Raw genomic sequence first — 457,522 nt, 5'->3', positions numbered from 1 at the left:
TGCTGCGCGGCCGCTACCTGCGGATGCTGCTGGAAATCACCCGGTTCCACCGCCGGGCCCGCGCGCTGCTGGCGGAACGCCCCAGCGGCACGGAAGCAGGCACCGGCACCGAACTCACCCTGGGGGAGTTCCTGGCCCGGGAGAAGTTCAGCGGCTACTTCGTCTCGCACTTCATGACCCCCGTGGTCAGCGCCGTCTGGTCCTGCGACCCCACCACCGCGCTGGCCTATCCGGCCCGCTACCTCTTCACGTTCCTGGGCCACCACGGCCTGCTCGGCGTCAAAGGCTCCCCGCAGTGGCGGACGGTCACCGGCGGCTCGCGCAGCTACGTCGACAAAGTCGCCGCGACCCTGCCGGACATCCGGCTCGCCAGCCCTGTCACCGCCGTGCACCGGCACGCCGACGGCGTCGAGGTCACCTCCGCGCCGGGCAGCGGAACCGTGCGCGAGAAATTTGACGCCGTCGTCATCGCCACCCACCCGGCCCAGGCCCTGCGCATGCTGACCGACGCCACGGCCGCCGAGAGCGACGCCCTTCGCGGCATGCCGTACTCGGTGAACCAGACCGTCTTCCACCGCGACCAGGCTGTGCTGCCGGCGAGCCCCAACGCCCAGGCCTCCTGGAACTACCGACTGCCCTCCTGCCACGCCCGGCCGGACAAGGTCCTGGTCAGCTACGACATGACCCGGCTGCAGCGGCTGCAGCCGGTGGACGGCGGCCGGTACATCGTGAGCCTCGGCGAATCCGAGCTGATCGATGACGCCACGGTCCTGGACCGGATGGTCTATGAGCACCCGCAGTACACCCCGGACTCGCTCAAGGCCCAGGAACAGATCCTGGGGCTCGGCGACGATCGGCTGGCCTTCGCCGGCGCCTACCACGGCTGGGGATTCCATGAGGACGGCGCCCTGTCCGGCCTCAAAGCCGCCGCCAGGCTGGGCCGGGACTGGGACCAGCTGCCGGTCAACATCGGCACTGTTGCCGTGGACCCGGACCTCCAGCCGGCCGCTGGTAAATTCAGCACGGCGGAGGCGCCATGAGTGCCCAGGACTCCAGCCACCGCACCGCGATCTACCGCACCGCCATTTCGCACGTGCGGCGCACCCCGCTGCGCAACGCCTTCACGTACCGCAGCTACAGCTGGTACGTCGACGTCGACCACCTGCCGCAGCTGCCGCGCGTGCTCCGGCCGCTGGCCGGCTTCCGGGTGGAGGACCACCTCGGCGACCCGGGCGGCACCCTGCGCGGCAACGTCGAACGCTACCTCGCCACCCAGGGGATCGGTCCCGACCAGGGGACCGGGCTCGACGGCGGCCGCATCACGATGCTCGCCAGCGCCCGGGTCTTCGGCCATGTGTTCAACCCGCTGAGCGTGTTCTGGTGCCATGACGGCACCGGCGAGCTCCGCTGCGTCGTCGTCGAGGTCCACAACACCTACGGGGAGCGGCACTGCTACCTGCTCGAAACCGACGGAGCAGGCCGGGCGAGCGTCCCGAAAGCCTTCTACGTCTCGCCGTTCAACGACGTCGACGGCGAATACCGGATGAAGCTGCCCGAACCGGGCGAACGGCTCGCCGTCTCGATCGTCCTGGAACGGGAGGGCCACCAGCCCTTCATCGCCACCATGGACGGCATCCGCCGCGACGCCACCGTGCGGAACATCCTGTCCGCGGCGCTCGCCGTTCCGTTGGCCCCACTGCGCGTCGCGGCGCAAATCCGCTGGCAGGGCATCAGACTGTGGGCGCGCCGCCTTCCGATCATCAAGAAACCACACCACCCTTCACAGGAGGCAGTTCAGTGACAATGACCGAAGCGACCGGATCCGGTACGGGACGGGCACAGGGCACCACGCGCAACAGCGCCGTCACCGGCCGGGCCGTAAATAGCAGTGTCGTAAACAGTGGGGTGCCGTACACCGTTCCCCAGCCGCCCGCCACCATCGACGCCGCCATCTGGCCCAGCATCGCGACCGTACCCTCGAGCCTGAAGGCCCGGGTGGCCGGACGCGCCGCTGACGCCATTTTCAGGGCGGCCGTTCGCAGCCTGCCGCTGGCGGTCCGTTACCCGGACGGCACCGTATTGGGCAGGGCAGCTTCGGGCAAGGCAGCTTCGGGTGGGGCAGCCTCGGGTGGGGCCGCCTCGGGCGACGCACCCGCCGGCACCGTCTACCCCGTCATGACCATCAACCGGCCGGAGGCCTTCGCCGCCCGGCTCGGTGACGGCGGCCTGATCGGCCTGGGCGAGTCCTTCATGGCCGGCGACTGGGATGCCGATGACCTCACCGCCGTGATGGAGGTCTTCGCCGCACGGGTCGGCACGCTCGTGCCCGAGCCGCTGCAGAAGCTGCGCGGACTGTACCTGCCGCACCAGCCGCGCCGGGAACGGAACACCGAAAAGAACACCCGCTCCAACATCTCCCGGCACTATGACCTCTCCAACGAGCTCTTCGCCTCCTTCCTGGACAGCACCATGACGTACTCCAGCGCCCTCTTCCCGGAACGCGGCGACGCCCTGCGGAACGTGACCTGGGACGGGCTGGCCACCGCGCAGCAGGCCAAGATCGACCGCCTGCTGGACAAGGCCGGCGTGAAGGAAGGCACCCGCGTCCTGGAAATCGGCACCGGCTGGGGCGAGCTCGCCCTGCGCGCCGCCGCCCGCGGCGCCACGGTCTACTCCGTCACGCTCTCCAGCGAACAGCAGGAACTGGCCCGCCAGCGCGTGGCCGAGGCCGGCTACGCCGACGCCGTCACCATCGAGCTCAAGGACTACCGCGCCGTGGAGGGCGAGTACGACGCCGTCGTCTCGGTCGAAATGATCGAGGCCGTCGGTTTCCAGTACTGGGCCACTTACTTCCAGACCATCGAGCGGGTCCTGGCCCCGGGCGGCAAGGTGGCCATCCAGGCCATCACGATCGCCCACGACCGGCTCATGGCCACCCGCACCAGCTACACCTGGGTGCACAAGTACATCTTCCCCGGCGGAGTCATTCCGTCCGTCCGCGCCATCGAGGAAATCACCGAGAAGCAGACCGGACTGCGGGTCCGCGAACGCCTCGCCATGGGCGAACACTATGCCCAGACCCTGCGGCTCTGGGAGGAACGGTTCATGGCCCGCGCGGACGAGGTCGGGGCCATGGGCTTCGACGCCGTCTTCCAGCGGATGTGGCTGTTCTACCTGTGCTACTCCCGGGCCGGCTTCGAGACGGGCTACCTCGACGTGCAGCAGATCGTGCTCGACCACGCTTCCACGAAGAGCGCCGCCGGCAAGGCCGCCGCCGGCAAGAAGGGCGCCGCCGCATGACGGCGCAGCTCGCGGACACCATTGCCGAGGCCCTGCGACCGCTAGTGGGCGGGGAACTGCCCGTCCGGCTCGTCGTCTGGGACGGCAGCGAGGCAGGCCCGTCCGGCGCGCCGGTGGTCCGGCTGAACTCGCCGGACGCCATCCGCCGCCTGCTGTGGGCGCCGGGGGAGCTGGGTGCCGCCCAGGCCTACGTCACCGGTGAACTCGACGTCGACGGCGACCTCAACTCCGCGCTGGAGCACCTGTGGAAGGTGGCCCGCGACCGGGGCCTCTCCGGCATCCGCCCGACGCCGGCCCTGCTGGCCGGCGTCGCCCGGATCGCCACGTCCGCGGGCGCCCTGGGCACCCCGCCCCAGCCGCCGGCCAGCCAGGCACGGGTCCGGGGCCGGGTGAACAGCCTGCTCCGGGACCGGGCGGCCATCAGCCACCACTATGACCTCAGCAACGACTTCTACGCCCTGATCCTGGACCCGCAAATGGCCTACTCCAGCGGGTACTGGACCGATTCCGCACCCGGGTACGGGCTCCAGGACGCGCAACGGGACAAGCTGGACCTCGTGTGCCGCAAGATCGGTCTGGCGCCGGGGATGCGGATGCTCGACGTCGGCTGCGGCTGGGGCTCGCTGAGCCTGCACGCGGCACAGTACTACGGCGTCGACGTCGTCGGCGTCACCCTCTCCGTGGAGCAGAAGGCGTTCATCGACGCCCGCATCACGGAGCGGGGGCTGGAAGGGCACGTCGAGATCCGGGTCCAGGATTACCGCGAGATCCCGGACGGCCCCTTCGACGCCGTCGCCTCCCTGGAAATGGGCGAGCACGTCGGCCAGCGCAACTACCCCGTCTACACGGCTGCCCTGTTCGGCAACGTCAGCCCCGGCGGCCGGGTCCTGGTCCAGCAGATGTCACGGCAGGGCAAGCACCCCGGCGGCGGCCCGTTCATTGAATCCTTCATTGCGCCGGACATGCACATGCGCCCGGTGGGGGAGACGCTGGGCTTCCTCGAGGATGCCGGGTTCGAGGTCGAGGGCGTGCAGGGCATGCGCCGCGACTACGTGCGCACGCTGGAGGCCTGGTACGAGAGGTTCGAGCAGAACCACGACGCCGCCGTGGCCATGATGGGTGTGGAAATCGCCCGGGTCTGGCGGCTGTACCTCGTGGGTGCGCTGCGCAGCTTCGCCGAGGCCCGGATGGGCGTGGACCAGATCCTCTGCAGCCGCCCGGAGCAGCTCAGCTAAGTCCCCCGGTTCGGCATGCCGTGGCACCGGTCACGGAGCAAATGGAACACCGGCTGTAAGAACAATCACGATTCACTGAGGCGGGCACCACGGTGCCCGCCTCTTTCGTGTGCCCGGACACCACATGTAGTGGCCGGCGCCACCGTTTCGCCTCCCCGCAATCGGGCGCGACACGCCGTCTGCGGTGCGACACGCGGGGGCGATTAATGTGGCTAACTACTCCACAGGGTGTGGATTTCGTCCGCCAAAATGGCGGAAATCCGGACATTTGGAGGACCCCCTCCTGTGGATTAACGGTGGGTTAAATGACATACTTGTAATACATCATCTTGGGGTCCGCGTGAGGCTCTTGCACTACATGTAGTATCGACATACAGTTCCAGCAGAGCATTAGCGCGGGACAACCGGAGCCGGGACAGCGCTCCACAGAAGACTTCAACAAAGGGGACAGGACCATGACCGTTACGGTTTACACGAAGCCGGCCTGCGTTCAGTGCAACGCGACCTACCGCGCGCTGGACAAGAAGGGCATCGCCTACCAGAGCGTCGACATTTCCCAGGATGCCGAGGCCCTTGAGCGCCTGAAGTCCCTGGGCTACATGCAGGCCCCCGTCGTCGTCACCGACCAGGATCACTGGTCTGGTTTCCGCCCGGACAAGATCGAAGAACTGGCGCAGGCTGCCGCCGTCGCTGTAGCCTGAAACGCCCTAAAGCCTGAAACGTTCCGGGACGCCGCTACCAGGCAAGATTTTCACGGTAGATGAGGTGACCACCGTGGTTGTAACAACTGAAGATCGGGTAGCCGCTACGGCTGACAGCGGGGAAGCGGTCAGCACAGCAGTTCCCGAGCTAACCCACTGCCGCCTCATCTACTTTTCCTCCACCTCCGAAAACACTGCACGCTTCGTTGCGAAGCTGGGCGTCGACGCCGCCAGGATCCCCCTCTACGCCAGGGACGCTCCGCTGGTGGCCGGGGAGCCGTACGTGCTGGTGGTGCCGACCTACGGCGGCACCGGGGGAGAGGGATCTGTTCCAAAGCAGGTCATCAGGTTTTTGAACGACCCGGGCAACCGGAAGCTGATCCGCGGAGTGATCGGCGCAGGAAACACCAATTTCGGGGACAACTACTGCATGGCCGGGGACATCATCGCCGCCAAGTGCAAGGTCCCGCACCTATATCGCTTCGAACTCATGGGGACGCCGGAAGACGTCAACCGCGTACAACAAGGATTGGAAGAGTTTTGGACACGACTGTCGCAGACACAGAAGTAACTAAGGGCGCAGGCCTGCCCGCCGGCACCGCCACCGCCGCCGGCACCGCCGTCGAGAAGCAGGAAAAGCACGAGATGCCGGCCGCCTATAAGGGCCTGGGCTACCACGAGCTCAACGCCATGCTGAACCTCTACGGCCCCAACGGAGAGATCCAGTTCGAGGCCGACCGCGAGGCCGCGCACCAGTACTTCCTGCAGCACGTGAACAACAACACCGTGTTCTTCCACGACCTCGAGGAGAAGCTCGACTACCTCGTCAAGAACGAGTACTACGAGCGCGAAACCCTCGACCAGTACACGATGAACTTCATCCGCGAGCTCTACAACCGCGCGTACAAGAAGAAGTTCCGCTTCGAGACCTTCCTGGGCGCGTTCAAGTTCTACACCTCCTACACGCTGAAGACGTTCGACGGAAAGCGCTTCCTGGAGCGTTATGAGGACCGCGTCTGCATGGTGGCCCTGCACCTGGCCCGCGGCGACGAGAAGCTCGCCACCCAGATGGTGGACGAGATCATCGAGGGCCGCTTCCAGCCGGCCACCCCGACGTTCCTGAACGCCGGCAAGAAGCAGCGCGGCGAGCTGGTCTCCTGCTTCCTGCTCCGCATCGAAGACAACATGGAGTCGATCGGCCGGTCCATCAACTCCGCCCTGCAGCTCTCCAAGCGCGGCGGCGGCGTGGCCTTCGCGCTGACCAACATCCGCGAGGTCGGCGCGCCGATCAAGCAGATCGAGAACCAGTCCTCCGGCGTCATCCCCGTGATGAAGCTCCTCGAGGACAGCTTCTCCTACGCCAACCAGCTCGGTGCCCGCCAGGGCGCCGGTGCCGTCTACTTGCACGCGCACCACCCGGACATCTACCGCTTCCTGGACACCAAGCGCGAGAACGCGGACGAGAAGATCCGCATCAAGACCCTCTCGCTCGGCGTCGTCATCCCGGACATCACCTTCGAGCTGGCCAAGCGGGACGAGGACATGTACCTGTTCTCCCCGTACGACGTCGAAAAGGTCTACGGCATGCCGTTCTCCGACGTCTCGGTCACCGAGAAGTACTACGAGATGGTGGACGATTCCCGGATCAAGAAGACCAAGATCAAGGCGCGCGAGTTCTTCCAGACCCTCGCCGAGATCCAGTTCGAGTCCGGCTACCCGTACATCATGTTCGAGGACACCGTGAACCGGGAAAACCCGATCGACGGCAAGATCATCATGTCCAACCTGTGCTCGGAGATCCTCCAGGTCTCCCAGCCCACGACGTACCACGATGACCTGTCCTACGACCAGACCGGCAAGGACATCTCCTGCAACCTGGGCTCGCTGAACATCGCCAAGACCATGGACTCGCCGGACTTCGGCCTGACCATCGAGACGGCCATCCGGTCCCTCTCGGCCGTCTCGGACATGTCCAACATCACCTCGGTGCCTTCGATTGCCCGCGGTAACGACCAGAGCCACGCGATTGGCCTCGGTCAGATGAACCTGCACGGCTACCTGGCCCGCGAGCGGGTCCACTATGGCTCCGAAGAGGGCCTGGACTTCACCAACATCTACTTCTACTCGGTGGTGTACCACGCGGTCCGCGCCTCCAACCTGCTGTCCATCCAGACCGGCCAGACCTTCGGTGGCTTCGAGAAGTCCAAGTACGCCACCGGCGAGTTCTTCGACAAGTACACCGAGCAGGAATGGGTCCCACAGACCGAGAAGGTCGCGGAGCTGTTCAAGAACATCCACATCCCCACGCAGGATGACTGGCGCGAGCTGAAGGCCTCCGTCATGGAGCATGGCATTTACAACCAGAACCTGCAGGCCGTCCCGCCCACGGGCTCGATCTCCTACATCAACAACTCCACCTCCTCGATCCACCCGGTGGCGTCCAAGATCGAGATCCGCAAGGAAGGCAAGCTGGGCCGCGTGTACTACCCGGCGCCGTACCTGACGAACGACAACCTGGAGTACTACCAGGACGCGTACGAGATCGGCTACGAGAAGGTCATCGACACCTACGCCGCCGCCACGCAGCACGTGGACCAGGGCCTGTCCCTGACGCTGTTCTTCAAGGACACCGCCACCACGCGTGACATCAACAAGGCCCAGATCTACGCCTGGAAGAAGGGCATCAAGACCATCTACTACATCCGCCTCCGCCAGCTCGCGCTGGAAGGGACGGAAGTGGAGGGCTGTGTCAGCTGCATGCTGTAGCTTCAACTAAATCGTGACAGTACGACGGCGGGCGCCCGCCCGCCGTCGTACGCTTTAACTAAGAACTAACCCAACATTTAGGGGATGACATGACCGAAAAGGTCAAGCTGCTTAGCCACGTCGAGGCGATCAACTGGAACCGAATCCAGGACGACAAGGACGTGGATGTCTGGAACCGCCTGGTCAACAACTTCTGGCTGCCGGAGAAGGTGCCTCTGTCCAACGACGTGCAGTCGTGGGCGACGCTGACCCCGGACGAGCAGCAGCTCACCATGCGCGTGTTCACCGGCCTGACCCTGCTGGACACCATCCAGGGCACCGTGGGCGCCGTCTCGCTGATCCCTGACGCGCTCACCCCGCACGAAGAGGCCGTGTACACGAACATCGCGTTCATGGAGTCCGTGCACGCCAAGAGCTACTCCTCCATCTTCTCCACGCTGGCCTCCACCAAGGAGATCGACGAGGCGTTCCGCTGGTCCACCGAGAACGAGAACCTTCAGAAGAAGGCCCAGATCGTCATGGACTACTACCAGGGCGACGACCCCCTCAAGCGCAAGGTGGCCTCGACGCTGCTGGAGAGCTTCCTGTTCTACTCCGGCTTCTACCTGCCGATGTACTGGTCCTCGCGCGCCAAGCTGACGAACACGGCCGACCTGATCCGCCTGATCATCCGCGACGAGGCCGTGCACGGCTACTACATCGGCTACAAGTTCCAGAAGGGCCTGGAAAAGGTCTCCGAGGAGCGCCGGCAGGAAATCAAGGACTACACGTTCGAGCTGCTCTTCGAGCTGTACGAGAACGAGGTCCAGTACACGCACGACCTCTACGACTCCGTCGGCCTGGCCGAGGACGTCAAGAAGTTCCTGCACTACAACGCCAACAAGGCCCTCATGAACCTGGGCTACGAGGCCATGTTCCCGGCCTCCGTGACAGACGTGAACCCGGCGATCCTGTCGGCCCTGTCGCCGAACGCTGACGAGAACCACGACTTCTTCTCGGGGTCGGGTTCGTCTTACGTGATTGGCAAGGCTGTCAACACTGAGGATGACGACTGGGATTTTTAATTAGTTATCATCACTCCGAAAGGTGAAGTTTCACGCGAATTGGCGAAATTGGAACTCAGTTAACCTTTCTTCGCAGGAGCAACGTTTCCAAAGTACTTGGAGTAAACTCTGACGTTGCTGTGGTGTTTGGCCTCGCCGGAATGGGCGGGGCCAAACTCTTGCCACCCAGTTTGGGAATCGGGGACGTCTGATCGCTTTCGACATCAAAGGTGCGGCGTGAGTTCCTCGTCGATGGTGTATTTGCTTCGGTGTGGCCAGCGACCGCCAGTCACTGTATATAACAACTAACATCACGGAGCTCCGCGATGAATCGAGTCTTGAACAATGATCCAGAATGTTCACATCCAGAGGTTTAAAAACCTAACAGGATTGCAGCTAGACCTTGGACGGGTTACTGCCTTAGTGGGCTCCAATAATGCAGGAAAGAGTTCAATTCTCCAAGCCCTGCAATTTAGCACTTCCGTTGCGCAAAGCCTCAAGTTGGATGGAGTTTCGAGATGGAAGTGGGACGATACCATTTCGGGCACTCTTGCCGCGGAGCAATTGGTGTACTCACCGATGCGCGATGTCCACGCTCTAGCGCAGGGTGGCCGGCTAAAGCAGACAGCAACCTCTGCCATTGTTATCAGCCTGAGAGACGACACGTATGGACTAGTAACCACAGAAGTTAGGCGAGGCAAGAACAAGAATATAAACGTTTCAATCGCAGGGAAACGTCTAGGGCTAAAGCTTGAACCTCTCACTGTGCCTTTTAGCGTCCTTGCGCCGGGGTTGGCAGGAATTCCCGCATACGAAGAATTGAAATCTCAAGGTCTTGTTCGTCGAGCTGCAGCCAAGGGTGACGCAAACGGCGTCTTTCGAAATATCCTTTGGACTCTCAGGCAGGACGCAACAGCCTGGAAGCAATTCAGCATTCGACTCCAAAGACTCTTTCCCGGACTCAGTATCGATATGCGGTTTGACAACGCCACGGATGAAGTCATATCCGCGTCTGCCGTGCGTAATGGTGTTCATCTGCCGATAGATTCATCTGGCACCGGTGTACTTCAGGCGATTCAGATTCTTGCGTATATCGGGGTATATAGCCCCAAACTTCTACTGTTAGATGAACCGGACTCGCATCTTCATCCCGACAACCAAAGAAAACTCGCTCAACTTCTGTGCGAGCTCGCGGTCGACTATGATTTTCAAGTTCTCGTTTCAACACATTCGAGGCATTTCTTGGACGAACTAGAGACGCTTGATGCAGAAATCCGATGGATTGATGCGGGAAATGCACAAGAAGAGAGCTTTGATCGCGTTGACATACTCCTGGGGCTGGGGGCCTTGGATGCGAGTGACCGGTTGCGCAACGGGCAGACGCCATGGATCATCCTAACTGAAGACAAGAAGCCTGAACTCCTGAGGACGCTCATAGAATCGTCAGGCCTTGAGGCGGATAAATATGACGTTTGGTCCTACCAGGGTTGCACAAAAATTGAGGCTGCGCTGGTGTTGGGGAACTTCATCCGGGAGCATGCTCCAGGAACTCAGGTTATGGTCCACAGAGACCGTGATTATCTGCAAGATACAGATGTTCATGAACTCGTGACCTCTCTGGAATCCCAGGGCCTCCACGCATTCGTGACGACGGGCACCGACACTGAGAGTCATTTCCTGAATGCTGCTTATTGGAGCGACATTATCCCTGAGCTTACCTTAGAGCGTGCCACTGAACTCATCGAAGATGCAACTCTTTCAACAGCAGATAAGTCAATTGAAAAGTTGAACAATTCGCGCGTCGCAGCCGCGCTTCGTCATCGAAATAAGACAGGGGGCGGAGAGGTAAATTACGGCAATATTGCTCGTGAATGCTCGAAGGACTACGAAAATGACACCATCAGGTTCCGCCACGGAAAGATCACCCTCAATCAAATGAAGGCACTTATGCAGAACGAGCTAAAAAGACCGATTCATTTACTGCCGGTCTCGGAGCAGGTCCGATCTGAATCGCTTGCGTCACTGTTTGCGGTCTAGTCCACTACCAATAGTTGGGTGTCGGGCGCGGAATCGTTAGTCTCGGGGTACTGATCATGGGCGAGGCACGCGGGCCGGGACACGGGTTTGCTGGTCATCAATCATCAGCTGACCGCGCAGGGAGTTGGGTTCAGAGGAGCTGTAGGAGTGCAGGCATTCGGCACCCTAGCCGAGCGGTTCGATGCAGACAACGGGCGATGTCATGCGGACGGTGGGACACCAAAACCGCTATTCCGACCCGTGAATTTAACCGCCATTCGCAACCTACAGTCACACGAAAAATCGGGGTGTGTCGCTATTTTTCGAAGGGGCGTGCTTGGGTGTTCCACTTCCTTGCAGGTGCGATGGCGGCGGCGCTCACGAGGCTTCTTTTTCGAAGAACAGCGCCATGACATCGGCCGGCCAGTCCGACGCGCGACTCGTTTCCTTGTCGACGTGGGCAACGGTCATGACGCAGCGCGACACGTTATTTCCGCGGGAATCGACCATGGCGCACTCGATAAGCGCATCGGGCCCGCGGAACTCGCGCACGAACGACGTGATGGTGATCTCCTGATCGCCCCGAGCAGGCCGCAGAAAGTCGATCTCCATCCTCCGGACCCAGACCATGAATGGCAACGTGCCCAGGGTCTCCAGATCCCAACCAACATAGTCCCGCAGGCCCTCCATCCGGTGATCTGCGTAATAGGTCGCGTATATCCCCGTGCTCACGTGGTTGTAGGGGTCGAGCTCGGAGAACTTGACCCTGTGCGTGCTCTTATAAACGATCGGTACCTTCGCCATTCAGCGCCCCTTCGCTTGCAATATTATTGCTCGCCGAACGAGCAAGCGAGCCAATCCGCCAGCCATTACCGAGCTGGTGAGCCATCAAGCGGTCACGCCGCCGTCCATGAGCACCCCATTTTCTCAACAAGACAACTCGCAACAGTAGCCCCTGACGACATTGTGAGGAAGAGGCGCCAAACCCTCCGGACACTCAGGCGATCCCACTAACGGGACGATGCTGCAGCCCGACGTTGCATCGTGTCTAGACCCGCGCCCAATCGTGTTGCGGAAGCCGGAAAAGGACCCTGTGGATCGCAGCGGTGAAAGGCGTGGTTTCCGCAGCGCTTTATGGCCGACGCACGCAAGCGGATCCCTTGGCGGGCACTTGATCGTGGACAGCCAGCAGATGCCCCAAAGACGAACATCGACCGTGTGTAGGGCGCCTAACGGCATCTCGTGGAGTATAGGCTACATGCCATGATGACCAACCAGCGCCTCAAGCCACTGCTGGAGCAGTACGACTGGGCGACGGAACGACTTCTCACTCGCCTCGCCGGGCCCACCAGCAACTCGGGTGATGACAGCGACGTCGACGTACCGGTACTGACGGACGCCGAGTACCTCTGGGAACCCGTCGCCGCTTGCTGGTCGGTACGGAGGCGCGCCGATGGGCCCGGACCGGGCGCCATCAAACTCATCGGCGCGGGTGAGTGGGGGCGAGACGGCGCCCCCGAAAGTCCGTGGCCTCCGCCCCTCACGACGATCGCCTGGCGGCTTGACCACATCTCCGAGACGCTGTTAGGCCGATCCAACCACCTCGGGGGCGACCGAACGTTCGATCGAGCGACTTACGAATCACGACCAGATGCAGCCGGCGCGATCGAGAGGTTCCGTCAGGCCGCAGCCGACTGGCGCCGGGTACTACTCAGTGTGGATGAGTCCGACTATGACCGGACCGGGCTAAGCAGCTACCCGTACGGCAGCGATGCCGAGGAGACGTTTCCGTCGATCGTGTGGTGGGAGAACCAGGAGATCCTGCACCACGGAGCCGAGATCGCGCTGCTCCGCGACCTCTACGTTCACCACAGTCAGTAGCGACCAGCGCGCACCGCGGGCAGCTCAGCTGGCGGGGTCTTTACGAAGTAGGCAATTCCATGTGTCCCGCGTCCTCCGCCAGGAAACCGCGACCCTGAACGATTGACTGCCCCTGTGCGAGCCGTAAGGGAGGCCGCGGACGGGTCGCATCTCCCGCCGTGGCGGAGGCGGCCCATGCGGCGGGAGGGGGATGCGAGGCTGAGGCCCCGCGGGAATAAGAACCCCCGCCACCATGTTTATTTGTGGTGTGAAAAACATCGGATTCCTGTCCTTCGGCCATTGGACCGACCACCCGGAGTCCGGCACGCGCAGCGCGTCGGACGCGCTGTTGCAGGCGATCGACCTCGCGGTCGCGGCCGAGGAGTTGGGGGCGGACGGCGCCTACTTCCGCGTCCACCACTTCGCGCAGCAATACGCCTCCCCGTTCCCGCTGCTCGCGGCGATCGGGGCACGGACAAGCCGCATCGAGATCGGTACCGGCGTGATCGACATGCGCTACGAGAACCCGCTCTACATGGCGGAGGATGCCGGCGCGGCCGACCTAATCTCGGGCGGCCGGCTGCAGCTGGGCATCAGCAGGGGTTCACCCGAGCAGGTCATCGACGGGTGGCGTCACTTCGGCTTCGCCCCCGCCGAGGGAGAGTCGGACGCCGACATGGGCCGCAGGCACACCGAGCGTCTGCTCGAGGTGCTCACTGGCGTGGGCTTCGCGGCGCCGAGCCCGCGCCCGATGTTCCCGAACCCTCCCGGCCTGCTGCGCGTGGAGCCGCACTCGGAGGGTCTGCGCGGGCGCATCTGGTGGGGTTCCGGCTCGAACGCCACGGCCATCTGGGCGGCGAAGCTTGGCATGAACCTGCAGAGCTCCACGCTCAAGGATGACGAGAGCGGCAAGCCCTTCCACGTCCAGCAGGCCGAGCAGATCGAGCTCTACCGGCAGGCCTGGAAGGAGGCGGGGCACGGGCGGGAGCCGCGCGTCTCGGTCAGCCGCAGCATCTTCGCACTGACGGACGAGCGCGACTGGCAATACTTCGGCCGCGACCGCCACAGCTCCGACCAGGTGGGCAACATCGACGAGAAAACGCGCGCGGTCTTTGGCCGGTCCTACGCGGGTGCCCCGGACGAGCTGGCCGCGAAGCTGGCCGAGGACGAGGCGATCGCCGCGGCAGACACCCTACTGCTCACGGTCCCGAACCAGCTCGGTGTCGACTACAACGCCCACGTCATCGAGTCGATCCTGAAGTATGTGGCGCCGCAGCTCGGCTGGCGCTGACCCAGGGTGGCAGATTCCCCCTAGGCGACTGCTCAATTAGTGGCTTGGTTGGCCAATGCATGGGTGGCTAAGGCGTGATGGGGTGGGCTTAGCCTTCTTCCACCGGGGATCCGGAATCCGTTGCCACCGTGTCGTTGGCCAGGGCTATACGCCGGCGGTAGATCTGGATCCCGATGGCTGCAGGTATCACGGCTAAGGCAGCCGCCCGCATCCAGGGCCGGTCCAGGATATGACCGGTGAGCGAGTCCAGGGAGAAGGGTCCGGGGCCGCCGATGGTGAACGATGCTGCCGCCAAGCCCAGCACCGCGGGGTACTCAAGGCCGCCCTCGGTGGCGAAGAAGCCGTTAGGGGCATGGACGCTGGCCGCGACGCCCATCGTGGTAGCAGCGGCGGCGCCGGCGGCCGGAGTGGCCAGCCCCAGGGCTAGGGCAACACCGGCTCCTGCTTCACCCACGCCTGCGAGGATGGCACTGGGTTTTGCCGGGCGAAAGCCCATAGCGTGCATGCCCTTGCTGGTGCCTTCGATTCCTCCTCCGCCGAACCACCCGAAGAGTTTCTGGGATCCGTGAGCGATGAGCACGCCTCCGAGGGCGACCCGGAACAGGGTCTGTGCGGCGGCGGCAGCCTCAGGGCTGGTCGGTCCATGGCTCATAGGAGTCCTCCTTGGATGCGCTGTGGCGCCGCGCCGGCCGGCGCTCTTTGTCCAGCACGATTCTACGTCGGCGCGACGAACCGGTCACGGGAAGGAGCCTTTAGGAAGTCTTGGTCATCCCGTTGCCGATCAGGCGTAGTCGCCTAGAACTCTGTCGTGCCACGCAGCCGGCGGGGGCGGCCGTCCGGGTCCACGACGAGGCGGCTCATCGGGACCGCCCAGAGGCGTTGCAGGGCCCTCACGGGCTCTGGAGTGTGGTGACGCACGTGTCCGGTGGGGCGGGGCGAGCGGTGCCCGGTTTCATGCCACTGGTCGAGGGCGTCTGCGGTGGCGTTCCAAAGCTTGAGCCCGGCCGCCGGGTCCTGGAGCTGGGGATCGTTCTGGTCCAAGCCCAGGTGTTCGGCCCAGAGTTGGAGGCGGAGCCGTTGGGCCAACGGGCGGGAAGCGTCCTGGCCCGTGCCCGGTGGTTCGCTGTTGTCGGCAGTGGTGTCGAGTACGGCGCAGGTGAGCTCGCTGTCGGTGGTCCAGGATCGGCGATTGAAGTTGTCTGAGCCGCAGGTCATCCAGGTGTCGTCGATGATGCAGATCTTGGCGTGGACGTAGATCGGAGTTCCCGCACTGTTCTCCAGGTCGAACACGCCCACCCTGTCCGGAGCAACCCGGCGCAGCATCCTGATGGCACGCAGTTGCCCGATCCGGATGGCCGGTCCTGCGATCGGACCATCGGAATCGGGGTAACGGGGCACGACGGCGATCACCTTCAGTTCAGGGTTCCGTTCGAGGGCCTCCGCGATTCCTGCTGCGACCTCTGTTGACCACAGGTACTGGTCCTCGATATAGATCAGCGAGCGGGCGAGGGCGAAGGCTTTCGCGTAGCCGCGAGCGATGCTGCGTTCCCCGTCGGGTGCGAACGGGAACGGGGGACGTTTCACCCCGTAAGTGCGCAGCAGCTGCACAGCGTGAGGGCCCGCCGGTGGCGGCGGCGGTGCAGTGGCCGGGAGCGGTTCCGGGTGCCGGGGCATTCGGGCCATACGTTGCAGCAGCAGCCGGTAGGGGGTGCTCCGGTCTAGGGGATGCGGGTCGTTCCACCGTTCGGCAAACACCGCCAGGACATCTGCCACCACGGGGCCACGCAGTTCGAGCGTCGCATCGTGCCACGGTGGTTGGTCCCCGTACCTGGAATCCATGCTCACCGCCTGCGGGTCTCCCGCATGGTCGACGTCGTCTCGACGGGTGTGGGATAGATCGATCCCGCCGACGAACGCGACGTCCCGCGACGGATTGTCCCGATGGCGGATGACGACGAGTTTTTGGTGATGGGAGCCGAACATGCGTACACGCTGATCCAGCAGCACCTCTCCACCGGCGTCGTTGACCTGACGACTTAGGAGCTCGTTGGATCGGTTGCTGATTGGGGACGACACGCTCTCTCCGTGGGATCTCCAGACAAGGCCCCGCACTTCCACTCCTGCCCGGGCCAACCCCGCGAGCACCTCCCCGATCGACGGTCCGTCCGCCAGCAGCCGCTCATCGGCGTCGCCACGCCAGTCGGTGAACCACACGCGGTCTCCCGCCTTCAGGGCCGTCAACTCCTCGTGCAGCCGGGCGAAGTAGGTCGCGCCATGAATCAGGGGCCGCACCAGATTGCCTTCCGACCACGACGGCGATCCGGCACCGCCCGCGTGCACGTCTGTGGCCAGATTCCCCCGCTCAGCGCGACTCAGAAACCACGTGCCAGTATCGTTGTCCACTCAGTCCTTCTTTCGGGCCCGGGGCCAGGCCGCTAGTGTCCGGTCTCCAAAGTAACCTACGACCATGCTGACAGCGACCGGGTCGCAAACTCCGGATATTAGCGGGCAGCAGCCGCGCGGCCCGGCGGTCCGAAGAACCCCCGGCCCAGCCAATGTCCAACCAGGACGCTCACGCTGAGTCCGCGGCTGCTTCGGTGTTGTCCAGCCTATGGCTGTTCAGGGCGGGGCGAGGCCGAACCGTTGATACAGGACGGGCAGCCCGGTCTTGAGGCCGTAGTCGAGTGCATCGCCGCGGTGCCCGATGCCGGCGCCCACGAACCGCCTGGTGGTCATCCCTGCGGCCTTTGCGTCCGCCTGGGCGGTGGTGGCCTGCGGCCCGTACAGGGAGTCAACGGCACCGTGGGTGAAGATGGCCAGTTCGTCGCTGTACTTGTGTGCCTTCAGGATATTGGCGGGTTTCTCCGCATTGAAGGCGGCTTGGTTTCCACCGAAGATGGTCTTCACCGTGTTGTCCGCGGAGCCGTCGATCGGTTCCAGCTCGCCCGAGATATCCAGCAGCGAGCCGAAGAGTTCAGGCCTTTTGGCCCCGAACGAGAGCGCGCATTCCCCTCCGTTGGAGTACCCGGCCACGGCCCACTGGATCCGGTTGGGAGAGACGTTGAGGTTCTTACGGATGAAATTGACGACGTCGGTGGTGACGTAGGTGTACACGTTGCCTTTGGCCGAATCCACGCAGACGGGATTCCGGTAGGGATTGCCCAGCTGGTCGATGGTGAGGAACAGCGGCGCCAATCCGTGGTTCTGCCGGGCCAGGGTGTTGAGCTCCTGAACGGCAGACTTGTTTTGCTCAGGTCCTCCCGGCTGGCCCATCATCATGACGATAATGGGCAGGGCCGGCGGATTGTCGACTAGGGCGGCGGGCGGCAGGTACAGGTAGGCGTCCCGGGCCTGGAACCCGGAGACGGGCGCCGGGATCGATACGGGCCCGCTTTGCCCGGTGGCCGGCATCCCTGCAGGGGGATTCCAGGTCTGCCATAAGGGGTTCCCGTTATCCTGCGGCAGGTTTGGGTTCAGCCTGGGCAGTGCCAGATGGCCGGTCTGGGTCATGCCCAGCAGGGCCCCAAGAGTCGGGTTCAGGCCGTACGCGGCGTTGATGCCCAGTGCCGCCGTCGTGATGAAGAGCAGGACGGCAAGGATGGCACCGGCTTTCCGCCACCAGTGTGAGCGCCACAGGTTCACGACCGCGAGGCCGGTACCGGCGAACGCGGCGATCACCCAGGCGCGGGTGTCAGCGTCCAGCGGCAGGCCGAAGACGTTCAGCAGGAATTCGCAGATGACCAAGGTGACGGCGCCTGCCAGGGCACCGACGCACACTCCCGCCCCGGCCACGATGAGCCACGTCCGGCGTCCCAATGGCTTCGGCCGGTCATTCTTTCGGGTACGGGCCGGGAACCGGGAACGGAGCACCGAGCCTGGCAGCACGACCCGGCGTATCAGCAGGGCGAGGGCTGTCAGGAGGGCGACGGCATAGAAAGCGTGCAGCAGCGGTTCATCGACGATGCTGAGGCTGAGAAACTGCTCCACTCCGCCCTCCTGCCCTAGGATGTGGTCCTACCTGCCGCCTGGGCGATGCTTCACAACCGCGGCTGCGGGTGGCCGATGAAGTTTTTATAGCACGTTCATCGGAGGGGAAGCTGGGAATTCCGGGTCTTCCTTGCCGTCCACCGTGGGCGTTCTCCGTGCCGCCTGTGTTGCTGGGCGGGCGGAAGTGGTGCAATGGAACTGACAGGATGGGCCAGCCTAAAACTCCTCACCATCCTGAAAGGAATTCCGCGTGCCAGTGTCGCCGCCCGTCGAACGAGACAGCCCGCCCCGTCCTCGCTGGCCAAAGCGGTGGATGTTCCCGGTGCTGAGGAATGCTCCTGTCTCTATGGGATTTGTGGTCCTCTTCTGGATGCTGGGCGCCGTGTCGTCGGCTATAGTCTCCGGTCCCGGGCCAGGGTGGAGGTCCAGTGTCGCGGCGTCCGCGCATTCCTTGCCCGAAGCTTGGTGGACGGTGCTGACGTCCGCGTTCTGGGCCCGGGATCTGCCCGGGTACATGCTGGGAACAGTCCTTGTGCTGGTCGCCGCCATTCCAGTGGAAAGGCAGATGGGGAGCCTGAAGTTTTCGCTCTCGGCGGTGCTGGCGCAAACGGCGGGAGTCCTTGTCGCCGTCGTGTTCTGGGCTGCGGCCAGGGCCGTGATGGGATCCTGGGCAGCGGGAATGAGCGGCACGTACTTTCTTGGTCCGAGCGCCATGGTCTGCGGGGCGGCCATGGCGGCTACGGCTTCCATGGGTGCCTTGTGGCGGCGCCGGATCCGACTTGGCACCTTCGGCTTACTGACACTCCTGGCCCTCTACAGCGGGGGGTTCACGGACCTTGTCCGGCTGGGTGCCGGCATCGCCGGGGCGCTGCTGGGCCCGTTGCTGCTGGGCGGCCGGCCCCGGCTTGTGCGCCCGGTGAGCACCAGGCATGAGGGCCGCGTGCTCATAGCCCTCCTGGTCGCGGTATCGGCGGTCGGGCCGGTCGTTTCCGGCCTGCTCCCGCACGCTGTGGGTCCGTTGTCGGTGTTGCGTTATCTGTTCACCGACATCGAGCCGGTTGATCCCAACACGTTGCAAAATGTGTGCGCCGTCCCGGCCCAGCACAGGTACTGCGAGGCCTTGCACCTGCAGCTGAGGGCCGGCGCTGGCGGCATCTTCATGGCGATTGTCCCGTCGCTCATGTTGCTGCTGCTCGCTGAGGGGCTCCGCCGCGGACGACGGTTCGCTTGGGCCGCGGCACTGCTCGTCCTGGCCGGACTGTCGGCGCTGGCGCTCATCACCTTGGTCGGCGTCCTGCAGTCCGCCGGTCCGAATACCGTCGCCGGCGAGCTGGTAAACGCAAGCCAACCAGGCAACAGCACCCAGCCGCTGGCACTGGTGGTGCCGCTCCTCATGCCGGTGGCGCTATTCGGTGTGCTGCTCGCGTGCCGGAAGTTGTTTCCAGTCGCGGCACCCCGGGGGACCTACACGCGGCTCGGTCTGCAGGTACTGGGCCTGGTCTGCGCCCTGGGTCTGGTCTATGTGGCTTCCGGTCTGGTCCTAGCGGCGGGCTTTACCCCTGTCCCTGGTCCGGCGGATCTGCTGGCCGATGTCCCGGACAGGATCCTGCCCCTGGGGTTCACCGTGGATGTCCCGCCCGCGTTTTTCCCGCAGAGCACCCCTGCCGTCCTGCTCTATGAGGGAGTCGGCATCGCGTTCTGGGCCGCCACGGGTGTGTTGGTCCTTCGAACTTTTCTGCGACCCGCTCCGGACGGACGCGGTAACGACCAAGACCGGGCTCTGGCGATCCTCAAAGAACAGGAGAACAGCTCCATTTCCTGGATGACAACCTGGTCCGGGAACACCTACTGGTTTTCCGGCGCCGGTGAGAGCTTCATCGCCTACCGCGTCATCGCCGGGATCGCCCTGACGCTCGGTCCACCCGTGGGGCCTCCGGCCCGGGCCTCGGCAGTCGTGGAGGAATTCTCGCAGTACTGCCAATCGAACGGGTGGACGCCATGTCTTTACTCGGTACCCGCAGAGGTCCGGGACGCGGTATCCGGACTCGGCTGGGATTCGGTTCAGGTTGCCCAGGAAACCGTCCTGCCATTGGAATCGCTGTCCTTCAAAGGGAAAAAATTCCAGGATGTCCGCACTGCCATGAACAACGCGGCCAAGGCCGGAATCCACGCAGAATGGGTTCGATACCCCACCGCCGGACTGAACGTCCAGACCCAGATCCAAGCCATCTCCGAAGAATGGGTCGCGGATCGAAAGCTGCCGGAAATGGGCTTTACCCTTGGTGGCCTGGAGGAACTCAACGACCCGGAAGTGCGTTGCCTGCTGGCCATCGACACCCATCACGTGGTGCACGCGGTCACATCATGGCTTCCGGTCTACCGCGATAGGAAAATCGCCGGCTGGACCTTGGATTTCATGAGGCGGCGCAACAGTGGTTTTCGGGCAGCGATCGAGTTCCTTATCGCCTCGGCCGCCACGGGACTCAAAGACGAAGGATACGGGTTCATCAGCCTTTCCGGTGCACCTCTGGTCCGCGTACCCCCGGAGGGACATCCGGGCATGGCGCCGAAGGGTCTGCCGCCGGCCGCCGGCCTGGACCGGCTGCTGGACGCTCTCGGAGCCGCACTGGAACCCGTCTACGGATTCCGGTCCCTGCTGGCCTTTAAACGCAAGTTCGACCCCCGCTACGTCCCGCTCTATATGGTGTATCCGGACTCCGCGGCCCTGCCGGGCATTGGAAACGCCCTCGGCCGGGCCTACCTTCCCGGTCTCTCCCTCGGAGAAGGATTCCAACTCCTGCACCGGATCCTCAAGCGGGGCAGCATGGCCGCCGGGCGCTGAAGCAGCAGCCCGGAATGAGACTCCGTGCCGCCACACCGGCGGCCCCCACGCTGCGTCAGGAGCCCGTGGCGGCGGGGACCGCCCAGACGTCGGAGCCGAACCTGGCGAGACCGGGGGCGGCGGCGTAGCCAAGGTGGGGGAGTGCGAACAGGTCCTCGATGCTTTTCAGGAGCGAGTAGTGGTTGTAGGGCGTCGCGCTGGTTGTCCCGGGCCTGACGAAGGGGGAAAGGATGAGCGCACCGATTCGGCCGCCGCCCTTGCCGGCGCCCGGCCCGGCCGCGAAGGTCCCGTCCTCGGCAGCCGACGGCGGCAGCCCGGGATAGGGGACGCTCGGTCCGGAGGGCTCCTTGCAGCATGCACTGGTATCGCCCCCGGCCTCGTCATTGACGATGATGATGGCCCCGTCCTGCTGATAGGCAGGGGAAGCCATGACGCGGGGGATCCACGTTCGCAGCCATGCATCTTCGGCTCCAGGACCGGCTGACTGGCCCGGGCAGTTCGCATTGTGTCCGTCGTTGCACAGGCTCGGTGAGACCAAGGAGAAGTTAGGCGTGGTCGAGACCGCTGCCAGGTCCTGGGGCAGCCGGGACAGCGGAAACACGTTCGCGGCGCACGCGGGGGTTGCGGCGACCGAGGCGAAATAGAGGAACGGGTTGTGCCGGGCCGTGTAGGCATCGCCGGCCGTGGCTTTCTGCGTTAGGTCTGCCGATTCCGGGCCCAAGGCGGGCTTTCCGCAGGTGGGTTCTTCCCGGCCGGGGATGTTGCCCATGTCCTCCATATATCCCTTCCAGGACAGATTCTTGGCCGTGAGCTGACCAGCCAAGGTGGGTACCGGCGCGGGAAAGATGCAGCCGGCGGCGGCCTTGACCTGCCCGCCGGGTGCCGCGGAGGGATTCAACATGTCCTGGTATGCAGGGCAGTCCATCTGGATATCCGCGTTCGGGGCGACACCGCCGAGGATGGCCAGATAGTTCCCCAAGCTGTAATGCGCGGTCCCGTAGTACTGGCTCAGCAAGACGCCCTGGCCTCGCAGCGGTTGAGCAAGATAAGGGATCTGCGAGGTTGGGCCGTACGACTGGGCAAAGGACGCGTTCTCCAGCGCAATCACAAATACGTGGCGAATGGGCGGGACCCAGCCCGCAGGACCGGCCGGCTGGTTGCCACCGAGCCCGGCCAGCAGCGCAAAGACCATAGTCATGCCCAGCAACAGCGATTTCCGGCGCATCAGACTCCTTGCCACAACGGTCGTGACAATCCCGCACGGCGCGCGCCGCGCAGGACGGTGTTGATTCTGTGCCAATAATCGTCTCCCCGTACCGAACCACGGTCAACGCCTGCCGGTGGACCTCATTGCTACGCCAGGATTTGCGCCCAGGCCGCTTGATTCCGTACGACGCCGCGGTTGCTGAGTGAGCAGGTCGCGGAAGATTGCCTCAGACGCCTCCAGTTCGTTGGCGGCATTCCGTTCGACGAGCCCAGACTCAAGCAGGGCGGCGATGGCCCGGTTTCGCCGTTGGTTATTCAGATCAGCAACCACGTCGGGGAGCTTGGCGCCGAGCACTATTTGCGCGTAGGCGGTCCGCGCGTCGTTATTGGCGACGGCTGCCACCACTCGCCGCCAGTGCGGTCCGCTCAGCCTCGTCCGTCCGGTCACAGCGTTTTCCTCACTCTGCGTCTGCCTATGCGCCTGCCCCCGCCGGTGCTGGTCACCGCGTGCTTGGCCAACAGGCAAAATCCTAGCCCTGCGCGAGTGCGGCGGACAGGGGCTGCGGGCGGCGCGAGGACCTGGCCGGCCTCTTCCGAAGGCCACCGAACGCCGTCGACCACTCAGCCCGCAAGTGTTGAGTGTTGCCGATCGGCGTAGTAGCGTGACAGCAATTGTCAATACGCATAACACGGACTCGGGAGCGATCATGGCACATATGACACGTGGGCTGGCGGCCGTCACGGCGGCACTGGCACTGAGCGTGACGGGTGGCGTCGTCGCCGCCCCTGCGTTGGCCGATCCGCGGGAAACAGCAAAGACGCCCACCGCCACCGGGTACGGCGGCGCGGTGAGCACCGTGGACCCGGAGGCATCCGCTGCGGCCATCGAGGTCCTCCGGAAGGGCGGCAACGCGGCGGACGCCGCCGTCGCTGCTGCGGCGACCCTTGGCGTCACCGAGCCGTACAGCGCCGGGATAGGCGGCGGAGGCTACTTCGTGTTCTACGACGCGAAGACCGGCAGGGTGGGCACGATCGACGGCCGGGAGACCGCACCGGCCGGCATGCCGCACGACGCGTTCATCGACCCGGCGACCGGGCAGCCCTACCGCTTCACGCCCGAGCTCGTCACGAGCGGCGTCTCCGTCGGCGTCCCCGGCACGCCGGCAACCTGGGAGCGTGCCCTCCAGCGCTGGGGCACGCTCAGCCTTGGTGATGCCCTCAAGCCTGCCATCAACGTGGCGAGCCGAGGTTTTGTGGTCGACCAGACGTTCCGACAGCAAACCCTCGACAACAAGGCCCGGTTCGAGGCATTCCCCTCAACGAGCAACCTGTTCCTCCCGGGCGGCGACGCCCCCGCCGTCGGCAGCGTCTTCCAGAACCACGACCTCGCCGAGACGTACCGACTCCTCGCGAAGAAGGGCACTGGCAGCTTCTACGGCGGCCCGCTCGCGGCCGAGATCGCGGCCACGGTGCAGGCTCCGCCCAAGACTGCCGGCACAACGCTGCCCGTTCCGGCAGGCCACCTGACGACGGCGGATCTTGCCGCATACCGCGCCCTGGACCAGGCGCCCACCCACGTGGGCTACCGCGACCTGGACGTCTACGGCATGGCGCCGTCCAGCAGCGGCGGCACCACAGTCGGCGAGGCGCTGAACATCCTGGAGCCCTCCAACCTGTCAGGGATGTCCACGCCCGGCGCCCTGCATCACTACCTGGAGGCCAGTGCGCTTGCCTTCGCGGACCGGGGCAAGTACGTCGGTGACCCCGCGTTTGTCAGCGTCCCCACCGCAGCGCTCACCGACCCGCTGTTCGGCAAGGAGCGCGCCTGCAAGATCGACCCAGTTCACGCGGCGACGAAGCCCGTTGCTCCGGGGGACGTGTCGGCGTACGACGGCGCGTGCCCGGCCGCCGCCGTCGCGCTCGCCGAGGAGAAGGACACCGAGAACATCTCCACGACCAACCTGACGGTCGCGGACAAGTGGGGGAACGTGGTCGACTACACGCTCACGATCGAGCAGACGGGTGGGTCCGGCATGGTGGTCCCCGGCCGCGGCTTCCTGCTCAACAACGAGCTGACGGATTTCTCGACCGTCTACAACCAGGCCGACCCGAACCGGATCGAGCCCGGGAAGCGCCCGCGCTCGTCCATGTCGCCGACCATCATCCTCAAGGAGGGCAAGCCGTTCCTCGCTCTCGGCTCGCCCGGTGGATCGACCATCATCACGACCGTCCTGCAGACCATCCTGAACCGGGTGGACCTGGGCATGACCATCTCCGAGGCGATCGTTGCGCCGCGTGCCTCGCAACGCAACACGGTCAAGGTCACGGCCGAGCCGGAGTTCATCGCCGCGTACGGAAGCCAATTGACGCCCTTTGGCCATCAGTTCACGCCGTCGGGGGATGCGTTCACCTCGGCAGCGGAGATCGGCGCCGCGACCGCCATCGAATTCCTGCCCGACGGCGGCATGGTCGCCGCAGCCGAGCCCGTCAGGCGGGGCGGCGGATCGGCGATGGCACTCAAACCCTCGCCGAAGTAGGGCCGCGCAGTCCGGGCCCGGCTCCACGGCCGTTCACTGGCAGAGGCGGTCGAGGGTTTCCTGGGCAGCCGCTTCCATCTGCGTCTGGAGCAGGTCGACGCGGCGTGCAGTGGCAGGGTCGTGCCACTGCAGCGGGGCGTGTGCCATGGTCATCGTGATCTGGTTGCCGCCGTCGGCGCTCGTGATGGAAATACTCATGTAGCCGAATAAGTACCCTCCATGGCCGTAGCGGAAGTCGCCGGAACATGTGTCAGGAAACCGCTCTAGACCGAGTCCATAGTCCCAAAATTCGGTCTTCTTCTTCATTTCCTCAAGCATGGCGGGGGAAAGCAGCTGGCCGCGCAGGAGGGCCCGGTAGAAGGTGTTTATGTCCTGCGTGGTGGAGATGACGCCGCCTGCGGGGGAGCCGACAAAAACCTCGGGCTGGGTGACATCGACCCGTTCGCCGCCGTCAATGACGTAGGCGTGGATGTTGTCCGGAGCCCCGCGGTCCGGTTCGGCCAGAGACGTGTGCTGAAGTCCAAGAGGAGCGAAGATGTCTTGATTGAGCACGTCGGCAACGGGCCGTCCGCGCAGCTTTTCGATCAGCTGGCCGAGGGCCATGTAGTTGGAGCTCGAGTAAGAAAAGCGGTCCACGTTCTTGGTCTCCCAGGGGAGCGTGGAGGCCAGTTCGAGTCCTTGTTGCATGCTGATCCGTGTGTTCGCGACCTGCTTCAGTGGTCCCGCCGCGTATTCGGAGTCGCCGAAATCAGGCATGCCGGAGTTATGGTCCAGCAACTGGCGGACGGTGATCGGTCCGGGCGGCCGCAGCGTGGTTCGGAAGCTCTCCAGGACACCGTTCACCGGGTCATCGAGCCCGATAAGTCCCTGGTCGACGAGTTTCAATACGGAGACAGCGACCATCGACTTCGTAATACTGGCTACCGATACCCGGTCCTGCGGCCGGGCCGGGTCCTTGCTGTCCAGGTTTCGCACCCCGTAGGCCTTGGACCATTCGCCGCCAGGCCATCTCACCTGCACAACCAAGGACGTCGCCCCTCCATCCATGAAGTGCTGGACCCTGCGTTCCAGAGAATCCGTCGCTGCCTGGATCGCGGCGACGCTTGGCGGAGCCGCCCCTCCCGGGCTCGGCGGAGCCTGCCCGGGAGCGGTACCCACGCAGCCGCTCACAGCGACAACCAAAGCCGCCGAGAAAACGACGGCACCGAGCGGACCAAAACCCGTCCGCAGCCAAGCAGCCAAGGCGCCCATGGCTTGGTTTTACGCTCAAACGCCTCCTGTGGATAGGTCGGCTCGTAAAGTCGCTCCCCAGACAGCCCGCGCTGGAAAGAGCGCCCGACGTTGCTGGGAACGCCCGTCATTAATCCCTGTCCGGGGACCGGCTTAGTGGGTAAACTGGAAAGGTGCTCGGGGCAACTAACCCCGTGCGGCACCGGCTCTGCAGGCCCCGGCCGGAGCCCGCCGGCCAAGCTCGGCCGAACAACTCCACTGAATATCATTGACCTCCCGAAGCGCTGTCCGGAATGGCGTCCGGGGACGCCCAAGCCGTTACCGCCGGAGGGTGGCTGGTTCCGGCAGGAGCAGTGCGGAGGACGAGTCCTCAAAGGATGAAGTTCATGAACAAGGCTATTCGCATCATCGGAACAACCGCTGTGACGGCGACTTTGGGCCTGGGCGCCAGCGCGATGCCAGCCAGCGCTGCCGTTACGACCTCCACTACCGCCGCCAGCTCGTGGAGCCAGTCGTCGTTCGAGCACAGGCACGAGGTGCGCGACGTCAACCGGCACGATTCCAACCACGGCTGGTGGGACGGAGAGAACCGGTGGCATGACAACTCCGACGGCTGGGGCTGGCGTGACGACAACGGCAACTGGCGTGGCGACAACGCTCACAACGGCTCCTGGACGGGCCGGGACGGCTGCCGGCATGACAAGGATGGTTTCTGGGACCATAACGGACACCGGCACGACGACAACAGGCGCCATCACCGCTCAGGCACCTGGTGAACGCACACCCCTTGGATCCGGCGATCGGGGATCGGCAAAATCTGCCACCCCGATCGCGCCCGTTTTCTGACTGGGGATTGGGGTTCGCGGCACGTCCTCGCGTTAGCATTGGTCCCAATATGTCCTACCAGGAGGGTGCATGCCGTACACCGTTGACTTCGAGAACGTTTCCACTGTTGGCTTGGAATCGTCGCCGTTCGCCGAGAGCCTGGCAGGGTTGCGCGCCAACGAGGCCCGCTATTTCCGGAACAAGTACGGCCACGCGTTCACAGTGAGCCCCGCGAGCGAGGTTCCGGAGGTGGTCGACCGGGTGAGCCGGATACTCCAGGACGAGCGTGAGATCGTCATCGGCTCCCGCCCGCTGGAAGCGACCGCCTTCGAAGTTGACGGCACCCGGATGGCCTACGTCTTCTACGAGTCGGGGCTGTCGGTCAACGTCATGTACGGCATCGACGGCGGGAAGAGGGCAGTCGGTTTCAAACTCGCCGAAGGCATGGAAATTCGGGAGGAACTGGCGTCCAGCTTCAAGTTTGCCCGCCAAAAATCGAAGCTGGCGGGCGTTATCCGAGGCTCCTACTTCGTGATCAAGGGCGAGTACTGACATTCTCCGGCACGTGGATCCGCCGCCCTGAGGCCCGGAGGATCGGCCGGGCATCGTGATCCAACCGCGGGCGTGCTAGCGTTTCACTAATCGTGATCTTTCGGCAGGAGGTGAGTCCCATGTACGCAGTATCCACAGTGGGTGCTCCCTTGCAGTTCACGATCGCGCGACTGAGGTAGTCGCCACCGGGAGCGCCCAACAGGCAATTCGCGAAAGGCGACTCCCATGAACACAACACCTTCTTCACCTCTGCACTCCACTTCGACGACGTCCTCCGACCTGCCGGGGACCGACCAGGATCAGCCGCAGACCGACGCCACAAGGCAGCCACGCGCCGCGGGCGAGCGGGCGTTGGTCCTCGGCGGTGGCGGATCGACAGGCAACGCCTGGCTGATCGGCGTCATCGCCGGCCTGTTCGAAGCCGGGCTGGATGCAACCGACGCCGACCTGATCATCGGCACGTCGGCCGGATCGACGGCCGCGGCCCAAATCACTGGCGCGCCCCCGGCCGAACTGCTTGCCGCCATCCTTGCTGCCGCGCCCCAGCAACGGACTGGTCCGGCGGGATCCGACAACGGACGCGCCCCGGTCAGACCGGCGGTGAACCACATTGAGCGAACGGGCCGAATCATCGCCGCTGCTGAGGACGCGGCCGATATGCGCCGCAGACTGGGCGCGGCAGCGCTCGAAATGGACGCGGCGTCGGACGGCTCCGGCCAAACGCGGTGGCGCGATACCGTCGCCGCCCGCCTGCCCAGCCAGCACTGGCCGGACCAGGCGGTGCACATCACGGCGGTCAACGCCAATACGGGTGAGCCGGTCGTGTTCGACCGCCACAGCGGGGTCGACCTCGTGGACGCCGTGGCCGCCAGCTGCGCCAGTGGCTTCGCCTACAGAATCGGCGGCAGCGGATATATCGACGGCGGCTACCGGTCCAACGCCGAGAATGCCGATCTTGCAGCAGGCTACGCACGCGTGTTGGTGCTCTCACCATTTGGCGGCAGGTCACGGACTCCGGTGGGCTGGGGCACGCATCTCGCAACACAGGTCGACGAGCTACGCGCACACGGCAGCCATGTCCAAACGATCCTCCCGGATAGCGACTCCGAGCATATGTTCGGCGCCAATGCGATGGACCTGTCGCTGCGTCCGCCCGCCGCTCGCGCGGGCTACGAGCAAGGCAGAGCCCTTGCCGGGCAGCTCACCGAATTCTGGCGCTGACGCCTACGACCCCAATCGCTCCGGCCAGCCGTTGGGCTGTTCTATCGGCCGGCCGGGGCGCTGTCTGGAGAGGTGGTCACCGTCTAGGGAATGAGTGCTTCTTCGCGGAAGAGCAGGCGTTCTGTGTGGAGCTGCATCTCCCCATCATGCCGGACCCTTTAGTTCTCTTTCACCCGCATTGGGTGAAGACTGCCCCCACTGGAAGCGTTAGCTTGGAGAACATCCGATTGACCCGCCTCTATCGCTTGTGAGACCTCACTAGAGGCTCCCGCCGTCTAGCGGACGGCCAGCGGAAGGAGAAGCGATGCTCAGCTGCTACCACGGGCGAACCGAACCCGTCCCCTCGGCGGCTTCGTTTGCTGGTGGCCCACTTTCGGGCGGACGGTGGCTGAGTATGGCCATCTGCGCGCAGGGTTGCCGGCCATGAGCGGGCCTGCCGCGTCGCCGCCAAATTTCGATCCCGCCGTCGTGATTCGTTCGAAGCAGTACATCAGTGCACTCGTGCTGGCGGCGGTGCTGGGCGTTCCCATCTCGGCCATTGCCTACGGCTTTCTCGCGTTGGTCGCGGCGGTCCAGCGTTACGTCTTCGGCGGGCTGCCGAATCAAGTCCTCGGGGGTCCTGCTCCTGCGTGGTGGCCGGTTCCGTGGTTGGTGCTGTGCGGGTTGTTGACGGCGTTGACCATCCGGTATCTGCCGGGAACCGGGGGCCACTCACCTGCTTTCGGTTTCAAGACGGGCGGCGGCCCGCCGAGCGGGCGGGAGCTCGTGGGCATCATTCTCGCGGCGCTGACCACGCTCAGCCTGGGTGCAGTGCTCGGGCCTGAGGGGCCGCTGATCGCGATCGGTGGCGGACTCGGGGCGTTGGCGGTGCACCTGGTGAAGAAGGACGCTCCGCCGATGGCCCTGACGATCATGGCATCGGCAGGCAGTTTCGCAGCGATCAGTACCCTGCTCGGGTCTCCCGTGCTCGGTGCATTCCTGATCATGGAAGCCGCCGGGATCGGGGGAATGACGCTGAGCCTGATGGCTCTGCCCGGGCTGCTCGCTTCTGGCGTCGGGGCGCTGGTATTCGTCGGCTTGGACGGCTGGACCGGGTTGGGCAGCTTCTCGCTGGCGCTGCCCGTGGTGCCGCCTGCGGAGCCGCCGACGTTGGCGACGTTGGGCTGGGCGGTGGTCATGGGCCTGGCCGGCGCACTGTTGGGATGGTTGATCCGCTGGGTCGGACTGTCGCTTCGTCCGGTCGTGCATCTGAACCGGGTGTTGGTGACCTCTGCGCTCGGCTTGCTGATCGGTCTAACCGCGATGACGTACCAGTTGATCTCTGGGCAAAGCTTCACGCAGGTGTTGTTCTCGGGGCAGGACGCACTTCCGGAGCTGGTCGAACGCGCCGCGGACTACTCCCTTCCTGTGCTGGTCCTGCTGATCGCTTGCAAGACCTTGGCCTACGGACTCTCACTGAGCGCATTTCGTGGTGGTCCGGTGTTCCCGTCGATGTTCATCGGTGCGGCGCTCGGCATTGCCTCGAGTGGATTGCCCGGAATGAATCTCGCGGCAGCAATCGGCATGGGCATAGGAGCCATGTGCGCGGCTATGCTGCGGTTGCCGTTGACGTCGACGCTACTGGCCACGCTGCTGCTGGGAGTGGACGGTGTGGCCGTAACACCCCAGGTGGTGGTGGCTGTGGCGGTGTCCTTCGTGATCTCCAATGTGCTCCCGGTCCCTGGCCCGCGCGGCCCTGGCCCGGACCCGGGCTCTGGTCCCGGCACGACGGCGTCCGCGACGCCTGAGGATGCCGGCGGCATCCAACATCTGCCCCCCTCGAGCGCCGACCGTGCAACTGAGTTCTCAAGCGCGGGACGTTCGACGGCGGGGGGCAGGCGGATCGCCTGGTTGTTCATCGTTGGCTCGAGCCTGTTCGCCTTGGGGGCGGTGCCGCAATACGCCGAGGCCGTGGGACTGCGGTGGTGTGCCGCCACATTCTTCGCCGGTTCGCTGTTCTTCACCGGCGCGGCGTTCCTGCAGTACCGCGGAGCCGTTGACGCGCTTCCGGCCGTGGGTTCCACGCGGCGCAACTCGTTTTGGGCGTGGGCGCCGCGGAATCTCGGCTGGCTCGCTGGCGCGGTTCAACTTGCCGGCACACTGTGGTTCAACTGGAGTACTGGAAATGCGCTGCGTGAAAATCTCAGTGCGGCGCTGACCGATCAGCGGGTCTGGCGCCCCGATGCTCTGGGATCAGTCGCCTTCCTGGTTTCAAGCGGTGTTGCGTTACGCGATGCCGGTCGCGGCGCGATTGCCGGGCTGCCCAGGCCTCGGACGTGGAAGATCGGCGTCATCAACGTGGCCGGCTCTGTTGCGTTCGGCATCTCGGCCATCGCGGCCTTTGTCATACCGTCGAGCGGCAATATGTGGAACGCCGAGCTGTCCAATCTCGGCACACTCGTGGGAGCCCTGTGCTTCCTCACGGGCGCCATCCTGATGCTGAGTCCAGAATCCACCGACGCCGCGGTTCCCGCGGACCGGGGAACTCATCCGTAATCCCTTTTCAACAGTCTCTGGAGGAGAAGTGATGTCAGAAAATTTCCAGCCGACGGATGCCGACGTGACGCTGTTCGGCAACCGATTCATCACCCAGGAAGTTCCGAGCCGGGAGTTCCCGGAGACCGGCATTCCCGCCGAGGACGCTTTGCGGCTGGTGTCGGAGGACCTGGCGCTGGAGGGTGATCCGGCCCGGAACCTGGCGACCTTCGTCACGACATGGATGGAGCCGCAGGCCCAGCAGATCATCGCAGCGAACCTGCACCGCAACTTCATCGACCACGCCGAATATCCCCGCACGGCAGAGATCGAGCAGCGCTGCATTCGGATGCTCGCCGACCTCTTCCACGCGCCAGGCGAGACGACCGGCGCCCGAACCCAAGGGTCGTCCGAGGCGATCATGCTCGGCGGCCTGTCCCTGAAGTGGAACTGGCGCAAGCGCCGCGAGGCCGCCGGCGCGTCGACGTCGAACCCCAACCTGGTGTTCGGCGGCGACGTTCACGTGGTGTGGGAGAAGTTCTGCCGCTATTTCGACGTCGAGCCGCGGATCGTGCCGCTGCAGCCGGGGAAGTACACGATCGGCCCGGAGGACGTGCAGGCCCACATCGATGAGAACACCATTGGAGTCGCAGCCGTGCTGGGTACCACCTTCACCGGGCACAAAGACGACATCGTCGGCATCAACGACCTGCTGCTGCGGATCAAGGGCGAGCGGGGCCTGGACGTTCCCTTGCACGTGGACGGGGCTAGCGGGGGATTCGTCTGGCCCTTCCTCTACCCGGACTCCGAGTGGGACTTCCGGCTCGAGCAGGTCCACTCGATCAATGTCTCCGGGCACAAGTTCGGGCTGGTCTACCCCGGCATCGGCTGGCTGATCTTCCGGGAAAAGGCCGACCTGGCCAAGGACCTCGTCTTCGAGGAGAACTACCTCGGCAAGACCGACTCAACCTTCACCTTGAACTTCTCCACCGGATCGTCGATGGTTCTGGCCCAGTACTACAACTTCGTGCGCTATGGTCGCGCCGGCTACACCTACATCATGCAGAACATGCAGACCAATGCCCGCGTCCTCGCCGAGAAATTGGAAGCCATGGGACGGTTCGAGATCATCGGCGCCGACGAGGAGCGACTTCCCCTGGTCGCGTTCCGGCTCGCCGCCGACCCCGGGTACGACGAGTTCGACATTGCCTGGCAGCTCTCGGCCGAGCGCGGATGGATGGTGCCGGCATACACCCTGCCTCCGAACGCCCAAGGCGTGACGATTATGCGGGCCCTGGTCAAGGAAACGATGAGCCGCGAGCACGTCGACACGCTCGCCCGCGACATCGAAGAGGCGTGCTCCACGCTGGCGAAGAAGGGCGGCGCGCATGAATCCGAACGAAACAAGATCATCATCGGACCCGGCCATTGACCCAGCCCACCGGTGACGCACCGGGCCCGACACCTCCGGGACGATCGCAACAACGGGTTCTGCACATTCATTTCCGGTAACCGCACAAACGTGGCATGACACTCAATCCCGCCCCATGCCGAGTTCGCATCTTTTAGCACTATTTGGCGCGTCCATTGCTGTAGGCTCCGATTCGAACCTTGGGGGATTGATGCTGAACTACTTTCGCGAGACGCAAGAGGCACGATTTGCGAACCCTGCGCGCCGAATGTATTGCTATGTTTCTTCCGGCTTAGTGGTTGCAGTCATGGCCTTGGTTTTTGCGGGCCTCGTGCCTATATCGATTTCCTGGGTGACATTCGCCGTTTCTTGCGTCCTGGACGCTTTCCTGACCAGAAAGTGGATCAGGGAAGATGCACTCAAAGCCTATCGAGCCGGCCAGCCCCGGGTGCCTTAGTTCCGGCTGAGGACAATGTACTGACAGTGGCTGAAGCGGCCACCATCGCGACGCAATAGGGGGAAGGTTTGGTCCAAACAAAACAAACGGGAAAGCCGACGGTACTGTCCGTCGTCCAACTCGTCCTCAGCCTCTGGGCCCTGGTTGCAGCAAGCTTGGCGGCCATCCTGTGGGATCCGATCGACTTAGACTTTATTATTCGCGCCGATAATGCGGGGTGGGACCAGACAATGCTCCTACCTCACCAAATGGAGCTTTCGCTCGCCGTTAGGGCATCAGTTTTCGCAACGTTTGTCCTTGTCGTGGTCGCGTTCTACGGCGTGCTGGCCTCACGCCGTCGGGCTGAAGCAGCAAATGCATGAGCTACGGAATCAATATATATCCCGGGCCGGGTGATAGTGGGCTAAAGGATATCGATCGGCTGAATGAACCAGTTCAACGTAGAAACGCATCGCGGAATGTCGCTGCTTGGTTCAGCTTTCTTCCTGCCGGGAGTAGGAGGAGCCCGACGGCGTCCGTTCCAACAGTCCGAAGTCGATCAGGTAGCGGCGCAGCATCACGACATCATCGCTATAGCTGAGGAGCCGCTCGTTGACCTGCTTTTCCGTCAGGTGTTCGCCCGGCTCGATCGCCTCGCTGACAATCCAGGCCAGGAGCTCACGCCGTTCCGTCATGTTGGCCGGATACCGTTCGATCCTGCCGAGGCGCATGAAGCGGGCCGATCCGGTCTGGGCTTGTCGCCGGGGTTGGTGCGTGAGAAGGTCGCGGAAGATCGCCTCAGACGCCTCGAGTTCGTCGGCCGCATTCCGTTCGACCAGTCCAGCGTCAAGCAGGGTGGTGATGGCCCGGCTTCGCCGTCGATCATTTAGATCAGCAACCACATCGGGAAACGTGGCACCCAACACGATTTGCGCGTAGGCAGTGCGGGCATCTTTGTTGGCGAGGGCTGCCACCACTCGCCGCCAGTGCGGTCCGCTAAGCCTGGTTCCTCCGGTCACAGCTGTCCTTACTTTGCGTTTGCACCCGCCCGTGCCGCTCGCCGGGCGTTTGGAAATCGTAGTCCTGATCGAGTGCGACGGACAGGGCGCCGCGGATGGGGGACCGGTTCAGTCTTCGGTCCGAGAGCGAACAGCGAGCCGCCGCAGCGCCGCCGTCGGGATTGAACAAAGAGCCGGCCGTCCGGCAAAAATCGGGTAAACGCACGGGTAATTCCCAGCTTTTTTCAGCCACCCTCCGCAACATTTGACTCGATTTTCCTGCTGTGGCACGCGCGCGTGGACGTTAATGTAAGCGCTTGCACATAGTTGCCTGAAAACCGCGAGGGGACCCGGAAACAGGGTTTGGCGACCTGCCTCGGACTGCCTAACGTGTTTCCCGGCGACAGGACGCGACCAGCTCCTGCCGCCACCAGGCGGGGCCCTACCGAGGTCCCGTCTCCTCGACACGATGGCGTCCTCGATGACGCCTTCGGTGTCATTGGGGCTGTCGGAGTTTCGGGGAATGAGGGCATATGCCCGTCTTCCACGAATGGTCTCACTCCGCGAGAAGAGCAAAAAATGCACGAGCACCCCAATACACCCCGGAAGCTGCGGTGGCGTTCTGTCGCCGCGGCCCTGGCGGCGGCCGTGGCGGCCTCCGTCTTCCTTTCGGTTCCGTCGGCGCAGGCAAACGCGCCCTCGGATCCGCCGAGCGGCGGGCAGATGCCGGCTCCGACCCCCGGTTTCCCACTGCCCACCAAGCACACCCAGCAGCCGTTCGACCCGGCCGCGGCCTTCACCTCCAAGTGGACGCGTGCGGATGCCAAGCAGATCATGGCCCAAAGCAGCAAGGACGTGACCCCGGGCCAGAACTCCATGAGCCCGAACGTCACCATGCCGGAAATTCCGCAGGACTTCCCAGCCATGAACGACGACGTGTGGGTCTGGGACACGTGGTCCCTGACGGATGAGAACGCCAACCAGATCAGCTACAAGGGCTGGGACGTCATCTTCTCACTCGTCGCAGACCGGCACGCCGGCTACGGCTTCGACCAGCGGCACTGGAACGCCCGGATCGGCTACTTCTTCCGCAAGACCAACGCCGACCCGGCCAAGGACAAGTGGAACTACGGCGGACACCTGTTCCTGGACAACACCTCCATCGGCAACACCGAATGGTCCGGTTCCACCCGCCTCATGCAGGGGAACCACGTCAACGTCTTCTACACCGCCACCACGTTCTACGACGTTGCCGAGCGCAACGCCGGCGGCGGCGGAATCGCCCCGGATGCCGTGATCGCCAAGGCGCTGGGCAACATCCACGCCGACAAGAACGGCGTGAGCTTCGACGGCTTCGAGCACACCAAGCTCCTTGAGCCGGACGGCGTCATGTACCAGAACAAGGCCCAGAACCCCGGCTTCGCGTTCCGGGACCCGTACACGTTCGCAGACCCGGCCCACCCGGGCCAGACCTTCATGGTCTTCGAAGGCAACACCGGCGGCCAGCGGGGCAGCTACAAGTGCACGGACGCGGACCTTGGCTACCAGCCGGGGGACCCGAACGCCGAATCCACGAACACCGTGAACACCACGACCGGCTCGTGGTTCCAGACCGCCAACGTGGGCCTGGCCGTAGCGGACAACAAGGACCTGACCAAGTGGCACTTCCTGCCGCCGATCCTGTCAGCGAACTGCGTGAACGACCAGACCGAGCGCCCGCAGATCTTCATCCAGAACGAGGGCGGCAAGAACAAGTACTACCTCTTCACCATCAGCCACCAGTTCACCTACGCGGATGGAATGCGCGGCCCTGACGGGGTCTACGGCTTTGTGGGCGACGGTGTCCGTTCCGACTACCAGCCCATGAACAACAGCGGCCTGGCCCTGGCATCCCCCACGGACCTGAACATGCCGGCCAACGCGCCCGAAGGGCCTGACCCCCGCCAGAACGGCCGCCAGTTCCAGGCGTACTCGCACTACGTGCAGCCCGGCGGCCTGGTGCAGTCCTTCATCGACAACGTCAACGGCGTCCGGGGCGGCTCGCTCTCGCCCACCGTGAAGATCAACTTCCGCAACGGCGTCTCGGCGGTCGACCGCAGCTTCGGCCAGAACGGCCTCGGCCCGTTCGGCTACCTCCCCACCAACGTCAACGTCGGCGGGGCTGGCCACTACAAGTAGTGAAGTAGGCGGGCAGTAACAGGGAGGAAGCGCCCGGATTCCGGGCGCTTCCTCCTCCGTACACGCAGGCCATGGATGGGGCCGGATGACGCCCACCAGAACCAGGAATGTTGAATGTGAAAAACCTTCTACACGCGCTGAGCGCCCGCAGGATCTGGATTGCGGCGGCGGCAGCAGCAGCCGCAGCCCTGCTTGTCGCGGTGGCTCTGGTCCAGTCGGCCGGGTCCCGTCCGGCTCCCCAGAGTCCGGCCGGGCAGGCGCTCCGCGGCATCGCCGACGCGCAGAGAGAGGCCAAGGAAACCCGTGGGCAGTACGGCTCCTACTGGCTCAGCGGCGGTGACCGCACTCTCGAGAAGCTGGCCCAGCCGATCCGGACCGATGGAGTGGCGGACCTGCGGAGCATCGAATGCGGAAACGGGTGGGTGGCGGCCGCCCGGAGCGGAGGCGACGTCGAGGTCATGTCGAGCCGGGAGGACCGCGTGGTCCGGGCGGGAACCGGTGACCTCGTCCGCCCGGATTGCATGAGCTCGGAGGCGGTGGAGTCCATGCTCTCGGACTTGGGCGTGCGACATAAGGCCCCGGCACCCGCCGTCGCAGCTTTCGATCGCCCCAACGGGGCATCCAGGTTCCGGCCCAGCTACCACATCACGCCCGCAAAGAACTGGATGAACGATCCGCAGCGGCCGATCCTGATTGACGGGCTGTGGCACTACTACTACCTCTACAACGCCGGGTATCCGAAGGAAAACGGTACGGAGTGGTATCACCTGACCAGCACAGACCTGGTGCACTGGAAGGACGAAGGGGTGGCGATCGCCAAATACAAAAACGGGCTCGGCGACGTCGAGACCGGAAGCACCGTCGTAGACACGGACAACTCGGCCGGCTTTGGCAAGGGAGCCGTGATCGCGGTCCTGACCCAACAGGACCAGGGCATCCAGCGGCAGTCCCTGTTCTATTCCACCGACAACGGATACTCCTTCACTGCGTACGCGCAGAACCCGGTCATGGACAACCCCGGCCAACCTAACTGGCGGGACCCGAAAATCATTCGCGACGAAGCCCACGGCCAATGGGTCATGGCACTCGCCGAGGGCGAAAAAATCGGCCTGTACACCTCGCCGGACCTGAAGAACTGGAGCTACGCGTCAGGCTTCGAACGCACCGGGCTGGGCACCCTCGAATGCCCAGACCTCTTCCAGCTGGACCTCGACGGCGATCCCGCCAAACGGACCTGGGTACTGGCCGCCAGTGCCAACGGAAGCGGCGAGGGATTCACCACCGGCGTTGCCTACTGGACCGGCGAGTGGGACGGAACCCGCTTCACAGCGTCCGGCAAGCCGCATCAGTGGCTCGACGCCGGCTCCGATTTCTACGCCGCCGTGACCTGGGATGATCCCAGGCTCACCCAAAGCCAGCGGATGTCCTCGCGGCACGCCATCGGGTGGATGAACAACTGGGCGTACGCCCGGCAGCTGCCCACCGAGGACTGGCATGGGGGAGCGGACTCGATGGTGCGCGATATCAGGCTGGAAACCATCAGGGGGACGCCGACCCTCGTGTCTCAGCCCACCGCCGCGATGGAGTCACTTGGAGGCCCGGTGGCAACGGTCGGGGAACGCCGGATGACCCAGGAAGGCGCAGGGGAGCTGCCCGTTCCGGAGGGCGGTGCGTACCGGCTCGATGTGACTCTGGAGCGCACTCCGGGCGATGACGGCTCCGTTGCCAGGATTGAGCTGGGAGGCGAAGGGAGACCGTTCGCGACGGTCGGGTACGACTTTGTGAAGGAGTCGGCTTTCATCTCCCGCGACGCCGATGCTGCCGCCACCGGCAACGCTGAACTCAGCCCTGACTACCGGGCGATGCGACACGCAGCCAGCCCGCCGCGCAACGGGAAAGTCGAGCTAACGATCTTCGTCGACTATTCCTCGGTAGAGGTCTTCATCAACGGCGGTGAAAAGACGCTGACATCGCTCGTTTTCCCCACAGCGGCGACGCCGGGCTTCCACGCCGCCACGGCGGGGGGCACCCTGACGCTCAAGTCCATCGGCTACAGGCGGCTGGCCTCCGCGCGCTGACCGGTGACTCGGCCCCGCCCGTTAGTTGCAAGAAATTTTGCTAAAACGCTTGATCAACCGAAAGTGGCACGTTATCTTTACGTTGGTCAAACGCTTAAGCAGATGGGACATCAGTGCCGATGAAACGCTCAGTATTCTTCCAACCGACCGACGGCTGGGTTGGAGACCTCATCCCCTTCGAGAAGGACGGGGAGTTCTGGCTCTTCTACCTGCATGAGGTCCGCACCGAACCCAAACCCGGGACTTCCTGGAACCTCGTCACCACCAAGGACCTCACCCAGTTCGAAGACCACGGCGTCGCGCTGCACCACGGAGGCGAGAATGACCTGGACTTCAATGCCTACACGGGAAGCATCGTGCGCGACGAGTCCGGCAGTCACCACCTGTTCTACACCGGCCAAAACCCCCGGAACCTCGGCCCCGACGGCGCGCCGCTGCAGCTCGTCATGCACGCCACCAGCACGGACGGCATGAAGACCTGGGTCAAGCACCCGGAACTGACATTCGGCGCGCCGGACGGCTATGAGCCCGGCGACTGGCGGGATCCCTTCGTCTTCCGGGACGAGGCGGCGGGGCAGTGGCGGATGCTGCTGGCCGCCCGCCACGCAAGAGGGCCAGAGCGCCGCCGGGGCGTCATCGCCCAGTGTGTGTCCTCGGATCTGATGGCCTGGGAGCACACCCAGCCGTTCTGGGACCCCCGGCGCTACATCACCCATGAATGCCCGGACGTTTTCGCCTGGGGCGACTGGTGGTACATGGTCTACTCGGAGTTCTCGGAGTCATTCACCACCCGCTACCGGATGGCAACGGGCCCCAACGGTCCCTGGACCGTGCCGGATCTGGACAGCATCGATGGACGCGCCTTTTACGCCTCCAAGACCGCCGAACGCGACGGGCGCCGCTTCTTCTTCGGCTGGATCGCCAGCAAGGAGGACAACCGGGACGACGGCGCATGGCAGTGGGCCGGCACCATGTCAGTCCTGGAGGCACGCCAGAACCCCGATGGCACCCTGGCGTTCTCGTTCGCCGACGAACTCGTGGACACGTTCTGGGACGAGGTCCCGGTGTCCTTCGACCGGGACCTTCCTGCGGCCCTTACCGTCCCGGACGGATTCGCAGCCGTCGTGTCCGAAGAGGACCTGCCGCCGCAGTTCTACGCCAAGGCAGTTCTGCAGATCGCACCCGGCACCACAGAGTGCGGCCTGCTGCTCCGCTCCAGTGCCGACGGCGACCGGTCCTACGTTCTCCGGCTGGAACCCAAGCGCGGCCGCATGGTGTTTGACCGGTGGCCCCGAAAAATCACCGGCGATGCCCAATGGCATGTCTCGGGCGACATTCCGTTCGACATTGAACTGGAACGCCCCTGTGACCTGGAACCCGGCGAACACACGCTGGAAGTGGTGGTGGACGGAGACCTCTGTGTCGCCATCCTGGACCGGCGCGTGTCCCTCAGCGCGAGGATCTATGACCTGTCCGAGGGCCGGATCGGGATCTTTGCCGGGGAAGGAGCCGTCACCCTCACCGAATTCGAAACACGCCAGCGCACCATCACCTAACTCAACCCATCCTCAGCTAATCAAGGGAGATTGCCGTAATGATAAAACTGTTCCGAACTGCCGCCGTGGCGGCCGCCACCGCACTGGCCCTGGCAGCTTGCGGCGGAGGGGCCACCAACCCCTCCAACGTGAGCCCCACCGGGGAAATCAAGCCCCGGGAAATCTCATGGTTGCTCTCCCGCCCGGCCGACGGCGCCGTCATTAACATCATGAAGAAACTCGCGGACGACTACGCCAAGGACCACCCGGGCTTCTCGCTGAACCTGATCACCACACCGGACAGGCCCTCCTATATCCAGAAACTGGAGACCCTCGCCGCGGCGAACAAGCTTCCAGAGCTCTTCGACACCGACGCCACTCCGTTCGCCCAACAGCTGGCGAAACAGGGAAAAATGGTCGACGCCGAGAAGCTGCTCAAGACTCTGAACGTCTACGACAGCTACCGGCCCGGCGCCCTTGACTACCAGCGGTTCGACGACGGGTCGCTGTACATGATCCCGTTCCAGTTCGAGCTGGAGTTCATCTGGTACAACAAGGCTCTGCTGCAGAAAGCCGGAGTGTCCGTCCCGACGTCCCTCGATGACCTCCCCGCCATGTGTACCGCCCTGCGCCACGCCGGCATCACCCCCATCGCCATCGACGGCCAGGACCAGTGGCCACTCGAACGGTACATCGCCTACCAGCCGTTCAGGGAAGCCGGCCCGGACTTCATCCAAAAGCTCAAGAAGGGCGAAGCCAAGTTCTCCGACCCCGCAGGCCAGAAAACCGTTCAGTGGCTGGCCGCACTCGGCAAGGCCAAGTGCTTCCAGGACGGCTTTTCCTCCCAGGGATACTCCGATGCCCAGAACCAGTTCACCTCCGGCCAGGCCGTCATGTACAACATCGGCACGTGGGAACTGCCCAGCCTGGCAACGGACAAGCTGAATCCGGCGGTGCGCAACGACACCGATTTCTTCACCCTCCCGACGACTCAGGGAGCCGTCACGGCGGCCAACGAATTCGTCTCCCCGTCCGGCATCGGCATGGCGGTCAACTCCAAGACCTACGACCCGCTGGTGAGCGACTTCCTGAAGTTCGCCCTGGCGAAGTATCCAGCCGAATACGCAGCCACCGGTGCGCTTTCACCGACGACCACCGTGGAAACCCTCCTGCCGGCCAACGCGACACCGCTGTACAAGAAGGCCCTTGAGAAGGCGAACGACCTCGGGGACAAGCAGGCCATGCCGTGGGATACCCAGCTCGATCCCACCACCAACGGCAGGCTGCAGCAGGAACTCGTGCTCCTCGTCCAGGGCAACATCACGCCCGAACAGTTCACCACCACCATGGACAACGCCGTCGCGCAAAACGCCCCGAAATTCTTCAAATAACCGCCGCGGTGGGGGCTCCGGCCCCCACCCGAAAGGGCCAAACATGCTTCCCAACAGGTCACGACTCTCAGTCCTGGTGTTCCTCCTCCCGCCACTGTTGCTCTACGGCGCGGCAGTGCTGTTCCCCATCCTCCAGTCCCTGGTCCTGAGCTTCTTTTCATGGAACGGGATCAGCGACATGGAGTTCGTGGGACTGGCAAACTACGTGCGGATGTTCACCGGAGACGACATCTTCTGGCGCTCCTTCTTCAACGCCCTCGGCTACCTGGCCATCTGCCTGGTCCTGCAGCTTGGCGGCGCCCTGCTGGTTGCCAGCCTCCTGACCTCGTTGCGCCGGGGCCGGGAGCTCATCAAGACCCTCTACCTCCTGCCCGCAGTGATCTCGACGGTGGCCATCGCGTTCCTCTTCGTCCGTATCTACTCGATCGACCCGGTGGGCCTGCTCAACCAGATCCTGCAATGGATTGGCCTCGGCGCCCTCGAACGCCCCTGGCTCTCGGACATCAACACCGTCCTGGCCGCCGTTTCGGCGCCGGAAGGATGGCGGTTCACCGGCCTGTACATGCTCATCCTCTACGCTGCCTTGCTCTCCGTTCCCCTGGAACTGGAGGAAGCCGCCCGCCTCGACGGCGCTTCGCGGTGGCAACTGTTCACCAGGATCCGATTCCCGCACATCCGGCCCGTCTGGATCACCACCACCATCATGGCTACGACCTACGGGCTGCGCGGATTCGACATCCCCTACCTGATGACCAACGGCGGCCCCGGACAGTCCTCGGAACTCCTGACCACCTACATGTACAAGACGGCTTTCACCAGCACTGACTTCGGCTACGCCAGCACCATCTCCGTGTTCATCGTCGTCGAATGCCTGGCCGCCGTCGGGCTCATTCTCTTCATGCTCAAACGAAAGGCGGACGCATGACCGCACAAGCAGCCCCGATCACCATGGCCGTTGCCACCCCGCCGGACAACCAGCCTCCGCCGCGAAGGCGGCGGAAGCCCAGCCTCTACGGCACGCTGTCCAAAGTATTGATCGCCCTCATCGTCATCGTGCAGGTCTACCCGCTCGCCTGGCTTTTCATCACCAGCCTGCGCACCGAGCAGGACTTCGCCACCGGCGATCCGTTTGCGCTGCCCAGGTCCCTGACCTGGGAAAACTATGCCCGGGCCTTCGAAACGGGCAACCTCGGGCTGAACATCCTCAACAGCTTCATCGTCACCATGGGAGCCAACCTCCTGATCGTGCTGCTGGGAATGATGGCAGCCTACGCGCTCCAGGTCCTCGGCTTCCGCTTCAGCAAGGTGGTCCGCAGCCTGTTCCTGATCGGCATCATCGTGCCCGTACAGATCGCCCTGGTGCCGCTGTTCATCGACTACTCGGCCATAAACCTGCTCGACACCTACCCCTCAATGATCATTCCCCTCGCCGGCTTTGCCCTGCCGATGTCGATCTACCTGTTCTCCTCGTTCTTTGAATACATCCCCCGGGAAACGTACGAGGCCGCATCCCTTGACGGGGCCGGGCCTTATCGAATCTTCGGGCTCATCACCCTGCCCCTGTCGGTCAACACTGTCGTGACTGTTGTGCTGGTCAACAGCATCTTCATCTGGAACGACTTCATCTTCGCCAACACGTTCGTCCTCTCCGAGGGACTCAAGACCATCCCGCTTGGCCTGCAGAACTACATCGGAGCCATGGGCAAGACCGACTGGACCGCCACGTTCGCCGCCGTCTGCGTCACCATCACCCCGCTGCTGCTGGTTTTCCTGGTGCTCAACAAGGCCATGATCCAGGGACTGGAAAGCGGGGCGACGAAGGGATGACAGCAGCAACAGCCGGTTATACTCCTGACGGAGGGCAAATGATTTCGCAGGAGAATAGTTCGGGCGCGCCATCGGTTGAGGCTGCACCCCCGAAGCGGCCGACGCGCGCCCAGCCCGTCACGCTGCGCCAGGTGGCGGAAGCCGCCGGAGTCTCCACGGCCACCGTCTCGCTGATCGTCAACAAGAAAAAGGACGCCCGCATCTCCGCCGCCACGCGCAACCGGGTCCGGGACGCGATCCGGGACCTTGGCTACCGGCCCAACGCCATGGCCCAAACCCTGGTCAGCGGCAGCTCCCGTTTCATCGGCCTTGTCGCCGACGCCATCGCAACAACGCCCTTCGCCGGCCAGATCATTCACGGCGCCCAGGATGAGGCCTGGAAACATGGCTACGCCCTCCTGATCGCCAACACCGAAGGCAACAGCGAGCTCGAGACCGATGCGATTTCCATGATGCTTGAGTACAAAGTGCGCGGAATCCTCTACTCGACCTGGTTCCACCGCGCCACGGACATACCCGCCACCCTCCGCGAGGCGGACTTCGTCCTGGTCAACTGCTTCTCGACCGAACCGGGCACACGGGCCGTCGTCCCCGATGAGGTACAGGGCGGCCGTTCAGCGACGGAAGTCCTGCTCAAGCATGGTCACCGCCGCATTGCCTTCATAAACGCGACCATCCCCGCGCCGGCAAAAGACGGACGCCTTCAGGGCTACCGGGAAGCTCTTGAAGCTGCCGGCATCGGGTTCGACGAGAGCCTGGTCCTGGAAGCCTATCCAGACCAGGAAGGGGGGTACGGGGCCACCGGGGAACTCCTCAAACGGGACATCACGGCCGTGTACTGCTACAACGACCGGATGGCGATGGGACTGTATGACGGGCTGCGCGAGCACGGCCTGTCCATCCCGGAGGACATCGCGGTGGTGGGGTTCGACAACCAGGAAGTCATTGCAGCCCACCTCCGGCCCCCGCTGTCCACGGTGTCCCTCCCGCACTACGAGCTGGGTGCAGCCGGGGTGCGGATCCTGCTGGGCCTGGAAGAACCACCGGAAACCGCCGCAAAAATCTACTGCCCCACCGTGGAACGAACCTCGGTACGGGCGCTGGCCCCGGCTTAGCCCGGGGGAGAACCCATGCTGGATTTCGTCATTGACATTCTCGGCGCAATGCTAGAAGCGGCCTGGGGTAATTGGGGGCCCACAGCCAAGCAACGCGTCAAGCGCGGGCTCCGGCTCTCGCGCCGCCGGAAGCTGTCCGCGAAGAGCAAGGAGTTCGCGCAGATATGGCTGGCCTACGGACTGCAGAATCTTGCGGACCTCGGACTGCAGGCGCGGGAGGCGGAGATCCGGACGGCGCTGGCCACTGTGAAGGAAGCCGCGCCGGAGCCTGGCAGGAAGAACTGACTACGGGGAATCTCACTTGGCATACACGGTTCAACTAACGTATCGCCGCGAACGCGCAGGCGCCCGGCTGCAATCCATGCTCGCCGGCGCCATCGAAGCGCCCGGACGCGGATAAGTTCTGCCTGGGGGACTGGTTCAGCCCTCGCAGTCCCTGCAGTAGGCGTGGGTACCGACCTGCCGGGCGATCTGGGAGCGGTGCCGGACCAGGAAGCACGAGTAGCAGGTGAACTCGTCACCGGCCTGCGGGATGACCTGGACGATCAGTTCTTCGGCGATGAACTCGCCGCCCGGGACCCCGGCGCCGTCCAGGCCGTCGGCTTCGTCGAGTTCCTGGACAACGCTGCGGGCGTCAGGAGCGTTTGCGGACTGCAGCGCTTCCAGGGAATTCTCCTGGGATTCCTTGACGTCGGAGCGGACTTCATCGTAGTCGGTTGCCACGTGGGTTGATCTCATTTCTCGTCTGGTGACTGGGCTCAGTGCAACGTACAGCACCGCGCAGCTATTCCACAGTCTTCGGGCGGAAAAACCGCCTATATTGCGCCGGGGGACACGCCATGCGCCGGTGCGGGGGCCCGTGGCTGTTCAGGCCTAGGATCAACGGCATGATGCCGGGACGAATCGACGCCGCAGACGGGAAGAACACCGTCAGCGTCAGCGCAGGGATACTGGAGAGCGTCTGGCGTCCCGGTTCCTTTGTCGACGTCGATGACGCCCGGGACGCCATGCTTGCCGTGGAGCGCATCAGTGGCGGCACGCCGATGCCGATGATCTCAGAGATGACCGACGTCGTATTCAGCGCGGCGGCCAGATACCAATTCGCACAGAGTACGGGTGTGGTGGCCATCGCCGTCCTCGGATCCAGCACCGTGGACAGGGTCATCGCCTCGGCCACGAGCCGGGAGACGCAATATCCGCACGAGTTCTTTACGTCCCGGAACGCCGCAATCGCATGGTTGGAAGACGTCGCTAAGAGCCGCGAGTAGTACTCGGCCGCAGCTGGCGATGTTCGGAACAATTTGGAATCGACCAGAGACAGACCGGTCTTTCCCGATGTAAAGTTGCTTCACGGTCTTCCGCTCCATTTCCCGAAGATCATCTGCAGGGCCTTGGGGTGCCATCGCCGGTTCCAGGCTCGGCCGGAACGGGAACAAAGGAATAGCCAAATGTCCATGGATTTGTCGTCCCGTCCGGAAACCTCACGGGAATACGCACCGATTAGCCCGTCGGTGAGCAATCAGGGCGACGGCGACGCGCGGCTGCGGCTGCAGGCGGCCGAGATCATCGCCGCAGTGCTGTCCGATTCCACGCCGGGGCACGCCGCTGCCAGGGAACAGCTGTGGCAGTGTCTGCAAGCCCATCCTGATCGGCCGGAAATTGCCCTGGTGGAGCACCTGATCGCCCTCCGGGAGGAAGCTGGTGGCGGGACGCCCGGGCTCCATTCCGTGCACCGACCCATCGTGCACCAGCGTCCGACACTGCGTGTGCACTATGGCCGCCCGGACCGGGGAGTACGCGGCGGGCTCGGCGGCCTGGCCGCAGACGGAGCCTAGCGAACGGATGCGGCAACCGCGCGTGCGTCCTGCAGTCGTGCACTATGTGCACTACCGGCAGCCCTGCACGTGCTGAATTATTCCTGCTTGTCAGTCTGGCTGTCAGTACCGGGCCCGGCGCCAGCACCCGGTTTGCGGACGGGATCCACGGTTCCGCTCGCGCCGTAGTCACCCTCTGAGTACCGGCCGATTTCGGATTCTGCGGTGCGGCCCGGCGCCGTTCCGGCATCGCCGTAGTCCGCCTCCACGTAGCGCCCCGATTCCCTGGCTTTGCCTCCCAGCGGTTCGGGCAGACCGCCTTCGCTGCCTGCCAAGCCGTAGTCGCCTTCGACATACTGGCCTTCCTCGTCGTCAGCATGGCGGCCGCGCTGCACACCGGCCTTGCCAAAATCGCCTTCGACATAGCGGCCCCGCAGGTCTGGTTCCTCTGGCTTCTTTTCCGGGCCTGCCTCATTCGCGGTGTCTTCGAAGTCGCTGCTATCGGTCATGATCATGCCTTTCCCGAGACGAACTCTGCGTCTTCTGCGGCGCGCAACTTAAGTCTAGCGAGCGGTGTCGTTCCTCAACAGAATGGCTCGGGCCGCAGCACGGATCAACTGCCGGTGTGGTCTCCGGCGGCGTCCCAATCGGATGTGGCTGTGTCGGCTACGCGTTCACGGTGTTCGCGGAGAAGGGCTTCCAGCAGCTTTCCGTGCGCCAGATCGCCGAGGCCATCGGGACGAGCCATACCGCGATCCTTCATCACTTCGGTTCGAAGGACGCCCTCCTCGAGGCCGTGCTCGTGCGCCGGGAGGAGATCGAGGGCCCTTGGCGCGGGGCGCTGATCGAGAACCGCGGGCTCCTTGATACCGTGCCTGAGGTGATGAGGCACAATGCGAAGATCCGTGGGGTCATCCAGCTCGACGCGACTCTCCGGGCCGAGGCGGTGGGCACCGACCATCCGGCCCACGCTTTTATCCAACGGCGGGACCGGGACTTCGTCGGGTCCATCCGCGAAGAACTCGAGCGCGAGCTCGGCGCGGGCCGCCTCAAGCCAGGACTGGACCCAGACCTCCTCGCCCGCCAGATCACCTCCCTGATCGAAGGCGTGCAGCTCGCCTGGCTCTACGACGAGTCGATCGACATGGCGGCGCACCTCGAGGGGTTCATGGAGCTGATCAGGACCTCGCCGGCGGGGCCGCTGAGCTGAGCGTGCCCGCATACCATCGAGGCCGGCTCGACCGTCAAGGGGAGCAAGTACGTCTTCGACCAGAACGACAAGTCCACGGACGCCTCGAAGTACACGTGCAGCAAGATCGTCTACAGCATCATCACCGATCCGCAGGCCCGCGCCAACGCGCTCATCTCCGGCCAGGTCGACGTCGCCTCGCACGCCGCGTCCACGGCCGACCTCGTCAAGTCGCGGGGCATGCGACGTGGTCAGGGTTGGTTGGCGGGGCGGACCAGGATTTCGTTGATGGCGAGGTGGCGGGGACGGTCGAGGGCGAAGGCGATGATTTCGGCGATGTCGTGAGCGGTGACGGTTGCGTGGCTGTAGGCGTCGGTGACCGCGGCGTTGGTCTGCTCGTGGGTGATGTGGGTGGGTAGTTCGGTCGCGACCACGCCGGGTTCGATGAGGGTGACGCGCACATCCGGTAGGAGTTCCTGTCGAAGGGATTCGGACCAGCCGTTGATGCCCCATTTGGTGGCGGCGTAGACGCCGTTCCCTGCGCGGGCTGTGCGTCCGGCGACGGAGGAGATGTTGATGATGTCGCCGTCGCCGTCCTTGAGTTGGTCGAGGAATACCTCGGTGGTGGTGATCGCGCCGAGCAGGTTGACTTCGATCATGCGGCGGTAGTCCTCGCTCTGTTCGGCTGAGAACGGGCCAAGGAGCATGATGCCGGCGTTGTTGATGAGGATGTCGGCGCCGCCGAATTCGTCCTGCACGCGCCGGGCCGCAGCCTGGAGGGCGTCGCGGTCGGTGACGTCGGCTTCGATCGCGATCGCGCCGGCACCGAGTTCGGTTGCCAGTGCTGACAAGCGGTCGGCGCGGCGGGCCAGCAGCGCGACACGGTATCCGGCTTTATGGAGGGCTCGGGCGGTGGCTTCGCCGATGCCGGAGGAGGCTCCGGTGATGACGGCGGTGCGGCCGGAGGCGGTGGTGGTCATGGTGTTTCCTGTTCTGAGTGGTTCGAGGGGTGCCGGCTGGGTGGTCTAGTCGGCGAAGACCTTCTTGGCGACCTGGATGGCGGACATCGCGCGGGGCCAGCCGGCGTAGAACGCGAGGTGGATGATCGCTTCCTTCAATTCGTCCTCGGTGAGGCCGTTCTGTTTGGCCAGGCGGAGGTGGTTGGGGAGTTGTTCGAAGCTTGAGGAGGTGATCAGGCTCGTGACGGTGATGAGGCTGCGGTCGCGTTTGGAGAGTTCGGGTCGTTCCCAGACGTCGCCGAAGAGCACGTCGTCGGTGAGGTCGACGAGTTTCGGGGCGAAGTCGCCGATGGACCGCTGGGCGGGGCTCTGCTCGGTCATGGTGTTCTCCTTTCGGTTCAGGCGTCGAAGTCGGTGCTGCGGCTGACCGGTTCCCAATTGTCGGCGTCGGCGCGCAGCGCCTCGAGCGCGGCACGGAATCCGTTCGAGGCGTCGTTTCCGAGCAGCAACAGGAAGGGGGTGTCTTCTGATTCGACGACCTTGATGAGCGCGGCCGCGGCCTTCGCGGGGTCGCCGTTCTGGGTGCCGTGCATGGTGTCGTGTTCCTTGCGGCGCTTCCCGGCGGTGTCGGCGTAGTCGGCGATCGGTTCGGTGGCCTGGGTGAGGGAGCGGCCGGCGAAGTCGGTGCGGAACGCGCCCGGCTCGACGGCGATCGCGCGGATGCCCAGGGGTGCGATCTCTTTGCGGAGCGACAGGGTGAGCGCTTCGATCGCGGCCTTCACGGCGGAGTAGTAGCCGGAGCCTTCCGGGCAGATGCGGGCGCCGATGGAGGAGAGGTTGATGATCGTGCCGGAGCGACGGGCGCGCATTCCGGGCAGCACGGCCTTGATGGTGCGGACAGTGCCGAACACGTGCGTGTCGAACAGTTGGTGCACGGCATCGTCCTCGCCCTCTTCAACGGCGGCACGGTAGCCGTAGCCGGCGTTGTTGACGAGAACGTCGACGGCGCCGAACCGCTGTTCTGCTGCCGCGACGGCTGCGGTGACCTGCGCGTCGTCGGTGACGTCGAGCGCGAGGGCGACGGCGGTGTCCGGGTAGCGATCGGCGATGTCCTGTACTTTCGCGGTGTCGCGGGCGGTGACGACGGCGTTGTCGCCGTGCTCGAGCACCGCGGTCGCGAGGGCGCGGCCGAGGCCGGTGGAGCATCCGGTAATGAGCCAAGTGGTCATAGGGCTTCTTCTTCCTGATCGATCGTTTCGTCATCGTGCTGGAGCGCGAGCGTCTGCGCGCGCCGGTATTCTTCGTCCGTGACGTGTTCACCCCAGGTGACGCTCGCGCCGTCCTTCTCGGGGAGCAGTTCGGAGAGGGCAAGGTGGGACATGAAGTTATCGACGGTTGCGCCGTGCCAGTGCCACTCGCCCGGCGGTGTGTAGACGGTCTGGCCGGGATGCACGGCGACCGTTTCTCCGCCACGTGTCTGCACGATCGCGACGCCGTCGGTGACGCGCAGCGTCTGTCCGCGCGCGTGCACATGCCAGGCGGTCCGCGCACCGGGCGCGAACCGCACGATTGCTGCCGTCAGGCGCGAAGGATCCGGTCGTGGTTTGGCGACCGGGTCGACCCATACGTCGCCGGTGAAGCGATCCGAGGGCCCTTTCGTGGTCGCGGCCCGAGGTTCTATCTCCATGTCAGCGTTCGCGGGTCGACGCCGACGCCGACGCCGACGCCGGCGCCGGCGCCGGGGCCTGGGCGCCGCTGCTGGCGGCGAGGCTGCCCAGGAGGCGGAGCCGTTCCTCGGTTGGTGAGCCGGACGGGGCGGTGTAGGCGAAAATCATCCAGCCGGGGTGATCGGGGATTTCGACCCCTTCGTAAACGAAGTCGAGTTCACCAATGTCGGGGTGCACGATCCGTTTCACCCCGGTACGGTGCAGGCGGACATTGTGGGCGGACCAGCGGATTCGAAAGGTGTCGCTGCGCGTGACGAGCTCACCAATCAAATCCGTGAGGCCCTTGTCGTGCGGGTTCCGGCCCGCAGCGGTGCGCAGGGAGGCTACGGTGCTGTCGGCCGCGCTTTCCCAGTCCGGGTAGAAGGTGCGCGATGCCGGGCTCAGGAAGATGAACCGCGCGTTGTTGCTGCCGTTCGCCGGGTCATCCAGCAGCGGTGCCATCAATGCCCGGCCGAGTGTGTTCGTAGCCAGGATGTCCCGTTGCGCGTTCAATACCCACGCAGGCGCCCCGGTCATGGCATCCAGGAACGCCTGCAGCGAGGGCCTCACACCGTTTGGCGCCGCGCGGCGGGCGGATGCCGCGCGGCGGGCGGTTGCCGGAGCAGCCGACCGGGCGAGCTCGTGCAGATACTGCGTCTCGGCCTCGTCCAAACGCAGAACCCGGCCAACAGCATCAAGTACCTCGGCCGAAACGCCGGCGAGGTCGCCTCGTTCCATCCGCGCATAGTATTCGCTGCTCGTGCCCGCAAGCATCGCGACTTCCTCCCGTCGCAGGCCCGGCACCCGGCGGCGACCGCCGCTGATGATGCCCAGCTGTTCCGGAGTCAGGCGCGCCCGCCGGGTGCGAAGGAACTCGCCCGCTTCTTTCCGATTACCCATGCCCCCACTCTAAGAGCACACCCACGGGAAGAAACAGGAACCACCAGTTAGTGGATAACCGGCTACCTCGCGTAATGCCCGATGGATTGAAGCAGAACCTGACGCGGCGGGACCGCACAAGATCCTCCAGCCGCGGAGACCGGGCAGGCCAATTAGTGCAGCGAAAAACACGTCAGGTAACTCTGCGATTCACACCCCTAGGCGCCCCACCGGCCAGTTGTCGGCCCGCCAGGGTTCCGGAACAAGTACGAAAGGATCTCGATGCGCTGCTGGACCGCCTCACCACGTTCCTACACTCCTTACTCACATGCGTCAGGGAGTACGGGAGGCAAACTTTTTAGGACCATACAAGGAACACGACCATAAGCACCGACTGCACCGCACTGAGCGTCCCGGCCGGCCTTCCAGAGCAGGCCAAGAGGGTTCGTTTGCGCCATGGCGACACTTTCATGTTCCAATTCCAAGGTTCTATTCGGGGGCGAAGCGGCGTCAGCGTAGCTCCCGTTGCGTAGGTCAAGTGCCGTTGGCCGCCGCTCCAGCGTGGGCCACACCTGTTGTCCCGAGCGCCCGATTTCGGTGCAAACACGGACCAGGCCACGCTGAGAACCGCTGACACCCCAACCCTGATGCCGGATCAATATACGACGGTTCTGCTGCCTCGCCGGCGGGACGATGATGCCTCCTTCTTCAAGGTATGCCCATGCATGTCGCACAGTATTGTCGAGAAAGCTTCATCTGCGACGCGACCTGGGTTTCGGGCGGTAGTTCATGCATCACCCACTTGTATGCGTTGTCGGCAGTGCTCCACGGCGTGAGCGGCTGCGTGAGGGCGTTGCGTGGCTGATGATGCCGACCAACTTGTGGTCAGCAATGACCGGGAGCCGCCGGACCTGGGCCTTGGCGACGATTTGGTTGTGCGCACAGCCGTGGGGTTCAGCTGGAGGTGGCAGGCCGGTCGGGGCGGGCCAAGTCGGCCTGGATCGCGCGGATGATCGACGCGAGGACTCCGGTAGCGAGAAGTCCTGGCCCCAGCGGACCGGCGGAATTTCCCCCCAGCGGTGGCAAGCGCCGAAGCGCTGACCGGGCTTCGGCGCTCATGTGCTCCAGTTGCCAGTTGACCTCGTCGTCGACCCTCTGGGGCCGATCGGGCGCCGCCAGTCCGGCCGCTTTCGCGGCATACGCGGCTGCCCCCAAGGCGTGTGCGCCCATGTGGGCGACGGCTGCGGCTTGCGTGGCGGACCGGGCGGCAGCCACCGCAGCAGGGCTGTTCACCTCGCGTGCGGCACGGCCGGCAATAAACCGCCGGCGGATCTCTTCGGCGGCACTGAGCTCACCGCGAGCGAAGGCCCGGGCCCTGGCGATGGCGTCGCGGGGGCGGCCATCTGCCGGCGCCTCTGCCTCAAATAGGGCCACGACACGCTCGGCGCAGTCCGCGGCCCAAGACGCGACGACGCGGCGCTCGGCCTCGCTTAGCGTCTGCGGAGAAGCCATATCGGTAGCGTACACAGGGCTTGCAGACCGTTCCCCTTAAGCGACGCCAAGCGCGACACGCAGCCCTGAGAAACGGCAGCTACGGAGCGCCGGGCTCACCCTCGCCTTCAAGAATGGGCGCATGGCAGAGTCGAGGTCCAGGTTCACCGCTGGGGGGCGAGGCGCGATGAAGCAGCGGGCCAAGGAGCTAAAGGGACAGCAAAGCGCCGCCGAGGCCTTACAGTCGGTTCCCGACAAAATCGCGTCACTTGACGAGCCGGACAAGACAAGCGCTGAGCGCATTCAGGCGATCGTCATGGGGGGGCGCACCGTCGGTGGCCCCGAAGGCGGCACCTTAGGGCGGTGACGTGGACCTACTCCTGGCGGCTGAAGACAGTTTCTCCATCCAGCCAAGTCGATTCGATCGGGAGGTCAAGGAGGTCGTCGGCGGAAACCCGAAGGGGATCGTCGGCCCATATCGCGAGATCTGCCCTGCTCCCGGGCCGGATGGTTCCCTGGTCATGGTCTCCTTGAGCCGCTGCGGCCCAGACCGAGAAGCCCTTGAGCGCTTCGAGCGCCGTCAGCCTTTGTGAAGGTTCGAAGACAGGCGCATCGGTCCGGCCTGGGATGCGGCGCAGGCGTGCCCATGCCATGCCGATGCGCGCGTCGTACTGAGCCACCGGCCAATCCGAGCCCAGCGCAACCGGAGCGCCCGCATCGATGACGTCACGGATCCTCCAGGCCCGTTTCGATCGCTCTGCTCCCAGGCGGCTGGACCAAGAATCGGATCCGTCCGCCTTTCGCCACTGCATGTGCAGGGGCTGCATCGACGCGGTGATTCCTGCCGTGGAAAGACGTGCCAGGTCCCTGTCTGCCAGGCATTCCAGGTGCTCGATCCGGTGCGGAGCTCCCCGCCGGGACCGCACGCCGGCCGAGACGTATGCGTCGATCGCAGCACCGATGGCTCGATCACCGATAGCGTGCGTCGCGATTTGAAATCCTGCGTCGCCATATTGTTTGACGGTTGCAGCATAGTCAGCCGGATCTGGCCAAAATGATTTCAGACCGCCGCCCAACATATCCGGTTCATAAAGCCAGCCGGTTCCCGTATCGATAACGCCATCAAGGATGAGTTTGACGAGCCCACCGCGCCAGCGGCGCCCCTGTCGGTCCTTCGACAAGAGGTAAGACCGTGCCTCTTCAGCGGTCAGGCCAGGCCTGTGCTCGAGTGCGGAAACCAGCCTGACGGGCAAACCCGATCCGGTGCTATCGATCTTGTCGATGAAATCGAGCGAAGCAAGGTCCCCATCCATGATCGTGCCTGAGGTAATGCCGGTTCTCGACAGGCAAGAAATCAGCTGCCGTGCCCTCTCAACGGCCTGCGCTGCAGACAGAGCCGGCGCGGTGGCTCCAACCAATTCGAAGGCAGTGGATTCCCGCAACTCCCCGGTTGGGTTGCCGGCTTCGTCAACAACAATCTCTGAAGTATCGCAAAACCGACGCCCACCTGTGATGCCACTCAATCTCAGGGCCTCTTTGCTCGCCAGTGCCGTATGAAGATCAAACAGGAGAATGTACGCCGGCAGGCCGTAGACCGCCTCCTCAATCAGGTCAGCGGCTATTCGCCGTCCTTCAAAGACGCCGTAGTCAAGGTTCCATCCCCTGACCCACTCCGTTGAGTTCTCCGAAAGCACTCTGGCTGCTTCGGTGCGCAGGGCGGCGAGGAAGCCGTCGAACGTTGACACCGGGCCGAAATCGACACCGACCGTGATTTCCGAACCCTGGATGGGATGAATGTGCCCGTCAATGAGCCCGGGCGTGATTGTCTGGCCGTTCGCATCGTGCACGTGGGTGCGTGGACCCCGGTGTTCGCGAAGAAGGTGTTGGCCGCCAGCTGCGAGGATCCTGCCGTTCGCGATGACAATTGTGCTGACAGACGGTTGTTGTGCGTCAAGGGTATGCACGTTTGCATTGAAGATGACTGTGTCCGCGGATTTGAGGTTATTGGGCATCAGACTTCCCGTGATCTTGAATGTTGGGTATGGGCCTAGAGTGTCGGCGGCAAGGGCCGCACCGCTTCACAGCGGCCGCCAGCAGGCGGGTGCGGATGAGATCGTGCTGTCCATGGTCGTTTCTGGCAACGAGTGCGCACCTCCGGGGCCGGAGGTGCGCACTCGTTGTGGTGGGGCGCGCGGCCGTGGAAGGAAGCGGTCAGGCCGTTGAGGCGCTGAGCTGGTTCACGCGTGAATCGTCCGGGGCCGGGGTGCTCCACGCCGGGGGTTGGAAGTGTGCGCCGCCGTACATCGGGTAGCGCAGGATTCCTTGCTGGTCGTGGAGTTGTGCCCAGGGCCGGTTGATGCCGTGGGTTCCGTAGCGGCGGACCTGTGTGACCCGGTCGAGGTCGAGGACTCCGTAGAGGATTTCCTCGCCTCCTCTGGCGTGCTGCATGATGGTGCCTTCCGGGTCCACGATGACGCTTTCTCCGACTGCTGACGGGTCGGCGCCGTTGATGTTGACGACGTAGACCTGGTTGGCGAAGGCGTTGGCCCGGGACATCACGATTTCCATTTCCCTGTCCCGGGTGGTGGTGAGGGTGGGCTGGATGATGACTTCGGCGCCGAGCCATGCCAGTTGCCTGGCGACCTCGGGAAAGCTTCCATCGAAGCAGATGGCTAGGCCTACGCGTCCCCTGTCGGGGATGTCGAAGGTCACGAACGAGTCGCCCGGCGTCGTTGTTTCGAACGGGCGCCAGGGAAAGAGCTTCCGGTACCGGGCCACGATCTCGCCATCGGGGGAGACGGCGATTGCCGTGTTGTAGGTGTTTCCGCCGTCGGTTTCCAGCAGGGATCCGGGCACGAGCCAGACCCCCAGACGGCGGGCCAGGTCCGCGATCCGGTCGGTGAGCGCGCTGGGGATGGGGCCGGCGGAGCGGGTTTCGCCCTCTGGGTCCGGGATCAGGAATTCCCCAGGTGCCGCGAGCAGAAGTTCGGGTGCGACGATGATGTCGACCTCAGGACCGAGCTCTTTGGCGGTTTCGGCCTGGGCAGCGAAGCGTTCCCACGTTGCTTCGACGTCGTAAGGAACGGGTTTCGTCTGGATTGCTGCAATGGATAGGACGCGCATTTATGCCTCGGTTTCGCTGCTCAGGATGGATTGCAGTTCGTTGCGGGTGGAAAAAGTTCCCCGGGGAATTGTTTGCCCGGTGAAGTAGGGCCGGAGTCTGGGGCGGATGATGGCAATGACCAGAACGCCCAGGGCGAGCGCGCCGATTCCGATCCAGAACACGGTTCCGATGCCGAGCCAGGAGAGCCCGGCGTATTCGGGGGACAACATATCGACGGCGCTGTACGCAAACGCTCCCGTCATCAGGAGGGCGCCCAGGCCCGGGAGGATGCCCTTCAGGACGAGGGCGGAGGCGGAGGTGCGCATCTGCGGAGCGAAATACACGACACAGGCCAGCGCCGTCGCGGCATAGTAGGCGGCGATCATCAGGCCGACTGAAAGTATGGCCAGGCCGATGAAGTCGGCGCTGATCGCTGTCAGAACCACTGTCACGGCAATGCTCAGGAGCGCCCACCAGATGATTGACGTCGTCGGTGTCCCCCTGGAGGGATGCATCTTCGTGGTCGCCGCGGGCAGCGCGCCGTACGTTCCCATGCTGAGCCAGGACCGGGGATTGCTAATCGCGACGGTCATCAGCGCCGCCAATGCCGAGATGCCGACGGCGAGGATGATGACCTGCCCGAAGAGGCCGCCGGTGGCCTGGGGGCCGAGCACGGACAGGACGTCCGAGACGGTCGCGGGATCTGTGATGCCGGCCGTCCCTGCATATCCAACGGCGGCCGTCGCGGTCACGACGTAGAAGAACAGAAGGATCACGGTGGTGATGACCACGGCCCGCCCTGGTGTTCCCTTGCGGTCGGTCGTTTCCTCATTGACCGCTATCAGCGCGTCCCAGCCCCAGTAGATGAACAGGCACAGGATGACGCCGTGGACCAGGCCGGAGAGATCGCCGGAAGCAAATGGATTGAACCAGTCCAGCCCTGGCTGCTCCGCACCCTCCGCCGAGGTGCCGGCGGCTATGGCGACAAAGGCCCCGATGCAGAAACCGCCCAGGGCAATCAGCTGCAAGGCAATCAGCGCGTATTGAAGCCACGCCGAGAGTTCAATCCCCCTGGCCGCCACGACGCCGCTCAGTGCGATCAGCCCGCACGCGATGGCGGCGACGATGACCGGTTGGGAGGCTGCCCAGCCCAGTCCCAGGAAGGTCAGCAGATAGGTCGTGGCAACCTGAGCCAGGGCCGCGCCGGCGATGAAAGTGGCAACCTGGGGGACCCAGCCACCGAAAAACCAGCCCGCCCACGGTCCGAAGACCCGCGAGATCCACACGAAAACCCCGCCGCAGTCAGGCATTTGCCGATTGAGATCCCGGAAGGCGAAGGCCGTGAACAGGATAGGCACGAACCCTAGAAGGAACGCCGCCGGTGTGCTCGACCCGACCGCCAGGACAACGAAGCCCAGCGTCACTGCCAGGCTGTACGCCGGGGCCACAGCGGCCAGACCCAATGCCACTGTCGGGCCGATGCCGATCGATCCGGCCTTTAGTCCCTTGCTTGCAGCGGCAGCCGGAAGGGCGGGGGGTGGAACGGTGGGGGGTGGAAGGGGATGTGACACGGAGACTCCTCATCGAATCAAAGTTATTTGAATCACATTCAAATTTGAATGCCATTCAATACGGGTCTAGACTCGTTGTCAATAGGCATCGGGCCAAAGGGGGAGTGGCAAATGGCAGACATCAGCAAGAGGGAATGGCGACGCCGGGAGATCGCGTCCGCAGCACAGGCCGTCGCCGCACGTGACGGCGCGGAAGCGGCGACGCTGCGCGCGATTGCGGCGGAGGCAGGCATGGCTCCCAACGCCGTGCTGTATTACTACGGAAGCCTGGCCGAAATCACGGCAGCAGCCGTCCAGGCGGCTTCCGCCAGATTTCTCGCGCGGCTGTCGGAGGCGGCGGACCCCGGCTTGAGTCCGACCGCCAGGCTCGCCGCCGTCGTCAGCGCCGGCACGACGGCGGGGCTGGAAGACGATGCTTTCCGGATTCTTTACGAATACTGGACTCATTCGCTCAGGGACGGGGAGCACCGGCGGATCCAAACGGAACAGACCCGCACTCAGCAACGGATCTACGAACGGATCATTGCCGATGGAGTGCGGGCCGGTGAGTTTTTTCCCGTCCTTGAACCGGCGAAGATTGCGCGGACCCTGGTGGCCCAGGAAGACGGCCTGGTCATGGACGTTCTCGCCGGCACCGCCAGCAGCGAGGACGTGCTTGACCTGGTCGCCAGTCTCGCCTCGGCCCTTCTGGGCCTCGGCCGCGACACGCTCCTCGATCACATTCGAAGTCTCGCCTTCTCCCGTCCCGGCCAAACGCGGCTGGATCGTCCGCCAGCACAAGCTGTCGAACATCGTCCGAGCGCAGGTGGATGAGACCAAGGCCCGTTCCAGTCGCGGCCGCGTGCTTCCGGGCATCCACCGCCCCGGCCAAGGATGCATCCAATGCCAATGCCGGGTGATCGGGTCGGCATTCTTCGGAGGCGTCGCTCAGTGAATTGTCCGGCCCGAAGTCATCAGCGAAGCTGCGCCAGACAGTTTCATCTGGAAGCCCATCGGAGTTGACATCAATCTCCGAATGCAAAGGCGGTGTCACCCGTGGGCGCTTCACGTGCGAGCTCATGTCCTGCCTGCGTGTCGCGATTCATCAGGGGGCGAAGCCGTCCGCTATGTCCAGCACGGTGTCGAGGATGGCCAGGCCTGTCTGGGTGTCTTCGACGCTGGTGTTGCATGGAGGCACCACATGGATGCGGTTGGAGCTCGCGAACGGGAGCAGGCCGCGGGATTTGCAGGCCGCCACGAGCTGGTTCATTTCCGGGCTTGATCCGCCGTACGGTGCCAGAGGTTCGCGGGTCTGGCGGTCCTTGACGAGTTCGATCGCCCAAAAGACGCCCGTACCGCGGACTTCCCCGACCGAGACGTGGTTTTCGGCGAATCCGCGGAGGGCCGGGCCGATGACAGTCTCCCCGAGGTGTTCCGCGTGTTGGACGATCTGTTCGTTCTCCATCGCGTTGATGGTGGCCACGGCTGCTGCCGCCGCCAGCGGATGGCCAGAGTAGGTCAGGCCGCCGGGGTAGACTCGCTTGCCGAATGTGGCGGCGATCTTCGGGCTGATGGCTACGCCGCCCATCGGAACGTAGCCGGAGTTCACGCCCTTGGCGAAGGTCAGCAGGTCCGGGGCGACATCGAAGTGCTCGACGGCGAACCATGCCCCGGTGCGGCCGAAACCGGACATTACTTCGTCGGCGATGAAGACGATGCCGTGCCGTGTGCAGAGCTCCCGGACGCCCTGCATGTATCCGGGAGGTGGCATGTAGATCCCGGCTGTGCCCGGCACGCTTTCCACGATGAGTGCGGCGATGGTGGCCGGGCCCTCGAAGCTGATTAACTGTTCCAGATGTTCCAGCGCACGCTGGCTTTCCTCCTCCTGGGTCGTGGAGTGAAAGGCGGTGCGGTAGAGGTACGGCGGGAAGAAGTGCACGGTGCCGGCGCTGGCGGTGTCGCTTGCCCAGCGGCGCGGATCCCCGGTGAGGTTCACGGCGAGCTGGGTACCGCCATGGTACGAGCGGTAGGCCGAGAGGACCTTGTGGCGGCCCGTGTGGAGCCGGGCCATGCGTACGGCGTGCTCGTTGGCGTCGGCCCCGCCGTTGGTGAAAAAGATCTTGTCCAGTTCGCTGGGGGTGCGGCCGGCAATCAGGCGTGCGGCTTCGGAGCGGGCGTCGTTGACGTAACTCGGCGCGATCGTACACAGCTTGGTCGCCTGCGCGGCGATGGCGGCCACGACGGCGGGGTGCTGGTGGCCGATATTGGTGTTAACCAGCTGCGAGGAGAAGTCCAGGTACTTGTTGCCGTCCCCGTCCCAGACATATGAGCCTTCGGCCGCGGAAATGACCATAGGGTCGATGAGGTCTTGGGCGGACCATGAATGGAAGACGTGGCGGCGGTCCAGCTCATAGGCTCGGCGTGCGTTATCGAGTTGGGTCTGTCCGAACAACGGTTCGGATTCAACAATGGAAGTCATGATTTGTCCTTACGTTGAAGAGGCAATTAGGCGTTCTGCGGGAAGCCGAGGTTGATGCCGCCGTGGCTGGGATCGAGCCAGCGGGCAGTCACGACCTTGCCCCGTGTGAAGAATCCGACCCCTTCGGTGCCGTGGGCGTGCGTGTCGCCGAAGAGCGAGTTCTTCCAGCCGCCGAAGGAGTAGTAGGCCATCGGGACCGGGACAGGGACGTTGATGCCCACCATGCCGACCTCGACCTCGTTTTCGAAGCGGCGGGCGGCGCCGCCGTCGTTGGTGAAGATCGCGGTGCCGTTGCCGTATGGGTTGGATTTGATCGTCTCGAGGGCATGGTCGTAGCTGTCCACGCGGACCACGGAGAGGACCGGGCCGAAGATCTCGTCGGTGTAGATGGACATGTCGGTGGTGACGTTGTCGAAGAGCGTGGGACCAACAAAGAAGCCCTCGCCCTCGGCGTCGGCGGCAATGTTGCGGCCGTCGACGACGAGCGTGGCGCCGGCCGACTCGCCGGCGTCGATGTAGCCGGCTACTTTGTCCCGGTGCTGGGCCGTCACGAGCGGGCCCATGTCGCAGCGGCGCAGTCCGTCGCCGGTGCGGAGTGAGGCTGCTCGTTCGGCGATCTTGCCGACTAGTTCGTCCGCGATGTCGCCAACGGCGAGGAGCGCGGAGATGGCCATGCAACGTTCACCTGCGGAGCCGAAGCCGGCATTGATGGCGGCGTCCGCGGCGAGGTCGAGATCGGCGTCGGGCAGCACGATCATGTGGTTCTTGGCGCCTCCGAGGGCCTGGACGCGCTTGCCGTTGGCGGTGGCGGTCTCATAGACGTACTTGGCGATCGGCGTGGAGCCCACGAAGGAGACAGCCTTGATGTCCGGGTGGGTCAGCAGGGCGTCGACGGCCACCTTGTCGCCGTGCAGGACATTGAAGACACCGTCGGGCAGCCCGGCTTCCTTCCAGAGTTCGGCCATCCAGTTGATGGCCGTGGGGTCTTTTTCGCTGGGCTTGATAACGACGGTGTTTCCGGCGGCAATGGCCAGGGGGAAGAACCACATGGGCACCATGGCCGGGAAGTTGAACGGGCTGATGATGGCGACCGGTCCGAGAGCCTGACGGACGGAATGAACGTCCACGTTGGTGGAGGCGTTGGCCGTATAGCTGCCCTTGAGCAGGTGCGGGATGCCGCAGGCGAACTCCACGACCTCCTGGCCCCGGGTCACTTCCCCGAGGGCGTCATCCAGGACCTTGCCATGCTCGGATGTGATGATGGCCGCGAGCTCGCCTTTGCGGGCATTGAGCAGTTCGCGAAAGGCGAAGAGGACCTGGGTCCGACGGGCTAAAGAGGTGTCCCGCCAAGCCGGGAAGGCGGCTTTGGCCGCGGCGACAGCGTCGTTGCTTTCAGCCACGCTGGCCAGGGCAACCTGGCCTGTCACTTTTCCCGTGGCGGGGTTCGTGACGGGGGCCGTGCGGTCCCCGGCGGGGACGTAGGTGCCGTTGATCCAGTGTTCGATGGTGTTCATGGATTTCTCCTCTGTGCCGTTGTGCCGCGCCGTTTGCGGCGTGCTGTGCGTCTAGTCTGTCCGCGGCTGCGCAGCACCATAAGGGGCGGTATGTAAAGAAAAGGGCCAGCTGGATTACACTCTGTAAATGCTGCCAACAGTGCGAACCATCCTCGACCTCCCCGTTATTCGTGCTGCGGGCGCCAGCGTCCTGGGTGGTTCAGCCGGTTTGGGCGCGCCTGTGCGCTGGGTCCACGTCAGTGAGATCCTCGATGTTTCCGGCTTGCTGGCCGGGGGCGAGCTGGTGCTCACCACCGGTCTTGAGCTGGAAAAGGAACCCGGCCTCACGGGGTCGTTCATCAGATCCTTGGAGGAAGCCGCAGCCGCCGCGTTGATCGTCGAACTTGTCGGAAACAGGGAACACAGCTTGGCCGCCCTGCGTGCTGCGGCCAAGGAGACCTCGCTTCCGGTGATTGTCCTTGAGCGGCGGGTGCGGTTCGTGGAGATCACGGAGGTCGCCCACCGAATGATCGTGGCGGAGCAGCTCGAACGCGTGGAGCGCGCCAGGGATGTCCATGAGGCTTTCACGATCCTGAGCCTGGAAAGCGCGGGGAGCCAGCAGGTTGTGGAGCAGGCGGCGATGATGATCGACGCCCCGGTTGTCCTGGAGGACCTCTCTCACCTGGTCCTCAGCCACTCCGCCCGGCAGCTGGACACGGCCGAACTCTTGGAAGACTGGGAGCGCAGGTCCCGAACAACTCCATCGCCGGCTTCGACGGCGCGGACCGGGCCGGAGCAATGGCTTCAGACCCCGGTGGGTGTGCGCCGAAATCTGTGGGGCCGGCTGATTGTGCCGGTGCCGGTCAACGACGACGAGACGGCCGCTATGGTACTGGAGCGCGCGGCACAGACCCTTGCCATTAACCGCCTCGCGGATCGGGACCGGCTGGAAGTGAGCCAACGGGCCCAGGCAGGTCTACTCAACGCCTTGCGTCAGCCCCGCGGAATGAGCGCCGCCGAAGCCCTGGCGCGCGCCGCATCCCTGGGGCTGAAGCGGTCGCCGCTCTACGTGCCCGTGGTGTTCCGGACCACCCCAGCTCAGCAGGCCGCCGCGCACGGCGCAACGCTTCTGGCCGGCGATCCGCTCGCCGGCCAGCGGGAGGAACGGGAACTGCTGGAGCTCTTGGTCCGGACGCTCAAGACAAGCTCCGGCACAGCCTTGACGGGCAGCATCCGATCGGGTTCGATCGGCATGATTCTCGGCGTGCCGGCACGCCAGCTCCAGGACGCGGTGCTTCAGCACCTTGCCCTGGCTGTTGCTGAGAAGGCGCGTCCTTCCGGAGACGCGGGGGCCGGGGCGGCGTCGCGCTGGACCATCGGCGTCGGGCGCCCCGCCAGTTCTCTCCTCGAGGCCGCCGCGGGCATCGACGAAGCGGCCCACGTCGCCGAGACGGCGGCTACCCTGCGCGACGGCGGAAAATTGTTCTACCGAGCCACGGATGTCCGGCTCCGGGGGCTCCTGGCCCTGCTTCGTCACGACCCGCGTGTTCAGCAGTTCGTCGAATCGGAGCTGGCGTCCCTCCTCACGACGGAAGCCCGGGGCCAGAGCGGTCAGCTGGAACTGCTCGGGAAGTATTTGGAATCCGGGGGCAACAAGACGGCGATGGCCCGTAGCGGCTATCTGAGCCGTCCTACGCTCTACGCGAGGCTGGCCAAACTGGAAGAAGTGCTTGCAGTGGATCTCGACGACGCTGAATCCAGGACGTCCCTACACGTCGCACTCTTGCTGCACCGCCTGCGGGGCCTCTAGCAGCCGAATCTCCGTCCCAGGCAACTGGGACACGCTGCGGTACGCCTTGAGGACGGCCGAGCAACATGCCCTGAAGAAAATACCGGCGTCAGCGAGCTGTGAGTAGGGCACGACACCTGTGCTTTTATCGGCGTTTGGGCAGCGAATTCCCGGTGACAGTTGATGTATCTCCCATCGCCCGAACCTTCGGAGCAGAGGGTTGCTGGCCGGTGTCTGGCTCCTAGGAAATTCGGCAGCCGAGCTCGCGCTCAGGAATGATGAGTTCCGCCGCTACCTTGAGATCCATGCATCAACGTGACACAGCCTGCGAAGCCGGTAGCCGTAATTCTCCTAGAACAGCGGCCAGGGCACCGCCGGCATCTCACCGCTCGGGGCCGGTAACCGCCCTGCCAAGCGCAACCGGGCGCAGCGCGCGGCGAGCGACGCGATTTCTTCGGAGCTGAGCAAGTCCGCCAGGTTTCGGCCCAGCCCACCGTGCAGTCCTTCGCTGACACGATCTATGCCGTCGCGTTCCTCGGCGGTCAGAGCGTCTCCCAACCATCCCCACAGCACCGTGCGCAGCTTGTGGTCACGGTGAAACGTGAGCCCATGGTCCACGCCGTGCCGGTGCCCGTCCGTCATGGCAAGAATGTGGTCGCCTTTGCGGTCGGCGTTGTTGACGACGACGTCGAACACCGCCATGCGTCTGAGCGCTGGCGAGTCTTCGTGAACGAGAGCGACCATCCGTCCGTTCTCATCTCGTCCCTCGAGAACGTGTTTCCAGCCCGTCTCCGGCACGTGGTCCGTCGCGACCAGGTCCACGGCGCTTTGGGCGGCGTCTTGCTCCTGCCAGAGCTGTACCATTCCTTCGCCCAGGGGACCGTCGCGCAGCCAGGTGTGCGGCACGACGTCCCAGCCGAAGGCCTGCGAGACCAGGTAGGCGGCCACCTCCCGGTGAGCCAGGGCGCCGTCGGGAAAATCCCACAGCGGACTTTCGCCCGCTATCGGCTTATAGACCACCACCACGTCGCCGATGCTGCCCAAAAATGTGGCGTTCGACGCCGTCGTGATGCGGCCGGTGAGCGTCAGTTCGGCGGTCATGAGGTCCGGCGCCGGCATCAGACCTCGGGAAGGGTGCAGGTGTGCCCGTCGGCGTCCATGGGGTAACCGCAGAGCGGGCACGTCGGACGCCCGGCGCCCACGATCTCCCGGGTGCGCTTGGCGAATGCGCGGGCGGTGCCGACCGGCATTCGCACCAGCAGCATTTCGGCCGCATCGGCGCCGTCATCATCCAGCGATTCGTCGTTGTCATCGTCATCGACATCGGTGATCGGGTAGGCCTCAATTACAACCTGGGCCGTGGTTGGGTCCCAACCTAAGCTCATGGCGCCGGTGCGGAACTGCTCCTGAACGGCCTCGAGCTGGTCATTGTCGACAAGTTCAACGGGAGTGCCTGTGGGAACGCTGAAGGGGTTTCCCTCGACGGTGATGAGCTGGTCGAGAATTTCGTCGATCTTCTCCGCGAGCAGGGCCGACTGCTGCTTCTCCAGGGCAATACTCACGATCTGCGTCCCTGCGCGCACCTGCAGGTAGAACGTGCGCGCCCCCGGAAGGCCAATGGTGCCGACGACGACCCGATCAGGCCAGGCAAACTCGTGAACGCGTGTAGGCATGTCAGTATTCTAGGCACATGAGGTTCATGGCGCCTTTTGCCCTGCACCGCCGCCCACCGGCGCATCGCCAGAGTGGATGCCGTTCGACAGCCACGACAGATCACCGCCGTCGGTGTTGGTCGCGTAGACGCTCGGCCGATTAGCGCCGTAGCGCACGATCGATACGGAGGCGGGGCCCACGTTAATGCGCTGGAACAGGTCAAGGTGCATGCCGAGCGCGTCGGCGAGGATTGACTTGATGATGTCACCGTGACTCACCGCCACCCACACGGCCCCTGGCCCGTACTCGGCTTCGAAGGCTGCATCGTGGCGTCGAATCGCAGCCACCGACCGAGCCTGCATCGCGGCCATGGATTCACCGCCGGGAAAAACGACGGCGGACGGTTGCGACTGCACAACCGGCCACAAATCCTCGGTCGCGAGATCACTGAGCGTGCGGCCCTGCCACTGCCCGTAATCGCACTCGGTGAGATCGAGATCGACCGGCGCGTAAGGCGTGCCGGCCTGGCGATCGAGGATGAGCTGGGCGGTCTGCTGACAACGCTCAAGAGGGCTCGACACCACCCCGACTACGGGCACGGCTGCGAGCCGGTCTCCGGTCAGAGCCGCCTGGTCCCGCCCGATCTGGTCCAGGCTGACGCCGACGGCCCGACCGGCCAGCAGTCCGGTGGCATTGGCTGTGGTGCGGCCATGCCTCACGAGAATAACTGTCGCCATCCACCCAGCCTAACCACCCGCTCGATGGCAGTGTGAACCGTACAACCGGAAAAACCGGCACAGCAAGAACCCCCGACCGTAGTCGACCCCCGCATGGAGGACAGGCGGTCGAGGGTGGTCACGACACGGGTGTCCCCGTTTCGGCAGGCGGCCAGCGCTTCCCCGAGTCCCGGCCGTGCCCGGTTGGCGCCGGTGAGGCCCTGGTCCGTGAAGGTCTTGTCCGGTGCCACTCCCAGAGCGAGAAGGGCATTCTTCTGGGCGGTTAGGTCTTGGTCGTTGGTGGATACGCGGGCTTATCCGATCAGCAGCCCGGTCATGATGTTGAATGTACCGTTATCCCCCCGTCACCGGGCATTTTTGCGGGCGGGTCTTACAGGAATCGGCCGGCCGCGGAAAGACGGCGATGGTGATCTGGAAATCTTGGCTGGCGCTTGCGCCGGTGGGGGACCGGCTTGCGGGCCTTCTCGGGGTCCCGAAAGTAGGGACCCGTGCGTACACCTAATGGCAGGAGTGGCCATAGGCTCGGGCGATGCATGATTTATTTGCGAGGGATATTATTGCCACGCTTTGAGCAAGCTAGCAAGCTAGCAAGCAAGCAAGCAAGTAAGTGAGATGAGATGGCAATTTACGTCTTAGTTCATGGTGCGTGGCATGGGGCATGGTGCTGGGACAAGGTAGTTCCTTTGCTACAGGCGGCAGGTCATCACGCATACACTCCGACGCTTACGGGTCTGGGGGAACAAGCGGCACTCTTGGCCCCTGAAATTGGACTCGATACTCACATTCAGGATGTGATCAACTTCATTGAGACGAAAGATTTGCAGCATGTGATCCTCGTAGGCCACAGCTATTCCGGCATGGTGATCACAGGGGTTGCGGATCGCGTTCCACATCGCGTCGCCCATCTCGTCTACTTAGATGCCGTCGTCCCGCACGACGGCCAATCTATCGTCGACATCGCACACGTAGGCACAATGATTCGGCATGATGCGAAAAGAAATGGGGATGGCTGGCGCGTCAATCCGCCCCGGGAAGGCCGTCTCGGCAGGGGCGGGCTGTTTGGCGTCACGAAAGAACCAGACTTGAGCCTCGTGCGCTCCAAAATAACGCCCCAACCTCTAGAGACATTTATCCAACCCGTACATATCGCCCATGAAGACGTCGTTGCCGCGATTCCTCACACATTCATTGAATGTACCCGCCGCGGGCTGGTGGTCTGGTTGTTCCGCCGAATCTTTACGCGAGGCACACTACCGCCAAACGAACCGGGCTGGAAGCGGCGTACACTTCCTTCGGGCCACGATGCCATGATTATCGCGCCACAAGCATTGGCCCATCTTCTGCTTGAAATCCCTCTGGCGGCATAACGAGGGGATCCTGGCGCGAAGCGATTCCATGCGGAGAATTATCCTCGTAGCCCCGGACGGCACAGGGTTTCACCCCCAATCTCGCCTAACCCTCACCCCTCTTGAGAGTGCCGTCCAACGGGCCGTCCGATGCCGCACGTCCGCTGAGGGATCGGCTTAGGGGCCTCATCGCCTCGCGTGTGCGATCAACCGCTCTGCGATGATGACCGGATGTACGTCAACGTGGACGAGGGCAGCGATCCGATTCTAATGATTCACGCGGCCGGCGTGAGCGGATGGATGTGGGGACCCCTGCGCGAGCTGCTAGGGCCGACCATGAAATCCATCGTCCCCGACCTCCCAGGATTCGGCCGTAGCGCAGCACAGCCGTACATCTCACATGAAGACACCCTGCAAGGGCTCACCGGCGTCATCTCACGCCACGCCCCGCAGGGAGCCCACGTTGTCGGCTTCTCCATGGGAGCCCAGCTCGCGATCCTGCTCGCTTCCGAGCTACCCCACCTCGTGCGGGGCGTCGTCGTTGTCAGCGCTGAAACAAAACCCGCTCCCTTTCCCGGACCTACGCTCGCACTGCTCAGCCTGGCTGCACCGCTCGCTCGGCATTGGCGGTTCGCGGCGGCCCAAGCACACCAGCTCGGTATCCCCAATCACCTCTTGGACGACTACCTTCACGACAGCACCGCAACGACTCGCGAAACCCTCCTGTCTAGCGTGAGCGAGAACATCCGATTCACGCTGCCCGCGACATGGAGCGACTATCAGGGAGCTGTCGACGTACTGGTTGGAGCGAACGAACGAAAACTCATGCACGAATCCGCCGAGCTGACCGCATCGGCGCTTCCTGGCAGCACTCTCCGCACAGTGCAGAGCGCTGCGCACGACATCCCGTTCAGCCAACCCGGCATTATCGCGTCCACGCTTCACGGCCAGATCATCGGATTCACCCCCTGACTGCGCATCACCATTGACCATTCACGGACGGACTCAGGAGCGGCAAGGGGTGACAAAAAGCTCCACGAAAAAGCTGCCACCTACCGCTGCGATTCACATCGGGATGTATTCCAAGAAAGTGGTTGGCGATGTCTCTCCAACGGTCGTTTTTAAGATGTGTTGTGAAGTGAGCGCACGAGGATCGACTGCGGGTGGCGGCGCGATTCGACTTTCTTCCCTGATAGCCAGGGTGCAATCAGCTCGGCAGGTTGGTCAGGTTCTTTGGTCGTCGACTTCGGGGGTTGACCTGTAGAGGCCGGCGATGGTGCGTTCGGAGATGAGTTCGAGTTCGAATTCGGCGAGGGCGGCGAATGTCCCGAAGACCAGTTGCCCGGGGAAGGTAGCGTGCTTCCCGGCGAGGGACGCGAGTGCCCCGGCCGGGTGGCACGAACGCAGGTGGTCAGTGTCCGCACCTGACGGTCAGTGCGCAGCGCGAAGGGCCTCATAGTCGAGCAGCGATTGCCGGGCGTAGCTGAACTACCAGTCGACAACAGCTTCGGTGGCGGCCTCGGATTTGCCCAGGTAGCCGAGGATCTGGCCTGCCGCGGGGCTTTGCGCGTGGGCGCGTGCGAGCAGGAGTGCGCACGTGCGGACGTAGTCGAAGAACGGGACAAAGTCGAGTCCCGCCAGGTCGATCGATCCTTTCATGTCATGGAACTGGCGCACGTAGTAGTCGCGTCCGTCGTTCTGCAGATGCCCTAGGAACGGATCCGACACTGCCTGCAGCACCCGTTGGAGCTGGACCACGCGGGTACCCTGACCATGCGCTGCCACATCCTGCGCGCTGCTGCTCGGCTGCGGGATGCCGCCGTAACGTTGCAACACTGACTGCCCGGCCTCCTTCACCTGGAGCAGTAGCGCATCCCCATCGGGGGACTGCAGCAACTGCAGGAAACAACGGGTTCCGACGCTCCCGACGCCGACCACACGGCGGGCGAGATCGGTGGGGGTGTACTGGGCCAGAACGGTGCGGACATCGAGACTGACCGTGTGGCGGTATTCGGCGAACAGGCGCGGTACCACGTCGGTGTTCTGCAAGGGAGCAGTCGTCATTGCCGGAGGCCGTTCAACGAAACGCAGGCGACCGTCGTGGTCTATCTGCGTGGTACGACGCACGGCCCGCTTGTTGGTGCGCGTCCTGGCCGTCCTGATCGCGTGGTGCAGCACCTTATGGGCGTCCGCGCTCAGGAGGCTGCGGGCGAATTTGACGTTGCTATGCATGTAGTAGCGCTCGTACGGGTTTCGTTCCAGCATCGTCGTCAGTGCGCTGCGGTACGCCCTTACGGTCCCTTGTGCTGCCTTGCGCACCTCGCGTTCCGTGTACTCGGCGTGCATTCCACCGACCACCACGCTCGTGATGAGCCGTTTGAGGTCCCAGTCCCACGGGGCTGCGCCGGCCTCGTCGAAGTCGTTGAGGTCGAAGACGAGTTTGCGTTCCGGGGAGGCATAGAAGCCGAAGTTGCTGATGTGCGCGTCACCGCATGCCGCGACCACGATCCCCGAGTGCGAGTCGCGGGCGAGGTCCATGGCCATCAGCCCGGCCGTCCCTCGGTAGAACGCGAAGGGGTTCTCGAGCATGCGCTCCATCCGCAAGGGCACCAGTTCCTGGTTGCGGTCTTCGTTCTGTTCGCGGATATGAGCGACGGCGTCACGATGTGCCGTGCTCCGCTCGGCCAGTGCACTACGCGGCGTGGTCCGGCGCAGTTGGCGGCCGCGGGCATACGCATCAGCACGACTCAACTGCAGCTCTTCACGAACCGGTGCGGAGTAGGACTCGGCAGGCATGAGGTCATTTTGGACGCTCGCACCCGGTTCCGCAACTAACCAGAGCGAGGTGGTGATCAGCCAGCCCTTATTGAACGCGTACGCATCCAGGACTACTCCGTGTGGCCGAACTGCATGCGGCCGCGCCGCGTCCCCGGTGCCATGGGCTCAGCCTGCCGATGCGCAAAAGCTTCCGGCCCGTGCCAAGAGTGCGGCCGTCCGATAGGGGATCCCCTTCCGGACTGCACCATGCGCCAAATAGCGCTGTGAAAACGCCGCCATTTACCGCCGAAAGCCACAAGCGTCTGCGGACGGGACATTTGACCGTCACCGACACGCCCTCGAGACAGGCGGGCGGGATCGCCCCGGGCTTCGGGAGTTCCCGGCGCGGCAAGGACCACTGTCTCGGAATGCCGTCCAACAACAGGCATCTGATGTGTGGCCGCCCGGGCTGGATGAGCTGGCGATCAAACGTTGACGTTTAGGGACCGGGTCGTTGCCTGGAGCCAGGACGCGATGCGGTCAAGTCCTGCGTTCATGGCGGGGGTTCCCGGTTTGTTGAGAAAGCCGTGCCGGGTTGCTGGTAGATAGTCGTTCTCGACGGGCACGTTGTGGGTTGCCAGTTCGGCAGCGAAGGCGTCGCCAGACGCGCGTAATGTGTCGAATTCGTCAGTGAGGATCAGGGTGTTCGGGAACCGTGACACGTCTGCCCCGCCCGGAAAGGCGCGGGGGTCGTTCATGGCCTGAGGTGATCCGGCGTAGTTTCGGTTCATTCGCTCCACCGTTGCCGGGGTGAACTGCCAGAAACCGCGGTGGCCCCGCAGTTTCTTTCGCAGCTCCGGCTGAAGCGGCGGAATCCGCGATGGGCAGGTCACCAACCGGCCGGTCTACGTCGCTATCGGCGTCAGTGTCAACGGTGAACGCGACATCCTCGGGCTGTGGGCCGGAGACGGCGGGGAAGGGGCAAAGTTCTGGCTCTCGGTGCTGATCGAAATCAAGAACCGCGGCGTCGATGACGTCTGCATCACGGTCTGCGACGGGCTCTAGGGACTCCCCGAAGCCATCACCAGGGTCTGGGCGCTGGCGGTGGTCCAAACGTGCGCCCGCTACCGGCGCGCGGTCAGGGCCCGGGGCCATTTCCCCACCGAGCAAGCGGCCCTGAAATGCCTCTTCCTCACCACCCGGGCACTGGACCCAACAGGCCAGGGCACGGCACGATGGGCCACACGATGGAAGCCGGCGCTCAACGCCTTTGCCATCAGCTTCGACGGAAAAATCAACTAAATGCCCACCGTGGATCCACCGAAAATCGGACAGTCCCGCGACGCAGAAGTGGGTCATAAAGGGCGGGGGAGCGTTTTGACAATTGCTGCCGCGGAGCCCGTATGTGGTTCGAAATTGGGTCTGCTTGGAGTGTCGATCGTTCGGGACGGGTGACTTATTTGTCGGTTTCGGGTTGGAGTGCGGTCGCCGCGTCGAGGGCGTCGTCGACGACGATCAGGTAGTTGTCACGTCCGGCGGCGAGAGGGACGGAGTGTTCGCCGTACTTGTCGTAGGCGAGGTCGACGGCGTCGGCGGCGATGGTGATGTTGAGCCGGCGCAGGAGCCGGGCGATGTCCAGGGTGTCTTTGTCGCGTTCGGCTGCGATTTTCATGGCCAGGAGGGTTTCGGTGTCTGCAGCCTGAATGGTGAGTCCGTCGAGCTGTTCGATGTCGACCCAGGTGGCGTTGTCGGGGACGAAGGCTGACGCGTTGGTGTTGAACCAGTCGGGGGCGACGTCGTAGTCTGCCGCCATATCGGCGACGACGGCGTGGATGGTGTGTGGGTCGGCGTAGCTGGCGTCGATGTCTGCGGTGGGGCGGTTGCCGATGCCTTGGAGGATGAGGGCGGCACCGCCTACTAGTTTGATGTCGCCGTGGGCGCCGGCGGCCTGCAGGCGTCGGCCGAGTTCATGGAGGAGGGCCCAAATTTGTGCGGCGGTGAGTTCTCCGCCGGTCATGCGGTGGCCAGGCTGCGTTCGCGGATGAAGACGTTCAAAGCTGCGAGTTCCGGTGGTGTTTCGGCGCGAGTGATTTCCTTCATAGGTGTTCGGATGCTGCGGTAGGACTCTGCCGGCATCCACGCCGCGTCGAGGGGCTTGATTCGTCGCGTCCAGGATGGCGCTGGTTGGCCGAGGCGGTGCGCGGTGTAGTTGGTGATTCCGGCAAGGGCCGCTGACCAGTGCGCGTCCTTGAGGCGGGGGCTGCGCTGGAGCAGCGGGGTGCCGGCGGTGAGGGATGCGGTGGCGTAGTCGGCGAGCATTTTGATGGCGAACTCAAAGTCCCGCTCGGAGATGAGCCGGGTAAACGTTGCCGCATAGTCGCGCCGTGCCGGGTCGTGGTCGCGGCCGCGGGGGATGGGATCGGTGGCGGCCAAGGAGAGGCCGACGGCGGCCAGGACGGCCAGAGTCTTGCCGAGTTCGGCGCGGTCGTGGCCTGCTTCCAGGTCGATGAGGAATTTCCGTGACACCCCAGCCATGTCCGCAAGGGCCTGCTGGGACCACCCGCGGGCACTTCGCCGGGCGCGAATGATGGCGCCCGCAGCCGCGGGGGTCTCGATGATCGTTTCGAGTGTCATGGCATCCCTTCTACCGTCCATTATGTCACCGAATGGTTACAAGTGTATTTTTGAGGATGGAGCTCTGGCCGCTAACAGCCTGAAATCTACGCTGGCCCGCCCCGCCTCCTCCTGCCACGGTCTCAGTCGGGATGTGCGCGGCCGTGCGCATCGGTGGAACGTTTCTGATCGGTCATTTGAATCTCGGTCGATTGCGTAATGAGATTGCCGAAGGGAGGTACAACCTCTGTGGAGAGATTGGATGCCGGCCAGGCCCTATACGCGGGAGCCAGTGCCAGCGGGCGTGCCCTCCGTTCGATGCCTCAGACCCGGTCGGAATCTCGGATTGTTTGTCAGCACAACGAGGAACCGCGCCCCTTCAACGTAGGGTGCGGTCGGTGGTTGGGAGGCTTGAAGCGTCGAATTTGCGGGTGTGTACAAAGTTCACGCTTTGGGCTTCGGACTCCGTCGTATGTGGGTCGGATCCCTTATATTTCCGGGACTTCCCAGTGTCCGCGCGGACTGGAATGCATGGTCCGTTGCTCGGCAGACTGTCAGTCGATGTTTTCGACGCCTATGAGGCGTTGTTCTTCGACATCGAGCCTGGTTTGCAGTCGCCGGGCGACGGTGTCATCGACCGTGCCGGCGAGGCGGAGTTGCAAAAGTACTTCCCGCTTCCTCTCGAGTACGGCCTGACGGAGCGTTATTTCTTCCTGCCGCGGTAGCGTGGTGGTCGCCGGATCGGACCCGGCTTTCAGCGCCTGTGCGACCGACAGGTGGGATCGATACTCGTCCGCGAGCCGGCTCTGCACAGTTGAGCTCGTCCCGAGTTCGTGAGCGAGCTCGTCAAGGGCGGAGACGGCTACGGAAGCGATTGCCAGTTCGGCCAGGCGGAGTTCTTCCTCCTCGGGCTCAACGGGAAGCTTGGCCCAGCGGACTACTGCGGGCAGTAGCGGGCCTTGGACGAGCATGGTCAACACGATGACGCCGGCGGTGATGAAGATGATGTCGTCGCGTCCGGGGAGCGGGCTGCCGTCATTGAGCGCCGATGGCACGGACAATGCGATCGCAAGGGATACGGCTCCGCGGAACCCGGCAATGGAGCTGACGACCCGTGCACGGTAGGTCATCCGGCAGTGGCGTTGGGAGGGACGCCTGTCCAGAATTCGGATGACAGCGATGCTCACGGTTTGGAACACGAACCGGACGATGATGAGCACCAGCCAAACGGCAACTGCGGACAGCAGAAGGCGGCCCACGTCAAGAGGGTTGATCTCGTGAACCGTAGCCTGCACCTGAAGACCGATGAGAACGAACAAAGCGCCGTTCAAAAGGTAGGAACCGAGGGGCCATGCGGACTCGGTCTGGCGGCGCGATGCTGCCGTGCTGATCCGGCTGGAGGTGAAGGAAATGATCAACCCGGCGACGACGACGGCCAGCACGCCCGATGCCCCAACCGCTTCGGCGAGCAGGAAAGCAGCGAACGGAGTGATGAGCAGGGCAATGTTGATGACGAGCGGGTCGCGCACTCGGACCAGAAGCAGGTAGGCCGCTCCTGCAACCAGGATTCCGGCGACCGCCCCTCCAACATAGGAGAGGGCGAACAGGGCGGCGATATTGACCGGCGTGTAGCTGCCGCCAAGTGCCGCACCCACGGCGATGGCGTACAGCACCAGGGCCGTACCGTCATTGGTCAGGCTCTCGGCCTTGAGCAACATGAAATTCCGCCGCGGCAGCATCCGCCCGAGGGCTGCTACCGCCGTCGCGTCCGGAGGAGCCAGAGCCGCACCGAGGATAAGGGCAGCGTTCCACGGCAGGCCGAGGACGTATGCCACGCCTGCCACGGCGAGAGCGGACGCGACGACCAGCAGTGTGCTGAGCAAGACGATGCCGCGCAGGTCCCGCCGGATCGAGCGAAGCGAGGTGGTCAGGCTTTCCCAGAACAGCATGACCGGCAGGAAGATCAGCAACACTGTCTCCGGTGGCAGCTCGATCTGCCGCAGCTGCGGGACGAAGCCAAGGACAAGGCCGAAGACCAGCAGCAGCAAGGGCGCGGCGACCCGGAGCCTGGGAGCCAGGATCGCGCCCGCGAGCACGGTCACTCCCAGGAGCACGACGGTTTCCAGGCCCTCCACGACGTCTCCTTTCGATTGTGTTCTATTGCTCTGGTCAACTGGACGCGCTCCGTGGGACTTACCAGGTGGATGCGACCGTGCGTGTAATGACCCAGCCGTCTCCATGGGGTTCGAACCAGGAACGCAACATCAGTCGCCAAGTTGCCCTCGATCCCCAGATGGTGGCGTCGGTGAGTGTGCGGGCGGTCAAAAGGGGAGTGGTCCCTTCAGTGCTGATGGTGGCCTCGACTGTTTCCATCCGGTGGTACTGCATCTGGCCGGTTTTCATGGCATCAAGCCATTCCGACTTTGACTGTACGTATCCGGTCATGTGAGTAAGGGTGAAGTCGTCGGTCAGGATGCTGGCCAGCTCTGCCACGTCCAGACCGACCATCGCCTCGCAAAGAGCATCATGGAGCGCTCTCACCGCCGCTGCTGTCGCGTCTGTCACCGTCGCCGCGCCACGGGCGTCAGGTCGTGGGTACCGTAGCTGTTGTCATCCGGGTTGACCGTCACTCCGGGCGCGACGAGTTGGTCGATGCGGTCCAGCACGTCGGTGCTCAGTTTGATGTCCGCGGCGGGCAGGTAGGACTCGAGCTGTTCCATGGTGCGCGGTCCGACGATGGCGGCCGTGACGCCGGGGTGGTTGATCACGAACGCGATGGCCAGCTCGATGAGCGTGAGCCCGGTTTGTTCGGCGAGCTGGGCGAGGTCTTCGACGATGTCGAGTTTTCGCTGGTTGGCCGGGCTTGTCATGTCGAACCGAGCGCTGGGGCGGGCTGACGAGGTGGGTGCGGACGCCGAGTCTTTCCGCCAGCGCCCCGAGAGCCACCCGCCGCTGAGCGGGCTGTACGTGAGGGTGCCCATGCCGTGACGTTGCACCGTCGGGAGGACGTCTTCCTCGATGCCGCGGACCAGGATCGAGTAGGGCGGCTGCTCTGTGACGAACCGCTCCAGGTTGCGTTCCCGGGATGCCCACTGGGCTTCGACGATCTGGGATCCTGAGTACGACGAGGAGCCGATGTAACGGACCTTCCCTTGGCGGACGAGGTCGGTGAGGGCGCCGAGGGTCTCCTCGACGTCGGTATCGGGACTGGGCCGGTGGACCTGGTAGAGGTCGATGTAATCGGTGTTCAGGCGGCGGAGGGAGTTTTCGACCTCACGGATGATCCAGCGGCGGGATCCGCCCCGCTGGTTGGGGTCTTCGCTCATGGGCATGAAGAACTTCGTGGCGAGGAACACCTCGTCGCGGCGTCCTTCCAGCGCCTGCCCGACGATCTCCTCTGATGCCCCGCCGGAGTAGACGTCGGCGGTATCGATGAAGTTGATGCCCGCGTCGAGGGCGTGGTGGATGATGCGGATGGAATCGGCGGTGTCCTTGTTGCCCCAGGGGCCGAACATCATCGCACCCAGGCACAAGGGACTGACCTGCACACCGGTGCGGCCGAGGAGACGGTATTCCATGATGGTTCCTTCTCTCTGTCGTAGGCTTCTGGGGTCTCAGGCTTCGGGGATGACCATGGCGAAGCGTTCCTCGCGGGCCTCGTCGGGGTCAGGTCCGTTGCGCATTCCAGTGTCGAGCGCGTCGATGGCGGCGAGTTCGTCGGCGCTGAGTTCGAAGTTGAATACGTCGAAGTTTTCGGCGATGCGTGCCGGGTTGGTCGATTTCGGGATGGCTGAGCGGCCCTGCTGCAGGTGCCACCGGAGCATGACCTGTGCCGGGCTCTTGCCGTAGGCCCGTGCGATGGTGGCGATTGTCGGGTCTTCCATGACGTTCCGGCGATCCTCGCCCCATCCGGGGTAGAAGGTGATGCCTCCGATCGGTGACCAGGCCTGGGTGAGGATCCCGTGTTGGGCGTCGGCTGCCTGTACGTCCGGCTGGGTGAAGTAGGGGTGCAGTTCGATCTGGTTCACGGCCGGGACGATGTCGGTCGAGTCGAGAAGTTGCTTCAGATGGTGGGGCATGAAGTTGCTGACGCCGATCGCCCGCACGCGCCCGTCAGCAAGTAGGGTCTCCAGGGCTTTGTACGCGGCGACGGTTTTCTCGAACCGGTCGGGGGCGGGCTGGTGCAGTATGAGAAGGTCCAGATAGTCGACGCCGAGTTTGCCCGTCGCTTTGTCCCAGGCGTGCAGGGTCTGGTCGTAGCCGTAGTCACTGACCCAGACCTTGGTCTCGATGAACACCTCCGAACGATCCAGGCCCGAGCTGCGGATGCCCTCACCGACCTCCCGCTCGTTGCCGTACGCGGCGGCCGTGTCGATATGCCGGTAGCCGGCAGCAAGCGCGGCTTCGACTGCGGCCGTGGTCTGCTGGGGGGCACTTTGGAAGACGCCCAGACCAAGAGCTGGCATGGTGACGCCGTTGTTGAGAGTAAGTTTCATTTCCATGCCTTTCACGGTATTCAGAGGTGCGCATTTGTGGGAGGGCACATCATTACCTCTATCGAGCGGGAGGCGGCACCGCGAGGCGTGCCGCCCGTCGTTGCCGCGGGTTTTTCTGGGCTGGCAGCCAGGCCAGTCCGATCCCGAGCTCATCGCAAACCCCGAACCTCGTGGGTTCAGGCTCCCGCATCCACAGTGAGTATTGGTCCTGGATGACGGCGATTGGTTGGACGGAATGGGCGCGGCCGATGCTCGTTTCGCTCGCCTCCGACAGTCCAAAGTGACGCACTTTGGGCTTCGGACAGGGTCGTACTGGTGCCGTTTCGGACCGGATTCCGCACGTTTCCGAGGGAGTCCAGTGTTTGACACGAGTTCCTGCGGCCGCCAGATCTGTCTGGTGTGACTTTCAGGTCCCCGGCCGAAGACCAACTGGTGCCGGGGGACAAAGCCGAGGGACGGGATGCGGACTGTGCCTCCCGTCGCTGCGCCTTCAGCCGGGTCGGCGTGCCATGTGGCGGGCACCGCGGAGGCCGAACACGACGGCGGGTCCGATGGTCGAGCCCGGGCCGGGGTATGTCCGCCCCATGACCGAGGCGGAGTTGTTGCCCGCCGAGTAGAGGCCTTCGATGACAGTGCCGTCCTCGCGCAACGCACGGGCCTCGGTGTCGGTGACGACACCGCCCTTGGTGCCGAGGTCTCCGATCACCACTTGGAACGCGGTGAATGGGCCCTTTTCGAGCGTGCCGAGGCAGGGGTTGGGGTGGACCGTCGGGTCGCCGTAGTAGCGGTCGTAGGCTGAGTTGCCGCGGCCGAAGTCGCCGTCGACGCCGGCCCGAGCGAAGCCGTTGAACCGGTGGATGGTCGCCTTCAGGCGAGCAGAATCCATGTCGAGCTTCGCGGCGAGCTCGTCGAGCGTGTCCGCCTTGACCATGATCCCCGCCTCCTTCATGGCTTTGTTGTTCTTCGGGTCGATCGCGAAGGTGCGCAGGTAGCGGCGGGCATGGCGCACGTCGCCGACCATCCAGTAGGGGCCGTCCTTGTCGTGTTCGAGCATGTGGTGACCGAGGTCGACGTAGGACTCGGACTCGTTCGCGAACCGGTCACCCTTGGCGTCGAGGATGATCGAGTATGGCAGGGAACGCTCTCCGACGATGAACGCGGGGCCGCGACCTGGCGCTGCGGCAATCGATCCTCCCCACCACGCGTCGTCCATGAGCTCGAGCGCGGCCCCGTTGTCCTGCGCAATCTCGATAGGGCGCCCGAGGTTGCCGGGAGCGCCCGACGGGGCGCCCTCGATCCCGTGGTGCTTCTGGCGGAGGTCCTTGTTGTGGTCAAAGCCGCCGCCGGCGAGCATCACGCCGCGCGTCGCGCCGATGGTCACGGGCCTGCCGTCACGCGTGATCCGCACTCCGACGACACGGCCGTCCTCGACGATGAGTTCCTGCAGCGGCGCATTCAGCCACAGCTCAGCACCCTGCTTCTGCACGACGACATCGAGGAACGCGGCGGCGAATCCGGCGCCAATGCCGCCGAGCTTCTTGCCGGTGACCACGCCGCCGAGGGCGCGGAAGACGAGCTGTGCCCCGCGGACGAAGCCTGCCGGCGTCGACCATGCGCGACCCAGGAGCCACACGTCGTCGGTCTTAACCGGCAGCGCGGCGGGCGCCTGGCAACTCATCCACCAGTCACCGATCTTGTTGATATCGAACGGCTTCACCTCGAGGCCACGGCCGATCTTGCCGCCCGGGAGCTCGGGGTAGTAATCGGGGTAGTCCGCTGCACGCATGAATGTCACGCCGTGCTTCTCGGCGGTGGTGACGAAGTCGGCGACGCCGTCGACGAATGCCTCCTTGCGGGCTCGCGTCGTGGCGCGACCCTCATCGCCGACCGTCGCCTCCAGGTAAGTCAGCGCCTCCTCGCGGGAGTCGCCGGCACCGTCGCGCTGCATGAGCGGGTTGTCAGGCAGCCACATGCCGCCGCCGGACATGGACGTGTTGCCGCCCCACTTGCCCGTGCTTTCGAGCAGGAGGACGCGCAGGCCCTCGTCTGCGGCGCCCATGGCTGTGGCCAATCCTGCGGCACCCGTGCCGACGACGACGACATCATAGGTGTGGTCAAAGAACTTCGACTCTGACATGCCTTGCTCCTTCGCTTCCCGGACCCGTGTGGCCGGGTGGGATGCAGCCCGGCCGACGCTGGGCCTATTTGCGTCACTCTATGACAGAAATATCTCGGGGGCTAGAGTGTTGCCATGACCGATGCCGCGACACCGAAGGCACCTCGCGGTCGCCCGGTCGCCGTCACGGCGGAACAGATCGAGGCCGTCGCCCTGCACCTCTGGTCCGAACACGGATTCCACGAGGTTTCCGTCGCCGATGTCGCCGCCGAAGTGGGCGTCACGGCGCGCACGATTTTCCGCCGGTACCCGACGAAGGCGGACATCGTTTGGGGTCCCCTCGCGGCGTCGTTCCAGATCCTCACGGATGCTCTAGAGCAGACCTCACCGCAGGCCGCTCTCTTCGAACGCGCGCGTACCGCCCTCGTGGACATGATTCGCGACGGCGACGTCCACCCGACCGCCCAACACCGGATCCGCATCGTCGGGCGGACCCCCGAGCTTCAGAGCAGCACCTCGGCCCCGTTCCAGCTGTGGCGACAAAACCTCTACGACTTCGCCGTCGCACAACCGGACGTCGACGCCCTCCGCGCCCAAGTGTTCGCGTGGTCCGTACAGAGCACGGCACTGGCCGGGCTCATCTGGTGGGTGGAGCAGGAGCCAGGAACGGCTCCCTGGCAGGCCGTGGACGAGGCGTTCGCACAACTCATCGGCTGAGCCGGCCCGGGCATGTCTCCTCATGACGACGGGACGGCGCCGCCAGCGGCGCCCAATCGTCGATGGCACGAACCTGCAGACCGGCTGCGATCTTCGGCGCCGACGACGTGACTGGCGACCAGCAGGCAGTACGGAAAGGCCAATGACAAATCAGATATTCTGATGACAGCGCCGTCCAGACGGTGGGCCTGCCCTCCTCCGGGACTCAGGTTCCCCACGAATGGTGAGCGACCCAGGTAACGCGGGCCCGGAGCGGCACTGCGCTCTCGTCGGAATTCTCAAATGGAAAGGCTTGAAACCTTGATCCGTCACACAGTCGTCTTCTCACTCGTCCACCCCGAGGGTTCCGCGATGGAAGCCGACTTCCTCGCCACAGCGCAGTCGACCCTCACAGCCATCCCCGATGTCATGGGCTTCGCGATCTCCCGTCAGGTCAGCCCGAAGAGCCCACTCCGTTTTCAGTTCGCGATGACGTTCCCCGATCGGGCCGCCTACGCCGCGTACGACTCCCACCCCGCCCACGTCGCCTTTGTCCAGACCCGATGGGTGCCGGAAGTGTCGGACTTCCAGGAGTACGACTTCATCGACAGAGCCTGACTGTTTGGCAGGGCTACGCCGGTGGCGACACTCCTTCGCCGGCAGAACACCTCGCCAGCCCCTGATGCCCCGGAAAAGAGGAACGCGACACTGGTCGCCGAAACTATGCGGCCGTGGGTGCCAAGCCGCCGTGGATCATGTACTGCGGTTGAAGTACTTGGGTCGGTCCGCGAAGACGATGTGGGGTGATGCCCTTCCCGGGAACCTTGATGTATGCACCTGGACGAATGTGATGTAGCCGCAACCACCCCACTGCTTCGGGAGGCCACTTTAGCGGCCCCGCGCAGGGCGGCCCGGGCGGCCGTCGTGGTGAACCCGACGAAGTTCGCTCATCCGGTTGGGTTAATGCGGTTCCGGGCCCGCGTGGATCAGGAATTCCGACGCCACGGATGGATTCCGCCGCGTTGGTTTCCGACGACTGCCGCGACACGGGGACATCAGGAGGCCCGAAGGGCCGCGGCCGCCGGCGTGGACATCGTGCTGGCTGCCGGGGGTGACGGGACGATCCGCACGGTCGCCCAGGAGTTGATGGGAACAGGTATGCCGTTGGGACTGTTGCCGGCAGGTACCGGAAACCTGCTGGCCCGTAACCTCGGAGTCCCACACAACGATGCCCCAGCGGCCGTTCGCATTATTTGCGAGGGGCAGGATCGTGCTGTGGACGCCGGCTGGCTGGAACTCGACCGAACAGGTGACGACCTGTACACCGAGCGTCACCTGTTCCTGGTGATGGCCGGTACCGGGTTCGATGCCGCGATGATGGCTGGTGCTGGTCAGAAAATGAAGCAGCGACTGAGGCACGCGGCGTACCTGGTCTCCGGGGCGCGCGCTCTTGGGCTCGTCATGGAAACCACCGCAGTGCGCGTCGACGGCCGGCTAGTCCTCTCCCAGCCGTCCCACGCAGCGAAACACCGCGACCGGTGCAGGTGGACGGGGAACTGATGGGGCTCGCTTACGGCCTCTGCACAAACGTTCAGCGGGCCGGGTTGATCGTGCGCTGCCATTCCGTCCAGCCGCAGGGCATGGCCGATCCTATGGTTTCTATGCGTCAACAGCCTTCGGAGCCGCGCGACATGTCGGCGAACGAAGCCCTGGAAGGTATGCCCGCGTGAGAGGCATCAGGTGGGTCAGGAAGCGAGACCTGCACGGTACGCATAGGCAACCAGTTGGGCGCGGTCTCTGGCTCCCACCTTCGTCATGGCCCGGTTGGCGTGGGTCTTGACCGTATAGGGCGAGACAAACATGGTTTCGGCGATTTGTTGGTTGGTCTGGCCCGTGGCAATAGCGATGACGACGTCGCGCTCTTTGGGCGTGAGGGCGGAGAACAAGTCCGTCAGGGCGGGGTCGACGTCGGCCTGCCGCTCCTCGGCGACCCGGTCGATCAGCGCGGCGGCGGCAGTGGCGGAGAGGGCACCACCTCCGGCGGCGACCTCCTCGATTCCGGCCGCGAGTTCTGCGGGTCCCACACCCTTGCTGAGGAAGCCGTTGGCTCCGGCCCGCAGCGCGGCAAAGACGGTCTCGTCGTGATCGAATGTTGTCAGGATGATGATGCGGACGCGTTCGGCCGGGATGCTTTGCCGGATCCGGCGGGTCGCTTCCACGCCGTCGACGCCGGGCATGCGGATGTCCATCAGGACCACGTCAACGTCCAGTTCGCCGAGCAGGCGGACCGCCTCCAGTCCGTCGCCGGCCTCGGCCGTCACGGTGATGTTGGGCTGGGCCTGCAGAATCGCGCGCAGGCCGACCCGGATCATTTCCTGGTCATCGACAATCAGTACGCGGATCATTGGATCATCCCTCCGTCCGTCTTCAGGGTCGCCGTGACGCGGAACCTGCCGCCGTCGTCATCGATAGTCAAACGGCCTCCGGCCGAGCGCGCGCGTTCACGCATCCCCACCAATCCATAGCCTCTGCCCTCACCGCTGGTCTTCCGTGTACTTGCGCAATCGTTCTCCGCCACAATGCTCAGGTGTCCGTCAGCAGAGCGGATGGCCAGTTTCACCGGTCCCCGGCCGTGCCGCTGCGCGTTCGTCAGTGCCTCCTGCACGATCCGGAAGGCAGCCAGGCCCGCCGTCGGATCCAGCTCCCCGATGTCTGCGTCGATGTCGAAATCCACAGCTACACCCGCGGCGCGGAACGTTTCGATCAGTGCCGGGATCTGCGCGAGATCAGGTGTCGGGCGGTGCGGATCGTCGTCATCGCCGCCGCGGCGGAGCACAGCGAGGATCAGTTGCGTTTCGTGCAGCACACGGCGGACGCTGGCACGGGCAGATTCCAGCGCCGTGCGGGCTGCCGTGTCTCCGGCGGGGAGGCTCACCTCGGCCACGCCAAGATGCATCCCGAGCACGGCGACCTCATGGCCCACGACGTCGTGGAGGTCGCGGGCTATGCGCACCCGCTCGTCAGCGATTCCGCGTGCGACAGCCAGGTCAGCTGTGGCTTCGGCGTCGAGCGCGCGTTGTTTCATGGACTCAAGGTATCCCTGCTGGGCGCGCACAGCGCTTCCGACGGCGGCACCTACTGCACAGCATGCCGAGGCCACGAGGGCCCCGGACGCCTGAAAGTCCCAGTGCTCCCGGATCACCAGGGAGATGTACACAGGAATGCCGGCGATCAGCAGCGCGACTATGGCGCGGGTACCTCGGACGGTCACGGAGAACAAGGTAAAGACGACGACAGTCCACATCGCCACGAACTCGGTCGCGAGGAGGGCTGCCGCGACCGCGCCGAGCACGACGACGATCAATCCGGGCATGCGGTGGAATCGGCCCAGGATGAGGCCCGCCGCCACCAGAACGACCCCCGTGTAGCCGAGAAGCGGTTCACCGGACAGCCCCAGCACGAAGATCTCGGTGACAACAGCGGCCCAGCTCAGTATCAGAACCACACGGTCGAGGAGTTGGCCGCGCAGAAACCATGCCAGCGTCGGCGATGCCAACGCGGCGGTGCTTGATGTCATCCCATGATTATCGTTCACTCGCTGCTTCTTCCTGTTCTGCAATGGGACGGAAGAGAGGGCCCCGCAGTGCTGCGGGGCCCTTCCGTCATGGTGTGGTCATCAGGCGTTCACGAGAGCGCGTTCCTCCGGGGCGTCCTCGTGCGCGTCGCCGAGGCCGTGGCCCTCGGTGTCCAGATTGGGCAGGATCTTGTCGAGCCATCCCGGGAGCCACCAGGCACCGTGTCCGGCCAGCGAGAGCAGGGCCGGCATGATGATCATTCGCACCAGGAAGGCGTCGGCCAGGACTCCGACCAGGAGTCCGAACGCGGTCTCGGCTGCGAACGTCATCGTGCTGGAGGCGAAGCCGCCGAACACGAAGCCCATGATCAGCGCGGCAGCAATGAGCACGGGCCCGGACTTTCGGAAACCGGTCATGATCGCGTCCTTCGGGGACCGGCCGCCGACGTATTCCTCGCGGATACGTGAGACGAGGAACACCTGGTAGTCCATGGCCAGGCCAAACAGCACCCCGACAAGGATGATCGGCAGCAGGCTCATCATCGGGTCGCCCTGAGGTGCCTGAATGATGCCCTTGAGCCAGCCCCACTGGAACACGGCGGTGAGAGCTCCGAATGCGGCTCCGAGCGAGAGCAGGTACCCCGCGGTGGCGAACAGGGGCACGAGCAGCGACCGGAACATCACCATCATCAGCAGGAAGGAGAGGACAACGATCACGGCGACGTATTTGATCAGGGCCTGGGTCATAAGGGCCGTGGCGTCGAGACCGATCGCGGTCTCACCGGTAACTTCCAGGTGCACTCCGCTGATGCTGGAGGCGTCGTCGCGGATGTTTTGGACGAGTTCTTTCGTGCCCTCGTCGATGGGGCCTCCGGCGGGAATGACCGTGATGAGGGCCGCGTCGCCAGCCCGGTCCACGGCGCCGGGAATGACGGCGGCGACGTGGTCGAGTCCCGTGAGTTCGGTCTCGATGGTCTTGATCCGGCCGGAAATGTTGTCGCCTTCTGCCAGGACCATCAGGGGCGACTGCACCCCGCCGAACTTGTCCACGATGAGGTTGTAGGCGTGCCGCTGGGTGGAGTCGGGGCTGCTTCCGCCGGGGATGTTCGCGGCCGTCTTCATGCTCATGAACGGAACGGCCAAGATGGCGAGGACCGCCACTGCTCCGAGCAGCATCGGCAGAGGACGGCGAGTGACCGCCTTGCTCCAGCCGCCAACGAAGGAGCGGCGCGTCAGCTCTGTTTCCTGGATCTGGCCGTCCAGCAGCTTCCTGCGGTCCTTGCGCGAGAGCGCCTTCAACCCCAGGGACTTCATGAGAACGGGCAGCAGCGTCAGTGACATCAAGACGGCCACGATGACGGCGAAGGCCCCGGCCAGGCCCATGTCGCGGATGGCGGGGATGTTGGTGATCCAGAGACCGACGAGCGCGATGATCACGGTCAGGCCCGCGAAGATGACGGCCGTTCCGGCAGTCCCGGTGGCGCGGGACACGGCGTCGTCGACTGTCCGCCCGGCGCGTAGTTCTGCGCGGAACCGGGTGAGGATGAAGAGGGAGTAGTCGATTCCGACTGCCAGCCCCAGCATGCTCGGCAGGGTGATCGTGGTGGAGTCGATGGGATGGACCGCGGACCAGGCGACGACGCCGATCGTGCCGATGGCGACGCCGGAGATGGCGACGAGCATATTTGCGCCGGCCGCGACCAGCGACCCGAACGTGATGAGCAGCACCAGGAACGCGATGAGGATACCAGCGGCCTCACCAGGGCCGAACGCTGCGTAGCTGTCCTTCGCGATGGCTCCGCCGACCTGGGTGGTGAACTGGGAGCCCTGGTCCTGGGCGAAGCCGACGACCTTTTCGTAGGTTTCCGCGGCATTGTCATCGGTGATACCGGTGAACTCCAGGGTGGACACGACTGTGGTGCCGTCCTTGGAAATGAAGGGGCGTTGAACGTTGTACGGGTCGCTGACCGATTTCACGTGCGGCAGCGCTTCGGCCTGGGTCAGGGTCGAGTCGATGGCCGCCTTCGTGTCAGCGTCGGTGACCTTCGCGCTGCCGTGTGTCTCGATAACGAGCTGCAGCGTCTTCTTGTCCGGGTTGCTGTTCATGTCGGGGAACTTCTGCTGCACTGTCGCGAGGGCATTCGCTGCGCTCGTCGCGGGCATGCCGCCCGTCGAGCCGCTCATGTCGGACGATGTGGCGGTGATGCCGGTGAACACCGCGAAGATCAACACCCACGCGGCGATGATGATGGACCGGTGCCGGGCGCTGAAGCGCCCGATCGCGGCAAGGACATTAGGCATGATGCACTCCAAGGTATTTAGGGGGTGCCGCTGCACCGTTGGGGCGGCTGGCTACTCTCTAATGCTCCCCAAATGCCGTCTCGCAGGAATCGTTCGATCCGATCGATCGATGTACTGCGTTTGGAGTAGTCCTGGCGCAAGGCCATACTGCGATCGGCCTGCGAGGGCCTGAGCGGCGCAGGGCGCCGGATGCTGCGGCTGACCGGCCGTACCCCGGCTTACTCGGGCACAGCATCCTCCCTCGTCAGAGGGGTTTTGCTTTTAACGTGTGTACATTGCCCCGGCTGGGCCCTCTCTGACGCTTGTTGCGGCTGGTGCCTGGCCGCCGCGGTGGCCGATGAAGTTGTGTGGGTGGCGGGCGTCGTTGGCCTTGTACCTATACATCCAGCGGGGTTGTCCTTGTCCTCGATTGGCTCTTCCTTTGAGTCAGGGGACCGTCTGGTTCCCGGCCGTCGAGGGCGTGCTCGCAGCGGACTCGGGCCGGGCGGCGGCTGCGAGGCATGAACTGGTCAAATGGACTCTGGTTGCGCTCAGGAAGCCGGGCTAATATCCGGCTATCACTCCGTTTTGAAAAGGAGAATCCACTTGTCAGAAGAACCAGTAGGGAACGTCGTGCCGGTGTTGCACGGCCTGCCGCCCGCGGAGGGCCGCGGTGGCAGGGGCGTCCGGAACACGGTGCTGCCCCTTGCCGGTGCTGTCGGCCATGGCGACGTCGGCCGCCTGTATGGCCGCGACGGAGGTCCTGTAGCGCGACCAATGCCTTGGGCTGCGGGCTGATGTCTACAGACCAGGTGCCCACAACCCGGCGTCCTCCCGGCCAGGGACAAGGTAAGTCCAGGCACTCCGTCGAGGCCAGGACACTGATCAACGCCCGGAGCTCCACCGTCTGGGACATTATCACCGATGCGCGGAACTACACCGTCTGGGAATCCGGCATCACCCATATCAGGGGCGAGTTGCGCAACGGTGGCACCATCAGAATCCGCACCCACACCGGAGGGAACCGCACCATCCGGCTGCACGTCCAGCAGATGCCCGGCGAAGTGATGACCTGGACCCAGGGCATGCCCCTGGGCCTGCTCACCGGCGTGCGCACCTTCACACTTGAACCCGTGGGCGGCGGCACGACACACCTGAGCGTAAAAGAAGAGTTCACGGGCCCGCTTTGCGGTCTCCTGCTCTGGGAGTTCGTGTCCGACACGCAGCAGGCTTTCATCGATTACGTTAACGCCGTCAGGAAACGCGCCGAAATTCTCAGCCGACACCTTCGACCCACGGGCTCATAAGCTGAATCGACACTGCGCGAGCGTCCATGAGAGCCATGCGCCGTCTGGTCGTCCTCTCGGCCATGCTCTGCGACGGCTCCACTGGTGGCGGCCTGACGTTGCGCCACACAAGCCCCGGACCATGTGGGTTCGGGGCTTGTGCAAGTGGTCGGAAGTGGACTTCGGAGTGCTACCGGCGCTGGGCGGCGGCTTCCTTGATGATTGAGGCCACGGCTTGAGGCTGGGAGACGTAGACGGAGTGGCTTGCCGCCACCTCGGTGACCGCTGAACCGGCCCGTGCCGACATTGCCTGCTGCGCGGCAGGCGGGATCATCCGGTCTTCCGTGGTGAGCAGGTACCAGCTGGGCCGGTCCCGCCAGGCGGGCTTGGTGACTGTTCCCTGGAGGGCGTCGACGCCCCAGGGGACCTGCGAGTCTGCCATGAAGGCCGCCTGCCCTGGCGGTACATCTCCGGCGAATGAGGCGGCGAACTTTTCGCGGTCCAGGAAGAGGAACCCGTCCTGGGGCGGAAGGATCGGGGGCACCGGCGCGCCGGGCGGCGGATCGGCGATCAGGGTGTTCACCGATTCGTCCGTGTCGGGGACGAACCCGGCGATGTAGACGAGGGCTGAGACGTTCTCCTCGGTCCCGGCCTCGGTGACGACGACGCCTCCGTAGGAGTGGCCGACGAGCACGACGGGGCCCTCGAAAGCATTAATCGCCATCTTCGTGGCGGCGACGTCGCCGGCAAGGGAGACGGTCGGGTTTTGGACGATCTTGACGCTGTAACCGTCGGCGGTCAGCAGGTCGTAGACGCCCTGCCAGCCTGATCCGTCGACGAAGCCGCCGTGGACGAGCACGACGTTCTTTACTGATTCTTCGGGCATGGAATTCTCCTGTTTCGAAAGGCAGTAACAGCCGGATGCTAGCCCGGCTGCCGTCACGCTACTAGGGTCCGTTGACCGGGAATTGCCCAGACGCCACGCCAGACCGCCTTTGGTCGCCTGTTCCACGGCTCAGGACGAAGCCCCCAGCCAAGGGCGTCAGCTTTTCGTCCCTGGCTGCCTCGGATCGTGGCTCCGGTGATGTCAGTTTGCCGCGGTCTGGGCGGCAAACTCGCCGTTGAGTCTGTTCTTGGCTCCGTGTTCCACGAGGGTCGGGATGTAGGTTCGGATCCTGCTGCCATCCAGAGATTCATATTCTTCCCCGACGACCTGGGCAACCATGGGGCGGGGTGCGTCGGGGAAGCGTGCGGCGAGCCGGTCCGTGACTTTGGCGATGGTGTCGTTCTTTTCCGTGTCGTCCATTCACACAGTCTGAGGGCAGGCACCCGCGGCGTCCATCAGTTTACTTGCGGGTTGCCGCGGCAGGGCCGGCCCAAGGTCGCGGGTCCGCGCACGCGGCTGATCCCCAAGGGCCACCTCGACGGCGGGACACCGTATTCGAGCTGCCGCTGACTATTGACGGCGTAGGGTGGTTAACTTCGAGCCGCGGCGGCTGCCGGTCCCGTATCGCCTGGGGCCGACCGCGTCATCTGGGACGGACGGGGAAAGACCCCGCGTTCGAGGTGGAAACTGATCAGTTCGGCCCGGAATTTGACGGCGTCGACGTACCCGGTCAGGGCCGGGTAGGTGCCCGGCGCCGTTTTCCGGACCAGACCCCGCAGCGGACCTGCGGCCGAGTCCTTGACCCTTAGATGGGTCATGCCTGTGTAATCCGTCAGCGAGAAAGTCCGCTCGACCTGAAGCAGCCCAAGCGGCAGCCCGCCGGTCCATGTCATGCGCGCTCCAGGGGTCTGATCGACCCGGAGCCGGAAGGTCCGCTTGCCGCCGTCGCGGGTCCGGACCCGGATCCGCTCGCCGTGGCCCACCTCGCCGCTGACTTCTGTGATCCCGGAATCCCAGACCGGGAAATTGCCCCCGTCGGTGATGACGTCCCACACCGTGCCAGTCCCGGCAAGGATAAGGGCCTCCGCCTCGAACGATTCCATGCCTGCAAGTTTATCCGTCGGCCTGAGCCGCATCATCAAGGATTCGCACCCATGTCATGTGAGCTGCGCGACGGTCCGCGAAGCAGGGTGCTCATGTAAGTCCGCCGGAGCCAGACCCAACTGAGGGTCATTTTGACGCCCATCCAGCCACTCAAAGTCCACTAGTGCTTGGACGATGTGAACGTCAGGTGAATAGTTGCTCCGGAGCGACCGGAGCGATGTTCCGGTTGATAACATCGGGCTAAATGGGCACACCTGGCGCGGCGTATCGCGTCGTTGAAGTTCGATGGTGACCAAGATCGTGGGTCACCATCGGGGCCTGTCTTGAGAAGTTCGGCTGTCAGCGCTTCCTGAGAGGACGTCATGACCGACGACACGATTCCGCCCGCTGCACCTCGAGATGTGACCGCTGAACATGCCCGGCTGGCCGAGGCCACGGGCGCGGCGGAGGACGTCCTGTTCGAGGCGAATCCTTGGTACGAGTGGGGGCCGTACCTGTCGGAGCGGGCCTGGGGCACGGTTAGGGAAGACTACAGCGACAACGGCGACGCGTGGGAGTATTTTCCGCATGATCAAGCCCGGTCCCGTGCGTTCCGGTGGAACGAAGACGGCATGGCGGGGCTGTCCGATATTCACCACGACCTGTGCTTGGGTTTGGCGCTGTGGAACGGAGCCGATCCAATCCTTAAGGAGCGGATGTTCGGGCTGACTGGGCCGCAGGGCAACCATGGGGAAGACGTCAAGGAATACTGGTGGTACCCGGATGCGCTGCCCAGCCATGCATGGCTGCGGTGGCGGTATCACTACCCGCAGGCAGCATTTCCCTATCAGCGGCTGATCGACGAGAACGCCCGTCGGTCCCGGGACGAACCCGAATTCGAGTTGATGGATACCGGCGTCTTCGACGGCGGCCGGTACTGGTCCGTGGATGTCGCGTACGCGAAGGCCTCACCGACCGAGGTACTTGCCCGGATCACCATCGAGAACCATTCCTCCGAGGAAGCGGTACTTTCGGTGCTGCCCACCCTGTGGTTCCGCAACACGTGGCGGGTCAACGGCGGTGAGGCGCCGTCGTTGTTCCTGGACGGCGACGGGGTCGCCGTCGAGCACCCACGGCTGTCCGGCTACAGGCTCGACGCCGTTCCCACCAAGGAGGGAGTGCGGCCGCAGGCGTTGTTCTGCGACAACGAGACGAACACGGCCCGACTGTTCGGGGCGGCACCGGTCACCGCTTATCCCAAGGACGGCATCAACGATCACGTGGTCTCCGGCGCGGACACCGTGAATCCGCAACATCAGGGGACCAAGGCAGCCTGGTGGTATCAGGTGACCGTGCCGGGCGGTGGCCGGACCGAGCTGCGGCTGCGGCTGCACCGGCCGATCCCGGACCAAACCCCAGCCCCGGCCCAGTGGTTCGACTCTTATTTCGATGACGTCATGTCAGACCGGGAACGGGAAGCGGACGAGTTCTACGCGGCGATTGCCCCCTCTGAGATCGGCCCCGAGCCGATGCGGGTGATGCGGCAGTCCTGCGCGGGGCTTATCTGGAGCAAGCAGATGTACCCGTATCGGGTGAACCGGTGGTTGGACGGTGACCCCGGCCAACCGGCGCCGCCGGCCGGGCATCGAAACGGCCGGAACACGGGGTGGCGGCACCTGGACTCCTTCGACGTGCTGGCCATGCCCGACCCGTGGGAGTACCCGTGGTTCGCGGCCTGGGATCTGGCGTTTCACGCCGTCACCTGGGCCCACCTGGATCCCGCGTTCGCCAAATACCAACTGTTGGTGCTCCTTCGGGAGTGGTTCCAGCATCCGAACGGTGCGCTGCCGTCGTATGAGTGGAGCTTCGACGATGTCAATCCACCCGTCCATGCGCTGGCCGCCATCCGGGTCTTCGTCATCGACGGTGGCACCGACCTGCACTTCCTGAAACGGGTGTTCAACAAGCTGCTGCTGAATTTCACCTGGTGGCTCAACCGGCAGGACCCCGACGGGAACAACCTCTTCGGCGGCGGCTTTTTGGGTTTGGACAACATCAGCCCGATCGACCGCTCACACCTGCCGCCCGGCTTTAAGCTGGACCAGGCCGACGGCACCGCGTGGATGGCGTACTACTCCGTGGCCATGCTCACCCTGGCCACCAAACTCGCCGAATATGACGATGTCTATGAGGACATGGTCGTGAAATTCCTGGAACAGACCGTGCTGATCATGGACGCGCTGGAGGATTCAGGCTGCTATGACACCGAGGACGGCTTCTTCTATGACCGGCTCACCGACCCCTATGGAATCAGCGTTCCGATCAAGGTGCAGACCCTCGTCGGGTTGATCCCTGCGCTGCCCGCGGTGGTGCTCCCTACCCAGGACACGGACCGGAACCGCCGGCTGCGGAAGCGGTTCGCCAGCCGGTTGGAACAGACGGACCGGCACCAGATTCTCGAGTGGCAGGTGCGCGGCACCGGGGACTCCCGGCGGACGCTGCTGTCAGTCCTCCCGATGGACAAGCTCGTCCGGCTGTTCGGTACCCTGTTCGACGAGGAGGCATTCTTGTCTCCCCACGGGCTGCGATCGATCTCCAAGCGGCACAACACGCCCTACACGGTTCCGGGGCTCCCCACCGCGACCATCCAGTACGAACCTGCCGAGTCGCGGACCGCGATGTACGGCGGCAATTCCAACTGGCGGGGACCGGTGTGGCTGCCGGTCAACTACCTCACCATCCGGGCACTCCTGCAGTACGACCAGTTCTTCGGCCCCGACTTCACCGTCGAATATCCCACCCGCTCCGGCCACCACCTGACCCTGCGAGAGATAGCCGGTGACCTGACCGATCGGCTGGTGAGCATCTGGCTCCCGGGCCCGGACGGACGCAGACCGGTCTATGGGGGTGTCGACCTGTTGCAGAACGATCCCGCGTGGAAGGACAACCTGCTCTTCTACGAGTACTTCCACGGCGACAACGGGGCCGGACTCGGTGCCATGCACCAGACCGGATGGACGGCTCTGGTCGCGGACCTCCTCCTCGACCCACCCCGCCAGAGCTACCGGATGGCATTCACGGACGATCCAGACAGCCCGGACAATCAGGACAACTCGGGACCGACCGCCACGACCGGACCACCGGAAACGGAGCCGTGAACCGATGTCAAACAATCCTGAGGGACAAGGCCGTTTCCGGAGAGCCATGAGGGGCGACGGCACGATGATGGACGAGATGGTAGTGGCGGTCCGACCACCGGGGCTGTCGCCACCAGTGGCCCACCCGTTTATCTACGAGATCAACACATGGGCCTGGCTCGAATCAATCAGCGTCGAAGAAAACGCGCAAATCGATCTGGGCTCCGTCCCGAAACGGCACTGGGACGAGATTGCAGGTCTGGGGTTCGATTCGGTGTGGTTGATGGGGGTCTGGCGTCGCAGCCCCGCCGGAATCAGGATCGCATTGGAAAACCCGGCCCTGCGGTCCGATTTCCAGGCAGCTCTTCCCGATTGGCGTGCCGAGGATGTCGTCGGGTCGCCGTACTGCGTCAGGGACTATGTGGTCGATGACCGCCTGGGTGGCCCGGCCGGGCTTTCCGCCGCCCGGGAAGAGCTGGCGGAGCGAGGTGTCCGGTTGATCCTGGACTTCGTGCCCAACCATGTCGCCCCGGATCATCCGTGGACCACGGGGACACCCGAGCTCTTCGTACAGGGGACCGCCGCGGATCGGGACCTCGATCCGGCGTCCTTCGTCGAGGTGGGCGGCCGGGTGCTCGCCAACGGGCGGGACCCCTACTTCCCGGCGTGGCCCGACGTCGTGCAGCTCAACGCCTTCGACCCCGCCCTGCGAGCGGCGGCGGTGGAGACGGTGAAATCGATCGCCGATCAGTGCGACGGGGTGCGTTGCGACATGGCGATGTTGGTCATGAACGACATTTTCGCCCGCACTTGGGGATCTCGGGTCGGTCCTGCACCGAGCTCGGAGTACTGGCCTACAGTGATCAGCGCCGTTCGTGAAAGCCACCCCGGTTTCGCCTTCATCGCGGAAGCCTATTGGGATCTTGAGTGGTCTCTCATGCAGCAGGGCTTCGACTACTGCTACGACAAGCGTTTGTATGACCGCCTTCTCGCCGGCAGTGCCGACGAGGTGAGGCTCCACCTGCTGGCCGAGCCCGCTTATCAGAACGCCCTCGTCCGGTTCGTGGAGAATCACGACGAGCCCCGGGCCGCGTCGGCGTTCACGGCCGGCCGCCAAGAGGCTGCGGCGGTGACGGCACTGACCCAGACCGGGGCACGGCTCATTCACCACGGCCAGCTGCTCGGGTGGCGGGTACGCCTTCCGGTGTTCCTCGGTCGCTTCCCCACCGAGCCGGTCGATGACCAGCTGGCCGCCTTTTACCGCCGGCTCTTGGCAGCTGTCGCTGACCCGACGTTTCGTGACGGTCACTGGCAATTGTGTGAACGGTCGGGGTGGCCGGGGGACAACAGCTTCGAAAATCTCGTCGCTTGGAGCTGGGACGGTGCCACTCGGTGGCTGATCGTGGTCAATCTGAGCGATGCGCCCGCAACAGGTCATGTGAGGGCACCGTGGCCGGATCTGCGCGGTCACCGGTGGCAGCTGACGGACCCGACCCGGGAAATAAGTTTCGATCGCGCCGGTAACGATCTCAGCGACGGGCTGTTCGTCCGACTCGAGGCCTGGCAATGGCATCTGCTCCGCCTCGACCGATCGCCAGAACGCGGCAACAACGACTGAAGGGCCCCTAGGCGCCTGCCGTTGTGCCGTCCGGTAAGACGGTCGCCACCCTCCCACTCCAGCGCTCCGACGGTCGGCCGTGGGAGGCATCGCGGACACCTCGAAAGGAGTTTGGAATGGCCGGAAACATCGTCACGGGACGGACGAAGCAGGAACTGCGCAGGGTCCTCGTGCCGCTCGCCTTGGCGCAGTTCATCTGCAGCTTCGCGGGCTCGAACATGAACGTCATGATCAACGACATGAGCAAGGATCTGAACACAACCGTCGAAGGAATCCAGGCAGCCATCACGATCTTCTTGCTGGTCATGGCCGCGCTGATGATTCCGGGCGGCAAGCTGACGGATATCTGGGGTCGCAAGAGACTATTCATCATCGGCCTCTCGCTGTACGGGGTCGGTGCGGTGATGAGTGCGGCGGCGCCGAACCTGTTCGTGCTGATAGTCGGCAACTCGATCCTTGAAGGTATCGGTACGGCCCTTCTGATCCCACCGGTCTATATTCTGACGACCATGCTGTTCGCGGACGTGACCTCCCGTGCCTGGGCCTTCGGAGTGATCAGCGGCATGGGAGGAATCGGGGCGGCCGCGGGGCCGCTGATTGGCGGGCTCATCACCACCGCGATCAGCTGGCGGGCGGCCTTCATCTTCCAGGCACTGATCATCGTGATCATCATCTTGCTGAGCCGCCGCGCAGTGCAGGACCCGTTGCCTGCGGATCCGAGTCAGCCGTTCGACTCCATGGGGGCTGTCCTCTCTGCCGCTGGTCTGGTGGTCTTCGTCACCGGCATCATGCTGGCGGACAACGACCTGTTGCTGATGGTGGTCTTCATGGTGGCCGGAGCGCTGCTTCTGCTCTGGTTCTTCGCCCACGTGCGCGCCAAGGAGCGTAAAGGCGAGCAGCCGCTGCTGTCCACCGGGCTTTTCCGGAATCGGACATCGAATCTCGGCCTCATCACGCAGAACGTGCAATGGCTGATCCTGCTGGGGACCTCTTTCACCGTGTCGGCTTACCTCCAAGTCGTGCGCGGGTACAACGCGATCGAGACCGGTGTGATCTTTACGGCGGCCACCGCCGGGATCCTCGTCTCATCGATCGCGGCAGAGCGGCTCGCGAAAAGGCACACCCAACGCACTCTGGTCATCGTCGGCTTCAGCGTCACGCTGTGCGGGATCGCCTTGCTCATCGCCATGGTGCAAGGGAATCCGACCGCATGGGCCTTCGCCCCCGGGCTCTTGCTGATCGGGCTGGGAGTGGGTGCGATGCTGACCCCATCCGTCAACCTGGTCCAGTCGAGCTTCCCAGACGAGCTGCAGGGTGAGATCTCCGGTCTGTCGCGCAGCGTGTCGAACCTGGGCTCATCGATCGGCACCGCCGTGGCGGGGACGATCCTCCTGACCTGGTCCTACGGTGCCGCGATGATCACCCTCGCCGTGTTGGGACTCGTCGGTCTCGTGGCAGCGTTCATGCTCCCCGTCAACCTGGTCCCTGCGAAGTCCGACGCCCCGCCCGACTGACCCTCGAATCAGGGGGCAGCTATTTCATGGCGGGGCCGCCTGGGATCTCGGGCATTGCCATCACGGATCCCGGGCCACCCGCCTAGGGTGTTCGACGGGCGGCCTCCCGGGAAGGCCGCCGGGGTAGTAGCCATCTCAGCGGATCTCGGCCCGGAGTTGCGGACGGTCCTGAAATCGGTAAGTGCCGTTGCCAGGGCGCCAAGGGCTTTGGCTCGGGAGGCATCATCGATCGGTACCGCGCCATCGTGGGTGCAGTTCTCCAGCGCGGCAGCGGCTCGGGCGGTCATCTCAGAGGATCGGAGGTAGCCGTAGCCTGGCCCATGTGTCCGGTCCGCCGAGGTAGCGATAAGGACGGCGGCCTGGGTTCTGCCGACCATCCCGAGCTTGGCCAGGGCGCTGGCGACAAGGTTCTTGACGGACTTCTCGGTGATTTTCAGGTCCTGAGCGATCTGTCGGTTGCTCATCCCTTTACCGAGGCCTATGACAGCATTTGTTTCCTGCCTGGTCAGGCTATGGAGCTTGCTCTCCGGCGGCAGATTCCGAGGGGAGGTCCCGCTCTGTTGGAGAAGGTGCCGGAACCTGTTACTAAAGGCCAAGCCCCCGGCCAGTGCCCGGCGGATCAACCTCAGCTGTTCGCGATTGTCATCCTGCTTGGACAGGCATCCCCAGGCATCGGAGAGCACCGCCGCCGTCAATGCGTCCTCGTCCGCCGTGTCGACCAGGATGAGGCAGCGGATCGACGGGTCGGCGGCCCGGAGAGCCCTGCACACGTCGGCGCCGGTGCCATCCGGGAGGTGATCATCAAGGATGGCGAGTTGCGGGCGCAGGGCCGGAATCCTCCGCACCGCCTGCCGCGCGGATGCGCTTTCGCCCAGCACGGGAATTCCGGCGTGTGCAAGAAGGCGGCGCAGACCCAAGCGGACGACTTCGTGGTCGTCCAGCAGGAAGACGCCGTGCCCGGAGGTCAAATGGTTGAAAAGTGTGCCTGGGTCGGCCATGACATGCCCTTCCAGTCCTGGGCTCACTTGACCCGGAGGCGCTTGGTTCGCCCCGATGCACGCGGCCTGAGTGGATGGGGAGGATTTGCACCTGGTCAGTGCACATGAACAGGCGGCGCGGGGAGGCCCCGGGCAGCCTGACCCCGAGGATGAGTGCATCCGGGGTGATGTCATCGATGGTTCCGGCGCTCGCAGGGTGTCCTTAATCGGCTGCGGTCACCGCCTGGCCGGTCCGCAGGTGGGTCCAGCCTGATGCCCGATCCATGACGGGATGCCGGTGTCGTCTGTGAACTCTTTCACGCGGCCAGCCTACGCCCGGGGCGTGAACGCTGCGTGAACAGGAGAGGGCAGCCGGTTGGTGGGCCGTCGGTGACAGCCTGCCTGTTTCTCCCGCTGAGCAGTGTCGAGCTGGTCGGGGGGGGGAAGGGGCCGCGAGATGACCGGGGACGAATAAGCTGTCCCGTAGTCATCCAGGTCGACGCCGATTCCGGCGTCGATCAGGTACCTCAGCTGCGCTGCTGCTGACTGAAGATCGGCGACGGCGGCGGTCTCGGTTATCTCGGGCACCTTGCGGCGTCCATCGGGTTTGACGGCGGCGGGGGCCTGTTTCGCTGGCGCTGGCCGCCGTAGGCTAGGGGAATCCATCACATCGAGGAGGCCCTCATGCGCACGTCAAAACCCACGGCCCAGGCGGATCAGGTCCGCCATCTTTCAGAGAATCTCGTGTCTCAGCTCACGCAAGGACGGGAGTGGGCCACTCCCGAGGTCGAGGCGGCATTGAAAAGAGTGGTGGCGGGGCTCGATGCCGGGATTGAGTCTGCCTCCCCGATGATCCAGACCGGTCTTCGGCGGCTCGCTGAAGAGCTCGCCGGCGGAGTGGAAACTTTGGCTCCCCGTGTTCAGGAGGGCTTGAAACGCGTTGCACCGAAAGTTGTTCCGCCAGCTAAGGCACCCGCCAGGGTTGCGTCGTGGCAGACGGCATCCGGGAAAGCATGGATGATTGCCGGGGTGGCAGCTGTCGCAGTGACTGCAGGAGTCGCGGCGTGGCTTTATTTTCACCGGCCGGACGACGAGCCCGTGCCGTCCGACGTGAGGCGCACCGGCGGCGCGGACCCCGACGCGTACGCCGCCTCCACAGAGGCCCAGCCCTGAGGCAATCAGAGGGCATGGGGACGCCAGACCCGAGTGGCGGCCAGGCTGCCGAGTCTCCGCGACGTTAGCGAACGTCGCCCGGCGATCACTTCACGCGAGGGGCTTGGCGCAGAGTTCGCGTCCGGCCCCGCTTCGATGGGCGGGAGTTTCGCGTCAGTACACGTGGGCGTCGAACGGACTCATGGGCGGATGGCCGGCTCGGCTCGAGGCGGTTGCGGTACCAGGATTTGTTGGATGGCCGGGGCCAGGACAGCGACGAGTTCTTCGGTTCCTGCCGTGAGGAGTGTGGGTACGCCGATGATCTGCCGGCCCGTGACGACACCGACGAGCATGGATGAGGCGAGGCCCGCGCGCAGCGCGGCGTCGGTGTCCATGCGTTGGCGGGTTCCCTCGAGGAGCCGGGACTGGATGAAGCTGCGCAGCTGCTCGGCAGCGCTTTCGTTGACGATCGCACCGCGCAGCATCGCCATGAGGGGCTCCGACACTTCCTGCGCCCCCTCCCAAGCGGCCAGGTAGGCGCGGACGACCCGTTCGCCCAGGTCGTCGTCGGGCCCTTCGAACGCCGTATTGAACCGCTCAAGCGCCTCGGGCGGAATGGCCATGACGGCGGCGAAGAGCTCGTCCTTGGAGCGGTAGAACTGCATCACCTGGGATGCATCCACCGAGGCGTCCGCGGCAACGAGCCGAATCGTAGTGGCGGCAAACCCGTCGTTCGCAAAACGTGCACGAGCGGCCTCGAGTATGTCCTGGCGCGTGTTCGACGTTCCGGGCCGCCGCCCCCGGCGCACCTTGGGTGCCGTGTTGTCGTTGATCGTCATACCCCAAATCTAGTTCGATCCGACAGTTTTCTCAACAGCTGTTGATTTAACTGACTGAGACGGCGTACGCTCGCATCGAATCGAGAGTTGTCCCAGGGGCACGAGCCAAAAGGAGCCCGTTATGAGCGCAGAGCAGAAGATATTCGTCCCATCCCATCCGCTGCCGGCAGCCCGCACGGGCCTGCTGACCGGCTTCGATCCGGGCACCCGAACGCTGGAGGCGGGCTTCCAGGTAGCGCCTCAGTTCCGGCCTCTGCCGGTCGATGTTGTTTTCGAGAAGGATGTTGCCGTCGACTTGCGCGACGGTGTGACGATCCACGTCGACGTATTTCGTCCCGTCGGTGCTGAAATCGTGCCGGTCATCGTGGCGTGGAGCCCGTACGGCAAAGGCCAAGGAACCTCTGCCAGCGTGATGGGGGTCTTCGGCCTGGTAGGCCTGGACAACAGCATCGTCTCAGGTCTGGAAAAGTTCGAGGCCCCGGATCCGGCCTACTGGTGCGCGCGGGGGTACGCGGTTTGCAACCCAGATATCCGCGGCGTGGTCGACTCCGAGGGCGACAGCGTGCTCTGGGATCGCCAGGAAGGGCGCGACTGCTACGACCTGATCGAGTGGCTCGCGGAACAGTCCTGGTGCTCCGGCAAGGTGGGCATGAGCGGAACGTCCTACCTGGCCGCCTCTCAGTGGTTCACAGCGGCCGAGCAGCCACCACACTTGGCGGCGATCAACCCGTGGGAGGGCGTGAGTGATGTCTACCGTGATCTTGTGATGCGCGGCGGCATGCCCGATACCGGCTTCGCTCAGCAGCTGCAGGAAGGCAGCTTCTTCGGTAGGAACCAGAAAGAAGACATCCTCTCCGAAGCGGCGCGTTACCCGTTGATGAACGAGCTGTGGGAGAACAAGATTCCCGCCTTTGACCGCATCACCGTACCGGCGTACATCGTGGCCAGCTACTCGAACACACTCCACACGGCGGGAACGTTCCGCGCCTGGCGCCGAATCGCTTCAGAGGAAAAATGGCTGCGGATCCACAACGGACAGGAATGGCCGGACTACTACGACGAAGCCAACGTAGAGGACCTGCGCCGATTCTTCGACCGCTACTTGAAAGATGAGAACAACGGCTGGGAAACCACGCCGCGTGTGCGCTATTCAGTCCTCGACCTCGAAGGCGGCGACCAGACCGGGGTACCCGCGGACGCATTCCCGCCAAAGGACGTCGTGTCCACGAAGTTCTACCTCGACGCCCGCTCGCGCACCTTGACCACCGACGTGCCGGCCCGGGAGTCCACGGCAGGCTACGACGTTGCAGCTAACCCGAACGCGGTCTCATTCCTGACCCGGTTCGATCAGGAGACAGTGATGGTCGGCTACCCCAAGCGCACCTCTGGGTCGAAGCCGACGGCGCCGACGACATGGACCTGTTCGTTTTGGTGCAGAAGCTCGACGCCTACGGAACCCCACTGCAGGCCTTCACCGTCCCCAACCAGAGCGCAATGGCCCACGACCTCACCGACCACGGAGCGACCATCCTCAGGTACAAAGGATCCGATGGGCGGCTGCGCGTCTCGGCGCGCCACCTCGATGAAGCACTGACTACGACCGACATCCCGGCGCACAGCTTCGACCGGGTCCAGAAGCTCTCGCCCGGCGAAATCGTCGAGATCGAGATCGACCTGTTCCCAATCGGTCTCGCGTTCCACCCCGGCGAGCAACTGCGCTTCATCATCAGCTCCCGCAACCTGCTCGGCACCCTGATGCCGGCTATCCGCGAGTACGTCGGCGCCAACACCGGCAGGCACGTCATCCACACCGGCGGCGAGCACGCCTCGTACCTGCAGCTGCCCATCCAGGACCTCGAACCGCAGCTGGAGCGCTCGGAGGACGGATGGACCACGATGAACATCGACACCAACGCGCCCGTGGAATCCGCGCCAGACCACTGGGTGCGCCTCGTCGGTGAGGACACCGACGACAGCATCGACGGCTTCGAACTGTTCTCCGCCCGCAGAGCACTGGGACTGCTGAAGGGGAAGCTCGGCCGCGAATATCTTGTGGAACTCCTGCGCGACGAGATCGCGGCCGGCGACGCCTTCCTCCGGACCAACGTCGAACGTTCCGGCGGTCAGGAGACGACCGGTACCACAAGGCTCCGCGCACACGGCATCACGGCAGCGCAGTTCACCGGTTGGCTCGCACACGCCTTCGGCCGCGAGGACGTCATGCTGGCAGGACATCCAGAGCACTACTCGATTCACGCGGAGCCGGGACGCGCCGTGAACATCGTCGAAACGCTCGGGGAGTACGTCTGCTCATTCTTCATGCGCGAGTGGGATGACAGCGTCGTGGTCGAGGAGACGCTGCCGTCCGGCACCACCGCGAAGCCGGCCGGCCGCCGATCCCAGATGCTCCTCGAAGACGGAACCGTCGTCGGCTCGATCGCGAACGCGTTCAATGAGGAACCCGACGGGTTCACCGCGATACTTTCGGTCACGTTGCCCGTCACCTGCGGGCCGGATGTAATCCAGCAGCACCTGGAACACTTCGCGGTGGAGTTCCGCACGTGGATCCTCAGGGCGGCGGCCGCGCAGACCGGTCCCGAGTCAGCGGTGTCGTGAGCCTCAGGCGCGGGGTCTGCAGACCACTTAGAGCCGGGCCCATATCGTGTGAGCTGCACCATGGGGCTGCTCGGTATTGGCGGTTCCAGTCTTCACCGCCGCACCTGAATAGCCGGGATGGTTCCGCTGGGGGCGCCAAGGGTTGCCGAAAACTCCAAGGCGACTTTTGCCGCGAGGGCTCCGGCCTGCTCGAGGTGGCGGCCGAAGCGTTGTTTGGGGGCGCTGACGTTGAAGGCGGCCACGACCCGCTGCTTGAAGTCGTACACGGGTGCTGAGACGCCGACGACCCCGAGTTCAAACTCCTCGTCCACCACGGCATAGCCGCGCCGGCGGATGAGGGCGATCTCCTCGCAGAGGTCCTCGAAGGTCCTGATTTTGGAAGGAATGTGTCCTGTTGCCGCGCCCTGGCCTGCCTCCAGCGCCAACGGGGACAGTTCCTGTTGTGCGGGTCGGTGGGGCCCGGCAGCCTGGTCGGCGTGGCTGTCATACCAGTCGCGGAGAGCGATTTGGTCCCAGTCGCTCACCAGGACCCTGCCCGCCGAGGTTCCCCAGGCATCGACGCTGACACCTTCCCACCCCAGGGCCCGGTAGGTGTGGTTGGACATTTCGCTCTTGAGCGTCAGCACCGTGCCGCCGCGCAGCACGCACAGGTGCGTCGTTTCGTGCGTGGCAGCGGAGACCCGTTTGAGGTACGGCGCGGATGCGCTGACCATCCTGGCCTCGGCGGTCCTGGCGGCCAGTGCGTAGAGCCCGTAGCCGAGGGTATACAGCAGGCTTTCCGGATCCCTGTTGACCAGGCCGGCTTCGGCAAGCGTGGCCAGGGTGCGGGAGACCTGGGCCTTGTCCCGGCCGGCGATCTCGGCGACCTTGCTCACGCCAAGGCCTGAGGCGGCGACGGCTTCGGGGGAGCCCAGGATCTCCAGCAATTCGAGGTCGCGCCGAAGTCCGGAGGAGTTGCGGCGCGCGGGACGGGCGGTTGTTCCAGGGGTGCGGTTCGAAGAATCAGTCACAGGATGACCCTACCAATGCCGCGTTGACATATCAACAACTCGCATTGCGCAAAAGGGAACCGTGGCTCTACGGTTGTGGCACGGCTCACGCAGATGTGGGCCATGATCCTTGACCCGACGAAGTGAAAAGGAGGATCACGTTGAACGACTCGTTCTTCTCGGACTTCGGTACGTTCCTCACGAAGAGATCGGCGGACATCGCCGAATCCGCCACCGAGCACCTTGTGGTTGTTTTGGTTTCCCTGCTGATCGCCACGGTGGTCGGCGTCGGTATCGGAGTTCTTGTCTGGGACAAGCCCGTGAGCCGCTCGGTCGCCATTGCCGGAGCGGGCGTGGGCCTGACCATCCCGTCCATGGCCTTGCTGGCAATCCTCATTCCTGTCCTCGGACTCGGCTGGACCCCCACGGTGGTGGGCCTGGCGTTCTACGCACTGCTCCCCATTATCCGCAACACCGTGGTGGGCCTGCGTGAGGTGCCGCCCGCCGTCTCCGAATCCGCCCTCGGCATGGGCATGGGCAGGGTCAAAACCCTCTTCCGCGTCCAGCTGCCCATGGCGTGGCCCGTTGTCCTCACCGGTGTGCGCGTCTCCGCGCAGCTCTCCATGGGCATCGCCGCCATCGCGGCCTACGTGGGCGGCCCCGGCCTGGGCGAAATGATCTTCAAAGGCCTGTCCAGCCTCGGCTCCAAAAACGCCCTCAACTTCGCGATCGTCGGCACCGTCGGCGTGATCGTCCTTGCCCTCCTGCTGGATGGAGCGTTTGTGCTCATCCGCCGCCTCACTACCTCAAGGGGACTTCGTGTCTGAATCCATCTCCCGTCCGGCCGCCGGCGCCCGGATCGTCCTCACAGACGTCACCAAGACCTATCCCGGCCAGGCGGGGCCCGCCGTCGACTCCTTCTCCATGGACATCGCGCCCGGTGAACTGATCATGTTCGTGGGACCGTCAGGCTGCGGAAAAACCACCACCATGAAGATGATCAACCGCATCATCGAGCCCACCTCCGGGTCCATCACCATCGACGGCCAAGACGTCCTCTCCCTGAACCCGAACGAACTCCGACGCCGGATCGGCTACGTGATCCAGCAGATCGGGTTGTTCCCCCACATGACCATCGCCGAGAACATCGCCGTGGTCCCCAGACTGCTCGGCTGGGACAGGAACAAGACCCAGGCCCGCGTCGAAGAGCTCCTCTCCGTTGTCGAACTCGACCCCAAAACGTACGCCTCCCGTTACCCCAGGCAGCTCTCTGGCGGCCAGCAGCAGCGCGTCGGCGTGGCCCGGGCCCTCGCCGCCGATCCGCCCGTCATGCTCATGGACGAGCCCTTCGGCGCCACAGACCCCATTACCCGGGAAAAACTGCAGACCGAATTCCTTCGGCTGCAGGAAAAGCTGAGCAAAACGATTGTCTTCGTCACGCACGACTTCGATGAGGCAGTCCGGCTGGGAGACCGGATCGCGGTGCTGTCCGAACGCTCCCAGATAGAGCAGTTCGATACTCCGGCGAACATCCTGGCCAACCCCGCCAACGACTACGTCTCCCAGTTCGTTGGCCAGGGCGCGGCCCTCAAGCGCCTCGGCCTCATCCCCGTCCACCAGGCAGACCTGGGCCCGAGCGTCGCCGTCCGCGGAGCCATCGAAGTCAGCGTCAATGATTCCCTCCGCGACGCCCTGGACTCCCTGGTGCTCTCCGGCGGAACCCCCGTGGCCGTGATCAACGCGCAGGGCCGGGTGGTTGGGTCTATCGACATCGAAAGGATCTCTGCCGTTCTGGGCGCAGAGATCCTTCCACCGGCCCTTGCCGCGGGTGCCCTTGCCGGGGGAGTCCGGCCATGACAGCCCAGGCCACCCGCGACCTTTCCACGGCATTCGGAACAGCGTCCAACCGGCGCGGAAAGTACTTCTCCGTCAAACGGTTCGGCACGCCGATCGTCATCGCCGTGGCCCTCCTTGCCCTGTTCCTGTGGATTTCCTCGCTCTCGCTGGATTCCATTGAGCTGCGGACCCTGAACTGGCAGTACCTGCAGGACCGGACCTTCGAGCACCTGCGGCTGACGGTGGTGGCGTCGGCGATCGTGGCCGCCATTGCCATCCCGGCCGGCATCGCGCTCAGCCGGATCCACTCTAAAACCGTCCACGCCGTGGTCTTCGGCGTCGCCAACGTGGGCCAGTCCACGCCGGCCATCGGCCTGGTGATCCTGCTGGCCATCGTCTGGAAACTCGGCTTCGAAGTGGCGTTGGTGGGCTTGGTGGCCTACTCCGTCCTCCCTGTCCTGCGGAACACCCTGGTGGGCCTGCAGCAGGTCGATTCAAGCCTCACCGAAGCGGCCAGGGGGATGGGCATGCGCCCGCTGCAGGTCCTCGCCCGGATAGAACTGCCGCTGGCCATCCCCGTGATCGTGGCTGGACTGCGCACCGCCCTGGTCTTCTGCGTGGGGGTGGCCACCGTTGCCACCTTCATCAACGCCGGCGGGCTGGGCGACATGATCGTCAACGGCCTCAAACTTCAGCGTTGGCCGGTCCTGATCACCGGCGCCGTAGTTGTCTCCTGCATCGCCCTCACCATCGACTGGCTTGCCGGCCTCGCCGAGGACCTCCTCAAGCCCAAAGGCACCTGACCCTTGCTTCCCACCACCCCAAAGGACCCCATCATGAAGAAACCCGTTCTCGCCCTCCTGGCCACCGGCGTCGTCGCCGCACTGGGCCTCACCGCCTGCGGCGGATCCGCCTCCTCCGCCACCAGCGACGGCAAAGGCAAGGAACTGGCAGGGCTGACCGGCGTCTTCGGCGCCAAGGACTTCTCCGAGCAGTTCATCCTGTCTCACATCACCAGCCAGGTGCTCAACGCCCATGGCGCCGAAACCACCACCAACACGAGCGTGGTGGGCTCAGCCAACGTCCGCACCGCCTTTGAAACCGGTCAGTTCGCCGGCTACTGGGAGTACACCGGCACGTCCTGGATCACCTACAACAAGCAGACCACCCCGCTGAAGGACAAGCAGGAGATGTTCGACGCCGTCAAGGCCGCCGACGCCAAGAAGGGCATCGCCTGGCTGGACCCCGCACCGCTGAACAACACCTACGCCTTCGCCATCCGGGAAGACAAAGCCAAGGAACTGAACATCAAATCCCTCTCCGACGTTGCGAAACTCCCGGCGAAAGAGCAGACCTTCTGCATGGAGAGCGAATTCTCCACCCGCGACGACGGCTGGCCCGGACTGCAGAAACAGTACGGGCTCAGCCCGGAGGCGAGAGTCTCCATGCTGGACACCGGCGTCATCTACACCGCCACCCAGAAGGGCCAGGACTGCAACTTCGGCGAAGTCTTCGAAACCGACGGCCGGATCGCGGCCCTGAAACTCACGGTCATGGAGGACGACAAGCACTTCTTCCCCATCTACCAGGGCGCCCTCACCATCAAGGCTGACGTCTTGGCCAAGTACCCGGCCATCGCCGACATCATGGCCAAGGTCTCCCCGAAGCTCACCACCCAAGTCATGCAGCAGCTCAACGCCAAGGCCGACGTCGACGGAGAAGATCCGGACCAAATCGCCAAGGAATGGCTCGAATCCGAGGGACTGATCTAACCATGACCACCCAAACACAGACCGAGGGCCAGGCGCAGACGCAGCACGCGAACCAGGCAGACGTGCAGATCGGCGAATCCTTCATCGGCGACGGCGCCAACGCAGCCCACGTGAACACCGTTCTGGGCCACAGGAACGGGCCCGCCGGCACCGCCTGGGCAACGGCACTCGCCACACCCAGCGCGGGTCACGTCCCGTTCGTCACCGTCCTGCGGCCATCCCTCCCGGTCAAGCCGCTGACCCTCTTCGTCACAAAGGCGGCCCCCGCCAGCGACAGGCACGGCCTCCTGATCTGGGGCGCGGCGCAGGCAGGCATCGCTGCCGGCGTCGCCGACGCGCTGGCCGCCGGAACCGTCACCGTGGAACAGGCCGACTCACACGTAGTCATCGCGGCGGTGTGGGTCAACCCCGACGCCGACGACGAAGAAGCCGTCTACCGCAACAACCGCGAATCCGTCCGCACCGCACTCGCCAACGGTGCACACCGGCTCCCCGCCACGGCGGCTGTGATTGACGCGCGCAACTCCCCGTCCAACCCCTTCTTCACTCCGCGAGGCTGACAACAATGAAGATCACCGCAATCCGGCTGACCCGCATGGTCCTGCCCCTTGACCCTCCCTTCAGCGCGGCCTGGGACCCGGAGCCCCGGACCTCTTTCCCCGCCACCCTGGTGGAAGTGGACACCGACGAAGGCATCACCGGCGTCGGCTCCGGCGACACCATGGACGGCTTCGACGCCTACGAGCACCTGTTCATCGGCACCGACCCGATGGCCATCCTCAACCAGGTCCGCCGGATCGAAACAATCAACTTCCACGGCGGCCGCTACTGGCCCCTCGAAGCCGCACTCTGGGACATCATCGGCAAAGTAGCCGGACTCCCGGTCGCCACCCTGTTCGGCGGCGCCCGCGACAAGCTGCTGGCCTACGCCTCGTCCGGCGAACTGAAGGCACCGGCCGCCCGGGCAGAATCCGCGCTGGCGGCCAAAGACCGTGGCTTTAAGGCCATGAAGATCCGCATCGCCCGGGACCGCCTCGAAGAAGGCGTTGAGTCTGTCCGGGCCGCCCGCGAAGCCGTGGGCAGCGACTTCGACCTCATGGTGGACCTGAACCAGATGTGGCGCATGAGCGGTGACATCGAACCGGCCCTGGAACTGTCCAAAGTGCACAAACTCGCCTCCCAGCTGGCCGAACTCGACGTCCGCTGGCTGGAAGAACCCCTCCCGCAGGCCGACATCAAGGGCGCGCAGCGCGTGCGCGAACAGACCGGCATCCAGGTGTCCGGCGGCGAAATGGTCCGCAGCATGGGCGAAATGATGGCCCTGGTCGAAGCCGACGCGTACGACATCTACCAGCCCGACGTCGCCCTCGCCGTCGGCATGTACAGGGCCCGGCAGGTGGCCGAAACAGCCAACCTCAAACACCGCTTCTTCACCCCGCACACCTGGAGCAACGGCCTCGGACTGCTGGCAAACCTGCACGTGGCTGCCGGCGTGGACGCCGGACCATACCTGGAGTTCCCGTACGATCCGCCCGGGTGGACCCCGGAGCGCCGCGACTTCTTCATGGAGCCGCTGGACATCGACAGCGACGGCACGCTGCGGGTCCCGGACCTGCCGGGCCTGGGCGCCGTCATCGACTACGACGCCGTCAAGAAATACACGGTCTAAGGAACAGGCAATGACAGCAACAAAAAACGACTGGATCGCACGGGCCGCCGCCCAGCGGCCGGCCACGGGACTGTTCATCAACGGCAGTTTCCGCAGCGCACACGACGCCGGGACCTTCCCCACAGTGTCACCCCGGGACGGTTCCGTGACCGCCCACGTGGCGGCCGCAGCCGAGCAGGACGTCGACGACGCCGTGCAGGCGGCCCACCGTGCGTTCGAATCCGGGGTATGGTCGCGGACCGACCGCCGGCACCGCCAGCAGGTCCTGATCCGGCTCGCCGACCTGATCCTCGAAAATCTCGAGGAACTCGCGCTGCTCGAATCCACCGACAGCGGCCACCCGATCAGCGACGCCCTCGGCGTCGACGTCCCCAGCTGCGCCCGCACCTTCCGCTGGTACGCCGAAGCGCTGGACAAAATCTACGACGACGTCGCGCCCACCCCGCGCAACGCCCTCGCCATCATTTCCCGTGAACCGCTCGGCGTGATCGGGGCCGTGGTGCCCTGGAACTACCCGCTGATCATTACGGCGTGGAAGGTTGCCCCGGCCCTCGCCGCCGGCAACTCCGTGGTCCTCAAACCATCCGAGCAGACCAGCCTCAGCGCCCTCCGCCTGGCCGAACTGGCCAGCGAAGCCGGCGTCCCCGACGGCGTCTTCAACGTCATCCCCGGCCTTGGCGAAGTGGCCGGCGCCGCCCTGGGCCGCCACCCGCTGGTGGACAAGATCACCTTTACCGGGTCCCCGGAGGTGGGCAGGTACTTCCAGCGCTACGCCTCGGAGTCCAACGGCAAGCAAGTGGCCCTGGAACTGGGCGGAAAATCGCCCCAAGTGGTGCTGCACGACGTCGGCGACATCGCCGCCTGTGCCTCCGCCGTCGCCTGGGGAATCTTCTACAACGCCGGCCAGACCTGCCACGGCGGATCACGCCTGCTGGTGGACGAACGCGTCCACGACGAACTGCTGGAAGAGGTCATCAAAGTGGGCCGCTCGCTGCAACTGGGCGACCCGCTGGACCCCGCCACCCAGATCGGCGCAATCATCGACGACAGCCAGCTGGAAAGCATTCTGGGCTACTACAAAATCGCCGATTCCGAGGGCATCAGCGTCGCCAGCGGCGGCACCCAAGTCCGGCCGGCAGGCGTCGAAACCGGCTACTACCTCGAACCCACGGTCCTGGACAGGGTCAACAACGCCGGGCGCATCGGGCAGGAGGAAATCTTCGGACCGGTCCTGGCCGTCAGCACCTTCCGGGGCGCCGCGGAGGGCATCCGGATGGCGAACGACACCAAGTACGGCCTGGCCGCGAGCATCTGGACCCAGGACATCACCAAGGCCCACGCGGCGGCCCGCGAACTGCGGGCCGGGACCGTCTGGGTGAACACCTTCGATGTCGCCGACATCATTACCCCCTTCGGCGGCTTCAAGGAATCCGGCTTCGGCAGGGACCGCTCGCTGCACGCCCTGGATGCCTACTCGGCTTTGAAAACCACCTGGATCAACCTCGGCGATGCAGCCCTGGACGATGCCTGACTTCCTGAAACGAGACCTGATATGACTGCAACAACCCACCAGCCCTCCGTCAGCGCCCGAACCCAGCCGTTGCTGCCCGGAACCGCCCGCATCGGCTTCATCGGCCTGGGCAACATGGGCTCCGGCATGACCCGGAACCTGCAGGCGGCCGGCTTCCAGCTGATCGTCAACGACGTCCGCAAGGAATCCGCCGCGGATCTGCTCGCCAACGGCGCCGAGTGGGCGGACAGCGCCGCGGCCGTCGCCGCCGGCTCCGACGTCGTAATCACCATGCTGCCCACACCCAAACACGTCGAATCGGTGGCGATGGCTCCCGGCGGCATTCTGGACGGACTGCCCGACGGCGGCACCTGGGTGGACATGTCCACCTCCGTTCCCGATGTGGCCAACAGGGTCCGCGAGGCCGGCGCCGCCCGCGGCATCCGCGTCCTGGACGCCCCGGTCAGCGGCATGGCCGTGGGCGCCGCGAGCGGCATGCTGCAGATCTTCATTGGCGGCGAAACCGGCGACGTCGACCGGCTCCGCCCGGTCTTCGAAGCCATGGGCGACCCCGAGCGGATCCTGCACGTCGGCGGCCACGGTGCCGGCTACGCCGTGAAGCTGATGATCAACCAGCTGTGGTTCTCCCACCTTGTGGCCACGGCCGAAGTCCTGAGCACCGGCGTCAAAGCAGGTGTGGATCTCGAAGTCCTCCGCCAGGCCATCATTGCCAGCCCGGCCAACTCGAACTTCGTCCAAAACGACGTCTTGTCCATCCTCAACCACGGCGACTACGACGAGGGCTTCGCCATCGCCCTGGCCTGCAAAGACCTCGGCCTGTCGGTGGACCTGGCCCGTTCTGTGGGCGTCCCGGTGGAACTGTCCTCCCTCGTGGAACAGCTCTACCGCCGGGCCAGGGCCCTCTACGGCGATATGGCCGGCGAGATGACCCCCGTGAAACTCTACGAAGACGCCATCGGCGTGCAGCTGCGCACCGGCACCAGCGCCGCAACAGAAGGAGCCTGACATGCACACCCGACTGCAGATCCATGCCGAGCTGGCTTCCACTGAGCTGACATTGGACCCTAAACCTACCGCCTACTTCGGTCGCGGCAGGGTGGCCGAAGTCGGCGGAATTGTTGCCTCGCTGGGCGGCAAGTCCGTACTCATCGTCACCGACCCGTTCCTCGCGGGAACGGACGTTGTGGCGGCGGTCCGCACCTCCCTGGAAGCTGCCGGGCTGGCCGTCACCGTGTTCGACGGTGTCACCCCCAACCCCACCACCACCTGCGTCGACGCCGGATCCGACCTTGCTGCTTCCACCGGCGTGGACGTCCTCGTCCCGGTGGGCGGCGGGTCCTCCATGGACGCCGCCAAGGGAATATCCCTCGGCGCCGTCAACCCGGCCCGGGGCGCCGGTCTGGACTACAGCAATCACTTCGCGAACCCGGCGCTGCCCATCGTCGCCGTCCCGACGACGGCGGGCACCGGCGCCGAAGTCAACGCCTTCGGTGTGGTCACCGACGTCGACGCCCACCGCAAGTTCTACGTCGGCCACGAATCGGCCCTGCCCAAGGCCGCCGTGCTTGACCCGGAACTGACCCTGGGCCTGCCGCCTAAAGCCACTGCCGCGACGGGCATGGACGCCCTGACGCACGCCGTCGAGTCCTACTCATCCATCCGGCAGAACCCGTACTCGGACGGCATCGCGCTGCAGGTCGTGTCCATGGTCGCCGAGTTCCTGCCCCGCGCCGTCGCCGACGGAACGGATATCGAGGCCAGGTCCCAGCTGCTCCTGGCCTCCCACATCGCCGGAGTCGGGTTCTCCCACACCGGGCTGGGACTGGTTCACGCCATCGCCCACCCGCTGGGCGGCCGCTTCAACATCCCGCACGGCCTCGCTCTCTGCCTGGTCATCGAGGACGTGCTCCGGCTCAACCTGCGCAACCGCCTGGACCGGACCGCCCGGCTCGCCTTCGCCCTCGGGGTGGGGGACACCGCAGCCACCGTGGAGGCCAACGCGGAAGCGGCTGTCACCGCCGTCGCCGCCCTCGCCCGCGACGTGGGCATGACCGCGAGGCTGGCGGACTTCGGCGTCACCACGGCGGACCTCGACTCGCTCGTCGAAGACACCCTGGCCGACGCCGTCATCAACAACACCCCGGTGCCGCCCACCGCCGCCGAAATCCGCACCATCCTCGAGAAAGCGCTCTAAGTGGAAAACACCCTTGCCCCTGCCCTGGCCGAAACCGGCGTGACCGGTGCCGAGCGGGCGTTCCTCGCGACCTTGCCGACGCAGCTGTTCATCAACGGTGCGTGGACGGACGCGTCCGACGGCGCCACGTCCGCGGTGGAGGACCCCTCCACGGGCGCCACGTTGGCGTGGATCGCCGACGCGTCACCGGCGGACGGCGACCGTGCCCTCGCTGCCGCGGCCCAGGCCCAGGACTCCTGGGCCGCGACGCCGCCGCGCGAACGTGGGGAGATCCTGCGCCGTGCCTTCGACATGGTCACCGCCCGGGCCGAAGATTTCGCCCTGGCCATGACCCTGGAGATGGGAAAGCCGCTGGCCGAGTCACGCGGCGAAGTGGCCTACGGCGCCGAATTCCTGCGCTGGTTCTCCGAGGAAGCCGTGCGCGTGTCGGGCCGCTACTCCACCGCACCGGACGGCAAGTCCAGGCTTTTGGTGACCAAGCGCCCAGTCGGGCCATGCCTGTTCATCACCCCGTGGAACTTCCCGCTCGCCATGGCCACCCGCAAGATCGCCCCTGCCATCGCGGCCGGCTGCACCATGGTGCTCAAGCCCGCCAACCTGACACCGCTCACGGCATTGCTGCTGACCGACGTCTTCCGCGATGCGGGACTGCCGCCGGGTGTCCTCAACGTCATCCCCACCACCCGCCCAGGGGACGTCACCGGCCCGCTCATCCGGGACAGCCGACTGCGAAAACTTTCCTTCACCGGATCCACCGGAGTCGGCCAACAGCTCATCGCCGACTCCGCGCACCAGGTGCTGCGGACTTCGATGGAACTCGGCGGCAATGCCCCGTTCCTGGTGTTCGAGGACGCAGACCTCGACGCTGCCCTGGACGGGGCGATGCTGGCCAAGCTGCGGAACATGGGCGAGGCCTGCACGGCCGCCAACAGGTTCATCGTGCACGAATCACTGGCTCACGAGTTCAGCCAGCGCCTCGCGGAACGGATGGGCGGCCTCAAGCTGGGCCGCGGCTCGGCGGAGGGCACCAACATCGGGCCCCTGATCGATGCCAAGAGCCTGGCCAAGGTCGACGAACTCGTCCGCGACGCCGTCGCCGGGGGAGCGACGGCCCTCACCGGCGGTGCGCCCGCCGGCGGCGACGGCCACTTCTACCCGCCCACGGTCCTCACCAATGTGCCGGCCACCGCGCGGATCCTGCACGAGGAGGTCTTCGGCCCGGTGGCTCCGGTGGTCAGTTTCCGGACCGAAGCCGAGGCAATCGCGCTGGCCAACGACACCGAATACGGTCTCGTGGCCTACGCATACACGCGCGACCTCAACCGTGGCATCCGCCTCTCCGAACGCGTGGACGTGGGCATGTTCGGGTTGAACACGGGCATCGTATCCAACCCGGCGGCACCGTTCGGCGGCGTCAAGCAGTCCGGACTGGGCCGCGAAGGTGGAACCGAAGGCATCGAGGAATTCCTGGAGACACGGTACGTCGGCATCGCGGACCCCTCATGACAACCCGGTTCCGGCGTCGGAGCGGCGCCTGATGCGGATCCTCGTCACGGGCGGCACCAGCGGGATCGGTGCCGCCCTGGTCCGCGAATCCCTCCGCGCCGGACACTCCGTGTTCACCACCGGGCGCCACGCGGGACGGCTGGCTGCGTTCGTCGAGTCGTGTTCGGCGCTGGGGAACGTCCAAGGCGGGGTTGCCGACGCGGGGGACTGGGAGCAGACCCGTGGTGCGGTGGCCGATGCCGTCGACGCGATGGGAGGGCTGGACGTGGCAGTGGCCAACGCCGGGTTCTCGGCATCCGGCGATCTTGCCGACGGCGACCCGGAGCGCTGGCGGGACATGGTCCTCACCAACGTCTATGGCCCGGCAATCCTGGCCAAGGCCGCCCTGCCCCAGCTCACCGCCAACCGCGGCCACTTCGTACTGATGGGCAGCACAGCAGGCCGCAAGGTCTACCCCGGCAACCTGTACACCGCCACGAAGTGGGCAGTCACCGGCTACGCTGAATCGCTCCGTCAACAGCTTGTGGGCACCGGCGTCCGGGTCCTGCACATCGCTCCCGGCCACGTGGACACACCCCTGTGGAAGGAAGCACCCGACGCCGCCATCAAACCTGAATCAGTGGCCGGCGCCATGCTATGGGCGCTGAACCAACCGGGCGGCGTCGACATCTCCGAGGTGATGATCCGGGCGACCGGGCAGGCCTTCTAGGCGCGCGCGGCAGGCCTCTCAGGCGTTGGCAAGCTTTGACAACTCTGATATTACGAAGGTCGGAGCATCTCTCGACGTTAGGCTCGGTGACCTGCTAACCGTTCTCGACGTCGGGCCTCCGCCACACCAGCGCTAGCGGGCGTTCTCCGGCCTGCGGGAATCACCCGCGTCCCATCACTGAGAATGGTTTCCGATGACCAAAGAAAACCCCTTCGAAGCGAACTCAGGTGTCGCCTTCCCGGTCCTCTCAGCCGAGCAAATCAGACGCCTCAGGACCTACGCTGTCGTGCAAGACGTTGCCGTCGGCGACACCGTGTTCCGGGCAGGCGACGAATCATATGATCTCATCGTCATTGAGCGGGGAGCGGTGGATCTGATCCGGGCCGCCACCCACGATGCACCCGAGGAGGTCGTGGTCAGCCATGGGCCGGGCCGTTTCATAGGTGAGTTGAGCCTGCTCACCGGTCAAGCCGTGTACCTGACGGGGCTGGTGGTGCAAGCAGGACGAATTCATAGGATTCCACCGGCCCAGTTTCGTCGGCTGATGGCTGAGGACGCCGAGCTTTCCGATATTCTGTTGCGCGCCTTTCTCGCGCGGAGAGAACTCCTTCGCAGCAACGCAGCCGCCCGAGTCGTGGAGATCGTCGGTAGCCGTCTGTCCGCAGCTTCACTGGAACTGCGGACATACGCGGCGCGATTGCGACTCACCCATCTCTATTTTGAAGCTGATTCCATTGCCGGGCAGGCACTCATGCGGGCCGTGCAGGCCGAGACGGGGGACCTCCCGGTCGTTATCACTCCCGGCAACGTGATGCGCCGCGCGACTGCAAAGATCTTGGCCCGCGAACTCGGACTCTCATACCGTCGAGCGGCCGACCAAAAGGTGGATCTGGCAGTGATTGGCGCAGGCCCGGCGGGCCTTGCCGCTGCGGTCTATGGTGCATCTGAGGGGCTCGCAACTGTCTTGTTCGACGCGATCGGTCCTGGTGGACAAGCTGCGGCAAGTTCGCGAATCGAGAACTATCTCGGGTTCCCCACGGGCATAAGCGGGACTGACCTGACAGGGAAGGCGATCGTGCAGGCACTCAAGTTCGGCGCTCAGCTATCGGCACCGTGCGGGGTCACAGCACTCGACGTTGACACCGGCGTAATCCGTCTCGCGCTGACCGACGGCACCAGCCTCGAAAGCCGCGCCGTGATCATCTCCACCGGCGCCAGGTACAGGTCTCTGCCTGACGGACTGGGAGAAGTTCCAAGGCGCCGGAATCTACTACGCTGCAACTGAACTCGAAGCCAAATGGTGTGCCGGTAAGCCGGTCGCAGTTGTCGGCGGCGCGAATTCGGCCGGTCAGGCTTCGCTGTATCTCGCGTCGCGCGGAAGCGCCGTCCATCTCGTCGTTCGCGGTGCTGATCTCGCAGCTGACATGTCCCGCTATCTTGTGGACCGGCTGGCCGCCGAACCGCTGGTCTCTATCCACACCGCGACAGAGGTATCGGGCCTCCAGGGTCAAACCCACCTCGCTGCTGTTGAGATAACGGCAAGGGATTCGGGAATCCGGGCGATTGTCGAGTGCGCGGGACTCTTCTGCTTCATCGGCGCAGTTCCCGCAACCGCCTGGCTGAACGGAGTCGCGCTCGACGACGAAGGATTTATCCTGACCGACTCGGACCTGGACCTGTCGGAACTCGGTGGAAGCTGGTCGTCTCTCGGTCGACGGCCGCTGCCCTTTGAAACCAGCATCCCCGGGGTGTTCGCCGCGGGCGACGTCCGCAAGGGCTCAATGAAGCGCGTCGCCGCAGCGGTCGGAGAGGGAGCGAGCGCCGTCCAATCAGTCCATGTCTCGATCGGATTCCACGTTTAGCTCACGACCCAAACCGAGAATCGGCAGAGGGACCCCTGGAAAGTCAACCCGTCCAGGCTTCGGCCTTAGCCGGCGACAGCGAGCTGCGGTGCTCATCGGATCGCCTCCTCTCATTCCGTCGGGGATGGTCCAGCGCCAACCGGCCTGCGGGCGGCCGCGATTTCCTCGCGGAGTGCCTTCAGCGCGGAGACGTAGATTTCCGAAAACGTCGGGAACGGCTGGATCGTGTCCCTCAGCACATCGAGCGGAACGTGGGCCCGGATCGCCAGTGTCGCCTGCTGCAGCCACTCGCCGGCCTCCGGGCCGAGGGCGTACGCACCGGTCAGCCGTTCGCCGTCGCTGAGGAGGGTCAGGAAGCCATTGCTCTCGGCGTAAGCACGTGTGTAGGTCGCAGCCTTGGACACCTCGGAGACGGGGACGGTGGCGCTGAAGCGGCCGTCGACGGCGCCGACCGCCGCGGCTTGCGGGTCCGTGAAGGTGACCCGGGGAACGGCCTCGTAGTTTGCCTCCCGCGGCTCACCCAGGATGTTCGCGGCGACGACATCGCCCTGGTACTTCCCTACGTGGGTCAGCGGCCAGATCCCGGTGACGTCGCCGATCGCCCAGAGCCCGTCCGCCACGCGAAGGTGGGCATCGACCGGGACTCCGTGCGAATCTGGCTCGACGCCCACGGTCTCCAGGCCGATCGCCTGGATACGCGGGCGCCTGCCCGTGGCGACGAGCAGCCGGTCGCCGCGCAACTCGCGTTGGCCGTCGATCTCGACAACGTAGTCCCCGCGATCTCGCCGTGCCGCGGTGGAACTGGCCGCCAGCACGAGTTCGATGCCATCACCAATCAATACCTCGCCGAGGGCCTCGCCCAGCGGCGCCGGCTCCCGGCCGAGGACGTGGGCGGACCTGTCGATGATTGCCACCTCGCCACCGAATCGGCGCACGGCTTGGGCCATTTCGACGCCGACAGGGCCGCCGCCGAGGATAAGCAGGCGGCGCGGGACGGCCTTCATGGACGTCGCCTCGCGGCTGGTCCAGACGCCGTCGAGCCCGCGCAGGCCCGGGACGGGCGGCACGACGGGATCGGCGCCGTTGGCGAGGACAATGTGGCTGGCGGTGTGCCGCACGCCGTCGACCTCGACGACGCCGGGACCGGCGAGGCGGCCGGTGCCGCGGAGCAGGTCGATGCCGTTATCGGCCAGCCAGCGTTCCTGTCCGGCGTCGGAGTAATCCGAGACCATGAAGTCCCGCCAGGCCAAGGCCGCCTCGATGTCAGCCTCGGCGGTGGCGGCCGCCTGGCGTGCGGCATGGACCGCTTCACCGGGCCGCAGCAGCGTCTTGGACGGGATGCACGCCCAGTACGAGCATTCGCCGCCGACCAGTTCGCGCTCCACGACGGCGACGCGCAGGCCGCCCTCGGCGAGGGCGCCCGCGCAGTGTTCGCCGGGGGATCCGGCGCCGATCACGATCACGTCGTAGTCGCTGTTCATGTCGGCAACTCCTCCCCGGCGTGCTCGCGCACCATGTAGAGCGCGTACCAGTCGGGCCAGTCAGGGTCTTCCTGGCCTGTGAGTTCCTCGTGTTTGCCGTGTGCTTTCGCGGCCCGCCTCAGGGCTTCCGCAAGGTCGCCCGCGGATTCGTAAGTCGTGGCCATCAGATTCTCCTTTCAGCGTTGGATGCTTCAGCGGCCCGGAAGTCGGGTCTTGATCTCCTGGAGGACCCAGCCGTTGCCGTCCGGGTCGCTGAACGATGCGAACGAGCCGTAATCCCTGTGTTCGGGAGCTGGCCCGTCCACCCGCCCTTCGGTTCCGGCATGATGGAAGACGCCCGTGGCGTCGTGGAAGATCCCGCTGACTTCGACCCCGCGCGCGATGAGGTCAGTGCGGGCCTGGTCGATGTCGTACACCGCGAGGTGCAGCCCCTGGGCCGAGCCCGGCGCAGCCGAAGTGACCCCTTCGCCGAAGATGATCGAGCAGCCGGAACCTGGCGGCGTGAACTGCATCAGCCGGTAACCATCCGCGACAGCAGCTTCGGCATCGAACCGCCAGCCCAGACCCTCATAAAACCGCTTGGCCCGGTCGACGTCCGAAACCGGCACCACTACAACCTCGAGCCGGAACTCCCCGGCCTTTACCGGCGGGCTGCCGGCTGCACTTTGTTTGCTTTCCTCGACGGTACTCATCCCGGCCTCCCCTTAGGCGGGCGCGCCATGAAAGGGCGGCAGCGGACTCACTGGCGACCCGGGAAAGGCGTGCCGGCGGCGGGCACCAGGCCAATGCTGCGGGGCTTGCGCTACGGGGGTCGCCATGCGCTTTCCTTGTCGCCCCCCGGCCGATCTTCAACCGGGGACGCAGCCCTCGGGACCCCACAGTGGCCTCATCCAGGACGAAAGTCAAGAGAGATAGAAGTCCTTGCCGGATGCAGCGGGGGAGCGCCATGGCCGAGGCCCTGGCATCTTCCTCCGGTGCTGCGCAACTTTGTCCGGCCAGCCGCGCTGGCCACCGACGTGCCTCCGTGGGCTCGGGGGTGCTCCCGGACGAAGCTGCTGTCAGCTACCCGCCGCACTGCAAGGACCGGAAGACGAGGCTGGCCGGTGTGCACGCACGTTCAAAAGGACCTTCGGCCCTAAACGCCCGTGAGCTCGGGGTTGAGTGTAGAAGGGGCGGTGCGATAACGGTGGGAGGAGCCCGAAACTGCCGGTAGAGCTGGCCGCGTGGTCAGTCAGGGATCCCACCCCGACGATAGGAGGACACCGTGACTGAAGATAATCCCGCCGGCCCGGGCGCCCCGGACACCATTGTGTTGGTTCACGGTCTCTGGGTGACCCCCCGCAGCTGGGAGAAGTGGGTCGAGCGCTACGAGGGCCGTGGTTACCGGGTGCTCGCGCCCGCCTACCCAGGCTTTGAGGTCGAGGTCGAAGCGCTCAACGAGGATCCCACCCCGATTGAGGCATTGACTATCCCTGCGGTCGTCGAACACCTCGAAGGTGTAGTCGGCGGGCTGGACAGAGCGCCGATCATCATGGGCCACTCGGCAGGAGGCCTCTTTACCCAGATCCTGCTCGATCACGGTTACGGGGCAGCAGGCGTGGTCATAGACTCCGCGCCGGCGGAGGGCGTCAGGGTAACCCCTGTCTCACAGATAAGATCCCTCTTCCCCATATTGAAGAACCCCGCCAACCGCCACAGGGCGGTGGGCTTCACCCCAGAGCAGTTCCACTACGCCTTCGCCAACACCCTAAGCCGGGAAGAGTCGGACAAGGTCTACGAGCGCTACCACATTCCAACGCCTGGCAGCTTCGTGTGGGCCGGGCCCCTCGCCAACTTCACACCTGGACACCAGGACACCTACGTGAACTTCAGGAACGAGGACCGCGCGCCCTTGCTGTTCATAGCGGGTGGAGACGACAACCTCATGCCTCCAGCGGTCAACCAGGCGAACGTCAAGCACTACCGCAACGTCAAGACCACAACCGACTACAAGGAGTTCCCTGGGCGCTCACACTACACAGTGGGGCAGGACGGATGGGAGGAGGTAGCAGACTACGCCCTCGAGTGGGCCGTCGAACACGCGAAGCATCCAGCCGCTGGAACGTAGCCTCAAGCCCGCGGAGGTGCCAAGGATCGGTTCGGGCCGGTGCCCGGCGGCGCAAACCCCGCCGCTGCTCTTCGCTGGGAAGACCTTTCGCCCTGTCACATTTTCCGGATGCATCCGGGCCGTACTTAGCACAACGCGCGCCATCAAATTCCGTTGGCCGGCCAGGCCACCAGCACTGCGACCCAGGGAGTGAACGTGTCAGGAAGCAATCCCGACCCGTATGAGGACAAGATCACTGGCTTGGAGCCTGGAGGCGGAGTGCCGCCAGGGGAGACGCCTCCGGGCGAAGCCTCCACGGGCGGACCGCAGGGTCACGATGAGAACGGCACGAATATGGGCACCCAGATTCTCTGGATGGCGGGCATCGCAGCAGTGGTCCTGTTGTCGCTGCTGTACTTTGTCGGCTACATCGTGGGATTACTCGACTAGCGCGCCCTCGGGACTGCCGGATCGATCACGGACAGGGACAGTCACTGGATGCAGAATTCGTTCCCTTCCGGGTCGAGCATGGCAATGTGCCAGCCGTCGTCACCGTCGAAGACGTTGACGAGCGTGGCTCCGGCGTTCACGCAGCGATCGGCGTGGGCGAGGGCAACGCGGCGTCCCTGCGCGTTGGCCTTCGCACCCAGGCTGACATGTCTAGATGTACCCGGTTCTTCGCCGTCTTTCTTTCGGGGACCGGCTGGAAAAACAAGCGGGGGCCTTTGCCGGCCGGGTCAACAACAGCGGCACGCCACAGCGCCTCCGGGGTGCCTTGGTTCGTGGCAAATTCCGCCGAGCTCGAGAATCCCTCAGGCGGCTCCTGGCCGCTGTAACTGAGGGCCACAGCCCAAAAGCGCGCCATTGACTCTATGTCATAGCAGTCAAAGGTCACCTGGAATGCGGCAGACACACGGGGCCGCCTTTCGTTTCGGATGCAATCACTATGCCATTGGCCTGCGGCCGGGCTGTCACCGACAGGGGCGCATCGTCCGTCCAGAGCCAGCGGTCCGCTTGCTAGCGTCTGGACTGCCCTGACCTTGGTGGTTATGCTCGCCCTGGCATGCGGAAAGAACGAGCACGAGGCACATCAATGGGCTCTCGGATCCGATGAACGGAACGCGAAGTTGATCCAAGCAACCGTCGAGAAAGCCGATTGGACTATCAGATTCACCACCCAGTGACAGCAGGGCAGCGATTCGCCGACAGCCGGTCATCTTCCGTCTGCCGGCGGGAGCCCATCAGTGGGCAGATCCCACTGGTCGGTGACATCTTCAAAAGTATTCTTCGTCAGGTGTCCTTTTGGCGGCACCCCGGTCGTCGTATTTGTGTAGCAACCGAACAGGAGGAGTCATTGTGGAGTACATGCTTTTCATCTGTAGCGATCCCACGGCGCCGGAATATGTGGCTGCCGAGGACAATATTGTGGAATGGGGGGCCGAGATGGAGGCCCGTGGTGTCGCGCTTCACGGGGACCGGCTGCGTCCTGTCGAGGATGCCACTACGGTCACCGTGCGCGGGGGTGAGGTGGTGGTCTCGGATGGGCCGTTCGCGGAGACGAAGGAATGGATCGCCGGCTACGACATCATCGCGTGTGCCGACCTCGATGAGGCCATAGAGGTCGCGTCCAAGCACCCGATGGCCCGGTTCGGCAAGATCGAGATCAGGCCCGTGTGGCCGCTCGGGGAGTAGCCATCCGCCCCGGGGAGGGGGCGGACGGACGGGTCATGGGTGAAGTGTTGCCGGAGCTGACGGACGTGCGGGCCGTCGTCGAGGCCGCCTCCGCTGGTGAGACAGCGCGGATCACGGCAACCCTCATTCGGGTTACGGGCGACTGGAGCCTGGCTGAGGATTGTGTTCAGGATGCGTTCGCCAGGGCCCTCGGGGACTGGCCGGAACACGGCGTTCCCAGGAACCCCGGTGCCTGGCTGACCACCGTGGCCAAGAACAGGGCCATCGACCGCATGCGGAGCGCCGCCAGCGAAAAGAGGGCGGTCCGTGACCTCGCGATTCTCACCGAGCTCGAAGGGATGGGTGGCGACGCCGGCACAGGGACAGCTGATGAGGATGACACCTTGCGGCTGATTCACACCTGCTGCCACCCTGCCCTCCCGCTCGATGCCCGGGTGGCCCTGACCTTGCGCACCGTCGCGGGGCTGACGACCGGTGAGATCGCCCGCGCCTTCCTTGTTCCGGAGGCAACCATGGCCAAACGGCTGGTGCGGGCCCGGGCGAAGATACGCGATGCCGGGATCCCGTACCGCGTGCCGCCTCCGGAGCTCATCTCCGAACGCACGGCCGGGATTCTCGCCGTGTTGTATCTGATGTTTAACGAGGGTTACTCGGCCACCGCCGGCAACTCACTGATCCGCGAACCTCTCGCCCGGGAAGCGATTCGCCTGACCCGGCTGCTGGTTGTGTTGCTCGACGGGTCCCCGCAGGAACCTGAAGCTCTGGGCCTCCTGGCCCTCATGCTGTTCCACCATGCCCGGCGGGAGACGCGAACAGACGCCGCAGGAGACTTGGTGACCCTTGAGGAGCAGGACCGCGGGTTGTGGGACAAGGTTGGGGTCGCGGAGGCTGTGGCCCTGCTGGCGGCTGCTGATCAAATGGGCGTTTCATGCCGTTCGCGGCCGGGTAGCTACCGTGTGCAGGCCGCCATTGCTGCCTGCCATATGTCCGCCCCGGACTCTGGCAGCACTGACTTCGCCCGGGTGGCCCTGCTCTACGACGCCCTTGCCCGGATTGCGCCGTCGCCGGTCGTCGAGCTGAACCGTGCCGTCGCTGTCGCGATGTCCCACGGGCCGGAAGCAGGTCTTGCCCTCATAGACCAACTGGACCGGACACGGTCACTCGATGGCTACTACCTCCTGCCCGCAGCGAAGGCTGATCTCCTGCGCCGCCTTGGCAGAAAGACAGAGGCCAGCTGCGAGTATCAGAGGGCCCGGGACCTCGCTCCCTCCGAGGCCGAGCGCCGCTACCTGACCAAACGCCTGACGGAGATAAACGCCGGGGCCCCGTCCTCACCTGATCCCGGCCTGAACCCGGCAGTACCGCGAAAGGAAATCAAATGAAGCACCTCATGCTGATCCCCAATAACGTTGAGACCTGGAATGCACTCTCCGCGTCCGAGATCGAGGCGATCATGCAGGCGCATACCTCGCTGCAGCAGGAACTTAGGGAATCCGGTGAGTTCGTGGAGGCTCATGAGCTCGGTGAAGAGGCGAAGTTCGTAAGAAATAACGGCAATACCTGCACCGTGACCGACGGGCCTTACCTTGAAACCAAGGAAATCGTGGCCGGATACTACATCGTCGACTGTGTGGACATGGCCCGTGCCGTAGAAATCGCCGGCAAATTCGGCGAGGCCAAGCTTTGGTCGATCGAGATCCGCCGGATCGACCCCTGACAACGACCTAAGCGGCATTCATTGCCGGCTCGACGAGCTGCTGCGTGCAAAGATCAATGACCCTGGCGGAGCTCAGTAAGCGCGTGAGCGTGTCCGTGGTCAACGCGATGGGTTGACCAGTGATGCGCCGCGCACGAAAATGCGAACCATGAGTGATCATCGCAGCCTTTCCGAGCCGGCTCCGTTTACCGCCGATGACTTCGCCGAGCGGTTGCGGCGGGCAGCCCACGCCGCCCAGGATGCCGGGCTCGACGGCATCCTGGTCACTCCCGGACCGGACCTCCTGTACCTGACGGGGTATGCACCCGTGGCCATCACCGAACGCATCACCATGCTCGTCATTCCCGTCGACGCGGAGCCTGCCATGATCGTTCCGAAGCTTGAGCGGCCCGACGCGGAAGCGGCCGCCGGCGCCTCGATTCTGCGGATCACCGACTGGACCGACGGCAGCGACCCCTACACGGAATCTGCGACGCTGATGGCCGGAACCGGACGCTATGCCGTTTCTGACTCGGCCTGGGCCATGCACCTCCTGGGTCTGCAGGATCGACTGCCCAAGTCCTCCTACGTCTCCATGACGACCGCCCTGCCGATGCTTCGGGCGATCAAGGATGACGACGAGATCGAGCGGCTGGCGGCGGCCGGCGCGGCCGCAGACCAGGCGTACGAGGAGATCGTCACCGTGCGGTTCGCTGGGCGCAGCGAGACCGACGTCGGCTCTGATCTCGCGGACCTGCTTCGCCAATTCGGTCATTCGCAGGTGGACTTCACCGTCGTCGGGTCGGGTCCGAACGGCGCCAACCCGCACCACGAGATCGGCCCGCGGATCATCGAGGACGGCGACATGGTGGTGCTCGACTTCGGCGGCCTCAAACACGGCTACGGATCAGACACGACCCGGACTGTGCACGTCGGCGAACCCACCGCGGAGGAACGCGAGGTTCACGACGTCGTCAGACATGCACAGCAGGCCGGGTTCGAGGCCGTGCGGCCCGGCGTGGAGTGCCAGGAGATTGACCGCGTGTCCCGGGCGGTGATCACTGAAGCCGGCTACGGCGACTACTTCATTCACCGTGTCGGTCACGGAATCGGACTGACGACTCACGAGCCGCCGTACATGGTGGAGGGCGAAACCCAGATCCTCCACCCCGGCATGTGCTTCTCAATCGAACCCGGAATCTACCTGCCGGGCAGGTTCGGTGTGCGGATCGAGGACATTGTGACGGTCGTTCCCGACGGCGGACGGCGACTCAACCAGACCTCGCACGAGATGAGAATCGTCCACTAGCTAGCCGGAGGGGTTGCGTAGTGCTCGAGGAAGAGGGCCAGGGACTCGGCCAGGGCGCTGATCTCGGCCGGATCGACGCTCTCGTTCGGTGCGTGGATGAGGGCGAGGGGTTCCTCGACCCCGAGCAGGATGATTTCCGCGTCCGGGTAAGTGTCGGCGAACACGTTGCACAGCGGAATCGATCCACCCTGCCCCAGCGTGACCATGGGCCGCCCGTAGGCCCTCAGCATGGCGGCGCTCATGGCTTCAAAGGCCGGCCCGCCGACTGCCGCCTGAAAGGGTGACCCGATGGCCTCCACGTCCATCGTGACATGGACTCCCCAGGGAGCGGCGGCCCGGAGGTGGTCAGCCAGCGCCGTGTGGGCGTCGGCGGCGGCCATGCCTGGCGGGACGCGCAGGTTCATCCGTGCGGATGCCCGCGGCACGATCGCCGCCGTCGAGCCGGTCACCGGCGGGCAATCGATGCCGAGCACGGTGAGGGCCGGTCGCGCCCAGAGCATGTCCGACACGCTGCCGTCTCCCAACAGCGCGACTCCGTCGAGCACGCCGGCGTCGGACCGGAACTGTTCGGGCGGATAGGGAGCGCCGGCCCAGGTCTGCGTGTTGTCCAGGCCAGTGATCGTCGTGTTGCCTGGCCCGTCCCGGAGGGATGCCAGCATTGAGATCAGCGCCGCGAGCGCGTCGGGGGCTGCACCGCCGAACATGCCGGAGTGAAGTTCGGAGGCCATCGCCTCCACCGTCACCACAACATTGACCATCCCGCGCAGGGTCACGGTCGCCGCGGGGTGTCCCACGGCCGCGTTGCCGGTGTCGCAGACCAGGATGGTGTCGGCACGAAGAAGGTCCGGGTGGCTCGCGACGAACGCCTCGAGCCCACCGGTGCCCTGTTCCTCGGACCCCTCGACCACCAGCTTCAAATTCACGGGCACATCATCGCCGAGCGCCCTGAGTGCAAGCAGATGGGCAAGGATGTTGCCCTTGCAGTCAGCGGCGCCCCGGCCGTACCAGCGGCCTTCCACTTCAGTGAGTACGAAGGGCGGGGTGCGCCATGCCGAATCATCGAGAGGCGGCTGCACATCGTAGTGCGCGTAGAGGAGCACGGTCGGCGCATCGGGATTAGGTCCTGGCCTCGAGCCGACCACCGCGTCAGAGCCGTCCGGCGTCCGCTCCAGGTGGACGTCGGAAAATCCGAGCCCGGCGAACTTGTCCAGCACCCACTGCGCCGCCCTGGCACACTCCTCCGCGGGGAACTGCCGCGCATCCGCCACCGACCGGATGGCCACCAACTCGGCGAGCTCCTCCCATGCCGGAGGCATCAGATCGGCAATCCGGGCGCGCAGGTCCACGGCTCACCCACCGCCCGTGTTGTAGGTCTTGAGGCCGTCAATAAACTGCTGGAATTCAGCCAGTTCGTCCGGGCAGTAGATCTTGATAATCGCGAGCTCGCCCTTGGCGACGCGGTCGTTGGCGATCACCGGCCTGCTTCCGGGCCCGGTGGCACCGTTCGTCAGCTGGCTGTCGAAGGTGGCCCGGCTCAGCGCGCCGTTCGGATTCGCGCAGACCGCGCCGCCGTCGTCGCCTAGCACCCGGGCTATCTGCTCACGTGAGGGTGCCGACCCGCCAGCCGCATTGATCTCCGCTATCAGCTGGTCGGCCTTCGCCAGGGACTGTTGCGTCTCCCTCGCCGACCTGAAGTTCAGCAGTGCGACAAGGGCGAATATCACGAGCAGGATGATGGAAACGATGTAGATGACCGATCGGCCGCGCTTGGTTGAGGACTCAGTCTGCGTGCTCATGACTTCGGGAGCTCCGTCTGCGTTTGTTGGTCGGGCAGCTTCCAGGAGGGCTTGCGGAATCTGTAGAAGAGGAACGGCACAAGCAGGCCGAGCCCCAGTGCGCCGCCGCCGACGATCAGGAAATAGATGAGCGGATCGCCGTTGCCGAACTGCGACGGCGGGACGAACCCGACAAGCAGGGCTGCCAGGGAGGCTGCGAATCCGACGCCGCACAGCCCGATCAGCATCGGTGCCCGGTAGCCACGCGGGTGGTCCGGGTCGTTGCGGCGGAGCCGGACCGCGGCCACGAACATCAGCAGGTACATGATCAGGTAGACCTGCGTGGTGATCACCGAGAAAATCCAGTACGCGCTGGAGACATCCGGGATCAGCGCGTAGCCGAGCGCGATCACGGTGGTGACGAGCCCCTGAACGACGAGGAGGTTTTGCTGGATGCCGTTCTTGTTCAGCTTTTGCAGGAACGGCGGGAGGTAGCCTTCCTCACGCGAGATCAGCAGCAAGCCCTTGGACGGACCGGCCAGCCATGTCAGCATGCCGCCGAGGGAGGCAGCAACCAGCATGATGCCGAGGATCGGTGTGAGGCCCTGCATGTTGAAGGACGCCAACACCGCGTCGAAGGCCTGCATGACACCCGCGGTGAGGGAGAGCTCATCGGCCGGGACGATCCAGCTGATCGCCAGCGCCGGCAGTATGAAGATCAGCAGTACCAGCCCCATGGCCAGGAACATCGATTTCGGGTACTCCTTGGCCGGATCCTTCAGGGAGGACACGTGCACCGCATTCATCTCCATGCCGCTGTAGGACAGGAAGTTGTTCACGATCAGCACCAGACTGGCCAGTCCGGCCCACTCGGGGAAGAAGTTTGCCGCGGTCATCGGAGCGGCGGACGGATTGCCCTGGCCGAGGAAGACCATGCCCAGGATGACGAGCAGGGCGCCCGGGATCAGGGTGCCGATGATCAGGCCGCCGCTGGCCAGGCCTGCCACACCCTTCGTGCCGCGGGATGAGACATACACGCCGGCCCAGTAGAACACCACGATCACCAAGGCCGTCCATACGCCGCTGCTGGCCAGCGCCGGGTTGAAGACGTAGGCGAGTGTGCTCGCGACGAACCCCAGCAGGGTCGGATAGTAGAAAATCGTCATCGCGAACTGGCACCACACCGCCAGGAAGCCCATAGGTTTGGAGATTCCGGACGAGACCCAGTTGTAGACGCCACCCTTCCATCCGGACGCCAGTTCAGCGGACACAAGGGAGGTGGGCAGCAGGAAGACAATCGCGGGAACCACGTAGAGGAACACCGAAGCGAGGCCGTAGACGGCCATGGTCGGGGCCGCTCGGAGACTGGCCACCGAGCTGGTGGTCATCAGGGCCAGAGCCACCCAGGAGATCCACACGGCCGGCGGCGCCTTCGGCAGGGTGGCTGCCTGTTCGCTCACGTAAGCCACACCCTTGGGTGTCCCCTGGTATCTTCCACGGGCCAGGCGGAGCTAAAGCGCCTGGGGCGAACAGTCAACTGCTTGAACATGCCCCTGCCCCCTATCACACAAAGTGCTCGGTGTTTACAGCATGGACCTCGGAATTCGCTGGGACCAGTCTCCATCTCCTCTATACTCGGGGTCCCCGGGGTGCTAATTTACGCGGTTTCGGGTGCGCTTCCAGAGCAGGTCGGTGATCACCGCGGTGATGTTAGACGAGGGCCCAGGACCGGGAAAGGCATATGCCGGGAGAGCCGCCGGCATTGGCGCTTACCCGGCGTTGAAGACGTCCGGGCCGAAGCTGTTCAGGTCGGGTGCTCCCGCGTATCCGAGCCGGGGTACTGAAAAGATGTCCTCGATGCTGGCGAGCAGGCTGAAGTGGTTGTACATCCTGTCCGACGTCGTTCCCCCCTTGGTAAACGGCGAGAGCACCAGCGCGCCGACCCGGCCGCCCGCCGTGCCTCCGGGGACCCCCGGCGGGCCGGAGGTATTGCTTTCGGATTCGTCGAAGGTGATCACCAGCACCCCGTCCTGCTTGAAGGCTGGGGAGTCCAGGATGGCCGGGATCTGCTGCTGCAGCCAGCTGTCGGCACTTTCGAGGCCGCCCGGGCTCCCGTCGACGCAGGGGGTGTCGTGCCCGTCATTGCACAAGTTGGGGGTGATGTAGGAAAGATTCGGTGTCGTGTCCAAGGACTTAAGGTCATCAGCGAAGTGCGTGTAGTCCACAACGTTCTTCTGGCAGTCCGGGGACGATGTAATTTCCTCAAAGTATACGAACGGGTTGTGGCGTGTTGCGTACTGGTCGCCGACCTTCGCGCGCTGGTGATCGTCCTTGGAGCCGGGCTCGGGGTGCTGGCAGGGAGTGCTCATGTCCTCCATGTAGCCCTTCCAGGTCCTGCCGGCGGAAGTGAGTTGGCCTGCAAGTGTGGGAACCGATGCCGGGTACACGCAACCGATGCCCTGCACCTGGCCCGGTTCGGACGTACCGGTTTGTTTGAACTTGGCATATATCGGGCAATCGATGCGTGTCATGACGTTCGAGCCCTGCCCGGAAATCTGGGCCAGGTAGTCGGGATTGGAGTTGTGCGCCGTCCCGTAATACTGGGTCAGCAGCACGCCTTGCGCGCGTAGGGTCTTCGACAAATAGGTGGCCGCCGAGTTGGTGCCCCAGACGTCGTCGTAGTCCTTGTTCTCCAGGTTGATCACGAAGACGTGACCGGGCTTCCCCGGGGGCCGTGGGGATTGGGACGTTGCTGTGCTCTGGCCCGGCGAGGGTCCGCCTCCCGGCGTTGAGGGCTCACAGGCGGTGGCCGCAACAGCGAGGATGGCAGCCAGAAGCAGTACCGCCGGCCGCCGTGCCGCACGGTTCAACCCCAGGAAATTTGAAACATTCCGGCTCATCGGTTCTGGCTTTCTATCAGTCGTTGGCGTGCCCTGCGAACCACCGGACTACGCGGGAGACCCGGGAACCTATCGACAGCGCTGAAACCACGTACCGGGTGTGATCATGGCACAAAACCGGCCTTCCCTGAAGAGAAGTTCATGGATGGGCCGCCGGATTCAGGGCGCTGCCATGACCGGATCATCTTCCCCGGATGAGGTCCCCGCCCACGGTACGGGCAGACAATGGTCGGACTTGCGTGTGGCGGGTCCGGCTGCCGCAATCCATTTCGGAAAGGAGCCCCCAGTGGCCAGAGCACGCCCGATCCTTGCAGGACCGATCGCAGCAGGAGTAGCCATCGCACTGCTCACCGGTTGCGGCGCATCCAGCCCCGGCACCAGCGTCAGCAGCGCCAGAGCGGAGAAGAACGTTTCGCAGGCCTGCGCTGCTGCAAGCGCCTTCGCCGCGTCCCTGACAAATTTCAAACAAACACTAAAACCGGGCGCCACGATAGACCAGATCAAATCGGCACGAGAACAGGTCGCGAAGACCTACGACGACCTGGTCAAGGCCGGCCAGGACGTGGCCAAAGACGAGATGGACGCCCTAAAGACGGCAGAAAACAAGTTCGACGCGGCCGTCAGAGCCGTCCCGGATGACGCCACCCTGACCCAGGCGGCCGCCTCACTGCGGGACGACGCCGCCAACGTCCAGGCCGCAGTCAGCGACCTCCAGACGGCGACCAAATGCTGACTCCCAGGCCTCTCCCGGGAGGCCAGCTGCCAGCCTCGGACCCGCCCAGGCCGAGTTCCCGTACAACAGCGTTCTTACCGAAAGCAGGGAAGTTGACATGAGTTTCTGGGAAGACTTTTGGGATATTTTCTGGTGGTTCTTCGTCGTTTACGCGGTCATCGCCTTCCTCTGGGCGTTCTTCGTAGTCATCGGCGACCTGTTCCGCGACGACCAACTGAGTGGCTGGTGGAAAGCCCTCTGGATCCTCTTCCTGGTCTTCGTGCCCTTGCTGGGCGTGTTGGTCTACTTGATTGCCCGCGGTAAGGGATTGACGGAGCGGTCCATGGAACGGGCACGGGCGAACCGGGAGGCCTCGGATGCCAACATTCGCAGCGTCGCTACAGCGAGTCCGAGCGAGGAGATCGCCAAGGCCACGGCTCTTCGGGACTCCGGGACTATAAGCGCTGACGAGTTTGAGAAGATCAAGGGCAAAGTACTGGCCTGACAGCCAAGAATTCCTACGGGGCGGAGACGCTGATCAAGGCCCGGCAATCCACGGTATGCGAACGCGGGCGTGGAATCCTCACCGGGCCGGAAGACCGTGGACTTTCCCGTTCCGGCTGTTCGAAAATCAATATGTGCCCCTGACCGAGCAGTACGGGCTCTTCTTCGAACGCGACCTCCCGCCGCGTCGTTCCCTGCGCACCGCCTGGTTGCTGGCGTTGTTCCTGGGCTTCACCGGCGCGGACCGGTTCTACCTTCACAAGCCTGTCACCGGCACCCTGAAGCTGTTGACGCTCGGGGGAGCGGGCATCTGGTGGCTCATTGACCTGTTCCGGATCACCAACGAATTCGCCGCAGACGGTGCATCCATGCCACTTTTGGGGACCAACTCCCAGCGCCGCGGCCTGCGCCTGGCCTCGATCGCCGTGGCCGCCGCCCTCGTGGGTGAGGTGGTCTACGTCACCGCGGCCCCCGTCACCGGGACAATCACGGCCACTGTTACCGGCCTGAACGAACTGCTGAACCCGGCCCCGCCGCCACCGGTGAAAGAGTTGGTCACGGTCGCGGAGGCCTCCGCCACCAAACCCCCTGGGCCGGTGGTGACGGTAACCGGCAACCTCCACATTGAGTACACCTTCACGGGGCCGGCCGTCGTCTACCTGCAGCCCGCGAAAGGACCCGCCCTCACCGTTCTCTCCCTGGTCAAGGCCCGTGCCGGGGCGATCGGCGTCACCCTGCGGCCGGGGATCTACACACTGATCATCAGCACTACGGGCACCCTCTGGCACCTCACGGCCGCGGAATACCGGCTTCCCCGGTAGCAAGTGCGCTATGGGCCGACGCGGGAGGTGCCCCCGAGTCTTCCATATGGCGCGTCCATGGCCGAATCAGCCGGCCCCCACCGTGCCGACCATGGACGGAACCCAAATGAGAACGGCCGGGCACGCTGTGGGCGTGACCGGCCGTTGTTCGGGAGTTATTCGGGGTGGATTTACGACCGCGATTCAGTAAGAGCCGGTGCGTTCTCCAAACGTTGCGCTGGCGGTTGTGCGCGCCGGTTGAGCCACATCTCGAAGACGTCGCTGGTGTGCCATTCGAAGGAGGCGAGCACTGGTGTGCCGTTCTCGTCGTAGTCGACCTCGTCGAAGTAGAGCAGAGGGACGCCGTCCTTGACCTGCAGTTGCGCGGTTTCTGGGGGTCCGGCGAGGACGGGGAGGAGCTTGGCCCGGCCGTTTCTGACCCCGTGATTGAGGTTTTCGAGCAGGTCGAACAGCGACGGGCCTAGGTTGCCCCGGATCGCTTCGGGCACGAGGGCCAGCGGCACCCGGTCCACGCTGTAGACGACGGGGCGGTCATCGGCGAACCGGACCCGTTCGACGACCACGACCGCGGCTCCGCGGTCCAGGCGGAGCCGGGCTCGGTCGCTGTCGTCTGCGGGCTGCACGCTTTGTGAGATGATCCGGATGCTGGGGGTGAACCCGGCGGCCTGGATCATCGCGGTGTAGCTGACGTTTAGGTCCAGGGCGTGGCGCTGCGGGACCCGGGTGACGTAGGTTCCCTTGCCGTGGAGGCGGGAGAGGTACCCGGCGTCGATCAGGGCCCGGTAGCCTTCGCGGACGGTGGCCCGGCTGACGGCGAACTTCACGGACATTTCGTCTTCGTTGGGGAGCCGGTCGCCGACCACATACGTGCCGTTGCTGATGAGCTCGGTGAGTTCATCTCGAACCTGTTCTGCAAGATTTGGCCGGCGACTTGCCATGGTGTCCTCCCTGTGACGATGATTCCAGTGTACTGGCGGCCGGGTTAGACCCTGGCGCCGTCGTGCGCGAAAGCCAGCGCGGTGCGGACCTGGGACACGACATCCTTCTCACCGGGGAGCTTGCCGTCGAAGATGGCCGCGCCGATGGTGAAGCCCCAGACGCCGGCTTCGGCGAGTCCGCGGATCTGGGCCTCGGTCACGACCGAGCCCGCGGCGATGGTGGGCCCGTCGACGACCTTCGCGACGGCGGCGGTGAGTTCCAGCGGGTCAACGGAGGCGTGGCGGTAGGCGAGCAGGTCCACGCCGTGGACGCCGTCCATTTTGGAGAGTTCGGCGGCGTGCGCGGTGATCTCCTCGATGGAGCCCAGCAGCGCGCTGGGGTGCCCGGCGACGCGGCCCGGGAAGGGGGCGAACTTGATGCCGGTGCCGGCGAGCTTTTCGACGGCTTCGGCGGCGAACTTGCCGCCCACGATCCAGTCCACGCCGGCGGCGATGGCGGCGTCCACGGATGCCATCTCATCGGCCTTGTCCACCGAGACGATCTCCAGGTAGACCACGAGTCCTGCGGCGTGCGCGGCGGCGGTCAGCTCGCGGGCCTTCTCCGGGGTGGCGCCGACGTCCTTGAAACCGATGTGGCGCAGCCCGGTGTCCTTGACCTGCTCGAGAACCTCGAGGGCGTTGTCGACGGTGCGGTCGTTGTGGGTCAGCATGAAGATGAATTCAGACATTGTTTTGTTCTTTCTTGGTGTTTGGTGTGGAACGTATTCGGGGTTGGGCGTTGAAGGTTGGGGCTTGTTAGGTACTTGGTGCCCCGGCGCGGTCAGGCTGCGATGAGCCCGCGGACGTCGTCGAGGACGTGGGTTGGGTGGATCGTTGAAGCGGCGAGATGGTCATTCGTTGTCGCCCCGGACATCACGAGTGCCGAGGCCATGCCGGCGTTCAGGCCCATGGCGACGTCGGTCAGCAGCCGGTCACCGACCATGACGGCCTGGTCGGCCGGAACTCCGAGCCGGTGCAGGAAGGCGTTGGCCATGTGGACGCTCGGCTTGCCGACAATCGCCTCGGCACGGCCGCCGGTGCAGGCCTCGATTGCTGCGAGCATGGCTGCGCAATCGGGGAGGCCTCCGTCCGGGGTGGGGCAGTACGGGTCGGGGTTCGTGGCCACAATGACGGCGCCGGCGTTGACCGCCTGGTATGCCCTGGTGAGTTTGTCGTAGTCGAAGGTCCGGTCGAAGGACACGACGACGACGTCGGTCTCCGCCGGGTTTTCGGTCACGGTGAACCCGGCGCAGCGCAGCGAGTCGATGAGGACCGGCTCGCCCACCGCAAGGACCCGGGCCCCGGGATGCCGGTCGGCCAGGTACAGGGTCAGGGCGTCCAGGGCCGAGATCACATCTTCTGCAACTGCCGGGATGCCCAGCTTGGTCAGCTTCGCCGCGTAGGCCTCGGCGGTCTCGAGGGGTTTGTTCGTCACAAACACCACCCGGGCGCCGGATTCGCGCAGCGCTGCCACGACGGCGTCCGCGCCCTCGATGAGGTCATCACCGAGATACAGGGTGCCGTCCAGGTCGAAGGCGTAGCCCCGGTACAGCGGGGTTGTCGCGGGCCGGGTCGCTTCTTCTTTGGCCAGTAGTTGAACGGGCATCTTTGCCCTCCTTTCGGCTCTTGTGGAGCCTCTAATACAAGTCTAACGTTAGACGTCTGACGACTCAAGTTTGAATGCGGTCTTGCTGAAACTTTTGTGCGGTAAGGCGGTGGGGTGCCGGGCGGGGGCTGCTGGGTTGCAGCGGCCCCCGCCGGGCGGTCAGACCTGTTGGGTCAGGCTTCTTCGGTCAGAGCGTGATCGGTCAGTGCCAGTTCTTCTTCGGCGGTGTAGTTGCCGACCCGCTTGCGGCCGACGGCGAAGTAGTAGGCCATGAACAGGGCCACCATGACTGCGGCGATGACGAATGCGAGCGGGAAGCTGACCAGAGCGGCGGGGATCAGGATCCCGGCCAGGACCAGGGCGATCCACATGGTGACGCGTCCGCCGCGGGCCTTGTAGGGGCGGTGCAGCTCGGGGCGCTTCTTCCGCAACACCAGGGCCGCCGCCATCATCAGCATGTAGGACACAGCCGCGACGAGCACCGACAGGGTGACCAGGACCGGGATGGCGTCCGGGAGGATGGTGGCGCCGAGGACGACGAAGACGAAGCCGACGATGCCGGGGACGACGAGCGAGCCGATCGGGGCGTGGTGCTTGTTGAGCTTGGACAGCCACGCCGGCAGGTAGCCGGCCCGGGAGAGAGCGAAGGTCTGGCGTGAGTAGGCAATAACGATCGCGTGGAATGAGGCGACCAGGGCCGCGAGGCTGAAGCTGGCGATCACCGGGACGATCCAGGTCTGGGAGCCCACGACGTTGGACAGGGCCACGGTCAGCGGGGCAGCGGCTCCGGGGAAGTCGGACCCGCCGACGCCGGCGGCGACAGTGAGGGTGCCGATGCCGACCACGGCGAGGGTGATGAAGGCCATGATCAGGGCTTTGGGGATGTCCTTGGCGGGGTTCTTGGTCTCCTCCGCCGCCATCGGGAGGCTTTCGATGGCGAAGAAGAACCAGGCGGCGAGCGGCAGGGTGGCCCAGAGGCCGCCAATGCCGTTGGGCAGGATGGCACCGCCGGAGTAGGCGTTCAGGTTATCCAGTGACATCTTCGGAGCACCGATGACCATGAAGACAATGAGGCCGATGACCGCGACGGCAGTGAACACGAACTCGATCTTCATGGAGTTACCGGCACCCAGCAGGTGGACCACCGTGGAGCCGATGTAGAGGACCGCGGCGCTGACCAGGATCGGTACGTCGGGGAAGAGGACTTGGACGTAGGCGCCGACGGTCAGGGCCACTGCGACCGGGGCAAATACGAATTCGAGAAGAACGCTCACCCCGGCGAGGTATCCCCAGACCCGGCCGAGGGCTGTGCGGACGTAGGCGTAGGCTCCGCCGGCATGCGGTACTGCTGCAGACAGTTCGCCGATGACCGTTGAGAGGCCGGCGTAGAGCAGGCCCATGATGGCGATCGCGATCAGGTAGCCCCAGTAGCCGGTGAGTCCGAGGCCTGCGTTCCAACCGTAGTAGTCGCCGGAGATTACGGCGCCGACGCCGATGCCCCACAGCAGTACGGGTCCTGCCACTTTGGTGAGGTGTTTCTTCTTGCCCTCCGCCTGCACGGGGGGAGTTGTAACTGTTTGTGACACTGACCTGCTCCTTTGCGGGTTGTATCAATCATCGGCACCACGGGACATGGACCGTCTGATATTTGGCGAGGAAGCCCCGGGGACAATCCGTGGCTGGGTGGCGGCTGGAACATCAACGTTCCGGCGCCGGGGTGATACGAACGGCTGCCGGCGGGCGGCGGCCTGGTTCTTCTCTGACGTCTTCGGCAGGGAACTTGTCCGGAACGGGCCTTCGTGGCCCTCTTCATCAAGCATACCAAGTCGTTAGACGTCTAACAAGAAAAAGTTTTCACGAGTTTACCGGGATTGGTTCTGCCCGGAGTGGTGGTGCTTATGGTGACGTCGGCGAAGCCAGTGAATCAGCGACGTCACCGGGAGCTGGCCGGCGGGACCGCGGGATGCCGGGCTTGAACATTAGGGGCCCGGCACCGCGGTGGTTACAAGCGGACGCCGGCCGCCGCGTGAGTGGCAGGCGTGGCATTCCTCATGACGGCATTGGCAGAGAAATCGTTGGGTAGAGAGGTCGCTTCCCGTTGGAGGCGCACAAACTCCTGATAGTGCTCCAGTTCGTCGTCGACCTCTTGTGCAGTCCAACCCATGGCCGGGGCCACGGCGCGGGCGACCTCGGACGCGGCCTCTTCGCCGAAGTCCTTGGATTCGATGGAAATGCGCAAGCGGCGCTCAAGGATGTCCTCCAGGTGAAGGGCGCCCTCGTGCGTGACCGCGTATAGCGCTTCTGCCAGAAGGGCGCCGCCACCGCCGTAAATCTCCAGCCCGAGCACTGGGTTCTCAGCCACAGGCTTCAAGACCTCTGTCGCCATGTTTCCGTAGCGACCGACCAAGCGTGCTGCGTGACTGGGCGGCAGCCCGAGGGTTTCGAGCACGTAGGCGCAGACGCTTTCAACATCGGCGGCAACGAATTTCTCGGCGCCGAGAAGGGGTAGGTCCAGCGTTTGCGAGGGGCGGGCAGTAATCCGCCCCTTTGTCGCCGCGTCCACAGCGTCTTTTGCCATGACGCGGTATGTGGTGAGTTTGCCGCCGGCGATGACCGCGATGCCCTCGTGGGGCACGTCAACCACGTGTTCCCTGCTCAGTTGCGCCGTGGAGCCTGCCGTGCCTTTCACCAGCGGGCGGAGTCCGGCGTAGACGCCGAGAATATCCTCGTGGACGATCGGGAATTCGAGCACCTTGTTGACATGATCGAGCAGGTACTGAACGTCGGCGGAGGTGGCGGAGGGGTTCGTCTTTCCGAGGTCCCATGGCGTGTCGGTAGTGCCGATGATCCAGTAGTTCCCCCAGGGGATGACGAAAAGGACGCTGGCCCCTGCCCGCAGGATCAATCCCATCGTTGACGGGAAACGATCACGGTCAACGAGGATATGAACGCCCTTGGACATGGTCACTTCCACTGCAGAGTCGATGCCGATCATGGTTTGCGATTCGGCAGTCCACACGCCCGTGGCATTGATGATGGAGCGTGCCTGCACCTCGAACCGCTCGCCTGTCTCTTCATCCGAGACGAGCACCGTATGGTTTGCGCTGCCGGTGCCGGGCAAGATCTCCGCGGCGCCGGCGCGATTCATGGCATGGACGCCCCGTGACACCGCAGTGCGAACGATGGTTGCGACCAGCCTGGCGTCATCGACCTGGGCATCAAAGTAGCTGATTCCTCCGCGGCAAGCAGCGCGGTTCAGGCCCGGCAGTTCAGCCCGGACACGCTTGCGGCTGAGGTGACGATGCAATCCAACGCCCGGGTGCCGGCCGCCTGCATAGCTGAACAGGTCATACAGGGCCATCCCGGCACCCACGTACAGCCGCTCAATCAACGGGGTGGTGACGGGATAGAGAAACGAGACAGGCTTTACCAGGTGGGGTGCGATTCTTCGCAAGAGAAGCCCGCGCTCCACAAGGGCTTCCTTGACCAGCTTGAAGTTGAGCTGCTCCAGGTAGCGGATTCCCCCGTGCACCAACTTGGAGGACCGGCTGGAGGTCCCGCTGGCCCAGTCGCTCTTCTCGATAATGCCGACCGTGAGTCCCCGCGATGCTGCGTCCAATGCCGCACCCGCGCCGACAACGCCGCCGCCAATAACAAGCACGTCGAGCACCTGTGACTTCATCGCGGCGCGGGCTGATTCGCGTTGCGCAATGTTGAGTCGCCCGGTTCCGGGGGGAGTGGCGGACTTGCTCATTCTGGCCTCCAAGGGTCTGCCTGCCTTCGCCGGCAGGTCTCAATAGGGATTATTCGTTAGACGTCTGACGAATAAAAATACTTGTCGTTTTGCGAGGTATTGGTTGTGCTCATGTGACGTCATCAGGCCGGCCGGTGGACCGCGTGGTCCTTGCCGGCGGCTGCCGGGGCGCCGCGTTCCCGGGACGCCGGGTAGTGCACCGGAAACGCGGCGGGTGGTGCCGGGGGTTAGAGGCCGGCGCCGATCCGTTCTGCCTCGGCCAAGGCTGCCAGGACATCGGTCGCGGTCCATGCGCCGGTGAGGTAGGCGAGGTCGGCGATGTTGAAGCGGTTGCGCATGAGGTGGCAGTTCGTGAGGGCCCAGATAACGTCGTCCTCTTTGCTGGCGTTTTCGAGCTCGGAGAACCGAGTGGGTGCGCCGGCCGCGCGAAGCGCCGCGACGATGGCTTCCGGTTCTCCCAGCAGGCCCGAGAGTACCTCGGCGTGTGCTGGCCAGGATCCGGCCGCTTCGCGGATTTTCGTTCCGGCGTCGACGGCGCGCAGGTGTTCGAGCTTTTTGGAATAGTCGGACCAGCACTCGTTGCTCGTGGCGCCGGCCTCATCCATCCAGTCAAAGGCCTCCCGCACGGTGCGCTCCGCGTCCGCCGAATCGGGGAGCCGGAGTGTGCCGATACTTCCGGCGCTGAGCCGTTCGTTCATCTTTCGCCACAGAATGGCGACAACGACGGTCGCTACGCCCACCTGGGCACCGTGGTGGGCGGTGTCCTTGCCCCGGGCGGCGTTGGCCATGTCCAGCATGTGGCTCACGACGTGTTCCATCCCGGAGGAGGGGGAGGTCTGTCCCGCGACGCCCATCGAGATGCCGGAGAGGGTCACGAACTTGGCCAAGGTGGCCAGGGACTCGGGATCGGAGGCCCCCACGCCTTCGGCCAGGCCCAGGAGTTCGGCGCCGTGGCGGCGGGTCATCGTCGCGGCCTCGGCTGAGAAGCCCCGGTCCATCCCGACTAGGGAGGACAGGTACCAGTCCGCGGGGGCGGTGAACATGGAGATCATGTCGCCGAGGCCGGAGCGGTTCAGCAGGGCCGGGGCGCCCTCGAGGACGTTGCTGTCCACGACCAGGGCGCTGGGCCAGCCGGAGTGGGCGGTGCGCTTCACGCCGTTGATGAGCAGCACGGACTGGTCGTCGGCGAAGCCGTTGACCGAGGCGGCGCTTTGTACGACGACGTGGGGCCGGTTCCCGGCGGCGACCTTGCCAATGTCGCATAGTGTGCCCGAGCCGATAGTGACGACAACGTCGGCGTCCTCGCAGCCGGCAGTCGCGGCGCTGACCGTCGCTTCGTCGGCGTGGACGTGGCCGGGGAGGACGACTTTGGTCACTGTGCCGAGGGCTTCCAGGAGACCGGTGACGGCGGGCTTGAGGAACGCGCCGGAGCCGGTGGTGTACTCGTCCTCGTCGGTGAGCAGCGCGATGTTGTTGTGGGCCGGCAGGGCGGCGACGATGTCCCGGACGGAGTCCAGCACGTCGGGGCCGATGACGACCTGGTCGAGGCCGACCAGCGGGTGGGTGAGGTAGTGGTCCAGGTCAGACGAGAGCGTCATAGCGTAATTCCTTCTGGGAGATTGATTCAACTGCGTCGAAGAGAGAGCGGTATTCCTGGTAGGCCGATTCAAGGGCCTCGACGTGGGCCGGTACGGGATCGATGGTGACGGGATCAAGCTCGACGACGGCGTCGACTGCTGATTCGAGGCTGGGGAAGGTGCCTGCGGCAACGGCGGCGAGCAGCGCCCCACCCGTTGCGCTGGTCTCTTCGGTCAGCACCTTGGCGATCGGCGTCCCGCAGAGAGTCGCCTTCGCCGAAAGCCACAGCGCGCTGCGCGCTCCGCCGCCGACGACCCGGACTGACTGGGCCAGGCCCATGGCGTCGATTCGGTCATAGATGTCCCGGAACGCGAAACAGTTCGCTTCGATGATCGCGCGGGCCATGTCGGCGGAGTCATGGTTCATGGACAGCCCGGAGAACGTCCCGCGCAGCCCGTCGTTCCACCGTGGCGCCATCGATCCGGTCAATGCCGGGATGAAGCGGACCCCGCGGGCCCCCGGCTGTGACTGGGCGGCGCGATCGAAGAACTCCTGCTGGCTGATGCCCAACACATTTTTGGCAAACCACAACGTGTTGCCGCCGGAGACGAAACCGGGGTTTTCGATCAGATAGGTGCCGTCGACCGCGTGCGCATGGGTTTCGACGAGTTTGGTCTCGTCGAAGACGGGTACGTTGCTCGAGACGCCGACCGGCTCGGCCGTGCCCAAGATGTCGACGACCACCCCGGGGCGGACGCCCCCCGCGCCCAGGCATGCGGCGTGGTCATCACCTGTGCTGACCACGACTGCGCAATTCGTGGTGAGACCGAGCGCTTCGGCGGCCTCCGCGGTCAACGTGCCGGCCACATCGGTGGCCCGGCCAATTTCCGGGAGCTTTGCCCGGTCAAGCCCGGCTGCGTCGATGAGTTCATCGCTCCAGTCGCGCGCCACGACGTCGTACAGCAGGGACGATGAGGAGTTGGCGTGGTCCTGAATGGACCGGCCGGTCATCCAGGCGACGGCGTAGCCGCCAACCGAAGGCAGCGACGCGGCCTGGCGGTAGACACCAGGCTCGTTGTCGGCCAGCCACATGAGCTTGGGCCCCGTGTGCGAGGCGTCCAGGTTCAGCCCCGTCCGGGCGAAAAGCCTGTCCGGATCGATCGCGCGGCCGAGCCGGGCCACCTGGTCGGTTGCACGCCGGTCAAGCCAAATAATTGCCGGCCGCAGCGGGCGCATGTTCCCGTCAATGGGAACCACGCCGTCCACCTGACTAGAGAGCCCAATGTGTGTCACGTCGGCCGGCTTGACGCCCGTCTGGGCCAGCACCGCGCGGACACTTGAGGCGATGCCGTTCCGGTAATGCGCCGGGTCCTGTTCAGCCCAGCCACTGTGCGGATGCGCCATTGCGTAGCCAGTGTTTGCTGTTGCGACGATGTCGCCCTCCGATGACATGAGCACTGCCTTGGCGCTTTGCGACCCGAGATCACATCCGATTACATATCCCATGAAATACTCCTTTGTATCCCAGCGGCCTTCCCCCAAAGCCATCACATCTGCGTGAGTCGTCAGACGTCTAATAACTAGGGTAGAGGGGTGTTCTGCAATCCGTCAACTCAACGGGCCTACCGGCCGCATCGGGCCTCTCGGCAGCAGGCCGCCTCGGCCGTCGGCGCCCAACCACCAACCGCAGTGGAGCGAGTAAACACCCTGCCGGTACGCTCCGGATTCCGCCTGTTTCCGCGAGGCAACAACTGCCTCAACGGCGTGACGTAATCCGCCCATCAGCAGAGGACCGCGCCGGGGGAGTGGATCAGCCGGAGTACGGTGCCGGGCGCAGATCCATGTGGAAACCGGCGGCCGGGTTGAACGGTAAACGTCACGGCCTCAACGTTGGGAATCCAGCCCAATAAGCAGCGCGCCGAGCAGCCTCACACCGAAGCCGGTTGCTCCGGCCGGAGTGACTCCGTAGCCGGCTGAAGCCCAGGCCGGTCCGGCAATATCCAGATGCGCCCACGGGATCCCTTCGGGAACGAAGGCCTTGAGGAACATTCCTGCCGTCAGGGTCCTGGCCGTGGAACTTCCGGGAAAGTTGCTGTAGTCCGCCACCGCAGAACGGAGCTGATCCTCAAGATATGCAGGCAGGGGCATCGGCCACACTGCTTCGCCGGTTTCGGCGGCCGCGTGGACAATCGCTTCCTGCAGATCATGGTCGTTGGAAAGGAGGGCTGCCGTGCGATCGCCCAGGGCATGCACGGCGGCATAGGTGAGCGTGGCAAGATCCACTCATGAAGCAACTGCTCTCGACCCTCAACTGACTTCCCCCGAACTTGCCACTCCGCTTGAAAGGAACACACCTTGTCGACCGACAACAGCCTGACTTTGACCGTCAAGAATGCCTTGATCTTCGACGGATCCTCCGCGAAACTTGCCGCCGGATCCGTACTGTTCAGGGACGGGAATATCGAGGCAGTCGGGGACGTGAGCCCGCAGGGCAACATCATCGATGCCGGCGGAAAAGTGCTGGTGCCGGGCCTCATTGACGCACATTTCCACGCCTACGCAGTGGGCCTGGGCGGTCTGGAGGTCGAACGAAGCCCCCTGAGCTATGCCGCCATTGTCGGGACCCAGCGGCTGGGTGCCGCACTGCACCGCGGATTCACCACCGTCCGGGACGTTGCCGGCGGCGACATCGGCCTGGACCGCGCCATCAAAAGCGGCCTGTTCGCCTCACCAAGGTACTACTTCACCGGCCCGGCCCTGAGCCAGACGGGCGGCCACGGGGATCCCCGTTCGGCGGACGTGGACATCTGCTTCAGCCACGGCCACATGTGTGCGGTCGTGGACGGGGTGGACAATCTCCGCAAGGCGGTCCGCGACCGGTTCCGCACCGGCAGCCACGCCATCAAGATCATGACGTCGGGCGGGGTGGTTTCGCTGACCGACCCCATCCGGCTTCCCCAGTACTCGGCAGAAGAAATCCGTGCCGTGGTGGACGAGGCTTCGCGGAGGGGGAGCTACGTTGCCGCCCACGCCTATTCGCCGGAGGCCATCAAGCACTCCATTGAGAACGGCGTTCGGTCAATTGAACACGGAAACCTCCTGGACAGGCAGACGGCGGCACTCATGGCCGAACTCGGCAGCTTCCTGGTTCCCACGCTGGCTGCCTACCATGCCATGGACCGCAGGGGTGAGGCGCTGGGGCTGAATCCCATCTCCCAGCGAAAGAACGCCGAGGTGCTCGAGTCCGGCAAGGCGGCGATCAACCTGGCACTGGATGCCGGTGTCAAGGTGGGCTTCGGTTCCGATCTGATGGGCGAACTGGAGGACGACCAACTGACCGGTGTGCGGCTTCAGATCGAGGCCGCCGGCGTCCTGGAGACGCTGCGTTCAATGACTGCGGTGAACGCCCAGATCCTCCAGAACCCTGACCTTGGCCGGATCGCCCCCGGTGCTGCGGGGGACGCCCTGATCCTGGACGGCAACCCGTTCGATGACCCGGCCGTTTTATGGGACGGGCAGCGTCCGCGGACGGTCATCCAGCACGGGCGCATCGTTTCCGACGCAGGAAAGCAATGACCCTGCCCTTCCTGGACGCGGCGTCGCTCTCAGGGTTGCTGACCCCGGCAGCTTCCGTGGCGGCCCTTGGAGCTGAACTGCTGGACGGACTGGATCCGGAAAAGGACGCGCCCCGGCTGTTCAGTCCGCTCGGTGCCGGCGAATTCCTGCTGATGCCGGCGGAATCCAGCCGCTATGCGGGAATCAAGGTGCTCACCGTCGCCCCGGGCAACCCCGCACGGGGTGAGCCAAAGATCCAAGGCAGCTATCTGTTGTTTGATGCCCGGAGTCTAGCGCCGCTGGCGGTCTTGGACGGTGCTGAGCTGACGTTGATCCGGACGTCGTCCGTCACCGCCATGGCCATCAAGAACATGCTGGCAGCAGATCCCCGGCGGACTGCCGGTACGGCTTCGATCGGCCGCCTGGCCGTGGTCGGAACGTCCTTGCAGGCGGATCGGCACATCCGGGCAATCACGGAAATCTGCGACGTCGCCGAGGTGGTTGTGATCGGCCGCCGCGATGAGGCCGCAGCTCAGCTGGCCGCCAAATGGTCCTGCCGCGGCAGGACCGCCCGCGCCGGCAGCCACGCGGACATTCCAGGCGCGGACGTCATCGTGTGCGCCACCTCGTCCTCGACCCCGGTCCTGGACAGTGCTGCGGTGGCGGATGGCGCCATAGTTGCCGCCATCGGGTCGCACGGCCTCCACGCCCGGGAAATCGACCCTGCCCTGGCGCGTCGTGCCGACGTGGTGGTTGAGGGCAGGGCGTCGGCCATGCAGGAATCAGGCAACCTGATTCCGGCCAGATCCGTTGAGGAATGGAATGAGCTGCCGTTGACCAACCTGGCGGAGCTCATTGCGGGCCGCTTCACACGGCGGCCGGACGCGCCCGCCCTCTATACAGCCGTGGGGATGTCCTGGGAGGACATTGTGGTGGCGTCCCGGGCGTTCGAGCTCGCCTCCGGAACTCTCCAGGAGCATCCCGGAGCTGGGTGAAGCGGGCCTCCCTCCCAGACTGGCGCGGCCAGCGGCCGCGCCAGTCTGGGGTGCGCGGCCGCCGTCGGGGGTTCGTTACCGCGGGAGCCCAGTGGCTCGCTCCTTGCCTGCCCAGGCAGGAAGATCCCCGGAAACCCGGGGATCTTCCTGCCTCAAGTCACGCAGGCAGTGCTGTCACACTGTGGGGGCGATGTTCTGGTTCAACCGGAATAGATTGGTGGGATCGTATTCGTTCTTCAGCTCCACGAGCCGCCGGTAGGTGTCTGCCGGGTATGACGCCCGGACGAGCGCGGTATTCGCTTCACCTGTGAAATTCACGTAGGCCGCCGCATCCGGGCCGAGCGCGGACGTCACGCCCCGGGCCCATTCGACGACATCCGCGAAGCCCTCCGCCGTCGGCGTGCGCGCAATAACATTGACGATGAATTCCTGGTCCCGGAGTGCGAAGGCCGTTGCTTCGGCAGGAACCCGGCCTACCGCGCCGCCGAGGTGGTGCAGGTGGATCTCCGTCATGGCGTTGGGGAATGCTGCAAACGAGTCCAGCAGGACGCGCATGGACGCGTCGTCGGCGCCGGGCAGAAATGCCGAGCGGAAATAGTTGTGCACGCCCCGCGGGTACAGCGGATCGAGCGCCTGCTGCCACCCCGCGTACGGGTTGGCCGCGAAGACATCCGCGATGACCGTGCCCAACGACCGGAAGGGCGCGGTGGCGGCCTCGCCGGCATCGAGATCTCCGGACCAGCACCCTCCCACGGCGATGACCGGCTTGCCGTGCACCGATTCTGGCAGGAACGGGACCGGCGGCGCCGTGGTCATGTTGACCAGCGTGGTCAGCTCATCGGGGGCCGCCGCGCAGGCAGCCCGATAGCCGCTCAACACCTGCTCCGCCTCTTCTCCGGGGTAGAAAACCAGGCCGGACAGGACGACGGGCCCCACTTCGTGCAATTGATACTCGAAGGACGTCACCACACCGAAATTGCCGCCGCCGCCGCGCAGCCCCCAAAACAAATCGGGGTGCTCGTCCGCACTGGCGTGAACAAACTGCCCGTCAGCGGTGACGACGTCGGCGCCGACCAGGTTGTCGCTGGCCAGCCCGTGCTTGCGCACGAGCCAGCCGATGCCGCCGCCGGTGGTGAAGCCGGCGATGCCGGTCGAGGACACCAGGCCGCCGGTCACCGCAAGCCCGAATTGCTGGGTCTCTGCATCCACGTCCTTCCACGTACACCCTGCCTGTGCCGCCACGCGGCGGCGGGCACGGTCCACCTGGACCCCCTTCATCAGCGAAAGGTCCAGCACGATACCGTCGTCGACGGTGGAAAACCCGGGGATCGAATGGCCACCGCCGCGAACCGCCAACGGCAACCCCTCGCTGCGCGCGAGATCGACCGTGCGGATCACATCTGCCACACCCGCACAGCGTGCGATGAGCGTCGGGCGGCGGTCGTGGGCCCCGTTCCAGATGCTGCGTTCGTGGTCGTAGTCCGCGTCCCCTGGCCGGACGACTGTGCCGCGCAGGCCCGCGGCAAACTCGGCGATGGTGGCCTCGCCGATGCGGGTCGGCCCAGTCTGCGTCGTTGTCACGATGCGTTCCTCCTGATTGCTGATTGTTTGTCAGATCCATTTGCCAGATCCAGGAATAACGCTAGTGAACCGTCCTCAACGAGCACTCAACGCCGTCTCAACATCATCATCCGAGTCCCGCCTGCGCAGTGCGGCCAGCCGCTGACCGGCGATGAGGCATCTCGTTTGGTCGAAAATCGCCCCAGCCCTGTCAATTTCGCGGGCCGCCCGATGTGGGTCGCCGAGCTCGTTGGATAGTTCTGCGACCATCAACCGTTGCCAGCCAGTGTGTCGCCGCCACGGGGCGACCCTTTCCGCTGCCTGCCTGTACATTTCCCGCGCCGCCCGGACCTCCCCAGAGATCAGTTCGGCGGCACCGAGAATGGTCAACGTGGCGCCCATCCCCACCTGATCTCCCGCGGACTCGAACCCTGAGAGGCAAAGCCGAGCGTCTGTCAGGCCGCGGTCGATGTCACCACCCATGGCGCGGAGCAGGGCGATATTGATCTCGGTCAGCAGCTCGCCGCGCCGGTCGCCCAGGCCGAGCCGCAACTCCCGCGCCAAGGACAGGGCCTCATCGGCCGCACTGTAGTCGCCACAGTCGCGCAGAATGCAGCCAAGTTGATGAAGTGTTTGCGCCCTAGCAAGGTCATCTCCTAACTCGGCGAAATGTTCGGCTGCATCCGTGATGACGGATATCGCAGACTGCGTGTCTCTCGAAAGCCTGGCCGCGTAGCCGATCGCGGACAGCACGTAGCCTTTGGCTTGGACAACGCCAACCCGCCGGCCCAACAGCAGGGTCTCCTCGACGCAGGGGACCAACCGTCCGGCAATCGGGACAAGTTGCAGGCTGGGCGTGATTACCGGCAGGAAGGGTGGAGTGCTGGTGCCAGACTGTGAGAGTTCGCTCAGGCAGGTGTTTAGGTGACGGGCGGCGAGTGGTCCGTCCTCCCGGGACAACGCACACTGGCCGAGCAGCCAACTGCTGGCAGCGCAATGTTCGGGTCTGCCACCCTCGACCGCCTCGGTGTGCACGTCGGCTGCCAGCTGTTCGGCCTCTTCCAAGTCGAAAGTGCTCCAGGCGAGCGAGGTCTCAATGAGCCGGGCCATCACCACTTCGTCAGGGTTGCCGATCTCCCGCATAATTGCCAGGGCCTCCGCTCCGAGCGCCCGATGCCGATCTGCGCGGCCCTGCCGGCTGTCCAGCCCGGTCAGGCCGATTAGGGCGGCCGCGCGGGACCGGGTCGCGTCGGGAGCCACCGTCAAGGCACGCTCGACCCAACGTGCTCCCTCGACCGCGTGACCGCGGACGAACCAGAACCGCCACAGGCTGGCGGCGAGCCGGAGCGCGGTCTCGGGCTCGTGGGCGCACGACCAGCGCAGCGCAGCGCGCAGGTTGTCGTGCTCGCGGTCGAGCACCTTCGGCTGTTCGATGACCACCCCGGTGGCCCGTTCGGGATTGTGGGATTCGGCGACGGCAAGGAAGTAGGCGCAATGCGCGGCCGCCAGTTGAGCCGCCTCACCTGCATGATCGAGATTCTCGTGGCCAAACTGGCGGACCGTCTCCAATTGCCGGTATCGGGTCTCGGCGCCCCTTCTTTCGGTGACCACCAAGGACTTGTCCACCAGCTTGGCCAACAGGTCGAGCAGTTCGATCCGCTGGAGGGGCGCGTCGGCGCAGACTGCTGCCACGGCGTCGAGGGTGAAACCTCCCGCGAACACGGACAGCCGGCGCAGCAGAACCTGCTCCGGTTTGGTAAGCAGTTCGTGGCTCCATTCCAAGGTGCCACGCAGCGTCTGGTGCCGCGTGACGCCGCTGGTTCCCCCGCCGAGCATGGACAAAGCATCGCCCAATCTCTGGACGATCTCGGCGGGTTCGAGTACGGCGGTTCTGGCCGCGGCCAATTCCAGGGCCAGTGGCATCCCGTCGAGCCGCCGGCACAACTCTGTCACCCCCTGCGCGTTGTCGGCGTCGAGAGCGAAACCCGGCCGGACTTGCGCTGCCCGCTCAACGAAAAGCCGGACAGAGGGCAGACGGCCCAGCACGGCCAGGTCGAGACCGTCGGTCTGCAGGGGCAGGGGCAACGACGGCACCCGGTAGGTGTACTCCCCGTCGGCATGGAGTGGCTCCCGGCTGGTGGCCAGCACTTTAACCCCAGGGGATCCGTCGAGTAGTGCGACGACGAGTTGCGCACAGGCCGCCAGCAGGTGTTCGCAGTTGTCCAGCACAAGGAGCAGCGAGCGTCGCCGCAGTTGGTCGACCAGCGCTTGCACGCGGTTTGGTGCCGCGCCGGAATCCAACCCGAGGACCTCGGCTACGGCATCGGCCACCAGCAGCGACTCCCCGACGGCCGCGAGGTCGACAAACCAGACTCCGTCCACGTACTCAGGACGTACTGTCTTCGCAGCCTCCAATGCCAGTCTGGTCTTGCCGCTGCCGCCAGCCCCGGTGAGGGTGAGCAAGCGAGCATGGCCCATCAGGCGCTCGACGTCAACGAGCTCACGCTCGCGCCCGATGAAGCTTGTCAACGGGGATGGCAGATAACCGATGGCATCGTCGTTGCCGGTCACGCCGGTGGGCTGGTGGAGGCGTTCCTCGGGCGGCGAGCCGGTCAACAACTCCCGAAACAGTCCGGTCGTCCGGGTGTCCGGGTCGGTCCCGAACGCGTCGAGGAGTTCGTCGACCAGCCGCTCATATCGTGCCAAAGCTTCCGACCGCCGGCCCATCCCAGCCAGCACCATCATCTGCGCGCGCACAGCCCCCTCGTGGATGGGATCGGATTCGAGCGCATGGGTGAGGATGACCAACGCTTCCTCCGGCGCGCGCTGCGCCACCGTGGACGCCAGTTTCACCAGTACTTCGCAGTGGATTTCCCGGAGCTCATCGCGGCGTGTCGTCAGCCAATCCGTATCCGGCAGCTCCGGCAAAAGGTCACCACCATACAAATCGGCTGCATCGCGCAGGCTTGCCTCGACACCTGCAGCCAACGCTGCCGCGGCAGAACGCTCGAACTGCAGGACATCGACATCGACCGGGCCAGTGTCATCCAGCACCACCACTTCACCGCGGACTGCGAGCAGGCCGTCGCTGCCGGCTCCAGCGCTGGCGAGCGTACGTCGAGCGACGTACAGGGTCTGATGCAGATTCCGTGCGGCGGCCACCGGCTCCATGTCAGGCCATAGGCGGTCCAGTACCTGCTCGCGCCGGCCGCGCTGACCACGCGCCAACGCCAGCATCGCCACCACGGCCTTTGCCTTGTGCAGCCGCCAGTGGCTGTTCTCGACGGCGTTCCCGTTGACGTACACGGTGAACGAGCCGAGAAGCTGGATGCGCAACCCGCTTTGGGTAGGCTTCATGGTTCTTCAGTATCCGCCCGCCTACCCGCGTTGTCGAACAACGAAATTTCCCACACGCACGCTGCCTTGGCGCACTCTGTGAGCGGCCCACCACTGGCAAGCAAACCGCCAGAACCACAGCAGCCAATCGCCGACGACGACCGAATCCAGGCGCTGGCAAACGCTTTCGGCGTATTTAGGTGCGAGACCTGCCGCGGATGAAGTGGAAGATCAGAACTACGACGGCAATAACCAAAAGCAAGTGAATGAGCCCCCCGCCGATGCCGCCGAGCAATCCGAGAAGCCAGAGAACGGCGATAATGATGGCTATCCAAAGCAACATGAGAGTCTCCCTTGTGTGTCTGCGGATGGACGTGCTGATTTTGCGTCTCGGCCGGTCTGCAAATTTTGGCGCACGGCGGGAATGACGTGACGGTCAGAGCCGCGTTGAGTGACGGTACCGGCACGTCTCCTCGTCGTATCTACCGCTTTGATCAACCCTGATGCGCATCCATTTCCCAGGATCCAGTTCGTGATTCCGGCCAGAGGCCCACGCAAGTATCGCGTGGTGCGCTTCACCCTATGTCAGGACCGGGTTCTTGGAAATGGAAAACAATAAGCGGTTGTCACGTATAGGGCTTGAGGCACCCTCACCGAGGGGTCGGTCCCTTGCTCGGCTCGCGAAGCGGCTTGAACACTGACGAAGAATCGATGGCAGACATCGCTGCCAAGATCGCCGTTCTGGTCGACGTGTGGGACCTGGTCGGGCCCCGGTCCGACGGCGGACGGGGGCCCGACGCTGGTTAGAGGGCCGCCAGCAGATCCTTCATTTCCTGGATTTCAGCTTCCTGAGCGGTCACGATCCCCTTGCTCAGCTGGATGGCTTCGGGGTTCTTGCCTTGGCTGCTTTCAGTCTTGGCCATCATCACCGCCCCCTCGTGATGGGCAATCATCTGGGTCAGGAACAGCTTGGCCGCTTCGGTGCCCTGGGCGGCGTCGAGCTTCTTCAGGTCGTCATCGCCCATCATCCCGTCGCCCATGCCATGACCGCCGGCCATCTGGGTGGGTTCGTTCCAGGTCTTGAGCCATACCGTCATTTGCTCGATTTCGGGCGCCTGCGCGGCCTTGATCTTCGTGGCCAGCGCGGTGATCCGCGCATCCATTCCCTGCTTCTTGAGAATCATGTCGCTCATTTCCACGGCCTGGGTGTGGTGCGGGATCATCCCTTGGATGAACATGGTGTCGGTGGCGTTGTGGTCCGCGGTTGCGGGGGCTGAGCTTGACGACATGCCCATGCCGCCGCTGCCCATACCCGGCATGGCGCTGGTGGGTGTACTTCCGGAGTTGCCGGCGCAGCCGGCAAGGGCGAGGGCGGCGGCGATGGCCAGGGCAGAAATGGTCAGGGTCTTCTTCACGGTGATAAGTCCTTCAATCATCAAATTGGCGCTGTTGCGCGCCTGCGGATGACACGTCAGCGCTGCGGGAATACCGCGCGGTAACGTGTCGGGTAAGTGGGGGCGCCGGGCATGACACGGCGCGGTCCGGTCTTACGTCCGACTGATGGACAGATCGCCTGGTGAAGGACTCGCAGGCATATAAGAGTATTTTCGGGCGGCGTCGTTTCCGCACAGGTCCGGGGTGTGGATGGACGTGGGTGCCGCGCCCGGTGGGGGCGCGGCCAGGGAGGTCCCGGCCGCCGAGGGCACACAGGCCGAGTGCATTGATGCAGGGTCGGTGCAGCTCGATTCGCACGCGCACGTCGCCGACGGCTCGTCCGTTCGGCTGTTGCCCGTCAGGCCGGGACCCGGCGGGGTCGCACGGGGCGGCGCAATGGAGTCATTGGCGGTTGTAACGGCGCTCAGGTCATGGGCGCCAGGATGTGATGCGAGGCTCTGTGCCGTTTGGGAGGACGTCCCCGCAGATTCCGTGGAGGAAGTCACCCCAGTCATGGCATGGGCGCCATGTATTCCCGTCATGATGTGCATCCCGAGGAATCCGGCCACGACGGCAAGAACGCCCATCACTAGGAATCCGCGGCGGAGGGCAGCTGTGGCATGGTTCATGAAAGCTGCGGCCACGCTGTTTTCCCTCCGGATAGTAGTGTCGGACGTCGGACAGGCTAAGGCTACAGGCTGGGCGTTGGCCGGGCCGTCGTCGGGACACGTGCTGCCGGTGCCTAGCGGACTTCGATGACTCCCATCATTCCCTGTCCTCGCGGTCCGGGATGTGGCAGCGTGATGGAACCTGTCATCGCCCACCGCAAGGATCACGGCCTCAGTGCTCGCCGAGGATCTCCACAAGGGCGTAGGAGAGGCCGAATCCGACGGCGATCGCGATGCCGGTGGCGGCGCCGGCGTCCCGGAGCCCCTCCGGCACCATGCGGGTCGTTACGTTCGTCAGGACGCCGCCGCCGGCGAAGGCGAGCGAGAAGGCTACCACCTCGGGCCGGGCGGCCTGAAGCAGCACTGTGAAGATGGCCACCGACGCTGCGCACAAGAGCGTCATGGCCAGCCAGGCGGACATAACGTGGCGGGTGGTCATGCCTGACTTGCGCAGCGGTTCGGTGTCGGCCATGGCCTCGGGCACGCCGCAGAGGAAGACAGCGGCAAGCACCGCGGCGCTGATGCCGTAGCCGCCGAGTAGCGCCCCGGTGATAACAACCGCTTCGGCGACCACGGACAGCCCGATCACTAGGAACCTGGGCTCGTGGACGGGAGGTTCGGACAGCCGCCGGCCTCGCACGGCACCCGTCACCACCCACGCCGTCGCCACGGCCCCGCCGATCAGTCCCACCCCGACATAACCGCTCCCGCCGGCCAGCCGCCCCGCCTCCGCCACGAGCTTGTAAGCGACGGCCGAGAGCAGGGCGCCGGCACCGAGCCCGGTCAGGATGCCGAGCAGGATGCTGTTGCCAACGCGCCACCGCAGGGCGAGCAGTCCACCCAGGAAGTACGAGGACCCGGCAAGCAGACCCCAGCCAAATGCTTGCAGCATCGGCGCCCCTTTCGGCTTAGGCACTAAAGCCCCGTGCCTAGGCATCATCCCGAACGGCCACGGGAATGGCAAGGGCCGCGCGCGAGGCGCAGCGGTCTGGAAACTGCGCTCCGGTCCCGGAGGAAGGGGCCGAGCATCAGGGCGACAGCAGCCCCTTGCAGAGAACCGGGCCCATACGGAGACCATCTTCCAGCCCATGATCGAACTGCTGGGGTAACTAGATGACGAACACGGGAACGCAGGAGGTTGAAGGGGTGACTTTGCATCGGTCGAAGAGCCCACATCTTCGGTGGCGACGAGAGCGTTCTCCGCATCACTTGGAAAGGCGATGACTTGAAACAGTCGAAGGACTACAACATCGAGTGAAAGCCCTGTCTCCCACACCAAAACAGCTTCGCTGCTCTAGTGCTGCCGCTTTTCTCCCGTCCGCAGAGGGATCCTGCAGCGAGCGGTCAGGCCGGGTCAGCTGCAAGGACGTCTTTGCGGATTGCCCAACGGCCGATGGCTGCCGCTGCGCCAACGGTTGCCCATGGGATCAGCAACCAGGGCTGCCAGCCGAGACCCAGGACGCTTCCCAGCAGCCAGAATACGAGGGTGGGCACCGCGAAAAAGGCTCCGATGTGGATCCATTGATAACGGACCGGGCGCAAAAGGTAAGCCAACACCCAGGCCAGTGGCGCCGCAAACACCAGGGAAACTCCGAAGCCATAAAAAACCACCATGCCCAATAAGCCCCACACGTGGCCAGCGTCGGTGCCGTCGCGCGAGGCGGGCACACCATAGCCTGCCGCCACCAGAAGAAGTAGCACGCCCACCCACAGCGAGGTGGCGATGAGCCAACCCTTGATCAACGCGTACGCATCCAGGACCACTCTGTGGGACCGGACTGCCCGCGGCTGCGCCGCATGCCCCAATGCCATGGGCTTAGCCTACCGATCCGCAAGGGGGCGAGTGACGAGGGGCAGGGGGCTCGCCCGGAGGGGGTGCCCGCGGGGACTCAGGTGCTGTTTACAACGGAAAAGGTCGGCAAGGCATAGTGCTCAAGGGCGACGCCGTGGTGGAGGACAAGGAGATTGAGGCTAAGTGGGCGAAGGTCTTCGCGAAAAACCCGCACGGGGGTGGATCATGCAGCACCCGATCCATACGGACGCGTGATCGCCTCGAGGAAATGTCCGTCAGGATCCGCGAAGTAGACGCCGCGTCCGCCGTCGTTGTGGTTGATCTGGTGCGGGCGGGACCGTCCAGGGTCTGCCCAGTAGGGGATGCCCTGGGCCTGGATCCTTGCGAAGATTCCGTCGAAGTCCTCCTCGCTGACCAGGAAGGCGTAGTGCTGCGGGGAGATGGGCCGGTCCGTCGTAGCGAAATCGAGGGCTACTCCATGGTCAAGCGGTACGGTCATGAAAGACCACATAGGTTGGGGTTCCGGCAGCCCGAGTACGTTGGCCAGGAACGTCGCCGAACGGCGCTTGTCTGTTGCGTAGATGATGGTGTGGTTGAAAGTGACCGTCATGGTGGCCTCCTTGGGTGTGGTTGTCAGACACCATCTGACGTCCAGCCCCCGGAAGAATTCAAGAGAGCGGGGGAAGTGCAGTGTCGGAGGCGGGCAGGGTTGCCGCCAAGTGATTGGCAGGGCCGTGCCACTTCAGCCAGGACCCTACGCCCATGCCCTGGCAACCAGGTCTCCTGCAGGACCGAGGATGAAGTCCACATTGAGAGATGAGCTGGGCCCCTCACCCATAGAGATCTTCTCGTCGAAAGACCCAAAGGTGGCCGGCAAGAAGTACCCCACGTTGTCCCAGTAATACTGGAAGACATACGTGAGGGGATCTTCGATCGTATCCAGGTCCTCCCCAAGGCGGTACACAACAATGGCCCTCTGGCGGACCTCTTTTGAATTCGAGCACCAGGGCAGTATCAGCCCTCCCGCATTGGCCATATTTCCAGGCGGAACCTTGTCCGTGTCCCTCGGAATGATCCCCGAGGGATCGCCCGGGCCAAAGAGGGGATTCCACTCAAGGTCCTCGTAGAACAGGTTCATGCCAGCATCGGCTGGCTGTCCCGGCCGGCGGGTTCGGTTGGTGAGCCTTTCCAGGCCTGAATTCCACAGGAGTGGTCCTCTGCGGTCCTGGGCGCCGTACGAAACTTTCTTCCGCGACGCGGAAATGGATGCCCGCGCAGCGTCTTTGGCGGCCCTAACCGCCGTTACCGTCTTTGGGCCCGGGGGCGGATGCTCGAGATCCATCCTTACTTCTCCTGTCCAAGAGGTCACCGAAGCGCCCCCGAGGTTGACCGCAGGCGGCTCCGCCTGGGAAGAGCACAAGGGATGCATTGTGGTCCGTTGTGCACCCGGTTGTCGCGGCACGAGGGCTGGGCCCGGACGGCTATCGGCCATCAGAGGCATGGCTCTCGTGTGAACATTGCTCCGGTGCTTGCCATGCGTCAAGGGACTATGGGCACTGACAACCCTGATAGTTTCGCGTCCCCGGGCAGCGGCAAGGGCGGCGCCACGCACTGTCCAAGGATGAACTCAGCATTGCCGGATGAAATGATCGGACAGTGATCGACTTCGGACTTGTGCAATTGGCAGGGGGTACCGTCTCGCTGCACGACGCCCGACGTCAGCGCAGGTGGAGTGTGGATCTCGTGCCATTTGAAATCGGGTGCGTCCCCGTGACTGAAGAACTCCACGCGCGCGTGTCAGGGCTGGCGCCGTCCATATCCCGCCGGCCTGCAACAGACCTGACCTGGTGGGATGTGATTCGTTTCTGCAACGAGGCTTCTGCACTCGCGGGTCTGCCTGCTGCGTACACGCTGGACAATGGCGAGGCGGAGTGGCACCCGGAGCGTCCGGGCTACCGGCTCCCGACCGAAGCGGAATGGGAGCATGCGTGCCGGGCGGGGACGTCGGGGCCGCGCTACGGCGATCTTGGCGAAGTCGCATGGACCGCGGCCGACGGCGTGTTGAGTCCGCAAATCGTGGGCATGAAACGACCCAATACCTTCGGCTTGTTCGACACGCTCGGCAACACCTGGGAGTGGTGCTGGGACTTCCTCGATCCCGCTCGGTATGGAGAGTATCGCGTGTTCCGGGGTGGGGGCTTTGCTGATGAGGCGTGGAGCGTACGAGCCTCGGTCCGGCGCGGCGGTGCCCCCGATATGCATCACGAGGATGTGGGGTTCCGGATCGCTCGGGGAGCCGTAACTGGCGGCGACACGGTGCAGGGGTGGTCCGCTCGCACCGATCGTGAGCGCGCCCAAACGCCGGGCCCACGCCCCGCCGGTTGGACCCCGCGGCAAGACATGTAAGGCCGAGGTTGTGTGCGGGCCTAGCGGGTCACGTTACTGCCCGGCAGCTCGGGTTGGCTGGCGCGGACGTTGAACACCTCGAGAGACCGGATTTCTTGAAGACCTTTCCCCGGATTCATGACCAATGAGAAGCAGCCACGATGGCGGCCGGGGCCGGGATTACATGCAGGCACAAGTGCGGCAGGATGTGGGTTATGCCAATTGATGTCGAAGCGGTGCGCCAGCAGACCCGTGGTGCCCTGAGCGTGTCCCATCTGAACAATGCGGGAAGTTCGCTGGTCCCCAGTCCCGTATTGGAAACCGTGGTGGCTCATCTGCGCCGTGAGGAAGAGATCGGCGGCTATGAGGCGGCGGAGGAGGCTGATGATCGGCTGAAGGGCGTGTACTCCTCGGTGGCCCGGCTGATCGGGGCCGGGCCCAACGAGATAGCCCTGGCCGAAAACGGCAGCCGTGCCTGGGCGGCGGCGGTGTACAGCTTCCCTTTCGTCTCCGGAACCCGCGTGCTGATCGGACACACCGAATATGCCGGCAACGTCATTGCGCTGCGGCACCTTGCGCGTCGTCATGATCTGCAGGTTGTGGTGCTCGACGACGATTCCCACGGGCAGGTTGACGTGGAGCACCTGCAGCGGGAGCTTGAGCGCGGAGACGTGGCCATGGTGGCCCTGACCCATGTGCCCATGGCCAACGGACTGGTAAATCCGGCGGCGGAGGTTGGCAAACGCTGCCGCGCTGCCGGGGTGATGTTTGTGCTCGACGCATGCCAGTCGGTGGGCCAGATGCCGTTGGACGTGCAGTCATTGGGCTGCGACGTTCTGGCGGGCACGGGGCGGAAGTTCCTGCGCGGACCACGCGGCACCGCTTTCCTCTATGTGCGCGCTGGAGTCATGGACCGGCTTGAGCCGGCCATGCTGGACGGGCATTCCGCCGTTCCGACCGGTGCCGGGGGCTTTGAAATTCGCGGCGATGCCCGGCGATTTGAGAGCTGGGAGGCCAGTGCCGCCGGACGGCTGGGCCTGGGCCGGGCAGCAGATTACGCCCTGGCCCTGGGGCTGGACGCTGTTCAGGAGCGTGTTGCCGCGCTCGCGGAGCGGCTGAGGGGCGACCTGGCGGCGGTTCCCGCGGTCACTGTCCATGACCGCGGGATCATCCGGTGCGGCATCGTCACGTTTTCGGTGAAGGGAAGCGACGCCCGGAACATCAGGAGCCGGCTGGCGGATGAACGGATCAATGTCTCCGTGGCGCCCCCATCTGTCCGGGCCGAGACACTTCCCGCAGGCAGGTGGCCGGGGGAGGACATGGTGGTGCGGGCCTCGGTGCACTACTACAACACCGAGAGCGAGCTACAGCGACTGGTCGACTTCCTTCGGTGAACGTCGCGGGGGTACCTGACGGTACCCGTTCACCGGCCAGCCTAGACGGCTTCGGCCAGGGTCATGGCGTAGCGGTTCTGCCGGTCGGTCCATTGCCCGACGGCGGCGAACCCCGCTGTTTCGACCTCTTCAACCACGCCCTCGGGGCGGAACTTGGCCGAAATCTCCGTTCGCAGTTCCTCACCCTCGTGGAAATGGACGTCCATGGCCACTCCGGGGAGTCGGACCAGCATTGGTCTGCTGGCGCGCAGCCGCATCTCGATCCACTCCTCCTGGGGCCTCCATACCGCCACGTGCTCAAAGGCCATCACGTCGAAGTCGGCACCCAGCTCGGCGTTGAGGACGCGCAGCACGTTCCGGTTAAACTCGGCGGTGACTCCTTCCGCGTCGGCGTACGCCGGAACCAGGATGTGTGGTGATTTCACCAGATCCGTGCCGAGCAGCAGCGAGCCGCCGTCGTCGCCGAGCAACTCGCGGACGTCCGCGAGGAAGCGGGCCCTGGCCTCAGGCTCAAGATTGCCGATGGTACCGCCGAGGAACGCGATCATGCGGCGTCCCGTCCGTGGCAGAAGGTGCAGCTGGGTCTCGAAATCCGCGGCCACAGCCTGCAGTTTGAGGTCGGGAAAGGCCGGAGCCAATTCGCTTTGGGCATCCAGCAGTGCGGTGTCGCTGACATCCACGGCAACGTAGCGGCGGAGGGATCCGGTCTTCCTGAGGGCGTTGAGCAGCAGCGGGGTCTTCCGGGAAGATCCGGACCCGAGCTCGATCAGCGTCTCTGCAGGGCTCGCAGCCGCCATCTCCGCTGAGTAGAGCTCCAGCACCTCACGTTCGGCCCGCGTCGGGTAGTACTCCGGCAGCTCGGTGATCCGCTCAAACAGTTCGCTGCCGAGCTTGTCATAGAACCACTTGGGCGGCAGCGTCTTTGGCGATGCTGTGAGTCCGGCGCGCACATCGGCGCGCAGGCTGCGCCCCAGGTGGTCCGGAGGCAGGTGGTGAATGATTTCGGAGCGTTCGGTGGAGAGGCTCATGGGGCCACCTGTTCCTTCGTGAGGTTGGAAATCGGACGTATGTCGACGTGATCTGCGGTTGCGGTCAGGAGGCAGTTGTCGGGCACTTCGTGCCAGCCGGGGCCGTCGTCGGATGGTTCGCTGGCCACCACGACGCTCCCGGGGCCGGTTCGCCAAAAAAGGGTATCCCCGGCAGCTGTGGCTGCGATGTGCGTGCCGTCGGTGAGCAGAAAGTTCAGCCGGGCACTGGTGGCGGCGGTGACACTGCGGACTACGTGCGTCAGCGCATCGCCGGCGCTGTCCCCGGCGGCGAGCTGTTCGAGGACGAGGGCCCAGAGCAGGGCGGAGTCGACTTGGGCTTCGAGTGCCAGCAAGCGCGACGTCGGAAGCGCCGCGGCCAGACCTTCCAACGCGTCCGGCCAGCCCTCGACGCGTCCGTTGTGGCTGAAAAGCCAGGGGCCGCTCGCGTACGGGGCAGCAGCTGACTCCTCCTGGGTCATCCCCGATGTCGCGGATCGGACGGCCGCGAGAACGGCCCGGCTTGAGGTAACTCTGGCGACGTCGGCGAATGACCTGTCCGCCCAGATCGGTATGGCGCGGCGGTAACGGGCAGGCAGGGGATCGCCCGGGGCGTACCAGCCGACGCCGAAACCATCGGCGTTTACCGTCCCGTTACGCTGACGCCTGGGCGCCCACGACTGAGTTAGCAGCCCATGGCCGGGGGTGAGCAGCAGCTCCGCGAGCGGCATCGGGGATCCGATGTACGCCAGATGGCGACACATGGGCTAATGCACCTCGGCTGGTGCGGCGTCGCGCGCTGTGCGGAACCCGGCAAAAATCTGCCGGCGGATCGGGTAGTCCCAGTTCCGGAATGTCCCCCGGCACGCGGCCGGGTCAGCCGCCCAGGACCCGCCGCGCAGCACCTTGTAATCAGATCCGAAAAACACTTCGCTGTACTCCCGATACGGGAAGGCGTTGAAACCGGGGTACGGGCGGAAGTCACTGGAGACCCATTCCCAGACATCACCGATGAGCTGGCGCACTCCCAGCGGTGATGTTCCTCCCGGGTAGGAGCCGGCGGGCGACGGCCGGAGCGCTGACCCGCCAAGGTTCGCGTGATGAGGTGAAGGATCTTCGTCGCCCCAGGGGTAGCGGCGCGAGCGTCCCGACCGGGGGTCGTACCGCGCAGCCTTTTCCCACTCTGCCTCCGTTGGAAGCCGGCGCCCGGCCCAGCGGGCGTAGGCGTCCGCTTCAAACCAGCACACGTGCTGCACCGGCTCGTCCTCGGGCACCGGTTCAACGACGCCGAACCTGGTCCTGAACCACTGGTGACCGTTGCGTTCCCAGTACTTGGGTGCTGCCAGCCCGGCTTCCCTGACGTGGTTCCACCCCTGGGCCGTCCACCAGCGCGGGTCGTTGTAGCCGCCGTCGTCGATGAAAGACCGGTAGGCGCCGTTGGTGACGGGAACGGTGTCGATCCAGTAGTCCGGTACATGAATCTCATGGGCTGGCCGTTCATTGTCCAGTGCCCACGGCTCCACTGAAGTCCCCATCATGAACGGCCCGGCAGGGACCAGCACCTCTTTGGCCAGGGAGGACCGGTCCGGAGGCAGGACGTCGGCCGGCAACGGCCGGGCCTGCAGGACCGGGGCGCCCACGCGGAGCTGGTGCGTGGCCAGCATCGTCTCGTCGTGCTGCTGCTCGTGCTGGATGATCATCCCGAATGCGAAGCCCCGATCCACCAGCGGCTGGCCTTCCAAGGGGATCCGGTCCAGGATGTCGAGTGTTTTGGTGCGCACTTGGGCAAGGTACTTTCGGGACTCCTCCGGCGAGAGGAGCGGCAGCGAGGGCCTGGCGCTGCGGGGATGCTCGAAAGCGTCGTACATCTGGTCGATGTCGCACCGCACCGGCTCCATATTGCCGACGTCGCGCACCAGCCAGATTTCCTCCTGGCTGCCGACATGCGCCAGGTCCCAGACCAGCGGCGACATCAGCGGTGAGTGCTGCTTCAGCAGGTCTTCCTCGTCGCACTCCGTCAGCGCATGCGTCCGTTTCCGTGCCCTTTCCAGCCCGTCGGCGATGAGCGTCCTGAGAGTTTCCGGATCGATGTCGGACCCGGGAAGGTTATCTGGCATTTTCGGAACCCTTCTCATACTCTGGCGAACAAAAATAGCTGCCGGTTCTTTGCCACCGGTCCACTCGTTCGTCCGCAGGGCTCCGGCCCCGCGCCGTGTAGCGGTCAACGAAATCTTCTGCCCGGTATCTCGTGGCGGCGTCGGCTCCCAATCGGGGCAATGCCATCAGCGCGGCCTCGGCGCAGCCGAGGGCTGCGGAGGCGAGCGCAGGAGCCGCCAGCGCGTCACGGGCCGCCGTCCTGATCGGATCGGATAGGGAAACAAGCGGGGCGCAGGCCTCTTCAGCGAGGTCGGCTGCGCGTTCATCGTCCATGAGCGCAGTCACCATGGCCGTGACCGTCTCCCAATCGCTGCCTTCCTGTGCATCGATCACCCTGATCTCCAGGAACCCCCGTGGCCGGACAGGCGGGAACAGGGTTGTCAGGTGGTAAGTCAGGTCATCCAGCGTGACGGGCCTCGGGCCGTCCCCGCGAAGCCAGTTTCGCATCGTCAGCCCGGGCGGAGCTTTCCAGGAAGCCGTCTCCGAGGGAATGCAGAGCACGAGTGCATCGAGTGCGTAGCGTGCCCAGGCGAGGCGGGGGTCCGCGGCGCTAGGGACCGCGGCGGTCCGGGTCGGATCCGTGGCCAGCCACATACGCTGACGGTTGCTGTGCCAGCCGCTGGGGACGCCGTGAAGGAACGGGGAGTTGGCAAACATGGCAACGAGGACCGGCAGCAGATTGTGCAGGCGGGACCATCGTTGATTGGCGCCGGCGGTGCCTGGGCTGTCGAATCCGGCGTCCAGGGAAATTTGCAGGGAAGCCGTGGAACACATCATCGTGCGCCCGGCAGGGCCGCTGCGGTCAAAATGATGCTCCATCGCGGCGTAGCGAGGATGATCCAGTGACCGCAAGGGCGGCCGGTTGGGGTCCAGCGCCAATGAGCCGAAGCAAAGGCCGCCGTCCGCAAGCAGGGCCTCAACGGCGGCAAGGTCTGCGCGTGTCGCCGCGACTAGCGCCGCAAGATCAGCCGCGCAGGCGGAGCTGATTTCCAGCTGACCTCCCGGCTCAAAGGTGATCACGCCTCCGCCAGGCAACGGTTCCGCCGACGCCGCCACGGCCTCGCTGACCCGTGCAACGGGCACCGGGAGCCTGTGGTTCGCGACATCGTGGACCAGTCGCTCGACCTCCACTCCGGCAGGACCCGGCGGCCCTGTCTTGAAGCACACCGACGCCACATACACCTCGGCATCGGACTCGGTGAGCGGGCGGATGACACGCCCGGGCAGCCATGCAGAGCTCACGCCACACCATTCCTTCCGCGGCGGTTGTCTTCAGGCAGCAAGCTAAACAGCCCCCTTTCTGCCTTGTCAACGATTCAGCCACTTGCAAGCGCTTCCACAGGGGCGACAGGACGGTCTTCCCGACGGGCCGCCGCCAGTGTCCTCGCCGCCGCCCTCGGTCTGGCCGTCCTGATGCCGGTGCTGCCAATGGCGCTCGAGATGCGTGCCCTGCGCCGGATGACGCCGACCGCGTTCGGTACCCTGAGGGCCCTCGAGCCCGCCATCGGCGTGATCCTCGGGCTGTTCGTGCTGCATCAGCAGCCCTCGCTTACCCAATTCGGGGGCATCGTGCTTGTTGTCCTCGCCGGCGCTGCGGCGCAGCGCGGTGGCCGCCGGCAACCGCGCTCCCGCGAACACGACGGCGCCCGCATCGACTCCGATCTCATCGGCCAAGGGCAGAAGTAGTCGACCGTCCTCCCGCCAAATGAATCCAGCAGACTGGCTATGCCCGAATTCCCTGTTTGCCCCGACGGAACAGGCCACGGAGGACTCTGACTCCACTACCGTTCAGACCTCCGTGTTGGCTCCCGAGAGCGTCTTGTCGGCGCGTTGCCGGTCTACGCCGTTACAACAGCTGCTGGGCTCGGGCAGCCGGAACGGACTCGGACCCTACGCACCGGGTAACTGCTTGCCGGCCCGGTGAACCTGGCCGCCTCCGGCTACGTGTGATCAGCGGGGCCAGTAGATTCGGCCTGCGGATACTGAAGTCAGGAAATGATCATGAAAAAGGGCATCGGGCTTGTAGTCCTTGCGGGTGCGGTGGGGCTGGCCGCACTCACCGGGTGCGGGCCGTCGCCGGGCGGCGGGGCGTACCGGCCGGGCACGTCATCGTCCGGTTCTTCGTCGGCCGGTGCGGGGGCAGCCTCCGGCTCGGCGACGCCGACCCCCGGCCAGTCCGCCGTGCCGGTCCTCAAGACAGCCAGCACTTCCCTGGGCAGCGTCGTGGTTGATGACAAGGGAATGACCGTCTACGTGTTCGACAAGGACACGGCGAATTCGGGCAAGAGTGCCTGCAATGCCGACTGCTCGGGGATGTGGCCCGCGGTCAGGGCCACGTCCTCGACGCCACCGGTGACAGGCGTCACGGGCATAGTTGGAACCATCAGTCGGGACGACGGAACGATGCAGGTGACCGTCGACGGCCTGCCGGTGTACACCTACGCGAACGACGCTGCAGCCGGAGATGTGAAGGGCCAGGGAGTCGGTGGAACCTGGTGGGCTGTTGCGCCGGACGGTGGCAAGGTAGCAAGTTCAATCTCAGGGTACTGAGCCGCCGACCTGGCATAGGGTCACTGATCGTAAGCGGCCGGTGTTGTTGGGCTGGAGTTAACGGGCGGGGTCGGCCCGGCTAGCCGCCGATGTACGACATCTCGATCTTGTGAGCGGCGGATAGGGTCTCGGGGGTATTCGCTTGGGGGGTGTGGGCCCGGCGCAGTTCCGAGTAGCGGTCCGTGCGACCGCCCCAGAGGGCTGACAATGCAGCGGAAAGCTCGACGTCGGACGCGCCGCCCCTCAGCAGTGCCCTCAGATCCGTGCCGGCTGTGGCAAACAAACAGGTGAACAGCTTTCCGTCGGCGGAGAGCCGGGCCCGCGTGCAGCCTCGGCAAAAGGCCTGCGTCACGCTGGAAATGACTCCGATTTCGCCACTGCCATCGGCGTAGCGCCAGCGGTCCGACGTCTCGCCGGGGTAGTTGGGCGCCACTGCCTCCAACGGGAACACTGCGTTGATGCGGGCCAGGACCTCGGCGGAGGGCACCACCTCGTCCATTTTCCAGCCGTTGGACGCACCCACGTCCATGTACTCAATGAACCGCAGGATAACCCCGGATCCCTTGAAATGCCTCGCCATATCAAGAATGTCCTGGTCATTCGTCCCACGCTTGACCACCATGTTGATTTTCACCGGCCCCAGACCGGTGGCCTGGGCGACCTCTGCCGCGTGCAGGACTTTGGCCACGGGATAACCGACGTCGTTCATTGCTTGGAAGGTCTCCTCCCGGAGGGAGTCAAGGGACACCGTCACACGGTTCAGCCCGGCATCTTTGAGGACCTGTGCCTTCTGCGCCAGAACCGAGCCGTTCGTTGTCATGGCCAGATCCGGCGCCAGCCCGTCAGGGGTGCGCAAACCCGCCAGCATCCGGACCAATACCTCAATGTCCTTCCGCAGCAGGGGTTCCCCGCCGGTCAACCGGATCTTCCGTACCCCATGCGCGACGGCGATGGACGCCAGCCGGGTGATTTCCTCAAACGAAAGCAACTGGTCCCGGGGCATGAAAACGAAATCCCTGCCGAAAATCTCCTTGGGCATGCAGTAAACGCAACGGAAATTGCACCGGTCCGTGACGGAAATCCGCAGGTCCCGCAGAGGCCGGCGAAACGTGTCGGTGATGGGAATGGCGTCCATGCATCGCCCTCTCCAAGCGGTAGTAGTGCCAACCGCCTGTAACCTTCAGCGTATGCCCCGCTCCAGGCGCTCACAATGGGTCGGGTTGAATGCCACGGAACGGTTTCGATGACATGGTGTCCAAAACCGCAGTAGCCCTCCAACACCCCGACGTGAGATCTAGCCAGTATCTGGGGACAGTTGTGGGAGGAGGCAGGGTGACGTCGTGGTCGCCCTGCCTCCCTCGCATGCTGCGCAGTTCCCGCGCCCGTCTTTCGGGCTACCTGTTGCGATGGAGTGCGGGAACGGCAGCGCGCGTGCCGGACGTTGAGTCCGGCGGCATGTTGCGTGTCCTCGGATCTTGCCCATCGTGGATGTGCGGTGACCGTGGACGCTTTGGTGGGTTTTGCCGGGACGGGCAACGGCTCGTCAGGTTGCTGACGGGCCGTTGCCCGAGGCGCGGGATCCGGCTACATGATGCCGGTGGGTACGAGCAGGGCCCAGGCCAGTGCCGGAGCTACGAGGACCACTCCGCCGGCGTAGAACATCAGCTGCTTGTAGACGCGTTGGCGGTCGTTTTCGCGGGCGTTGGCGACAACGAGTGCGCCGTCGGTGGAGAAGGGCGAAACATCCACGACGGTGGCGGCAATGGCGAGTGCCGCGACCGTTCCGGAGGCGCTCAGCGAACTGGATGCCAGCAGGGGACCAGCAAGGGGGATGAATGCGGTCAGTAATGCCGTGGAGGAGGCGAAGGCCGAGCCCACACCGATTACGTAGCACAGGACCAGGGCGATCAGCATGGGTGCGCCCAGGGCGAGGGCTCGCTCTGCAAGGGTATCGATGACACCGACGTGCTGGAGCAGGGAAACGTAGGTGATCATGCCGGCCACCAGCAGGACGGTGGACCAGGAGATACCGCCGATGAAGGTCCGGTGTTCTTTGATGTTGATCAGCGCCAGGAGAAGGCCGGCGGAGAGCGCTACAAAGCCGATCGGCATGTGGAAGCCCAGTGTGCAGACAAGCATCGCAAGGATCAACAGGAGGGTGAGGATTTGCTGGCCGTGGGGACGGCTGGTGCGGGCCCCGTCAACGTCGAGGTACTGGGCGCCTTCGCCGTCCCGCAGCTTGCCCAGGAGGGCGAACAGTACGACGGTCAGTGCCGTCAGGATGAGGTTCAGGGCGAAGCTGGCGGCAAAGAGTGCGCCCTGGGAGATGGGAAAGCCATTCTTCAGTGCGATGTCGTGTACCAGAACGCCGGCAACCGACAGCGGGGAGAACCCTCCGGCGTGGGCTCCGTTGATGATGAACGCACCCATGAGTACGGGATGGATGCGCGATTCGTAGGCGAAGCCGATGGCAGCGGGTGCGAGAAGTGCGACGGCGGCGGGGGAGAAGGTGCCCAACGAAGTCAATGCGGCAGCCAAGAGGAAGAATACCCAGGGGAGCAGCAGTGTCTTACCCCTGACGAGGCGCACACAAGTCTGCACGATGATGTCTATGGTCCCGTTCTTCTGAGCCATGCTGAAGAAGTAGGTGACCCCGATGATCGTCAAAACGATACTGGCGGGGAATTCCGCGAGTATCTCCTTGTCGCTCATTCCGAGCATGAAATAGCCGACGCCGAACGATGCCACCAGGCCCATCACCCCGATGTTCAGCGGCCATTTCGTGGCGACGACGAACATCACGACAAGTATGACCAGGGGGATGATCTGTGTAGCGGTCATGGGCGGCTCCGATCCCGAGGTGGCCGCCGGGTTGAAAATGGTACCCCCGAACACGAGGGCGACCAGACCCAGGATCGCGATCGCGGCTACCGATATCAGAAGGATACGGCGCCGACGATTGGGACCCTTGGAACGGTTTTCCCGGATTTCGCTCTCTGCCTTGGGAGCGGGTTGGTAAATAGTCTTATTCATGATCTTGGCTCCTCATTGAGTTGCTGATGCTAGTGAATCTTCGACAGCGCTGCCGAGAGCTTCCGGGAGGTGGATGATGGTGGTGGCGATAGTGCGGGCCGTTCGGTCGACGCCGACCAGCAAGGACCCGTCGCGCTCCTCGCTCCAGGTTTCGATCACTCCCGCGGGAGTCCGTAGTCTCAGGGTGGGCCGCGGAGTGTCGACGGTGATGCTGTTGAGTACGGTGCCCGGGGTCCGTGCGGCGAGGGTCAGCGCGATGCTGCCGGTGATAGCCAATGCAGGGTGGGGCTTTCCCATCGAGAGCATCAAGACGTTGACGTCGCAGTCCGGGTCCGACTGGGTGGGCGAGGCGACAATGGCCAGCTTGGGGATGGCGCGGGCAGCTTCTGCGGCCGATAACGCCAGACCCATTCGAACGGCCGCCTGCCGGCGGATGTGTTCCAACGTTTCCAGTTGCAGTTCCACTCCGGCGACCCAGCTGTCGTATCGGGCTGTGTCCAGGCCCAGCTCCTCGGCACGGACAATTACTACTGGTGCTCCGGCGTCGACCATCGATACAGTCCAGCGTGTTCCGCCGGCCATTATCGTGTCAGTCGCTTCGCCGGTGGGCAGCAAGTTTCCAGTGGTTTTGCCTGCTGGGTCCTGGAAGCCGAGACCGACCCGGTAGCCGGGGAACGCAACCCCGGGCATCTGAGCATCCGGAACGATGGGCAGGGCGCCGGCGGGAGTGGCGACCCGCTGGATGATGATCTGCCCGGTGTTGGTGTTGCGGGTGACGATGCGGGTGATATCCCCGCTGGGGATCACCCAGCCCTTTTCGATGGCGTAGAGGCCGACAACTGCGGAGCAGTTGCCGCAGTTGCTGCCCCAGTCCACTGCTGCCTCTTCGATGCCGACCTGAGCGAAGGTGAATTCGACGTCGACGTCCTCGTTGGCGGGTCGGCGAAGGATCATGGCCTTGCTCGTTGTCGAGGTTGCTCCGCCGACACCGTCAATTTGCCGGGGGTCCGGACTTCCGAAGAGCCGGGGAAGCAGCTCATCCAGGCTCGTACTGGTTTCGTCCAGGTGCTCGGTTTCGAAGACCCAGCACTTGCTGGTGCCTCCGCGCATCCATTCAGCTTCCAACTTCATCGTGATCCCTACATCTCTTAGTGCCGCTCATACGTTCAGGCGCCTGAAAACAGAATGAGCTAGATCACAAATGAAGACAATGTTCAATTATTGTGGGGGGATTTAGTGATACTTAAGTCACTGGTATTGCAAGTCCGTTACCCCCTTCCTTGGCCTCCTGTTGGGGAGATTTCGTTCCCTCGATCACGCTGGATTGCCCGGGATTGCATAGAATGAACCAAACAGACAGAAGGGTTAACCATTGCTTAACGATGCGAGCCAGGATTTATTCGACATCCGCCGGTTGGCCCTGCTGGTGGAGGTTGTCGAGCAGGGATCGATCACTGCGGCGGCGGATTTGATGATGTACACCCCGTCAGCGGTGTCCCAGCAGTTGCGGAAGCTTGAACAAGAGGTCGGGCAGCCCTTGCTCAACCGCCGATCCCGTGGGGTTGCGCCCACAGAGGCGGGCCAGGTGTTGGCCGGGCACGCCCGCAAGATCATAGGACAGATGCGGGCAGCCCAGTCCGACCTGGACCAGATCGCCGGCCTCAGGCACGGTTCCTTGACCGTAGGCACGTTCCCCACCCTCGCCGGATCATTTTTGCCCCTTGTTATCCGCGCCTTCAAGAAGCGCTACCCGGCAATTGGACTCTCGGTGCGCAGCGCGCGTTTCGACGAACTTGTCTCGGACCTCGAGTCTGGAGTCACCGGACTGTGCCTGCTCTGGGACTATCCCTGGAATCGGTTCCACGACGATTCCATCCGGGTAACGGAAGTCTTCCAGGAGAGCACCGTGATCCTGGTGGCGCGCGGGCACCGACTCGCCGACCGGGATGAAGTGAGGATGGAGGAGCTACGCAAGGAGTCGTGGATAGTTCGCGCGGAGGCCCACCCGGTGGTCGAGGTCCTCCAACGCTCCGCCCACGACGCCGGGTTCGAGCCCACCATTGGCTTCCTGGCCAACGACTACCAGGAGGCCCAGGCCATGGTCAGCGTCGGCATGGGCGTGGCCATCGTGCCCAAAACCGCAGTAGCCCTCCAACACCCGGACGTAAGGGTCCTCAGTCTCGGTGCTGACGCGCCCATGCGGCGGGTTTTGCTGGCCCAGCGCCAGGACAAGGTCTACGCCCCGGCAGAGGTCGCTTTCCAATCCACCCTCTTGGAAATCGCCCGCGAACACATCGGGGACTACCTCTAGGCCGAGGACGGGAAGAAGATCCTGAACTGGGAGCCGCCGTTTGGACCGCGAGCCGGGCTCTGCTTCTTCTCCGCTTGGCCGCAGAACCCTCCCCGAGCGTGGTCAGTCCAGTCCCAGCCCGCCACTGGAGCTAATCGGTCCGCCTTGGTAGCGTCGACGCATGGCCATCAAACTTGAGAATGTCGGTATCGCCGTTCGTGACCTCGAAGCAGCAATCGCCTTTTTCACCGATCTCGGGCTCACCGTCGTCGGCCGTGACACGGTCAGCGGCGAGTGGACTGACACCGCCGTCGGGCTTGATGGCAACCACGCCAACATTGCGATGCTCCAGACCCCAGATGGTCATGGTCGACTTGAACTCTTCGAATACATCCACCCCAAAGCGATAGAGTCCAACCCGACCCGCCCCAACGACATCGGTATGCACCGCGTGGCCTTCTCGGTCGACGACATCGACAAAGCCCTTGAGATAGCCGCGAAGCACGGTTGCCGTCCGCTGCGCGGTGTGGCGACCTACGGCGACGTCTACAAACTCACCTACCTTCGCGGACCCAGCGGAATCCTCGTGATGCTGGCCGAGGAACTGAAGAAGGACTGACATGGGGATCGGGGAAGCCGAAAAGCCGGCCACGGGCGCAGCGGCACCTGTCGATGCCGCCACTGCTCTGCCGGAGGCCATGACAGGCAGGGCCAGCCCCGCGAAAGCGGCGGTCGGCGACAAGCCGGTCTTCGCATATATCGCGAGCCTGCCTCAGCCGCAGCGCGGCATCGCCGAAACGATCGATGCGCTGGCGGCAAAGACGCTGCCCGACCTCCGGCGCTCGGTGAAGTGGGGCATGTCGTACTACGGCGTCGGCGACGGGTGGTGCTTCAGCTGCGGCGGTTTTGCCGGCCATGTCAAGCTCATGTTTATCAATGGCGCGGCGCTCGAGCCTGTACCGCCGGTGACACCGGTGGGGATGGGCAAGTCGACGCGGGGTGTTGAGCTCGAGTCCTTGGACGCCATCGACGAACACCAGATCGCGGCGTGGATGAAGCAAGTCGCGTCCGTGCCGGGCGTTGGGGGCAATAGGAGTTGAACCCGGGGCAAGCGGTCGCGTTAAGCGCATGCCCGGGGGGAGTCACTGCTGATCAGGGTATCGACGGGCAGCCTTTCGGGGTGGGTGGTTCAGCGGGTGGTCTCGGCCAGGGCCACGGGCCGCGCCGCGGGCAACGTCCGAGGGCGGCGGGCAGCCAGGTCTGCGGGCAGGATCAGCGCCGCAGCGACTGCCGCGGCCAGGAGCAGGAGGGCGCTGCCCGTTGTGAGGGCGACGCTGACCTGCGCGGCCAGGTGCGCAGTTTCCGGCCCGGACGGGACGGTGGCTGCGGCCGCGACCGCAATGCCTAGGCCCAGGCAGGTGCCCACCTGATGAAAGGTGTTCACCAAGCCCGATGCCGCGCCAGCGTCGGCGGCGGGCGCGCCGACGATGCCGAACGAGGTCAGTGGCGCAAACGCGAGGCCTTGACCGGCACCGATGAGGATCATCGGCAGGGCCACCCCCGTCAGGTATGCGGAGTCGACGCCGGCTCGGCTGAGCCAGAACATCCCGGCGAGGGTGAGAAGGATTCCGGCCAAGAGGACAACCGAACCCGGCATTCGGCCTAGGAGCCGCGGGATGCTCATCGCGACGACAAAGTTGACCGCCGTCATTGGGAGGAATCCGATGCCGGCCTGCAGCGGGTCGAAGCCGAGCACTTCCTGCAGGAACTGGGTGGTGAAGAAAAAGAACGCGATCATTGCGCCCAGGTAGAGAAAGCGCGCCACGTAGGCGCCGGTGCGGCGGCGGCTCCCGAACAAACGCAGCGGCATGATGGGCTGGGTGGCCCTGCGTTCTATCAGAACGAACACGATCAGGAGCACGACGCCGGCGCTGACGCCTGCGAGCGTGACCGGCGACTCCCAGCCCGCAACAGCGGTGTTAATAATGCCGAACACCAGGGCGCCGACACCAAGGGTCGCGCTGAGCGCGCCGAATACGTCGAAGCGTCCAATGGTGCGTCCGGTCTCGGGGAGGAACTTCGGAGCGAGGATGATCATGGCGGCGCCGATAGGTACGTTGACGAAGAACCCGGCTCGCCAGGCGATCCAGTGGGCCAGCGCCCCGCCGATGACCAGCCCCAGGCTGGCACCGATCCCTGCGGTGGCACCGTACAGGGCGACAGCCCGGGTGCGCTCGCGGCCCTCCGGGAAGCTTGCCGTGAGCAGGGACAGCGAGGCGGGCGCGACGATCGCAGCCCCAATACCCTGGACGGCGCGGCCGGCAATCGCCCACCAGCCCGCCGGCGCCAGTCCGATCAGCAGCGACGCGATCGAGAACACCACCAGCCCGAACACGAATACCCGTCGGCGGCCGAGCAGGTCTCCTGCCCTGGCGCCGAGGAGCAGCAGGCCGCCGAAGACCAGCGTGTACGCATCCTGAACCCAGGAGAGCTCACCGGTGCTCAGGTGCAGGTCTTCCTGCAGGCTCGGCAGTGCAGTGAAGATGACCGAGTTGTCCAGCAGGATCATGAAGTAGCTGACGAGGATGACCGCCAGGATCGCCGCCGGGTGGGGAGCGGTTGCAGGTTCAGGTTTCATGTTTTCAATGCAACCTTGATTCCTTAGGGGCCGGGAGTCACGGCCTTTCCGGGTAACGCCAGTGCCTCCCTCGTCCCATGGACCGCGGGTAGCGTGGATGCCATGACACACAGCGACGACGTGCGGAGATTCCTGACCTCCCGCCGTGCCCGGATCACGCCCGAGGAAGCCGGCCTGCCCGTTTATGGCGGCAACCGGCGCGTTACCGGGCTGCGCCGCGAGGAAGTCGCCATGCTCGCCGGGATGAGTATCGATTACTACATACGCCTTGAGCGGGGGAACCTTTCCGGCGCGTCGGACAGCGTCCTTGAAGCCCTCGGGCGTGCCCTGAAGCTCGACGACGCCGAAACGGCCCACCTTTTTGACCTGGCCCGCGCCGCCACCGCCTCGCCCCGGGTGCGGCGCAAGCGCAGTCCGCAGACGGTGCGGCCAAGCGTGCAACGGGTCATCGATGCGATCACGACGGCGCCGGCCTGGGTCCGCAACGACCGAGGGGATGTCCTCGCCGCGAACGAACTGGGCCGGGCCCTTTATCTGGACATGATGGCCGAGGGCCCCCCTCCGCCGAACAGCGCACGCTTCACCTTCCTGAACCCGAAAGCGCGGGAGTTCTTCGCCGACTGGGAACGCAGCGCGGACGACATCGTCGCCGTCCTGCGCTCCACGGCCGGCAAAAACCCGTACGACAAGGACCTCACGGACCTGATCGGCGAACTCTCCACCCGCAGCGAGGAGTTCCGCACCCGGTGGGCCCGGCACGACGTGAAATACCACCGCGCCGGCCGCAAACGGCTCCACCACCCGATCGTTGGCGACCTGGACTTGAGCTATGAAGCGATGGAACTCCCCGCAGACCCGGGACTGCGCATCAACGTGTACACAGCAGATCCCGGCACACCCTCCGAGGACGCACTGAAAGTCCTCGCCAGCTGGGCCGCCACCCAGCGTGAAACGGCAAAGGCCGCGGTCAACGAGAAGCAATGAGTCTCGGCCTTCCACTGTCCTGATTGGCGGCGCCTCCGGCAGCCGCCAGCGGACGGGACGTGCGGGACGGCTACGCTGGCTTCATTCAGCCACGCCGTCCTCTGACCTCTGCGCGGACTTGAACTTACGGCGTCTGCGACGGCGCCAGACCATCACCAGGCCAAGGACGACAATGGGGACCAGCACCCAGCCGCCGATGTCGAGGGCGTCGCCGACGGCATGGGCCAGCGCCCCGGCAAGATAGGCGAGAACACTAAGGCTCGCCACCCAGGCAATGGACCCTGTAATGGTCCACAGCAGGAACTTGGGCCAAGGCATCTTGGCAGCCCCCGCGGCAATGGCGCCCCAGAGCCGGACGACTATGACCCAGCGGCCGAAGAACAAGGCTTTGCCGCCGTGCCGTTCGAAGAACGACTCCAGTTGGACGATGCGGTTCTCGTCTGCGTGGAAGCGCCGTGCAAGCCGCAGCATCAACGGCCGGCCTCCCACCCGCCCAAGTACGTAGCCAACAGTGCTCCCGAGCATGGCGCCCAGGCTGCCGACCGCGATAACGGCAGCAAGGTTCAGGTCTCCGTGGCGCGCCGAGGCGTAGGCCCCAAGCAGTACGGCCACGGCGGGAAGCGGTACCCCGGCGCACTGGGCCAGCACTATCACGAAGACGCCGAAGTAGTACCCCCAATCGTCCGCAATCGCTGCTTCCGCGGCGACGGAGCCTGCCCAGCCGAGCGCCAGGACGCGGAGGGCACCTAATCCGGTCATCGCTCACACCTCACTCCGCTGCTCCGCCGTGGTACGTGATGACGGTCCCAGCACTGCCTGCGTTTGTGCTTCGATTGTTTTGGGGTCGTGACTCCGCCGCGGCGACACCGGGATGGCCCTTGTCTACCCTTGCGGCCCCGGCTGCGTCAAGAGCTCACCACCCGGCCGTGCCCGGGCCACCCTTGAACGGACCAACGATCTGCGCGGTGATCCATCCGCCATAGAAGTCACCTTCCTGGAAAGTCACCTGCTCGCCGTTGACCTCGCAGGAGTCCATCAGACCCGGGTAGAGGGCCACCCGGGTACTGAGCGCCTCGAAGCCCCGGGTGGGTTCGGGGTAAGTCCACCCGGCACGGGGAACGACGACTCCGCCGGCAACGACGTCGAAGTAGTGCGCTTCGCCCTTGAATTCGCAGAAGCTGGTGCCCTCGGTGGGGACGAGCGCCCCGGCAGGGAATGAATCCAAGGGCAAGTAGTAGGCAGGGGGATGACTCGTCTCCAGGACGCGCACGGCATCGGTGGTGTCGGCGATCACCTGCCCGCCCAGCCGCACGATGACCCGATCGGATCGCGGCTCGACCCGTGGCGGCCGCGGGTAGTCCCACACCGATTCTTGACCGGCCTTGGGTTTGATGGGCTGGGGGCGCCGGAAGAAGCCGGAAGAACCGTGCTCAGGAGTCATGTCACCATGCTCCCATCTTCCGCGGGGGCAGCCACTGACGATCGGCAGCGTGCAGGAATCTGACATTCAAGGCCTCGTGGTGCCCAGCGGTTGGGAGCATACTGGATCCCAGCACGTCGCACGTGGTGCTGGACCGGGTGGCCCATAATCCGGCGCTGGAAGTGTGAGATGGGATTAGTGGCGTGAGCAAGCCCGACGCCGCCATATCGGTCCTGACGCGGACGGCCGCCAGCCGTGCTGGCTGCCGCTGTCAGGCTGTAGCGGGAGGGGGCGGTCGCTGATGGGCTTCGTCCGCCGGTATCCGCTGGTCGCTGCCACAGTACTTTGCTGTTTGGTGGTGGCCGGGCTGCTCCTGAGCGGGAAAGCGCTGGCAGCGCAGTGGACAGCCAGCATCTACGCGCTGATCGTCACGGTCCGGCTGGCCGCGGACATGATCCGGGCAGCAGTCCACGGGCGCCTCGGGGTAGACCTGCTTGCGGTGGCTGCCGTGGCCAGCACCGTGGCCGTGGGCGAATACATCGCGTCCCTGATCGTAGTGCTCATGCTCTCCGGGGGCCGTGCACTGGAGGACTTTGCACAGGGACGCGCCCAGCGGGAGTTGAGCGCCCTACTCGAGCGTGCACCGCAGATCGCCCACCGGGAAAGGGCTGGCCAGCCTGCCGAGGACGTCAGCGTGGGGGAGCTCCGTCCCGGCGATGTGCTTCTGCTCAGGCCTGCCGAGGTGGTCCCGGTCGACGGGGTGCTGGCCTCTGAGTCCGGCTCTTTCGACGAATCAGCGTTAACCGGAGAGAGCCTTCCGGTAGAAAAAGCGGCCGGAGACCAGGTCATGAGCGGTTCGGTCAACGGAGGATCTGCGGTACGGATGCGGGCATCTGCGACGGTGACGGATTCCCAATACAGCAGGATCGTTGCCCTCGTGCAGGAAGCTGCAGCCAGTAGTGCCCCTGTCGTCCGGATGGCGGACCGATATGCCGTTCCCTTCACGGTCTTCGCGTTTGTCCTTTCCGGCGTAGCCTGGCTGGCAAGCGGCGATCCGGTCCGGTTTGCCGAGGTGTTGGTGGTCGCCACTCCCTGCCCGCTGCTCATTGCTGCCCCGGTGGCGTTTGTGGCCGGCATGAGCAGGGCCTCCCGGAACGGCATCATAGTCAAGAACGGTGGCACGCTGGAAAAGCTGAGCAGAATCCGCGTCGCGGCCTTCGACAAGACCGGCACACTGACCGGCGGGCGTCCGGTGCTGTTGGAGGTTCGCATCGCCGATGGGGGTTCGGGCCTCGGCGCCGATGAGCTACTTCAGCGGGCGGCCTCGGCGGAGCAATACTCTTCCCATGTGCTTGCTGCTTCGGTGATGGAAGCTGCGGTCAGCCGGAAGCTGCCGCTGCTGGCCGCCAGAAACGCCACTGAACATGCCACCCACGGGGTGTGGGCGGACTTCGGCAGCTGCACCGTCGTCGTCGGCAAGCGCAATTTTGTCGCGGAAAATACCGCTCGGGTGGAGAAGGCACACCTGGCGAGCGGGCAGATGGCCGTATATGTGGGCGTCGACGGTATCTTCGCCGGAGCGCTGATCATGAGTGATGCCGTCCGCCCGAACGCCGCCCAGACGCTGGAGCAGCTGCGCAGGCTGGGAATCCGCGAATCCCTCATGCTGACCGGCGACGCTCAGGAGACGGCGGAACACATCGCCGCCGAAGTGGGCATTACCCGCATCCACGCAGAGTGCCTGCCAGCAGAGAAGGTGCAAGCGGTCAAGGCCCTGACATCCCGGCCGGTCATGATGGTCGGCGACGGCATCAATGATGCACCCGTGCTGGCGGCGGCAGATGTGGGTGTGGCGATGGGAGCCAAGGGCTCCACCGCCGCCAGCGAGTCCGCCGATGTGGTGATTATGCTCGATGATCTGTCCAGGGTGGCCCGGGCCGTGGAGATCGGACAACGAAGCGTGAAAGTGGCCCTGGAGAGCATCTGGGTTGGCATCATCCTGAGTACCGGGCTCATGATTGTTGCCGCGTTCGGCTTTATCCCGGCCGTAGCCGGCGCCCTGTTCCAGGAGCTGGTGGATCTGGCCACGATCCTCAACGCGCTGAGGGCGCTGGGACCGGCCCGGGGGAGGGAGCCTGTCCGGCAGGCGGCACCGGGACCGGCGATGCCGGTAACCAAAGTTCTTCCATGACCGCCGTTCTCGGGCTGAGCGGCGAACCTATCCGCTTGTCGGTTGGTGGCCGTCACGCCTTGTCATGCTGGACCTTGTGCAGGCGGGTAACGATGGTGGGGCAGGGGACGTTCAGCAGGACGGCGTGGGCAGTGGACCCCAGTACAAGCCGGGAAAATGCCCCGCGCCCGCGGCTGCCGATGACCAACAGCCGGGCCTCCCGGGCGGCTTTGACCAGGGCCTTGGCAGGTTCGGTGTCGGTTTCGAGCCGCTGATGGATGGCCAGGTCCGGGTACTTGTCCCGCAGGCCTGCCACCGATTCGGCGAGGACCACTTTGTCCTCCTCAACGATGGTCTCGGCCATCCCGCTGGTCGGCAGCCGGGCCTCGACCCACCTGGCCGGGTTGCGGAGGGCAAGGACCACCGTCAATTCGTCGCCGGCGCGGTCGGCCTCGGCGGCGGCGACGGACACGGCCTGGAGGGATTCCTCGGATCCGTCCACGCCGACCACGACTCCGTGGCGGCCGGTATCCGGCGTTGGCGGGATGACGGCGACCGGGCTGTCCGAGGCGGAAACAACCTGCAATGCGCGGTCGGTCAGCGGCCCGCCGTCCAGCCAGTGCCGGTCGTGCGCCCCGACGACCAGCATGGCGGCTTCCATCGACGCTTCCCGGAGGGCCGCACCCGCGCTGCCATGCCGGAGCTGAACCTCGATGTCGACGTCGGGGGCCTGCGCGCGGGCGCTGTCCTGCGCCTGCTGCAGCTGTTCCATGGCCGCTGCCCGGACGACGTCGTGGTATTGGAAGTCCGGGGTCATCCACCGGTCGTCCACGGCGTAAACGGCGATGACGGGCAGCTTATGTTGCGACGCGCGCTGGAGCGCCCACGTCAGGGCGGTTTCGCTTCGCGTGGACCCGTTGATACCGACGACAATTGGATTGGTCATTCGAATCCCGATCTTCCCCTGCTTGAGAGCTGCATCATCTGAGCGTCGTTTGTGCGCCGGCAGTTTCGGCACGGCACGCCGACGATTCAGTGTGTGCCCAAGGCACAATCGCTGTCAGGGCCTAAAGCCCCAACGTGAACGACTACGGGCTTAGCCGGTACACGGCTGTCCCTTCCCGAGCCTTGTGCCGGGACTTATGGCAGATTCCGGCCGCCAGAGAGTCCATGAGACTGGGAAAGGAGGGTAGGAGGCCTGACCATGACTATTCTTGTTGCTTACGCAAGTGCGATGGGAAGCACCCGGGAGATAGCTGAGCACGTAGCCTCCCGGATGGCTGTTGCACTGGGCGAGGTCGAGTGCCGGTCCGTGGAGGAGGTCGAGTCGGTCTCCGGCTACGAGGCCGTCGTGGCCGGAAGCGCCATCCACAATCAGGCGTGGTTGCCCCAGGCTTTGCTGTTCTTCACCCGCCATGCGCCCGAACTGGCCACACGACCTGTCTGGGCGTTCAGTGTGGGGATGTCCGCCGCCTTGCCGAAGCCGTTTCGCGAGCGCGGTCGGGCACTGCAACAGAAGCACCTGGAACTTGCTCAGTTCCAGGAAGTTGCGCTTCGCGGCCACAAAGTCTTCTCCGGCGTGTACCAGGCAGGCCAGATGCCGGCTCCGCTCCGGGTCCTGTTCCGTCTCACCGGCGGCCGCTTCGGAGACTTGCGGGACTGGGCGGCTGTGGACGCGTGGACGGATCAAATTACAGCCCAACTCGCCCAACCTGGGATGAAGCGCTCCCCTGAAAACTTGGTCTGAGGTGGTGTGAAAGAAACGGGGGGATAGTACGTGCCACATGACCCTGTGGTTTCTGGTCCGGCCCCCGGCGGGAATTTTCGGTCGGGGCCGGCGTTAGGTCACTGTATGAAAGCAATCGTGTACCGTGCCACCGGCGATCCCTCTGTTCTCGAACTCGTCGACCGCGAGATCCGCGAGCCGGGACCCGGGGAGGTGCGCGTACGGATCATGGTCTCCGCGGTGAACCCCACCGACTGGAAATCGCGCCGCGGCGCCAAACCCGGCGAGCCCTTGCCCTTCGAGGAGGTCGTGCCGAACCAGGACGGCGCCGGAGTGCTCGACGCCGTCGGACCCGGCGTCGAGCATCTCCACGTCGGTGACAGGGTCTGGCTGGCCCTGGCCGCCTACCAGCGCGCCGACGGCGGGACAGCGCAGGAGTTCACCGTCCTGCCGGCCGAGCGGGTCTTTCCGCTGCCGGAGAACGCCGGATTCGACCTCGGCGCAAGCCTGGGCGTACCCGCGATCACCGCCCACCGGGCCCTGACCATCGCCGAGGACGGCCCGCGGCGACTGCACCCGGGAGCCTTGGACGGCAAAATAGTCCTCGTCGCTGGAGGGGCCGGCGCCGTGGGCCATGCGGCGATCCAGCTCGCCAAGTGGGCCGGTGCGGTTGTGATCACGACCGTGAGCGGACCGGCCAAGGCCGCCCTGGTCACGGCGGCCGGTGCGGATCACGTCATCAATTACCGGGAAACCCACGCAGCCGCGGAGATCCGCCGGATCGCTCCCAACGGCGTCGATCAGATCGTGGAGGTGGCGCCGGCGCAGAACGCGGAACTTGACCTGGCAGTTGTCCGCAACCGCGGCTCCATCGCGGTCTACGCCAACAACGGCGGCGACCAGATGACCCTGGACGTTCGCAGGCATTTCAGCCTCAACGTCCGCTACCAGTTCGTGCTGCTCTACACCGTTGGCATGGCTGCCGTGCACGCCGCCGCCGAGGACATCAATGCGGCCATCGCCGACGGCGCCCTCCCGGTGGGAGAGGCCGCCGGCCTGCCGCTGCATCGCTTTGACCTGGCGGACACGGCTGCGGCCCACGCGGCGGTGGAAGAGAGCGTCGTCGGCAAGGTGCTGATCGATGTGCCAGTGGGCTAGGCGATACCTCTTCGGGAGCCTCGCGGGGCTCACGCCGTGCAGCCGCGGGACTGAGCCTTCCTGAGGGTCTAGCTGCTGCGCAGGAGGTTTACGTCGGCCGCGTCCGCGTAGGCGGCCTGGGTCCCCTTCTTCGTGGCGGCCAAGGCCGCCGCCACCGAGGCAAACGCCGCGGCCTCCGTCAGGGATTCCCCGTCGGCCAGCCGCGCAGCCACGGCGCCCGTGAAAGCATCGCCGGCCCCGGTGGTGTCCACCGCCACGACTTTGGTGGGTGGAACGAGGGTGACTCGCTGTGTGTCGGCGGCTTGGGAGTCCAACACCACGGAACCGTGGGCCCCCAGCGTTACCAACACGCGGTGCAAGCCGCGGTCAGCGAACTGCTGGCGCACCGGCTCCCATGCGCCGGCGTCCATGCCGGCACTCGGTACGGAATCCTTCCCCAGGAACAGGGAAGCCTCATGCGCGTTGACCAGCAGCACATCGCTCAACCGGGCCAGGGCCTGTGGGATCTCCGCGTAGGGCGAGAGGTTCAGCAGGACCGTTGCGCCGGCGTCGTGGGCTGCTTGGGCGGCGGCCGCAACCGTGTCGAGGCCAACTTCAAGGCAGAGGCAGACCACAGCGGCGCCGTCGAAAAGGTCGGCGGCTGCCTCGACGTCGGCCGGGGTCAGGGTGCCGTTGGCGCCGGCGGAGATGATGATGCTGTTCTCGCCGAGGGCATCGACCGAGATAACGGCGACGCCGGTGGCGGCGTCGGCGGCACGGCGGACGTGCGAGACGTCCACCCCGGCGCGGGCCGCCGACTCGAGCAGCAGTGCACCATTGGGGTCCTGGCCCACGGCGCCTACCAGGCTGACGCGGCCGCCCAGCTTGCTGGCAGCCACCGCCTGGTTGGCGCTCTTGCCTCCCGGATTGACGGCGAAGCCGTTGCCGTGGATCGTCTCGCCCGGCTGGGGGAGCCGGTCGCAGTAGATGGTGAGATCGGCGTTGAGCGAACCAACGACGACGATCCTCGATTTCGGTGCGCTGGCTTCGGTGCTCATTCGGTTACCTCGGCGTCGGCGGGCTTCGGGATCAGGAGGGACGCGGCGAAGGCTGCCGCGGTGATGGCGAGGCCCGCGATAACGACGGTCAGGTACGACGCTTTGGCGTCACCCATGGACGACGTCGCGACGAGGACCGCCGGGAGGACCAGGAAACTCAGCCCGGCGCCGAGGTTGAAGGCACCGGCGTTCATGCCAGGCAGGAAGCCCGGGTTGCCCTCCGGCGAGAGAACCACACCAAGGCCGTTCAGCATGATGTTGACCGTACCGGCGTACATGATCCCCAGCAAGGCCGTGCCGATCATCATCATCGGCAGGCTGTGCAGGCCGAGGAATGCGATGATCGCCAAGGACGCAAGGCTGCCCAACAGGCCGATGCGCAGGACCTTTGTGTAGCCCAGGACGGGGGCCAGCCGGCCGCTGATCGGACCGAAGATCCACCCCAGCAGGGCGTACGGCGTGAGGATGAGAAGCGACATTTCGGTGGGGCCGACGCCGAAGCCTGGGTCGGCTGCCTGAACGTACGCCGGGACGATGCCGTTGATGACGGCGAAAATGCCGGTCATAGTGAGCGTGGTGGTGAGCAGCGGTGCCCAGGTGGAGCGCTGGCGAAGGTGCACGGTTTCCACCATGGGCGCCTTGGCCCGTTTCTCAACCGTCCAGAAAGCGAAGAACGCGGCGGCTGCCACCACGACCAAGCCGGCGGCCAGCATCAACGTGCCGGCAGAGAAGTCCGCGGCAAGCTTGGAGCCTTCGTTCAGTGCGGTCAGGAGTGCTCCCACCGCGATCACGATGAAGAAGACGCCCAGCCAGTCCATGGTGGTGCCTGCAGCCGGCTTGCTCTCGCCGGCCAGGACGGCAACCAGGACTGCGGCTGCCACAGCGAGGGCGACCATGAGCCAGAAGATGCTGCGGAAACCGAAGTGCTCGGCAAAGTAGCCGCCAACGAACGAATCGACGCCGGCCACGCCGCCATTGACCGCCGTGATGAGGCCCATGAGTGCGCCGTATTTGCGCGGGTTGCTGACCGCAGAGCGGAGCATGATGAGGCACAGGGGGACGGTCGGGCCGCTGACGCCCTGGATGATGCGGCCCACGAAGAGCCATGTGACGTCCGGCGCGAGGGCAGCGATGACCGAGCCGACGGCCATCATCAGCATCATGCCGAGAAGGATCTTCTTGCGCCCCACGATGTCACTGAGGCGCGGCAGGAAGAGCGAGAACAAGGCCGCGGCGGTGAAGAACCAGGTTTGGGACAGCCCGATGACGGCCTGGTCCGTTTGAAGTTCGTTGCCCATGGTGACCAGGGCCGGGCTGAGCATGGAGGCGTTGAGCTGGAAGGCCACGCAGGCGGCCAGCAGTGCGACCACGAGCGCGGTGACGTTGCCGCGGGTGGTCCTGGTGTTGTCGGAGATTAGGGTGGTCATCTACTTGGCCTCTCCGGCAACGGCGCCTGCGGTAGCGGCCCCGGCCATGGCGGGGGTTGCCGCTGCCGTGGCGGCGGGAGCGCCGCCCTCTCCGATCCGGACGATCGCATCTGTGACGAGATCCCAGAACTTCTCATGGTCCAGGTCCATGGCGACGGACGTGTGGCAGTCGTCCGGGGCGGGCGCGCGGAAGTCGGCCACGGTCATGCCGAGCGTCAGCCTGCCCTGCAGTTCGATGTCCACCCGGACCTTGCGGGTGGTCATCACCGTGGGGTCGATGACGTAGGCAACCGCGCACGGATCGTGGACCGGCGGGTAGTCGAAGCCCTGCGCGTCCTTGTAGGTCTTGGTGAAGAACTCCATCAGTTCCATGACGAACTTTGCCGGCTTGGTGCCAATGGCCGCGATCCGGTCCACAACCTCCGGAGTGGCCAAGGCCTGGTGCGTGAGGTCGAGGCCCACCATCACCACCGGCCACTTTTCGTTGAACACGATGTGTGCGGCTTCGGGGTCGATGATGATGTTGAATTCAGCAACGGCACTCCAGTTGCCCACGTGGTAGCCGCCGCCCATGAGGACGACTTCCTTGACCCGTTCCACGATGCGGGGTTCCTTGCGGGCCGCCATGGCGATGTTGGTCAGGCCCGCGGTGGGGACCAGGGTGACCGTACCCGGCTCATGCGCCATGACGGTTTCGATGATCAGGTCGACGGCGTGGCGCGGGTCCAGCTCGATGGCGGACTCGGGCTGGTCGGGACCGTCCATGCCGGTCTCGCCGTGAATGCTGGGGGCTGTTTCGATGGTGCGGACCAGCGGGCGGTCGCAGCCGGCGGCGAACGGTACGCCCGTGATGCCCGCAATCGTGCCCACCGAGAGTGCGTTGCGGGTGACCTTTTCGAGGGTCTGGTTGCCCACAACCGTCGTGACGGCGAGCAGTTCGATATTGGGGTTGCCGTGAGCCAGCAGCAATGCCACTGCGTCATCATGTCCGGGGTCGCAGTCAAGAATGATCTTCCTGGGCGCCGGTGTCAGGGGCTGTGTTTCCATGTTGTCTCCACGTCATTGGGGCCTGCGGTGCAGGGCAACCGCCCCCGCCGGCATGCTGCACAGTTTCTGCGCCGGCCGCTGGGGGTTGGGTGCCTTGCCCGAACAGGGCACTAAGCATTCACAGGAATTCTGGCATCGCCCACCGCAGAACGTCAAACGCTTAACGTCATTGCGTCAAGCGCTTGATGCCTTGAGATGCCTGAAACTCCAAAATGTTGGCTACGATCGTTGCATGGTCACCCTCGATCGGCGCAACGCCCGCGCGCCCCGCGTTACGGCTGCGATGGTGGCCGAGCGCGCCGGAGTTTCCACTGCCACGGTGTCCCTGGTAGCCAACGGGAAAACCAGGGGGCGGGTGTCCGAGGACAACATTTCGCGCGTGCGTGAGGCCATCGCAGAGTTGGGCTACGTGGTGGACAGCATCGGAAGCTCGCTGGCCAAGGGTGTGAGTTCCATCGTCATCCTGGTGGCCCCTGACATCTCCAACCCGTTTTTCGCCAAAGTGATCGCCGGAGTGCGGGAGTCCCTTGGCGCCGAGTACCAACTGCTGCTGTCCGTCACCGACGCCGGCGAGTTCCCGCAGGCCGAGGACGTCCGGAAACTCATGGCGCTCCGGCCGGCCGGCCTCCTGGTGGATGCCCCCAACGCCGGCTTCCTCGAAGAACTGTCCGCCGCCGGCCCCCTGGTACTGCTGGATGCCCCCGGGCTGGAGGCCTACGCCCCCTCGGTAAACCTGGACGTCGCGCGCGGCGCACGTGAGCTGGCAGCGCACCTGGCCGATTCGGGGCACACCCAAGCTGCCTACATCGACAGCGTGACCGGGACCGCCACCTTCGAGGTGCGGCGCACCGCGTTCCTCGCGGAGGCCAGGGCGCGCGGGATCTCGGTGGCGCCCGATTGCATCATCAGCACCACGATCGACGTCGGGTCGGCCGCCGAGGCGTTCGCCCGGGCCTGGCCGCAGTGGCAGCGCACCGGAGTCACCGCCGTCGTATGCGGAACGGACACGCACGCCTACGGCGTCCTGCAGGAAGCCCGCGTCGCGGGAGTCCGCATTCCACGGGAACTTGCCGTGGCCGGCTTCGACGACTTGCCTTATTCGGCAACCAGCAACCCCGGCCTGACGAGCGTGCACCTGCCGGCCATGCCGCTGGGACGCAAAGCAGGTCAGCAGCTCCGCTGGCTCATGGAGGGATCTGAGCTGGAGGAGCCGAATGTAACACTTGGCAGCTCGCTGGTGGTGCGCGGTTCAACGGGCTGACCGGCGGGCGCGGGAAGGAACACCCATGACCGGCCGATGCGTCGGCCGGTCATGGGTGCCTGGCTACCCAGCCTTGCGCGTGGTGAACGGCAGGACCAGCCGGGACTGGTGGGCGGCGTCGCGGTAGATCTTGTGGGTGACGGGCCGGCCCACGGGCAGGTGGAAGGCATCCGGCGGCAGCAGCGCGTTGTGCTCGTCGGCCAGCGGCTCGCCGTTCGAGAGTTCCACCGTCAGGACGTGACCTGGCTTGAAGGTGTTCGCGAACGGGTAGAGGCGCAGCACGTACTCCTGGATGGTCCCGGGCTCCACCGGCACTGAGCGGGTGTGCGGGTGGTGCGGGCTGCCTTCGGTGGTCCGCTCGTCGAGCTCGCGGTGGGAGGCCTTGAGGTAGCCGCTGGTGATGAGCTGGCGTTTGCCGTTGGGGGAGTAGTCCCACAGGCGCAGGATGAAGTTGGTATCCGGCTGATCGATCTCGGCGAAGATGTGGGCGGCGCCGGTGCCGATCAGCTCCGTGGCCTCCTCGAAGGCCGGCGTGGACCAGCTGATGATCTCTACCTTGTCCGTCACCGTCAGCGGCGCCTGGTAGAAGCCGTCCGGGGCGGCGTACTCGACGCCCATCAGCTCGGGTTCTGTGGACAGCTTGTGCCGCGGGCGAAGATACAGGCACTTGTATTCGATCTCCTTCGGCGGCCACGCCTCCGCGGTGGCCACCTCGCGTGAGCCCTCCACGAAGACGCTGACGGCGGGTTCGTCCATGACGCCGTTGTCGATGCCCTTGATCCAGTAGTCGTACCATCGGAACATCTTGTCGTGTTCCTCGATGAAGGGCCGCGACTGCATCGGCGGGTACGGCCCGATGTCCAGCTTCTTGGGGCCACTCAGCGCGTTGTACAGTTCGATCGTGCCGTCCATGGTCCAGCCGCGGCCCTGGTCGATCTGGAGGTAGACCGGGATGTCGATGTTCGGGGCCAGCGTGATGGGGTTGCGTTCCTCGTACCAGTCCCCGTCGAGCTCGTTCATCACGATGTCGAACCAGGCTTCGTGGTTCTTCGGGTAGTTCAGGACGTGGACCAGGTTGGGCCAGGCGGCGACGTCCGGATCTTGCAGTCGCTCCTGGACGAGCTTTTTCAGCTCCCCGGGGGCGTACTTCTCGATCATGCGTGATTTGACGTTGTCGGTGAATGCCCAGCCCGAGTCGCCGCCGCGGCCCTCGCGGGCGGCGCGCGGCATGAACCACATGATGCCGCCGTGGTAGGTGGTCTCGTAGAAGTCGTAATGTCCGCCCGAGACAAAGATCGCCTTCAGGCTCGGCGGCCGCTCGGCCGCTGCCAGCACCTGCATGGAGCCGAAGTAGGAGATGCCCACCATGCCGACGTTGCCGTCGCACCAGGGCTGCTCGGCAACCCACTCGATGAAGTCGTACGCGTCCTGGCCCAGGGAAACGCCGCCGGCGTTGTAGTTGCCGATGTGCTCGCCGCCGGAGTGGCCGGAGCCGCGCAGGTCGCCAATGACGTGGACGTAGTCCTCCTTGACGATGCGCGCGATGTCGCCGGCCTCGATGCAGCCGTCCCACATCGGGCTGGGGCGCCGCTGCGGCGGGGTGGTGAGTGCCAGCGCCTGCAGTTCCTTGCCGTAGGGGCTCAAGGCCACCAGCGCCGGGCGCGGCTTGTCCTCGACGCCCTGATAGGCGTCCGCGGCGAGCTCGACGCCGTCCCGCATGGGGACCCGCAGGTCCTTGCGGATGGCAATCTTCTCCCCACCCGCGTCGATCCTCTGATACTCATTCATAATTGCGAAGCTCCTCTGCTAAGAGATCTGGTTGAACTGCGTGCGGTAGCCGTGCAGCGTGGTGAAGAACGGAGAGGGCTCCAGCGTGGGGTCGCCCGTGTAGCCAAGCTCCTCGGCAACCGGGGCGAACGGGGAGTAGACCGAGTCGGTCTCTTGCAGGCCCTCGCGCAGGTGGCGCCGCGCGGCGCCACCGATCCGGGCTTCCAGGTCAAGGCTGCCCTGCAGGGCCCGCCGGGCCGCTTCACGGTCCAGTTCGACGCCGTACGGCACGCCGTCCACATTCCTGTAGGGGTGGCCCAGGTAGAGATGCTGCGGGCGGATCTCGTCGCGAAGGTACGTCAGGCTGGCGCGGTAGGCGGCGGGATCCTCGTAGCCCGGGAAGCCGTTGGCGGCTCCGTGGATCTGCACGGCATCGCCGACGAAGACCGACTGCTGGCCGTCCACGACGTACGCCACCGACCCGGCCGTGTGGCCCGGGATGTGGTGGACGGACACCGTGACGTCCCCGCCCAGGGAGAGGGTCTCGCCGCCCTTCACCAGCAGAGTCGGCTCCATCTCGCCGGAGATGACTTGGTTCGCTGCCTTGGTTTGCTCCGCCACCGCGTCGGGATTGTCGAGGTACTGCTGGCGCACGCCTACGTACTGGTCAACATGCGCGCGCCGGGACCGCAGCAGGGGAGCATCGGCCTCATGGATCACGACTTTGGCGCGGCGGCCCGTGAGTTCCCAGAGGGCGTGCGCACCGCCGAGGTGGTCGATGTGGCCGTGGGTCAGCAGAATCCAGCGCACGTCCTCGATGCGCCGTCCCAGCTTCTCTAGCGCGGGGATCATGCCGTCGGCGGGCGACGACGCGATCCCGGTGTCCACAATGGCGGGTTCCGGAGCATCGATGAAGAAGCTGTAGAGGCCAAAACGACCCCAGGGCGACACCAGCGGATGAACAGCAACCGGCTCTGTCATTGGACGGCCCGAGCGTTCAGGAAGTCACCGGTCTCCTGGAATGCGCGGTGGAACTCCGGGATCCAGGAGAAATGCTGGACGAATCCGTGGCCGGCGCCTGGGTAGCGGCTGACCGTCGCGTCCACACCGGCTTCCCGCAGGCGCCGGCCGTAGAGTTCGCCCTCATCGCGCAGGGGATCGTACTCGGCCGTGATGACCAGCGCCGGCGGCAGGCCGGACAGGTCCTCGCGCTTGATAGGGGAGACGAGGGGATCCGCCGGATCCGCCCCGCTCTCGAGGTAGAAGGAGTTGAACGGCGCCAGGCCGGCCGTCTCCAGCCCGTAGCCTTCAGCGTTCTCCCGCAGCGAGGGGTAGCGGTCGACGTCGAAGTCCAGGTCCAGGGACGGGTAGAACAGGATCTGGTGCGAGATGGCGTCGAACCCGTCATCGTGGGCCTTGGCGGAGACGGCGGCCACGAAGGTGCCGCCCGAGCTGTCGCCGGCGATGGCGAGGTTCTTCCCGTCCCAGGCCAGGCCGCTACCCTGCGCGGCGGCCCAGCGGACCACGCCGTAGCAGTCATCCAGGCCGGCCGGGAAAACGGATTCGGGGGCCAGCCGGTAGCCGACCGAGATGACCTTGTGGCCGGTCTCCTGGGCCAGGGACCGTGCGATGTGGTCGTGGGTGTCCAGGCTGCCCAGGAAGAAGGCGCCGCCGTGGAAGTACACCAGCAGGCCGTAGGCGTCAGCCGCCACCGGTGTGTAGATCCGTACGGGCACTTCGCCCGCGGGCGTCACTGCCGTGGCGTCCTCGACAGAGGACAACGGGAGGCGGTCCTCGGGTGCGGGAACCTGGGCGGCCTCCCCGGCGCGCATGGCCCCAGGGTTCAGCGGACCAGGAGGCGGCGGAGGCAGGGTGCCGAGGATCTCGGCGATCTGCGGGTGAATTGGCATTGGGTGGTCCTTCCTTACTGGTTGGCCGGGAATGCTGAGTCCACCGCGTCGGCGTGCCAGCCGAGGCGCGACACCCGCTGCAGCTCATCCGTCAGCGGCTTGCGGGTGGCCTCGTAGATGGTCAGTGCGTCCTTCACGGAGTTGCCCTGCACCAGTGCGTCGGCGAAACCGCCGGCGTCCAGGATTGCCGAGTTGGCCCCCTGGCCCTGGTGGTGGAGCATCGCGTGGGCGGCATCGCCGAGCAGCGCGACGGAGTCGGTGTGCCACGAGTCGAGGGAATCGATGTCGAACACCGAACGGCTGGTCACCTGGCTCAGGTCCAGTTCCCGGGCGACCCGGACGATCCGCTCGTCGAAGCCGTTCAGGATCGTCTCGAGGTACTCAGTGGAGATCTCCGGTGCCCACGAGTCGTCATCGGAGGGGGCCGTGATGTCGTACGAGAGTTGCCCGCGGTGACGCAGCGGCAGGTTGTAGGCGATCGTGCCGTTCTCGCCCATGTAGAAGCGCGGGTTGTCGTCCGTCACAAGCCCGTGGGCGTCATCGATCGAAATGACCGCGCGGTAGGCGTGCTCGCCGGAGAACACCGGCTCCTTCTGCGAGAACAGCTGATTGCGCACCGTTGAGCGGATGCCGTCGGCGCCGATGACGAGGTCTGCGGTGACGATCTCGCCGTTCTCGAAAGTCAGCGTCGCGTGGTCGCCGTTGTCCTCGATGGTCTCCAGCTTGTAACCAAGATGCACCATGCCCTCCGGCAGGACGCCGAGCAGGGCGTCGATGAAATCCCCGCGATGGATCATGCGGTTGTGGTTGACCTGCTCGTAGGCGCGCAGGAAGGGCCATTCCTCGTTGGCGAGGACGTGCTGACCGTCCGCACTGAGGATTTCGAGGTGGTCGCTGGGCGAGCTCACGGCGGCGATCGCATCGAAGATGCCCCACTTGCGGAACAACTCGACCGACGGCGGGCGCAGCCCGATGCCGGCGCCGACCTGGGCGAGGGCGGAAGCCTGCTCGTAAACGTGGACGTTCTCCGCACCGATGTTCTGCAGGGCCTTGGCCACCGAGGCCCCGCCGTAGCCGCCGCCGATGATGGCGATCTTGAGGTTCTTGATCTCTGAAGTCTTCATTGGTTGATTCTCTTTCTTGACCCAGGGTGGACCTGGGAAAACTTGGGTGGAGCGGTGGGGGATCAGGCCTGCAGTGACAGGAAATCGGCCGGATTGTCCTCGAGCAGGAGTTTGAGGGTGGCGTCGTCGATGCCGGCCGCCTGCATGTCCGGGATCATGTCCTCGAAGATGTAGTTGATGGTGTGGCCCTTAACGCCGGGCCAGCCCAGCGGGCTGCAGTTCGCGTCGGCCGAGACGAGGAGCTTGTCGGCATAGCCCTTGTTCACGAGGTTGACGAAGTGCTCCATGCGTTCGGCGCGCTTGCGGCCCCAGAACGGCGGATCCGGCAGTTCGAGGTCATAGCCAAAGGTGTCGAACCCGATGCGGCCGCCCTGGTCGTAAATCCAATCGTGCGGGGTGATCGGAGCGTTCAGGCCGTCGTCGGCGTGGCCGAAGAGCACGCGGTCCAGCGGGAGTCCCTCCTCGTTGAAGATGTTCACTGCCGGCTGGGGGTCGATGGCCAGGTGGGTCAGGATCGGCGCGCCGGTGACGACGGCGGCGCGGGCCGCGGCCCGGTAGATGCGCTTGTCAAGGTCCGTCATGCGTCCACCGCGGCTCACGCCGACCTTGATGACGCCGGCCTTCGCGCCCGTGGTGCCGATGCCGACGGTGATCTCGTGAATGAACACCTTCGTGAGGTAGTCCACCGTGGCGCGGGAGAAGTGCGGCAGGGCGGTGTCGCCGCCGACGAAGCCGGTGCAGGCCACGATGTGCACGCCCGTCTTCCGGGACAGGGACTTGTAGTAGTCCACGTCGCGGCCGTTGCAGATGCCGGTGGCGTCGACGAAGGTTCCGCCGCCGTATTCACGGAATTTCCGCAGCTTCGGCACGGTCTCCTCATAAGCCTGCTCCGGGGTTTTCCACCATTTGGTGTCCAGCTCTGACCCGGGCATGCCGTAGCCGATGTGTTCGTGGACCGCCACGATTTCCAGTTCTTCGGCGGGGATGGTTCCCAGCACTGTGTTGACCTTGGTCATTTCGTTCACCTCAGGGGTTCGAAAGTTGTTGTGTGAGGGCGGACGCGTGCTTAGCGCACTGTCAGCAGGTTGCGCGGGTTGTCCACGAGGATGCGCCGGGTGTCTTCTTCGCTCAGGCCGTGGGCCTTGAGGAAAGGCACGAAGGTCGTCAGGACGTGGCTGTAGGGCAGGGTGTACTCCGGCAAGCCCTTGGCCACGCCGATCGAGTTGCCCGACAGGATGATCTTGTCGGCGTGGCCGGCCTTGACGAGCTCGAGCACCAGGTCGGCGCGATCGTGGTCGGTGAGGTAGTCGGCGTGGTCGTTCAGGCCCACGTGGTCGATGCCGACGAAGGCTCCGCGGCCGGCCACCTCGACGGCGGAGCCGGCGGCGTCTTTGCGGTCCAGGTCGCCGACGAGCACCCGGTCGGCCCCGATCTGTTCGTCCAGGACGACGTCGAGGTCGTGCAGGACGTCCGCGCCGAAGCGGATGGAGACCGGGACGCCGGTGTTCTTGGCTGCGCGGGCGGAGCCGCGGAACAGGCTTTCCTCGGTCGGGGTCATGCCGGCGCGGTCGGCGGTGGTCGCGACGATGCCGGCTGCGGCGCGGCGCTCAACCCGGGGGACCACCATCCCCTCAGTGACCTCCCTGCCGAAGAGATCGCTGAATTTTTCGGCCGGCCAGGGGGTGGGCGGGTTGGTCTGCGGCGTCAGGAAGTATCCGCCGAGCTCCTCCTCCGGGCCCAGGCCCGTGGAGGCGACGATGTGGACACCGGTGGAGCGGGACAGTGCCTCGTACAGTTTCAGGTCGCGGCCATGGAACATGCCGGTGCTGTCGACGATCGTCTGGCCGCCGTGCTCGCGGAAGTCCGTGAGTTTCGCAGCCAGGGCCTCGAAGATCTCAGCCCGGTCCATGGAGATGTCCGGGGCGTCCTGGGCGCCGGGGAGCACCGAGAGCAGGGCTTCATGGACCGCGACGACGCCCAGCTCAGAAGCGGCGACGGGACCCAGGACCGTGTTGACGGTTTGCCCGGCCGGGGAATGGAACGCGTCACCGGTAGCGACGGGTGTGGTGGGACTCACTTGGCTTCTCCCTTGAAGATCGGGTGCTTATGCAGGGCGCCTCGGAGCTTTGTGTCGTCGCTCCGTTGCAGAGTAGCCAGCGTCACATATTTCTTTACACGGTGTCAAGCAAATAGTCGTAACGTACATCTAGCATCCAGCCGGAAGGCTTCAGCGGGTTGAACATGGCGTTTATGAATCTAACGAACAGTTCACATGCTTGACATGGTGTAAAGATTGATATCAGACTGTGGGGAGCGCCACATCCAGTCCGGCCTATGCCGGCCCCTCCGTGAAGCACCAGTCCTGGCGCTCAACCGGAGAACCGACCGGAAACAAAGGAGTTTCATCGATGAGTCAGTCCATTAAGGTGTCGAGCCGCGGCTCGGTACGTGCGACGTTCGTGGCCGCCTACAGCGCGGTCACACTCGCTCAAATCACCAACGCGCTGCCGGGCGCCCTCAGCGGCACTTTTGCCGCGGAATTCCATACCTCGGGTGCAGGCCTGACGTGGATCGCGGGCATGTTCCTGATGGGCATTGTGGTGTTCGAGCTCAGCTGGGGGCTCCTCGGCGACGTTCTCGGACGCAAGAAGCTGCTGTACGCCGGCGCGGCGCTGAGCGTCGTCGGCTCCGTCCTGGTCGCGCTGGCCCCGACCACCGAGATGATGATCTTCGCGCAGGCGGTCGGCGGTATCGCGGCGGGTATCCTCTTCCCCATCTCGCTGTCCATGATCGCGGCGATCACTCCAGACCACCGGGCCCGGGCCCGGGTCATTGCCACGTGGGCCGGGTTCCTGTCTCTCGGCGCGGTGATCTCACCCGTGCTCGCCGGGCTCACCGCCCAGATGTTCACCGTGCCGGGCGCCGGGCCCGGCGCGCCGAACGTGTATAGCGGCTGGCGTGTCGCCTACCTCGTTGCGGCCGCCCTCGCCGTCGTCGTTCTCCTCGTCGCACTCCGGGCGAAGGACTCCGCGGCCACCGGGGGACGCAAACTCGACCTGCCCGGCCAGTTCACCCTCGCTCTGGGCCTCATCGCCGTCCTTTTCGCGACCGTCCAGGCGGTCGATGCGGGCTTCGGCTCCTGGGAGGTCCTCGCGGGCTACGTTATTGGCAGCATCCTCCTGGTCGCCTTCGTCGTCATCGAAATGCGCACTAAGCAGCCGCTCATCCACCTCTCCCTGTTCAAGAACAGTGCCTACTCCATCACCGGCATCGTCGCCGTCACCGGCATGTTCGCCTTCCTGGCGATCTGCTTCAGCACCAGCGTCGCCGTCGGCGGTCTCGCCCTGGCCGAGACCTGGAAGGTCGGCGTGCTGTTCGTGTTCATCCAGGGACCGGCCTTCGCCTTCATCCCGGTGGTGGGCTGGCTCATCCACCACGTGGCGCCGCGCTGGGTCCTGACCTCGGGCTTCGCCCTCATGGCGGTTTCCGGATTTTGGCTCTCGACGTTTTCCCTGGGCGCCCCGGAGGCCTTCGGCGGTACCCCGTGGACGGCCTTCATTCTGCCCCTGCTGCTGCTGGGCATCGGATTTGCGCTCACCGTCGGCTCCGTCACCGCGGTGGCGATCAATACCGTCCCGCCCCAGCACATCGGCATGGCCTCCGCGACGACCAACCTCCTGCGGGACCTTGGCTTCGCCCTCGGCCCGGTCATCGGCTCGGCCATCGCGTTCGGTATCGGCGCCTCAGCCTTCGCGGGCCCGCTCGGCGGTATCCTCGGCGGTGCGGGGCTGCCCGCCAATGCCGTCGCCGGGCTCTCCCACGTGCCGCCGCTGGGCTTCCTCTCGGGCTGGGATGGCGTGATCGCGCAGTTCTCCGGCCAGGCATCGGCGGGCGGCGCGCCCGCGGCTGCCGTCGACGGCATGGTCCAGGCCCTCACGGCTGCGCAGCAGCAGATCCAGGGCGCGGCCGGGGCCTCGCTCGGCCAGGGCTTCCAAACCGTATACCTCGTCGCGGCCATAGCGGCGACGGTTTCCGCCATCCTTACCCTCTTCATCTCCGCACGTTCCTCGGCGCCCACCCCCGATGCCATCGCTGAGACCACCGAGGCCAACGCCGAAGCGGCCGTCTGAGACGGAGGGCTTCACTTGACCGCCTACCATCCAACCTTCCGCAAGGAGAACACCGTGACTGCACCCATTGAATCCGACATCGACATCTGGGATGACGACATCCTTGTCGACCCCTACCCCACGTATGCCTCGCTCCGCGAGCAGGCCGCAGTGGTCCACCTGCCCAAGAACGACCTGTACGTCCTGACGCGCTACGACGCCATCCGCGACGCACTCGGTGATCCGGAGACCTTCTCGTCCACCAGCATCGGCTTCAACCCCATGGTGAACGAGGCGCTGCAGGGCACCTCGCTGGCCTCCGATCCGCCCATCCACACGCAGCTCCGTGCCACGCTGTCGCAGAACCTCACCCCACGCGCCCTCCGCGGCCTGAAAGTCGTCATCGACGAAAAAGCGGACAAGCTCGTCGCCGGGCTCGCCTCCAGCGGCAGCTTCGAGGCCATCGACTCCCTGGCCCGCGCCTTCCCGATCGAAATCGTTGCCGACCTGATTGGGTTCCAAGGACACGTCAAGGACAACATGCTGCGCTGGGGCCAGGCCGCGATGCAGGTCCTCGGCCCGCTGAACCAGCGCACCCAGGAGAGCTTCCCCATCGCCGGGGAGCTCTATGGCTGGTGTTCGTCGGTCACGGCCGAAGACCTCGCCCCCGGCTCCATCGGCCGCGGCATCTTCGACGCCGAGACCCGGGGCGAGATCCCGGAAGGCACTGCCGGGCACATCATCCACCAGTACCTCGGAGCCGGCGTCGACACCACGATCGCCTCGATCGGGAATATCGTTGCGCTGTTCGGGCGTCACCCGGAGCAGTTCGAACTGGTCCGGGCCAACCCGGAACTCGTGCCCGCCGCTTTCGCCGAGGTGCTGCGCTACTGGGTGCCCATCCACGTCTGGGGCCGAAAGGCAACGCAAGATGTGGAGATCGACGGCGTAACGATTCCCGCGGGCGCCCAGGTTGGCATTCTCTTTGGGGCCGGCAACCGGGACCCGCGGCACTACGAAAATCCGGACACGTTCGACGTGATGCGGAACCCCGTGGATCATCTTTCCTTCGGCTATGGACCGCACGGCTGTGCCGGCCAGGGCCTGGCGAGACTTGAAGGCCATGCGATCATCGAGGCCCTTGCCCGCAGGGTGCAGTCGCTGACCATCGGGGACGCTGTTCGGGTCCCGAGCAACATGACACGGAGTATCGAGAAGCTCGAGGTCACCAAGGTGGTGGCCGCATGAGGATCGAACTGGACCGGCCGCGCTGCGAGGGACACGGACTCTGTGAGGAAGCGGCCCCCAATCTCATGCACCTCGACGATGACGGCGAACTCCTGCTCGATGTCGCGGAGGTGGAGGGGGCCGACCTGGACGCCGCGAAGGCGGCGGTCCGGGTCTGCCCGGTCGCAGCGCTTCGGCTGGAAGCGGCATGAGCATGCGCCGGATTGTCGTGGTCGGTAACGGCATCGCCGGGCTGACGGCATGCGACTCATTGCGCTCCGCCGGCTTTGACGGCGAGCTGACGGTCGTCGGCGCCGAGCCCCACCAACCCTACAGCCGCCCCGCTCTGTCGAAGGCGCTGTTGCATGATGTGGATGGGAACGGCGGCGGCGGCCTCCAGGCCCACGAGCTGCCCGCGCCGACCCACGAAGCGACCGAACTCCTCGGCGTCAGCATATCTGGCCTGGACGTCGACGCCCGGGTGGTCCGGCTCGACGGGGGCGGCGAACTGCCATATGACGGCCTCGTCATTGCCTCCGGTTCCCGTGCGAAGCGCCTTACCGCCGCGGAGGGAGCAGGCGGGCCACGGCATGCCGGCTCTGACCGGCAGCTCACCCTGCGCACGATCGAGGACGCGATCACGCTGAAACAACGCGTCGCATCGCGCCCCTCGGTCGTTGTGGTCGGCGGCGGACCGCTCGGCATGGAGGTCGCCTCAGCCTGCCTGCAGCTGGGCTGCGACGTCACGCTGGTCTCCGACGTCCAGCCCCTCTCTCGCCAGCTGGGCGACCACCTGGCCGGGATATTCGCCACAGCCGCGGCCCGGCACGGCCTGCGGGTGGTTGGCGGCGGGAAGGCCCGTCTCATCGGCTCCGGTGCGGGGACGCGGGTGGCACTGGCCGACGGCATCGAACTGGAGGCAGACCTCATCGTCACTGCCATTGGCGACGAGCCGAACATCGACTGGCTGGCCGGCTCAGGCCTCGTCGTCGGCGGGTCGTTGCGCGTGGACACCCGCGGCCGGCTGCGGCCGGAGATCGTTGCCGCCGGTGACGTGGCGTCCTTCCCGACCCGCCGCGGGGTGCAACGCGTGCCCCTGTGGACAAGCGCCATCGACCAGGCCAAGGTCGCGGCCGTCGGCCTGCTCCAAGGCGACGCGGCCCCCGAACTCAACTTCCAGCCGTACTTCTGGACCGAGGGCTTCGGCCTGTCGCTCAAGGCGGTCGGCTTCACGCCCCTGGTCGGCGCGCCCGACTACTGTGAGCCGGGCGAGGACCGGGAGTCGATGCTGCTCCGTTGGGAGGACAAGGAGGGCTCAGGTACCGCCGCGGCGATCAACTACCGGATCCCCATCCCGAAACTGCGCCGGCTGGCCGTCGCAGGGCCGGGCGCGCTCCGGCCGTCAGAGCCCGTTGGCTCCGGTGAGCGAGTCCCGGCACCGTCTTTGCGGCATGTCAGGACGCTTGCCGTCGCGCGGTCTTAACGTTTCATGCGTCCGAATTCTGCACACCACGGTTAGGATTAATTCATGTCGTCGCTGCGAGAAGCCCAGAAACAGCTGACCCGCGACGTGATCATCGACCGGGCGCTCGAACTCTTCACCCAGAAGGGCTATGCGGCGACGACGATCGACGAGATCGCCGTGGCTGCCGGGACCACCCGGGCGACCTTCTACGCGCACTACCCTTCGCGTGCCGATCTCATGAGGGACTTCATGGCACGCGTTAACGCCGTGCTCGACCGTGCGGATGGCCCAGACCGGGCGACAACCGCCGTCGAACTCGTCGACGTGGTCCGAGGGGGCCGGCTGCCGGACATCCTTGCCTGGCTCGAGTCGCGCTCGGCGCTCTGGCCGGTCTTCCGTCCATACCTCGACGTGCTGGACGAGGCCGCCGCGGTTGATCGCGAGGTACGGGACCTGGTCCGGGGATGGCATGAGGAAGTTATCGCCGACATCGTCCGCGGCATGCAGCTGGCCGGCCGCTTCTCAGAGGAAACGCACCACATCCGCGGAACGCTTGCCTTTACACAGCTGGACTACGTCGCTACGCTCTGGACCCGCCGCAAACTCGAGCCGCACCGCGAACACGCACTCGAGCTTCTGGCCGACAGCTGGTACCACCTGCTCTGCGACGAAGGCTAGGCAGGGCCCCTACCCGGGCCCGGGGGGATCAGTGGAGTCCAAGGGCTCTGGAACTGCTGGTGAAGCGGTGGCGCCCGCCGGTGCGTGGTCCCGGCGGGCTGTTCCGGACGGCTGCGCTAGGGAATAACATTCCTGCATGGACGCCAAGCTCTTCGCCTATCTGAGCTACAGTGACGCGCCGGCAGCCCTGAACTGGCTCCAGGCAGTGGGATTTGACGTCATTTACCGGCAGGACGGCCCTGCAGGGACGGTGCTGCACGCCGAGATTCGCATGGGGGAGGCGGTGCTGATGGTGGCTAGCAGCGACGCCGCGTACCAGCGGCCGTCCCTGATCGGTCAATCGACCGGCCAGGGACTCTATCTTCTGGTCGAGGACGTCGACGCATTTCATCAGAAGGCCCTCGCGGCGGGCGGAACCTCCGTGATCGAGCCCGAAGATACCCCCTGGGGCGCCCGGCGCAGTCGAGTGCTTGATCCGGAGGGACAGGAATGGAGCGCCGGCACCTACCAGCCCGGAACCAACGCGTAAATCACTCTTGCGCCGGACGCCCTGCCCGGGCCAGCTCCCTGGCCGCGCGGCCGTGGGTCAGCTCGCCGGACGCCCTGCCCGGGCCAGCTCCCTGGCCGCGCGGCCGCGGGTCAACCCACTGGCCGCGCGGACGCCCATTCCTACCGGAACGACCCCACCGCCAGGTGCTGGACCCGCCCGTCCACGACCGTGGCCAGTGCCTGCGCGGCAGCCAGGTCATCCGGGGCGACGGACAGCGGATCGACGTCGAACACCGTGAAATCCGCGCGCTTGCCTACAGTGACCGACCCGGAGACAGCCCACTGCCCGGCAGCCCTGGCAGCGTGCGAGGTGTAGCCCTCGAGCGCCTGCCGTGCAGTGAGGGCCTGGCCCGGGGCGATCGGCTGTTCGCCCAGGCGGCCGGCCCGCCGTCGTAATTGCGCGTCCGCCAGGATGGGCAGCGGTTCGAACGGGGCTATCGGCCAGTCGGAGCCGAGCCCCAGGGTGGTTCCCGCCGCGCGGAGGTCCGCGCACCGCCAGGCGTTGTTCGCCCGTTCGTTTCCGAGCCGGGTGGACCAGTTGTCCGTATGGTCGGCGCGGGAGTAGTGGGTGCAGTGCGTGGGCTGCATGCTGGCCACCAGACCCGAACGGGAGAACCGCCCGATGAGGGCGTCCGGGACGGTTTCGAGGTGTTCGATCCGATGCACGGCCGACGGCGCAACCGACCGCACCGCGGGCGGCAGGGACTCGAAGGCGTCCAGAACTGCGGCCACGCCGGCGTCGCCGATGGCGTGGGTAGCGGTGGGAATGCCACGGCCGGCGAAGTACCGCACGGCCGCCGCGTACTCCTCGGGGCGCGGCCAAAACGGGGCCACCGATTCCCCATAGGCATCGGGCTCAATCAGCCAGGCCGTGCCGTTGTCCACCGTCCCGTCGACGAACAGCTTGATGCCGGCCACCTCCCAGCGCTTTCCGCCCAGTCCGATCTGTTCCGAAAGGAGGTCCCAGTCTTCCTCGCCGCTGCCGGGCATGCACCACGGCGAGATCCGCAGTCGCAGCGGGAGGCCGCCGTCCAGGTCATCGTCGAGGGCGCGGAAGAGCTCCAGCGAACCCTCCCCGCAGTCCATCACGTGGGCGCCCGTCAGCCCGGACCGGGCGAACTGCTGGAAGAGGTCAGCGAGCCTCGCCTTTCGCTCGCCGAAGGACTCCGCCGGCATCACCTGCGCAACGAGCTCGACGGCCGCGGCTTCCAGGAGGAGCCCCGTGGGCCTGCCGCTTCCGTCACACACCACCTCAGACGCCTGCTCAAAGGCCCGCGGTCCGGTGACCCCGGCGATTTCGAGGGCACGGGAACTGGCAAGCGCGGAATGCCCGTCGAAGAGCCGGAGCAGGCACGGCCTCCCGGCGACGACGTCGTCAATCAGCTCGCGCGCGGGAGCAGCGGTTCCGAACACATTGGGGTCCAGGCCCCATCCCCGCACCCAATCCCCTGAGGGAGTTGCTGCCGCTTCGGCGCGCAACAGTTCGCGCACCTCGGCAAGGTCCCTGGCGCCGGACAAGTCGCAGCCGCGCGTCAGTTCCAGTCCCAACACGGGGTGCATGTGGCAGTCCACGAGGCCGGGGGTCAGAACGGTTGCGCCGAAATCGATGACTTCCGCTGCCGGCCAGCTTTCGGCGTCGGAACGGCTCCCGACGGCGGCAATCACGCCGCCCTGGACGGCCACCGCCTGCGGCGCGGGACTGTCGGCGGGCCAGCCGTCCATCGTGTGGACGGTGTCGGCGAGGATGATCACATCAGGATTCATGGGTTTCGAAGCTTCCAATCCGTGCGAAGGTCCCGGGACGGTGGCGGCGCACCCAGCGGGCGGCCAGGAGCCCGGCGATGAAGACGAGGGGCGTCACCAGGATGAGGAGGGTATTGGTCAGGGCGTCAGCGAAGGTGAGCAGCTCGATGTTCAGGCCGATCAGCATCACCACGCCGAAGAGCAGGATGGCCGAGGCCAGGCTGAGCGGCACCATCAGCTTGTGCGTCGCCGCCGCGGGGTTCCGGCGCAGGTAAAGGAAGGCCGCCACCGACACCAGGCCCTGGAGCCCCACGATGCCGAAGATGCCCGGCGTGTTCACCCAGATCAGCAGCTGCTGGTAGGGGTCGGCGTTGAGCAGGGCGCAAATGGTGATCACCACCGCGGCCAGAACTGTCTGCAGCTGCCCGGCCCGGTGCGGGGACTGGAACCGGCGGTGGGTCCGGCCGAGGAAGGACGGCAGCACGCCGTCGCGGGCCAGCATGTACACGTAGCGGTTGATCGCGTTGTGGAAGGCAAGCTGCGATGCGTAGACGCTGGTGACAATCAGCAGGTACATCACCACTTCGGCCCACGGACCCACGTAGTGGTTGATGGTCTGGAAGAACATCCCGCCGGCCAGTTCACCGGCGGCTTCCACGGCGCGGTCTTCGCCGTATGCCTGGATGACGGTCCACACGATGAAGGCGTAGAAGACGGACATGAAGCCGACGGCGATGTACATGGCCCGCGGCACGGACTTGTCCGGGTTCCGGGCTTCGGAGCGGTAAAGCACCGTGGACTCGAAGCCCATGAAGGCGGCGAAGCAGATGCCAAGGATCGCCAGGACGCCGGGTCCAAACGCCTGGTCCGGACTGAAGGAACCCATGCTGATCCCGTGGGCTCCGCCGCTGCTGAGGATGCCCACCCCCATCACGGCGAGGATGCCCGTCTCGGCCACCAGGAGTACCCCGAGTACCTTCGCTCCCACGTCGATGCCCCGGTAGCCGAGGAACCACACGGCTACGACGGCGGCCAGCGCGATGGCGGGCCACGGCACCTCGAGCCCGAAGAGCACCTGGAACATATCGTGGGTCTGGACGGCGAAAAGACCGTAGACGCCGATCTGGAGGCAGTTGTAGGAGACGATCGCCAGGATGGCGGAGGCCAGCCCGATGGTCTTGCCCATGGCCAGCGAAATGTACGTGTAGAAGCCGCCGGATGCTTTGACGTGGCGGGTCATCGCCATGAAGCCGATGGCGAAGAGGGTGAGCACGATGCCCGCCAGCAGGTAGCCGGCCGGGGCGCCGATGCCGCCCACGCCGATGGCTACCGGCGCCACGCCTGCCATGACGGTGAGCGGTGCTGCGGCCGAAATGACGAGGAAGGCAATACCGCCCGTGCCCAGGGCGTTGCGCTTGAGGGCGCCGTCCGCGGACGACTTTGGTGGTTTGGTTTGGGTATCCGGCACTGGTCCGTCCTTTCTTGGAGCCCACTAAACGAAAGGCTTTCGTTTAGTATGAATGTGTGTGGCGCAGAGCACAATAGTTTTCCCAAAAACGACGACGCCGAGCCCCGCCGACTAGGCTGTGATTGACCTTCAAGAGCTGCAGTCAGGAGATCCCATGGGGCGCCCGCTCCTCCCGCTGATATCCGTGGATGCCCTGACCACGGCCGCCCTGGACCTGGTGGACGAGAGCGGCGATTTCAGCTTTCCGAAACTGGCGAAGCGGATCGGCGTAAGCCAGTCCTCCATTTACAACCACGTCAGCGGCAGGGATCAGATCCTGGAACTCTTGCGCCACCGGATCATCACCGAAGTGCCGTATCCGCCGGTGGACCATAGCAACTGGGAAGCAGCCTTGCGGGTCCTGATCCGCGCCTATCGGGACGCGTTTGCCCGCCATCCGCGGCTGGCGCCGCTGCTGGTGCTGCAGTCCATCACCGATCCGGCCGTCATAGGACTCTACGAGGACCTCGCGCTGGCCCTCGAGGGGGCGGGCTTCCGGGGGCGGGATGTGGTGGCGGCCATCTCCACGATCGACAGCTTCGCCCTGGGCGCAGCCCTGGACCTGGCCGCTCCGGAAGTTGTCTGGGACCCGCCGGCGGAGGGCTATCCCACGCTCAAGCGGGCACTTGGCCATGCCGGGCCGGCGGAGGAAAGGGGCGGGCACGCCTTCGACTTCGGCCTGGATGTGGTAATCGGCGGGCTCCGGTCCAAGCTGGCCCGGTAATGCCGCAATGGGCGCGCTGCGGACGCCAAGTCAGAATGATGCAACGAGGCTGGCCAGCGGCGGAGGCGCATCTCCGGCCGGCAGTGCCTGGACCAGCAGCGGCGCGTACCGGACCTTGTTGCCGCTGCGTCCTCCGAAGAACCGGCGCAACTGTTCTGTTGTTGGCCGCTCCCGCAGTGAGGGCTGCCGTTGGAGGAGCCGGAATGACGCGAGCTCGCCTTGAGCCTCGATGACGTTGAGCACGGCATCGATCCCAAGGCAGCGGATGAGCTCGTCCTCAAGATCGGCCTCACAGACGTGGAACCCACGCTCGGCCAGTGAACCGGAGCCGATGCCTGCCCGGCCGAGCGCACGGGCGATGCCGCGGGATTCCCCTGCGTCGCACAGGCCCAGCAGCCGGTGGCCCGCACCGTTCGGGCCGTAGCGGTCGAGGAAGTGGACGATACTGGTCGCGCCTCCCATGGGCACCACCGAGACCCGCATGGCTGTCAGGTCCTGGCCAAGGCGCAAAGCCAGCGTCTCGACCGCCAGCCGGTCACTCTCGCCCTCGACCAACACCGTGGTCGCCTGCACCGAAGTCGCCTGCACCGAAGTCGCCTGCATGGAACCAGTATGTCGGACGCCCAGCCGCGGGCGGCCCTCGTGTCGCCGGGTCAGCCCGCGCCGGCCGCGGGGACGGCCGCGTCGGGCTGGACCTGCCGGGACTGGCTCCACGCTATCCAGCCGCCCGATGCGGCCATGAGCAGGGCACCGGCCGGCTGGGTGGGAAGGCTGCTGCCCGTGGTCGCCTGCCCCAGCATGACGCCCAGGACGTAGAACAGGACGGCGCCGGCCACCCAGAGGACCCCGGCCCAGCGCGGGAGCGTCCGGGACTGCCAGACTGCGACCCCGAGCAAGACGTTGCCAAGGAACGCGAGCAGGAGCCCGAGCAGGAACGAGGCCGTCATGGCGGCTGGAAACTCCAACAGCATGACGTCCCGGTTCCCTTCCAGATAGGCCTTCCCGATCGCGGGGGTGGCGAAAGTGGAGAGGGCGGCGGGGACCATCAACAAGGCGGTTCCCGCGATGGTGATGACGGTGGCGGCCAGTGCCAGGCGGCCGACGCGGCTGCTGGCCAGGCAGCAGCCCAGCGCGAGGACCCCGAAGATCGAGAGGATGGTGCCTCCCGTGCTGCCGAACAGGTGGCTGGTTTGATAAGAGTCCGAGCTGACGAACCGCGCCCAGGCGTCGGATCCTTTTGCTGGTCCGGCTGGGGCTCAAGCGTGGCCCAGGCGGTGATCAGGCCGTAAAGGGGCAAGGTCCACAACCCGGCCCGGATCCAACGGGTGGTGTTCTGTGCGTTCATGGACCGCCGCCTTCCCGACCACGTGCCCTTTGGCTCACGCCATTCTTATCAGCGCTCAGTTGTCTTTTGCGGCTTTGATGGCTGCCTTGGCGGCCTGCTTGTTGGCGCGCACTTTCTTCAGCGACTCAGGGTCCACGATGTCGGCGACTGAAAGAAATGCGTCCTCCTGGCCGTAGGGGCCAGCAGCCTCACGCCAGCCTTGCGCCTGGAGTCCACACTGCTTGCCAAGCAGGGCGAGGAAGATCTTTGCCTTTTGCTCGCCGAAGCCCGGCAGTTCCTTGAGCCTGCGCAGCACTTCCTGGCCGTCCGGGTGGTCCTGGTTCCAGATGGCCGTTGCGTCCCCGTTCCAATCGCGCTGGACGGTCGCGGCGAGGTCCTGGACGCGGCTGGCCATCGAGCTCGGGAAGCGGTGGACGGAAGGACGCTCCTTGAACATCTCAACAAAGCCTGCCGGGTCATGCTCGGCGATTGCGGCCGGGGACATGGACCCCAGGCGTGTGCGGATCTTTTCGGGTCCGGCAAACGCAGACTCCATGGTCACCTGCTGGTCAAGCAGCATGCCGGTGAGGAGTGCGAACGCGTCATTGCTGAGCAGCTGGTCGGCGGCGGGGTCGCCAGTGATGTGCAGTTCCATGCGCCTATCCTCCCACCTGCTCCGAGCCACGTCATGGCACGTGTGACTGGCCGAATGGTTCGATTCGGCAGGGAGGTCAGCTGCGTGCTGCCTGAAGTGTCCTGAACTCTGCGGCGGCATACACACCGAGAATCCGGACCTCGGCGGTGAAGAACGCCAGTTCCTCCAAGGCCAGTTGCAGGGGCAGGTCCGCCGGGTGGCCCTCGACGTCGGCCATGAACATGGTGGCAGCAAACTCGTTGCCCACCATGTAGCTCTCCAGCCGGGTCATGTTCACGCCGTTGGTGGCAAAACCGCCAAGAGCTTTATAGAGAGCGGACGGGACGTTCCGGACCCGGAAGACGAAACTGGTCACTGCCTCTCCGGGCAACTCGTCCCGGGTGGGCAGTTCGGCTTCCCGCGCCAGGACCACAAAGCGGGTGGTGTTGGACGGGTCGTCCTCGACCCGGGAGGCCAGCACTTCCAGGCCGTAGATCTGGGCCGCGAGCGGGGGAGCGAGGGAGAGTTTCGCGGGATCGTTCCACTCCCGCACTTCGCGGGCCGATCCCGCTGTGTCGCCGGCGATGACGGGGCGCAACCGTGCTTCACGGATCAGGCGCCTGCACTGGCCCAGCGCGTGAATGTGGCTGTGGACCTCGGTGGCGGCCTCGATGGTGCTGCCGGGGATGCCAAGCAGGTCGAAGTGGATGGGCAGGAAGAACTCGCCGACGATCTGCAGACGGGACGCGGGGAGAAGGATGTGGATATCCGCCACACGGCCGGCAATCGAGTTCTCGATGGGGATCATCGCCAGATCAGCCTCACCGCTGGACACCAGTTCAAAGACGTCCTCGAAGCTGGCGCACGGGACGCTTTCCAGTTCGGGGAACATCTGCTTGCACGCGATATGGGAGTTGGCGCCGGGCTCACCCTGGTACGCAATTTTCTGGGTCACAATCCGTATGCTTTCACGACCCACCCCCGCCAGCCCAAACCGCGTCGCGCCGAGGTCACCAAGAGGGGGCGCCGGGCCAGCGCCCGCGCTGTCCTGACGACCCTCGGATGGTTTGCCTCCCTACAGGTCAGCGATCCCACCGCCGATCAGGGCGGCGGCAATAATCAGCAGGATCACGCTCATGATCACGGTGTTGTGCCGGACGAGGAGTGTTCGTGCCGATTCCAACGGGCCGCGCATCCGTTCGCCTGCCGCCAAGAACGCGACAACCGGAGTCATCACGCTCAGACACGCGATCAGCGTGAAGATGAGGACAGCTACTATCGTGGTCCCGATCGGGAGTCCGGCGCTGCCCAGGGTGAAGCCAGCGCCTAACCCGAGCAGCAACTCTTTCGGGTTTGCGACTGAGAGCAGGATGGCGAGACCAAAACCCCTCCCCGGGGTGCTGTCCTCAATCGAGCTCATCCACCCGGGCAATTCCGGCTCCTCCTCGGGTCCCGGCCGACGGCTCCATTTGGCAACAGCAAGGAAAGCGAGTGCCGCTCCCACGATGATCCGCGTCACCGCGACAAACGGCGAAGCACCACCGGATGATAGCTCGATGACGTCGGACACCACGGCGAACAGGCCGACAACGAGCACGACGCCCAGCAGCCGCCCTGCCAGAAACGCGGCTCCCGCCGATCCTTTGTTCGGCGCGACCAACAGCAACACCACGGCCAGGATGGGCACCGGACTCAACGCGATGCCCACCGCCAGGGGCAGTGTCTCTCCCAGGACGTCTAGCACCCGGACGCCCCAACATCGGGGCCAGACGCCGCTTCGGCATGCATTCGCGCTTCTCCCTACTGACCGGCGGTGATGCCGTCGATGTCGATGAGGAGATGAGCGGGTCCGCGGAGGAACGGGCTCGGCCGGTATGGGGGCGGATCGGAAACAAGCCGCGGGTTCTCCAGCCTGGTGGCGAACGCGGTGAGGGCGATCTGGGCTTCGAGCCGGGCCAGCGGTGCGCCGAAGCAGATGTGGATGCCGCCGCCGAAGCCGAGGTGTTGGTTGTTGCGCCGGTCCGGGATGAAGAGATCGGGGTTGGTGACGTGGGCGGGGTCGCGGTTCCCCGAAGCCAGGACCAAAGTGATCGAGGCGCCGGCGGGGATGGTGGTGCCGGCGATGTCGATGTCGTCGAGGGCCGTGCGGAAAGGGACGAAGTGTACGGGCGGTTCGTAGCGGAGCAATTCCTCGACCATCGGGATGGCGAGGTCGGGATCGTTGCGTAGCCGTTGGAGTTCGGCTGGGTGGCGGAGCAACGTCAGTGCGCCGTTGGAGATGAGGTTCACGGTGTTTCATGTCCGGCGATGAGCAGAAGAAGTCCGGTGCTCACCAGTTGTTCGTCCGGCATGCGGCCTTCCGGGCCGTCATCGGTGGCCATCGCCGAGAGCAGGTCCGGGCCCGGTGTCTGCCGGTGGGCTTCGACCAGTTCTTCCATGAACGTGCGCAGTTCTTTGCCGGCCTCGGCCCTCTTTTCTTGCTGTGTCCCGGGATCGAGTCCGGGATCTGTGGATTCCAGGGCTACATCCACCCAGACCCGGAAACGCTGTTCGTCGCCCGGGGGCACCCCGAGTAATTCGCAGATCACCGTGACGGGCAGCGGATAGGCCAGATCATCGACGACGTCGATCCGGTTGCGGTCCGCCATGTCATCGATCAGGTCGGTGACAATTTCCGTCATCCTCGCCTCCATCCCGGCGACCCTGCCCGGCGTCGTAGGCGGTCCGAAGTGGCGCATGGTGATCCGGCGGGACTTGTCATGTTCAGGAGGGTCCATGCTGAGGAAAGTCGGAGACATGCCCGGGCCGCCGCCGTCGTCATTGTCGTCGCCGACGGCGGCTGCGCCCGCAGCGGCGGCCGCCGGATTGCGGCTGATGTCGGAACTGACCCTCTGGTCGTGCAGCAGGGCGGCGATCTCCGCGTAGGTGCTTACGAGGTAGCTTCCGTCCGGAAGCCGGGTCACGGGAGTCCTGCGGAGCTCGTCGTAAAACGGGTAGGGGTTGGCCCGGTTCGAGAAGTCGAGGATCTGCTCCCAGGTGCTGCCCTGGCTCATGGTGAAGGCTCCTTCAATCGCGAGGAGGACTCTGTGGGTTTCCGTGATGGCGTGTCACCGGCCGCGGAGTTGGTCAGTCTGGCGCGGCGTTCATTGGGATCGTGACCGGTCACGACGACGGTCGCGTCCTGGGTAGGGCTGACAGCGGGCTTGAAACCGGCCGGTACGGGCCGGGCCTGGACTGACTCATCGATGTGGTGGAATGTCGGCGGGAAGGGTGCGGCCTGCTCGATCAGCGGTTCGTAGAAATCGAGCCACTTGTTCTGGTTGAAGGCGACCGCCGCCACGATGCGGCCCTTGTAGCCATAGACGGCCAGGAACCGGCGCGTGTCCACCGATCCTTGGACGATGGCGACCTCATCGGCCACCGAGGGCACCCCGACGCTCTTGATTTCGGTGCCGAACTGGGCTGACCAGAATTTCGGCACCTCCAGATGCGGCCACCGTTCGGTCCCGCGGCTGACCATGTTGTGTGCCGCGACCTCGGCCTGGGAGATGGCGTTTCCCCAGTGCTCGACGGCGAGGAATTGGTAGCCGTACATCGGCTGCGGGGCGCGCGCTATGTCGCCGGCGACAAACACGTCATCGGTGACCAGCCCGTTCGCGTCGAACGCCCGGCAGCCGGCGTCGCACGCGACGCCCCACACGCCGCACGCCAGGCCGGAATCTGCGAGCCATTCGACATTGCGGACCGAGCCCAGCGCGGCGACCGCCACATCCACCTCAAGCGTTGTGCCGTCGGACAGCACGGCACGGCGCAGCTGTCCGGTGGCATCACCCTCGAGGGACAGGACGCGGACGCCGCATCGCAGGTCCACGCCATTCTCGATCTGCAGTTCCCCGGCGACTGCGCCGATCACCCCGCCCAGGGCAGCGACGAGCGGGGCCGGCCCGGCTTCGGCCACCGTGACCGTCAGGCCAAGTTCCCGGCACACGGACGCGACCTCGCACCCGATGAAACCGGCGCCGATGACCAGCACCCGACGCGGACGCCCCGCGAGGTGCTGGCGCAGGGTTGCGGCGTCCTCCCGGGTGCGCAATGTCATCACTCCTGCAAGGGCCGCCTCCGCAGGGTTAGGCCATGGGCGCGACCGCAGGCCGGTGGCGATCAACAGTTTGTCGAATCCGATCCGGCTGCCGTCGGCGAGCTGAAGCTGCTTGGCAGCCAGGTCGAGCCCGGTAGCCGCCACACCCAGCCGCCAAGTCGCGCGGATATCACGATGGCGTGGCAGCGAGGTGTCTTCCAGGGGCGCCGACCCGGCCAGGACCTGTTTGGACAACGGAGGCCGGTCGTAGGGCTCGTGCGGCTCCTCGCCGACCAGAGTCAGCGAACCGGTGAACCCTTCCTCGCGCAAGCGCTCCGCCGCGCGCAGCCCCGCCATCGACGCCCCCACGACGACGATCCGTCCAGTTCTCTTAAAGGTGCTCCCGCTGTCCTCGGCCGGAACAGCCGTCGCCGGTCGTGTGTCCGGATGCAGCGACCCGTCCTGCCCGTCCGGCTGTTCCAGCCGGATGGCCTGAACCGGACACGCGGCGGCGGCCCGCCGGATCCCCGTCAGATGCGCCCCGTCAGGGTGCGGGTCGTAAGTCAGTGCCTCGTCCCCCTGAATCGTGAAGACATCCGGGGCGAGGAAGGCACACTGGGCGTAGCCCTGGCATTTGGTGAGATCGACGAGGACCCTCATGCCGCTTTTCTCCCTCTAGCAGGGCTTGCGCCGCCCGGCGGCCAACCAGCCGGCGCCTCTTCCGATCCAGTCGGGCCGATCCGGCCCTGTCAGGGTTTCCGCCCTGGCAGGCGCAGCAAAACGGGGCCCGCACTCGATTCGATTTCAAGAGTGTAGGCTCCGGAAGCAAGCGGCGGAAGAGGCCTGCGGCCGGACTGGGCCGAGCGCGGGCCGTGGCTTCCCGATTTCGCGGTCAGGGTAGCGGAGCGACCATTTCCTGCGCCGTGATCCTGGACTCCTTGGCTGATTTAGGGGAATTACCTGGGCTGTAACCGTCTTGTCCCAAGTGAGGCGTCGACGACCGGCTGCCTCGTGAAAGGACCTCCTTGCCCACTCCCTATGTCCCGTTCACCATGCACGCTACCGTCCGCGAAGAACACAAGCGTTCGTTCCGCACAGATTTAGAACGCCTTACCGGCGGCCATCGTGGGTGGGCGCCGCTGGACGTCGTCAAGTCCACCGATACCCAGGCTGTGCTGCGCGGAGCGATCGCTCAAAGCGTTCATACTGCCACCGACGCGAGCCTTGCCCGCTACCTCCAGGATCGCTTTGTCGCTGATAACGACATCCATCTCGATCTCGCCGTCTGCATCGGGCGCTAGCAGACGCCCACCCAGGCTCCCGACCAGGCATGGGGCAGCCAAGGAACGCCAGCCTCGGCCAGCCTGCTCCATTTGCAGGGGCCAACGACTCTCCCGCGACCGGTGCGACGCTGGTAAGCCGGTTAGCAGGTAATCACTAATCCGGGCGCCCAGGAGGCCCCCATGGTCGACGTGAGCATTAGCACTGAACGCGGAGCAATGCCTGCCTACTCCGCGACACCGGCCGGTGAGGGGCCCTGGCCCGGCGTCGTGGTCATCCACGACGCGCTTGGCTTGAGTCCCGATACCCGCGAACAGGCCGACTGGCTGGCCAGCGAAGGGTTCCTCGCGGTGGCTCCAGACTTGTTCTACTGGGGTAGCAGGGCCGCTTGCCTATGGTCCCTCATCCGTGGCTGGCGGCCCCTCGGCGACCTGGACGCCACCCGCTCCTGGTTGGCCCGACGGGAAGACTGCACGGGCCGCGTCGGGGTGATCGGCTTCTGCATGGGCGGCGGCTTCGCCATCATGCTGGCCCCTGATCATGACTTCGCCGTGGCCAGCGTGAACTACGGCGGTTTCGACGAGGAGACAGCGCGCGCACTGCCTCGGGCCTGCCCGATCGTTGGGAGCTACGGGGGCAGGGACCGATGGCCCGGCGTGCGCAAGGCACCAGCCCGTCTGGAGCCGCTGCTGGCCACCGCCGGGATCGACCACGACATAAGGTCTATCCTGACGCCGGCCACGGCTTCCTCAACCAGCATGGACCCTCGGACCTGACTTTCGGGGACAAATTGCTGGCCAGGCTGGTTGCGGCCGGCTATCACGAGCCCTCCGCCACTGACGCGCGCAGGCGCGTCCTTGCCTTCTTTCGGCAATACCTGGCCGCCGAGGGGGATGCGCAATGACACACTGCACGCCAGGGCGAAGGGGACTGGCATCAGGGGCTGCTGTCGGTTTCGCCGCCGGTTACCTGTCTGTGGCGCGGCCACACCTGCTTCGCGCTGGCGCGACTGACGGTCAGGACGAAGCGGCCTCGATGATCTTCTCGTCGCCCTCGTTCACTGCCTTGACCACGGCGTCGTAGTCACCACTTTCGACGGCCTTGCTGACTTTCTTGGTGGCCTTCTCGATCGCCCTGTCGACACGGTCGAGGTAGAGATCATCGACGACGGCAACCAGCGCCGAGGAGCCCGGCGGCAGCCAATCCTCCGCGTTGACGCCGATGGACTTCTCCTCGTGACGCTTCGCGATGGCGCCGGCACCCGCGCCGATCCCTGCACCGATCACGCCGGACAGCAGGAGTGGCGGAGCGAACAATCCGACCACGAGCCCGCCGATGGCGCCGGCTGTTGTGCCGCCGGCGACCAGTCCGCCGCCGTGTTCCTTGACCTCTGTCTGGCCCGAGGCGTCACGCGACAGGACCACCGCCGCCGCCACGGCGGCGTCATCCAGGCTCTTGATCGCCTTGAAATCCTCTGCCGCCGAGCCCGCGTCGGCGTACGACGACACGAACAAGGTGTAGTTGTGATCTGACATGGTTCGTCCTCCACTCGGTTCCGGCCGGCGTAGCGGCCACTCCGCTTCTTAGTCGACACTCTTGGGACGGGCGGTGCTGCCGATTTCTCCTCGGTGGACGGCCTGTCCCGCCCAGACCGTGGCGGTATGCACACCGGTCCTTGCGTAGGTCCAACACTTTCCCCGACAGCCGCGCACCGGCAGGGCCTTAAGGCACCTTTCCGGCAAGTGACGAGAGATGGACCGTTCAGGTCAAATGGTCGAAGTCTCCTCGCGCCCAAGAAGCGTGCCGTTGGGCGGAATCGTGCAGCATCGCCTTGGCCCCGGACGCGACTACATTGTTGAAGTTGCCGTAGATCCGGTCGAACGTGAGCTCTCCCAGCTGGGCGGTGATTCGCAGTGCCACCTCACCGGAGAGCGGCAAACGATTCGGGTAGCTGCGCATGAAGGAGATGGTCCGACGGTCTGGATTCGGAAACACGCTGTCACCGGTCAGCAAAACTCCTCTGCCGCCCGCCCCAGCGGCCCAGTGCACCACCGCGCTGCCCGGAAAGTGCCCTCCGGTCTGGTGCAGTGCCAGCCCTTCGGCGATAGTTTGACTGCCAGACCAGTACTCGACCATCGGATCGGTGCGCCCCAGCCATCGCCGGTCTGCGTCCGCCACCAGTACGGGGACGCCACCGAGCCGGCGCGACCATTCGACCTGTACACCAAACATGTGTGGATGGCTGGCGGCGACCGCCAGGACCGGGCCTCGCTCGAGCACTGCCGCCGCAACCCCGTCATCGACATATCCGACCGGATCCCACAGCAGCGAACCGTCGGGCGTCACCACAAGCTGAGCGGTCTGGCCGATCCCGACTGTCGGCTCTGTCGTGATCCCGATAAGACCGGGCTCATTCTCCTTCAGCAATGTCTGCTGGCCCTCCTGCTCCAGCCCGTCCAGTGTGAGCCACTTTTGTCCGTCCTCGGGCACATACTGCCGCTCGTCGGCGCAGATCGGGCAGACGTCCGGGGCAGGTTCGTCGCGTTCCACGGCGCAGGCTGCGCAGATCAGCATGGTTAGGTCCCTTCTAAACGTCTCGTGTCCAGCTTTCCGCCTTCGTCGCCGCCGGACGCACGCTGGCGTGCCCAGACTATGGCACGCGAAAGTCCCTTTGGAAGAGGGACCCCGGGTACCACCAGATGAAGGTTTTAGTCTCTGCATTAGGCTGCACGTCGGCACATTAACTTCCGCGTCGCCCAATTACCGCTGGTGTCATGGCTCGTTGAACCCATGCAGCGGCATCCGTAATCTCAATCCATGCTGAAGCCCGAGCAGTAGTCCGCCGCACCGGACGCCCGGGCCTCACTCGCCGACGGCCACTGGCAGCCGGCAGATCATCCTCAGCACTCTCTGTTCGCAGGCCTGTTGCACCATCCAGGCCTTCCCCTCTCCCCAAAGGAATACGTCTGTGTCATCCCCCCATGACGACTCGACCACGCGAATTGTCGCGGGCGAGTCTCCCAAGCCCAAGCGACGCCGCACCCTTTCGATCAGCCTGGCAGTCGGCCTCGTCCTGCTCATCGGCGCAGGCGCCGCAGTAGCCTCCGCCGTCTCCCGCAGCAACGAAGCTGCGCAGGCCCCCGCCACGTCACCCGCCGCCGAGCTCAGGCTGGGATACTTCAGCAACGTGACACACGGCCCAGCCCTGGTCGGCACCAGCAAGGGCATCATCGCCAAGGACCTTGGCGCCACCAAGCTCAGCACGCAGATCTTCAACGCCGGCCCGGCCGCGATCGAGGCCCTGAACGCCGGGGCCATCGACGCCACCTACGTTGGGCCCAACCCGGCCATCAACTCCTTCATCAAGAGCAAGGGCGAGTCGATCAGCATCATCGCCGGCGCCGCGGCAGGCGGCGCCCAGCTGGTGGTCAAGCCCGGCATCAACTCCGCAGCCGACCTCAAGGGCAAGGTCCTCGCCTCGCCGCAGCTTGGCGGCACCCAGGACGTGGCCCTCCGCGCCTGGCTCGGCCACCAGGGCTACAAGACAAACCCGGATGGCAGCGGTGACGTCACCATCAACCCGACCGAGAACGCCCAGACCCTGAAGCTGTTCCAGGACGGCAAGCTCGACGGCGCGTGGCTGCCGGAGCCGTGGGCCTCGCGTTTGGTCCTCGAAGCCGGAGCCAAGGTCCTGGTGGACGAGAAGAACCTCTGGGACAAGGGCGAATTCACCACCACCATCCTGATCGTCAACAAGAAGTTTGCTGCCGAACACCCGGAGACCGTCAAGGCCCTGCTCAAGGGCCACGTGGAATCCGTGAACTGGCTGAACTCGGCATCGGCTGAAGAGAAGGCCAGCACCATCAACGCAGTCCTCAAGGACACCGCCGGCAAGCCACTTTCCGCCAAGGTGATCGACCGCGCACTGCAGAACATCACCTTCACCACGGACCCGCTCGCCGGAACCTACAAGAAGCTTCTGCAGGACGGCGTCGATGCCGGCACCACCAAGACCGCCGACATCAACGGCATCTTCGACCTCCGTGCCTTGAACGAGGTGGAGGGCAAGAAGACCTCTGCTGCAGGCCTCGGCCAGGAGTGAACCGCCGAGACTAGGCGGCCCGGTGCCCGGACCAGGAAGGCCCTGGCACCGGGCACGCGTTCATGCGGGGGAGGGCAACATCCTGGCGGGGGCTCGACGCCGGACCGTCCGGCGACTATTCCGCGCAACGGCTAGAACGCCCGGCGTGGCGGAAAGGCGATGCGGTCGAGGTCGTTGACGGCAACCACCCTTGCTTCACCGGCGTGGCCCCGGGCCTGCTCGGCGAGAGGGGTAACGTCCCCGTAGCGCGCAGAAAAGTGGGTCAGGACGAGGGTTCCAGCGCCCGCCGATGCGGCCAACTCGCCCGCCTGCCCGGCGGTGAGGTGACGGAACTGCGCGGCGAGCCCGGCGTCGCCGTCGCTGAACGTGCACTCGGTGACGAGCAGATCGGCGCCCTCCGCCAGTTCTTCTGCGCCTTGGCACGGCGCGGTATCCATCACGAAGGCGAAACGTTGACCGGGCCGCGGCTCGCTGACGTCCTCCAGGCTCACGCCGCCCAGGCTGCCCTGGCGCACCAGGCGGCCGACGTCGGATCCCGCAATCCCGGCTGCCACGAGCCGGTCGGGAAGGAGCGTGCGCGCGTCGGGCTCCACAAAGCGATAGCCATAGGTCTCGATGCGGTGACTCAGTTCCCTGATCTCCAGGCCAGGGGCGATCGGCTCGGCAGTGTCGTGTTCGCTGCCCCTGAAGGCATGGCTTCCGTGCGGATGCAGCCGGAGATCAATGCCGCGGGACGCGACCGACACGAGGGCACGGACGGTGTCCTCCCCGGCGGCAGGATAGTGCAGGTGGATGGGGTGGCTGACCTTGTCAAGGGCCATGCGGGAAAGGACGCCGGGGAGGCCATAGCAGTGGTCGCCGTGCACGTGTGTGAGGCAGATGCGCGTGATCTGGGAGACGGTGACTCCGGCGTGGATCATCTGCCGCTGCGTGCCTTCTCCGGGGTCGAAGAGAATGTCCTCGCCATCCCAGCGCAGCAGATACCCGTTGTGGTTGCGGGTGCGGGTGGGGACCTGCGAGGCGGTGCCGAGGACGACGAACTCACGCATGTGGTCCAGTGTGCCACTCGATGGCGACGACGGGATGGGACTTGGCCAGTTTCGGTTCCCGCGCCGCGAGTGCCCGGAAGGGTGGACCGGCGGGCGCACAGTCCCGACCCATCCGTGTCCGGTGCTGCTACGAATCGCTTCAGTCCGCGCCGGCTGACCGACTTGCGGGCAAGCAGGTCCGGTTACTCCCCGACAGAAAAGGCACACAGACGTGACAGCTTCGAACTACGCCTACTTCGTCAACACGTGCATCGCTGCGGACCCGGATCCCCATCATGGCCTGGCCGAAGACGAAATGTACGGGGTGTATATCAGCTGGTGTCTTCTCCAAAACGAGCAACCCGCGCCCTCCCGGGCGTTCTGGGCAGCCATGAGTGGGCTGGGCCTCGGCGAACGACGTCGTGTGGCACGGCGCTTCATTCGCCCCGGGTTGCGCACAACCGGACCCGCCGCCGTCGACTACATCCTGGCGCGTCGCCCGGCCCTCACCTGAGAAGAGGTCCACCGTCCGAGATGGGAGGAGACTTTCTGTCGTCTCCCGCGTCGAGGGGAGCCTCATTTCGCGTCACTCCGGCGTCGCTTCAAGTGCCGTCCGCGGCCACCGCTTGGATTTCGATCTTGGCGCCGAAAGGAAGGGCGCCGGCCTGGAAAGTGAACCGGGACGGAGCCGTTGAGGGATCCGGGAACTGCTGCCGCCACCACGCATTCAGGCTGTTGTAGTCGGCCATGTCAGCTACGACGCACTGCACGTACACGATTTCCTCGACCGCAAAACCAGCAGCGCGGGTGATCATCATGACGTTGTGCCAGGCCAGCGCGGTCTCTTCCTCGAAGGATCCCTCCAGGAAGAGGCCGTCTGGACCCAGTGCCGGCATGCCGCTGACGAAGCAGACACCATTTGCTTCGGTGGCCAGGCTGAAGGGGAAGCCTCCGGGAACTCCCGGCCCGGAAATCGTGCGTTTGATAGTCATGGAATGCCCTCCTGAAAGTGAACAATTCTCGGGCGCGTTTGTGAACGGTCAGTTCTGTTGGTGGTGCTGTTCCAGGATGTCCCGGGCGGTGGTCCACGTCCGGCGGCCATAGCGGTGGTTGTTGACGTATTGCAGATTCGCGTCGCCGCTGAACATGCTGGCGAAGTACTGCATGCCCTGCCACGGCGGGAACGGCTTGTCGGAGGCGGGCATGAGGGCTTTTACTGCCCGGCTCATTGTGGTCAGGGAACCTACGCTGCCCGCGTAGAGAAGCCGGAATTGTGTGCCTGTCAGGTCGGTCATGGTGGATGCCAGTGCCCGTGCCGTGACCTGGTCCCCGGCGATCTGGAGGACGCGGGGCGCCCGCCCGTCGAGGGCGGCGGCGGCCGTGAAGGCGGCGGTGTCGTCTTTGGTGGTGAAGTCGAGTACCTGGTCCGGGTCGGACCAGAAGAGCACACGGTGCCGGGAGAACAGGATCATTGGTGCCTGCCCGGAGAGCATGTCTGTGAAGGCGCCGTTGAGGATCGACGTGGCCCGGATCTCGGTTGCGTCCAGCCGCTGTGCGAAGTCTCGGCGGAGCTGTAGGTTTCGGTTGCTTCGGGGCCGGATGCCGCGGTAGTCAATGGAGAAATCGGAGGGAATGAAGCGCGGCACGCCGACTGCTGCGGCCGCCTCGAGCAAAAGCGATTGGGCATCGAAGATGGCGTTGTCGACACCGTTGATTGCTGAGACCACGCAATCAACATCCTTGCAGGCCGTTCGGAGGCCGTCCGGATCGTCATAACCGGTCTGGATGACCTCGGCTCCCTGGGTGCGGAGTTGTGCAATCCGGGCGGTGCTGGTTTCCGGCCTTGTCAGGACCCGAACAGTGGCTCCAAGGCCGAGCAGATTCCGCAGGATCCGGCCACCGAGATCGCCGGTGGCGCCGGCCAGCAGGACGGTGCCCGGGGTGGGTGTTGTCGCGGTCATGGTTCGCACCTCAAGTGATCTCTGCCGGAATTTTAATAGCCGGCTAAAGACTACCAACGGCGGGAAAGCGATTCCCGGGGCGAGGCGGAGCAACGTTCTTATCATCCAACCGGCTCTGCCAGGATTCCCGCTTCCAGGCAGTGGGACCATACTGGGGTTGTGAGGATCGACGCCGGATCAGGAGACCATGGGAGGCGGCGGCCCGGGGCAGGCACGAGTCCGTTCCCGCCGATCGCCGACTATGGGTTTTTGTCTGACTGTGAGGCCAATTGCCTGATCGCTTCGAGCGGGCAGGTCGAGTGGATGTGCGTGCCGCGACACGACTCACCGAGCGTTTTCTCCACTATGCTCGACCGCGCCGCGGGTGGCTTCAAGGTGGCGCCGTACGGCGTCCGGGAGCCCACGGCGCGCCGCTACCTCCCCGGCAGCCTGATCCTGGAGACCACCTGGCAGACCGGTACGGGCTGGCTGATCGTGAGGGATGCCCTGGTGATGGGTCCGTGGCATCACACCGAACAGCGGGCCAGCCGTTACCGCCGCCCGCCGACGAACTACGAGGCCGAGCATTGCCTGCTGCGCACCGTCCGTTGCGTCAACGGTGCAGTCGAGCTGTCCGTGCTGTGCGAGCCGGTCTTCGGCTACGGCCGGCGCCGGGCAAGGTGGGAGTTCTCCAGCCCCGGATACGGGGAGGTGGTGAGCGTCGGCGGCGATGAGGGGGATCCCGTGCTGCGGCTCACTACCGACCGCCGGCTGGGCATCGAAGACTCCATTGCGGTCATCCGCTGCCGGATGACCGAGGGCGAGCAGGCTTTTTTCGCGCTGTCGTGGGGTTCGCTGCCCCCGCCTCGGACGTGGGAGGAAGCCACGCGCAAGCAATGGCAAACCACCGAGTTCTGGAGGCAATGGATTACCGGCGGCGAATTCCCCGACCACCCGTGGCGGGAGGCCCTGCAGCGCAGCGCGCTGACGTTGAAGGGCCTCACCTATGCGCCGACTGGAGCCCTGGTGGCGGCGCCCACCACGTCCTTGCCCGAGACGCCCGGGGGAGAGCGGAACTGGGACTATCGGTATACGTGGGTGCGCGATTCCACGTTCGCGCTCTGGGCCCTGTACACCCTCGGCCTGGACCGGGAAGCCGATGACTTCTTTGCGTTCATCCGCGACGTCGCCGCCGAGGATGGTCTGCAGATCATGTACGGCATCGACGGCGAAAGGGACCTTCCCGAGACAACTGTCGAGGAACTCGGCGGCTACGACGGCGCCCGCCCGGTCCGGATCGGCAACGCCGCCGCCCGCCAGCGGCAGCTCGACGTCTGGGGCACCATGCTGGACTCCGTCTACCTCCACGCCAAATCCCGAGACCAGCTCCCCGAGCCGCTCTGGCCCGTCCTCCTCCGCCAGGTCGAGGAGGCCGCCGCCCACTGGCGGGACCCCGACCACGGCATCTGGGAGGTCCGAGGCGAGCCGGTGCACTTCACCTCCTCCAAGCTCATGTGCTGGGTCGCCCTGGATCGTGGTGCCCGGCTGGCGCGCCTGCACGGTCAGCCTGACTACGCCAAGAAGTGGGACACCCTCGCCGAGGAGATCCATGAGGACATCTGCCGCCATGGTGTGGATGACCGCGGTGTGTTCGTCCAGTCCTACGGCACGAGGAACCTCGATGCCTCGCTTCTGCTTGTCCCGCTGGTCCGGTTCCTGCCCGCCAATGATCCACGGGTGCGCGCCACTGTCCTGGCCATCGCCTCTGAACTCACCCGGGACGGGCTGGTGCTGCGCTACCGCCCGGAGCAGACCGACGACGGACTCGCCGGCGACGAGGGGACCTTCACGACCTGCTCATTCTGGCTTGTTTCAGCCCTCGTCGAGATCGGAGAACTGGAGCGCGCCAAGGCACTGTGCGAGCGCCTGCTGTCCCTCGCCAGTCCTTTGGGCCTCTACGCTGAGGAGCTGGATCCGGTGAGCGGCCGCCACCTCGGCAACTTCCCACAGGCATTCACCCACCTGGCCCTCATCAACGCGCTCGTGCACGTTATCCGCGCCGAGGAGACCAACCGCGCGGCGCAGTTCGCCCCGGCCCACCGCAACACCTGACCCCGCAACACCTGACCCCGCAACACCTGACACCGCAACACCTGACTGCATAGTCTGCGCCAGCCCGGGGGAGCAGTTCGGTGGTTCCCCTGAATCGTCCCCGGTGGGGCATCCGCGTCAGCATCTGCGGCGAATGCCCCTCCGAGGAACAGCGGTCAGCCGATGGGTTCCGCCATTTGTTCCACGATGTAGGCCGCTTCGATCGAGTAGTCGGTGACCGGATCGGTCATCTCCACCTTCCAGCTGCGGGCAAACTGGTCCACACCATGCGTCATGGCCACCGTGCCGGAAATCAGGACAGTGCCTGGCTGATTCAGGCCGCGCTCCGAAAGGACGTCCAGCCAGTAGTCCGGGGTCAGCAAGGCCCCCAGGGTGCTGTCCTGGATCAGCGTGTCAGCCTTATCTCCCTCGCCGACCCACCCCTTCAGCGTGATCCGGTCCAGGTGGCCGCGCACGTCATCAAGCCGCCAGGCTTTGCGGCCCAGCACGTCAGGGCTGGCGTTCTTGCTCCAGGCCACCCCGTGGACCTCGAGGTCGCGGTCAGTGTGGTCGCAGGCGACCGTCAGCAGTACATCGTCCTCGGTGATCACCAGCGCCCACTCGGCTTCCCCCGATGTCCGGCCATGCTGCACCCGGACTTCGGTGGCCTGCTGCGCAAGGTAGGGCGACACGGGATACAGCGCCGGGGTGGTGGTGGGCCCGGGGACGCCAAGCAGGGCAAGTTCTTCGATGTGGGCCTGCACCTCATCCTGCTCGCGGCCTGCGTAGCCGGCATTGAGCAGGTGGGCGACCTCCACGTTTCGGGTGCTGCCGTCGGGGAGTTCGAAGCTGAGCGTAGCCATGTCAGTACTTCCTTCGTGTGGTGGGACGGTGAGAAATTTACAAACCGGAAACCGTAAACAGTCGCCAATGTACATCTAGTATGCGTAATGTATACATTTAATGCCAGCGTGACAGGCATCACTTCGAAATCTCGTGGAGGACAATTATGGCCAATGCTCCCGTACAGGCATCCGGCGCGGCAGCGCGCCCGGAGGCGCCCATCCGACCCCAGGGCCTCTACAAGGCCTTTGCCGCCAGCCTCACCGGCACGGCGCTCGAGTGGTACGACTTCGCGGTCTACTCAGCCGCGGCCGCCGTCGTGTTCCCGATCGTCTTTTTCCCGTCGTCAGATCCGCTGACCGGGACGATCCTGGCGTTCTCGACCTATGCCGTGGGCTACATTTCCCGCCCCGTGGGCGGAATCGTCTTCGGCCGTCTCGGAGACCGCATCGGGCGCAAGAAGGTCCTTGTCGCGACCCTGATGATCATCGGCGTCGCAACCGTACTGATTGGCGTGCTGCCGGGCTACGCCACCATCGGCATTGCGGCCCCCATCATTCTGGTGCTGCTCCGCTTCGCACAGGGTGTGGGCGTCGGCGGCGAATGGGGTGGGGCCGTCCTGCTCTCCAGCGAGTACGGAGATCCGCGGCGCCGCGGTTTCTGGGCTTCGGCCGCCCAGGTGGGTCCGCCCGCCGGTAACCTGCTGGCCAACGGTGCCCTCGCCATCCTGACCCTGGCGCTCACGGAGGAACAGTTCATCAGCTATGGCTGGCGCATCGCCTTCCTCCTGTCGGCGCTGCTCGTTGGATTTGGTCTGTGGATCCGCCTCAAGCTCGAGGACACGCCCATCTTCAAGGCAATCGAAGCGCACGGCCAGCAGCCTGATGCCCCCATCCGCGAGGTCTTCAGCAAGGAACTGCGCCCGCTGATCGCCGCCGTCCTCTGCCGCGTGGGACCGGACGTCCTCTACGCCCTGTTCACTGTCTTCACCCTCACCTACGGCATCCAGGTCCTCGGCTACCAGCGGAACCAGGTGCTCACCGCGGTCCTCATCGGGTCCGCTTTTCAGCTGTTCATGATTCCCCTGGCCGGCGCCGTCTCCGACCGGATCAACCGCCGCCTGGTCTATGGCATCGCCGCGGTGGTGGGAGCGGCCTGGACGTTCGTCTTCTTCGGTATCCTGGGCGGTAAGAACGAGCCGATGCTGATCATCGGCATTGTGTTTGGCCTGATGGCGCACTCGTTCATGTACGGCCCTCAGGCCGCCTTCATTGTGGAGCAGTTCTCGCCCCGGCTGCGCTCCACCGGCAGTTCACTGGCCTACACGTTCGCCGGTGTGATCGGCGGCGCCATCGCGCCCCTGATGTTCACCCTGCTGCTCTCGCAGTTCGGCACCTGGGTTCCGGTGGCGATCTACGTGGCCGTCGCCGCCGTCGTGACGCTGATCGGGCTGTCCCTGGGCCGGAACGCCAACACCACCGAAGATGACGACTACAAGTTGCTCCTCGAGGGTTCCTCCACCGACCGCCCGGCGGTCGGTGTCGATGGAACCACCGTCGGTGCCAACAGCTAGCTGCGGAGCAGGATGTCCCGCGTGACAGCCAGATGATGTTCAATCGCCTGCTCCGCCCTGGCGGCGTCGCCGGACACCAGGGCATCCAGGATGCCCTGGTGTTCGGCGCAGACGTCGTGCCGGCGGCCGCTGGTACCGAACAGGGCGGAGATTCCCACCAGGATCTGCCGGACGTGGAGCTTGCTGTAGGTCCGGGAGATCAGCGCATTGCCCGCGGCGTCGATGAGCTGCTGATGGAACAGCGTGTCCAGACGAATGAACTCCCTGACAGACTCGGGTTCGAGGGTGTCCGGCAGGGCCGCCTGAAGGGCCAGGGTCTCCTGCATCTGAACGGCAGGAACCTTTCCCTCGGCGATGACCAGCCCGGCCGCATGGCGCTCGAGGACGCCGCGGAGTTCCATCAGTTCGGAGACTTCCCGGCCGGTGACCACCGGCACGTAGGCCCCGCGCTGGGGGATCAGCTCCACCAGGCCGTCGGCGACCAGCAACAGCAACGCCTCACGCACGGGCGTGCGGGAGACGCCAATGTCGGCCGCGAGTTCCTGTTCGTTGAGGAACTTTCCCTGCACGTCCGGGTCGGTCAAAACGTTCTCACGCAAATACGCGTAGGCCTTTTCCCGGCCTGAGGAGGCCGGCCCCGAAATTTTCCGCATACATTAGGTATACAACAAACTGGAGTAAAACCATGCGCATAGCACTCGCCCAAATCATCACAGGCGCGGATCCGGCAGCCAACCTGGAGCAGATCCGAGACTACGCCACCCGCGCCCAGGCCGCGGGCGCCGAGCTCGCAGTCTTCCCGGAAGCTGCCATGCGCGCGTTCGGGAATCCCCTTGCCGAGGTTGCCGAGCCCCTCGACGGCCCGTGGGCCACCGCCGTCCGCGGAATCGCCGCAGAGCTGGGGCTCACGATAGTGGCCGGCATGTTCACCCCCGGGCGGGACGGCCGCGTGCGGAACACCTTGCTGGTGACCGGCCCGGACATCAACACGTCCTACGACAAGATCCACCTCTTTGACGCCTTCGGCTTCGCGGAGTCGGATTCGGTCGACGCCGGCACGTCGCCCGTGACGTTTGAGGTCAACGGGACGGTCATCGGCCTGGCCACCTGCTACGACGTGCGCTTCCCCGCCCTTTTCAGTGCCAACGCCAGGGCCGGGGCGCAGCTCAACATTGTCTGCGCGTCCTGGGGATCCGGTGAAGGGAAGGCGGAGCAGTGGGATCTGCTGGTTCGCGCCCGCGCGGTGGACAGCACCACGTTCGTTGTGGCGTGCGGACAGGGAGATCCCGCCAGCATCGGCCAGGAGCAGGTGAATTCCGCACCCACCGGCATCGGGTACAGCGCAGTGGTGTCGCCGCTCGGCACCCCACTGGTCACCCTCGGCCGCGAACCGCAACTGGCCGTGATCGACGTCGACCTATCCGAAGTAGCGGCCGTCCGCGCCAAACTGCCGGTGCTGGCCAACGCGCGCGCCCTCTAAACAAGCATCCTGACAGACCGGTCACGACTGAGGGGCGAGAACATTGAGCAAGCAGGAACAGGAATTCCATGAACCGGCCGGTGACTGGCGCCCGTCGGGACCCAAGAGCAGCGGCATCTGGGATCGGATGCTGGCGCAGGACCTTGGCAGCGGGGATGCAACGCTTCTGCAGCGCTATGAGGCTGGTGCCGCCACTGCTCCGGAAACCATCACTCATGAGTACTGGGAAGAGGTCATGATCCTTACCGGAGAATTGACCGACCTGGGACTTGGCCAAACCTTCACCGCCGGGATGTATGCGTGCCGTCCGCCCGGGATGAAACACGGACCGTATCGAAGCGAACCGGGCTGCAGCATGCTGGTGGTCATCCGGCACCCACACGACGCCGCCTCGTAATCCGGAGCACGGCTGCCAGGGGATGGGGTGTCAGGACCCGGGGCGCCCCGGCCACTGTTTGCCCGCCCACGGGTCGTAGTCAGCGATGAGCTCCTCCTGTGGAGGACGCTCATCTTCGGCCACATGCTGCAGGTTCACCCGCACCCGGTACCAAAGCGAACTCGAGCCTCGCATTCCGTCGACGAGTATGTCGGCGGGATGCAGGGCCGGAATGAGCTCCGCATGCCGGGTCTTCCAGTCCTCGAGCGCGGCGAGAGCCTCGGGCTTGGTCTTGGTGCGTGCCACCTCGATGAGCGGCATGACCGATTGCCGGCGGCCCGAGCCGTCGCCGCCGCGCGGGGGCTTTTCGGCGGGGCCCAGCTCGGCAGCCAAGGTGATGAGCCTGTCGAGGGTCCCCACGGCGTCGTCGATGCCGGCGTGGGGGTCACCCATGGCTGCGAAGCGTTCAAGCACCGTGGGAACCGTGAATTGTTCCGGCCGGGCGGAGGCAACCTCGTCCCAGGTGAGCGGAGTCGAGACCCGGGCGTCGGGCAGGGGCCTGATTGAGTACGCCGATGCCACGGTGCGGTCCTTGGCGTTCTGGTTGAAGTCGACGAACACACTCTCGCCGCGCTCCTCCTTCCACCACCGCGCGGTGGCGAGGCCCGGAGCGCGGTTCTCGATCTCGCGGGCGAGGGTCTCTGCGGCGAGCCGCAGGTCCCGGTAGGACCACCGGGGCGCGATGCGCACCAGGATGTGGAGTCCCCGCGAACCGCTCGTCTTCGGCCAGCCCACCAGTCCCACGTCGTCGAGCACCTCCCGGGCGACATAGGCGACGTCGACGATCTGCGCCCAGTCGACCCCCGGCATCGGGTCGAGGTCGACCCGGAGCTCGTCAGGGTGCTCGAGGTCCTCGGCGCGCACGGGATGCGGGTTGAGGTCCAGGCAGCCAAGATTCACCACCCATGCCAGGCCCGCGGCATCCCGGATCACGGCTTCTTCGGCTGATGTCCCCGACGCATAATGAAGGGTCGTCGTGTGGATGAAGTCGGGGTGGTTTTCCGGCACGCGCTTCTGGAAGAACGGCTCAGCGCCGATCCCCTTCGGGAACCGCTTGAGCACCATCGGCCGTCCGCCGGCGCCCCGCAGCGCACCATCGGCGACGGCGAGGTAGTAGCGAACCAGGTCGAGCTTGGTCAGCCCGGGCCCGGGAAACACCACCTTGTCCGGACTCGAGATGCGGACCTCGTTGCCGTCAATGGTGAGGATCTCGGCGGGGGTCTTCGACGAGTTCATTCCGTCACGCTAGCAACGATCGGATGCCCCAGCCAGAGCGCCTGCTGATCCTGGAAACCGTCACGGGGCTAGGTGCTGAGGTCCCAGTGGACACGGATGGCCTCTGCGATCGGTCCGGCAGCGATATCCACCCGGAAAGCGACCGGCGCGGTCCCCGTCTCTTCGATGACCACGTCATGGTAAACGCGGCCGCACGCCGGACACAGGGTGTAGAGATCCTCGTCCTCGGGCCACGCTGCCAGACCCGCGGGCACCGGCGTGTTTCCGCCGATGTGAACGGGGACGCCCTGTGAGTTCGCCTGGATCAATCCCTCGGTGCTCACGGTATTGCCGCACACACAGGTGATGGTGGTGACGTCGTGGTCGATGACATCAGCGAATTCGTTGTCCATGATGAGCTCCCCGGCGTTGGAAGAAAGCGTTCAGTCGTAGATTATGCCTGCGGGCCGGCTACTGACAGCCTCGCCCGTATCCTTGAAAGATGAGTGGCATCGCGCATCCGACCGTCACATTTGATGACCGCTTCGCGCGGGAGTTCAAGGAGATGGCCATTCCTTGGCGCGCGGAGGAGGCTCCCGACCCGCGCCTTCTGGTCCTCAACGAGCATCTCGCCACCGAGCTCGGCCTCGATCCGGCCTTTCTCCGGAGTCCTGAGGGTCTGCGCCTGCTGATCGGCAACGCCATCCCTGCGGAGGCCAGCCCGGTGGCGCAGGCCTACGCCGGCCACCAGTTTGGCTGGTACGCGCCCCGTCTCGGCGACGGGCGCGCCCTCCTGCTCGGCGAGATCGGGCACGCGGACGGGCAGCTTCGCGACGTCCATCTCAAAGGATCGGGACGCACGCCGTTTGCGCGGAACGGCGACGGCCAGGCAGTGGTCGGTCCCATGGTGCGCGAATACATCGTGAGCGAGGCGATGCACGCGCTGAATATCCCCACCACACGATCCCTCGCCGTCGTCGCGACGGGGCGTCCGGTGCAGCGCGAGACGCTCCTGCCCGGCGCCGTTCTTACCCGGCTTGCCACCAGCCACCTGCGCGTGGGCAGCTTCCAGTACGCCCGGTCCACGGACGACATCGGCCTACTGCGCCGGCTCGCCGACTACGCGCTGGCCCGGCACTACCAGGCCGCCGCCGAGGCGGAAAACCGATATCTCGCACTCTTCCAGGCGGTCATATCAGCCCAGGCTTCCCTGGTGGCCCAGTGGATGCTCGTGGGGTTCGTTCACGGGGTCATGAACACCGACAACATGACGATCTCGGGCGAAACCCTGGACTACGGGCCGTGCGCCTTCATGGAAGGCTTCGACCCCGCGGCCGTCTTCAGTTCGATAGACGAGACCGGACGCTACGCCTACCGCAATCAGCCGCTGGTGGCGGAGTGGAACCTTGCCCGGCTCGCGGAGGCTCTCCTGCCCCTGCTCCACGACGACCAGGAGCAGGCAGTGGGCCTCGCTGTGGAGGCACTCAGCGGGTTCCGCCGGCAGTACAGTGAAGCCTGGTCGGCCGGCATGAAGGCAAAGCTGGGGTTCCGTGAAGGGCTCGACGACGACGTGACCTCGCCATTGGTGGAAGAACTCGTGGCCTTGTTGCAGGAGTCGCGCGCGGACTACACATCGTTTTTCCGGCACCTGGGCAAAGCCGCCCGCGGCCAGGATGAACCTGCGCGGAGCCAGATTCTGGGCACCGGCGTTCTGGATACGGCACGGTTCGATGCCTGGGTGACGCGCTGGCGCGCCCTGGGACCGGATGCCGACGCCATGGACCGGGTCAACCCCGTGTATATCCCGCGGAACCACCTGGCAGAGGAGGCCCTGGCCGCCGCTACCGGCGGAAACCTGGGTCCGCTGGAACGGCTGATGGACGCCCTAGCCTCACCCTTCGACGAGCGGCCCGGTCTGGAGCATTACGCCTCAGCCGCCCCGGAAAGCTTCGGCCCCTACCGCACCTTCTGCGGAACCTGAGCCGCCAAGGGCAGGTTGCGCTTGGGCATGTAGACGCGTCGAATGGACTCGTTCACCCAGAGGGCGCGGCGTCGGTGTCCGCCGTCGCCGGCGCCACTGCAGCAGTCCGCCCATACGACGCGGAGACCCGGCGGTAGACCGGCGTCAGGAAGGCCAGCAGCGCGGCCGCGATCATGATGAGCCCGGCTATCAGGAACACCAGGGCAATGCCCCGCGAAGTGCCCTCGCCCAGCAGCGGGGCCAGCTGGGCGGAGCCCTCGGCGGACCGTGCGTACGGGATGATCCAAAACTGTGCGATCGGCGCGATGAGGAACGCGGTGATCGGTGCTGCCGCCGATTCGAACGCCATGGCGAATCCGAACACGCGGCCCTGCCGGGGCAGGGGCACCACCTTCTGGATGATGGTCTGCTCGGCGGCCTCGACGAAAGGCACCAGGACCAGGTACAGCCAGATGCCGGCGATGTACAGCCAGGCCCACTCCCGCAGCGTAAACACCGCCCCGAGGACCCCCATCGCGATCACCGCGATGAGCATGGTGCGCAACGGGTTCGACCCGAGACCGAACTTGCCGATCAGAGCGCCGCCTACGATGAACCCCGTGGCGCCCAGCGCGAAGTAGGCTCCCCACAGCTCCACGGGAAACATTTCCAGGCCGTAGGGGTCCATCAACGCCATGTAGACGCCGCCGATGAAGTTGTTGAATGTGGAGAACACGATCAGCGCGAACAATCCCGAAATGGCCAGCACGGCGGCAAGGGAGCCGCGCAGGTCGAATCCGCCTTGTGCGTCCGTAGCGGCCGCGCGCACCTCCTCGGGTATGCGCAGGGTGAGCAGGTGCGCGAAGGCCAGGGCCGTGAGAACCAGCGCGACCACGATCGTCCAACCCATGCCGATCAGCCCGACTGACAGCCCGGAGAGCACGGAGGTGATGATGAACATCAATCCCTGCACCATGCCTACCAGCCCGTTGGCGTTGGCCCGCCGGTCCGGCTCGATGAGGATGGTGACCGTGGTGGAGAGGGCAATGTTGCGCATGTTCTCCACGACTGCACCGACCAGGATGACCAGGGTGAAGACCCAGAACCAGGGCTGTGCCAGGTCCAGCAGCCAGGCCGTGGGTGTCAGGAGGAACATGACCCCGGACAGCAGGAACATCACCAGCGTGAAGCCTGCGGCGAATCGCATCACGGCCAGCTTGCGGTACCGGTCCACGAAAGTGCCGAAGCTGATGCTGGAAAGGGCGATCAACAGCATGTATGCGCCGCCGATCACCCCGGTGGCGATCACATTGCGCGTCTGCAGGTACACCCAGAACGTCAGGGCGAACCACAGGTAGCTGGTGGTGATGTTGGCGAGGGCGGTGTTCACCAGGATCCCAACGAAAGTGCGGGACCGCTCCGCCGGACTGCGCAACGACGTGACGACGGCGTCGGGATCGTCCAGGCGCAGCGCCCCGCCGGCCTCGGCCGGAATGGACGGGGCGGCCGTGTCCTCGGGGAGGCCCGCGCTTCCGTGGGGAGCCGCAGCGGCTCCGGGCGGGCCCGGTTCCTGCTCGGTCATGCGTCCCAGTGTACTGACCGGCGCCGGGACGGTCGACGCCCGGTCGAGAAGCTTTCCCTAGACGCCGTCGGGCCGCTGATCGCCCTTGTGGCTCCGCAGGTTCTCCTGCACCTTGCCGAACAAATCCTTGATGGTCGACTCCGTGTTGGTGAGCATGTCCGGCTGGACGTAGACGTGCTGGGCGGGAGGAAGGCTGAAGTGGGAAGGCAGGCCACCCGTTCCGTCCACCCCTGCAAGTGCGATGGTCACGCCGCCCTCCTTGCGCGCAATGGCGCCGATCCGGCCGAAGACCACGGTAAATTCGTCCGGCTGGAAGCTGACGGTCAGCCCGACGTGGGTGCGGTTAAGGTCGCTTGCCGCGACGGCCTTCTCGTTACCGGTGCCTTCATAGCTCATGAACATCTCCTGCGAAAGTTGGTGGTGTTGGTGCCGCCGTACGCGAGCAGTCTACGTCTGGGTCCGGAGCCCGGGTAAGGACCCGCCGGCACTCCGATGCCTGGCGGCTGCCGCCTTTGGTGGAGAATGCGTTCATGACCAATGACGCTCTTCGGCCTGTCTATTTCCTTTCGGACAGCACCGGCATCACCGCGGAAACGCTCGGCAACACATTGTTGACGCAGTTCCCCGCGAACCATTTTGACCGCATCACGGTCCCGTTCATCACCACCGCCGAGCAGGCCAGCACCGTGGTCGGCACCATTGACAAACTGGTCGCCGCCGGCCCGCGGCCGATCGTTTTTTCCACGGCCGTCAGCAGCGATGTCCGCCAGGTCCTGGCGACGTGTAAGGGAATCGTCGTGGATCTCATCGGCACGCATGTCGGGCAGTTGGAGCAGGCCCTGGGCTCACCGGCCAGCGGCGAACCCGGGAGGGCCCATGGCCTGGGCAATGCGGAACGGTATCAATCCCGGATGGCCGCCGTCGAGTACGCCATGGAGCACGACGACGGCCAGAGCCTGCGCGCGCTTGAAAAGGCCCAGGTCATCCTGGTGGCACCGTCCCGTTGCGGCAAAACGCCGACCACCATGTATTTGGCCCTGCAACACGGCATCTTCGCCGCGAATTTCCCGCTGGTGGACGAGGACTTTCAGCGGGAGGGCCTGCCCAAGCCGCTGAGGCCTTTCGTTGAGAAATGTTTCGGCCTCTCCTCCAACCCCCTGCGCCTGAGCCAGATCCGCACCGAACGGCGCCGCGGCTCGTCCTACGCGTCGCTGCGGCAGTGCGGCTTCGAGCTGCGCAGCGCCGAGCAGTTGTACGTCTCCCACCGGATTCCGTACCTGAATTCAGCCACGGTTTCCGTGGAGGAAATGGCCGCCACCATCCTGCAGCGCATGAACCTCAAACATTAGGGAAAATTTTCACAATCCCGGTGTGGCGCACGTCATATGGAAAGGTCGCCGGAGACCTGTCACTGTGGACAGGATTCGCGCCCACCGACCGGTTATCGCCGCGAGCGGGGCGGCGCATCTGCATGCCATCATCTGCAAAGGAGCAGCAACTAATGACGACAGACATCCTGTGGTTCTCAGAACTCGGACTCAAGGACCTGGACCGGGTGGGCGGAAAGAATGCCTCCCTCGGTGAAATGGTGCAGAATTTGACCTCTGCCGGCGTCCAGGTCCCGGACGGCTTCGCCACCACCGCGGATGCCTACCGCAACTTCCTGGCAGATTCCGGGCTCGACCAGAAGATCGCCGACCGTCTGGTGGGCCTGGACACCGACGACGTGACGGCCCTCGCCTCGGCCGGCCAGGAAATCCGAACCCTGATGCGCGAGACGCCCTTCCTGCCGGACTTTGAGGCGCAGATCCGGAATGCCTACCAGCAGCTGGTGGAAAAGCACGGCGGCTCCGAAGACCTCTCCTGGGCTGTCCGTTCCAGCGCCACGGCGGAAGACCTGCCCGACGCCTCCTTCGCCGGGCAGCAGGAAACCTTCCTGAACATCCGCGGCATCGAGAACATCCTGCTCGCCATCAAGGACGTGTTCGCGTCCCTCTACAACGACCGGGCCATCGCTTACCGCGTGCACCACCAGTTCGAACACGCCGAGGTGGCACTCTCTGCCGGCATCCAGCGGATGGTGCGCTCCGACGTCGGCGCCTCCGGCGTCATGTTCACCATGGACACCGAGTCCGGGTTCCAGGACGCCGTGTTCGTCACGTCCTCCTACGGCCTGGGCGAGGCCGTGGTCCAGGGTGCCGTCAACCCCGACGAGTTCTACGTCTACAAGCCGGCGCTGCAGGCCGGCCGGCCCGCCATCCTCAAGCGCGGGCTGGGGGAGAAAGCCCTCCAGATGACCTACACGGCCAGCCAGGAAATCGGCCGCACCATTGACTTCGTGCCGGTGGAGGCCTCGTTGAGGAACCGCTTCAGCCTCAACGACGACGACGTCGAGCAGCTCGCCCGGCACGCCGTCGCCATCGAGAACCACTACGGCCGCCCCATGGACATCGAATGGGGCAAGGACGGGATCGACGGCGGCCTTTACATCCTGCAGGCCCGCCCGGAGACCGTCCAGTCCCGCCGGGCCTCCGGCAGCCTGAGCCGTTTCCGCCTCAACGGGACCGGCCCGGTGCTGGTCGAGGGCCGCGCCATCGGCCAGCGCATCGGCGCCGGCAGCGTGCGCATCCTCACCGCGATCGACCAGATGGCCGCCTTCAAGACCGGCGATGTCCTCGTCGCCGACATGACCGACCCGGACTGGGAACCGATCATGAAGCGTGCCTCCGCCATCGTGACCAACCGCGGCGGACGAACCTGCCACGCGGCCATCATTGCCCGGGAACTGGGGATTCCCGCCGTCGTCGGCACCGGGGACGCCACGGATGTCCTCTCTGACGGCCTCGAGGTGACCGTGTCCTGCGCCGACGGCGAGACCGGCGTGATCTACCAGGGGCTCCTGGACTTCAGCATCGAGGAAACCGAGATCACCCAGCTCCCCGAGGCTCCGGTCAAGGTCATGATGAATGTCGGTACCCCGGAGCAGGCCTTCACCTTCGCGCAGCTGCCCAACCACGGCGTGGGCCTGGCCCGGCTCGAATTCATCATCAACCGCCAGATCGGCATCCACCCCAAAGCGCTGCTGAACCTGGACGAGCAGCCGGCGGACGTCGCGGCGGACATCCGGGAGCGGATCGCCGCGTACGACAGCCCGCGCGAGTACTACATCAAGCGCCTGGCCGAAGGCGTGGCCACCATCGCGGCGGCCTTCGCGCCGGAACCGGTGATTGTGCGCATGTCCGACTTCAAGTCCAACGAATACGCCAACCTGATCGGCGGACCCGCGTACGAGCCGCACGAAGAGAACCCGATGCTCGGCTTCCGCGGCGCCTCACGGTACCTGGAGCCGTCCTTCCGGGACTGCTTCGACCTCGAATGCGAGGCCCTGTCCTTCGTCCGCAACGAGATGGGGCTGACCAACGTCAAGCTGATGATCCCGTTCGTGCGCACCCTGGACGAGGCCCGCGGCGTCATTGACCTGCTGGGGGAGAACGGCCTGACCCGGGGCGAGAACGGCCTCGAGGTGATCATGATGTGTGAGATCCCGTCCAACGCCCTGCTCGCCGACGAGTTCCTGGACTACTTCGACGGATTCTCCATCGGCTCCAACGACATGACCCAGCTGGCCCTGGGCCTGGACCGGGACTCCGCGATCGTCTCCGGCGGCTTCGACGAACGCGACCCCGCGGTCAAGAAGCTCCTGAGCATGGCCATCAAGGCCTGCAAGGCGCGCGGAAAATATGTTGGCATCTGCGGCCAGGGTCCGAGCGACCACGCGGACTTCGCCGAGTGGCTCGTCGAAGAAGGCATCGATTCGGTCTCCTTGAACCCTGACACCGTGGTGGATACCTGGCTGCGCCTTGCCGGAGGGACAGTCGGCGCGACAGGCGGCGCGGCCGTCGAAGCAGGGGTCGGCGCCGCCGCGGGAACCGCAGCGAACTGACAGCGCGGCGACCAGGCAAGGACACGTAAGACGCCCGACGGGCAGCACGGACCATGAGTTCCAGTCCGTGCTGCCCGTCGGGCGGCGCGGCCCTAGGGCAGAGGGCCTGGCCTTCGAGCGCTTCCTTGACCTGGTCGAGGCCATGCGGTCAACCGACTGTGTCGTCGGTGAGCTGACCACCGTCAATATTCAGGGCCGTGCGATGCGCGACGTCGACTCGCGAACCACGAGTTCGGGCTCGACGACGTGGTGCTGGGCGGGTTCTCCGGTGAGGATCTGGTGGTGGAGCATCTTGAAGGTTGCGATGCCCAGCGCCCGGAAATCAAGCCGCATGGTGGTCAACGGAGGCGAGTAGTAGGCAGCCGCCGGCATGTCGTCAACGCCCACGATTGAATAGTCCCGGGGTGCCCGGATGCCGCGTCTTTCCAGGGCGCTCATGAAGCCGAGCGCAATCTCGTCGTTGCTGGCGAAGACAGCCGTGAACGTGGCGGGATCGGCTAATTCGCCGGCGCGATATCCAGAAACGGAGGACCAGTCCTTCGCGGCATCGAGCACCTGCGGGCTCAGTCCGGCGCTCTGCATGGCATCGCGATAGCCGCGCTCACGCTCCTGGGCCTCATTGCGGGTTGAAGGGCCGGCGACATGCAGGATGTCCCGGTGTCCCAAGTCGATGAGGTGGCGTGTCGCGTCCCAGCCGGCAGCGTGCGAGTGGGTGCCGGCGGAGCCTTCGTTCGCCGACGGAAGCTCCGAAACCGTGATCAAGGGCGTTGTTGGGTCCCAGTTGTTGAGCAGTTTGTCGACGCCCGGCAGCGGGGTTGACACCACAATTCCGTCAACCTGTACCGACTTGAAGTGGGCGAGGGCTCGCCGCGCCTCCACTTCCCAGTTCTTGGCTTCGAAGTCGAGATCAAGCTGGGCGATAGTGAGCGTGACATCGGCCTCGCGGGCCGCAAGCCCCAATCCGGTGAGCACATTTGCGCTCCCGTAGTTGAAGGCCCCCAAGGCCAACACGCCTACGGAGTTAGTCCTGCTGGTGCGAAGAGTGCGGGCGGATTGATTTGGCACATATCCCAGCTCGTCGATGGCAGCGGTAATCCGCTCGCGCGTCTCCGCCCGAACGTAGCCCACACCGGTGAAATAGCGTGACACTGTCTGGGTTGAGACGTTGGCCAGCTTGGCGACGTCAGCCATGCTGGGCCGTGCCGCGATCCTTGCTTTCGCCAATTCTCCACCCCTCATGCCGTCTGTGTGCGCCCGCCGATCCTGGGCCGCAGGCTATTGTCCACGTCATCCGCGGCGACGGACAGCCTGCGGATAACACCATCCAAAGTAAGTTTACGATCACCCACTTGCAGGGTGGGGGACGGCGCTCCGCAAAGTCGTCTTTTTTCGAATAATTGGTCAACCGGTTGACTTGGGTTATCGTAAACCCACATACTCGCTATGGGCCAGATCACACCCGCGGGAGTTCTTAGGACGCTTCGGCTGACGCATCCGTGACGAAGGCACCCTCAACTAAACCTACGAAAGGACGCGACGATGCGTTTGCTTGCCAAGGGCGCTGTTGCTCTTACCGCCGTTGCCGTACTCGCCGGCTGTGGCGCCGGCTCCGGCCCCTCTGCTTCCGGCAAAACCGAGCTGAACTGGTGGGTGATCAACCTGTCTGCTCCGACTGCGGTGGCCGCCCAGGACAAGATCATCAAGGATTTCGAAGCGGCAAATCCGGACATCACGATCAAGAAGACCGCCCGCGCCGTTGACGCGCACAAGGACTCTTTGCGGACAGCAATCGGAACTTCAGCGGCGCCAGACATCTACGACTACTGGGCAGGTCCGGGCCTCGGCGGTGAGCTGGTGAAGAACGGCGCCAGCGCCGACCTCACCAGCGAGTACACCCAGTACAAATGGCCGGACCGCTTCACCGAGGCTGCCCTCGGGCCCGCGAAGCAGTACGACGGTTTCAACGGTGTGCCGTGGAAGCTCAACGGCGAGGCCATGTACTACAACAAGGCCTTGTTCGCGAAGGCCGGAATCACGGCGCTGCCGACCACCATCGACGAACTCAACGACGCCGCGGCCAAGCTCAAGGACGCAGGCATCACCCCGATTGAATTTGGCGGCACCGTCAACTGGCATGTCATGCGCCTCCTGGACACGTTCCTCGAGGGCTACTGCGGCTCGGCAACCTTTGACAAGCTCGTCACCAAGCAGGCCAACTGGGGCCAGGAGGAGTGCGTCACCAAGTCCTTCACCAATCTCCAAAAGTGGTCCAAGGACTACCTGAATCCCGGCTTCATCGGCATCAACAATGACGAATCGTCCGCCCTGTTCTACAACGGCAAGGCCGCCATGGCCCTTGAGGGTGACTGGTTCAACGCCAGCATCAAGGACAATGCCAAGGTTGAGGACTTCGGCGTGTTCCCCCTCCCGACCGGCACAGGCCGGATGTACGGCTTCGAGCAGGCCATGTACGTCACCAAGGACAGCAAGCACAAGGACGCTGCAGCCAAGTTCCTGGACTTCATGATGTCAACACCGGTCCAGAAGGAGACCCTGGGTACGTTCTCGACGCAGTCGGTGAACAAGGAGGTCAAGTCCTCGGCAACTGACGAGCTGAGCAAGTCCTGGGACGGTATCTTCCAGAACGCCAAGGGCCTGTACATGAACAACGATCAGAACCTCAGCCAGTCCCAGACCACTGAGTACTGGCGGATCCAGAACCTGGTTGCCACCGGCAGCCTGGACCCGGCCAATGCCGGCGCCGAGTTCCAGAAGTTCCTGGATTCGAGCAACTAGATCCTCGCCGAAGGGTGGGACCGCGTGTCCCGGCGGTCCCACCCTTGGGCACCCTGACCGAAACAAAGATCAAAGGCGACCTCTCTTGTCCAAGCTCATAGCCACGCGCCTCGAAGCGCCCCCGGTGCCCGCTCCCCGGCAGCCTCCGAAGAAGCCCCTCCTGAAGCGCATTGCCAGCGGTGGTTTCATCGCAGCCCTGCCGTTCCTTGCCCCCGCCCTGGCCGCATATGTTGTCTTCGTCATCGGCCCGATGATCACCGCAGTGCGCCTGAGCCTGTTCAAATGGTCAGGCTTCACCACTGACCCACAGGTGTTCGTCGGGTTCCAGAACTATGTCCGGTTGTTCACCCAGGACCCGGTGTTCTGGACAGCCATGCAGAACACCATCGTCTGGGTGCTGCTGTCACTGATCATTCCGACCACCCTCGGCCTGGTGATGGCCCTGTCCCTGAACCGCCCCATCTTTGGCCGGAACCTCTTCCGCTCCGTCTTCTACATCCCGGGCGTCCTGGCCCCGATCGCGATTGCGAACATGTGGCGCTGGATGTACAACCCGAACTATGGCGTCTTCTCCGAGCTCGCCAAAGCCTGGCACCTCGGTGACGGCTCAGGCGTCACCTTCCTGAGCGACCCCAAAGTGGCCATCTACGCCATCTTCGCCGCTTTCGTCTGGCAGATCGCCGGCCTGAACATGGTCCTCTTCCTGGCCGGCCTGCAAGGCGTGTCCAAGGAACTTGTCGAATCGGCACGCCTGGACGGTGCCAACAGCTGGAAGGTCTTCCGCCACGTCACGTTCCCCGCGCTGCGCCCGACAGTCGTCGTCGTTCTTGTGCTGACCATCGTGCACTCCATCAAGGTCTTTGACCTCGTGGTGGGCATGACCGGCGGCGGCCCGGCGCAGTCCTCGCAGGTGCTGGCTCTGTGGTCCTACTCCAAGTCCTTCCTGCAGCACGACTTCGGCATGGGCAATGCGGTGGCCACGGTGCTGCTGGCCATCACCCTCGTCCTTGTCATCCCCTACCTGATCTGGTCCACCAAAGGAGACGAAGACTGATGAGCACCCTCACTCTCGGGCGCGCAAAGCACGCCGACGGGACATCCCGTCCACGCCGCAACGTCGACTACGTCAGGGTGGGTCTATGGATCGCCCTGGCCGTGACCATGGTCATCTGGGCGATGCCCCTGATTTTCGTGATGTTCACGTCCCTGAAGTCGGAATCGGCAATTTTCTCCACGTCCGCGTTCTCCCTGCCCACCTCAGCCGAGTGGGCCAACTACGCCGAAGCCATGCAGACCGGCAATCTCCTCACCGCCGGCGGCAACAGCCTGCTCATCGCGGCGATCAAGGTCCCCCTGGGCCTGCTGTTCTCCGCCGCCGCCGCGTTCGGCCTGTCCCGCATCCGTTTCAGGCACAGCAAACTGATCCTGGGGGCCTTCGCCCTGGGCTCCATGGTCCCGATCCAGGTCGCCCTGGGCCCGCTGTTCAAGATCATCCTGGACCTGGGCCTGCTCAACAGCCCGGTCGGTGTGATCCTCCCGTACATCGGATTCGGCCTGCCCATCCAGATCTTCATCCTGCACGGCTTCTTCAGCGCCATCCCGAAGGAAATCGACGAGAGCGTCCGCGTGGACGGCGGCGGCAACTGGCGGCTGTTCTGGCAGATCATCCTCCCGCTGTCCAAGCCTGCACTGGCCGCGCTGTTCATCCTGGACTTCGTCGCCACCTGGAACGAATACGCCATCGCCCTCGTCGTCCTCCAGGACCAGGGGGCCCAGACCATACCGCTGGCCATCCAGGGCTTCCAGTCCCAGTTCACCAGCTCCTACGGCCCGCTGAACGCCTTCACCATCATGTCGATCCTGCCCGTCATGATCGTCTACCTGCTGTTCCAGCGCTACTTCGTCGAGGGCATGTTCAGCGGCGCCGTCAAGGGCTGACCCGCCGTACGTTTTGCACAACTTTCACCGCAGAAAGGCCATCATGGCTACCTTTACCGCTACGACTCCGCTCTTCGAGGTCATGCGCGACCCCGCCGGACACGACATCCTGGCCCACCACGTTCCCGAGCTGGCGGCCAACCCGCTGCTGCACACCCTGTACCACTACCAGCTGGGCCTCATTCTTGGCACCGAGGAATCCCTGCGCAAGGACCCCGCCCGGAAGGCCGAAATCCTGGCAAAGATCGAGGCCCTGGAACCCTCACCCGCACCGGACCGTTCCGCCCGGAACAATGAACCGGGGGCCGGCTACGAGCCGGACTCGGTGGAACGCGGCAGCGCCCGCGCCGACTTCGCGGCCAAGGGCCGGAAATGGCAGCGGTACGAGATCACCCTGGAGGGACCCTTCCACGGCAACCCGTTCACGGACGTGGACCTGGCCGCCGAGTTCACCTCCGACGTCGGGAGCCTCACGATTCCCGGTTTCTACGACGGCGACGGGACCTACCGCATCCGCCTGCTCGTCCCGGCCGAGGGGGAGTGGTCCTTCGCCACCCGAAGCAACGCCGCGTCCCTGGACGCCATCACGGGAACCTTTACGGCTGCGGCAGCGTCGCCGGATTCCCGCGGCGTGGTCCGCGTGGCCGACACGTTCCACTTCGCCTACGACGACGGCACCCCCTACCTGCCCATCGGCACCACCTCCTACGTTTGGACCCATCAGGGCGACGCCCTCGAGGAGGGGACCCTGCGGTCCCTGACGGACGGGCCGTTCAACAAGATGCGCATGTGTGTCTTCCCCAAGTCGTACCTGTTCAACGAAAACGAACCCGGGATCTACCCGTACGAAGGATCCGTCGAGGAAGGCTTCGACCACACCCGGCCGAACCCCGTCTTTTACCGGCACTTGGAACGGCGCATCAGCCAGCTCGAGGACCTCGGCATCGAGGCCGACCTGATCCTCTTCCACGCCTACGACCGGTGGGGCTTCTCCACGATGAACGCCGCGGCGGACGACCTCTACGTCAAGTACGTCACCGCCCGGCTGGCCTCGCACCGGAACATCTGGTGGTCGCTGGCCAACGAATACGACCTCATGTTCGAAAAGACCACCGAGGACTGGGAACGCTTCGCAACCATCGTGCAGGAGAACGACCCGAACAAGCACCTGCTCTCCATCCACAACTGCCGGGAGTTCTACGACCACTCCCGCCCCTGGGTCACGCACTGCAGCATCCAGCGGCGTGACATCTACAAGACCGCCGAAATGACCACCGAATGGCGCGAGCAGTACGGCAAACCGATCGTCATCGACGAATGCGCCTACGAGGGGAACATCGACCAGGGCTGGGGCAACATCACCGGCGAGGAAATGACCCGCCGCTTCTGGGAAGGTGCCGTCCGCGGAGGCTACGTCGGCCACGGCGAAACCTATGTGCGCCCGGACGACATCCTCTGGTGGGCCAAGGGCGGGGAACTGCACGGCACCAGCCCGGACCGCATCGGATTCCTCCGCCGCATTCTTGAGGAAAGCCCCCATGGCCACCTCGAGCCCCTTACCGGACACTGGGACGCCCCCAGCGCCGGCATCACTGACCAGTACGAGCTGATCTACTTCGGCTTCAACCAGCCCACCTACCGCCGGTTCGTCAAGCCGCAGGACCTGACGTTCGAGGTCGATGTCATCGACACCTGGAACATGACGGTGGAGACCCTTCCCGGCACGTTCTCGGGGCGGTTCCGCATAGAATTGCCCGGCCGGCAGTACGTCGCCGTCCGGCTGCGCGCCGTGGCCTGACGCCTCACCGGACGGCCGGGGGACAGGACTTTCCTACCCCCGGCCCGCCCGGGCTACACCACTCCGACGACCCGAAAGCAAAGACGTGATCCACGCCGAGAACGGCCCGCGGCTCTCCGCCCCCGCCCAGACAATTGAAGCCGGCCCCTGGCGCCTGCAGTTGCGGGGGGACGAACTGGCCGACATCGAATACCGGCGACGCCCGGTTCTCCGGGCCATCCGGCCCGTTGTCCGCGATCACGACTGGAGGACCCTCTCACCGAGCGTCGAATCAGTGACGACCACCGACGACGCCGGCACCCTGACTCTCGGTATCTCCCTCCGGTTTAGCGGTTTCGGCGCTGAATACGGTGCCGAGCTGACCTTGCAGGCTGCCGGCAATGAACTCGCGGTCACGTTCGACGGCACCGCGCCCCGCGATTTCCGCAGCAACCGCATCGGCCTGGTGGTCCTGCACAGGCCCGACGACGCGGGCCGCGCCGTAGGCATCACTGCTCCGGACCAGACCCGCACCAACGGCGCCTTTCCCGCCGACATCAGCCCGCACCAGCCCTTCCTGAACATCGCAGCGATGGACTGGGAACGCGGCGGCACCGCCTTCCGGCTCGAATTCAGCGGCGACACCTTTGAAACCGAAGACCAGCGGAACTGGACTGACGCGTCCTTCAAGACCTACAGCACCCCGCTGTCCCGCCCCTTCCCGGTCACCGTGCATGCCGGGGACCGGGTGCACCAGGGCATCCGCCTCACCGCAGGGCCGCTGGCAGAACCGTCGACGGAACGGACGGCGGAACCGTCGAGCCTGGGAACTGAAGCGCTGCCGGAGCCGATGCCTGAAGTGCTCACGGTGCGCACCCGCCCCCGGGGCCGGGTTCCCGCCCTTGGAACGTCGACTTCCCGGTCACCGGCGCACCTCACCACAGTGCCCGGCCTGGACTCCCTGATTGTCGAAGTTCCCGGCGATGACACCGCCGCGGCCACAGACCTCATCAGGCAGGCAGCACAGCAGGCCGCCGTGCTTGCCACCCCGCTGGACGTCCGGATTATCGCGTCCGGCCCGGGGGACATCGGTCCCGTGATGGATCTGCTGCCCCTGGAGAACGTGGCCAGGATCGGGGCGTTCAGCTCCGACGGGCACGTCCCAGAACCCGAGCTCTGGGAGCAGCTGCACGCCGAAGCGCAACGCCGTCGTTTTCCCGGCACACTGCTCGCCGGCGCCCGCTCCCACTTCACCGAGCTCAACCGGCGGCGGGAACTCCTCCCCGGCGGCGCCGGCGCCGTCACCTACAGCATCACGCCGCAGATGCACGCGACCGAAGTACCCCACGTCGTCGAAAGCCTGCCGATCCAGCGGCTGACAGCGCTGAACGCGCTCCGGATCGCATCCGGCAAGCCGCTGCACATTGGTCCGGTGACCCTCAAGGCCCGCTTCAACGCCGTCTCCACGGACGGAACCGAGGACCCCCGGACCGCCGAGGCGATGACCACCGACCCGCTGCAGGCAGAGACGTTCACCGCCGCCTGGCTGCTGGGCAGCATCGCGGCGCTGACACTGCCCGGCGTCGAATCCCTCAGCTACTTCGAAATCAGCGGACCCAGGGGCCTTCTCACCGACGACGGCGCCCCGACACCTGCCTTCGAGCTTCTGAAGGCACTTGCCGCCCTGCGCGGTGCCGACGTCCTGGAAGTCGACGGCAACGTCCACGGGCTGGTGCTCTACCCGGTCAGGGCAGAACCCGGCGTGCTGCTCTGCGCCGCGAACCTCACGGCCGAACCCCTTCGCGTGGCAGTCAGACGTGAACACGGCTCCACGCTCACCTTCAACCTTCCCGCCTGGGCGGCAACAACCCGCCCGCTCGGCTGACCCGTCCACCACGAAAAGAGGAACACCATGTCCACCAGGCTTGCAGGCAAAACCGCCCTCGTCACCGGCGCCGGATCAGGAATCGGACTGGCCGTGGCCCAGCGGTTCACCGCCGAAGGCGCCCGCGTGTACTTCGCCGACATCAACCTCGTAGCTGCCCACAAAGCGGCCGCAGCCACCGGCAGCCAGCTCGCTGAAGCACTGCCCGTTGACATCTCCGACGAGGACAGCGTCGAGACCGCCTACGCCACCATCGCCTCCGGCGGCCCGCTGGACATCGTCGTCGCCAACGCCGGCGTCCAGCTCTTCGGCCAGGACGCGAAAGTGGGCGAGCTGTCCCTGGAGGTCTGGGAAAAAACCGTCGCCATCAACCACCGCGGGGCATTCCTGACCCTCAAGCATGCCGTCAGGGCCCTCCAGGGCCGCGGCGGGTCCATCATCTGCACCGGCAGCCCCACCGCCGTGGTCGCGTGCGGGCAAACATTCACCGCCTACTCCAGCTCCAAGGCCGGCGTTCACGGGCTGGCACGCGTCGTCGCGGCGGACTACGCCAAAGAAGGCATCCGGGTGAACACCGTGGTCCCCGGGTACACGGAGACCCCGCTCGTGCAGACCATCGCCGATGACCCCGCCAGCCGCGCCGGCCTGGTGGACTCCACCATGCTCGGACGGGCGGGAACCGCGGCCGACGTCGAAGGCATCATGGTCTACCTCGCCAGCGACGAATCGGCCTACGCCACAGGCGGCCTCTTCACCGTCGACGGCGGCCTGACCGCACTCTAACGGCACTCTGACGGCACTTTGACGTGGCCGGCGGGCAACCGGGAACACAAAGCCCCTGATATACGTTGATATGCCGTCAGCAAAGAACACCCGAAAAGAGAAGATCCCGGTGGCAACCGATTACGACGAAGTACGTTCCGACGTCAAGGAATCACAGGACCGTTCCCTGGAGGCGCTGCAGTCCGCCAACGCCCCGGATGCCCGCAGCGTCGTCCGGGAACTGGACGAATCCGATGCGCTGGACGATGCGATGACCCCCGGAGGGGAGTTCGTTGCCGAGGAACTCATTGTCCAGGTGATTCCCCAGGCCGAGGACGAGTTCACCTGCTACTCCTGTTTCCTGGTCCGGCACCGGTCCCAGCTGGCGCGCGAAAAGGACGGCCACTCGTACTGCATCGAGTGCGAAGGATAGGAGTCCTAACCCGCCACGATCGATGACCCGCCGGCAGAAGCCGGCGGTCACGGCGCCGGCCGGGGCGGCAGATCCCTGGCAGCGGGGCCCTGGATGACGGAGCCGTCGGTGGCGAATCGGGAGCCGTGGCAGGGGCAGTCCCATGTGGTGTCGGCGGCGTTGAAGGCCACGGTACAACCCAGATGGGTGCAGACGGCGGAGACGGCGCGGACCTGCCCGTCGGCGTCTTTGTAGACGGCTGTGCTTTCGCCGTTGACCTTGATGACTGCTCCCTCGCCGGGCGCCAGGGTCGCCTGGCTGGGACGCCGGCCGAGCTTGCCGGTCAGGACGGCCGCCATGGTCTTGGCGTTTTCCTGCATGAACCGTCCCGTACTGGCTGCCGGGGTAATCCGGTTGCTGTTGAACACCGACGCCCAGCCGTTCTCCTGGCCGCTGAGGATGTCCCTGAGAATGAGGGCGGCTGCGGTTCCGTTGGTCAGGCCCCATTTGCGCAGGCCGGCGATCACGTACACGTGCTTGGCGGTGGGGGACATGCGGCCGACGTAGGGGAGCCCGTCCAGCGGGATGCCGTCCTGCGTTGACCAGCGTGAGGCGATCTCGCCGACGCCGAGGCGGTCGTGGGCGAAGGCGGCAAGCCTGCGGTACCGCCCGGCCGTGTCCCCGGCCTCGGACACGCGGTGGCCTTCGCCGCCGATGAGCACGTAGCTCGATCCGCCGGCGCTGGCGGTCAGGATGGAGCGCAGGGGTTCCTCGGCGCTGATGAACGTGGCCTCCAGCGGTGCGGTGTCCATCCGTCCGGCGATGAGGTAGGAGCGGTGCGGGTGACTCCGCAGATAGAACAGCCCCTGGCCGCCGAACGGCACATTCGTGGCGACAATGATGTCGCGGGCGCGGATGGCGCTTCTTTCGGTGACCACCACGGCCGGCGAACCGTCGCGGACCTTCTGCACAGTCGTCCCCTCGAAGACAAAGCTGCCCCCACCGTTGACCGCCGCCGCGAGGCCCTGCAGGTATTTCACGGCATGAATTTGTCCCTGCCCGTCGAACCGGACCGCACCCTTGACGGGGAAAGGCAGCGGCACGTCAGTGGTGAATGCGGCGGGGAGGCCGAGCCGGGCGGCGAGGGCCGCTTCCTCACGGACCCGGGCAACGGCGTCGTCGGTTTCGGCGTAGGTGTAGTTGGCGACGCGGCGGAAGCCGCAGTCGATGCCCTCTTCGGCCACAACCGCAGCGATGTGTTCGATCGCGGCCTGGTTGGCCTCCCCATAGGTGCGGACGGTGTTGGTGCCGTGCCTGCGGGCGAGTTCGGTGTAGGCAAGTCGGTGCAGCGAGGTGACCTTGCCGGTTGTGTGGCCGGTGACGCCGGTTCCGACACGGGCGGTCTCGATGACGGCGACAGTGCGGCCGGTACGTTTGAGGGCCAAGGCGGCGGTCAGGCCCGCGATGCCAGCCCCGATGACCGCCACATCGACCTCGACGTCCCCGCCCGCGGCAGGGTAGCCGGTGGTGGCCGCGGTGGCGATCCAGAGGGAAACGGGTTTACCTTCGGGCCGTTCACTGTTCGACGCGTTCACTGGTCACCACCGGATAGGGATTCCTGTGGCATGAGTATAGGCCTGCGGCCAGCCCGGCAATAGGCCGGCTCAGCGGGCGCGCTCCGGCCCGGCGCTTCAAGCGGCCGACGGCGTCAGGGAAGGGGTTTCGCCGTGCTCTACAAGGTGCCCTGCTGGCGCCCCTAATCCGCCGCGAGGTCCCGCGGCACTTGGTCCACCATGAACTCCACGAACTCAGGGACCGCCGCGTGGGGCACCGGCTCCAGCCAGGCCAGGGACACAGTGACGGGCGGGGCATCGACAAGCGGCCGGTACACCACTCCCGGGTGCTGGTGGGTCTCGGCCGTCGAGATGCCGCTCACGCCAATGCCGCGTCCGGAGGATATGGCCAGCAGCCAGTCGTCGGTGCTGTCCGTGGCCACGGTCTGCTTCGGGCGTATCCCGGCCGGCCACAACTCCAGCCTGGTGAGGCCAGTGAGGATGTTGACGACGACGACCTCGGGGGAGAGATCAGCCAGGCGCACCTGGTCGCGGCCGGCCAGCACATGGTCGGCAGGCAGGACGGCGAAGCGCGGTTCCTCGGCCAGTTCGCGTTGCCGCATCCCGGCCGGGCCGCCGGTCACGGGAGGATCCCCGCGGATCAGGGCGACGTCGGCGCGCCCGGAGGAGAGACCGCCGAACCGGTCATCCACGCGGCGCAATTCCACCGGTGTGTCCGGGTGCAGTTCGCGCCAGCGGCGCAGCAGGGGACCGGTCCGGCGGCCGAGGGCGGCCCACGGATACCCCAGCAACAGCGGCCGGACAGGCGTCGCGCCGGGGTCCAGGGCGGCGTCGAGGGCGGCGACTGCAGCAGCGGCGCGCGGACGCAGCGCCTCCCCGGCTGCGGTGATGGCCACGTGGTGGGTCGAGCGGTCAAACAGTGTGGTGCCAAGGTGAGTCTCGAGTTGCCGCAACGTCCGGGACAGCGCCGGTTGGCTGACCCGTAACACGGCCGCGGCAGCACTGAACCCGCCTTCCTCGGCGATTGCCAGGAAGGCACGCAAATGCCGCGCATCAACGCTCATGCGTCTAGGTTATAACGGCAACTCAATTGGCATTTCCGGCCGCCTGCTGACCTTCCTAAGGTTGGAGCCATGCACATGGTGACGAAATCCCGGGCCTCCTCCGCCGCACCCGCCCCCGGCTACTCCCGGGCAGCCGTGCTGGTGATGGCGGCGGTGCTGTGCCAGCAGCTCGGTGCGGCGGTGGCGGTCCTCGTGTTTCCCGCAGCCGGGCCGTTGGGCACCGTGACGCTGCGCCTGGCGTTCTCCGCCATTGTCCTTTTGGCCGTCGCCCGGCCGAGGCTGCACGGGCACGGTGCAGGGGCCTGGCGCGCCGCGATCGGTCTCGGAGTGACGATGGCAGCGATGAATTCATTGTTCTACGAGGCCATTGCCCGGCTGCCGCTGGGCACGGCGGTCACTATAGAAGTGCTGGGCCCCCTGGTCCTGTCCGTCGTGGCCAGCCGGCGCGTCAGTGCACTGTTGTGGGCCGGACTGGCCTTTGCGGGAGTAGCCCTCCTGGGACTGGGACAGGAGGGGCTGGCCGACCTCGACGTCACGGGTGTTTGCTTCGCCCTCGGTGCGGCGGCGTGCTGGGCCTTCTTCATCCTGTGCAACGCCCGCACCGGTGCGGCGTTCCCGCGGCTCGGCGGCCTGGCAATCGGGATGGCCATCGGAGCGGTCGTCTCGCTCCCGGGCGCCATTCTGACCTCCGGGTCCGCCCTGTTGGAGCCGGCCGTCCTGGGCCTTGGCCTCGGCGTCGCCCTGCTTTCGACCGCTGTCCCGTATTCCTTCGAGCTCATGGCCCTGCGCCGCATCCCGGCCGCAACGTTCTCCGTGCTGACCTGCGCGGCGCCAGCCGTGGCGGCGCTGGCCGGATTTGTTGTGCTGGGGCAGCACTTCGGCTTGATCGAGGCGGTGGCGGTTGCCCTCGTGGTGATTGCCAGCATGGGAGCCATCCGGACGGCGTCGCCGGTCAAGGCTCGCAAACTCATCGAAACACCTTCACCGCAGCCGTCCCGTACATGAGCCGAGCGGTTCCCCGGAGCAGGGAACGTCCGCTGACCGGCGCGGGGATTGATGTCAGGCGGCCGGGCTTCGCAACTGCGCCAGGGCCGTGGCCAGGGGCATGCGCAATGCGGGGCCATGGCCAGGAAGTATCACTGAAGCCGTGATGCCGTCCAGGCCGCGAGTTGCCGCCAACGCCGCGGCCTGGTCTGTGTGGTACATCCGGTGGAGCATCTGCGGTCCGGACCTACGGCTCAGCGGATGGCCGCTCACAAACGAGTCACCGACGGCGATCGCTCCTGCTTCGGGAAGAAGGATCGAGACGTTGCCGGGGGTGTGCCCCGGAAGCAGGATCGCCTCCGGGCTGCCGGGCAGGGTCTGGAGCCGCTCGGCGTCCCAGGCCTGGGCCTGTGTTGCCGGCGCGGCCGTGAGGGATCCTGCCTTGATGGCGTGGATCATCCAGCGGAAGACGCGGGGGCGCCACGCCCGGACGATCACCTGACCGAACGTGACTTGGTGCTTTTCCCTGCCCTGGACATGGGCCAGTTCTTCCGGGGCGCACAAGACCGGCGTTGCGTATGTTGCCGAGAAGTAGGCCGCAGAGCCGGTGGGGTCGACATGACCGTGGGTGATGAGCACGGCCCGGGCGTCGGCCGGATCCAGGCCCATCTGTCGGATGGACTCAAGGACCAGGGCGCGGTCGGCAGGGTAACCGCCGTCAATGAGCATGAAGCCGGTTTCGTCGCGGACAACGATCCAGTTGGAAGCGGGTCCTTCAACGAAAAACACGCCGGGTGCCTGTTCGGAAATATTGGACATGGGGTGCCGGTTATTGGCTCGGAGGTGCACCGGCCCATCCTAGCGGCCGGCCCGGTGCCCGCTCACACTCGTCAAGAGCGGCGGGCCTGCCGGCCACTGGCGGTTGGGCACCGGGGGGTCCAAGCTTTAACCATTCGGCGCGGGACCAGATGCGGGCGGCTCCGCCCGGGTGGCGGTGGCATGGCGGGCGTGAGGAGAGCGAGCATGGTAGACACGGCAGCACCGACTCTTCGGGCCGGGGCGCGGAAGGACCTGGTAACGCAACTGCTGGGCATCTGGCTCCTGTTGGCCGTCTTCCTGGACGGCTGGGCCCACCTGCACATCCCCGAACTCGAAACCTTCTTCACGCCTTGGCACGCGGCACTGTATTCGGGCCTCGTGGCCACTGGCGCGTGGATGGCCTACGTAATCTGGCGGAACCGCCAGCCGGGGCGGCCGCTGGCCCGGGCGATACCAGCCGGCTACCAGGGCACGGTCATCGGACTCGCCCTGTTCGCCGTCGCGGGCTTACTGGATCTGGCATGGCACGAGATCCTTGGCATCGAAGTCTCCCTCGACGCCCTGGTCAGCCCCACTCACTTGCTGCTCGGGTTCAGCCTCTTCCTCATCCTCGGCACCGGCATCCGCAGTGCACGGGCCGCCAGCGGCCCGGGGGCCTTCGAATGGACGCCTGCAGCCGTACTGTCTCTGGCCCTGTTGACCGGCCTGGGCGCCTTCTTCCTCATCTACTGCTCGGCCTTCGTCCGCATCCCGCCGGCCCTCCCGTATCTACCGACGCCGATCGGGAGCCCCGGGCACGCCCAGGCGGAGCAGCCGCCGGCGCTGGGGCTCGCCAGCTACCTGGTGACCACGGCGCTGATCATCGGCCCGTTCCTCTATACGCTGTCGGGAGCCCGACGGCCGCCTTACGGCATTGCCACGATCCTGGTCGCCGTGGTGGCGTGGCTGCCCCTGGGCATGTCGGGGCTGCGCCCTACAGCGGTGGCCGGAGCGGCGGGGGCCACGGCAGCCGCCGTCGTCGCGGACATGCTGCTAGCCCGACGGGCGGGGCCGTGGCTGCGGCGTCGGCTGCCGGCAATCACCGCAGTCCTGGCGGCATTCGTCTGGACGGGCCAGCTGATCGGCATCGCCCTGGCGTCAGGGATTGAATGGCCCGCATCGATGTGGCTGGGAGCCGTGGTGCTGAGTGCGGGAGTGGCCGCGGCCCTGGCCTTCCTCAGCTCGTGGAACACCACTAGCGCCCCGGGGCCGGGAAGTCCCGGCATGTAATCTCCACTGTTCCCGACGCCGGGAGTGGGCTATTTTTGGGGATAAAGGGGAGTGCCCGGCGGCTGGTTCGTTGCCGACAGCGGCGTCCGGCCTCGCCATCAAGTAAGGAAGGCCGCCGTGGCCTACAACGTGGCCCAGAAGCTCATAGCATCGCATCTGGTCGCCGGAGAGATGATTCCCGGGCGTGAGATTGCTTTGCATATCGATCAGACCCTCACCCAGGATGCGACCGGGACACTCGTCATGCTTGAACTGGAGGCCCTCGGGCTCGACCGGGCACAGACTGAGGTGTCCGTGCAGTACGTGGACCACAACCTTTTGCAGGCCGACAGCCGGAACGCGGAGGACCATGATTTTCTCCGCTCAGCCTGCCGCCGGTTTGGTCTGTGGTTCTCCAAGGCCGGAAACGGGGTGTCCCATCCGACGCACATGCAGCGGTTTGGTATTCCGGGCAAGACCATGGTCGGCTCCGACAGCCATACCCCGGCCGCTGGTTCACTGGGGATGCTGGCGATTGGGGTGGGCGGCACGGAGGTTGCCCTGGCAATCGCGGGCGAGCCGCTCTATCTGAAGATGCCGGAGATCTGGGGTGTCAGGCTTACCGGCAAACTGCCGCCGTGGACCAGCGCCAAGGACGTCATTCTCGAAATGCTGCGCCGGCACGGCGTGAAGGGCGGCCGGGACCGGATCATCGAGTACTACGGTCCCGGCCTTGCCACCCTGAGCGCGATGGACCGGCACGTGATTGCCAACATGGGCGCCGAGCTCGGTGCGACGAGCACGGTGTTCCCGGCCGACGACCAGGTCCGGGCATTCCTGCGCTCCGAACAGCGCGAAGGCGACTTCACCGAACTCCTTGCCGATTCCGATGCCGCGTACGAGGTAACCGACGAGATCGACCTCGCCACGATCGAGCCGCTCATCGCCCTCCCCAGCTCGCCGGGCAACGTCGTTCCGGTGCGGGAGGTGGCTGGCAGGACGGTGGCGCAGGTCGTCATAGGGTCCTCAGCGAACCCGGGCCTGCGCGACTTCGCCATTGTCGCCGCAATCACGAAGGGTCGGCAGTGCCACCCGGGCCTGTCGTTCGACGTCAACCCGAGTTCCCGACAAATCCTGCAGGACCTGACCAGGATGGGGGCCACGTTGGATCTGATCAGCGCCGGGGCCCGGCTGCACCAGACCGGATGCATGGGCTGCATCGGGATGGGCCAGGCCCCCGCCAACGGAAGCAACAGCCTGCGCACGATGCCCCGCAACTTTCCCGGCCGGTCGGGCACGAAGGAGGACTCGGTCTACCTGTGCTCACCGGAGACGGCCGCCGCGGCCGCTCTGACCGGGACAATCACGGACCCGCGGGACCTGACAGGGCTCCTCGGCCTGGAATACCCCGCGATCGAACTTCCCGAGGCGTCCAGCGTGAACGTGGCAATGCTGGAGAGGCCCTTGGCGCCGGAGGAAGCCGGCAAGGTGGCACTGGTCAAAGGTGACAACATCTCCGCGCTGCCGGAATTCGGCCCCCTGTCCGACCGCATCGAGGCACCAGTGGCCCTGGTCGTGGGCAATGATGTCTCAACGGATGAGATCCTGCCGGCCGGTGCCCGCGTTCTGCCCTACCGCAGCAACATCCCCAAACTCGCCGAATTCACCTTCGACCAGGTGGACCCTGGCTACCCCGCCCGTGCCGCACGAACCCGCGACTCGACAGGCCACATCCTGGTCGGCGGCACCAACTACGGCCAGGGATCCTCACGCGAACACGCCGCCATCACCCCGCGCTTCCTGGGGCTGCGCGCAGTGCTGGCCGTCTCGTTCGCGCGGATCCACTGGCAGAACCTGGCCAATTTCGGCGTCCTCGCCCTTGAGTTCACGAATCCCGCCGATCACGACCGGATCGAACAAGGCGATGTGCTCCTGATGACCGGACTTCACGAAGCCCTTGCCTCAGGGCGGGAGATCCTGGCGCAGAACGAGACCCGTGACGAGGTCTACCCTGTGCGGCACAGCCTCTCCAGCCGCCAGGTGGACATGCTCCTGGCGGGCGGCCTCATCCCGTGGCTGCGCGAACGGAGAGGGCGGAGTACGCGATGAACGGATGGCCGCGGCCGGACGAGCCTTCCGGCGAAATTACCTTGGTACTCGATCAGCGCAGCACGCTCGGCCGGACGGCTGACCTTCGCGATGGATTGTCCGCCATCGCCCGCCAGGGCAACCACCTTTGGGTCGCCAATGACGAGACGACCAGTGTGGAGCGGCTCACCCTGGAGAACGGCGACCACGCCGGGGCCCATCGCAGCTTCGACCTCACCGAACTCCTTGACCTGCCGGGGGACAAGGGCGAGCTGGACATCGAGGGCCTGGACGTTGAGGACAACACACTGTGGCTGCTCGGATCGCACAGCGCAGCCCGCAAGCAGGTCAAGGGCAAGTCGACGCCCGCAGAGGCACAGGATTCCCTGGCCACAGTAGAGGTCAGCCAGCGCCGGCGGGTATTGGCCCGGCTCTCGACCACCACCCTGGTTAACGCCGGGAAGACCCTCCCGGAGGTGGACGGCGGCGGGACCGCCGGGCAGCCGCGTGCCGGTGTCCTCGGCCTTGGCCGCAACGAGGACCTGGTGGACCTCCTCGCCGATGACCCTCACCTCGGGGGTTTCATACGGGCCTCGACAACCGGCTCATACCCGATCCCGGGCAAGGAAAACGGTATTGACTGCGAAGGCCTCGCCGTTGCCGGCGACCGCGTGTTTGTCGGCCTGCGCGGGCCGGTGCTGCGTGGGTGGGCGCTGATCATCGAACTCGACGTCGGTGGCGGGCCCGGCATGGAGCCGCAGCCGATCGGTCCCGGGAACCGTCGGTACCGCAAGCATTTTCTTCGCCTGGACGGCCTGGGCGTGCGGGACCTGTGCCGGCACGGGGACGATCTGCTGGTTCTGGCGGGGCCCACCATGGAGCTGGACGGGCGCGCGGCCGTGTTCCGCTGGCGGCACGCGCTGACGTCGCAAGCCGAGGCCGTCCTGGAAAAGGACGACTTGCGTTGCGAATTCGACGCCCCGTTCGGCAAAGGCGACGATCATGCCGAGGGGATCACCGTGCTCGACGACGGCCGGTCCGCCCTGGTCTTGTATGGGACTCCCGCCGGCAAGCGGAAGGACGGACGCCACGGGATCAAGGCCGATGTCTTCGCGCTGGGCAGGTAGCCCGGGTTCCCGTCGGACGGGACCCCCATAAAGCCGTTTTCCGATCCTGGCAGTTAGCTACCGTTCCCGGCTCACTTTTCCGAGCCAGGCCGTCAGGAGAGGAACGACGACGTCGCTGCGCATCGCGCCCAGGTGATCGAGCGCCGGGAGTACCTCCACGTCCCACCCGGCCTCGACGAGCTCGCGCTCGTGCGCAACAAGCGGGCCGCCGATTCGCACCGTCACGTCTCCCCAGCGGGGTCCGTAAACGATGTGATCGGCCGAGCCGGCGAAGGCCAGCCGGGGCAGACCCGGGGCCACGCCTATGGCTGAATCGTCGAAGTCCTGGAGCGCCTCGTACAGCGTGACGAACTGGCGGGTCTGAGCTTCGGTGGTCTGAATGGTGGCGGCATCCCAGTCGCCTGGTTCGACCTGGAGGTCCGCCGCCGCGGTCTGCGTAGAGGAGCTGGCAGCCGCCGCGTGGGCCGCCCGCGTCACCGCCAGCATGCTCTTGTACGGGCCCTCGAGCGGCGGGAATCCGCCCATGACGAGGGCCCAGAGCCGATTTGTCCGGATCGCCAACTGTAGACCGCACAGGGCCAGCCACGAGTACCCGTAGTACCCGAAGGTTTCGGCGTGCGCTGCATCGGCGATGGCCAGGAAATCGGCGGCGACGTTCGCCGGCGTGAGCGTGTCCGGCGCCGGGTGTGCCATCCGGTGCCCCTCATAGTCGGCGGCGACCACCCGATACGACTGCGAGAGGGCCGACACCAGGTTTGGCCCGAGGCCGGGGTCCGCGCCCCAGTCGCGCATTGTCTGGGCTTCCGACTCGGAGTGGGCCTTCAAATCCGCAGGGATGAGAAGCGCCCTGCCGCCACCGCTGACAAGGATGGGTATTGCCGTGCCGTCGTGCAAAACGGCCTCAGCCATGTTCGCCACCGGAATCCTCCCGCCCTTACACTTCAAACTGCTCCTGTTTGGTCCTGCTCCCTTGGTACTACTCCCTTTGTACCGCTTCGGTGACAAAAGGCTGCCACCGGGACGCTCGCGCCGGAATGCCCCCCGGCCGCACCGGCGCCGCGCCCCAACTTCGCTGGCGCGCACCGGCGTGGGGGACGAGAATGGGCTCGTGGTCCACCCTCGCCCTGGCGGGGACGGCGACGTGATGAACGCCGCCGCCCGAAAGATTCAGCGCATCTATCTGACGTTGACGCTGGGCAATACCCTTGCGGCCTCGTTCATTTGGGGCATCAATACGCTCTTCCTGCTCGATGCCGGACTCAGCAACCTCGAGGCGTTTGCTGCGAACGCCTTCTTCACCGCCGGCATGGTCCTGTTCGAAGTGCCCACCGGAGTGGTTGCCGACTCTTGGGGCCGCCGCGTCTCATTCCTGCTCGGCACTTTGACCCTGGCCGGAGCGACCTTCCTCTACTACCTGCTCTGGCAGTATTCAGCGCCGTTCTGGATGTGGGCGGTGGTGTCGATCCTGCTTGGCCTGGGCTTCACCTTCTTCTCCGGCGCTGTGGAGGCCTGGCTGATCGACGCGTTGCGGTTCTCCGGGTACGAAGGCGGCATGGAGACGGTCCTCGGACGCGGCCAAATGGTCTCCGGCGTCGCGATGCTGGCCGGCTCGGTGGCCGGCGGCGTGATCGCCCAGGCCACCACTCTGGGTGTGCCGTTCCTGCTGCGCGTAGGCGTGCTGTTGGCCATGTTCGGGGTGGCTTTCGGTCTCATGCGCGACGTCGGATTCACGCCCGAACGCTCGACGCATCCTCTGCAGGCGACCCGCGCAGTGCTCTCCGCCTCAATCGAGAACGGGCTGAAAAATCCACCCGTGCGTTACGTGATGCTCGCAGCACCGTTCAGCGCCGGCGTCGGGATCTATGTGTTTTACGCCCTCCAGCCGTACCTGCTGGAGCTGTTCGGGGACCCCCACGCGTATTCCGTCGCGGGCCTCGCAGCGGCGATAGTGGCCGGAGCGCAGGTGCTGGGGGGCTGGCTGGCGCCCCGCATCCGCAGCCTCGTGCGCAAGCGGACCACAGTGATGATCCTGGCAAGCATCGTGGGCACAGTGATCCTGGTGGTCCTCGGGTTCACCCACGTGTTCTGGGTGGCACTGGTGCTGCTGGCATCCTGGGCCTTGGTTGCTTCGGCGGCCATCCCGGTGCGGCAGGCGTATTTGAACGACATGATCGCCTCGAAGCAACGGGCCACGGTGCTCAGCTTCGATTCGCTCATGGGCTCCAGCGGTGGCGTGGTGGTGCAGCCGATCCTCGGCCGGGCGGCGGATGTCTACGGGTACCCTGCGTCGCTGGCGATTGGCGGCGTGATCGAGCTGATCGCGGTGCCGTTCCTGCTGGCCAGCCGCCGGCAAGGCCACCGGGCCGATCAGGCCAACGCCCCGACGAGCACGACGAACACCGGTTCCCAACCGGCGTAAGACGCCAACCGGGTAACACTTCTGCCACGTGCCTTACTTGGCGATGCCTTCCGGGCCTACAGTTGGGCGTGTAGAGCCGTCGACAGGAGCGCATCAGTGATTACCCTGCAGATCGAACACCAGGTCCGGGACTTCTCCATGTGGAGGCGGGCCTTTGACAGTGATCCACTGAACCGCGCCGCGTCGGGAGTCCGGTCCTACCGGATCTCGCGTCCGCTGGATCAGGAAGACTATGTGATGCTGGAAATGGACTTCGATACGCAGGCAGCGGCCGTGGACTTCCTGGGCCGCCTGCAGAACGATACGTGGAAAACGGGCGTGACGGCGCCGGCGCTGGTTGGTGAGCCATCGACAAGGATTATCGAAACGGTCTCCATCGAGAATGTGACAGCCCCAACCCCCTGACGCTTCCCCCCTCCCGCCTGCCTTCGGTTGCAGCCCTGCTTCGACAGGGCCATCACCTGCCGGACCCGGGCAGCGCCAGCGGCGCTCCAAAGTGCTGCTCGCGATCCCAAAGGTACTGCAGCAGGGCGGTTTCCGGATCCCAGGGATGCTCAGTGACGTGACCCCGCAGGCGGGCCCGGTGCTCCTCAAGTTCCGGCCCGGTGCTGTTGAGGAGGCCGCCGATGATCTCAAGGACCTGCAGCCGCAGGGATGTGCCCGCATATTCGTCCGACGCGGGGTCCGGCGCGATGCCTGGCGCGGTGCTGAGGGACGGCGGCTGCGGCGCCACACAGTGCCCGTCAGTGTGGGCGGATTGCTGGCCGAGGGCCCGGGAGGCGGCCGGCGTGACGGCCGCCTCCCGGGCTCCGGCTGCGCGATGGTTACTGGACACGGACGGCAAATCCGGTTGCGGTGCCGCCCAGAGGGGACTCAACGCTCACGCTCTGGCCCGCCTGGCCCACAACAGTCGATGTAACCCGGATGGCAAACGCCCCGGTGGCATCCACAACGGCCGTACCCAGGACGGTTCCCTCCAGCCCGCCAAGGTGCACTGTCACCGCCTGACCGGCCGGGACGGAGCTGGTCCCGTCCACCCGCCATTCGCGCTTGCTGGCCGTGTACCGGGCGGAGGTAACCGCCACGGTGTCCGCCCGCGGCGTGACCGTCACCTGGGCGTCGCTTGAGGACCCGTCGGCGCTTCCCACCGTCAGCTTGAACGTCAGGGCGCCTGAACCCGCAGGATACTTGTACAGCGGGAACGTGAACGCGGGGCGGGCGGAACTGGCGCCGGAGAGGGTGACTTTGGGATCGCCCGCGCCCACAATCTGCGTCCAGGAATAGGTGGCTGCACCCACCGAACCGCTCCCATCCAAGGTGACCTTGGCTCCGCGCTGCACGCCCAGCTGGTTTGGTCCGGCGTTGGCTGCCGCCGGGGCGGAGGCCAGGACCGTCACCGTGACAGTGGCCGTGCTCGGTCCGCCCGGTCCGTTGACCGTGAGGGAGAAGACGTAGTCGCCCGGAGCGGGTGCGGTGAAGCTTGGCCGGACCGCGTTGGGATCGCTCAGGACTACTCCGGCAGGGCCGCTCCACGAGTAGGTGGAGACCGGACCGCTGGAGGCGGACCCGTCCAGGTCCACTTTCTGGCCTTGGTGGACCGTTTGATCGCCTCCGGCCTGCGCCGCCACCGGAATCGGAGCGCGGGCGCTGCCAGTGACCTCAACCGGCAACACCACTTCGCCCTTGGCATCTGACCTCACGGTGACAGAAACAGGAGGAGCCGCGAGAGGGCCCGATGCCAGCGAACCCGCGGCGAGCTGGCCGAATCCGACGGCGGTCAGGATCCGCGCACCCACCGTGTCACTGGACACCGCCTCGATCGACAGGACACGGGTGTCGGTGTTGAAAGTGGCCTTGCCGCTGACCCTGTCAACGACGTCGATCTTCTTCGCCGACGCCGGTACGTCGCTGGAGTTCGTGACAGTGACCGTGGCCGGCGGCTGGGGTCCGTCAAAGGCGATCCTGGCGAAATATTTCCCGCCGGATCCCTCCAGCGCAGTGGGGCTGAAGAGTGCGCTGCCGGCGGAAGAGTCGGAGACCTGGATTGACTGCGGACCGGATTCGCTGGAGGCGAAGACGTCCACCGTCCCGGAGCTGAGCGATGACCGGGAATACGTTGCCCGCTCTGCGGCCACTCCGCTGTTGGTCGCGAGTTTCCCCTGCACCGTGAAGAGATCGGTCTCCACACAGTCCGCCACCGGTCCCGGAACCGAAGGGCATGCATCCGTGGTGCCCGGATTGATGCCTGGACCCTCGATGCGGAAGATGTTGGTCCCGTACGGGCTGCCGGTGATCTTGTGCGGCGTGGTGCCGTCGCCGACATAGGTGCCCTTGCCGCTGGCGTCTGGCTTCAGGGCGGGATCGGTGGGGTAGGTATCCCAGGTCAGGAACGGTCCGATCCGGCCACCCAGGGCGCCAGAGAAGTCGCCCTTCCCGCCGATGCCGATGTCCTCGGTGTCAAAGACGAGGCCCGGCTTCGAGGTCCGGAGGGTCTTGGTGCCCGCAGGCGTGGTGAACTTGTAGTCCACGCCGTCCCTGACATTGGTGATTTTCAGGCGAAGACGGGCAAAGGTGACCTGATCGCCGTCGGCAACCGGACCGCTGCCGAACGCCTGCTCCAAGGCAATCGCGGCAAGCGCCTTTCCACCGCCGGCGGTGTTCATCGTGGTGCTGGTCAGGGAGTAGAAGCCCTCATCCGGGTAGTTATCCGGGAACGAAACGGGCGCGGCTTCATCCGGCAGCGGCCCGCGGGCCGGACACATCGGATCGGCCTGCGCGACGCACTTCTCCAGCCTGAGGCCGGTATGGTCGCGGTACCAGACCGGGTAGCCGTCTGTCGGATCGACCGGGCCGACTTCCGCGAGTCCGGGACCGTTGACTCCCGGAGGGCCGACGGCGGCCGAGGCGAGGCCAGCCAGCGAGACGACCGCGAAAACTGTGAGCAGGAAACCAAGTATTCGTTTCATCACGATATCCATCCTGTGTTTTTTCGCCCCTCCACCCTGGCGGGAGGAACACGGTGTGCCCGGAGGCGCACTTGTGAGCGTCACGGTATGGACGGGGACTTGTAGCAAGCCTGTGATCGGGCTAACCGGCAACCGCGTGCCAGTGCGCGCGCCCGAGGAATTCCAAGGGTTTCCCTAGGGCGTTCCGGGAAGGCTGGCCCACATGTCACGGTCAGCTGCGCTTCAGCGCGCGAAAATCCTCGTTCCGGCGCTCCTGCTGGGCCTTGTGGCGGCCCTCATCGCCGGCGTCTTCATGAGTGCACCGCGAAACCCGCCCGCGCCGTTGGGCGCCTCAGCCGTCGTCACCGGGGGAGTGGCGCGCATTAACGGCGTCGTTCCGGTAGGGAACGACGCCGGAATGCCCGCCTCCGCCGCTGCCGCGCTCGCCGTGCCGCCCGCCGGCGGGCTTCACCGGGTGCGGCTGCTGGTGGAGCTGACGGCGCTGGAAAAGGGCGGCCTCGCCTATGATCCCGTTGACTACACCGTGTCAGGCCTCGGGACAGGGACGTGGAAGGCCCTGTGGTTTTCTCCCGGTCCCAGGGAGGTCCCGCAAGGGCAGAGCATCAACGCCACGCTCGTGTTTGAGCTGCCGGACCGGGCCGTCGATCTGGCGCTGGATTTGCCGGGCGGGCCGGGCCTGTCCCTGGGGGCCGCGCACCATAGGGGACGAGGCTGACTACCTGTCGCAGATCGGTGGCACGCCCCGAAAATCGAGTAGCGGATACTCGTGTTCGACTCTCTCTCCATGGAAAAAACTTGGGAGCACCACTTCCGTTCGAATTGCAGGTCTCAGATGCTCCCCACCCCGATGCATGAGAGCGCCGGCCCATCCGCAGCGGCGGGGGACTCGTTGCCCCGGCCTGTCCTCGAGGTCCACGTTCTCGGTCCGCTGCGGATCCGGCGTGGTGGAGACGTCATTGAAGCCGGTGAGCTTGGCGGTCCCAAACCGCGGCAAATCCTTGAGATTCTCTTGCTCAATCTCGGTACGGCCGTATCAAAGGACCGCCTCATCGACGTGCTCTGGGCCGGGCAGCCACCGGCAGAGGCGTTGCCGACGCTTGAAAGCTACGTCAGCGTCCTGCGCCGCCACCTGCAGCCCGGCCAGGGCAAATCCGGTCCGCTGCGGACCGTCTCGGGCGGCTACGTGATGGATCCTGCCCTGGTGGACCTGGATGTGCGCCGCTTTGATGCCTTGCTGCGCCGGGCGTCGAGGTGCGGGTCCGTAGAGGCCTTGGAGCTCTTGCAGGAAGCCTTGGGCCTGGCAGCCGCACCCTTGCTCGGGGACGAGCTGAAGGCACCCTGGGCCGAGGAAGAACGGGCCAACCACGAGCACCGGGTCGGCAGGGCCCGGGCGCAGGCCGCCGAGTTGGCGCTGACATTGCACCAGCCCGGGCGCGCGGTCCACTGGGCCAGGGAGGCCCTGGCCGGTGATCCGCTGAACGAGAGCGCGTGGCAGTCCCTCGTCCTGGCCCTGGAGGAATCCGGGCAGCCGCTGGAAGCGCTTCGGGCCTTCGAGCAGTGCAGGCGCACCCTGCACCGGGAAATGGGGTGTGCCCCGGGCGATACCCTTCGCGACGCCCACACCCGCCTCCTGCGGCAGACCGGCGGCGCCGCAACCCTGCCAAGTGCCGCCCCATTCCCCGCCGCCCCCGATCCCGCAGTTTCTGAGCTCCCGAACCCCGCCGCCGTCGTCCCGGACAGCGGCCCCGCAGGAGAAGCGGCAGAAGTGGCCACGCTGCGGGTCCTGACCATCGATGACCACAGGACATTCGCCGAACTGCTGACCGGGGCCCTGGACCGGGAGCCGGACCTTCGCAGTGTCGGCTCGGCGGCTTCCGTGGAGAGCGGCGTGCAGTTGTGCCGCGAACTGGAACCCGACGTCGTTGTCATGGACTACCACTTGCCGGACGGTGACGGGCTGTGCGCCGCGGCCAGAATCCTCGAACACAACCCGGACGCCCGGATCATCATGCTGACGGGCGACCCGTCCCAGGACGTCCTGCGGCAGGCGGCAGCCATTGGAATCTGCGGATTCCTCCCCAAAGACGGCTCGCTGGCCACGATGCTCGACACTCTCCGCCACGCCCGGGCCGGAAACATGGTGGTTCACCCCTCGCTGGTGGCGCGGATCGGCGCTCCGCCTTCGGCTGCCGCCGCGGTCCCCCCTGGGCCACCCCTAAGCCCCCGCGAGCTGGAGGTCTTGCGGTTGATGTCCGAGGGGCATGAGGTGCGGGTGGTCGCCACCAGCCTGGGCATCTCGATCCACACCTGCCGCGGCTACGTCAAAACGATATTTTCCAAACTGGGCTCGCACTCCCAAAGCGAAGCCATGGCCGAGGCGGAGGTCCGGGGCATCCTGCGCGAGAAGTCCGATGTCCAGGCCTTCTGAGGCTGGAGATGGCTGGCAACCGGAGGATTTTCCGGGCACGGCGGAACGGTTCCCGGTCCGGGCCGCCGTCGCGAAATTCCTCCTGATGGGATTCCTTGCCCTGCTGATTGTCGCGACCCCCGTCGCGTTCTGGATACGGGCCGAAGCAGAGCGGCACGCCCTGGACAATGCCCTCCTCGATACCCAACGCGTGGCGGACCTGACCATCAAACCGCTGGTGAACGAGGCGCTCCTCGCCGGGGACGCGGCAGCGCTGGACGCACTGGATAAGGCCCTGGAGCCGTGGCGCGAGGACGCCGCGGTGCTGCGCATCAAAGTGTGGGACGGCAGCGGTCGCGTGGTGTATTCGGACATTCGATCGCTGGTTGGCCAACACTTCGCTTTGCCGGGCTGGGGCCGAGATCTCCTGGCCGGCGGGCCGGGGACGGCCTCCCTGGAAAACCAGCAGGAACTGGAGAACGAGTACGAACTGGCCTCGGGGGAACTTGTGGAGGTCTACGTCAGCTCCTCGGCTACCGACGGTACGCCCTTGATCTTTGAGGCTTACTACGACGACGACCCTGTCCGGGCCGAACAGCAGGAAGTCCTGTACAGCATGATCCCGCCGCTCCTGCTCGCCCTGGCGGCACTGCAGCTCGCGCAGCTGCCCCCCGCCATCCGGCTGGCCCGCGGAATCCAGGACCACCAGGTGACCCGGAACCGGCTGCTGAAACGCGCTGTTGAAGCCTCCGACCTGGAGCGCCGCAGGATCGCCCGGGACCTGCACGACGAGGTGATCCAGGACCTCTCCGGGCTGGGCTACGCCCTTGAATCAGAAGAGCTCCACGGGCCTCCGGAGCAGCGGCCGGTGCTGGGCGGGGCACGGACCATACTGCAGCGCAGCGTCCGCGCCCTGCGGGCCATGACGCAGGAGCTGTATCCGCCCGATCTTGAACAACTGGGGCTCAGGACGTCCCTGGAACGTCTTGCAGAGCCGCACCAGGAACGCGGTATGACTGTGCTTCTGCGGATCCCGCATGATGTCCCGCTCGGCCGTGGTTCCTCTGCGCTGTTGTACCGCGTGGCCCGTGAAGCACTCTCAAACTGTGCCAAGCACTCGGGCGCAACCGCTGTGGTGCTCTCGCTGCGGACAGACCACCAGGGCTCGGAGATAAGCATCTCGGACAACGGCCGGGGCTTCGACACGTCCCGAGGGGCCGCCGAAGGGCATCTTGGCCTGCGGATACTCCAGGACACCATCCGCGAGGCGGGCGGCGCATTGGAAATTCTCAGCGTCCCGGGCGCGGGCACCACTGTGACAGCGCGGTTGCAATCGAATCTCGCCGCGGCCCGCTGAGCCGCAGCCGGGAATTCAGGCTTCTCCCAAGGTTCGGGAATTCGGCCGCAGGCTATCTCCAAGCCCGGTCCTGCAAGGTCTGGTATCCGCACATGAAGGAGACCGGCCATGTCCATTTCACGTCGTCAGGTTTTGTTGATCGGGGGCCTGGGTGTCCTCGGAGCCGGTGGCGCCATGTTGCCCATGGGTTCTGTCGAAGCCAAGTCGGCCAGCCGCATCAGTTCCAACGACATGCCGAAACCATTCCAGGCCGCCCTTGTCCAGGCACCGGTTCTGCAGCCCTACGCTGCCGGAACCGACCCCGTGGACGGCCTGCCCGTCAATTACTACAGGCTGACCCAGAAGGCCGCCGTGGCCAGCATCCTGCCCCGGCTGGGCACACCGATCCTGGGGTACAACGGGTTGTTCCCCGGACCCACGATCAGCCTGGACCAGGGCACAAAGGCCGTCCTGAGGATTAGAAACCAGCTGCCGGCCGAGCATGCGCTGGACGGGCATGCCCTGTCCACGTCCACGCACCTGCACGGTTCGGCCTCGAAGCCGCAGTTCGACGGGTACGCCAGCGACATCACCCACCCTGGGTTCTACAAGGACTACCACTACCCCAACTTCCAGCCGGCCCGCACGCTCTGGTACCACGACCACGGTGTCCACTTCACGGCCCTGAACGCCTACTCTGGGCTCGCCGCCCAGTACCACCTGCATGATCCCGTGGAACGGCAGGTCCTCCCGCAAGGCAACTTCGACGTGGCCCTGACGATCAGCGATGCCATGTTCGCCGCGGACGGGTCCCTGGGCTTTGACGACAACAGCCACTCCGGACTCTGGGGGGACGTGATCCTGGTCAACGGCAGGCCCTGGCCGGTCATGAAGGTGCAGAAACGCGTCTACCGTTTCCGGATCCTGAACTGTTCGATCTCCCGGTCCTTGCGGCCCACGCTCAGCACCGGTGATCCGGTGGTGGTGGTGGGGACCGACGGCGGCCTGGTCCCTGTGGCGCAGCCCGTGGACAGTTGGCGCCATGCCGGAGCGGAGCGGTACGAGGTCCTCGTCGACTTCCGGAAATACAAGGCCGGGCAACGGATTGAACTGCGCAACCTGTCCAATAAGAACAACGTGGACTACGACTTCACCAACAAGATCATGGCATTCGACGTCACGGACGAACCGGTGGACACCTCGGACCCCACCTGGAACCGGATCCCCACCACGCTCGCCAGCAGCGAGGCCATGTCGCTGCAGCCAGGACAGTCCCTGAAGACGCGCAAATTCCGGGTCAAACGGAGCGATTCCACCAACATGTGGACCATCAATGACGACAGCTGGCAGGACGTCATCGCCAGCGGCTACAAAAAAGTCATCGCCGACCCCGACCTCAACTCCGTAGAAATCTGGGAGATCGAGAACAAATCCAGCGGCTGGTTCCATCCCCTCCACATCCACCTCGTGGACTTTCAGATCCTCAGCCGCAACGGGGCGCCGCCCCTGGCGCACGAGCGCGGCCCCAAGGACGTCGTGTACGTCGGTGAGGGCGAGACCGTCAGGCTGCTCATGAAGTTCACCCCCAACACAGGCCTCTACATGATGCACTGCCACAACCTGCCGCACGAGGACCACGACATGATGGCCCAATTCCGGGTGGGCCTGAAGGAGTCCGACTGGGACCCGGACGACCCCATGACGGCCGCCAGGGCTGCATGGGACGATGATCCGGCGTGAACCGGCGCCCGCGGGCCATGGTCCTCGTGGCGGCCCTGGTCCCATTCCTGGCAGTCCTTTGTGTCCGCACCTGGCTCGTTGAACCTGTGAGCGTAGCCTCGGACAGCATGGCCCCGACGATTCGCCCGGGCGCCGTCGTATTCCTGTACAAGCCGGCAGCAGCTGCGGGCCTGATCCGCAATGGCGTGGTGGTCGCTTTTGCCAGCCCGGCCGATGGCCGGACGGCGATCAAGCGCGTCATAGCGCGGGCCGGTCAGAGGGTGGCCATCCGGGATTCGGAGCTGTTCGTCGACGACGTTGCCGTCGCCGAGCCGTTCATCGACCACAGCCGGATAGACGGCACCTATTTCGGGCCCGAGACAGTGCCGGCCGGCAGTGTCTTCGTCCTGGGCGACAACCGCGCCGTGTCAATAGACTCCCGGGTCTTCGGGGCAGTGCCCATGACGGCGATCCAGGGCACTGTTGTCGCGCTCCCGCCGGAAGCGGCCATCAACCGTGGCTCCTAGCGTTCTTGTCCTTCGGCCGGGCCGCTGCCGGAAGGGTCCTGTCCCCGTGCAAGCTGCTCATGGAGCCTGTTGATCTGGGCCGTAAGGTGGGCAAGGTCCTCGCTGCCGATGGGTTCGTCCGCGTTCTTCGGGCCATGGGTTGCGGCCGTCACGCTTTCAACGAGCCAGGAGGACACGGCCGCGGTGACCATGCTCAGGACAGCAAATCCGCCGATCATCAGCGCGGTCGCAGCCCACCGGCCGGGAGTTGTGACGGGGTAGTAGTCGCCGTAGCCGATTGTTGTAAGGGTGACGATGGCCCACCACAATGAGTCGCCCATGGTGGTGATGTTCGCGTTGGGTGCGGCCCTTTCGAAATGGAGGACGCTCAGGGCAACGGTGTAGACCAGAATGATCGCGGACAGGATGACATAGGCCATGACGCGGGTCCGGATGGCAGTGCCCGGGGCCCGTTCCATCACTCGGCGCAAGGTGAACGGGCGAAGGAGCCGCAAGGGCCGCGCGACCGGGAGCACCACCATGAGCAGATCCAAAGGATGACGGACGAACCATCGGCCGCGGTGGGGAGCCAGGAGCAACTTCACGAGGTAGTCGACGCCGAAGGCAACCCACGTGGACCCCATGACGAATGCCAGCGCGGCGGCATAGGGCTCCGGCGGTTCGGCAATGACCAGGACCGAATAGGCCGCCAGAAAGATGAAGGCCGCACCGACGAGGGGCCACTCGGAATACTTTTGCCAGGTTTCTTGCCTCATGGCTGAATGCTAGGACTTTGCCCGGCGGATGTCCCCACGAATTTGCAGGCCGAATGAACAGCCCCGGATGGCGGACGGAACGAGCCAGCCACCAACCAGCAGCGGCCCACTCGCACAGCGCTGACAACCATCTCCGGCAGCGGTACATTGAGGGTCTCAGGTGCCGGCCCGCTTTGGGTGCGGCACCATCACGATGCCAGAGTCGGCGGAGGTGACGGGCCATGGCGGAAAATCAGGGACAAGACGGAACCGGACGCGTGGGCGCGGGTGAGACCCGGGCGCAAGAGCACAATCTTGCCGGCGAACTGGGGGTCCTCGAGCAAAACATCATGCAGCGAATCCAGGATTTTAACGATCCCCGGCAGGAATGGCGGCGGCTGTTCTCGGAGTTGTATGGCACATTCCTACTCGTCATTGTCGCGGCCGGTGGCGGCATGATGAGCCAGGCGTTCCCCGGTGTGATCAGCCGCACGGCGGCCGTGGTGGCCCCCGGCCTGATGGTGATGGGGATCATCCTGTTCATGGGCAAGATCTCGGGCGCGCATCTGAACCCCGCGGTCAGCATCGCGTTCGCCCTCCGCGGCGACTTCCCGTGGCGACGGGTGCCGGGCTACATCGTTGTCCAGCTCATCGGGGCGACGCTTGCCTGCCTGCTGCTGCAAGCCGTAATCGGAGTCTCCGCCACGTACGGTTCCAACTATCCGGCGGCGGACTATACGGCCGGCGCCGCGTTCTTGATGGAGGCACTGCTGACGATGGTGCTGGTCAGCGTCATCCTGGGAACCGCCTCCGGGGCCCAGAACGTCGGTCTGCTGGGGGCGTTTGGAGTAGGCGCCTACATTGCCTTGGCGGGCCTGTGGGGCAGCCCCATCTCCGGCACGTCGATGAATCCGGCCCGGACGTTCGGGCCTGATCTCGCCAGTCTCAATTTCAGCGACTACTGGGTGTATGTCGCCGGGCCGCTGACCGGCGCAGTAGTCGCCGTCGGAATCGCCTTCGTCCTGCGCGGCGCGGGCGGCGGCAGGTCCGGTTCCGGCGCCGCACAGGGTGACCTCTTCACGGAGACCACGAAAGAAGACACCTAGACCGCCGAGGAAGCGCAGGACCCCACGCCCCTGGACCGGATCAATCCGCCCTCTTGCGGTAAATCTGCAGACGATGGATTATTTGCTGTAGTTACCCATCGGGTCTCCCGCTTTTCGTTGGGTAAGGGTTGGATACCGCTTCACCGGCACTGCCGGTTCCTCGGTTGGGAGACAAGATGGCAAGCACTGTTCATTCCGGGAGCAAAGAAGTCGACAGCAAGGGGCTGAAGGGCGGTGCGCTCGGTCTCGTATCGAGTGTCGTCGTGGGAGTCGCATCGACGGCCCCTGCGTACAGCCTTGCGGCGAGCTTGGGATTCATCGTCGTCGGCGGCACCATCTTTGCCGGTGTCAAGGCGCCCGGAATCGTCCTTCTCGCCTTCATCCCGATGTACCTCATTGCGGTCGCATACCAGGAGCTGAACAAGGCGGAGCCTGACTGCGGAACTACGTTTACCTGGGCGTCACGAGCGTTTGGTCCGGTCACAGGTTGGATGGGTGGATGGGGAATTATCATCGCCGACATCGTGGTCATGTCCAACCTGGCCCAGATCGCCGGCGCGTACTCGTTCACGTTTGTGGGCGGATTCGGGCTGCCGGAGGTTGCGGCCCTGTCGAGCAACGTCGTTGCAACGACGATTGCCGGCCTGGCGTGGATCGCGATAATGACCTGGATCTGCTACCGGGGCATCGAGCTCACGGCCCGTGTGCAATACGTACTGCTCTCATTCGAAATCCTCATCCTGATCTTTTTCGCAGTCTTCGCCCTGGTAAGGGTGTATTCGGGGACCGCCGAGCCGTACTCCCTCATCCCGTCCCTGGACTGGTTCAATCCCTTTACACTCGACTTCGGCGAGACGATTGCCCCTGCAATGCTGACCGCGATCTTCATTTACTGGGGCTGGGACAGTGCGGTCTCGGTGAATGAGGAGACGAAGGACCCGGGGAAGACGCCGGGGCGCGCGGCCATCATCAGCACAGTCCTCCTGCTGGCCACCTACGCGATCGTGACCGTCGCCGCCGTCGCCTTCGCCGGCGTCGGCGACTCGGGAATCGGGCTGGCAAATCCGCAAAACTCGGCCGACGTTTTCTCGGCCATCGGACCAACATTGTTCGGCGAGGGCCCGGTTGGATCGATCCTCATGACGCTTCTCGGATTCTCCATCCTGACGTCGGCGTCGGCGTCGACCCAAACGACGATCCTTCCGACGGCGCGCACTTCGCTGTCGATGGCGGTCTTCAAGGCGATCCCGGAAAAGTTCGCGCGGATCCACCCGAATTTCCTCACCCCCACCTGGTCCACTATCGGCATGGGCATCGCCTCCGCCTTCTTCTTCCTCGTCTTCACATTCATCAGCCCGTCCCTCCTTCTGGCCCTGATCGGCTCGATCGGTCTGATGATCGCGTTCTACTACGGACTGACCGGCCTCGCCTGCGTGTGGTTCTATCGCAAGACACTGACGTCGTCCTTCCGGAACTTCATCATGCGCGGGGTGTTCCCGCTGGTAGGCAGCCTCATGCTGGCAGCCGTCTTCGTCTACGGTCTGGCCAACTTCGCCCAGCCCGATTGGCTGCAGGACGCAGATGGCAACAACGTGACAATCTTCGGTATTGGTGCCGAGGCAGTGGTGGGCATCGGCGGCCTGCTGATGGGGGCCGTGCTCATGGGTGTCTGGTGGATTCGGAAGCCCGACTTCTTCCGCGGCCGCACACTGTCCCGGAGCGCGGACGAATGAGGCGCGCCGCCAAGAATCTCACCGCCGACCCCGTGGTTTCCACCCGGTGGCTCCCAGCTGAAGGACACCAATGAGGATCCTGTGCATAGGCGCCGGCGGCGTGGGTGGAGCAGCCGCAGGCATCGCGGCGCGCCGGGGCTTCTTCGACGCATTCGTCGTCGCGGACTACGACGCGGCGCGCGCCGAATCTGTCGTGCAATCCCTTCCTTCTGGCCTCAGGGAGCGCTTTGAGGCGGTGGCCCTGGACGCTTCGAGCAAGGGGGCGGTTGCCGATGCGATACGCCGGTATCGCATCACACACGTCTTCAATGCCGTTGACCCACGCTTTGTGATGCCCATCTTCGAAGGGGCGGCGGAGGCGGGTGCAACGTACCTCGATATGGCGATGTCGCTGTCGACGCCGCATCCCGAGGTGCCCTATCAGCTCCCAGGACTGAAGCTGGGTGATCTGCAATTTGACCAGTCGGGCGAATGGGAAGCCGCCGGCCGCCTGGCCTTGGTAGGAATGGGCGTCGAACCCGGCCTGTCCGATGTCTTTGCCGCCTATGCCCAGGAATTCCTCTTCTCCCGGATCGACGAATTGGCCGTCCGGGACGGGGCCAACCTGGTGGTTGAAGGTTATGACTTTGCCCCTTCTTTTTCGATTTGGACGACGATTGAGGAGTGCCTGAACCCGCCTGTCGTGTACTCATCCGAGCTTGGCTGGAGGACCACAGAGCCGTTTAGCGAGCCCGAGGTCTTCGACTTCCCGGAGGGCATTGGGCCTGTCGAATGCGTCAATGTCGAACACGAAGAAGTGCTTCTCATGCCGCGCTGGATTGACGCCAAAACCGTGAATTTCAAGTACGGCCTTGGCAACGAATTCATCGACGTGCTCCGGGTTCTGCACAAACTCGGTCTCGACTCCACCGAACCGGTGAACGTCAAAGGATCCCTGGTCAGCCCGAGGGACGTTGTTGCAGCGTGCCTCCCGGACCCTGCCACGCTCGGCCCGAAAATCACGGGCAAGACATGTGCGGGGGTCCTGGTCCGGGGCCAAGACAAGGAAGGCAATCCACGAAGTACCTACCTTTACCATGTGGCCGACAATGCGTGGACGATGGAAAACTACGCCAGCCAATGCGTTGTGTGGCAAACGGCCATCAACCCGATCATTGCTCTCGAGCTGCTTGCCAGCGGAACATGGACGGGGGCAGGCGTCCTGGGGCCGGAGGCTTTCCCCGCCAAACCATTCCTGGATTTGATGGCCGCCCCCGAGCCTGAAGGATATGGCTCTCCCTGGCACATCAGGGAGGAAACGAACTAGGGACCCGCCAACGGTCCAGCGGCTCCGGGTTCATGGCCGGAGCAGGGCAACAAGATCTCGGAGAAGGAGAGCGCAGTGAACATTGCGGCCACGTTTCATCCACTGGATCCTCTCAGCGCGGACGAGTTCCGTGCAGCGGCGGTCATGCTCGCCAGCGAGCAGGGCATCACATTTCCTGCCTGGCGACTGGCGGCCATTGAGCTGATCGAACCGGACAAGGCCGCCGTCGACGCCTTCGAAGCCGAAGCCGGAGCGGCGGCGCCCGATCGGGTCGTCGGGGTGAACTGCTTCGAACGGTCCTCCAACAAGACCTACCAGGCGCGGCTGTCCCTGACCCGCGGGGTTGTCCTCTCCTTCACCCATATCCCGGGAGTCCAGGCGAACATGACCGTGGACGAGTGGGAAGAAGCTGACGCGGCGCTGCGCAGTGACCCGCGCGTGATCGCTGCGCTTGCCAAGCGCGGCATCACGGACCTGTCCCTGGTCTTCATGGACGTTTGGACCTACGGCCTGACAATGGTCCCGGAAAAGTACCAGGGCCGCCGGATCGGCTGGTCCGATACCTGGGTCCGTGCCCGTCCAGGAGCGAACCCCTATGCAGGTCCGGTCAACGGTTTCCACTGCATCATTGACCTGGCCTCGATGGAGCTTCTGGACATCGAGGACACCTATGCGGTTGACCCTCCCGAGGTCATGGGCGAATATGTCCCGGCGCTGATCCCGGAGCGGCTCCGCAACGCCAGCACGCGTGAACCGCTGAAGCCGCTGGACATCGTCCAGCCAGAGGGCGTGTCCTTCGGCGTTGATGGCAACGGGATCAGCTGGCAGAACTGGTCCATGCGCATCGGGTTCAACTACCGCGAAGGCATGACCATCCACCGGGTCAGGTATCGCGACGGAGGCCGGGAACGGCCGATCGCAAACCGCCTGTCCTTCGCCGAAATGGCTGTTCCCTATCGGGACCCGAGCGACGACCACTACCGCCGCACCGCGTTCGACGTCGGCGAATGGGGTCTGGGATTCATGACGACGTCGCTTGAACTGGGCTGCGACTGTCTCGGAGAGATCAGGTATCTGGACGCGGTCATGCACAATTCGGCTGGGGAGCCCTTCACCATCAAGAATGCGATCTGTATCCACGAAGAGGACGCAGCGGTGTTGTGGAAGCACATCGACCACGACGGCGGCATGGAGGTGCGCCGCATGCGTCGACTGGTGGTTTCGTTCCATGTCACTGTGGCCAACTACGAATACCTGGTCTACTGGCGCTTCTACCAGGACGGGAACATCGAGTGCGAAGTAAGAGCCACTGGAATCATGGTGGTCACACATTTCGACGAGGGCCAGGAGCATCCGAGCGGAACCCTTGTGGACAACCGGACCTACGCGCCCTTCCATCAACACTTCCTGGTGGCCCGGCTCGACCTCGACATCGACGGTGCGGCCAACACGGTTTACCGCTCGGAAACCGAGATGGTCCCGATGGGTCCGGACAATCCGTACGGGCTCGCCCTGCATCAGAAAAAGACCCCCATCACGACCGAGGGGCACGACGACTATTCCTGGGAAACCCAGCGGGCATGGACGGTTACCAACGACAATTCAGTCAACGGACTGGGAACCCCGGTGTCCTACAAGCTGGTGCCTGGAGCGTCGTTCCCCGCATTCTTTGACCCGGCATCCCCGGTTTTCCAGCGCGCCGAGGTCATTGGGCACACGGTATGGGTGACGCCGAACGATGCCAACGAACGTTGGCCGGCCGGCGAGTTTGTGAACCAAGGAGCAGGCGGACTGGGAATGCCCGAATGGGTGCGGCAGGGCCGGTCCGTGAAAAACACCGACGTCGTGCTTTGGTACGTCTTCGGCATCCACCACATCCCGCGGCCGGAGGAGTGGCCGGTAATGCCGGCGGACACAGTTGCGTTCTGGCTCAAGCCGGTGGGCTTCTTCGACCGGAACCCGGCGCTGGACGTATAGGCACCGGACCGGAGCGGCAGTTCGCCCGGGGCTTGCCCGCACTCAGGCGCCGAGGAAATCCCCGACTACGCGCCCGAGCTCCTCCGGATGCGTCCAGATCAGCGCGTGGTCGGCGGCGTCGATCACCACCAGGCGGGAACCGGGGATGCCGGCGTGGAGCATCCTCGCGTGATGGAACGGCACCGCCTGGTCGTTCGCGGCCGCGACGACGAGCGTCGGGCACGCGATTTCGGCCAGCCGGGGCCTGCTGTCGAACGCCATCGCAGCCTTCCACGCGGACGCCATCGCCTGGGCGTCCTGGTCCGCCATGAGCGCGGCCAGCCAGTCGGTACGTTCGCTGCCCAGCTGCGGGGCCGCCTGGCCGGCTACCAGCCTGGCCAGCCGGCGCATCCCCATGACCCGGAGCGCCGGCGGCATCACATGGCCTTCGACCCACTCGCGCCAGGTGGCCATGTTGTAGGCATAGCTGCACACGAGCACGAGGCGCTCGCAGAGCCCGGGAAAGTCCAGGACCAGTTGCTGCGCGATGGCGCCCCCGTGCGAGTAGCCAAGGACGGCCGTGGAGTCGATGGCGAGATGATCCAGCAAGCGGGCCAGGTCCGCCGCCAGCTGTGTGGCCGTGTACGGAGGCGGAAGTCCCCGGCTCCGCCCGTGCCCGCGCAGGTCTGGAATGATCACCCGATGCCGGGCGGCGAGAGCCTCGAGCACTGGGCCGAACATCTCGCCGGTGACCATCAACCCGTGTATGAGCAGCAAAGGCTTGCCCGAGCCGTGCTCGGTGAAGTGAAGCAAGTCAGTCGGCGCGGGGCTCATATCACTCGCGCAGTCGCCTCTGAATCAGCGGGACCATGGCCCGAGTGTGACACCGCTTCTCCTTCGCAGGCAACTGGCCGAGTCCACCCGTGCGCTGGTACTCCAGTAGATTTGTTCCAGTGTTGAAGCAATCAGTGCAGAAACTTTTGGGACCTAGGAACAGGGGAGTGGCGTGGGCAAGCTGATCGAGAGCCAAGACGGAGCCGAGGGCGAATTCGCGGCCAGGATCGTCACAGGCCCGGCGTATCCCCAGCTGCGGCTCAACAGCGAGGCCCTCGAGATCAATATCCGGGTCATGGCGGCGTGGTGCCGGGACCGGGGCGTGGATCTCGCCCCACACGTGAAGACAACCATGTCGGCACCGATCATCGAGCGGCAACTGGCCGCGGGCGCCGTCGGCGTCACCGTCGCCACCGTGGATCAAGTCGCCTCGGCACTGACGTGGGGACATAGCAACGTCCTGGTCGCCAACGAGATCGTCGACAAATTCGGACTGACGCGTATCCGCACGTGGCTGGAGGAAGACCCCGCACGGGAGATCCGCTGCTTCGTCGACTCGGCGGCCGGGATCAGGACGGCAGGGGAAGTCTTCGACGGCGGTGCCACCGCCCTTGAGGTGCTGATCGACGTCGGAACACCAGGCGGGCGCACGGGGGTGCGGAGCCTGGACGACGGTCTGCTGCTGGCTGAGTTGGTCCGTGCCACGCCGGGCCTGAGACTGGTGGGGGTTGCCGGCTACGAGGGCGTGGTGCCAAACAGCCGGGCTGAGGAGACGGTCGCGGCGGTGGACCGGCATTGCCAACTGGTGCGGGACATCTATCTGGCCGCGGCGGCGTTCTTCGAGACCGCCACTCCCATCTATTCAATGGGCGGATCCGCGTTCCCTGACCGGGTGGTGGAGTTCCTTCCCGACGCCGGCCAGGTGCCCGGAACACGGATCATTCTCCGATCCGGTTGCTACGTCACGCACGATCACGGAACCTACGCCGCCGTCAGCCCCGTCCCGGGACTCATCCCGGCGCTTTCTGTTCGCGCCGTCGTCGTGTCTACCCCTGAACCCGGTATGGCGGTTGTGGGGGCCGGCAAACGGGATCTTCCGTACGACGCCGGACTGCCGGTCTTCCTGTCGGCACGGACAGCGGACGGTGCCACAAAGAACGGCGCCGCCGCGGCGGTGCGCAATCTCTACGACCACCACGCAGTCCTCACCGACGCGACCGGGCTGGAGGTCACCGACACGGTGGATTTCGGGATATCCCATCCCTGCTCCGCATTCGATCGCTGGCCCGAATACGTCCTTACTGACGGCGACGGAGTCGACCTGGACGTGTGGCGCACCGATTTCCGCCGATCGTCCCTGGCGATGGATGACGCCTGACCCTTAGCCCTTGAGGTGCTTGGTGAGGACTTCGAATTCCTCGACGCCCAGGATCTGCATGTGCTGCTCCGCGCTGGTCTCGGCGCGGATCTTGCCGGCAGCGTGCTCGCTGCCGGCAAGGGCGTCCGCGTCCTCCCATAGCGTGATCGACAGTGACTTGTTGTCCTTCCCAAGCAAGTAATAGATGCCCAGGCATCCCGGCAGTTGGAGCACCCGGTTGGCGGTGTCATCTGAGGGTGCCCCGGAGCTGTCCGGGCCGGGCTGATACGTGCTGACGCGAGCGAACATGTTGGCCTCCTAGATCCAGGTCCAGCGGTTGGAGCGCCTGCCGCCCAACCTCCCACCAGTAAGGACCTGCCAGCGTGAATGCACAAGGTCGAAACGGGTTGCTGTGCCGATGCCCATCACGCGCCGTCATGAGATGGCAGTCGTGGGATTCCGCTACGGACGCGCACGGATGACGCGGAGATTCTCTGGCGCTGCTGGTATTCCCGTAGCGCCAGGCGTTTTGCGTGTCGACAACGGGAAAGCGCTGCGAAAAGGGCTGCGACGAAGGCCCGAAGACCCTGTCCAGGTGCCGGTGAACGGTGCGACGATCCGTGGACAAGCACGGTGACCCGGTTCCCAGTTCCGGCTCCCGGGTTCCCGGCGCGACGGACCGCCCGCACCGATCGGGTGGGTCTACCGAGGAGGCATCTGATGATTTCTGCCACGATGGTTGTTGCCACAATTCCGGTCACGGACCTGGAACGGGCGAAGGCGTTCTACGGCGAAACCCTCGGCCTGACATTCTTGTGGGAAACCCCTGTGGGCGTACGGTACCGCTGCGGAACCGCCAGCGAAATATCAATTTTCAAGCGCCCGCCCGTCGCCACGGAGCACACCCAAGCGCACTTCGAGGTGGAGGATATCGAGGCCGTGGTCCAGGACCTGAGCGCCAGGGGCGTCGAATTCCTGGACTATACCGAAGGGCCCTTGGCGACCACGGGCCACATCGCGCAGCTCGGCCCCGCTAGGGGTGCGTGGTTCCGTGATCCTGATGGCAACACACTCGGGCTGCGCCAGGGTTAGAAGCTGATCCCTGCCGCGGCCCAGGCTGCAGAGCCCGGACCGCGGCAATGGGCAGTGCGCCGGACCTATTGCGTGTCACCGGTACGAAAACCTAGCGAAAACAAACGGACTGAGGGCGCTGAATATGTGTTCCCGCTCCGCCCGGCCCTGGCTTAGTCCGGTGGCAGGGCCGAGGCGTCGGAGTGGGGGCATCGCGGCCCGTCGCGGACCTCGCGGGCCGCTTCGACATCGGCGGCGCTTTCCATCTGCCCGCGGGCCCGCAGCCCGGCCACCACGCCGTCAATGTCGGCGTCGGGCCGGTTCTGGCTGAGCTTGTTCTTGGCCTCGATCCGGGTGATGAGAAGTTCGACGCCGACGATCGCCCGCAGTTGGCCGGCAATGTAGCGTTCGGGGGCATCATCGACACTCCAGGGCCGCACCGAGCCGGCTTCATTGTGGTCGCTCAGCTGCCGTACGTGGCCGGCGAGCCAGTCCGGATCGTCGTGGATGACGAGGTTGCCGTACACATGGGCGGTGGAATAGTTCCACGTCGGAACGACGCGTCCGTGCTCTGCCTTCGATGGGTACCACGTCGGCGAGATGTAGGCGTCCGCGCCCTGGATGATGGCCAGGGATTCTCCGGCGGCAAGTTCGGTGCATTGGGGGTTGTTGCGGGCGAGGTGCCCGTGCAGCGCACCGTGTTCACCGGACGTCGGGTCGAACACAAAGGGAATGAGCGTGGCGAGGATGCCTTTCGGGGTCGCCGTGATCAGGTTGGCGGCGGCCGGACGGCGGAGCAACTGCTGGACGGCATCGGGGCCGGCGGTGAAATGTGCGGGAATGTACACGGGGATCCTCCATTCGGATCGGGATCGGGATCGGGATCGGGATCGGGATCGGGCTGTTGTGTTGTCGTGCGGGGCGGAGTTTGGGTCAGCGGGACTGCTTTGCCGCCACGCCCGTCACCGCCTTGGCCCTTTGCGGCGCGGACCGTGAACGGACGGCCAGGCCGGCGCAGAGAACCACCACGGCGCCGCCGACGATGGTGGTCCAGGTCAGCTCCTCGCCCAGGATCAGCCCGGCCCAGCCGATGCTCAGCACAGGCTGGACGAGTTGGATCTGGCTGACCTGTGCCATGGGGCCGATGGCGAGGCCCTGGTACCAGGCAAAGAAGCCGAGGAACATGCTCACGACCCCAAGGTACGCGAAGGCGGCCCATTGCACAGGAGTGCCGGCTGGCGGCTGCCCGGCCGTGGAGAAGGCCACGAGCCCCACCATGAGGGGAGAGGCGAGAACCAGTGCCCACGAGACGGTCTGCCAGGCGCCCAGTTCGCGCGCCAGCTTGCCGCCTTCGGCGTAGCCGACCGCCGCGGGCGCCACGGCACCGAAGAGCAGCAGGTCCGCCTGGTGCAGTTCTCCAATGCCGCCCGACTGCGCGGACGCGAACCCAATGGCCGCAACCGCTCCGACGCCGGTGATGATCCAAAACGTGACGGACGGGCGTTCATGGCCGCGAAGGACTGCCATCACTGCCGTCGCCGCCGGGAGTAGCGCTATGACGACGGCGCCGTGGCTGGCGGGAACGGAGGCGAGGGCGAAGGAGGTCAGCAGCGGGAAGCCGACAACCACCCCGGCGGCGACGACGGCGACGCGCGCCCACTGCGCGCCGCGGGGCGGGCGCTGCCGGGTCAGGGCGAGGGCACACGCCGCGAGAATGGCGGCGACGACGGCCCGGCCCGAACCGATGAAAAGCGGAGACAGTCCGGCAACCGCCACCCGGGTGAACGGAACCGTGAAGGAGAAGGCCGCGACGCCGAGGAGCCCCCACCACATGCCGGTTGCCGGCCGGGAGGATATCGGTTGGTCAATAACCGTAGTAGCGCTACTATTGTCTCTCATGAATAACGATAGCACCTCGCAAATGCTGACTCGGCTCCGGGGGTGGATTTCAGGGGCCGCACCCGGCGCCCGGCTGCCGTCCACGCGGTCCTTGGTTGCCGAGTACCAGGCCAGTCCCGTGACGGTGCAGAAGGTGCTCCGCACGCTCGCCGCGCAGGGCCTGATCGAGAGCCGTCCCGGCGTCGGAACCTTTGTGCGGTCCGTCCGAACCGCCCGGCCGGCGGACTATGGCTGGCAGACGGCCGCGCTGGGCTCACCCCAGGCGCCGGTCCGGCCCGTATCGGCGGCGATGCGCACCGCGCCGAACGACGTCATCGCCTTCCACTCGGGCTACCCGGACCGGGAGCTCCTTCCGGAGCGCCTAGTGCGGGCGGCCCTGACCCGGGCGGCCCGCAGCGAGGCGGCAATATCGTGCCCGCCCGTGGCCGGGCTGCCGGACCTGCAGTCCTGGTTTGCGCACGAACTCCGCGATGCCACCCCGGCCGGGGTGGCGCCACCAACACCAAGCGACGTGATTGTGCTGCCCGGCAGCCAGAGCGGGCTCAGTTCCGTGTTCCGGGCACTTGTGGGCAGCGGGCAGCCAATGCTGGTGGAATCCCCGACGTATTGGGGCGCCATCCTGGCGGCGACCCAGGCCGGCGTCCGGGTTATTCCGGTGCCCAGCGGCCCCGAGGGCCCGGACCCCGACGCGCTGGCCCGTGCCTTCGAGGAGACCGGAGCCCGGCTCTTCTACGCCCAGCCCAACTACGCGAACCCCACCGGCGCGCAATGGACGGCACGTGTGGCTGAGCAGGTGCTGGAAGTGGTCCGCTCCCACGGGGCGTTCCTTGTTGAAGACGACTGGGCGCATGACTTCGGCATCACCACCGATGCCGCGCCCGTGGCCGCCCGCGACGATTTCGGCCATGTGGTCTACATTCGCTCGCTGACCAAAAGCGTGTCGCCGGGCATCCGCATCGCTGCCGTAATCGCCCGCGGCCCGGCGCGTGAGCGCATTCTGGCCGCCCGGGGAGCCGAGTCGATGTATGTCAGCGGCGTACTCCAGGCGGCCGCCCTCGACGTCGTGACGCAACCGGGGTGGCAGACGCACCTGCGCGGACTGCGCCACCAGCTCCAGGCCCGACGGGACCTGCTGGTCAGCAGCCTGCGGGAGCTTGCGCCGCTGGCCCACGTCGAGCATCTCCCCAGGGGCGGGCTGAACCTCTGGGCGCGCCTGCCGGACGGGACCGACGTCGACCGGCTCGTCCGCGACTGCGAGGCCGCCGGCGTCATCATCGCCGCCGGCACCGAGTGGTTCCCGGCCGAGCCGGCGGGGCCGTTCATTCGACTCAACTACGCCGGAGCCAACCCGGGCGCTTTCCGGGAGGGCGCGCGGATCCTCGGCGAGGTGATGGACCGCACGGCCGGCCGGTAGGCGGTGCCAGGCGCGTTAGCCTCCTCGGCTCTCAGGGCCGGCGTCCTGGGCCTGCGCTGCTTAGAGGTCCGCGGCCGGTTTGGAGTCTGTGGCGCGGGCGAGCAACACCGTGGGCTCCGCGATGCTGACCAGCCCCTGCACGGCCGTGGCCAGCGCGGCATCGAGCGTCACGAACGCGTCCGCCTGAAGCCGGGTCAGTGCCACGTATTCGGCGTCGAAAGTGTCTTCCCATCCCAGCTGTTCGGCGAGCCGCCACGCGGCGCGCTGCAAGACGCGGTCCCCGAGGAGGCGGATGCGAAGGCCCCGCAGGTAATCGAGCTGACGGTCGGCCTGTGCCTGCGTCACGTCGCCGCGCCGGACTGCCTGGTACAGGAGCGAGAGCACATGTGAGCGAAGAAGAGTCGGCGCCACGAGCTGGTGGTCCTGGGCGATCACCGCTTCCTGGCGGGCGAGATACAGGGCCACATCCGGGCCAATCACGAACCGGGTCATGGTCATCGTCCGCCCGCGTCGCGGGGAACGAACATGATGACGGCCACGCCGAGGAGGCAGATCGCCGAGCCCAGGACGTCCCACCGGTCCGGCCGGAACCCGTCGAAGACCACGCCCCAGGCCAGGGAGCCGGCCACGAAGACGCCGCCGTACGCGGCAAGGATGCGTCCGAAGTGCGCGTCCGGCTGCAGCGTCGCGGCGAAGCCATAGATACCCAAGGCCACTACCCCCAGTCCGGCCCACCACCAATCCCGGCCCTCGCGGACGGACTGCCAGACGAGCCAGGCCCCGCCAATTTCAGCTGCCGCCGCCAGGACGAACAGCAGGATGGTTTTTGCGATAGTCACGACTGCATCATGCCACTGCCCTGCCGCTTGTTCGTGCACCCGCCTGCGCGCACCTGCCCGCGGTGCAAGCCGATCTCCTCTGCCGGGTCCGTCACACGGAGACTCCTCTTGCGTGACCGGCCACGCAACCGTATAACTTTAAGCTTCAAGTAAAGTTGTGGGGAAGGCCGAAAGAGCTCGACGCCGGCTGCACCCCTTACCGAAGACCTGAGGACCTGAGATGAGCACTGTGTCAGAGACCATCGCCCGGGCGGCCGCCGCCCCCGCAGCTGCTGTGCGCAGCCGGGTTTCGGTGCCGCTCCGCTTTCCGGACGGCTTCACCGCCGATGCCGAGGTGATGACCTTCAGTGGGCTCGCGGACGGAAAGGAGCATCTGCTTCTGGGCCTCGGCGACTGGGAGCGGGCAGTGCGGGACGATGTGCAGGGTGGCGCGGGACCCCTGGTGCGGCTGCACATTGAGTGCCTGACGGGGGATGTGTTCGGCAGCCAGCGGTGTGACTGTGGCCCGCAGCTGCGCGAGGCCGTGGAGCGGATCGCCGACGCCGGCGGATTCCTGCTCTACCTCCGCCAGGAAGGCCGGGGCATCGGCCTGTATTCCAAGCTCGATGCCTATGCCCTCCAGGACGGCGGGCTGGACACCTACGAGGCCAACCTCGCCCTGGGCCATGGCGAAGACGAGCGGGACTACACCGCCGCGGCCCAGATGCTGGGAGCCATGGGCGCCGGCGCGGTGCGCCTGCTCAGCAACAACCCGGACAAGGCCGCCCAGCTGAGGGACCTTGGTGTAGACGTTTCCGCGCAGATCGCCACGGGGGTCCATGCCTCTCCGGCCAACCTCCGGTACCTGGCGGCAAAGCGCGACCACACCTCCCACACGCTCGTGCTGCCGTCCGACGCCGGAGCTGCCCGGCATGATGAGCCGCTCGCCATGCCGAAACTCAGCGCACGGGCCGCACCCGCGGCCCGTGCCGGCGCTTCGGCACCTGCCGCTGTCCCGTCACGCGAAGAGATGCTCGCCCGGGTCCAGGGGCTTATTCCAGCCCTGCGTGAGCGTGCCGCGGAGACGGAGGGGCTTCGCCGCATCCCGGACTCCACCATGGCGGAACTGCAGGCGGCCGAACTCTTTCACCTGCTTTCCCCCAAGGCCGTTGGGGGATTTGGAATGGACGTGGAGACCTACGCCGAGGTGGTCCGCCGGCTCGCCCGGGGCTGCGCCTCCACAGCCTGGACGGCGGGCCACCTGATCGAGCATGTCTGGATGCTCGCCCGGTGGCCGCGGCAGGCGCAGGAGGAGGTATTCGCGGACGGCCCGGCTCCGTTGGCGGCCGCCACCGGTGCGCCGGCCGGTGTGGCCGACAAGGTCCCCGGAGGCTACGCCATCACAGGCCGGTGGAGCTTTGCCTCCGGAGTGATGCATTCCGGGTGGGCCCTGCTCGCCGCACAGCACGGCGGGGTGCGCCTGCAGTGCCTGGTTCCGCTGGCCGACGTCGAGGTCCTCGACGTCTGGGAGACGGCCGGCCTGCGCGGGACCGGGAGCAACGACATTCGCGCCGAGAACCTGTTCGTCCCGCAGCATCGAACGCTGGACTGGGACCTCCTGAGCGCGGAGGCCAACCCGGGAAGTGAGATCCACCAGGATCCGCTGATCCACACCCCCATGGGCCCACTCCTGAACATGGTCGCTCCGGCCGCCGCCCTGGGCTCTGCCGAGTACGCCGTCGAACTGTTCCGCGAGCTGATGATGGTGCGCAAGGTCAAGCACACGGTGGAGGCGCGACAGGCAGACGCGCCGCTCGCGCAGGTCCGCTATGCCCAGGCCTACGGCCTGGTGGCCACGGCCCGGCTGCACTGGCAGGAGGCAATCCGGGTGGTCGCAGCCTCTCATGGCCGCCGGCCCGCAACAATGACGGACCGGGAGCGCGGGGAATACCGCCTTTCCCTTGCACTGAGCGGCGAGGCGTCGGCGGAGGCGGTTCGGTTGGTCATGGCGGGATCCGGCGGGAGCGTCCACCGGCTGTCGCACCCGCTCCAGCGGATCCAGCGCGACGTCAACGTCCTGATGAACCATGCGGCGCTCACCAGGGATCCCGTCCTCGAGCAGTCGGGCCGCGGCCTCCTTGGCCTCGGGTTCATTGTGCCCTCGTTCTGATTGTTCCCTCGTTGTGACAGTGCCCCCGTTCCGGCGGGGCCGGCGTCGGACAATACACTTGAAGCTTCAATGAAAACGGGTTACGATAGTCCCATGACTCAGACAGCCGACCGGCCTCCCGTCCTCTTCCTCAGCCATGGAGCGCCCCCGCTGGCCGACGACTCCACGTGGACCCGCGAACTCAACGAGTGGTCCGGCACGTTCGGCAAGCCCAAGGACATCCTCATGGTCTCCGCCCATTGGGAGAACGCCCCAGTGACGCTGAGCGCCACCGGCCGTGATCCGGGGCTGGTCTATGACTTCGGCGGTTTCGCCCAGAAGTACTACGAGGTGGCATATGACGCCCCGCAGGCGCCTGAGCTGGCTGCCGAGGTGGGAAAACTCGTGGCCGCCCACGGCCACCACGTGGCGCGCGACGAAAGCCGCGGCCTGGACCACGGTGCCTACGTTCCGCTGAAGGAGATGTACCCGGCGGCAGATGTACCTGTGGTGCAGATGTCCATGCCGACGCTCGATCCGCAGGGATTGTTCGATCTCGGCGTGTCGCTGGGGCCCCTGCGCGACCGGGGCACGCTGATTGTCGGATCGGGATTCACCACGCACAACCTGCGCTGGTTCAATCCTGCCGGCGGACCGGACAGCACCCCGCCGACGGTCTCCCGGGAATTCGACCACTGGGCCGAGGAAGCCATGGCCCGCGGCGATGTCGACTCCATCCTGGACTTCCTGAACAAGGCGCCGGCCGCCCGCGAAGCGCACCCCCGCAGTGAGCACTGGGCTCCGCTCTATGTTGCCCTCGGAGCCGCCTACGGCTCGGGCGACATCCAGGCCAAGACGGCGATCGACGGATTCTGGTTCGGGCTGTCCAAGCGATCCTGGACCCTGACCTAGACGCGAGGGCCGAACCCCTAGCGGCTCCGCGAGACCGCCGGCGTCGCTCAACGTAACAGTCACACAACTTAACACTGGGAATGACCCGCACCGGGGGCCTGTTGTGAATCCCGGGCGCCGGTTCGCCGGGCTGCCAGAACTTGATGAACATCCCTTCACGACAACTTCACGATGACTTCCAGGAGCGCAACATGACGATTGCAGTAACAGGTGCCACAGGACAGCTGGGCCGGCTGGTCCTCGAGGAACTGCTCACCACCCAGGAACCGGCCTCGCTCCTCGCGGTGGTGCGCGACGCCGCGAAGGCCGAAGATCTCCGTGCCCGTGGCGTTCAGGTGCGCGTAGCGGACTATTCCGATCCGGCCGCGCTCGAAGCCGCCCTCGCGGGCGTCGACAAGCTCCTGCTGGTCTCCGGCAGCGAAGTGGGCGCCCGGGTGGCGCAGCACGCGAACGTCGTCACCGCGGCCAAAGCCGCTGGCGTCGGGTTCATCGCGTACACGTCCGTCCTCGCCGCGGACACCACCGAGCTGATCCTGGCGCCCGAGCACAAGGCAACGGAGGAGCTCATCCGCGCATCGGGACTCGGCTTCACATTCCTGCGCAACGGCTGGTACACCGAAAACTATGCCCAGACCGTGGCAACTGCGCGGCAGACGGGCGCCGTCGTGGCCGCCGCCGGTGCCGGCCGGGTAGCCAGCGCCACCCGGGCCGACTATGCCGCGGCCGCCGCGGCCGTTCTCACCTCCGCCGGGCACGAGGGCCGTACCTACGAACTCTCCGGCGACCACGCCTGGGACTTCGAGGAACTGGCTACGGCGATCACCGAGCTCGCGGGCAAGGAAGTTGTGTACCGGCCCGTTTCGGCACCCGAACTGGTTCAGCTCCTGACCGCTGCCGGGCTGGACGAGGGCACTGCCGGATTCCTCGCCGCCCTCGATACGGACACCAAGGCCGGGCTGCTGGCTACCGTCACCGGTGAGCTGTCCGGCCTGATCGGACGGCCGACGACGCCGCTGCTGCAGGCTTTGGAGTCTGCCGCGGCAAGCTGATGCCCTGCCCCTGGGGGACCGGGAATGGGCATAATGAAGGCGTGAAATCTCTGCACGCCCCCGGGGCATAGGCTGCCCGCCGGTGGGAGCCGCGACGGATGGACGACGTGGAACCGCCAGCTGATCCCGGTCAGGTCGGCGACGGGCCGTGGTCGGACGGCCCGCTGGTTCTCGGCGTGCCCTGGGAATTCGACGAGCGGCTGGTACGGGCCGCAGCAGGGCTCGCATCAATCATGAGGGCGCACCTGATCTGCGCGTTCGTTGACCCGGCGAGCTACCTCACGGAGTGGGACCAAGCCGGCTACCGGGACGGCACGTCCCTTGATCCTGTCCGAAACCTGGAAGCCGAGTTCCCGGCCCCGCAACTGCTCAACTCTCTGGAGGGCATTCTTGGGGCGCCGGGCGGAACCTGGTCCTTCCGGGTGTTGAACGGGGAAGTTGCCCGGGCGCTGGTCCGGCTGGCGGAAAGCACGGATGCGGCCGCGCTGATCGTCGGCGGCCAGCGGCCCGGCCGGGTTGCCCGGATGAGCCGGCTTCTGGAAGGCTCGGTCAGCGTGAACCTGACACGCCTGCAGGGCCGTCCCGTGCTGATCATTCCGCACCCGGGGCAGTAGGCCGCCGCCGGCACAGCGCTGGGCGTATCTGGCCGGGTTTCATCCGCTCCGGGTGACGGCACCGGCCCCACAGCGGCCATAGCGTGGGGTTACCCGCAACCCCGGCGAATCGAAGTGAGTGATGTCGGACCCAACCCACCGCGCAGCCGTAACGTCCGAGTCGCGGGCGCTCGTCATCGGCAGTGCAGGCTTCCTGGTCCTCGGCGGCGTCGCGCTTCTGCTCGTCGGGCGGGAACCTGTCGCATTGTCCGGCCGTGGTTCGGCCGGTGACATAGCTGCGCTCGGCACCGCGATTCTGGGGGCCGGGGCAGTGGTCGCCGGCTGCGTGCAACGCAGGCAACAACCGCCACCGGCGGCTCCGGCAGCATCGGCCCGGTCCGGCCGGCTCCGCACCGCCATCGACATCACCGCCCTCGCACTGACCCACGCATCCATTTTCCTGCTTGGCTGGCTGGCGCTCTTCGCGATCTTCCAGCAAGCGTTCCTCGACGCCGTCCTCTACCCCGTGGCAGCCGCCGTCCTCGTCGGAACCACCGGGGCCGTCAGCGCCTACATCGCCTACCTCTCGGCGCTCAGCATGACCGCCTACCGGCTGGCCGCGCTCCTTGCCGGGTTCCTCGTCACTGGTGTCCTCACCAGCATGCTCACTGCGCAGGACCCGCTGTGGTGGCAAGAGCACCTCAGCGCCCTCGGCGCGAGCTCCGATATCTCCGGGGTGACGTTCAACTTCACCTTGATCGTCGCCGGCGTAGTGGTCACCACCCTGGCGGGATACTCCACCCTGACCCTGGCGACGGCGGCGGCGACCCCGTCCGCGCGTCACCGGGTCAGACTGCTCGAAAGCGGGATCGTCCTGTTGGGGATCTTCCTGGCCTGCGTCGGCGTGTTCCCCGTCGATGAGCGCTTCGGCCTCCACACCCTGGCCGCGTCCGGCATGGTGGTGGTGTACGGGTCACTGATCGTCCGGATCCGCGCCCTGGTGCCGTCCATCCCGGCGACCTTCGCCGCGCTAGGCTGGGTTTTCCTCGCTGCGATCGTCACTGCCGCGGTGCTGTGGTTCCCGGTCGGCTATTACAACCTGACCGCTGTGGAGCTCATCGCCGCCCTGCTGATCTTCTCCTGGCTCATCGTCCTGATCCGCAACCTCGCCGCCGTCGACGCCGACCAGCTTGACGCCGACCAGCTCGACGCCGACCGCCCGGCGAACCAGCTGCCGCAGCCCGACGCCGCGGTGGCCAAGCCTGGTCCGGCCGCACAGGATGAAGAAGCGGCTGAGCCGTGAGTGCCGCCAGCCGGGCCACGGTCCCGGCGGCGCCGTCGTGGTCTAGGCAGTGGTGCAGGAAGTGAGCGCCTACGAGTGGGTGGGCTCCTCGACCAGGGCGGTGGCGATGCTGTCCGCATCTTCTAACGCCGCGAGGTAGCGTTCGGCGTCGAGGGCCGCGGCGCAGCCGGTACCGGCCGCCGTGATGGCTTGGCGGTAGCGGTGGTCCACGGCGTCCCCGCACGCGAAGACCCCGGTCACGTTGGTGACCGTGGTGGGGGAGTCCACCTTGATGTAGCCCTCGGCGTCAAGGTCAATCTGGCCGGCCAGCAGCTCGGTCCGGGGGACATGCCCAATCGCCACAAAGATGCCGGTGGCGGCCTGTTGGCGGGCTTCGCCGGTCCGGGTATCCGTCAACGTCACGCCCGTAACCTTGGCATCGCCGTGGATGGCAGTGACGGCGGAGTTCCAGGCGAACCTGATTTTGGGATTGTCCTTGGCACGCTGGGCCATGATGCGGGAGGCGCGAAGCTCGCCCTTGCGAACAACCACCGTGACGGTCTTCCCGAAGCGGGTCAGGAACGTGGCTTCCTCCATGGCGGAGTCGCCGCCGCCGACCACGATGATGTCCTGGTCGCGGAAGAAGAACCCGTCGCAGGTGGCGCACCAGGAGACGCCGTGGCCGCTGAGTTTCTTCTCCTCGGGCAATCCGAGCTCCTTGTACGCGGAGCCCGTGGCGAGGATGACGGCGGGCGCCTCATAGGTGTCCCCGGCGCCGGTGACCACGCGCTTGAGGTGGCCAATGAGGTGGACTTCGGTGACGTCGTCGAAGATCACCTGGGCGCCGAACTTCTCAGCCTGTTGCTGAAGGCCGTCCATGAGCTCAGGTCCCTGGATCCCGCCGGGGAAGCCGGGGAAGTTCTCTACCTCGGTGGTGTTCATCAGTGCGCCGCCGGCGGTGACCGCCCCGGCGATGACGAGCGGCTCGAGGCCGGCCCGCGCGGCGTAGATTGCCGCGGTGTAACCGGCAGGACCGGATCCGACGATGATCAGCTGTTGGTTGCTCATGGAAGACTCCTGGTTTCTGCGGGGCCAAAACCGTCGGCATGACGTCATTCCAACTGTAGCGATGGATGCCACGGGTGGCAGGATGCGCCGTTCTTCGCGCACACAGTCCCGGTAGGCCATCACCCGTTTCGAATGACCCGTGGTAGCTCGGCAGGATGGGCGCAGCTTTCCGCCGCGGCTAAGCGGAGACCAGGGTCTTCGTCAGGATCGTCCCGCCAACCCCGACCAGGACCGCGCCTGAACCTCCGACGATGATCCGGTTGGTTCGTGGCCGGGCGAGGACGGTGGTCACTTTCTTGAGCCCGCTGACCAGCAGCACGTACCAGGCCAGGGCGATCAGGAGAAAGATGCCCGCCATCAGTGCGTGCTGGGCAAGGGCAGGCAGCGGGGCGACGTTGAATTGCGGGAACAGCGACAAATAGAAGACGGCGACTTTCGGGTTGAGCAGGTTGCTCACCATTCCTTGCACGAAGGGTGAACTGCCGCGGGAGGGGCCTTCAGCCTGCGGTACCGCCGGTTGCTTGTGCTTCCTGGCAAATGCCTCCGCGAGGGCCCGGGCACCAAGGTAGAGCAGGTACGCGGCCCCGGCGATCCGTATTCCGGTCCCAAGGGCCTCCGATGCCCCCAGCAACGCCGTGACACCGAGGACGGCCAGTGCGGCAAGGATCGTGTTGCCCACCATGATTCCGGCGGCGGCTGTTGCCGCTGCCCGAGGGCCGCGGGCCGCGTTCCTGAGGACGAGCGCAAAGTCGGGGCCCGGGACGAGGACGACGACGAGGCAGGTGAGCACAAAGGCCGTCAACTGTTCGACCATGGTGGATTGCCTCCGGGGGCTGGTTCTTGGGTGGGGCGGGATGAGAAGTCTGCCCCGCAGTTAAGCCGGGGCCAGTCTCCTAGGTTAGGCCATCGCCGGGGGTGGCTGGAGTCCTTCGTTGCCGGCTGGGGACGGCGAGCGCCGAAACCTCACCCGCCGGGAATGATCCGGCCGTGGTGGCGGACAGCTAGCGTGGCATCAGCATCGCACTACGGTGGGCTCTGGCGGGGTGCGTTCCTGGAGGGCCGGGCCCGTGCGAGCGCCCGCCCGGTCTACGGCAGAGGAGGCGGCATGTCCGGCTGTGAATTGATCTGGGACGCGGCGGGCCGCGGGGACGGCCCACAATGAGCTCTACCGACGGCGCCGCCGCGCAGACGGTGCCGTTCAACCAGAAGCTCGCTCTGCTGCTGGCGATGGCGATGTTCGTCCTTGTGGTGGACACGTCGATCATGAACGTCTCGATCTCCGCCGTGGTGAACGACATCGGTGCGACCGTCAGCGGACTCCAGTCGACAATCGCCCTTGAGGCGCTCGTTTCAGCGGCCTTCATCCTGATCGGCGGCAAGATCGGCGACCTGATCGGGCGCAAGCGCGCTTACGTCATCGGGCTTTGCTGCTACGCCATCGGCGCCATCGCGATGACCCTGGCCCAGAGTCTGCTCCCGATCATCATCTGCTGGGCCCTGATCGGCGGCCTTGGTGCCTCGCTGCTCCTTCCTGCCATGCAGTCCCTCATCCACGGAAATTTCGAGGGAGATGCCCAGCACAGGGTCTATGCCCTGGTCGGAGCCTCGGCAGCGATTGCTGCCGCGGTCGGGCCTCTGCTCGGCGGCTTCCTCACTACGTTCCTGTCCTGGCGCGTCGCCTTCCTGCTCGAGGCCCTCATCATCGCGGTCGTCCTGTCCGGAATCAGGCTCGTCAAAGACGTGCCGTACACCGGGCCGCGGGAACTGGATCTCTTCGGATCATTCCTGTCCATTGTCGGCATGGGCGGCGTCGTGCTCGGCATCCTGGTCTGGCAAGAAGGCGGCGAGGCTGTCGGCGCGCTCCTGGCCGTGGGTGCCGTCGGTCTGGGCGGTCTGGTCTTCTGGCTCGTTCAGCGCAAACGCCGCGACAAGCCGACGCTGCTGGACCCGGACCTGTTCCAAACCAAAACGTTCCGCTTTGGTGCCACGGGACAAATGCTCCAGCAGATCGCACTGGGCGGCACCATGATCGTGCTGCCCATCTACCTTCAGATGGTGCTCGGATACAACGCCATGCAGTCAGGTCTGTCGATCGCCCCGCTTTCGCTGACCATGTTCGTGGTCGCCATGATCGCCGGGAAGAGGTCCGGGAGGCGGCGCCCGGCCAGCCTCATACGGTGGGGCTTCCTGTTCCTGGTCCTGGGTTTGGTGGTGCTGGTCCCGGTCGTGCCGCGCGCGGACTCCGGCTGGTGGCTCCTGATCCCGCTGATCATTTCAGGATTTGGCCTTGGGCTGCTGGTATCCCAGCTGAACAACTACACCCTGTCCCCGATTTCGGACGAGCGGGTCAGCGAGGCCGCCAGCGTGAATTCGGCCGCGGGATCGTTCGGCCTGTCCTTCGGTCTCGCGTTCGCCGGCGGCATCATGCTCGCATCGCTGTCGGCCATCTTCATCGGCTTGTCTAATGCCAGCACTGTCCTCCCGCCCGCCGAGAAGCAGCAGGTCGCGACGGTACTGGAAGACGACGCCCAGGTGATGAGCGATGCGCAACTCCAGGAACAGATCGCAGGCCAACCGCAGGACATCCAGAACGAAATCATCCGCATCAACACGGAGGCCCGGCCCCTGGCCCTCCAGATCGCATTGTTCGTCCCGATCCTTGCCGGCCTCGCCGGGCTCGGCACCTCTTTCCGCATGGTCCGGATCCCCGATCCCAAGCCCGCCGGCGCAGGTGAGGGGACTCTCCTGGGCTAATTTCCGGGTCAGAGCTGCACAAGGCTGTAGCCGACGACGAAGAGCCCGATCGCCAGGGTGACTATCGCCGCGATCCTGCGCCCGTGGCGCTGCAGCCAGTTGTAGAGCGTAGTCAGGGGCGCTTGGGCGCGCTCCGGGGACTGGAGCCACACAGCGACGGGAAGAACGACGGCGGACTGCGCCACGAGGGCATAGGCGAGGATCAGGATGCTGCCCTCCAGCGGCGACGGTTCCTGGACACTGATCACGGCACCTGCCGTGACGGCCAGCAGGATTGCCTTGGGACGAAGGTTCAGGCCCAGGCCCAGGACGGCGAATTCCCAGGGTCGGGCGGAGCGGAACCTCGAGGTCATCCTGCCCAGCATGGCGTTCTCCCGCTGGCCCTTGCTCAGGAACAGGAACAGGGAGTACCCAATCAGAAGGACACCGATCACGATGGCAAACTGGGCCACCCATTCGTCCCTGCGCAGGAGCGGTGGCCTGACGGGCAGGAACTGCAGCCCGACCGCCGAGAGGCCCACCACTACAACGGAACCTACAAGGCTGCCGATCAGGAAGGGAAGGGCCCCGCGGCGTGGATCCGGGGAGAGCAGGATCATGATCGTCACACTGACAGGCACGGTGCTCATCGCACCGGCGACGGCGAACAGCAGCAGGCTGGTGACGGTGCTCAGCATGCGTTCTCACCTGCCCCGGGCAGCACCCTGGCGGCGCGTCATGCCTTCGGCGCGGTGCTGGTGCTGGTGCCGCTGCCGGCGTCCGGCTGGCCAGGCCGTAGCCGGCCGCGACGGGCGCGGATCGCCTCGTCCTCTTCTTTGAGGAGATGTTGAACGTCTGTCCTGTCGCCAGTCAACGGCCGCCACCATGCGAGCGCGGGATCGGAATCGAGTAGGAGGGCGCGGACGAAGAGCGTCAGGGGGACGGCGAGGACAGCGCCGACGGGACCGAGGACCACGGCCCAGAATAGGACGGAGACAAAGGTCAGGGTCTCGCTGAGCGACACGGCGTTGCCCACGTACTTCGGCTGGACGATGGACTGGATGACGCTGTTGATCCCGCCGTAGACGATGATGATGGTCACAACGGTGGTCCAGCCGCCGGTGAGGAATCCGAAGAACAGCGGCGGGATGATCGCGATGAAGTACCCGATGTTGGGGATAAAGCTGCAGATGAAAGACAACAAGCCCCAGAGCAGGGCCCCGGGGACGTGCAGGATGACCAGGACCAGCCAGTTGAATATGCCTTGGGCTAGTCCGAGGACTGTGGTGGCGACCATGTAGCGGCGCACGCCGGTTCCGAAGACGTCAAACGCGGCCACCAGTGCCGGCCGGTGGAAGTTCAGGTGGGTCAGGATCACAGGTACGCGCGAGCCATCGATTGCCATGAGGATGAGCATCGTCAAAATGATCACGAGGCTGGTGACCAGGCTCGCGATGTTCCCCAGGAGGCCGCCGAGGAACCCGATGATACGGCCGGGGGTGAACCCGTTCAGGACTTCCTGGGCCTGCTGGGGGCCGAAGCCCACAGATTCCAGCGCACTGGAAATTGTGGCGCCGAGCTGTTGCATTTGGGGGGCGTATTGCGGCAGCAGCGCGGAGAATTGTGCCAGTGAGGCGATGAGGACCGCGGCGAAGGCGGTCAGCAACCCGAAGACGGCCGCGATGGTGGTTCCCGTGGCTATTCCTCGGGGAATTCCCCGTCCCTGCATCCAGCGGCGCAGGGGATGGACACAGAGCGTGAGCACGAACGCAAAGAACACCGGTGTGACAATTCCCCGCATCGCGCCGAGGCCGAATGACACAACGGCCGCGCCGGCCAGGGCGAGCAGGATGGTTACGCTGCGGGGGAGGGCCGGACGGGGACCAGGTTCCGATGATGCCGGCTCCATTGGGCCCTCCTTGGTTCAGCCTGGTTCCACCTTAGGGGCGAGGAAGCGTGCTGAGTAGTGGATTCATTGTGGCCTGTCCCCGACTATGAGGGATCCCCAATCTGAGTCAGACGACTACCTTGCTCTTGATCCGGTCGAACTCCTCCGGAGTGATGGTTCCAGCGTCCATGAGTGCCTTGGCCTTGGCGATCTCCTCACTCGGACTGGCCGAGGCAGCCTGGCGGATGTAATCATCGGTTTCCGCCCGGCTCTTGCGGGCCGCCTCCGTTGCCCGCTTCGTCATTCCCTTGCCGCGCGCGACCATGTAGGTCAGGACGGACAGGAGGGGGACAAACACCAGGAAGAGGATCCAGACGGCCTTCCACCAGCCGCTGAGTTCGTGGTCGCGGAAGAGGTCGCCGATCACCATGAACAACGCCCACAGGAAGGCGAAGAACGCATAGAAGATAAACATCCACCATAAGAATTCCCAAAAGTTCTGGAAGAAACTCATTTTCGCTTCCCTGCTTTCCATTGGCGGGCGTTCAATTGGCGAGGCGTTACTTGTGAACGGGACCCTGTGCGGGTGATTGGGCCACAGGCCCGGGTCCCTGGTGGCTGCTTTAGCATTTGGCGTCATTCGTGAGGTCGCTGACGGCGGCCTGCACGTTCGCGGCTTCGTCCCGCAGGGCGTTAATTGCCTGGGTCAGGGTGGCGGTGTCGGGAACGGCGTTGACGGCGGCACCAAACTTCTGTTGGGCGGTCTTGACGGCATCCACGCGATCCTTGGCTGCGTCACCGGCTGCCGTGACCAGATCGTCGTAGGCTTTCGCCACCTGCTCCCGGGCTGACCGGATCTGCTCCAACGTGGCACCTGGCTTGAGAGTGTCCTTGAAGTTCGTCAAGGATGAGGAGAAGGCAGCGGAAGCGGCGCACACCGGTGAAACGCTCGGGGTCTGGCTGGTGGCGGGGCTGGCGTTCGGACTTGTGGTGCTGCAGCCCGTGAGCAGCCCGATTGCCGCACAGAAGGCAATCAGCGCGAGGACTGGTTGTGGTCTCGACACTGCAAGGCCCCTTTCTCCGTAGACTCGCGCACTTTTCATGGCTCGCGCCTGGCAGTCCTATCACTGGCAGGTACCACAAGTGTTGGCTTCGGACCCGGCGGGCGCCTCACCCGCCGGGGGTGATCCTGCAGGCGGTGCCCGCGCGCGCCCGCGACCGGTCGAATCACCCCCGGATGATGATGTGCGGGTCCGGTACGCGTGATGGACTGCTGTCCAAAACGAGGAGGACGTCATGTGCCGTTGGCTCGCGTATTCGGGGTCGCCCGTGAAACTTGATGATCTTTTGTACAAACCTGTCCACTCACTCGTCATGCAGAGCAAACACGCACGCATGGGAGTCGAGACGACCAACGGCGATGGCTTCGGTGTTGGCTGGTATGGATCGGCGCCGACTCCCGGAGTGTTCCGCAGCACGGAGCCGGCCTGGCACGACCGCAACCTCCGCGAATTATCCGCCCTGGCATCCGCCGGACGCGTTTTCGCCCACATCCGTGCCACAACCGGCTCGGCGATCCAACAGACCAACTGCCATCCGTTCCGGCACGGCCGCTGGCTGTGGATGCACAACGGGCTCATCACGGATTTCCCGACGGTCAAACGCGACTTGGCCTTCGCCGTCGAGCCGTCGCTGTTTCCGTTGATTGAGGGAGCGACGGACTCGGAGCTGTTCTTCTACGTCGCGCTCACCTTCGGCCTGGAGAAGGACCCGCGTGCTGCGGTCGCCTCTGCGGTTGGACTGATTGAAGACGTAGGCAAGCGCCACGGCATCCAGTACCCCATCCAGATGACCGTCGCAACCACCGACGGCGAGACCACCTGGGCGTTCCGCTACTCCAGTGAAGGCATGTCCCGGACACTGTTCCACAGTGCCGACATCTCCACGCTTCGCGCCCAGTACCCGGACAACGCGATGCTCCAGGAGCTCTCCTCCGACGCGCGCGTGGTGGTTTCCGAGCCGCTGGGGGATCTGAGGGGGGCATGGAGGGAAATACCGGAATCAACGTGCCTGGTGGTGCACGGAGGCGGAGAAGACCTCTTCCCGTTCACGCCTACAGCCCCCTAGCGCTGGCTGCTGCCCGGCAACGGCCCCGCCCGCAATTCTGGCCCCCGCAATCCAGTGCGCTGAAGAAGTTTCAGGGCACTGGATCCCGCACGCCGAGTCCTCTAGAGGATCCCGTTCCTCAAGGAAGAGGGATCGTGGGGTTCGGCTCGTCCGGGGGGCGATCCTTGGCGGGCTTCTCAGCCTTGGCGGGTTTCGCCGGAGGCGCCGGCGCGGGCACCGGCTCCGTTGGAGCCACCGCCGCGGACTCCGGGCCGGGCGCGGTGACGGGCTTTACCGGGGCCATCGTTGCTGTAGCCATCGCCGCGGGCTCCCGGCCGGGCACCGATAGTGGTCCAGGGGGAGGGGCCGGGGGCCCCGTGACGGGCTCGGTGGCGGACGCTTCGACGTCCGGGCCGTCCGGGCCGGCCGCAACGGCGGGGCGGCACAGCAGTTCGACCAGGAGAATGGCGAGCACCGCAACGACCGCTGTCCAGATGGCGACGGCCGCCGTCGGGTCCTGCCAGAAGATCAGAACCAGCACGGCGATACCAACTATCGTGGCTTCCAGTATCCGCCGGTATCGGGCCAGCCAGCGCTGCCACGGTCGGGCCTGGCTGGCGCCGACTTTCCCGGTGATGTAATCTCCCGCGCTCGCAAGCCCGTGCCGGACAAATTCCGCGGGGCGCGAATGACCGCCGAGGAAAGCTGCCACGGCAATGATGAGTCCCACCGCGAAGACAAGGCGCAGGCTGTTGCGTAGGGGCACCAGGAGGGTTTCGACCAGGCTTTGGGCCGCCGCCGGAGACACGGAGTCTGGCGGAATCGAATTCAGGAGGACGGTGCGGCCGATGACCAGTCCCAGTGCCAGCAGCGCCATGGCTATGGCCACCGCCAAACCGACGCCGCTGATAGTGCTCCGTTTCCTGCCACTCGGGGCCACGGCAATCGCACCAGCGGCGCTAATCACCGTCAGCCACGCCAAGATGGGGGCCGTCGCATCCAGCGTTCGGATGGCGTTCGTGGCCCGGACCAGTTCGGGAGACTGGAACAGCGTGATATGCGCGTCAACGTCCGGAATGCGGGCGGCAATGCCGACCCCCTGCTGGACCAGGGCACTCTTGACCTGGGCAATGATCTCCTTGGTAGAGATCGTCACAGTGCCGTTTTGGTCGATGGTTACAGTTCCGCCGGAGCTGCCGGTGGCGAGGTTCACCAGGCCCTGGTGGGCCACCCGGTTCACCTGCACCCAAAGACCCTGGAACTGTGGTGTGGCGACGAATTTGGAGACAGCGGTATGAATGAGGTTCTTAGTCTGCTCCGCAATCGCCGGCGCCAGTCCGGTGATCACCGCGGCGACACGTGGCGCCGTCTTGCTCAGTTCGTTCAGCGCGTCCGCGATGACGGTCTTGAAGTCCACGGCGTCGGTGATCTGTTGTGTGACCTTGTCCGCGATCTCGGCCTGGATCGCCGGGTCGGAGGCCAAGGGAGCCACAGTTGCGACGTAGCGGTCGGTGTCGTCGATGAGTTCACTGCGCAGGTACATGGCGGGCACAGCGGCGAAGGCCAGCACTGCAGTCAAGACCACCAGCACTATGGCGATAACCCGGCGGGCCAGCCCCGAATGCGACCTGGCCGGCCTGGGTGGTGCCTTTCTGGCCTCGTCCCGTTCCTGCTGCAACCGGGCAACTTCCGCACGCAGCCGGAGTATTTCTTCCTGGTCCGTGCCGCTGGAGCTCGGGGACTGATCTTGGAGAGACATGGGGTTCCGCCTAGGTAGCAACTCGTCGACCCGGCCCGATGTACCGCGGTTGGGCACTCATGACAATTTTCATTGTCCACGCGGTGCGTCCGTCCAGCCCCACCCACACAGGGTGATCTGTTCGTGCCGGGGAAGGGTTGCCGTCCCTGCCGCGGTGCGGCGGTTCGGGCCACGCTGGGCCGCCTGGCGCCTCGCATCCGCGTCCTGCCAGGAGTTTGATGGGCCGCTACTTTGTACTCGGGAGAATTTCCCGCCTACCTTCACCACATTGGCGCTGCATCACCTGTTTTGGGTGATGCAGCAAGGCTGCTTGGGCCTACCGGCCCAGACGGCGGCCGGCAGCGAAGAAGGCCACTTTGACCACTAATAGGAGCACTCCCAGATCAGCAATCATTTGGACGGAAACCACTGCCCGCGCCAGTTGGCTCACCGGAGTAATGTCGCCGAAACCGACGGTGGCAAAGGTGGACGTCGTGAAGTACAGGGCGTCTGTTTTGTTCAAGGGTTCGCTGAATGAGGATGGATCCGTTAGCGACATTGACGTGTAAAGCAGTCCGAAAAGGCACAGAAACATGAGAACAGCTTCGACCACGGTCACGGCGGCCCGGACCTGGGGGATATGCGCCGAGAGGATCATCCGCACTTGAAGGGACATGGCGGCGAGAAATACCACGACGACAGCGGCCAGGCGGATCCACGCGGCCGCCGGATTGTCCACGTTGAATCCCGATATTGGAATTACGAAGTAGAGGGCGAGGATTAGCACGGAAAATGCAGCCAGGCGTGCCGCAGCAAAAATAAGGACCTGCCTCCGCCCGGCTTTATCGAGGTCATGGAGGAAAATCGGGTCCATCTGGCTTCCGTGCTTCGTAGCCATGACTGATGATACCCCCGCCCCACAATTCCCGGCGCGCCGCGGGAACGTGGGCGCCGGCTGCTATTTGGCCGCGCAAAGCGAAGGCGCACAAGGGGTCTTTGCGCCCTGTTAGGGCCCTTTTGCGGCCGCCTAGCATGTGCTATGTGGGTGAAATGCAGAATGCTGGATGGCTGCCTGGTCCTCAGTTCAAGATCCGGCCACCGCTGCGCGGTCTCGGAGCGTTGGCGCGTCCGCGCCTGGACAACGCCCTGTCCGCATCCGCCGATTCGCACCGCCTGACGCTGGTCGCAGCGCCGGCCGGCTACGGCAAGTCCACGTTTTTAGGCGACTGGGTCCGCCACTGCGACCTGCCGTGCGCCTGGCTGTCGCTCGATCGGTTCGATACCGAACCGGCACGGCTTTTTCACGGGGTTGTCGGGGCGATCCAGCGCGCTGCCGGCACGGTGCCCATGCCGGGCAACGATGCATTGCTGGCCCTTGACCAGAGCCTCGCCCATGACCGGGCTGCCTCCTACGACCTTTTGCTCCGGGCCCTCGAGGAACTCACGGAGCCGATTGTCCTCGTGATCGACGACGTCCACTTGGCCGGTCCGGGGCTGGCGACTGGAATCGTGGGCGTGCTCGCCGCGTCGGCGCCCCCGTCACTGCGGCTGGTCCTCTCCGGACGGGGCCACACGTCAATCCAGCTGGAGAGGTTCAGGTACGGCGAGGGCCTCGGTGAACTGCGCGCCGCTGAGCTTGCCTTCACGCAAGAGGAAGTCGCCCAATTTGCCTTCCTGCTGGGACAAGACGCAGCCTTTGACGCTGGTTCCCTGTGGAGAATGACTGCCGGCTGGCCGGTCGCCGTGCACGCGGGAATCGTCTCGCTGGCGCAGGCGGGCAACGTGCCGGTGCCGACGCCTGTCACGGCGCCGGGGACCACAGCAGCGCACGTACCGCTCGCCGACTACGTCGCGGAAGAAATCCTTGACCAACTCGAACCGTCACTGGCTGAGTTCATCTTGCGGGCCACCACCTGCGACTGGCTTGGCCGGCGGCTCGCCGTCGAACTCTATGGCCGGCCGCACGGCGGCGTGTTGCTTGAGGAATGCCTCCGCAACGGCCTGTTCATCGAGGAGCACGATTACCGCGGCGGTGAATCGATGTACCGCTGGCATTCCCTCTTCGCGGCGCAGTGCCGACGAATACTGGAAAGGCGCGACCCACTGCTTGCTGAGCGCCTGCACCGAGTGGCGGCGCGCTACTACCAGGAGTCTGACGTCGTCGAGTGCGCAGCCCAGGCGCTGCAAGGGCGCGCGCCGCGGCAGGCCGTGATGTCGCTCGGCGCGCACTGGCTCGACTTCGTTCTGGGAAACGATGCCCAGAGCCTGGAACGGCTTTGCCGGGACCTGCCGGCGCCGTGGAGCGAGGACCCAGAGATATTGATGATCAGATCCGTCTGCCGCATGCTTTCCGGCGACAACGCGACGGCGTCCGAGCTCACAGACCGGGCACTGTCGCGGACCTATGTCCTGGATGCGCTTCGCCGCCGGAGACTTGAGGCGTGCCGGGCCCATTTCGAGCCGATGCCTGCCGTCGGCCGCCAGGACGTCCACGCTGCCCCGGCCGAGGGCGGCAGGCCGATCAGGGAGATTTCAGAGGACAGCCACTCTGCCGCCAGTTCAACAGGACTGTTCCTCCTTGCCCAGGCGGAATTTCGGCTGCACCGCACCGGCGACCTCGCGGCAGTCCTGCTCCAGTCAGCCGGCGGAAGCGGCAATCTTGAGCGGTTGGAAGCCATAGACATCAGTGCCCAGGCGGATCTTGCGCTGGCGTTTGCAGGAGCCGGTGATCTGGTGCAGGCCGCGGATAGTGCCACGAGTGCCCTGGAGCGGGGTGAGGCCCTGGGCTGGAATTCGCAGGAACGGATGGCTCCGGCCTGGCTGGCCCGCGGCATTGCATGCTACTGGAACGACGACCTGGCGGCTGCCCAAAAATACCTGGCGAGGGCCCAGCGATTGGGTAGCGAGCTATTCCCTTCAGGACCGCTCAGTGTCATTTATCGGGTCCTGACCGATTGTGCCACCGGGGATCCGGGCCGGCTCGCAGAATCCAGCTCGGCGCTGGAATCCTTCCACGCCCGGGGACTCTACAGCGTGTCATGGAACGCTCTGCACACCATTGCCAGGGCGAAGGTCGCTGAAGCCCAGGGCGACCTGGAGGGGGCGTTGGCGATCGTGCACCCACTCGGCGCTGGCGGACATGGGGCGCTGGCGGATTCGCTGCTGGCGGAGCTGCTGTGTCGCGGAGGCGAGATCGACGCCGCCCAACGCTGCACAGAGTCATTGACTGGCCGGCGCGGCAACTCCTATGTCGACACCTGCGCGAGCCTGACGGAGGCGCTCGTGGCCCACGGAACCGGAGACACGGCCACGGCGCATGAACGGATTGAACATGCGGTCCACCGTGCCGAGCCCGAGTCCGTCTTTCGGCCCTTTGCGGAGCGGAAAGAGGAACTCGCGGGCCTGCTGGTGCAACACGCCGTGTGGGGCACCGCCCACGAGTCCTTCATCGCTGCCCTCATGGCACGTGATACCCAGAGCGGGGCCCGGCTCCGGACACAGTCCTACTGGAGCCTGACGGAGCGCGAACGCGAGGTGCTGGCCTACATGCGCTCCATCATGACCGCGGCCGAAATTGCCGACGCGCTGTACATATCGGTGAACACGGTCAAAACGCATGAACGATCCATTTACCGGAAACTCGGGGCCGGAAGCCGGCGCGATGCCCTCAAAACGGCCGCCAAGCGCGGCATCGTTTGAACCGGCAGCAGGCAAGGGCGGAGCCGGACAATTCACCCGGACTGGGTGAGGCCCAGGCCGGCAGGGAGGCTGAGACTTGGTGTAGCGCCGGGGTGCCCGGGGATGGCCTCCGCAAGATGACGGTGAAAGTCTGGAATCATGACAAATTCGGATCCTTTTGTGATTGTGGTCGGGTTTGACGGCTCCAAGCAATCGCGCGGCGCCCTCGAATGGGCCGTGGACGAGGCCCGGTACCGCGATGCCGAGCTGCGGATAGTGACTGTTTGGAGCAAAGCGCCGATGTCCTGGTATCCCGCGCTGCTGGAAACAGCCGCCGGGGAGGTCGTGGCCGAAGCGTCTCCGGAACAGCAGGCCGAGGCCCTCGGCGCTGAGGCGGCGCGGGCCGCCGAGGGCGTGAACGCGGTGACGCGGACCGTCCACAGCGACTCGGCGGCGTCGGCAATTCTTGACGCCGCGCGGGAAGCCAATCTGGTGGTGGTCGGCTCACGCGGCCACGGCGGATTCGCGGGCTTGCACATCGGATCGGTCTCAGCGCAGGTGGCCGGCCACTCGCCGTGCCCTGTCCTGGTGGTCCGTCCGATAGCGTCTTGAGTCTCCGGCAGCCGGCCGGGGCTGACTGGCCGGTCAGCCGGAGACTCGCGACGGTGTTACTTGTTCGGTGTGAATTGCCCGGCCTTAGGGCAGGACCTTCTTACGGCAGGACCTTGTACAGGTCGATGACCGTTTCTTCGGGCGGCGAGGCGAAGCCACCCTCAATGCCTTGCTGCATCCGGGGCATAAGGATCGTGTCGCGGAATTTCTCCCAACTCTCCTTCGATTCATGGACCGCCATGATGGTCCAACCGCCCGCGGACGACCCGCCGGCGTGGAAGATCTGGCCTTCCGGCAGGAGCCCCTCGCCCGGATGGACTGCTGCAATCGACGCTTCGTACTGCTCCTTGGTTCCTCCCGGGAAAAAGTGCACGACTCCGTAGGGCGCGGTCTCCATTGCTACTCCTAGGCTGGTGGATGGTACTGGACAAGGCCAGTCCTAGACTCCGCTACCGGGCATGTCAAGTAGTTATCCAACCGCAGTCCGTGCCGCAGCGGCCGGATCCGCTCCACCGCCCGGACGTCGCGCCCATGGGCGATTGAACGGTCCTGTTGGCGGCCAGGCCCTGCGCCCTACGCCTGCGCCCTACGCCTGCGCCTGGTGGCGCACGCCGGCGCTGGCCTCCGCTGTGAACCCGAGGTTTCGGGAGACCGCCCTGGCTGTTGCCTGGACTGCCGGTGCCAGCACGTTCGGGGGAGTGCCGCCGTCGGGAACCACTATGGAAAGAGCCGCGACGACGGCGCCCTGCGCGTCGAATATGGGGGAGGCCACGGAGACTGTCCTGGACGGCGCCGACCTTCTGATCATGGCGACGCCCGTGCGGCGCACGTCGGACAACGTGCGCCGCAGCTGCCCCTCCGGCATGGCGTCCACGCCGGCTTCCTCATCAGCGGGCTGCTTGATGACGGCTTCCTGGAACGCCGTGTCTGCGCCGGCCAGCAACACCAGGCCGACGGCGGTGGACCGCAGGGGAGCCCGGCCGCCCACCCGGTAGGCCACCTCGGTAGCCTGCCTGGAGGACAGCCGTTCAATGAGCACGGCCTCGTCCTTGTCACGGACCGCCAACAGGACGTGGTGGCGGGTAACTTCGAAAAGGTCCTCGAGATAGGGCAGCGCGATTTCCCGCACGCCATGGCCGCGAGGCGACAGCGATGCGACTTCCCATAGCCGTACCCCCACAACGTAGCGCCCGTCGTCGAGCCTTTCCAACGCGCCCCAGGCCACCAGCCGGCCGATGAGCCGGAGCGCTGTCGGCGCCGGCATGTCCGCGTACCTGGCCATTTCGGAAAGCGTCAGGGCGCGGCGCCGGTCCGTGAACACGGCGAGCAGGCTCAACGCACGGTCGATGACGGGTTCGCCCTGCTTTGGCCGTTTGCCGCGCGCCGGAGCGGCGGTACCGGGAGCGGGGGTGCCAGGAGCGGGGGTTGCGGGTCCGGCGGTGTCCGGATCCCTTACGGGGACTGCTGTCATTTCAAACCGTTCCTCTTTCGCCGCCAGTGACCCCCACCACACTAGTGTTTCGCCCAATGAAACTCCTAGCCGGCGCCCGGATGTGGCGCCGGGATATGGCGCCCGCCGGATATGGCGCCCAACGGATGTGGCGCTGTCTGGGTGGGGCGTCACCTGCGGCGGTGCCTGGTCAAACGGACTGAGCCACCTTCGCCTTGGCCAGGCTGCCAAGGAACTTGGCGCTCTCCTTCGGGGTCCGCTCCTGCGTGGCCCTGTCCACCGCGATGAGGCCGAACTTCGGACCGTAGCCAAAAATCCACTCGAAGTTGTCGAAGGCGGTCCAGGCGATGTAGCCGCGGACGTCGATGCCGTCGGCCAGGCAGGACGCCACGCCGGCCACCGCCGTGCGGAGGTAGGCCAGCCGCTTGGAGTCGTCCTCGGTCGCCAGGCCGTTCTCCGTGACCATCACGGGAATGCCGGCGATCCTGGCCGCCTCCCGGATGGTCGCCTCGAGGGCTTCGGGGTAAATCTCCTCGCCCATCTGGTTCGTCTCGGCACCCTCGGGGGCCGGCGCGACGCCGTCCGGCCCGAAAACCGTGCGGCCGTACGTCTGGATCCCCACGAAGTCGTCCTCCCGGGACGCCACAAGGAAGCGTTCGTTGACCTCCCGGCGGATCCTGTCCGCCCGGTCCTGGCCGCCGTCGGCTGCCTGGATGTCGGTGTTGGCCAGGGTCCACCCCACCGGGAGCTCCGGACGGACCGCCTTGATGGCGGCCCGGCCCTCACGGTGTGCCGCGAGCTTGATATCGAAGCCGGCCTCGGAGACGGTGAACTGGAAGGGCGCCACGCTGCTTGCCTCGATCCCGAGCCGGTCCGCTGCGGCGGCCCAGAGCGGCACGCTTGCCCTGCGCTCGGGGGCCTCACCGCCCAGGCCGAGTTCCTTGAGCAGCCACGGAAGGTTCGGCTCGTTGAGTGTGCAGGCGACGCCAATGAGGTCGCCGAGGTGCCTCATGGCCCGGTCGCAGTAGCGGGCAAACCGTGCGGGGGTCCGCGGGTCCTCCCAACCGCCGGCCGCGAGGAGCCAGAGGGGTGAGGTGAAGTGATGGAAGGTGACCACCGGAGTGAGTCCGTGCTCATGGCAGGACTCCAGCATGCGGCGGTAGTGGTCGAGTTCCGCCACTGAGAAATGGCCTTCTTCGGGCTCGATGCGTGCCCATTCGAGAGAGAAGCGGTAGCTGGTGAAACCCAGGCTGGCGATCAGGGCAATGTCCTCGCGGTACCGGTGGTAGTGGTCGACGGCGTCGCCGGATGGTTCGGCGAAAATCGTCCCGGGCAGCCGCTCCAGGAACCAGCAGTCACTGTTGACGTTATTTCCTTCCACCTGATGGGCTGCGGTGGCCACGCCCCAGAGAAAATCCTGCGGGAAAGCAAAAGAGTCGGTCATCTGGTTCCTTTCGGTGTGAGCGCCGGGCGACAGTGCCTGGGCTGACTGTCCATCCTCGGTGCTCAAGGACGGACCAGGGATGGCCGTTTTCATTGGTTGAAAGACTCATCGCCGCCCGTCTCCTGCATCGCGCGTCCGCCGAAGACCCGCCCGGAGTGACCCCCGCCACAATACCTTTCCAATCAATGACATTGAAGTGTTTCCGTTTGAGGCGGCGCCGTGATCCTTGAGTGAGCCGGTCACCGAGACCCATCGACGAGAGGGGCACCGGCGCAACGGCCCGGAGAGCCGGTCACAGACGACCGGCATACAGGCCGCCAGGCTCCCCCAGGATGTTGACCCCCGTTTGTTGAGAAAGAATGCGAAGGCGCACCACATGAAACTTCTGAACTCCACCGCACGACGGAGCGCGGCCGTTCTGGCCGGGGCGCTTCTGCTCAGCCCGCTGACCGCCTGCGGCGGCTCCGGGCAGGCGGCGTCAACCGTTGACAAGAGCACGCTGACCATCGGCGTCGACAGCGACAGCGCCTCCTTCGGCTTTGACCCGCTGCGCGTCTCGGACGCACAGCGGCAGTTCTTCGAAGGCCTCTACGAGAACCTCATGACCCTGCAGCCGGACGGCTCCGTTGGTCCGGGCCTGGCCACCGGATTCAGCTACAACGCCGACAGCACCGTGCTGACGTTGACACTGAAGCAGGGGGTGACCTTCACGGACGGGTCCACACTCGACGCCGCACTCGTGAAGGCCAACTTCGACCGCCGCACCGATCCCGCACTCTCGGCGTACTCGGCCATCGCCAAGGGCGGCGCACAGGAAGTGACGTCCGTTGATGTCCTCAGCCCCACCCAGGTGGCCCTGACTTTCGCCAAGGCGCAGCCGGGCTTCGAGAAGAACCTGTCCTCCACACTGGGCATGATCGTCGGCAAGACCGGGGCCGCGGATTCGGCGAACCTCGCGGCCAAGCCGGACGGCTCAGGACCGTACACCTTGGATTCCGGGACCACCGTGAAGGGCAACAAGTACGTCCTGCAGAAGAACGACAAGAGCTCCGACGCCGCGACATACCCCTACAGCAAGATCGTCTTCAGCGTCATTCAGGACCCGCAGGCACGCGCCAACGCCCTGGTCTCCGGCCAGGTGGACGTGGCCCAGCTGACCTCACCCACCGTTGACTTCGCCAAGGCCAAAGGCGTGGGAGTCTCCCAGATCGGCGGCACCGTCCAGACCATGATCGCCTTCGACAAGACCGGCAAGACGTCGCCGGCGTTCGCCAGCGAAAAGGTCCGCCAGGCCATCCAGCACGCCATCAACCGCAAGGCCCTGGTGGATGCCCTGCACAAGGGGGACATCGCCACCTGGAACGCCCTGCCCAAGGATTCCGCCGGATTTACGACGCAGCTGGAAACCGCTTTTGCCTATGACCCGGAGAAGGCCAAGAGCCTCCTGGCCGAGGCCGGCTACGCCAACGGCTTTGACTTCACCATCGTCGCCAGCGCCACCACCCAGACGGATCTGCAGGCCGTCCAGAAGGATCTCGCCGCCGTCGGCATCACCATGAACGTGAAGATGGCGACGTCGACCGATGAGGCGTTTGCCGCCGTCGCCACCACCCCGCTGGGCTACGCGCCGCTGGGGTGGGACAACCCGGTGGGCTTGATGTACGGCGCCATCCTGAGCGGCTTCACCAATGTCCAGAAGGCCACGGACGACCAGCTCTCGGCCGCCACGGGCGAGGCCGCCGCTGCCAAGGACGATGCCGCCCGCAAGGCCGCCTTGACCAAGCTCAACACGCGGCTGGTTGAGTCCGGCTGGTTGATCCCGCTGTTCGAATCCCTGACCAACCAGGGCTACAACACCAAGAAGGTCAAGCAGGTGGACTTCGCCGGCAGCAACGTCTACCCGCTGCTCTCGTCCTACGCACCGGTTAGCTGACCACCGATCCTGCCGGGCGGGCCTTCCGAACAGGAAGGGTCGCCCGGCAGGTCCTGACCGATGGAGGTCACCATGGCACTATTCATCACCAAGCGCCTGCTGATGGCGCTGGCCACCGTGCTGGCGGTCGCGGTCCTGGCGTTCCTGCTGGTCCACGCGATGCCCGGCAGTCCGGGTGCTGTGTCGCTCGGAGCGGGCGCCGCCCCGGAGGCAATCGACGAGGTCAATGCCCGGCTTGGCTGGAACGATCCGCTCCTGACCCAGTTCTTCCGCTGGCTCACAGACGCCGTCCAGGGCAATCTGGGCACGTCCCTGATTGACGGCCGTTCCGTCGCGGCGGACCTGGGCAACAGACTCCCCGTCACAGCGTCGCTTGCGGCCGGTGCCACAGTGCTGAGCGCCGTCCTCGGCATCGGCCTGGGCGTGACCGCGGCGGTCCGCGGCGGCCTGGTGGACCGGATCGTCGGCGGGCTGTGCGGCCTCGCGGTGGCGCTCCCGGCCTTTTGGATCGGCATCATCTTCGTGTACCTGTTCGCCGTCCAGTCCTCGGTCTTTCCCGCCACGGGCTACGTTCCCTTCGAGGTCTCACCGCAGGACTGGGTCATGTCCCTGGCTCTTCCGGTGATCACCCTGGCCGTCGGCGGCGCAGCGTTCATCGCCCGCCAGACCAGGGCCTCGATGCTCGAGGCGTTGCAGCAGGAGCACATCCGGACCCTGCGCGCCACGGCCACCCCCACCTGGAAAATCCTCTACATCCACGCCCTGCGCTACGCCAGCCTGCCCATCGTGGCCGGCATCGCGCTGCAGTTCATCGGCCTGTTCGGCGGTTCCGTGATCGCCGAGCAGCTGTTCGCCATGCCGGGCCTGGGCCAGGCCGTCCAGACCTCCGTCAGCACCCACGACGCCCCCGCAGTCCAGGGCGTGGTGGTCATCGCCACCGTCGTGGTGGTGGCTGTGAACCTTGTGCTGGAACTTGCCACCAAGTTCCTTGACCCGAAGTTGCGTGCCTCATGATCCCCAAACTCAACCCCCGCCCGCGGGCCGCCATCACCACACGGTCCGCCAACCGGCTCTTCGCCTCCCCCGGGGGTGTGGCCGGCGTCGTGTGGCTGGCGGCCCTGGTGGTTGCCTCGCTGACCGCCCAGTGGTGGCTGCCCTACAAGACCGAGGACCAGGACTTCACCGCTGTCCTGTCCGGCCCCACCGCCGCGCACTTGCTCGGCACGGACGAGCTCGGCCGGGACCTCCTCAGCCGCATCTTCGCCGCCGCGGCCGGCACCCTGGGAACGTCACTGATCACGGTGATTGTCGGCGTCGGGCTGGGAACCGTCCTGGCGATGACGGCCGGCGCCGCCGGCGAACGGGCGGAAGGGGTGCTCAGCCGCGTCACCGAAATCATGATGTCGCTCCCCGGCACGGTGATCATCCTGGCCGTCATCGGTGCCGTGGGAACCAACATTCCGCTGATCATGGCGATCCTGGGCATCCTGATCTCTGCCGGCATCTACCGGGTCATGCTGGGCCAGGCGAAGTCGCTGCAGTCCCAGCTGTACGTGGACGCCGCCAAGGTGGACGGCGTCAGCATCCTGGGGATCAGCCTCCGCCATGTCCTGCCCGGCCTGACCAACACGATCGTGGTCCAGTCCGCCCTCATCTTCGCTGTAGGCATGCTGATCCAGGCCGGACTCGCGTTCATCGGCTTCGGCCCACCCATCCCGCAGCCCAGCTGGGGCGGCATGATCCAGGGCGCCTCGCAGCACGTCTACGACGCACCCTGGCTCATGGTTCCCACCGGTGCGGTCCTTGCCCTGACAGTCCTGGCCGCGAACGCCATCGGCAACGCCCTGGGGAAGGCGCCGAACGCCGCGGCCTCCCACCTGCCCTCGGCAGCGGCCCGCCGCCAGCGCGGCAGTTTTATTGCCGATGCCGTGGCCGCAGCAGGCGCCGCCGCCTCACCTGCAGGGACGGGCGCCGTCCCTGCGACAGGCCAGCTAAGCGTCCGCAACCTTTCCGTGGGGGTCGACGGCGGCACGGCGCTGGTCACGGACGTCTCGTTCGACGTCGGCCAGGGAACCGTGCTGGGCCTGGTCGGGGAGTCCGGGTGCGGCAAGACCATGACGGCGCTGTCCTTGCTGGGACTGCTGCCCTCCGGGGTCTCTGCCACCGGGGGCCAGATCCTGTGGAACGGCAGGAACCTCGCAGCCGCCACCGAACGCGACTTGGAAGGCATCCGCGGCCGTGACATCGCCCTGATCTCGCAGGAACCCATGCGGGCCCTGGACCCCATGTTCACGGTGGGCTACCAGCTCACCGCGGCCATCCGGCGCCTGCGCAAGGCAGGCAAAGCCCAGGCGCGTGCCGAAGCCCTTGGCCTGCTGGAAAAGGTAGGCATCGTGGACGCCGAAAGCATCCTCAAGGCCTATCCGCACCAGATCAGCGGCGGCATGGCCCAGCGCGTGGCCATCGCCCTCGCCCTGTCCGGCCGGCCGCGGCTGCTGGTGGCTGACGAGCCGACGACCGCCCTGGACGTCACCGTGCAGGCCGAAATCCTCTCGCTGCTGCGCTCCCTGGTGAAGGACACCGGGATGTCCGTGGTGATGGTGACGCACGACCTTGGCGTCGTGGCCGACATCTGCGACAACGTCGCCGTGATGTACGCCGGCCAGGTCGTGGAAAGCGGCCGGACCGCCAACATTCTGGACAACCCCCGCCACCCGTACACCCTGGCGCTCCTTGCCGCCGACCCGCACGCCAACAACGCCGCGGAGATGCCCGAGAGGCTGGCCACCATCAGCGGCCAAGTTCCGCAGCCCAAGGACTGGCCCACGGGCTGCCGGTTCATGGCGCGTTGCCAGTTCGCAGGCTCGGCCTGCGCCGCCCCGGTCCCGCTGCTGTCCTCCGGGTCCGAGGACGGACGGGTCCGCTGCGCCAAGGCGGACGAGCTGGCCGTCGAGGGCCTGGAATGGCTTGCCACCGAAGTGCCCACGCACCGAGTACTGAAAATCGTCGAAAAGGACCTGGCATGAGCATCGAAGCGGCAGAGCGGCAGGGGTCCCCAGCCCCCGTACTGGACGGACCCATGCTCGAGGTGAAGGACCTGGTGGTCCGGTATGGCCGCGGCCGGAAGGCTGCGGCGGCCCCGGCCGCGGTGGACGGCGTCAGCTTCGCCATCCGCCCCGGCGAGACCGTAGGCCTGGTGGGGGAATCCGGCTCCGGAAAATCCACCATCGGCAAGGCGATCCTGGGTCTCCAGACGAGCGCCGGCGGCACCATCAGCTACCAGGGCAGGGACATCACCCATGCCGGTGCCGCAGAGCGCCGCGCCCTGGGCGGTGAGCTGCGGGCCGTCTTCCAGGACCCCAACTCCTCGCTGAACCCGCGCCAGAGCATTGGTGCCTCGCTGGCGGAGCCGCTGCGGATCCGCGGAGTGTCGGCGGTTGACGCGCGGGGGAAGGCCGAAACCATGCTGGAACGTGTGGGGCTGCCCCGCGAGGCCGTAGACCGCTACCCGAGCCAGTTCTCCGGCGGCCAGCGCCAGCGTATCGCGGTGGCGCGCGCCCTGATCTGTGAACCCCGGCTGGTGGTCTGCGACGAAGCGGTCAGCGCCCTGGACCTTTCAACCCAGGCGCAGGTACTCAACCTCCTCGCCGACCTCCGGGACGAACGCGGCCTCAGCTACCTGTTCATCGCCCACGACATCTCGGTGGTCCAGTTCCTGGCGCAGCGCGTGGTGGTCCTCTACCGCGGCCAGGTGATGGAAAGCGGGCCCGCGGCAACGGTCACGGAGCAGCCCAGGCACCCCTTCACCCAGGCTCTCGTGGCTGCCTCGCCCGTGCCAAGACCCGCGGAACAGGCCCAGCGGAGGATGCTGCGGGAATCCCTTGGCGTCCGCACGGCCGCCGCGGCGGCCGCCAAGCCTGGAGGCTGCCCGTTCAGCCAGCGCTGCCCGCTGGCCACCGAACTGTGCACATCCGTTCGTCCCGCCCTGCGCACCGTGGGCGAGTCCGACGTCGCCTGCCACTACGTCTGATGGAGCCCACCCTGACTGCCACCGCGGGCCGCCGGCCCCTGCCCCCGACACGCCTCCGTTCCGACAACCTCGGCCAGGCCTTCGGGATCACCAACACTGCTCCCAGGTTGAGCTGGACGCCGCCGCAGGGCACCCTCCGTCAGGTTGCCTACCAGCTGACCGCCAGCAACGGCTGGGACACCGGCCGGGTGGACAGCGGCACGCACGGCTACGTGCCATACGGCGGTCCCGCCCTCGGCTCGCGTGACCGCTTCGAATGGTCCGTCCGGACATGGGACCTGGCCCCGGACGGCACTGAGATTGCCTCCGCCTGGGCCAGGCCCATGTCCGTGGAACTTGGACTCCTGCACCCCGGCGACTGGAGTGCCCGCTGGATCGGACCCGAGGAGCCCGTGGTCCCGGCGCCGGGGAAGCGGCCAGGCTACGCCCTGCACCGCAACTTCACCCTGGACGCCACCCCGGATCTTGCGCGGGCCTACGCCACGGCGCACGGAATCTACGAGCTCTTCATCAACGGGGAGCGGGTGGGGGACCAGCAGCTCACCCCCGGCTCCACGAGCTACCACAGCACCCTGCAGGTCCAGACCTTTGATGTCGCGCCCTTGCTGCGCGCCGGCGCCAACACCGTCCGCGCGGTCCTCACGGACGGCTGGTTCCGCGGATCCTTCGGGTTCACCCGCGACGCCGACATGTACGGAACGCAAACGGCATTCCTGGCGCAGCTGGAGATGGTGTCCGGCGGAGCCCAGACAGTCATCGGCACGGACGCATCGTGGCTGGTCAGCGCCACGGAGATCGCCAGCGCCGATCTCATGGCGGGCCAGCAAGTGGATTTCCGCCGCGGCCACGGGGCGGCCAGGCACGCGGTCCTCCGCGACGGCAGCTTCGCTACGCTCAGCGGCCCGGTGGCGCCGCCCACCCGGATCGTGGAGGAACTCCTTCCGGTCTCCATCACCCGACTCAGCAACGGCAGCCAGATCGTGGACCTGGGCCAGAATATCCATGGCTGGGTCCGTTTGAGCCGGCTGGGTGCTGCCGGCACCAAAGTGACCCTGGTGTACGGGGAGGCCCTGGACGCCGACGGGGAAGTCACCCAGGACCACCTCCGCCCCATCGACTTCAAGAACCCTGGACAGTTCCTCGACCCCGGGCAGAGGGACTCTGTGGTCTCGGCCGGCACCCGGGGCGAGGTGTTCGAACCGCGCCACACCACTCACGGTTTCCAATACATCTCGGTCCAGGGCCTGGCCGACACTTTGGAGCCGGCGGACATTGTTGGCTGCATGGTCCAGACCGACCTGGAGCGCCTGGGCACCTTCAGCTGCAGCGACAACCGGCTCAACAGGCTGCACGACATTGTGGAATGGAGCTTCCGCGACAACGCGTGCGAGGTGCCCACCGACTGTCCCCAGCGCGAAAAAGCGGGCTGGACCGGCGACTGGCAGCTGTTTGTACCCACCGCGGCCTACCTCTTCGACGTCTCCGGATTCTCAACGAAGTGGCTCAACGATGTCCGCGCCGACCAGTGGGAGAACGGTGTGATCGTCAACATCTCGCCCTCGCCCGGCCCGGACGCGACGCGAAACGACCCCATGGCGTTCCTGAACGGCTCCGCCGGCTGGGGCGACGCGATCGTGTCCGTCCCGTGGGAAATCTACCTGGCCACCGGTGACGCGAAGATCCTGGCGGAGAACTGGGATGCCATGAACCGCTGGCTCGGCTTTGTGCGCCGCACCGCCGAAGAGAACCGGCACCCGGCCCGGGGGGCGCTGTGCCCCACGCCCGAAGAGCACGAGAAGTACCTCTGGGATACCGGCTTCCATTGGGGCGAATGGCTGGAACCGGACGGGCCGCAGCCGGACGTATTCGGTGCCAGGAGCGCAGACCACGGCATCGTTGCCACCGCCTACTACCGGCGCTCCTCCGCCATCATGGCCAGCATTGCCTCCGTCCTGGGCAAGGCAGCCGAGGCCAAGGAACTCGGGGAACTCTCCGAGAACGTCCGCCGCGCGTGGCAACGGGAATACCTGCACGCCGACGGGACAGTGGGAAACAGGACAGCGGGAAACGGGACAGCCGGAAACGGGACAGTGGGAATCGGGACAGCCGGCAACGGATCAGTCGACGGCGGCACGCAGGCCAATTGCGTGCGGGCGCTTGCCTTCGACCTTGTGCCGGACAGTGCCCGCGCCGCCGTGACGAACCAGCTCGTCAACCTGGTCAGGGAGGCCGGCACCCATGTGGGGACCGGCTTCCTGGCCACGCCGTACCTGCTGCCCGTCCTTGCCGACAACGGGCATCCCGGCCTCGCCTACGAGCTGCTCATGCAGGACTCCGAGCCGTCCTGGCTCGCGATGGTGGACCGAGGTGCCAGCACCGTCTGGGAGGCCTGGAACGGCCTCGGCCCGGACGGCACGCCCGAGGCCTCGCTCAACCACTACAGCAAGGGCGCCGTTATCTCGTTCCTGCACCGCTACACGGCTGGCCTGCGCCAGGCACCCGGCAGCGCGGCCTACCAACGGATCATCATCGAGCCCCGGCCCGGCGCCGGGATCACGTCCGCGGCCACTTCGCACCGAGGCCCGCAGGGCCTGATCGAGGTGGGCTGGACAATGGACGACGGCGAACTGACCCTCAGGGCGACCGTCCCGCCCGGCACGACAGCGGAGGTCCGCCTCGCCGGCCAGCCGAACGCCGTCGTCGGGCCCGGAACACATACTTTTCCCGCCGCCGTCCCTGCGCGCGGCGCAGGCACCATTCCGACCCTTGCAAGGAGCGCACCATGACCCCCGAGTCACTGACCACGCCAACGTCGAGGGCGGAACCCGTTCCGGCGGGACCGGAAGCCACGGCGCCTGCCGGGTTGCCGGCCCCGGCCTTCCCGGCGTTCCTGCCCCCGGGCACGGCCGACGTCGTGTCGGAAAACTCCGCCGTCCACCGCGAGGTCAGCTACGCAATCACTGTCGGCTTCCGCCGGCTCGCCATGGACATCTGGCTGCCCCGCAACGCCGCCGGGACACCGGTTCCGCTGGTTCTGTGGGTCCACGGCGGCGCATTCCAGCTCGGGGACCGCCGCGAACTGCCGCCTAGCTTTGCCCCGGAATCGGTGTTCCGCCTACTGAACCAAGCCGGAATCGCGTGCGCCACCGTGGACTACCGCCATGCCCTGGAAGCGCCGTTCCCGGCCCAGCTTCACGACCTCAAGGCCGCCGTCCGGTACCTCCGCGAACACGCTGACCTGCTGGGCATCGACGCCGGAAGGATCGGCGCCTGGGGCGAGTCCGCCGGCGGCCACCTCGCCGCACTGCTGGGACTTACCGGCCGCCGCGACGACCTTGAGGGCGGACTCGGCGTACAGGGCCACTCCAGCGCCGTGAGCGCCGTCGTCGACTTCTACGGGGTGTCCTCCCTGCCGGACATGCCGCCCATGAACATGCCGCCCGGCACGATGGCCGGACCGTTGAGCGCGGCCGTGCCGGAGGGCATGACCCTGGAACCGGGCCCCATGCTGGTGGGCGGCACCGACGATCCCGCCCTGCTGGCCGCCGCGAGCCCGCTGGGCTACGTCACCGCCGGCGCACCGCCGTTCCTGCTGATCCACGGCGACAGCGACGGCCTGGTGCCGCTTGCCCAAAGCGAACTGCTGGCCGCCGCGTTCACGGATGCGAACGTCCACCACGAACTCATCCCCATCAGGGGCGGTGACCACTGCTTTTTCGGCGCGGAGGACCAGCTGGACTGGATCCTCAGCACGGCCGTGGACTATTTCGCCCGGTGGCTTTAGGGACAGATCGAATGTTCGGCTGTAGCATTCCCGCATGGCTATCGCACGCTTCCCAGGACTCGTCATTGACTGCCCCGACGCCGGAGCCCTCGCGGGCTTTTACGGTGCCCTGCTCGGTTGGAATGTGAAGGATGACGGCGACTGGGCCGAAATCCGCCCTGACGACGGCAGCGACTGCATCTCGTTTCAGCAGGTGGACGACTACCGGGCGCCGGAATGGCCGGGCCAGGGCGTACCACAGCAGATGCACCTGGACCTGATGGTGCGGGACCTGGACGAAGGCGAAAAAGAGGCCATCGAGCTGGGAGCCACCAAAGCGGACACGCAGCCCGGGACCACCTTTCGCGTTTTCCTCGATCCGGCCAGCCACCCGTTCTGCCTCTGCGTGGACTAAGCACACCTCGTCCGGCCGCGGCGCTCTTTCGCCGCGTCCGGTCAGGATCGGCAGCAGCCATGCAGACCAACAAGCCGCTCCGCGCACAGGGGTTTCCAGTCAATGAAACTACGCTAGCGGGCGCATTGCCGTTCCCGGGACGCTGGGGAAAGCCCTAAAGCTTCCTCCTTCTTGACGAATCGAGCCGACGTTGACTCCCAACACCCTTCGTTTCCCGTCCCAGGACCCCGCCCGACTGGGTGCCCCCGTTCCGGGCACCATGGTTCCCGCCCCCGTCCGCTTCGAACACCACGAGGAGCCCTTCGGCATCGGCGAGGACCGGCCGCGGCTGTCCTGGCAGGTCACAACGGACACTCCCGGCTGGGTCCAGACCGCCTACGAGCTTCAGCTCGGTCCCGATGGCGGCAGCCTGGCAAGTTACGGCCGCACCGACAGTTCCGAGCAGCTCCTGCAGCCGTGGCCGGCGCCGCCGCTGGAGAGCCGCCAGCGCATCGCAGTCCGGGTCCGTGTCTGGGGCAACGACGCCGGCGGGCCCTCCGCATGGAGCCCCGTGGCCCATGTGGAGGCCGGACTGCTGAACGCCGCAGACTGGCAGGCCGCCATGATCCGCCCGGCCTGGGACGAAGCCAGCGAAGCCAACGAGCCGGCAGCGCGGCTGAGCAGGATTTTCGAGCTGGAAGGCGATGTGCAGTCCGCCCGGCTCTACGCCAGCGCGCGTGGCGTCTACGTGGCGCACATCAACGGCCGGCGCGTGGGCCGGGACATCCTGGCACCGGGCTGGACCAGCTACCATCACCGGCTGCGCTACCAGAGCTACGACGTCGCTGAGTACCTCCAGCCCGGCACCAACGTCATTGGCCTTGAGGTAGCGGACGGCTGGTGGCGCGGCAACCTGGGCTTCCAGGAGAAGCGAAACACGTACGGCAACCGCACCGCCGTGATCGCCCAGCTGGAAATATCCGACGCCGGCGGGGCAGTCACCACGATCGGCACGGATGCGTCGTGGCTGGCCGGGCGGGGGCCGGTGCTCTCGGCGGACCTGTACGACGGCGAAACCTACGATGCGCGGCTCGAGAGCCATGGCTGGGCCCAGACCGGGGCTGAGAGGGGAGCTGAGACCGTGCTGGACGCAGGCACGCCGCAGCCCGCCGTCGTGGTTGATGGCTTCGATCCTGCGGTCCTGGTCGCACCCGACGGCCCACCCGTCAGGGCCACCGAGGAGTTGCCGGTCAAAGCGGTGCTGGGAACGCCGTCCGGTAAGACCATTCTGGACTTCGGCCAGAACCTCGTCGGCCGGGTGCGCTTCCATGTGAGCGGTCCGCCCGGCACCGAGGTGGTGCTGCGGCACGCCGAGGTGCTGGAGCACGGTGAACTTGGCGTCAGGCCGCTCCGGGTGGCCAAGCAGACCGACCGCTACATCCTGCGCGGAGCTTTGGGCGGCGAATCCTGGGAGCCCGGGTTCACCATCCATGGCTTCCGCTATGTGGAGGTGAGCGGCTGGCCGGGCGAGCTGGACCCCGGCGCCTTCACCGCCGTCGTGATCCATTCCGAGCTGGCGCGAACAGGTTCGTTTGCATGCTCTGATCCGATGCTGAACCAGCTTCATTCGAACGTCGTGTGGGGGATGCGCGGGAACTTTGTCGACGTGCCCACGGACTGCCCGCAGCGCAACGAGCGGCTGGGCTGGACCGGGGACTTTCAGATCTTCGCCGCCACGGCAGCCTTCCTCTACCGGATTCCGGGCTTCACCGCCTCGTGGCTCAAAGACATGGCCACCGAGCAGGGGACCGACGGGCCGCCGCCGCTGGTGGTCCCCGAAGTGGTGGCCGAAAAGCCGCCGTTCCCGGACCGCCCGGTAATGGCCGCGTGGGGTGACGCCGCCGTCCTTGTACCCTGGGTGCTGTACCAGCGCACGGGGGACCTGGAATTCCTGCGCCGGCAGCTGCCGGGAATGACCGCCTGGCTGGAATCCGCGGCCCTGGCCGCCGGCCCGGAGCTGCGCTTTGAGCACGGCTTCCAGTTCGGCGACTGGCTGGACCCGGCCGCACCGCCGGACTCGCCCGGTGACGCACGCACGCCCTGGAAGCTCGTGGCGCAGGCATACCTCGCGTACTCGGCGTCGGTGGCCGGCGAGGCTGCCGAACTGCTGGGCCAGGACGCGGAATCGAAGCGGTTCCGCGAGCTGTCCGGCCGGTCCCGGGCGGTGTTCCGCGAGCGCTACCTCGACGACGCCGGCAGGCTCCGGCCGTCCACACAGACCGCCTACGCGGTGGCCCTGCGCTTCGGACTCCTCGAACCGGCGGAGCACCCCGCCGCGGCCGCCCGGCTGGCGGAAACCGTGGAAGCCGACGGGTACCGGATAGCCACCGGGTTCGTAGGGACTCCGCTGGTCTGCGACGCGCTCAGCGAGCACGGCCAGGCGGCGGCGGCCTACCGGCTGCTCCTCCAGACAGAGTGCCCATCCTGGCTGTACCCGGTGACCATGGGCGCCACCACCATCTGGGAGCGCTGGGACTCCATGCTCCCGGACGGCAGCATCAACCCCGGTGAGATGACGTCCTTCAACCACTACGCCCTCGGTGCTGTGGCCGACTGGATGCACCGCAGCGTGGCCGGCCTCGCGCCGGCCGCGCCGGGGTACCGGAAGCTGCTGGTCCGGCCCCTGCCCGGCGGGGGACTGGGCTGGGCGGAAGCCACGCACCAGACCCCCTACGGCGAGGCCGCGGTCCGGTGGGAACGGGACGGCGAGGAGTTCTCGGTGTCCGTGACCGTCCCGGCCGGCTGCACCGCCGCGGTGTACCTGCCCGACGGCGGGAACACCGGCGTCGACGTCGGCTCCGGGACGCATTCGTTCCGCTGCGTTGTTCCTTCCGCCGCAGCCCCCTCGGCAGCAGCCGGTGGAGCCCGCGAGCCGGCGCTGCAGCCATGACCCTGGATCTGGAGCTGGCCGGCCTCATGCACCACGTGACCGGTGCCGGTTCCTTCGCCGATCTCCTCGCCGACCCTGCCGGGATGCGGCGGCTGGAGGCATTCAGCGGTGGGGACCTGCCGTATGTGGCCCCTGCCGTTCCCCTCCGCCTGGTGGAAGCCCCGGGGCCCAACGGGCCTGTGCCCATCCGGATCTACGGCCCCGGCAACCTGGACCTGGACCGGGGCCCGGGTTCGGGGGAAAGCCGTTCGTCCGGTGCCGGGCTGCCCGGTCTGGTGTGGCTGCATGGCGGCGGCTTCGCCGGGGGCACCCTGGACATGCGGGAAGCCGATCAGGTTGCCCGTGAACTCGCTGACCGGACCGGCGGGCTGGTGTTCTCCGTCGACTACCGGCTGGCCCGCGACGGCGTCCACTTCCCGGTCCCGCACGAGGACACGCTCGCGGCCTGGCGCTGGACAGCCGCCCACGCCGAGGAGCTCGGCGTGGCGCCGGGTGGCCTGTGCCTCGGCGGTGCCAGCGCCGGCGGGAACCTAGCCGTCGGCGCCGCCATGTATCTCAAGGACGCAGGCCTGGCGCTGCCGGCCAAACTGCTCCTCGCGTATCCGTTCCTCCACTCGGAGCTGCCTTCACTGGAGCCTGCCGCCGTAACTGACGGAGGCGTGCTTTCGGCCCTGCCCCGGATCCTGCGCTTCACCGGGGATGACTGCCGGGGCATGGTGGAGAACTACATTGGCGGCCCGGCCGGGATGGCGTCCTCGTACGCCCTGCCCGGCCATGCCGATCCTTCAGGGCTCCCCCCGGTGGCAGTCATTGCCTGCGAATACGATGACCTGCGCACCTCTGCTGAGCTGTTCGTCGAGTCACTCAACGCGGCGGGTGTTCCGGTGGCCTTCCGGCTGGAAAAGGGAGCGACGCACGGGTACCTCAACCACTCGGCGGCGCTGGGGATCGTGCAGCAGGGGCTGGCATTCCTCGCGGCTGAAGTGGACTCGGCAAAGCCCTTTCAATGATTGAAATCAGCGGTTTGCGCCCGCCCTGTGATCCGACAGTCTTAGGGGGAGGCGCCGACGCATCAGGTGAACCGGCACAGGAAACGGAAGGGAGTCGACCATGACGGATGCTCACGTGCTGAGCGGCATCGAATTCGCCCGCACGGGCGGCGACGGTTCGCGCCCGCTGCTGCTGGACCTCTACCTTCCGGCTTCCGGGAACGGGGCGGCTCCCCGCCCCGCCGTGGTCCATTTCCACGGTGGTGGCTGGCGCGTCGGGGAGCGGTCCTCGCTTGGCCCGGTCCTGGACGGATTCGGCCTCAGTGCCTTCGAAAAGCTCACCGTCGCCGGATTCGTGGTGGCGTCGGCCGACTACCGGCTCAGCCACGAGGCAGTTTTCCCGGCCCAGCTACACGACGCGAAGGCTGCCGTGCGCTGGCTCCGGAACCATGCCGCCGACTACAACGTGGACCCGGCCCGGATCTATGCGTGGGGCGACTCCGCGGGCGGCCATCTCGCCAGCCTGGTGGGCCTCACTGCCAATGCCGGCTCCCCGGACTTCGCAGATGTTGACGGCGCAGGTGCTGAGAGCTCTGCTGCCGTGGCTGCGGTGGCCGCCTGGTACCCGCCCACGGACCTCGTCCGCATGGCCGAACAGAGCCTGCCCACCGCCGTCGCCCGGGCCGACGACCCCGGATCCCGCGAGGAACTCCTCATCGGCGCCGTCCTGGCCGACGAGCCGGCGAAGGCGGCAGCGGCCAGCCCCATCAGCCACGCCAGCCGTTCGGCGCCGCCATTCTTCCTGGCCCACGGAACGGCGGACCGCTTCGTTCCGCCTGCACAGTCCGAGTCGCTGGCAGCCGCGCTGGAAGGTGCCGGTTCCGCCGTCGAACTTCTCCTGATTGAGGGCGCGGACCACATGTGGATCCTCCCGGACCACAGCCAGGCCGCGGCCGAAAAGGCAATGGGGGCGACCCTCTCGTTCTTCCTCCGGCAATCCCGGTCCGCGGACACGCCGGCACCCTGACCGGCCGCAGCACCCCAAAACGGCAACACAGCATTATCGCCGGACTAACTACACGCACCGGCCCGCCGACACGGACCCAACTCCACAGGTTCTCCAACTACAGGGCTCCTAACAGCAGGGTCTCCATCGCCGTGCCCACCTACCACCCCCCCGCCCCCGGGCGGCACCAGAAAGGCCCACCACATGCAGTACATAGGCATCAATCACGACGGCGGCGCATGGGCGGCTGCCGTCCTGGGCTCACGGGTGTTTCCGCTGGCCCCGGTTCCGGACTTCTGGGCCGATGCCGCCGGTTGGCAGGAGAAAGCGGTCTCCCTCTCAGCCGACGCGCTGACGGAGGACTCCGGTGACGCGCTGGACCGCGCCGACGTCACGGAGGTCCCGCTGGTGCCGGCCTCGGCCCGGGTGATCTGTGTCGGCCTGAACTACAGGGCCCACGCCGCCGAAGGCAGCTACAAGGACCAGGAACTGCCGCCCTACCCCACACTGTTCGGGCGCTGGACGGCCTCCCTGTCGGTGGGAAACGTGCCGGTCCCCGTGCCCTCGGGCGAGGACGGCCTGGACTGGGAAGGCGAAGTGGCCGCCTACATCGGTCACCGCGTGGAATCCGTTGACGAAGCCACGGCCGCGGACTCAGTTTTCGGCTACTCCACGTTCAATGACCTCACCGCGCGCCGGGCCCAGAAACTCACCTCGCAGTGGACGCTTGGCAAGAACGGCGACCTCAGCGGGCCGATGGGCCCGTTGGTCAGCCGGGACGAAGTGGGGGACCTGCGCGACGGCCTGCAGGTCCGAACCCGGGTGAACGGCACCGAAGTCCAGAACGGCAACACCAGGGACATGATCTTCTCCGTCCCGGCAATCATCGCGCTGATCAGCCAGACCTTCACCCTGCACCCCGGCGACGTCATCGCCACCGGCACCCCTGAAGGCGTGGGCTACGCCCGGACCCCGCAGTGGCTGCTGCAGCCCGGCGACAGCGTCGAAGTGGAGATCGACCGGCTGGGGACCCTCACCACCCCCATCGGCACCCCGGACCTCCGGGCGAGGGCCTGATGACCGCCATCGAGAACGCCTCCCTGTCGGACCTTCCGGAGGACGTCCCGGTGCTGATTGCCGGCGGCGGGCCCAGCGGGCTGTTCCTGTCCCTGGACCTCGCCCGGCGCGGCATCCCCAGCACCGTCATCGAACCACGGACGTCCATCGATCCGGACAGGCCGCGGGCAAAGACCACCAACGCGCGCACCATGACGCACCTGCGCCGGCTGGGCCTCGCGGACACCCTGCGGAACGCGGCGCCCCTTCCTGTTTCCTACGCCCAGGACGTCATCTTCTGCTCGGGGCTGACAGGGGACAGCGGGCGGGAAATCACCCGGTTCCGCCAGGCGTTCCAGCTGGTTCCCGGCCGCTACGAGCAACAGCCCGAGTGCGGACAGCAGGTCCCACAGCCTGTCATGGAAACAGTCCTGCGGGACGCCGTTGCAGGATCGAAGCTGGCCACCCTGCTGACCGGGCTGACCGTCGGCGACGTTTACGACGGCGACCGTCCTTCCGGCCCGGCCGCCCCCGGGCCGTCCGGCCCGCGCGCCCGGGTGGAGGTCTCGGACGCGGCCGGACGCCGCCGCGCCGTCGAGTGCCGCTTCCTGGCCGGTGCCGACGGCGGATCCTCCGCCGTTCGGCGCGGCCTTGGCATCCGCCTGGAGGGCGGCTCCGCGGAACTGTCCAACATCAGCATTCTCTTCCGTTCCCGGGACCTGGGTGAGGCCATCACCCTGGATCCCGCCGTTCAGTATTGGGTGCTGGGGCCGGGCGTGGCCGGCATGGTCGGCAGGATGGACCTCGAAGGCACCTGGTGGGCCATCATCCAAGGCGTGGACGGGCGTGAGGCCTTCGACGCGACTGCCCTGGTGCGCTCGCTTATTGGTGCGGACGTGGACCTTGAGATTGTCGCCACCGACCCCTGGACAGCCCGCATGCTGCTGGCACCCGGCTACGGCGGCGACGCCGCATTCCTGGTGGGCGACGCCGCACACCTGAACCCGCCGTGGGGCGGCCACGGCTTCAACACCTGCATTGGCGACGCCGCCAACCTGGCATGGAAAATCGCCGCGGAGATTGATGGCTGGGCCGGCCCGGCACTGCTCGGAAGCTACGAACTGGAGCGGCGCCCGGTGGCCGAACGGACAATCCGGGACGCCGCCGCCAACGGCCAGGCCCTCGCGTATCACTTCGCGGACCCCGCGCTGCGCGGCGGCGGGACCGCGGGCGAGGCCGCGCGGCTCCGGGCCAAGGAGGCGCTGGCGGTCAAGCAAAGCGAATTCGATGCGCTGGGCCTGGTCCTGGGCTACGGCTACCCGTCCTCGCCCCTGGTTGTCCCGGACGGCTCGCCCGTGCCGCCCGAGGACCCCATCCGCTACGTTCCCTCGGCCAGCCCCGGCGCGCTGTTGCCGCACGCCTGGCTGGACCGCTCGACATCGCTCTACGACATTCTTGGACCGGGTTTCACGCTGCTGGTGGACGCCGGGAGCCTTGATGGCGTGCCCGCGCAGGAGGCCTATAAGCCGGTCCTGACGGCCGCGGCGCGGCACGGCATTCCGGTGACGGTTACCGCCGTCGGGCCAACAGATGACGGAACGCCGATGGCGGACCTGTGGGCCGCCGACGCTGTCCTGGTCCGGCCGGACCAGCACGTCGCCTGGCGTGGGACCGCGCCCGACGCCGCGGCGGCGGCCATCGGCATCGCCGCCGGCTGGCCACCCGAACACCGCATTTCCAAAAACCGCGTTTCCGAAGACCCCTTTTCCAAAGACCACACGTCCAAAGACCACGACAGGAGCCCCCGTGTCGACGCAATCGTTCCGTGACTTCCTCTACCCGCCGGACCATCCGCGGGTGGCGGCGATCCGCGGGCTGGATGCCCGGAGCTACGCCGAAGCAGCCACCACGGATTCCTTCGCCGGCCCCATGATCGAGGGCTGGAAGACGCTGTACCCGCAACCGTTCGTGGGAGTCACCAACAACGGCACGGTAATTGAGGGCCTGTACCCGTTGGGGCCGTCAGAACCCGGCGAGGAGGTTCCGGCAGCCGCCATGGTGGCTGCCGCCGGGACGCTGCTCGGCGCCGTCACCCCCGCCCAGGCTGAACAGCTGGCGTACGCGGCGGACGCGCCGGAATGGCAGAGCTGGGCCAACCCGGAGTTCATGCAGCACGACACCGGGCTCCGGCTGGACGAGCTGGACAGCCCGGTCCGCGATGCCGCCCTGTCTGTGATGGAGGCCAGCCTCAGCCCTGCCGGCTACGAGCTGGTCCGGAACCTGATGCGGATCAATGGGTTCCTGGGCGACCTGGTGGAACTCCCGCAGCTGATGAACGAGTTCAGCTACAACTTCGCCCTGTTTGGATCCCCGTCCCTGACCGAACCATGGGGCTGGCAGATTTTCGGCCACCATGTGGCGCTCAATTGCCTCGTGGCGGGAAGCCAGCTGGTGGTCTCGCCGGTGTTCCTCGGCGCCGAACCGGATCTCATCGACGCCGGCCCGCACCGGGGCGTGACAGTGTTCAGGGAGCGGATCGCCTGGGCGCGCGAGCTCATGGCATCCCTCCCGGAACAGCTGCGGCGTGACGCCACGGTGTTCGAGGACATGCAGGACCCAGCCATGCCCGAAGGCCGGATGCACCCCGGCGATGAGCGGCATTTGGCCGGGTGCTTCCAGGACAACCGGGTGATCCCGTACGAGGGCATCAGGGTGCTGTCTCTGCCGGCCCGGGCGCGCACCATCCTTGACCTGCTGGTGGACGACTTCATTGCCCACCTGCCGGACGGACCGAGGGCAGCGCGGCGCCGGGAAATCCAGGAGCACTACGGCCAGACCTGGTTTTCCTGGATCGGGGGCTCGGCCGACGGGGATGCCTTCTACTTCCGGATCCAGAGTCCCGTGGTGGTCATGGAGCTGGACCACCATACGGGCGTCTTCCTCAGCAACGACACCCCCGCCCCGTTCCACATGCACACGGTGATGCGCACGCCCAACGGCAACGACTACGGCCGCGCGCTAGTCCGTCAGCATCAGGAAGCCCGCCAGCATCATGAAGCCAGCCGGTTCCAGGGCTGAATCCGCAGCCGAACAAACAGCCAGGGTCCGGAACTTTTGAGGAGTTCCGGACCCTGGCTGTTTGTCGAGCGGACGTGCTTAGACGGGTCTTAGATGTCCAGTGCTGCGCGTCGCTGCGGCGGGGGACCCACCACTGTCAGGTCCATCTCGGCCTGGGCGCGGCCGAAGCCCTCCATGTCCATGTACGGTTCGCCGCCTTCGGTGTACATGTAGTCCTCGGTGGGTTTGTTGAAGTACTCGAAGAAGCCGTTGAACACCGACGGCGTCAGGAACCCCACCATCTGGGTGTTGTGGGAGTCGAACGCGAAGGAGTGGATGGTTCCCGCCGGTGCGTGCAGGAAGTCGCCCTTGGTGAGCAGGACCTCGCGCCCGTTGGCGTAGATCCACATCCGGCCCTCGGTGCAGAGGAAGTTTTCCGTGTGCTGTTCGTGGAAATGGAGCGGAATGTAGGGGGACTTGGCGCCCTTGGTATGGACAGCGAAGTAGTTCGATCCCGTGTTCGCCGGCCGGGACAGGTACGTGAACATGGTCTGGTAGCTGACCATCCGCTCGCCCTCCCCGGCGCTGAGGAAGTACGGGCTCTGGGCGGCTGGCAGCCCGGCGTCCTGCCGGAATGACGGCGCCACCCGTTCGACGTCGGGGAACGTCATCCCGAATTCGGCGCCCACCTCGGCGCACTCCCGCAGGCTGGGATTCCGGCCCGCCGTGACGGGCGGGACGTGCGAATCGATGGGCGTGCCGACGCGCTCGTAGTACGCCTCGGCGCCGCCGGGGGTCATCCAGTTCAGGAAGCGCGTGTAGTGGCTTGCCATCCGGTACGCGTGTGGGGTTCCCGGCGGGATCACCACGGAATCCCCCGGAGCCAGGATGCGGCTTTCGCCTGGCAGCCATACGTGCAGGATGCCGTCGAAAACGTACAGCGTCTTGTGTTCCACGGAGTGGCTCACAAACGGTGATTCGGACCCCATCCCGCCGGAGATGTAGGCGGCGCTGAAGATCCCTCCGGTGTCCGCCGCGCGGGCAATGACGGTGACCAGTTGGCCGTTGATCTCGTAGCGGGCGCCCTCGCCCGACGCCATGTAGTAGGGGACGGCTTCGCCTGGCAGCACATTGGCCACCGGGAGCTGTTTGTTCATTTCCTCAACGCTGAGGGACATCGCATCCTTCTTTCCTGTCGGTGGACCGCGGACTGCCCCCAAGAATGCCTCCGATTCTCCGCCGGGACGACATCTATTTCCAATGGATGAAACACTTCCGCCGATTCGTTTCAGGCCGCTGGACCCCGGGGTGACGGTTCCAGGCCGGTTGTCGACGCTCCAGACCGTTCCCTAGGTGTCCCCGGCATTCCCGGATACGGTCCTAAGGCCCTGTTTTCGTGTCAGTCCCCGCGGTTAGGGTGGCGTGAGGCGCATGGCGGTCCGCGATTCGAGCCGGTGCGCCCTCAGTCAACAAAGCCGAGGACTGCGGGGGGAACTTTGTCCAATGATTCGACCATGACCTGGTCTCCCGGCGATTCGGGCCGAACGGCGGCAACGGCGCCGTCCGAACGGAGGGACTGCGCCGCCGGCCATCGGGATGGCTCCAGCCCGCCGGCGTCCCCGGCCGCCAGCCTAGGCGCCTACTGCAGCGATCATTGGCCGCCCCTGTAGGCGCGCCAGCGCCGGCGGTCGCCCACCACGCGGGGCTGTTGGCTCCTGTTTACCCAGGATTTACGCAGCTGACCTTGTGAGCGATTCAAGGCCGCGGCGAAACTGTTAAGACGGGCTGATGCTATCTCTTCAGCCGCAAGGATAAACCAGCGGGCAGCAGCGCAGCTTCCCCTTCCACGCCGTGGCAACGATGCCCGGAAGGGGAGCCCGCAAAACGGGAGGAACGTCATGGCCGGCACATTTGAACTCTTCGTAGATGCCGATGCCTGCTTCAGGTTCCGGCTCAGGGCCCCGGACGGGGCAGTACTGGCCGTGTCAAAGGGCTTCGCAGACAAGCCTGCAGCCGTTGCCGGCATCACCGCGGTACGCGAGTACGCCGGCATGGGACTGATCAGTGACCTGTGCCCGGCCGAGCCCCCGGTGAGTCCGGCGGCACCGCGGCCAAGGGCAGCCGGCACGCCCGTGCCCGGCGTCGACCGGCGCGTGCATGACAACGACCTTCGCATCCGTGCCAGGGCCCTCCGCCGGCCGGCGCACGGTCCCGGGGCCGTCGGCGTTGCCTGACCTACGGCTCCATTCCGGCGTTGACCGGAACGAACTCGATCTTGTTCGCGGGGTGGACCGTCTTCCTCGGTGCCCGCGAGAACCCCTTGGCATCCAGATGGTTCTGGGCCCGGTACTCCGCCAGGGCGTCGTCATAGAGGCCGTTGAGCCGGCGCCCGGAGTAGACCCCCTCCGAGCCGTCCGCAAACGTGATGCTGATGAGTGTCTTTTCTGGAAAATGCCGGTTCATGCGGATGAAGCCGTCGGCGTCCTGCTTGAGGTTGATCATGCGGTTCCCACTTTCGTGATCGAGATGATCCAGTCTCCCGTCTTCGTCCTGCCGAATCCAGCCGGTTGGCGGCAGCCGCCGGTGGGCGACGTCGACCTACTCGGACGCATAGGCGTCCACCGCCTGCTCAATTGCGGGACTGTAGAGGTCCCATGAGTCGGCGGGTGCGGCCGCCACCAAGACGCTGCCACCCCGCGATCCTGCAACGAGGCAGGCGATCTCCCGGTACCTGTGCGCGCCGACGCGAGTCACATAGGTGTCCTCCACGCATGAGCGGATGCCTCCCCGGAACGGCATTCCGGCACGGTCTGCCAGTCGGTTGGCGGAGGCGGCGTTCTCGCCCGTGAGGTGGGCGAGCCGAAACTCGGACCAATTGGACAGTGACTCCTCGCCCTGTTGCGGTGTGGCGTTGAGATAGATCCTGAGATCACCGTTCGGCGCCGTCGCGGTTGCGGATACGGTGCCGGGGTCGCCCTCCACCGGAATGGCATCGGGTGGGATGGACAGTACCGCTGTCGCATCCGGGAGTTCCAGGGACTGCCACCCTGCCGGGGCCAGGCCGGCGCGGAACCAGCCGAAGGGAGCTGCCCCGGACGGAGGAGCCGCCGCTGCCTCGTTCCCGGTCCGGGAACAGCCACTGGCGCCCAGCACCGCCGCCGTCCCTGCCAGCGCGAGGAACAACAGTGCCGTTCGACGGCGCGGTGCAGGCCCCGCCGTGGTGCTACTTGTTGCCGTCACCGTCGTCCGGTCCTCCGTTGTTATCGGCATCGTGATCATTCCCGCCGGGAGCCGCCGCGGGCGGCGGAACCATCGGCCTGGGAACCATGGGCCGGGGAACCATTGGTCGCGGTGCCATGGGATTCGGAACCATCGGCCGCGGTGCCGGGACCACGGGCGGAACGACGCGTCGCGGTGCCGGGGCGGGTGGCCGGACCATCGGGGCCGGCACCATGGCAGGCGGAGCTGGCATCGCCGGGGCCACCTGCGAGGGGATCGGTGCCGGAGCAGGCGGTGCAGGTGCAGGCGGTGCAACGGCCGGTGCCGGGGCCGGGTAATAGGGGTCTTTGGGCGCCGGCGAGGGGCTCCCCGCGGCGGGTGCCGGTGTGACTGTGCCAGGGGTGGATGGTGGGGCCGGTGCTGCCGTGTGCCCGGCGAAGCAGGATCCGAGCATTAGTGTCGTGCCCAGCGCAGCGGCGGCAAACGCCGGGCGGGAAATCTTCATGGTGCGCTCCTGAGGGAAGGCCGGCCGTGTTCGGCCGGGCTGTCCCTAGAACGGCGCCGCCAGCCCAAGAGTTCAACGTTGCCAACTGCCAAACAACTTCCAGACGGATTCCAGCCGGGGCCGGTGAACGGAAAGCGGCCCGGCGTCGTAGTTAAGGCCAGGAGGCGGAAAATGTCCGATCGGGAGGCCGAGCTGCTGCGCTCGCTGCAGGACGCCTACGGTCCGGCCCTGTGGCGGTTCGTCATGCGCATGACCGGTGACAGCACCCTGGCCGACGACGTCGTACAGGAAACGCTGATCCGTGCCTGGCAACACCCGGAAGTCCTGCAGCGCCCGGAGGCGGCGGTGCGGGCCTGGCTCTACACGGTGGCCCGCAATCTGGTCATCGATGACCGGCGTAGCGCCCGACGCCGGCACGAGAACCGGACGGAGCCGTTGCCGGAGATTCCAGAGGCGGACCGGGTGGACAAGATCCTGGACGGGTGGCTTGTATCGGATGCCCTGGCCGGGCTGTCCGCCGAGCACAGGGCTGTGGTCATCCACGCGTACTACCGCCGGGAGACGACGGCAGAAATCGCGGAAAGCCTGCAACTGGCGGAGGGGACTGTGAAGTCGCGGCTGCATTACGCGCTGCGGGCGATGCGGCTGGCCCTGCAGGAAGGAGGCGTGACGCCATGAGCAAGAACGGAATGGATGAGTACCGCAGCTGGGATGCCGCGTATGTGCTGGGATCCTTGGTGTCCTCCGAGCGCCACGAGTTCGAAGAACACCTGTCCGGTTGCGCCGGATGCAGGGCCGCCGTGGCGGAGCTTGCCGGAATGCCGTCGCTGCTGGCCGCCCTGTCGCCCGAGGAAGCCCTCGCCCTCGGGCAGGCCGACCGCGGAAGGCCCGTGCCGGGGGTGGCCCCCGGGGTGGCCGGCGGCCTCGCGGGCGGGCTGCCGAGCGGTCTGGCGGGGCAAGTCCAACGCGGACGCCGGCGCGTGCGCCTGGCCGTGGCCGCCCTTGTTGTGGGCGCGGCCGCCGCCTCGGGCGCTGTCACCGTTGCCGTGACCGCCCCGGTCAGCGCACCTCCGCTGCCCCCCGCGCAGACGCAGGCCGCGTCAGGGACGGCCCTGAACTTCACCCCGGTGGCCGACAGCATGCTGGCCGCAAAGGGTTCACTGACCCGGCAGCCGTGGGGAACCCGGATCGACTGGGAGTGCACCTACACGCCATCCCCGGCTGACGTTCCCGCACCGGACGGATCCGGCGGTGCCCGCCCACCCGAGGAGTATGGATTGGTGGTTGTCGATTCCCGTGGTGCCGCCACACAGGTGGCCACCTGGACGGCAACTCCCGGGACGGTGGCCACGCCGACGGCGACCACGGTGATCCGGACTGACGACATCCGCCGGGTCGAAATCCGTGCCGTGGCCAGCGGGCGGACGATCCTGAGCGCGAGCGTATAGCCCGCGCGGACATGGTTCACGAATTGCAGAGACAATGGAGGCGTGACTTCCGCGACCACACGCCTGGACCCAGCCTGCTCCAACGGCCTCTTCGATCTCGGCGTCGTCGGGGCGGGCCTGACCTTCGCGGATTCGCTGGGGGACCTCGCCGCCGCATTGCGGGGCGGCGGTGCCGGCGCGTCCGCGGTGGTCCAGGCTCCTCCCGGCACGGGCAAGACGACGCTTGTCCCGCCGTTGCTCGCCAACCTCGCGGCCGCAAGGATCGGCAGCGGAAGCGGTGCCAGCCCGCGGATCGTGGTCACGCAGCCGCGCCGCGTCGCCGCCCGCGCTGCAGCCCGCCGCCTGGCTTCCCTCGACGGCACCCGGCTCGGTGAGCGGGTCGGTTACACGGTCCGCGGCGAACACCAGACGGGACCCGGGACGGTGATCGAGTTCGTTACCCCCGGCATCCTGTTGCGCCGCCTCCTGGCGGATCCGGGGCTCGAGGGCACCGATGCCGTGATCCTCGATGAAGTCCACGAACGCGGGCTGGAGACGGACCTGCTCGTCGGGATGCTGGCCGAAGTCCGGCAGCTGCGCGGTGACCTCACGCTCGTCGCCATGTCCGCGACCCTCGACGCGCCCCGCTTCGCTGCGCTGATCGGTGACGCATTGATCGGCGAGGCACTGATCGGTGGTGCAGACGGGAACCGCGACGGCGGCCGCCGGGCCCCGGTTGTCGACTGTCCCTCCGCGCTGTTCCCGCTCGAGGTGGAATGGGTCCCGGCGTCGGTCCCGCGGCTGGACGAACGCGGAGTGGCCCGGGCCTTCCTGGACCACGTGGCCGACACTGCAGCGGCGGGGCATGCCGCCGCACTGGCTGCCGGGCGGGACCTTGACGCCTTGGTGTTTGTCCCGGGCGCATGGGAAGTCTCCTACGTTGCCGCCCGGCTGCGCGGCCGGAGCCACGCCGAAGTCCTGGAACTCCATGGCCAGGCCGGCCCGGCGGAGCAGGACCGCGCCGTCTCCGGGCGCGAGCCCGGCGGGGCCGCCCGGATCATCGTTTCCACCGCACTGGCCGAATCCTCGCTCACCGTCCCGGGCGTCCGGCTGGTCATCGATTCCGGGCTGTCCCGCGAGCCGCGGCGTGACTCCAACCGCGGAATGTCCGGACTCGTGACAGTGTCCTGCTCGCGGGCGTCCGCGGAACAGCGGGCCGGCCGTGCCGCACGACAGGGCCCCGGCACGGTGATCCGCTGCTATGACCAGAGGGCCTATGGCGCAGCGCCCGCCCACCAGACTCCGGAGATAGCCGCAGCAGACCTGACCGGCGCCGCCCTGGTGCTGGCCTGTTGGGGAGCCCCCGGCGGCCGTGGACTGGCCCTGCCGGACGCGCCGCCCCAGGCCGCGATGGACAACGCCGTTGAAGTGCTGCAGGAACTCGGGGCAGTGGCGCCGGACGGTCACGCAACCGATCTGGGCAAGATCCTGGCCCGGGTCCCGACGGACCCGCGGCTGGCCCGCGCTCTGCTGGACGGCGCCGCGACGGTGGGCCACCGTGTGGCGGCCGAGGCGGTCGCCCTCGTCTCGGGGGACCAGCGCGCCCCGGGCGCGGACCTCACCCGCCTTGTGGCCGCGCTGAGGACGGGCCGGGATCCCGGATCCCGGCGGTGGGCGGAGGATGTCCGGCGGATGGAGAGAATCGCACGCCAGGAGGGGTCCGGCGTCGCGTCCTCCGCTCCTGCCGGCGTGGTGGACGCCGCGGAGGCAATCGGCTTCGTCGTCGCCCTGGCCTTTCCGGACCGTGTAGCGCGCCGCGTCCCGGGCGAGGGGCCGGCGCAATACCTGCTCACGTCCGGTACGCGGGCCGGGCTGCCGGCCGGCAGCCCGCTGTCCGGGCACGAGTGGCTGGGCGTGGCCGAAGTGTCCCGCGCGCAGGGCCGCGACGCCGCGGGGACCGGCGCCGTCATCCGCTCCGCGGCGCCACTGACGGCGGACACCGCGGAGGCTGCCGCCCGCCACCTCCTAAGCGACACGCTACAGGCGCGATTCAGCCAGGGCCGTGTCTCGGCCCGGCGTGAGCGCCGCCTGGGCGCAATCGTGCTGTCGTCCACCCCGGTACGCCCGCCCGCGGACGAAGGCCGCGGAGCTGTGGCCCGCGCCCTGGCGAGCGAGGGGCTGGCGACCATCGGCTGGTCGAGCGCGGCGGAGGCCTTGCGCCGCCGGCTGGCCCTCCTGCACCGGGAGCTGGGCGGGTCCTGGCCCGACGTGTCCGAGCCGGTGTTGCTGGCCCGGCTGGACGAATGGCTGGCCCCGGAGCTTGCCGCGCTGGCCGGCGGCGCATCCACGGGCGGGATCGACCTCGCCGGGCCGCTGAGCCGGCTGCTTCCCTGGCCCGAGGCGTCCCGGCTCGGTGAATTGGTGCCGGAGACGCTGGCGGTCCCCAGCGGATCCCGGATCCGGATTGACTATCCGGAGGTCGGAGACGCCACCGGGCGGCCGGTGGTGGCCGTCAAACTGCAGGAGTGCTTTGGCTGGGCGGAGACGCCGCGGCTTGCGGACGGGCGTGTGCCGGTGCTGTTCCACCTGCTCTCACCGGCACGCCGGCCCCTGGCCGTGACGGATGACCTCGCCTCGTTCTGGTCCGGGCCCTACGCACAGGTCCGCGCGGAAATGCGCGGCCGCTATCCCCGGCATCCGTGGCCCGAAGACCCGTGGACCGCGCCGGCGACAGCCCGGACCAAGCCACGGAACTGACCCCCGCGGGGCCGGAAACTGGCACCGCCGGCCGAACACTCGCGCCGCCCGGGGCAACAGGGGCATGATGAAGGAGCACGACGCCGGCGGACCGCGGGACGCCGGGCAACCAGGCCGGTCAAGTGGCAAATAAAGCGTGATCTCAGCCAAGCGATGAAGAGTGATGGCCATGCATCTTGCGTTCGTCTCCATTCCCGCCTACGGACACGTCAACCCCACCCTGCCGCTGGTGGCGGAGCTTGTGGGCCGGGGGCACCGGGTCACGTACTTCACATCGGCCGACTTCGGACCGCGGATCCGTGACGCCGGAGCGGCTTTTTCGGCTTCCGGCGGGAACTGGATGGCATCAATGCCTGCCCTGGCCCCCGGGCAGCGGGCGCAGGCGCACCTGATGCTGCCGCTCATGAACCGTGTGTTCGAGGACATCCGCGCCAGCTTCCCGGCGCTCGTGGAACACCTGCGCCAGGACCCTCCCGACGCGATTTGCTTTGACGCGATGACGCTCAGCGGCAGCATGGCCGCTGAAAAGATCGGCGTGCCGGCCATCGCCCTCATGCCCACCTATGCCACCAACGAACACTTCTCGCTCCGATCACTGATGCCTGCCCGGCCGCCGGAAGGCGCCGATGAAATGGCCAAGGTGGCTATGGCCATGGGCCGGCTGCTGGCCGAGTTCGCGGCCGAGCAAGGCGTGCGGACGCCACGGATGTTCGATGGCCCGCCGGCGCCGTTCAACATCGTGTTCCTGCCGCGCGAGTTCCAGCCCCGTGGGGAGACATTCGATGACCGGTTCCGGTTCGTCGGGCCAAGCGTGGGCGGCCGCGAGAGCGAAGGTGAATGGGTGCGTGGGGGAACGCGTCCGCTGGTGTTCATTTCGCTGGGGACCACTCCACTGAACCGCCAGCCGGACTTCTTCCGGACGTGCCTGGACGCCTTCGGCGGAAGCGACTGGGACGTCGCCATGGCGGTCGGGGACCAGACCGGACTGGCTGATCTCGGGACGATTGCGCCAAACGTCCTGGTCCGGGCCTTCTTCCCGCAACTGCAGGTTCTGCGCCAAACCAGTGTCTTCATTACCCACGCCGGCATGAACTCGACCATGGAGGCGCTCTATTTCGCCGTCCCGATGCTGGCCGTGCCGCAGCAACCGGAGCAGGAGGCAACCGCCAGGCGGCTTGAAGAACTGGGCCTTGGCCGGCACCTCGCAGCGGAGGACGTTGGTCCGGACGCGCTCAGGACTGCAGTCGCCGAGCTCCATTCCGATGCACAGGTGCGGCGGAACGTGGCCGCCATGAGCGAGATTGTCCGCGGGGCGGGAGGGGCCGCGGCCGCAGCCACCGCGATTGAATCGCATGTGCATCACGGGGCGGGCCGGTTCGGGACGGTCGGCTAGCGGCAGCCGGTTAGGCCGGTCGGCTGGGGTTGATCAGCGGAGCGCGTCCGCGGGATTATCGCCGTGCGCCCTGAGGAACTCCGCGACCGTGGCCGCCAACGACGCCCCTACCTCGTCCGTACCGCGCTTGGCACCGGCAACAGCAAAGGAATGGTCCCCGCCCTCGCGCCACTCCACGGTCGCGGTCGGCCCGATCCTGGCCGCCACGGACTCCAGCAGTTCCGGGGTAGCGAACGTGTCCCGGGTGCCCTGCAGGAACAGCATCGGCAAAGTCAGCCCGTAGAGGTGCTCATCGCGGAGCTTCTCCGGTTTGCCCGGCGGGTGCAGCGGATAGCCGAGGTAGACGAGCCCGGCGGCCGGCATGCCTTCCGCCACCGCCATGGAGGCCATGCGTCCGCCGAACGATTTCCCGGCGGCCCACAGCGGCCGGCCGGCAGACCGGGATGCGGCGGCGTCCATGGCCACCCGCCAGGCGGCGATTGCCGCCGGCGGCCTGTCAGGAAACTTCCGTCCTGCCTCTCGGTAGGGAAAGTTGAACCGCAAGGTGGCGACACCCAGGCCGTTCAGGGCCCGGGTGAAGCCCCCGAGGAACGGATGGTCCATTCCCGCCCCGGCGCCGTGGGCAACAACCAGAGTGGCGAACGAGCCGTCGGGGTCGGCAAAGACGCCCGAGACTGTAGCGTCGCCGACGTCGAGGGTGATGGGGACTTCGGGTGTCGTCATGTGTCCATCATGCCCGGTCAGTGGCGTCCAGCCCGCTGCGCTCTTCACCTGTCCACGCCGCCGGGGTAGGTTGTCCCCATGGCCAGGGAAGAAGCGCACCTTACTGTCAGCGGTCCGCACGGCGACCGGGAGATGCGGGTGTCGAGCCCGGGCAGGGTTGTCTGGCCCGGTCTGGGACTCACCAAGCTGGACCTGGCCCGGTACATGGTGGACGTCGGGGACGCTTTCCTGGCGGCCAACGGGGACCGGCCGGTGACACTCCAACGGTTCAAGGACACGGTGGATGGCGAACAGTTCTTCTCCAAGAACCCGCCCAAGGGTGCCCCGGATTTCATCCGCTCGGTCGACGTCGCCTATCCCAGCGGACGATCGCACCCGCAACTGGTCATTGACGAAGTCGCCGCCGCCGTGTGGGCGGTGCAGATGAACACGGTGGTGTTCCACCCCTGGGCCTCCCGGGCCGGCAATCCGGACAACCCGGACCAGCTGCGGATCGACCTTGACCCGCAGCCCGGCACCGGCTTCGCGGAGGCTGTTCCGGTCGCGCGGGAATTGCGGCGCGTCCTCGCCGAGACAGGGCTGGAGGCCTTCATCAAGACCTCAGGCAACCGGGGACTCCATGTCTTTGCCCCGATCGAGCCGACCCGGGAGTTCCTGGACGTGCGCCACGCGGTCATCGCCGCAGCGCGCGAACTCGAGCGCCGCCTGCCCGAGCAAGTAACCACCGCCTGGTGGAAGGAGGAACGCGGCGCCCGCATCTTCGTCGACTTCAACCAGGCGAACCGCGACCGCACGATTGCGGGGGCTTACAGCCCGCGCGCACTGGCCAACGCGGCGGTGTCGTGCCCGATCCGCTGGGAGGAACTCGACTCCGCCGACCCTTCTGCCTTCACCATCGTCACGGTGCCGGACCGGCTCAAAGCCACCGGCGATCCGTGGGCCGGCATGCATGCGAACCCAGGGGCCATCGATCTCCTCCTGGGGTGGTGGGACCGGGACCTCGAGGCGGGTCTGGGAGAGCTGCCGTTCCCGCCGGACTTCCCGAAGATGCCCGGGGAACCGCCGCGGGTGCAGCCCAGCCGGGCGCGCAGCCAGGGCTGAAATCGCTAATTCGTCGTTCGTTCCCGGGACGAATCAGCGGCCTCTACCGTTGGTAGTAGTAGGCGGAGCCTGCGACGGTGCACGGCGCCGCACCGCCACGCGATGAGAAGGAATCCGATTGCTGATTGTTTTGACGGGAATTGACGGATCGGGAAAAACAACAGCCGCACGGTCTACAGTGAAGGCCGCGCGCCGGGCCGGCCAGAACGCGCTCCTGCTCAGGAACTACGCAGGCCGGCGCAGGATGTCCCTGCTGAGCACACAGTTCGGCGTGCAGCTTCACCCACGGTTGGCCGATGCCGTGGAGACAGTCATCCGCACGGCGAATGTCGTCGTTTCCCATGCCAGGGCGCACCGGCATCCGGGCTTGGTCATCATGGACCGCCACCTGCACTGCCAGCTTGCACTGCGCCAGGCACGGGGTCTTCCCCGGGGCTGGCTCCTGCCGTTCCTCCTGGCAAAGTTTCCGCAGCCCGACGTCGTGCTCCACCTGGTCATTGACCCTGAACAGGCCCATCGACGGGTAATGGCGCGCGACACGGACACGGAAACGCTCGAGGAACTCGACTCATTGAGGGCCGCCTACCAGGCGATGCCCGAATACGCGCACTTTACCGAGTTGGCTGCGTCGGGTACACCAGAGGAAGTGGTCTCCCAGCTCTCGCTCGTCATCGCCGATGCCGCCAGGAGCCGGGGGGAAGAGCCGGCGTCGCCCCATCCGTGAGCGCGCCCGCGTCGAATTACCGGCATGAGCAAGGCGGAGAAGAAGAACCTGAGGTATTGCGATTACTACTGCTTCATGTCGCTGAAGGATTTCGCGGCGTGGGTTGACGCCGACGACGACCAGGAACCCGCCATGTCCTATTCCGCACCGCCTACCAGGTGAGGTCCTGGGCCTTGATTTCGTAGTGGCCGTCCCGCTGGGTGAATGTCGCCAGGTATCCGCGCTTGACCCCGTTGACCACCATCTGGCAGTCCGTGTGAGTGTTCACCTTGATGTCCGGGAAGTTCTTGCACTCCACTGCGGAAATCGTGACGCCGGCCTTCTTGGGCTTGGCCCGGGCCTTGATCCGCTCGGCCAGGACCTTGCCGCTGGTCTGCGGATCAAAGACCACCACCGACGGCGGGGGAGACGCAGTCACAGTGGTCGTAGGGCCCGGCGTTGCCGGCGGCGCAGCACATCCCGTCATCAGGAGCGCCCCGCCCAAAGTTGCTACGCATGCAGTTCTGAAAATATTCATCGTCGATCATGTCCGTCCGACGCCGGTCCCTGGAGCTGCCCGAGACCCAGGCTGCCCAAACCACACAATGCCTTGCGCGGCTTGGGGAATCCTTGGCCTCCAAGTCTCCAAGGCTCAAAGGCCCCAGAGCCCAGCTCCAGACCTCAGGCTCCCGCGCTAGCGGCGCGGACGGAGGGTGCGAAGAATGCCGCGGATCGAGACGCCGACGGCGAGCACCAGCGGGGCCAGCGCCACAAGCACCACCACGGTGTTGGGCCGGAATGCCATGTGGCCCTCGGGGCTCTTGGCATAGACGCCCACGGGCATCACGAAGCCGCCGCCCCCGCCACCACTTCCGCCGCCGGCCTGGGCATCTTCGGTGCTGCTGCCTCCGCCGAAGCCGAAAGACACCACAGCGACGGGGATGACCTCTTCCCCTGCGATGTTCATGGCGGGGCCGTACGCCCGGGAAACACCCACGTTCTTGAACGTGTCCACGAGGGACGAGAAAGACTCAGACATAGCTCACACCATAGGCAACCGAACCCACAAGCGCCAGAGCCGTCCGCCACGGTGGGAAAAGACGGGCACCACGGCAATGGGGACCTAAGCTCTGGTTGAGGGCCGTGTACTGCCCTTAGATTTGGAACTGCCGGGGCGCAGCCCTCGGCGCTGGAGACGAGTCACGGGAATCGAGGCACTGGACATGGCGACATCCACGAATGCGGCTTCACGGCTGGCCGACGCATTGGCGATCATCCTTGGCACCGATGGGATTCCCCTGCGGCTGCAGGCCTGGGACGGCTCGGAGGCCGGCCCGGAAGACGCCCCCGTTGTGGTGTTTCGGTCCCGGCGGGCACTTCGCCGGATGCTGTGGTCACCCGGCCAGCTTGGACTGAGCCGTGCCTACGTCGCCGGCGAAATCGACGCACCCGGCGACATCTTCGCGGCCTTCGCCGCCCTCAGCTCGGCCGGAAAATTCGCCGAGCCCGGCCCATTCCGGCCGCCCACTCCCCGCGAAGGATTCGCACTGCTCAAGACTGCCGTCCGGCTCGGGGCCCTGGGACCGAACCCTGCGCCGCCGCCGGAGGAAGCCCGCGTGGACCGGTTCGGCCGGCGTCATTCCAAGGGCCGCGACGCCGCGGCCATCTCCCACCACTACGACGTCGGGAACGACTTCTACGCTCTCGTCCTGGGCCCGTCCATGGTCTACTCCTGCGCCGTCTGGGAGTCGGAGGAGACCGAGCTTGACGCTGCCCAGGCCGCCAAGCTCGACCTCGTCTGCCGCAAGCTGGGTCTCAAGCCGGGGATGCGCGTGCTGGATGTGGGATGCGGCTGGGGCAGCTTTGCGCTGCACGCCGCCCAGCATTTCGGGGCCGAGGTCGTCGGCGTGACGCTGTCGGTGGAACAGGCGGCCATGGCCCGCAAACGGGCCGCGGACGCCGGGCTGACGGACCGGGTGGACATCCGGGTGCAGGACTACCGCGATGTGGACGACGGACCGTTCGATGCGATCAGCTCGATTGGCATGTCAGAGCACGTCGGCCGCGAGCAGATCCAGCACTATGCCTCCCAGCTGCACGGGCTGCTCCGCCCGGGAGGCCGGCTGCTCAACCACGCGATCTCCTGGAACGCCGGGCCCACGGCACCGGACCCGGATTCCTTCATTCCCCGCTACGTCTTCCCGGACGGCGAGATGCTCAGCCTCGCCGACATGGTCACCGCACTCGAATCGGCGCGCCTGGAGGTCCTGGACGTTGAGGCGCTGCGGCGCCACTATGCCCTGACGCTCCGGGCCTGGGTGCGGAACCTTGAGGAACACTGGGATGAGGCCGTACGCCTGGCCGGCGTGGGCCGGGCCCGGGTGTGGCGGCTCTACATGGCAGCTAGCGCCCTGGGCTTCGAGGCCGGTATCACGGGAGTGAACCAGATTCTGGTGCAGCGCCCGGGCGGCGAGGAACCGCCGTTGCGGCGCTCGTCGTGGATCTGAGGCTGATCAAGGAACGGCTAAGTCCCGGTACCCTCCTGCCGTGTGCCGAAGGCTGACCCGCGGACCCCGCGAAGCTAGGCTGTCATCATGAGCAATACCGAAGTCGCGCCCCAGGAAATCCTCTGCGGAACCGAGGGGACGCATGCCGGCGTCGAACTGCTGGCCCCGCGGCAGGTCCCGCTGGGCGGTCCGCGGGCGATGGACGTGCGGCGTACGCTTCCGCAGCGCCAGCGGAGCCTCATTGGAGCGTGGTGCTTCCTGGACCACTATGGCCCGGACAGCGTCGGTGATTCCGGCGGCATGAAAGTACCGCGCCACCCCCACACCGGCCTCCAGACCGTCAGCTGGCTGTTCACGGGGGAGATCGAACACCAGGACTCGGCCGGCTTCCACGCTGCCGTGCGCCCGGGCGAAGTGAATCTCATGACGGCCGGCCGTGGCATCAGCCACTCCGAATTTTCCACCCCGGACACAACAATGCTGCATGGTGCGCAACTGTGGGTGGCGCTGCCGGACGCGGCACGCCACATGGCACCGACCTTCGAGCACTATCGCCCCGAACCGGTCCACGGGCCCGGCTGGACCATGCGCGTCTTCCTCGGCACGCTCTGCGGGTCCGCCTCGCCCGTCGCCACCCATACGCCCTTGCTGGGCGCGGAGATCCTGCTCGAGGCGGAGGCGGAATTGACCCTCGACACAAAGACGTCGTTCGAACATGGCCTGCTCGTCGACTCGGGCACCCTCTTCCTGGACGGACACCCAGTGCCGAAGGACCACCTCGCCTACGTTCCCGCAGGTACCGGAACCTTGACCCTGACAGCAGGCCCGGATGGGGCCCGCGTCCTCCTGATCGGCGGTGAGCCGCTGGGCGAAAAGATCGTGATGTGGTGGAACTTCGTGGGACGCAGCCACGAAGAGATTGTCGCGTACAGGGCCCAGTGGCAGGCCGAGATCGGTGCGGAGGACGGTTCCGGTCCGACGTCGACGCCGGCGGCCGGAGGAGGCGCCGACCTGCGGTTTGGCCCGTTTCCGCCCGGGGGTCCTGCCGCCCTCCCGGCCCCGGCCCTGCCGAACGCCCGCATCAAGCCCCGCGGCTGAGCAGTGCATGAGCCGTGCCTGAGCAGTGCTCAGCGGCGTGCAACATCTACCCAAGCCCAATGCCCCAAGCCAGGCCAACGCGCCAACCCGTCCCAGCCCAGGAGACCACGCCGACCATGACCACCATCAGGAACAACCCGGAGCGCGGCCGTTTTGAACTGCTCGACGCGGACACCGTCATCGGCAAGGCCGCCTACGTGGACGATGCCGGGCCGGCCCAGCGGATTTTCTATCACACGGAGATCAACGAGGAATATGGCGGCCGGGGGCTGGCCGGTGTGCTGGCCGCCCAGGCACTGGATGAGACCGTCGCCGCGGGCCTTTCGATCGTGCCGGTGTGCCCGTACATCAAGAAGTACCTGACCAAGCACCCCGGCTACGCGGCCAGCGTCGTGGCGCCCACCCGGGCCCATCTGGAAATCGTGAGGGATTCGCTGGCCCAACGCGTCCGGCGGTAACTGTTCGTCACGCTTAGGGGCCAACGCCGCTCAGGTGTGGGCGATGAACCGCTCTACACGCCGGTCCGGAATGAGCCAGATCGCGGCAACAAGGGTATAGACGGCGATCCCGAAGAGCGGGTTGATCAGGCTGAGGCCCATCCCCGCTATGTACAGCGCCGGGGAGCCCTTGCCCTTCCAGTCCTGCCCCATGGCCTCATCCAGCGCACCACCGCGGCCCTGCTGGCGGATCAGGGCCGATTTGAGGATGTAGTAGGCAATGGCGGCGAGCAGGAGGTTCAGCCCGTAGACAAGGACGGGGACCTCCGCCAGGCCCGCGTCATTGATCCACCGGGTGGTGAAGGGGACCAGGGACAGCCAGAACAGCAGATGGAGGTTTGCCCAGAGCACTGTGCCGTTGATCCTCCCGGCCAAATGGAGCATGTGATGGTGGTTGTTCCAGTAGATCCCGACATAAATGAAGCTCAGCAAGTAGCTGAGCAGCGTTGGAAGCTCGTGAAGCAGCGCCGGCCACGTGGGTTCGGCCGGGACATGAAGTTCCAGCACCATGATGGTGATCACGATCGCCAGCACCCCGTCGCTAAAGGCCTCCAGCCGGTTCTTGTTCATGGGCCGCCTTAGATCAGGGCATCGTGGCCGATGCAGCGATGGACTGCCGACGCCGTGGCGCGCGGTTCGTAGGAAACGCTACCGGTCCGCCCAACGTCTGGCGGGAACCCACGCCGGACGGCCCGCCACGGCGGGGGCGCCCGCCACTGCGACGTCGTCAGAGCAGGCTCAGCCTTCGGCTTCGGCTTCGAGCTCCGCCTCGGCCATTTCGAGGGCGAAGCCCAGTGCGCTGGCAAGACTGCTGGCCGCCGCCACGATCCGGGGAGTCCCCACAATCGGAGCAACGGCGATGAGGACGCCGCGGACATCCTCCAACGTGATGCCGACGTCCACGGCGGTACCGGCGTTGAACAGGTAGGAGGCGACTGGGGCGTCGACGGCAGCGAGGGCCGCGATCCGGACCAGCATCAGTTCGCGAGGCTCAAGGGTGGAGCGCTCGAGCGACACGGCGGTGATATCGGCGAGGGCGGCGAGGACGGGTGCTTCTTCTTCGGCCATGGTCATGTCTCCATCTGGTTTCGGTGTTGTTGCCGAGCGGGGCGGCGCGAGCGGGGAGCCCCACCCGTCTGCAACTTAACCCGGTACGGCCCAGGAAGACATCACCCGAACGGGATGAACCGATCGTTAGGTTTCGGAACCCGGAACAGACCGGCCTTGAGTGTGCGGCGACGGGGTTCGGCAAGACATCACCAACGCGTTGACGAGGCGCTACTTCGAGGCCACAATCGCATTAACTCGACCCAAGCTCAGCAGAACTGACCCAGGCAATCAGTGCCCGTGGCGGGTCCTGACGTCAAAGGGAGGTCGGCGATTATGGCCGAGAAGAAAGTCAAGCATCCAAGCGTCGAGCAACGAGTATCGAAGGGCAAGGACTATCGCAAGGAAGCACCGGTTTCCAGCCACACAGGGTGGGAGCCGGCTTCCGACCGACCCGATCCGGTCGCACTCCTCGAGGAACAAAACCTCACCCGGGAACAGGACCTCGTACCGGTGCGCCACGGCCGAATGTTGGCATCACCATTCACGTTCTACCGGGGTGCTGCCAAGATCATGGCCGCCGACCTGAAGGACACTCCGCGGGCCGGCCTGCGCGTCCAGCTGTGCGGAGACGCCCACCTGTCCAACTTCGGAGTCTTCGCCTCGCCCGAGCGAAACTTGCTGTTTGACCTGAACGACTTCGACGAGACACTTCCGGGGCCGTTTGAGTACGACGTGAAGCGGATGGCTGCGAGTTTCACGATCGCGGCGCGGAACAATGCGTTCACTACGGAAGAAACGCGCGATTCGACCCTCACGGCTGTTCGGGCCTACCGCGAAGCGATGGCCCAGTTCGCGCAAATGCGCACCCTGGACATCTGGTACGCGCGCCTGTCCGAGGAACAGCTGATGGAAGCGATCGACCTCGCCGTGGCAAGCCAGAAGGGGAAGGCCCTCAAGAAGGCTGCCCAGGGCATGGAAAAAGAGGCGCGGCAAAACGTAGCCAAGGCCCACACAAAGGACAGCCTGCAGGCATTGTCCAAGCTCGCGGAGAGCGTCGACGGGAAGTACCGGATAGTCAGTCAACCGCCAATCGTCATTCCCGTCCGGGAACTGGCGGATACGTACGGCATGTCCGGCGATGACGTTGCGAAAGCGGTTCGTGAACAGCTCCGGTCCTACCGGGCCACGCTGCCCGATGACCGGCGGCACCTGCTCGAACAATTCGAAGTCATCGATGTCGCCCGCAAGGTGGTGGGCGTCGGCAGCGTCGGCACGCGGGCGTTCATCGCCTTGCTGCAGGGACGCGACCAGGAGGATCCCTTGTTCCTCCAGGTCAAGGAGGCCACGAAATCGGTGCTGGAGGACCACTTGCCGAAGAGCAAGTTCAAGCAGCCGGGGGAGCGGGTGGTGCAGGGGCAGCGGATGATGCAGGCCGCAAGCGACATCTTCCTGGGGTGGACCAAAGGTGTACAGGACAACCGGTTCCTGTACTGGCGTCAACTGCGTGACATGAAGGGCTCGGCCGTGGTGGAAGGGATGAAGCCACTGGGCATGACCTTCTACGCCGATGCCTGCGGCTGGACGCTGGCGCGGGCGCACGCCCGGTCCGGTGACCCGATAGCGATCGCCGCCTACCTTGGCAAGAGCGACAAGTTCGAACGCTCCATCACTGATTTTTCCGAGCGTTATGCGGACCAGAACGAAAAGGATTATCAGGCCTTCGCCGACGCGGTCCGCTCGGGCCGCCTGGAAGCAGTAGAAGGCCTCTGAGGGAGTGCCGGCAGCGGAAGGCGGCACCGTGGGTGATCGGCTCGAAGGACAGCAGGTTTCGCTTTGGGTCGCCACAGCAGCCGGTGCCGCCAGATATCCGTCCCTGGGCTCGGATCTCGAGGTCGATGTGGCCGTGGTTGGGGGAGGGATTGCAGGCCTGACGGCGGCGCTGGCCCTCAAACGTGCCGGACACACCGTCGCGGTTCTGGAGGCGGCACGGATTGGCACCGGGGTCACGGGGCACACCACCGGCAAGGTCACGTCCCTGCACCGGCTGGTCTACACGGAACTTGCCGACCGGCACGGGCCGGATGTCGCAGGCACATACGGGCAGGCCAACCAGGCCGCAATCGAGCACATAGCGCGTGTGGTGGCGGAGGAAGGCATTGACTGCGGCTTTCGACGGGTGTCCAACTACACCTACGCAGAATCCGACGACGCCCTTGCCCAGGTCCGCGACGAGGCGGCCCTGGCCGCACGGCTTGGATTGCCGGCAGCCTTTACATCCGACGTTCCGCTGCCGTTCGCTGTCCGGGGCGCAGCCCGGTTCGATAACCAGGGACAGCTGCACGCGGTGAAGTACCTGCAGGGCCTGGCCCGCGCCGTGGACGGCAGCGGAAGCCATGTGCTGGAGGATTCGCTCGTCACCGCGGTCCGCGATGGTGTGCCCGGCGTCGTCGAAACCGCGCGCGGCACAGTCCGGGCGCGCGATGTGATCGTAGCCACGAACGTTCCCGTCGGCGACGGCGGGAGGTTCGCCGAACGCTGCTACCTGCACCGCTCCTACCTCGTTGCCTGCCTGGCACCCGCCGCGCCCCTGGACGGGACGTTCATCAGCGTCGACGAGCCGATGCGCTCCATCCTGGCGATCGACGTCGAGGGTTCCCGTTACGTTCTCACCGGCGGCGAGGGCCACAGGGCCGCCGAAACCGGCGATGCGGCCGAGCGGTACCGGCGGCTCGAGGAATTCTCGCGGGAACGCCTCGGTACCGGGCGGACCAGCTTCCGCTGGTCCACGCAGGACACCATGCCGGTTGACGGGTTGCCGTACGCCGGGACATTGACCCCGACGGCGGCGCACCTCCATGTGATTACCGGCCTGCGCAAGTGGGGGCTGACCAACGGCACCGCCGCGGCGCTGGTCCTGGCCGACACCCTGTCCGGAAAGCACAACCCCTGGGCGGCGGTGTTCGACACCAACCGGGCGGCGCCGGCCGGCGGGGCCGGCCAGAAGAAGGTCCAGGCGCCCCAACCCCAACCCCAACCCCAGCAACCGGACCAGCAGGACCAGCAGGAACGGCGCGTCGCTGCCCTGCGGCCCGGCGAAGGCACCGTGGTGGAGATCGACGGCGAAAAGACGGCGGTCTATGCCGACCCGGGCGGTGACCTGGTTGCCGTCTCGGCGGTCTGCACGCATCTGGGTTGCACGGTCGAGTTCAATGCCGAGGACTCGACCTGGGACTGTCCCTGCCACGGCTCGAGGTTTTCCGCGAACGGTGCGGTGATCCAGGGCCCGGCGGCCGTGAACCTCGCGCCGAGGCCCCTACTGCGTCATCTGCCCGCCGGGGTTCCGGCGCATGAGGCGGGTGAGCCGGACTCGCCGCCGGGGATTGCCCGGCGGAGCCGTTCCAGCTCGAGAACATCGCGCCCGAACGAGTAGATCAGCAGCCCGAGCGCCGCGCCGAGCACCACGGCCCCAAGCCACGCCGGGACGCCGGGCAACAGGGCAAACAACAGGGCAGCGGGCTGGGTGGCTCCTATGACCTTGCGGACAGTGCTAGGCGGCAGCGGCTTCCTCAGCCAGGGGCGGAAGCAGGCCGCCGCGAGAAAGGCGTAGTACATCAGGCCGATGGCCAGGGGCCACGGGCCGAACGTTCCCGCCGCGGCGCAGGACAGCACCAGAACCAGGGCGGCGTCCGTGTCTGAATCCAGCCGTGAACCCTCGGCCGTGGCTGACCCGGTGAAGCGGGCCACCCGTCCATCCACGGCATCGAGCAGTAACGCCGTGGTGCCCAGGACCACCACCGCGGCAGCTCTTGCTGCCGCTCCCGAGTCGGCTCCGGCGATCAAGCCAACCACAGTCATCGCGGCACAGCAGGCCACGATGGCGGCCCGGCCCAGGGTGACACGGTCCGCGGGGGTCGAAAACCGGGGATTCCGGCGCAACACCGAGCCGGTTGCCCGAAGGATCACAGCGGCACCCGCCGCCAGGGCCCCGAACCAGAGAGCCGGATCGGTGAGGACCTCCATGCCGAGCCAGGCCCAGGCCACCAGATATGCTGCGACGGCGGCACCGGCATCCGTCACAGCCCGGCGGGCGCGTGCTGATCCGGGCCCGGTTGGTCCGGCGGCTGTCGATCCCAGACCTGCCGGCGCCGTGCCCTTTTGTTTCGCGCGCCGTTGATTCGCCCGCTGTTGTCTGGTGCCCTGTTGTTTGGAGCCTTGTGCAATCGTCTTCAGCCTGAATCACCCCGCCCACATGCTAGCAATTCGAGGCCCGGTTCCCGGGCAGCGCCGGTCGTCATGTGTCGGGTCGTGATGTGTCAGGACGGGGCGGGACTCCGGGAAGACCGCCGTCCCGCCCGGGCGAAGCCGATGGCCGCCAGTACGGCTCCGGCTCCTTCGGCCACTGCGCTCAGGGACTTCTCGAAGTACCAGATGGGCTCGTACATGGCCGGAAATGGTCCGAACGCGGGAATGTTCACGTACCGGTACGTGACTACGGCGACGAAGGCGCTCAGCGCAACGACGAAAGCTGCTGCGTAGGCGGCCCTGCTGCCGCGCAGCAGCACCCACAGCCCGGCCAGCACAGCCGCGGCCGACTCCAGCAGGAAAAGGTTCCCTTGACCGATCCCCGCGGAGTTTCCCGCCTGGTAGCCCGGGGCCAGATGGATATGGACGCCGGCGTCAATGAACAGGGCCACCGCCGTGAGGATACGCAGGGCCATGCCGGTTCCGTGGACTCCCACGGACCGTCCGGAGTGGCTTTGGACGCTCATTTGACCACCAGCGTCCCATGCATGTTGGTGTGGTAAGTGCAGTGATACGGATAGGAACCGGGCTGTGTGGGCGCCGTGAAAGTGCCGGTGCCGCCGCCCTTGACCACGGCATCGAACGCTTGGCCTTCGTCAGCCGTGACCGTATGCGCAGCAGAATCCAAGTTGGTCACCGTGACCACCGCGCCGGGCGCCACGGTGAGCGGGTCGCCGTAGGCAAAGTCCTTGATCGTGATGGTGGCGGCGGCTGTCCCCGCCGTCTGGGTGGCTCCGGAAGGGGGCGCCGACGTCGACGCCGGCACTCCGGTTCCACTGGCGCACCCGCCCGTCCCGAACAAGATCAGCAGCAGCCAAATCGTTGACAGCTTCCGGCGAGCATTCATGGCGCACACCCCAAGCGGCTTGTGGGACAAAGAGCGAATGAACTTAATAGATTCATTGTGCGCCTGCCCGGCATAAATGGAACCAGTTTTTGCTACCCGGTCCCGCGATGTGATGCCCCGGCGTCAGGCGGGGGAGATAGCGTAGGCCAAGGATCCATTCCACGGCCGCGGGAGGAAGATTGCGTGAAGCGTGACAAGTCCGGGTTCGCATCGCTCACAGTGCTCATCGCCTTCGGGGCGAACGTTCTTGTCGCGGCGGCTAAATCCGTGGCGGCGCTCATCTCCGGTTCGGCGTCCATGACGGCCGAGGCAGCCCACTCCTGGGCCGACACCGGCAACCAGGTGTTCCTGCTCATCGCCGAACGCAAAGCCGCCAGGAAACGGGACAAGGCCCACCCCATGGGCTACGGACGTGAGGCGTACGTGTGGTCCATGATCGCGGCCTTCGGCCTGTTTACCGCCGGGGCGGTGGTATCGGTGATGCACGGCATCCAGCAGCTGCTCACGCCGGAGCCGGCCGGCGACTTCGCGATCGCCTATGTGGTCCTGGCGGTCGCTTTTGTCCTTGAGGGTGTGTCCTTCACCCAGGCGTTCCGGCAGAGCCGGAAGGCGGCACGCGAACTGGACCGGAAAACGCTGGAACAGGTCCTCAAGGGTTCCGATCCCACGTTGCGTGCCGTCTTTGCCGAGGACGGGGCCGCACTGATCGGCCTGCTCATCGCGTTCGCCGGCATCTTCCTGCACCAGGTCACCGGATCCTCCGTGCCGGACGCCGTGGGGTCAATTCTCGTCGGCATCCTGCTGGCCGTTGTCGCCGTCGTGCTGATCGATCGGAACCGCCGCTTCCTGGTGGGACAGGCCGTCACCAGCGACATCGAGGGCTCCATGGCCCGCCGCATCCTCGAGCACCCTGAGATCGAGCGCATCACGTACCTGCACCTGGAGTTCGTCGGCCCGCGCAAGCTTTACGTCGTGGCGGCGGTGGACATGGTGGGGGACCGCCAGGAGCATGACGTCGCCGTGGCCTTGCGCCGCGTTGAACGCGAACTCGAGGACCACGCAACGGTCGAGGAGGCCGTCCTGACCCTCGCCACAGCGGACGAGCCCTCACTCGACTTCCCCGCCGCCTGAGGGCAGCCCGGCCCTAGGCGCGGCCTGAGAGCAGTCCGGCCTTAGGCGCCGTCCGCCACTGCGTCCACGCCGGCCGGTGGCAACAGCTGCGGCCCTGAGGCCAGCAGCGCCTCGAGGACCGGAGAGGGGCTGGGACCCGCCAGGAGGAAGCCCTGACCCATGTCGCAGCCAAGCGATCGCAGGAGATCCAGCTGCCCCGTGTCCTCGATGCCTTCGGCGATGACCCCCAGGTTCAGTTTCCGCGCCACTTCCAGGATGCCCTCGAGCATCGCCGCGGCCGGGGCGTCCCCAGGCACTCCGGACAGGAAAGAGCGGTCAATCTTGAGGATGTCCGCAGGCAGAGCGGCGAGTGTGCTGAGCGAGGAGAATCCGGTCCCGAAGTCGTCGATCGCGATTCGGACGCCGAAACTTTTGAGCCGGTTGAGGGCGCCCACGCCACCATCGGAGCTCGTGGCGAGGGCCGATTCTGTGACCTCCAGGATCACCTTGTCAGCCTGTGAAGCGGGGTGGGCCAGGATGCGCTCCAGGGCGGCCAGGTTGCGGTCGCTGGAGAGCTGAACCGTGCTGAGGTTCACCGAGACCCAGAGGTCGTCGGCGGTGCCCGGGGAACGGCGCCAACCGGCGACGTGGCGGCTGGCTGTGTCGAGAACCCAGCAGCCGATGGGGCCGATGTCGCCGGTTTCCTCGGCCAGGGGGATGAATTCTGCCGGTCCCAGCCGGCCCAGCGTGGGATGTTCCCAGCGCACCAGGGCCTCCACCCCGGCGATCTCACCTGTGCCCAGTTCAACCACCGGTTGATAGTCCAGACGCAGCTGGCCTGCCTGCACGGCCGTGGCGAGGTCGGCCCGGAGCGCGGCACGGTAGGTCATTTTGTCGTAGCCCCGGGCATCGAAGAGCTGGTAGCGGCCCTTGCCACTGTGTTTCGCCATGTACATGGCGAAGTCAGCCTGCCGCATCAGCTCGGCCGGATCTGCAGTTCCGGCGCTGCGCTGGGCGGCACCCATGCTGACGGTTACCTTGAGCCGGACGTCGTCGATGCAGAATGGCTCGCGCAGGGCGTCCTGGATGCGGCCGGCGACGTCGTCGGTTGCCGTGCCGCCGTCATTCATCACCACTATCGCGAATTCATCCCCGCCCAACCGGGCGACGAGGTCATGCTCGCGCACGCAGCCGCGCAGGCGCTGGGCCAGCTGCATGAGCAGCGCGTCGCCGCCATTATGGCCCAGCGAGTCGTTGACGTCCTTGAAGTCGTCGACGTCGATGATCACGAGGCCCTCGCGCCGGTCAACTGACCCGGCGTCGGCGGCGAGAAAGACCGAGGCGAGGCGTTCGGTGAGGACCACGCGGTTGGCCAGTCCCGTGAGGGGATCATGCGTGGCGCGGAAAGTCAGCTCAAGATGGTTGTCATGCACGGTGGCGGCCATCGAATTGAATGCCTCGGCCAACTGGCCCAACTCGTCATTGCGGACAACGGTGATCCTGTGGCTGTAGTCGCCGGCCTGCAGCTTCAGGACCCCCCGGTAGAGACCCTCCACGGGGCGCATCAGGTACTTGGTCATCCGCCGGCGGAAAAAGAAAACGCCGCCCACCGCTACTGCAAAGAGGACTGTGCGGCCGGTCGAAACCATCTGCTGGAGTTCCGCGCCGTACGCGACGCCGTCGTCGAGCGCGTCGAGCGAAGCCCTCCGGATGTTCGCCAGCAACGCGCGCGACCTCGCGCCGGAGGCGGCGAACGACGGGGCCTCTGCCACGCGGCTGCCGTGCAGGCCGGCCACCTGGCTGTCCCAGAGTCCGTGCGCGGACAGGCCGTCCTGCCACGCGGTCCGGGCCTCCCCGAGCGAGGCGCGCATGCCGTACGCGTCCGGCAGGATCCCGGCGGCGGCGTCGAACTGGGCGGAGACGTCCTTTTGCTGCTGCAAAAAGGCCGATGTGTCGACGGGCACTTCGGCAAGCAGTTGCAGTCCGGCTTGTTCGTGGTCGTCCAGGCGGGCCCGTATTTCGGCGACGGCCTCCGACTCGAGGCGGTGCTGTGCGGCGGCGTGCTGGATTTGATCCGTGACCACGCGGACGCCAATCACCGTTGCGACAACGCCGAGCACCAGCGCCACGAACACCAGTGCGAACGCCCTGGACCATTCGCGTTGCAGGCTGCCGGTAGGTACGGGCGTCTGCGGCCCGGTCATCTCCCCGGCCGGTGCGGCCTCCCGGCCGGTGGAACGTCCCGGTGCTTGGGCGGCAGCCGGCGGCGGCGCGGCAGCAGGGTCCACCAACTTATTGTTGGGGTTACGCATGGTGTGCCTCCGGCCTCGTGCCGGCACTCGCCGCATCGTCAACAGGAGCGTAGCCGAAGAGGCCCGTGCGGGTCATGTCCTGCCGCTGCCCGAAACTATTGTGAAGCATGTGACAGCAGTGTACTCGGCGCGTGACTGACGCGGTCGAGGACGGGTGCCAAACTTCCTGTGCCGGGCTGAACTCCTCCGGCCGCCTGCGTGCGGGAGAGGGCGGGTCTTAGCTGAGGCAGTCCGCGCAGTACGCGTGGCCGCCCTTTTCCTTGGCCAGCTGGGACCGGTGCCGCACCAGGAAGCAGGAATAACAGGTGAACTCGTCCTCTTTCTGCGGGATGACCGTGACAGTCAGTTCCTCGCCGGACAAGTCTGCCCCCGGAAGCTCTACGCCCTCGGAAGTGTCTGCCTCGTCGAGCTCGCGGACCACGCTGCGGGCGTCAGGCGCGTTAGCCGAACGGAGGGCCTCCAGGGAAGCGTTGCGTGATTCCGCGACGTCGGAGCGTACTTCGTCATAATCGGTTGCCACCTGGTGGTACTCATTTCCGTTGCGGGGTGTGTGATTCAGTTTGTGATCCGGAGTCTTTCCGGTTCTCCGGGATTGAACGGTACAGCATGACACCGGGTAAAAGCTGGGGACTGGGGCAGTCGCGGCAGTGACGCTCGTGACACCTCCTGGCGGCGGTCAGCGGCGCGGCCCCCTGCACTTCGTTCGCCACTGGTCACCGGGGCGTCACGCGGCGTTAACTTCGGTGTCCTACCCTGATTCTTTAGGCATCATCCACCAGGCGCACCACCATCCGTAGGGAGGGATTCACCATGGCCGATATCGCCGGAGTGCTGGGACGGCTGACGCCGGAGGAACTCAATGAGCTGCGGTCCCTCGGCCCCAGCGGGCACCTGAACCGGAGCCTCACTGACGCCCTGGACCGCGCAGCCGGAGGGCCCGGGGCAGGGCGCGGCTACTACGTCCCCAACGGGAGCGTCAGTGCCACCGGCGGACCCCACGTGGTCCTGCGCAGCGACGTGTCAGGATGGCTGTTCGGCCCCGCCCAACAGGCCTAGCCGGGCGAGGTGTCCCCTTCCCACCGACATGGACACGTCAGGTTCCTTCCGGGCCGGCCCAGTAAGGGCCATACTTGCTCAAAAGGAGGGGTCTGGATTGCGGATTCTGATGGTGGAAGATGAGCACGCCCTGGCGGAAACAGTCCGGCGCGGACTGAAGAATGAGGGGTTCGTCGTCGACGTTGCCCACGACGGCGTCCGGGGGCTCTCGGCCGCGCTCGAGAACGCGTACGATGCCATCCTCCTGGACCTCATGCTGCCGCGGATGAACGGCTACGACGTCTTGAAGGAACTGCGGAACCGGAAAGTCTGGACTCCGGTGCTGATGCTCACGGCCAAGGACGGCGAATACGACCAGACGGATGCCTTCGACCTGGGCGCGGATGACTACCTGACCAAACCGTTCAGCTTCCTGGTGCTGGTCGCCCGGATCCGGGCGCTGATCCGGCGTGGAGCGCCGGCCCGGCCCGTCATCATGACACTGGGCACCCTGTCCCTGGACCCCGTCAGCCACAGTGTCCGCCGCGGAGATACCCTCATCAGCCTCACGGCCAGGGAGTACGGGCTCCTGCATTACCTGATGCGCCGGCACGACCAGATCGTCTCAAAGGCGGAGATCCTGCAAAACGTCTGGGATCCGGCCTTCGAAGGCGCGAACAACGTCGTGGAGGTTTACATCGGCTACCTTCGGCGCAAGATCGATGGGCCATTTGGGCTCCACAGCCTGACCACCGTGCGTGGCATGGGCTATCAGCTCAGCGCCGACCCGATCCCTGAGCCCCGTGCCGTCGAGCTTCGCGAGGGCTGACGTCCTCCGGTGCCGCCGCCTCCGGGCAGGGGAAGGCGATCTCAAACCGGCAGTGGCCCGCCGGCGCGTTCGTCGGCCGGATGGTCCCGTGATGGGCGGCTACGATGCCGGCTGCGATGGCCAGGCCCAGTCCGCTGCCGCCGCCTTCCCGGGAGCGGCTGCCGTCGAGCCGGACAAATCGTTCGAAAATCCGCTCCCTGTCCGCCTCCGGGATGGGGTCGCCGTCGTTGTCGACCGTGATGATGACCTGGTCCCCGGCGGCGCGCAGGTCCACGGCGATCCGGGACAGGGCATGGCGGTCGGCATTGTCCAGGACGTTCCGCAGGACCTGCGCCAGCCGGCGGGCGTCGCCGCGGATCCGTGCGGGAACGAGCGTCGCCTGAATCTGGTTCTTGCTGGTTGACCGCAGCCGGCGGATCTCCTGGTCCAGCACGTCGTCAAGATCGACGTCTTTCTGCTCCACCCTCAGGCCGCCGTCGTTCGCCTTGGCCAGGGTCAGGAGGTCCTCGACCAGGAAGCTCATGCGGGCTGTCTCGTCGGTGAGGACGTCCTTCATCTGCAGCCACATCGCCCCGGTGGGATCCGCGGCCGCGATTTCGATTCCGGCCCTCAGTGTGGCCAGCGGGCTGCGCAGTTCGTGGCTGGCGTCCGAGACGAACCTGCGCTGTTCGCTGTCCGAGGCCTGCAGCCGGTCCAGCATCGTGTTCATGGTCTGTGCCAGGGCCTGGATTTCATCGTTCGTGGCCGGCACATCGACCCGCCCGTCCAGCTGCTCGGCGTCGATCCGGGCCACCTGGCCCCGGATCCGCTCCACCTGGCGGAGGGATCTTCCCACCAGGAGCCACACGGACACGGCCACCGTGGCCAGCAGCAGAGGCGTGGCACCCAGCATGAACCATGCCACCGTGGCGATGGTGTCGGCCTGAATCTGCGAGGCCTGGGCCACCACCACCGTAAAGCTCAAAGTGCCTGTCCGCGCTCCCACCGTGACGATGTGATAGTCGTCGGTGTCCGCGATGCTCGGAAGGCCCGAGACATCCTGGGTCATGGTCTGGCCCGGGGCGGGCCGTTGGGCAGAGAGCGGGGCGTTGGCGATCTCGGGATCCGAGCCGGCCAGCACGTACCCTGCGGCGTCCAGCACCTGGACGAACTGGCCCGCATGGGCGGTATCAATAATGTAGGCCCGGGCATCCGCGATATCCATGTCCTCCATTTCGGCGACCACATCCAGAGACTTCTGCCGGGCTGCGGCGTCGCTTGACCTGGCCAGGGACGCCTGGAGCAGCACCAGCAGGACCATGCCGCCGAGAAGCAACGCCACGGCCACGACGCCGACGGCGACCGCCGTCGAACGCTTGCGCACGCCCCAGTCAACGGCGCCCCTGCCGGGGCGGCCATGTGTGGCCCGCTTGCCCAGTCCCATGCTCCAAGAATGCGGCAACGCAGGGATCCGGACAACCAGTGTGGCGCATTTCCGCCGCCTCACCCCCCGCCCCATACCCCGGGTAGATGCCGGTGCCATCCGGACGTGTGGCCGGGGGTGCCGGGAGAGGTCACTCTCAGACTCTTCTCAGGGGGATGCGGGACAGTAGAAACAGGATCAGAAAGACGGCCGAACCGGGGCCGTCACACCACAGATTCCGGTCGCACGCTCTCCTCAACCAGCGTGCGGCCGGGCGCGACCCTTCTCCAAGTCTCCCGTTCCTGGCAGAGCAACCGGCAGCCACCACCCCCTCTTCGCGGCCAGCCCATGCCGCCGGTCCTCCGGCGAGGCCTCAGGGCCTGGGTGTCACCCGCAGCCAGAGGAACTGCTGGGCGTTCAGTCCGATTCCCGCGTCAAGGCGCATGCCGGCTCCGGTCAGGAGGTCCACGGCGTCGCCTTCGAAGCCGGACAGCGTCACCGCGTGCACCTCCTGCGGGCCGTCGCTGAAGTTGGCCAGCACGAGGACCAGGGTTCCGTCTCCCGGACGCTGATACCCCAGGACACCCGGATTGTTCGTGGCGAACCCGACCAGCCGGGTGCCGGCCAGTTCCGGCGTCGAGGACCGTACGGAAATCATCCGGCGCAGCCCGGCGTAAACCGCCCCGGCGGGCGTTTCCTGGTCCGCGCGCCGTTCATAGTCTGCGGCCGGATAGTGCGGCCGGTGCACCCAGCGGCTGTCAGTTCCGTGCCCTTCCTCGCGGGCGTACTGGTAGTCGTTGGACTGGCCCACCTCGTCACCGAGGTACAGCAGCGGGATGCCCCCGGTGCTGAAGGCCACCGAATGGGCCAGCAGGATCCGGTTCACCGCCGCGGCTGGGTCGCCCTCCACCCCGCACAGGGACGCCGTCGTGCCGGAAATCCGGCAGTCCCCGGTACGGGGATTGTCCTGGAAGGGCACCCCGCGGGCGAAGCTGCCCGGAAACCGGTTGACGTAGAAGGAATTGAGGAACCGCCGGTGTTCGAAGGCATTGATGCCGAGCTCGGCCGCGTCCTCGTCGGCGAACGTCCAGCCGATGTCGTCATGGCTGCGGACATAGTTCACCCAGGACGTGCCGTCCGGAATGTTGTGGCGCCGCTCCAGGGCCTGGTTGAGCAGCGAGACGTCGCGGGTGGCCAAGGCCTCCCAGATCAACGCCATCTGCAGGGGATTGTAGGACAGCTGGCACTCGGCGGGGTCGATGTAGCGGGCCACCTCATCGGGGTGGACGATCGCCTCGGATTTGAACAACACCGACGGCGCGGCCAGCCGGCACACGGCATTGAACGCCTGCAGCAGCGTGTGGGCTTCGGGCAGGTTCTCGCACGGCGTGCCCAGCTGCTTCCAAACGAAGGCGACGGCGTCCATCCGGAGGATCTCCACGCCCTGGTTGGCCAGGAAGAGCATCTCCCCGGCCATGGCCCGGAAGACGTCCGGGTTGGAGTAGTTCAGGTCCCATTGGAACGTGTGGAAGGTGGTCCAGACCCACCGGCCATCCGGCGTTTGGATGAAGGATCCGGGGTGGTCGTCCGGGAAAATTTCTCGCACAGTCTGCTCGAACGCGTCCGGCATGGACCGGTCCGGGAAGATCCAGTAGTAATCGCTGTACGCCGGGTCGCCCGCCGCCGCCTTCCGGGCCCAGTCGTGCTCGTCTGAAGTGTGGTTGAAGATGAAATCGACCACGAGGCTGATGCCGTTGGCCCGCAGCTCAGCGGCAAGGTCGCGCAACTGCTGGATGCTGCCCAGCTGAGGGTTGACGTCCCGGTAGCTGGAGACGGCATAGCCGCCGTCGGAGTGCGGTTCGGGGGCCAGGAACAGGGGCATCAGGTGCAGATAGGTGAGGCCCAGCTCCTTGAAATAGGGGATCCGGGAGCGGATACCGTCCAGGTCCGCGGCATAGCGGTCGACGTAGCAGACGCCGCCGAGCATGGTGTTGGCCTGGAACCAGCCGCTGCTGTGCTCGCGTTCCGCGTCGAGGCTCTTGAGCCCCGCCGGCCTCTGAACCCACGAGCGGGCGGACTCCAGCACGAGGTTTGTCAGTTGATCCACCCAGTCCTGTCGTGTGCCGTAAAGGTCTTGGAAGAGCCGGAGCAGAACCGGGAAGTGGTGGTCGAAGCGTTCTTCGAAGACCGCCCGGTCCGGTCCGGCCCACCCGAATTCCGGGCCCGATGCCAGGGCCCGGAGGACATGCCGGCGGACCTGCTCAACTACCTCGTCCACAACTACCTCGTCCACGGCCCCGTCAGCTACGCCGTCATCTATGCGGGCGGGTTCAACCATGGGGCGTCTCCTTCGACGAACTTCGGCCCCCGACGGCGCCACGACAGTTCACATCCTTGCAGACCCAAGGACCGGTGCCCAGCGCAGAGGCGTGTTTCGGCGGGGCAAGATCTCCGGCGGAGGTGTTGTTGCGGGAGGGTCTATAGGCTGGCGTCATGACCGGTTCCACTGATCTCCTGCCCACGGTGCTGTGCGTCGGGCTCCTGATGGTGGTGACCGTGGCACTGCTCGCGGTTTTCCGGATCCCGCACAGAACCGCGCCGGCCCTGGCCATCCTGCGCGGAGCTGCACAGCTGGCCGTCATCAGCCTGATATTGGGCAGTGTCATCACCAGCCCGGTCTGGGTCGGCGCCGCCCTGCTCGTGATGTTCACGGTGGCAGCCGTGACGGCGACGCGGCGCCTGGGGTGGACGTGGGGCCGCCTGGCCGTGGTGGGCGGCTCCATGGCGGTGGGCATCCTGGTGACCCTGGCGATCGTCTTCGGCACCGGCGCGATCGCCTTCGCGCCCCGCTACGCGCTGGCCATCGGAGGGATCGTGATCGGAAACGCGATGACGATCGCGACGCTGGCCGGCCGGCACTTCGCCGAGTCGGTGAATGGACATTGGGACGAAGTTGAAGCGTGGCTTGCCCTGGGTGCGACGCGGCGGCAATCGACGGTGTGGCTGGCCCGGCGCGCCGTCTATGCAGCCCTCATCCCTTCCACCGACCAGACCAAGACGACGGGCCTTGTCACCCTCCCGGGGGCGTTCGTGGGTGCGATCTTCGGCGGGCTCTCGCCGCTGGAAGCGGGCCGCTTCCAGATCGTAGTGCTGGCCTCGATCATGGCGGCGGGGACCATGACCGCCGTCGCCCTGATCTGGGTCATCTCGCCGGTGAGGGTCCGTCCCGCGCGCCCACGCTAGGCCGGGCGCCAAGATGCCCTGCCCTAGGCCGGCACCCGGATGATGAGGGGGTCCATCGCCTGGCCGTCGGCGTACTGGCCGTCGAACAGGTCCGAACCCGCCGCGGACACGGCCACCTCGACACGCTCCCAGACCAGGAATCCCTCCATGTTGCGGGGCGCGGCAGTGCGCAGGGTGCCGACGTCCGAACGGTCCATCCCGCCGCCGTCGCCAGTGCTGATGGACAGGACCCCATGCCCGGCCGTGAACTCGACCCAGGGATCCAGCAGCCGGACGAACATCATTCCATGGTGGCCGGCAACCCGGACGTCGCCGCGGAACCGCAGCACGCCGGTGCCGGTGGCGGCATCGTATTCGGAGCCGGCGTTGGCGAAGCAGAACTCCCCGGAGGCGGTCACCGTGGCGCCGCCGGCGGCGGAAACGGCTCCGTCCGGGAGTCCCGAAATGTAATCCATGAAGCTGCGCTTGATGCCCCAGGTCAGACCCGCAGGGGGCAGCGGAGCGGGGGAAGCGGACGCTGGTATCACGTAGGTTCTCCTGGGCCGTCGGACGGATCTACATCGAGCCTAGCCGCGGATCCGCGCCCGGCTGAACTGTTGCACGGCAGCAGCTTCATCCGGCGTATTTCTCTGACGGCGTAGGCACTCCGGGACTAGCGGCGGGGCGGCGGTGGTTGACTTGGATGAGTACCGCTTAGCAGGAGGTGCATTGTGGCAGCATCCATCAGCAGGGTCCCCGGATCCGAGGTCTCTGAAGACCCGCTGGATTCCTATTCCGCGACTGTCATCCGTGTGGCCGAAGCTGTCACACAGCACGTCGCAGCGCTGGAAATGACAGGCAGCGGGCGCAACGGCAGGCTGGTCAGGGTGGGGGCTGGTTCGGCCGTCCTGTTCACCACAGACGGATACCTGCTCACCAACGCCCACGTGGTGGGCGGCGCCCAGTCCGGCCGCGCGGTCTTCGCCGACGGCACCACCACGGCCGTGGATGTGGTGGGCGCGGACCCGCTCTCCGACCTCGCCGTGGTCCATGGCAGGGCACCCACGGCGGCACCGGCGGAAATGGGCGACGCCGAATCCCTCCGGGTCGGCCAACTGGTGATAGCGGTCGGCAACCCGTTGGGGCTCGCCGGTTCTGTCACGGCCGGAGTGGTCAGCGGGCTGGGCCGGTCCATCCCCGTCTGGTCCGGACGGAACCGGCGCGTGATCGAGGACGTCATCCAAACCGACGCAGCCCTCAACCCCGGCAGTTCCGGAGGCGCGCTGGCCGACGCGCACGGGCGGATCGTAGGCATCAACACGGCGGTGGCCGGAGTCGGGCTCGGCCTGGCCGTCCCCGTCAACGCCACCTCCCGGCGGATCATCGGCTCGCTGCTTAAGGACGGCCGGGTTCGCCGCGCCTATCTCGGCCTGGTGAACACTCCCATCCAGCTGCAGCCAAGTGCCGTTGTCCGGACGGGCCGCAGGGAGGGCCTGCTGGTAGTTGAAGTCCTCCCCGGTTCGCCCGCCGAGCGCGCCGGGCTCCGGGCCGGCGACATCCTGCTGAGGGTCGGCCAGATGTACGTGTCCAACGCCGAGAGCCTGCAGAAACTGCTGTTCGCCGAAGCGATCGGTGAACCACTGGAGCTTGTAGTGCTTCGCGACGGAGCGGACCTGCGGCTGGTGGCTGTTCCGGCGGAGATGACCGACAACCAATAAGGAAAAATCCTGCCGCAGGCTCCATCCGGCGGCAGGGAAAATCCAGCGCGGAGTGGCGGTTCCCGGCGCCGGAAATGTCGCGGCGGGCACGAACTCGGGGCCGCCTCAGACTACTTGGATTCCCCATGCGTGGTGTGCGGTGAATTACTCGTTTGGCGCCACAAGTACCTGCCCGCCGCTCCACGTCCTTACTCAACGATACTGACGCCTGTACGCGTCTTTCTTTGGGCGAAAGATCGCGTAGCGGCATGCCTTGTTGCGCCCTGTCCGGCGTGTAACGGTGACATTGGAAAGCCGGAGGGAACAGAGTCTCAGTACGGCCTGGTTTCAATGTTGATCCGGCTCTTCGCAGACGATTCAGTTCGTTTTACCTGGGGAAATCGGAGAACATCGTGGATAGCCAAACGGGAACTACACCCTCCATTTCGGTCCGCTTGTTCGGATCATTCGAAGTGCGCCGGGACGGCGTGTCACTCACCGCCGCCGACATGGGGGGATGCAAGCCCCGGCACATACTGGAAATTCTTCTGCTGAACCTGGGCACGCCCGTCTCCAAGACCCGGCTGATCGATATGCTCTGGGGTGCCGGGGCCAGCGATGGCTCAGTGGCGACGCTCGAGAGCTACATCAGCGGCATCCGGCGTGCCATCCAGCCAGGGCAGACCAAGACCGGTCCGCTCCGGACGGCCAACAGTGGTTACGTCCTGGACCCGACACTGGTGGATCTGGACCTGTTCCGGTTCCGGGGGCTGGTCCGCGCAGCCGGCGAGCTGCCTGCGGTTGAGGCCTATCCGCTGATGCTCGAGGCCCTCGAGGTCTCGGCCGAGCCGCTGCTCGGCTTCGAGCTTGCCTCCGACTGGGCGGAAGAGGCGCGCGCACGCCACGCAGCCGAGCGGGTGGCACTGCAGATCCTCGCGGCCGAAACGGCGGCACTGCTGGACAACCCGGACGACGCCGTCAACCTGGTCCAAGCTGCCATCCGGGCCGAGCCACTGAACGAACGGGCGTGGACCGTACTGGTGACAGCCTATGAACAGGCCGGCCTGCCGGCCGAAGGACTGGCGGCCTATGACCGTTGCCGCCGGCTCTTTGACCGCGACCTTGGCTGCGCCCCGGGTCCGGCCCTGCAAGAGGCTCATCTGAGGCTCCTGCGGCAGCGTGCGGAGAGCAACTCCGAACTCTCCGAGGTGCTGGCGGCGCTGCTGTATCTGGGTGAGCGGTTGAACGCGCCCAAGGGCCGGCAGTTGCCTGCCGCAGAGTCCCGGCGCATGCATGAGAATGCCGGCCGGGTCCTGGATTCCTTCCTGCAGCGCGTCAGGGCAGCGGTCTGACGAGGGGGCCCGGCTGAGCGGTCTGATCGAGGGGGTCTGACGCGGCAAGGCCGGGCGCCGCCGGGCGAAGAGTTAGCTTCGTCACGTGGCCGGTTTTCTCGGGAAATTCGGCACTGCCGGGCCCCATACTTGGAAAGACCCTGGCGGGCTGTCCCACCGCCGGGCGTGAGGAGGGCCCATGGAAACCTTGAAGAAAGTCGTCACCAATGAGTACTTCCCGGCGGCCGCAGTGCTGTCCGGCGTCGTCCTGTTCTGGGTCCTTGGCCTGTTCGGCGGACTGTCCCTCCTGAGCACCCGCCAGTCCCCGGTGACCACCCTGACCTGGCTGATGTTCGTGTACGCCGCGGCCGTCCTGTCGCCCCTGGCCGGCCTGGTCGCCGCGATCGACCTCGTCCGCCGCTGGCTGCGGAACCGGCAGGCGCGCACCGCGGAATCCGCCTAGCACGTACCGTCGCTGAGCGGCGGCCTGTACCGCCCGTCCGCTACTCGAAACGGGAGGGGTCGCCCATACCCACCCGTACGACTTCCGCGACGCCGCTTGAGTAGTCGATCACCGTTGTTGGCTCGGCACCGCAGTCGCCGGAATCGATCACGGCGTCCACTACGTGGTCCAGGCGCTCTTTGATCTCCCAGCCCTGCGTGAGAGGGTCCTCCTCATCCGGCAGCAGCAACGTGCTGGACAGCAGCGGTTCGCCGAGCTCCGCCAGGAGCGCCTGGACCACGTGGTTGTCCGGGATGCGCACGCCGACTGTTTTCTTCTTCGGGTGCAACAGCCGCTTGGGGACTTCCCTGGTGGCGGGGAGGATAAACGTGTAGCTGCCGGGCGTGACTGCCTTGATGCTGCGGAAAACGTCGTTGTCGATCTGGACGAACTGTCCCAGCTGCGCGAAATCCTTGCAGACAAGCGTGAAGTGATGCTTGTTGTCCAGCTGCCGGATGGTGCGGATCCTGTCCAGTGCCTCCCGGCTTCCCAGCTGCGCGCCCAGCGCATAGCAGGAATCCGTGGGGTAGGCGATCAGGCCGCCTGAGCGCACGATCTCCACTGCCTGGAGGATGGAACGCGGCTGGGGGTTCTCGGGGTGCACATCGAAGTATCTCGCCATGGCATGAAGCTTACGCCGGAGGCGCACTGACCGTTGAAGCACTGGCGTTGAAACACCGCACGCTGGCTCCCCGCCCGCCTCGCGCGCCTGCCAGCGTGCGTTCAGGCGGCCAGGGCGGCGAACATGAGGGCCAGTGCGGCGGCCCCGACAACCTCGACGGCGGTGTCGGCCAAGTCCCGGAAACCGGCGGAGTGTCCGTTCCGCAACCAGCCGCCGGGCGACCGGATGGCCGGGCGCACCGGCGGTTCCTCCGAACCGGGCCAGAATTGCAGGAGCAGCCGGGCCGTCCACAGGACCGTGGCCAAGCCAAAGACGATGGCCAGCCCGGAAACCGCGGACGGCATCAGTGCTGGCTCCGCGCTCCAGGCCGGGTCCGGCGCCGCCAACGCAGCTGCTGCCGAACCACCGTGATGCGGCAGCGAAATCAGCTGGCGCCGGGGCGGCGGTACCGCCGCGGACGCTGGCAGCCCCCAGAGACCCGTGGCAGCGAGCATGAAGGCCATCGCGGCCATGGCCGCGGCGTCGTAGAGGGGCTTCGCCGGACCCGACGGCGGCGACCCGTCCCGGCCGGGGGTCCGGCGTCGGACGGCTTGTACGACGAACCACCAGGCTCCGAGTGAGAACAGCAGCACCTGCGGCAAAACAGGCCACTGGCCGCCCGGGACCAGCATGATGGCCATGGCCGCCGTCATGAGGGCGTGCAGCCCCGAGTCGACCCGCCCGGTGGGCTGTGCTGCGGCCATGCCCCGCCAGGCCGAGTACAGCGTCGCCGCGACCAGCAACCCCGCCAGTGTCCAGCGCAGGGCCTCGCCCGCAATCATGGCCGTCTGATCAATTCTTCGTGCTTACAGCTGCTCGTCATGATGGATCCGTTCGACGAGTTGCCGCAGCGGTTCGCCGCTGCCGCTCCACTGCTGGGCGATGAACTCCGCAGCGATGGAGACGGCCGTTTCCTCCGGCGTGCGGGCGCCCAGATCCAGGCCTACGGGGCTGTGGAGCCTGGACATTTCGTCCTCGCTGAGTCCCGCCTGGCGCAGCCGTGCGATCCTGTCCTCGTGTGTGCGCCGGGATCCCATGGCGCCGATAAAGGCCACGGGACTGCCGCGCAGGGCCACCTCGAGGACGGGGATATCGAATTTCGGGTCGTGGGTGAGGACGCAGAGCACGGACCTGGCGTCCAGCAGGCCCTGGGCGAATTGGTCGCCCAGGTACCGGTGGGGCCACGCGTTGACCACTTCGGCGGCGTCGGGGAACCGCGCGGGCGTGGCGAAAACGGGCCGAGCATCGCAGACGGTGACCCTGTACCCCAGGAACGTACCCAGCCGGGCCAGCGCCGCGGCGAAGTCGATGGCGCCGAAGACGATCATGCGGGGCGGCGGAGCGTAGCTGGTGAAGAAGACGCGCATGCCGGTATCCAGCCGCTCACCGTCAATCCCGTAGGTCAGGATGCCCGTGCGGCCGGCCGCCAGCAGGCCCTGGGTGTCATCGCCGACGGCGCGGTTGGTCCGTTCCGAACCCAGGTCACCTTCGTATCCTTCGGGCCGTACGATCAGGTGCCGCCCCACGCGGGTCGCATCCGGGTGTTCGATGACAGTGGCCACCCCCACCCGGCGCCCGGCGTCGATGTCTTGCGCGACGGCGTCGAGTTCGGCAAAGCGGTGCCGGGAAACCGGTTCGACGAAGATGTCGATGATTCCGCCGCATGTCAGGCCAACCGCGTAGGCGTCGTCGTCGCTGATCCCGTAGCGGACCAGGGCAGGCTCGCCGTCGTCCTTGACCTGGGTGGCCAGCTCGTAGACGGCACCCTCGACGCAGCCGCCGGAGACGGAGCCGACGGCGTCGCCGGCGGCCGTCACCAGCATGGCTGCTCCGGGGAGCCTCGGCGCGGACTTGAATGTGCTCACGACGGTGGCCAGGCCCGCCGTGGCGCCATTGCGCCAGTCCGCCAACAAAGCCGCCAGGACATCGCGCATCGGTGCTCCTTAGAGCCTGCCGCACAGCCGGAGCGTCCGGAATGCCGAGCGCCGGCCGGCCCAGTAGGCGACGCACGCCACGGCGGCGAGGACGCCGAGGACTTTCACCGGGTTGGAGAGCTGGTCTGCCGCGATGCCCTTGGCCAGGGTCAGGGCATCCAGGCTGCCGGCGGGTTCGGCTTCCCTCCGGACCGCCGTTGGGGCCGCCGGGGGGGCAGCGCCCGGACGGGCTGTGCCCGCCGGTTCAATACCGGAAACCACAGCCGCCGCGGGGACCGGTTCCGGGACGGCCGCGGGAAGCTCAGCCTCAGCCTCCGCCGCCGCTGGCTCCGTGACCAGTTCCGTGACCAGTTCCGTGACGGGCTCCGGGGTTGGGGGTGCCGCCTCTGCGAGCATGGCCTGGAGGTTGTCCGCGAAGAGGGACATCATCTGCTCCGTGACGCTTCCGATCACCCCCTTTCCCATGGCCGCTGCCTTTCCTGACAGCGCCAGGTCGGCGCTGACCGTCCCCTGCGTGGCTGCACCGTCTTCGGCCAGCACCAGGGTGACGGTGGCCTCGGCGGTGCCTTGTCCGCGGGTTTCCTGGGCCTTGCCGCCAAGGACGGCACGGTGTTCGTCGGCGTTTCGTTCAATGACTGTCAGCAGGCCCTTGTACTGCATGGTGACCGGGCCCAGCTTCACGCTCATGCCCACCTGGTAGGCGTCCTCCGAGAGCATGTTGAGGATCTTGGCGCCGGGCAGGCAACCAGCCACCTTTTCAAAGTCCATCAGCGTCTCCCACACCCGGCCTATCGGTGCGACCAGCGAAAACGTCGTGTCAATTTGCATGGGTTGGTTCCTTGCCTCTCGCTCGTCGTTGTCCAGTGGCTGCCGTTGGGCCGTCGCCGCGGATGGCGGCCGCCATCTCCGCCAGGGCCGTATAGCTGTGGCCGCTGACGAAGGCGTCGCAATAGGGCAGTGCTGCTGCCATGCCGCCCACGAGGGGCTGGTACCGCGGAGCGGCCTTGCGCGGATTCACCCAGACGATCCTGTGCGCGAGCCGGCGCAGGCGGACCATCTGCGCTGCGACCTGGTCAGGATCCTCGTAGGCCCAGCCGTCCGAAAACACCACCACCACCGCGCCCCGCGCCAGACCGCGGCGGCCGTGCTCGTCGACGAAGCGCCCGAGGCATTCGGCAATCCGGGTTCCGCTGGCCCAGTCCGGCGCGGAGGCAGCGGCCCCGGCCAGCGCCTGGTCCGGATCGCGCAGGGCGAGTTGCCGCGTAAGCCTGGTCAGCCGCGTGGCGAAGACGAAGGCCTCGGCCCCGGCGCCGGTCACCGCGCCCTGCAGCAGGGACACAAAGACGCGCGAGTAGGGTTCCATCGATCCGGACACGTCGCACAGCAGCACCAGTTTGCGGCGCTGTTTGCGACGGCGGGCATACAGCAGCAGCGGCGCGTCTGTTCCGGAACGCCGGGCGGCCCGCACCGTCGCCCGGACGTCCAGGCTCGCCGTGCTGTGTGCGGACGTTCGGGTGCGGCGGCTCAGGCGGAGCGGGGTGGCCAGCTGCAGCGCCGCTGCCAGCCGACGCACATCCGCGACTTCGTCGGCGGACAGCTCGGCAAAGGAGGTCTCATGCAGGTGTTCGTCCGGGGAAACCATGGCCAGGACGGCCTCCCCGCCAGTTCGGGTGGCCTCCGACGCGCTGTCCCGGACCGGGGAGGCCACCCGCGGCTCCTGCTGCTGGCCGGGGACCGTGTCCACCGGCCGCATGTCCGGCGCTGCGGGCCTGCTCGACGCGCCCGGAATGGGCGGCCTCGGCCCTGCCGGGCGGCCCGTGCTGAGCGGCCGCGCGGTGGCGGCCTTCCCGCGGAAAACGGCTGCGAAGACGGCATCAAAGACGGGCAGCTGTTCCCGGGCGGACACGAGCACAACGCGGCACGTCCAGTAGAGCTGCTCACGGTCGGTCGGCGGGATCAGGTGGAGGGCCTCGGCCAGCCGGGCCGCCCGGTCCGGCGACGTCGAAAGACCGGCCCTCCGGATTGCCGTGACCAACGCGGCGGACAAGGCGGCTGCCTCGACCCGCGGCGGCCGGTCGGCCCCGGCCCTGTAGTTCTCACCCATCAGTGCCCTCCACCACCCAGGCCGCCCCCCGGGTGCCGACGAGCTCCAGGTCATCGCGGTTCTTGATGACCGAGCCCCACGTCCGTTCGGCCGTGCCGGCGTCGATCCGTTCCACCCCCAGCACGGCCAGGGCAGAGACCCAGTCGATGGCCTCGGAAATCCCGGGCGGCTTGGCCAGGTCCAGGGTCCGCAGCCGGGTGATGACGGCCGCGGCCTGCAGGGCCAACGGGCCGCTGCTGGCAGGCACCCGGCGGCGCACGATCTCCGCGATCCGGGCCGGCCCCGGGTAGTCGATCCAGTGGTAGAGGCAGCGGCGGGTCAACGCGTCGTGAAGGTCCCGCGTCCGGTTGGAGGTCAGGATCACAATCGGGGGATGGGTGGCGCGTATAGTGCCGAGCTCGGGGATGGTGACCGCGGATTCGGCAAGGAGCTCAAACGTGAAGGCCTCGAATTCGGCGTCGGCGCGGTCGATCTCGTCCAGCAGCAGCACGGCAGGCCGCGGGCCGGGATGCTCAAGCGCCTGCAGGAGCGGCCGCCGCAGAAGGTACTGGGGGGCGAAGAGGTCGGTCTCCGTGACCTCCGCGTCGCGGACTTCAGCCAGCCGGATGCCAAGCAGTTGGCGCTGGTGGTTCCACTCATAGAGCGCCTCGCCGGCGTCGATTCCCTCGTAGCACTGCAGCCGGTACAGCTGGGTGTCCAGGAGCCCGGCCAGGGCCTTCGCGGCCTCTGTTTTCCCGACTCCGGCCTCACCTTCGAGCAGGATGGGCTGCGGCAGGCGGACCGCCAGGAACAGCGCCGTCGCCAACCCGACGTCGGCCAGGTAGTTCGTGCGGTCCAGCGCGGCCATGAGTGACCCGACATCCGGGACCCGGCGCAGCACGTCCTGTTCCGCTCCGGCCCGCGCCGCGGTACTCATACGGCCCCCTGCAGCCCGTCGAGGAGGCGCCTGTAATCGTCCTCCGTGTCCACGTCCCGGGGGACGGGGCCGGACGTGCGGACCTCGACGACGTCGTCCGCCCGCTGTTCGAGGAGCTTCCACACGGCTTTATCCCCGCGCAGGCCGGCCAGGTCCGGAAGCAGGCGCCGGGCAAACGCCAGCGGATGGCCCACGCCGTCGTCGTAACGGCACACCGCGATGCCGGACGGCATGCCGGGGACAGGCACGCCACCGGCAGACGGCGTGCCTGAACCTGGCTGCCGGAGGGCGCCGAGCACGGCCCGGACACTCGCTGCCCGGACGCCGGGCTGATCGCCGAGCAGCAGGACAACGGCATCGGTATCCGGATGCACGGCAGCGAGCGCTATGGCGATGGAGGACGCGCACCCGTCGCCATAGTCCGGGTTGAGCACCACATCGCAGCCGCCGGTGTCGACCATGCGCGAAACTTCGGCCGCCGATCCGCCCAGGGCCAGCACTGTCTGGCTGAAGGCGCAGTCCCGCGCGGTCGCCAGAACGGCGTCGAGCAGGACTCCCGTACCGTAGGGCAGGAGCTGCTTGGGCCGGCCCAGGCGCCGGGAGGCTCCCGCGGCCAGGATGATCCCTGCGGTCCGGGGTGAGGGGCCCGCCACCGGTTCAGCTCGCGACGGCATAGCGCTCCGGATCCTTGCGGAAAGCCGACCGGCAGCCGGGGGAGCAGAAGTAGAACGTGGCGCCGTCGTGGACCAGATGCAGGGACGACTCCAGGGCCGGGACGGACATACCGCACACCGGGTCGACCGCGCTCGCCGGCCCCGGTTCCGAGGCCGTGGACGCGGTATCTGCCGCGGCTGCGGCAATAGTCGCGTGCGGCGCAGGGGGCGGACCAGCGCGCCGCGCCTTGGACCGTTCCCCCACCAGTTGGGCCAGGATTGACAGCGCGATCTCCCCAGGCGTCCGGGCGCCGAGCTGCAGCCCGGCCGGCGTGAAGACCCGCCGCCGCGCCGCGTCGTCGACGTCGAGGGACTCCAGGACGGCCGCACCCCTGGTTCCACTGGCCACGAGGGCAACGTAGGGGACACCTGCGCGCAGGCCCGCTTCCAGGGCACCTTCCTCCGCCTTTCCGTGCGAGGCGACAATCAATGCAGCGTCATCGCCGCGGGGGTCGGCGCCCTCGCCGTCCGTGAGTTCGACTTCCAGGCCGACGCCCGAGCCGAGCGTCGCCAGGGCCTGGGCCACCGGCGTCGTGCCCACCACCAGGACCCGGGGCGCCGGGATCTGCGGCTGTAGGAAAATCTCGATCGCCCCGCCGCTGAGGCACGGGTTGGTGACCTCGACAGCGCCTTCCTCGACCGTGCGGGACGGTTCGCCGGGCAGCACCCGCAGCAGGAGCGGTTCCTGGGAAGCCAGCACCTGCAGGCTGTACTCCCGCACCGAGGCCTCCACGCAGTTCCCGCCCACGAAGCCCTGGATCTCCCCGGAGGGCAGCACCAGGGCAGTGTCTCCGGCATGGGCACTCGTGGGACGCTGGGCGCGGACCACCGTGGCGTGGACGAACGGCTCGCGGCGGCTGGTGAGTTCATCCGCCCGGGCGGCCAGGGATACTGCTGGTGTGGTCATCAGATCGGCGGCCTGGCGTTGCCCTGCATGGCGGCCCAGACGCGGGCGGGCGTGCACGGCATGTCCATATGCGTGACGCCGAACGGCGCCAGGGCGTCGACGACGGCGTTGACGATCGCCGGCGGTGAGCCGACTGTCGCGGACTCGCCGATGCCTTTCGCCCCGATCGGGTGGTGCGGGGACGGGGTGACGGTGAATCCGGTCTCCCAGTCCGGCACCTCCATGGCCGTGGGGATCAGGTAGTCCATGAAGGACCCGCCCAGGTTGTTTCCGGCCTCGTCGAACTCGATGATCTCCATCAGGGCCATGCCGACGCCGTCCGTCAGGCCGCCGTGCACCTGGCCTTCGATGATCATCGGGTTGATCCGGGTGCCGCAGTCATCCACAGCGATGAAGCGCCGCACCTTGACCTGCCCCGTGCCGGAGTCGACGTCCACGACGCAGATGTAGGCCCCGAACGGGAAGGTGAGGTTGGGCGGGTCGTACGTGACTTCGGCGTCCAGGTTGCCGTCCACGCCCTCGGGCAGGGCAACGGTGCCGTGGGCGCCCATGGCGATCTCGGCGATGGTCTTGCCGACGCTGGGGTCGCCCTTGACGAACCAGCGGCCCTTTTCCCACTCGAGGTCCTCGGGGCGGGTCTCGAGCATGGCCCCGGCGATCAGTTTCGCCTTGTCGCGCACCTTGCGTGCCACAAGGGCCACGGCACCGCCGCTGACCGGCGTCGACCGGCTGCCATACGTGCCCAGGCCGAACGGGGTCTGGTCGGTGTCCCCGTGCACCACCTCGATGTCCTCCGGCGGGATGCCGAGTTCCTCTGCCACGATCTGGGCGAAGGTGGTCTCGTGGCCCTGGCCCTGGCTCTGCACCGAGATGCGGACCACGGCCTTGCCGGTGGGGTGGATGCGCAGCTCGGCGCCGTCGGCCATGCCCAGGCCCACAATGTCGAAGTGCTTCCGCGGGCCGGCTCCCACGACCTCCGTAAAGAAGGCCACGCCGATGCCCATGAGTTCCCCGCGTTCGCGCTTTTCGGCCTGCTCGCGGCGGAGGTCCTCGTACCCGGCCAGTTGCATCGAGAGGCGCATGGCGGCCTCGTAGTCGCCCGAGTCGTAGACCCAGCCAGTCTTGTTGGCATAGGGGAACTGCTCCGGCTTGATGAAGTTCTTCAGCCGCAGCTCCGCCGGGTCCATGTCCAGCTTGCGGGCCAGGACGTCCACCATCCGCTCCACGAGGTAGACGGCCTCGGTGACGCGGAAGGAGCACGCGTAGGCCACGCCGCCGGGCGCCTTGTTGGTGTAGACGCCGGTGACGGAGCAGTGGGCGGCCTTGAGGTCGTAGCTGCCGGTGAAGATGGAGAAGAATCCGGCCGGGTTCTTGGTGGGCTGGGCGGTGGCGTTGAACGCGCCGTGGTCGGCCAGCACGTGGGTGCGCAGGGCAAGGATCTTGCCGTCCTTGGTCGCCGCGATTTCGCCCTGCATGATGTAGTCCCGGGCGAACGAGGTCGACATGAGGTTCTCGGAGCGGTCCTCCACCCATTTGACCGGGCGGCCGGAGACGATCGAGCCGACGACGGCGAGGATGTAGCCGGGATAGATTCCGACCTTGTTGCCGAAGCCGCCGCCGATATCAGGGGAGACGATCCGGATCTTGTGCTCGGGGATGCCGGCCACGATCGCGAACAGGGTCCGGTGCGCGTGCGGGGCCTGGGTGGTCTCGTAGAGGGTCAGCTTGCCGCTGACGGCGTCGAAATCCGCGACGGCGCCGCACGTTTCCATGGGGGCGGGGTGGACCCGCGGGTACACCACCTCCTGGCTGACCACAACGTCCGCGGAGGCGAACACCGCATCGGTCTCGGCCTTGTCGCCGATCTCCCAGTCGAAGATCCGGTTGTCCGTCCGGCCCTCGATCTCGTCCCGGATCACCGGGGCGTCGGCATCGAGCGCCTTGCGTGCGTCCACCAGCGGGGGAAGCACATCGTATTCGACGTCGATCAGCTCCAGGGCGTCCCGGGCCGCGTAACGGTCCTCGGCCACCACGAACGCGACTTCCTGCCCCTGGAACCGGACTTTGTCCGTGACCAGCACGGCCTGGACGTCGGCGGAGAGCGTCGGCGCCCACGCGAGCTTCAAGCCCAGGAGGTCCTTGCCGGTGATGACTGCTACCACTTTCGGATGCGCCAGGGCGTTGGTGGTATCGATGGACACGAGCCGGGCATGCGCCACGGGAGCGCGCAGGATGGCGCCGTGCAGCATCCCGGGCAGCACGATGTCATCCAGGTAGTTGCCCTGGCCGCGCACAAAGCGCGGGTCTTCCTTCCGCTGGATACGGCCATAGCCGATCGGGCGGTCCTCGTCGCCGGCGGCCGGGTTTGACGGCCGGTCATGGATGACAGTCATGCCTTCACCTCCGCGTTTGTTTCCGCTGTCTCTGTGGCGACATCCGGGACGGCCGTGTCGGTGCCGTCAAGGCCGCCGGCAGAATGGGCGGAGGCCGCTGCCTCGTCCAGGCCGCCAGCAGGATGGGCGGCGGCCCACTGCACCGACCGGACGATCGTGGCGTAGCCGGTGCACCGGCAGATCTGCCCGGATATCGCCTGCCGGATCTCGGCGTCGTCCGGGTGTGGATTCTTGTCCAGGAGGGCGCGGGCCGTGAGCATCATCCCCGGGGTGCAGAAACCGCACTGCAGCCCGTGCTCCTCCATAAAGCCCTGCTGGACGGGGTCGAGGGTGCCGCCGGTGGCCAGGCCCTCGACCGTGCGGATGTCATGCCCCGCGGCCATGGCGGCCAGGACGGTGCAGGACTTTACGGGCTGGCCGTCCATCAGGACCACACACGTCCCGCAGTTGCTGGTGTCGCATCCCCAGTGCGTACCGGTGAGGCCCAGGACCTCACGTATGTAGTGGACTAGGAGCACCCGGGGCTCGATCTCGCTCGTGACGTCGGTGCCGTTAACGGTCATGCTGATCTGCATCGGCTTCAGCCTTCCTGCATCTGGGCGGCGCGGGCACAGGCCCGCCGCAGCACCCTTCGGGTGAGCTCATCGGCGAGATGCCGTTTGTAATCGACCGGGCCGCGCTGGTCCGCTACCGGGTCGCAGGCCGCCGCCGCCAGCCTGCCGGCCTCGGCGAACAGTTCCTCGGCGGGACGCTTGCCGCGGAGCAGTGCGGCGGCTTCGGCCAGTGGGTGGTCTAGGCCCAGCGCGGTCAGCGCGACGGCGGCGTCGTCAACAGTTCCGTCCGCGGCGAGGGAGACGGCGGCGCCGGCGGCCCCGACGGCCCAGTCCCCGACCCGGCGCTCGACCTTTTCATAGGCGCTGCCCGTGCGGGGGCGGATGCCGAACCTGAGTTCGCACAGGAGCTCATCCTGCCCCACAGCAGTCTCGTACGGTCCGCGGTGGAACTCGGCCATGGACAGGATCCGCTCTCCGCGTGGCCCGCGGATCACGGCCTCGGCGCCCAGGACATCACACACGGTGGAGAGGTCTTCGGCGGGGTCAGCCTGGCAGAGCGAGCCGCCAATGGTGCCGCGGTTGCGCACCACGGGGTCGGCGATCACCAGCTCGGCGTCCCGCACAATGGGGAACAGGCCGGCGACCTCGTCTGATTCCAGCAAGGTGGTGTGGCGGGTCATGGCACCGATGCGCAGCTTGTTGCCGTCCCGGAGGATGAAGTCCAGCTCGTAGAGGTCATTGATGTCGATCAGCCACTCGGGCCGGGACAGGCGCAGCTTCATCATCGGCAAGAGGCTGTGGCCGCCGGCCACCACCCGGGATTCCGGGCCGTACCGGGCCAGGAGCTCCAAGGCGTTGTCCACAGTAGTGGCGCGTACGTAGTCAAATGGAGCCGGAATCTGCATAGTCCCTACCTCACTCCGATTGGCCGGCGGCGTGATGGTGCGGCTGCATGGCGCCGGATTGAGGTCAGTCTTGCCCCGGCCCGACGACACTGTCAATATCGTGATAAGCGAAAGGTTATGAAGCCGTGGCGATGACATTGGGACAGTTGCGGACGTTCGCCCTGGTGGCCAAGCTGGGCTCTCTGCACGCGGCCGCAGCCCACCTCGGAGTCAGCGAACCGGCCGTTTCGACGGCCCTGGCCGCGCTCAGGCAGGATCTGGGAGACCCGCTCTTTGTGCGGGCCCACGGCGGGATAGCGCTGACCCCAGGTGGACGGGCTCTCGCCGAACATGCCCAGGACATCGTGGGGCTGGCGGACCAGGCCCGCTGGGAGGTGGCACACGCCCAGACCGAGACCGGGCGCCTGAAGATCGTGGCGACGGCGCCGTTTGCCGAGCACGCCGCCGGGCGCCTGCTGGACCTCTTCACCCGGCGAGTTCCCGGCGCCTCCGTCGATGTGGTGGTGGAAGAGGCGGAGGATGTTGCATCGCTGCTGCTGGAGCGCGTCTATGACATCGCTTTGGGCGCCCGGCCCGCCGCCAACAGCGCCCTTCCCAACGGTTCGCTTCCCAACGTTACCGGCGACGTCGGCCTCGACTCCGTTCCGTTCCTGCGGTACCAGCGGATCGTCGTGGCGTCGGCCAGTCATCCCCTCGCATCGCTTCACGGACCCGTGGCGCTCGCCGAACTGCTACGCAGGCCGTGGTTCGCTGGTGCCGCAGGCATCCAGGCGGCGAGCGAGGAGGGCCGATGGCTGGCTTCCCAGGCAGTAGCTCCGGAGATCATTCGGCTCAGCAGCGAAACCGAGGCGCTCGCCGCCGTCCGGGCGGGCGAGGGAACCATGCTGGCGCTGGGCCATATAGTCCGGGCCGAAATCCGCAGCGGCGCCCTGGTCCGTGTCCCGGTGGCCGGAACGCCGATCTCCGGCCTCTGGTGGGCCAGTACCCTGGACCGCCGCCGTGCCACCACCATGGCACGGACCCTGCAAAGGTTTGCCGGCACCGCGGACGCCACCGCGGCCATGGTTGCTCCCGGCGGTTCACGGGGATTGGAACGGCGCGGGTCCAAGTTCCACGTGGCGCTCTGGAGCTGAGGCGCCTGGGGCGGTTTATCGTTGCGCGACGCCGGAGCGGATGCTACCCCTTGAAGGTCAGACGATCCGCACCCCGAGAGTTCGAACCCCGTGAGAAGGAGTAGCCATGACGTTGTCCCGAGACGAAGACAGTTCGCTGCGGCATTGGAGCAGCCGGCTCATCCAGGCCCTGCAGATCCTCGACCTCGACGTCGACCACGAGAAGGTCGTCCAGGTCGCGGACGAGTCCGTCAAGGCTGTGGGGCCCCACGCGGATGCCATCAGCGCATTCATTGTGGGCTACGCGGCGGGAACTGCCTCCACCAAGGGCCGCCACGGCTCCAAGGAAGCCGCCCACGCCGCGTCCAACAAAGTCATTGAACTCTGCGAACACGGCGAGTCCGGCGGCCCGGACGAGGAAGGCTGGGCCAAGAGGGCACAGTGAGAAAGGTCACACACCACCGGACATGCTCATTGGCCTCGGGACATGCTGACTGGCCTCGGGACATGCTCATTGGTGGGGCTCAGGGATGGGCCTGGTGGTGTTATGTCCAGTGGCCGTGGCCGGGGCGGGGCATGTTCCCCTGGCCCCGGCTGCGCCCGGCCCCGGCCTGCGCGGACATTCGGCTAGGGCGAGGCCGCCCCGGCCGAGGCTGTCGCCGCGCCCTCTGGTGTCTGGTCCAGGCTCGGTTCGAACCGGACGATCACCGCCTTCGACACCGGCGTGTTGCTGCCCTCGGCCGTGTGGTTCAGCGGCACCAGCACGTTGGCCTCGGGGTAGTAGGCGGCGGCGCAGCCGCGCGCCGTCGGGTACGACACCACACGGAACTTGCGCACCACGCGTTCCTCGCCGTCGTCGTACACGCCGCGGATGTCCACGAACTGCCCGTCGGCGAGGCCGAGTTCGGCGATGTCGTCAGGGTTCACGAACACCACATGGCGGCCTTTCTTGATACCCCGGTAGCGGTCGTTGTGCGAGTAGATGGTGGTGTTGAACTGGTCGTGGGAGCGCATGCTCTGCAGGATCAGGGTGCCCTGCGGCCGGTCGATAAGTTCGAGGTCGTTGACCGTCAGCACGGCCTTGCCCGTGGGCGTCGGGAAGGTGCGGGAATCGCGGGGACCGTGCGCGAGGACAAACCCGCCTTCCTGCCGGATCCGCTGGTTGTAGTCCTTGCAGCCGCCCACGACCCGCGAAATGTGGTCGCGGATCAGGTCGTAGTTCTTCTCATAGCCGTCCCAGTCGGCCCTGATTTTGTCGCCCACCAGGAGTTTGCCCAGCCGGCTGACGATGGCCGGCTCTGAGAGCAGATGGTGGGACACCGGTTCAACGCTGCCCCAGGAGGGGTGCACGGCGCAGACTGTATCTTCCACGGAGACGAACTGGGGTCCGGATTCCTGGATGTCGATCTCGGTCCGGCCCATCGTGGGGAGGATCAGCGCCTCACGGCCCGTTACGGTGTGCGAGCGGTTCAGTTTCGTGGAGATCTGGACCGACATCTCTGTGTTGTCCATGGCCGCCATGGCGGCATTCGTGTCCGAGATGGCTCCCACCAGGTTGCCGCCCAGGGCAAGGAAAACCTTGATCTCGCCGGTGCGCATCTTGTTGATGGTTTCGACGGCGTCCGTGCCGTGTTCCCGCGGCGGCTCGAAGTCGAACTCCTTGCCGAGGGCCTCCATGAAGGATTGCGGCATCTGCTCCCAGATGCCCATGGTGCGGTCGCCCTGCACGTTACTGTGCCCGCGGATGGGGGAGGCGCCGGCGCCCCGCTTGCCGATATTGCCGCGCAGCAGGAGGAGGTTGATGATCTCCTTGATCGTGGCAACACCCTTCTTCTGCTGGGTGATGCCCATGGCCCAGGTGATGATGACTTTCTCGGCCTTGAGGTACCGGGCAGCGAGTTCGTCGATGTCCTCGCTGCGCAGACCTGTGGCCTCGAGCACGGTTCCCTCATCCAGTCGGGCCAGGTGCTCTTTGAGCTCCTCGAGTCCCTCGCAGTGTTCGGCCAGGAACGCGTGGTCCAGGACCGTTCCGGGGTTCTTGGCCTCGGCGTCGAGGACGCGCTTGGACACTGCCTGCAGCAACGCCATGTCGCCTCCGATCCTGATCTGGAGGAACTGGTCCGCGATCTGGGTGCCATGGCCGATCACGCCCTTGACCTCCTGCGGGTTCTTATAGCGCCGCAGGCCGGCCTCGGGAAGGGGGTTGACGGCCACGATCTCGCCGCCGCGGTTTTTGCACGCCTCGAGTTCGGTCATCATCCGGGGGTGGTTGGTGCCCGGGTTCTGGCCCATGACGATGATCAGGTCGGCTTCGGCGTAGTCGTCAAAGCTGACTGTGGCCTTGCCGATGCCGATGGTCTGGCCCATGGCCCAGCCTGAGGATTCGTGGCACATATTGGAGCAGTCCGGCAGGTTGTTCGTGCCGTAGCCGCGGACCAGCAGTTGGTAGAGGAAAGCCGCCTCGTTCGACGTCCGTCCGCTCGTGTAGAACGCCGCCTGGTCGGGGGAGTCCAGCCCCTTGAGTTTGTCGGCCACGAGCCGGAGCGCTTCGTCCCAGCTGACCGCCCTGTAGTGGTCCTCGCCGGCGGGCTTGTAAACCGGTTCCGTCAGCCGGCCCTGCATGCCAAGCCAGTACTCGGACCGGCTCCGCAGCTCGCTGACGGAATTCTCGGCCCAGAAACTCTCGGGGACCACCACCGGCGTGGCCTCCCAGGTCACGGCCTTGGCCCCGTTCTCGCAGAATTCGAAGGCCTTGCGGTGGTGCGGATCCGGCCACGCGCAGCTCGGGCAGTCGAAGCCGTCCTTCTGATTCATGGCCATGACGGTTTTGCGGGTCCGGTTCAGCCCCATCTGCTCGATGGCCGGCTTCATGGAGTGGTACACGCCCGGGACACCGGCGGCCCAGCTCTTCGGCCCGTCCCCGACAACCAGTTCTTTCTCGGACGGTTCCTCGATCTGAGGGGTCTTGCGAGTCACGTGAACTTCCCTTCTGCAACTACCGTCGGGTTTGGACGGCGCGCTGATCTGCCACTCTGCAGCTTACTGTCAGGCCTATCAGCTTGATCGGAGCGCCGCAAGCAACCGGCCCGGAGCCGCGCCTTTGCACGGCCCGCCACCGTCGGATACGCCCTTATACAGGACCCGCCTTGGGGCAAGCTGAGAACCTGCTGAAGAACAGCCGCAGGTAGCAGCGGCCAAATATTCGGGTCCTCGAGGGGTAGCCGTTACCCGTCTGTAATCCGCCCACAGACCCACCGCGCAGTAGTTCCCGCGTAGCTGCGCTGCCGCCGTCGCTGTCCGGGCGAGTACCCCAATACGCCAACACGCGTACTTAAGACCCCTGATCCCGGTGGCTGGCAGTCCCGAAAATCGCCGGACTGCGGTCCGGATCGCAAGTTACTCATCCGTTCCAGTTTTCCCCAAGGAATCACCCAGCACTCTTGCACCATCACTCACTCTAAGAGGCAGGTGTGCAATGAATTTGTTCGCATGCAGGAAGGTCGGCGGTCAAAGACGCTTTAGCCGACCAACCCGCGCAGTCGCAGCAGGGACAGCAATGACCTTGCTCAGTTTCATCGGACTCACCACAACGGCGCTTGGCGCCAGTGCCGCGCCGGCACCCGTCGGCGCAGGCTTCACGGTCACCCCATCCGACCTGGCCTTCATCCTCAAGCAGATCAAGATAGCCGAGGCGCACGTCGCCAATACGACGTCGGCCACCGGCCCGTGTGGGGCCCTGGTCGGACCCGGCCCCAACCAGATTCCCGACGCCCTCACCTCGTACGGCCTCCGCACAGTTGACGGCTCCTGCAACAACCTGATCAAGGGCCGCGAAACATTCGGGGCCGCCGATCAGGTTTTCCCGCGTCACACGACGCCGCAGTTCAACGCCGCGGATGCTGCTCCGGCAGCATTTGGTGGAGGCTCCACCTCCTACGCACAAAAGTCGGGCAACGTGTTCGACGCCCAGCCACGTGAAATCAGCAACCTGATCGTGGATCAGACGGCCACTAATCCCGCCGCCATCGCCGCTGCAGGGTTCCCGGTCCGGACCCAGGGCAATCCGGGGCTCGTCCCCTGCACCACCGATCCTGACCCCTTGGCGACTCCGCCGGTCGAGGCTGTGCCGGCCGGCTGCGTCCCCACCGGAAAGACGCTGTTCATCCCCAACGTCACCACCGACGTCGGCCTCTCCCCACCGTACAACTCGCTGTTCACCCTGTTCGGGCAGTTCTTCGACCACGGCGTTGACCAGACGGTCAAGGGCGGCGGAACAGTGTTCGTTCCGCTCAAGGCCGACGACCCGCTGATCACTGTGGGCCCCGACGGCAAGCCCAACACGGGCGACGAAGTGGCACCCAACAGCCCCAACGCCTTCATGGTGCTCACCCGCGGCCAGAACCAGCCGGGCCCGGACAACATCCTCGGGACTGCCGATGACGTTCAGGAAGCTACCAACACGGACTCGCCCTACGTTGACCAGTCCCAGACCTACACGTCCCACCCCTCCCACCAGGTGTTCCTGCGGGAGTACATCAACAACACCGACGGCAAGCCGGTTTCAACCGGCAAGCTCCTCGGCGGCGTCGCCGGCCCCACCGCCGGAGGCATGGCCACGTGGGCTGACGTGAAGTCCCAGGCCGCGATCTTCCTGGGCCTCAAGCTCCAGGACAAGGACGTCACCAACATCCCGATGATCGCCGCGGACCCTTACGGCAAGTTCATCCCCGGACCCGCCCGCGGCCTGCCGCAGTACGTCACCCTGACCGGCCTGGTCGAGGGCGACACGGCAAACCCCGTTCCGGTGCCGGCGAATGTCCGCTACTTCGACACCCCGTTCCTGACCGACATCGCGCACAACGCCGATCCCTCGCCGCAGGACACGGACCACAACCCTGCCACGCCGCCCGTCGCGCCCGTCCCGGACGCCGACACCACGGCCTCGGCAGACTTTGCGAACCAGCCGGCCGGGACCTACGACGACGAGATGCTGAACGCGCACTTCTGTGCCGGTGATGGTCGCGTCAACGAGAACATCGGCCTGACCACCATTCACCAGATTTTCCACTCCGAGCACGACCGCCTCGTGGCGGATATCGAGAACACCCTCACCAATGACACGTCGACCAAGGGCGTCGCCGCGCTGGCCGAGTGGAAGCTGGCCGCGGGTGCCAACGGCTGGAACGGTGAGCGTTTGTTCCAGGCGGCCCGGTTCGTCACGGAAATGGAATACCAGCACCTCGTGTTCGAGGAGTTCGCCCGCAAGATCCAGCCGGCGGTCCAGCCCTTCCACGTCTACCACTCGGATATCAACGCCGCGGTGCGGGCCGAATTCGCCCACGCGGTCTACCGGTTCGGCCACTCCATGCTGACCGAGACGATTTCCCGGACCAACGCGGACGGCAGTGACAACTCGATCTCCCTGCTGAACGGCTTCCTGAACCCGCCCGAGTACACCAACGGCGGATCGGCGGGGCCCCTGACCTCGGAAGAGGCCGCCGGCAGCCTGGTCATGGGCATGAGCGACCAGGTCGGCAACGAACTGGACGAATTCGTGACGGGAACCCTGCGCAACAACCTGCTGGGTCTTCCCCTGGACCTGCCAACGATCAACATGACCCGTGCACGCTCCGAAGGCGTACCGCCGCTCAATGAGCTGCGGCGCCAGATCAACGGCGCCACGGGTGACGCGCAGCTGGCACCGTACACGAGCTGGGCAGACTTCGGGCAGAACCTGAAGCACCCGGAATCGCTGATCAACTTTGTAGCTGCCTACGGCACCTACCCGACCATCATCAGCGAAACCACGCTGGCGGGCAAGCGGGCAGCGGCCAAGGCAATCGTTGATCCGGGCACCCTTGCGACCCCTCCCACGGCTGACATGACGGACTTCATGAACAGTGCCGGACCGTGGGCGACACAGGAGACCGGCCTGAACAAGGTCGACCTCTGGGTCGGCGGCTTGGCGGAGAAGACCAACCTCTTCGGCGGCCTCCTGGGCAGCACGTTCAACTACGTGTTCGAGAACCAGCTGACCGACCTGCAGAACGGCGACCGCCTGTACTACCTGGCGCGTACTCCGGGCATGAACCTGCGCTCACAGCTGGAGAGCAACTCCTTTGCCGAGATGATCATGCGCAACACCAACGCGCACTCGCTCAAGGCGGACGCCTTCGGCACTGCCGACTGCAAGTTCGAGCTCGGCAACCTGGCCGGCACCCCGGCAGGCTACGCCGCATCCGGGGCCACGGTCGTGGACGACCCCAAGTCCGAATGCCGCGAGGATCTGCTGCTCCTGCGCAAGCCTGACGGCACCATCCAGTACAAGGAGAAGAACGTAGTCGATCCCAGCGGCATCAACGGCCAGTCCGTGTACAACGGCACGGCCAATGCTGACCGCGTCACCGGCGGCAACGACAACGACACGTTCCTCGGCAACGAGGGCAACGACGTCATTGAAGGCAACGGCGGCGACGACATCGCCCTCGGCGGTGACGGCAACGACAGGATCACCGATTCATCCGGAGCCGACGTCCTCAAGGGCGGCCCGGGCAACGATTACCTCAACTCCGGTATCGGCGATGACATCCTGATGGGCGGTGACGGCCAGGACTTCACTAATGGTGGCGCAAACGACAACGAAACCTTCGCGGGTCCCGGCAACGACTTCGTGCAGGCAGGTGACGGTGCCGATGCGGTCTTCGGCGACGGCGGTGACGACTGGATCCAGGGTGGTTCCGGCCAGGACCTGCTGATCGGCGACCACGGCGCCCCGTTCTTCGACGACCCGGCCCAGACGAAGCCCGGCAACGATATCTTCGTCGGTCAGGTGGGCGAGAACGACTACGACGCCGAAGGTGGCGACGACATCATGACCAGCAATGCCGCCATCGACCGGTTCGCCGGTGCGGCCGGGTTCGACTGGGCCACGCACCAGTACGACACCGTGGCAGCCGATGATGACATGAAGATCAACAACAACCTCATTGGCCTTCCGCTGCCTGTCGTTGTCAACCGCGACCGCTGGCAGGAAGTAGAAGCCAACTCCGGTTCCAAGTTCGACGACGTCATCCGTGGCGACGACGCAGTGCCCAGCACCGTAGGTGGTGCAGGCTTCAGTGGCTGCGACGTCCTCGACCAGACGGGCATCAACCGGATCGCCGGCCTGCAGGCCATCCTGCCGGCACCGACCACCCCGCTCGCACCTGTCGAAGCACTCTCACCGATGGGCGTCTGCCCCCTGACCGGTCCGGTCTGGGGCGACGGCAACATCCTCATCGGCGGCCTCGGCAGCGACAAGATCGAGGGCCGCGGCGGCAACGACGTCATCGACGGCGACCGGTACCTGAAGATCCGCATCAGTGTGCGGGACGACGCAGGTGTGGAGATCGGCACCACCGACCTCATGGAGCACCAGTACCAGACCGGCAACCCGCTGACCCTGGCGGCTGCAGTAGCGGCCGGCGTCGTCAACCCCGGGAACCTGGTGGCTGTCCGCGAAATCGTGACCCCCACCGCCCTCGAAACTGCGGGCAACCGGGACGTCGCGATCTTCTCCGGCCCGCGGGCCAACTACACCGTCACCACCACCGGTGGCGACGGCACGATCGGCTCGGCAGGCTCCACCACCACGGTGGTGGACAACGTAGGCATCGACGGGACGGACACGATCCGCAACATCGAGTTCCTGCAGTTCTCCGACACCGTTCTGCCTAACGCCCCGGTCATCGGCACGGCAACCGCCGGCGCCGGGCAGGCCACGGTGCGCTGGACGGCTCCGACGGTCGGCGTCGCCGACACCTTCTCCGTGAAGGTGCTCGACGTGACCACCAACCCGGCCGGCGTCCAGGTCGGCGCCCTGCGCTCCGCCCCGGCAGGCGCCACCAGCCTGGTAGTGACCGGCCTGGCGAACGGATCCCAGTACAGGTTCCAGGTGCTGGCCAGCAACGCCCTCGGTGACAGCCCGTTCTCGGCACTCTCCAACACGGTGAGCCCGACGACGGCGACCGCACCGGGAGCACCGACCATCGGGACGGCCACGGCCGGGAACGCTTCGGCAACCCTGACCTGGACGGCACCGGCCAACAACGGCGGATCCCCCATCACGGGCTACACAGTGAGGGCCTTCGCCGGAACTGTCCTGGCCCGCACCCAGGCGGTCACCGGCAATGTCGGAACCGTCGTCGTCACGGGCCTCACCAACGGGACGGCGTACACGTTCGACGTGGCCGCCATCAACGCAGTGGGCACGAGCGGGTTCTCGGGCCGCACGGCAGCGGTGACACCACGGACCGAGTTCGTGGCTCCCACCGTGACTGCGCGTGCTCCCGCAGTGGGCGCCGTGTCTGTCAGCCAGGGCACGAACGTGACGGCAACGCTGAGCGAAGCGGTCACGGGGGTGACGGGTACCAACTTCCAGCTCCGGCTGGGCACCGCGTTGGTTCCCGCCGTCGTCAGCTACAACCCGCTGACGCGGGTGGCGACACTCAACCCCACGCCGACACTGACGGCGGACCGCGTGTACACGGCGACCCTCTCGGGGGTCCGTGACCTCGCGGGCAACACGATGGTGACGAGCACGTGGTCGTTCACCACAGGCCCCAACCCGACCATCACCGCCACGACTCCCGTCGCGGGAGCCACCGGGGTGCTGCGCAACAGCAACGTGACGGCCACGTTCAGCGAGGCCATCACCGGCTTCGCGGTTGCCGGCAAGGTCCGGATTGAGCGGGTCTCTACCGGAGCCCAGGTCCCCTCGGCGGTCACGTTCAACACCACCACCAGGGTGCTGACGATCAACCCCGGAGCCAGCCTCCTCGCGAACACCCAGTACCGGGTCACCGTCACCGGTGGCACCACTGGAGTCCGCGACCTGGCGGGTAACCCGCTGACATCCGTTGTCTGGACGTTCACCACGGGCGCGGGACTGTAACAAGCAGCAAGAGATCGCCGGCTGGCGGGCCCGCAACGGCCCGTCAGCCGGCTTCCTCAATTCCTCGAAAATCACTTTTCGACACTGCATTCAGCACTATTGCCCACTTGGAGGGGCCATGACTACACGACGTGAAATCTTCAAACTGGGCGCCGTCGGCGCCCTCGGACTGGCCGGATTCAAAGGCGGCGACGACGGCGTTCCCACCACTGGGCCGAGCACACCGCTCATTACCGCCAGCCAGCTTGCACCTGCGAACATGCCTGTTCCCTATGCGGGCGTCTTTCGCCGGCCGCCGGAGCTCGTCCCCTTTCAGACAGGCTTCGACGGCGGCGATCCGGCCCGCCCGTTCGCCCGGTACGCCCTCACCCAGAAACTCGGACAGGCCCAGTTCGTTCCCGGCCTGAATACCACCGTTGCGGGCTACAACGGCATCTTCCCCGGCCCGACCATCCGGGCCAACCAGGGCACCCGGATTGAGGTGCGGATCCGCAACGACCTGCCCGCCGCCGGGCTCGTGCAGCCTGCCCGCTTTGACACAGTCACCCATCTGCACGGCTCCGCGTCTCTGCCACAATACGACGGCTACGCCAACGACATCACCATCCCCGGGAACTTCAAGAACTACCACTACCCCAACTTTCAGGCGGCCCGGACGCTCTGGTACCACGACCACAAGCACCACATCACCGCACAAAACGTCTATTCAGGGCTCGCGGCCTTCTACCCGCTGTCTGACAAGCACGAGCGTGCGCAGTTGCCGCAAGGCGAGTTCGATGTGCCCTTGATGATCTCGGACGCCATGTTCAAGGCCGACGGCTCGCTCGCCTATAACGACAACGACGTGAAAGGCCTGTGGGGTGACATCATCATGGTCAACGGCGTGCCGTGGCCCACCATGAAGGTCAAGCCCCGGATCTACCGCTTCCGGGTGCTCGATGCGTCCATCTCACGCTCCTACCGGCCCACGCTCTCAACGGGGGACCCCGTCTATATAGTTGGAACCGACGCCGGCATGACGCCCAAAGTGCAGGCCGTGAAATCCTGGCGGCAGGGCACGGCGGAACGCTACGAGGTGCTGATCGACTTCCGCAAATACCGGACCGGGCAGCTGATCGAGCTGCGCAACCTCAGCAACAAGAACAACATCGATTTCGCCAACACCAACAAGATCATGCGCTTCCAGGTGGTGGCCGACTCCGGATCCGGGGCAGGCTCCATTTCGAGCATTCCGGTCACGCTGGAGGACGGCGGCTCCGTCAACGCGCCCAGCGGCGGCATCCCCACCATGAGCCTGACACCTGCGATGGCCAAGGCGAAACGAGAGCTGAGATTCTTCCGCGATCACGGACAATGGACCGTCAACGGTGTCACCTGGGCAGATGTGGAGAAGTCCGGGTTCACCAAGCTGTTCGGCAACCCCCAGCCATTCGACGTCGAGCAGTGGACCATCGTCAACGCCTCCGGCGGCTGGTTCCATCCTGTGCACATCCACCTCATTGACGCCAAGATCATCGCCCGGAACACCAACGGCGGCAAGCCGTTCGCTTGGGAACAGGGCCCCAAGGACGTCTTCTACGCCGGCGAGAACGAGTCCATTACGGCGCTCATGCAATTCGACACGGGTTTCGGCGGAGGCGGCCGCTACATGATCCACTGCCACAACCTGGTCCACGAGGACCACGACATGATGGTGCAGTTCTCCGTGGGCGATCTGCGGACCAACGACCCCATCACCACGGATCCGCCGGTCCTGGACCCCGAAGCGCCCGACGCGTTCCCGCCGGTCTACCGGCCTGGATTCCCGGCGGGGACCTGACGTGCGCCGCCTGGGACAACTGGGCGCGGCGGCCCTGCTGGTGCTGGCGCTGAGCGCCTGCACCGGCGGAACGCCGTCACCGGCACCTGCCTCGCCGACAGCCGGGGCTGCGGCGAGCGCCGCGCCCGTCTCGCTGGAAACCGGGACAGACGTCGGCAACGGCCGTCCGACCGTGAGCAATGACGGGCTGATGGTGCGGCGCCGCGCGGTCATCGCCGTCCACCCCACCGAGGGAGCACAGCCGGGCGCACCCCGCGCACGGCTCGAGCAGACGGCGGCCACCAGCGGCATCGTCCTGTCCGACATCCCACCGGACGTCCTCGAGCCGGCGATCCTCGAGCATGTGGCACCGGAGCTGATCGTGATGCTTCCGGCCGGAAGTACCGCTGAGGACGCGGAGAAGCTGGCTGAACTCGCCTTCGGCGCTGAGGGCACGTACCCCGGTGTGGAGCACGTCCACGTTTCCTCGGTCCTGGTCCACGATCTCCAGTTCACCGTCGCCGCCGCCGATCCGGCAGCCGTGGCCGGTTCCATCGCCGAGGAAGGCATCCTCTCGGATGCGCTCGGCAACTACGGCACGGTCCTGGAGAAGGGAGCCCTGACGGTCAGCTACACGGGGCCACTGCTCAGCGACGCGCTGGTGGAATCCGGGCCACGCGTGTGTCCGGGTACATCCGGAGGTGACTTTTGGCCCTTGGCGCCCGGCAGGCCCGGGCGGAAGCTGGGCGTGCAGCGCGAGCCACAGGTCTGCGCATTCACAGGGGCCGCAATACACCGATCCGCTCAGCTCACGGGCCGGCGCATTTCACCGCTCGGGCATTTCACCGGTCCGCGTTGCAGAGGTCCACACGTAATAAAGGCCCACGGGAGCGCCATGAAGCACCACCACATCGGGGATCCGCAATGAACCCCGACGCCGTTACCCGGACCTCCGTGCTGAAAGAGATCCACGATCTCGCCCGGCCGCTGAAAACCGATCGGGACCTCAGCGGGATCGTGCGGAGCGCCGCCGACTGCCGCTTTGTCGCCGTCGGCGAAGCGTCCCACGGGACCCACGAGTTCTACACCTGGCGCGACACCCTCAGCCGGCGGCTCATCCAGGAGGAGGGCTACAACTGGATCGGAGTCGAAGGGGACTGGCCCGACTGCTGGCGCATCAACCAGTGGGTCCGCGGCCTGGCGGGGAAGGACCAGGGAGTCCATGCGCTGCTGGCCGGCTTCGAACGCTGGCCGACCTGGATGTGGGCCAACGAGGAAGTCGCCGCGTTCCTGGACTGGCTGCGCGGCTGGAACGCAGGCCGGCCCCAGGACAAGAGGGTCGGCTTCTACGGACTGGACGTCTACTCGCTCTGGGATTCATTGCGCGAGATCATCGGCTGGCTGGAGGGCAACGTTCCCGACGCGGTGCCGGCGGCCAAGCGCGCCTGGCAGTGCTTCCTGCCCCATCACGAGGACCCGCACGAATACGCGTGGAACACGCGGCTGGTGCCGCAGTCCTGCGAGCCCGACGTCGTGGCCCTCCTGACCGAGGTCAGGGCCCGGGTCTCCAGCCCGGGACCGCATGACGAAGACGCCTTCGACGCCGTCCAGAACGCTGAAGTCGCGGCGAACGCTGAGCATTACTACCGCGTCATGGTCCGCGGCGACCGGCAGTCCTGGAACGTCCGCGACCATCACATGGCGGACACCATCGACAGGGTCAGCCGGCACCTGGGGCCGGCGTCCAAAGGGCTGGTCTGGGAGCACAACACGCATATCGGGGACGCCCGCGGCACGGACATGGCGCAGGACGGCCTGGTGAATGTCGGTCAGCTGCTGCGCGACCGCCATGCGGGCGAGGGGGTGCTGCTTGTCGGGTTCGCAGCCCACCGCGGTTCCGTGACCGCCGCCGACGGGTGGGGCCGCCCCGAACGTATCGTCACGGTGCCCGACGCGCGCCCCGGCAGCCACGAAGACTTCCTGCACCAGGCCCTCGGGGCGCCGGCCGTCCTGGAGTTCGGCGACGACAGGACCGGCCCCTGGTTGTCCACGCGGCTCGGGCACCGGGCGATCGGCGTCGTATACCACCCCGAAAGGGAGGCCGGAAACTACGTTCCGACCCGGATGGGGGAGCGATACGACGCCCTCATCTGGCTAGAAAACACGGCTGCCCTGCGGCCGGTGCACCATGAGGGGCCACCCCGGGAACCTGAATTCGAGACAGAGCCCACGGGATTCTAGCCCGGCTCGGATTCAACGAAGGCGGAACCATAATGGGCAAGCCAATCGTCGTCGGGATCAACGGGTCCGCGGGCAGCGAGGCCGCCCTGACCTGGGCCCTTACGCGGGCGGCCCGGGACAAGGCTCCCGTCCTGATCGTCCATGCAGTGGACGACCGCTGGATGTCCCCAGAGTTCCAATATCACGAGATCATCCGCGAATCAGGGATGGACCTGCTGCAGAAAGCGCAGGCGAGCGCCCGCAGGCAGGCCCCGGACGTCGACGTGGACATCGACCTACGTCATGGCAGCGGAGGCTCGGTGCTGCGGGACGCTTCCACCCAGGCAGCCCTCGTGGTGGTCGGCGCGCATGGCAAACGCTGGCCGAACGCCGGGCCCCTGACCGACCGCGCCCTGCAGGTTGTCGCCGCCTCGGAGTGCCCCGTAGCTGTCATCCCGGCGAACCTCGCATCGGCGGATCGGGGCGTCGTAGTCGGCGTGGACGGCTCCGAAGAATCGCTGCAGGCTGTCGCGTTCGCGGCCGCGGAGGCAGACCTGGGCGGGGACGAGCTCACCGTGGTCCTCGTATTCAAGAGCACGGCGCGGTGGGTGGAGATACAGTCGCCGTCCAGCGGCCTCGCCGAGAGAATGGTCGAGGAGAACCGGATCGTGCTCGCCGAGTCGGCGGCCGGACTCGGCGGGCAGTACCCGGACCTGACAGTTCATCAGCGTCTGGAAACCAACATCGAACCCGCCAAGGCCCTGGTCAATATCGCCGACGGTGCCAGGCTGCTGGTGATCGGAAGCCGTGGACGCAGCGGATTCTCCCGGACTGTGCTCGGCTCCACGGCGCACGCCGTACTGCTGGGCGTGCCGTGTCCCACGCTCGTCACCCATGTGCACAGGGTCAAGCACGGAGACTGATGCGGCTCGGAAGCGTGGTTCCCGCCGGTGCCGGAACTGGGTCTGAGCCGGCCACGGGCCGCCGGAAAACCCCTGACGGGAGGGGCTTTCCGCCGCCGCCATCGGATGGGAGGATGATGCAGTGGACCCCTTCTTCAATTTCGTCACTCACTTTTGGTGGCTCGTCTTTCCGATGAGCGGACTGATCGGCGGGTGGGCGCGGACCTGGTCCAAAGCCGCTGAACGCCGGCACCGCCGTCGGGTGGAGCTCTACACGCTCAAGAACCAGGCCGCGCAGGCCGAGCAGGCCAGCCAGACCGAGGTGCTGGGCCTCATGAAGGCCCACGACACCGTCAACAAACGCTGGCTGGACTACGAACTCGATATCGGAAAGCTGATCGACTATCCGGTCATGAGCGACGTCCGGGAGCCCCTCACAGTGGCGTTCCTGCGAGCCAAGCGTGAAGCCGACGGCTTGCGGCCGGCCGCCCCCGGGGATGTCAGGACGGCCGCACGGCTCGCGGAATACCGGGCGGCCGTGACCGGCTTTGAACTCGCCTTCGACGTCGCCGAACGCGAAGCGAAGCGGATCAGGGACAGCAAGTTCACCGGGCCGGAACGGCAGCGCCTGGAGACGGCCCGGAAGCTCCTGAGGATCGCATCGGACGCCGCGGCAACCCCCGCCGAGCGCCAGACGGCCTACCGGCGCGCCCGCCGGGAACTGGACGGGCTCATCGTGCTGCCGGAGGCCACCCTCGCGGCGCTCGAGGACAAGATCGCTTCCATGCTCGACGCCGGCCCGGCGCCGGAGGCCCGCCGGACCGGTTAGGTCGGACAGCATAAGCCGGACAGTTTAGGGAGGCGCCGCGGGCTGCGCGGGGCGCCCCGGTTCGCTGTGACAAGCATCGCACCGCCACCATGAATGCCACGTACAGCACAGGGGCGGAATTTAGGGTCTTCTGGCATGTTTTGCCCTGCCGTTTTTCCCACGTACCATCGATAAGGTTTCAAAGCTGCTTTAGTGGCCCGGCGAGTTCATCCAGACATGAACCCTGTGGCCATGCGGCACCGGGGATATGAAACTGCTGACCATGGACACTGCAGATTGGGCAACAGGTGGAAATCACCGTAATGGTGGCGCTAGTGATATTGCTGGCGCTCTTCTTCGACTTCACCAACGGATTTCACGACACCGCGAACGCCATGGCCACACCCATCGCTACAGGTGCCATCAAACCGAAAACAGCGGTAGCCCTTGCGGCGGTGCTGAACCTGGTGGGTGCGTTCCTGTCCACGGAAGTGGCCAAGACCGTCTCGGGCGGCATCATCAAGGAGGGCGCGGACGGTGTCCAGATCACTCCGGACATCATCTTCGCCGGGCTGATGGGCGCCATCCTCTGGAACATGATCACCTGGCTGAAGGGCCTGCCGTCGAGCTCCTCGCACGCGCTCTTCGGCGGCCTGATTGGCGCTGCCATTGCCGGCATCGGCATCCACTCGATCAACTTTGAGTCGATCCTGCAGAAGGTCATTCTCCCCGCGATTTTTGCGCCGATCATCGCCGGCTCTGTGGCGTACTTGTGCACGAAGTTGGCCTACGCGCTGACCTCCCGGCATGACCCTGAAACAGGGGACAAACTCACCCAGAAGCGCGGCGGATTCCGGACCGGCCAGGTCTTCACCTCCAGCCTTGTGGCCCTCGCGCACGGAACCAACGACGCCCAGAAGACCATGGGCATCATCACCCTGGTCCTGATCTCAGCCGGCACCCAGCCCGCCGGCTCCGGGCCGCAGCTATGGGTGATCGCCACCTGTGCCTTCGCCATCGCGATCGGCACCTACTCCGGCGGCTGGCGGATCATCCGCACCATGGGCGCGGGACTCACGGAGGTGAAGCCCGCCCAGGGCTTCGCCGCCGAGACCAGCACGGCCACCGCCATCCTGGCCTCGTCGCACCTCGGCTTCGCCCTCTCCACCACCCAGGTGGCCTCCGGCTCAGTGATCGGCTCCGGCATGGGACGCCGCGGCACAACAGTACGGTGGGGAACTGCCGGCAGGATCGCCATCGGTTGGCTGTTCACGCTCCCGGCGGCCGGGATCGTCGGCGCCCTGACGGCCATGCTCGTGCAGACCGGCGTAATCGGCGTGGTCATCGCGGCCGTCGCCGGGACCACCGCAGTGGCGTACATGTTCGTCCATTCACGGAAATCGCATGTGGGCCACCACAACGCCGTCGAGATCGAAGAAGTCAGCCAGGCCGTGCAGTTCCGCAAGAAGAAGTCCGCCGTCAAGGCGATGAAGAACGGGCGTGCCCAGCGATGAAATGGTTGGAACTGTTGAGCGTGGCAGGTACGACGCTCCTGTCAGCAGTGACAGTGGTAGTTCTGTACTCCCTCGGTGTCCGGCTCACGGCCATCGCCGGTGACATCCGGAACTCCCCGGCGTCGTGGACCCGGCCGCTGGCATACGCATGCTTCGCCGTGTGCGGCGCCGCCGTGCTCTTCGGGCTGTACCTGATCATTCCCTACTTCCACAAGTAGGCCGCTGTCGCCGGCAATCCGGCGGAGCGTTCCGGGGGATGGGAAGCCGGCACCCAATTGGCTAGGCTGGGGCCATGGCGAGCTTCCAGTACTTCGTGGCATCCTCAATCGACGGGTTCATCGCCACAGCCGGGGACAACCTGGACTGGCTGCTCCAGTTCGACGGATTTGACGGTGGACAGGACAGCTACGACGCGTTCATGGCCGACGTCGGCTCCATCGCCATGGGCGGCGGGACCTACGCCTGGCTGCGGGAACACGAACCAGCCACGTGGCCCTATCCGGACACGCCCTGCTGGGTTTTCACCCACCACGAACACTCCGCCCCAAAGGGCGCCAACGTATCGTTCGCCCGCGGAGACGTCCGCGAGTTCGCGGACGACCTCAAGGACCAGGCCGGCGGCCGAAACGTCTGGGTAGTCGGCGGGGGCGACCTCGCCGCGCAGTTCGCCGACGCCGGGCTGCTGGATGAACTGATTGTCTCGGTCATTCCGGTGGTGCTGGGCAGCGGCAAGCCGTTGCTGCCCATGACAGGTCCGACGCCGCCGCTGGAGTTGACCTCATCGCGCACCCTGGGGCGGGGCATCGTGGAGTTGCGCTACCGGTTCCCGGGCCGGACCTAGCCGGGCTCGCCTAGCGCTCTGTGTCGCGGATCAGGTTCGTGATCCGGGCGGTGGAGAGCCGGCGGCCGCTCTCATCGGTCATGACGATCTCATGCGTGGTTAGGGTCCGGCCCAGGTGGATTGCCGTGCAGGTGCCTGTGACGGTGCCCTCGGAGATCGCCCGGTGGTGCGTCGCCCCGACCTCGATGCCCAGTGCCTGCCGGTTTGGGCCGGCGTGCATGCCCGCCGCGAAGGAGCCCAGCGTCTCGGCCAGGACCACGTGTGCCCCGCCATGCAGGATCCCGGCCACCTGGGTGTTCCCCTCCACCGGCATAGTGGCCACGGTGCGCTCCGGACTCAGTTCAAGGAAGCGGATCCCCATCTTCACCACGAGGGCGCCGACGCCGTACCGGCCCAGCCAATCGTGCATTTCCTCGGGAACACCGGCCGTCGCGAGCTCGGCCGCGAAGGGGCCGGGCGTGAAATTGTCCATCATGGCAACTAGGCTGGCACCTGTGAGCGAAACTACCAAACCGGCCCCTGCCCCATCTGCAACAGATCTCCTCCCGGCAACTGAACCGGAATCAGTGCTTGCGGCCAAGCCCGCCCGAACATCCACCCGGGCCGCGGCGTCGGTTTCCGCCACCGAGGCTCCCGTGATTCCCATCACGGACCAGCCGCGACTTCTCGTGCTGGACGGACACTCCATGGCGTTCCGGGCGTTCTTCGCCCTGCCCGCGGACAAGTTCTCCACCGCCACGGGGCAGCACACCAACGCCGTCCACGGCTTCACATCCATGCTGATCAACCTGATCAAGGAACAAAAGCCCACCCACGTGGCCGTGGCCTTCGACGTCTCCGACGACACCACCCACCGCAAGGCCGAGTACAGCGAGTACAAGGGCGGACGCAACGAGACCCCCCGTGAAATGAGCGGCCAGATCGACCTCATCGACAAGGTCATGGGCGCATGGGGCATCAAGACCATCAAGATGCCCGGCTGGGAAGCGGACGACATCCTGGCCACGCTCGCGGCCATGGGTGAAAAGGCGGGTTACGAGGTGCTGCTGGTATCGGGGGACCGCGATGCCTTCCAGCTCATCACGGACAACGTGTTCGTGCTCTACCCCAGGAAGGGCGTGAGCGACATTCCCCGGATGGACGCGGACGCCATCCAGGAGAAGTATTTCGTCAGCCCCGCCCAGTACTCGGATCTCGCCGCCCTGGTGGGAGAGACAGCGGACAACCTCCCGGGCGTTCCCGGCGTCGGCCCCAAGACGGCAGCCAAGTGGATCAACCTCTACGGCGGACTCGAGGGGGTCCTGGAGAACCTTGACGCGATCGGCGGAAAAGTAGGGGATTCCCTCCGCGAAAATGTTGAGGACGTCAAGCGCAACCGGCGGCTCAACAGGCTCCACACCGATCTGGACCTGCCCGTCACCCTGGACGAGCTCGCGGACCCGCGGCCGGACCAGGATGCCCTCGAGGAGCTGTTCGATGCCCTCGAATTCAAGACCATCCGCACCCGGCTCTTTGCCCTCTACGGCAGCGAAGTCACCGAATCGGAGCGGGAGAGCCTCGACACCCCGGACTTCGTCATCCCTGCGGACGCCGCCGAGCTGACCGCCTTCTTCGCGGCCGGCGCCGGGAAGCGCTCCGCTGTGGCGGTCGATCTGGTGCCCGGCCGGATCGGCGAGGACGCCGCCGCGGTGGCGATCGTCCGTGACGACGCCGCCGTCTACCTCGACCTGGCCAGCCAGGACGCCGCCGCCGAGAACGTCCTGGCAGCCTGGCTGCGTGACGCCCACGCGCCGAAGGTGCTGCACGGGTTCAAGGCCGCGCTGAAGGCACTCACCGCCCGGGGATTGGAACTGGAGGGCGTGGTGGATGACACCTCCATCTCCGGCTACCTCATCCAGCCCGACCGCCGCAGCTACGAGCTCGCCGAGCTGGCGCAGCATCACCTCAACATCTCCGTTTCCACCGAGGCCGCCAAGGCGGGCCAGCTTGAGCTGGCGTTCGACGGCGATGACGCCGAAGCGGCCGGCGCACTGGTCCACGTGGCCGCAGTGGTCGGGGCCCTGAGCCGCTTCTTCGAAGCGGAACTGAAGGAACGCAAGGCCGAGGACCTGCTGAGCACCCTGGAGCTGCCAGTCAGCCGTGTCCTCGCCGACATGGAACTCGCCGGAATCGCGATCGACATGTCCCGCATGGACGAACAGCTGTCGGACCTCGCCAAGGTGATCGACAACGCCCAGGAGCTCGCCTTCGCCGCGATCGGCCACGAGGTCAACCTCGGTTCGCCGAAGCAGCTCCAGACCGTGCTGTTCGAGGAACTGGAGCTGCCGAAGACCAAGAAGATCAAGTCCGGCTACACCACCGACGCCGCGTCGCTCAAGAACCTGCTGGAGAAGACCGGACACGAATTCCTGGTCCAGCTGATGGCGCACCGCGAGTCCTCGAAGCTGCGCCAGATGCTCGAGTCGCTCAAGAAGTCCGTGACGGACGACGGGCGGATCCACACCACGTACGCGCAGAACGTCGCAGCCACGGGCCGGATCTCCTCGAACAATCCCAACCTGCAGAACATCCCGATCCGCAGCGAGGAAGGCCGGCGCGTCCGCGGGATTTTTGTGGTCAGTGAGGGCTACGAGTGCCTGCTGTCCGCCGACTACTCGCAGATCGAAATGCGCATCATGGCCCACCTCTCGGGGGACGAGGGCCTGATCCAGGCGTACCGGGACGGCGAAGACCTGCACCGGTTCGTGGGCTCGAACATCTTCCACGTGCCCACCGACCAGGTGACCAGTGCCATGCGTTCCAAGGTCAAGGCGATGTCCTATGGCCTCGCGTACGGCCTGACCTCGTTCGGCCTGTCCAAGCAGCTGGAGATCTCCGTTGACGAGGCGCGGACGCTCATGAAGGACTACTTCGACCGCTTCGGCGCCGTCCGCGACTACCTGCGCGGCGTGGTGGACCAGGCCCGGGTCGACGGCTACACCGCGACCATCGAGGGCCGCCGTCGTTATCTCCCGGACCTCACAAGCACCGACCGCCAGCTGCGCGAGAACGCGGAGCGCATCGCGCTGAACTCGCCGATCCAGGGCTCGGCGGCTGACATTATCAAGCGGGCCATGCTGGGCGTGCACGCCGAGCTGGCGGCCCAGGGCCTCAAGTCGCGCATGCTCCTGCAGGTCCATGACGAACTGGTCCTCGAGGTAGCCAACGGCGAGCGTGAGGTCGTGGAGAAGCTCGTGACCGAGCAAATGGGCTCGGCTGCGGACCTCAGCGTTCCGCTGGACGTCCAGATCGGCGTCGGCACCAGCTGGTACGAGGCGGGGCACTAACTTTTATCGGTTCCGGCGCCGCCGGAACGTCAGAATTCTCAGGGGGAGAAGCACGTGGCAGAAAAGTACGAACTCAGGCGGTTCCGCGCGGTCGAGAAGGACTCGGCGGACTATTCGCAGGGCACAGCGTGGCTGCGGGGAGTCGGGATCGGCTTCTATGAGGAGCCGCGCAAAGACGACTTCGTGGACAAGATCATGGCCATGTACCTCGTGGACAACCGGGAGATGACCGGCGTCTACCAGGCCGACGGTGTGGCGTCCCATTCGCTGGCGGCCGACGTCCCGGTGGCTACCTTCGCCACGCTGCGCAAGGACCTGAACATCGGCTACGGGCGGCAGCTCGAAGCACAGCTCGTCACGGCCGTCACCGTGCGCGGCACCCACCGTCGGCAGGGACTGCTGCGGCGGATGATGACCGAGGACCTCACGGCGGCCAAGGCCGACGGCGTCGCGCTGGCGGCCCTCACCGCCTCCGAGGCGTCCATCTACGGCCGGTTCGGCTACGGGGTGGCCACCTTCGAGCGCAGCGTCAAGGTCGACACCGGGCCGCGCTTCCGCCTGCGCCATGCGGCGGTCGGCTCGGTGGAGATCGCCGACCGCAAGGTCCTGCTGGACCTGGCACCCCAGGTCTTTGCGCGGGTCCAGGCTTCCATGCCCGGCTCGATTTCGCGGCAGGAAGCGTACCGGCTGCGGTCCTCGGGCACCCTGGGCCGCGACGGCAGCGAAGACGAGGCCATCCGCTGTGCCCTGCACTACGACGCGGCCGGCACCGTGGACGGGTACGTCTCGTACAAGTTCGCCGGCTGGGACGCCAAGCCGTACACCATGGAGATCCTGGACCTCGTGGCCGCAACCGACGCCGCCTACCTGGAGCTGTGGCAGTTCCTCGGCAGCATCGACCTCGTAGACCGGATCAGCTGGCAGGAGGCGCCGATGGACGACCCCCTGGCCTGGGCGCTGGAGGATCCCCGCTGCGTCGAGGCCTCAGACCACCGGGACATGCTGTGGCTGCGGATCCTGGAACCGGCCCGGGTGCTGGGTGCCCGGCGCTATTCGGCCGACGGCACCCTGGTCTTCGCCGTACGGGACAGTCTTGGCTTCGCGGCCGGCACCTTCGCCCTGACGGTGAGCGGGGGAGAGGCCACGGTGACGCCGGCTCCGGACGCCGAGCCGGACCTGTCGCTGGATGTCGCGGACCTGGGCTCCATCTATCTGGGCGCCGTCTGCCCGGTGACCTTGACGGCCGCCGGGCGGATCACTGAACACACCGCCGGGGCGGCGTTGACGGTGCGGCTCATGTTCGCCGTCGAACGCTCACCGCACTGCCTCACGCACTTCTAGAGGTCCGGTCCCGGTCGCGGCGCGCAAGGCGCCACGCGCTTTGACCGGCGTTCACGTAAACGACTAGACTAAACGGGCGTGTACTACGTGCGCGCATCTACAATCCACAAAATCAGGATGACCCGGCGGATCACTTGTTGTGAAGCCGTGTTCTTGGCCTGCATTCCATAATGCGGGCGAAGCGGTTTGCCTGACCGACTAACTATCCACAACGGAGCCCCTACTACATGACCATCACCTCCACCGAGAAGCCCGGTACCCCCGTAGTCGCCATTAACGACATCGGTACCGCTGAGGACTTCCTCGCAGCTGTCGACGCCACCATCAAGTACTTCAACGACGGAGATCTCGTCGAAGGTACCGTCGTCAAGGTCGACCGCGACGAAGTTCTGCTCGACATCGGTTACAAGACCGAAGGTGTCATTCCCTCCCGCGAGCTTTCCATCAAGCACGACGTTGACCCCGGAGACGTCGTCTCCGTTGGCGATCAGGTCGAAGCCCTGGTGCTCACCAAGGAAGACAAAGAAGGCCGCCTGATCCTCTCCAAGAAGCGTGCTCAGTACGAGCGTGCCTGGGGCGACATCGAGAAGGTCAAGGAAGAAGACGGTGTTGTCACCGGTACCGTCATCGAGGTTGTCAAGGGTGGTCTTATCCTCGACATCGGTCTGCGCGGCTTCCTGCCCGCATCCCTCGTCGAGATGCGCCGTGTGCGCGACCTTGCTCCGTACATCGGTCAGCAGATCGAAGCCAAGATCATCGAGCTGGACAAGAACCGCAACAACGTTGTTCTTTCCCGCCGTGCATGGCTCGAGCAGACCCAGTCCGAGGTCCGCTCCACGTTCCTCAACAAGCTGGAAAAGGGCCAGGTTCGTCCCGGCGTCGTTTCCTCCATCGTCAACTTCGGTGCCTTCGTGGACCTGGGCGGCGTAGACGGCCTGGTTCACGTTTCCGAGCTGTCCTGGAAGCACATCGACCACCCGTCCGAGGTTGTCGAAGTTGGCCAGGAAGTCACCGTCGAGGTTCTCGAGGTCGACCTGGACCGCGAGCGCGTCTCCCTGTCGCTCAAGGCTACGCAGGAAGATCCGTGGCAGACCTTCGCCCGCACCCACGCCCTCGGCCAGGTTGTTCCGGGTAAGGTCACCAAGCTGGTTCCGTTCGGCGCGTTCGTTCGCGTTGAAGACGGCATCGAAGGCCTGGTCCACATCTCCGAGCTCGCCGTGCGCCACGTTGAGCTGGCCGAGCAGGTTGTCTCCGTTGGTGACGAGCTGTTCGTCAAGGTCATCGACATCGACCTCGAGCGCCGCCGCATCTCGCTCTCCCTCAAGCAGGCCAACGAGGGCGTCGACGCCGACAGCACCGAATTCGATCCGGCACTCTACGGCATGGCCGCTGAGTACGACGAAGAGGGCAACTACAAGTACCCGGAGGGCTTCGACCCGGAGTCCAACGAGTGGCTTGAAGGCTACGAGAACCAGCGCGCCGCCTGGGAGCAGCAGTACGCTGATGCCCAGACCCGCTGGGAAGCACACAAGAAGCAGGTTGCCCAGCACGCTGCGGACGACGCTGCAGCTGCAACGTCCGGCGAGAGCGACTCCGGCACCACCAGCTACTCCTCCGAGCCGGCTGCAACCGAGACCGGTGCAGGCACGCTTGCTTCGGACGAGGCTCTTGCCGCCCTGCGCGAGAAGCTGACCGGCAACTAATTGCCCTTGCGCATCGGGGAGTCCTTTCCCTGAGACCAGGCAGTTTGTAGCTTGAAGCCGCACCGTCACGGTGCACAGCAGTACAGTTCAGCAAAGGTGGCCGTCCCCTCGGGGCGGCCACCTTTGCTTTTACGCGGACATGCCCCTCGGCTGCCTTGAACTGGTCCCCGAATGTTGGACTGGTTGGTAAGAGCCTAGGCTGCGAGGGCCTGGGCTCGGTATTGCACCGGGCTCAGGCCCTTGAGCTTTGTTGAGATCCGTTCGGTGTTGTACCAGCGGATGTACTTGTGCAGCGCCGCTGTGAGTGCCTCGGTGCTGAGGAACCGGGCATGGTGGAAGAGCTCTTCCTTGAGGTGACCGAAAAAGTTCTCCATCACCGCGTTGTCGTAGCAGTTGCCCTTGCGGGACATCGACTGGACCGCGCCGGCGCCCTCCAGAAGGACGCGCCAGGAGACGTGCCGGTACTGGAAACCCTGGTCCGAATGCACCAGCGGTTGCTGGCCGTCCTCGAGCGTTCTCAGCGCCTCACGCAGCGAGGTGTTGGTCAGCTCCAGGTTCGGGGACAGGCTGATGGTGTGGGAGATGAACTGCCGGTCGAAGAGATCCATGACCGGGGAGAGGTAGAGCTTCCGGTCGCCGACGCTGAACTCGGTCACATCCGTCACCCACTTCTGGTTCGGTGCATCGGCGTCGAACTCGCGGTTCAGCACGTTCGGGGCAATCCTGCCCTGCTCGCCCTGGAAGGAGTTGTAGCGCTTCCTACGCCGGACCTTGCAGACCAGCCGCAGCGCACGCATGAGTTTCAGCACGGTCTTCTTCGCGACCGTCCACCCTTGTCTGGCCAGTTCGGTGTGGATGCGGCGATGCCCGTAGCGTCCATGGTTCCGCTCGAAGATCTCCGTGACGGCGGCCTTGAGGGCCGCTTGCGGATCGGGCGCCCGGAGGCGGGCCTGGTGATAGAAGAACGTGGACCGGGCCAGACCGGCGACCTGCAGCAGAACCGGGAGCGGGAAGTCAGCCTTGAGGGCGGTGAGGGCCTGGACCTTCACCGTCGTTCTTGTGCCCTCAAGGCCCGCAATTTTCCCAGGTACGCCACTTCAGCCCGCAGCCGTTCGTTCTCCCGGCGCAGCCGTTCCAGCTCGGGCAGCTCCGCCGGCGGCGGGGCATCGGGTGCCTTAGGTCTGCCTTTAGGCTTCGGGCGCAAGGAATCCGCGCCCTCGCGACGATAGGCAGCCGCCCAGTTTTTCAGTAAGCCGGACGAGGACAAACCAGCTTCCGCCGCGAGATCCTGGGCCGTCTCGCCCGCGATGAACCGTTCTACCAAGGCGAGCTTGAGTTCGAACGAGTACACCTGTTTCGTTGGCTTGGCCACCAGCGCTCCTCGACCATGGATTCTCCACCGCAGATAAAGGACCTTGACCGGCGACTGAGACACACCCAGCAGCCGCGCAACCGCCTTATCCGCGATGCCCTTCTCAAACCACGCTACAGCGGCCTCGCGCTGCCCTTCGGATAACGGACTACGTCCATACATAAAACTGCTCCCCGGGAGTCGGAACTGAATTTCTCAGTCCAACTTCCGGGGAGCAGTTCACCTTCACCGCTGGACATGCCCATTTTTCCAACCCGCCCCCGGGGGACATGCCCACTTTTGGGGCTTGCACGCGGGCACATGGGTATCGTGCCCAGTCCTCGCTGTGAGCGCGGGACATGTCCAGTGGTGGGAACCCGGGCCATGCCCTTACCTCCGGACATGTCCATTGTTCGGCGCGCCCTGCCGGACATGTCCAGTCCGCGGCCTGCAAACCCCATCCTCGGGCAGCAGGAGCCGTCTCACTGCTCACTGCTGGCTTTAGCCCACGGCACGTCACGTTAGGGATTCCTTGACGACGGCCCGGCCCTGAGTGCAGACTCGGCAGGTTGAGATATTCGCGGCCGACGATGAGGGGACTTCCATGGCTGACACTTCAGGGGCTGTTGAATCGCAGGACATACTTAGGGCCGAGGGTTCATGGCCGCGCGGCATCGGTGCCATCACACTATTTGTCGAGGACCTGGCCACCACCAAGGGCTTCTATGCGGCAGTCTTCGGCCTGCCGCTCATTTTCGAGGACGAGGTCTCTGCCGTCTTCAAGTTCGAGAACACCTTGATCAACCTGCTCAACGTTTCCGAAGCTCCCGAACTCATCCAGCCGGCCTCAGTGGCCAGCGCGGCTTCCGGTGCGCGAATGCAGTTCACCATCGAAGTGGACGACGTCGATGCGATGTGCGCCGAGTTGTCCCGCCGCGGAGTTGAACTGCTCAATGGCCCAATGGACCGGCCGTGGGGTATCCGCACCGCGTGCTTCCGCGACCCCGCTGGGCACATCTGGGAAATAGCCCAGTCCCAATAGGCGCCAGACGGAACACTAGGTCTGCCGAACGGAGGACATGTCCATTCCCCAGTTCGCCGGTCGGGCATGAGGTGCTTGGGCCGATTTGTCGCGGTCCGGGGAGGGCATGTCCACTGTTGCGGAGGCGAGGCGAGCCCCGGACGGACGTATTGCCGTCAGGGCAGCGGGATCTTGCCCTTGACCGGCTCCGACGCCGCCTCCGTCTGCGAGGCTGCACTGGGCACAAGTTCGGCTCCCGCGGACTTCAGCAACGCGAGGGCGCCCACATTGCCGGCCGTGGTGTCGGCCACCAGGACAGCCGCCCCGGCTGACGCGGCCCGAGCTATCACAAGCCGCAGCGCCTCACGGCCAACGCCGCGACCGCGGAAGTTTCGGGCGAGCCAGATTCCGGTCTCCAGCGCCCCACCACCAACCCCTGCCCCTTCACCGACCCCGCCGCCAGCACCACCTTGCCCCGGCCCCGTCTCCGTCCGTTTCAAGCGCACTGAGCCTGCAAGCTGCCCGTCGCAGCTGATGGCCCAGCTTTTCTGCGCCGCGGGACCGTCAAGCCCGGCCGCAGAGGCGCGGTGGAATTCGCGGAACCAGGTGATCCGTTCGGCATTCCAGCCGGCGGTGGTGCCCAGCGGCGGGGTGACCTCGTCGGCGTCGGCGTCCCGGAGGGCTAGTTCCAGGAGCTCCGCAAGAACGGTTTCGCCGACGTCGAGCAGCGCGACCGCGGGCACGGTCCTAGCCAAAGGGGACATCGATCCACTCCGATTCTCCGGGCAACAGCGAGGCGCTGCCGGCTGACATGGCGGCCACGCGGGCCGCAGCCCGGGCCAGCTCATCCGGGTCGTCCGGCAGCGCAAGCCTCAGGACAGTAGTCTGCGCCTCGTAACCGGTTTCGGCCATGACATACCCGGCGGCGCGAAGATCGTTCTCGAGACGCCCGGCCACGGCGTGCCCCACCCGCACGGAACAGATACGCAAGCGCCGCCGCCGCACCAGCGGCGCGAGCGCCAGAGTGCTGGACACAGATTCGGAATAGGCACGCACCAGGCCGCCGGCGCCCAGGAGAATGCCGCCGAAATAGCGCACCACGACCGCGGTGACGTCGCTGAGGTCGGCCACGCCGGGAAGGGTTTCCCGTTTCAGCAGCGCCTCAAGCATGGGGATGCCCGCGGTGCCGGAGGGTTCGCCGTCGTCGTTGGACCGCTGTACGTCCCGGTCGGGGCCGAGGACGAAGGCCGAGCAGTGGTGGCGTGCGTCATGGAATTCCCGGCGCAGGCGGCCCAGGACGGCCCGGGCGGCATCCTCGTCGGCCGTTCGGGCCAGGACGGTGATGAAGCGGGACCGCTTGACCTCGATTTCGTGGCGGAACTCGGGCCCCACGGCAAGGGTGGTGTAGATGGCCGTCCTGCTCTCGGGGTCATCCGCCGCATCTGCCACCGGTTCAGTTTAGTCTGGTGAGGTGTTGAAGATCGGGTTGACCGGCGGAATCGCCTCGGGGAAGTCAATGGTTGCCGCGCGCCTGCGCAAGCTCGGCGCGGTGCTTGTCGACGCCGACGCGCTGGCGCGGGAGGTTGTGGAGCCCGGTACGCCCGGGCTGGGGCGCGTGGCCGAGGCCTTCGGTGCCGCGATCCTAACGCCGGACGGCCGGCTGGACCGGCCCCGGCTGGGTGCCCTTGTGTTCGGTGACCCGGAGCGCCTGGCCGTGCTCAACGGGATCATCCATCCCCTGGTGCGGGAGCGCGCCGCGGCGGTTGTCGCCGCCGCCCCGGCCGGCGCCGTCGTGGTCCAGGACATCCCTCTGCTGGTCGAGACCGGGCAGGGGAAGAACTTCCACCTGGTGCTGGTGGTGGATGCCCCGGATGACGTCCGGGTCCAGCGCATGGCCGAACACCGCAACATGACCGTCGGGGAAGCCCAGGCCCGGATGGCCGCCCAGGCGAGCCGGGAGGACCGTCTGGCCGCCGCGGACGTCGTGCTGGACAATTCGGGCACCCCGGAAGAACTCCGGCGCGCGGTCGACGCGCTGTGGGAGGACCGGCTCATGCCCTTCGCGCTGAACCTCAAGGAACAAAGAATCGCACCCCGGACGGGCGGGCCGGTCCTCGCACCCGCCGATCCGGCCTGGTCGGCCCAGGCCGGCCGCCTGATTGCCCGGCTGCAAAGCGCCGTTCCGCAGGACGTCCTGGCCGTAGACCACATCGGGTCCACCGCCGTCCCGGGGCTCGACGCCAAAGACGTGGTCGACCTCCAGCTCAGTGTCCGGAACCTCGACGACGCGGACCGGATCGCGCCGCTGCTGGCCCAGGCAGGATTCCCGCGCTGGCCCGGCATCATTTCGGACAACCCCAAGCCCTCCCATCCGGACCCGGCCGCCTGGGGCAAGCGGCTGCACGGCAACGCCGATCCCGGCCGGGCAGCGAATCTTCATGTCCGCGCGGCCGGCTCGCCCGGCTGGCGGTACGCCCTGTGCTTCCGGGACTGGCTCCGCGCCGATGCGGGGGCCCGGGCGGACTACGTCGCCGAGAAGCGGCGGGTAGCCGGGCTGCACGAGGCGGACAAGTCCACTGCCGCCTACGCGGCGGACAAGGAAGGCTGGTTCACCGAATACGCTGCGCCGCGGATGGAAGCGTGGGTCCTGCGCACGGGCTGGCAGCCGCCGCCGTACGGCGTCCAGGGCACGGACGACGGCGGCACGGACGACGGCGGCACCAGCACTGGCGCGGCCACCACTGCACCCGCGGCGGAGCCTGCGCCAGGGCCTGCCCTGGTACCGCCCAAAGCTGAATGAGGATTTCCTGTCGGTGACCGGCGGTAGATTAGATACATGAGCATTGCCCAGGAAATCAACCGTGTCGTGGCACCCTTCGAGGTCATCAGCGAGTTCCAGCCCGCAGGCGACCAGCCGGCCGCCATCGCCGAACTGACGGAACGCGTCAGGAACGGCGAGAAGGACGTGGTGCTGCTTGGCGCCACCGGCACCGGCAAGAGCGCCACCACGGCGTGGCTGATCGAGCAGGTTCAGCGCCCCACCCTGGTGCTGGTGCAGAACAAGACCCTGGCAGCGCAGCTGGCCAATGAATTCCGCGAATTGCTGCCCAACAACGCGGTGGAGTATTTCGTCTCCTATTACGACTACTACCAGCCCGAGGCTTACGTCGCCCAGACGGACACCTTCATCGAGAAGGACTCCTCCGTCAACGAGGAAGTGGAACGGCTCCGGCACTCCGCCACCAATGCGCTCCTGACCCGCCGCGACGTCATTGTGGTGGCCACCGTGTCCTGCATCTACGGCCTCGGCACGCCGGAAGAATACATTGCCGGCATGGTGACCCTCCGCAAAGGAGCGGAGATGAACCGCGACGACCTGCTCCGGAAGTTCGTCGCCATGCAGTACACCCGCAACGACATGGACTTCCACCGCGGCACGTTCCGGGTCCGCGGCGACACCGTGGAAATCATCCCGATGTACGAGGAACTGGCGATCCGGATCGAGTTCTTCGGCGATGAGATCGAGAACATCCATACCCTGCACCCCCTGACCGGCGAGGTCATCCGGGATGAAACCGAGATGTACGTCTTCCCGGCCTCGCACTACGTGGCCGGGCCCGAGCGGATGAGCCGGGCGATCAAGAGGATCGAGGACGAACTCGCCGAAAGGCTCCAGGTCCTCGAAAGCCAGAACAAGCTGGTCGAGGCCCAGCGGCTGCGGATGCGCACCACCTACGACCTTGAAATGATGCAGCAGATGGGCTTCTGCAACGGCATCGAGAACTATTCGCTGCACATCGACGGACGCGACCGCGGAACGGCACCGCACTGCCTCATCGACTACTTCCCGGACGACTTCCTCCTGGTGATCGACGAATCGCACGTCACCGTCCCGCAGATCGGCGCCATGTATGAGGGCGACATGTCCCGCAAGCGGTCGCTGGTGGACCACGGCTTCAGGCTGCCTTCCGCGATGGACAACCGCCCGCTGAAATGGGATGAGTTCCTCCAGCGCGTGGGCCAGACGGTCTACCTGTCCGCGACCCCGGGCAAGTACGAGCTCGGCAAGTCCGACGGCTTCGTCCAGCAGATCATCCGTCCCACCGGCCTGATCGACCCCGAGGTGGTCGTCAAGCCCACGAAGGGCCAGATCGATGACCTGCTGGGCGAAATCCGGATCCGCACCGCGAAGAACGAGCGTGTCCTGGTCACCACCCTGACCAAGCGGATGGCCGAGGACCTCACCGACTACCTGCTGGGCCACGGCGTGAAGGTGGAATACCTGCACTCCGACGTCGACACGCTGCGCCGCGTGGAACTCCTGCGCGAACTGCGGATGGGCGTCTTCGACGTCCTCGTCGGCATCAACCTGCTCCGTGAAGGCCTCGACCTCCCGGAAGTGTCGCTGGTCAGCATCCTGGACGCGGACAAGGAAGGCTTCCTGCGCTCCTCGACCTCCCTGATCCAGACCATCGGGCGTGCTGCCCGAAACGTGTCCGGCCAGGTGCACATGTACGCGGACCGGATCACCGACTCGATGGCCCACGCCATCGACGAGACGAACCGGCGCCGCGCCATCCAGGTTGCCTACAACACGGAGAAGGGGATCGACCCCCAGCCGCTGCGGAAGAAGATCGCGGACATCACCGACCAGCTGGCCAAGGAAGACGCGGACACCCGCGAGCTGCTGGCCGCGGCCGGCAAGAACCGTGGCAAGGGCAAGGGCGCCTCCCTCATCCGCGCGGACGGGCTCGCGGCCGCACCGGCGGAGGACCTCGTTGGGCTGATCGAACAGCTGACCGAACAGATGCACGCCGCAGCCGGTGAGCTGCAGTTCGAGCTCGCGGCCCGGCTCCGCGACGAGGTGGGGGACTTGAAGAAGGAACTGCGCCAAATGCAGTCCGCGGGACACGCCTAGGGTAAACTCAGACGGACGTAGGGGAGTATCCCAAGCGCTACGATCGTCAACACGCGCGGCATAGATGCCGTGCCGGGCGTAGCGGGCAGCCAGGCAGCGATTCGCGCTGGCGGTCGGAGAGACTTACACCGCTGAGCTGTACCCTACGAAAGGTAATTCCCCGTGCCCGACCTTCCCCTGTGGTTCGAGATCGGCTCGTTTGTCGTCCTGGGCGTCATTCTGGCCATCGACCTGCTGATGGTCCTCAAGCGACCGCACGAGCCCTCGATGAAAGAAGCCGGGTTGTGGGTCGCGTTCTACGTGGCCCTGGCCCTGGTGTTCGCCGGTGCCATGTTCGCCTTCACGGGCCCGGAATTCGGCGGCCAGTTCATCGCCGGCTGGGTGACCGAATACAGCCTGAGCATCGACAACCTCTTCGTCTTCATCATCATCATGGCGCGCTTCTCGGTACCTCGTAAGTACCAACAGGAAGTGCTCATGGTGGGCATCATCATCGCCCTGATCCTGCGCGGCATCTTCATCATGCTCGGCGCGATCGTCATCGAGCAGTTCAGCTGGGTCTTCTACATCTTCGGCGCCTTCCTGCTCTGGACCGCCTGGAAGCAGGCCCAGGACGAGGGCGAGGACGAGGAAGACAAGGAAAACCCGCTGATCGCCCGGATCCGCAGGGTCCTGCCGATGTCCGAGAAGTTCGACGGCGGCAAGCTCCGCACCGTGGTGGACGGCAAGAAGGTCTTCACCCCCATGCTGATCGTCTTCGTCACCATCGGCATGACGGACCTGCTGTTCGCCGTCGACTCCATCCCGGCCATCTTCGGCCTCACCCAGAGCGCCTTCATCGTCTTCACGGCGAACATCTTCGCCCTCATGGGGCTGCGCCAGCTGTACTTCCTGCTCGGCGGCCTCATGAACCGGCTCATCTACCTCAAGCACGCCCTGTCCGTCATCCTGGCGTTCATCGGCGTGAAGCTGGTCCTGCACGCCATGCACGTCAACGAACTGCCCTTCATCAACGGCGGCCAGCACATCGAGTGGGCCCCGGAGATCCCGACCTACGTCTCGCTCGCGGTAATCATCGGCACCATCATCATCGCCGTCATCGCCAGCCTGATCAGCTCCAAGGCGTCCAAATCCAAGCTGGACGCCCGGCTGGAAGAAGACGCCCGCAAGAGCCTGAGCGACGTCGACTAGCACCAGGGCCGCCGGGTAGCCGGCCGGCATAAAAACGAACGGCGCTGAACCTCCACAGGTTCAGCGCCGTTCTGCTGTGCCCGGCCGCCAGCAGCCGGGCCAAGACCAGGTCAGCGGCGGGCGGACCGCGCCATCACCAGCAGGCGCGCGAAGATCGCCTCGCCGTCGTCCGAGATGCCGTCATGGTGGTACTCGTCCGTTTCCCACACGTTCAAGCCCCGCACGGCGGCCGCCGTCTCCAGGGAAAGTTCACGGTCCACGTAGATATCGTCGCTGTAGACGGCCGCAGCGACGGGCACGGTGTTCAGGGACAGCCGGTCCGGATCATAAAGCGGTGCCCAGTCGTCCTTTTCGGCGAGGAGCCGTGCCACCTCCTGCAACGGGCGCAGGGCCGGGTCCTGCTCGAAGTACCAGGGGTAGACCATTTCTCCGGTCAGCAGCGGTTCGCCGGCGTCGGGGGAGAACTCGGGGAACTCGGCAAGCACACGCCAGGCGGCCCAGTTGGTGGCCCCGGCTTGGCCGTAGATGGACTCGTGCATCAGCGCGTACAGGGGGTTGGCGGCCCGGGAAACGAGGCCCCGGACCTGGTCCAGGAAGGCGTCCGAGAGCCGGTCGCCGTCGGGTGTGGCCACGAAGGCGTCCTCGAGCAGGTGGTGCAGCGCGTCCACGCGGGTATTGCCGCCCAGGAACGAGCCCACCATCTGGAACCGTTCCACGGTGAGCCGGCCGCCGTCGGGCAGGAACTCCTCCGTCTCCCGCAGATGCCTGGCGATCCGGGTGACGGCGGCACGGTCCTCCGGGTACCAGCCAAAGTATTCGGCGTTCCGGGCCGCGACCCGCTGGAACGTTGCCCGGTAGACGCGGTCCGCGGAGCCGCCCAGCGGAGCAAGGCCGCCCGTCACGAGCACCTCGCGCAGCCCTTCCGGGGCGAAGGAGAGGTAGCTGAGCGCGCAGAAGCCGCCGTAGCTCTGTCCGTAGATGGTCCACGGGGCGGAGCCCAGTGCGGCCCTGATGGCCTCGGCGTCGGCGACGATCGAGTCGGCACGGAAGTGCGTCAGGTACTGGGCCTGGTCCGCGTGGGTGCCGCGCAGGGGCAGCGTGTTGCGGTCCACCGCCGAGGACAGGCCGGTGCCGCGCTGGTCCAGCATGAGGATCCGGAAGTCCTTGGCGGCTGCCTTGCTCCAGCCGCCCAGGGACGGGAACCGGTTTCCGCGCCCGCCGGGTCCGCCCTGCAGGTAGAGCAGCCAGGGGAGCTCGGCCGCCGCCTCCTCGCTGTGCTCTGTTGAGACGTACTCGCGGGCAAACACGGAGATGGTCTCCCCGCGCCGTCCCGCCTCACTGAAGTGGTCCAGGGGGACCTCGAAGTAGTGCTCCGCGGTCCGCATGCCGCGGTAGGTGTGGCGTGCCCGAACGCTGTGCCGGACGCTGGAGCCGGCCTCCAGCAGGGCGGCTCCCATGAGCCCCGTCACCGGAAGATCAACCACGGGCCGCCTCCCCGCGGGAGCCGGCCAGGGATCCGCCGAAAGCCTCCAGGGCCGCCCCGGTCAGGCGGAAGGTGGACCATTCCTCCATTGGCGCTGCGCCAAGCTTCTTGTAGAAGTTGATGGAGGGCTCATTCCAGTCCAGGACGCTCCACTCAACGCGGGCGTAGCCGCGGTCGACGGCGGTCGCCGCCAGATGCTGCAGCAGTGCCTTGCCGTGGCCCTCGCCGCGTGCCTCCGGCCGGACGTAGAGATCCTCGAGGTAAATTCCGTGGACGCCCTCCCACGTGGAGTAGTTCAGGAACCAGAGGGCAAAGCCCCGCACGTCACCGGCCGCGTTCTCCGCCATCGTGGCGAAGACCCTCGGGTTCTCGCCGAAGAGCGCCTCGGAGAGCATCTCTGGGGTGTTCCGGACCGCGTCCGGTTCCTTCTCGTAGAGGGCGAGATCGTGGATCATCTGCAGGATGGCAGGGACGTCTTGGGGCGTGGCGGGCCGGATTACACTCATCATCCGAGTTTACCCGCGGTGTGATCGGTCACGGGGCCGCGCCCGGGCGGCGGGTCTCCGGTACCGGCACCGCCCCGGCGGCGGGCCGCCGCCCGGGCAGGGGCCCTAGAGCCGGTTGACGTCGGTGACGCGGACGACGGCGGTCCCGGATTCATCCGAGGCCGCCAGATCCACCTCGGCGGAGATGCCCCAGTCGTGGTTGCGGGCCGGGTCGTCGAAGATCTGCCGGACCTTCCACACGCCGGGCTCCTCGGTGATGATCAGCAGTCCCGGGCCGCGGGCGTCCGGTCCGGTGCCGATGTCGTTGTGCTCGTCGAAGTAGTCGTCCAGGACATCTTCCCAGCGCTCAGCGTCCCATCCGGAACCGGCGTCGAGTTCGCCCAGGGCGGTGGCGGCTTCATCGGCGAACAGTTCCACGCGGCGGAACATTTCGTTGCGCACCATCACCCGGAAGGCCCGGACGTTGGAGGTCAGCGACGGCGGCGGGGGCGGGGGAGCGTCGTGCGGGGTGGGCGCCGCACCGGATGTCAGCTCCTCCCATTCGTCGAGGAGGCTGGAGTCCACCTGGCGGACCAGCTCGCCGAGCCAGGCGATCAGGTCCTCAAGGTCCTCCCGGAGGGCGTCCTGCGGGACGGTCTGGCGGAGCGCCTTGAAACCGTCGGCGAGGTAGCGCAGCACGATCCCCTCCGAGCGGGCCAGTCCGTAGAACTGGACGAATTCGCCGAAGTTCATGGCACGCTCGTACATGTCCCGGACCACGGATTTGGGCGCGAGCTCGAAGTCGCCGATCCACGGCGCGGCCTTGCGGTAGACATCGAAGGCCTCGCCGAGGATCTCCGCGAGCGGCTGCGGGTAGGTGACCTCCTCGAGCATCGCCATCCGCTGGTCGTACTCGATGCCGTCGGCCTTCATCGCCGCGATGGCTTCGCCGCGCGCCTTCTTCTGCTGTGCCGACAGGATCTGGCGCGGCTTCTCCAGGGTCGCCTCGATCACGGACACGACGTCCAGTGCGTACGACGGGGACTCCGGATCCAGCAGCTCCAGCGCGGCGAGGGCGAACGGGGACAGGGGCTGGTTGAGGGCGAAGTTCGGCTGCAGGTGGACCGTGAGCCGGACCGTGCGGCCATCGGCGCCCTGCTCTTCCGGCGGGATCCGCTCCACGACGCCGGCCGCGAGCAGCTCGCGGTAGATCCCCAGGGCCTTCTTCATGAGCTGGAGCTGGGCCGGACGGGTCTCGTGGTTTTCGGTGAGCAGCCGGCGCGCGGCCTGGAACGGGTCGCCCGGGCGTTCCATGAGGTTCATCAGCATCGCGTGCGTCACGGAGAAACTCGACGTCAGGGGATCCGGCACAGACTCGACCAGCCGCTTGTAGGTGGGCTCGCCCCAGGACACGAAGCCTTCCGGCGGCTTCTTCTTGACCACCTGGCGCAGCTTCTTCTGGTCATCGCCGAACTTGGCCGTGGCCTTGGCCATCGCCTTCACGTTCTCGGTGACGTGCTCCGGGGCCTGGACCACCACGGTTCCGGCGGTGTCATAGCCGGCACGTCCGGCACGTCCGGCGATCTGGTGGAACTCGCGGGAGTTCAGCAGGCGGGTGCGGACGCCGTCGTACTTGCTCAGGGCCGTGAGCAACACCGTGCGGATGGGCACGTTGATGCCCACGCCGAGCGTGTCCGTGCCGCAGATGACCTTCAGCAGGCCGGCCTGGGCGAGCTGTTCGACGAGCCGGCGGTATTTAGGCAGCATACCGGCGTGGTGCACCCCGATGCCGTGCCGGACCAGCCGGTTGAGGGTCTTGCCGAAGCCTGCGGCGAAACGGAACCCGGCGATCAGCTCGGCAATCTTGTCCTTTTCCTCGCGGGTGCAGACGTTGATGCTCATCAGGTTCTGCGCCCGGTCGATCGCCTCCACCTGGCTGAAGTGGACCACGTAGACCGGGACCTGCTTCGTGGCGAGCAGCTCTTCAAGGGTCTCGTGGACCGGGGTCTGCTCGTAGTAGTAGTGCAGCGGAATGGGACGCTCCACGGAACTGACGGTCGTGGTCGGACGGCCGGTCAGTTCGCTGATGCCCTCCTCAAAACGGCTCACGTCGCCGAGCGTGGCGGACATCAGCAGGAACTGGGCCTGCGGCAGTTCGAGCAGCGGCACCTGCCACGCCCAGCCGCGTTGCGGGTCGGAGTAGAAGTGGAACTCGTCCATGATGACGGCGCCCAGCTCTGCGGCAGCGCCTTCGCGCAGGGCGGTGTTGGCCAGGATTTCGGCGGTGCAGCAGATAATCGGTGCGTCCTGGTTGACGCCGGAGTCGCCGGTGATCATGCCGACGTTCTCGGCTCCGAAGATCTCGCAGAGGGCGAAGAACTTTTCCGAGACCAGGGCCTTGATCGGGGCCGTGTAGTAGCTGCGCTCTCCGCGCGCCATGGCCTGGAAGTGGGCGGCGATGGCCACTAGGGATTTCCCGGACCCGGTGGGTGTGGCGAGGATGACGTTGGAGCCGGCGGCCAGCTCCATGATGGCCTCATCCTGGGCGGTGTAGAGGGCAAGGCCGCGGGTCTCGGTCCACTCGACAAACCGGGTGTAGAGCTCGTCCGGGTCCAGGGCCGTCCTGCCGGGGACTCGGGCGGCCGGGGCGGGGAGCTGATCAACGAGTTTCATTGCAGTCCAGCTTAGTGCCCGCGCCGTGGCCGCGGCACCGGCGGAGCCTTGCGCCGCAGGCAGCGGTTGCGTGCCTCCTTGGCTGGCCTACGGGCCGGGACTACGCTTCGGATAGGACAGAATTGCCGGAAACTGGAGGTGCCATGAAGTGGGATCCTGAGAAATACGTGCAGTTCGGGGACTACCGGGACAGGCCGTTTTTTGATCTGACGGGACGGATTCATGCCGACGCGCCGCGGCACGTCGTGGACCTCGGCTGTGGTCCGGGCAACCTGACCGCGACGCTCGCGGACCGGTGGCCGGGCGCCCAGGTGATGGGACTGGATTCCTCGGCGGAAATGCTGGCGACGTCAAAGAAGTATGCGGCCGCGGCGGCCAATCTCTCCTACGACCTGGCCGACATCGCGCACTGGACGCCCTCCGGGGACACGGACGTGGTGGTCACGAACGCCGCCCTGCAGTGGGTGCCCGAGCACCGGAAGCTGTTGCCGGAGTGGCTCGATGCCCTCAAGCCGGGCGCCTGGTTCGCGCTGCAGGTGCCGGGGAACTTCAGCGCCCCGTCCCACACCCTGATGCGGGAGCTGGCCGACTCGCCGGCCTGGGCCGGGCGGCTCGCCGGGGTCCTGCGCCACGACGACGTGGTGGGGGAGGCGGCAGAGTACCTGGAGATCATGCTCGACGCCGGGTGCGCCGCCGACGCCTGGGAGACCACCTACATGCAGCTGCTCCCGGGCGCCCACCCCGTGCTGGAGTGGGTCCGCGGCACGGGACTCAGGCCGGTCCTCGCGGCCCTTCCCGAGGAGGCAGCCCGGAAATTTGAGGCCGAATATTCGGCAAGGCTGGACGACGCGTATCCCGCGGGCCGGCACGGGACTGTGTTCCCGTTCCGGCGCACCTTCGCGGTGGCGCAAAAAACCGGGTGAGCGGAGTGTCCGCCGGTTGACACAAAGCACTCTGGAATGGGGCTTACAATGACGTGGCGGCATGGGGGCAGCCGTTAGGCTGTTTCCCATTCCGGGCCCTGGGCTAGTAATGGAGGTTCGGTGCTAATAGGCCTGATGGCGCGGCTGCTGTCCGCGCATAAGGGGCGCGTGCTGGCCATTGTTGTGCTGCAGCTCGTGCAAGCCACCGCCAACCTGCTTCTGCCCACCTTGAACGCCGCGATCATCGACGACGGCATCATCGGCGGGGACAAAGGGGAAATCCTCCATCTCGGCGGCTGGATGGCCGGCATCGCCGCCGTCCAGGTGATCGCTGCCATCGCGGCCGGATATTTGGGCGCCGTTGTCGCCATGGAAATTGGCGGCCAGCTGCGTGGGGAGCTCTTCATCAAGGTGCAGTCCTTCTCCTCCCAGGAAGTCAGCGTTTTCGGGGCCCCCAGCCTGGTCACCCGGACCACCAACGACGTCGCCCAGATCCAAAACCTCGCCGTCCTGGTGTTCATCATGCTCATTGCCGCGCCGGCGATCTTCATCGGCGGAATCGTGCTGGCCGTGCACCAGGACGTGGTGCTGTCCTGGATCGTGGTGGTGGTCATCCCGGTCCTTACAGTGATCATGACGGTGATCGTGCGCCAGCTGATTCCGCTGTACCGCCAGGGCCAGGGGCTCCTGGACCGGATCGGCCGGGTCATGCGTGAGCAGATCATCGGCGCCAACGTCATCCGCAGCTTTGTCCGGCAGGACCATGAAATCCGACGTTTCGATGAAGCCAACAAGGACCTCACCCGCAACAACCTCAAATCCGCCCTGCTGGTCGCGGCAATGATGCCGATGATCATGTTCGTGGTGAACCTGTCGTCCGTGTTCGTGGTGTGGTTCGGCGGCCATCGGATCGACTCCGGCGAAATGCGGCTGGGGGCGCTGACCGCTTTCATCGCCTACATCCTGCAGATCCTGATTGCCATCATGATGGCGATGTACGTCTTCATGACCGCCCCGCGGGCGGCGGCATGCGCCGAACGGATCCGCGAGGTGCTGGACACGGAACCGGCCATCGCCGATCCTGCAACGCCTGCCGGTGCCAGGGGCGGCGCCCGGGCCAGCGCCCGTGCCGGCCAGCCCGGCCATGGTGCACACCCCGGCCAGGCTGCGCATCCCCGCCATGCCGCGCCCGTGGGCCGGAGCGTCGAGTTCCGGAATGTGTCCTTCGCCTATCCGGGCGCCGAGGCGCCGGTGCTGGACGGAGTCTCGTTCACCGCGCGGCCCGGGACCACGACGGCGATCATCGGCGCAACCGGCAGCGGCAAGACGACGCTCCTGAACCTGCTTCCCCGGTTCCTCGACGCGACCGCCGGCGAGATCCTCATCGGCGGGCGCAATGTGCGGGCCATGCCGCTGGAGGACCTGCGGAGCCTGATCGCCGTCGTCCCGCAGCAGTCCTATCTCTTCGCAGGCACGGTCGCGGAAAATCTTCGGCTCGGCTCGCCTGCCGCGGACGAGCCGGAATTGTGGCAGGCGCTCGAAGCGGCCCAGGCCGCCGACTTTGTCCGCGAATTGCCGCTGGGGCTCGAAGCGCCGGTGAGCCAGGGCGGCACCAACTTCTCCGGCGGCGAACGGCAGCGGCTGTGCATCGCCCGGGCACTGCTCAAGAATGCCCCGGCATACCTTTTCGATGACAGTTTCTCGGCCCTGGACTACGGAACCGATGTCCGGCTCCGGGCGGCGATCGAGCCGCTGCTGAGGTCGGCGACTGTGCTGGTCGTGGCCGAACGCGTGTCAACGATCGTGGACGCCGGGCTGATCCTGGTGCTCGAGGATGGCCGCCTGGTCGCGCAGGGCACGCACAGCGAACTCATGGAGACCTCGCCCAGCTACCAGGAAATTGCCGCGTCCCAGCTGGTGTTGGAGGAAGCCCCGTGATGCGCGGGCGCACATCCCGCACCGGGACCGCAGCCAGGGCCGCTGCGGCCGCCCCCGCGGAGCGCATCAAGTGGCAGTCCGCCGCCCGCCTCCTGCGCCTCCTGGTACCGCTGAAGTGGCGGATGGCCGGTGTCATCGCCGCCACCTGTGCGTTCGTGACACTCAACGTGGCGGCCCCCAAGGTCCTCGGTGACGCGACCGACGTCGTCGTGGGGGGATTCCTGGGCGGTTCCCTCGACGAACAGGAGCTGGCCGCCCGGCTGCTGGCGGTATCCGCCATGTACGCCGGCGCCTCGCTCTTCAGCTGGATCCAGGGGTCCCTGACCGCCACGGCCGTGCAGCGCCTCAGCTACGGACTCCGCGGCTCCGTGGAACAGAAGCTCCATGTGCTGCCCTCCAGTCATTTCGAGGAGCAACGCCGCGGCGACGTGCTCAGCCGCGCCACCAACGACGTCGACAACATCTCGCAGGCCCTCAACCAACTCCTCAACCAGCTGATCCTGTCCGTCCTGATGCTGACCGCCGCACTGGCCATGATGCTGTGGCTCTCGCCGCTGCTGGCCCTGATTGCTGTCCTCTCCGTGCCGGTGTCCACCGTGATCACCGTGTTGGTGGCCCGGCACTCCCAGGCACACTTCAAGGAGCAGTGGAGCAGCACGGGCGCACTGACCGCCCAACTCGAAGAAACCTTCACCGGGCATGAAGTGGTCAAGGCCTTCGGCCGGCAGGAGGCCTCAGCGGAGGTCTTCCGGGAGTACAACGAAAAGCTCACGCGCTCGAGCACCCGGGCCCAGTATTTGTCCGGCATTGTGCAGCCGCTGTTGGTGTTTGTCGCCAACCTCAACTACATCGCCGTGGCCGTGGTGGGGGCGTTGCAGGTTACCGCCGGGGCCATGACAATCGGCGGCATCCAGGCCTTCTTCCAGTTTTCCCGCCTCTTCAGCCAGCCCGTGGGCCAGATCGGCGGCATGCTGACCCTCCTGCAATCCTGCCTCGCCTCGGCGGAGCGCGTCTTTGAGCTGCTTGACGCCCCGGAGATCCCGGCGGACGCCGCCGTGCCGGCCGTGTCAGCCAACGGCGCCGGCAAGCTTCGCGGCAGCGCCACCTTGCGAAAAGTCCATGTCCCGCGCAGGTCGCACAACGGACGCAAGTCCGATGCCACGCCCGGGTCCTCTGCGGCGCTGGTTCCGGAGACGCTGGTTCCCGGTGCCGTGGCGGGCCGGGTCACGTTCGAGCACGTCACTTTCAGTTACAGTCCCGGCACCCCCGTGGTGAAGGACCTGTCCTTCACGGTGGAACCGGGACAGACCGTGGCAATCGTGGGACACACCGGGGCCGGCAAGACCACCGTGGTCAACCTCCTGATGCGCTTCTACGAACTGGACTCCGGACGGATCCTGGTGGATTCGACCGACATCGCCACCATCCCGCGGGACGTTCTGCGCAGCGCCTTCGGTACCGTCCTGCAGGACGCCTGGCTGTTCACCGGCAGCATCCGGGAGAACATCGAATACGGCCGCCCCGGCGCCGCCGACGCCGACATCCTGGAGGCGGCCCGGGCCAGCCACGTGGACCAGTTCGTCAGGTCCCTCCCGGCCGGCTACGCCACGATGCTCGGCAACGACGGCGATTCCCTGAGCCGGGGCCAGCGCCAGCTCGTCTCGATCGCCCGGGCGCAGATCGCGGGGCGCAGCATCCTGGTGCTGGACGAGGCCACGAGTTCCGTGGACAGCCGCACCGAGGTGCAGATCCGCCACGCCATGGAACAGCTGAGGCAAGGTCACACGAGCTTCGTGATCGCGCACCGTTTGTCCACGGTCCGTGACGCTGATCTAATTCTCGTCATGGACCACGGACGAATCGTTGAACACGGGACCCATCAGCAGCTGATGGCCAGGCGCGGGCTCTACAAGGATTTGTACGAGGCCCAGTTCGCCGGCCGCGAACACGTGCGCACCGTCCGGAAGGCCGAACAGTGAGTCCCGTGGATACGGCGGGGGAGCGTTTTCCCGGCTCCTGGCGGACCAACCCGGCCAGCTCCGTGCCGCTCTTCGAACAGCTCCGGCTCTACGTCATTGAACGCGCCGACAACGGCACGCTCGCCCCCGGCACCCGGCTTCCGGCCGTGCGGAGCCTCGCCGGCGAGCTCGGCGTGGCACCGCACACCGTGGCGCGGGCATACAAGGAACTCGAGGCCGCCGGCGTGGTGGTGACGCGGGGCCGGAACGGCACGGTCGTCTGCGCCCGCGACGCTGCCTGGAGCTCGCTGTCCGCCGCCGCCACCGAGTTCGCTGCGGCCGCCAAGGCCCAGGGCGCGAGCTTCGCCGAGGCCGTGCAGCTGCTGGCCGCCGCCTACGACCGCCACTAGCACATCCGGAAGGGCCCGCGGCGCGCGGAATAGTTTTTCGAAGAAGTTTTCGATTAGCATTAGATTCGTGCCTAAAGCTGTAGCTGAAGATCCAGCCGTTGAAGTCCAGTCCGCCATCGAACCGCTGGCAGCCCGGGAAGCCGCCCCGTCCCGTCCCGCGCTGAAGCGCCCGGACATGACACGCCTCGTGGTCAAGGGTGCGCGCGAGCACAACCTGCGCAACGTGGACCTGGACCTTCCCCGTGATGCCATGATCGTTTTCACCGGCCTGTCCGGCTCCGGAAAGTCCTCCCTGGCGTTCGACACCATCTTCGCCGAGGGCCAGCGCCGCTACGTCGAATCCCTCTCCGCCTACGCCCGGCAGTTCCTGGGCCAGGTGGACAAGCCCGACGTCGACTTCATCGAGGGCCTCTCGCCCGCTGTGTCCATTGACCAGAAGTCCACCAGCAAGAACCCGCGGTCCACGGTGGGCACCATCACCGAGATTTACGACTACATGCGCCTGCTCTGGGCCCGCGTGGGGCGGCCGTACTGCCCCATCTGCGGTGAGCCCGTGACCAAGCAGACCCCGCAGCAGATCGTGGACCAGCTGCTCGAGCTCACGGACGGGACGCGCTTCCAGGTGCTGGCGCCCGTGGTCCGCGGGCGCAAGGGCGAATTCGTCGACCTCTTCAAGGAACTGACCGCCAAGGGCTACTCGCGGGCGCGGGTGGATGGCGAGCTCGTCCAGCTCAGCGATCCGCCGAAGCTGGGCAAGCAGTTCAAGCACACCATCGAAGTAGTAGTGGACCGCCTGGTGGTCAAGGAAGGCATCAGCCAGCGCCTGACCGACTCCGTTGAAACCGCCCTCGGCCTCGCCGAAGGACGGGTCCTGGCCGAGTTCGTCGACCTCGAAGCCGAAGATCCCGGGCGGATCAGGGCGTTCTCCGAACACCTCGCCTGCCCCAACGAACACCCCCTGGCCATCGACGAGATCGAGCCGCGCTCCTTCTCCTTCAACAACCCGTTCGGCGCCTGCAGCGCGTGCAGCGGCATCGGCACCCGGCTCGAAGTCGATGAGGAACTCATCATCCCGAACCCGGAACTCTCCCTCGCGGAGGGAGCCATCGCGCCGTGGTCCCTCGGGACGGCGACCTCAGAGTACTGGGGCCGGCTGCTCAGCGGACTCGCCGAGGAACTCGGGTTCTCCATGACGACGCCGTGGGAGAAGCTCGACGCCGACGTCCGGCAGACCGTGCTGCAAGGCAAGGACCACAAGGTTGTTGTGCAGTACCGGAACCGCTTTGGCCGGGAACGCAAGTACAGCACCGGCTTCGAGGGCGTGATGCAGTACGTCCACCGCAAGCATGGCGAGACCGATTCGGACTCGGCCCGCGACCGGTATGAGGAATACATGCGGCAGGTCCCGTGCCCGGCCTGCAACGGCGCCCGGCTGAACCCGGCGTCGCTCTCGGTCCTGATCAACGGCAAGTCGATCGCCGAAGTCGCCGCGCTGCCCATGCGCGAATGCGCGCACTTCCTGGACAACCTCGTCCTCACCGGCCGCGAAGCCCAGATCGCCCACCAGGTACTCAAGGAAATCCAGGCCCGGCTGACCTTCCTGCTCGACGTCGGGCTCGAGTACCTGAACCTGGAACGGCCCTCCGGGACGCTGTCCGGCGGCGAGGCGCAGCGCATCCGGCTCGCCACCCAGATCGGTTCCGGCCTGGTGGGCGTGCTCTACGTCCTGGACGAGCCCTCCATCGGCCTGCACCAGCGGGACAACCGCCGACTGATCGAAACGCTCACCCGGCTCCGGGACCTCGGCAACACCCTGATCGTGGTGGAACATGACGAGGACACCATCCACGAGGCCGACTGGGTGGTGGACATCGGACCGGGCGCCGGCGAGCACGGCGGCATGGTGGTCCACTCCGGCTCGTACCAGGCGCTGCTGGAAAACACCGATTCGCTCACCGGCGACTACCTCGCGGGCCGGAAGAGGATCGAGATCCCCAAGAAGCGGCGCAAGTACGACAAGAAGCGCGAGCTCAAGGTGATCGGCGCCAAGGAGAACAACCTCCTGAACATCGACGCCAGCTTCCCGCTGGGCCTCTTCACCGCCGTCACCGGCGTCAGCGGCTCCGGCAAGTCCACCCTGGTCAACGAGATCCTCTACAAGGTCCTCGCCAACAAGCTCAACGGCGCCAAGCAGGTGGCCGGCCGGCACAAGTCTGTCCAGGGCCTCGAGCACCTGGACAAGGTGGTCCACGTCGACCAGAGCCCCATCGGCCGCACCCCGCGCTCCAACCCGGCCACCTACACCGGCGTGTTCGACCACATCCGGAAGCTCTTTGCCGAGACCACCGAGGCCAAGGTCCGCGGCTACCTGCCGGGCCGGTTCTCCTTCAACGTCAAGGGCGGCCGCTGCGAGGCCTGCTCCGGCGACGGCACCCTGAAGATCGAGATGAACTTCCTGCCGGACGTCTATGTCCCCTGCGAGGTCTGCCACGGTGCCCGGTACAACCGCGAGACCCTGGAAGTCCACTACAAGGGCAAGACCATCGCCGACGTGCTGAATATGCCCATCGAGGAAGGCGCGGAGTTCTTCGCGGCGTTTTCCCCGATCGCCCGGCACCTCAACACGCTCGTCGACGTCGGTCTGGGCTACGTCCGCCTCGGCCAGCCCGCCACGACGCTCTCCGGCGGCGAGGCACAGCGCGTGAAGCTCGCGGCCGAGCTCCAGAAGCGCTCCAACGGCCGCAGCGTGTACGTCCTGGACGAGCCCACTACGGGCCTGCACTTCGAGGACATCCGTAAGCTCCTCATGGTGCTGCAGGGCCTCGTGGAGAAGGGCAACACGGTGATCACGATCGAGCACAACCTCGACGTCATCAAGAGCGCGGACTGGATCGTGGACCTGGGCCCCGACGGCGGTTCGGGCGGCGGCCGGGTGATCGCCTCCGGAACGCCGGAACAGGTGGCCAAGTCTAGCGAGAGCCACACCGCCGCGTTCCTCGCCGAGCTCCTCGCCTGATCCCTGCGCCTGAATACTGCGCCTGAACACTGCGATTAGCCTCCCCGCCTGACTCCCGGCCGCCCCGGGACTGGGCGGGGAGGACATGCCGTGCGGCCCAGGTTTCCCTCAGCAGTCGTCGGACGTATCCGGCTGATTTATGCGGCTGATGTATGCGGCTGATGTATTCCCATAGGGGTATGTGAATTTCTGGCTGCCGCACACTCGTGAGAAACTAAGCCGGTGACGCATACAACAGTGCCCGTAATCTTCGACCTTGACGGCACTCTTGTCGATCCCGCCGGCGGGATTACCGACGGAATCGCCGCCGCCCTCATGGAGCTCGGCCTTCCCGTTCCGGCGAAACCCCTGCTGGATGCCATGATCGGCCCCAAGCTGAGCCACTCCCTCACGGAAGTCGCCGGGGTCCCGGCCGACCAGCTGGAAGACGCCATCCGCATCTACCGCGCGCACTACAAGTCCACCGGCATCGCACAAAGCCGGCTCTATCCCGGCATCCGCACCCTCCTCGAGGACTTCGTGGCCGCCGGCCGCCCCATCGCCGTCGCCACCCAGAAGCCGGAAGGGCTTGCCCGCACTGTCCTGGCCCACCACGGCATCGCCGGACTCTTCCACAGCATCCGCGGCTCCGCGGCCGACGAGGCCGCAACGGGCGCCGGAGCGGCCTCCGCAGGTGAAGGCTCAATTCCTGAAGGGAAGGCCGAAATCGTCGCGGCCGCCCTCTCGGACCTGGCCGCGTCGGACCCCGCTGCGGCCCGCCGGGCCGTGATGGTGGGGGACCGGGCACAGGATGTGGCCGGGGCGGCCGCGAACGGACTGGACTGCATCGGCGTAGGCTGGGGTTTTGCGCCCGACGGCGAACTGCACGAAGCCGGGGCCGTCGAGATCGTCCACAACACCACGGCGCTACACGCGACGATCACCAGACTCTCCGAACGCCCGGGGACCCCAGCCCTGAACGAGGTGCACACCGATGGCAATGTTTGACGCAATCCGCTGGACCACGCGCGGGCTGATATCCACCACGTGCCGTCCCACGGTCATTGGCCTGGAGAACGTGCCCACGGACGGGCCGTTCATCGTGGCGCCGAACCACCTCTCCTTCCTGGACAGTGTGATCGTCCAGGCCCTCATGCCGCGGCCCGTCGCGTTCTTCGCGAAGGCCGAGTACTTCACCACCGGCGGCTTCAAGGGCAAAGCCATGAAGTCCTTCTTCGAAGCCGTGGGCTCCATCCCCGTAGAGCGCGGCGAGCAGGCCGCGAGCGTCCAGGCACTCAAGACCCTCCTGGACATCCTCGACTCCGGCAAAGGCGTGGGCATCTACCCCGAAGGCACGCGCTCCCGGGACGGCATCCTCTACCGCGGCCGCACCGGAGTCGGCTGGCTGGCACTCACCACCGGGGCACCCGTGATCCCGGTGGGCCTGATCGGCACAGAGCACCTGCAGCCCGCCGACAGCAAGTCCGTTAAGCCGCAGCACTTCACCATGAAAGTGGGCGAGCCGCTGTACTTCGAGAAGACCGGCCCGGACCACTCCCTGCCGGCGCGCCGCCAGGTCACGGACCGCATCATGGACGCCATCGCGGAACTGAGCGGCCAGGAACGCTCCACGAGCTACAACCAGAGCAAGACGGTCGAGTAGCGCCGGCCGGTGCCACGGCACCTCCGCCGGCTCAGTAGACTTGATGTGTGGCAGATCCAGCGAGTTACCGACCCCAGACGGGTGAAATTCCGACCAATCCGGGCGTATACCGCTTCCGCGATCCGCACGGCCGGGTCATCTACGTCGGCAAGGCCAAGAACCTCCGGTCCCGGCTGAATTCCTACTTCGCCAACCCTGCCGGGCTCCTGCCCAAAACCTACGCGATGGTGCACACGGCCAGCAGCGTCGAATGGACTGTGGTGGGCAGCGAGCTCGAGTCACTGCAGCTCGAGTACACCTGGATCAAGGAATTCACGCCGCGCTTCAACGTGATGTTCCGGGATGACAAGACCTACCCCTATTTGGCCGTCACGATGGGGGAGAAGTACCCGCGCGTCCAGGTGATGCGCGGCGACCGGCGCAAAGGAACCCGGTACTTCGGCCCGTACACCGCGGGCGCGATCCGGGACACCATGGACACCCTGTTGCGCGTGTTCCCGGTGCGGAGCTGCAGCGCCGGGGTGCTCAAGCGTGCCGAGGCCAGCGGCCGGCCGTGCCTCCTCGGCTACATCGACAAATGTGCCGCGCCCTGCGTCGGGAGGATTTCCGCCGAGGACCACCGCGCCCTCGCCGAGGACTTCTGCACGTTCATGGGCGGCGAAGCCAAACCGTTCGTCAACCGGCTGGAACGGGAGATGGCCGCGGCCGTCGCCGAGCTCGACTACGAACGCGCCGCCCGCCTCCGGGACGACATCGTGGCGCTGAAGAAGGTCTTCGAACGCAACGCCGTGGTCCTCGCCGAGGGCACCGACGCCGACGTCTTCGCTCTCCATGAAGACGAGCTCGAGGCGGCCGTCCAGGTATTCCACGTCCGCGGCGGCCGGATCCGCGGCCAGCGCGGCTGGGTGGTCGAAAAAGTCGAGGACTCCACCACCCCGGAGCTGGTCGAACACCTGCTCCAGCAGGTCTACGGCGAGGAAGCCGGGCTCCAGGGCAGGCTGCCCCGGGAAGTCCTGGTCCCCGCCGAACCGTCCAACGCCACGGAGCTCGCGCAGTGGCTCAGCGGGCTGCGCGGGGCCCGGGTGGACGTCCGGGTGCCGCAGCGCGGAGACAAGGCCGCCCTGATGTCCACGGTGCGGGAAAACGCCGAGCACGCCCTCAAGCTCCACAAGTCCCGGCGCGCCGGCGACCTCACCATGCGCTCCCAGGCCCTCCAGGAACTCCAGGAGGCCCTCGAACTGCCGGTAGCCCTGCTCCGGATCGAGTGCTTCGACATCTCGCACGTCCAGGGCACCAACGTGGTCGGCTCCATGGTGGTGGTCGAGGACGGGCTGCCGAAAAAGTCCGACTACCGGAAGTTCGCCGTGACTGGCGCTGCCGCGAACGACGACACCGCGGCCATGCACGACGTCCTGACCCGCCGTTTCCGGCACTACCTTCAGGAGCAGGCCGAACTGGCGGCAGCCGCGGCCAAACCTGCACACCAGGCCGCGCTGGAAGCGGCAACTGCCGCGGCAGTCGCTGACTCCACGACGCCGGCTCCGCGGAGCAAGTTCGCCTACCCGCCCAACCTCGTCGTCGTCGACGGCGGCAAGCCGCAGGTCAACGCCGCCGCCCGGGCACTGGCAGAACTCGGCATCGAGGACGTGTACGTGGTCGGCCTCGCCAAACGGCTCGAGGAAGTCTGGCTGCCGGACAGCGATTTCCCGGTGATCCTGCCCCGCGCCTCGGCCGGCCTGTACCTGCTGCAACGGATCCGCGACGAGGCCCACCGCTTCGCCATCACCTTCCACCGGCAAAAGCGGGGGAAGGCCATGACGGTCTCCGCGCTGGACGGCGTGCCCGGGCTGGGGGAGTCCAAACGCAAGGCACTCCTGGCCGAGTTCGGGTCCGTCAAGGGCATCAAGGCAGCGACGCAGGAGCAGCTCACCGGCGCCAAGGGGATCGGTCCCTCCCTGGCCGCCGCAATCGTCCGGCACTTCACCGACGACGGCGGCGACGACGCCGTCACGGTCCCGGCGATCAATATGACCACCGGTGAAATCCTCGACGCCTAGCCGGTGCCGCCAGACTTAGCTAGCGCCGCCAAACTTAGCTAGGGTAAGGACTTGGGAAACGGCACGGTCGCGGCATCACCGCGGCCCGCGCCCGATCCCGACCGCAAGAGCAGAACGCACAGGCAGAGATGGGGCTTCACTGATGGCAGAGTCGACGGCAGGATCCGACACGGATGCGGACGGCATGACACCGGTCAAACCCGTCGAGGCGGAACTGCTCGTAGTGACCGGAATGTCCGGAGCCGGCCGCAGCACCGCCTCGGACGCCCTGGAGGACCACGGCTGGTACGTCGTGGAAAACCTCCCGCCGCAGATGCTCGGCACACTCGCCGAACTGGTCTCGCGGACCCCGCACTCGCTGTCCAAGCTCGCCGTCGTGATGGACGTCCGGAGCAATGAACTGTTTGCCGACATGCGCGCGGCCCTCCGGGCCCTGGAAGCCACCGGCGTGACCTTCCGCGTGCTGTTCCTGGACGCCAACGACGACGTCCTGGTACGCCGCTTCGAGCAGGGCCGCCGGCCCCACCCGCTCCAGGGCGGCGGCCGGATCCTCGACGGGATCGCCGCCGAACGCGAACTTGTCCGTGAGCTGAAGGACACCGCCGACATCGTCCTGGACACGTCCTCGCTGAACGTCCACGGTCTGGCCACGGCCATCACCGAGCTCTTCAGCGAAACCGGGCCGGTCGCGCTGCGGCTGAACGTCATGAGCTTCGGCTTCAAGTACGGGCTGCCGGTGGACGCGAACTTCGTCGCCGACGCCCGCTTCATCCCCAACCCGCACTGGGTCCCGGCGTTGCGCCCGCACACCGGGCTGGACAGGGACGTCAGCGACTACGTGCTGGAAGCCCAGGGCGTCAGCGACTTCGTGGAACGCTACGTCCTGGCCCTCGAACCTGTCCTGGACGGGTACCGGCGCGAGAACAAGCACTACGCCACGATTGCCGTGGGCTGCACCGGCGGCAAGCACCGTTCCGTGGCCGTCGCCGTCGAGCTCTCACGGAGGCTGGCGCAATACCCGCGCGTCACCGTGACGACGACGCACCGGGACCTGGGCCGCGAGTAATGGCGCTGCTGACCGGCCCGCTGCCCCTCGTCCCCCCTGCCAGCGCGGCTTTCGCGAGCCAGCAGGACAAGGGACCTTCCGTCGTCGCGCTTGGCGGCGGCCACGGCCTGTCGGCCTCGCTGTCGGCCCTGCGCCTGCTGACCTCCGAACTCACCGCGATCGTCACGGTCGCGGACGACGGCGGATCCTCCGGCCGGCTCCGTGAGGAGTACGGCGTCCTGCCGCCCGGGGACCTCCGCATGGCGCTGTCCGCGCTGTGCGACGACACCGACTGGGGACGCACCTGGCGCGACGTCATGCAGCACCGTTTCGCCCCCGGCAAGGGCCGCGGCGGGTCCCTCGATGAGCACGCCATGGGCAACCTCCTGATTGTCACCCTCTGGGAGCTCCTGGGCGACACCGTTGCGGGCCTGAAGTGGGCCGGCGCCCTGCTCGGCGCGCGCGGCGAGGTCCTGCCGATGTCCAGCATCCCCTTGACGATCGAAGGCCAGGTCCGGGTCACCGCCCCCGACGGCACCACGGCGCTGCAGACGCTTTCCGGACAGGCCAAGTGCGCGGTGGCGGGGTCCCTGGAACACGTCCGGCTCCTGCCCGAAAACGCCCCCGCGTGCATGGAGGCACTGACGGCGATCGAACTGGCCGACTGGGTGATCCTGGGGCCGGGCTCCTGGTACACGTCCGTGCTGCCGCACCTGCTGCTGCCGGAAATGCGCGAGGCGCTCTGCAACACCGCCGCCCGCCGCTGCCTGACGATGAACCTCGCCACAGACACCAAGGAGACCGCCGGCATGAGCGCCGCCGACCACCTCCGGGTCCTGCGCGAATACGCTCCCGACTTCACGATCGACGTCATCCTGGCCGATCCGGCGTCGGTCCAGGACCTGCCCGATTTCGAACAGGCGGCCGGAATGCTCGGAGCCGAGGTGGTCTTGGGTAAAGTGGGGGCGTCTGGTCGCCGTCCGGTCCATGATCCGTTGCGGCTGGCGACGGCGTACCACGATATTTTCGGGAACAGTTAGGAAAGGTGCCATGGCACTGACAGCATCAGTCAAGGAAGAACTTTCCCGTCTGGATATCAAGAAGTCATCAGTCCGCAAGGCCGAGGTATCGGCCATGCTGCGCTTCGCCGGCGGGCTGCACATCATCTCCGGCCGGATCGTGATCGAGGCCGAAGTCGACCTCGCCTCGACCGCACGCCGGCTGCGCGCCGCAATCGCCGAGGTCTACGGCCACCAGAGTGAGATCATCGTCGTCTCCGGCGGTGGGCTGCGCCGCGGCAGCCGCTACGTGGTCCGCGTGGTGCGCGACGGCGAGGCCCTGGCCCGCCAGACCGGGCTCCTGGACGCCCGCGGCCGCCCCGTGCGCGGCCTTCCGTCAGTAGTCGTGAACGGCTCCGCCGCCGATGCCGAGGCCGTCTGGCGCGGCGCCTTCCTGGTGCACGGCTCGCTCACCGAGCCCGGCCGCTCCTCCGCCATGGAAGTCACCTGCCCCGGGCCCGAGTCGGCCCTGGCCCTCGTCGGCGCCGCCCGCCGCCTCGGCATCCAGGCCAAGGCCCGCGAGGTCAGGGGAGTGGACCGCGTGGTGATCCGCGACGGCGACACCATCGCCGCCCTGCTGACCCGGATGGGCGCCCATGACGCGCTCATGGTCTGGGAGGAACGCCGCATGCGCAAGGAAGTCCGCGCCACGGCCAACCGGCTCGCCAATTTCGACGACGCCAACCTGCGCCGCTCCGCCCAGGCCGCAGTTGCCGCAGGGGCACGGGTGGACCGCGCCCTGGAAATCCTGGGCGACGACGTCCCGGACCACCTCAAGTACGCCGGCGAGTTGCGGGTGGCGCACAAGCAGGCCAGCCTGGACGAGCTGGGCCGCCTCGCCGATCCCGTTATGACGAAAGACGCGATTGCCGGCCGGATCCGCCGCCTGCTGGCCATGGCGGACAAGCGGGCCCAGGACCTGGGCATCCCTGGCACCGAGGCCAATGTGACGCCGGAAATGCTCGACGACTAGGCCGCCCCTAGAATCGACAGCAGGGCCCGGCGTTGGGTCCGCCACAATCTTCCGGATGTCCCGCATCCGGATGCACAATCCGAGAGTTACCGAACCGGACGTCCCGTCCACGACATTGGAGGATTTTGTGACCGAGTACGTACTGCCCGAGCTCGACTATGACTACGCAGCGCTGGAACCGCACATCTCTGCGAAGATCATGGAGCTGCACCACAGCAAGCACCACGCAGCCTATGTGGCCGGCGCCAACAACGCCCTCGCCCAGCTGGCCGACGCGCGCGAGAAGGGCGACTTCGCCAACATCAACCGCCTCTCCAAGGACCTCGCGTTCCACACCGGCGGCCACATCAACCACTCCGTCTTCTGGAAGAACCTCTCCCCGGACGGTGGCGACAAGCCCGAGGGCGAGCTCGCCGCGGCCATCGATGACGCCTTCGGCTCGTTCGACGCGTTCCGTGCCCAGTTCAGCGCCGCGGCGCTGGGCCTCCAGGGCTCCGGCTGGGGCTTCCTGGCCTACGAGCCGATCGGCGGCAACCTGGTTATCGAACAGCTCTACGACCAGCAGGGCAACGTCGCACTCGGCACCACCCCGCTGCTGATGCTGGACATGTGGGAGCACGCCTTCTACCTGGACTACGTCAACGTCAAGGCCGACTACGTCAAGGCCTTCTGGAACATCGTGAACTGGGCCGACGTCGCCAAGCGCTTCGACGCCGCCCGCAAGAACGCGACGGGCCTGATCACCCTGTAGTGAACCGCTGGACGTGACGGAAACGACTTCCGTTTGTAACAAACCTCACATTACGGGCCGTTCCGCCCGAATTGTGGACGGACTGCCCCCGCACTTGCGGGGGCAGTCCCGGTTAAACGTAAGATGGATCACGGAAGGCGGTTAGCCTTCAGCAATGTGGCTGGTCGTCCTCCGGTAATTATCTCTGCCCAATGGCGTGCGGGATCTGTTAGTTGGCTTGAACGCCTTCTCAACTAGTCGTGCTCGCAGGAGCACCAAGGAGACTGAAAACGTGACGACCCGTATTGGCATCAACGGCTTTGGCCGCATCGGCCGCAACTACTTCCGCGCAGCCCTCGCACAGGGTGCAGACCTTGAGATCGTTGCGGTCAACGACCTCACCAGCCCGGAAGCCCTCGCTCACCTCTTCAAGTACGACTCCGTGGGCGGCCGCCTGGCCGAAACCATCGAGGTCAAAGACGGCAACATCGTCATCGACGGCAACATCATCAAGGTCCTCGCCGAGCGCGACCCCGCGAAGCTGCCCTGGGGCGAACTCGGCGTCGACATCGTCATCGAGTCCACCGGCTTCTTCACGAAGGCCGCAGATGCGCAGAAGCACATCGACGCCGGTGCCAAGAAGGTCCTGATCTCCGCGCCCGCGTCGGATGAAGACATCACCATCGTCATGGGCGTCAACGACGGCCTGTACGACAACGCCGCGCACCACATCATCTCCAACGCCTCCTGCACCACCAACTGCCTCGGCCCGCTGGCCAAGGTCATCAACGACGCCTTCGGCATCGAGCGTGGCCTGATGACCACCATCCACGCCTACACGGCCGACCAGAACCTGCAGGACGGCCCGCACAAGGACCTCCGCCGCGCCCGCGCCGCCGCCATCAACATGGTGCCCACCTCCACCGGAGCGGCCAAGGCAATCGGCCTGGTCCTGCCGGAGCTCAAGGGCAAGCTCGACGGCTACGCCATCCGCGTTCCCGTCCCCACCGGCTCCGCCACCGACCTGACGGTCACGGTCTCCCGCGAGACCACCGTCGCCGAAGTCAACGCCGCCCTCAAGGCAGCATCCGAGACCGAGGAGCTCAAGGGCCTGCTGACCTACACCGACGAGCCGATCGTCTCCTCGGACATCGTCGGCGACCCGGCGTCGTCCATCTTCGACTCCGGCCTCACCAAGGTAATCGGCGACCAGGTCAAGGTCGTGTCCTGGTATGACAACGAATGGGGCTACTCGAACCGCCTCGTGGACCTCACGGAGCTTGTCGCGTCCAAGCTGGGCTAGGGTAAGACTCATGACATTCCACACCCTCAACGAACTGATCGCTGATGGTGTCCGCGGGCGGTACGTTCTGGTCAGAAGTGACCTGAACGTGCCGCTCGACGGCTCTACAGTGACTGATGATGGCCGCATCAAGGCCTCCCTTCCAGTGCTGGCGAAGCTCACGGACGCCGGTGCCCGCGTGCTGGTCACAGCACACCTGGGCCGCCCCAAGGGCGCCCCGGAGGAGAAGTACTCGCTCAAGCCCGCAGCCTCGAGGCTGGCCGAGCTTGCCGGGTTCAAGGTCTCCCTTGCCGGCGACACCGTCGGCGCGTCCGCCACGGAGCTGGCCTCCGCGCTTCAGGACGGCGAAGCGCTGATCCTGGAAAACGTCCGCTTCGACGCGCGGGAGACCTCCAAGGACGACGCCGAACGCGGCGCCTTCGCTGACGAGCTCGTCGCCCTCACCGGCGGCAACGGCGCGTTCGTCGATGACGCCTTCGGCGCCGTGCACCGCAAGCACGCCAGCGTGTACGACGTCGCCACCCGGCTGCCGTCCTACCAGGGCGACCTGGTCCGCACGGAGGTCGAGGTGCTGCGCAAGCTCACCGCCGACACCCAGCGGCCCTACGTGGTGGTCCTCGGCGGCTCCAAGGTTTCCGACAAGCTCGCCGTCATCGACAACCTCATCGGCAAGGCGGACACGATCCTGGTGGGCGGCGGCATGCTGTTCACCTTCCTCGCCGCGGCCGGCCACAAGGTTGCGGGCAGCCTGCTCGAAGAGGACCAGATCCCGGTGGTCCAGGACTACCTGAAGCGGGCGGCCGACGCCGGCACCGCGTTCGTGGTGCCCACCGATGTTGTGGTGGCGAGCAAGTTCGCCGCCGACGCCGAGCACGAGACCGTCGCTGCCGACGCCATTGAGTCCAGCAGCTTCGGGGCCAAGGGCATCGGGCTGGACATCGGTCCGGATTCGGCCGCGGCCTTCGCCGAACACATCAAGGGCGCCAAGACCGTGTTCTGGAACGGGCCCATGGGCGTGTTCGAATTCGCGGCCTTCGCCGGCGGCACCCGGGCCATCGCCCAGGCGCTGACCGAGACAGACGCGTTCACGGTGGTTGGCGGCGGCGACTCCGCCGCGGCGGTCCGGACACTCGGCTTCGCCGATGACCAGTTCGGCCACATTTCCACCGGCGGCGGCGCCAGCCTGGAGTACCTTGAAGGCAAGGAACTCCCCGGCCTGAGCGTCCTCGACCGCTAGACCCTCCAGCCGGCAGGGCCCCTGTCCCCGGACGGGGCCCTGCCGGCTGTTCCACTGCTAAGAACCTTTTGGAGACCACGTGACTACGTCAACCAACGGCAAATTCGACCGCACGCCCTTCATCGCCGGCAACTGGAAGATGAACATGGACCATGTCCAGGGCATTACCCTCCTGCAGAAGCTGGCGTGGACCCTGTCCGACGCCAAGCACGACTACAGCCGGGCGGAGGTTGCCGTTTTCCCGCCGTTCACCGATCTCCGCGGCGTCCAGACACTGGTCCAGGGCGACGAACTCAAGGTTGTCTACGGTGGCCAGGATCTGTCCCCGGCCGACTCGGGCGCCTACACCGGCGACATCTCCGGGCAGTTCCTCGCCAAGCTCGGCTGCAGCTACGTGCTGGTGGGCCACAGCGAACGCCGCACCATCCACAACGAGTCCGATGAGGTGCTGAACGCCAAGACCAAGGCAGCCTTCCGGCACGGCATCACCCCCGTCCTCTGCGTCGGCGAGGGCCTCGAGATTCGCCAGGCCGGCACCCACGTGGACCACACACTCGTCCAGCTCCGCGCCGGCGTCGAGGGCCTCACCCCGGAGCAGGCCGCCGAGCTCGTCGTCGCCTACGAGCCCGTCTGGGCCATCGGCACCGGCGAAGTTGCCGGTCCGGAGGACGCACAGGAAATGTGCGCAGCCATCCGCGCCGAGCTGTCCACCCTCTTCGGAGCCGACGTCGCTGCCAAGACCCGCCTCCTCTACGGCGGCTCGGTGAAGGCCAACAATGCGGCCTCAATCCTCAAGGAACGCGACGTGGACGGATTGCTGGTCGGTGGTGCCAGCCTGGACGCCGCCGAGTTTGCTAATATTGTCAGGTTCGAGAGTCACCTGCTGACGGATTAGTCCGGACACAGTTTGGCCCCCGTAATCCAATTCTTCTGAAAGGCCGTCGTGGACGTTCTTCATGTCATTCTGCAGGTCCTCCTTGGCATCACCAGCCTCCTGCTGACGTTGCTCATCCTGCTCCACAAGGGACGCGGAGGCGGCCTGTCCGACATGTTCGGCGGCGGCATGAGCTCGGGCCTGAGCTCCTCCGGCGTCGCGGAACGGAACCTCAACCGTTTCACGATCATCCTCGGGATCACCTGGGGCGTTGTGATCGTCGCCCTGGGCCTGCTCATGCGGTTCAGCACGGGCGCCGATTCCTAGGACGTCCGTTTCGATAACTTCATAAAGGGTCCTTAAGGCCCTCCCGGCATCGGGAACTCCCAATCTAGACTGGCGTCTTGCACTCGTCCGCCAGCCAAGTAGCAAGGAGTTCCCGATGCTGCATTCTGCTTCCGGATTCAAGGGAATCCGTGTGGGCGCTACCGAGGGGGCAACTCCCCGCCATGAGCCAATGAACGGGGCCGGCGTACGCCAGCCCCGTATTCGTGTCTCCTTCCGGTGCGCCAAGGGCCATGAAACCACACTCGTGTTCGCGCAGCTGCCGGAGGAACAGATCCCGGGAGTCTGGGACTGCCGGCGCTGCGGCGGGACCGCAACCCGTGACGAAGCGAAGTTTGGCCTTGAGGAAGCGCCGATGGAGGGCTTCAAGACGCACCTGGAATACGTTAAAGAGCGGCGCTCCAGCCAGGACGCCGAAGACGTGCTGGCTGGAGCGCTGGAACGGTTACGCTCCCGACGGTCCCTTCCGGACGAGTTGCTCCGGGACCCGTGAGGCCGCGTTCTCGTCAATCAGCCACAGGGTTTCCTGGCGGCCGCGCGGCCCTGCCGCGGGAACCTGCACGGGATTGGCGCCGGCCAGGGCCAGTCCCACCGCGCCGGCCTTGTCGTCACCGGCCACCACCATCCAGACCTCGGATGCCGTATTGATCGCCGGCAGCGTCAGCGATACCCGGGCCGGCGGGGGCTTGGGGGAGTTCTGGACCCCTACGACAGTCAGTTCCTTCTCCCGGATACCGGCTTGCTCCGGGAAGAGCGACGCGACGTGCGCGTCCGGCCCGACGCCGAGGAGGACGATGTCCAGGCGCGGGAGCCGCGCCGGGTTTTCCGGCCTGTCGTCGGACATGTCCGCGGCGTGCTCGGCGGCGGCCGCCTCGGCGAGGCGGCGCGCATAGTCCGCGGCCGCCTCATCAGGGCTTTCGAAGTCGTCGGTGGAACCGGGGACGTGAACACGCGCCGGATCAACGCTGATATGGGAGAGCAGGGCCTCCTGCGCCTGACGGGCGTTGCGCTCGGCGTCGTCCGCCGCCACAAAGCGCTCGTCACCCCACCAGAAGTTCACCTTGGACCAGTCCACGGCCGACGCCGCCGGTGATTCGGCCACCGCCTTGAGCGAACCGATGCCCATGCTGCCCCCGGTAAGCACCACCGTGGCCTCGCCGTGCCGGTCCTGGATATCCACGAGCTTGGTGATCAGGCGGGCTGCGATCGCAGCCATCAGGACGGTCGAGTCTGGATGGATGCTTACTCTCGGATCAGCGCTCACTGGGACGGACACTCCTTAGATTGGTACGTGGCAGTCCCATAGTAATCACTTCGCCGAACACTTCGTCCGGATCCAGGCGGCGGAGTTCTTCTGCCAGGCAGTCCTTGAGGCTGCGCCGGGGCAGGGAGATCCGCTGCGCGGGCTGGCCGGGCTGGGTCAGCTCCGCGATGGTCAGTCCGGGACGGAAGAGCTGGATGTCGCCGCCGGGCCGGGTCAGCCGGACACGCCGGATCCCGGTGCCCGCCGGGTCGGCCACGATTGTGACCGGAACGTCCAGGGCCAAGGTCAGCCAGGCCGCGAGCAGCACGGTGCTGGGGGAGTCCGAGGCGCCCTCGACGGCGACGGCCGTCACCGGGGAGTCGTCCACCTGGTCCAGCACTGCGGCCAGCTGGATGCGCCAGTTGGTCAGGCGGGTCCAGGCTAGGTCCGTGTCGCCGGCCTTGTACGTGCGGCGGATGTTCTCCAGCGCCGCGACCGGGTCCGCTTCATTGGCCGAGTCGGTGATCCGGCGGTGCGCGATGCCCCCGATCGAGGTCTGGCACGCGTTCCGGGGGGCACCGTGCGGCCACCAGGCCACAATGGGCGCATCCGGAAGCAGCAGGGCCGCGACCAGGGATTCGCTTTCCTCGGCGAGTTCGCCGTAGCCGCGCAGCAGGATGACCTCGGAGGCCCCGGCGTCGCCGCCGACCCGGATTTGGGCGTCCAGCCGGGTCGGAGCCGAGGCCCCGGCGTCGGCGAGGACGATGATCCGGCACGGGTGTTCCCGGCTGGCCTCGTTGGCGGCCTCGATGGCCTCCTCCTCGAGCCCGGAGCGGGTGACCACCACAAGGGTCAGCACCCGGCCCAGGGCGATCACGCCGCCCTGCTCGCGCAGGGCCATGATCTTCTTGGAAATCTTGGAGGTGGTGGTGTCGGGAAGATCTACGATCATGGCCTTCTCCAGGTTCGTCCGTCGCGGGCAAGGAGCTCGTCGGCCGAGGCGGGGCCCCAGCTGCCGGGCGGATAGGGCTGGGGCTGTTCGTCAAGGCCGGCCCAGTAGTCCTCGAACGGGTCAAGGATCTTCCAGGACAGCTCGACTTCCTGGTGCCGGGGGAACAGCGGCGGCTCGCCCAGGAGCACGTCGAGGATGAGGCGTTCGTAGGCTTCGGGGCTGGACTCGGTGAAGGAGTGGCCGTAGCCGAAGTCCATGGTGACGTCGCGGACCTCCATCTGGGTGCCCGGGACCTTGGACCCGAACCGGATCGTGGCGCCCTCGTCGGGCTGGACCCGGATCACGACGGCGTTCTGGCCGAAGTCGTCCTCGCTGTGATCGCGGAAGAGCAGGTTCGGTGCGCGCTTGAACACGACGGCGATCTCCGTCACCCGGCGCCCCAGGCGCTTGCCGGCGCGCAGGTAGAACGGCACGCCGGACCAGCGCCGGGTGTTGATGTCCACCCGGATCGCGGCAAACGTCTCGGTCTTGGAATCAGCCGGGATGCCCTCTTCCTCCAGGTAGCCCAGGACTTCCTCGCCGCCCTGCCAGCCGCCGGTGAACTGACCGCGGGCGGAGTGGGTGGAGAGGTCATCGGGGAGCCTGACTGCGGCCAGGACCTTTTCCTTCTCGGCCCGCAGGTCATCGGCGTTGAACGAGATGGGCTCTTCCATCGCCGTCAGGGCAAGGAGCTGCAGCAGGTGGTTCTGGATGACGTCGCGGGCCGCGCCCACGCCGTCGTAGTAGCCTGCCCGGCCGCCGGTGCCGATGTCCTCGGCCATGGTGATCTGGACGTGGTCAACATAGTTGGCGTTCCAGAGCGGCTCGAACAGCTGATTGGCGAAGCGCAGTGCCAGGATGTTCTGCACCGTCTCCTTGCCCAGGTAGTGATCGATCCGGAAGACCGCGTCCGGCGGGAACACCGATTCAACGATGTCGTTGAGCTGGCGGGCCGACTCGAGGTCGTGGCCGAACGGCTTTTCGATCACGACGCGGCGCCAGTTGTCGCCTCCGGCCTGGGCCAGGCCGTGCTTGGAGAGCTGACGGCAGACCTGTTCGAACGCCTTCGGCGGGATCGAGAGGTAGAACGCGTGGTTGCCCCGCGTCCCGCGCTGCTCGTCGAGCTCATCGATCGTCTCGCCGAGCCGCTTGAACGCGTCGTCGTCGTCGAACTCGCCCTGCACGAAGCGGATGCCCTCGGAGAGCTGCTTCCAGACCGTCTCATCGAACGGCGTCCGGGCGTAGGCCTTGACGGACTCCTTGACTTCCGCGGCGAAGTCCTCGTTCTCCCACTGCCGGCGGGCAAAGCCCACCAGGGCAAAGCTCGGCGGCAGCAGCCCGCGGTTGGCGAGGTCGTACACGGCCGGCATGAGCTTCTTGCGGGCGAGGTCCCCGGTCACGCCGAACAGGACCAGCGATGACGGCCCGGCAATACGGTTCAGACGGCGGTCACGGGGGTCCCGGAGCGGATTGCGCCCCCGGCCGGCCGTGTTCCTGCCGCCGTTGTAGGTTTCTGGCATGGTTGCGTGGGTGCCTTAGCTTTTGGTGGAAGATGCTGCCTGGCCGGCAAGGGACGTGACGAGCTCCTGGAGCTGCTTCACACCCGCGGCGCGGTCGGTCAGGTGCAGCCGGAGGACCGGACGGCCGTGTTCGGACAGGACCTGGGCATCGCCTGCGGCCTGCGCCGAGATCAGCTCGCCGAACGTAAACGGCCGGTCCGGAATGGCGAGGTCCGTCGCGGAAGCGGCCGTAACCTGCAGGAAGACGCCGATCGCGGGTCCGCCCTTGTGGAACTGGCCGGTGGAGTGCAGGAACCGCGGGCCCCAGCCGAACGTGACGGGGCGGCCGGTGACCGCGGCCAGCTCGTCCCGGACGCCTTCGAAGCTGGCATAAGCGAGCCGGTCGAAGTAGGCCTGGACGCTCAAGTAGTTGTCCGGGCCGAGTTCGGCGAGCAGGGCGCTGACGGCCTCTGCCGCGGTTGCTGCGTCGCGGAGCCATTCACCGCCACGGACCTCGATGGCGCCGTCGGTGAAGTTGGCCGGCGTCGGCTCGGGCTGCGCGTCCAGCAGGCCGCGTGCGGCAATTTTGGCTGCCTCGACGTCGGGCTGGTCGTACGGGTTGATGCCCAGCAGGCGGCCGGCGACGGCGGTGGCGAACTCCCACACCATCATCTGGGTGGCGAGGCCGCCGGCAATGGCGACCTCGTTCTCGCCGAGCTGCACGTCGGCGTCGGCAGCGACGAGCCGGATGACGAGGACGTCCGGAGCGCCCAGCGTCGCCTCCGGGGAGGCGGGACCGGCGACGACGGGCAGCACACCGGTGCCCAGCTTGCCGGTGGATTCGGCGATGAGCTGTTCGGCCCAGTCGGCGAAGCCCACGATCCCGGATCCGTCCTCGGCGATGACGATCTTGTTGCGCAGCGGGCTGGTGCCGCCCAGGGCGGTGCCGAGGGCCAGCCCGATGTTGTCCTCGGAGTCCTCGTTGAGGATCTCGGCGGCTTCCTCGGCCTCGTCCAGGAAGGCCTGGATGTCCACCCCGGCCAGCCCACAGGGGACCAGCCCGAAGGCGGTCAGGGCCGAGAAGCGGCCGCCAACGTTCGGGTCGGCGTTGAAGACGGCGCGGTAGCCGGCTTCACGGGAGGCCTTGTCCAGCGGTGAGCCCGGGTCGGTGACGATGATGATGCGGCTCTTCGCGTCGATCCCGGCATCGGTGAATGCCTGCTCGAAGATCCGGCGCTGGGAATCGGTCTCCACGGTGGAGCCGGACTTGGACGAAACGACAATGGCCGTTTCGGCAAGCCGGTCCGCCAGGGCGGCACTGACCTGTTCGGGGTCGGTGCTGTCCAACACAGTCAGCTCGACGCCAGCGGTGCCCGCGATGACTTCAGGCGCCAGCGAGGACCCGCCCATGCCGCAAAGGACAATGCGCGTCACGCCGTCGGCCTTCAGCGCGTCACGCAGTGCCAGGATGTCGCCGACCAGCTGCTGGGAGACGGTGGCCGCCTCGACCCAGCCCAGCCGGACAGCGGATTCCTGCTCTGCGTCCGGACCCCACAGGGTGTGGTCCTTCGCGAAGATCCGGGTGGCAATGCGGTCTTCCAGCAGTGCCGGGAGGTGCTGCTCATGTGCCTGGCGGGCTGCGCCGGTGGCGTCGTAGCTGAGTGTGCTCATAGTGGGTTAGGAAGCCTTCCGTGCAGAGGCCAGGGCGCCTTCGACGTCACCCAGCAGTTCCTTCCAGCTGGCCACGAACTTGTCCAGGCCTTCGGATTCGAGCAGTGCCACGACGTCGTTGTAGGAAATCCCGAGGGCGTCGAGGGAGTTCAGGGTGGCGTTGGCGTCGTCGTAGCCGCGGGTGACAGTGTCGCCCGTGACGGTGCCGTGGTCGAACGTCGCGTCGAGGGTCTTCTCCGGCATCGTGTTGACCACGCCGGGGGCGACGAGCTCGGTGACGTAGAGGGTGTCCGGGTACGCCGGGTCCTTCACGCCGGTGGAGGCCCACAGCGGGCGCTGCGGCAGGGCGCCGGCCTCGGCCAGGAGGGCCCAGCGTTCGGTGGAGAAGAGTTCTTCGTAGACCTGGTAGGCCAGGCGGGCGTTGGCCAGGCCGGCCTTGCCCTTGAGTGCCGCGGCTTCCTCGGTGTCGATGGCGTTGAGGCGCTTGTCGATTTCGGCGTCGACGCGGGAGACGAAGAAGGACGCGACCGAGTGGATCTTGGACAGGTCGTGGCCGTTGTCCTTGGCCTGCTCGAGGCCGGACTGGAAGGCGTTGATGACGGCGCGGTAGCGTTCCAGCGAGAAGATCAGGGTGACGTTGACGCTGATGCCCTCGGCCAGGGTGGCCGTGATGGCCTCGAGGCCTTCGAGGGTTGCCGGGATCTTGATCAGGACGTTGTCCTTGTTGACCTTCTTGTACAGGTGCTTGGCTTCGGCGATGGTGCCGGCGGTGTCCCAGGCGAGGCGGGGGTCCACCTCGATGGAGACGCGGCCGTCAACACCCTTGGTTGCCGCGGCGACGGGGGCGAACAGGTCGCAAGCGTCGGCGACGTCGGTGGTGGTGATTTCGAAGACGGTCTCTTCAACGGTGGCGCCGGCGGCGGCCTGGGCTGCGATGACGGCGTCGTAGTCGTGGCCGGTGGTGATCGCGGCGTGGAAGATCGACGGGTTGGTGGTGACGCCGACGACGTTCTTCTCTTCGATGAGCTTGCGCAGGCTGCCGGTCTGCAGGCGGCCGCGGGAGAGGTCGTCAAGCCAGATCGAGACGCCGGCGTCGGAAAGCATTTGGGTGGGAGTAGCGGTGGGGGTAGTCATGTCATAACTCCTGGAAATCATGGGTTCCGGGGGACAGGGTCCCCCGGAACCGTGGTGGTGGATCAGTTGGTGAGACCGGCGAGGGATTCCTTCGCCGCGGCGGCGACTGCTTCGGCCGTGATGCCGAACTCCTGGAAGAGGCGCTTGTAGTCGGCGGACGCGCCGAAGTGCTCAAGGGAGATGGAACGGCCGGCGTCGCCGACGAATTCCTTCCAGCCCAGGGCCAGTCCGGCTTCGACCGAGACGCGCGCCTTCACGGCTGCGGGGAGCACGGCCTCGCGGTAGGCGGCGTCCTGCTTGTTGAACCACTCCACGCAGGGCATGGACACAACCCGGGTGGGGATGCCCTCGGCCTGCAGCGCCTCGCGGGCATTCACGGCAAGCTGGACCTCGGAGCCGGTGCCGATCAGGATGACCTGCGCCTCGACGGTCTTGCCGTCCTTCGAGGCTTCGGCGAGGACGTAGCCGCCCTTTGCGACGCCAGCGGTGGAGCCGAACGTGTCACCGGTGGCCTCGGACGTGCCGCGGTCCCAGGTGGGGATGTTCTGGCGGGTCAGGACGATACCGGCCGGGTTTTCGTGGTTTTCCAGCATGGCCTTCCAGGCCGCGGAGACCTCGTTCGCGTCGCCGGGGCGGACAACGTCCAGGCCCGGGATGGCGCGCAGGGACGCGAGTTGCTCGACGGGCTGGTGGGTGGGGCCGTCCTCGCCGAGGCCGATCGAGTCATGCGTCCAGACATACAGTGACGGCACGCCCATCAGGGCGCCGAGCCGGATCGCGGGGCGCTGGTAGTCGGAGAAGATCAGGAACGTGCCGGAGAACGCCCGGGTCCGTCCGTGCAGGGAGATGCCGTTCACGATCGACGCGGCGGCGTGCTCACGGATACCGAAGTGCAGGACCCGACCGTAGGGGTTGCCCTTCCAGGCGCCGGTGGACCGGGACGCCGGGATGAACGACGGCGAGCCTTCGATCGTGGTGTTGTTGGACTCGGCGAGGTCCGCGGAGCCGCCCCAGAGTTCGGGCATGACCGGGCCGATCGCGTTCAGGACCTTGCCCGACGCGGCCCGGGTGGAGACATCCTTGCCGGCTTCGAAGACCGGGAGGGCGTCCTCGAATTCGCCCGGGAGCTTCTTCGCCTCGACGCGTTCCAGCAGCGCCGCGGCCTCGGGGTTGGCTGCCTGCCATGCCTCGAAGGAGGCCTGCCACTCGGTGCGGGCGGCCGCGCCGCGCTCCTGAACAGCCCGGGCGTGGGCCAGAACGTCCTCGTCCACCTGGAACGCGCGTTCCGGGTCGAAGCCCAGGACCTTCTTCAGGGCCGCGACTTCCTCAGAGCCCAGGGCCGAGCCGTGGATCTTGCCGGTGTTCTGCTTCTTCGGCGCAGGGTAGCCGATGATGGTGCGCAGCGAAATGATGGAAGGCTTGCCCGTTTCGGCCTTGGCGGCGAGCAGTGCGGCGTGCAGTTCCTGCACGTCTTCCTTGTATTCGCCGGTCCGGGTCCAGTCCACGCGCTGGGTGTGCCAGCCGTAGGCCTCGTAGCGGGCCAGAACGTCCTCGGTGAAGGCCACATCGGTGTCGTCCTCGATCGAGATGTGGTTCTCGTCGTAGATCACTACGAGGTTGCCCAGTTCCTGGTGCCCGGCAAGCGAGGACGCCTCGGAGGTCACGCCTTCCTGCAGGTCGCCGTCGGAGGCGATGACCCAGATGGTGTGGTCGAACGGGCTCGTGCCGGCGGGAGCGTCGGCGTCGAACAGGCCGCGCATCCGGCGCTGGGAATAGGCGAAGCCGACGGCGGACGCCAGTCCCTGGCCCAGCGGGCCGGTGGTGATTTCCACACCCTTGGTGTGCTTGTATTCCGGGTGGCCCGGGGTCAGCGAGCCCCAGGTCCGCAGCGCCTCCAGGTCCTTGAGCTCCAGCCCGTAGCCGGAAAGGAACAGCTGGATGTACAGGGTCAGGGACGTGTGCCCCGGTGACAGGATGAACCGGTCCCGGCCCAGCCAGTCAGGGTTCGCCGGGTCATGGCGCATCAGCTTCTGGAACAGCAAATACGCGGCCGGAGCCAGGCTCATTGCCGTTCCCGGGTGGCCGTTCCCGACCTTCTCCACCGCATCCGCGGCCAGCACCCGGACCGTGTCTACCGCACGCTGGTCCAAGTTAGTCCATGACAGTTCTTGCTCTTCCAAATGTGGCACGAAAACCGGGCCCCTCTCTGTGCTGACGGCCGGCGGTACGCTCTAGGGTCCGCCCCGGGCACAGTTCGGTGCCCGCTGCGGTTCGTACCAGCCGTTCACCATCGAAACGTTGATCTATCATTCAGACGCAGATGCAGAGCCGACTGTTCCGGCAAATTGCCTGTACGCGTGCCCGTGTGCGCTGATCTAAGGACAGCCTAGTCCCATTCCACTTGGTGGTCAGCGTATATCTCACCAATTGGACCTGATTTCGCTTATATGAATCACCTCCCGCGGCTGCCGCCGTGAGCAGGCGTTTACACGCCGGAATCATGGGGCGTATTTGGGCGGCCTTGGCGCCCGGGGCTCCACGGTATGATGGGTGGTGGCCTTCGACTGGGGTAAAGACACGGGCGCGCGTTCAGCGCTGGGCCCGATCTGCAGCTGCACGCGTTGCGAAATCCACCCGGAGCTGCCCAGCTAAGAGAAAACTGCACAGCCATACAGAACTGCCAGACAGAACAGAGTGACTGCCACCGTGAGCACAACTAATACGCCGCTGAACGCCTCCCCGGCCTCGGGAAGAATGGGCTTCGGCCGCAAAGCCAAGGCCTACCTGGCGCTCACGAAACCCCGCGTCATCGAGCTCCTGCTCGTCAGCACGCTGCCCACCATGATCTACGCCGAACGCGGTTTCCCCTCGATCGGCCTGATCCTGGCCACGCTCGTGGGCGGGGCATTCGCGGCAGGCTCCGCGGGCGCGTTCAACTGCTACATCGACCGCGACATCGACAAGCTCATGCACCGCACGGAGAACCGGCCCCTGGTCACCGGTGAAGTCACGCCCCGCGAAGCACTCGTGTTCTCCTGGCTGCTGGGCGCGGCGGCGATCGCGATCCTCTGGTTCGGGGCCAACCCGCTCGCCGCGTGGCTGGGGCTCGGCGCCATCGTCTTCTACGTGGTCATCTACACCATGATCCTCAAGCGGCGCACGGCCCAGAACATTGTCTGGGGCGGGGCCGCCGGGTGCTTCCCGGTCCTGATCGCCTGGGCCGCTGTCACCAACACCGTTGAGTGGCCCGCCGTCGTGCTGTTCATGGTGATCTTCCTCTGGACCCCGCCGCACTACTGGCCGTTGTCCATGCGCTATGGCGAGGACTACCGCAACGCCAACGTTCCGATGCTGGGCGCCATCGCCGGGGCAAAGGTGGTCTCGGTGCAGGTGGTCCTCTATGCCTGGGCCATGGTGGCGTGCTCGCTGCTGATGATCCCGGCCGGCGGCGCGGGCTGGGTCTATACCGTGACCGCCGTCGGCGCCGGTGCCTGGTTCCTGTACGAGTCGCACGCCCTCTACAACCGGGCCCAGGCCGGCGACGTCTCCAACAAGGGGGCCATGAAGGTCTTCCACGGCTCCATCAGCTACCTGACACTGCTCTTCATTGCCCTGGCGGTGGACCCGTTCGTCGGCTCCGCCCTCATGGGCGGCTAAGGCCTCCCCGTTCGTTTGCCTGACGCTCCCTCACCGCTGGTGGGGGAGCGTCTGCTGTATTGCCGGGGGATATCCTGACAAACCGAACAAGTACCGCAGTCGAACGCAGACCAACACAGACCAACGCGGTCCAGGCAACGCAACCCCAGGAGAGCCAGTGATCAACAGAAGCGATGTACTCCAGGCAGGGAGCCGGATCAGCGGCTACGTGCGCCGCACGCCTTTGCTCCGCGGAGGTACCGCTGAGGCTCCTCTGTGGTTCAAATGCGAGTTCCTGCAGCACACGGGCGTTTTCAAGGCCCGGGGCGCGTTCAACCGCCAACTTGCCGCCCGGGAGCGTGGCGAACTGGACCCCGGCCTCGGAGTGGTGGTGGCCTCCGGCGGCAACGCCGGCTGGCGAACGCCTATGCCGCCGCGGCGCTCGGCGTTCCGGCCACGGTGTTCGTTCCGGAGACCGCGCCGCGCGTAAAGGTTGAGCGCCTGCGCGCGTACAACGCGACCGTCCGGCAGGTCGGCTCCGAGTACGCGGAGGCTTTCGCGGCCGCCATGGAATACGTGGCCGAAACCGGCGCCCTGTTCTGCCACGCCTACGACCAGCTGGAGATCGCGGCCGGCGCCGGCACCATGGCCGAGGAGATTCTGCAGGACGAGCCGGGCATTGACACGATCGTCGTCGCGGTGGGCGGCGGCGGACTCTACGCGGGAGTGGCTGCGGCGGCCGAGGGCCGGGCACGGGTCGTCGCGGTCGAACCCCGCAACATCCCCACACTGCACGCGGCCCTGGCGGCCGGCCACCCGGTGGATGTGTCCGTTTCCGGGGTCGCCGTGGATTCCCTGGGTGCACGGCGCGTGGGCGAGATCGCGTTCGACATCGCGTCCCGCGTGCCTCCAACGTCTGTCCTGGTGGACGATGCTGACATCATCGCCGCCCGGTCACTGCTGTGGAGCGAGTACCGGATCCCGGCCGAATACGGTGCGGCGGCGGCACTGGCTGCCCTCAGCACGGGGGCGTACACGCCCGCCGAGGGGGAACGCGTGGCAGTGATCGTCTGCGGAGGGAACACGGATCCTTGCACGCTGGAGAGCCGTCCCGATGCCGGCGCAACGGGTTCCGGTGTTTAGGCCGCGGATGATTCCCGGACGGGCGTGGCCAAGGCTTCCGGGGACCTGTTGCTGACGGCCCGCGGCTGGGCCGGCTGGGACTGATTGCGATGCTGCTTGGCCGGCTGGGACTTGTCCGGGTAGCGCTGGTCGAAGCGGGCCCGCGCCACGCGGCCCAGCCTTTCGACGGTGTGCCAGCTGATGACCGCGATGAGCAGGGTCAGCAGGATTGCCGAGACCGCGACGACCGGGGGGAGGTCCGCCGTCGAGCCGCCGTTGATCCAGAGAATGACGACGTAGTTCCACAGGTACGCGGCGTACGACACCGTTCCCAGCAGTTGCAGGGGCCGCGTCCAGGTCGGCATTGCGGAGGTGCGGGAGGCCGCCAGCGCCACCAGGACGGCCGCGGCAGCCATGGCGAGGGGGCCGCCAAGGAAGATGAAGAGCGGGCTTTCGTTGGCCTTCGGGAAGAAGACCAGCGACGCCAGGACGGCCACTGAAGCCAGCAGGGCCGCACGCCGGAGCCGGCGGCCGGTGAACCAGCTGAACACGTGGACCCTGTACAGCCGCAGGGCAGAACCGATGACCAGCCCCAGGCCCCATGTTGTCGGCAGCGCGTAGACCAGGGAGTGGAGCTGCGGGGCGAGGATCAGCATCGCCAGCACGCTGGCGGCCATAAGGAACAGGGCGACGGCGGCAGAGACGCCAATCAGCCGCCCCTGGCGGTTGCACCGCAGGGCGAGCACAAGCAGCGCAGGCCAGATCAGGTAAAACTGCTCTTCGACGGCCAGCGTCCACAGCGGCCCGATCGCCATGCTGACATCGAAGGGCAGCGGCAGGTCCTTGAGATAACCAAGGCCGGCGAGGACGGTGTACCCGACGATTCCCTTGGACCTGTCCCCGAGGACATCGGTGGCCAGTTCCACGATCGCGTACACGCCAAGCAGGGAGATCAGGGCCGGCACCAGTCGGAACGCCCGGTGCGCGTAGAAGCGGCCGTAACGAATTTTCCGGTGCCGCTCGATATCCCGGAGCAACACGTTGGTGATGAGGTAACCGCTCAAAACAAAGAAGGCAATGACACCAATGATGCCGGCGCCCTGAAAAATCCCCGGCCAGGAATGTCCCAGCAGGACGGCGCCGACAGCGGCACCTCGAAGAACGTCCAGGCCGTCCAGGCGTGGTCGCCCTGTAGTGTGTTGGGCCGCCTTGGCGGGCCTTTCGCCGACTAGTAACGCCACATGTCCTCCGGTGCCTTTATCTGGCCGGTTCCGATTCCAGCTGAATCACGGCAAAACCGACGCGTCCTCTTTCTCTGAATGCGATTGCGGCGCCTCTTGCGCCGTGTTCAAGTATTCCCGGCTTGGCTGGACGAAACCTGACTCCGGCCCTGCGGCCGCCCGGCGATCGGAGCCCCGGACGGTTCGGGAACGGGGCCGCCGATGCCGGCGCGCGGGCCTCTAAGCCCAAGGATTACAGGGTCCAGTATTCCGAAGGCCGTCCTGCCTGGACAAGTGACTGGTGAGTAAATGGCGCTGGAATGTGGGCGAAGTCTCGCCTTCGGCCAGCTCCCGGACCGTCTCCATGTAGCCTGCGGGTGCTGTTCGGGGCTGCTCCCGACGCCGGCCGAGGGGTGCCCTGCCAGTACCCCTAAGACCACGGCACCCCACAAGCCGGGCGTCCGCGTTTCAATTGGATCCTGCCCAGCCACTCCATCCAGAGGAACACCGTGTCACACCGCGAAACCACTTTGGCCCCACCGGCATCTGCCCCCGCTGAGTCCCGCTCCGCACGCCCGAGGGTCACGCTGTTGCTGGCCTCGCTCGCCTTCTTCCTCATCACGTTGGACATCCTGATCGTCAACGTCGCGCTCACCAACATCGGCCGGGAACTCGGTGGCGGAACAACCGGGCAGCAGTGGGTGATCGATGCCTACACGATGATGTTCGCCGCGCTGCTGCTGTTCGCGGGTAACCTGGCGGACCGGATCGGCGCGAAGAGGGCACTTGGAGGGGGCATAGCGCTATTCCTGCTGGCTTCGGTTGCCTGCGCGCTGGCACCGTCCTCAGTGTTGCTGATCGCCGCCCGCGCAGTGCAGGGGGCCGCGGCGGCGGTCATGCTGCCGGCGTCGATGGCGCTGGTGCGCCAGGCTTTTCCCGATCCCCGGCGGCGCGCGCATGCTCTGGGGATCTGGGCTGTAGGCGGTGCAGTCGCGGGGGCGGTGGGTCCCCTGGTGGGCGGGCTGCTTACCACCGTGAACTGGCGGCTCGTGTTCGCGATCAACTTTCCGGTCTGTGTTGCCATGCTCGTGCTGCTGGCTGCTGTTGCTGCGTCGCCCGTGAAGCCGGCGCCGTTCGATTGGGCCGGGCAGTCGGCGGCGATCATCGCGTTGACGGCGCTGATGTACGGCCTCATCACCGGGGGTGCCGAGGGCTTCGGGTCCTGGCCGGTAATGGCGAGCCTGGTCCTGGCCGCCACGGGCATCGCGGGATTTGTCCTGATCCAGGCGCGGGGACGGCACCCGATGATGCCCCTGGGGCTGTTCCGTTCCGCGGGGATGCGCATCGCCGTCGCGGTCGGATTTGCCTTCATGGTGGGCCACTTCGGCTCCGTCTTCGTCATCAGCCTCTACCTCCAGCAGCACCTGGGACTGACGCCCCTGCAGGCAGGACTGGTCTTCCTGCCCTCGGCAGCCTTCAGCGTCGCCGGTAACATCGCCAGCGGAACGCTCGCGAACCGTTTCGGGCCCCGGGTCCCTGCCGTACTCGGACTGGCCTCGATGGTGGCCGGACTGGTTGCGATGCTGGTCACGGCACCGCTGGGATCCCCGATGCTCCTGGCAGTCCTGCTGATCCTCACCGGCTCCGGCGGCTCCATTGCGATGCCTCCGGTCACGTCCGTGGTGCTGGCCAGCGTGCCGGCCGGGCAGGCGGGCACCGCCAGCGCGGTCTTCAACACCTTCCGGCAGGTCGGCGGGGCCGTGGCCATCGCCGTCTTCGGCGCCCTCATAGCAGAGCCGGGCGGGTTCGTTCATGGCATGCAGCTCAGCTTTACGGTCGCGGCTTCCCTGCTGCTCGTCACCGCCGTCGCAGCGCTGTTCCTCCGCCCGCCGGCAGGTCCTGCTGTGTGATCAGAGGTTGTGCGCCAGCAGTTCGAGGCCGATCACCAGCAGGCTCAGCACAACTTCGGCGAACATGATGGCGGCCTTGTGATGGAGCGGGATATCGAGACGCCGGATCGCGAGGAAGCCGACGACGGCCAGGGAGAGGACGAGAACGACGATCGCCCACCCGAGGGCCGCAGCAGTTGACAATAGCCCAAAGCCGGCGGCCGTCAGCAGAAGCAGCGGAGTCACCAGGACACCGAGGCCGTCGGCGCTGACGGCCATCATGTGGTGCAGTTCCTCACCGGTGGGCAGCTTCGAGTGGACGGTCAGGTGGCTCAGGAGATCGGCGACGAAAATCCCCAGCAGGGACCCGATCACCACGATGCTGAGGGTGGCCGCCGCGGCCGCGGGCGAGGTCTCGTCCGCGTGGCTCCGCAGCGCCAGCACCACGGCAAGGCTCGTGAAGATGATGTACACGCGCTCTTTGAGGCTCGCCGCGCGTTGCCGGGCCGAAGGTGAAGGGGGTACGGTCGGTTCTGTCGCTTGCATTGAGAAGGCCTTCCGGTCAGCGACACGGAAGTGAACGAAAAAGAGCCCACTGCCGCAGCGGTCGATGTCCATGCCATCTCATAGTCCACCCGGAAATCCCGTCAGGACCAGCCCCGGGACGTGAATGCCGTAGTGAACTCCGCCGCCGCGGCGCCGGTGGCTATTCCACGGGGCTGTAGCGGGCCAGGTCCGCGGCGTTGGTGGCCGCGCTCATCAGCAGGGCCGCCGCCAGCATGTGCGCGCCGACCAGCAGCGCCGGGATGCCGTTGTAATACTGGGTGAAGCCGATGACGGCCTGCAGCACGGTGACGCCCAGCAGCATGAACACGGCGGAGCGGAACGGGCCCGGGATCCGCCCGCGGACCACCAGGAACAGCCCGAACAGCGCGCCGGCGGTCACCAGGTAGGCGGGGACGGCGTGGATGTGCGCGAACAGGTCCCAGTCGAGGTCATTGCGCGGGGCATTGGCGTCGCCGGCGTGCGGGCCGGCACCGGTCACCACCACGCCGAGGCAGACGGCCACTGCAGAGAAGAACGCGACGGCGGCCATCACCGGGCGTGCGGCGCCCGGCAGTGCGGGCAGCTGCACGGTCCTGGCCTTGCCGGTGCGGCCGTAGGCCCGGTTCACCAGCAGGGTTGCGAGGACCACGAGGGCCATGGAGACGAGGAAGTGCAGGCCCACGACCCACGGGTTCAGCTGGGTCAGCACGGTGATGCCGCCAATGACGGCCTGCGCCGGGATGCTGGCGAGCAGGCCCAGGGCGAGCAGGAACAGATCGCGGCGTTCCTTGCGGATGTTCCAGAGGTACACGAGCATCATCACGGCAATGGCCGCCAGCGCGAAAGTCAGGAGCCGGTTACCGAATTCGATGATGCCGTGGAACCCCATTTCCGGCGTGGTGGCGAGGGACGCTTCGGTGCAGCGCGGCCACGTGGGGCAGCCCAGGCCCGAGGCGGTCAGCCGGACGGCGCCGCCTGTCACCACCAGGACGATCTGCCCGATGAGTGACAACACGGCCAGCCGCCTGATCGTGTTGTCGACGCTGGTGGGCAGCCGGGAGGTGAACCCGGAGATGATCCGGGGGGTGCGTGACGCCGTGCTCACAGATTTCTCAATTCCACTTGAACCAACGGATTGCTGCGCCGCCGGCGATCGCCGTCCAGAGCAGCAGGACAAGTACGGCGCCAAGGTTGACGCTGCCGTACAGGAATGCATCCCGCAGCGCCTGGCCCAGCGCGCCGGAGGGGAGGAAATGCACCACAGCCTGCGCCAGCGCCGGGAGCCGCTCGCTCGGGATGACGATCCCGCCCAGCGCCCCGAGGAGGATCCAGAGCAGGTTGGTAATGGCCAGGGTCGCCTCGGGCCGGACCGTCCCGGCGACCAGCAGCCCCAATGCCGTGAAGGCTGCGGCCCCGAGGACCAGTATGGCCAGGCCCGGCAGCCAGCCCGCAGGATTGGGCTGCCAGCCAAGGACAAAAGCCACCGCGGCCACGACGAGCACCTGCAGGAACAGCACGGCCAACACAGCCAGGATCTTCCCTGCGATGAGGCCGGTGCGGCCCAGGGGAGTGGTGGAGAGGAAGCGCAGGACCCCGTAGCGGCGGTCGAAGCCGGTGGCGATGCCCTGCCCAGTGAAGGCGGTGGACATGGCGCACAGGGCCAGGATGCCCGGGACGGCGACGTTGATGCGGCTCGATCCGAGTCCGTCCAGCAGCGGGGTCACGGTCAGGCCGACCATGGCCAGCAGCGGCAGCACGATCGCGAGGATCAGCTGCTCGCCGTTCCGCAGCATGGTGATGGTCTCGTACTGGCCCTGCAGCAGGATGCGGCGCAGCAACGGCGCGGGGGCGCTGCCGTGCTGGGTGCCGGGCGCGCTGCCGCGGCGTGCGCTCTCCAGCGGGGCGCCGCTTGAAACGCTGGTCATCGGATCTCCCTTCCGGAGATGTCCAGGAAGACGTCTTCGAGGCTGCGGGCTTCAAGGCTCAGGGAACTGGGCATGATTCCACGCGCGGCCCACCACCCGGTGATCGCGGCGAGGTCGGCCGGGGTCAGCGCTCCGGTCGCGGCGTAGCTGCCGGCCCGCGCCTCGGTGACGTCGACGCCGTCGGGCAGCACGCCGGTGAAGTCCAGGCCGGGTTCGGTTTCGAAAAGCAGTGTGCGGATGTGCTGCCCGGAGTCGCCGGCGGGCAGCTGGTGCTGGAGGAGCTGGGCGACGGTGCCTTCTGCGACGTTGCGGCCGGCGTCGATGATGTAGACGTAGTCCGCGAGGCGTTGGGCGTCGTCCATGAGGTGTGTCGTCAGGACGATTCCCATGCCGCTGTTGCGCAGTTCTGAGATGAGGTCGAAGACCATTTGCCGCGACTGCGGGTCCAGCCCGGCGCTGGGCTCGTCGAGGAAGAGGACCTCGGGGTTGCCGACCAGCGCCGCGGCCAGGGCAAGGCGCTGCTTCTGCCCGCCGGACAGGCGCCGCACGTTCGTGCGGCTGAAGGTGTCGATCCCGAGGCGTCCGATCAGCTCATCGACGGGCCACGGGTCCTGGTACATGCCGGCGATGTGCCGCAGCAGGGGGATGGGCCGGGCCGACGGCGGGAGGCCGCCGTCCTGGAGCATGACGCCCACGCGGGCACGGAGTCCGGCCCCGGCCGCATCCGGATCCTCGCCCAGCAGGCTGATAGTGCCGGCGGTCCGCTTTTGGAGGCCCTGGGCGCATTCAATGGTGGTGGTCTTGCCGGCGCCGTTGGCGCCGAGCAGGGCCGTGACTTGCCCGCGTTCGGCAATGAGGGACAGGCCGCTGACCACGCGCAGCATCTTGCCGTCGAGAGTGGGCAGTGGACCAACATCCTTGACTAGCCCGCTGATGGTCAGAACGGGGGATTCGGGAGATCGCACCACAGCATTCTACGCGATGTAGTACGGCCTTTCCCCGGCGGGGCGCTGCCGGGGAGGCAAGCCATGCCTTACTGGAACCCGGGAGTAAATTACGACATGATTGTGTTGTGTATTCCATGAGGTCATCCGCGTCCGCAGCCCCGTCCGGGCGCGGCGCCGCACGCGCCGGGTCCCCCCGGGCGCACGTGGCGGCTGTGCCGGACGTTGTGCCCGCAGCCGGCGGCAGCCACACCCACGACGCCGAGGAGCGGACGCGTGACCGCGTCCTCAATGCCGTTCTGGAACATGGACCCATCAGCGCAGCCGAACTCGGCGACCTGCTGGGCTTCACCCCCGCCGCCGTCCGCCGCCACCTCGACCACCTCGCCCGCAGTGGAGTCATTGAGGTCAAACGGGCTGCCCGCGCCGGCGCCGGCGCAGGACGCCCCGCCCGCCGCTATGTCCTGAGCTCCCAGGGCCAGTCGAACCTCGGCAACGACTACCTCGACATCGCCACCGTGGCCCTGCGCCGCCTGGGCGAGGCAGCCGGGCCGGAGGCCGTGCGGCAGTTCGCCGTGGAACGGTTCGCCGATATGGAACGCCGCTACGCACCCGAGATCGAACAGGCCGGACCGGACATCACAGCCCGCGCCCAGGCTCTCTCCGAGGCGCTGAGCCGCGACGGTTTCGTGGCCTCCGCGCAGTCACTTGAAGCCAAGGCGCCGCTTCCGGCCGCGCTGTCCAGCGTCCAGCTCTGCCAGGGGCACTGCCCCATCCAGCACCTGGCGGCGCAGTTCCCCGTCTTCTGCGACGTGGAGACCGAGGTTTTCGCCCGGCTGGTCGGCGTCGATGTGCGCCGGCTGTCCACCCTGGCGCGCGGCGGCCACGTCTGCACCACCCACATACCTACGGGCCGTCCGGCCGCCGTCGGGACTCCTGGTCCCGCAGCCCCGGTCAACCCGGACGAAGTATCCAACCATCTGCAAGAAAGGCCGTGATGACGGACCAACTATCAGAGAAGAAGGTTGCTGACTCTACTGTGATTTCGGAGATTCTGGAAAAGAATCCCGAGCTCCACGGAATCGGCACCTATGAGTACGGCTGGGCCGACAAGAACGACGTCGGGGCCAACGCCCGCCGCGGCATCGATGAAGACGTTGTTCGCGACATTTCGGCCAAGAAGAACGAGCCGGAATGGATGCTGGACCTGCGCCTGAAGGGCCTGAAGTACTTCGACCGCAAGCCCATGCCCACCTGGGGCGCGGACCTGTCCGGCATCGACTTCGACAACATCAAGTACTTCGTGCGCTCCACCGAGAAGCAGGCCGCAACCTGGGAAGACCTCCCCGAGGACATCCGGAACACGTACGAGAAGCTCGGCATCCCGGAAGCCGAGCGCAGCCGCCTCGTCTCCGGCGTCGCCGCCCAGTACGAATCTGAGGTTGTGTACCACCAGATCCGCGAGGACCTGGAAGCCCAGGGCGTCATCTTCCTGGACACCGACACCGCGCTGCGCGAACACCCGGAGATCTTCCAGGAGTACTTCGGCACCATCATCCCGGTGGGTGACAACAAGTTCGCGTCGCTGAACACGGCCGTCTGGTCCGGCGGTTCGTTCGTGTACGTGCCCAAGGGCGTCCACGTGGACATCCCGCTGCAGGCCTACTTCCGCATCAACACCGAAAACATGGGCCAGTTCGAGCGCACGCTGATCATCGCGGACGAGGACTCCTACGTCCACTACATCGAGGGCTGCACCGCGCCGATCTACACCTCGGACTCGCTGCACTCCGCCGTCGTGGAAATCATCGTGAAGAAGGGCGCCCGCGTCCGCTACACGACCATCCAGAACTGGTCCACCAACGTGTACAACCTGGTCACCAAGCGCGCCATCTGCGAAGAGAACGCCACCATGGAATGGATCGATGGCAACATCGGCTCCAAGGTGACCATGAAGTATCCGGCCGTCTACCTCGTGGGCGAAGGCGCCAAGGGCGAGACCCTGTCCATCGCGTTCGCCGGCGAAGGCCAGCACCAGGACACCGGCTCCAAGATGGTCCACATCGCGCCCAACACCAAGAGCTCGATCATCTCCAAGTCCGTGGCCCGCGGCGGCGGCCGCGCCGCCTACCGCGGCCTGGTCCAGGTCCGCGAGGGCGCCAAGCACTCGGCCAACACGGTCCGCTGCGACGCCCTCCTGGTGGACACCATCAGCCGGTCGGACACGTACCCGTACATCGACATCCGCGAGGACGACGTCACGATGGGCCACGAGGCTACGGTCTCGCGGGTCAGCGAAGAGCAGCTGTTCTACCTGATGTCCCGCGGCATGCGCGAAGACGAGGCCATGGCGATGATCGTCCGCGGCTTCATCGAGCCGATTGCCCGCGAACTGCCGATGGAATACGCCCTTGAGCTGAACCGCCTGATTGAACTGCAGATGGAAGGATCGGTCGGTTAATGACTGACATCACTACTGAAAAGGCCCGCATCGGCGCGCCGTCAGCCCAGCCGTTCATCAACGGTTTTACCGAGGAAGGCGAAAGCCTTTCCCCGCTTAACGCCGCGGAATCCAAGTCGCCGCTGGCCGGCGAAGCCGTCAAGCGCCACTCGCACGGCGGCGGCGTCGGTATCCCGGACAGCTCACGCGCCGGCCGGCTGACCTCCTACAAGCTGGCGGACTTCAAGCCGCTGACCGGTATGGAAGAGGACTGGCGGTTCACCCCGCTCAAGCGCCTCCGCGGCCTGCACACCCAGGTCCTCAACGGCGCCGCGCCGTCCGTGAGCGTCACCGCTCCGGACAGCGTCCGGGTCGAGACCGTCGGCCGCGAGGACCGCCGGATCGGCTCCGCAGCCATCCCCGAGGACCGCGTCTCCGCGAACGCCTGGGAGAACTTCACCGAAGCCACCGTCATCACCGTGCCCTCCGAGGTACAGGTCGACGGCGAGGTCAGCGTCCTGCTGACCGGCCAGGGCACCGAGGCTTCCGCGCAGCACGTCGTGATCGTCGCGGAAAAGTTCTCCAAGTCCGTGGTGGTCCTGGACCACCAGGGCACCGCCGTCGTCTCGGAAAACATCGAAATCCTGGTCGAGGACGGCGCGCAGCTGACCGTCATTTCGCTCCAGGAATGGAACGACGACGCCGTGCACGCGTCCTCCCAGCAGGCCAAGCTCGGCCGTGACGCGAAGTTCAAGCACATCGTCGTCAGCCTCGGCGGCGACCTTGTGCGCGTCACCCCGTCGGCACGCTTCACCGCTCCAGGCGCCGAAGTGGAACTGTTCGGCCTGTACTTCGCCGACGCCGGCCAGCACCTGGAGCAGCGCCTGTTCGTGGACCACGCCGTGGCCAACTGCAAGTCCAACGTCCTGTACAAGGGCGCCCTGCAGGGCCGCAACGCGCACACCGTCTGGGTGGGTGACGTCCTGATCCGCAAGGAGGCAGAAGGCACCGACACCTACGAGGCCAACCGCAACCTGGTCCTGACCGACGGCGCCCGCGCGGATTCCGTGCCGAACCTCGAGATCGAGACCGGCCTGATTGCCGGCGCCGGACACGCCAGCGCCACCGGTCGTTTCGATGACCAGCACCTGTTCTACCTGATGGCCCGTGGCATCCCGGAAAAGGTGGCCCGCCGTCTGGTGGTCCGCGGCTTCCTCAACGAGATCATCCAGAAGATCAATGTCCCGGCCATCGAAGAGCGCCTCACGGAAGCCGTCGAGCGCGAACTCGCGGCAACTGACAACTAGTGCCCAACACTAAAGAACACGGGAACACGGAACACATCAATGACTGAACAGCCAAAGGGCGAGCTAGTCTGCAACGCCAGCGAGATCCAGGTCAAGCAGGCGCTGCGGATCCTGATCGACGACTACCCCGTAGCGATCGTGAAGGACTCGATGGGGGAGATCCACGCCATCGGAGACACCTGCTCGCACGCGGACATCTCCCTCTCCGAAGGAGAAATTGAAGGCTGCAAGATCGAATGCTGGGGCCACGGTTCCCAGTTCGACCTGCGCAGCGGCGAGCCGCTCCAGCTGCCAGCCTATGATCCCGTTCCCGTGTTCGCCGTGACCGTCCAGGACGACGAGGTCTATGTTGACTTCACCAACGTCCTGAACGGCGCCGAGGCCCCAAACTTCAGCTAGCTGCCTGCAGCCGGCAACCCGCATAAAAAAACTTATCGCCAAGAAAACGCACAGTGCCGGAGGGCACCGTGCAGAGGAGAACAAGACATATGTCGACTCTTGAGATCAAGGACCTGCACGTCAGCATTGACACCGAGCAGGGCACGAAGGAAATCCTGAAGGGCGTCAGCCTGACCATCCGGACCGGCGAGACGCACGCCATCATGGGTCCGAACGGTTCCGGCAAGTCCACCCTGGCTTCCACGATTGCCGGGCACCCGCGCTACAACGTCACCTCCGGCACCATCACGCTCGACGGCGAAGACGTCCTGGCGATGACCGTCGACGAGCGCGCCCGCGCCGGCCTGTTCCTGGCCATGCAGTACCCGGTGGAGGTGCCGGGTGTGAGCATGACCAACTTCCTGCGCACCGCCAAGACCGCGATCGACGGCGAAGCCCCCAAACTGCGCACCTGGACCAAGGACGTCAAGGAGGCCATGGCGCAGCTGCGCATCGACGCCGACTTCACCCAGCGCAACGTCAACGAGGGCTTCTCCGGCGGCGAGAAGAAGCGCGTCGAAATCCTCCAGCTGGAGCTCTTCAAGCCGAAGTTCGCCGTCCTGGACGAGACCGACTCCGGCCTGGACGTCGACGCGCTGAAGGTTGTCTCCGAGGGCGTCAACCGCGCCCACGCCGGTGGCAACATGGGTACCCTGCTCATCACGCACTACACCCGGATCCTGCGCTACATCAAGCCGGACTTCGTGCACGTGTTCGTCGACGGCCAGGTTGTTGAAGAGGGCGGCCCGGAGCTCGCCGACCGCCTCGAAGAAGAAGGCTACGACCGCTACGCCACCGGCGCAGGGGCAGCCACCATCGCTGCCGCTTCGGCTGCAGCCCAGGCATAGTTAGGAGTCCGCCATGACCGAACTCAATGTGGCCCGCACGGGCCTCGAGGACGTGGAGGAGGCGCTCAAGGATGTGATCGACCCGGAACTCGGGGTCAACATCGTTGACTTGGGCCTGCTCTACGGCCTGAAGTACTCGGACGACGACGGCGCCCTGCTGATCGACATGACGCTCACCACCGCCGCCTGCCCGCTGACCGATGTCATCGAGGAGCAGGTCGGCAAGGCCCTGGACGGAGTCGTCGACGAATGGCGGCTCAACTGGGTGTGGATGCCGCCATGGGGTCCGGAACGGATCACCGAGGACGGCCGCGACCAGATGCGCGCGCTGGGCTTCAACATCTAGATCCCCGCGCACAGCTCCGCACCAAGGGCCCAGGCCCGGGTTGTGAACGACGACGGCGGCCCCACCTCACCGAGGCGGGGCCGCCGTCGTCGTACACCCGCCGTTCCCATATTGCCGCGGCGGTGGTCTGATAAAGACAAAGAGTCCACCACGCTTCGCAACCCGGCCCACAGCCGACAGGAGGCACACCGCAATGGATGACACCCCAGCGCCGCGGCCCGCCGCCGCCGTCGGGGATTACGTGGTGGTCGAGGACAGCGGCGAGTTTTCCTACTACCGTTCCAGGGAAGACCTCCTGGCCGACTTCGAATACGTCGGCGAGGCTCCCTGCATCATTGACCGCGGCGCCACCACGTACCGGCTCGAGCTGGACGAACACCGCCACCTGCGCCTGGGCCCACCCCTGGGATCGGTGGAATTGCACTGGCTCCGCCAGGCCTTGGCCGACGCCCGCGAAGTGCATCCCGAGGGGCACCGGCTGCAGCGCGCCGACACCGTCGGACTCGCCGGGCTCGTGGCCGGACTGTTCGAGACACTCCAGCTGGAACGCGGAACGGACGCAGAGCTGGGGCTGTGGGGCCTGGACATCGACGGCCTTGCGACGCGGCGCAACGCACTGGCCGACGTCGACCACCTCCTGGCCGGGAACAACCGGCTGGACACAGTCCGGGTGACCGACCCGTTCGGTCACCAGTACCGCCCCGTCTGGCACCCGAAACACCGGCACCTGGGCCACGCCGGATTCCTCAGCTACGTCGAAGTCCCGGTCCGGAGCAGGCCGCCACGCGGGTGAGGGCAGGGGGACAGGATGCGGCTGCCGCGGTCAGGGGTTTGCCGAGGTTAGGGGTTTGCCACCGCAAACGTGTCGCACTTGTTGATGTCCCCGGTCTTGTAGCCCTGGTAGAACCACTTCTGCCGCTGGGCACTTGACCCGTGGGTCCAGGCCTCCGGTGAGACGCGGCCCGTGGCGGCCTTTTGGATGCGGTCGTCGCCCACGGCCGAGGCGGCCGACAGAGCATCCTGGATGTCCCGGTCCGTGAACGGTTCGAGGTAGGGCTGGCCGGTCTTGGGGTCCGGCTGCGTCGTTGCATAGTGCGCCCACAGCCCCGCGTAGCAGTCGGCCTGGAGCTCGACCCGGACCGCCCCGGAACCCGGTCCTTGGGGATCCTGCTGAGCCCGGTCGAGGTTGCCCAGAAGGTTCTGGACGTGGTGACCGAATTCGTGGGCCACCACATACTCCTGTGCCAGCGGCCCGCCGGAGGAGCCAAACCGGTCGACGAGTTCCTGGAAGAAGCCGGGATCGAAGTATGCCGTGGTGTCGACGGGGCAATAGAACGGCCCCACATCGGAGGTCGCAGCGCCGCAGCCGGTGTTGGTTGCACGGGCGAAGATCACCGCCTTCGGCCGCGGGTATTTGGTGTTGTACTGCGCCAGATATGCCGGCCAGAACGCGTTCAGGCTGTTGACCGTGCCGGTGATCCTGCAGTCGAGCCGGGCGTCGGCGTCGGCGCCGGTCCGGCAGGCGGGGGCAGAGCCTTGGCTCTGTGACTGGGGGTCCTGGACGGTGCCGGCCAGCCCCTCGAGCAGCTGCGGATTGATGCCAAAGAGGGCTGCCAGCAGCAGGATGATGCCGCCGCCGATCCCGCCGCCGATCATGGGGCCGCGGCCCATCCCGCGGCGGTCCTGGACCTGTGACGGATCCAGCGGGGCGTTGTCGTTGAAGCTCATGCTGTCACAATATCCCGCACGGGCCGCGGCGGCGCCGGGCAACGGTAAAGTTGGTTTGATGCCTTTTCTCGACAGACTCCAGCGCTGGGCCGATGACCGTCCCGACGAGACCGCCGTCGTCGTGGCCGGAGAGCACCTGAGCTGGTCCGGCCTGCGGGACCAGGCAGCGGCGCTGGTACCTGCGGCGCCGGCCGTCACTGTGATGTCCGAACACAATTCCGTCCGCTTCGCCGTAGCGTTCACGGCCGCCGTCGCCGGGGAGCGGCAGTGCGCCGTGTTGGATCCGGCCTGGCCGCAGCAGATGCAGGACAACATCGCCGCCCGCATCGCCGGGACGGAACCGGAGCCAGCGGCAGCGCCGGACCCGGCCACGCCGGCGCTCCAGCCGGCTCGGGGGACCGAGCTGGTGGACGGCCCGCCGGAGACCTCGTTCCTGATCGGCCTGACTTCCGGGACCACCTCGGTCCCCAAGGCGTTCACCCGGTCGCGGCGGTCCTGGCAGGAATCCTTCGACGCCTCCATTGAATTCTTCGGGCTGACGCAGGAGGACAAGTCCCTGGCCCCCGGCCCGCTCGCGGCAAGCCTGAACCTCTACGCCCTCGCCGAATGCCTGTACGCCGGGGCCGAATTCCACACCCTGGAGCACTTCGACGTCGGCGCCGCCCACGCGGCGGTGAGCCACGACGGCATCACGCGCCTGGTGCTGGTCCCCACCATGCTCCGGCTGCTCAGCGAACGCGGCCTGGCCGGCGGGGTCGATGCCTCCGGCATTCGCAGCATCATCTGCGCCGGGTCCAAACTGGACGCCCGCACACTGGAGGCGGCCCGGCGCTGGGCGCCCAATGCCACCATTTTCGAGTACTACGGCGCCTCCGAGCTCAGCTTCGTCTCCGGCGCGGGACTGCGTCCGGGCCAGCCCGTGGAGCCGGGCGGGACCGGCATCGGGAAGCCGTTTCCCGGCGTCGACATCCGCATCCTGGACGATCACGGGGCCGGGCTCCCGGACGGCAAGGACGGCAACATCTGCGTCCGCAGCGGCATGGTCAGTAACGGCTATCTCTGGGGTGACGACGGCCAGGCCCTGCGCTGTTTCGACGGCTGGTACACCGTGGGAGACCAGGGGTTCCTCTCCGGAGGGACCCTGCACATGCTGGGCCGCCGCTCCGACATGATCATCACGGCCGGCACCAACGTCTACCCGCACGAAATCGAAATGGCCCTGGCATCCGTCCCCGGCGTCGCCGCCGCCGTGGCTGCCGGGATGACCGACGACGTTCGCGGCCAGCGCGTCGTGGCCGGCGTCGTCCTCTCGCACGGTGCGCTCACCGCCACCCAGCTCCGGTCCGGGATCGACGACGTGCTGGCACGCAACAAGCGCCCCCTTGAGTACTTCGCGCTGGCAGAACTGCCCCTGACAGACCGCGGCAAGATCAGCCGCCAGCTGCTGCTCGACTGGGTGGCCGGGAACGATCCCAGGATCCGGCGCCTTGGCTGAGCGGCACGGAGACGCCCGACCGTCCTCAGCCAGGCCATCCCCACCCGGCCTGCTGTTCCCCGGGCTGTTGCCGGATGACCGGCAGCCGGTGATCATCGCGGCGCGGCGGACGCCGCTTTGCCGGGCCAACGGTGCCCTCAAGAACCTGCGCGCCCACGAACTCCTTGCCCCAGTGCTTCGCAGCCTGCTTGCCGACGTGGGCGCGGGTACCGGCCGCGCCGGGGGCGCCGCACCGGAGTCCGTTACCGACGTCGTGATCGGCAACGCCGTGGGGGGCGGCGGGAACGTGGCCCGGCTCGCGGCGCTGGAGGCCGGCCTGCCCGTCACCGTTCCGGGCGTTACAGTGGACCGGCAATGCGGCTCCGGCCTGGACGCGATCGTCCTGGCCTCGAGGCTGGTCGCGGCCGGCGGCGGTGGCCTCTATCTCGCAGGCGGCGTGGAGAGCATCAGCACGGCACCGCTGCGGGCCCACCGCAACGAAGACGGCAGCCCGGACTACTACACCCGGGCCCAATTCGTGCCGCTGAGCCTGGGCGATCCCGACATGGGCGTGGCGGCTGAGAACGTCGCCGCCCACTTCGGCATCAGCCGGGAACGCCAGGACGCCTTCGCGCTCCGCAGCCACCAACGTGCGCTGGCCGCTGCCGCCGCCGGGCGGTTCGACGCCGAAATCGTGCCGCTCGCTGCGGATTCCGGAGCGGCCACGGCAGCCGACGACGGTCCGAGGCCGAGCCTTGGTCCCGCCCTGATGGCCCGGTTCCCGTCCGTATTTGCCAGCGGGGGCACGGTGACGGCAGGCAACTCGTGCTTCGACGCTGACGGCGCGGCCGCCGTCGTCGTCACGTCCATGGAACGGGCCCGGCAGCTGGGCGCTGCGGACGGGCTGCTGGTGCTCGCAACCGACACGGCCGGGGTGGCGCCGCAGCTCCTGGGCATCGGCGCGGCCGCAGCCGCCGAACGGCTCCTCACGGCCCACGGCGTGACGGCGGCGGATATGGGCCTGGTGGAATTCAACGAGGCCTTCGCCTCCCAGACCCTCGCCTGCTTTGACCAGTTGGGCATCGACCCGGAACAGGCGAACCTCGACGGCGGCGCCCTTGCCCTGGGTCACGCCTATGGAGCCTCGGGCGCGGTGCTGGTCACAAGGCTGCTGGCCCAGGCGCGCAGGTCCCCGGAGCCGGGCCAGCTTGCCCTCGCCATGATCAGCATCGCAGGGGGAATGGGCACGGCCGCGCTGATGGGGTACACCCGCCTCACCTGACCCGCCCGGCGGGACATGCCCATTCTTTACCGCAAGCAGCGGACATATGGGGCACATGTCCAGTGGCTGCGGCCGGGCGAGGACATGCCCACTTCCCTTACGGGACATGCTCTGCCCTGGCTCCTGTGATGGGACATGTCCACTTCCCGTTGGGAGACATGCCCTGCCTTGGCTCCTGTGATGGGACATGCTCATTCTTCGCTGTAACCATTGGACATGTGGGGCATATGTCCAGTGGTTGCGGCCACGCGAGGGCATGTCCGGTGGACGACCCCGGCGGGACAGCTGCTCGGCGGCCAACCTGATCGGGACATGTCCCTTCCTTGGCGCGAAGGGTGAGCACTGCGGGTATATGTCCAGTGGTTGCGGCCACGGGAGGGCATGCCCGGATGCTTGCCAGGGATGTTTAGGGCACACTGGTGCCGTGAGCGGAATCCAGTGGGTGCTGCACGTCGATCTCGACCAGTTCATTGCGGCGGTCGAAGTGCTCCGGCGGCCGGAGCTCGCGGGCAAGCCAATCATTGTCGGCGGCCGGGGCGACCCCACGGAACGAGCCGTGGTGTCGACAGCATCCTACGAAGCCAGGGCATTCGGCGTGGGTTCCGGAATGCCCCTACGCATCGCGGCCAGGAAAGTGCCTGACGCCGTGATCCTGCCCGTCGATCACGACGCTTACCTCGCGGCGTCCGAGGCGGTGATGGCTACCCTGCGCGCTCAGCCCGGCGCCACCGTGCAGGTCCTGGGGTGGGATGAAGCCTTCGTAGGCACTGAGACAGAGAATCCGGAAGCCTATGCCAGGCAGGTGCAGGCCGCCGTCCTGGAGCGAACGCAGTTGCATTGCAGCGTGGGCATCGGCGATACCTTGGTCCGGGCCAAGGTCGCCACCGGTTTCGGCAAGCCGGCCGGCGTTTTCCGGCTCACTGCCGGTAATTGGCTGGACGTCATGGGCAATCGCCCCACCAAGGACCTCTGGGGCGTCGGAACCAAGGTGTCGGGCCGGCTGGCCAAGCTTGGGATCAACACAGTCGCCGAGCTCGCCGCGTCCGACCCCCCCCAAGTCCTGGTCCCGGAGTTCGGCCCCAGGATGGGTCCTTGGTATGCGGAGCTCGGACGTGGGGACGGAGCCAGCGTCGTGGACGACACCCCGTGGGTTGCCCGCGGGCACAGCCGGGAGACCACCTTCCAGCGGGACCTGACCGAGCCAGCCCAGGTGGACGACGCCGTGAGGGAGCTGACTGCGCGTGTCCTCGAGGATGTTGTGGCCGAAGGGCGGCCCGTGGTTGGGCTGACCCTCAAGGTTCGATACGCGCCGTTTTTCACCACGACCCATGCGAGGAAGATTCCCCAGACATTCGACCGGAGCGAAATCCTCGCGCGGACACTGGACCTCGCAACTGGAATCGAAGCGGGCCGGCCAATCCGGCTCCTGGGCCTGAGGGCCGAAATGGCAATGCCCGACGACGCCCGAAAGGGACACACGCCGACGCGCGGCGGTTGGTGACGGCGTCGCATGCCCAATGCCTGGACTCCGAAGCCAGGCCAGGGCACTGAGGGCTAGTCCTCCGGGTCCTCCGCTTCGCCCAGCCCACGGGCGGCCAGCGCTTCACCGGTCTGCCGGGCAAAGGCCACCGTAGTGATGAAGACCGGAATCACAAGTGCCCGCGGGTTGCGCTCGAGTCCGCGGGCCCGGGCAGAGTCGCGCACGTCCGCATAGGCCCCGGCCACGAACGGGATGCTGCGGAGCATGATGGCAATGGTCAGTGCGAAACGTTCCGGATCCGCCCCGACCCGCCGGAAGGGCCGGGCTAGGGAGGCAACGCCGTCAAGCAGCGCCTGCACGGGGGTGGTGGCGGTCAGAATTGATGCCGCGACAACGCAGACGAGGACGTTCAGCACGATCCGCGCGGCGGTCGGGGCGCCGAGCTGCCACCACTGGAAGAGGCCGATGGCCAGCAGGACCGGCAGGACCGGCTTCACCGCGCGAAGCAGACGGGCGGGACCTGCCCCGCTGAGCAGGAACAGCCCGCACAACAGCACCAGCACGACGGCGGACACAGCCCAGTCGGCGATCAGGAACGAAGCCATTCCGCAGCCAACGACCAGCAAGAATTTCAGCCACAGCGGCGTTCGGTGGATCACGGACGAGCCCGGCGCGTACGTGGCCAGGAGGAAACCGTGGCTGCTCACGACTGCTCCAGCCGGGTCTGCTCCGCCACGGTCCGCTCACCCGCAAGCCCGTCCCGCCCGTCCCGGGTGGCACCGGGCACGCCGAGCCCGGCACCGGGCCCGCCCCCAGCTTTGGGCAGGCCTGCGGCGCTCAGGGTGCGGTAGTGCGCGACGGCGGCGGCCGGTTCGCCGTCGAACACGACCTTGCCGGCGTCCACCACCAGCACCCGGTCCATATCCCCGGCGAGCTCGAGGTCGTGGGTGGAGAGAATGACCTGCTGGCGCAGTCCTGCCAGGGTGCGTCGCAGCAGTTCGCGGTTGCGGAGGTCCAGCAGCGTGGACGGCTCGTCCAGGACCAGCACGTCCGGGCCCACGGCGAGGACCGCGGCCAGCGCCAGGAGTTGGCGTTCGCCGCCGGAGAGCTCGTAGATGCTCTGGTCCGCCAGCGGCAGCAGGCCGAACCGATCCAGGACAGATTCGGCGTGGGCCCGGCGCTGCGCGGCGTTGCGGATGGAGCGCCGCAGGGACAGTTCCACGTCCTCGCGTCCCGTGGGCATCACGAGCTGGGAGAGCGGATCCGTGAAGACAAAGCCCACACGGCGGCGGACCTCCCGCACCGCGCGGACGGTATCGGCGCCGTCGACTGCCACCGTGCCATCGCTCGGTGCCACGAGCCCGTTGAGGAGCCGCAGGAGGGTGGACTTGCCTGAGCCGTTGGCCCCGATCACCCCGATCCGGAGTTCGGTGAGGTCCAGCGACAGTTCCTGGAGCAGTGTCTTGGGTGCGGGCCGGCCGTCAACCGGCACGCGCACGGTTACCCTGTCCAGGACGATGTTGCTCACGGGCGGGTGTCGGCCGTCCGGACGCGGCGCAGCAGCAGATCCGGGAAGGCTTTGTGCAGTGCAAGGGCGACGCTGACGGCCAGGACGTTCTTGATGATGTCGCCGGGGTAGAACGCGAGGTCGGCGATGAAGGCCTTCGAGAAGTCCAGCTTGGCGTTGACCATCATGCCCAGGATGCCGAGGCCGTGGATGAAGATGATGCTGCTGACCATCGCGGCGGCGAACAGGAGGACTGAGCGCAGTTTTCCTGTTCGGTTGGCGGTGCGTGCGAGCACGACGGCGGCCAGCCACCCTACGGCCGTGGCGGCCAGCAGGAACCCGATGATGTAGCCGGCGGAGGGTCCGGCGAGGACGCCCAGCCCGCTGCGGCCGCCGCTGAAGATCGGCAGTCCCGCGAAGCCCAGGAGCAGGTAGAGGCCGACGGCGGCGAAGGCCCGGCCCGCGCCCAGCGCCAGGCCCGTGAGCATGACCGCGAGGGTCTGCAGCGTGATGGGTACGCCGAGCCCGCCGACAGGAATGGCGGCGATCAGCGCGGAGGCGGCCACGAGGGCGGCAAAGACGGCGATGAGGCCAAGATCGGTGGCATTCCAGCGGACCCGGCGGCGCGGGGTCTTGGCTGTGTCGGGATGGCGGGTCTGGGTCATGGTGTTCCTGTCAGATGCTGCGGCGGAAATGGGAATCTTGATATTGACTGTACGGTCGCGGCGAATCGGGTTTTTTGTAGGCGCCCCACTAACCGGCGGGCCCATTGCTGGAGGGCGCCGCCAATGATGGCTGCCCCGCAGCCCCCGCCCGGCACTAACCGGCACCGGCGGAGCCCATGTCAGGGAGCCGGGGCCGTGCCGGTAGACTTGTAGAGGCCGTGCTCTCGCACCGCCCTGTCCCGGCTCCGCCCAGACTCCACCCGTCGTGCCGCGGCATTCCCTGTTGTGAAAGGCCTTAGCTGCATTGATTACCGTCCAGGATCTCGAACTGCGCGCCGGCGCCCGCCTCCTCATGGACCAGGTGAGCTTCCGGATCGACAAGGGAGACAAGATCGGCCTGGTCGGCCGTAACGGTGCAGGCAAGACAACGCTGACCCGGGTGCTCGCGGGCGAGGGCCTGCCCGCCGCGGGCAAGGTAACCCGCACCGGCGAAATCGGCTACCTGCCGCAGGATCCGCGCACCCCTGACATGGAGCAGCTCGCGCGGGACCGGATCCTGTCCGTCCGCGGCCTGGACATTGCAGTGGGCAAGCTCCGCGTCGCGCATGAAGAGATGGCCAGCGAGGACGCCGCGGTCCAGCAGAAGGCAATGAACCGCTATGACCGGCTGGAATCCGAGTTCCTGGCGGCTGGCGGCTATGCGGCCGAAGCCGAGGCGGCGGCGATCTGCTCGAACCTTGCCCTGCCGGACCGGCTGCTGAACCAGCCGCTGAAGACCCTCTCCGGTGGTCAGCGGCGCCGCGTGGAGCTCGCGCGCATCCTGTACTCGGATGCCGAGACCATGCTCCTCGATGAGCCCACCAACCACCTCGACGCCGACTCCATTTCCTGGCTCCGCGAGTTCCTCAAGAACCACCAGGGCGGGCTGATCGTGATCAGCCACGACACCGAACTGCTCGAAGCGACGGTGAACAAGGTCTTCCTCCTGGACCCCAACCGCGCGCAGATCGACTTCTACAACATGGACTGGAAGCGCTACCTCACCCAGCGCGAAACGGACGAGCGTGCCCGCAAGCGGGAGCGCGCCAACGCGGAGAAGAAGGCACAGGTCCTCATCGACCAGGCCAACAAGATGCGGGCCAAGGCCACCAAGGCAGTCGCCGCGCAGAACATGGCCAAGCGTGCCGAGCGTTTGCTCGGCGGCCTCGAAGCCGTCCGCGCGCACGACAAGGTAGCCGCCCTGCGCTTCCCGGATCCCTCACCCTGCGGCAAGACCCCGCTGACGGCGGACGGCCTCAGCAAGTCCTACGGCTCGCTCGAGATCTTCACCGACGTCGACCTCGCGATCGACCGCGGTTCCAAGGTGGTCATCCTGGGCCTCAACGGTGCCGGCAAGACCACGCTCCTGCGGATGCTCGCCGGCGTCGACAAACCGGACACCGGCGAAGTGGTGGCCGGCCACGGACTGAAGGTGGGCTACTACGCCCAGGAGCATGAAACGCTCGACGTCGACCGCACCGTCCTGCAGAACATGCGTTCCTCCGCCCCCGACATGAACGACGCGGAAGTCCGCAACATCCTGGGCTCGTTCCTGTTCTCCGGCGACGACGTCGACAAGCCCGCCGGGGTCCTGTCCGGCGGTGAGAAGACCCGCCTGGCGCTGGCCACCATTGTGGCCTCGAGCGCGAACGTGCTGCTCCTGGACGAGCCCACCAACAACCTCGACCCCGCCAGCCGCGCCGAAATCCTCGGCGCCCTGAGCAACTACACCGGCGCCGTCGTCCTGGTCAGCCACGATGAAGGTGCCGTCGAGGCGCTGAACCCGGAGCGCGTCGTGCTGCTGCCCGATGGCATCGAGGACCACTGGAACGAAGATTACCTGGACCTGATCACGCTGGCGTAACCAATCCAACTGACTCGCACTTGAGGCCGTTTTCAGTGCTCAAAACGGCCCCTGCTGCGAGTCAGTTGGGTTAGCGGACCCGCATCTCTTCCGCGTCCGTGATCCGGTGCAGGTCTTCGTAGCCGATGGAGAACATCGAATTGTGGTCGCCTGCGCCTGCCCAGAGCACCGGGTGGGCTGCCAGTGACGCGTCCAGCAGAGTCCGGATTTTCTCCGGATGGCCAACCGGGGCCACGCCGCCCACGTCCTGGCCGGTGTGTTCCAGGACGAATTCGGGGGAGGCCCGGCGGATTCTCCCGCCGCCCAGTTGCTCAGCGACCTTGTGGACGTCTACTTTGGCCGCGCCGCTGGCCAGGATGAGCAGCGGCGTGCCCTCGTGGTCGAAGATGAGGCTGTTGGTGATCGCGGCGACGTCGCAGCCCAGCGTGGCGGCCGCCGCGGCAGCCGTCGGTACTTTCGAATCGAACACCGTCACGGTGTCCGCGACGCCCAGTGAGGTGAGGGCGCGCTTGACGTTCGCCACAGACCCGGGCAAGGAATCAGTGCTCACTGCTCAGAACCCCTGGGCGTCGAGGATGGCGTCTTCCTCTTCTTCCGCGGTCGCGTTCTTGCGCTTGCGGGGAGCGGGACGGCGCCGCACGGCCGGGCCGCTGGAGTGCAGGAACACGCCCTCTGCGGCGTCAGCCTCGGCGTCCTCCGCATCGATCGCGGCGTTCCTGGCCTGCTGCCGGGCCGCATAACCGAACCCGACGAACATCAGGATGCCGAATGCGAACCACTGCAGCGAATAGGAAAGATGCGTGCCTTCGTCAGTGGAGGGTTTGGGGAACGGGAACGGCATGTCCAGGACCGACGGTGACTCTGAGGCCAGCTGGCCGTAGGCTCCCGTGAGCAGCGGATAGCCCAGCTGGGTGGAATAAGTGGCGAGGTCGATCGAGGCCAGCTGCCCCTCCGGGGCGCCGCGCTGCAGCTCGGGTTCGGCCGGCTTGAGCCGGGCGACGACTGTGACCGGGCCCTGCGGCGGCGCAGGAACCGAGTCCGGCCGGCCTGGGGTGTTGTTGCCGATGGGCAGCCAGCCGCGGTCAACCACGACGGTTTCGCCGGATTCGAGCTTGAACGGAACCACCACCTCATAGCCGGGCTGGCCGTTGAGCGGGCGGTTGCGGACGATGCGCTGGCCGGCGACGTCGTAGCTGCCTTTGAGCTCCACCTGGGTCCACTCGCGCTCCGGATTCAGCCGGCTGAACTGGTCGCGGACATCGGCGAACGGCACGGGCGTTGCAGAGTAGTTGGAAACCACCCTGTTGATTTCGGCCAGCGTCTCGGCGCGCCGGTCCATCTGCCACCGGCCCAGTCCGACGCAGCCCGCGGCGAAGATCGCGGCCAGCAACAAATACCCCAGCCATTTACTGGAGAAGAGAAAGCGGTACATTCAGCCGATCCTGCCTGACGGGTCGAGGGGGACTGCGTCTTGGTCGATGGGGGCGGCGTCCTCAGCGAAGGCCACCGTCTCCTTCCATAGCCCGCGCGTCTGGAGGTAGTCCTCAAGCCAGGCACGGTGCTCACCACATGCCAGCCAGATCTTGCGCCGCTCCGGGGTGTGGATCTTGGGGTTGTTCCACAGCAGCTGCCACTCCGCCGCCGTGCGGCAGGCCTTCCGGGAGCAGACGGTGCCGGGGCCTGCGGGGGTGTCCCCGCCGCCCCCGGCCAGGTCAAAGAGGTTCATGAAGCTGCCCGTCCGTGGTCGTCGTCGTCGTTTTCATCATCGATCAGCTCGCCTTGCAGCAGCGTCCCCGAGGCGTCATCGCCGGCGTAGGGTTCGGCCGGCCCGGCGGGAGCCGGCGCATCCAGCTCTGCGAGCGGAGCGTAGTCCAGAAGGGAGTCACTGTGGATTTCCGCTTTGTCGCTGCCGTTGGCGATCACCACGGCCACCCACGGCAGGAAGACGGCCCCCAGCACCGGAATGAGCCTGAACCAGCCATCCACGGCAAATATCAGGATGAGGCAGACCATGCGGATGCCCATGGCGACGGCGTACTTGACCATCCGCTGGTGCATCTCGTCCGAATGCGCAGCAGCGGCGTCTGTGATGCTGTGCACCTCGGTACCGCCGGACTCGGCGTCCGGCCTCCCGGGCACAGGGGCACCGGGTCGGTTTTTGAGTGTCACGGCTGTCAGATCACGCTCCCAAGGCTTACTCCAATTCTCTCACCATCGGCGGAGCCGCCCAAACGCATGCGAACCGGGCGCTAAGATCGGAGGCAGGAAAAATCCAGCCCCCAGCGCGGCCTCCCTGCCGCAGAATCCCGGAGCCCCATATGTCTGAAACACCCACCACCGGCCGCAGCGTTCTGATCACCGGCGGAAACCGGGGGATCGGCCTGGCCATTGCCGAGTCCTTCCTGGCCAACGGCGACAAGGTGGCGGTGACCTTCCGCAGCGAGTCTTCACTGCCCGAGGGCATCCTCGGCGTCAAGGCGGACGTCACAGACGAGGCTTCGGTGGACGCCGCGTTCGCGGAAGTCGAAGCCGCCCACGGTCCCGTCGAAGTACTCGTCGCCAACGCCGGCATCACGAAGGACACCCTGCTGATGCGGATGAGCGAGGACGACTTCACCTCGGTGATCGACACCAACCTCACGGGCGCCTTCCGGGTCATCAAGCGCGCGTCCAAGGGCATGATCCGTGCCCGCAAGGGCCGCGTGGTGCTGATCTCCTCTGTCTCCGGCCTGTACGGCGCGCCGGGCCAGATCAACTACTCGGCCTCCAAGGCGGGCCTGGTGGGCATCGCCCGTTCGCTCACCCGCGAGCTCGGCGGCCGCGGGATCACCGCGAACGTGGTCGCGCCCGGCTTCATCAACACAGACATGACGGCCGAGCTGCCCGAGGCCACGCAGAAGGACTACCTGACCAAGGTCCCGGCCGGCCGCTTCGCCGAGGCCTCCGAGGTCGCCAACGTGGTTCGCTGGGTCGCCAGCGACGAGGCGTCCTACATCTCCGGTGCGGTCATCCCGGTCGACGGCGGCCTGGGAATGGGCCACTAGCTCCGAATACAGCGGACGACGGCGGTATCCGCCGTCGTCCGCTGTCCTCTTTGCCGTCCTCTTCGCTGGGCCTTTTTGCCCTTGGCACCGGGACTCCGGGAGCGTCTAATGGGCTCACAGCCCCAGCCCATGCCATGGCAGGGGCGTGGACGCAGGAGGAAAATCATGAGTGATCTCAGCAAGTGGACGCCCTCGGACATGCTGGAACCGGTCCGCCGCTTCCTCGATGGTGATCTGTCCATAGCGCCCGGGATCAAAATCGAACAGTTCCAGGAGGGCAGCACGCTGGTGGTCCGGGCGGAGGTGCCCGGGATCGACCCCGACCAGGACGTTGACGTCTCGGTCAGCGAGGGCATGCTGCACATCGCGGTGCAGCGGGAGGAAAAGTCCGAGCACAAGAGCAAGGCCGGTTACCGTTCCGAGTTCCGCTACGGCCGGTCCGTCCGCAGCATTGCGCTGCCGCAAGGGGCCAAGGAAGAAGACATCACGGCCACGTACAAGGACGGCGTGCTGGAGGTCCGTGCACCGGCTCCCGAGGTAGTCACAGGGGAAACGACGACGAAGATCAGGATCGACCGCAGCTGACCCTGCCATCAGCGGGTTCCGGTCGCCTCGGGAACTACGCTGTCTGGGCTTCTTTGTGGACGCTCAACAACTGTAAAGGCACGATCCGCTGGCATGATGGATTGCAGACCCACAGTGTTTGGACGTTTGGAACAAAAGGAGCTCGTATGGGACTGCTGGACAACAAGACTGCGATCGTGACCGGTTCGTCGCGCGGAATCGGCGCAGACATCGCCAAGATCCTCGCCGGCGAAGGCGCGGCCGTCGTCGTGAACTACCGCCAGAAGGCGCCGCGCGCCAACAAGGTCGTCGCGGAGATCGAAGCCGACGGCGGCCGTGCGGCTGCCGTCGGGGCGGACCTCACCACCCAGGAAGGCGTCCAGGCCCTCGCCAGCGCCGCCATGGAGAACTTCGGCTCGCTCGACCTGCTGGTCCTCAACGCCTCCGGCGGCATGGAGACCGGAATGGAGGAGGGCTACGCGCTGAAGCTGAACCGTGACGCCCAGGTGAACATGCTCAACGCCGCCGTGGCGCTCATGCCTGAAGGCTCCCGCGTGGTCTTCGTGACCAGCCACCAGGCCCACTTCATCGGCACGGTTCCCACCATGCCCGAGTACGAGCCCGTCGCCCGCAGCAAGCGTGCCGGCGAGGACGCGCTGCGTGAACTCGTGCCGGCCCTGGCGGAAAAGGGCATCTCGCTCGTCGTCGTCTCCGGTGACATGATCGAGGGCACCGTCACGGCCACTTTGCTTGACCGGTCCAACCCCGGCGCCATCGAGGCCCGACGCGCCGAGGCAGGCAAGCTGTACTCGGTCAAGGAGTTCGCCGCGGAGGTCGCCAAGATGGCTACCGCCGACGTCGAGACCGGCCACACCGAATACGTTGGCGGCGCCGATTATTTCGGTAGGGCCGCAGACACGGCTGCCGGCACCGGCTCCAACTAGTAGCGCAGGCCCCCGGGCCGACCGAGATGGCACGTCGCGGCAATGTTTTTCGCAAACATTGCCGCGACGTGCCATCTCGCGGTTAACGCCTCAGACCCCCGCGATGTACCGCACGGCGTCTAGGTAGGGCAGGCTGATGGCGGCGTCAGCGGCCGCGCGGACGGCCGGCTTCGCGTTGAAGGCGACGCCGATGCCGGCGGCGCCGAGCATGTCGAGGTCGTTGGCGCCGTCACCGACGGCGATCGTGTGCTCCATCGGGATACCCTCGGCAGCGGCCCACTCGCGCAGGTACTTCTCCTTGGCCGCCCGGTCGATGACGTCGCCGAGGACCTTGCCGGTCAGGGCGCCGTCGACGATTTCGAGTTCGTTGGCGATCCAGTAGTCCAGCCCCAGGTCTTCGGCGATCGGCCGCAGGATCTGGTTGAACCCGCCGGACACCACGGCCACGGCATGGCCGGCGGCCCGGAACGCCGCCACCAGTTCGGCGGCGCCCTCGGTCAGCCGGACCTCGGCGCGGACGGAATCGACGACGTCGGCCGGCAGCCCCGCGAGGACGGCCACCCGGGCGTGCAGGCTCTGGGCGAAGTCCAGTTCCCCGCGCATGGCCGCCTCGGTCACCGCCGTGACTTCCTCGCGCTTGCCGGCATAGGCGGCCAGGAGTTCGATGACTTCCTGCTGGATGAGGGTGGAATCCACGTCCATGATGAGGAACTTCCGGGGCGCATTGCGCAGTGCCGCGGGAACCAGGGCCGTGTCCACGCCGTCGATCCCTGAGGCAGCCAGCGTGCGGCGCGCGCCTGTCAGGGAAGCAGCCAGTGAAGCGTCTGTTGTGCCGTCCAGTAAGCCGTCCTGTGAGCCATCCACTGTGCAGTCCGCCGCGTACACCTCGAAGCGGGCGTTTCCGGTGCGGTTTTCGGCCCCGACGCCCAGCCCCGCGGCGGTCAGGAGCGAACGCAGCCGCTGGATGTCGGGAAGGGAAAGTTTCAGGCCATAGCTGACTGCGGTCACGTTCGAACTCATGGCCTCAATCCTAGCGAGCACGCGCTGGACGACCCGAATTCGTTGCGCCCCGGCCGCCGCCGCGTGACGCTCCACGGCAGCCCGCAGCGCCGGTTATCAGTCCTCCGCTTTTTTGTCCTAGTGTCTACTCCTATGAGTGATGTTCTTGAAATGGCCGGCGTCAGCGTTGTACGTGGGGCTAAAACCCTCCTGGACAAGGTCGATTGGCAGGTCAAGGAAGGCGAACGCTGGGTAATCCTCGGACCCAACGGCGCCGGCAAGACCACTCTCCTCCAACTGGCAGGCGCCCGGATCCACCCGACGTCCGGAGTGGCGGGCATCCTTGAGGAAGTCCTCGGTTCCGTCGACGTGTTCGAGCTCCGGCCCCGGATCGGACTGTCCTCGGCCGCGCTGGCCAGCCAGATCCCCGAGCAGGAAAAGGTCCTCAACGTCGTCGTCACCGCCGCCTACGGTGTGACCGGCCGCTGGCGCGAAGGCTACGAGAAGAACGACGAGCGGCGCGCCTTCGGCCTGTTGAACGAGTGGGGCATCGGCCCGCTGCTCAACCGCCACTTCGCATCGCTGTCCGAGGGGGAGCGCAAACGCGTCCAGATCGCCCGCGCCCTCATGACCGATCCTGAGCTGCTGCTCCTTGATGAGCCGGCCGCCGGTCTGGACCTGGGCGGGCGCGAGGACCTGGTCCAGCGCCTGAGCGAGCTCGCCCGCGACGACGCCGCCCCGGCGATCGTGCTGGTCACCCACCACCTGGAGGAAGTGCCGCCGGGCTTCACGCACGCGATGCTCATGCGCGACGGCGGAGTGGTGGCGTCGGGTCCGCTGCCGGAGGTCCTCACGGCCGAAAACCTGAGCGAAACGTTCGGCCTGCCGCTGGACGTCACCGTCAACGCAGGCCGGTACACCGCCACCGCCAGCCGCTGACCGGGGCCGCTGACCACGCGTGGAGCTCCTCAACAGCGCCTTCATTTTCTTCGCCGGGCTGTGGGCGGGAACCATCAACAGCGTTGTCGGATCCGGCACCCTGGTCACGTTCCCTGTACTGATCGCCCTCGGCTATCCCCCCGTCACGGCCTCCATCAGCAACGCGATGGGGCTTGTGGCCGGCAATGCCACCGGCGCCTGGGGCTACCGGAGGGAGCTCGCCGGCCGCGGCAGGCAGCTGCTCCGGCTCCTCCCGGCCTCACTGCTGGGCGGCATCACGGGTGCCTACCTACTGCTTCATCTGCCGGAGAAGGTCTTCTACTACGCCGCTCCCGTACTGATCGTGCTTGCCCTGCTGATGGTGGTCTTCCAGCCGCGGCTCCAGCGTTGGGTGAAGGCCCGCGAGGAAAACCCGAGGCACGCCATCCGGGACCGGCGCCACGGCGTCCTGCTCGTGGTGCTGGTGTACCTGGCCGGCGTCTATGGAGGGTACTTCGTCGCCGCCCAGGGCATCCTGCTGGTGGGGATCCTGGGCATTTTCATGACCGGGACCATCCAGAACGCCAACGCGATGAAGAACATCCTGGTCCTGGGGGTGAACGTGATCGCCGCCGGCTCCTACCTCCTGTTCGCATTCGACCGGATCGACTGGGGAGTGGTCGGCCTGATCGCCGTGAGCTCCCTGATCGGCGGCATCATTGGCTCCAAGGTAGGCCGCCGGCTCTCCCCGGTGGTCCTGCGCGGGGTCATCTTCACCCTGGGCCTTGTGGCACTGGGATTCATGATCGCCAACCTGTTCAAATAGCCCCGCCTCTAGCCCCCGACCGTTCAAAGCGCCCCGAAATGACCTGCCCGTGACCTTTCACTTTCTTGAATCCGCCGACGACCCGCGGGTTTCCGACTACACCCAGCTCACGGACGTGCACCTGCGCAAACTCCGGGAACCGGCCGAGGGCCTGTACATCGCCGAATCCTCCCGCGTCCTGCGCCGGGCGCTGGCGGCGGGGCACCGGCCGCGGTCCTTCTTCCTCGCCGAGAAGTGGGCCGAGGACCTGGCGGATGTCTTCGAGCAGTACCCCGAGGTCCCGGCCTATGTCGGTTCCGCGGCGTTGCTGGAGGAAATTACCGGATTCCACCTGCACCGCGGCGCCATGGCCGCCATGCACCGGCCCGCCCCGGTGCCGCTGGCGGAACTGCTCGCCGGAGCCCGCCGGGTGGCCGTGCTGGAAGACATCGTGGACCACACGAACGTCGGGGCCATTTTCCGCTCCGCGGCTGCGCTCGGCGTTGACGCCGTCCTGGTTTCGCCGCGCTGCGGGGATCCGCTCTACCGCCGCAGCGTGCGGGTCAGCATGGGCACCGTTTTCCAGGTCCCCTGGGCACGGCTCGAGGACTGGACCGCAGGCCTGGCTGCGCTTCAGGGGGAGGGCTTCACCGTGGCGGCCATGGAGCTCACGGATGACGCCGTCGACCTCGACGAACTCGCTGCCCGCCAGCCGGAACGGCTGGCCCTGGTGCTGGGCACGGAGGGCGCGGGCATGAGCGCGGCAACCCTGGCCGCCGTCGACCTCGCCGTCAAGATCCCGATGCGCCCGGGCGTCGATTCGCTCAACGTCGCCGCGGCGTCGGCGGTTGCGTTCTGGGAACTCCGCCCAAGGGATTCTCAATGATGTTGTCAACGGATTTTTGGACGGTGCCCCCCGTTCTCCCGGCCGCGTGACAGAGAGAGAACTCGGGAGCTTGTGGGTCTTTTGCCCGGGTAAGGCCGCCGGTCCTGCCCGGGCAGTTCGCAAGGTGGGGTGCGCATGACCCAGAAG

The 457,522-nt window shown here is 66.2% G+C and carries 406 protein-coding genes and 6 pseudogenes (1 of these 412 cut by a window edge); 222 read left to right on the top strand and 190 right to left on the bottom strand.

All coding sequences use genetic code 11. The annotated features are described in order from the left end of the window. The 9 genes from AC1DEY_RS02060 to AC1DEY_RS02020 all read left to right on the top strand — a co-directional run. Nucleotides 1–1,040 carry the 3' portion of an NAD(P)/FAD-dependent oxidoreductase gene (locus AC1DEY_RS02060; RefSeq protein ID WP_476866556.1) on the top strand. 370 nt of this gene lie to the left of the window's left edge, so the window shows 1,040 of its 1,410 coding nt (coding positions 371–1,410); the start codon falls outside the window, past its left edge; the stop codon is at nt 1,038–1,040. After that, a complete protein-coding gene (locus AC1DEY_RS02055) occupies nt 1,037–1,801 on the top strand; it encodes a DUF1365 domain-containing protein (protein ID WP_476866555.1) in 765 nt (254 codons plus the stop codon). Before AC1DEY_RS02060 ends, AC1DEY_RS02055 begins: the two co-directional genes overlap by 4 nt. Nucleotides 1,802–1,803: 2 nt before the next feature. Further along, a complete protein-coding gene (locus AC1DEY_RS02050; protein WP_476866572.1) occupies nt 1,804–3,300 on the top strand; it encodes a class I SAM-dependent methyltransferase in 1,497 nt (498 codons plus the stop codon). After that, entirely contained in the window at nt 3,297–4,535 is a 1,239-nt protein-coding gene (locus AC1DEY_RS02045; RefSeq protein WP_476866554.1) for a class I SAM-dependent methyltransferase, read from the top strand. Before AC1DEY_RS02050 ends, AC1DEY_RS02045 begins: the two co-directional genes overlap by 4 nt. A gap of 455 nt (nt 4,536–4,990) precedes the next feature. After that, complete coding sequence (gene nrdH / locus AC1DEY_RS02040) at nt 4,991–5,236, top strand: glutaredoxin-like protein NrdH (RefSeq protein ID WP_018773329.1); 246 nt, start codon at nt 4,991–4,993, stop codon at nt 5,234–5,236. Between the two features lie 166 nt (nt 5,237–5,402). Continuing rightward, nucleotides 5,403–5,807 (top strand): class Ib ribonucleoside-diphosphate reductase assembly flavoprotein NrdI, encoded by a 405-nt coding sequence (gene nrdI, locus AC1DEY_RS02035; RefSeq protein WP_476866571.1) that lies wholly within the window; start codon nt 5,403–5,405, stop codon nt 5,805–5,807. A 74-nt stretch (nt 5,808–5,881) separates the two neighbouring features. Continuing rightward, the gene (nrdE, locus tag AC1DEY_RS02030) at nt 5,882–8,002 is read left to right on the top strand and encodes a class 1b ribonucleoside-diphosphate reductase subunit alpha (protein ID WP_476866570.1); all 2,121 of its coding nucleotides are present in this window, start codon (nt 5,882–5,884) and stop codon (nt 8,000–8,002) included. Between the two features lie 89 nt (nt 8,003–8,091). After that, a complete protein-coding gene (nrdF, locus tag AC1DEY_RS02025; RefSeq protein WP_223916933.1) occupies nt 8,092–9,066 on the top strand; it encodes a class 1b ribonucleoside-diphosphate reductase subunit beta in 975 nt (324 codons plus the stop codon). 324 nt (nt 9,067–9,390) lie between these two features. After that, the gene (locus AC1DEY_RS02020; RefSeq protein ID WP_476866553.1) at nt 9,391–11,082 is read left to right on the top strand and encodes an AAA family ATPase; all 1,692 of its coding nucleotides are present in this window, start codon (nt 9,391–9,393) and stop codon (nt 11,080–11,082) included. Nucleotides 11,083–11,439: 357 nt separating this feature from the next. On the opposite strand, the gene AC1DEY_RS02015 is transcribed toward AC1DEY_RS02020, so the two are convergent. After that, nucleotides 11,440–11,865: an acyl-CoA thioesterase gene (locus AC1DEY_RS02015; RefSeq protein ID WP_476866552.1), complete on the bottom strand. Its 426-nt coding sequence runs from the start codon at nt 11,863–11,865 to the stop codon at nt 11,440–11,442. Between the two features lie 459 nt (nt 11,866–12,324). Here AC1DEY_RS02015 and AC1DEY_RS02010 point away from each other — a divergent pair, with 459 nt between their 5' ends. Continuing rightward, a complete protein-coding gene (locus tag AC1DEY_RS02010) occupies nt 12,325–12,942 on the top strand; it encodes a DinB family protein (protein WP_476866551.1) in 618 nt (205 codons plus the stop codon). A gap of 247 nt (nt 12,943–13,189) precedes the next feature. After that, nucleotides 13,190–14,212 carry an LLM class flavin-dependent oxidoreductase gene (locus tag AC1DEY_RS02005; protein WP_476866550.1) on the top strand — a complete coding sequence of 341 codons (1,023 nt, stop codon included), beginning with the start codon at nt 13,190–13,192 and terminating at the stop codon, nt 14,210–14,212. Between the two features lie 88 nt (nt 14,213–14,300). Here AC1DEY_RS02005 and AC1DEY_RS02000 read toward each other — a convergent pair whose 3' ends face one another. The 3 genes from AC1DEY_RS02000 to AC1DEY_RS01990 form a co-directional block, all read right to left on the bottom strand. Beyond that, nucleotides 14,301–14,864 (bottom strand): DoxX family protein, encoded by a 564-nt coding sequence (locus AC1DEY_RS02000; protein ID WP_476866549.1) that lies wholly within the window; start codon nt 14,862–14,864, stop codon nt 14,301–14,303. A gap of 143 nt (nt 14,865–15,007) precedes the next feature. Continuing rightward, nucleotides 15,008–16,504, bottom strand: coding sequence for a phospholipase D family protein (locus tag AC1DEY_RS01995; RefSeq protein ID WP_476866548.1), 1,497 nt, complete (start codon nt 16,502–16,504; stop codon nt 15,008–15,010). A gap of 327 nt (nt 16,505–16,831) precedes the next feature. Further along, a complete protein-coding gene (locus AC1DEY_RS01990) occupies nt 16,832–18,199 on the bottom strand; it encodes an alpha/beta hydrolase (protein WP_476866547.1) in 1,368 nt (455 codons plus the stop codon). A gap of 346 nt (nt 18,200–18,545) precedes the next feature. Here AC1DEY_RS01990 and AC1DEY_RS01985 point away from each other — a divergent pair, with 346 nt between their 5' ends. Continuing rightward, the gene (locus AC1DEY_RS01985) at nt 18,546–21,041 is read left to right on the top strand and encodes a bifunctional lysylphosphatidylglycerol flippase/synthetase MprF (RefSeq protein ID WP_476866546.1); all 2,496 of its coding nucleotides are present in this window, start codon (nt 18,546–18,548) and stop codon (nt 21,039–21,041) included. Nucleotides 21,042–21,096: 55 nt separating this feature from the next. Here AC1DEY_RS01985 and AC1DEY_RS01980 read toward each other — a convergent pair whose 3' ends face one another. Both AC1DEY_RS01980 and AC1DEY_RS01975 read right to left on the bottom strand, forming a co-directional pair. Then, nucleotides 21,097–22,266: an alkaline phosphatase family protein gene (locus AC1DEY_RS01980; protein ID WP_476866545.1), complete on the bottom strand. Its 1,170-nt coding sequence runs from the start codon at nt 22,264–22,266 to the stop codon at nt 21,097–21,099. 102 nt (nt 22,267–22,368) lie between these two features. Then, a complete protein-coding gene (locus AC1DEY_RS01975) occupies nt 22,369–22,695 on the bottom strand; it encodes a hypothetical protein (protein ID WP_476866544.1) in 327 nt (108 codons plus the stop codon). 259 nt (nt 22,696–22,954) lie between these two features. On the opposite strand from AC1DEY_RS01975, the gene ggt reads away from it, so the two are divergent. Then, nucleotides 22,955–24,784, top strand: coding sequence for a gamma-glutamyltransferase (ggt, locus tag AC1DEY_RS01970; protein ID WP_476866543.1), 1,830 nt, complete (start codon nt 22,955–22,957; stop codon nt 24,782–24,784). Between the two features lie 33 nt (nt 24,785–24,817). Here ggt and AC1DEY_RS01965 read toward each other — a convergent pair whose 3' ends face one another. After that, the gene (locus tag AC1DEY_RS01965) at nt 24,818–26,035 is read right to left on the bottom strand and encodes a serine hydrolase domain-containing protein (protein WP_476866542.1); all 1,218 of its coding nucleotides are present in this window, start codon (nt 26,033–26,035) and stop codon (nt 24,818–24,820) included. A gap of 365 nt (nt 26,036–26,400) precedes the next feature. On the opposite strand from AC1DEY_RS01965, the gene AC1DEY_RS01960 reads away from it, so the two are divergent. The 6 genes from AC1DEY_RS01960 to AC1DEY_RS01935 all read left to right on the top strand — a co-directional run bounded on the left by AC1DEY_RS01960 (nt 26,401) and on the right by AC1DEY_RS01935 (nt 33,356). After that, complete coding sequence (locus AC1DEY_RS01960; protein ID WP_476866541.1) at nt 26,401–26,790, top strand: hypothetical protein; 390 nt, start codon at nt 26,401–26,403, stop codon at nt 26,788–26,790. Between the two features lie 139 nt (nt 26,791–26,929). Next, nucleotides 26,930–27,391, top strand: coding sequence for a phage tail protein (locus AC1DEY_RS01955; protein WP_476866540.1), 462 nt, complete (start codon nt 26,930–26,932; stop codon nt 27,389–27,391). Between the two features lie 225 nt (nt 27,392–27,616). Next, the gene (locus tag AC1DEY_RS01950) at nt 27,617–28,612 is read left to right on the top strand and encodes a patatin-like phospholipase family protein (RefSeq protein WP_476866539.1); all 996 of its coding nucleotides are present in this window, start codon (nt 27,617–27,619) and stop codon (nt 28,610–28,612) included. 423 nt (nt 28,613–29,035) lie between these two features. After that, the gene (locus tag AC1DEY_RS01945; RefSeq protein ID WP_476866538.1) at nt 29,036–31,147 is read left to right on the top strand and encodes a chloride channel protein; all 2,112 of its coding nucleotides are present in this window, start codon (nt 29,036–29,038) and stop codon (nt 31,145–31,147) included. Nucleotides 31,148–31,178: 31 nt separating this feature from the next. Next, nucleotides 31,179–32,558, top strand: coding sequence for a glutamate decarboxylase (gad, locus tag AC1DEY_RS01940; protein ID WP_476866537.1), 1,380 nt, complete (start codon nt 31,179–31,181; stop codon nt 32,556–32,558). Nucleotides 32,559–33,062: 504 nt separating this feature from the next. Beyond that, nucleotides 33,063–33,356, top strand: a complete 294-nt coding sequence (locus AC1DEY_RS01935) for a hypothetical protein (RefSeq protein WP_476866536.1) — start codon at nt 33,063–33,065, stop codon at nt 33,354–33,356. A 111-nt stretch (nt 33,357–33,467) separates the two neighbouring features. On the opposite strand, the gene AC1DEY_RS01930 is transcribed toward AC1DEY_RS01935, so the two are convergent. Further along, nucleotides 33,468–33,992, bottom strand: a complete 525-nt coding sequence (locus AC1DEY_RS01930; RefSeq protein WP_476866535.1) for a DUF2087 domain-containing protein — start codon at nt 33,990–33,992, stop codon at nt 33,468–33,470. A gap of 558 nt (nt 33,993–34,550) precedes the next feature. Between AC1DEY_RS01930 and AC1DEY_RS01925 the strand changes: the two genes are divergently transcribed. The 8 genes from AC1DEY_RS01925 (at nt 34,551) to AC1DEY_RS01890 (ending at nt 44,380) form a co-directional block, all read left to right on the top strand. Next, a complete protein-coding gene (locus AC1DEY_RS01925) occupies nt 34,551–36,149 on the top strand; it encodes a glycoside hydrolase family 68 protein (protein ID WP_476866534.1) in 1,599 nt (532 codons plus the stop codon). Between the two features lie 107 nt (nt 36,150–36,256). Continuing rightward, nucleotides 36,257–38,227: a glycoside hydrolase family 32 protein gene (locus AC1DEY_RS01920; protein WP_476866533.1), complete on the top strand. Its 1,971-nt coding sequence runs from the start codon at nt 36,257–36,259 to the stop codon at nt 38,225–38,227. 119 nt (nt 38,228–38,346) lie between these two features. Continuing rightward, nucleotides 38,347–39,783, top strand: a complete 1,437-nt coding sequence (locus tag AC1DEY_RS01915; protein ID WP_476866532.1) for a glycoside hydrolase — start codon at nt 38,347–38,349, stop codon at nt 39,781–39,783. A gap of 38 nt (nt 39,784–39,821) precedes the next feature. Continuing rightward, nucleotides 39,822–41,153 carry an ABC transporter substrate-binding protein gene (locus AC1DEY_RS01910; protein WP_476866531.1) on the top strand — a complete coding sequence of 444 codons (1,332 nt, stop codon included), beginning with the start codon at nt 39,822–39,824 and terminating at the stop codon, nt 41,151–41,153. Nucleotides 41,154–41,196: 43 nt separating this feature from the next. Further along, a complete protein-coding gene (locus tag AC1DEY_RS01905; protein WP_441408801.1) occupies nt 41,197–42,078 on the top strand; it encodes a carbohydrate ABC transporter permease in 882 nt (293 codons plus the stop codon). After that, nucleotides 42,075–42,980, top strand: a complete 906-nt coding sequence (locus AC1DEY_RS01900) for a carbohydrate ABC transporter permease (protein WP_476866530.1) — start codon at nt 42,075–42,077, stop codon at nt 42,978–42,980. Before AC1DEY_RS01905 ends, AC1DEY_RS01900 begins: the two co-directional genes overlap by 4 nt. A gap of 38 nt (nt 42,981–43,018) precedes the next feature. Further along, nucleotides 43,019–44,095: a LacI family DNA-binding transcriptional regulator gene (locus AC1DEY_RS01895; RefSeq protein WP_476866529.1), complete on the top strand. Its 1,077-nt coding sequence runs from the start codon at nt 43,019–43,021 to the stop codon at nt 44,093–44,095. A gap of 15 nt (nt 44,096–44,110) precedes the next feature. Continuing rightward, nucleotides 44,111–44,380: a hypothetical protein gene (locus tag AC1DEY_RS01890; RefSeq protein ID WP_476866528.1), complete on the top strand. Its 270-nt coding sequence runs from the start codon at nt 44,111–44,113 to the stop codon at nt 44,378–44,380. 135 nt (nt 44,381–44,515) lie between these two features. On the opposite strand, the gene AC1DEY_RS01885 is transcribed toward AC1DEY_RS01890, so the two are convergent. Further along, nucleotides 44,516–44,818, bottom strand: coding sequence for a DUF4193 domain-containing protein (locus AC1DEY_RS01885; RefSeq protein ID WP_476866527.1), 303 nt, complete (start codon nt 44,816–44,818; stop codon nt 44,516–44,518). Nucleotides 44,819–44,982: 164 nt separating this feature from the next. On the opposite strand from AC1DEY_RS01885, the gene AC1DEY_RS01880 reads away from it, so the two are divergent. Together AC1DEY_RS01880 and AC1DEY_RS01875 are read left to right on the top strand one after the other, a co-directional pair. Further along, nucleotides 44,983–45,363 carry a DUF7793 family protein gene (locus AC1DEY_RS01880; protein WP_441408806.1) on the top strand — a complete coding sequence of 127 codons (381 nt, stop codon included), beginning with the start codon at nt 44,983–44,985 and terminating at the stop codon, nt 45,361–45,363. 180 nt (nt 45,364–45,543) lie between these two features. After that, a complete protein-coding gene (locus tag AC1DEY_RS01875) occupies nt 45,544–45,930 on the top strand; it encodes a hypothetical protein (RefSeq protein WP_476866526.1) in 387 nt (128 codons plus the stop codon). 77 nt (nt 45,931–46,007) lie between these two features. On the opposite strand, the gene AC1DEY_RS01870 is transcribed toward AC1DEY_RS01875, so the two are convergent. After that, nucleotides 46,008–46,418 carry a hypothetical protein gene (locus AC1DEY_RS01870; RefSeq protein ID WP_476866525.1) on the bottom strand — a complete coding sequence of 137 codons (411 nt, stop codon included), beginning with the start codon at nt 46,416–46,418 and terminating at the stop codon, nt 46,008–46,010. Between the two features lie 116 nt (nt 46,419–46,534). On the opposite strand from AC1DEY_RS01870, the gene AC1DEY_RS01865 reads away from it, so the two are divergent. Continuing rightward, complete coding sequence (locus AC1DEY_RS01865; RefSeq protein ID WP_476866524.1) at nt 46,535–47,119, top strand: TetR/AcrR family transcriptional regulator; 585 nt, start codon at nt 46,535–46,537, stop codon at nt 47,117–47,119. A 230-nt stretch (nt 47,120–47,349) separates the two neighbouring features. On the opposite strand, the gene AC1DEY_RS01860 is transcribed toward AC1DEY_RS01865, so the two are convergent. The 6 genes from AC1DEY_RS01860 to AC1DEY_RS01835 all read right to left on the bottom strand — a co-directional run bounded on the left by AC1DEY_RS01860 (nt 47,350) and on the right by AC1DEY_RS01835 (nt 52,154). Continuing rightward, a complete protein-coding gene (locus AC1DEY_RS01860) occupies nt 47,350–48,078 on the bottom strand; it encodes an SDR family oxidoreductase (RefSeq protein ID WP_476866523.1) in 729 nt (242 codons plus the stop codon). 45 nt (nt 48,079–48,123) lie between these two features. After that, nucleotides 48,124–48,438 (bottom strand): carboxymuconolactone decarboxylase family protein, encoded by a 315-nt coding sequence (locus tag AC1DEY_RS01855; protein ID WP_476866522.1) that lies wholly within the window; start codon nt 48,436–48,438, stop codon nt 48,124–48,126. Nucleotides 48,439–48,455: 17 nt separating this feature from the next. Beyond that, nucleotides 48,456–49,286: an oxidoreductase gene (locus tag AC1DEY_RS01850; protein WP_476866521.1), complete on the bottom strand. Its 831-nt coding sequence runs from the start codon at nt 49,284–49,286 to the stop codon at nt 48,456–48,458. Beyond that, nucleotides 49,283–49,744, bottom strand: coding sequence for a (R)-mandelonitrile lyase (locus AC1DEY_RS01845; RefSeq protein ID WP_476866520.1), 462 nt, complete (start codon nt 49,742–49,744; stop codon nt 49,283–49,285). Before AC1DEY_RS01845 ends, AC1DEY_RS01850 begins: the two co-directional genes overlap by 4 nt. 1 nt (nt 49,745) lies before the next feature. Further along, the gene (locus AC1DEY_RS01840) at nt 49,746–50,663 is read right to left on the bottom strand and encodes a helix-turn-helix transcriptional regulator (RefSeq protein WP_476866519.1); all 918 of its coding nucleotides are present in this window, start codon (nt 50,661–50,663) and stop codon (nt 49,746–49,748) included. A gap of 933 nt (nt 50,664–51,596) precedes the next feature. After that, entirely contained in the window at nt 51,597–52,154 is a 558-nt protein-coding gene (locus tag AC1DEY_RS01835) for a putative immunity protein (RefSeq protein WP_476866518.1), read from the bottom strand. 166 nt (nt 52,155–52,320) lie between these two features. Between AC1DEY_RS01835 and AC1DEY_RS01830 the strand changes: the two genes are divergently transcribed. Further along, on the top strand, nt 52,321–52,500 hold the full coding sequence (locus tag AC1DEY_RS01830) for a hypothetical protein (RefSeq protein ID WP_476866517.1): 180 nt from the start codon (nt 52,321–52,323) through the stop codon (nt 52,498–52,500). A gap of 7 nt (nt 52,501–52,507) precedes the next feature. Here the strand turns inward: AC1DEY_RS01830 and AC1DEY_RS01825 are convergent, their stop codons facing one another. From AC1DEY_RS01825 to AC1DEY_RS01815, 3 genes are all read right to left on the bottom strand, one after another. After that, a complete protein-coding gene (locus AC1DEY_RS01825) occupies nt 52,508–54,145 on the bottom strand; it encodes an amidohydrolase (RefSeq protein ID WP_476866516.1) in 1,638 nt (545 codons plus the stop codon). Nucleotides 54,146–54,344: 199 nt separating this feature from the next. Next, nucleotides 54,345–55,256 carry a carbon-nitrogen hydrolase family protein gene (locus AC1DEY_RS01820; protein WP_476866515.1) on the bottom strand — a complete coding sequence of 304 codons (912 nt, stop codon included), beginning with the start codon at nt 55,254–55,256 and terminating at the stop codon, nt 54,345–54,347. Beyond that, nucleotides 55,257–56,807: an APC family permease gene (locus AC1DEY_RS01815; RefSeq protein WP_476866514.1), complete on the bottom strand. Its 1,551-nt coding sequence runs from the start codon at nt 56,805–56,807 to the stop codon at nt 55,257–55,259. It lies immediately after the preceding gene. A gap of 48 nt (nt 56,808–56,855) precedes the next feature. On the opposite strand from AC1DEY_RS01815, the gene AC1DEY_RS01810 reads away from it, so the two are divergent. After that, nucleotides 56,856–57,620 (top strand): TetR/AcrR family transcriptional regulator, encoded by a 765-nt coding sequence (locus AC1DEY_RS01810; protein ID WP_476866513.1) that lies wholly within the window; start codon nt 56,856–56,858, stop codon nt 57,618–57,620. Nucleotides 57,621–57,891: 271 nt separating this feature from the next. Here the strand turns inward: AC1DEY_RS01810 and AC1DEY_RS01805 are convergent, their stop codons facing one another. Further along, entirely contained in the window at nt 57,892–59,265 is a 1,374-nt protein-coding gene (locus AC1DEY_RS01805) for an aminotransferase class III-fold pyridoxal phosphate-dependent enzyme (RefSeq protein WP_476866512.1), read from the bottom strand. Nucleotides 59,266–59,291: 26 nt separating this feature from the next. Next, the gene (locus tag AC1DEY_RS01800; protein WP_476866511.1) at nt 59,292–60,779 is read right to left on the bottom strand and encodes a CoA-acylating methylmalonate-semialdehyde dehydrogenase; all 1,488 of its coding nucleotides are present in this window, start codon (nt 60,777–60,779) and stop codon (nt 59,292–59,294) included. 127 nt (nt 60,780–60,906) lie between these two features. On the opposite strand from AC1DEY_RS01800, the gene AC1DEY_RS01795 reads away from it, so the two are divergent. After that, the gene (locus AC1DEY_RS01795; RefSeq protein WP_476866510.1) at nt 60,907–62,568 is read left to right on the top strand and encodes a PucR family transcriptional regulator; all 1,662 of its coding nucleotides are present in this window, start codon (nt 60,907–60,909) and stop codon (nt 62,566–62,568) included. A gap of 330 nt (nt 62,569–62,898) precedes the next feature. On the opposite strand, the gene AC1DEY_RS01790 is transcribed toward AC1DEY_RS01795, so the two are convergent. The 4 genes and pseudogenes from AC1DEY_RS01790 to AC1DEY_RS01775 form a co-directional block, all read right to left on the bottom strand. Then, complete coding sequence (locus AC1DEY_RS01790; protein ID WP_476866509.1) at nt 62,899–63,666, bottom strand: SCO1664 family protein; 768 nt, start codon at nt 63,664–63,666, stop codon at nt 62,899–62,901. Continuing rightward, a complete protein-coding gene (locus AC1DEY_RS01785; protein ID WP_476866508.1) occupies nt 63,666–64,220 on the bottom strand; it encodes a DUF3090 domain-containing protein in 555 nt (184 codons plus the stop codon). The genes AC1DEY_RS01790 and AC1DEY_RS01785 overlap by 1 nt, the downstream gene beginning before the upstream one ends. A gap of 24 nt (nt 64,221–64,244) precedes the next feature. After that, nucleotides 64,245–64,937: a histidine phosphatase family protein gene (locus AC1DEY_RS01780; RefSeq protein ID WP_476866507.1), complete on the bottom strand. Its 693-nt coding sequence runs from the start codon at nt 64,935–64,937 to the stop codon at nt 64,245–64,247. A gap of 98 nt (nt 64,938–65,035) precedes the next feature. Beyond that, nucleotides 65,036–65,254, bottom strand: a pseudogene (locus AC1DEY_RS01775) (recombinase family protein); the annotation flags it as partial. Between the two features lie 300 nt (nt 65,255–65,554). Between AC1DEY_RS01775 and AC1DEY_RS01770 the strand changes: the two are divergent. Together AC1DEY_RS01770 and AC1DEY_RS01765 are read left to right on the top strand one after the other, a co-directional pair. After that, the gene (locus AC1DEY_RS01770) at nt 65,555–66,304 is read left to right on the top strand and encodes an alpha/beta fold hydrolase (RefSeq protein ID WP_476866506.1); all 750 of its coding nucleotides are present in this window, start codon (nt 65,555–65,557) and stop codon (nt 66,302–66,304) included. A 210-nt stretch (nt 66,305–66,514) separates the two neighbouring features. Continuing rightward, nucleotides 66,515–67,255: an alpha/beta fold hydrolase gene (locus AC1DEY_RS01765; RefSeq protein ID WP_476866505.1), complete on the top strand. Its 741-nt coding sequence runs from the start codon at nt 66,515–66,517 to the stop codon at nt 67,253–67,255. 516 nt (nt 67,256–67,771) lie between these two features. On the opposite strand, the gene AC1DEY_RS01760 is transcribed toward AC1DEY_RS01765, so the two are convergent. Both AC1DEY_RS01760 and AC1DEY_RS01755 read right to left on the bottom strand, forming a co-directional pair. Further along, entirely contained in the window at nt 67,772–69,079 is a 1,308-nt protein-coding gene (locus tag AC1DEY_RS01760) for a DUF2252 domain-containing protein (protein ID WP_476866504.1), read from the bottom strand. 446 nt (nt 69,080–69,525) lie between these two features. Further along, entirely contained in the window at nt 69,526–69,933 is a 408-nt protein-coding gene (locus AC1DEY_RS01755; protein WP_476866569.1) for an alpha/beta hydrolase, read from the bottom strand. On the opposite strand from AC1DEY_RS01755, the pseudogene AC1DEY_RS01750 reads away from it, so the two are divergent. Beyond that, nucleotides 69,914–70,342: pseudogene (locus AC1DEY_RS01750) on the top strand (transposase); the annotation flags it as partial. The gene AC1DEY_RS01755 and the pseudogene AC1DEY_RS01750 sit on opposite strands and share 20 nt — an antisense overlap. A 154-nt stretch (nt 70,343–70,496) precedes the next feature. Here the strand turns inward: AC1DEY_RS01750 and AC1DEY_RS01745 are convergent. The 7 genes from AC1DEY_RS01745 to AC1DEY_RS01715 all read right to left on the bottom strand — a co-directional run bounded on the left by AC1DEY_RS01745 (nt 70,497) and on the right by AC1DEY_RS01715 (nt 78,286). Continuing rightward, on the bottom strand, nt 70,497–71,057 hold the full coding sequence (locus tag AC1DEY_RS01745; RefSeq protein WP_476866503.1) for a DUF6036 family nucleotidyltransferase: 561 nt from the start codon (nt 71,055–71,057) through the stop codon (nt 70,497–70,499). Beyond that, the gene (locus tag AC1DEY_RS01740) at nt 71,054–71,674 is read right to left on the bottom strand and encodes a helix-turn-helix domain-containing protein (protein ID WP_476866502.1); all 621 of its coding nucleotides are present in this window, start codon (nt 71,672–71,674) and stop codon (nt 71,054–71,056) included. Before AC1DEY_RS01740 ends, AC1DEY_RS01745 begins: the two co-directional genes overlap by 4 nt. Before the next feature lie 533 nt (nt 71,675–72,207). Further along, nucleotides 72,208–73,788: a Na+/H+ antiporter gene (locus AC1DEY_RS01735; RefSeq protein ID WP_476866501.1), complete on the bottom strand. Its 1,581-nt coding sequence runs from the start codon at nt 73,786–73,788 to the stop codon at nt 72,208–72,210. 58 nt (nt 73,789–73,846) lie between these two features. Beyond that, nucleotides 73,847–74,218: a nuclear transport factor 2 family protein gene (locus tag AC1DEY_RS01730; RefSeq protein ID WP_476866500.1), complete on the bottom strand. Its 372-nt coding sequence runs from the start codon at nt 74,216–74,218 to the stop codon at nt 73,847–73,849. Continuing rightward, nucleotides 74,215–75,231: an aldo/keto reductase gene (locus tag AC1DEY_RS01725; protein WP_476866499.1), complete on the bottom strand. Its 1,017-nt coding sequence runs from the start codon at nt 75,229–75,231 to the stop codon at nt 74,215–74,217. Before AC1DEY_RS01725 ends, AC1DEY_RS01730 begins: the two co-directional genes overlap by 4 nt. Before the next feature lie 36 nt (nt 75,232–75,267). Further along, complete coding sequence (locus AC1DEY_RS01720) at nt 75,268–76,149, bottom strand: aldo/keto reductase (RefSeq protein ID WP_476866498.1); 882 nt, start codon at nt 76,147–76,149, stop codon at nt 75,268–75,270. Nucleotides 76,150–76,639: 490 nt separating this feature from the next. Further along, a complete protein-coding gene (locus tag AC1DEY_RS01715) occupies nt 76,640–78,286 on the bottom strand; it encodes an FAD-dependent oxidoreductase (RefSeq protein ID WP_476866497.1) in 1,647 nt (548 codons plus the stop codon). 114 nt (nt 78,287–78,400) lie between these two features. Here AC1DEY_RS01715 and AC1DEY_RS01710 point away from each other — a divergent pair, with 114 nt between their 5' ends. From AC1DEY_RS01710 to AC1DEY_RS01700, 3 genes are all read left to right on the top strand, one after another. Next, nucleotides 78,401–78,982: a TetR/AcrR family transcriptional regulator gene (locus tag AC1DEY_RS01710; protein ID WP_476866496.1), complete on the top strand. Its 582-nt coding sequence runs from the start codon at nt 78,401–78,403 to the stop codon at nt 78,980–78,982. A gap of 300 nt (nt 78,983–79,282) precedes the next feature. Further along, nucleotides 79,283–79,579, top strand: a complete 297-nt coding sequence (locus AC1DEY_RS01705) for a Dabb family protein (RefSeq protein ID WP_476866495.1) — start codon at nt 79,283–79,285, stop codon at nt 79,577–79,579. Between the two features lie 213 nt (nt 79,580–79,792). Further along, entirely contained in the window at nt 79,793–80,521 is a 729-nt protein-coding gene (locus AC1DEY_RS01700; RefSeq protein ID WP_476866494.1) for a diacylglycerol/lipid kinase family protein, read from the top strand. 185 nt (nt 80,522–80,706) lie between these two features. On the opposite strand, the gene AC1DEY_RS01695 is transcribed toward AC1DEY_RS01700, so the two are convergent. The 3 genes from AC1DEY_RS01695 to AC1DEY_RS01685 form a co-directional block, all read right to left on the bottom strand. Further along, nucleotides 80,707–81,366 carry a response regulator transcription factor gene (locus AC1DEY_RS01695; RefSeq protein WP_476866493.1) on the bottom strand — a complete coding sequence of 220 codons (660 nt, stop codon included), beginning with the start codon at nt 81,364–81,366 and terminating at the stop codon, nt 80,707–80,709. Continuing rightward, nucleotides 81,363–82,538, bottom strand: coding sequence for a sensor histidine kinase (locus AC1DEY_RS01690; protein ID WP_476866492.1), 1,176 nt, complete (start codon nt 82,536–82,538; stop codon nt 81,363–81,365). The genes AC1DEY_RS01695 and AC1DEY_RS01690 overlap by 4 nt, the downstream gene beginning before the upstream one ends. Before the next feature lie 99 nt (nt 82,539–82,637). Then, entirely contained in the window at nt 82,638–84,836 is a 2,199-nt protein-coding gene (locus AC1DEY_RS01685; protein ID WP_476866491.1) for an MMPL family transporter, read from the bottom strand. A gap of 776 nt (nt 84,837–85,612) precedes the next feature. Here AC1DEY_RS01685 and AC1DEY_RS01680 point away from each other — a divergent pair. Further along, on the top strand, nt 85,613–86,122 hold the full coding sequence (locus AC1DEY_RS01680) for an SRPBCC family protein (protein WP_476866490.1): 510 nt from the start codon (nt 85,613–85,615) through the stop codon (nt 86,120–86,122). A gap of 169 nt (nt 86,123–86,291) precedes the next feature. Here the strand turns inward: AC1DEY_RS01680 and AC1DEY_RS01675 are convergent, their stop codons facing one another. The 3 genes from AC1DEY_RS01675 to AC1DEY_RS01665 all read right to left on the bottom strand — a co-directional run bounded on the left by AC1DEY_RS01675 (nt 86,292) and on the right by AC1DEY_RS01665 (nt 88,090). Continuing rightward, a complete protein-coding gene (locus tag AC1DEY_RS01675) occupies nt 86,292–86,987 on the bottom strand; it encodes an alpha/beta hydrolase (protein WP_476866489.1) in 696 nt (231 codons plus the stop codon). Nucleotides 86,988–87,188: 201 nt separating this feature from the next. After that, entirely contained in the window at nt 87,189–87,407 is a 219-nt protein-coding gene (locus AC1DEY_RS01670) for a three-helix bundle dimerization domain-containing protein (protein WP_441410720.1), read from the bottom strand. A 170-nt stretch (nt 87,408–87,577) separates the two neighbouring features. After that, the gene (locus AC1DEY_RS01665) at nt 87,578–88,090 is read right to left on the bottom strand and encodes an SRPBCC family protein (protein WP_476866488.1); all 513 of its coding nucleotides are present in this window, start codon (nt 88,088–88,090) and stop codon (nt 87,578–87,580) included. A 402-nt stretch (nt 88,091–88,492) separates the two neighbouring features. Here AC1DEY_RS01665 and AC1DEY_RS01660 point away from each other — a divergent pair, with 402 nt between their 5' ends. The 3 genes from AC1DEY_RS01660 (at nt 88,493) to AC1DEY_RS01650 (ending at nt 94,339) form a co-directional block, all read left to right on the top strand. Further along, nucleotides 88,493–91,228, top strand: coding sequence for an MGH1-like glycoside hydrolase domain-containing protein (locus tag AC1DEY_RS01660; RefSeq protein WP_476866487.1), 2,736 nt, complete (start codon nt 88,493–88,495; stop codon nt 91,226–91,228). 64 nt (nt 91,229–91,292) lie between these two features. Continuing rightward, on the top strand, nt 91,293–92,825 hold the full coding sequence (locus tag AC1DEY_RS01655; protein ID WP_476866486.1) for a hypothetical protein: 1,533 nt from the start codon (nt 91,293–91,295) through the stop codon (nt 92,823–92,825). 116 nt (nt 92,826–92,941) lie between these two features. Next, nucleotides 92,942–94,339: an MFS transporter gene (locus AC1DEY_RS01650; RefSeq protein WP_476866485.1), complete on the top strand. Its 1,398-nt coding sequence runs from the start codon at nt 92,942–92,944 to the stop codon at nt 94,337–94,339. A gap of 8 nt (nt 94,340–94,347) precedes the next feature. Here AC1DEY_RS01650 and AC1DEY_RS01645 read toward each other — a convergent pair whose 3' ends face one another. Together AC1DEY_RS01645 and AC1DEY_RS01640 are read right to left on the bottom strand one after the other, a co-directional pair. Beyond that, nucleotides 94,348–95,337 carry a response regulator gene (locus AC1DEY_RS01645; RefSeq protein WP_476866484.1) on the bottom strand — a complete coding sequence of 330 codons (990 nt, stop codon included), beginning with the start codon at nt 95,335–95,337 and terminating at the stop codon, nt 94,348–94,350. Nucleotides 95,338–95,646: 309 nt separating this feature from the next. Next, nucleotides 95,647–95,904, bottom strand: coding sequence for a hypothetical protein (locus AC1DEY_RS01640; protein ID WP_476866483.1), 258 nt, complete (start codon nt 95,902–95,904; stop codon nt 95,647–95,649). Between the two features lie 96 nt (nt 95,905–96,000). On the opposite strand from AC1DEY_RS01640, the gene AC1DEY_RS01635 reads away from it, so the two are divergent. Further along, on the top strand, nt 96,001–96,489 hold the full coding sequence (locus AC1DEY_RS01635) for a hypothetical protein (RefSeq protein ID WP_476866482.1): 489 nt from the start codon (nt 96,001–96,003) through the stop codon (nt 96,487–96,489). 179 nt (nt 96,490–96,668) lie between these two features. Here the strand turns inward: AC1DEY_RS01635 and AC1DEY_RS01630 are convergent, their stop codons facing one another. Then, nucleotides 96,669–97,307, bottom strand: coding sequence for a TetR/AcrR family transcriptional regulator (locus AC1DEY_RS01630; RefSeq protein ID WP_476866481.1), 639 nt, complete (start codon nt 97,305–97,307; stop codon nt 96,669–96,671). 121 nt (nt 97,308–97,428) lie between these two features. Here AC1DEY_RS01630 and AC1DEY_RS01625 point away from each other — a divergent pair. Further along, nucleotides 97,429–99,923: pseudogene (locus tag AC1DEY_RS01625) on the top strand (CocE/NonD family hydrolase). Nucleotides 99,924–100,015: 92 nt separating this feature from the next. Here AC1DEY_RS01625 and AC1DEY_RS01620 read toward each other — a convergent pair. After that, on the bottom strand, nt 100,016–100,933 hold the full coding sequence (locus tag AC1DEY_RS01620; protein WP_476866480.1) for an IclR family transcriptional regulator: 918 nt from the start codon (nt 100,931–100,933) through the stop codon (nt 100,016–100,018). Between the two features lie 140 nt (nt 100,934–101,073). Between AC1DEY_RS01620 and AC1DEY_RS01615 the strand changes: the two genes are divergently transcribed. The 13 genes from AC1DEY_RS01615 (at nt 101,074) to AC1DEY_RS01555 (ending at nt 113,991) form a co-directional block, all read left to right on the top strand. Then, complete coding sequence (locus AC1DEY_RS01615) at nt 101,074–101,739, top strand: ABC transporter permease (RefSeq protein WP_476866479.1); 666 nt, start codon at nt 101,074–101,076, stop codon at nt 101,737–101,739. Further along, entirely contained in the window at nt 101,732–102,769 is a 1,038-nt protein-coding gene (locus AC1DEY_RS01610) for an ABC transporter ATP-binding protein (protein WP_476866478.1), read from the top strand. The genes AC1DEY_RS01615 and AC1DEY_RS01610 overlap by 8 nt, the downstream gene beginning before the upstream one ends. Beyond that, on the top strand, nt 102,766–103,551 hold the full coding sequence (locus tag AC1DEY_RS01605; protein WP_476866477.1) for an ABC transporter permease: 786 nt from the start codon (nt 102,766–102,768) through the stop codon (nt 103,549–103,551). Before AC1DEY_RS01610 ends, AC1DEY_RS01605 begins: the two co-directional genes overlap by 4 nt. Before the next feature lie 33 nt (nt 103,552–103,584). Beyond that, entirely contained in the window at nt 103,585–104,520 is a 936-nt protein-coding gene (locus tag AC1DEY_RS01600; RefSeq protein ID WP_476866476.1) for a glycine betaine ABC transporter substrate-binding protein, read from the top strand. Between the two features lie 2 nt (nt 104,521–104,522). Continuing rightward, entirely contained in the window at nt 104,523–105,080 is a 558-nt protein-coding gene (gene fae / locus AC1DEY_RS01595; RefSeq protein WP_476866475.1) for a formaldehyde-activating enzyme, read from the top strand. A gap of 5 nt (nt 105,081–105,085) precedes the next feature. Continuing rightward, complete coding sequence (locus tag AC1DEY_RS01590; RefSeq protein WP_476866474.1) at nt 105,086–106,189, top strand: mandelate racemase/muconate lactonizing enzyme family protein; 1,104 nt, start codon at nt 105,086–105,088, stop codon at nt 106,187–106,189. Between the two features lie 10 nt (nt 106,190–106,199). After that, nucleotides 106,200–107,720 carry an aldehyde dehydrogenase gene (locus AC1DEY_RS01585; protein WP_476866473.1) on the top strand — a complete coding sequence of 507 codons (1,521 nt, stop codon included), beginning with the start codon at nt 106,200–106,202 and terminating at the stop codon, nt 107,718–107,720. A 21-nt stretch (nt 107,721–107,741) separates the two neighbouring features. Then, nucleotides 107,742–108,725 carry an NAD(P)-dependent oxidoreductase gene (locus tag AC1DEY_RS01580; protein ID WP_476866472.1) on the top strand — a complete coding sequence of 328 codons (984 nt, stop codon included), beginning with the start codon at nt 107,742–107,744 and terminating at the stop codon, nt 108,723–108,725. A 1-nt stretch (nt 108,726) separates the two neighbouring features. After that, on the top strand, nt 108,727–109,914 hold the full coding sequence (locus AC1DEY_RS01575; protein ID WP_476866471.1) for an iron-containing alcohol dehydrogenase family protein: 1,188 nt from the start codon (nt 108,727–108,729) through the stop codon (nt 109,912–109,914). A 39-nt stretch (nt 109,915–109,953) separates the two neighbouring features. Next, a complete protein-coding gene (locus AC1DEY_RS01570) occupies nt 109,954–111,420 on the top strand; it encodes an NAD-dependent succinate-semialdehyde dehydrogenase (RefSeq protein WP_476866568.1) in 1,467 nt (488 codons plus the stop codon). A 31-nt stretch (nt 111,421–111,451) separates the two neighbouring features. Then, the gene (locus AC1DEY_RS01565; protein ID WP_476866470.1) at nt 111,452–112,129 is read left to right on the top strand and encodes an SDR family oxidoreductase; all 678 of its coding nucleotides are present in this window, start codon (nt 111,452–111,454) and stop codon (nt 112,127–112,129) included. 193 nt (nt 112,130–112,322) lie between these two features. Continuing rightward, nucleotides 112,323–113,414 (top strand): cyclic nucleotide-binding domain-containing protein, encoded by a 1,092-nt coding sequence (locus AC1DEY_RS01560; RefSeq protein ID WP_476866469.1) that lies wholly within the window; start codon nt 112,323–112,325, stop codon nt 113,412–113,414. Then, a complete protein-coding gene (locus AC1DEY_RS01555) occupies nt 113,362–113,991 on the top strand; it encodes an NAD(P)/FAD-dependent oxidoreductase (RefSeq protein WP_476866567.1) in 630 nt (209 codons plus the stop codon). The genes AC1DEY_RS01560 and AC1DEY_RS01555 overlap by 53 nt, the downstream gene beginning before the upstream one ends. 110 nt (nt 113,992–114,101) lie before the next feature. Here AC1DEY_RS01555 and AC1DEY_RS01550 read toward each other — a convergent pair whose 3' ends face one another. From AC1DEY_RS01550 to AC1DEY_RS01540, 3 genes are read right to left on the bottom strand one after another with little or no spacing between them, the layout of a single operon-like run. Beyond that, the gene (locus AC1DEY_RS01550) at nt 114,102–115,472 is read right to left on the bottom strand and encodes a dihydrolipoyl dehydrogenase family protein (protein ID WP_476866468.1); all 1,371 of its coding nucleotides are present in this window, start codon (nt 115,470–115,472) and stop codon (nt 114,102–114,104) included. Further along, complete coding sequence (locus tag AC1DEY_RS01545; RefSeq protein ID WP_176803407.1) at nt 115,469–115,636, bottom strand: hypothetical protein; 168 nt, start codon at nt 115,634–115,636, stop codon at nt 115,469–115,471. Before AC1DEY_RS01545 ends, AC1DEY_RS01550 begins: the two co-directional genes overlap by 4 nt. 27 nt (nt 115,637–115,663) lie before the next feature. Next, complete coding sequence (locus AC1DEY_RS01540) at nt 115,664–116,164, bottom strand: VOC family protein (RefSeq protein ID WP_476866467.1); 501 nt, start codon at nt 116,162–116,164, stop codon at nt 115,664–115,666. Nucleotides 116,165–116,736: 572 nt separating this feature from the next. Here AC1DEY_RS01540 and AC1DEY_RS01535 point away from each other — a divergent pair. Both AC1DEY_RS01535 and AC1DEY_RS01530 read left to right on the top strand, forming a co-directional pair. Continuing rightward, nucleotides 116,737–117,579 (top strand): alpha/beta hydrolase, encoded by an 843-nt coding sequence (locus AC1DEY_RS01535; protein WP_476866466.1) that lies wholly within the window; start codon nt 116,737–116,739, stop codon nt 117,577–117,579. Between the two features lie 195 nt (nt 117,580–117,774). Further along, nucleotides 117,775–118,008, top strand: a complete 234-nt coding sequence (locus AC1DEY_RS01530; protein WP_476866465.1) for a DUF6480 family protein — start codon at nt 117,775–117,777, stop codon at nt 118,006–118,008. Between the two features lie 41 nt (nt 118,009–118,049). Here AC1DEY_RS01530 and AC1DEY_RS01525 read toward each other — a convergent pair. Then, nucleotides 118,050–118,423, bottom strand: a pseudogene (locus AC1DEY_RS01525) (VOC family protein). Between the two features lie 500 nt (nt 118,424–118,923). On the opposite strand from AC1DEY_RS01525, the gene AC1DEY_RS01520 reads away from it, so the two are divergent. The 4 genes from AC1DEY_RS01520 to AC1DEY_RS01505 all read left to right on the top strand — a co-directional run bounded on the left by AC1DEY_RS01520 (nt 118,924) and on the right by AC1DEY_RS01505 (nt 122,255). Further along, a complete protein-coding gene (locus AC1DEY_RS01520; protein WP_476866464.1) occupies nt 118,924–119,250 on the top strand; it encodes a YciI family protein in 327 nt (108 codons plus the stop codon). Between the two features lie 35 nt (nt 119,251–119,285). Continuing rightward, a complete protein-coding gene (locus AC1DEY_RS01515) occupies nt 119,286–120,632 on the top strand; it encodes an RNA polymerase sigma factor (protein WP_476866463.1) in 1,347 nt (448 codons plus the stop codon). Next, nucleotides 120,629–120,967, top strand: a complete 339-nt coding sequence (locus AC1DEY_RS01510; RefSeq protein WP_476866462.1) for a YciI family protein — start codon at nt 120,629–120,631, stop codon at nt 120,965–120,967. Before AC1DEY_RS01515 ends, AC1DEY_RS01510 begins: the two co-directional genes overlap by 4 nt. A 148-nt stretch (nt 120,968–121,115) precedes the next feature. Then, nucleotides 121,116–122,255: an aminopeptidase P family protein gene (locus tag AC1DEY_RS01505; RefSeq protein WP_476866461.1), complete on the top strand. Its 1,140-nt coding sequence runs from the start codon at nt 121,116–121,118 to the stop codon at nt 122,253–122,255. Here the strand turns inward: AC1DEY_RS01505 and AC1DEY_RS01500 are convergent. The 4 genes from AC1DEY_RS01500 to AC1DEY_RS01485 all read right to left on the bottom strand — a co-directional run bounded on the left by AC1DEY_RS01500 (nt 122,252) and on the right by AC1DEY_RS01485 (nt 126,735). Continuing rightward, nucleotides 122,252–123,601: a M20/M25/M40 family metallo-hydrolase gene (locus AC1DEY_RS01500; protein WP_476866460.1), complete on the bottom strand. Its 1,350-nt coding sequence runs from the start codon at nt 123,599–123,601 to the stop codon at nt 122,252–122,254. The two genes, AC1DEY_RS01505 and AC1DEY_RS01500, sit on opposite strands and share 4 nt — an antisense overlap. A 3-nt stretch (nt 123,602–123,604) precedes the next feature. Beyond that, complete coding sequence (locus AC1DEY_RS01495; protein WP_476866459.1) at nt 123,605–124,051, bottom strand: hypothetical protein; 447 nt, start codon at nt 124,049–124,051, stop codon at nt 123,605–123,607. Next, nucleotides 124,048–125,490, bottom strand: a complete 1,443-nt coding sequence (gene gadC / locus AC1DEY_RS01490; protein WP_476866458.1) for a glutamate/gamma-aminobutyrate antiporter GadC — start codon at nt 125,488–125,490, stop codon at nt 124,048–124,050. The genes AC1DEY_RS01495 and gadC overlap by 4 nt, the downstream gene beginning before the upstream one ends. 309 nt (nt 125,491–125,799) lie before the next feature. Then, on the bottom strand, nt 125,800–126,735 hold the full coding sequence (locus tag AC1DEY_RS01485; RefSeq protein ID WP_476866457.1) for an alkaline phosphatase family protein: 936 nt from the start codon (nt 126,733–126,735) through the stop codon (nt 125,800–125,802). 481 nt (nt 126,736–127,216) lie between these two features. Between AC1DEY_RS01485 and AC1DEY_RS01480 the strand changes: the two genes are divergently transcribed. The 3 genes from AC1DEY_RS01480 to AC1DEY_RS01470 all read left to right on the top strand — a co-directional run bounded on the left by AC1DEY_RS01480 (nt 127,217) and on the right by AC1DEY_RS01470 (nt 128,967). Next, nucleotides 127,217–127,663: a hypothetical protein gene (locus AC1DEY_RS01480; protein WP_476866456.1), complete on the top strand. Its 447-nt coding sequence runs from the start codon at nt 127,217–127,219 to the stop codon at nt 127,661–127,663. 97 nt (nt 127,664–127,760) lie between these two features. Next, nucleotides 127,761–128,147 (top strand): PLDc N-terminal domain-containing protein, encoded by a 387-nt coding sequence (locus tag AC1DEY_RS01475; RefSeq protein WP_476866455.1) that lies wholly within the window; start codon nt 127,761–127,763, stop codon nt 128,145–128,147. Nucleotides 128,148–128,280: 133 nt separating this feature from the next. After that, nucleotides 128,281–128,967: a TM2 domain-containing protein gene (locus tag AC1DEY_RS01470; protein WP_476866454.1), complete on the top strand. Its 687-nt coding sequence runs from the start codon at nt 128,281–128,283 to the stop codon at nt 128,965–128,967. A 170-nt stretch (nt 128,968–129,137) separates the two neighbouring features. On the opposite strand, the gene AC1DEY_RS01465 is transcribed toward AC1DEY_RS01470, so the two are convergent. The 8 genes from AC1DEY_RS01465 to AC1DEY_RS01430 all read right to left on the bottom strand — a co-directional run bounded on the left by AC1DEY_RS01465 (nt 129,138) and on the right by AC1DEY_RS01430 (nt 139,165). Then, nucleotides 129,138–129,905, bottom strand: coding sequence for a GntR family transcriptional regulator (locus AC1DEY_RS01465; RefSeq protein ID WP_476866453.1), 768 nt, complete (start codon nt 129,903–129,905; stop codon nt 129,138–129,140). 44 nt (nt 129,906–129,949) lie between these two features. Beyond that, on the bottom strand, nt 129,950–130,633 hold the full coding sequence (locus AC1DEY_RS01460; RefSeq protein ID WP_476866452.1) for a hypothetical protein: 684 nt from the start codon (nt 130,631–130,633) through the stop codon (nt 129,950–129,952). A 92-nt stretch (nt 130,634–130,725) separates the two neighbouring features. Further along, entirely contained in the window at nt 130,726–131,550 is an 825-nt protein-coding gene (locus tag AC1DEY_RS01455; protein ID WP_476866451.1) for an HAD-IIA family hydrolase, read from the bottom strand. Between the two features lie 173 nt (nt 131,551–131,723). Then, nucleotides 131,724–133,136: an ethanolamine permease gene (eat, locus tag AC1DEY_RS01450; protein ID WP_476866450.1), complete on the bottom strand. Its 1,413-nt coding sequence runs from the start codon at nt 133,134–133,136 to the stop codon at nt 131,724–131,726. Between the two features lie 416 nt (nt 133,137–133,552). Next, nucleotides 133,553–135,304, bottom strand: coding sequence for a glycerol-3-phosphate dehydrogenase/oxidase (locus tag AC1DEY_RS01445; RefSeq protein ID WP_476866449.1), 1,752 nt, complete (start codon nt 135,302–135,304; stop codon nt 133,553–133,555). Between the two features lie 227 nt (nt 135,305–135,531). Continuing rightward, complete coding sequence (locus tag AC1DEY_RS01440; RefSeq protein ID WP_476866448.1) at nt 135,532–136,902, bottom strand: iron-containing alcohol dehydrogenase; 1,371 nt, start codon at nt 136,900–136,902, stop codon at nt 135,532–135,534. Next, nucleotides 136,886–138,388, bottom strand: coding sequence for a xylulokinase (locus AC1DEY_RS01435; protein ID WP_476866447.1), 1,503 nt, complete (start codon nt 138,386–138,388; stop codon nt 136,886–136,888). The genes AC1DEY_RS01440 and AC1DEY_RS01435 overlap by 17 nt, the downstream gene beginning before the upstream one ends. Nucleotides 138,389–138,766: 378 nt before the next feature. Continuing rightward, a complete protein-coding gene (locus tag AC1DEY_RS01430; RefSeq protein ID WP_476866446.1) occupies nt 138,767–139,165 on the bottom strand; it encodes a M17 family metallopeptidase in 399 nt (132 codons plus the stop codon). 72 nt (nt 139,166–139,237) lie between these two features. Here AC1DEY_RS01430 and AC1DEY_RS01425 point away from each other — a divergent pair, with 72 nt between their 5' ends. Both AC1DEY_RS01425 and AC1DEY_RS01420 read left to right on the top strand, forming a co-directional pair. Beyond that, entirely contained in the window at nt 139,238–140,458 is a 1,221-nt protein-coding gene (locus AC1DEY_RS01425; RefSeq protein WP_476866445.1) for a metal-dependent hydrolase family protein, read from the top strand. Further along, entirely contained in the window at nt 140,455–141,432 is a 978-nt protein-coding gene (locus AC1DEY_RS01420) for an ornithine cyclodeaminase family protein (RefSeq protein WP_476866444.1), read from the top strand. Before AC1DEY_RS01425 ends, AC1DEY_RS01420 begins: the two co-directional genes overlap by 4 nt. Nucleotides 141,433–141,606: 174 nt before the next feature. On the opposite strand, the gene AC1DEY_RS01415 is transcribed toward AC1DEY_RS01420, so the two are convergent. From AC1DEY_RS01415 to AC1DEY_RS01380, 8 genes are all read right to left on the bottom strand, one after another. Next, on the bottom strand, nt 141,607–143,013 hold the full coding sequence (locus AC1DEY_RS01415) for an FAD-binding oxidoreductase (RefSeq protein ID WP_476866443.1): 1,407 nt from the start codon (nt 143,011–143,013) through the stop codon (nt 141,607–141,609). A gap of 75 nt (nt 143,014–143,088) precedes the next feature. Next, entirely contained in the window at nt 143,089–146,349 is a 3,261-nt protein-coding gene (locus AC1DEY_RS01410; protein WP_476866442.1) for an ATP-binding protein, read from the bottom strand. 175 nt (nt 146,350–146,524) lie between these two features. After that, on the bottom strand, nt 146,525–146,671 hold the full coding sequence (locus AC1DEY_RS01405; protein ID WP_476866441.1) for a lmo0937 family membrane protein: 147 nt from the start codon (nt 146,669–146,671) through the stop codon (nt 146,525–146,527). 460 nt (nt 146,672–147,131) lie between these two features. Continuing rightward, the gene (locus AC1DEY_RS01400; RefSeq protein WP_476866440.1) at nt 147,132–147,764 is read right to left on the bottom strand and encodes a DUF305 domain-containing protein; all 633 of its coding nucleotides are present in this window, start codon (nt 147,762–147,764) and stop codon (nt 147,132–147,134) included. Nucleotides 147,765–148,602: 838 nt separating this feature from the next. Further along, nucleotides 148,603–149,322 carry a ZIP family metal transporter gene (locus AC1DEY_RS01395; protein WP_476866439.1) on the bottom strand — a complete coding sequence of 240 codons (720 nt, stop codon included), beginning with the start codon at nt 149,320–149,322 and terminating at the stop codon, nt 148,603–148,605. Between the two features lie 452 nt (nt 149,323–149,774). Further along, nucleotides 149,775–150,242 carry a hypothetical protein gene (locus AC1DEY_RS01390; protein ID WP_476866438.1) on the bottom strand — a complete coding sequence of 156 codons (468 nt, stop codon included), beginning with the start codon at nt 150,240–150,242 and terminating at the stop codon, nt 149,775–149,777. Nucleotides 150,243–150,445: 203 nt separating this feature from the next. Then, nucleotides 150,446–150,832 carry a VOC family protein gene (locus AC1DEY_RS01385; RefSeq protein ID WP_476866437.1) on the bottom strand — a complete coding sequence of 129 codons (387 nt, stop codon included), beginning with the start codon at nt 150,830–150,832 and terminating at the stop codon, nt 150,446–150,448. A 144-nt stretch (nt 150,833–150,976) separates the two neighbouring features. Further along, the gene (locus tag AC1DEY_RS01380) at nt 150,977–151,360 is read right to left on the bottom strand and encodes a hypothetical protein (protein WP_476866436.1); all 384 of its coding nucleotides are present in this window, start codon (nt 151,358–151,360) and stop codon (nt 150,977–150,979) included. A 518-nt stretch (nt 151,361–151,878) separates the two neighbouring features. Between AC1DEY_RS01380 and AC1DEY_RS01375 the strand changes: the two genes are divergently transcribed. Further along, nucleotides 151,879–152,628, top strand: a complete 750-nt coding sequence (locus AC1DEY_RS01375; RefSeq protein WP_476866435.1) for a formylglycine-generating enzyme family protein — start codon at nt 151,879–151,881, stop codon at nt 152,626–152,628. A gap of 194 nt (nt 152,629–152,822) precedes the next feature. After that, a complete protein-coding gene (locus tag AC1DEY_RS01370; protein WP_476866434.1) occupies nt 152,823–154,001 on the top strand; it encodes an aminotransferase class V-fold PLP-dependent enzyme in 1,179 nt (392 codons plus the stop codon). 41 nt (nt 154,002–154,042) lie between these two features. Here AC1DEY_RS01370 and egtD read toward each other — a convergent pair whose 3' ends face one another. Genes egtD through egtA form a run of 4 tightly spaced genes read right to left on the bottom strand, consistent with a single transcriptional unit; the run spans nt 154,043 to nt 158,425 of the window. Then, on the bottom strand, nt 154,043–155,029 hold the full coding sequence (egtD, locus tag AC1DEY_RS01365) for an L-histidine N(alpha)-methyltransferase (protein ID WP_476866433.1): 987 nt from the start codon (nt 155,027–155,029) through the stop codon (nt 154,043–154,045). After that, a complete protein-coding gene (egtC, locus tag AC1DEY_RS01360) occupies nt 155,026–155,790 on the bottom strand; it encodes an ergothioneine biosynthesis protein EgtC (RefSeq protein WP_476866432.1) in 765 nt (254 codons plus the stop codon). The genes egtD and egtC overlap by 4 nt, the downstream gene beginning before the upstream one ends. A 3-nt stretch (nt 155,791–155,793) precedes the next feature. Continuing rightward, the gene (egtB, locus tag AC1DEY_RS01355; RefSeq protein WP_476866431.1) at nt 155,794–157,143 is read right to left on the bottom strand and encodes an ergothioneine biosynthesis protein EgtB; all 1,350 of its coding nucleotides are present in this window, start codon (nt 157,141–157,143) and stop codon (nt 155,794–155,796) included. Then, nucleotides 157,133–158,425: an ergothioneine biosynthesis glutamate--cysteine ligase EgtA gene (gene egtA, locus AC1DEY_RS01350; protein WP_476866430.1), complete on the bottom strand. Its 1,293-nt coding sequence runs from the start codon at nt 158,423–158,425 to the stop codon at nt 157,133–157,135. Before egtA ends, egtB begins: the two co-directional genes overlap by 11 nt. A 63-nt stretch (nt 158,426–158,488) precedes the next feature. Between egtA and AC1DEY_RS01345 the strand changes: the two genes are divergently transcribed. Both AC1DEY_RS01345 and AC1DEY_RS01340 read left to right on the top strand, forming a co-directional pair. Next, a complete protein-coding gene (locus tag AC1DEY_RS01345; protein WP_476866429.1) occupies nt 158,489–158,869 on the top strand; it encodes an EamA family transporter in 381 nt (126 codons plus the stop codon). Between the two features lie 315 nt (nt 158,870–159,184). Further along, on the top strand, nt 159,185–159,733 hold the full coding sequence (locus AC1DEY_RS01340) for a COG4315 family predicted lipoprotein (protein ID WP_476866428.1): 549 nt from the start codon (nt 159,185–159,187) through the stop codon (nt 159,731–159,733). A gap of 79 nt (nt 159,734–159,812) precedes the next feature. Here the strand turns inward: AC1DEY_RS01340 and moaA are convergent, their stop codons facing one another. The 3 genes from moaA to AC1DEY_RS01325 all read right to left on the bottom strand — a co-directional run bounded on the left by moaA (nt 159,813) and on the right by AC1DEY_RS01325 (nt 163,897). After that, on the bottom strand, nt 159,813–160,868 hold the full coding sequence (gene moaA / locus AC1DEY_RS01335) for a GTP 3',8-cyclase MoaA (protein WP_476866427.1): 1,056 nt from the start codon (nt 160,866–160,868) through the stop codon (nt 159,813–159,815). 449 nt (nt 160,869–161,317) lie between these two features. After that, nucleotides 161,318–162,766 (bottom strand): SLC13 family permease, encoded by a 1,449-nt coding sequence (locus AC1DEY_RS01330; RefSeq protein WP_476866426.1) that lies wholly within the window; start codon nt 162,764–162,766, stop codon nt 161,318–161,320. A 12-nt stretch (nt 162,767–162,778) separates the two neighbouring features. Then, nucleotides 162,779–163,897 carry a PrpF domain-containing protein gene (locus AC1DEY_RS01325; protein ID WP_476866425.1) on the bottom strand — a complete coding sequence of 373 codons (1,119 nt, stop codon included), beginning with the start codon at nt 163,895–163,897 and terminating at the stop codon, nt 162,779–162,781. A 241-nt stretch (nt 163,898–164,138) separates the two neighbouring features. On the opposite strand from AC1DEY_RS01325, the gene AC1DEY_RS01320 reads away from it, so the two are divergent. From AC1DEY_RS01320 to AC1DEY_RS01310, 3 genes are all read left to right on the top strand, one after another. Beyond that, nucleotides 164,139–165,077 (top strand): LysR substrate-binding domain-containing protein, encoded by a 939-nt coding sequence (locus AC1DEY_RS01320; protein WP_476866424.1) that lies wholly within the window; start codon nt 164,139–164,141, stop codon nt 165,075–165,077. Nucleotides 165,078–165,237: 160 nt separating this feature from the next. Then, a complete protein-coding gene (locus AC1DEY_RS01315; RefSeq protein WP_441410974.1) occupies nt 165,238–165,675 on the top strand; it encodes a VOC family protein in 438 nt (145 codons plus the stop codon). A 1-nt stretch (nt 165,676) separates the two neighbouring features. Next, the gene (locus tag AC1DEY_RS01310) at nt 165,677–166,156 is read left to right on the top strand and encodes a DUF1801 domain-containing protein (protein ID WP_476866423.1); all 480 of its coding nucleotides are present in this window, start codon (nt 165,677–165,679) and stop codon (nt 166,154–166,156) included. 89 nt (nt 166,157–166,245) lie between these two features. On the opposite strand, the gene AC1DEY_RS01305 is transcribed toward AC1DEY_RS01310, so the two are convergent. Further along, a complete protein-coding gene (locus AC1DEY_RS01305; protein WP_476866422.1) occupies nt 166,246–167,694 on the bottom strand; it encodes an MFS transporter in 1,449 nt (482 codons plus the stop codon). A 102-nt stretch (nt 167,695–167,796) separates the two neighbouring features. Between AC1DEY_RS01305 and AC1DEY_RS01300 the strand changes: the two genes are divergently transcribed. Beyond that, nucleotides 167,797–168,678: a helix-turn-helix transcriptional regulator gene (locus tag AC1DEY_RS01300; RefSeq protein ID WP_476866421.1), complete on the top strand. Its 882-nt coding sequence runs from the start codon at nt 167,797–167,799 to the stop codon at nt 168,676–168,678. 81 nt (nt 168,679–168,759) lie between these two features. Here AC1DEY_RS01300 and AC1DEY_RS01295 read toward each other — a convergent pair whose 3' ends face one another. Further along, nucleotides 168,760–169,437, bottom strand: coding sequence for a DedA family protein (locus AC1DEY_RS01295; RefSeq protein ID WP_476866420.1), 678 nt, complete (start codon nt 169,435–169,437; stop codon nt 168,760–168,762). 154 nt (nt 169,438–169,591) lie between these two features. Next, complete coding sequence (locus AC1DEY_RS01290) at nt 169,592–170,119, bottom strand: DUF427 domain-containing protein (protein WP_476866419.1); 528 nt, start codon at nt 170,117–170,119, stop codon at nt 169,592–169,594. A 280-nt stretch (nt 170,120–170,399) separates the two neighbouring features. Between AC1DEY_RS01290 and AC1DEY_RS01285 the strand changes: the two genes are divergently transcribed. Then, nucleotides 170,400–172,289, top strand: a complete 1,890-nt coding sequence (locus AC1DEY_RS01285; protein WP_476866418.1) for a heavy metal translocating P-type ATPase — start codon at nt 170,400–170,402, stop codon at nt 172,287–172,289. A gap of 52 nt (nt 172,290–172,341) precedes the next feature. On the opposite strand, the gene AC1DEY_RS01280 is transcribed toward AC1DEY_RS01285, so the two are convergent. Continuing rightward, nucleotides 172,342–173,214 carry a universal stress protein gene (locus tag AC1DEY_RS01280; protein WP_476866417.1) on the bottom strand — a complete coding sequence of 291 codons (873 nt, stop codon included), beginning with the start codon at nt 173,212–173,214 and terminating at the stop codon, nt 172,342–172,344. Between the two features lie 258 nt (nt 173,215–173,472). Between AC1DEY_RS01280 and AC1DEY_RS01275 the strand changes: the two genes are divergently transcribed. Together AC1DEY_RS01275 and AC1DEY_RS01270 are read left to right on the top strand one after the other, a co-directional pair. After that, nucleotides 173,473–174,015: a flavodoxin domain-containing protein gene (locus AC1DEY_RS01275; protein ID WP_476866416.1), complete on the top strand. Its 543-nt coding sequence runs from the start codon at nt 173,473–173,475 to the stop codon at nt 174,013–174,015. Between the two features lie 105 nt (nt 174,016–174,120). Further along, complete coding sequence (locus AC1DEY_RS01270; RefSeq protein WP_476866415.1) at nt 174,121–175,152, top strand: NADPH:quinone reductase; 1,032 nt, start codon at nt 174,121–174,123, stop codon at nt 175,150–175,152. A 68-nt stretch (nt 175,153–175,220) separates the two neighbouring features. On the opposite strand, the gene AC1DEY_RS01265 is transcribed toward AC1DEY_RS01270, so the two are convergent. The 3 genes from AC1DEY_RS01265 to uriH are packed head-to-tail and all read right to left on the bottom strand — an operon-like array spanning nt 175,221 to nt 178,663. Next, nucleotides 175,221–176,189 carry a ribokinase gene (locus AC1DEY_RS01265; protein ID WP_476866414.1) on the bottom strand — a complete coding sequence of 323 codons (969 nt, stop codon included), beginning with the start codon at nt 176,187–176,189 and terminating at the stop codon, nt 175,221–175,223. Then, nucleotides 176,186–177,616 carry a uridine transporter UriT gene (uriT, locus tag AC1DEY_RS01260; protein WP_476866413.1) on the bottom strand — a complete coding sequence of 477 codons (1,431 nt, stop codon included), beginning with the start codon at nt 177,614–177,616 and terminating at the stop codon, nt 176,186–176,188. Before uriT ends, AC1DEY_RS01265 begins: the two co-directional genes overlap by 4 nt. Then, a complete protein-coding gene (uriH, locus tag AC1DEY_RS01255) occupies nt 177,617–178,663 on the bottom strand; it encodes a uridine-preferring nucleoside hydrolase UriH (protein ID WP_476866412.1) in 1,047 nt (348 codons plus the stop codon). It lies immediately after the preceding gene. 232 nt (nt 178,664–178,895) lie between these two features. Between uriH and AC1DEY_RS01250 the strand changes: the two genes are divergently transcribed. Further along, the gene (locus AC1DEY_RS01250) at nt 178,896–179,924 is read left to right on the top strand and encodes a LacI family DNA-binding transcriptional regulator (protein WP_476866411.1); all 1,029 of its coding nucleotides are present in this window, start codon (nt 178,896–178,898) and stop codon (nt 179,922–179,924) included. A 63-nt stretch (nt 179,925–179,987) separates the two neighbouring features. On the opposite strand, the gene AC1DEY_RS01245 is transcribed toward AC1DEY_RS01250, so the two are convergent. The 6 genes from AC1DEY_RS01245 to AC1DEY_RS01220 all read right to left on the bottom strand — a co-directional run bounded on the left by AC1DEY_RS01245 (nt 179,988) and on the right by AC1DEY_RS01220 (nt 186,802). After that, entirely contained in the window at nt 179,988–181,712 is a 1,725-nt protein-coding gene (locus tag AC1DEY_RS01245; protein ID WP_476866410.1) for a CocE/NonD family hydrolase, read from the bottom strand. Nucleotides 181,713–181,730: 18 nt separating this feature from the next. Beyond that, nucleotides 181,731–182,672: an MBL fold metallo-hydrolase gene (locus tag AC1DEY_RS01240; RefSeq protein WP_476866409.1), complete on the bottom strand. Its 942-nt coding sequence runs from the start codon at nt 182,670–182,672 to the stop codon at nt 181,731–181,733. Then, nucleotides 182,669–183,601 (bottom strand): alpha/beta hydrolase, encoded by a 933-nt coding sequence (locus tag AC1DEY_RS01235; RefSeq protein WP_476866408.1) that lies wholly within the window; start codon nt 183,599–183,601, stop codon nt 182,669–182,671. Before AC1DEY_RS01235 ends, AC1DEY_RS01240 begins: the two co-directional genes overlap by 4 nt. A 14-nt stretch (nt 183,602–183,615) precedes the next feature. After that, a complete protein-coding gene (locus AC1DEY_RS01230) occupies nt 183,616–184,725 on the bottom strand; it encodes an FAD-dependent oxidoreductase (RefSeq protein ID WP_476866407.1) in 1,110 nt (369 codons plus the stop codon). Nucleotides 184,726–184,787: 62 nt separating this feature from the next. Then, nucleotides 184,788–185,741 carry a phosphotriesterase family protein gene (locus AC1DEY_RS01225; protein ID WP_476866406.1) on the bottom strand — a complete coding sequence of 318 codons (954 nt, stop codon included), beginning with the start codon at nt 185,739–185,741 and terminating at the stop codon, nt 184,788–184,790. Between the two features lie 50 nt (nt 185,742–185,791). After that, nucleotides 185,792–186,802, bottom strand: a complete 1,011-nt coding sequence (locus AC1DEY_RS01220) for a phosphotriesterase family protein (protein ID WP_476866405.1) — start codon at nt 186,800–186,802, stop codon at nt 185,792–185,794. Nucleotides 186,803–187,133: 331 nt separating this feature from the next. On the opposite strand from AC1DEY_RS01220, the gene AC1DEY_RS01215 reads away from it, so the two are divergent. The 6 genes from AC1DEY_RS01215 to AC1DEY_RS01190 all read left to right on the top strand — a co-directional run bounded on the left by AC1DEY_RS01215 (nt 187,134) and on the right by AC1DEY_RS01190 (nt 192,733). Continuing rightward, on the top strand, nt 187,134–188,855 hold the full coding sequence (locus AC1DEY_RS01215; RefSeq protein ID WP_476866404.1) for an MFS transporter: 1,722 nt from the start codon (nt 187,134–187,136) through the stop codon (nt 188,853–188,855). Between the two features lie 54 nt (nt 188,856–188,909). Continuing rightward, the gene (locus tag AC1DEY_RS01210; protein WP_476866403.1) at nt 188,910–190,082 is read left to right on the top strand and encodes a cytochrome P450; all 1,173 of its coding nucleotides are present in this window, start codon (nt 188,910–188,912) and stop codon (nt 190,080–190,082) included. Continuing rightward, a complete protein-coding gene (locus AC1DEY_RS01205; protein ID WP_476866402.1) occupies nt 190,079–190,273 on the top strand; it encodes a ferredoxin in 195 nt (64 codons plus the stop codon). The genes AC1DEY_RS01210 and AC1DEY_RS01205 overlap by 4 nt, the downstream gene beginning before the upstream one ends. Then, entirely contained in the window at nt 190,270–191,544 is a 1,275-nt protein-coding gene (locus AC1DEY_RS01200) for an NAD(P)/FAD-dependent oxidoreductase (RefSeq protein WP_476866401.1), read from the top strand. Before AC1DEY_RS01205 ends, AC1DEY_RS01200 begins: the two co-directional genes overlap by 4 nt. A 45-nt stretch (nt 191,545–191,589) precedes the next feature. Continuing rightward, nucleotides 191,590–192,204, top strand: a complete 615-nt coding sequence (locus AC1DEY_RS01195) for a TetR/AcrR family transcriptional regulator (RefSeq protein ID WP_476866400.1) — start codon at nt 191,590–191,592, stop codon at nt 192,202–192,204. Nucleotides 192,205–192,340: 136 nt separating this feature from the next. Then, entirely contained in the window at nt 192,341–192,733 is a 393-nt protein-coding gene (locus tag AC1DEY_RS01190) for a VOC family protein (RefSeq protein WP_476866399.1), read from the top strand. Nucleotides 192,734–192,873: 140 nt separating this feature from the next. Here the strand turns inward: AC1DEY_RS01190 and AC1DEY_RS01185 are convergent, their stop codons facing one another. Together AC1DEY_RS01185 and AC1DEY_RS01180 are read right to left on the bottom strand one after the other, a co-directional pair. Then, entirely contained in the window at nt 192,874–194,517 is a 1,644-nt protein-coding gene (locus AC1DEY_RS01185; protein ID WP_476866398.1) for an amidohydrolase, read from the bottom strand. Beyond that, entirely contained in the window at nt 194,507–195,964 is a 1,458-nt protein-coding gene (locus tag AC1DEY_RS01180; RefSeq protein WP_476866397.1) for an APC family permease, read from the bottom strand. Before AC1DEY_RS01180 ends, AC1DEY_RS01185 begins: the two co-directional genes overlap by 11 nt. 154 nt (nt 195,965–196,118) lie before the next feature. Here AC1DEY_RS01180 and AC1DEY_RS01175 point away from each other — a divergent pair, with 154 nt between their 5' ends. Then, nucleotides 196,119–196,727, top strand: coding sequence for a TetR/AcrR family transcriptional regulator (locus tag AC1DEY_RS01175; protein WP_476866396.1), 609 nt, complete (start codon nt 196,119–196,121; stop codon nt 196,725–196,727). A gap of 30 nt (nt 196,728–196,757) precedes the next feature. On the opposite strand, the gene AC1DEY_RS01170 is transcribed toward AC1DEY_RS01175, so the two are convergent. From AC1DEY_RS01170 to AC1DEY_RS01135, 8 genes are all read right to left on the bottom strand, one after another. Then, nucleotides 196,758–197,330, bottom strand: coding sequence for a TOPRIM nucleotidyl transferase/hydrolase domain-containing protein (locus tag AC1DEY_RS01170; RefSeq protein WP_476866395.1), 573 nt, complete (start codon nt 197,328–197,330; stop codon nt 196,758–196,760). 50 nt (nt 197,331–197,380) lie between these two features. Beyond that, nucleotides 197,381–197,875, bottom strand: a complete 495-nt coding sequence (locus tag AC1DEY_RS01165) for a DUF4386 family protein (RefSeq protein ID WP_476866566.1) — start codon at nt 197,873–197,875, stop codon at nt 197,381–197,383. A 252-nt stretch (nt 197,876–198,127) separates the two neighbouring features. Continuing rightward, on the bottom strand, nt 198,128–198,706 hold the full coding sequence (locus AC1DEY_RS01160; RefSeq protein ID WP_476866394.1) for an HhH-GPD-type base excision DNA repair protein: 579 nt from the start codon (nt 198,704–198,706) through the stop codon (nt 198,128–198,130). 76 nt (nt 198,707–198,782) lie between these two features. Beyond that, nucleotides 198,783–199,640, bottom strand: a complete 858-nt coding sequence (locus AC1DEY_RS01155; RefSeq protein ID WP_476866393.1) for a prephenate dehydratase — start codon at nt 199,638–199,640, stop codon at nt 198,783–198,785. A gap of 120 nt (nt 199,641–199,760) precedes the next feature. After that, entirely contained in the window at nt 199,761–200,393 is a 633-nt protein-coding gene (locus tag AC1DEY_RS01150; RefSeq protein ID WP_476866392.1) for a GAP family protein, read from the bottom strand. A gap of 92 nt (nt 200,394–200,485) precedes the next feature. Next, on the bottom strand, nt 200,486–200,974 hold the full coding sequence (locus tag AC1DEY_RS01145) for a cytochrome P450 (protein WP_476866391.1): 489 nt from the start codon (nt 200,972–200,974) through the stop codon (nt 200,486–200,488). Continuing rightward, nucleotides 200,971–201,738, bottom strand: a complete 768-nt coding sequence (locus AC1DEY_RS01140) for a cytochrome P450 family protein (protein ID WP_476866390.1) — start codon at nt 201,736–201,738, stop codon at nt 200,971–200,973. The genes AC1DEY_RS01145 and AC1DEY_RS01140 overlap by 4 nt, the downstream gene beginning before the upstream one ends. Then, nucleotides 201,735–203,423, bottom strand: coding sequence for an FAD-dependent oxidoreductase (locus tag AC1DEY_RS01135; RefSeq protein ID WP_476866389.1), 1,689 nt, complete (start codon nt 203,421–203,423; stop codon nt 201,735–201,737). The genes AC1DEY_RS01140 and AC1DEY_RS01135 overlap by 4 nt, the downstream gene beginning before the upstream one ends. 365 nt (nt 203,424–203,788) lie before the next feature. Here AC1DEY_RS01135 and AC1DEY_RS01130 point away from each other — a divergent pair, with 365 nt between their 5' ends. Then, nucleotides 203,789–204,064, top strand: a complete 276-nt coding sequence (locus AC1DEY_RS01130; RefSeq protein ID WP_476866388.1) for a hypothetical protein — start codon at nt 203,789–203,791, stop codon at nt 204,062–204,064. Nucleotides 204,065–204,226: 162 nt separating this feature from the next. Then, nucleotides 204,227–204,948, top strand: a pseudogene (locus AC1DEY_RS01125) (dienelactone hydrolase family protein). 112 nt (nt 204,949–205,060) lie between these two features. Here AC1DEY_RS01125 and AC1DEY_RS01120 read toward each other — a convergent pair. Together AC1DEY_RS01120 and AC1DEY_RS01115 are read right to left on the bottom strand one after the other, a co-directional pair. Next, the gene (locus tag AC1DEY_RS01120) at nt 205,061–205,579 is read right to left on the bottom strand and encodes a DUF1269 domain-containing protein (RefSeq protein WP_441411009.1); all 519 of its coding nucleotides are present in this window, start codon (nt 205,577–205,579) and stop codon (nt 205,061–205,063) included. Between the two features lie 226 nt (nt 205,580–205,805). Continuing rightward, the gene (locus tag AC1DEY_RS01115; RefSeq protein ID WP_476866387.1) at nt 205,806–206,618 is read right to left on the bottom strand and encodes an MBL fold metallo-hydrolase; all 813 of its coding nucleotides are present in this window, start codon (nt 206,616–206,618) and stop codon (nt 205,806–205,808) included. 394 nt (nt 206,619–207,012) lie between these two features. On the opposite strand from AC1DEY_RS01115, the gene AC1DEY_RS01110 reads away from it, so the two are divergent. Continuing rightward, a complete protein-coding gene (locus AC1DEY_RS01110) occupies nt 207,013–208,146 on the top strand; it encodes an ABC transporter substrate-binding protein (protein WP_476866386.1) in 1,134 nt (377 codons plus the stop codon). 131 nt (nt 208,147–208,277) lie between these two features. Here the strand turns inward: AC1DEY_RS01110 and AC1DEY_RS01105 are convergent, their stop codons facing one another. Next, nucleotides 208,278–209,195 (bottom strand): ribonuclease Z, encoded by a 918-nt coding sequence (locus tag AC1DEY_RS01105; RefSeq protein ID WP_476866385.1) that lies wholly within the window; start codon nt 209,193–209,195, stop codon nt 208,278–208,280. A gap of 211 nt (nt 209,196–209,406) precedes the next feature. On the opposite strand from AC1DEY_RS01105, the gene AC1DEY_RS01100 reads away from it, so the two are divergent. Continuing rightward, a complete protein-coding gene (locus tag AC1DEY_RS01100) occupies nt 209,407–209,688 on the top strand; it encodes a hypothetical protein (protein ID WP_441411013.1) in 282 nt (93 codons plus the stop codon). 88 nt (nt 209,689–209,776) lie between these two features. Here AC1DEY_RS01100 and AC1DEY_RS01095 read toward each other — a convergent pair whose 3' ends face one another. Together AC1DEY_RS01095 and AC1DEY_RS01090 are read right to left on the bottom strand one after the other, a co-directional pair. Continuing rightward, the gene (locus tag AC1DEY_RS01095; protein ID WP_476866384.1) at nt 209,777–210,166 is read right to left on the bottom strand and encodes a RidA family protein; all 390 of its coding nucleotides are present in this window, start codon (nt 210,164–210,166) and stop codon (nt 209,777–209,779) included. Between the two features lie 48 nt (nt 210,167–210,214). Beyond that, on the bottom strand, nt 210,215–211,135 hold the full coding sequence (locus tag AC1DEY_RS01090; RefSeq protein WP_476866383.1) for an NmrA family NAD(P)-binding protein: 921 nt from the start codon (nt 211,133–211,135) through the stop codon (nt 210,215–210,217). Between the two features lie 159 nt (nt 211,136–211,294). Here AC1DEY_RS01090 and AC1DEY_RS01085 point away from each other — a divergent pair, with 159 nt between their 5' ends. Next, nucleotides 211,295–213,226: a glycoside hydrolase family 15 protein gene (locus AC1DEY_RS01085; RefSeq protein ID WP_476866382.1), complete on the top strand. Its 1,932-nt coding sequence runs from the start codon at nt 211,295–211,297 to the stop codon at nt 213,224–213,226. A 155-nt stretch (nt 213,227–213,381) separates the two neighbouring features. Here the strand turns inward: AC1DEY_RS01085 and AC1DEY_RS01080 are convergent, their stop codons facing one another. Further along, nucleotides 213,382–214,068: a DUF2848 domain-containing protein gene (locus tag AC1DEY_RS01080; protein ID WP_476866381.1), complete on the bottom strand. Its 687-nt coding sequence runs from the start codon at nt 214,066–214,068 to the stop codon at nt 213,382–213,384. 146 nt (nt 214,069–214,214) lie between these two features. Here AC1DEY_RS01080 and AC1DEY_RS01075 point away from each other — a divergent pair, with 146 nt between their 5' ends. Beyond that, entirely contained in the window at nt 214,215–215,621 is a 1,407-nt protein-coding gene (locus tag AC1DEY_RS01075; RefSeq protein WP_476866380.1) for an MFS transporter, read from the top strand. Here AC1DEY_RS01075 and AC1DEY_RS01070 read toward each other — a convergent pair. Then, nucleotides 215,618–216,274 (bottom strand): GntR family transcriptional regulator, encoded by a 657-nt coding sequence (locus AC1DEY_RS01070; protein ID WP_476866379.1) that lies wholly within the window; start codon nt 216,272–216,274, stop codon nt 215,618–215,620. The two genes, AC1DEY_RS01075 and AC1DEY_RS01070, sit on opposite strands and share 4 nt — an antisense overlap. Before the next feature lie 32 nt (nt 216,275–216,306). On the opposite strand from AC1DEY_RS01070, the gene AC1DEY_RS01065 reads away from it, so the two are divergent. Both AC1DEY_RS01065 and AC1DEY_RS01060 read left to right on the top strand, forming a co-directional pair. Further along, nucleotides 216,307–217,101: a carbon-nitrogen hydrolase family protein gene (locus AC1DEY_RS01065; protein WP_476866378.1), complete on the top strand. Its 795-nt coding sequence runs from the start codon at nt 216,307–216,309 to the stop codon at nt 217,099–217,101. 43 nt (nt 217,102–217,144) lie between these two features. Then, nucleotides 217,145–217,498 carry a cupin domain-containing protein gene (locus AC1DEY_RS01060; RefSeq protein WP_476866377.1) on the top strand — a complete coding sequence of 118 codons (354 nt, stop codon included), beginning with the start codon at nt 217,145–217,147 and terminating at the stop codon, nt 217,496–217,498. 30 nt (nt 217,499–217,528) lie between these two features. Here AC1DEY_RS01060 and ligD (AC1DEY_RS01055) read toward each other — a convergent pair whose 3' ends face one another. Together ligD (AC1DEY_RS01055) and AC1DEY_RS01050 are read right to left on the bottom strand one after the other, a co-directional pair. Beyond that, nucleotides 217,529–218,773, bottom strand: coding sequence for a non-homologous end-joining DNA ligase (gene ligD / locus AC1DEY_RS01055; RefSeq protein ID WP_476866376.1), 1,245 nt, complete (start codon nt 218,771–218,773; stop codon nt 217,529–217,531). A gap of 68 nt (nt 218,774–218,841) precedes the next feature. Beyond that, nucleotides 218,842–219,165: a hypothetical protein gene (locus AC1DEY_RS01050; protein WP_441408428.1), complete on the bottom strand. Its 324-nt coding sequence runs from the start codon at nt 219,163–219,165 to the stop codon at nt 218,842–218,844. Nucleotides 219,166–219,254: 89 nt separating this feature from the next. Between AC1DEY_RS01050 and AC1DEY_RS01045 the strand changes: the two genes are divergently transcribed. Then, on the top strand, nt 219,255–220,733 hold the full coding sequence (locus AC1DEY_RS01045; protein ID WP_476866375.1) for a protein adenylyltransferase SelO: 1,479 nt from the start codon (nt 219,255–219,257) through the stop codon (nt 220,731–220,733). 52 nt (nt 220,734–220,785) lie between these two features. Here AC1DEY_RS01045 and AC1DEY_RS01040 read toward each other — a convergent pair whose 3' ends face one another. Together AC1DEY_RS01040 and AC1DEY_RS01035 are read right to left on the bottom strand one after the other, a co-directional pair. Continuing rightward, nucleotides 220,786–222,294: an MFS transporter gene (locus AC1DEY_RS01040; protein WP_476866374.1), complete on the bottom strand. Its 1,509-nt coding sequence runs from the start codon at nt 222,292–222,294 to the stop codon at nt 220,786–220,788. Between the two features lie 57 nt (nt 222,295–222,351). Beyond that, nucleotides 222,352–222,690 carry a hypothetical protein gene (locus tag AC1DEY_RS01035; RefSeq protein ID WP_441408431.1) on the bottom strand — a complete coding sequence of 113 codons (339 nt, stop codon included), beginning with the start codon at nt 222,688–222,690 and terminating at the stop codon, nt 222,352–222,354. Nucleotides 222,691–222,824: 134 nt separating this feature from the next. Between AC1DEY_RS01035 and AC1DEY_RS01030 the strand changes: the two genes are divergently transcribed. Together AC1DEY_RS01030 and ppsA are read left to right on the top strand one after the other, a co-directional pair. Then, nucleotides 222,825–223,643: a pyruvate, water dikinase regulatory protein gene (locus AC1DEY_RS01030; protein ID WP_476866373.1), complete on the top strand. Its 819-nt coding sequence runs from the start codon at nt 222,825–222,827 to the stop codon at nt 223,641–223,643. A 152-nt stretch (nt 223,644–223,795) separates the two neighbouring features. Next, nucleotides 223,796–226,237, top strand: a complete 2,442-nt coding sequence (ppsA, locus tag AC1DEY_RS01025; RefSeq protein WP_476866372.1) for a phosphoenolpyruvate synthase — start codon at nt 223,796–223,798, stop codon at nt 226,235–226,237. Nucleotides 226,238–226,426: 189 nt separating this feature from the next. On the opposite strand, the gene AC1DEY_RS01020 is transcribed toward ppsA, so the two are convergent. After that, nucleotides 226,427–227,476 carry a LacI family DNA-binding transcriptional regulator gene (locus AC1DEY_RS01020; RefSeq protein WP_476866371.1) on the bottom strand — a complete coding sequence of 350 codons (1,050 nt, stop codon included), beginning with the start codon at nt 227,474–227,476 and terminating at the stop codon, nt 226,427–226,429. A gap of 300 nt (nt 227,477–227,776) precedes the next feature. Here AC1DEY_RS01020 and AC1DEY_RS01015 point away from each other — a divergent pair, with 300 nt between their 5' ends. From AC1DEY_RS01015 to AC1DEY_RS00985, 7 genes are all read left to right on the top strand, one after another. Further along, nucleotides 227,777–229,033 carry an ABC transporter substrate-binding protein gene (locus AC1DEY_RS01015; RefSeq protein ID WP_476866370.1) on the top strand — a complete coding sequence of 419 codons (1,257 nt, stop codon included), beginning with the start codon at nt 227,777–227,779 and terminating at the stop codon, nt 229,031–229,033. Nucleotides 229,034–229,118: 85 nt separating this feature from the next. Further along, on the top strand, nt 229,119–230,087 hold the full coding sequence (locus AC1DEY_RS01010) for a carbohydrate ABC transporter permease (RefSeq protein ID WP_476866369.1): 969 nt from the start codon (nt 229,119–229,121) through the stop codon (nt 230,085–230,087). Beyond that, nucleotides 230,087–230,971, top strand: a complete 885-nt coding sequence (locus tag AC1DEY_RS01005; RefSeq protein ID WP_476866368.1) for a carbohydrate ABC transporter permease — start codon at nt 230,087–230,089, stop codon at nt 230,969–230,971. The genes AC1DEY_RS01010 and AC1DEY_RS01005 overlap by 1 nt, the downstream gene beginning before the upstream one ends. A gap of 43 nt (nt 230,972–231,014) precedes the next feature. Continuing rightward, a complete protein-coding gene (locus AC1DEY_RS01000; protein ID WP_476866367.1) occupies nt 231,015–232,769 on the top strand; it encodes a DUF5605 domain-containing protein in 1,755 nt (584 codons plus the stop codon). Between the two features lie 85 nt (nt 232,770–232,854). Further along, the gene (locus AC1DEY_RS00995; protein ID WP_476866366.1) at nt 232,855–234,633 is read left to right on the top strand and encodes a D-apionate lactonase family protein; all 1,779 of its coding nucleotides are present in this window, start codon (nt 232,855–232,857) and stop codon (nt 234,631–234,633) included. Nucleotides 234,634–234,660: 27 nt separating this feature from the next. Continuing rightward, nucleotides 234,661–235,416: an SDR family NAD(P)-dependent oxidoreductase gene (locus tag AC1DEY_RS00990; RefSeq protein ID WP_476866365.1), complete on the top strand. Its 756-nt coding sequence runs from the start codon at nt 234,661–234,663 to the stop codon at nt 235,414–235,416. Between the two features lie 109 nt (nt 235,417–235,525). Next, nucleotides 235,526–235,828: a DUF4193 domain-containing protein gene (locus AC1DEY_RS00985; RefSeq protein WP_441408435.1), complete on the top strand. Its 303-nt coding sequence runs from the start codon at nt 235,526–235,528 to the stop codon at nt 235,826–235,828. Between the two features lie 47 nt (nt 235,829–235,875). Here the strand turns inward: AC1DEY_RS00985 and AC1DEY_RS00980 are convergent, their stop codons facing one another. Continuing rightward, complete coding sequence (locus AC1DEY_RS00980) at nt 235,876–237,402, bottom strand: FAD-dependent oxidoreductase (protein WP_476866364.1); 1,527 nt, start codon at nt 237,400–237,402, stop codon at nt 235,876–235,878. 161 nt (nt 237,403–237,563) lie between these two features. Beyond that, entirely contained in the window at nt 237,564–238,445 is an 882-nt protein-coding gene (locus AC1DEY_RS00975) for a LysR family transcriptional regulator (protein ID WP_476866363.1), read from the bottom strand. Between the two features lie 75 nt (nt 238,446–238,520). Between AC1DEY_RS00975 and AC1DEY_RS00970 the strand changes: the two genes are divergently transcribed. Further along, nucleotides 238,521–239,450 carry an EamA family transporter gene (locus tag AC1DEY_RS00970; RefSeq protein ID WP_476866362.1) on the top strand — a complete coding sequence of 310 codons (930 nt, stop codon included), beginning with the start codon at nt 238,521–238,523 and terminating at the stop codon, nt 239,448–239,450. A gap of 54 nt (nt 239,451–239,504) precedes the next feature. On the opposite strand, the gene AC1DEY_RS00965 is transcribed toward AC1DEY_RS00970, so the two are convergent. Continuing rightward, on the bottom strand, nt 239,505–240,248 hold the full coding sequence (locus AC1DEY_RS00965) for an MBL fold metallo-hydrolase (RefSeq protein ID WP_476866361.1): 744 nt from the start codon (nt 240,246–240,248) through the stop codon (nt 239,505–239,507). 204 nt (nt 240,249–240,452) lie between these two features. On the opposite strand from AC1DEY_RS00965, the gene AC1DEY_RS00960 reads away from it, so the two are divergent. The 3 genes from AC1DEY_RS00960 (at nt 240,453) to AC1DEY_RS00950 (ending at nt 244,711) form a co-directional block, all read left to right on the top strand. After that, nucleotides 240,453–241,517, top strand: coding sequence for a hypothetical protein (locus AC1DEY_RS00960; protein WP_476866360.1), 1,065 nt, complete (start codon nt 240,453–240,455; stop codon nt 241,515–241,517). A gap of 117 nt (nt 241,518–241,634) precedes the next feature. Then, entirely contained in the window at nt 241,635–243,605 is a 1,971-nt protein-coding gene (locus AC1DEY_RS00955) for an aconitate hydratase (protein WP_476866359.1), read from the top strand. After that, the gene (locus AC1DEY_RS00950; protein ID WP_476866358.1) at nt 243,602–244,711 is read left to right on the top strand and encodes a DUF3616 domain-containing protein; all 1,110 of its coding nucleotides are present in this window, start codon (nt 243,602–243,604) and stop codon (nt 244,709–244,711) included. The genes AC1DEY_RS00955 and AC1DEY_RS00950 overlap by 4 nt, the downstream gene beginning before the upstream one ends. 57 nt (nt 244,712–244,768) lie before the next feature. On the opposite strand, the gene AC1DEY_RS00945 is transcribed toward AC1DEY_RS00950, so the two are convergent. Continuing rightward, nucleotides 244,769–245,620: an alpha/beta fold hydrolase gene (locus AC1DEY_RS00945; protein ID WP_476866357.1), complete on the bottom strand. Its 852-nt coding sequence runs from the start codon at nt 245,618–245,620 to the stop codon at nt 244,769–244,771. A gap of 235 nt (nt 245,621–245,855) precedes the next feature. Here AC1DEY_RS00945 and AC1DEY_RS00940 point away from each other — a divergent pair, with 235 nt between their 5' ends. Further along, complete coding sequence (locus AC1DEY_RS00940; RefSeq protein WP_476866565.1) at nt 245,856–247,130, top strand: MFS transporter; 1,275 nt, start codon at nt 245,856–245,858, stop codon at nt 247,128–247,130. A 96-nt stretch (nt 247,131–247,226) separates the two neighbouring features. Further along, nucleotides 247,227–247,535 carry a hypothetical protein gene (locus AC1DEY_RS00935; protein WP_441408444.1) on the top strand — a complete coding sequence of 103 codons (309 nt, stop codon included), beginning with the start codon at nt 247,227–247,229 and terminating at the stop codon, nt 247,533–247,535. Between the two features lie 52 nt (nt 247,536–247,587). On the opposite strand, the gene AC1DEY_RS00930 is transcribed toward AC1DEY_RS00935, so the two are convergent. Beyond that, the gene (locus AC1DEY_RS00930; RefSeq protein WP_476866356.1) at nt 247,588–247,965 is read right to left on the bottom strand and encodes a hypothetical protein; all 378 of its coding nucleotides are present in this window, start codon (nt 247,963–247,965) and stop codon (nt 247,588–247,590) included. Then, entirely contained in the window at nt 247,955–250,096 is a 2,142-nt protein-coding gene (locus AC1DEY_RS00925; RefSeq protein ID WP_476866355.1) for a PKD domain-containing protein, read from the bottom strand. The genes AC1DEY_RS00930 and AC1DEY_RS00925 overlap by 11 nt, the downstream gene beginning before the upstream one ends. A 202-nt stretch (nt 250,097–250,298) precedes the next feature. Here AC1DEY_RS00925 and AC1DEY_RS00920 point away from each other — a divergent pair, with 202 nt between their 5' ends. The 5 genes from AC1DEY_RS00920 (at nt 250,299) to lepB (ending at nt 256,085) form a co-directional block, all read left to right on the top strand. Beyond that, nucleotides 250,299–250,811 (top strand): hypothetical protein, encoded by a 513-nt coding sequence (locus tag AC1DEY_RS00920; RefSeq protein ID WP_476866354.1) that lies wholly within the window; start codon nt 250,299–250,301, stop codon nt 250,809–250,811. Between the two features lie 117 nt (nt 250,812–250,928). Beyond that, complete coding sequence (locus tag AC1DEY_RS00915; protein WP_476866353.1) at nt 250,929–252,524, top strand: response regulator; 1,596 nt, start codon at nt 250,929–250,931, stop codon at nt 252,522–252,524. Next, a complete protein-coding gene (locus tag AC1DEY_RS00910) occupies nt 252,508–253,860 on the top strand; it encodes a sensor histidine kinase (protein ID WP_476866352.1) in 1,353 nt (450 codons plus the stop codon). Before AC1DEY_RS00915 ends, AC1DEY_RS00910 begins: the two co-directional genes overlap by 17 nt. 108 nt (nt 253,861–253,968) lie before the next feature. Then, nucleotides 253,969–255,579: a multicopper oxidase family protein gene (locus tag AC1DEY_RS00905; RefSeq protein WP_476866351.1), complete on the top strand. Its 1,611-nt coding sequence runs from the start codon at nt 253,969–253,971 to the stop codon at nt 255,577–255,579. Next, nucleotides 255,576–256,085, top strand: a complete 510-nt coding sequence (gene lepB, locus AC1DEY_RS00900) for a signal peptidase I (protein ID WP_476866350.1) — start codon at nt 255,576–255,578, stop codon at nt 256,083–256,085. The genes AC1DEY_RS00905 and lepB overlap by 4 nt, the downstream gene beginning before the upstream one ends. On the opposite strand, the gene AC1DEY_RS00895 is transcribed toward lepB, so the two are convergent. Next, nucleotides 256,082–256,840: a potassium channel family protein gene (locus AC1DEY_RS00895; protein WP_476866349.1), complete on the bottom strand. Its 759-nt coding sequence runs from the start codon at nt 256,838–256,840 to the stop codon at nt 256,082–256,084. The genes lepB and AC1DEY_RS00895 overlap by 4 nt on opposite strands. Before the next feature lie 221 nt (nt 256,841–257,061). On the opposite strand from AC1DEY_RS00895, the gene AC1DEY_RS00890 reads away from it, so the two are divergent. From AC1DEY_RS00890 to AC1DEY_RS00875, 4 genes are all read left to right on the top strand, one after another. Then, on the top strand, nt 257,062–257,925 hold the full coding sequence (locus AC1DEY_RS00890; RefSeq protein WP_476866348.1) for an MIP/aquaporin family protein: 864 nt from the start codon (nt 257,062–257,064) through the stop codon (nt 257,923–257,925). 176 nt (nt 257,926–258,101) lie between these two features. Beyond that, nucleotides 258,102–259,658: an APC family permease gene (locus AC1DEY_RS00885; protein WP_476866347.1), complete on the top strand. Its 1,557-nt coding sequence runs from the start codon at nt 258,102–258,104 to the stop codon at nt 259,656–259,658. Between the two features lie 70 nt (nt 259,659–259,728). Then, nucleotides 259,729–260,964, top strand: coding sequence for a saccharopine dehydrogenase family protein (locus tag AC1DEY_RS00880; protein ID WP_476866346.1), 1,236 nt, complete (start codon nt 259,729–259,731; stop codon nt 260,962–260,964). Between the two features lie 75 nt (nt 260,965–261,039). Then, the gene (locus AC1DEY_RS00875; protein ID WP_476866345.1) at nt 261,040–262,941 is read left to right on the top strand and encodes a primary-amine oxidase; all 1,902 of its coding nucleotides are present in this window, start codon (nt 261,040–261,042) and stop codon (nt 262,939–262,941) included. Between the two features lie 42 nt (nt 262,942–262,983). Here the strand turns inward: AC1DEY_RS00875 and AC1DEY_RS00870 are convergent, their stop codons facing one another. Further along, nucleotides 262,984–263,754, bottom strand: a complete 771-nt coding sequence (locus AC1DEY_RS00870; protein WP_476866344.1) for an alpha/beta fold hydrolase — start codon at nt 263,752–263,754, stop codon at nt 262,984–262,986. Nucleotides 263,755–263,926: 172 nt separating this feature from the next. Here AC1DEY_RS00870 and AC1DEY_RS00865 point away from each other — a divergent pair, with 172 nt between their 5' ends. Further along, the gene (locus AC1DEY_RS00865) at nt 263,927–265,132 is read left to right on the top strand and encodes an alanine racemase (RefSeq protein ID WP_476866343.1); all 1,206 of its coding nucleotides are present in this window, start codon (nt 263,927–263,929) and stop codon (nt 265,130–265,132) included. Nucleotides 265,133–265,135: 3 nt separating this feature from the next. Here the strand turns inward: AC1DEY_RS00865 and AC1DEY_RS00860 are convergent, their stop codons facing one another. Next, nucleotides 265,136–265,420, bottom strand: a complete 285-nt coding sequence (locus AC1DEY_RS00860) for a hypothetical protein (RefSeq protein ID WP_476866342.1) — start codon at nt 265,418–265,420, stop codon at nt 265,136–265,138. A gap of 411 nt (nt 265,421–265,831) precedes the next feature. Between AC1DEY_RS00860 and AC1DEY_RS00855 the strand changes: the two genes are divergently transcribed. Then, entirely contained in the window at nt 265,832–266,203 is a 372-nt protein-coding gene (locus tag AC1DEY_RS00855) for a VOC family protein (protein ID WP_441408459.1), read from the top strand. A gap of 152 nt (nt 266,204–266,355) precedes the next feature. On the opposite strand, the gene AC1DEY_RS00850 is transcribed toward AC1DEY_RS00855, so the two are convergent. After that, the gene (locus tag AC1DEY_RS00850; protein ID WP_476866341.1) at nt 266,356–267,030 is read right to left on the bottom strand and encodes an FMN-binding negative transcriptional regulator; all 675 of its coding nucleotides are present in this window, start codon (nt 267,028–267,030) and stop codon (nt 266,356–266,358) included. Nucleotides 267,031–267,115: 85 nt separating this feature from the next. Then, complete coding sequence (locus AC1DEY_RS00845; RefSeq protein ID WP_476866340.1) at nt 267,116–268,081, bottom strand: DMT family transporter; 966 nt, start codon at nt 268,079–268,081, stop codon at nt 267,116–267,118. Between AC1DEY_RS00845 and AC1DEY_RS00840 the strand changes: the two genes are divergently transcribed. Continuing rightward, nucleotides 268,080–269,495: an aminotransferase-like domain-containing protein gene (locus AC1DEY_RS00840; RefSeq protein WP_476866339.1), complete on the top strand. Its 1,416-nt coding sequence runs from the start codon at nt 268,080–268,082 to the stop codon at nt 269,493–269,495. The genes AC1DEY_RS00845 and AC1DEY_RS00840 overlap by 2 nt on opposite strands. A gap of 60 nt (nt 269,496–269,555) precedes the next feature. On the opposite strand, the gene AC1DEY_RS00835 is transcribed toward AC1DEY_RS00840, so the two are convergent. After that, entirely contained in the window at nt 269,556–269,987 is a 432-nt protein-coding gene (locus AC1DEY_RS00835) for a type II toxin-antitoxin system VapC family toxin (protein ID WP_476866338.1), read from the bottom strand. 2 nt (nt 269,988–269,989) lie between these two features. Further along, a complete protein-coding gene (locus tag AC1DEY_RS00830) occupies nt 269,990–270,334 on the bottom strand; it encodes a YnfA family protein (RefSeq protein ID WP_476866337.1) in 345 nt (114 codons plus the stop codon). Nucleotides 270,335–270,554: 220 nt separating this feature from the next. Here AC1DEY_RS00830 and ribA point away from each other — a divergent pair, with 220 nt between their 5' ends. The 5 genes from ribA (at nt 270,555) to AC1DEY_RS00805 (ending at nt 276,319) form a co-directional block, all read left to right on the top strand. Then, on the top strand, nt 270,555–272,483 hold the full coding sequence (ribA, locus tag AC1DEY_RS00825; protein WP_476866336.1) for a GTP cyclohydrolase II RibA: 1,929 nt from the start codon (nt 270,555–270,557) through the stop codon (nt 272,481–272,483). Between the two features lie 93 nt (nt 272,484–272,576). After that, nucleotides 272,577–273,374, top strand: coding sequence for a dioxygenase family protein (locus AC1DEY_RS00820; protein WP_476866335.1), 798 nt, complete (start codon nt 272,577–272,579; stop codon nt 273,372–273,374). A 191-nt stretch (nt 273,375–273,565) separates the two neighbouring features. Next, a complete protein-coding gene (locus tag AC1DEY_RS00815; protein WP_476866334.1) occupies nt 273,566–274,423 on the top strand; it encodes an SDR family oxidoreductase in 858 nt (285 codons plus the stop codon). A gap of 107 nt (nt 274,424–274,530) precedes the next feature. Further along, nucleotides 274,531–275,037, top strand: a complete 507-nt coding sequence (locus tag AC1DEY_RS00810) for a universal stress protein (protein ID WP_476866333.1) — start codon at nt 274,531–274,533, stop codon at nt 275,035–275,037. Between the two features lie 121 nt (nt 275,038–275,158). After that, nucleotides 275,159–276,319, top strand: coding sequence for a hypothetical protein (locus tag AC1DEY_RS00805; RefSeq protein ID WP_476866332.1), 1,161 nt, complete (start codon nt 275,159–275,161; stop codon nt 276,317–276,319). Nucleotides 276,320–276,388: 69 nt separating this feature from the next. Here AC1DEY_RS00805 and trxB read toward each other — a convergent pair whose 3' ends face one another. Beyond that, nucleotides 276,389–277,366: a thioredoxin-disulfide reductase gene (gene trxB, locus AC1DEY_RS00800; RefSeq protein ID WP_476866331.1), complete on the bottom strand. Its 978-nt coding sequence runs from the start codon at nt 277,364–277,366 to the stop codon at nt 276,389–276,391. A gap of 178 nt (nt 277,367–277,544) precedes the next feature. Continuing rightward, nucleotides 277,545–278,180, bottom strand: a complete 636-nt coding sequence (locus AC1DEY_RS00795) for a LysE family translocator (protein ID WP_441408477.1) — start codon at nt 278,178–278,180, stop codon at nt 277,545–277,547. A gap of 344 nt (nt 278,181–278,524) precedes the next feature. Here AC1DEY_RS00795 and AC1DEY_RS00790 point away from each other — a divergent pair, with 344 nt between their 5' ends. Beyond that, nucleotides 278,525–280,120, top strand: coding sequence for an MFS transporter (locus tag AC1DEY_RS00790; protein WP_476866330.1), 1,596 nt, complete (start codon nt 278,525–278,527; stop codon nt 280,118–280,120). An 8-nt stretch (nt 280,121–280,128) separates the two neighbouring features. Here the strand turns inward: AC1DEY_RS00790 and AC1DEY_RS00785 are convergent, their stop codons facing one another. The 4 genes from AC1DEY_RS00785 to AC1DEY_RS00770 form a co-directional block, all read right to left on the bottom strand. Beyond that, nucleotides 280,129–280,797: a GAP family protein gene (locus AC1DEY_RS00785; protein ID WP_476866329.1), complete on the bottom strand. Its 669-nt coding sequence runs from the start codon at nt 280,795–280,797 to the stop codon at nt 280,129–280,131. A 38-nt stretch (nt 280,798–280,835) separates the two neighbouring features. Continuing rightward, nucleotides 280,836–282,008, bottom strand: a complete 1,173-nt coding sequence (locus AC1DEY_RS00780) for an AI-2E family transporter (RefSeq protein ID WP_476866328.1) — start codon at nt 282,006–282,008, stop codon at nt 280,836–280,838. 106 nt (nt 282,009–282,114) lie between these two features. After that, nucleotides 282,115–282,501, bottom strand: a complete 387-nt coding sequence (locus tag AC1DEY_RS00775; RefSeq protein ID WP_441408481.1) for an SHOCT domain-containing protein — start codon at nt 282,499–282,501, stop codon at nt 282,115–282,117. A gap of 109 nt (nt 282,502–282,610) precedes the next feature. Next, nucleotides 282,611–283,051 (bottom strand): hypothetical protein, encoded by a 441-nt coding sequence (locus AC1DEY_RS00770; protein ID WP_476866327.1) that lies wholly within the window; start codon nt 283,049–283,051, stop codon nt 282,611–282,613. A 232-nt stretch (nt 283,052–283,283) separates the two neighbouring features. Between AC1DEY_RS00770 and AC1DEY_RS00765 the strand changes: the two genes are divergently transcribed. Beyond that, nucleotides 283,284–284,114, top strand: coding sequence for a class II glutamine amidotransferase (locus AC1DEY_RS00765; protein ID WP_476866326.1), 831 nt, complete (start codon nt 283,284–283,286; stop codon nt 284,112–284,114). A 118-nt stretch (nt 284,115–284,232) separates the two neighbouring features. On the opposite strand, the gene AC1DEY_RS00760 is transcribed toward AC1DEY_RS00765, so the two are convergent. Continuing rightward, nucleotides 284,233–285,852, bottom strand: coding sequence for a hypothetical protein (locus AC1DEY_RS00760; protein WP_476866325.1), 1,620 nt, complete (start codon nt 285,850–285,852; stop codon nt 284,233–284,235). A gap of 316 nt (nt 285,853–286,168) precedes the next feature. Continuing rightward, nucleotides 286,169–286,705, bottom strand: coding sequence for an ion channel (locus AC1DEY_RS00755; protein ID WP_476866324.1), 537 nt, complete (start codon nt 286,703–286,705; stop codon nt 286,169–286,171). 176 nt (nt 286,706–286,881) lie between these two features. On the opposite strand from AC1DEY_RS00755, the gene AC1DEY_RS00750 reads away from it, so the two are divergent. Beyond that, nucleotides 286,882–289,530, top strand: coding sequence for a helix-turn-helix transcriptional regulator (locus AC1DEY_RS00750; protein WP_476866323.1), 2,649 nt, complete (start codon nt 286,882–286,884; stop codon nt 289,528–289,530). Between the two features lie 138 nt (nt 289,531–289,668). Further along, nucleotides 289,669–290,121, top strand: coding sequence for a universal stress protein (locus AC1DEY_RS00745; RefSeq protein WP_476866322.1), 453 nt, complete (start codon nt 289,669–289,671; stop codon nt 290,119–290,121). 100 nt (nt 290,122–290,221) lie between these two features. Here the strand turns inward: AC1DEY_RS00745 and AC1DEY_RS00740 are convergent, their stop codons facing one another. The 3 genes from AC1DEY_RS00740 to AC1DEY_RS00730 all read right to left on the bottom strand — a co-directional run bounded on the left by AC1DEY_RS00740 (nt 290,222) and on the right by AC1DEY_RS00730 (nt 293,015). After that, nucleotides 290,222–290,518 (bottom strand): hypothetical protein, encoded by a 297-nt coding sequence (locus AC1DEY_RS00740; protein ID WP_441408487.1) that lies wholly within the window; start codon nt 290,516–290,518, stop codon nt 290,222–290,224. Nucleotides 290,519–290,707: 189 nt separating this feature from the next. Continuing rightward, on the bottom strand, nt 290,708–291,592 hold the full coding sequence (locus AC1DEY_RS00735) for an IclR family transcriptional regulator (RefSeq protein ID WP_476866321.1): 885 nt from the start codon (nt 291,590–291,592) through the stop codon (nt 290,708–290,710). A 169-nt stretch (nt 291,593–291,761) separates the two neighbouring features. Beyond that, nucleotides 291,762–293,015: a glycoside hydrolase family 1 protein gene (locus tag AC1DEY_RS00730; protein WP_476866320.1), complete on the bottom strand. Its 1,254-nt coding sequence runs from the start codon at nt 293,013–293,015 to the stop codon at nt 291,762–291,764. Nucleotides 293,016–293,391: 376 nt separating this feature from the next. Between AC1DEY_RS00730 and AC1DEY_RS00725 the strand changes: the two genes are divergently transcribed. From AC1DEY_RS00725 to AC1DEY_RS00665, 13 genes are all read left to right on the top strand, one after another. Next, nucleotides 293,392–294,948 (top strand): ABC transporter substrate-binding protein, encoded by a 1,557-nt coding sequence (locus AC1DEY_RS00725; RefSeq protein WP_476866319.1) that lies wholly within the window; start codon nt 293,392–293,394, stop codon nt 294,946–294,948. Between the two features lie 60 nt (nt 294,949–295,008). Further along, nucleotides 295,009–295,962 carry an ABC transporter permease gene (locus AC1DEY_RS00720; protein WP_476866318.1) on the top strand — a complete coding sequence of 318 codons (954 nt, stop codon included), beginning with the start codon at nt 295,009–295,011 and terminating at the stop codon, nt 295,960–295,962. Beyond that, nucleotides 295,959–297,974: a dipeptide/oligopeptide/nickel ABC transporter permease/ATP-binding protein gene (locus AC1DEY_RS00715; RefSeq protein ID WP_476866317.1), complete on the top strand. Its 2,016-nt coding sequence runs from the start codon at nt 295,959–295,961 to the stop codon at nt 297,972–297,974. The genes AC1DEY_RS00720 and AC1DEY_RS00715 overlap by 4 nt, the downstream gene beginning before the upstream one ends. Continuing rightward, nucleotides 297,971–298,978 (top strand): oligopeptide/dipeptide ABC transporter ATP-binding protein, encoded by a 1,008-nt coding sequence (locus tag AC1DEY_RS00710; RefSeq protein ID WP_476866316.1) that lies wholly within the window; start codon nt 297,971–297,973, stop codon nt 298,976–298,978. The genes AC1DEY_RS00715 and AC1DEY_RS00710 overlap by 4 nt, the downstream gene beginning before the upstream one ends. Next, nucleotides 298,978–301,764: an alpha-L-rhamnosidase gene (locus AC1DEY_RS00705; protein ID WP_476866315.1), complete on the top strand. Its 2,787-nt coding sequence runs from the start codon at nt 298,978–298,980 to the stop codon at nt 301,762–301,764. The genes AC1DEY_RS00710 and AC1DEY_RS00705 overlap by 1 nt, the downstream gene beginning before the upstream one ends. Next, nucleotides 301,761–302,762: an alpha/beta hydrolase fold domain-containing protein gene (locus tag AC1DEY_RS00700; protein WP_476866314.1), complete on the top strand. Its 1,002-nt coding sequence runs from the start codon at nt 301,761–301,763 to the stop codon at nt 302,760–302,762. Before AC1DEY_RS00705 ends, AC1DEY_RS00700 begins: the two co-directional genes overlap by 4 nt. A gap of 34 nt (nt 302,763–302,796) precedes the next feature. Then, entirely contained in the window at nt 302,797–303,156 is a 360-nt protein-coding gene (locus AC1DEY_RS00695; RefSeq protein ID WP_476866313.1) for a VOC family protein, read from the top strand. Nucleotides 303,157–303,346: 190 nt separating this feature from the next. Continuing rightward, on the top strand, nt 303,347–306,085 hold the full coding sequence (locus AC1DEY_RS00690; protein WP_476866312.1) for a glycoside hydrolase family 78 protein: 2,739 nt from the start codon (nt 303,347–303,349) through the stop codon (nt 306,083–306,085). Continuing rightward, on the top strand, nt 306,082–307,095 hold the full coding sequence (locus AC1DEY_RS00685; protein WP_476866311.1) for an alpha/beta hydrolase fold domain-containing protein: 1,014 nt from the start codon (nt 306,082–306,084) through the stop codon (nt 307,093–307,095). Before AC1DEY_RS00690 ends, AC1DEY_RS00685 begins: the two co-directional genes overlap by 4 nt. 100 nt (nt 307,096–307,195) lie before the next feature. Then, on the top strand, nt 307,196–308,101 hold the full coding sequence (locus AC1DEY_RS00680) for an alpha/beta hydrolase fold domain-containing protein (RefSeq protein ID WP_476866310.1): 906 nt from the start codon (nt 307,196–307,198) through the stop codon (nt 308,099–308,101). 183 nt (nt 308,102–308,284) lie between these two features. Then, a complete protein-coding gene (locus AC1DEY_RS00675) occupies nt 308,285–309,157 on the top strand; it encodes a fumarylacetoacetate hydrolase family protein (protein ID WP_476866309.1) in 873 nt (290 codons plus the stop codon). After that, the gene (locus tag AC1DEY_RS00670; protein WP_476866308.1) at nt 309,157–310,965 is read left to right on the top strand and encodes an FAD-dependent monooxygenase; all 1,809 of its coding nucleotides are present in this window, start codon (nt 309,157–309,159) and stop codon (nt 310,963–310,965) included. Before AC1DEY_RS00675 ends, AC1DEY_RS00670 begins: the two co-directional genes overlap by 1 nt. Continuing rightward, entirely contained in the window at nt 310,943–312,214 is a 1,272-nt protein-coding gene (locus AC1DEY_RS00665; RefSeq protein ID WP_476866307.1) for a DUF3500 domain-containing protein, read from the top strand. Before AC1DEY_RS00670 ends, AC1DEY_RS00665 begins: the two co-directional genes overlap by 23 nt. A gap of 89 nt (nt 312,215–312,303) precedes the next feature. Here the strand turns inward: AC1DEY_RS00665 and AC1DEY_RS00660 are convergent, their stop codons facing one another. After that, entirely contained in the window at nt 312,304–313,371 is a 1,068-nt protein-coding gene (locus tag AC1DEY_RS00660) for a quercetin 2,3-dioxygenase (protein ID WP_476866306.1), read from the bottom strand. Between the two features lie 720 nt (nt 313,372–314,091). On the opposite strand from AC1DEY_RS00660, the gene AC1DEY_RS00655 reads away from it, so the two are divergent. After that, entirely contained in the window at nt 314,092–314,427 is a 336-nt protein-coding gene (locus tag AC1DEY_RS00655; RefSeq protein ID WP_441408504.1) for a YegP family protein, read from the top strand. 1 nt (nt 314,428) lies between these two features. Here AC1DEY_RS00655 and AC1DEY_RS00650 read toward each other — a convergent pair whose 3' ends face one another. Both AC1DEY_RS00650 and AC1DEY_RS00645 read right to left on the bottom strand, forming a co-directional pair. Further along, nucleotides 314,429–314,695, bottom strand: coding sequence for a hypothetical protein (locus tag AC1DEY_RS00650; protein ID WP_476866305.1), 267 nt, complete (start codon nt 314,693–314,695; stop codon nt 314,429–314,431). A gap of 96 nt (nt 314,696–314,791) precedes the next feature. Beyond that, entirely contained in the window at nt 314,792–315,463 is a 672-nt protein-coding gene (locus AC1DEY_RS00645; RefSeq protein WP_476866304.1) for a hypothetical protein, read from the bottom strand. 86 nt (nt 315,464–315,549) lie between these two features. Here AC1DEY_RS00645 and AC1DEY_RS00640 point away from each other — a divergent pair, with 86 nt between their 5' ends. From AC1DEY_RS00640 to AC1DEY_RS00620, 5 genes are all read left to right on the top strand, one after another. Next, nucleotides 315,550–315,750: a hypothetical protein gene (locus tag AC1DEY_RS00640; RefSeq protein WP_476866303.1), complete on the top strand. Its 201-nt coding sequence runs from the start codon at nt 315,550–315,552 to the stop codon at nt 315,748–315,750. Nucleotides 315,751–316,088: 338 nt separating this feature from the next. Continuing rightward, nucleotides 316,089–316,595 carry a sigma-70 family RNA polymerase sigma factor gene (locus AC1DEY_RS00635; protein WP_476866302.1) on the top strand — a complete coding sequence of 169 codons (507 nt, stop codon included), beginning with the start codon at nt 316,089–316,091 and terminating at the stop codon, nt 316,593–316,595. After that, entirely contained in the window at nt 316,592–317,365 is a 774-nt protein-coding gene (locus AC1DEY_RS00630) for an anti-sigma factor family protein (RefSeq protein ID WP_476866301.1), read from the top strand. The genes AC1DEY_RS00635 and AC1DEY_RS00630 overlap by 4 nt, the downstream gene beginning before the upstream one ends. 42 nt (nt 317,366–317,407) lie before the next feature. Then, nucleotides 317,408–320,101, top strand: coding sequence for an ATP-dependent helicase HrpB (gene hrpB, locus AC1DEY_RS00625; protein ID WP_476866300.1), 2,694 nt, complete (start codon nt 317,408–317,410; stop codon nt 320,099–320,101). Nucleotides 320,102–320,264: 163 nt separating this feature from the next. Next, nucleotides 320,265–321,494, top strand: a complete 1,230-nt coding sequence (locus AC1DEY_RS00620) for a macrolide family glycosyltransferase (RefSeq protein WP_476866299.1) — start codon at nt 320,265–320,267, stop codon at nt 321,492–321,494. A 33-nt stretch (nt 321,495–321,527) separates the two neighbouring features. Here AC1DEY_RS00620 and AC1DEY_RS00615 read toward each other — a convergent pair whose 3' ends face one another. After that, nucleotides 321,528–322,217 carry an alpha/beta hydrolase family protein gene (locus tag AC1DEY_RS00615; RefSeq protein ID WP_476866298.1) on the bottom strand — a complete coding sequence of 230 codons (690 nt, stop codon included), beginning with the start codon at nt 322,215–322,217 and terminating at the stop codon, nt 321,528–321,530. Nucleotides 322,218–322,295: 78 nt separating this feature from the next. Here AC1DEY_RS00615 and ligD (AC1DEY_RS00610) point away from each other — a divergent pair, with 78 nt between their 5' ends. The 3 genes from ligD (AC1DEY_RS00610) to AC1DEY_RS00600 all read left to right on the top strand — a co-directional run bounded on the left by ligD (AC1DEY_RS00610) (nt 322,296) and on the right by AC1DEY_RS00600 (nt 324,204). Beyond that, on the top strand, nt 322,296–323,318 hold the full coding sequence (ligD, locus tag AC1DEY_RS00610; RefSeq protein ID WP_476866297.1) for a non-homologous end-joining DNA ligase: 1,023 nt from the start codon (nt 322,296–322,298) through the stop codon (nt 323,316–323,318). A gap of 118 nt (nt 323,319–323,436) precedes the next feature. Further along, nucleotides 323,437–324,042 (top strand): dTMP kinase, encoded by a 606-nt coding sequence (locus tag AC1DEY_RS00605; protein WP_476866296.1) that lies wholly within the window; start codon nt 323,437–323,439, stop codon nt 324,040–324,042. 24 nt (nt 324,043–324,066) lie between these two features. Further along, on the top strand, nt 324,067–324,204 hold the full coding sequence (locus AC1DEY_RS00600; protein ID WP_441408515.1) for a hypothetical protein: 138 nt from the start codon (nt 324,067–324,069) through the stop codon (nt 324,202–324,204). Here the strand turns inward: AC1DEY_RS00600 and AC1DEY_RS00595 are convergent. After that, entirely contained in the window at nt 324,194–324,460 is a 267-nt protein-coding gene (locus AC1DEY_RS00595; RefSeq protein ID WP_476866295.1) for a hypothetical protein, read from the bottom strand. The two genes, AC1DEY_RS00600 and AC1DEY_RS00595, sit on opposite strands and share 11 nt — an antisense overlap. Nucleotides 324,461–324,715: 255 nt before the next feature. Next, complete coding sequence (locus tag AC1DEY_RS00590) at nt 324,716–325,060, bottom strand: hypothetical protein (protein WP_441408517.1); 345 nt, start codon at nt 325,058–325,060, stop codon at nt 324,716–324,718. 184 nt (nt 325,061–325,244) lie between these two features. Between AC1DEY_RS00590 and AC1DEY_RS00585 the strand changes: the two genes are divergently transcribed. The 3 genes from AC1DEY_RS00585 to AC1DEY_RS00575 all read left to right on the top strand — a co-directional run bounded on the left by AC1DEY_RS00585 (nt 325,245) and on the right by AC1DEY_RS00575 (nt 328,084). Next, nucleotides 325,245–326,528, top strand: a complete 1,284-nt coding sequence (locus AC1DEY_RS00585) for a class I SAM-dependent methyltransferase (RefSeq protein WP_476866294.1) — start codon at nt 325,245–325,247, stop codon at nt 326,526–326,528. 87 nt (nt 326,529–326,615) lie between these two features. Next, entirely contained in the window at nt 326,616–327,626 is a 1,011-nt protein-coding gene (locus tag AC1DEY_RS00580; protein ID WP_476866293.1) for a pirin family protein, read from the top strand. 116 nt (nt 327,627–327,742) lie between these two features. Further along, a complete protein-coding gene (locus AC1DEY_RS00575; protein WP_476866292.1) occupies nt 327,743–328,084 on the top strand; it encodes a GNAT family N-acetyltransferase in 342 nt (113 codons plus the stop codon). A gap of 30 nt (nt 328,085–328,114) precedes the next feature. Here the strand turns inward: AC1DEY_RS00575 and AC1DEY_RS00570 are convergent, their stop codons facing one another. Continuing rightward, nucleotides 328,115–328,693: a TMEM175 family protein gene (locus AC1DEY_RS00570; protein WP_476866291.1), complete on the bottom strand. Its 579-nt coding sequence runs from the start codon at nt 328,691–328,693 to the stop codon at nt 328,115–328,117. Between the two features lie 168 nt (nt 328,694–328,861). Beyond that, nucleotides 328,862–329,191, bottom strand: coding sequence for a carboxymuconolactone decarboxylase family protein (locus AC1DEY_RS00565; protein ID WP_476866290.1), 330 nt, complete (start codon nt 329,189–329,191; stop codon nt 328,862–328,864). Between the two features lie 315 nt (nt 329,192–329,506). Between AC1DEY_RS00565 and AC1DEY_RS00560 the strand changes: the two genes are divergently transcribed. Next, on the top strand, nt 329,507–330,943 hold the full coding sequence (locus AC1DEY_RS00560; RefSeq protein WP_476866289.1) for a DUF2252 domain-containing protein: 1,437 nt from the start codon (nt 329,507–329,509) through the stop codon (nt 330,941–330,943). Nucleotides 330,944–330,971: 28 nt separating this feature from the next. After that, complete coding sequence (locus tag AC1DEY_RS00555; protein WP_476866288.1) at nt 330,972–332,603, top strand: FAD-dependent oxidoreductase; 1,632 nt, start codon at nt 330,972–330,974, stop codon at nt 332,601–332,603. Here the strand turns inward: AC1DEY_RS00555 and AC1DEY_RS00550 are convergent. The 3 genes from AC1DEY_RS00550 to AC1DEY_RS00540 form a co-directional block, all read right to left on the bottom strand. Continuing rightward, nucleotides 332,495–333,250: a CDP-alcohol phosphatidyltransferase family protein gene (locus AC1DEY_RS00550; RefSeq protein ID WP_476866287.1), complete on the bottom strand. Its 756-nt coding sequence runs from the start codon at nt 333,248–333,250 to the stop codon at nt 332,495–332,497. The two genes, AC1DEY_RS00555 and AC1DEY_RS00550, sit on opposite strands and share 109 nt — an antisense overlap. A 236-nt stretch (nt 333,251–333,486) precedes the next feature. Beyond that, the gene (locus AC1DEY_RS00545) at nt 333,487–333,942 is read right to left on the bottom strand and encodes a hypothetical protein (protein WP_476866286.1); all 456 of its coding nucleotides are present in this window, start codon (nt 333,940–333,942) and stop codon (nt 333,487–333,489) included. Further along, nucleotides 333,939–334,322 carry a cupredoxin domain-containing protein gene (locus AC1DEY_RS00540; RefSeq protein ID WP_476866285.1) on the bottom strand — a complete coding sequence of 128 codons (384 nt, stop codon included), beginning with the start codon at nt 334,320–334,322 and terminating at the stop codon, nt 333,939–333,941. The genes AC1DEY_RS00545 and AC1DEY_RS00540 overlap by 4 nt, the downstream gene beginning before the upstream one ends. 183 nt (nt 334,323–334,505) lie before the next feature. On the opposite strand from AC1DEY_RS00540, the gene AC1DEY_RS00535 reads away from it, so the two are divergent. After that, nucleotides 334,506–335,453: a cation diffusion facilitator family transporter gene (locus tag AC1DEY_RS00535; protein WP_476866284.1), complete on the top strand. Its 948-nt coding sequence runs from the start codon at nt 334,506–334,508 to the stop codon at nt 335,451–335,453. A 41-nt stretch (nt 335,454–335,494) separates the two neighbouring features. Here the strand turns inward: AC1DEY_RS00535 and AC1DEY_RS00530 are convergent, their stop codons facing one another. Further along, nucleotides 335,495–337,744 (bottom strand): putative bifunctional diguanylate cyclase/phosphodiesterase, encoded by a 2,250-nt coding sequence (locus AC1DEY_RS00530; RefSeq protein WP_476866283.1) that lies wholly within the window; start codon nt 337,742–337,744, stop codon nt 335,495–335,497. 217 nt (nt 337,745–337,961) lie between these two features. Next, nucleotides 337,962–338,264 carry a DUF4193 domain-containing protein gene (locus AC1DEY_RS00525; protein ID WP_223987258.1) on the bottom strand — a complete coding sequence of 101 codons (303 nt, stop codon included), beginning with the start codon at nt 338,262–338,264 and terminating at the stop codon, nt 337,962–337,964. A 290-nt stretch (nt 338,265–338,554) separates the two neighbouring features. Here AC1DEY_RS00525 and AC1DEY_RS00520 point away from each other — a divergent pair, with 290 nt between their 5' ends. Both AC1DEY_RS00520 and AC1DEY_RS00515 read left to right on the top strand, forming a co-directional pair. After that, nucleotides 338,555–338,800, top strand: a complete 246-nt coding sequence (locus tag AC1DEY_RS00520) for a hypothetical protein (RefSeq protein WP_476866282.1) — start codon at nt 338,555–338,557, stop codon at nt 338,798–338,800. A gap of 97 nt (nt 338,801–338,897) precedes the next feature. Beyond that, entirely contained in the window at nt 338,898–339,608 is a 711-nt protein-coding gene (locus tag AC1DEY_RS00515) for a response regulator transcription factor (RefSeq protein WP_441408531.1), read from the top strand. Here the strand turns inward: AC1DEY_RS00515 and AC1DEY_RS00510 are convergent. Together AC1DEY_RS00510 and AC1DEY_RS00505 are read right to left on the bottom strand one after the other, a co-directional pair. Continuing rightward, nucleotides 339,556–341,031, bottom strand: a complete 1,476-nt coding sequence (locus AC1DEY_RS00510; RefSeq protein WP_476866281.1) for a sensor histidine kinase — start codon at nt 341,029–341,031, stop codon at nt 339,556–339,558. The genes AC1DEY_RS00515 and AC1DEY_RS00510 overlap by 53 nt on opposite strands. A 352-nt stretch (nt 341,032–341,383) precedes the next feature. Continuing rightward, the gene (locus tag AC1DEY_RS00505; RefSeq protein ID WP_476866280.1) at nt 341,384–343,348 is read right to left on the bottom strand and encodes an amylosucrase; all 1,965 of its coding nucleotides are present in this window, start codon (nt 343,346–343,348) and stop codon (nt 341,384–341,386) included. 155 nt (nt 343,349–343,503) lie between these two features. Between AC1DEY_RS00505 and AC1DEY_RS00500 the strand changes: the two genes are divergently transcribed. Beyond that, on the top strand, nt 343,504–344,253 hold the full coding sequence (locus AC1DEY_RS00500) for an ABC transporter permease (RefSeq protein WP_476866279.1): 750 nt from the start codon (nt 343,504–343,506) through the stop codon (nt 344,251–344,253). A 23-nt stretch (nt 344,254–344,276) separates the two neighbouring features. Here AC1DEY_RS00500 and AC1DEY_RS00495 read toward each other — a convergent pair whose 3' ends face one another. Beyond that, nucleotides 344,277–344,780 (bottom strand): HtaA domain-containing protein, encoded by a 504-nt coding sequence (locus tag AC1DEY_RS00495; RefSeq protein ID WP_476866278.1) that lies wholly within the window; start codon nt 344,778–344,780, stop codon nt 344,277–344,279. Between the two features lie 183 nt (nt 344,781–344,963). On the opposite strand from AC1DEY_RS00495, the gene AC1DEY_RS00490 reads away from it, so the two are divergent. The 3 genes from AC1DEY_RS00490 (at nt 344,964) to AC1DEY_RS00480 (ending at nt 347,723) form a co-directional block, all read left to right on the top strand. After that, nucleotides 344,964–345,950: a S1C family serine protease gene (locus tag AC1DEY_RS00490; RefSeq protein WP_476866277.1), complete on the top strand. Its 987-nt coding sequence runs from the start codon at nt 344,964–344,966 to the stop codon at nt 345,948–345,950. 392 nt (nt 345,951–346,342) lie between these two features. Next, a complete protein-coding gene (locus AC1DEY_RS00485; RefSeq protein WP_476866276.1) occupies nt 346,343–347,281 on the top strand; it encodes an AfsR/SARP family transcriptional regulator in 939 nt (312 codons plus the stop codon). 178 nt (nt 347,282–347,459) lie between these two features. After that, nucleotides 347,460–347,723 (top strand): hypothetical protein, encoded by a 264-nt coding sequence (locus AC1DEY_RS00480; protein WP_476866275.1) that lies wholly within the window; start codon nt 347,460–347,462, stop codon nt 347,721–347,723. Nucleotides 347,724–347,763: 40 nt separating this feature from the next. Here the strand turns inward: AC1DEY_RS00480 and AC1DEY_RS00475 are convergent, their stop codons facing one another. The 11 genes from AC1DEY_RS00475 to AC1DEY_RS00425 all read right to left on the bottom strand — a co-directional run bounded on the left by AC1DEY_RS00475 (nt 347,764) and on the right by AC1DEY_RS00425 (nt 358,849). Then, on the bottom strand, nt 347,764–348,384 hold the full coding sequence (locus AC1DEY_RS00475; protein WP_441408539.1) for an L-threonylcarbamoyladenylate synthase: 621 nt from the start codon (nt 348,382–348,384) through the stop codon (nt 347,764–347,766). Nucleotides 348,385–348,485: 101 nt separating this feature from the next. Continuing rightward, the gene (locus tag AC1DEY_RS00470; protein ID WP_476866274.1) at nt 348,486–349,205 is read right to left on the bottom strand and encodes a DUF5134 domain-containing protein; all 720 of its coding nucleotides are present in this window, start codon (nt 349,203–349,205) and stop codon (nt 348,486–348,488) included. Between the two features lie 24 nt (nt 349,206–349,229). Beyond that, the gene (locus tag AC1DEY_RS00465; protein WP_476866273.1) at nt 349,230–350,357 is read right to left on the bottom strand and encodes an XdhC family protein; all 1,128 of its coding nucleotides are present in this window, start codon (nt 350,355–350,357) and stop codon (nt 349,230–349,232) included. A 9-nt stretch (nt 350,358–350,366) separates the two neighbouring features. Continuing rightward, on the bottom strand, nt 350,367–351,185 hold the full coding sequence (locus AC1DEY_RS00460; protein ID WP_476866272.1) for an SRPBCC family protein: 819 nt from the start codon (nt 351,183–351,185) through the stop codon (nt 350,367–350,369). Next, nucleotides 351,175–352,461 (bottom strand): vWA domain-containing protein, encoded by a 1,287-nt coding sequence (locus tag AC1DEY_RS00455; RefSeq protein ID WP_476866271.1) that lies wholly within the window; start codon nt 352,459–352,461, stop codon nt 351,175–351,177. The genes AC1DEY_RS00460 and AC1DEY_RS00455 overlap by 11 nt, the downstream gene beginning before the upstream one ends. Continuing rightward, nucleotides 352,454–353,377, bottom strand: coding sequence for an AAA family ATPase (locus AC1DEY_RS00450; RefSeq protein ID WP_476866270.1), 924 nt, complete (start codon nt 353,375–353,377; stop codon nt 352,454–352,456). The genes AC1DEY_RS00455 and AC1DEY_RS00450 overlap by 8 nt, the downstream gene beginning before the upstream one ends. Beyond that, nucleotides 353,374–354,051, bottom strand: coding sequence for a nucleotidyltransferase family protein (locus AC1DEY_RS00445; protein WP_476866269.1), 678 nt, complete (start codon nt 354,049–354,051; stop codon nt 353,374–353,376). The genes AC1DEY_RS00450 and AC1DEY_RS00445 overlap by 4 nt, the downstream gene beginning before the upstream one ends. Then, nucleotides 354,035–354,997 (bottom strand): XdhC family protein, encoded by a 963-nt coding sequence (locus tag AC1DEY_RS00440; protein WP_476866268.1) that lies wholly within the window; start codon nt 354,995–354,997, stop codon nt 354,035–354,037. Before AC1DEY_RS00440 ends, AC1DEY_RS00445 begins: the two co-directional genes overlap by 17 nt. Then, a complete protein-coding gene (locus tag AC1DEY_RS00435) occupies nt 354,997–357,390 on the bottom strand; it encodes an aerobic carbon-monoxide dehydrogenase large subunit (protein ID WP_476866267.1) in 2,394 nt (797 codons plus the stop codon). The genes AC1DEY_RS00440 and AC1DEY_RS00435 overlap by 1 nt, the downstream gene beginning before the upstream one ends. Continuing rightward, complete coding sequence (locus AC1DEY_RS00430) at nt 357,387–357,965, bottom strand: (2Fe-2S)-binding protein (protein ID WP_476866266.1); 579 nt, start codon at nt 357,963–357,965, stop codon at nt 357,387–357,389. The genes AC1DEY_RS00435 and AC1DEY_RS00430 overlap by 4 nt, the downstream gene beginning before the upstream one ends. Nucleotides 357,966–357,970: 5 nt before the next feature. Next, on the bottom strand, nt 357,971–358,849 hold the full coding sequence (locus tag AC1DEY_RS00425; protein ID WP_476866265.1) for an FAD binding domain-containing protein: 879 nt from the start codon (nt 358,847–358,849) through the stop codon (nt 357,971–357,973). Between the two features lie 131 nt (nt 358,850–358,980). Here AC1DEY_RS00425 and AC1DEY_RS00420 point away from each other — a divergent pair, with 131 nt between their 5' ends. Next, nucleotides 358,981–359,982 (top strand): LysR family transcriptional regulator, encoded by a 1,002-nt coding sequence (locus tag AC1DEY_RS00420; protein WP_476866564.1) that lies wholly within the window; start codon nt 358,981–358,983, stop codon nt 359,980–359,982. Nucleotides 359,983–360,088: 106 nt separating this feature from the next. Further along, entirely contained in the window at nt 360,089–360,406 is a 318-nt protein-coding gene (locus AC1DEY_RS00415; RefSeq protein ID WP_476866264.1) for a DUF6457 domain-containing protein, read from the top strand. A gap of 182 nt (nt 360,407–360,588) precedes the next feature. Here the strand turns inward: AC1DEY_RS00415 and AC1DEY_RS00410 are convergent, their stop codons facing one another. Next, nucleotides 360,589–362,937, bottom strand: a complete 2,349-nt coding sequence (locus AC1DEY_RS00410; protein ID WP_476866263.1) for an FdhF/YdeP family oxidoreductase — start codon at nt 362,935–362,937, stop codon at nt 360,589–360,591. Between the two features lie 580 nt (nt 362,938–363,517). Between AC1DEY_RS00410 and AC1DEY_RS00405 the strand changes: the two genes are divergently transcribed. The 9 genes from AC1DEY_RS00405 (at nt 363,518) to AC1DEY_RS00365 (ending at nt 376,976) form a co-directional block, all read left to right on the top strand. Continuing rightward, nucleotides 363,518–368,893, top strand: coding sequence for a peroxidase family protein (locus AC1DEY_RS00405; protein ID WP_476866262.1), 5,376 nt, complete (start codon nt 363,518–363,520; stop codon nt 368,891–368,893). A gap of 118 nt (nt 368,894–369,011) precedes the next feature. Beyond that, complete coding sequence (locus AC1DEY_RS00400; protein ID WP_476866261.1) at nt 369,012–370,712, top strand: multicopper oxidase family protein; 1,701 nt, start codon at nt 369,012–369,014, stop codon at nt 370,710–370,712. Nucleotide 370,713: 1 nt separating this feature from the next. Further along, the gene (locus tag AC1DEY_RS00395) at nt 370,714–371,619 is read left to right on the top strand and encodes a hypothetical protein (protein ID WP_476866260.1); all 906 of its coding nucleotides are present in this window, start codon (nt 370,714–370,716) and stop codon (nt 371,617–371,619) included. Next, nucleotides 371,616–372,932 (top strand): erythromycin esterase family protein, encoded by a 1,317-nt coding sequence (locus tag AC1DEY_RS00390; protein ID WP_476866259.1) that lies wholly within the window; start codon nt 371,616–371,618, stop codon nt 372,930–372,932. The genes AC1DEY_RS00395 and AC1DEY_RS00390 overlap by 4 nt, the downstream gene beginning before the upstream one ends. A 32-nt stretch (nt 372,933–372,964) precedes the next feature. Continuing rightward, nucleotides 372,965–373,834, top strand: coding sequence for a universal stress protein (locus tag AC1DEY_RS00385; protein ID WP_476866258.1), 870 nt, complete (start codon nt 372,965–372,967; stop codon nt 373,832–373,834). 121 nt (nt 373,835–373,955) lie between these two features. Then, nucleotides 373,956–374,642, top strand: coding sequence for a hypothetical protein (locus AC1DEY_RS00380; protein ID WP_476866257.1), 687 nt, complete (start codon nt 373,956–373,958; stop codon nt 374,640–374,642). Between the two features lie 287 nt (nt 374,643–374,929). Further along, entirely contained in the window at nt 374,930–376,135 is a 1,206-nt protein-coding gene (locus AC1DEY_RS00375; protein WP_476866256.1) for an inorganic phosphate transporter, read from the top strand. Then, the gene (locus tag AC1DEY_RS00370) at nt 376,132–376,353 is read left to right on the top strand and encodes a hypothetical protein (RefSeq protein ID WP_476866255.1); all 222 of its coding nucleotides are present in this window, start codon (nt 376,132–376,134) and stop codon (nt 376,351–376,353) included. Before AC1DEY_RS00375 ends, AC1DEY_RS00370 begins: the two co-directional genes overlap by 4 nt. A gap of 74 nt (nt 376,354–376,427) precedes the next feature. Beyond that, nucleotides 376,428–376,976 carry a dihydrofolate reductase family protein gene (locus tag AC1DEY_RS00365; protein WP_476866254.1) on the top strand — a complete coding sequence of 183 codons (549 nt, stop codon included), beginning with the start codon at nt 376,428–376,430 and terminating at the stop codon, nt 376,974–376,976. A gap of 10 nt (nt 376,977–376,986) precedes the next feature. Here AC1DEY_RS00365 and AC1DEY_RS00360 read toward each other — a convergent pair whose 3' ends face one another. Beyond that, entirely contained in the window at nt 376,987–377,451 is a 465-nt protein-coding gene (locus AC1DEY_RS00360; RefSeq protein WP_476866253.1) for a hotdog fold thioesterase, read from the bottom strand. Here AC1DEY_RS00360 and polA point away from each other — a divergent pair. The 3 genes from polA (at nt 377,450) to rpsA (ending at nt 383,346) form a co-directional block, all read left to right on the top strand. Further along, nucleotides 377,450–380,302: a DNA polymerase I gene (gene polA, locus AC1DEY_RS00355; protein WP_476866252.1), complete on the top strand. Its 2,853-nt coding sequence runs from the start codon at nt 377,450–377,452 to the stop codon at nt 380,300–380,302. The genes AC1DEY_RS00360 and polA overlap by 2 nt on opposite strands. A gap of 54 nt (nt 380,303–380,356) precedes the next feature. Continuing rightward, nucleotides 380,357–381,643, top strand: a complete 1,287-nt coding sequence (locus AC1DEY_RS00350; protein ID WP_476866251.1) for a GNAT family N-acetyltransferase — start codon at nt 380,357–380,359, stop codon at nt 381,641–381,643. Between the two features lie 227 nt (nt 381,644–381,870). Continuing rightward, nucleotides 381,871–383,346 (top strand): 30S ribosomal protein S1, encoded by a 1,476-nt coding sequence (gene rpsA, locus AC1DEY_RS00345; RefSeq protein WP_026537355.1) that lies wholly within the window; start codon nt 381,871–381,873, stop codon nt 383,344–383,346. A 194-nt stretch (nt 383,347–383,540) separates the two neighbouring features. Here the strand turns inward: rpsA and AC1DEY_RS00340 are convergent, their stop codons facing one another. Together AC1DEY_RS00340 and AC1DEY_RS00335 are read right to left on the bottom strand one after the other, a co-directional pair. Continuing rightward, nucleotides 383,541–384,395 (bottom strand): IS3 family transposase, encoded by an 855-nt coding sequence (locus tag AC1DEY_RS00340; protein WP_476866250.1) that lies wholly within the window; start codon nt 384,393–384,395, stop codon nt 383,541–383,543. Then, on the bottom strand, nt 384,392–384,718 hold the full coding sequence (locus AC1DEY_RS00335) for a helix-turn-helix domain-containing protein (RefSeq protein WP_476866249.1): 327 nt from the start codon (nt 384,716–384,718) through the stop codon (nt 384,392–384,394). Before AC1DEY_RS00335 ends, AC1DEY_RS00340 begins: the two co-directional genes overlap by 4 nt. A gap of 583 nt (nt 384,719–385,301) precedes the next feature. Here AC1DEY_RS00335 and AC1DEY_RS00330 point away from each other — a divergent pair. After that, entirely contained in the window at nt 385,302–385,739 is a 438-nt protein-coding gene (locus tag AC1DEY_RS00330; RefSeq protein WP_476866248.1) for a VOC family protein, read from the top strand. 155 nt (nt 385,740–385,894) lie between these two features. Here AC1DEY_RS00330 and AC1DEY_RS00325 read toward each other — a convergent pair whose 3' ends face one another. Continuing rightward, nucleotides 385,895–386,482, bottom strand: a complete 588-nt coding sequence (locus AC1DEY_RS00325) for a GNAT family N-acetyltransferase (protein ID WP_476866247.1) — start codon at nt 386,480–386,482, stop codon at nt 385,895–385,897. Continuing rightward, nucleotides 386,466–387,167, bottom strand: coding sequence for an IMPACT family protein (locus AC1DEY_RS00320; protein WP_476866246.1), 702 nt, complete (start codon nt 387,165–387,167; stop codon nt 386,466–386,468). Before AC1DEY_RS00320 ends, AC1DEY_RS00325 begins: the two co-directional genes overlap by 17 nt. A gap of 22 nt (nt 387,168–387,189) precedes the next feature. Between AC1DEY_RS00320 and coaE the strand changes: the two genes are divergently transcribed. The 3 genes from coaE to AC1DEY_RS00305 all read left to right on the top strand — a co-directional run bounded on the left by coaE (nt 387,190) and on the right by AC1DEY_RS00305 (nt 391,827). Continuing rightward, on the top strand, nt 387,190–388,518 hold the full coding sequence (gene coaE / locus AC1DEY_RS00315; RefSeq protein ID WP_476866245.1) for a dephospho-CoA kinase: 1,329 nt from the start codon (nt 387,190–387,192) through the stop codon (nt 388,516–388,518). Between the two features lie 36 nt (nt 388,519–388,554). Continuing rightward, nucleotides 388,555–390,636 carry an excinuclease ABC subunit UvrB gene (gene uvrB, locus AC1DEY_RS00310; RefSeq protein WP_476866244.1) on the top strand — a complete coding sequence of 694 codons (2,082 nt, stop codon included), beginning with the start codon at nt 388,555–388,557 and terminating at the stop codon, nt 390,634–390,636. A gap of 162 nt (nt 390,637–390,798) precedes the next feature. Continuing rightward, complete coding sequence (locus AC1DEY_RS00305; protein WP_476866243.1) at nt 390,799–391,827, top strand: TerC family protein; 1,029 nt, start codon at nt 390,799–390,801, stop codon at nt 391,825–391,827. 110 nt (nt 391,828–391,937) lie between these two features. Here the strand turns inward: AC1DEY_RS00305 and AC1DEY_RS00300 are convergent, their stop codons facing one another. The 3 genes from AC1DEY_RS00300 to AC1DEY_RS00290 all read right to left on the bottom strand — a co-directional run bounded on the left by AC1DEY_RS00300 (nt 391,938) and on the right by AC1DEY_RS00290 (nt 396,468). Further along, a complete protein-coding gene (locus tag AC1DEY_RS00300) occupies nt 391,938–393,284 on the bottom strand; it encodes an alpha/beta fold hydrolase (protein ID WP_476866563.1) in 1,347 nt (448 codons plus the stop codon). Nucleotides 393,285–393,303: 19 nt separating this feature from the next. Continuing rightward, nucleotides 393,304–393,816, bottom strand: a complete 513-nt coding sequence (locus AC1DEY_RS00295) for an N-acetyltransferase family protein (RefSeq protein ID WP_476866242.1) — start codon at nt 393,814–393,816, stop codon at nt 393,304–393,306. A 105-nt stretch (nt 393,817–393,921) separates the two neighbouring features. Next, nucleotides 393,922–396,468 carry a DEAD/DEAH box helicase gene (locus AC1DEY_RS00290; protein WP_476866241.1) on the bottom strand — a complete coding sequence of 849 codons (2,547 nt, stop codon included), beginning with the start codon at nt 396,466–396,468 and terminating at the stop codon, nt 393,922–393,924. 143 nt (nt 396,469–396,611) lie between these two features. Here AC1DEY_RS00290 and AC1DEY_RS00285 point away from each other — a divergent pair, with 143 nt between their 5' ends. The 17 genes from AC1DEY_RS00285 (at nt 396,612) to AC1DEY_RS00205 (ending at nt 416,470) form a co-directional block, all read left to right on the top strand. After that, complete coding sequence (locus tag AC1DEY_RS00285) at nt 396,612–397,391, top strand: trans-aconitate 2-methyltransferase (RefSeq protein WP_476866240.1); 780 nt, start codon at nt 396,612–396,614, stop codon at nt 397,389–397,391. 135 nt (nt 397,392–397,526) lie between these two features. Beyond that, nucleotides 397,527–399,329 carry an ABC transporter ATP-binding protein gene (locus AC1DEY_RS00280; RefSeq protein ID WP_476866562.1) on the top strand — a complete coding sequence of 601 codons (1,803 nt, stop codon included), beginning with the start codon at nt 397,527–397,529 and terminating at the stop codon, nt 399,327–399,329. Next, on the top strand, nt 399,329–401,308 hold the full coding sequence (locus AC1DEY_RS00275; protein ID WP_476866239.1) for an ABC transporter ATP-binding protein: 1,980 nt from the start codon (nt 399,329–399,331) through the stop codon (nt 401,306–401,308). Before AC1DEY_RS00280 ends, AC1DEY_RS00275 begins: the two co-directional genes overlap by 1 nt. Next, the gene (locus AC1DEY_RS00270) at nt 401,305–401,697 is read left to right on the top strand and encodes a GntR family transcriptional regulator (RefSeq protein ID WP_441408572.1); all 393 of its coding nucleotides are present in this window, start codon (nt 401,305–401,307) and stop codon (nt 401,695–401,697) included. The genes AC1DEY_RS00275 and AC1DEY_RS00270 overlap by 4 nt, the downstream gene beginning before the upstream one ends. A gap of 67 nt (nt 401,698–401,764) precedes the next feature. Next, entirely contained in the window at nt 401,765–404,713 is a 2,949-nt protein-coding gene (gene uvrA / locus AC1DEY_RS00265; protein ID WP_476866238.1) for an excinuclease ABC subunit UvrA, read from the top strand. Nucleotides 404,714–404,935: 222 nt separating this feature from the next. After that, nucleotides 404,936–405,700: an HAD hydrolase-like protein gene (locus AC1DEY_RS00260; protein WP_476866237.1), complete on the top strand. Its 765-nt coding sequence runs from the start codon at nt 404,936–404,938 to the stop codon at nt 405,698–405,700. Next, nucleotides 405,687–406,355 (top strand): lysophospholipid acyltransferase family protein, encoded by a 669-nt coding sequence (locus AC1DEY_RS00255; protein WP_441408575.1) that lies wholly within the window; start codon nt 405,687–405,689, stop codon nt 406,353–406,355. Before AC1DEY_RS00260 ends, AC1DEY_RS00255 begins: the two co-directional genes overlap by 14 nt. A 47-nt stretch (nt 406,356–406,402) precedes the next feature. Further along, complete coding sequence (gene uvrC, locus AC1DEY_RS00250; protein WP_476866236.1) at nt 406,403–408,412, top strand: excinuclease ABC subunit UvrC; 2,010 nt, start codon at nt 406,403–406,405, stop codon at nt 408,410–408,412. 142 nt (nt 408,413–408,554) lie between these two features. Continuing rightward, nucleotides 408,555–409,478 carry an RNase adapter RapZ gene (gene rapZ / locus AC1DEY_RS00245; RefSeq protein WP_476866235.1) on the top strand — a complete coding sequence of 308 codons (924 nt, stop codon included), beginning with the start codon at nt 408,555–408,557 and terminating at the stop codon, nt 409,476–409,478. Next, nucleotides 409,478–410,497 (top strand): gluconeogenesis factor YvcK family protein, encoded by a 1,020-nt coding sequence (locus tag AC1DEY_RS00240; protein WP_441408578.1) that lies wholly within the window; start codon nt 409,478–409,480, stop codon nt 410,495–410,497. Before rapZ ends, AC1DEY_RS00240 begins: the two co-directional genes overlap by 1 nt. A gap of 10 nt (nt 410,498–410,507) precedes the next feature. Further along, complete coding sequence (gene whiA / locus AC1DEY_RS00235; RefSeq protein ID WP_018772999.1) at nt 410,508–411,488, top strand: DNA-binding protein WhiA; 981 nt, start codon at nt 410,508–410,510, stop codon at nt 411,486–411,488. Nucleotides 411,489–411,615: 127 nt separating this feature from the next. Next, nucleotides 411,616–412,239, top strand: coding sequence for a superoxide dismutase (locus AC1DEY_RS00230; RefSeq protein WP_476866234.1), 624 nt, complete (start codon nt 411,616–411,618; stop codon nt 412,237–412,239). A 271-nt stretch (nt 412,240–412,510) separates the two neighbouring features. Then, nucleotides 412,511–413,521, top strand: a complete 1,011-nt coding sequence (gene gap, locus AC1DEY_RS00225; protein WP_476866233.1) for a type I glyceraldehyde-3-phosphate dehydrogenase — start codon at nt 412,511–412,513, stop codon at nt 413,519–413,521. 10 nt (nt 413,522–413,531) lie between these two features. Then, nucleotides 413,532–414,758, top strand: a complete 1,227-nt coding sequence (locus tag AC1DEY_RS00220) for a phosphoglycerate kinase (RefSeq protein ID WP_476866232.1) — start codon at nt 413,532–413,534, stop codon at nt 414,756–414,758. 79 nt (nt 414,759–414,837) lie between these two features. After that, nucleotides 414,838–415,653 (top strand): triose-phosphate isomerase, encoded by an 816-nt coding sequence (tpiA, locus tag AC1DEY_RS00215; RefSeq protein ID WP_441408581.1) that lies wholly within the window; start codon nt 414,838–414,840, stop codon nt 415,651–415,653. Between the two features lie 48 nt (nt 415,654–415,701). Beyond that, nucleotides 415,702–415,959, top strand: coding sequence for a preprotein translocase subunit SecG (gene secG / locus AC1DEY_RS00210; RefSeq protein ID WP_441408582.1), 258 nt, complete (start codon nt 415,702–415,704; stop codon nt 415,957–415,959). A 115-nt stretch (nt 415,960–416,074) separates the two neighbouring features. Then, complete coding sequence (locus AC1DEY_RS00205) at nt 416,075–416,470, top strand: RNA polymerase-binding protein RbpA (protein WP_476866231.1); 396 nt, start codon at nt 416,075–416,077, stop codon at nt 416,468–416,470. On the opposite strand, the gene pgl is transcribed toward AC1DEY_RS00205, so the two are convergent. The 6 genes from pgl to tkt form a co-directional block, all read right to left on the bottom strand. Beyond that, nucleotides 416,423–417,241, bottom strand: a complete 819-nt coding sequence (gene pgl, locus AC1DEY_RS00200; protein WP_476866230.1) for a 6-phosphogluconolactonase — start codon at nt 417,239–417,241, stop codon at nt 416,423–416,425. The genes AC1DEY_RS00205 and pgl overlap by 48 nt on opposite strands. Next, entirely contained in the window at nt 417,231–418,172 is a 942-nt protein-coding gene (locus AC1DEY_RS00195) for a glucose-6-phosphate dehydrogenase assembly protein OpcA (protein WP_018772991.1), read from the bottom strand. Before AC1DEY_RS00195 ends, pgl begins: the two co-directional genes overlap by 11 nt. Continuing rightward, nucleotides 418,169–419,731, bottom strand: coding sequence for a glucose-6-phosphate dehydrogenase (gene zwf, locus AC1DEY_RS00190; RefSeq protein ID WP_476866229.1), 1,563 nt, complete (start codon nt 419,729–419,731; stop codon nt 418,169–418,171). The genes AC1DEY_RS00195 and zwf overlap by 4 nt, the downstream gene beginning before the upstream one ends. Nucleotides 419,732–419,746: 15 nt before the next feature. Continuing rightward, on the bottom strand, nt 419,747–421,381 hold the full coding sequence (locus AC1DEY_RS00185) for a glucose-6-phosphate isomerase (RefSeq protein ID WP_476866228.1): 1,635 nt from the start codon (nt 421,379–421,381) through the stop codon (nt 419,747–419,749). Nucleotides 421,382–421,387: 6 nt separating this feature from the next. Further along, nucleotides 421,388–422,515, bottom strand: a complete 1,128-nt coding sequence (gene tal / locus AC1DEY_RS00180; RefSeq protein ID WP_476866227.1) for a transaldolase — start codon at nt 422,513–422,515, stop codon at nt 421,388–421,390. A gap of 62 nt (nt 422,516–422,577) precedes the next feature. Further along, complete coding sequence (gene tkt / locus AC1DEY_RS00175) at nt 422,578–424,695, bottom strand: transketolase (protein WP_476866561.1); 2,118 nt, start codon at nt 424,693–424,695, stop codon at nt 422,578–422,580. 514 nt (nt 424,696–425,209) lie between these two features. On the opposite strand from tkt, the gene AC1DEY_RS00170 reads away from it, so the two are divergent. Both AC1DEY_RS00170 and AC1DEY_RS00165 read left to right on the top strand, forming a co-directional pair. Beyond that, nucleotides 425,210–426,172 carry a heme o synthase gene (locus AC1DEY_RS00170; RefSeq protein ID WP_441408588.1) on the top strand — a complete coding sequence of 321 codons (963 nt, stop codon included), beginning with the start codon at nt 425,210–425,212 and terminating at the stop codon, nt 426,170–426,172. A 157-nt stretch (nt 426,173–426,329) separates the two neighbouring features. Beyond that, nucleotides 426,330–427,294 (top strand): annotated as a pseudogene (locus tag AC1DEY_RS00165) (threonine/serine dehydratase). Here AC1DEY_RS00165 and AC1DEY_RS00160 read toward each other — a convergent pair. Continuing rightward, nucleotides 427,291–428,514: an acyltransferase family protein gene (locus tag AC1DEY_RS00160; RefSeq protein WP_476866226.1), complete on the bottom strand. Its 1,224-nt coding sequence runs from the start codon at nt 428,512–428,514 to the stop codon at nt 427,291–427,293. The pseudogene AC1DEY_RS00165 and the gene AC1DEY_RS00160 overlap by 4 nt on opposite strands. Before the next feature lie 488 nt (nt 428,515–429,002). Between AC1DEY_RS00160 and AC1DEY_RS00155 the strand changes: the two genes are divergently transcribed. Then, nucleotides 429,003–430,403: an MFS transporter gene (locus tag AC1DEY_RS00155; protein WP_476866225.1), complete on the top strand. Its 1,401-nt coding sequence runs from the start codon at nt 429,003–429,005 to the stop codon at nt 430,401–430,403. Here the strand turns inward: AC1DEY_RS00155 and AC1DEY_RS00150 are convergent, their stop codons facing one another. The 4 genes from AC1DEY_RS00150 to AC1DEY_RS00135 all read right to left on the bottom strand — a co-directional run bounded on the left by AC1DEY_RS00150 (nt 430,404) and on the right by AC1DEY_RS00135 (nt 433,818). Further along, nucleotides 430,404–430,928, bottom strand: coding sequence for a hypothetical protein (locus tag AC1DEY_RS00150; RefSeq protein WP_441408592.1), 525 nt, complete (start codon nt 430,926–430,928; stop codon nt 430,404–430,406). 160 nt (nt 430,929–431,088) lie between these two features. After that, nucleotides 431,089–432,033, bottom strand: coding sequence for a COX15/CtaA family protein (locus tag AC1DEY_RS00145; protein ID WP_476866224.1), 945 nt, complete (start codon nt 432,031–432,033; stop codon nt 431,089–431,091). 7 nt (nt 432,034–432,040) lie between these two features. After that, nucleotides 432,041–432,853, bottom strand: a complete 813-nt coding sequence (locus tag AC1DEY_RS00140; RefSeq protein WP_476866223.1) for an ABC transporter permease — start codon at nt 432,851–432,853, stop codon at nt 432,041–432,043. Then, entirely contained in the window at nt 432,850–433,818 is a 969-nt protein-coding gene (locus tag AC1DEY_RS00135) for an ABC transporter ATP-binding protein (protein ID WP_441408595.1), read from the bottom strand. Before AC1DEY_RS00135 ends, AC1DEY_RS00140 begins: the two co-directional genes overlap by 4 nt. A gap of 116 nt (nt 433,819–433,934) precedes the next feature. On the opposite strand from AC1DEY_RS00135, the gene AC1DEY_RS00130 reads away from it, so the two are divergent. The 7 genes from AC1DEY_RS00130 to AC1DEY_RS00100 all read left to right on the top strand — a co-directional run bounded on the left by AC1DEY_RS00130 (nt 433,935) and on the right by AC1DEY_RS00100 (nt 439,969). Then, nucleotides 433,935–434,795, top strand: a complete 861-nt coding sequence (locus tag AC1DEY_RS00130; protein ID WP_476866222.1) for a helix-turn-helix transcriptional regulator — start codon at nt 433,935–433,937, stop codon at nt 434,793–434,795. Then, entirely contained in the window at nt 434,795–436,258 is a 1,464-nt protein-coding gene (sufB, locus tag AC1DEY_RS00125; protein ID WP_441408597.1) for a Fe-S cluster assembly protein SufB, read from the top strand. Before AC1DEY_RS00130 ends, sufB begins: the two co-directional genes overlap by 1 nt. Further along, nucleotides 436,258–437,544: a Fe-S cluster assembly protein SufD gene (gene sufD / locus AC1DEY_RS00120; protein ID WP_476866221.1), complete on the top strand. Its 1,287-nt coding sequence runs from the start codon at nt 436,258–436,260 to the stop codon at nt 437,542–437,544. The genes sufB and sufD overlap by 1 nt, the downstream gene beginning before the upstream one ends. Nucleotides 437,545–437,583: 39 nt before the next feature. Next, a complete protein-coding gene (locus tag AC1DEY_RS00115; protein WP_476866220.1) occupies nt 437,584–437,943 on the top strand; it encodes a non-heme iron oxygenase ferredoxin subunit in 360 nt (119 codons plus the stop codon). An 89-nt stretch (nt 437,944–438,032) separates the two neighbouring features. Beyond that, entirely contained in the window at nt 438,033–438,830 is a 798-nt protein-coding gene (gene sufC, locus AC1DEY_RS00110; protein ID WP_476866219.1) for a Fe-S cluster assembly ATPase SufC, read from the top strand. A 13-nt stretch (nt 438,831–438,843) separates the two neighbouring features. Next, a complete protein-coding gene (locus tag AC1DEY_RS00105; protein ID WP_056434018.1) occupies nt 438,844–439,176 on the top strand; it encodes a metal-sulfur cluster assembly factor in 333 nt (110 codons plus the stop codon). Nucleotides 439,177–439,369: 193 nt separating this feature from the next. After that, on the top strand, nt 439,370–439,969 hold the full coding sequence (locus AC1DEY_RS00100; RefSeq protein WP_476866218.1) for a hypothetical protein: 600 nt from the start codon (nt 439,370–439,372) through the stop codon (nt 439,967–439,969). 47 nt (nt 439,970–440,016) lie between these two features. On the opposite strand, the gene ypfJ is transcribed toward AC1DEY_RS00100, so the two are convergent. Beyond that, nucleotides 440,017–440,904: a KPN_02809 family neutral zinc metallopeptidase gene (gene ypfJ / locus AC1DEY_RS00095; RefSeq protein WP_476866217.1), complete on the bottom strand. Its 888-nt coding sequence runs from the start codon at nt 440,902–440,904 to the stop codon at nt 440,017–440,019. 58 nt (nt 440,905–440,962) lie between these two features. Between ypfJ and AC1DEY_RS00090 the strand changes: the two genes are divergently transcribed. The 3 genes from AC1DEY_RS00090 to AC1DEY_RS00080 all read left to right on the top strand — a co-directional run bounded on the left by AC1DEY_RS00090 (nt 440,963) and on the right by AC1DEY_RS00080 (nt 445,161). Beyond that, nucleotides 440,963–442,399, top strand: coding sequence for an AMP-binding protein (locus AC1DEY_RS00090; RefSeq protein WP_476866216.1), 1,437 nt, complete (start codon nt 440,963–440,965; stop codon nt 442,397–442,399). Between the two features lie 52 nt (nt 442,400–442,451). Beyond that, entirely contained in the window at nt 442,452–443,660 is a 1,209-nt protein-coding gene (locus tag AC1DEY_RS00085) for a thiolase family protein (protein WP_476866560.1), read from the top strand. Nucleotides 443,661–444,084: 424 nt separating this feature from the next. Then, nucleotides 444,085–445,161, top strand: a complete 1,077-nt coding sequence (locus tag AC1DEY_RS00080; RefSeq protein ID WP_476866215.1) for a DNA polymerase IV — start codon at nt 444,085–444,087, stop codon at nt 445,159–445,161. 53 nt (nt 445,162–445,214) lie between these two features. Here the strand turns inward: AC1DEY_RS00080 and AC1DEY_RS00075 are convergent, their stop codons facing one another. From AC1DEY_RS00075 to AC1DEY_RS00065, 3 genes are read right to left on the bottom strand one after another with little or no spacing between them, the layout of a single operon-like run. Further along, nucleotides 445,215–445,847: an energy-coupling factor transporter transmembrane component T family protein gene (locus AC1DEY_RS00075; RefSeq protein WP_476866214.1), complete on the bottom strand. Its 633-nt coding sequence runs from the start codon at nt 445,845–445,847 to the stop codon at nt 445,215–445,217. Continuing rightward, nucleotides 445,844–446,668, bottom strand: a complete 825-nt coding sequence (locus AC1DEY_RS00070; protein ID WP_476866213.1) for an energy-coupling factor ABC transporter ATP-binding protein — start codon at nt 446,666–446,668, stop codon at nt 445,844–445,846. Before AC1DEY_RS00070 ends, AC1DEY_RS00075 begins: the two co-directional genes overlap by 4 nt. After that, nucleotides 446,665–447,312, bottom strand: coding sequence for a biotin transporter BioY (locus tag AC1DEY_RS00065; protein WP_476866212.1), 648 nt, complete (start codon nt 447,310–447,312; stop codon nt 446,665–446,667). The genes AC1DEY_RS00070 and AC1DEY_RS00065 overlap by 4 nt, the downstream gene beginning before the upstream one ends. Nucleotides 447,313–447,616: 304 nt before the next feature. Between AC1DEY_RS00065 and AC1DEY_RS00060 the strand changes: the two genes are divergently transcribed. Then, entirely contained in the window at nt 447,617–449,215 is a 1,599-nt protein-coding gene (locus tag AC1DEY_RS00060; RefSeq protein WP_441408609.1) for an ABC-F family ATP-binding cassette domain-containing protein, read from the top strand. Nucleotides 449,216–449,285: 70 nt separating this feature from the next. On the opposite strand, the gene AC1DEY_RS00055 is transcribed toward AC1DEY_RS00060, so the two are convergent. The 4 genes from AC1DEY_RS00055 to AC1DEY_RS00040 are packed head-to-tail and all read right to left on the bottom strand — an operon-like array spanning nt 449,286 to nt 451,384. Beyond that, nucleotides 449,286–449,765: a YbaK/EbsC family protein gene (locus AC1DEY_RS00055; protein ID WP_476866211.1), complete on the bottom strand. Its 480-nt coding sequence runs from the start codon at nt 449,763–449,765 to the stop codon at nt 449,286–449,288. Between the two features lie 3 nt (nt 449,766–449,768). Further along, a complete protein-coding gene (locus AC1DEY_RS00050) occupies nt 449,769–450,647 on the bottom strand; it encodes an SURF1 family cytochrome oxidase biogenesis protein (RefSeq protein WP_476866210.1) in 879 nt (292 codons plus the stop codon). Beyond that, nucleotides 450,648–450,941, bottom strand: a complete 294-nt coding sequence (locus AC1DEY_RS00045; RefSeq protein WP_476866209.1) for a hypothetical protein — start codon at nt 450,939–450,941, stop codon at nt 450,648–450,650. Further along, a complete protein-coding gene (locus AC1DEY_RS00040; RefSeq protein ID WP_441408613.1) occupies nt 450,938–451,384 on the bottom strand; it encodes a DUF3099 domain-containing protein in 447 nt (148 codons plus the stop codon). The genes AC1DEY_RS00045 and AC1DEY_RS00040 overlap by 4 nt, the downstream gene beginning before the upstream one ends. Nucleotides 451,385–451,533: 149 nt before the next feature. Here AC1DEY_RS00040 and AC1DEY_RS00035 point away from each other — a divergent pair, with 149 nt between their 5' ends. From AC1DEY_RS00035 to AC1DEY_RS00025, 3 genes are all read left to right on the top strand, one after another. Beyond that, nucleotides 451,534–452,259, top strand: a complete 726-nt coding sequence (locus AC1DEY_RS00035; RefSeq protein WP_441408614.1) for a beta-ketoacyl-ACP reductase — start codon at nt 451,534–451,536, stop codon at nt 452,257–452,259. A 165-nt stretch (nt 452,260–452,424) separates the two neighbouring features. After that, complete coding sequence (locus AC1DEY_RS00030; RefSeq protein ID WP_441408615.1) at nt 452,425–452,844, top strand: Hsp20/alpha crystallin family protein; 420 nt, start codon at nt 452,425–452,427, stop codon at nt 452,842–452,844. Between the two features lie 146 nt (nt 452,845–452,990). Then, the gene (locus tag AC1DEY_RS00025) at nt 452,991–453,767 is read left to right on the top strand and encodes an SDR family oxidoreductase (protein ID WP_476866208.1); all 777 of its coding nucleotides are present in this window, start codon (nt 452,991–452,993) and stop codon (nt 453,765–453,767) included. Between the two features lie 90 nt (nt 453,768–453,857). On the opposite strand, the gene serB is transcribed toward AC1DEY_RS00025, so the two are convergent. Further along, entirely contained in the window at nt 453,858–454,787 is a 930-nt protein-coding gene (serB, locus tag AC1DEY_RS00020) for a phosphoserine phosphatase SerB (RefSeq protein WP_476866207.1), read from the bottom strand. A 132-nt stretch (nt 454,788–454,919) separates the two neighbouring features. Here serB and AC1DEY_RS00015 point away from each other — a divergent pair, with 132 nt between their 5' ends. Genes AC1DEY_RS00015 through AC1DEY_RS00005 form a run of 3 tightly spaced genes read left to right on the top strand, consistent with a single transcriptional unit; the run spans nt 454,920 to nt 457,375 of the window. After that, nucleotides 454,920–455,705 carry an ABC transporter ATP-binding protein gene (locus AC1DEY_RS00015; protein ID WP_441408618.1) on the top strand — a complete coding sequence of 262 codons (786 nt, stop codon included), beginning with the start codon at nt 454,920–454,922 and terminating at the stop codon, nt 455,703–455,705. A 19-nt stretch (nt 455,706–455,724) separates the two neighbouring features. Further along, entirely contained in the window at nt 455,725–456,510 is a 786-nt protein-coding gene (locus AC1DEY_RS00010) for a sulfite exporter TauE/SafE family protein (RefSeq protein ID WP_476866206.1), read from the top strand. 49 nt (nt 456,511–456,559) lie between these two features. Continuing rightward, nucleotides 456,560–457,375, top strand: coding sequence for a TrmH family RNA methyltransferase (locus tag AC1DEY_RS00005; protein WP_476866205.1), 816 nt, complete (start codon nt 456,560–456,562; stop codon nt 457,373–457,375). Nucleotides 457,376–457,522: the final 147 nt, after the last annotated feature.

The organism is Arthrobacter sp. 05T47 (assembly GCF_056395825.1).
Note: the sequence above shows the minus strand (reverse complement) of the source record. Positions and strands in the feature narration are given on the sequence as shown.

Excerpts from the sequence above, each read along its gene's own strand:
- AC1DEY_RS00600 (WP_441408515.1), top strand. The coding sequence starts at position 324,067 with ATGAGCAAGGCGGAGAAGAAGAACCTGAGGTATTGCGATTACTACTGC.
- AC1DEY_RS01790 (WP_476866509.1), bottom strand. The coding sequence starts at position 63,666 with ATGCCGGCGCCGGACCTCATGACCGCCGAACTGACGCTCACCGGCCGC.
- AC1DEY_RS01825 (WP_476866516.1), bottom strand. The coding sequence starts at position 54,145 with ATGCCCAATAACCTCAAATCCGCGGACACAGTCATCTTCAATGCAAAC.
- AC1DEY_RS00645 (WP_476866304.1), bottom strand. The coding sequence starts at position 315,463 with ATGCCGATAACAACGGAGGACCGGACGACGGTGACGGCAACAAGTAGC.
- AC1DEY_RS01635 (WP_476866482.1), top strand. The coding sequence starts at position 96,001 with ATGCGCACGTCAAAACCCACGGCCCAGGCGGATCAGGTCCGCCATCTT.
- sufB (WP_441408597.1), top strand. The coding sequence starts at position 434,795 with ATGACGGACCAACTATCAGAGAAGAAGGTTGCTGACTCTACTGTGATT.
- AC1DEY_RS01645 (WP_476866484.1), bottom strand. The coding sequence starts at position 95,337 with ATGGCCGACCCAGGCACACTTTTCAACCATTTGACCTCCGGGCACGGC.
- AC1DEY_RS01115 (WP_476866387.1), bottom strand. The coding sequence starts at position 206,618 with ATGCTGATCTGCGCAGCCTGCGCCGTGGAACGCGACGAACCTGCCCCG.
- AC1DEY_RS01090 (WP_476866383.1), bottom strand. The coding sequence starts at position 211,135 with ATGACCGCGACAACACCCACCCCGGGCACCGTCCTGCTGGCCGGCGCC.
- AC1DEY_RS01805 (WP_476866512.1), bottom strand. The coding sequence starts at position 59,265 with ATGACTTCCATTGTTGAATCCGAACCGTTGTTCGGACAGACCCAACTC.
- AC1DEY_RS02020 (WP_476866553.1), top strand. The coding sequence starts at position 9,391 with ATGATCCAGAATGTTCACATCCAGAGGTTTAAAAACCTAACAGGATTG.
- AC1DEY_RS01405 (WP_476866441.1), bottom strand. The coding sequence starts at position 146,671 with ATGTTGCTTTGGATAGCCATCATTATCGCCGTTCTCTGGCTTCTCGGA.
- AC1DEY_RS01655 (WP_476866486.1), top strand. The coding sequence starts at position 91,293 with ATGATGGACGAGATGGTAGTGGCGGTCCGACCACCGGGGCTGTCGCCA.
- egtC (WP_476866432.1), bottom strand. The coding sequence starts at position 155,790 with ATGTGTCGCCATCTGGCGTACATCGGATCCCCGATGCCGCTCGCGGAG.
- AC1DEY_RS00445 (WP_476866269.1), bottom strand. The coding sequence starts at position 354,051 with ATGCCGTCGCGAGCTGAACCGGTGGCGGGCCCCTCACCCCGGACCGCA.
- ligD (WP_476866297.1), top strand. The coding sequence starts at position 322,296 with ATGGCCAGGGAAGAAGCGCACCTTACTGTCAGCGGTCCGCACGGCGAC.
- AC1DEY_RS01420 (WP_476866444.1), top strand. The coding sequence starts at position 140,455 with ATGACCCTGCCCTTCCTGGACGCGGCGTCGCTCTCAGGGTTGCTGACC.
- AC1DEY_RS01845 (WP_476866520.1), bottom strand. The coding sequence starts at position 49,744 with ATGGAGATAGAACCTCGGGCCGCGACCACGAAAGGGCCCTCGGATCGC.
- AC1DEY_RS00735 (WP_476866321.1), bottom strand. The coding sequence starts at position 291,592 with ATGACAGCAGTCCCCGTAAGGGATCCGGACACCGCCGGACCCGCAACC.
- AC1DEY_RS01095 (WP_476866384.1), bottom strand. The coding sequence starts at position 210,166 with ATGACTATCAAACGCACGATTTCCGGGCCGGGAGTTCCCGGAGGCTTC.
- AC1DEY_RS00240 (WP_441408578.1), top strand. The coding sequence starts at position 409,478 with ATGGCGCTGCTGACCGGCCCGCTGCCCCTCGTCCCCCCTGCCAGCGCG.
- AC1DEY_RS00675 (WP_476866309.1), top strand. The coding sequence starts at position 308,285 with ATGCAGTACATAGGCATCAATCACGACGGCGGCGCATGGGCGGCTGCC.
- AC1DEY_RS00275 (WP_476866239.1), top strand. The coding sequence starts at position 399,329 with ATGCGCGGGCGCACATCCCGCACCGGGACCGCAGCCAGGGCCGCTGCG.
- AC1DEY_RS01290 (WP_476866419.1), bottom strand. The coding sequence starts at position 170,119 with ATGACTCCTGAGCACGGTTCTTCCGGCTTCTTCCGGCGCCCCCAGCCC.
- AC1DEY_RS00785 (WP_476866329.1), bottom strand. The coding sequence starts at position 280,797 with ATGCTGAGCACCGTCACCAGCCTGCTGCTGTTCGCCGTCGCCGGTGCG.
- AC1DEY_RS01895 (WP_476866529.1), top strand. The coding sequence starts at position 43,019 with ATGATTTCGCAGGAGAATAGTTCGGGCGCGCCATCGGTTGAGGCTGCA.
- AC1DEY_RS01380 (WP_476866436.1), bottom strand. The coding sequence starts at position 151,360 with ATGAACCTGTTCTACGAGGACCTTGAGTGGAATCCCCTCTTTGGCCCG.
- AC1DEY_RS01765 (WP_476866505.1), top strand. The coding sequence starts at position 66,515 with ATGTACGTCAACGTGGACGAGGGCAGCGATCCGATTCTAATGATTCAC.
- AC1DEY_RS00750 (WP_476866323.1), top strand. The coding sequence starts at position 286,882 with ATGCAGAATGCTGGATGGCTGCCTGGTCCTCAGTTCAAGATCCGGCCA.
- AC1DEY_RS00895 (WP_476866349.1), bottom strand. The coding sequence starts at position 256,840 with ATGAGGCAAGAAACCTGGCAAAAGTATTCCGAGTGGCCCCTCGTCGGT.
- AC1DEY_RS01850 (WP_476866521.1), bottom strand. The coding sequence starts at position 49,286 with ATGACCACTTGGCTCATTACCGGATGCTCCACCGGCCTCGGCCGCGCC.
- AC1DEY_RS00450 (WP_476866270.1), bottom strand. The coding sequence starts at position 353,377 with ATGAGTACCGCGGCGCGGGCCGGAGCGGAACAGGACGTGCTGCGCCGG.
- AC1DEY_RS01300 (WP_476866421.1), top strand. The coding sequence starts at position 167,797 with ATGACACACAGCGACGACGTGCGGAGATTCCTGACCTCCCGCCGTGCC.
- AC1DEY_RS00195 (WP_018772991.1), bottom strand. The coding sequence starts at position 418,172 with ATGATCGTAGATCTTCCCGACACCACCACCTCCAAGATTTCCAAGAAG.
- AC1DEY_RS00065 (WP_476866212.1), bottom strand. The coding sequence starts at position 447,312 with ATGACCCAGACCCGCCATCCCGACACAGCCAAGACCCCGCGCCGCCGG.
- AC1DEY_RS00990 (WP_476866365.1), top strand. The coding sequence starts at position 234,661 with ATGTCCACCAGGCTTGCAGGCAAAACCGCCCTCGTCACCGGCGCCGGA.
- AC1DEY_RS01340 (WP_476866428.1), top strand. The coding sequence starts at position 159,185 with ATGAAAAAGGGCATCGGGCTTGTAGTCCTTGCGGGTGCGGTGGGGCTG.
- AC1DEY_RS01250 (WP_476866411.1), top strand. The coding sequence starts at position 178,896 with ATGGTCACCCTCGATCGGCGCAACGCCCGCGCGCCCCGCGTTACGGCT.
- AC1DEY_RS00720 (WP_476866318.1), top strand. The coding sequence starts at position 295,009 with ATGGAGGTCACCATGGCACTATTCATCACCAAGCGCCTGCTGATGGCG.
- AC1DEY_RS00425 (WP_476866265.1), bottom strand. The coding sequence starts at position 358,849 with ATGCAGATTCCGGCTCCATTTGACTACGTACGCGCCACTACTGTGGAC.
- AC1DEY_RS00150 (WP_441408592.1), bottom strand. The coding sequence starts at position 430,928 with ATGCAAGCGACAGAACCGACCGTACCCCCTTCACCTTCGGCCCGGCAA.
- AC1DEY_RS00205 (WP_476866231.1), top strand. The coding sequence starts at position 416,075 with ATGCTGCATTCTGCTTCCGGATTCAAGGGAATCCGTGTGGGCGCTACC.
- AC1DEY_RS01725 (WP_476866499.1), bottom strand. The coding sequence starts at position 75,231 with ATGGAATACCGTCTCCTCGGCCGCACCGGTGTGCAGGTCAGTCCCTTG.
- AC1DEY_RS01035 (WP_441408431.1), bottom strand. The coding sequence starts at position 222,690 with ATGAGCTATGAAGGCACCGGTAACGAGAAGGCCGTCGCGGCAAGCGAC.
- AC1DEY_RS00615 (WP_476866298.1), bottom strand. The coding sequence starts at position 322,217 with ATGACGACACCCGAAGTCCCCATCACCCTCGACGTCGGCGACGCTACA.
- AC1DEY_RS00415 (WP_476866264.1), top strand. The coding sequence starts at position 360,089 with ATGACGTTGTCCCGAGACGAAGACAGTTCGCTGCGGCATTGGAGCAGC.
- egtB (WP_476866431.1), bottom strand. The coding sequence starts at position 157,143 with ATGCCAGATAACCTTCCCGGGTCCGACATCGATCCGGAAACTCTCAGG.
- AC1DEY_RS02055 (WP_476866555.1), top strand. The coding sequence starts at position 1,037 with ATGAGTGCCCAGGACTCCAGCCACCGCACCGCGATCTACCGCACCGCC.
- AC1DEY_RS00805 (WP_476866332.1), top strand. The coding sequence starts at position 275,159 with ATGTCGGACCCAACCCACCGCGCAGCCGTAACGTCCGAGTCGCGGGCG.
- AC1DEY_RS00650 (WP_476866305.1), bottom strand. The coding sequence starts at position 314,695 with ATGATCAACCTCAAGCAGGACGCCGACGGCTTCATCCGCATGAACCGG.
- AC1DEY_RS00765 (WP_476866326.1), top strand. The coding sequence starts at position 283,284 with ATGTGCCGTTGGCTCGCGTATTCGGGGTCGCCCGTGAAACTTGATGAT.
- AC1DEY_RS00030 (WP_441408615.1), top strand. The coding sequence starts at position 452,425 with ATGAGTGATCTCAGCAAGTGGACGCCCTCGGACATGCTGGAACCGGTC.
- AC1DEY_RS00580 (WP_476866293.1), top strand. The coding sequence starts at position 326,616 with ATGAGCAATACCGAAGTCGCGCCCCAGGAAATCCTCTGCGGAACCGAG.
- AC1DEY_RS00100 (WP_476866218.1), top strand. The coding sequence starts at position 439,370 with ATGGATGACACCCCAGCGCCGCGGCCCGCCGCCGCCGTCGGGGATTAC.
- trxB (WP_476866331.1), bottom strand. The coding sequence starts at position 277,366 with ATGAGCAACCAACAGCTGATCATCGTCGGATCCGGTCCTGCCGGTTAC.
- AC1DEY_RS00635 (WP_476866302.1), top strand. The coding sequence starts at position 316,089 with ATGTCCGATCGGGAGGCCGAGCTGCTGCGCTCGCTGCAGGACGCCTAC.
- AC1DEY_RS00130 (WP_476866222.1), top strand. The coding sequence starts at position 433,935 with ATGAGGTCATCCGCGTCCGCAGCCCCGTCCGGGCGCGGCGCCGCACGC.
- AC1DEY_RS00815 (WP_476866334.1), top strand. The coding sequence starts at position 273,566 with ATGACGATTGCAGTAACAGGTGCCACAGGACAGCTGGGCCGGCTGGTC.
- AC1DEY_RS01810 (WP_476866513.1), top strand. The coding sequence starts at position 56,856 with ATGCCATTCAATACGGGTCTAGACTCGTTGTCAATAGGCATCGGGCCA.
- AC1DEY_RS00890 (WP_476866348.1), top strand. The coding sequence starts at position 257,062 with ATGGCGGAAAATCAGGGACAAGACGGAACCGGACGCGTGGGCGCGGGT.
- AC1DEY_RS01575 (WP_476866471.1), top strand. The coding sequence starts at position 108,727 with ATGCACACCCGACTGCAGATCCATGCCGAGCTGGCTTCCACTGAGCTG.
- AC1DEY_RS00670 (WP_476866308.1), top strand. The coding sequence starts at position 309,157 with ATGACCGCCATCGAGAACGCCTCCCTGTCGGACCTTCCGGAGGACGTC.
- AC1DEY_RS00975 (WP_476866363.1), bottom strand. The coding sequence starts at position 238,445 with ATGAGCGTTGATGCGCGGCATTTGCGTGCCTTCCTGGCAATCGCCGAG.
- AC1DEY_RS00820 (WP_476866335.1), top strand. The coding sequence starts at position 272,577 with ATGACTCAGACAGCCGACCGGCCTCCCGTCCTCTTCCTCAGCCATGGA.
- AC1DEY_RS01395 (WP_476866439.1), bottom strand. The coding sequence starts at position 149,322 with ATGCTGCAAGCATTTGGCTGGGGTCTGCTTGCCGGGTCCTCGTACTTC.
- rpsA (WP_026537355.1), top strand. The coding sequence starts at position 381,871 with ATGACCATCACCTCCACCGAGAAGCCCGGTACCCCCGTAGTCGCCATT.
- AC1DEY_RS01685 (WP_476866491.1), bottom strand. The coding sequence starts at position 84,836 with ATGCCTAATGTCCTTGCCGCGATCGGGCGCTTCAGCGCCCGGCACCGG.
- AC1DEY_RS00540 (WP_476866285.1), bottom strand. The coding sequence starts at position 334,322 with ATGAATGCTCGCCGGAAGCTGTCAACGATTTGGCTGCTGCTGATCTTG.
- AC1DEY_RS01045 (WP_476866375.1), top strand. The coding sequence starts at position 219,255 with ATGAGTGGCATCGCGCATCCGACCGTCACATTTGATGACCGCTTCGCG.
- AC1DEY_RS00500 (WP_476866279.1), top strand. The coding sequence starts at position 343,504 with ATGACCGGTTCCACTGATCTCCTGCCCACGGTGCTGTGCGTCGGGCTC.
- AC1DEY_RS01540 (WP_476866467.1), bottom strand. The coding sequence starts at position 116,164 with ATGAGTACCGTCGAGGAAAGCAAACAAAGTGCAGCCGGCAGCCCGCCG.
- AC1DEY_RS01580 (WP_476866472.1), top strand. The coding sequence starts at position 107,742 with ATGACTGCAACAACCCACCAGCCCTCCGTCAGCGCCCGAACCCAGCCG.
- AC1DEY_RS00725 (WP_476866319.1), top strand. The coding sequence starts at position 293,392 with ATGAAACTTCTGAACTCCACCGCACGACGGAGCGCGGCCGTTCTGGCC.
- AC1DEY_RS00280 (WP_476866562.1), top strand. The coding sequence starts at position 397,527 with ATGGCGCGGCTGCTGTCCGCGCATAAGGGGCGCGTGCTGGCCATTGTT.
- rapZ (WP_476866235.1), top strand. The coding sequence starts at position 408,555 with ATGGCAGAGTCGACGGCAGGATCCGACACGGATGCGGACGGCATGACA.
- AC1DEY_RS00470 (WP_476866274.1), bottom strand. The coding sequence starts at position 349,205 with ATGATTGCGGGCGAGGCCCTGCGCTGGACACTGGCGGGGTTGCTGGTC.
- ligD (WP_476866376.1), bottom strand. The coding sequence starts at position 218,773 with ATGAACTCGTCGAAGACCCCCGCCGAGATCCTCACCATTGACGGCAAC.
- AC1DEY_RS01550 (WP_476866468.1), bottom strand. The coding sequence starts at position 115,472 with ATGAACAGCGACTACGACGTGATCGTGATCGGCGCCGGATCCCCCGGC.
- AC1DEY_RS00325 (WP_476866247.1), bottom strand. The coding sequence starts at position 386,482 with ATGTCCCCTTTGGCTAGGACCGTGCCCGCGGTCGCGCTGCTCGACGTC.
- AC1DEY_RS01265 (WP_476866414.1), bottom strand. The coding sequence starts at position 176,189 with ATGAGCACCGAAGCCAGCGCACCGAAATCGAGGATCGTCGTCGTTGGT.
- AC1DEY_RS00400 (WP_476866261.1), top strand. The coding sequence starts at position 369,012 with ATGACTACACGACGTGAAATCTTCAAACTGGGCGCCGTCGGCGCCCTC.
- uriT (WP_476866413.1), bottom strand. The coding sequence starts at position 177,616 with ATGACCACCCTAATCTCCGACAACACCAGGACCACCCGCGGCAACGTC.
- AC1DEY_RS01855 (WP_476866522.1), bottom strand. The coding sequence starts at position 48,438 with ATGACCGAGCAGAGCCCCGCCCAGCGGTCCATCGGCGACTTCGCCCCG.
- AC1DEY_RS00520 (WP_476866282.1), top strand. The coding sequence starts at position 338,555 with ATGGCCGATATCGCCGGAGTGCTGGGACGGCTGACGCCGGAGGAACTC.
- AC1DEY_RS01795 (WP_476866510.1), top strand. The coding sequence starts at position 60,907 with ATGCTGCCAACAGTGCGAACCATCCTCGACCTCCCCGTTATTCGTGCT.
- AC1DEY_RS01195 (WP_476866400.1), top strand. The coding sequence starts at position 191,590 with ATGTCGTCGCTGCGAGAAGCCCAGAAACAGCTGACCCGCGACGTGATC.
- AC1DEY_RS01605 (WP_476866477.1), top strand. The coding sequence starts at position 102,766 with ATGACAGCCCAGGCCACCCGCGACCTTTCCACGGCATTCGGAACAGCG.
- AC1DEY_RS00255 (WP_441408575.1), top strand. The coding sequence starts at position 405,687 with ATGGCAATGTTTGACGCAATCCGCTGGACCACGCGCGGGCTGATATCC.
- AC1DEY_RS00940 (WP_476866565.1), top strand. The coding sequence starts at position 245,856 with ATGAACGCCGCCGCCCGAAAGATTCAGCGCATCTATCTGACGTTGACG.
- AC1DEY_RS00640 (WP_476866303.1), top strand. The coding sequence starts at position 315,550 with ATGGGATTCGGAACCATCGGCCGCGGTGCCGGGACCACGGGCGGAACG.
- AC1DEY_RS00920 (WP_476866354.1), top strand. The coding sequence starts at position 250,299 with ATGTCACGGTCAGCTGCGCTTCAGCGCGCGAAAATCCTCGTTCCGGCG.
- AC1DEY_RS00560 (WP_476866289.1), top strand. The coding sequence starts at position 329,507 with ATGGCCGAGAAGAAAGTCAAGCATCCAAGCGTCGAGCAACGAGTATCG.
- AC1DEY_RS00360 (WP_476866253.1), bottom strand. The coding sequence starts at position 377,451 with ATGATGGACAATTTCACGCCCGGCCCCTTCGCGGCCGAGCTCGCGACG.
- AC1DEY_RS01310 (WP_476866423.1), top strand. The coding sequence starts at position 165,677 with ATGGGGATCGGGGAAGCCGAAAAGCCGGCCACGGGCGCAGCGGCACCT.
- AC1DEY_RS01080 (WP_476866381.1), bottom strand. The coding sequence starts at position 214,068 with ATGGCTACGCTCAGCTTCGAACTCCCCGACGGCAGCACCCGAAACGTG.
- AC1DEY_RS00960 (WP_476866360.1), top strand. The coding sequence starts at position 240,453 with ATGGTAGACACGGCAGCACCGACTCTTCGGGCCGGGGCGCGGAAGGAC.
- AC1DEY_RS01435 (WP_476866447.1), bottom strand. The coding sequence starts at position 138,388 with ATGGGATATGTAATCGGATGTGATCTCGGGTCGCAAAGCGCCAAGGCA.
- AC1DEY_RS01905 (WP_441408801.1), top strand. The coding sequence starts at position 41,197 with ATGCTTCCCAACAGGTCACGACTCTCAGTCCTGGTGTTCCTCCTCCCG.
- AC1DEY_RS02000 (WP_476866549.1), bottom strand. The coding sequence starts at position 14,864 with ATGAGCCATGGACCGACCAGCCCTGAGGCTGCCGCCGCCGCACAGACC.
- egtD (WP_476866433.1), bottom strand. The coding sequence starts at position 155,029 with ATGAGCCTCTCCACCGAACGCTCCGAAATCATTCACCACCTGCCTCCG.
- AC1DEY_RS00730 (WP_476866320.1), bottom strand. The coding sequence starts at position 293,015 with ATGACCGACTCTTTTGCTTTCCCGCAGGATTTTCTCTGGGGCGTGGCC.
- AC1DEY_RS00700 (WP_476866314.1), top strand. The coding sequence starts at position 301,761 with ATGACCCCCGAGTCACTGACCACGCCAACGTCGAGGGCGGAACCCGTT.
- AC1DEY_RS01680 (WP_476866490.1), top strand. The coding sequence starts at position 85,613 with ATGTCTACAGACCAGGTGCCCACAACCCGGCGTCCTCCCGGCCAGGGA.
- AC1DEY_RS01275 (WP_476866416.1), top strand. The coding sequence starts at position 173,473 with ATGACTATTCTTGTTGCTTACGCAAGTGCGATGGGAAGCACCCGGGAG.
- AC1DEY_RS01285 (WP_476866418.1), top strand. The coding sequence starts at position 170,400 with ATGGGCTTCGTCCGCCGGTATCCGCTGGTCGCTGCCACAGTACTTTGC.
- AC1DEY_RS00970 (WP_476866362.1), top strand. The coding sequence starts at position 238,521 with ATGGTGACGAAATCCCGGGCCTCCTCCGCCGCACCCGCCCCCGGCTAC.
- whiA (WP_018772999.1), top strand. The coding sequence starts at position 410,508 with ATGGCACTGACAGCATCAGTCAAGGAAGAACTTTCCCGTCTGGATATC.
- AC1DEY_RS00835 (WP_476866338.1), bottom strand. The coding sequence starts at position 269,987 with ATGACCCGGTTCGTGATTGGCCCGGATGTGGCCCTGTATCTCGCCCGC.
- AC1DEY_RS01445 (WP_476866449.1), bottom strand. The coding sequence starts at position 135,304 with ATGAGCAAGTCCGCCACTCCCCCCGGAACCGGGCGACTCAACATTGCG.
- AC1DEY_RS01910 (WP_476866531.1), top strand. The coding sequence starts at position 39,822 with ATGATAAAACTGTTCCGAACTGCCGCCGTGGCGGCCGCCACCGCACTG.
- AC1DEY_RS00185 (WP_476866228.1), bottom strand. The coding sequence starts at position 421,381 with ATGAGCACACTCAGCTACGACGCCACCGGCGCAGCCCGCCAGGCACAT.
- AC1DEY_RS00480 (WP_476866275.1), top strand. The coding sequence starts at position 347,460 with ATGGAAACCTTGAAGAAAGTCGTCACCAATGAGTACTTCCCGGCGGCC.
- AC1DEY_RS01520 (WP_476866464.1), top strand. The coding sequence starts at position 118,924 with ATGCTTTTCATCTGTAGCGATCCCACGGCGCCGGAATATGTGGCTGCC.
- AC1DEY_RS01370 (WP_476866434.1), top strand. The coding sequence starts at position 152,823 with ATGCCAATTGATGTCGAAGCGGTGCGCCAGCAGACCCGTGGTGCCCTG.
- AC1DEY_RS01020 (WP_476866371.1), bottom strand. The coding sequence starts at position 227,476 with ATGAGGGGTGGAGAATTGGCGAAAGCAAGGATCGCGGCACGGCCCAGC.
- AC1DEY_RS01140 (WP_476866390.1), bottom strand. The coding sequence starts at position 201,738 with ATGAGCCAGGGCAGCACCTGGGAGCAGATCCTCGACTTCTCGAACCGG.
- AC1DEY_RS01960 (WP_476866541.1), top strand. The coding sequence starts at position 26,401 with ATGAACAAGGCTATTCGCATCATCGGAACAACCGCTGTGACGGCGACT.
- AC1DEY_RS01325 (WP_476866425.1), bottom strand. The coding sequence starts at position 163,897 with ATGAAGTTGGAAGCTGAATGGATGCGCGGAGGCACCAGCAAGTGCTGG.
- AC1DEY_RS01135 (WP_476866389.1), bottom strand. The coding sequence starts at position 203,423 with ATGAGGGTCCTCGTCGATCTCACCAAATGCCAGGGCTACGCCCAGTGT.
- AC1DEY_RS01440 (WP_476866448.1), bottom strand. The coding sequence starts at position 136,902 with ATGACGCTCTCGTCTGACCTGGACCACTACCTCACCCACCCGCTGGTC.
- AC1DEY_RS01965 (WP_476866542.1), bottom strand. The coding sequence starts at position 26,035 with ATGGGCGCCTTGGCTGCTTGGCTGCGGACGGGTTTTGGTCCGCTCGGT.
- AC1DEY_RS01295 (WP_476866420.1), bottom strand. The coding sequence starts at position 169,437 with ATGACCGGATTAGGTGCCCTCCGCGTCCTGGCGCTCGGCTGGGCAGGC.
- AC1DEY_RS01510 (WP_476866462.1), top strand. The coding sequence starts at position 120,629 with ATGAAGCACCTCATGCTGATCCCCAATAACGTTGAGACCTGGAATGCA.
- AC1DEY_RS01270 (WP_476866415.1), top strand. The coding sequence starts at position 174,121 with ATGAAAGCAATCGTGTACCGTGCCACCGGCGATCCCTCTGTTCTCGAA.
- AC1DEY_RS01455 (WP_476866451.1), bottom strand. The coding sequence starts at position 131,550 with ATGCCCGTTCAACTACTGGCCAAAGAAGAAGCGACCCGGCCCGCGACA.
- AC1DEY_RS00330 (WP_476866248.1), top strand. The coding sequence starts at position 385,302 with ATGGCTGACACTTCAGGGGCTGTTGAATCGCAGGACATACTTAGGGCC.
- gad (WP_476866537.1), top strand. The coding sequence starts at position 31,179 with ATGTCAGAAAATTTCCAGCCGACGGATGCCGACGTGACGCTGTTCGGC.
- fae (WP_476866475.1), top strand. The coding sequence starts at position 104,523 with ATGACCACCCAAACACAGACCGAGGGCCAGGCGCAGACGCAGCACGCG.
- AC1DEY_RS01880 (WP_441408806.1), top strand. The coding sequence starts at position 44,983 with ATGATGCCGGGACGAATCGACGCCGCAGACGGGAAGAACACCGTCAGC.
- moaA (WP_476866427.1), bottom strand. The coding sequence starts at position 160,868 with ATGGACGCCATTCCCATCACCGACACGTTTCGCCGGCCTCTGCGGGAC.
- AC1DEY_RS01985 (WP_476866546.1), top strand. The coding sequence starts at position 18,546 with ATGGGATTTGTGGTCCTCTTCTGGATGCTGGGCGCCGTGTCGTCGGCT.
- AC1DEY_RS00220 (WP_476866232.1), top strand. The coding sequence starts at position 413,532 with ATGACATTCCACACCCTCAACGAACTGATCGCTGATGGTGTCCGCGGG.
- AC1DEY_RS01225 (WP_476866406.1), bottom strand. The coding sequence starts at position 185,741 with ATGACCAAGGTCAACACAGTGCTGGGAACCATCCCCGCCGAAGAACTG.
- AC1DEY_RS00915 (WP_476866353.1), top strand. The coding sequence starts at position 250,929 with ATGCTCCCCACCCCGATGCATGAGAGCGCCGGCCCATCCGCAGCGGCG.
- AC1DEY_RS01230 (WP_476866407.1), bottom strand. The coding sequence starts at position 184,725 with ATGAAGACTTCAGAGATCAAGAACCTCAAGATCGCCATCATCGGCGGC.
- AC1DEY_RS01840 (WP_476866519.1), bottom strand. The coding sequence starts at position 50,663 with ATGGGTAATCGGAAAGAAGCGGGCGAGTTCCTTCGCACCCGGCGGGCG.
- AC1DEY_RS01005 (WP_476866368.1), top strand. The coding sequence starts at position 230,087 with ATGAGCACCCTCACTCTCGGGCGCGCAAAGCACGCCGACGGGACATCC.
- AC1DEY_RS01120 (WP_441411009.1), bottom strand. The coding sequence starts at position 205,579 with ATGTCAGATCACAACTACACCTTGTTCGTGTCGTCGTACGCCGACGCG.
- nrdF (WP_223916933.1), top strand. The coding sequence starts at position 8,092 with ATGACCGAAAAGGTCAAGCTGCTTAGCCACGTCGAGGCGATCAACTGG.
- AC1DEY_RS01245 (WP_476866410.1), bottom strand. The coding sequence starts at position 181,712 with ATGAATGAGTATCAGAGGATCGACGCGGGTGGGGAGAAGATTGCCATC.
- AC1DEY_RS00545 (WP_476866286.1), bottom strand. The coding sequence starts at position 333,942 with ATGAGCGTCCAAAGCCACTCCGGACGGTCCGTGGGAGTCCACGGAACC.
- AC1DEY_RS00795 (WP_441408477.1), bottom strand. The coding sequence starts at position 278,180 with ATGGTCGAACAGTTGACGGCCTTTGTGCTCACCTGCCTCGTCGTCGTC.
- AC1DEY_RS01585 (WP_476866473.1), top strand. The coding sequence starts at position 106,200 with ATGACAGCAACAAAAAACGACTGGATCGCACGGGCCGCCGCCCAGCGG.
- AC1DEY_RS00630 (WP_476866301.1), top strand. The coding sequence starts at position 316,592 with ATGAGCAAGAACGGAATGGATGAGTACCGCAGCTGGGATGCCGCGTAT.
- AC1DEY_RS02010 (WP_476866551.1), top strand. The coding sequence starts at position 12,325 with ATGATGACCAACCAGCGCCTCAAGCCACTGCTGGAGCAGTACGACTGG.
- AC1DEY_RS00710 (WP_476866316.1), top strand. The coding sequence starts at position 297,971 with ATGAGCATCGAAGCGGCAGAGCGGCAGGGGTCCCCAGCCCCCGTACTG.
- AC1DEY_RS01875 (WP_476866526.1), top strand. The coding sequence starts at position 45,544 with ATGTCCATGGATTTGTCGTCCCGTCCGGAAACCTCACGGGAATACGCA.
- AC1DEY_RS01820 (WP_476866515.1), bottom strand. The coding sequence starts at position 55,256 with ATGCGCGTCCTATCCATTGCAGCAATCCAGACGAAACCCGTTCCTTAC.
- AC1DEY_RS00105 (WP_056434018.1), top strand. The coding sequence starts at position 438,844 with ATGACCGAACTCAATGTGGCCCGCACGGGCCTCGAGGACGTGGAGGAG.
- sufC (WP_476866219.1), top strand. The coding sequence starts at position 438,033 with ATGTCGACTCTTGAGATCAAGGACCTGCACGTCAGCATTGACACCGAG.
- AC1DEY_RS00880 (WP_476866346.1), top strand. The coding sequence starts at position 259,729 with ATGAGGATCCTGTGCATAGGCGCCGGCGGCGTGGGTGGAGCAGCCGCA.
- AC1DEY_RS00945 (WP_476866357.1), bottom strand. The coding sequence starts at position 245,620 with ATGGCTGAGGCCGTTTTGCACGACGGCACGGCAATACCCATCCTTGTC.
- AC1DEY_RS00140 (WP_476866223.1), bottom strand. The coding sequence starts at position 432,853 with ATGACCAGCGTTTCAAGCGGCGCCCCGCTGGAGAGCGCACGCCGCGGC.
- AC1DEY_RS00505 (WP_476866280.1), bottom strand. The coding sequence starts at position 343,348 with ATGGTTGAACCCGCCCGCATAGATGACGGCGTAGCTGACGGGGCCGTG.
- AC1DEY_RS01000 (WP_476866367.1), top strand. The coding sequence starts at position 231,015 with ATGGCTACCTTTACCGCTACGACTCCGCTCTTCGAGGTCATGCGCGAC.
- AC1DEY_RS01690 (WP_476866492.1), bottom strand. The coding sequence starts at position 82,538 with ATGACATCAAGCACCGCCGCGTTGGCATCGCCGACGCTGGCATGGTTT.
- AC1DEY_RS00860 (WP_476866342.1), bottom strand. The coding sequence starts at position 265,420 with ATGTTCGCTCGCGTCAGCACGTATCAGCCCGGCCCGGACAGCTCCGGG.
- AC1DEY_RS00745 (WP_476866322.1), top strand. The coding sequence starts at position 289,669 with ATGACAAATTCGGATCCTTTTGTGATTGTGGTCGGGTTTGACGGCTCC.
- ppsA (WP_476866372.1), top strand. The coding sequence starts at position 223,796 with ATGACGACAGACATCCTGTGGTTCTCAGAACTCGGACTCAAGGACCTG.
- AC1DEY_RS00285 (WP_476866240.1), top strand. The coding sequence starts at position 396,612 with ATGAAGTGGGATCCTGAGAAATACGTGCAGTTCGGGGACTACCGGGAC.
- AC1DEY_RS00385 (WP_476866258.1), top strand. The coding sequence starts at position 372,965 with ATGGGCAAGCCAATCGTCGTCGGGATCAACGGGTCCGCGGGCAGCGAG.
- AC1DEY_RS01330 (WP_476866426.1), bottom strand. The coding sequence starts at position 162,766 with ATGAATAAGACTATTTACCAACCCGCTCCCAAGGCAGAGAGCGAAATC.
- AC1DEY_RS00680 (WP_476866310.1), top strand. The coding sequence starts at position 307,196 with ATGACGGATGCTCACGTGCTGAGCGGCATCGAATTCGCCCGCACGGGC.
- ggt (WP_476866543.1), top strand. The coding sequence starts at position 22,955 with ATGGCACATATGACACGTGGGCTGGCGGCCGTCACGGCGGCACTGGCA.
- AC1DEY_RS02015 (WP_476866552.1), bottom strand. The coding sequence starts at position 11,865 with ATGGCGAAGGTACCGATCGTTTATAAGAGCACGCACAGGGTCAAGTTC.
- AC1DEY_RS00840 (WP_476866339.1), top strand. The coding sequence starts at position 268,080 with ATGAATAACGATAGCACCTCGCAAATGCTGACTCGGCTCCGGGGGTGG.
- AC1DEY_RS01745 (WP_476866503.1), bottom strand. The coding sequence starts at position 71,057 with ATGACCGGCGGAGAACTCACCGCCGCACAAATTTGGGCCCTCCTCCAT.
- AC1DEY_RS01495 (WP_476866459.1), bottom strand. The coding sequence starts at position 124,051 with ATGAGCACGCAGACTGAGTCCTCAACCAAGCGCGGCCGATCGGTCATC.
- AC1DEY_RS00300 (WP_476866563.1), bottom strand. The coding sequence starts at position 393,284 with ATGGGAGCCGCCCTGCTGGAGGCCGGCTCCAGCGTCCGGCACAGCGTT.
- AC1DEY_RS01665 (WP_476866488.1), bottom strand. The coding sequence starts at position 88,090 with ATGGAATCGTTCGAGGCGGAGGCCCTTATCCTTGCCGGGACTGGCACG.
- AC1DEY_RS00620 (WP_476866299.1), top strand. The coding sequence starts at position 320,265 with ATGGCCATGCATCTTGCGTTCGTCTCCATTCCCGCCTACGGACACGTC.
- AC1DEY_RS01800 (WP_476866511.1), bottom strand. The coding sequence starts at position 60,779 with ATGAACACCATCGAACACTGGATCAACGGCACCTACGTCCCCGCCGGG.
- AC1DEY_RS01015 (WP_476866370.1), top strand. The coding sequence starts at position 227,777 with ATGCGTTTGCTTGCCAAGGGCGCTGTTGCTCTTACCGCCGTTGCCGTA.
- ribA (WP_476866336.1), top strand. The coding sequence starts at position 270,555 with ATGAGCACTGTGTCAGAGACCATCGCCCGGGCGGCCGCCGCCCCCGCA.
- AC1DEY_RS00420 (WP_476866564.1), top strand. The coding sequence starts at position 358,981 with ATGACATTGGGACAGTTGCGGACGTTCGCCCTGGTGGCCAAGCTGGGC.
- AC1DEY_RS01160 (WP_476866394.1), bottom strand. The coding sequence starts at position 198,706 with ATGGAACTGCACATCACTGGCGACCCCGCCGCCGACCAGCTGCTCAGC.
- AC1DEY_RS00660 (WP_476866306.1), bottom strand. The coding sequence starts at position 313,371 with ATGTCCCTCAGCGTTGAGGAAATGAACAAACAGCTCCCGGTGGCCAAT.
- AC1DEY_RS01650 (WP_476866485.1), top strand. The coding sequence starts at position 92,942 with ATGGCCGGAAACATCGTCACGGGACGGACGAAGCAGGAACTGCGCAGG.
- AC1DEY_RS01980 (WP_476866545.1), bottom strand. The coding sequence starts at position 22,266 with ATGCGCCGGAAATCGCTGTTGCTGGGCATGACTATGGTCTTTGCGCTG.
- AC1DEY_RS02045 (WP_476866554.1), top strand. The coding sequence starts at position 3,297 with ATGACGGCGCAGCTCGCGGACACCATTGCCGAGGCCCTGCGACCGCTA.
- AC1DEY_RS00870 (WP_476866344.1), bottom strand. The coding sequence starts at position 263,754 with ATGAGCCCCGCGCCGACTGACTTGCTTCACTTCACCGAGCACGGCTCG.
- AC1DEY_RS01505 (WP_476866461.1), top strand. The coding sequence starts at position 121,116 with ATGAGTGATCATCGCAGCCTTTCCGAGCCGGCTCCGTTTACCGCCGAT.
- AC1DEY_RS00585 (WP_476866294.1), top strand. The coding sequence starts at position 325,245 with ATGGCGACATCCACGAATGCGGCTTCACGGCTGGCCGACGCATTGGCG.
- AC1DEY_RS00590 (WP_441408517.1), bottom strand. The coding sequence starts at position 325,060 with ATGTCTGAGTCTTTCTCGTCCCTCGTGGACACGTTCAAGAACGTGGGT.
- AC1DEY_RS01770 (WP_476866506.1), top strand. The coding sequence starts at position 65,555 with ATGGCAATTTACGTCTTAGTTCATGGTGCGTGGCATGGGGCATGGTGC.
- AC1DEY_RS00440 (WP_476866268.1), bottom strand. The coding sequence starts at position 354,997 with ATGACCACACCAGCAGTATCCCTGGCCGCCCGGGCGGATGAACTCACC.
- AC1DEY_RS01900 (WP_476866530.1), top strand. The coding sequence starts at position 42,075 with ATGACCGCACAAGCAGCCCCGATCACCATGGCCGTTGCCACCCCGCCG.
- AC1DEY_RS01915 (WP_476866532.1), top strand. The coding sequence starts at position 38,347 with ATGAAACGCTCAGTATTCTTCCAACCGACCGACGGCTGGGTTGGAGAC.
- ypfJ (WP_476866217.1), bottom strand. The coding sequence starts at position 440,904 with ATGAGCTTCAACGACAACGCCCCGCTGGATCCGTCACAGGTCCAGGAC.
- AC1DEY_RS01205 (WP_476866402.1), top strand. The coding sequence starts at position 190,079 with ATGAGGATCGAACTGGACCGGCCGCGCTGCGAGGGACACGGACTCTGT.
- AC1DEY_RS01870 (WP_476866525.1), bottom strand. The coding sequence starts at position 46,418 with ATGACCGATAGCAGCGACTTCGAAGACACCGCGAATGAGGCAGGCCCG.
- AC1DEY_RS00050 (WP_476866210.1), bottom strand. The coding sequence starts at position 450,647 with ATGTACCGCTTTCTCTTCTCCAGTAAATGGCTGGGGTATTTGTTGCTG.
- AC1DEY_RS00290 (WP_476866241.1), bottom strand. The coding sequence starts at position 396,468 with ATGAAACTCGTTGATCAGCTCCCCGCCCCGGCCGCCCGAGTCCCCGGC.
- AC1DEY_RS01050 (WP_441408428.1), bottom strand. The coding sequence starts at position 219,165 with ATGGACAACGAATTCGCTGATGTCATCGACCACGACGTCACCACCATC.
- AC1DEY_RS01545 (WP_176803407.1), bottom strand. The coding sequence starts at position 115,636 with ATGGCCACGACTTACGAATCCGCGGGCGACCTTGCGGAAGCCCTGAGG.
- AC1DEY_RS01190 (WP_476866399.1), top strand. The coding sequence starts at position 192,341 with ATGGACGCCAAGCTCTTCGCCTATCTGAGCTACAGTGACGCGCCGGCA.
- AC1DEY_RS01715 (WP_476866497.1), bottom strand. The coding sequence starts at position 78,286 with ATGTCAGAGTCGAAGTTCTTTGACCACACCTATGATGTCGTCGTCGTC.
- AC1DEY_RS00655 (WP_441408504.1), top strand. The coding sequence starts at position 314,092 with ATGGCCGGCACATTTGAACTCTTCGTAGATGCCGATGCCTGCTTCAGG.
- AC1DEY_RS00035 (WP_441408614.1), top strand. The coding sequence starts at position 451,534 with ATGTCTGAAACACCCACCACCGGCCGCAGCGTTCTGATCACCGGCGGA.
- AC1DEY_RS00855 (WP_441408459.1), top strand. The coding sequence starts at position 265,832 with ATGATTTCTGCCACGATGGTTGTTGCCACAATTCCGGTCACGGACCTG.
- AC1DEY_RS01030 (WP_476866373.1), top strand. The coding sequence starts at position 222,825 with ATGACCAATGACGCTCTTCGGCCTGTCTATTTCCTTTCGGACAGCACC.
- AC1DEY_RS01240 (WP_476866409.1), bottom strand. The coding sequence starts at position 182,672 with ATGACAGAGCCGGTTGCTGTTCATCCGCTGGTGTCGCCCTGGGGTCGT.
- AC1DEY_RS00950 (WP_476866358.1), top strand. The coding sequence starts at position 243,602 with ATGAACGGATGGCCGCGGCCGGACGAGCCTTCCGGCGAAATTACCTTG.
- AC1DEY_RS01075 (WP_476866380.1), top strand. The coding sequence starts at position 214,215 with ATGGCCAATGCTCCCGTACAGGCATCCGGCGCGGCAGCGCGCCCGGAG.
- AC1DEY_RS00910 (WP_476866352.1), top strand. The coding sequence starts at position 252,508 with ATGTCCAGGCCTTCTGAGGCTGGAGATGGCTGGCAACCGGAGGATTTT.
- AC1DEY_RS01410 (WP_476866442.1), bottom strand. The coding sequence starts at position 146,349 with ATGAAGCCTACCCAAAGCGGGTTGCGCATCCAGCTTCTCGGCTCGTTC.
- AC1DEY_RS01475 (WP_476866455.1), top strand. The coding sequence starts at position 127,761 with ATGAGTTTCTGGGAAGACTTTTGGGATATTTTCTGGTGGTTCTTCGTC.
- AC1DEY_RS01920 (WP_476866533.1), top strand. The coding sequence starts at position 36,257 with ATGTTGAATGTGAAAAACCTTCTACACGCGCTGAGCGCCCGCAGGATC.
- AC1DEY_RS01950 (WP_476866539.1), top strand. The coding sequence starts at position 27,617 with ATGAACACAACACCTTCTTCACCTCTGCACTCCACTTCGACGACGTCC.
- AC1DEY_RS01400 (WP_476866440.1), bottom strand. The coding sequence starts at position 147,764 with ATGATTGAAGGACTTATCACCGTGAAGAAGACCCTGACCATTTCTGCC.
- AC1DEY_RS00430 (WP_476866266.1), bottom strand. The coding sequence starts at position 357,965 with ATGCAGATCAGCATGACCGTTAACGGCACCGACGTCACGAGCGAGATC.
- AC1DEY_RS00015 (WP_441408618.1), top strand. The coding sequence starts at position 454,920 with ATGAGTGATGTTCTTGAAATGGCCGGCGTCAGCGTTGTACGTGGGGCT.
- AC1DEY_RS01385 (WP_476866437.1), bottom strand. The coding sequence starts at position 150,832 with ATGACGGTCACTTTCAACCACACCATCATCTACGCAACAGACAAGCGC.
- AC1DEY_RS01760 (WP_476866504.1), bottom strand. The coding sequence starts at position 69,079 with ATGCCTGCCGAGTCCTACTCCGCACCGGTTCGTGAAGAGCTGCAGTTG.
- AC1DEY_RS00780 (WP_476866328.1), bottom strand. The coding sequence starts at position 282,008 with ATGGAGCCGGCATCATCGGAACCTGGTCCCCGTCCGGCCCTCCCCCGC.
- AC1DEY_RS01835 (WP_476866518.1), bottom strand. The coding sequence starts at position 52,154 with ATGGCTTCTCCGCAGACGCTAAGCGAGGCCGAGCGCCGCGTCGTCGCG.
- AC1DEY_RS00570 (WP_476866291.1), bottom strand. The coding sequence starts at position 328,693 with ATGAACAAGAACCGGCTGGAGGCCTTTAGCGACGGGGTGCTGGCGATC.
- AC1DEY_RS01890 (WP_476866528.1), top strand. The coding sequence starts at position 44,111 with ATGCTGGATTTCGTCATTGACATTCTCGGCGCAATGCTAGAAGCGGCC.
- AC1DEY_RS01280 (WP_476866417.1), bottom strand. The coding sequence starts at position 173,214 with ATGACCAATCCAATTGTCGTCGGTATCAACGGGTCCACGCGAAGCGAA.
- AC1DEY_RS01630 (WP_476866481.1), bottom strand. The coding sequence starts at position 97,307 with ATGACGATCAACGACAACACGGCACCCAAGGTGCGCCGGGGGCGGCGG.
- uvrB (WP_476866244.1), top strand. The coding sequence starts at position 388,555 with ATGAGCATTGCCCAGGAAATCAACCGTGTCGTGGCACCCTTCGAGGTC.
- AC1DEY_RS00755 (WP_476866324.1), bottom strand. The coding sequence starts at position 286,705 with ATGGACCCGATTTTCCTCCATGACCTCGATAAAGCCGGGCGGAGGCAG.
- tal (WP_476866227.1), bottom strand. The coding sequence starts at position 422,515 with ATGACTACCCCCACCGCTACTCCCACCCAAATGCTTTCCGACGCCGGC.
- nrdE (WP_476866570.1), top strand. The coding sequence starts at position 5,882 with ATGCCGGCCGCCTATAAGGGCCTGGGCTACCACGAGCTCAACGCCATG.
- AC1DEY_RS01200 (WP_476866401.1), top strand. The coding sequence starts at position 190,270 with ATGAGCATGCGCCGGATTGTCGTGGTCGGTAACGGCATCGCCGGGCTG.
- AC1DEY_RS01105 (WP_476866385.1), bottom strand. The coding sequence starts at position 209,195 with ATGCGTGAGTTCGTCGTCCTCGGCACCGCCTCGCAGGTCCCCACCCGC.
- AC1DEY_RS00365 (WP_476866254.1), top strand. The coding sequence starts at position 376,428 with ATGGCGAGCTTCCAGTACTTCGTGGCATCCTCAATCGACGGGTTCATC.
- uriH (WP_476866412.1), bottom strand. The coding sequence starts at position 178,663 with ATGGAAACACAGCCCCTGACACCGGCGCCCAGGAAGATCATTCTTGAC.
- AC1DEY_RS00705 (WP_476866315.1), top strand. The coding sequence starts at position 298,978 with ATGGAGCCCACCCTGACTGCCACCGCGGGCCGCCGGCCCCTGCCCCCG.
- AC1DEY_RS00565 (WP_476866290.1), bottom strand. The coding sequence starts at position 329,191 with ATGGCCGAAGAAGAAGCACCCGTCCTCGCCGCCCTCGCCGATATCACC.
- AC1DEY_RS02050 (WP_476866572.1), top strand. The coding sequence starts at position 1,804 with ATGACCGAAGCGACCGGATCCGGTACGGGACGGGCACAGGGCACCACG.
- AC1DEY_RS01830 (WP_476866517.1), top strand. The coding sequence starts at position 52,321 with ATGAAGCAGCGGGCCAAGGAGCTAAAGGGACAGCAAAGCGCCGCCGAG.
- AC1DEY_RS00045 (WP_476866209.1), bottom strand. The coding sequence starts at position 450,941 with ATGAACCTCTTTGACCTGGCCGGGGGCGGCGGGGACACCCCCGCAGGC.
- AC1DEY_RS00435 (WP_476866267.1), bottom strand. The coding sequence starts at position 357,390 with ATGACTGTCATCCATGACCGGCCGTCAAACCCGGCCGCCGGCGACGAG.
- AC1DEY_RS00475 (WP_441408539.1), bottom strand. The coding sequence starts at position 348,384 with ATGGCGAGATACTTCGATGTGCACCCCGAGAACCCCCAGCCGCGTTCC.
- AC1DEY_RS00115 (WP_476866220.1), top strand. The coding sequence starts at position 437,584 with ATGACTGAACAGCCAAAGGGCGAGCTAGTCTGCAACGCCAGCGAGATC.
- AC1DEY_RS01780 (WP_476866507.1), bottom strand. The coding sequence starts at position 64,937 with ATGGCGACAGTTATTCTCGTGAGGCATGGCCGCACCACAGCCAATGCC.
- AC1DEY_RS00460 (WP_476866272.1), bottom strand. The coding sequence starts at position 351,185 with ATGCAAATTGACACGACGTTTTCGCTGGTCGCACCGATAGGCCGGGTG.
- AC1DEY_RS01560 (WP_476866469.1), top strand. The coding sequence starts at position 112,323 with ATGACCAAAGAAAACCCCTTCGAAGCGAACTCAGGTGTCGCCTTCCCG.
- AC1DEY_RS00575 (WP_476866292.1), top strand. The coding sequence starts at position 327,743 with ATGACCACCATCAGGAACAACCCGGAGCGCGGCCGTTTTGAACTGCTC.
- AC1DEY_RS01065 (WP_476866378.1), top strand. The coding sequence starts at position 216,307 with ATGCGCATAGCACTCGCCCAAATCATCACAGGCGCGGATCCGGCAGCC.
- AC1DEY_RS00455 (WP_476866271.1), bottom strand. The coding sequence starts at position 352,461 with ATGGGTGAGAACTACAGGGCCGGGGCCGACCGGCCGCCGCGGGTCGAG.
- zwf (WP_476866229.1), bottom strand. The coding sequence starts at position 419,731 with ATGCCAGAAACCTACAACGGCGGCAGGAACACGGCCGGCCGGGGGCGC.
- AC1DEY_RS00905 (WP_476866351.1), top strand. The coding sequence starts at position 253,969 with ATGTCCATTTCACGTCGTCAGGTTTTGTTGATCGGGGGCCTGGGTGTC.
- AC1DEY_RS01710 (WP_476866496.1), top strand. The coding sequence starts at position 78,401 with ATGACCGATGCCGCGACACCGAAGGCACCTCGCGGTCGCCCGGTCGCC.
- AC1DEY_RS01700 (WP_476866494.1), top strand. The coding sequence starts at position 79,793 with ATGCACCTGGACGAATGTGATGTAGCCGCAACCACCCCACTGCTTCGG.
- AC1DEY_RS00090 (WP_476866216.1), top strand. The coding sequence starts at position 440,963 with ATGCCTTTTCTCGACAGACTCCAGCGCTGGGCCGATGACCGTCCCGAC.
- serB (WP_476866207.1), bottom strand. The coding sequence starts at position 454,787 with ATGAGTTCGAACGTGACCGCAGTCAGCTATGGCCTGAAACTTTCCCTT.
- AC1DEY_RS01590 (WP_476866474.1), top strand. The coding sequence starts at position 105,086 with ATGAAGATCACCGCAATCCGGCTGACCCGCATGGTCCTGCCCCTTGAC.
- AC1DEY_RS01925 (WP_476866534.1), top strand. The coding sequence starts at position 34,551 with ATGCACGAGCACCCCAATACACCCCGGAAGCTGCGGTGGCGTTCTGTC.
- AC1DEY_RS00685 (WP_476866311.1), top strand. The coding sequence starts at position 306,082 with ATGACCCTGGATCTGGAGCTGGCCGGCCTCATGCACCACGTGACCGGT.
- AC1DEY_RS01860 (WP_476866523.1), bottom strand. The coding sequence starts at position 48,078 with ATGACCACCACCGCCTCCGGCCGCACCGCCGTCATCACCGGAGCCTCC.
- AC1DEY_RS00715 (WP_476866317.1), top strand. The coding sequence starts at position 295,959 with ATGATCCCCAAACTCAACCCCCGCCCGCGGGCCGCCATCACCACACGG.
- AC1DEY_RS00025 (WP_476866208.1), top strand. The coding sequence starts at position 452,991 with ATGGGACTGCTGGACAACAAGACTGCGATCGTGACCGGTTCGTCGCGC.
- AC1DEY_RS01600 (WP_476866476.1), top strand. The coding sequence starts at position 103,585 with ATGAAGAAACCCGTTCTCGCCCTCCTGGCCACCGGCGTCGTCGCCGCA.
- AC1DEY_RS00465 (WP_476866273.1), bottom strand. The coding sequence starts at position 350,357 with ATGCGCGATGTCCTGGCGGCTTTGTTGGCGGACTGGCGCAATGGCGCC.
- AC1DEY_RS00405 (WP_476866262.1), top strand. The coding sequence starts at position 363,518 with ATGACCTTGCTCAGTTTCATCGGACTCACCACAACGGCGCTTGGCGCC.
- AC1DEY_RS01670 (WP_441410720.1), bottom strand. The coding sequence starts at position 87,407 with ATGGACGACACGGAAAAGAACGACACCATCGCCAAAGTCACGGACCGG.
- AC1DEY_RS00775 (WP_441408481.1), bottom strand. The coding sequence starts at position 282,501 with ATGAGTTTCTTCCAGAACTTTTGGGAATTCTTATGGTGGATGTTTATC.
- AC1DEY_RS01040 (WP_476866374.1), bottom strand. The coding sequence starts at position 222,294 with ATGACCGAGCAGGAACCGGGCCCGCCCGGAGCCGCTGCGGCTCCCCAC.
- AC1DEY_RS00510 (WP_476866281.1), bottom strand. The coding sequence starts at position 341,031 with ATGGGACTGGGCAAGCGGGCCACACATGGCCGCCCCGGCAGGGGCGCC.
- AC1DEY_RS01740 (WP_476866502.1), bottom strand. The coding sequence starts at position 71,674 with ATGACACTCGAAACGATCATCGAGACCCCCGCGGCTGCGGGCGCCATC.
- AC1DEY_RS01945 (WP_476866538.1), top strand. The coding sequence starts at position 29,036 with ATGAGCGGGCCTGCCGCGTCGCCGCCAAATTTCGATCCCGCCGTCGTG.
- AC1DEY_RS01235 (WP_476866408.1), bottom strand. The coding sequence starts at position 183,601 with ATGCCAATTCACCCGCAGATCGCCGAGATCCTCGGCACCCTGCCTCCG.
- polA (WP_476866252.1), top strand. The coding sequence starts at position 377,450 with ATGGCAACTAGGCTGGCACCTGTGAGCGAAACTACCAAACCGGCCCCT.
- AC1DEY_RS01170 (WP_476866395.1), bottom strand. The coding sequence starts at position 197,330 with ATGCAGGCGACTTCGGTGCAGGCGACTTCGGTGCAGGCGACCACGGTG.
- AC1DEY_RS01390 (WP_476866438.1), bottom strand. The coding sequence starts at position 150,242 with ATGGCATTGGGGCATGCGGCGCAGCCGCGGGCAGTCCGGTCCCACAGA.
- AC1DEY_RS00885 (WP_476866347.1), top strand. The coding sequence starts at position 258,102 with ATGGCAAGCACTGTTCATTCCGGGAGCAAAGAAGTCGACAGCAAGGGG.
- AC1DEY_RS01305 (WP_476866422.1), bottom strand. The coding sequence starts at position 167,694 with ATGAAACCTGAACCTGCAACCGCTCCCCACCCGGCGGCGATCCTGGCG.
- AC1DEY_RS01675 (WP_476866489.1), bottom strand. The coding sequence starts at position 86,987 with ATGCCCGAAGAATCAGTAAAGAACGTCGTGCTCGTCCACGGCGGCTTC.
- AC1DEY_RS00965 (WP_476866361.1), bottom strand. The coding sequence starts at position 240,248 with ATGTCCAATATTTCCGAACAGGCACCCGGCGTGTTTTTCGTTGAAGGA.
- AC1DEY_RS01315 (WP_441410974.1), top strand. The coding sequence starts at position 165,238 with ATGGCCATCAAACTTGAGAATGTCGGTATCGCCGTTCGTGACCTCGAA.
- AC1DEY_RS01175 (WP_476866396.1), top strand. The coding sequence starts at position 196,119 with ATGGGGCGCCCGCTCCTCCCGCTGATATCCGTGGATGCCCTGACCACG.
- AC1DEY_RS01215 (WP_476866404.1), top strand. The coding sequence starts at position 187,134 with ATGAGTCAGTCCATTAAGGTGTCGAGCCGCGGCTCGGTACGTGCGACG.
- AC1DEY_RS01460 (WP_476866452.1), bottom strand. The coding sequence starts at position 130,633 with ATGTCTGAATTCATCTTCATGCTGACCCACAACGACCGCACCGTCGAC.
- sufD (WP_476866221.1), top strand. The coding sequence starts at position 436,258 with ATGACTGACATCACTACTGAAAAGGCCCGCATCGGCGCGCCGTCAGCC.
- AC1DEY_RS01695 (WP_476866493.1), bottom strand. The coding sequence starts at position 81,366 with ATGATCCGCGTACTGATTGTCGATGACCAGGAAATGATCCGGGTCGGC.
- AC1DEY_RS01785 (WP_476866508.1), bottom strand. The coding sequence starts at position 64,220 with ATGCCTACACGCGTTCACGAGTTTGCCTGGCCTGATCGGGTCGTCGTC.
- AC1DEY_RS00760 (WP_476866325.1), bottom strand. The coding sequence starts at position 285,852 with ATGTCTCTCCAAGATCAGTCCCCGAGCTCCAGCGGCACGGACCAGGAA.
- AC1DEY_RS00370 (WP_476866255.1), top strand. The coding sequence starts at position 376,132 with ATGAAATGGTTGGAACTGTTGAGCGTGGCAGGTACGACGCTCCTGTCA.
- AC1DEY_RS01515 (WP_476866463.1), top strand. The coding sequence starts at position 119,286 with ATGGGTGAAGTGTTGCCGGAGCTGACGGACGTGCGGGCCGTCGTCGAG.
- AC1DEY_RS01070 (WP_476866379.1), bottom strand. The coding sequence starts at position 216,274 with ATGCGGAAAATTTCGGGGCCGGCCTCCTCAGGCCGGGAAAAGGCCTAC.
- AC1DEY_RS00790 (WP_476866330.1), top strand. The coding sequence starts at position 278,525 with ATGAGCTCTACCGACGGCGCCGCCGCGCAGACGGTGCCGTTCAACCAG.
- AC1DEY_RS00295 (WP_476866242.1), bottom strand. The coding sequence starts at position 393,816 with ATGAGTGTAATCCGGCCCGCCACGCCCCAAGACGTCCCTGCCATCCTG.
- AC1DEY_RS01565 (WP_476866470.1), top strand. The coding sequence starts at position 111,452 with ATGCGGATCCTCGTCACGGGCGGCACCAGCGGGATCGGTGCCGCCCTG.
- AC1DEY_RS01720 (WP_476866498.1), bottom strand. The coding sequence starts at position 76,149 with ATGAAACTTACTCTCAACAACGGCGTCACCATGCCAGCTCTTGGTCTG.
- AC1DEY_RS00740 (WP_441408487.1), bottom strand. The coding sequence starts at position 290,518 with ATGGAGACCGCGCCCTACGGAGTCGTGCACTTTTTCCCGGGAGGAACC.
- nrdH (WP_018773329.1), top strand. The coding sequence starts at position 4,991 with ATGACCGTTACGGTTTACACGAAGCCGGCCTGCGTTCAGTGCAACGCG.
- AC1DEY_RS01185 (WP_476866398.1), bottom strand. The coding sequence starts at position 194,517 with ATGAATCCTGATGTGATCATCCTCGCCGACACCGTCCACACGATGGAC.
- AC1DEY_RS00925 (WP_476866355.1), bottom strand. The coding sequence starts at position 250,096 with ATGAAACGAATACTTGGTTTCCTGCTCACAGTTTTCGCGGTCGTCTCG.
- AC1DEY_RS00695 (WP_476866313.1), top strand. The coding sequence starts at position 302,797 with ATGGCTATCGCACGCTTCCCAGGACTCGTCATTGACTGCCCCGACGCC.
- AC1DEY_RS00845 (WP_476866340.1), bottom strand. The coding sequence starts at position 268,081 with ATGAGAGACAATAGTAGCGCTACTACGGTTATTGACCAACCGATATCC.
- AC1DEY_RS00390 (WP_476866259.1), top strand. The coding sequence starts at position 371,616 with ATGAACCCCGACGCCGTTACCCGGACCTCCGTGCTGAAAGAGATCCAC.
- AC1DEY_RS01465 (WP_476866453.1), bottom strand. The coding sequence starts at position 129,905 with ATGGCAAGTCGCCGGCCAAATCTTGCAGAACAGGTTCGAGATGAACTC.
- AC1DEY_RS00530 (WP_476866283.1), bottom strand. The coding sequence starts at position 337,744 with ATGCGTAACCCCAACAATAAGTTGGTGGACCCTGCTGCCGCGCCGCCG.
- AC1DEY_RS01955 (WP_476866540.1), top strand. The coding sequence starts at position 26,930 with ATGCCGTACACCGTTGACTTCGAGAACGTTTCCACTGTTGGCTTGGAA.